The sequence below is a fragment of the Algoriphagus machipongonensis genome, assembly GCF_000166275.1.
Lineage (GTDB): Bacteria > Bacteroidota > Bacteroidia > Cytophagales > Cyclobacteriaceae > Algoriphagus > Algoriphagus machipongonensis.
The window spans coordinates 1672672-2134044 of record NZ_CM001023.1; the positions used below are offsets into that span (position 1 = coordinate 1672672).

Annotated in this window: 349 protein-coding genes, 2 tRNA genes and 1 pseudogene (2 of these 352 cut by a window edge); 215 read left to right on the forward strand and 137 right to left on the reverse strand. The window is 38.3% G+C overall.

Annotation, left to right across the window (positions count from 1 at the left end; translation table 11 throughout):
- The 6 genes from ALPR1_RS07235 to ALPR1_RS07260 form a co-directional block, all read left to right on the forward strand.
- A protein-coding gene (locus ALPR1_RS07235; protein WP_008199570.1) for an amidophosphoribosyltransferase crosses the window boundary here: on the forward strand, positions 1 to 838 show its final stretch. Its footprint begins 1046 nt before the window's first position; the window shows 838 of its 1884 coding nt (coding positions 1047-1884); its start codon lies beyond the left edge, outside the window; the stop codon is at positions 836 to 838.
- 119 nt (positions 839 to 957) lie between these two features.
- Positions 958 to 2010, forward strand: a complete 1053-nt coding sequence (locus ALPR1_RS07240) for a M42 family metallopeptidase (protein ID WP_008199572.1) — start codon at positions 958 to 960, stop codon at positions 2008 to 2010.
- 97 nt (positions 2011 to 2107) lie between these two features.
- Positions 2108 to 3103: an App1 family protein gene (locus ALPR1_RS07245; RefSeq protein WP_153231775.1), complete on the forward strand. Its 996-nt coding sequence runs from the start codon at positions 2108 to 2110 to the stop codon at positions 3101 to 3103.
- A gap of 4 nt (positions 3104 to 3107) precedes the next feature.
- Positions 3108 to 4001, forward strand: a complete 894-nt coding sequence (locus ALPR1_RS07250; protein WP_008199577.1) for a diacylglycerol/lipid kinase family protein — start codon at positions 3108 to 3110, stop codon at positions 3999 to 4001.
- A gap of 84 nt (positions 4002 to 4085) precedes the next feature.
- The gene (locus ALPR1_RS07255; protein WP_008199578.1) at positions 4086 to 4892 is read left to right on the forward strand and encodes a 3-keto-disaccharide hydrolase; all 807 of its coding nucleotides are present in this window, start codon (positions 4086 to 4088) and stop codon (positions 4890 to 4892) included.
- 80 nt (positions 4893 to 4972) lie between these two features.
- Positions 4973 to 5962: an N-acetylmuramoyl-L-alanine amidase gene (locus ALPR1_RS07260; protein ID WP_008199579.1), complete on the forward strand. Its 990-nt coding sequence runs from the start codon at positions 4973 to 4975 to the stop codon at positions 5960 to 5962.
- A gap of 70 nt (positions 5963 to 6032) precedes the next feature.
- Here ALPR1_RS07260 and ALPR1_RS07265 read toward each other — a convergent pair whose 3' ends face one another.
- The 3 genes from ALPR1_RS07265 to ALPR1_RS07275 all read right to left on the reverse strand — a co-directional run bounded on the left by ALPR1_RS07265 (position 6033) and on the right by ALPR1_RS07275 (position 10408).
- Complete coding sequence (locus ALPR1_RS07265) at positions 6033 to 8666, reverse strand: valine--tRNA ligase (RefSeq protein WP_008199581.1); 2634 nt, start codon at positions 8664 to 8666, stop codon at positions 6033 to 6035.
- 295 nt (positions 8667 to 8961) lie between these two features.
- Complete coding sequence (locus ALPR1_RS07270; protein WP_008199583.1) at positions 8962 to 9462, reverse strand: GreA/GreB family elongation factor; 501 nt, start codon at positions 9460 to 9462, stop codon at positions 8962 to 8964.
- A gap of 94 nt (positions 9463 to 9556) precedes the next feature.
- Positions 9557 to 10408, reverse strand: a complete 852-nt coding sequence (locus tag ALPR1_RS07275) for a retropepsin-like aspartic protease (protein WP_161599220.1) — start codon at positions 10406 to 10408, stop codon at positions 9557 to 9559.
- A gap of 366 nt (positions 10409 to 10774) precedes the next feature.
- Here ALPR1_RS07275 and fahA point away from each other — a divergent pair, with 366 nt between their 5' ends.
- From fahA to ALPR1_RS07290, 3 genes are all read left to right on the forward strand, one after another.
- Positions 10775 to 12043 (forward strand): fumarylacetoacetase, encoded by a 1269-nt coding sequence (gene fahA, locus ALPR1_RS07280; protein ID WP_008199587.1) that lies wholly within the window; start codon positions 10775 to 10777, stop codon positions 12041 to 12043.
- 241 nt (positions 12044 to 12284) lie between these two features.
- On the forward strand, positions 12285 to 13787 hold the full coding sequence (locus ALPR1_RS07285; RefSeq protein WP_008199588.1) for a hypothetical protein: 1503 nt from the start codon (positions 12285 to 12287) through the stop codon (positions 13785 to 13787).
- 184 nt (positions 13788 to 13971) lie between these two features.
- Positions 13972 to 14637, forward strand: coding sequence for an FAD-binding oxidoreductase (locus ALPR1_RS07290; protein WP_008199589.1), 666 nt, complete (start codon positions 13972 to 13974; stop codon positions 14635 to 14637).
- 71 nt (positions 14638 to 14708) lie between these two features.
- On the opposite strand, the gene ALPR1_RS07295 is transcribed toward ALPR1_RS07290, so the two are convergent.
- From ALPR1_RS07295 to ALPR1_RS07305, 3 genes are all read right to left on the reverse strand, one after another.
- Positions 14709 to 15620 (reverse strand): sugar phosphate isomerase/epimerase family protein, encoded by a 912-nt coding sequence (locus tag ALPR1_RS07295; protein WP_008199590.1) that lies wholly within the window; start codon positions 15618 to 15620, stop codon positions 14709 to 14711.
- 137 nt (positions 15621 to 15757) lie between these two features.
- Positions 15758 to 17341, reverse strand: coding sequence for a serine hydrolase domain-containing protein (locus ALPR1_RS07300; RefSeq protein ID WP_008199591.1), 1584 nt, complete (start codon positions 17339 to 17341; stop codon positions 15758 to 15760).
- A 64-nt stretch (positions 17342 to 17405) separates the two neighbouring features.
- Positions 17406 to 18656 carry a cation:proton antiporter gene (locus tag ALPR1_RS07305; RefSeq protein ID WP_008199592.1) on the reverse strand — a complete coding sequence of 417 codons (1251 nt, stop codon included), beginning with the start codon at positions 18654 to 18656 and terminating at the stop codon, positions 17406 to 17408.
- 128 nt (positions 18657 to 18784) lie between these two features.
- Between ALPR1_RS07305 and ALPR1_RS07310 the strand changes: the two genes are divergently transcribed.
- Positions 18785 to 19252: a nuclear transport factor 2 family protein gene (locus ALPR1_RS07310; RefSeq protein WP_008199594.1), complete on the forward strand. Its 468-nt coding sequence runs from the start codon at positions 18785 to 18787 to the stop codon at positions 19250 to 19252.
- Between the two features lie 4 nt (positions 19253 to 19256).
- Here ALPR1_RS07310 and ALPR1_RS07315 read toward each other — a convergent pair whose 3' ends face one another.
- From ALPR1_RS07315 to ALPR1_RS07345, 7 genes are all read right to left on the reverse strand, one after another.
- Positions 19257 to 20501 (reverse strand): DUF4153 domain-containing protein, encoded by a 1245-nt coding sequence (locus ALPR1_RS07315; RefSeq protein WP_008199597.1) that lies wholly within the window; start codon positions 20499 to 20501, stop codon positions 19257 to 19259.
- Between the two features lie 24 nt (positions 20502 to 20525).
- A complete protein-coding gene (locus tag ALPR1_RS07320; protein ID WP_008199598.1) occupies positions 20526 to 21254 on the reverse strand; it encodes a DoxX family protein in 729 nt (242 codons plus the stop codon).
- A 50-nt stretch (positions 21255 to 21304) separates the two neighbouring features.
- Positions 21305 to 21631 carry a hypothetical protein gene (locus tag ALPR1_RS07325; RefSeq protein ID WP_008199599.1) on the reverse strand — a complete coding sequence of 109 codons (327 nt, stop codon included), beginning with the start codon at positions 21629 to 21631 and terminating at the stop codon, positions 21305 to 21307.
- A 55-nt stretch (positions 21632 to 21686) separates the two neighbouring features.
- Positions 21687 to 21980 carry a winged helix-turn-helix domain-containing protein gene (locus tag ALPR1_RS07330; protein ID WP_008199600.1) on the reverse strand — a complete coding sequence of 98 codons (294 nt, stop codon included), beginning with the start codon at positions 21978 to 21980 and terminating at the stop codon, positions 21687 to 21689.
- 1 nt (position 21981) lies between these two features.
- Entirely contained in the window at positions 21982 to 22596 is a 615-nt protein-coding gene (locus ALPR1_RS07335) for a hypothetical protein (RefSeq protein WP_008199601.1), read from the reverse strand.
- A gap of 93 nt (positions 22597 to 22689) precedes the next feature.
- The gene (locus ALPR1_RS07340) at positions 22690 to 23385 is read right to left on the reverse strand and encodes a LytR/AlgR family response regulator transcription factor (protein ID WP_008199602.1); all 696 of its coding nucleotides are present in this window, start codon (positions 23383 to 23385) and stop codon (positions 22690 to 22692) included.
- Entirely contained in the window at positions 23382 to 24452 is a 1071-nt protein-coding gene (locus ALPR1_RS07345) for a sensor histidine kinase (RefSeq protein WP_040302627.1), read from the reverse strand. Before ALPR1_RS07345 ends, ALPR1_RS07340 begins: the two co-directional genes overlap by 4 nt.
- Positions 24453 to 24664: 212 nt before the next feature.
- Between ALPR1_RS07345 and ALPR1_RS07350 the strand changes: the two genes are divergently transcribed.
- The 4 genes from ALPR1_RS07350 (at position 24665) to tnpA (ending at position 29259) form a co-directional block, all read left to right on the forward strand.
- Positions 24665 to 25093, forward strand: a complete 429-nt coding sequence (locus ALPR1_RS07350; protein ID WP_008199604.1) for a hypothetical protein — start codon at positions 24665 to 24667, stop codon at positions 25091 to 25093.
- Between the two features lie 25 nt (positions 25094 to 25118).
- Entirely contained in the window at positions 25119 to 26351 is a 1233-nt protein-coding gene (locus ALPR1_RS07355) for an alpha/beta hydrolase-fold protein (protein ID WP_008199605.1), read from the forward strand.
- 191 nt (positions 26352 to 26542) lie between these two features.
- The gene (locus tag ALPR1_RS07360) at positions 26543 to 27898 is read left to right on the forward strand and encodes an amidohydrolase family protein (protein ID WP_008199607.1); all 1356 of its coding nucleotides are present in this window, start codon (positions 26543 to 26545) and stop codon (positions 27896 to 27898) included.
- Between the two features lie 899 nt (positions 27899 to 28797).
- On the forward strand, positions 28798 to 29259 hold the full coding sequence (gene tnpA, locus ALPR1_RS07365) for an IS200/IS605 family transposase (RefSeq protein WP_008199608.1): 462 nt from the start codon (positions 28798 to 28800) through the stop codon (positions 29257 to 29259).
- Between the two features lie 62 nt (positions 29260 to 29321).
- Here the strand turns inward: tnpA and ALPR1_RS07370 are convergent, their stop codons facing one another.
- The 11 genes from ALPR1_RS07370 to map all read right to left on the reverse strand — a co-directional run bounded on the left by ALPR1_RS07370 (position 29322) and on the right by map (position 42993).
- Positions 29322 to 30722: an alpha-L-fucosidase gene (locus ALPR1_RS07370; RefSeq protein ID WP_008199609.1), complete on the reverse strand. Its 1401-nt coding sequence runs from the start codon at positions 30720 to 30722 to the stop codon at positions 29322 to 29324.
- 12 nt (positions 30723 to 30734) lie between these two features.
- Positions 30735 to 31535, reverse strand: a complete 801-nt coding sequence (locus tag ALPR1_RS07375; protein WP_008199610.1) for an alpha/beta hydrolase family protein — start codon at positions 31533 to 31535, stop codon at positions 30735 to 30737.
- 22 nt (positions 31536 to 31557) lie between these two features.
- The gene (locus ALPR1_RS07380; protein ID WP_008199611.1) at positions 31558 to 32007 is read right to left on the reverse strand and encodes a nuclear transport factor 2 family protein; all 450 of its coding nucleotides are present in this window, start codon (positions 32005 to 32007) and stop codon (positions 31558 to 31560) included.
- A 153-nt stretch (positions 32008 to 32160) separates the two neighbouring features.
- Positions 32161 to 35241, reverse strand: coding sequence for a VPS10 domain-containing protein (locus tag ALPR1_RS07385; RefSeq protein WP_161599221.1), 3081 nt, complete (start codon positions 35239 to 35241; stop codon positions 32161 to 32163).
- Between the two features lie 152 nt (positions 35242 to 35393).
- Complete coding sequence (locus tag ALPR1_RS07390) at positions 35394 to 36509, reverse strand: PepSY-associated TM helix domain-containing protein (protein WP_008199615.1); 1116 nt, start codon at positions 36507 to 36509, stop codon at positions 35394 to 35396.
- A gap of 83 nt (positions 36510 to 36592) precedes the next feature.
- Entirely contained in the window at positions 36593 to 37438 is an 846-nt protein-coding gene (locus tag ALPR1_RS07395; RefSeq protein WP_008199616.1) for a hypothetical protein, read from the reverse strand.
- Between the two features lie 172 nt (positions 37439 to 37610).
- Complete coding sequence (locus ALPR1_RS07400) at positions 37611 to 39965, reverse strand: ABC transporter permease (protein ID WP_008199617.1); 2355 nt, start codon at positions 39963 to 39965, stop codon at positions 37611 to 37613.
- A 247-nt stretch (positions 39966 to 40212) separates the two neighbouring features.
- Complete coding sequence (locus ALPR1_RS07405; RefSeq protein WP_008199618.1) at positions 40213 to 40746, reverse strand: redoxin domain-containing protein; 534 nt, start codon at positions 40744 to 40746, stop codon at positions 40213 to 40215.
- Positions 40743 to 41114 carry a hypothetical protein gene (locus tag ALPR1_RS07410; RefSeq protein ID WP_237701633.1) on the reverse strand — a complete coding sequence of 124 codons (372 nt, stop codon included), beginning with the start codon at positions 41112 to 41114 and terminating at the stop codon, positions 40743 to 40745. Before ALPR1_RS07410 ends, ALPR1_RS07405 begins: the two co-directional genes overlap by 4 nt.
- Positions 41115 to 41324: 210 nt before the next feature.
- Positions 41325 to 42176 carry a helix-turn-helix domain-containing protein gene (locus tag ALPR1_RS07415; protein ID WP_008199620.1) on the reverse strand — a complete coding sequence of 284 codons (852 nt, stop codon included), beginning with the start codon at positions 42174 to 42176 and terminating at the stop codon, positions 41325 to 41327.
- A 52-nt stretch (positions 42177 to 42228) separates the two neighbouring features.
- Positions 42229 to 42993 carry a type I methionyl aminopeptidase gene (gene map, locus ALPR1_RS07420; RefSeq protein ID WP_008199622.1) on the reverse strand — a complete coding sequence of 255 codons (765 nt, stop codon included), beginning with the start codon at positions 42991 to 42993 and terminating at the stop codon, positions 42229 to 42231.
- 303 nt (positions 42994 to 43296) lie between these two features.
- Here map and ALPR1_RS07425 point away from each other — a divergent pair, with 303 nt between their 5' ends.
- Positions 43297 to 43749: a COG2426 family protein gene (locus ALPR1_RS07425; RefSeq protein ID WP_008199624.1), complete on the forward strand. Its 453-nt coding sequence runs from the start codon at positions 43297 to 43299 to the stop codon at positions 43747 to 43749.
- A 218-nt stretch (positions 43750 to 43967) separates the two neighbouring features.
- Here the strand turns inward: ALPR1_RS07425 and ALPR1_RS07430 are convergent, their stop codons facing one another.
- Together ALPR1_RS07430 and ALPR1_RS07435 are read right to left on the reverse strand one after the other, a co-directional pair.
- Positions 43968 to 44318, reverse strand: a complete 351-nt coding sequence (locus ALPR1_RS07430) for a hypothetical protein (RefSeq protein ID WP_008199625.1) — start codon at positions 44316 to 44318, stop codon at positions 43968 to 43970.
- 439 nt (positions 44319 to 44757) lie between these two features.
- Positions 44758 to 45030 carry a hypothetical protein gene (locus ALPR1_RS07435; RefSeq protein ID WP_008199627.1) on the reverse strand — a complete coding sequence of 91 codons (273 nt, stop codon included), beginning with the start codon at positions 45028 to 45030 and terminating at the stop codon, positions 44758 to 44760.
- 436 nt (positions 45031 to 45466) lie between these two features.
- Here ALPR1_RS07435 and ALPR1_RS07440 point away from each other — a divergent pair, with 436 nt between their 5' ends.
- The 4 genes from ALPR1_RS07440 to ALPR1_RS07455 all read left to right on the forward strand — a co-directional run bounded on the left by ALPR1_RS07440 (position 45467) and on the right by ALPR1_RS07455 (position 47571).
- On the forward strand, positions 45467 to 45703 hold the full coding sequence (locus tag ALPR1_RS07440; protein WP_008199630.1) for a hypothetical protein: 237 nt from the start codon (positions 45467 to 45469) through the stop codon (positions 45701 to 45703).
- Positions 45687 to 46028 carry a type II toxin-antitoxin system PemK/MazF family toxin gene (locus tag ALPR1_RS07445; RefSeq protein ID WP_008199632.1) on the forward strand — a complete coding sequence of 114 codons (342 nt, stop codon included), beginning with the start codon at positions 45687 to 45689 and terminating at the stop codon, positions 46026 to 46028. The genes ALPR1_RS07440 and ALPR1_RS07445 overlap by 17 nt, the downstream gene beginning before the upstream one ends.
- A gap of 153 nt (positions 46029 to 46181) precedes the next feature.
- A complete protein-coding gene (locus tag ALPR1_RS07450; protein ID WP_040302630.1) occupies positions 46182 to 46904 on the forward strand; it encodes a tetratricopeptide repeat protein in 723 nt (240 codons plus the stop codon).
- 127 nt (positions 46905 to 47031) lie between these two features.
- A complete protein-coding gene (locus ALPR1_RS07455; protein WP_153231776.1) occupies positions 47032 to 47571 on the forward strand; it encodes a hypothetical protein in 540 nt (179 codons plus the stop codon).
- Between the two features lie 262 nt (positions 47572 to 47833).
- Here the strand turns inward: ALPR1_RS07455 and ALPR1_RS07460 are convergent, their stop codons facing one another.
- Positions 47834 to 48580 carry a leucine-rich repeat domain-containing protein gene (locus ALPR1_RS07460; RefSeq protein ID WP_008199638.1) on the reverse strand — a complete coding sequence of 249 codons (747 nt, stop codon included), beginning with the start codon at positions 48578 to 48580 and terminating at the stop codon, positions 47834 to 47836.
- 317 nt (positions 48581 to 48897) lie between these two features.
- Between ALPR1_RS07460 and ALPR1_RS07465 the strand changes: the two genes are divergently transcribed.
- Positions 48898 to 49800, forward strand: coding sequence for a carbon-nitrogen hydrolase (locus ALPR1_RS07465; protein WP_008199640.1), 903 nt, complete (start codon positions 48898 to 48900; stop codon positions 49798 to 49800).
- 5 nt (positions 49801 to 49805) lie between these two features.
- A complete protein-coding gene (locus tag ALPR1_RS07470; protein ID WP_008199642.1) occupies positions 49806 to 50879 on the forward strand; it encodes an agmatine deiminase family protein in 1074 nt (357 codons plus the stop codon).
- Positions 50880 to 51226: 347 nt separating this feature from the next.
- Here ALPR1_RS07470 and ALPR1_RS07475 read toward each other — a convergent pair whose 3' ends face one another.
- The 4 genes from ALPR1_RS07475 to ALPR1_RS07490 all read right to left on the reverse strand — a co-directional run bounded on the left by ALPR1_RS07475 (position 51227) and on the right by ALPR1_RS07490 (position 55012).
- Positions 51227 to 51529 (reverse strand): GIY-YIG nuclease family protein, encoded by a 303-nt coding sequence (locus tag ALPR1_RS07475; RefSeq protein ID WP_008199643.1) that lies wholly within the window; start codon positions 51527 to 51529, stop codon positions 51227 to 51229.
- 428 nt (positions 51530 to 51957) lie between these two features.
- Complete coding sequence (locus ALPR1_RS07480; RefSeq protein ID WP_008199645.1) at positions 51958 to 52650, reverse strand: ABC transporter ATP-binding protein; 693 nt, start codon at positions 52648 to 52650, stop codon at positions 51958 to 51960.
- Entirely contained in the window at positions 52647 to 53903 is a 1257-nt protein-coding gene (locus ALPR1_RS07485) for an ABC transporter permease (protein ID WP_008199647.1), read from the reverse strand. Before ALPR1_RS07485 ends, ALPR1_RS07480 begins: the two co-directional genes overlap by 4 nt.
- Complete coding sequence (locus ALPR1_RS07490) at positions 53900 to 55012, reverse strand: efflux RND transporter periplasmic adaptor subunit (protein ID WP_008199649.1); 1113 nt, start codon at positions 55010 to 55012, stop codon at positions 53900 to 53902. Before ALPR1_RS07490 ends, ALPR1_RS07485 begins: the two co-directional genes overlap by 4 nt.
- 153 nt (positions 55013 to 55165) lie before the next feature.
- On the opposite strand from ALPR1_RS07490, the gene ALPR1_RS07495 reads away from it, so the two are divergent.
- Entirely contained in the window at positions 55166 to 56047 is an 882-nt protein-coding gene (locus ALPR1_RS07495) for an alpha/beta hydrolase (protein WP_008199650.1), read from the forward strand.
- A 2-nt stretch (positions 56048 to 56049) separates the two neighbouring features.
- On the opposite strand, the gene priA is transcribed toward ALPR1_RS07495, so the two are convergent.
- From priA to ALPR1_RS07510, 3 genes are read right to left on the reverse strand one after another with little or no spacing between them, the layout of a single operon-like run.
- Complete coding sequence (priA, locus tag ALPR1_RS07500; protein WP_040302633.1) at positions 56050 to 58569, reverse strand: replication restart helicase PriA; 2520 nt, start codon at positions 58567 to 58569, stop codon at positions 56050 to 56052.
- Between the two features lie 3 nt (positions 58570 to 58572).
- A complete protein-coding gene (locus tag ALPR1_RS07505; RefSeq protein ID WP_008199652.1) occupies positions 58573 to 60609 on the reverse strand; it encodes a thioredoxin domain-containing protein in 2037 nt (678 codons plus the stop codon).
- Positions 60606 to 61598, reverse strand: a complete 993-nt coding sequence (locus tag ALPR1_RS07510) for a GSCFA domain-containing protein (protein ID WP_008199653.1) — start codon at positions 61596 to 61598, stop codon at positions 60606 to 60608. Before ALPR1_RS07510 ends, ALPR1_RS07505 begins: the two co-directional genes overlap by 4 nt.
- A gap of 161 nt (positions 61599 to 61759) precedes the next feature.
- Between ALPR1_RS07510 and ALPR1_RS07515 the strand changes: the two genes are divergently transcribed.
- Both ALPR1_RS07515 and ALPR1_RS07520 read left to right on the forward strand, forming a co-directional pair.
- Entirely contained in the window at positions 61760 to 62266 is a 507-nt protein-coding gene (locus ALPR1_RS07515) for a sigma-70 family RNA polymerase sigma factor (protein WP_008199654.1), read from the forward strand.
- Complete coding sequence (locus ALPR1_RS07520; RefSeq protein ID WP_008199655.1) at positions 62257 to 62847, forward strand: hypothetical protein; 591 nt, start codon at positions 62257 to 62259, stop codon at positions 62845 to 62847. The genes ALPR1_RS07515 and ALPR1_RS07520 overlap by 10 nt, the downstream gene beginning before the upstream one ends.
- 15 nt (positions 62848 to 62862) lie before the next feature.
- Here the strand turns inward: ALPR1_RS07520 and ALPR1_RS07525 are convergent, their stop codons facing one another.
- The 7 genes from ALPR1_RS07525 to ALPR1_RS07555 form a co-directional block, all read right to left on the reverse strand.
- Positions 62863 to 63609: a hypothetical protein gene (locus ALPR1_RS07525; protein WP_008199656.1), complete on the reverse strand. Its 747-nt coding sequence runs from the start codon at positions 63607 to 63609 to the stop codon at positions 62863 to 62865.
- A 332-nt stretch (positions 63610 to 63941) separates the two neighbouring features.
- Positions 63942 to 64328: an SMU1112c/YaeR family gloxylase I-like metalloprotein gene (gene gloA2, locus ALPR1_RS07530; protein WP_008199658.1), complete on the reverse strand. Its 387-nt coding sequence runs from the start codon at positions 64326 to 64328 to the stop codon at positions 63942 to 63944.
- Positions 64329 to 66398: a S9 family peptidase gene (locus tag ALPR1_RS07535; protein ID WP_008199661.1), complete on the reverse strand. Its 2070-nt coding sequence runs from the start codon at positions 66396 to 66398 to the stop codon at positions 64329 to 64331.
- 47 nt (positions 66399 to 66445) lie between these two features.
- A complete protein-coding gene (locus tag ALPR1_RS07540) occupies positions 66446 to 67753 on the reverse strand; it encodes a D-alanyl-D-alanine carboxypeptidase/D-alanyl-D-alanine-endopeptidase (RefSeq protein ID WP_008199663.1) in 1308 nt (435 codons plus the stop codon).
- 80 nt (positions 67754 to 67833) lie between these two features.
- Positions 67834 to 69249: a SusD/RagB family nutrient-binding outer membrane lipoprotein gene (locus ALPR1_RS07545; protein ID WP_008199673.1), complete on the reverse strand. Its 1416-nt coding sequence runs from the start codon at positions 69247 to 69249 to the stop codon at positions 67834 to 67836.
- Positions 69250 to 69261: 12 nt separating this feature from the next.
- Positions 69262 to 72348, reverse strand: a complete 3087-nt coding sequence (locus ALPR1_RS07550) for a SusC/RagA family TonB-linked outer membrane protein (RefSeq protein ID WP_008199675.1) — start codon at positions 72346 to 72348, stop codon at positions 69262 to 69264.
- A 462-nt stretch (positions 72349 to 72810) separates the two neighbouring features.
- The gene (locus ALPR1_RS07555) at positions 72811 to 75018 is read right to left on the reverse strand and encodes a sodium-translocating pyrophosphatase (protein ID WP_008199676.1); all 2208 of its coding nucleotides are present in this window, start codon (positions 75016 to 75018) and stop codon (positions 72811 to 72813) included.
- A 618-nt stretch (positions 75019 to 75636) separates the two neighbouring features.
- On the opposite strand from ALPR1_RS07555, the gene ALPR1_RS07560 reads away from it, so the two are divergent.
- Both ALPR1_RS07560 and ALPR1_RS07565 read left to right on the forward strand, forming a co-directional pair.
- A complete protein-coding gene (locus ALPR1_RS07560) occupies positions 75637 to 76335 on the forward strand; it encodes a response regulator transcription factor (RefSeq protein WP_040302634.1) in 699 nt (232 codons plus the stop codon).
- 9 nt (positions 76336 to 76344) lie between these two features.
- Positions 76345 to 77799 (forward strand): sensor histidine kinase, encoded by a 1455-nt coding sequence (locus ALPR1_RS07565; protein WP_008199680.1) that lies wholly within the window; start codon positions 76345 to 76347, stop codon positions 77797 to 77799.
- 408 nt (positions 77800 to 78207) lie between these two features.
- On the opposite strand, the gene ALPR1_RS07570 is transcribed toward ALPR1_RS07565, so the two are convergent.
- From ALPR1_RS07570 to ALPR1_RS07585, 4 genes are read right to left on the reverse strand one after another with little or no spacing between them, the layout of a single operon-like run.
- The gene (locus ALPR1_RS07570) at positions 78208 to 78669 is read right to left on the reverse strand and encodes a hypothetical protein (RefSeq protein WP_008199682.1); all 462 of its coding nucleotides are present in this window, start codon (positions 78667 to 78669) and stop codon (positions 78208 to 78210) included.
- Positions 78666 to 79307 carry a Crp/Fnr family transcriptional regulator gene (locus ALPR1_RS07575; RefSeq protein ID WP_008199683.1) on the reverse strand — a complete coding sequence of 214 codons (642 nt, stop codon included), beginning with the start codon at positions 79305 to 79307 and terminating at the stop codon, positions 78666 to 78668. The genes ALPR1_RS07570 and ALPR1_RS07575 overlap by 4 nt, the downstream gene beginning before the upstream one ends.
- Positions 79304 to 80203, reverse strand: a complete 900-nt coding sequence (locus tag ALPR1_RS07580; protein WP_008199685.1) for a hypothetical protein — start codon at positions 80201 to 80203, stop codon at positions 79304 to 79306. The genes ALPR1_RS07575 and ALPR1_RS07580 overlap by 4 nt, the downstream gene beginning before the upstream one ends.
- A gap of 10 nt (positions 80204 to 80213) precedes the next feature.
- A complete protein-coding gene (locus ALPR1_RS07585) occupies positions 80214 to 80663 on the reverse strand; it encodes a DM13 domain-containing protein (protein ID WP_008199686.1) in 450 nt (149 codons plus the stop codon).
- Between the two features lie 120 nt (positions 80664 to 80783).
- Here ALPR1_RS07585 and ALPR1_RS07590 point away from each other — a divergent pair, with 120 nt between their 5' ends.
- The 6 genes from ALPR1_RS07590 to ALPR1_RS07615 all read left to right on the forward strand — a co-directional run bounded on the left by ALPR1_RS07590 (position 80784) and on the right by ALPR1_RS07615 (position 83516).
- Positions 80784 to 81077, forward strand: a complete 294-nt coding sequence (locus ALPR1_RS07590) for a hypothetical protein (RefSeq protein WP_008199688.1) — start codon at positions 80784 to 80786, stop codon at positions 81075 to 81077.
- 153 nt (positions 81078 to 81230) lie between these two features.
- Complete coding sequence (locus ALPR1_RS07595) at positions 81231 to 81458, forward strand: hypothetical protein (RefSeq protein WP_008199690.1); 228 nt, start codon at positions 81231 to 81233, stop codon at positions 81456 to 81458.
- Positions 81459 to 81532: 74 nt separating this feature from the next.
- Positions 81533 to 81607, forward strand: a tRNA-Pro gene (locus ALPR1_RS07600).
- Between the two features lie 260 nt (positions 81608 to 81867).
- On the forward strand, positions 81868 to 82107 hold the full coding sequence (locus ALPR1_RS07605) for a GIY-YIG nuclease family protein (RefSeq protein WP_008199692.1): 240 nt from the start codon (positions 81868 to 81870) through the stop codon (positions 82105 to 82107).
- A 321-nt stretch (positions 82108 to 82428) separates the two neighbouring features.
- On the forward strand, positions 82429 to 82668 hold the full coding sequence (locus tag ALPR1_RS07610; protein WP_008199692.1) for a GIY-YIG nuclease family protein: 240 nt from the start codon (positions 82429 to 82431) through the stop codon (positions 82666 to 82668).
- A gap of 608 nt (positions 82669 to 83276) precedes the next feature.
- Entirely contained in the window at positions 83277 to 83516 is a 240-nt protein-coding gene (locus tag ALPR1_RS07615) for a GIY-YIG nuclease family protein (RefSeq protein ID WP_008199694.1), read from the forward strand.
- 285 nt (positions 83517 to 83801) lie between these two features.
- On the opposite strand, the gene ALPR1_RS07620 is transcribed toward ALPR1_RS07615, so the two are convergent.
- Together ALPR1_RS07620 and ALPR1_RS07625 are read right to left on the reverse strand one after the other, a co-directional pair.
- Entirely contained in the window at positions 83802 to 84272 is a 471-nt protein-coding gene (locus ALPR1_RS07620; RefSeq protein ID WP_008199695.1) for a heme-binding domain-containing protein, read from the reverse strand.
- Positions 84273 to 84668 (reverse strand): heme-binding domain-containing protein, encoded by a 396-nt coding sequence (locus ALPR1_RS07625; RefSeq protein WP_008199696.1) that lies wholly within the window; start codon positions 84666 to 84668, stop codon positions 84273 to 84275.
- Between the two features lie 373 nt (positions 84669 to 85041).
- Between ALPR1_RS07625 and ALPR1_RS07630 the strand changes: the two genes are divergently transcribed.
- The 7 genes from ALPR1_RS07630 to ALPR1_RS07660 all read left to right on the forward strand — a co-directional run bounded on the left by ALPR1_RS07630 (position 85042) and on the right by ALPR1_RS07660 (position 97657).
- Positions 85042 to 85635, forward strand: a complete 594-nt coding sequence (locus ALPR1_RS07630) for an RNA polymerase sigma factor (RefSeq protein ID WP_008199697.1) — start codon at positions 85042 to 85044, stop codon at positions 85633 to 85635.
- 154 nt (positions 85636 to 85789) lie between these two features.
- Positions 85790 to 86872, forward strand: a complete 1083-nt coding sequence (locus tag ALPR1_RS07635) for a FecR family protein (RefSeq protein ID WP_008199698.1) — start codon at positions 85790 to 85792, stop codon at positions 86870 to 86872.
- A gap of 189 nt (positions 86873 to 87061) precedes the next feature.
- Entirely contained in the window at positions 87062 to 90313 is a 3252-nt protein-coding gene (locus ALPR1_RS07640; protein WP_008199699.1) for a SusC/RagA family TonB-linked outer membrane protein, read from the forward strand.
- A 13-nt stretch (positions 90314 to 90326) separates the two neighbouring features.
- Positions 90327 to 91949, forward strand: a complete 1623-nt coding sequence (locus tag ALPR1_RS07645) for a RagB/SusD family nutrient uptake outer membrane protein (RefSeq protein ID WP_008199700.1) — start codon at positions 90327 to 90329, stop codon at positions 91947 to 91949.
- A 122-nt stretch (positions 91950 to 92071) separates the two neighbouring features.
- Entirely contained in the window at positions 92072 to 93859 is a 1788-nt protein-coding gene (locus ALPR1_RS07650; protein WP_050776376.1) for a 3-keto-disaccharide hydrolase, read from the forward strand.
- Between the two features lie 18 nt (positions 93860 to 93877).
- Positions 93878 to 95818 (forward strand): c-type cytochrome, encoded by a 1941-nt coding sequence (locus ALPR1_RS07655; RefSeq protein WP_008199703.1) that lies wholly within the window; start codon positions 93878 to 93880, stop codon positions 95816 to 95818.
- Between the two features lie 177 nt (positions 95819 to 95995).
- Positions 95996 to 97657, forward strand: a complete 1662-nt coding sequence (locus ALPR1_RS07660) for an FAD-dependent oxidoreductase (protein WP_008199705.1) — start codon at positions 95996 to 95998, stop codon at positions 97655 to 97657.
- Positions 97658 to 97675: 18 nt separating this feature from the next.
- Here the strand turns inward: ALPR1_RS07660 and ALPR1_RS07665 are convergent, their stop codons facing one another.
- The 5 genes from ALPR1_RS07665 to ALPR1_RS07685 all read right to left on the reverse strand — a co-directional run bounded on the left by ALPR1_RS07665 (position 97676) and on the right by ALPR1_RS07685 (position 103667).
- Positions 97676 to 98263: a hypothetical protein gene (locus ALPR1_RS07665; RefSeq protein WP_008199707.1), complete on the reverse strand. Its 588-nt coding sequence runs from the start codon at positions 98261 to 98263 to the stop codon at positions 97676 to 97678.
- A 69-nt stretch (positions 98264 to 98332) separates the two neighbouring features.
- Complete coding sequence (locus ALPR1_RS07670; RefSeq protein WP_008199708.1) at positions 98333 to 99274, reverse strand: PliI family lysozyme inhibitor of I-type lysozyme; 942 nt, start codon at positions 99272 to 99274, stop codon at positions 98333 to 98335.
- Positions 99275 to 99443: 169 nt separating this feature from the next.
- Positions 99444 to 100577 (reverse strand): carbon-nitrogen hydrolase family protein, encoded by a 1134-nt coding sequence (locus tag ALPR1_RS07675; RefSeq protein ID WP_008199711.1) that lies wholly within the window; start codon positions 100575 to 100577, stop codon positions 99444 to 99446.
- 94 nt (positions 100578 to 100671) lie between these two features.
- Positions 100672 to 103008: a glycoside hydrolase family 95 protein gene (locus tag ALPR1_RS07680; RefSeq protein ID WP_008199713.1), complete on the reverse strand. Its 2337-nt coding sequence runs from the start codon at positions 103006 to 103008 to the stop codon at positions 100672 to 100674.
- Between the two features lie 86 nt (positions 103009 to 103094).
- Entirely contained in the window at positions 103095 to 103667 is a 573-nt protein-coding gene (locus ALPR1_RS07685) for a TlpA family protein disulfide reductase (RefSeq protein WP_008199714.1), read from the reverse strand.
- Between the two features lie 308 nt (positions 103668 to 103975).
- Between ALPR1_RS07685 and ALPR1_RS07695 the strand changes: the two genes are divergently transcribed.
- Entirely contained in the window at positions 103976 to 106222 is a 2247-nt protein-coding gene (locus ALPR1_RS07695) for a Tex family protein (protein WP_040303362.1), read from the forward strand.
- A gap of 336 nt (positions 106223 to 106558) precedes the next feature.
- Here ALPR1_RS07695 and ALPR1_RS07700 read toward each other — a convergent pair whose 3' ends face one another.
- Positions 106559 to 107551, reverse strand: a complete 993-nt coding sequence (locus tag ALPR1_RS07700) for an LLM class flavin-dependent oxidoreductase (protein ID WP_008199718.1) — start codon at positions 107549 to 107551, stop codon at positions 106559 to 106561.
- A gap of 385 nt (positions 107552 to 107936) precedes the next feature.
- On the opposite strand from ALPR1_RS07700, the gene ALPR1_RS20525 reads away from it, so the two are divergent.
- Positions 107937 to 108161: a four-helix bundle copper-binding protein gene (locus tag ALPR1_RS20525; RefSeq protein WP_237701652.1), complete on the forward strand. Its 225-nt coding sequence runs from the start codon at positions 107937 to 107939 to the stop codon at positions 108159 to 108161.
- A gap of 29 nt (positions 108162 to 108190) precedes the next feature.
- Here the strand turns inward: ALPR1_RS20525 and ALPR1_RS07705 are convergent, their stop codons facing one another.
- Positions 108191 to 110971, reverse strand: coding sequence for an outer membrane beta-barrel protein (locus tag ALPR1_RS07705; RefSeq protein WP_008199723.1), 2781 nt, complete (start codon positions 110969 to 110971; stop codon positions 108191 to 108193).
- A 344-nt stretch (positions 110972 to 111315) separates the two neighbouring features.
- On the opposite strand from ALPR1_RS07705, the gene ALPR1_RS07710 reads away from it, so the two are divergent.
- Both ALPR1_RS07710 and ALPR1_RS07715 read left to right on the forward strand, forming a co-directional pair.
- Entirely contained in the window at positions 111316 to 111573 is a 258-nt protein-coding gene (locus ALPR1_RS07710) for a hypothetical protein (RefSeq protein WP_040303364.1), read from the forward strand.
- The gene (locus tag ALPR1_RS07715) at positions 111570 to 112343 is read left to right on the forward strand and encodes an XRE family transcriptional regulator (RefSeq protein WP_040302639.1); all 774 of its coding nucleotides are present in this window, start codon (positions 111570 to 111572) and stop codon (positions 112341 to 112343) included. Before ALPR1_RS07710 ends, ALPR1_RS07715 begins: the two co-directional genes overlap by 4 nt.
- Here the strand turns inward: ALPR1_RS07715 and ALPR1_RS20245 are convergent.
- Positions 112333 to 113421 (reverse strand): toll/interleukin-1 receptor domain-containing protein, encoded by a 1089-nt coding sequence (locus tag ALPR1_RS20245; protein ID WP_008199725.1) that lies wholly within the window; start codon positions 113419 to 113421, stop codon positions 112333 to 112335. The two genes, ALPR1_RS07715 and ALPR1_RS20245, sit on opposite strands and share 11 nt — an antisense overlap.
- Before the next feature lie 74 nt (positions 113422 to 113495).
- The gene (locus ALPR1_RS07725) at positions 113496 to 114251 is read right to left on the reverse strand and encodes a hypothetical protein (RefSeq protein ID WP_008199726.1); all 756 of its coding nucleotides are present in this window, start codon (positions 114249 to 114251) and stop codon (positions 113496 to 113498) included.
- Positions 114252 to 114324: 73 nt separating this feature from the next.
- On the opposite strand from ALPR1_RS07725, the gene ALPR1_RS07730 reads away from it, so the two are divergent.
- Positions 114325 to 114936 carry a 2OG-Fe(II) oxygenase gene (locus ALPR1_RS07730; protein WP_008199728.1) on the forward strand — a complete coding sequence of 204 codons (612 nt, stop codon included), beginning with the start codon at positions 114325 to 114327 and terminating at the stop codon, positions 114934 to 114936.
- Here ALPR1_RS07730 and ALPR1_RS07735 read toward each other — a convergent pair.
- Both ALPR1_RS07735 and ALPR1_RS07740 read right to left on the reverse strand, forming a co-directional pair.
- Positions 114933 to 115358, reverse strand: a complete 426-nt coding sequence (locus ALPR1_RS07735) for a DUF2141 domain-containing protein (protein WP_008199729.1) — start codon at positions 115356 to 115358, stop codon at positions 114933 to 114935. The two genes, ALPR1_RS07730 and ALPR1_RS07735, sit on opposite strands and share 4 nt — an antisense overlap.
- Positions 115355 to 116236 carry an AMP-binding protein gene (locus tag ALPR1_RS07740; protein ID WP_237701653.1) on the reverse strand — a complete coding sequence of 294 codons (882 nt, stop codon included), beginning with the start codon at positions 116234 to 116236 and terminating at the stop codon, positions 115355 to 115357. The genes ALPR1_RS07735 and ALPR1_RS07740 overlap by 4 nt, the downstream gene beginning before the upstream one ends.
- Between ALPR1_RS07740 and ALPR1_RS20980 the strand changes: the two genes are divergently transcribed.
- Together ALPR1_RS20980 and ALPR1_RS07745 are read left to right on the forward strand one after the other, a co-directional pair.
- Positions 116148 to 116363, forward strand: coding sequence for a hypothetical protein (locus tag ALPR1_RS20980; RefSeq protein WP_237701664.1), 216 nt, complete (start codon positions 116148 to 116150; stop codon positions 116361 to 116363). The genes ALPR1_RS07740 and ALPR1_RS20980 overlap by 89 nt on opposite strands.
- Positions 116364 to 116518: 155 nt before the next feature.
- Complete coding sequence (locus tag ALPR1_RS07745) at positions 116519 to 117352, forward strand: 1,4-dihydroxy-2-naphthoyl-CoA synthase (RefSeq protein ID WP_008199734.1); 834 nt, start codon at positions 116519 to 116521, stop codon at positions 117350 to 117352.
- A 70-nt stretch (positions 117353 to 117422) separates the two neighbouring features.
- Here ALPR1_RS07745 and ALPR1_RS07750 read toward each other — a convergent pair whose 3' ends face one another.
- Positions 117423 to 118646, reverse strand: a complete 1224-nt coding sequence (locus tag ALPR1_RS07750; protein WP_008199736.1) for a serine hydrolase domain-containing protein — start codon at positions 118644 to 118646, stop codon at positions 117423 to 117425.
- 126 nt (positions 118647 to 118772) lie between these two features.
- On the reverse strand, positions 118773 to 119348 hold the full coding sequence (locus ALPR1_RS07755) for a DJ-1/PfpI family protein (protein WP_008199738.1): 576 nt from the start codon (positions 119346 to 119348) through the stop codon (positions 118773 to 118775).
- Between the two features lie 124 nt (positions 119349 to 119472).
- Here ALPR1_RS07755 and ALPR1_RS07760 point away from each other — a divergent pair, with 124 nt between their 5' ends.
- Positions 119473 to 120309 (forward strand): alpha/beta hydrolase, encoded by an 837-nt coding sequence (locus ALPR1_RS07760; protein ID WP_008199739.1) that lies wholly within the window; start codon positions 119473 to 119475, stop codon positions 120307 to 120309.
- Here the strand turns inward: ALPR1_RS07760 and ALPR1_RS07765 are convergent.
- From ALPR1_RS07765 to ALPR1_RS07775, 3 genes are all read right to left on the reverse strand, one after another.
- Entirely contained in the window at positions 120306 to 121079 is a 774-nt protein-coding gene (locus ALPR1_RS07765; RefSeq protein WP_008199740.1) for a hypothetical protein, read from the reverse strand. The genes ALPR1_RS07760 and ALPR1_RS07765 overlap by 4 nt on opposite strands.
- Before the next feature lie 43 nt (positions 121080 to 121122).
- Complete coding sequence (locus tag ALPR1_RS07770; RefSeq protein ID WP_008199741.1) at positions 121123 to 121608, reverse strand: VOC family protein; 486 nt, start codon at positions 121606 to 121608, stop codon at positions 121123 to 121125.
- 134 nt (positions 121609 to 121742) lie between these two features.
- Positions 121743 to 123896 carry an alpha-glucuronidase family glycosyl hydrolase gene (locus ALPR1_RS07775; protein ID WP_008199742.1) on the reverse strand — a complete coding sequence of 718 codons (2154 nt, stop codon included), beginning with the start codon at positions 123894 to 123896 and terminating at the stop codon, positions 121743 to 121745.
- A 339-nt stretch (positions 123897 to 124235) separates the two neighbouring features.
- Here ALPR1_RS07775 and ALPR1_RS07780 point away from each other — a divergent pair, with 339 nt between their 5' ends.
- Both ALPR1_RS07780 and ALPR1_RS07785 read left to right on the forward strand, forming a co-directional pair.
- Positions 124236 to 127445, forward strand: a complete 3210-nt coding sequence (locus tag ALPR1_RS07780) for a UvrD-helicase domain-containing protein (protein WP_008199743.1) — start codon at positions 124236 to 124238, stop codon at positions 127443 to 127445.
- The gene (locus tag ALPR1_RS07785; protein WP_008199745.1) at positions 127438 to 130302 is read left to right on the forward strand and encodes a PD-(D/E)XK nuclease family protein; all 2865 of its coding nucleotides are present in this window, start codon (positions 127438 to 127440) and stop codon (positions 130300 to 130302) included. The genes ALPR1_RS07780 and ALPR1_RS07785 overlap by 8 nt, the downstream gene beginning before the upstream one ends.
- Positions 130303 to 130347: 45 nt before the next feature.
- Here ALPR1_RS07785 and ALPR1_RS07790 read toward each other — a convergent pair whose 3' ends face one another.
- The 4 genes from ALPR1_RS07790 to ALPR1_RS07805 all read right to left on the reverse strand — a co-directional run bounded on the left by ALPR1_RS07790 (position 130348) and on the right by ALPR1_RS07805 (position 134283).
- Positions 130348 to 130971: a hypothetical protein gene (locus ALPR1_RS07790; protein ID WP_040302642.1), complete on the reverse strand. Its 624-nt coding sequence runs from the start codon at positions 130969 to 130971 to the stop codon at positions 130348 to 130350.
- 5 nt (positions 130972 to 130976) lie between these two features.
- Positions 130977 to 132227, reverse strand: a complete 1251-nt coding sequence (locus ALPR1_RS07795; protein ID WP_040302644.1) for an LVIVD repeat-containing protein — start codon at positions 132225 to 132227, stop codon at positions 130977 to 130979.
- Between the two features lie 212 nt (positions 132228 to 132439).
- On the reverse strand, positions 132440 to 132892 hold the full coding sequence (locus tag ALPR1_RS07800; protein WP_008199749.1) for a YciI family protein: 453 nt from the start codon (positions 132890 to 132892) through the stop codon (positions 132440 to 132442).
- A 14-nt stretch (positions 132893 to 132906) separates the two neighbouring features.
- The gene (locus ALPR1_RS07805) at positions 132907 to 134283 is read right to left on the reverse strand and encodes a TIGR00341 family protein (protein ID WP_008199751.1); all 1377 of its coding nucleotides are present in this window, start codon (positions 134281 to 134283) and stop codon (positions 132907 to 132909) included.
- A 420-nt stretch (positions 134284 to 134703) separates the two neighbouring features.
- Between ALPR1_RS07805 and ALPR1_RS07810 the strand changes: the two genes are divergently transcribed.
- From ALPR1_RS07810 to ALPR1_RS07825, 4 genes are all read left to right on the forward strand, one after another.
- Positions 134704 to 135081, forward strand: a complete 378-nt coding sequence (locus tag ALPR1_RS07810; protein ID WP_008199753.1) for a response regulator — start codon at positions 134704 to 134706, stop codon at positions 135079 to 135081.
- 317 nt (positions 135082 to 135398) lie between these two features.
- Positions 135399 to 136190, forward strand: coding sequence for an MlaE family ABC transporter permease (locus ALPR1_RS07815; RefSeq protein ID WP_008199754.1), 792 nt, complete (start codon positions 135399 to 135401; stop codon positions 136188 to 136190).
- Between the two features lie 3 nt (positions 136191 to 136193).
- Positions 136194 to 136946, forward strand: a complete 753-nt coding sequence (locus tag ALPR1_RS07820) for an ABC transporter ATP-binding protein (RefSeq protein WP_008199755.1) — start codon at positions 136194 to 136196, stop codon at positions 136944 to 136946.
- Positions 136943 to 137926 (forward strand): MlaD family protein, encoded by a 984-nt coding sequence (locus ALPR1_RS07825; protein WP_008199756.1) that lies wholly within the window; start codon positions 136943 to 136945, stop codon positions 137924 to 137926. The genes ALPR1_RS07820 and ALPR1_RS07825 overlap by 4 nt, the downstream gene beginning before the upstream one ends.
- 37 nt (positions 137927 to 137963) lie before the next feature.
- On the opposite strand, the gene ALPR1_RS07830 is transcribed toward ALPR1_RS07825, so the two are convergent.
- A complete protein-coding gene (locus ALPR1_RS07830) occupies positions 137964 to 139019 on the reverse strand; it encodes an endonuclease/exonuclease/phosphatase family protein (RefSeq protein WP_008199757.1) in 1056 nt (351 codons plus the stop codon).
- 151 nt (positions 139020 to 139170) lie between these two features.
- Between ALPR1_RS07830 and acnA the strand changes: the two genes are divergently transcribed.
- Complete coding sequence (gene acnA / locus ALPR1_RS07835) at positions 139171 to 141945, forward strand: aconitate hydratase AcnA (protein WP_008199758.1); 2775 nt, start codon at positions 139171 to 139173, stop codon at positions 141943 to 141945.
- Between the two features lie 58 nt (positions 141946 to 142003).
- On the opposite strand, the gene ALPR1_RS07840 is transcribed toward acnA, so the two are convergent.
- Both ALPR1_RS07840 and ALPR1_RS07845 read right to left on the reverse strand, forming a co-directional pair.
- The gene (locus tag ALPR1_RS07840) at positions 142004 to 142762 is read right to left on the reverse strand and encodes a TonB family protein (RefSeq protein WP_008199759.1); all 759 of its coding nucleotides are present in this window, start codon (positions 142760 to 142762) and stop codon (positions 142004 to 142006) included.
- A 62-nt stretch (positions 142763 to 142824) separates the two neighbouring features.
- Entirely contained in the window at positions 142825 to 143526 is a 702-nt protein-coding gene (locus ALPR1_RS07845) for an energy transducer TonB (RefSeq protein ID WP_008199760.1), read from the reverse strand.
- A 268-nt stretch (positions 143527 to 143794) separates the two neighbouring features.
- On the opposite strand from ALPR1_RS07845, the gene pgi reads away from it, so the two are divergent.
- Complete coding sequence (gene pgi / locus ALPR1_RS07850) at positions 143795 to 145438, forward strand: glucose-6-phosphate isomerase (RefSeq protein ID WP_008199761.1); 1644 nt, start codon at positions 143795 to 143797, stop codon at positions 145436 to 145438.
- A 109-nt stretch (positions 145439 to 145547) separates the two neighbouring features.
- Here pgi and ALPR1_RS07855 read toward each other — a convergent pair whose 3' ends face one another.
- From ALPR1_RS07855 to recQ, 4 genes are all read right to left on the reverse strand, one after another.
- Complete coding sequence (locus tag ALPR1_RS07855) at positions 145548 to 146003, reverse strand: gliding motility lipoprotein GldH (protein ID WP_008199762.1); 456 nt, start codon at positions 146001 to 146003, stop codon at positions 145548 to 145550.
- The gene (gene ricT / locus ALPR1_RS07860; protein ID WP_008199764.1) at positions 145996 to 147399 is read right to left on the reverse strand and encodes a regulatory iron-sulfur-containing complex subunit RicT; all 1404 of its coding nucleotides are present in this window, start codon (positions 147397 to 147399) and stop codon (positions 145996 to 145998) included. The genes ALPR1_RS07855 and ricT overlap by 8 nt, the downstream gene beginning before the upstream one ends.
- A 132-nt stretch (positions 147400 to 147531) precedes the next feature.
- Complete coding sequence (gene purD, locus ALPR1_RS07865) at positions 147532 to 148818, reverse strand: phosphoribosylamine--glycine ligase (protein WP_008199765.1); 1287 nt, start codon at positions 148816 to 148818, stop codon at positions 147532 to 147534.
- Positions 148819 to 148832: 14 nt separating this feature from the next.
- Complete coding sequence (gene recQ, locus ALPR1_RS07870; protein WP_008199766.1) at positions 148833 to 151010, reverse strand: DNA helicase RecQ; 2178 nt, start codon at positions 151008 to 151010, stop codon at positions 148833 to 148835.
- A 99-nt stretch (positions 151011 to 151109) separates the two neighbouring features.
- Here recQ and ALPR1_RS07875 point away from each other — a divergent pair, with 99 nt between their 5' ends.
- Complete coding sequence (locus ALPR1_RS07875) at positions 151110 to 152078, forward strand: KpsF/GutQ family sugar-phosphate isomerase (protein ID WP_008199767.1); 969 nt, start codon at positions 151110 to 151112, stop codon at positions 152076 to 152078.
- A gap of 8 nt (positions 152079 to 152086) precedes the next feature.
- Positions 152087 to 153160: a mannose-1-phosphate guanylyltransferase gene (locus tag ALPR1_RS07880; protein WP_008199768.1), complete on the forward strand. Its 1074-nt coding sequence runs from the start codon at positions 152087 to 152089 to the stop codon at positions 153158 to 153160.
- Positions 153161 to 153179: 19 nt separating this feature from the next.
- On the opposite strand, the gene rlmB is transcribed toward ALPR1_RS07880, so the two are convergent.
- Complete coding sequence (gene rlmB, locus ALPR1_RS07885) at positions 153180 to 153956, reverse strand: 23S rRNA (guanosine(2251)-2'-O)-methyltransferase RlmB (RefSeq protein WP_008199769.1); 777 nt, start codon at positions 153954 to 153956, stop codon at positions 153180 to 153182.
- Positions 153929 to 155164 carry a GWxTD domain-containing protein gene (locus tag ALPR1_RS07890; protein ID WP_008199770.1) on the reverse strand — a complete coding sequence of 412 codons (1236 nt, stop codon included), beginning with the start codon at positions 155162 to 155164 and terminating at the stop codon, positions 153929 to 153931. The genes rlmB and ALPR1_RS07890 overlap by 28 nt, the downstream gene beginning before the upstream one ends.
- Positions 155165 to 155225: 61 nt before the next feature.
- Here ALPR1_RS07890 and ALPR1_RS07895 point away from each other — a divergent pair, with 61 nt between their 5' ends.
- The gene (locus ALPR1_RS07895) at positions 155226 to 155999 is read left to right on the forward strand and encodes a class I SAM-dependent methyltransferase (protein ID WP_008199772.1); all 774 of its coding nucleotides are present in this window, start codon (positions 155226 to 155228) and stop codon (positions 155997 to 155999) included.
- A 66-nt stretch (positions 156000 to 156065) separates the two neighbouring features.
- Here the strand turns inward: ALPR1_RS07895 and ALPR1_RS07900 are convergent, their stop codons facing one another.
- Positions 156066 to 159050: a glycosyltransferase family 117 protein gene (locus ALPR1_RS07900; protein ID WP_008199775.1), complete on the reverse strand. Its 2985-nt coding sequence runs from the start codon at positions 159048 to 159050 to the stop codon at positions 156066 to 156068.
- Positions 159051 to 159221: 171 nt separating this feature from the next.
- Here ALPR1_RS07900 and trxA point away from each other — a divergent pair, with 171 nt between their 5' ends.
- The 12 genes from trxA to ALPR1_RS07960 all read left to right on the forward strand — a co-directional run bounded on the left by trxA (position 159222) and on the right by ALPR1_RS07960 (position 170046).
- Complete coding sequence (gene trxA / locus ALPR1_RS07905; RefSeq protein WP_008199777.1) at positions 159222 to 159542, forward strand: thioredoxin; 321 nt, start codon at positions 159222 to 159224, stop codon at positions 159540 to 159542.
- 85 nt (positions 159543 to 159627) lie between these two features.
- Entirely contained in the window at positions 159628 to 161049 is a 1422-nt protein-coding gene (locus tag ALPR1_RS07910; RefSeq protein WP_008199778.1) for an MBL fold metallo-hydrolase, read from the forward strand.
- Between the two features lie 192 nt (positions 161050 to 161241).
- Positions 161242 to 161823 (forward strand): YeeE/YedE family protein, encoded by a 582-nt coding sequence (locus ALPR1_RS07915; protein ID WP_008199780.1) that lies wholly within the window; start codon positions 161242 to 161244, stop codon positions 161821 to 161823.
- 12 nt (positions 161824 to 161835) lie between these two features.
- On the forward strand, positions 161836 to 162321 hold the full coding sequence (locus ALPR1_RS07920) for a DUF6691 family protein (protein WP_008199782.1): 486 nt from the start codon (positions 161836 to 161838) through the stop codon (positions 162319 to 162321).
- A gap of 250 nt (positions 162322 to 162571) precedes the next feature.
- The gene (locus ALPR1_RS07925) at positions 162572 to 163732 is read left to right on the forward strand and encodes an MFS transporter (protein ID WP_008199784.1); all 1161 of its coding nucleotides are present in this window, start codon (positions 162572 to 162574) and stop codon (positions 163730 to 163732) included.
- Between the two features lie 9 nt (positions 163733 to 163741).
- Entirely contained in the window at positions 163742 to 164458 is a 717-nt protein-coding gene (locus tag ALPR1_RS07930; RefSeq protein WP_008199785.1) for an acyl-[acyl-carrier-protein] thioesterase, read from the forward strand.
- Positions 164459 to 164540: 82 nt separating this feature from the next.
- Entirely contained in the window at positions 164541 to 165599 is a 1059-nt protein-coding gene (locus ALPR1_RS07935; RefSeq protein ID WP_008199786.1) for a c-type cytochrome, read from the forward strand.
- Positions 165596 to 166948: a hypothetical protein gene (locus ALPR1_RS07940; protein ID WP_008199787.1), complete on the forward strand. Its 1353-nt coding sequence runs from the start codon at positions 165596 to 165598 to the stop codon at positions 166946 to 166948. Before ALPR1_RS07935 ends, ALPR1_RS07940 begins: the two co-directional genes overlap by 4 nt.
- Before the next feature lie 446 nt (positions 166949 to 167394).
- Positions 167395 to 168390 (forward strand): fatty acid desaturase family protein, encoded by a 996-nt coding sequence (locus ALPR1_RS07945; protein WP_008199788.1) that lies wholly within the window; start codon positions 167395 to 167397, stop codon positions 168388 to 168390.
- Positions 168390 to 169589, forward strand: a complete 1200-nt coding sequence (locus tag ALPR1_RS07950; protein ID WP_008199789.1) for a DEAD/DEAH box helicase — start codon at positions 168390 to 168392, stop codon at positions 169587 to 169589. Before ALPR1_RS07945 ends, ALPR1_RS07950 begins: the two co-directional genes overlap by 1 nt.
- Before the next feature lie 9 nt (positions 169590 to 169598).
- Positions 169599 to 169859 carry a hypothetical protein gene (locus tag ALPR1_RS07955; RefSeq protein WP_008199791.1) on the forward strand — a complete coding sequence of 87 codons (261 nt, stop codon included), beginning with the start codon at positions 169599 to 169601 and terminating at the stop codon, positions 169857 to 169859.
- Positions 169852 to 170046, forward strand: a complete 195-nt coding sequence (locus tag ALPR1_RS07960; RefSeq protein WP_008199792.1) for a cold-shock protein — start codon at positions 169852 to 169854, stop codon at positions 170044 to 170046. Before ALPR1_RS07955 ends, ALPR1_RS07960 begins: the two co-directional genes overlap by 8 nt.
- A 107-nt stretch (positions 170047 to 170153) precedes the next feature.
- Here ALPR1_RS07960 and ALPR1_RS07965 read toward each other — a convergent pair whose 3' ends face one another.
- Positions 170154 to 171152 (reverse strand): 2-hydroxyacid dehydrogenase, encoded by a 999-nt coding sequence (locus tag ALPR1_RS07965; protein WP_008199793.1) that lies wholly within the window; start codon positions 171150 to 171152, stop codon positions 170154 to 170156.
- A 2-nt stretch (positions 171153 to 171154) separates the two neighbouring features.
- Positions 171155 to 172318, reverse strand: coding sequence for a hypothetical protein (locus ALPR1_RS07970; protein ID WP_040302653.1), 1164 nt, complete (start codon positions 172316 to 172318; stop codon positions 171155 to 171157).
- A gap of 162 nt (positions 172319 to 172480) precedes the next feature.
- On the opposite strand from ALPR1_RS07970, the gene ALPR1_RS07975 reads away from it, so the two are divergent.
- Positions 172481 to 172918 carry a Dabb family protein gene (locus tag ALPR1_RS07975; RefSeq protein ID WP_008199798.1) on the forward strand — a complete coding sequence of 146 codons (438 nt, stop codon included), beginning with the start codon at positions 172481 to 172483 and terminating at the stop codon, positions 172916 to 172918.
- A 17-nt stretch (positions 172919 to 172935) separates the two neighbouring features.
- Here the strand turns inward: ALPR1_RS07975 and ALPR1_RS07980 are convergent, their stop codons facing one another.
- The 5 genes from ALPR1_RS07980 to ALPR1_RS08000 all read right to left on the reverse strand — a co-directional run bounded on the left by ALPR1_RS07980 (position 172936) and on the right by ALPR1_RS08000 (position 178276).
- Positions 172936 to 173343 (reverse strand): hypothetical protein, encoded by a 408-nt coding sequence (locus ALPR1_RS07980; protein ID WP_008199799.1) that lies wholly within the window; start codon positions 173341 to 173343, stop codon positions 172936 to 172938.
- A gap of 256 nt (positions 173344 to 173599) precedes the next feature.
- The gene (gene msrA, locus ALPR1_RS07985; protein ID WP_040303375.1) at positions 173600 to 174706 is read right to left on the reverse strand and encodes a peptide-methionine (S)-S-oxide reductase MsrA; all 1107 of its coding nucleotides are present in this window, start codon (positions 174704 to 174706) and stop codon (positions 173600 to 173602) included.
- A gap of 186 nt (positions 174707 to 174892) precedes the next feature.
- Positions 174893 to 175414, reverse strand: coding sequence for a tellurite resistance TerB family protein (locus ALPR1_RS07990; protein ID WP_008199801.1), 522 nt, complete (start codon positions 175412 to 175414; stop codon positions 174893 to 174895).
- A gap of 131 nt (positions 175415 to 175545) precedes the next feature.
- A complete protein-coding gene (locus ALPR1_RS07995) occupies positions 175546 to 176853 on the reverse strand; it encodes a sensor histidine kinase (protein WP_237701634.1) in 1308 nt (435 codons plus the stop codon).
- Between the two features lie 34 nt (positions 176854 to 176887).
- Positions 176888 to 178276, reverse strand: coding sequence for a sigma-54-dependent transcriptional regulator (locus ALPR1_RS08000; RefSeq protein ID WP_008199803.1), 1389 nt, complete (start codon positions 178274 to 178276; stop codon positions 176888 to 176890).
- A 342-nt stretch (positions 178277 to 178618) separates the two neighbouring features.
- Here ALPR1_RS08000 and ALPR1_RS08005 point away from each other — a divergent pair, with 342 nt between their 5' ends.
- The 4 genes from ALPR1_RS08005 (at position 178619) to ALPR1_RS08020 (ending at position 186164) form a co-directional block, all read left to right on the forward strand.
- Positions 178619 to 179866: an efflux RND transporter periplasmic adaptor subunit gene (locus ALPR1_RS08005; protein WP_008199804.1), complete on the forward strand. Its 1248-nt coding sequence runs from the start codon at positions 178619 to 178621 to the stop codon at positions 179864 to 179866.
- Positions 179867 to 179971: 105 nt separating this feature from the next.
- Complete coding sequence (locus ALPR1_RS08010; RefSeq protein ID WP_008199805.1) at positions 179972 to 180670, forward strand: ABC transporter ATP-binding protein; 699 nt, start codon at positions 179972 to 179974, stop codon at positions 180668 to 180670.
- 218 nt (positions 180671 to 180888) lie between these two features.
- Positions 180889 to 183210 carry an ABC transporter permease gene (locus tag ALPR1_RS08015; RefSeq protein ID WP_237701635.1) on the forward strand — a complete coding sequence of 774 codons (2322 nt, stop codon included), beginning with the start codon at positions 180889 to 180891 and terminating at the stop codon, positions 183208 to 183210.
- Between the two features lie 500 nt (positions 183211 to 183710).
- Entirely contained in the window at positions 183711 to 186164 is a 2454-nt protein-coding gene (locus tag ALPR1_RS08020; RefSeq protein ID WP_008199807.1) for an ABC transporter permease, read from the forward strand.
- Between the two features lie 154 nt (positions 186165 to 186318).
- On the opposite strand, the gene ALPR1_RS08025 is transcribed toward ALPR1_RS08020, so the two are convergent.
- The 6 genes and pseudogenes from ALPR1_RS08025 to ALPR1_RS08050 form a co-directional block, all read right to left on the reverse strand.
- Entirely contained in the window at positions 186319 to 187788 is a 1470-nt protein-coding gene (locus ALPR1_RS08025; RefSeq protein ID WP_008199808.1) for a M43 family zinc metalloprotease, read from the reverse strand.
- A 415-nt stretch (positions 187789 to 188203) separates the two neighbouring features.
- Positions 188204 to 188803, reverse strand: a complete 600-nt coding sequence (locus tag ALPR1_RS08030; protein WP_008199809.1) for a hypothetical protein — start codon at positions 188801 to 188803, stop codon at positions 188204 to 188206.
- 454 nt (positions 188804 to 189257) lie between these two features.
- Positions 189258 to 190426, reverse strand: a pseudogene (locus ALPR1_RS21095) (DmpA family aminopeptidase).
- A 161-nt stretch (positions 190427 to 190587) separates the two neighbouring features.
- Positions 190588 to 191082 (reverse strand): hypothetical protein, encoded by a 495-nt coding sequence (locus ALPR1_RS08040; RefSeq protein ID WP_040302656.1) that lies wholly within the window; start codon positions 191080 to 191082, stop codon positions 190588 to 190590.
- Positions 191083 to 191395: 313 nt separating this feature from the next.
- The gene (locus ALPR1_RS08045) at positions 191396 to 192559 is read right to left on the reverse strand and encodes an FG-GAP and VCBS repeat-containing protein (protein ID WP_008199813.1); all 1164 of its coding nucleotides are present in this window, start codon (positions 192557 to 192559) and stop codon (positions 191396 to 191398) included.
- A gap of 125 nt (positions 192560 to 192684) precedes the next feature.
- Positions 192685 to 193122 carry a DUF1330 domain-containing protein gene (locus ALPR1_RS08050; protein WP_008199814.1) on the reverse strand — a complete coding sequence of 146 codons (438 nt, stop codon included), beginning with the start codon at positions 193120 to 193122 and terminating at the stop codon, positions 192685 to 192687.
- 397 nt (positions 193123 to 193519) lie between these two features.
- On the opposite strand from ALPR1_RS08050, the gene ALPR1_RS08055 reads away from it, so the two are divergent.
- The 10 genes from ALPR1_RS08055 (at position 193520) to ALPR1_RS08105 (ending at position 214968) form a co-directional block, all read left to right on the forward strand.
- Positions 193520 to 195883, forward strand: a complete 2364-nt coding sequence (locus ALPR1_RS08055; protein WP_008199816.1) for an ABC transporter permease — start codon at positions 193520 to 193522, stop codon at positions 195881 to 195883.
- Positions 195884 to 196572: 689 nt separating this feature from the next.
- Positions 196573 to 197787 (forward strand): exo-beta-N-acetylmuramidase NamZ family protein, encoded by a 1215-nt coding sequence (locus tag ALPR1_RS08060; protein WP_008199817.1) that lies wholly within the window; start codon positions 196573 to 196575, stop codon positions 197785 to 197787.
- 1400 nt (positions 197788 to 199187) lie between these two features.
- Entirely contained in the window at positions 199188 to 201593 is a 2406-nt protein-coding gene (locus tag ALPR1_RS08070; RefSeq protein WP_008199821.1) for an ABC transporter permease, read from the forward strand.
- A 94-nt stretch (positions 201594 to 201687) separates the two neighbouring features.
- Positions 201688 to 204108, forward strand: coding sequence for an ABC transporter permease (locus tag ALPR1_RS08075; RefSeq protein ID WP_008199822.1), 2421 nt, complete (start codon positions 201688 to 201690; stop codon positions 204106 to 204108).
- Between the two features lie 829 nt (positions 204109 to 204937).
- The gene (locus ALPR1_RS08080) at positions 204938 to 208042 is read left to right on the forward strand and encodes a SusC/RagA family TonB-linked outer membrane protein (RefSeq protein WP_237701638.1); all 3105 of its coding nucleotides are present in this window, start codon (positions 204938 to 204940) and stop codon (positions 208040 to 208042) included.
- Positions 208043 to 208053: 11 nt separating this feature from the next.
- Positions 208054 to 209901, forward strand: a complete 1848-nt coding sequence (locus tag ALPR1_RS08085; RefSeq protein ID WP_008199825.1) for a RagB/SusD family nutrient uptake outer membrane protein — start codon at positions 208054 to 208056, stop codon at positions 209899 to 209901.
- 12 nt (positions 209902 to 209913) lie between these two features.
- Positions 209914 to 210591: a DUF3823 domain-containing protein gene (locus ALPR1_RS08090; RefSeq protein WP_008199827.1), complete on the forward strand. Its 678-nt coding sequence runs from the start codon at positions 209914 to 209916 to the stop codon at positions 210589 to 210591.
- 237 nt (positions 210592 to 210828) lie between these two features.
- Positions 210829 to 211518 carry a head GIN domain-containing protein gene (locus tag ALPR1_RS20250; protein ID WP_008199829.1) on the forward strand — a complete coding sequence of 230 codons (690 nt, stop codon included), beginning with the start codon at positions 210829 to 210831 and terminating at the stop codon, positions 211516 to 211518.
- Between the two features lie 70 nt (positions 211519 to 211588).
- Positions 211589 to 214015 (forward strand): ABC transporter permease, encoded by a 2427-nt coding sequence (locus tag ALPR1_RS08100; RefSeq protein ID WP_008199831.1) that lies wholly within the window; start codon positions 211589 to 211591, stop codon positions 214013 to 214015.
- A gap of 257 nt (positions 214016 to 214272) precedes the next feature.
- Entirely contained in the window at positions 214273 to 214968 is a 696-nt protein-coding gene (locus ALPR1_RS08105) for a head GIN domain-containing protein (RefSeq protein ID WP_008199832.1), read from the forward strand.
- Between the two features lie 247 nt (positions 214969 to 215215).
- On the opposite strand, the gene ALPR1_RS08110 is transcribed toward ALPR1_RS08105, so the two are convergent.
- Entirely contained in the window at positions 215216 to 216202 is a 987-nt protein-coding gene (locus tag ALPR1_RS08110) for a bestrophin family protein (protein WP_008199833.1), read from the reverse strand.
- Positions 216203 to 216458: 256 nt separating this feature from the next.
- On the opposite strand from ALPR1_RS08110, the gene ALPR1_RS08115 reads away from it, so the two are divergent.
- The 8 genes from ALPR1_RS08115 (at position 216459) to ALPR1_RS08150 (ending at position 233257) form a co-directional block, all read left to right on the forward strand.
- On the forward strand, positions 216459 to 217802 hold the full coding sequence (locus tag ALPR1_RS08115; RefSeq protein ID WP_008199834.1) for a cytochrome ubiquinol oxidase subunit I: 1344 nt from the start codon (positions 216459 to 216461) through the stop codon (positions 217800 to 217802).
- Positions 217803 to 217812: 10 nt separating this feature from the next.
- The gene (locus ALPR1_RS08120) at positions 217813 to 218823 is read left to right on the forward strand and encodes a cytochrome d ubiquinol oxidase subunit II (protein WP_008199835.1); all 1011 of its coding nucleotides are present in this window, start codon (positions 217813 to 217815) and stop codon (positions 218821 to 218823) included.
- Between the two features lie 356 nt (positions 218824 to 219179).
- Positions 219180 to 221603, forward strand: coding sequence for an ABC transporter permease (locus ALPR1_RS08125; protein ID WP_008199836.1), 2424 nt, complete (start codon positions 219180 to 219182; stop codon positions 221601 to 221603).
- Positions 221604 to 221824: 221 nt separating this feature from the next.
- Positions 221825 to 224251, forward strand: coding sequence for an ABC transporter permease (locus ALPR1_RS08130; protein ID WP_008199837.1), 2427 nt, complete (start codon positions 221825 to 221827; stop codon positions 224249 to 224251).
- Between the two features lie 122 nt (positions 224252 to 224373).
- A complete protein-coding gene (locus ALPR1_RS08135) occupies positions 224374 to 226734 on the forward strand; it encodes an ABC transporter permease (RefSeq protein WP_008199838.1) in 2361 nt (786 codons plus the stop codon).
- Positions 226735 to 227047: 313 nt separating this feature from the next.
- Positions 227048 to 229474, forward strand: a complete 2427-nt coding sequence (locus ALPR1_RS08140) for an ABC transporter permease (protein WP_008199839.1) — start codon at positions 227048 to 227050, stop codon at positions 229472 to 229474.
- 200 nt (positions 229475 to 229674) lie between these two features.
- Positions 229675 to 232083, forward strand: coding sequence for an ABC transporter permease (locus tag ALPR1_RS08145; protein ID WP_008199840.1), 2409 nt, complete (start codon positions 229675 to 229677; stop codon positions 232081 to 232083).
- A gap of 223 nt (positions 232084 to 232306) precedes the next feature.
- Entirely contained in the window at positions 232307 to 233257 is a 951-nt protein-coding gene (locus ALPR1_RS08150) for a bestrophin family protein (RefSeq protein ID WP_008199842.1), read from the forward strand.
- Between the two features lie 35 nt (positions 233258 to 233292).
- On the opposite strand, the gene ALPR1_RS08155 is transcribed toward ALPR1_RS08150, so the two are convergent.
- Entirely contained in the window at positions 233293 to 234231 is a 939-nt protein-coding gene (locus tag ALPR1_RS08155; RefSeq protein WP_008199844.1) for a hypothetical protein, read from the reverse strand.
- A gap of 519 nt (positions 234232 to 234750) precedes the next feature.
- Between ALPR1_RS08155 and ALPR1_RS08160 the strand changes: the two genes are divergently transcribed.
- Both ALPR1_RS08160 and ALPR1_RS08165 read left to right on the forward strand, forming a co-directional pair.
- On the forward strand, positions 234751 to 235032 hold the full coding sequence (locus ALPR1_RS08160; RefSeq protein ID WP_008199846.1) for a hypothetical protein: 282 nt from the start codon (positions 234751 to 234753) through the stop codon (positions 235030 to 235032).
- 100 nt (positions 235033 to 235132) lie between these two features.
- Entirely contained in the window at positions 235133 to 235708 is a 576-nt protein-coding gene (locus tag ALPR1_RS08165) for a hypothetical protein (RefSeq protein WP_008199848.1), read from the forward strand.
- 8 nt (positions 235709 to 235716) lie between these two features.
- On the opposite strand, the gene ALPR1_RS20255 is transcribed toward ALPR1_RS08165, so the two are convergent.
- From ALPR1_RS20255 to ALPR1_RS08180, 3 genes are read right to left on the reverse strand one after another with little or no spacing between them, the layout of a single operon-like run.
- A complete protein-coding gene (locus tag ALPR1_RS20255) occupies positions 235717 to 236979 on the reverse strand; it encodes an adenylate/guanylate cyclase domain-containing protein (RefSeq protein ID WP_008199850.1) in 1263 nt (420 codons plus the stop codon).
- Complete coding sequence (locus ALPR1_RS08175; RefSeq protein WP_008199852.1) at positions 236976 to 237656, reverse strand: transmembrane-type terpene cyclase; 681 nt, start codon at positions 237654 to 237656, stop codon at positions 236976 to 236978. Before ALPR1_RS08175 ends, ALPR1_RS20255 begins: the two co-directional genes overlap by 4 nt.
- A gap of 21 nt (positions 237657 to 237677) precedes the next feature.
- Positions 237678 to 239543 carry a hydroxysqualene dehydroxylase gene (locus tag ALPR1_RS08180; protein ID WP_008199853.1) on the reverse strand — a complete coding sequence of 622 codons (1866 nt, stop codon included), beginning with the start codon at positions 239541 to 239543 and terminating at the stop codon, positions 237678 to 237680.
- Between the two features lie 398 nt (positions 239544 to 239941).
- Here ALPR1_RS08180 and ALPR1_RS08185 point away from each other — a divergent pair, with 398 nt between their 5' ends.
- From ALPR1_RS08185 to ALPR1_RS08195, 3 genes are all read left to right on the forward strand, one after another.
- A complete protein-coding gene (locus ALPR1_RS08185) occupies positions 239942 to 240886 on the forward strand; it encodes a DUF4097 family beta strand repeat-containing protein (protein WP_008199855.1) in 945 nt (314 codons plus the stop codon).
- Positions 240887 to 241001: 115 nt separating this feature from the next.
- A complete protein-coding gene (locus tag ALPR1_RS08190; protein ID WP_008199857.1) occupies positions 241002 to 243416 on the forward strand; it encodes an ABC transporter permease in 2415 nt (804 codons plus the stop codon).
- Positions 243417 to 243624: 208 nt separating this feature from the next.
- Positions 243625 to 245988, forward strand: a complete 2364-nt coding sequence (locus ALPR1_RS08195; RefSeq protein ID WP_008199859.1) for an ABC transporter permease — start codon at positions 243625 to 243627, stop codon at positions 245986 to 245988.
- 34 nt (positions 245989 to 246022) lie between these two features.
- Here ALPR1_RS08195 and ALPR1_RS08200 read toward each other — a convergent pair whose 3' ends face one another.
- Positions 246023 to 247807: an arylsulfatase gene (locus tag ALPR1_RS08200; protein WP_008199861.1), complete on the reverse strand. Its 1785-nt coding sequence runs from the start codon at positions 247805 to 247807 to the stop codon at positions 246023 to 246025.
- A 281-nt stretch (positions 247808 to 248088) separates the two neighbouring features.
- Between ALPR1_RS08200 and ALPR1_RS08210 the strand changes: the two genes are divergently transcribed.
- The 11 genes from ALPR1_RS08210 (at position 248089) to ALPR1_RS08260 (ending at position 270438) form a co-directional block, all read left to right on the forward strand.
- Positions 248089 to 250530, forward strand: a complete 2442-nt coding sequence (locus tag ALPR1_RS08210) for an ABC transporter permease (protein WP_153231778.1) — start codon at positions 248089 to 248091, stop codon at positions 250528 to 250530.
- Positions 250531 to 251000: 470 nt separating this feature from the next.
- Positions 251001 to 253472: an ABC transporter permease gene (locus ALPR1_RS08215; protein WP_008199864.1), complete on the forward strand. Its 2472-nt coding sequence runs from the start codon at positions 251001 to 251003 to the stop codon at positions 253470 to 253472.
- A gap of 58 nt (positions 253473 to 253530) precedes the next feature.
- Positions 253531 to 255975 carry an ABC transporter permease gene (locus ALPR1_RS08220; protein ID WP_008199865.1) on the forward strand — a complete coding sequence of 815 codons (2445 nt, stop codon included), beginning with the start codon at positions 253531 to 253533 and terminating at the stop codon, positions 255973 to 255975.
- A 110-nt stretch (positions 255976 to 256085) separates the two neighbouring features.
- Positions 256086 to 258497: an ABC transporter permease gene (locus tag ALPR1_RS08225; RefSeq protein ID WP_008199867.1), complete on the forward strand. Its 2412-nt coding sequence runs from the start codon at positions 256086 to 256088 to the stop codon at positions 258495 to 258497.
- A gap of 64 nt (positions 258498 to 258561) precedes the next feature.
- Positions 258562 to 260970, forward strand: coding sequence for an ABC transporter permease (locus tag ALPR1_RS08230; protein ID WP_008199868.1), 2409 nt, complete (start codon positions 258562 to 258564; stop codon positions 260968 to 260970).
- Between the two features lie 134 nt (positions 260971 to 261104).
- Positions 261105 to 263522 (forward strand): ABC transporter permease, encoded by a 2418-nt coding sequence (locus tag ALPR1_RS08235; RefSeq protein ID WP_008199870.1) that lies wholly within the window; start codon positions 261105 to 261107, stop codon positions 263520 to 263522.
- A 254-nt stretch (positions 263523 to 263776) separates the two neighbouring features.
- Entirely contained in the window at positions 263777 to 264445 is a 669-nt protein-coding gene (locus ALPR1_RS08240; protein WP_008199871.1) for a 3-keto-disaccharide hydrolase, read from the forward strand.
- Between the two features lie 95 nt (positions 264446 to 264540).
- The gene (locus ALPR1_RS08245) at positions 264541 to 265815 is read left to right on the forward strand and encodes a Gfo/Idh/MocA family protein (RefSeq protein WP_008199873.1); all 1275 of its coding nucleotides are present in this window, start codon (positions 264541 to 264543) and stop codon (positions 265813 to 265815) included.
- A 179-nt stretch (positions 265816 to 265994) separates the two neighbouring features.
- Positions 265995 to 268397 (forward strand): FtsX-like permease family protein, encoded by a 2403-nt coding sequence (locus tag ALPR1_RS08250; protein WP_008199875.1) that lies wholly within the window; start codon positions 265995 to 265997, stop codon positions 268395 to 268397.
- Positions 268398 to 268427: 30 nt separating this feature from the next.
- Entirely contained in the window at positions 268428 to 269111 is a 684-nt protein-coding gene (locus tag ALPR1_RS08255) for an ABC transporter ATP-binding protein (RefSeq protein ID WP_008199877.1), read from the forward strand.
- A complete protein-coding gene (locus tag ALPR1_RS08260) occupies positions 269089 to 270438 on the forward strand; it encodes a TolC family protein (RefSeq protein WP_153231779.1) in 1350 nt (449 codons plus the stop codon). The genes ALPR1_RS08255 and ALPR1_RS08260 overlap by 23 nt, the downstream gene beginning before the upstream one ends.
- 97 nt (positions 270439 to 270535) lie before the next feature.
- Here the strand turns inward: ALPR1_RS08260 and ALPR1_RS08265 are convergent, their stop codons facing one another.
- Positions 270536 to 271384 (reverse strand): OmpA/MotB family protein, encoded by an 849-nt coding sequence (locus ALPR1_RS08265; RefSeq protein WP_008199881.1) that lies wholly within the window; start codon positions 271382 to 271384, stop codon positions 270536 to 270538.
- A gap of 241 nt (positions 271385 to 271625) precedes the next feature.
- Positions 271626 to 272210, reverse strand: coding sequence for a DUF4136 domain-containing protein (locus ALPR1_RS08270; RefSeq protein WP_008199883.1), 585 nt, complete (start codon positions 272208 to 272210; stop codon positions 271626 to 271628).
- Between the two features lie 226 nt (positions 272211 to 272436).
- On the opposite strand from ALPR1_RS08270, the gene ALPR1_RS08275 reads away from it, so the two are divergent.
- Positions 272437 to 273021 (forward strand): uracil-DNA glycosylase family protein, encoded by a 585-nt coding sequence (locus ALPR1_RS08275; protein WP_008199885.1) that lies wholly within the window; start codon positions 272437 to 272439, stop codon positions 273019 to 273021.
- Here ALPR1_RS08275 and ALPR1_RS08280 read toward each other — a convergent pair.
- Complete coding sequence (locus ALPR1_RS08280) at positions 273018 to 273923, reverse strand: cation diffusion facilitator family transporter (protein WP_008199887.1); 906 nt, start codon at positions 273921 to 273923, stop codon at positions 273018 to 273020. The two genes, ALPR1_RS08275 and ALPR1_RS08280, sit on opposite strands and share 4 nt — an antisense overlap.
- Before the next feature lie 156 nt (positions 273924 to 274079).
- Between ALPR1_RS08280 and ALPR1_RS08285 the strand changes: the two genes are divergently transcribed.
- Both ALPR1_RS08285 and ALPR1_RS08290 read left to right on the forward strand, forming a co-directional pair.
- Complete coding sequence (locus ALPR1_RS08285) at positions 274080 to 275234, forward strand: hypothetical protein (RefSeq protein ID WP_008199888.1); 1155 nt, start codon at positions 274080 to 274082, stop codon at positions 275232 to 275234.
- Positions 275235 to 275299: 65 nt separating this feature from the next.
- The gene (locus ALPR1_RS08290) at positions 275300 to 276454 is read left to right on the forward strand and encodes a hypothetical protein (protein ID WP_153231780.1); all 1155 of its coding nucleotides are present in this window, start codon (positions 275300 to 275302) and stop codon (positions 276452 to 276454) included.
- Here the strand turns inward: ALPR1_RS08290 and ALPR1_RS08295 are convergent.
- On the reverse strand, positions 276451 to 277374 hold the full coding sequence (locus ALPR1_RS08295; protein WP_008199892.1) for an NAD-dependent epimerase/dehydratase family protein: 924 nt from the start codon (positions 277372 to 277374) through the stop codon (positions 276451 to 276453). The genes ALPR1_RS08290 and ALPR1_RS08295 overlap by 4 nt on opposite strands.
- A 368-nt stretch (positions 277375 to 277742) precedes the next feature.
- On the opposite strand from ALPR1_RS08295, the gene ALPR1_RS08300 reads away from it, so the two are divergent.
- The 11 genes from ALPR1_RS08300 (at position 277743) to ALPR1_RS08350 (ending at position 291076) form a co-directional block, all read left to right on the forward strand.
- Entirely contained in the window at positions 277743 to 279386 is a 1644-nt protein-coding gene (locus ALPR1_RS08300) for a TldD/PmbA family protein (protein WP_008199894.1), read from the forward strand.
- 17 nt (positions 279387 to 279403) lie between these two features.
- Positions 279404 to 280720 (forward strand): TldD/PmbA family protein, encoded by a 1317-nt coding sequence (locus ALPR1_RS08305; RefSeq protein WP_008199896.1) that lies wholly within the window; start codon positions 279404 to 279406, stop codon positions 280718 to 280720.
- Positions 280721 to 280810: 90 nt separating this feature from the next.
- The gene (locus tag ALPR1_RS08310; protein ID WP_008199897.1) at positions 280811 to 281425 is read left to right on the forward strand and encodes a DUF4159 domain-containing protein; all 615 of its coding nucleotides are present in this window, start codon (positions 280811 to 280813) and stop codon (positions 281423 to 281425) included.
- A 7-nt stretch (positions 281426 to 281432) separates the two neighbouring features.
- The gene (locus ALPR1_RS08315; protein ID WP_008199901.1) at positions 281433 to 282431 is read left to right on the forward strand and encodes an AAA family ATPase; all 999 of its coding nucleotides are present in this window, start codon (positions 281433 to 281435) and stop codon (positions 282429 to 282431) included.
- A complete protein-coding gene (locus ALPR1_RS08320; protein WP_008199903.1) occupies positions 282418 to 283287 on the forward strand; it encodes a DUF58 domain-containing protein in 870 nt (289 codons plus the stop codon). Before ALPR1_RS08315 ends, ALPR1_RS08320 begins: the two co-directional genes overlap by 14 nt.
- Positions 283287 to 284456 (forward strand): BatA domain-containing protein, encoded by a 1170-nt coding sequence (locus ALPR1_RS20260; RefSeq protein WP_008199905.1) that lies wholly within the window; start codon positions 283287 to 283289, stop codon positions 284454 to 284456. The genes ALPR1_RS08320 and ALPR1_RS20260 overlap by 1 nt, the downstream gene beginning before the upstream one ends.
- A complete protein-coding gene (locus ALPR1_RS08330) occupies positions 284453 to 286633 on the forward strand; it encodes a hypothetical protein (protein ID WP_008199908.1) in 2181 nt (726 codons plus the stop codon). Before ALPR1_RS20260 ends, ALPR1_RS08330 begins: the two co-directional genes overlap by 4 nt.
- A complete protein-coding gene (locus ALPR1_RS08335; protein ID WP_008199909.1) occupies positions 286630 to 288252 on the forward strand; it encodes a hypothetical protein in 1623 nt (540 codons plus the stop codon). Before ALPR1_RS08330 ends, ALPR1_RS08335 begins: the two co-directional genes overlap by 4 nt.
- Positions 288253 to 288565: 313 nt before the next feature.
- Positions 288566 to 289114, forward strand: a complete 549-nt coding sequence (locus ALPR1_RS08340) for an RNA polymerase sigma factor (RefSeq protein ID WP_008199911.1) — start codon at positions 288566 to 288568, stop codon at positions 289112 to 289114.
- The gene (locus tag ALPR1_RS08345; protein WP_040302663.1) at positions 289101 to 290558 is read left to right on the forward strand and encodes an outer membrane beta-barrel protein; all 1458 of its coding nucleotides are present in this window, start codon (positions 289101 to 289103) and stop codon (positions 290556 to 290558) included. The genes ALPR1_RS08340 and ALPR1_RS08345 overlap by 14 nt, the downstream gene beginning before the upstream one ends.
- Before the next feature lie 134 nt (positions 290559 to 290692).
- The gene (locus ALPR1_RS08350; protein WP_008199915.1) at positions 290693 to 291076 is read left to right on the forward strand and encodes a VOC family protein; all 384 of its coding nucleotides are present in this window, start codon (positions 290693 to 290695) and stop codon (positions 291074 to 291076) included.
- A gap of 163 nt (positions 291077 to 291239) precedes the next feature.
- On the opposite strand, the gene ALPR1_RS08355 is transcribed toward ALPR1_RS08350, so the two are convergent.
- A complete protein-coding gene (locus tag ALPR1_RS08355) occupies positions 291240 to 291968 on the reverse strand; it encodes a DUF4397 domain-containing protein (RefSeq protein WP_008199917.1) in 729 nt (242 codons plus the stop codon).
- Between the two features lie 371 nt (positions 291969 to 292339).
- Here ALPR1_RS08355 and ALPR1_RS08360 point away from each other — a divergent pair, with 371 nt between their 5' ends.
- Positions 292340 to 295510 carry a SusC/RagA family TonB-linked outer membrane protein gene (locus ALPR1_RS08360; protein ID WP_008199919.1) on the forward strand — a complete coding sequence of 1057 codons (3171 nt, stop codon included), beginning with the start codon at positions 292340 to 292342 and terminating at the stop codon, positions 295508 to 295510.
- Positions 295511 to 295561: 51 nt separating this feature from the next.
- Entirely contained in the window at positions 295562 to 297313 is a 1752-nt protein-coding gene (locus tag ALPR1_RS08365; protein WP_161599222.1) for a RagB/SusD family nutrient uptake outer membrane protein, read from the forward strand.
- Positions 297314 to 297380: 67 nt separating this feature from the next.
- Here the strand turns inward: ALPR1_RS08365 and ALPR1_RS08370 are convergent, their stop codons facing one another.
- Positions 297381 to 301490 (reverse strand): hybrid sensor histidine kinase/response regulator transcription factor, encoded by a 4110-nt coding sequence (locus ALPR1_RS08370; protein ID WP_153231781.1) that lies wholly within the window; start codon positions 301488 to 301490, stop codon positions 297381 to 297383.
- A 366-nt stretch (positions 301491 to 301856) separates the two neighbouring features.
- Here ALPR1_RS08370 and ALPR1_RS08375 point away from each other — a divergent pair, with 366 nt between their 5' ends.
- The 4 genes from ALPR1_RS08375 to ALPR1_RS08390 all read left to right on the forward strand — a co-directional run bounded on the left by ALPR1_RS08375 (position 301857) and on the right by ALPR1_RS08390 (position 308272).
- On the forward strand, positions 301857 to 303422 hold the full coding sequence (locus ALPR1_RS08375) for an arylsulfatase (RefSeq protein WP_008199925.1): 1566 nt from the start codon (positions 301857 to 301859) through the stop codon (positions 303420 to 303422).
- Positions 303423 to 303529: 107 nt separating this feature from the next.
- A complete protein-coding gene (locus ALPR1_RS08380; protein WP_050776380.1) occupies positions 303530 to 305179 on the forward strand; it encodes a sulfatase family protein in 1650 nt (549 codons plus the stop codon).
- A gap of 23 nt (positions 305180 to 305202) precedes the next feature.
- Positions 305203 to 306741 carry a sulfatase family protein gene (locus ALPR1_RS08385; protein ID WP_008199928.1) on the forward strand — a complete coding sequence of 513 codons (1539 nt, stop codon included), beginning with the start codon at positions 305203 to 305205 and terminating at the stop codon, positions 306739 to 306741.
- A 142-nt stretch (positions 306742 to 306883) separates the two neighbouring features.
- Positions 306884 to 308272 carry an MATE family efflux transporter gene (locus ALPR1_RS08390; RefSeq protein ID WP_008199929.1) on the forward strand — a complete coding sequence of 463 codons (1389 nt, stop codon included), beginning with the start codon at positions 306884 to 306886 and terminating at the stop codon, positions 308270 to 308272.
- A gap of 35 nt (positions 308273 to 308307) precedes the next feature.
- Here the strand turns inward: ALPR1_RS08390 and ALPR1_RS08395 are convergent, their stop codons facing one another.
- Entirely contained in the window at positions 308308 to 308793 is a 486-nt protein-coding gene (locus ALPR1_RS08395) for a DinB family protein (protein WP_008199930.1), read from the reverse strand.
- Between the two features lie 131 nt (positions 308794 to 308924).
- Between ALPR1_RS08395 and ALPR1_RS08400 the strand changes: the two genes are divergently transcribed.
- Together ALPR1_RS08400 and ALPR1_RS08405 are read left to right on the forward strand one after the other, a co-directional pair.
- Positions 308925 to 309884: a helix-turn-helix transcriptional regulator gene (locus tag ALPR1_RS08400; protein ID WP_008199931.1), complete on the forward strand. Its 960-nt coding sequence runs from the start codon at positions 308925 to 308927 to the stop codon at positions 309882 to 309884.
- Between the two features lie 238 nt (positions 309885 to 310122).
- Positions 310123 to 315432 (forward strand): CHAT domain-containing protein, encoded by a 5310-nt coding sequence (locus ALPR1_RS08405; RefSeq protein ID WP_008199932.1) that lies wholly within the window; start codon positions 310123 to 310125, stop codon positions 315430 to 315432.
- A gap of 91 nt (positions 315433 to 315523) precedes the next feature.
- Here the strand turns inward: ALPR1_RS08405 and ALPR1_RS08410 are convergent, their stop codons facing one another.
- Entirely contained in the window at positions 315524 to 316546 is a 1023-nt protein-coding gene (locus ALPR1_RS08410; protein WP_008199933.1) for a LacI family DNA-binding transcriptional regulator, read from the reverse strand.
- A gap of 197 nt (positions 316547 to 316743) precedes the next feature.
- Here ALPR1_RS08410 and ALPR1_RS08415 point away from each other — a divergent pair, with 197 nt between their 5' ends.
- The 10 genes from ALPR1_RS08415 (at position 316744) to ALPR1_RS08460 (ending at position 328943) form a co-directional block, all read left to right on the forward strand.
- Positions 316744 to 317790: an aldo/keto reductase gene (locus ALPR1_RS08415; RefSeq protein WP_008199934.1), complete on the forward strand. Its 1047-nt coding sequence runs from the start codon at positions 316744 to 316746 to the stop codon at positions 317788 to 317790.
- The gene (locus ALPR1_RS08420; RefSeq protein ID WP_008199935.1) at positions 317787 to 318797 is read left to right on the forward strand and encodes a zinc-binding alcohol dehydrogenase family protein; all 1011 of its coding nucleotides are present in this window, start codon (positions 317787 to 317789) and stop codon (positions 318795 to 318797) included. Before ALPR1_RS08415 ends, ALPR1_RS08420 begins: the two co-directional genes overlap by 4 nt.
- Before the next feature lie 12 nt (positions 318798 to 318809).
- Positions 318810 to 320483: a glycoside hydrolase family protein gene (locus ALPR1_RS08425; protein ID WP_008199936.1), complete on the forward strand. Its 1674-nt coding sequence runs from the start codon at positions 318810 to 318812 to the stop codon at positions 320481 to 320483.
- Between the two features lie 108 nt (positions 320484 to 320591).
- Complete coding sequence (locus ALPR1_RS08430) at positions 320592 to 323045, forward strand: glycoside hydrolase family 95 protein (protein ID WP_040303398.1); 2454 nt, start codon at positions 320592 to 320594, stop codon at positions 323043 to 323045.
- 42 nt (positions 323046 to 323087) lie between these two features.
- Positions 323088 to 323924: a sialate O-acetylesterase gene (locus tag ALPR1_RS08435; protein ID WP_008199938.1), complete on the forward strand. Its 837-nt coding sequence runs from the start codon at positions 323088 to 323090 to the stop codon at positions 323922 to 323924.
- A 59-nt stretch (positions 323925 to 323983) separates the two neighbouring features.
- Positions 323984 to 324865 (forward strand): alpha/beta hydrolase, encoded by an 882-nt coding sequence (locus ALPR1_RS08440; protein WP_008199939.1) that lies wholly within the window; start codon positions 323984 to 323986, stop codon positions 324863 to 324865.
- A 103-nt stretch (positions 324866 to 324968) separates the two neighbouring features.
- Complete coding sequence (locus ALPR1_RS08445; RefSeq protein ID WP_008199940.1) at positions 324969 to 325991, forward strand: alpha/beta hydrolase; 1023 nt, start codon at positions 324969 to 324971, stop codon at positions 325989 to 325991.
- A 28-nt stretch (positions 325992 to 326019) separates the two neighbouring features.
- A complete protein-coding gene (locus ALPR1_RS08450) occupies positions 326020 to 327297 on the forward strand; it encodes a CitMHS family transporter (RefSeq protein WP_008199941.1) in 1278 nt (425 codons plus the stop codon).
- 4 nt (positions 327298 to 327301) lie between these two features.
- Entirely contained in the window at positions 327302 to 328642 is a 1341-nt protein-coding gene (locus ALPR1_RS08455; protein ID WP_008199942.1) for an acyclic terpene utilization AtuA family protein, read from the forward strand.
- Between the two features lies 1 nt (position 328643).
- Positions 328644 to 328943 (forward strand): AtuA-related protein, encoded by a 300-nt coding sequence (locus ALPR1_RS08460; protein ID WP_008199943.1) that lies wholly within the window; start codon positions 328644 to 328646, stop codon positions 328941 to 328943.
- Positions 328944 to 329890: 947 nt separating this feature from the next.
- Here the strand turns inward: ALPR1_RS08460 and ALPR1_RS08470 are convergent.
- The 3 genes from ALPR1_RS08470 to ALPR1_RS08480 form a co-directional block, all read right to left on the reverse strand.
- Positions 329891 to 331282 (reverse strand): DUF1593 domain-containing protein, encoded by a 1392-nt coding sequence (locus ALPR1_RS08470; RefSeq protein ID WP_008199946.1) that lies wholly within the window; start codon positions 331280 to 331282, stop codon positions 329891 to 329893.
- Between the two features lie 93 nt (positions 331283 to 331375).
- Positions 331376 to 332764: a pectate lyase family protein gene (locus ALPR1_RS08475; protein WP_050776381.1), complete on the reverse strand. Its 1389-nt coding sequence runs from the start codon at positions 332762 to 332764 to the stop codon at positions 331376 to 331378.
- 148 nt (positions 332765 to 332912) lie between these two features.
- Positions 332913 to 334208, reverse strand: a complete 1296-nt coding sequence (locus tag ALPR1_RS08480) for a nucleoside hydrolase-like domain-containing protein (protein ID WP_008199949.1) — start codon at positions 334206 to 334208, stop codon at positions 332913 to 332915.
- Between the two features lie 123 nt (positions 334209 to 334331).
- Here ALPR1_RS08480 and ALPR1_RS08485 point away from each other — a divergent pair, with 123 nt between their 5' ends.
- Positions 334332 to 335174: a helix-turn-helix domain-containing protein gene (locus ALPR1_RS08485; RefSeq protein ID WP_008199950.1), complete on the forward strand. Its 843-nt coding sequence runs from the start codon at positions 334332 to 334334 to the stop codon at positions 335172 to 335174.
- Positions 335175 to 335341: 167 nt separating this feature from the next.
- Here ALPR1_RS08485 and ALPR1_RS08490 read toward each other — a convergent pair.
- Positions 335342 to 335433, reverse strand: a tRNA-Ser gene (locus ALPR1_RS08490).
- Positions 335434 to 335879: 446 nt separating this feature from the next.
- Here ALPR1_RS08490 and ALPR1_RS08495 point away from each other — a divergent pair.
- The gene (locus ALPR1_RS08495; RefSeq protein ID WP_040302671.1) at positions 335880 to 336134 is read left to right on the forward strand and encodes a hypothetical protein; all 255 of its coding nucleotides are present in this window, start codon (positions 335880 to 335882) and stop codon (positions 336132 to 336134) included.
- Between the two features lie 265 nt (positions 336135 to 336399).
- The gene (locus tag ALPR1_RS08500; protein WP_008199952.1) at positions 336400 to 337650 is read left to right on the forward strand and encodes a nitrogen regulation protein NR(II); all 1251 of its coding nucleotides are present in this window, start codon (positions 336400 to 336402) and stop codon (positions 337648 to 337650) included.
- Here ALPR1_RS08500 and ALPR1_RS20265 read toward each other — a convergent pair.
- Entirely contained in the window at positions 337647 to 339176 is a 1530-nt protein-coding gene (locus ALPR1_RS20265; protein ID WP_008199953.1) for a hypothetical protein, read from the reverse strand. The two genes, ALPR1_RS08500 and ALPR1_RS20265, sit on opposite strands and share 4 nt — an antisense overlap.
- A gap of 38 nt (positions 339177 to 339214) precedes the next feature.
- Entirely contained in the window at positions 339215 to 340432 is a 1218-nt protein-coding gene (locus tag ALPR1_RS08510; protein WP_008199955.1) for an S-adenosylmethionine:tRNA ribosyltransferase-isomerase, read from the reverse strand.
- A 74-nt stretch (positions 340433 to 340506) separates the two neighbouring features.
- Here ALPR1_RS08510 and ALPR1_RS08515 point away from each other — a divergent pair, with 74 nt between their 5' ends.
- On the forward strand, positions 340507 to 341577 hold the full coding sequence (locus ALPR1_RS08515) for an o-succinylbenzoate synthase (protein ID WP_008199956.1): 1071 nt from the start codon (positions 340507 to 340509) through the stop codon (positions 341575 to 341577).
- Here ALPR1_RS08515 and ALPR1_RS08520 read toward each other — a convergent pair.
- Complete coding sequence (locus ALPR1_RS08520; protein WP_008199958.1) at positions 341574 to 342713, reverse strand: lactonase family protein; 1140 nt, start codon at positions 342711 to 342713, stop codon at positions 341574 to 341576. The genes ALPR1_RS08515 and ALPR1_RS08520 overlap by 4 nt on opposite strands.
- Positions 342714 to 342886: 173 nt before the next feature.
- Between ALPR1_RS08520 and ALPR1_RS08525 the strand changes: the two genes are divergently transcribed.
- Complete coding sequence (locus tag ALPR1_RS08525; protein ID WP_008199959.1) at positions 342887 to 345421, forward strand: phosphoenolpyruvate carboxylase; 2535 nt, start codon at positions 342887 to 342889, stop codon at positions 345419 to 345421.
- Between the two features lie 76 nt (positions 345422 to 345497).
- Here ALPR1_RS08525 and ALPR1_RS08530 read toward each other — a convergent pair whose 3' ends face one another.
- The 13 genes from ALPR1_RS08530 to tamL form a co-directional block, all read right to left on the reverse strand.
- Positions 345498 to 346136, reverse strand: coding sequence for a hypothetical protein (locus tag ALPR1_RS08530; protein WP_008199961.1), 639 nt, complete (start codon positions 346134 to 346136; stop codon positions 345498 to 345500).
- Positions 346137 to 346157: 21 nt separating this feature from the next.
- On the reverse strand, positions 346158 to 346700 hold the full coding sequence (locus ALPR1_RS08535; protein ID WP_008199962.1) for a DUF4136 domain-containing protein: 543 nt from the start codon (positions 346698 to 346700) through the stop codon (positions 346158 to 346160).
- A gap of 124 nt (positions 346701 to 346824) precedes the next feature.
- Positions 346825 to 347415: an outer membrane beta-barrel protein gene (locus ALPR1_RS08540; protein WP_008199964.1), complete on the reverse strand. Its 591-nt coding sequence runs from the start codon at positions 347413 to 347415 to the stop codon at positions 346825 to 346827.
- Positions 347416 to 347418: 3 nt separating this feature from the next.
- Positions 347419 to 348066: a DUF4136 domain-containing protein gene (locus tag ALPR1_RS08545; protein WP_008199966.1), complete on the reverse strand. Its 648-nt coding sequence runs from the start codon at positions 348064 to 348066 to the stop codon at positions 347419 to 347421.
- A gap of 19 nt (positions 348067 to 348085) precedes the next feature.
- Complete coding sequence (locus ALPR1_RS08550; protein WP_008199967.1) at positions 348086 to 348562, reverse strand: hypothetical protein; 477 nt, start codon at positions 348560 to 348562, stop codon at positions 348086 to 348088.
- A 118-nt stretch (positions 348563 to 348680) separates the two neighbouring features.
- On the reverse strand, positions 348681 to 349883 hold the full coding sequence (locus ALPR1_RS08555) for a BamA/TamA family outer membrane protein (protein ID WP_008199969.1): 1203 nt from the start codon (positions 349881 to 349883) through the stop codon (positions 348681 to 348683).
- Positions 349883 to 351124 (reverse strand): porin, encoded by a 1242-nt coding sequence (locus tag ALPR1_RS08560; RefSeq protein ID WP_040303406.1) that lies wholly within the window; start codon positions 351122 to 351124, stop codon positions 349883 to 349885. The genes ALPR1_RS08555 and ALPR1_RS08560 overlap by 1 nt, the downstream gene beginning before the upstream one ends.
- A 97-nt stretch (positions 351125 to 351221) precedes the next feature.
- Positions 351222 to 351884, reverse strand: a complete 663-nt coding sequence (locus tag ALPR1_RS08565; RefSeq protein ID WP_008199973.1) for an outer membrane beta-barrel protein — start codon at positions 351882 to 351884, stop codon at positions 351222 to 351224.
- Positions 351885 to 352045: 161 nt separating this feature from the next.
- Positions 352046 to 354379 (reverse strand): OmpA family protein, encoded by a 2334-nt coding sequence (locus tag ALPR1_RS20270; RefSeq protein ID WP_008199974.1) that lies wholly within the window; start codon positions 354377 to 354379, stop codon positions 352046 to 352048.
- 4 nt (positions 354380 to 354383) lie between these two features.
- The gene (locus ALPR1_RS08575) at positions 354384 to 355547 is read right to left on the reverse strand and encodes a hypothetical protein (protein WP_040302676.1); all 1164 of its coding nucleotides are present in this window, start codon (positions 355545 to 355547) and stop codon (positions 354384 to 354386) included.
- Between the two features lie 136 nt (positions 355548 to 355683).
- A complete protein-coding gene (locus tag ALPR1_RS08580; RefSeq protein ID WP_008199976.1) occupies positions 355684 to 356259 on the reverse strand; it encodes a phosphatase PAP2 family protein in 576 nt (191 codons plus the stop codon).
- Positions 356256 to 357167, reverse strand: coding sequence for an oxygen-dependent coproporphyrinogen oxidase (gene hemF / locus ALPR1_RS08585; protein WP_008199977.1), 912 nt, complete (start codon positions 357165 to 357167; stop codon positions 356256 to 356258). Before hemF ends, ALPR1_RS08580 begins: the two co-directional genes overlap by 4 nt.
- 8 nt (positions 357168 to 357175) lie before the next feature.
- Positions 357176 to 359590, reverse strand: a complete 2415-nt coding sequence (gene tamL / locus ALPR1_RS08590; protein WP_008199978.1) for a translocation and assembly module lipoprotein TamL — start codon at positions 359588 to 359590, stop codon at positions 357176 to 357178.
- 19 nt (positions 359591 to 359609) lie between these two features.
- Here tamL and ALPR1_RS08595 point away from each other — a divergent pair, with 19 nt between their 5' ends.
- From ALPR1_RS08595 to ALPR1_RS08605, 3 genes are all read left to right on the forward strand, one after another.
- On the forward strand, positions 359610 to 360359 hold the full coding sequence (locus tag ALPR1_RS08595) for a TrmH family RNA methyltransferase (protein WP_008199979.1): 750 nt from the start codon (positions 359610 to 359612) through the stop codon (positions 360357 to 360359).
- Entirely contained in the window at positions 360356 to 361351 is a 996-nt protein-coding gene (locus ALPR1_RS08600) for a bile acid:sodium symporter family protein (protein ID WP_008199980.1), read from the forward strand. The genes ALPR1_RS08595 and ALPR1_RS08600 overlap by 4 nt, the downstream gene beginning before the upstream one ends.
- Before the next feature lie 81 nt (positions 361352 to 361432).
- Entirely contained in the window at positions 361433 to 362311 is an 879-nt protein-coding gene (locus ALPR1_RS08605; RefSeq protein ID WP_008199981.1) for a hypothetical protein, read from the forward strand.
- Positions 362312 to 362367: 56 nt separating this feature from the next.
- Here the strand turns inward: ALPR1_RS08605 and ALPR1_RS08610 are convergent, their stop codons facing one another.
- The 10 genes from ALPR1_RS08610 to ALPR1_RS08655 all read right to left on the reverse strand — a co-directional run bounded on the left by ALPR1_RS08610 (position 362368) and on the right by ALPR1_RS08655 (position 370982).
- Positions 362368 to 362628, reverse strand: a complete 261-nt coding sequence (locus ALPR1_RS08610) for an acyl-CoA-binding protein (protein WP_008199984.1) — start codon at positions 362626 to 362628, stop codon at positions 362368 to 362370.
- Positions 362629 to 362746: 118 nt separating this feature from the next.
- Positions 362747 to 364033, reverse strand: a complete 1287-nt coding sequence (locus ALPR1_RS08615; RefSeq protein WP_008199985.1) for a citrate synthase — start codon at positions 364031 to 364033, stop codon at positions 362747 to 362749.
- Between the two features lie 239 nt (positions 364034 to 364272).
- Positions 364273 to 364698 carry a BrxA/BrxB family bacilliredoxin gene (locus tag ALPR1_RS08620; RefSeq protein WP_008199986.1) on the reverse strand — a complete coding sequence of 142 codons (426 nt, stop codon included), beginning with the start codon at positions 364696 to 364698 and terminating at the stop codon, positions 364273 to 364275.
- A gap of 26 nt (positions 364699 to 364724) precedes the next feature.
- A complete protein-coding gene (locus ALPR1_RS08625) occupies positions 364725 to 365063 on the reverse strand; it encodes a DUF59 domain-containing protein (protein ID WP_008199988.1) in 339 nt (112 codons plus the stop codon).
- A 2-nt stretch (positions 365064 to 365065) separates the two neighbouring features.
- Positions 365066 to 365497 (reverse strand): SufE family protein, encoded by a 432-nt coding sequence (locus ALPR1_RS08630; RefSeq protein WP_008199990.1) that lies wholly within the window; start codon positions 365495 to 365497, stop codon positions 365066 to 365068.
- On the reverse strand, positions 365494 to 366717 hold the full coding sequence (locus ALPR1_RS08635; RefSeq protein ID WP_008199993.1) for a cysteine desulfurase: 1224 nt from the start codon (positions 366715 to 366717) through the stop codon (positions 365494 to 365496). The genes ALPR1_RS08630 and ALPR1_RS08635 overlap by 4 nt, the downstream gene beginning before the upstream one ends.
- A gap of 9 nt (positions 366718 to 366726) precedes the next feature.
- Positions 366727 to 367995 (reverse strand): Fe-S cluster assembly protein SufD, encoded by a 1269-nt coding sequence (gene sufD / locus ALPR1_RS08640; RefSeq protein WP_008199994.1) that lies wholly within the window; start codon positions 367993 to 367995, stop codon positions 366727 to 366729.
- 22 nt (positions 367996 to 368017) lie between these two features.
- Positions 368018 to 368782 carry a Fe-S cluster assembly ATPase SufC gene (gene sufC / locus ALPR1_RS08645; protein ID WP_008199996.1) on the reverse strand — a complete coding sequence of 255 codons (765 nt, stop codon included), beginning with the start codon at positions 368780 to 368782 and terminating at the stop codon, positions 368018 to 368020.
- 40 nt (positions 368783 to 368822) lie between these two features.
- Positions 368823 to 370268, reverse strand: coding sequence for a Fe-S cluster assembly protein SufB (gene sufB / locus ALPR1_RS08650; protein ID WP_008199998.1), 1446 nt, complete (start codon positions 370266 to 370268; stop codon positions 368823 to 368825).
- A 240-nt stretch (positions 370269 to 370508) separates the two neighbouring features.
- On the reverse strand, positions 370509 to 370982 hold the full coding sequence (locus ALPR1_RS08655; RefSeq protein WP_008200000.1) for an Lrp/AsnC ligand binding domain-containing protein: 474 nt from the start codon (positions 370980 to 370982) through the stop codon (positions 370509 to 370511).
- Positions 370983 to 371357: 375 nt separating this feature from the next.
- Here ALPR1_RS08655 and ALPR1_RS20275 point away from each other — a divergent pair, with 375 nt between their 5' ends.
- The 3 genes from ALPR1_RS20275 to ALPR1_RS08670 all read left to right on the forward strand — a co-directional run bounded on the left by ALPR1_RS20275 (position 371358) and on the right by ALPR1_RS08670 (position 376723).
- Positions 371358 to 371894, forward strand: coding sequence for a hypothetical protein (locus ALPR1_RS20275; protein WP_153231783.1), 537 nt, complete (start codon positions 371358 to 371360; stop codon positions 371892 to 371894).
- An 89-nt stretch (positions 371895 to 371983) separates the two neighbouring features.
- The gene (locus tag ALPR1_RS08665) at positions 371984 to 373897 is read left to right on the forward strand and encodes a M14 family metallopeptidase (protein ID WP_008200003.1); all 1914 of its coding nucleotides are present in this window, start codon (positions 371984 to 371986) and stop codon (positions 373895 to 373897) included.
- A gap of 12 nt (positions 373898 to 373909) precedes the next feature.
- Positions 373910 to 376723: an alpha/beta hydrolase family protein gene (locus tag ALPR1_RS08670; RefSeq protein ID WP_008200005.1), complete on the forward strand. Its 2814-nt coding sequence runs from the start codon at positions 373910 to 373912 to the stop codon at positions 376721 to 376723.
- 142 nt (positions 376724 to 376865) lie between these two features.
- On the opposite strand, the gene ALPR1_RS08675 is transcribed toward ALPR1_RS08670, so the two are convergent.
- Positions 376866 to 377660, reverse strand: coding sequence for a thymidylate synthase (locus ALPR1_RS08675; RefSeq protein WP_008200006.1), 795 nt, complete (start codon positions 377658 to 377660; stop codon positions 376866 to 376868).
- Positions 377661 to 377793: 133 nt separating this feature from the next.
- Positions 377794 to 378720 carry an endonuclease/exonuclease/phosphatase family protein gene (locus tag ALPR1_RS08680; protein WP_316929472.1) on the reverse strand — a complete coding sequence of 309 codons (927 nt, stop codon included), beginning with the start codon at positions 378718 to 378720 and terminating at the stop codon, positions 377794 to 377796.
- A gap of 352 nt (positions 378721 to 379072) precedes the next feature.
- Here ALPR1_RS08680 and ALPR1_RS08685 point away from each other — a divergent pair, with 352 nt between their 5' ends.
- The 55 genes from ALPR1_RS08685 to ALPR1_RS08955 all read left to right on the forward strand — a co-directional run bounded on the left by ALPR1_RS08685 (position 379073) and on the right by ALPR1_RS08955 (position 453015).
- Positions 379073 to 379645, forward strand: a complete 573-nt coding sequence (locus tag ALPR1_RS08685) for a DUF2911 domain-containing protein (protein WP_008200008.1) — start codon at positions 379073 to 379075, stop codon at positions 379643 to 379645.
- Positions 379646 to 379838: 193 nt separating this feature from the next.
- Complete coding sequence (locus ALPR1_RS08690) at positions 379839 to 382253, forward strand: penicillin acylase family protein (protein WP_008200009.1); 2415 nt, start codon at positions 379839 to 379841, stop codon at positions 382251 to 382253.
- 4 nt (positions 382254 to 382257) lie between these two features.
- Positions 382258 to 382629 carry a hypothetical protein gene (locus tag ALPR1_RS08695; RefSeq protein ID WP_008200010.1) on the forward strand — a complete coding sequence of 124 codons (372 nt, stop codon included), beginning with the start codon at positions 382258 to 382260 and terminating at the stop codon, positions 382627 to 382629.
- A gap of 113 nt (positions 382630 to 382742) precedes the next feature.
- Positions 382743 to 383261, forward strand: a complete 519-nt coding sequence (locus ALPR1_RS08700) for a helix-turn-helix domain-containing protein (RefSeq protein ID WP_008200012.1) — start codon at positions 382743 to 382745, stop codon at positions 383259 to 383261.
- A gap of 103 nt (positions 383262 to 383364) precedes the next feature.
- Positions 383365 to 386022 carry an SLBB domain-containing protein gene (locus ALPR1_RS08705; protein WP_008200014.1) on the forward strand — a complete coding sequence of 886 codons (2658 nt, stop codon included), beginning with the start codon at positions 383365 to 383367 and terminating at the stop codon, positions 386020 to 386022.
- A 19-nt stretch (positions 386023 to 386041) separates the two neighbouring features.
- On the forward strand, positions 386042 to 387361 hold the full coding sequence (locus tag ALPR1_RS08710) for a UDP-glucose dehydrogenase family protein (protein ID WP_008200016.1): 1320 nt from the start codon (positions 386042 to 386044) through the stop codon (positions 387359 to 387361).
- A gap of 62 nt (positions 387362 to 387423) precedes the next feature.
- A complete protein-coding gene (locus tag ALPR1_RS08715) occupies positions 387424 to 388068 on the forward strand; it encodes an acetyltransferase (protein ID WP_008200018.1) in 645 nt (214 codons plus the stop codon).
- Between the two features lies 1 nt (position 388069).
- Positions 388070 to 389524, forward strand: a complete 1455-nt coding sequence (locus ALPR1_RS08720) for a lipopolysaccharide biosynthesis protein (RefSeq protein WP_040302681.1) — start codon at positions 388070 to 388072, stop codon at positions 389522 to 389524.
- A complete protein-coding gene (locus ALPR1_RS08725; RefSeq protein ID WP_040302683.1) occupies positions 389521 to 390579 on the forward strand; it encodes a nitroreductase family protein in 1059 nt (352 codons plus the stop codon). Before ALPR1_RS08720 ends, ALPR1_RS08725 begins: the two co-directional genes overlap by 4 nt.
- A 1-nt stretch (position 390580) precedes the next feature.
- Positions 390581 to 391723 carry a polysaccharide pyruvyl transferase family protein gene (locus tag ALPR1_RS08730; protein ID WP_008200024.1) on the forward strand — a complete coding sequence of 381 codons (1143 nt, stop codon included), beginning with the start codon at positions 390581 to 390583 and terminating at the stop codon, positions 391721 to 391723.
- 3 nt (positions 391724 to 391726) lie between these two features.
- Positions 391727 to 392587: a glycosyltransferase gene (locus ALPR1_RS08735; protein ID WP_262480523.1), complete on the forward strand. Its 861-nt coding sequence runs from the start codon at positions 391727 to 391729 to the stop codon at positions 392585 to 392587.
- A 70-nt stretch (positions 392588 to 392657) separates the two neighbouring features.
- Entirely contained in the window at positions 392658 to 393752 is a 1095-nt protein-coding gene (locus ALPR1_RS08740; protein ID WP_008200027.1) for a Wzz/FepE/Etk N-terminal domain-containing protein, read from the forward strand.
- Complete coding sequence (locus tag ALPR1_RS20280; protein ID WP_050776382.1) at positions 393753 to 394730, forward strand: glycosyltransferase family 2 protein; 978 nt, start codon at positions 393753 to 393755, stop codon at positions 394728 to 394730.
- A 65-nt stretch (positions 394731 to 394795) separates the two neighbouring features.
- Positions 394796 to 395935 carry a hypothetical protein gene (locus tag ALPR1_RS08750; RefSeq protein WP_153231784.1) on the forward strand — a complete coding sequence of 380 codons (1140 nt, stop codon included), beginning with the start codon at positions 394796 to 394798 and terminating at the stop codon, positions 395933 to 395935.
- An 8-nt stretch (positions 395936 to 395943) separates the two neighbouring features.
- A complete protein-coding gene (locus tag ALPR1_RS08755) occupies positions 395944 to 396672 on the forward strand; it encodes a glycosyltransferase family A protein (protein WP_161599224.1) in 729 nt (242 codons plus the stop codon).
- Positions 396673 to 396676: 4 nt separating this feature from the next.
- Positions 396677 to 397444 carry a glycosyltransferase family 2 protein gene (locus tag ALPR1_RS08760; protein WP_008200032.1) on the forward strand — a complete coding sequence of 256 codons (768 nt, stop codon included), beginning with the start codon at positions 396677 to 396679 and terminating at the stop codon, positions 397442 to 397444.
- A gap of 3 nt (positions 397445 to 397447) precedes the next feature.
- Positions 397448 to 398308: a glycosyltransferase family 2 protein gene (locus ALPR1_RS08765; RefSeq protein ID WP_008200033.1), complete on the forward strand. Its 861-nt coding sequence runs from the start codon at positions 397448 to 397450 to the stop codon at positions 398306 to 398308.
- 43 nt (positions 398309 to 398351) lie between these two features.
- Positions 398352 to 400022 carry a capsule assembly Wzi family protein gene (locus ALPR1_RS08770; protein ID WP_153231785.1) on the forward strand — a complete coding sequence of 557 codons (1671 nt, stop codon included), beginning with the start codon at positions 398352 to 398354 and terminating at the stop codon, positions 400020 to 400022.
- 303 nt (positions 400023 to 400325) lie between these two features.
- Positions 400326 to 401624, forward strand: coding sequence for a nucleotide sugar dehydrogenase (locus tag ALPR1_RS08775; protein WP_008200035.1), 1299 nt, complete (start codon positions 400326 to 400328; stop codon positions 401622 to 401624).
- Between the two features lie 61 nt (positions 401625 to 401685).
- Entirely contained in the window at positions 401686 to 402501 is an 816-nt protein-coding gene (locus ALPR1_RS08780; protein ID WP_237701640.1) for a polysaccharide biosynthesis/export family protein, read from the forward strand.
- Positions 402502 to 402506: 5 nt separating this feature from the next.
- Positions 402507 to 404894 carry a GumC family protein gene (locus ALPR1_RS08785; protein WP_008200038.1) on the forward strand — a complete coding sequence of 796 codons (2388 nt, stop codon included), beginning with the start codon at positions 402507 to 402509 and terminating at the stop codon, positions 404892 to 404894.
- 24 nt (positions 404895 to 404918) lie between these two features.
- The gene (locus ALPR1_RS08790) at positions 404919 to 405683 is read left to right on the forward strand and encodes a class I SAM-dependent methyltransferase (RefSeq protein ID WP_008200039.1); all 765 of its coding nucleotides are present in this window, start codon (positions 404919 to 404921) and stop codon (positions 405681 to 405683) included.
- Positions 405683 to 406417 (forward strand): hypothetical protein, encoded by a 735-nt coding sequence (locus tag ALPR1_RS08795; protein WP_008200041.1) that lies wholly within the window; start codon positions 405683 to 405685, stop codon positions 406415 to 406417. The genes ALPR1_RS08790 and ALPR1_RS08795 overlap by 1 nt, the downstream gene beginning before the upstream one ends.
- 20 nt (positions 406418 to 406437) lie before the next feature.
- The gene (locus ALPR1_RS08800) at positions 406438 to 408237 is read left to right on the forward strand and encodes an ABC transporter ATP-binding protein (protein ID WP_008200044.1); all 1800 of its coding nucleotides are present in this window, start codon (positions 406438 to 406440) and stop codon (positions 408235 to 408237) included.
- An 85-nt stretch (positions 408238 to 408322) separates the two neighbouring features.
- Positions 408323 to 409324 (forward strand): glycosyltransferase family 4 protein, encoded by a 1002-nt coding sequence (locus ALPR1_RS08805; RefSeq protein WP_237701641.1) that lies wholly within the window; start codon positions 408323 to 408325, stop codon positions 409322 to 409324.
- 2 nt (positions 409325 to 409326) lie between these two features.
- Entirely contained in the window at positions 409327 to 411195 is a 1869-nt protein-coding gene (gene asnB, locus ALPR1_RS08810; protein WP_008200047.1) for an asparagine synthase (glutamine-hydrolyzing), read from the forward strand.
- A 12-nt stretch (positions 411196 to 411207) separates the two neighbouring features.
- Positions 411208 to 412599 (forward strand): hypothetical protein, encoded by a 1392-nt coding sequence (locus ALPR1_RS08815; RefSeq protein ID WP_008200049.1) that lies wholly within the window; start codon positions 411208 to 411210, stop codon positions 412597 to 412599.
- The gene (locus tag ALPR1_RS08820; protein WP_008200052.1) at positions 412600 to 413736 is read left to right on the forward strand and encodes a glycosyltransferase family 4 protein; all 1137 of its coding nucleotides are present in this window, start codon (positions 412600 to 412602) and stop codon (positions 413734 to 413736) included.
- Positions 413733 to 414854: a glycosyltransferase gene (locus ALPR1_RS08825; protein WP_008200053.1), complete on the forward strand. Its 1122-nt coding sequence runs from the start codon at positions 413733 to 413735 to the stop codon at positions 414852 to 414854. Before ALPR1_RS08820 ends, ALPR1_RS08825 begins: the two co-directional genes overlap by 4 nt.
- Positions 414851 to 415930 (forward strand): glycosyltransferase, encoded by a 1080-nt coding sequence (locus tag ALPR1_RS08830; RefSeq protein WP_008200054.1) that lies wholly within the window; start codon positions 414851 to 414853, stop codon positions 415928 to 415930. Before ALPR1_RS08825 ends, ALPR1_RS08830 begins: the two co-directional genes overlap by 4 nt.
- The gene (locus ALPR1_RS08835) at positions 415927 to 417096 is read left to right on the forward strand and encodes an acyltransferase family protein (protein WP_008200055.1); all 1170 of its coding nucleotides are present in this window, start codon (positions 415927 to 415929) and stop codon (positions 417094 to 417096) included. Before ALPR1_RS08830 ends, ALPR1_RS08835 begins: the two co-directional genes overlap by 4 nt.
- A 42-nt stretch (positions 417097 to 417138) precedes the next feature.
- Entirely contained in the window at positions 417139 to 418554 is a 1416-nt protein-coding gene (locus ALPR1_RS08840) for an O-antigen ligase family protein (RefSeq protein ID WP_008200057.1), read from the forward strand.
- An 18-nt stretch (positions 418555 to 418572) separates the two neighbouring features.
- Entirely contained in the window at positions 418573 to 419769 is a 1197-nt protein-coding gene (locus tag ALPR1_RS08845; RefSeq protein WP_008200059.1) for a glycosyltransferase family 4 protein, read from the forward strand.
- Positions 419766 to 420659 carry an NAD-dependent epimerase/dehydratase family protein gene (locus ALPR1_RS08850; protein ID WP_008200061.1) on the forward strand — a complete coding sequence of 298 codons (894 nt, stop codon included), beginning with the start codon at positions 419766 to 419768 and terminating at the stop codon, positions 420657 to 420659. Before ALPR1_RS08845 ends, ALPR1_RS08850 begins: the two co-directional genes overlap by 4 nt.
- Positions 420656 to 421732 carry a glycosyltransferase gene (locus ALPR1_RS08855; protein ID WP_008200063.1) on the forward strand — a complete coding sequence of 359 codons (1077 nt, stop codon included), beginning with the start codon at positions 420656 to 420658 and terminating at the stop codon, positions 421730 to 421732. Before ALPR1_RS08850 ends, ALPR1_RS08855 begins: the two co-directional genes overlap by 4 nt.
- A 1-nt stretch (position 421733) precedes the next feature.
- Entirely contained in the window at positions 421734 to 423029 is a 1296-nt protein-coding gene (locus tag ALPR1_RS08860) for a phenylacetate--CoA ligase family protein (protein ID WP_008200064.1), read from the forward strand.
- Between the two features lie 35 nt (positions 423030 to 423064).
- Positions 423065 to 424909, forward strand: a complete 1845-nt coding sequence (asnB, locus tag ALPR1_RS08865; RefSeq protein WP_008200067.1) for an asparagine synthase (glutamine-hydrolyzing) — start codon at positions 423065 to 423067, stop codon at positions 424907 to 424909.
- A gap of 15 nt (positions 424910 to 424924) precedes the next feature.
- Positions 424925 to 425965 (forward strand): exostosin domain-containing protein, encoded by a 1041-nt coding sequence (locus ALPR1_RS08870; RefSeq protein ID WP_008200070.1) that lies wholly within the window; start codon positions 424925 to 424927, stop codon positions 425963 to 425965.
- An 81-nt stretch (positions 425966 to 426046) separates the two neighbouring features.
- Positions 426047 to 426943, forward strand: coding sequence for a hypothetical protein (locus ALPR1_RS08875; RefSeq protein WP_040302690.1), 897 nt, complete (start codon positions 426047 to 426049; stop codon positions 426941 to 426943).
- A 6-nt stretch (positions 426944 to 426949) separates the two neighbouring features.
- The gene (locus ALPR1_RS08880; RefSeq protein WP_008200072.1) at positions 426950 to 427810 is read left to right on the forward strand and encodes a UbiA prenyltransferase family protein; all 861 of its coding nucleotides are present in this window, start codon (positions 426950 to 426952) and stop codon (positions 427808 to 427810) included.
- On the forward strand, positions 427803 to 429110 hold the full coding sequence (locus tag ALPR1_RS08885; protein ID WP_008200073.1) for an FAD-binding oxidoreductase: 1308 nt from the start codon (positions 427803 to 427805) through the stop codon (positions 429108 to 429110). The genes ALPR1_RS08880 and ALPR1_RS08885 overlap by 8 nt, the downstream gene beginning before the upstream one ends.
- Complete coding sequence (locus ALPR1_RS08890; protein ID WP_008200074.1) at positions 429107 to 430780, forward strand: hypothetical protein; 1674 nt, start codon at positions 429107 to 429109, stop codon at positions 430778 to 430780. Before ALPR1_RS08885 ends, ALPR1_RS08890 begins: the two co-directional genes overlap by 4 nt.
- Entirely contained in the window at positions 430773 to 431504 is a 732-nt protein-coding gene (locus ALPR1_RS08895) for an SDR family oxidoreductase (RefSeq protein WP_008200076.1), read from the forward strand. The genes ALPR1_RS08890 and ALPR1_RS08895 overlap by 8 nt, the downstream gene beginning before the upstream one ends.
- Complete coding sequence (locus ALPR1_RS08900) at positions 431501 to 432157, forward strand: HAD-IB family hydrolase (RefSeq protein ID WP_008200078.1); 657 nt, start codon at positions 431501 to 431503, stop codon at positions 432155 to 432157. Before ALPR1_RS08895 ends, ALPR1_RS08900 begins: the two co-directional genes overlap by 4 nt.
- A 13-nt stretch (positions 432158 to 432170) precedes the next feature.
- Positions 432171 to 433214 (forward strand): N-acetylneuraminate synthase family protein, encoded by a 1044-nt coding sequence (locus ALPR1_RS08905; RefSeq protein ID WP_008200080.1) that lies wholly within the window; start codon positions 432171 to 432173, stop codon positions 433212 to 433214.
- The gene (neuC, locus tag ALPR1_RS08910; RefSeq protein WP_008200081.1) at positions 433201 to 434337 is read left to right on the forward strand and encodes a UDP-N-acetylglucosamine 2-epimerase; all 1137 of its coding nucleotides are present in this window, start codon (positions 433201 to 433203) and stop codon (positions 434335 to 434337) included. The genes ALPR1_RS08905 and neuC overlap by 14 nt, the downstream gene beginning before the upstream one ends.
- Positions 434338 to 434673: 336 nt before the next feature.
- Positions 434674 to 442749, forward strand: coding sequence for a PKD domain-containing protein (locus ALPR1_RS08915; RefSeq protein ID WP_008200082.1), 8076 nt, complete (start codon positions 434674 to 434676; stop codon positions 442747 to 442749).
- 37 nt (positions 442750 to 442786) lie between these two features.
- Positions 442787 to 443488, forward strand: a complete 702-nt coding sequence (locus ALPR1_RS08920; protein WP_008200083.1) for an acylneuraminate cytidylyltransferase family protein — start codon at positions 442787 to 442789, stop codon at positions 443486 to 443488.
- Positions 443489 to 443668: 180 nt separating this feature from the next.
- Positions 443669 to 444631, forward strand: coding sequence for an MraY family glycosyltransferase (locus tag ALPR1_RS08925; protein WP_008200084.1), 963 nt, complete (start codon positions 443669 to 443671; stop codon positions 444629 to 444631).
- A 688-nt stretch (positions 444632 to 445319) separates the two neighbouring features.
- Entirely contained in the window at positions 445320 to 445787 is a 468-nt protein-coding gene (locus ALPR1_RS08930) for a hypothetical protein (protein WP_040303428.1), read from the forward strand.
- A gap of 26 nt (positions 445788 to 445813) precedes the next feature.
- The gene (locus ALPR1_RS08935; protein ID WP_008200086.1) at positions 445814 to 446392 is read left to right on the forward strand and encodes a hypothetical protein; all 579 of its coding nucleotides are present in this window, start codon (positions 445814 to 445816) and stop codon (positions 446390 to 446392) included.
- Positions 446389 to 447231, forward strand: coding sequence for a hypothetical protein (locus tag ALPR1_RS08940; protein ID WP_008200087.1), 843 nt, complete (start codon positions 446389 to 446391; stop codon positions 447229 to 447231). Before ALPR1_RS08935 ends, ALPR1_RS08940 begins: the two co-directional genes overlap by 4 nt.
- Positions 447218 to 449668, forward strand: coding sequence for a leucine-rich repeat domain-containing protein (locus ALPR1_RS08945; RefSeq protein WP_008200088.1), 2451 nt, complete (start codon positions 447218 to 447220; stop codon positions 449666 to 449668). Before ALPR1_RS08940 ends, ALPR1_RS08945 begins: the two co-directional genes overlap by 14 nt.
- A gap of 249 nt (positions 449669 to 449917) precedes the next feature.
- Positions 449918 to 451465 (forward strand): hypothetical protein, encoded by a 1548-nt coding sequence (locus ALPR1_RS08950; protein WP_153231786.1) that lies wholly within the window; start codon positions 449918 to 449920, stop codon positions 451463 to 451465.
- Positions 451462 to 453015, forward strand: coding sequence for a hypothetical protein (locus ALPR1_RS08955; protein WP_008200090.1), 1554 nt, complete (start codon positions 451462 to 451464; stop codon positions 453013 to 453015). Before ALPR1_RS08950 ends, ALPR1_RS08955 begins: the two co-directional genes overlap by 4 nt.
- A gap of 285 nt (positions 453016 to 453300) precedes the next feature.
- On the opposite strand, the gene ALPR1_RS08960 is transcribed toward ALPR1_RS08955, so the two are convergent.
- Positions 453301 to 453669 carry a four helix bundle protein gene (locus ALPR1_RS08960; RefSeq protein WP_008200091.1) on the reverse strand — a complete coding sequence of 123 codons (369 nt, stop codon included), beginning with the start codon at positions 453667 to 453669 and terminating at the stop codon, positions 453301 to 453303.
- Positions 453670 to 453781: 112 nt separating this feature from the next.
- Here ALPR1_RS08960 and ALPR1_RS08965 point away from each other — a divergent pair, with 112 nt between their 5' ends.
- The 8 genes from ALPR1_RS08965 to ALPR1_RS09000 all read left to right on the forward strand — a co-directional run.
- Entirely contained in the window at positions 453782 to 454288 is a 507-nt protein-coding gene (locus ALPR1_RS08965; protein WP_040302692.1) for a winged helix-turn-helix domain-containing protein, read from the forward strand.
- A gap of 213 nt (positions 454289 to 454501) precedes the next feature.
- Positions 454502 to 455329, forward strand: coding sequence for an ABC transporter permease (locus tag ALPR1_RS08970; protein WP_008200094.1), 828 nt, complete (start codon positions 454502 to 454504; stop codon positions 455327 to 455329).
- 352 nt (positions 455330 to 455681) lie between these two features.
- On the forward strand, positions 455682 to 456053 hold the full coding sequence (locus ALPR1_RS08975; protein WP_008200096.1) for an endonuclease domain-containing protein: 372 nt from the start codon (positions 455682 to 455684) through the stop codon (positions 456051 to 456053).
- Positions 456054 to 456728: 675 nt separating this feature from the next.
- Positions 456729 to 457454, forward strand: coding sequence for a class I SAM-dependent methyltransferase (locus ALPR1_RS08980; protein ID WP_008200097.1), 726 nt, complete (start codon positions 456729 to 456731; stop codon positions 457452 to 457454).
- Between the two features lie 61 nt (positions 457455 to 457515).
- The gene (locus ALPR1_RS08985) at positions 457516 to 458364 is read left to right on the forward strand and encodes a glycosyltransferase family 2 protein (protein ID WP_008200098.1); all 849 of its coding nucleotides are present in this window, start codon (positions 457516 to 457518) and stop codon (positions 458362 to 458364) included.
- 152 nt (positions 458365 to 458516) lie between these two features.
- Positions 458517 to 459425, forward strand: a complete 909-nt coding sequence (locus tag ALPR1_RS08990; protein ID WP_008200099.1) for a glycosyltransferase family 2 protein — start codon at positions 458517 to 458519, stop codon at positions 459423 to 459425.
- Between the two features lie 342 nt (positions 459426 to 459767).
- Entirely contained in the window at positions 459768 to 460592 is an 825-nt protein-coding gene (locus ALPR1_RS20285; RefSeq protein WP_008200100.1) for an FkbM family methyltransferase, read from the forward strand.
- A 489-nt stretch (positions 460593 to 461081) separates the two neighbouring features.
- Positions 461082 to 461373: the 5' portion of a GNAT family N-acetyltransferase gene (locus ALPR1_RS09000; protein ID WP_008200101.1), read on the forward strand. 287 nt of this gene lie beyond the right edge of the window; only the first 292 of its 579 coding nucleotides appear in the window; the start codon lies at positions 461082 to 461084; the stop codon falls past the right edge of the window.

Consider the following 461373-nt stretch of genomic DNA (forward strand, 5'->3'; position numbering starts at 1 on the left):
GATTCTTAAAGCGATTGATTTTGATTTGAAGAACACAGTTTTCTCTTACATTCCAAATACTGCTGAAACTGCATTCTTGGGAATGATTGAAGGATTGGAGGATTACTTGAGTGCCAAAAGAAGAGAGGTCTTCATGGATAACAAACCTCATATGGGTGAGCTTGAAGAACTTCTTAATTTCAGACCAAGGGTTGAGAAATTGGTCAGTAAGGATGTCAAATTGAGGACATTTATCACCAATGATGATGATCGAGACACCATGGTAGCCAATGTTTATGATACTACCTATGAAGTGGTAAAATCAGGAGTAGATTCTTTGGTGGTAATTGATGACAGTATTGTCAGAGGGACTACACTTGAAAAAAGTATTTTGACGACTTTAGACAAGTTAAATCCTAAGAGAATTATTATCGTTTCTTCAGCTCCTCAAATTAGATTCCCAGATTGCTACGGAATCGATATGTCGAGAATGAAGGAGTTTATTGCTTTCCGTGCAGCACTTGCTTTGATCAAGGAAAGGAACATGGATGATTTATTGGATACGGTTCACGAATCTTGCTTGAATCAGCCAAATGCCTATGAGAATTTTGTAAAGAGAATTTACGAACCATTTACTAATGATGAGATTTCTGAAAAAGTGTCTCAAATCGTTGTCTCTGGAGGTATCAAAGCTGAAGTGAAAGTGATATTCCAAACAGTGGAAAACCTTCATAAGTGTATCCCTAAGCATACGGGAGACTGGTATTTTACTGGTGATTATCCTACCACAGGGGGGACTAGAGTGGTGAACCGCTCTTTTGCCAACTTCATGGAAGGAAAAACTGTCAGAGCATACTAAACCAAACAGGTTTAAGTTTCAATATAAAGGGCACATGGAATTTTCTTTGTGCCCTTTTCTTTTTGCTTGAGCTGCATGATATATTAGTGTTTTAATAGAATTTAATAGCTTCAAATACGATGGAAATAAACGTACCATTACTTAAGGAAATTTGTGAAATAGCTGGAGCACCAGGCTTCGAAAAGCGTGTGAGAGATTTGGTCCTAGACCTTGTGACTCCACATGTGGATGAGGTGAAGGTTGATAATATCGGAAATGTAATTGCGATCAAAAAGGGGAAAAGAAACCCAGATGGCAAGCGCGTGATGGTGGCCGCTCACATGGATGAGATAGGTTTTATTGTTACCAATATTGATGATAATGGATTTCTTCGTTTCCACACCTTGGGAGGGTTTGATCCCAAAACTTTGACTGCCCAAAGAGTGATAGTTCATGGTAAAAAGGACATAGTAGGCGTGATGGGCAGTAAGCCAATTCATGTGATGTCACCTGAGGAGAGAACTAAGCTTCCGAAGACCACTGATTTTTTCATCGACTTGGGTATGCCCAAATCTGAAGTAGAAAAATTCATCACAGTTGGTGATCCTGTGACCAGAGATCGCGAATTGATAGAAATGGGAGATTGTGTCAACTGTAAGTCTATTGATAACAGGGTAGCAGTGTTTATTTTATTGGAGACCTTAAAGCAACTAGAAAATCCTGCCTATGATGTCTATGCAACTTTCACGGTTCAGGAAGAAGTGGGCATTAGAGGAGCCAATGTGGCGGCTCATGGGATAAACCCTGATTTTGGGATTGCTTTAGATACAACCATTGCTTTCGATGTACCAGGTGCACAGGCTCACGAAAAAGTAACCGAACTTGGAAAGGGTACGGCTATAAAAATCATGGATGCGTTGACTATATGTGATTATAGAATGGTGGAGTTTATGAAGCAAACTGCCCAGAAGGAAGAAATCAGTTGGCAGCCAGAGATTTTGACAGCTGGAGGTACCGATACTGCTGGAGTTCAAAGAATGGGGAAACAAGGAGCCATCGCTGGAGCAATCTCAATCCCTACAAGACATCTTCATCAGGTCATAGAAATGTCTCATAAGAAAGATATTTTTGATTCCATTTCACTTCTTAAAGCCTGCTTAGAGCAAGTAGATTCATACGATTGGAAACATTAACAGATTTTCCCTGAATTAATAAGCCCTGTAGACTTTACTACAGGGCTTTTTTTATGTCTTGATTTCCAGTGGTCTTTTTTTTGCATTTTTTGATGCTATGAGTCAACTATTAAAGCCTCAAAGCTTAAAGACAAAGCCAGAAAAGGTTCGGGTTGAGCCATTTTTGGCTTTTGGAAATAAGGAAACTGTTTTTGTAAAAGGACGAGTAATTAGCTCCTATAGGGAGCGGAGGCCTTCTTCAAGAAATTCTTGGATCAGAAATATTATTGCATCTATTCGGAGATACTCAGTATTTAGCGTGGCTAATGCAAAAGTTGAAATCATGCTTCATGAGAAAACTTTTGAAGTAGAAACCGATGAAGATGGGGTTTTTGAGAAACAAATTGAGGTGAGAAATCCCAATCCTGGAGTGGTGGAACAAGTCAACTTTAAGGTAAAAAGTCCTGCCACTAAAAATAAATCTGTTTGGGTTGCAAAAGGGGTCTCAAGGTTTAACCAAAAGACAGGAGTTATCTCGGATATTGATGATACCGTATTAATCTCACACTCTACAGAGTTGGGGAAGAAATTTTGGCTTTCTATATCTAAAAATGCTTATACCCGAAGGCCTCTTCCTGGGGTTTCCAAGTTTTACAGAGCATTGACTCATAATGGAGAGAATCCAATATTCTATGTTTCCAGCAGTGATTGGTCTTTGTACGATTTGATCCGTGATTTTATGAGGTTTAGAAACATTCCTCTTGGGCCCACATTGCTCAAGGATAAACACATCAATATTAAGAATATATGGAAGTCCGGTGGTGGAAGCCACCAACATAAACTGGAAAAGGTGCAAAGGATTTTTGACCTATACCCCAATATGAAATTTTTTCTAATTGGTGACAGTGGACAACATGACCCTGAATTATATGCGGAGATTATCAAAAGTAATCCCGATAGAATTCTTGCAGTTTTTATTCGCTTAGTCGGGTCCTTGGAGCCAGAAAGAAAGGCCAATCTAGAGAAAATTATAGGCCTTAATAATTTCTTCTTTATAGAATCATCAGATGAAGCCCTCGAGTTGGCTTCAAATCATAAATTCCTAGAACAATAAAATTATGTCTAAAGTATGTTTATTCATTTATAATCCGATCTCTGGAGAGAATTCCTTAGATGAGGAATCATTGATCGAAATGTTTCAGGTAAAACTTCCTTTATACCAGGTAGAAGTTTTTGTCACCACTGGTAAGGACGATGAGTCCAAGGTGAAAATTGAATTTGATAGAGTTAAGCCTGAAATGGTTTTAATTGGTGGCGGAGATGGTACAGTTAAAATGGTGGCAAAATCTCTTAGAGAGGAAAATGTGCCGCTTTGCATAGTTCCTTTAGGTTCTGCGAATGGTTTAGCAAAATGTATGGGGATTCACATGATTGAGGATGCTTGGGAGGCAATACGGGATCATAATATTTATGATGTGGATGCAATCAGAATCGGTGATGAACTATGTCTTCATTTATCAGACTTTGGGTTTAACGCCAATTTGGTGAGAAGATTTGAAGAGAAAGATGGGCGAGGGATGCTGGCTTATATACAAAGTTCAGTTTCGGAAATATTCAATATGGAGCCCCATAGGTATTTGTTGACAATCAACGGTGAAAGCCATAAAGTGTCTGCAAAAATGCTAGTGATTGCAAATGGTGATCAGTATGGGACTGGAGCATTGATCAATTGCAATGGAAAAATCAATGATGGTAAATTTGAGATAATTGCTTTAAACCCAGAATCGGCAAAAGATTATATCCGAATGACTTTGGCCATGTTTAGAGGAGATTTAGAGGAACAAAAAGATTCCAAGATCTGGAGATGTGAGAGATGTGAAATAGAAAATGTAGACGATATTGAATTTCAGATTGATGGAGAAGTAATGGGAACTCCAAAAAAGGTGATTGCTGAGATAGAAAAGCATGCTTTTAGGTTTGTTGGTTTGAAAACAAAGGCAGTTTGTCAATAGTAAATTCACTCAGCCATTTGTCATTCAAAGGGTTTTCTTTTCTATTTTATTCCATAACTTCCTGTTTCATTTTCAACTAATCAAATGAGCAAATACATACTTTTATTCGTAATGGGAGTTGTGTCTATTTCTTGTACTTCAGGAAATAGTACGAACAATGAAGTTAAACCAGAGAACCAGCAATCAGATTGGCAGGTAATGTTTAATGGTGAAAATTTAGATGGGTGGATACCTAAAATACAGCATCATGAAACTGGTGATAATTATGCAGAAACATTCCGGGTTAAAGACGGTATCATAGAAGTGAACTACGATGATTATAACGAGGGATTTGATGATCGTTATGGACACTTATTCTATGAAAAGCCATTTTCATCTTTTCATATGACCTGGGAATATCGATTTACGGATCAATGGCTAGAAGATGCGGCAAGTTATACCTATAGAAATAGCGGTGTCATGTTTCATTCCCAAGCTCCAAATTCAATTTTAAAGGAGCAGGATTGGCCGATTTCTGTAGAATGGCAGATGCTCGCTGAAGAGAAAGAAGGTGTGCCAAGACCTACGGGGAATATGTGTTCACCTGGAACAGATGTGTTTTTTGAAGGAGAAAAAGATCCAAGACATTGTATTAATTCAACCTCTCCAACTTTCCAATGGGATGAGTGGGTAAGAGCAGATTTAATAGTTTATGGAGACTCTTTAGTGATCCATATGGTAAATGGAGATACTGTTTTGAGATATACCAAACCGCAGATTGGAGGAGGTACAGCTACGCGTTTTGACCCAAATATTAAGGTGGATGGTACCCCATTAAAAAGTGGTTATATCGGACTTCAAAGTGAAGGTCAAGGTGTTTTATTTCGGGATTTGAGAATTAAAGAGCTTTAATTCCTTGCAGTTGAAGGGTTTGAGTATTTCTGACTATCTTAAAGTCAGTAAAATTTTTCAAATTAAATCCTTTCTCTTCTATGGAATCAAAATATGGTTTTTTAAAAATGACTATTGCTGAATTTGGTCCTTGGATCGAATCTCAACGAATTGCCCGTACAATACTGACAGTTCAACAGCACCATACTTGGAGCCCTAGCTATGTCCATTTTAATGGCTCAAACCATTTTGATCGACAAGCGAGTATGCGTAATCATCATGTCAGAAATAATGGCTGGAATGATATAGGTCAGCACTTTACAACATTTCCAGATGGAACGATTCTGACTGGCAGGTCACTAGAGGCTAGCCCAGCATGCATTTATGGAGCAAATAGAGATTCCATTTGCATCGAACATTTTGGGGATTTTGATGAGGGCAAAGATCAAATGACGAATGAGCAGAGAGATACTGCCGTAAAGTTAACAGCAGCTCTTTGTCTCAAATTTAGACTTCCGATCAATACATTCAGTATTATATATCATCATTGGTTTGACCTGAATACTGGGAAACGAAATAATGGTACAGGAGGAAATAAATCCTGTCCCGGTACCAATTTCTTTGGAGGTAACAAGGTGGATGATTGCCAGGTAAATTTTTTACCTCTAGTAGCAGCGCAAATTGGAGATAGGCCTACACCACGGCCACCACAGGCTATTCAAAAGTATGTTGCAGTTACGGCTTCTGCTTTAAATGTTAGAGTAGGACCAGCCGGCTCAGCTGCTCTCGCTTCAGATCGAAACGCCGTGCTTATGGGAGGAATTCTGAGGATTTATGATGAGGCAAATGGATGGTTAAAAATATCAAATAGCCAATCACACTGGGTTTATGGAAGGTATACTGTCGATGTAAAAAGAGCTACTGTCAATGCCAATGTACTTCGGGTGAGAAGTGGTCCGGGTACTCAATATTCCATCGTTGATAACCTGATGGAACAGGAAGAAGTCTTTATTTCAGAAGAGCACCAAGGCTGGTGTAAAATCAGTTTGGAACAAAAGTGGCTAAGTAAAGATTTCTTAGACTTTTCCTGAATAAAAATATAAATCAATAAAAAACCCGGAATTTACGATTCCGGGTTTTTCAATAATCTTATATTTTGAATTAGCCGAGTTTAGCTAAACTTTCTTCCAATGCTTTGATTTTCGCCTCAGCGTCTGCTTGCTTTTTACGCTCCATAGAAATCACTTTTTCAGGTGCTCCATTAACAAAACGCTCATTGCTTAATTTCTTCATCACTGAGTTAAGGAAGCCTTTGGTGTAATCCAATTCTTTCTGAATGTTCTCTTTCTCTTCTTCCACATTAATGGAATCTCCCATAGGGACAAAACATTCATCAGATTTCACAACGAAACTAATCGCATTTTCCACCTTATCGCCAAACTCCAAGCTAGAGAGATTAGCTAGCTTCTTTAGTACTGCCTCAAATCGCTTATAAAGCTCAGGGGTGGAAGTTTTGATGGTTAAATCCAAGGTTTCCTTTGGAGACATACCTTTAGAAGCTCTTAGATTTCTTACTTGAGAAACCACCTCAAAAACTTGATTTGCCTCCTCCGTAATAGTTGCGTCAAATGTTTTCTCCTCTGGCCATGAAGCTAAAATCAAGGATTCTTCTACCGATCTTTCATCAATTTGATGCCATAACTCCTCGGAAATAAAAGGCATAAATGGGTGTAAGATTTTCAGGATATCCTCAAAAATCTCAATGGTTTTATCATAGGTTTCTTGATCAATTGGATGCTGATATTCTGGTTTGATCATTTCTAGATACCAAGAGCAGAAGTCTCCCCAAACCAATTTGTATGTCGTCATTAAGGCATCCGAAATACGGAATTTTTCAAAATGAGCATTGATTTCGGCTAAGGCTTGATGGAATCTATTTTCAAACCATTCAATACTAGACTTATTTGCTGCACCATCTAAGCTTGGGTCAATTTCCCAACCTTTCACCAAACGGAATGCGTTCCAGATTTTGTTCGAGAAATTTCTTCCCTGCTCCACTAACTTATCATCATAAGGAAGGTCGTTTCCTGCAGGAGAAGAAAATAGCATTCCTGTTCTAACTCCATCCGCTCCATTCTGAGCTATAAGCTCCAATGGGTCAGGGGAGTTTCCGAGAGACTTGGACATTTTCCGGCCAAGTTTATCACGAACTATCCCTGTTAAGTACACATTGTTGAAGGGTTTTTCGCCCATGTATTCATAACCAGCAATGATCATTCTTGCCACCCAGAAGAATAAAATCTCTGGTGCGGTTACCAAGTCATTGGTTGGATAGTAATATTTCAATTCCTCGTTCGCTTTGCTGGTTGTAAATACTTCCGGATCGAAAACTGAAATCGGCCAAAGCCAAGAGCTGAACCATGTGTCCAAGACATCTTCGTCTTGCTGAAGGTCCTTAGCAGTAAATTGACCGCCAAATTGCTCATTGGCTATTTTTAGTGCTTCCTCTGCGGTTTTAGCAACTACAAATTCCCCATTTGGAAGATGGTAAGCAGGGATTCTGTGTCCCCACCATAGCTGACGAGAGATACACCAATCTCTTACGTTGTCCATCCAAGCACGATACATGTTCTTGAATTTTGGCGGATACAATTGAATGATGTCTTCCATGACTGCCTTTTGAGCAGGTTTGGTGATTTCATCCATTTTTAAGAACCACTGTAATGAAAGCTTTGGCTCAATTACAGCATCTGTTCTTTCGGAGTGACCGACATTGGATTTATAATCTTCAATTTTCTCCAACTGATCGATTGCCTTCAGTTTCTTGCCGATCATTTTTCTGGCGACAAATCGATCTTCTCCTACTAGAATCTGAGCTTTTTCATTGAGTGTACCGTCATCATTTAAGATGTCAATCACCTCTAATTTATGCTTCAGCCCAAGCTCGTAATCATTAATGTCATGTGCAGGAGTAACTTTAAGGCAACCTGTACCAAACTCCATATCCACATACTCATCCTCGATGATTGGAATCGCTTTATTAATCAAAGGAACAATAGCTTTCTTTCCTTTCAGATGAGTGAATCTTGGGTCATTGGGATTGACACAGATAGCCACATCAGCCATAATAGTTTCAGGACGTGTGGTAGCAATGGTCAAGAATTCATCTGCGGTACCTTCTATTTGATATTTGATATAATAAAGTTTGGAGTCAATCTCTTTGGTGATTACTTCATCATCAGAAAGAGCAGTTTTACCTTTCGGATCCCAGTTAACCATTCGGATGCCTCGGTAGATTTTTCCTTTTTTATGTAAATCCACAAAAACAGAAATAACCGCATCGCTCAAGCCTTCATCCATAGTGAAAGCTGTGCGATCCCAATCACAGGAAGCACCTAATTTCTTTAATTGATCTAGAATTATTCCCCCGTATTTTTCTTTCCATTCCCAGGCATGCTCAAGGAATTTCTCACGTGTAAGGGATTTTTTATCGATTCCCTGCTCCTTCAGTAGGTTGACCACTTTGGTCTCCGTAGCAATGGAAGCATGATCTGTTCCTGGAACCCAAAGCGCATTTTTGCCTTGCATTCTAGCACGACGTATCAATACATCCTGAATGGTATTGTTTAGCATATGTCCCATGTGCAAGACACCTGTGACGTTTGGTGGGGGCATAGTGATCACATAAGGTTCCTTATTAGGATCAACTTTTGATGAAAAAAGCTTGTGCTCCATCCAATAGGCATACCACTTGGCTTCGGTGGTAGCTGGATCATATTTGCTAGCAATAGACATAAAACGGATAATTAATTGAGGTGCAAAAATAGGGAAAAAGCCAATTTTGGAGGCATGATTGAGTGATCAATTATAGGAAGTGGGAAAAATAGGTAGATCAGAGCGATTGTCTGGACTCCCTAGCCCATGGCAAGTTGGCGTATGACATGACATATCTATGTCCTCCTGAATGGATTCGAAGGTTTTTAATCCCAAAGTGCAATACCATACTGTTGTATTGCTTCCCCAGTCGCTGGACGTGGCAATATGCCTAAATCAAGTAATTTGAAGCTCCAAAAGCCGGGAGTTCACATAATCAATATTTAATCTCCATTACCTCAAATACCCGATCTCCTTTAGTTAAACTTAAGGTGGCCTTTTCTCCCACTTTTTTGCCGATTAAAATCATGGCAATTGGTGAAATAAAGGAGATTTTGTTTTTGGAGATATCGGCTTCATCTACACCCACCAGCTGATAGGTCATGGCCTTAGGACTTTTTCCAATTTTGAGTGTGACTTTTGCGCCGAAACGGATTTCGTTTTTGGGTTGCTCGCTTAGATCCACAATTTTGGCAGTTGCAATTCGCTCATCCAGCAATTTAATTTTTGCACTGATAAAATTAGAAGCAATTCGCTTTTCTTGTTCCGTAGCTGCTGTGAGGTTACTTTTCTCTTCAATGAGAGCCTGTTTTTCAGCTTGCAATTCCTCCATTCCAGTTTCAGTGACATAGTTGGTGACTCCGCTGGGTAAATCAGCTCTGGGTGGAACTAACGGGGTTTCTTCCTGATCTTCTTCTTTTACAAATCCTCTGCTCATGGTTTGGGTATTATACTCTCAAAAGTAAATAAGGAGTTTAGGAAGGAATTAGTTTCATTGAAGGTGTCTGGACATGGGTTTCAAATGATTACCCTTATTTCCTTTTTTCGAAGTAAATGACTTCTTGATCTAAGTGGTAGGTCATATTGAAATCGAGCAATAAAGCTTGTCCTATAAGCCCATCTCCTTGTCTTTCTGAAATTTCATTTAAAGGATCAACTTCAAATACAACAGGAATATTTCTCCATTCTTTTGTCGCAAGTTCAGCAGAACGGATTTTGCCTCTTAGATTGTTCGTGATGGTTGAATCTATACTAAACCCTTTTCTGCTTTTGTATTTTTTTTGAGGGTCCAATAAGTCAAATTCAGTAATCGCACTGTTGTGAAGTGTAATGTGATTAGCAGCACCAGTGTCAATTTTTAAAATCATGGATAGACTTTCTTTTGATTTTTTAGGTGTTACACTTACTGGTAAACCAAAATGCCCCGATTCAAGACTAATTATTTGTAGAGGTATTGAGTTGCCAGAATACTCATAATTAGCAGGGGAGAAAAAACGCATTTCCATAGCATCAATGTTAGTTTCGACAACTAGTTGATTGAGCAAGTCCAATCCCAAAATACCATCAACATTTGTTTTAAGGTATGCACTTAAATGAGATAAATCCATCAAATAAAATGTGAGGTCTTTTAGTTCAGAATCTTCTCCAATTGATAATTGGTTGTTTATTGAAGTTTTCGAAACTAGTGACTTTCCTGCAGTTCCAATTTTTGTTTCCCCAGAATAAGTAAGGTCTAATTTATCTTCAAGACTCTGGTCAATTGCTGTGACTCCAGCTCCCGAATCAAACATGAAATTCCACGATTGTGAGTTGTCATTTATTTTAACCTCTATAAAAATTAAATTATCTATAATCTTTATTGGGGTCTTATCAATCAATTGCATCCCAAAAATCGGATGAATGCCTAAGAATAAAATCGAAATTATCAGGAGCTTCTTCATTTGGAATAGAGATTAAAGTAAAAGCTTACTTAATGTATCTCAATTTGAAGCATTAAAAAAGGGGAGTCTTTTAATTTTTATTTTAGAGTTCGTTACAAAAGATCATGAAATGAGGACATGATGAAATAAAAGGTATTGGTTTGTAATAAAATAAAATTTCACCTGAACTAATTTAAATCAATAAACACCTAAAGGAAAGGTATTCAGAGGTATACTGACTTTGGATTTTTTCAAAAAATGATTTCAGTAATTAATGGCTTTCCATTTCATCTTTAAACCCTAAATTTGCTTTCTGAAAGATTTTTGCAAATGAGCGATAGCACTACCAACACCTTGAGTACTTGGGTGGAAGTTCCAAAAAACTCCGATTTCACGATTTACAATCTACCTTTTGGGATATTTAAAAATAAAAGGTTGACGCCTAGAGTTGGAATAGCCATAGGAGTCAAAATTGTAGATTTGAGTGTTCTGGATCGTGAAGGTTTCTTTTCTGATTTCTTCCTTCCAGAGGGTATTTTTCATAGCGACGTACTAAATGATTTGATCTCATTAGGCAAAGTGCAGACTAAAAAAATTCGTGAGCGTGTGCAGGAGTTGCTTCTTGAAGATAATGAGAAACTCAGAGATCATTCAGCAAGAGGAAAAGTGATGGTCAACCGAAAGGAAGCAGAGATGTTACTTCCTGTCAAAATTGGAGATTATACTGATTTCTACAGTAGCTTGGAGCATGCCACCAACGTAGGTAAAATGTTCCGGGATCCTGAAAATGCATTGCTGCCAAATTGGAAACATCTTCCCGTAGCTTATCATGGGAGGGCTTCTAGTATTATCCCTTCTGGAGTTCCGGTTAATAGACCCAAAGGTCAGTTTAAGAATCCAGACATGGAAAAGCCAGGATTCGGACCTTCAAAAAAAATGGATTTTGAGCTAGAACTAGCTTTTATTACTGGGAAGTCTACCAAATTGGGTGATTCAGTTTCTACCGAAGATGCAGAAGATTATATTTTTGGTTTCACATTATTTAATGATTGGTCTGCCCGTGATATCCAAGCTTGGGAATATGTGCCTTTAGGTCCATTTTTAGGTAAAAGCTTTGCTTCGTCCATGTCTCCTTGGATCGTTACCTTGGAAGCATTAGAGCATTTTAGAGTGAACGGGCCAAGCCAAGAGCCTGAGGTGCTTCCTTACTTGAATTGTGAGACACCACATAGTTTTGATATTAATTTAGAAGTTCAAATTCAGCCTGAGGGGAAGAAGGCGACCAAGGTTTGTCAGTCGAACTTTAAGTATATGTATTGGAATGTTGCGCAACAATTAGCTCACCAAACCATCAATGGATGTAATATCAATGTGGGAGACTTAATGGCTTCAGGTACCATTTCTGGCGATGCAGAAGAGTCTTTTGGGTCGATGTTGGAGTTGTCTTGGAATGGCGAGAAAAGTTTGCAATTGGATGGTGGGGAAGAAAGGACTTTCTTGGAAGACGGTGATACTGTGATCATGAAGGGCTATGCTGAAAAAGACGGAATTAGAGTTGGTTTTGGAGAATTGAAATCCCAATTGATTCCAGCCAAATAAGAGTGAGGAACTCAATATAAAGGCTTTCGGATTGATTTTCGAAAGCCTTTTTTATTTTTTAATTATTTATTCTGATTGAAATTAGTTATTTTATAAGTAATTGATATTCATGTAGATACATGTAAATAGAACTTTCTGTATTTCTATTTCAAGGTTCCCTTTGGAAGGGATTGTAATTCTCAGGTCTCCACTTTTTTTAGGAGATAAAATCTAACTATTTCAATTTTTATATAGGCTCATCATGGCAAAACTTAAAAACTTCTCAATCACAACTCCTTTACTTTTCGCTTTTCCGTTGAAAAGTGAATGGGCAGTAAATCCAATTGACCCAGCAACCCCTATAAATTCGGGAGGCTGGGATGACGCCGGTACCCTCAAATTTTCAAGAGGGTTTATTCTAGCAAAAAATGATGCAAAGTTCTTGTACTTAGCAATCGATGTAGTTCAGGATACCGGAAATGATACCAGTACAAACGATTATTTTTGGTTAAGTTTTGACTATAATCGGGATCGGGCTATTACCAGTAATGTTGACCTAAACTATGGTAATTATCCTGGTCAACCCAATAAACTTGGGCTCCAAAAGTACCTGGGGCCTGCGAAATGGACAGGTTTAAGTGTTCCTCCGAAATCACAGGTTGTTCAGGAATTTGGTCCTAGTCCGAATTCCTCTGTGAGCCATAGGATCTGGAAGTTTAAAATAGAACTAAAGGAAATAAACGTTTCACTTTCTTGGCCTTTAAGTACTCCATACACTTATTTTGGACTTAGGGTTAGATCTAGCAACCCAAGCTTTTTAACAGATTTCCCTGGTGGCTTTTATAAGGATTTTAAAAAATTAAGACAGTTGATTCTTTGTAGGAAACCTACAGTACCAACGGCTGACCTAGGAGATATTGTGGGTAGTATTGGCCTGATACCTACAGGAAACAGTGTTCTTTCTCCGGTTACAGGTAGAGCCACAACAGACCCTAGTTATTACATTTCTGTTGAGAATGCTGCTTTTGGAGGGACACTCAATTTGATTGGAAATAGAACTAAGATTAAACAGCTTTGGGATACCAATAACAAAAAATACAAGGTTGAAATTGCTCCAAATGGTGGAGGTTATTCAAAGTTGATCAGTAACTGGTCAAATTACCGATGGACAGGAAGTACTTATGCGTTACAGTCATTTGCCCCTTCTGCTTATGGGTATTATCAGTTGGCAAGTCCCTATATAGATTATTCAATTGATGATTTATTAATTCAGTTTCCTACTACGGCGCTGTTGCCTGGGTTGTACCGAATCCGGGTAACCTTCTATCAGGGAACTAGCTATACAGTCCTTACAACCCATGAGTTTAAAGTGTATATTGATAATCATGTGCCAGCCACAAATATTGAGAGTATCAAACATGGTAGAAGTGAAGTTTCTGCCTGTGCCATTGAAAATATAGGTGCTGCTCCAGACGGGCTGAACTTTAGGATAACTGCAAATGATCCAGAAGGTAATCTTCGAGGGGTTAGTTTCTATGCTACGTATGGGGATGGATTGAGTACTTCCATTTATTCTGAAGGATATTCACCCTCAAAAGGGAACTGGACAGGATTTACCAATAAATTGATTCCAGTTTCAGGAAATTGGAGGCCTCCTCAATCCTGTGCATATAGCTTTGTTTTAGTCGCCACAGCAAGGACTACCAACGGATATAGTTGGGTAGGAAGAAACAGCATTCACAGAAATGTAACTTTGCTGTTATAATCTTAAAATTGGCTGAGGATCTATTCCTAAATAAGCCCTTTTGTAATGTTTGCAAAGGGGCTTTTTTGGGTCTTTATCGCAACGGTTTTGCATGAAAACCCTAATTCAATTAGGATTAATGCCCCGAAACTTAAACAAATAAGCTCCTATTCGTTTTTAATAGTAGAACCAACTTTAATTAACTATGAGTTATATCGTAAAAATCAATACTATTCAAAAACTTACACATGATGTAAAAAGGTATCAGGTGGATAAACCGAAAGATTATTCATTTGTGCCAGGTCAAGCGACAGAAGTCGCTATCAACCAAGAAAAATGGAAGGAGGAGAAAAGGCCTTTTACATTTACATCTCTTTCAGATGACGATTACTTGGAGTTTGTAATAAAATCCTATCGTGATCATGATGGGGTAACCAACAAATTAGACCAATTGAAAGAAGGGGACGAGTTGATCGTAGATGATTCCTGGGGAGCAATTCAATACCAAGGAAAAGGTGTTTTTATAGCCGGTGGGGCAGGAGTAACCCCTTTTATTGGAATTTTTAAGGAGCTTGAAAAAGATGGAAAGCTAAAAGGAAACCAGTTGTTTTTTGCCAATATGACCTCCAAGGATGTGATTATGGAAGATTATTTCCAAAAGAATCTAGGGAGTGACTTTATCTCAATTCTAGAGAAAGAAAATAAAGAGGGACACGCCCATGGGAGAATTGATAAATCCTTTTTAAAAGAGCATATCAATGATTTCTCGCAGGAGTTTTATGTCTGTGGTCCGGATGCTATGGTAAAAGCTATTAGCGAGAGTTTAGGAGAACTCGGAGCAAACCCGAATCAAATTACCTTTGAGAAATAGGAATAAAAAAATCGGAATAGATGAAAGGAAAATTCCTTCTCAATTCCGATTTCTGTTTTCTTTAGGTTAGTTTATTTAAAACCGATCTCTACTAATCCATCATGACTGATTTTGATCGCTTCTAAAGGATCCAATCCGAAAGTTTGGTCTTGCTCCACTAAGTAGAACTCCATTCCAGACTTGGATTTTTCAGCAAGAATTCTTTTAAAATCGATGTTTCCGGTTCCGACGGGAGCGAAGTTCCCTTCGTCATTCATGTCTTTTACATGCCAAGCAATGAATCTTCCTGGATATTTTTCAAAGTAAGTTAAAGGGTCAACACCTGCTTTAGTTACCCAGAATAAATCCATCTGGAAATTAACAAGTTCCGGATCACATTTCTCTAAAAGTAAATCTTCAATGATGGTTCCATCATCCATTGCTTTGAACTCAAAGTCATGGTTATGATAAAGAAGTTTGATTCCAGCAGCCTTACACTTTTCTCCTAGGGTATTCATGATTGTCACCAATTCATCAGGTGTGCCTTTCATGCCCATCCCGTCAGGTCCAAAGGTAAACATGCCCATAGGAGGAACAGGAATCACAAAATATTCAATGCCAGCTGCTTTTACGTCTGCGATCAATTGGTCAGCATTTTCCATGGTAACCATACCCATGTGAGCACTTTTCGCAGTCAAGCCTAGTGACTCAAGGTAAGATTTGAACTCAGAAGGAGTCATTCCATAAAATGTGCCTTCACTATAATTCGCTGCTTCTACATAAGCATAGCCAGCATCGGCAACCGCTTGAAGGGTTGCTTTTGGATTACTTGCCATGGAGTCACGAACAGTGTACAAAGCCAGCCCTCCAAAATTGGTAGGTTCACTGACTGCTACTTCAGGGGTTTCAGCGGTTTCTTCTGTGCCTGTTTTTGAGCTGCAAGCGGTAAAGGATACCACAGCCATCAAGAGGAGGCCAAAAGAGAGGTTAATGTGTTTTTTCATAATGGGTGTTATTTTCTCAAGCAAGTTAATTAAATCGGCATTAAATTAAATGATCTAAGGGCTTTGTTCTTTTTATTTAATGATGAAGGGTTAGTTATAAGAATCTTGAAAAAATCAGTTTGATTCACCATTCTGTTTTACTTATCTACTACCGCAAATAGTAATTGCTGAATTCTTGCGTCTATTTCTGGACTCAGTGTAAAATAAATGATAATATCTTTTTCCTCTCCATGTAGACGGAAAGTGCCTCTTAATTGGTTTTGAGGGCTTAAATCCGAAATAGACTTAATTTCACCAACAGCATCCAAAGCATCTTTTATTTCCTTCACACGATGTTCCCGGCTTTTATCAAGGAAAAAGTTTTCAGAAAAGATATCTTCTTTCAATCCATTTTCTCCTAGAAGAAAGGATTCTTGAACTTCCATTTTTCTAGCTTTTAAGATGGAAGAAACGGGTAATTCTCTCTTTTGAAGATCTAATTTTTCAAAAAGTAATTGCTGAATTTTTTGGAGAGGCCAAGGAGTGGTATAAGTCAAGTTGCAAAAAGCCATGATGCCAACGCCGTACTCTGGATAAAAGACATAATTACTACCAAAACCTGGAAGAGCTCCTCCATGTGAAATCCATTTCATGTCATCACCATTGGTATAAATGCCTAAGCCAAAACCATAACCTGAAACTACTGGACTAGGCTCATCTTTGTAGTTTCTTGCATTAGGATTGAGTCTTGGAAATTGTGGGGTTTGCATTTCTCTTAAAGAGCTTCTTTTAATAGGGCCTTTTTCATCCCCATTTCTTGGAGGCCAAGCTGATAAATGGAAACTAACATACTTGCTAAAGTCTTCAATGGTCGTAATCAATCCTCCCATGGAGCCAAATGAACCATCATGCAACATGGGTTCTAATTTCCATGTTTCATCCTCCCAACGGTAACCAATCGCCAATTGCCCAGAAGGTACATTGTCCACTTCCCAATAGGTGTTTTTCATGTTTAGAGGAAGGAGTATTTCTTCTTTAATGTATTCCTGATAAGGTTTTCCAGAAACTTGAGATACAATATAACCTAGCATAGCGTAGCCTGTATTACTATATTCAAATTCCATAGAAGGTGCATTGGAAAATAAAATTCCTTCTTTGATCATATCCAAAAGCATCTGATTGCTTTCCTCCAACTGCCTGTCTCCCCAAGGATTATCTTCTGGAAATCCAGCGGTCATTGTTAGTAAGTTTTCTATGTCTATGGTCGAAGCATCCTGAGTTAAATAAGTGACATTCGCCATATCAGGAATGTAATCTGCCACGGGATCATTTAAAGAAAGCTTTCCCTCATCTCTGAGCTTCATGATTGCCATTGCCGTAAAGCTCTTGGTCATGGATGCTATCCTGAAATCTGTACTTGTTTTAGCAGGAAGTTGGTTTTCTATATCCATTAAACCTACTGCATTGGATAAAATCAAATCCTCATCAACAACAATTCCGTAAGCGATGCCTGGAATATGATTTTCCTCCGCATACTCCTCCATCATCAACTTTAATTCATCCTTAATACTTTTGATTTTTTCTGCTCTTTGATCATCGGTAAAGGCCGGTGCTTTGTAATCCTCCGAAAAGCTATGCTGGACATTTTCACTCGACTGCTTTTCCTCTTGATTAGGAGCTCCGCAAGAAGCGAGAATCAGTAGGGTGCTAATGCCAAAATAAAGTGTTCTCTTATTTTTCATGTTGGTATGAGTTTGCTTGATTCTTTTGGTATTGCTTGATAAGTATGTTGAATAGCAGTAATTGTTAATTGAGGTTTTTATTTGAGAGTACCTTTTTCACCAATGGGCCTATAGTAAGGCCTTGGGCAATGATTGAAAAGATTACGACGACATAGGTAACGGTAAGAAATAGCTCGCGCTCCATTTGGGGTTCTAAGGATAAGGCCAAGGCAATAGAAATACCGCCTCGAATTCCACCCCAGGTCATGATGAGATTGGTTTTGGGGATAAAATCTAATCGTTTGTCGAAAATAGCAATCGGCCCGGAAAGTGCTATATATCGAGCAATCAAGGCTGCTGGAATTGCCAGTAAACCTAAGATCAGGTATTCCCAACTGATGGTGATGACAAAGATTTCCAAACCAATTAGGACGAATAGTACAGCATTAAGAAGGACATCTATTAACTCCCAAAATTTTTCCACATAATTATGAGTATTGTCTGACCAAGCTATTTTTGGAGACATATTTCCTATTAAAATTCCTGCAACAACCACTGCAAGAGGCCCTGAAACATGTAGAATATGTGCCAAGGAAGAAATACCCATAACCAAAGCCAAAGTGATGATAACCTCAGTTTCATAATGGTCAATCACTTTCATTACCCTAAAAGCCAACCAACCTGCAATCAAACCTAAAGCGATTCCCCCCACGACTTCTTCCAGGAATAAAATACCGACGTCCAAGGGTTCTATAGCTCCTATTCCCTGCTGGGCAATTTTAAAAATAACCAGAAAGACAACTACTCCCACGCCATCATTGAAGAGGGATTCTCCGACGATTTTTATTTCCAGTTTTTTGGGAGCATTGGCATCTTTCAGGATTCCTAATACTGCAATAGGATCAGTTGGTGAAATGAGTGCGCCAAATAATAGACAATAGATATAATTTATTTCATGATTGAATAGTATAAATACTCCATACATGATCGTGCCCACAAGAAAAGTAGAAATGACTACTCCCATGGTGGCAAAGGCAGCTATAGGTGCTTTTTGCCTTTTCAATGCATCCAGTTTGGTGTGTAAAGCTCCAGCAAAAAGCAAGAAACTTAGCATGACATCAAGCAGTGCTGTTTCAAAATCAATGGACTCAATTAATAACTTGGCTTCATCCAGTACATAGTGATTGAAGCTGCCGATAATAGTGATCCCCGCAGTAAAAGCAATTGCTATGATCATTAACCCTATCGTGAAGGGTAGTTTTAAGAATTTAGTATTGATAAATGCAAAGGCTGCAGAAAGGATAATTAATATCGTAATGATTGTAAAAATGCTCATTGGGGTATTTGAAATAAAATGCTTTTTAAAGTACAATCATTTCATCGCTTGACCAATTTTGGGTTTTGTTTTTAAAATCGGAATTAGATTTTATTTACTAATTTTAATTACCATCAACCCGCAGAATTATGAAAATCAATGTTTTAATCCTTGTAGTATTAGCTCTGGTAATTTCCTGTAATCCAAAAGTTGAGGAAACATCAGGAAATGCATCTCAAAGCGCACAAAGCCAAGAGTTGAATTATGATGAAGAAACTACCCAGCAGGTAGTCGACCATCACTTCAAGGCTTTCGTGGAGAATGACCTTGGGGAAGTGATGGCCGATTATACTGAAGAATCAATTCTGATTACACCTGATAGGACTTACCGAGGGCTAGCAGAAATCCGAGAAAATTTCGTAAATGCTTATGCCGCATTGCCTAAGGATTCTACGAATGTCACACTGATCAAAAACCTATCTGTAAAAGATGTGGGATACATCATTTGGGAAGCGGAAGCACCCAGCCTAAGTTTTAAAGATTGCTCGGATTCATTTATTGTTCATGATGGAAAGATAATTCGTCAGACCTTTATGGGGGTGATAACTCCTAAATGAGGGGTTATTTGAAGCCAAATGCTACTGGGAAAATGAACACAACAATCAAAATCCAAATAAAGTAAATAGGGATATAACTCACGATTGACTTCCCTACTTCACTAAGTTGCTTTCTTTTTGAAACACTGCTATACAATCGGTATGTCACCAAGAGCAAATGAATCAAAATGAGAATATTTGCTCCTAATACTGCCAATCTGTTTGGAGTAAGCCCCCATTCAGAAATTCTGAAAATGATAGCAGAAAGAGCCACCCCATTTACGATAATGGTGACGATGGACAATAAAAACAGAACCCATATGTCAAAGCTGATCTTTTTTGATCCCGTGTTTTCAGCTACGGAGAAAAAGATAATGGCCATCACACCGATCAACATGATATTAAAGGTTAATAAGAATTCCCTGTCATTGTAAGGGTCTTTGCCTGTGTAGAAAATTGCGATCAAATACACAGTCAACATGATCAAAACCACAGGACTGAAGAGTTTGGCTATGATAGGAGATACTTTGTTAACTAACTGAGGATTGGTCTGGGTTAAAAAAGTTGCAAGAATAGGGATTGCGGGAAGGCCAAATAAAAGGATATAGCTTTCGAAGAATGGTTCTAAATCTATGCCGATCAGGGAGAATAAACCAAAAGTAATTCCAGTTAACACTCCTCCCGCTAAAGCTAAAACAGCCATCATCACAGCCGCATCACCATTGAATCGTAGGTATTCCAAAGGTGCCGAAATTTTGAATTTCGATTGCTCTTGAAAAACGGATCCCAAAATCATCCAAAGAATCAATGGTAAATGGATGCATGCTAAAATTAAGGTGTCGCTTTCGGAAGTATCAGGTAGAGAATTGATGTAAACAAAAGAAAGTCCCAAAAGTCCAAAGAAAATACTGGTGACATTTCTTGGGGTTTTGTTTTTCCAGACAAAATATGCTGTCAAAATAGGGAAGACGATGAATCCAAAATTCCTGGAAAAGAAGTAGTCCGCTGAAATAGAAAATATATCAGGCGATTTGGCAATTAATCCTGCAATGAAACACCCGATGAATACATACAGAAGTTCATTTTTTGATCCCCAGGAAATGGAGCTTGATTCATAATTCAGTCTTTCTTGCCAAAATTCAGCTGCTTTGTTTCCTTGAATTTCTGGGTAGAGTTTGGAGAACGAATCTTTAAAATCTGTTTTGTTTTTGCGATATAGCTGTTCCAAAAATGCTGGATCATCTAAATGATTAAGAATGTCGTTTTTCATTTTATTTAAGTGTTAAAATTTAGATCATTGTTCGGTTAACTGTTCGTATCGTTCTAGGCACTGATCCAGAGGGTTGCCAATGGTGTGTACACATTCACAGAATTCAAATCCTTCTGCTTCATTCTCTGTACCAATAAACTGTTTTCTACAGGATTCTACCGAGTTCTGAGGCATCACATCAAGACCAAAACGGGAAAACCAGACGAAGAAAAACATGGTTGCAAAAACTCCCAAAGCAAAAAGATAGGGGAATTTTAAGCTGTATTTTTCGGGTTTTGCAAAGCTTACCTCCTTTGAATAACTATTGAATGGTAGGATATATTTCAGCTTGTCGTAATGCCAGGCAAGAATGTATAGGTTTGCCAAAACCATCAATGGGGATGTGATAAATGAGCCTACAAAGCGTACTGCAAAGGATAAAACCCAAATGTTTACAATGATGGGAAGGTAAAGTAAAGCGCCCGTTAGCACCGTGCGAGGTATAAGCAACAAGATCGCAGCGAGTACTTGAGCAACTCCAATAAAGGTATAATAGTAGCCGGTGTGGTGTAAAGCCTCTAGGTAGGAACCCATGGGGTGAATCACAGATAAACCACTGGCAAATCGTTCTCCAAGTATCTTTACCATGCCGGCCACGATGAATGCATAAGCAAGGAGGATTCTACAAACAAGCTGAAAGATCCAGTGCCATCTGTTTTGTTTGATGCTGAAGTAGTAGTCTTCTAATTTTTTGGAAAAGCTTGAAGCTGTCATTTTATATAAATGTTATTAAGGTCCATATAAATAAGAGTAAAGAATTGGATTTAATCCCAGTGACCTGTGAGGTTAAATGCGAAAACAGCACTTAGCCAAATAGCCACAAAATAGAATAGCGTACTGAATATGATAGCCGTTAGCTTAGGCTTTCCAGAAGGAAACCAGACAAACCCCATCAAGTAGAAAAACAACCCTCCGAACACGCCGCCTAATGGGATAAATATCACTGGAGTCCACATCCAGGATTCGAATATTTCGCTTTTGACAAGGATGAGAAACATTAACCAGGAGAATGGAATGCTTGCTCCGATGATTCCTGCAACCAATGCTGACTTAAGCTGAAAGCCTTTTAGAAATTCAATGTTGGTTTTCATAGGGGAGTGTTTTTTTGAAAGTACTTTGAGATTCAAAGTAGATGAATAAATTTTTTTAGTTTTTATTTTCTTTGATCAAATTTTCTAGGAATTCCAGGTGTTCTTGAAATGCCTTTTTGCCAATTTTTGTAGCCGTGTAATTTGTTAATGGTTTTCTACCCACGAAGCTTTTATTCACTGCTATGTACTCTTGTTTTTCAAGATTTTTTAAATGCGAAGCTAAGTTTCCGTCAGTCACTTCCAGGATATCTTTAAAGGAATTAAAATCATATTCCTCATTGACCATCAGGATGGACATGACCCGAAGTCGGACCACATTTTCAAATGCTTTATCGTAATTCCCCTTCACCTTATCGGTCGTATTTGTAATACATCATTGATCCATATATGACATGTGTAATGCCAAAGCCCCCTGCCCAAAATAATAGCCCAAATTGAGGGAAAAAGGCTGCCAAAATACCGAAAGCCAATTGAGTGAAGCCTAATTTCTTGATTTCTCCCAAAGTGAAATGTGAAGCACTGACTAAGCCCAATCCATAGAAACATAAAGTTGCGGCAGGGATGAGTTGAAAGGTATGCTCATGCACCAATGCAAATGAAAATAAGCCTCCAAGAAGTACCGGGATAAACAAGGCCTGCCAGAACCTCTTACTCGCAGAGGTCCAAAACTTTTGTGAAGCCTTTTCACTCTTCTTTTTACTCATCGTCCAGGCTGTAAGTAATGCAAGCGCCAGAATAACTACCGCCAGGCCCAAAATCCTCCAGATTAGATCAGAATCAGATAGCTCATTTGCCGGGTTACCCCATTTTGATAAAGGAAAGTAAATCCAATACCAAGCGATTCCGGCGGCGATGATGGCATAAATTCCAGCCAAAACCCCAGATAATCCACTCAATGAAAGAAAGCGTGTACTTCTTTCCATCATGGACTTGATTTCAGCTAACTCTTGTTCTGGTCTTTTCATATTAAAAGTACTTTGAGTTACAAAGTAAAATTAAAAAAATGATATTTGAATCATTATTGGAAGATATTTTTTTTAAAATCTTCTTGGTTGGCCTTATTCAAAGTGTTGAAGTCTTTTTAAGACCTCTTCTTTATAGGACCTGCTGATGGTAAGTGTCTTTTGGCCTATTTCCAGATATTCGTGAGTGTAGGAAGAAATAGCAGCTATGTTTCCAATATACGAGCGATGAAACCTAATGAAATTGGCCTGGGGAAGTTTGGACTCAAATTTTGAGATACTTTCTCTAACTATCAAAAAACGATCTTTTAAGTGGATTTTTAAGTAATCAGAATAACTCTCCACATACAAGATTTCATCAAAAGCGACTTTTTCCATTTTCCGATCTTGTCTTACAAAAAGAAAATCAGGCTTATCCTGAATGGAAGTGCCTTCGTTATTTTCTACGACCTTATGTACTCGGGACACAGCTTTTAAAAATCGATCAAATGGGATTGGTTTTAATAAATAATCAAAGGCTGCCAGATCAAAACCCTCAATGGCATATTCTCGGTAGGCTGTTGTAAATATTACTTTGACTTCTTTTGGGATGATTTTGGCAAACGCTATCCCGTCAATTCCCGGCATATTGATGTCTAAAAATACGAGTTCTATCTGCTCCTTTTGAATTAGGTTAAAGGCCTCGTTAGCATTTGAGCAACAGTCAATCAGATTTAAATAATCGATTTTGTCAATATATTCCTTGAGGATATCCTGGGCTATAGGTTCGTCGTCAACGATAAGGCAATTCATGCGGTTTTAGTTTGGATCTCAAGTTTCACTAAGAAAAACTCCTCTTCATCTTCAATCTGGAATGAATGAGTATTAGGGTAAAGGAGTATGAGTCTCTTTTTAATATTTTGTAAGCCAATTCCAGAAGATTGGATATTTGAATTAGCAGCTTTCTCAGCTTTTGAGTTTTTAAGAGAAAATGAAATTAGATCTCCCTTCACTTCTATTCGAAGATCTACAAAAGCGTTCCCAAGGTTTGTTTTTCCATGCTTAAAGCTATTTTCCAATAAGGGTAGAAAAAGCATGGGAGCAATTTTAATATCTTTTCGATTTTCCGGCAAGGAGGTATGAATTTTTAGACTGCTGCCATGACGGAGTTTTTCCAAAGCTAAATAATCTTGTAAATGCTCGATTTCATCTTGTAGTGGTACCAAAGATTTTTTGGTTTGATACAAGATGTAATCCAGTAAATTAGAAAGCTTTAATATCAGTTCGGGAGTTTCTTGTTTTTTGGCGATAGCCGAGCCATAAATGGTGTTGAGAGTATTGAAAAGAAAATGAGGATGAATTTGCATTTTGAGGTAAGAAAGTTCCTCTTGCTTGAGTTGTAATTCCCCATTTAGCAAAGCAAACTGAAGGTCTTGATTGCGCAGATGCATCTTGTAACTTTCTCGGTAAGCCGAGAAGAGGGAGGTTAATAAAACCAACATGTAAACTCCTATGATGATCAGATAGAGATTTTTGGTGAGCAAAAAGTCACTATTAAATGTCTCCAAAGAATTAATGAAAATGAAACCGTAAAAAGAAGATAAAGTAATCAAGAAAATGGATATGATGATGGTGTAAAGAGTGTAGATTCCAAACCATAAATATCGCTGTTTAAATAAGTACTCTGGGATCAAAAAAAAGCTAAAGACGTGTATCAAAGCAATTGTGATGGGCAGTAAAAACAAACCAAACGTCATAGAAGGACCTAGGTTTGAAATGGTGATTCCAAAGTAAAAAGTAAAGAAAAGGAGGGATCCCAAACAGAGCGCAAGCTCCTTTGCGAGTTTTTGGATAAGTGTATAGAAAAGCCCTTTTTTCATCTTTGAAAATGACAAGGTTATTCAAAAAAATGAAATTGCAAAGGTTTTGCGACAGATGACTAGTTTTGAAGGATGTTTGACCTTCAGGAATACTTAAATTCAAAAAGCCATGTAAACTTGTAGAATCTATTGCCTCAATAGTCAATGGGCGCATTAATTAAGAGGGTTGTATCCAAATTTCTACTATTGTTTCATTAACTAATCAAAATAAAATGAAAATAATAGCAACAGTATTAGGTATGAATCTTATGTTTTCAAATGTCATATTTCAACGCTTCGTTGAAGGAGGAATTGTAGGAACGACAATAATTTTAATCTGCTCTATATTGGCTGTGTTTTTCACTATTAAGGCATTCTTAAACCTAAAAAGTGATGAAGCTAAATTTTTAAAGTATAAAATGCTGATCAACCAAATAGTCCTGTTGGCACTGGTGATCTCTTTCCTTAACAGCCTGCTGGGATTAATTGGCGCCTTTGATGCCTTAGAAGCTTCTGGTGGAGTAGAACCAGAAATCGTTGCAGGTGGATTGAAAATCACCTTGCTATCACCCATTTTTGGGTTACTGGTATTTATCCTGGGTTATACAGCCACTTTTGTATTAGGCTGGATAAGGAAATCGGATGCTGAAGGAGTAAAATAATGTTTTCTCTTACTCGTATTCAGCTATGATATCTTATATACATCAAAAAACATTTCTTTGCCTTGCTATCCTCTTGAGCATTGTTGGCGAAGCTAAGGCACAATATTTATCCCAAATTGGCATAAAAGACTCCGTTTATTCTGAAATTTTGAATGAGACTAGAGAAATTTATGTACAGTTCCCCGAGGGTTTTGATCCTGCGAGCGACAAGAAATATCCCGTAATTTATATTTTAGACGGAGAGAATTTATTGCCTGCCCTGAGCATTACTCAGGGGTTTTATTCAGGAGGTTTTGTTCCTGATATGATTCTAATTGGGATTTCGAATCATCAGAACAGAACCAGAGATTTAACTCCATCTAAAGTAGAACCCAGTTGGGAACCCAATGGCGGAGCAGATACATTTTTGAAATTTATCGAAAATGAGCTGATTCCATATATTGAATCAAAGTACCCAGCATCCAATTTCAGGACGTTGATTGGGCATTCCTATGGAGGATTGTTTACTATAAATACACTACTACACAAGCCGGATATATTTGCGAATTACCTGGCTATTGATCCAAGTTTGGATTGGGATGATCAATTAATGTTGAGGGAGGCTAAAGAAATTGTGTCCAAAGAGAAATTTAAAGGCAAGTCACTTTTTATTTCTCTCAGTGGCCAACTACACATGCAAAATCCTGAAATGACTCTTGAGAATGTTGTTCAAGATGATTCCGAATTCACTCTTTTTGCTCGAAGTAATATCGCTTTTTCAGAATTCATCCGATCAAATGCAGGAATTGGGTTGGACTTTGATTGGGAATTCTATCCAAAGGATTTGCATGGGACTGTTCCTCTTCCTTCCCTTCGAGACGGCCTAATGTCATTATTCGAATGGTTTCAAATGGAAAAAGTCGAACTTTTCAATATCCCAGAAACCACTGCTGAAGAGCTGCTGGAATTAATGAATTATAGAGCCAAAAAGTTAGAAGATCATTTAGGGTATTCTGAACCGCCTCTTCCTGAGGATTTGATCAATATGTCAGGGTACATGAGTATGGATATGGGGCAAATGGAGAAAGCAAAAATGTTCTTTGAGCAAGGAATCCGCTATTTCCCAAAAAGTGCCAATATGTACGATTCCATGGCGGATTATTTTGAGTCAAACAATGAACTGGATGTAGCTTTGGGGTATGTTAAAAAAGCATATTCCATAAGTGGGAGTGATTATCATAAAAATAGAATGGAAGAGCTGATGCAAAAGCTTAATTAATACCAATTCTGTTTCAAGGTTGATCAATCAGCTTTGGTTTTTCCCAATCTATCAGGATTTACAAAGGGTGAATTCAATAGGTTGGGATTTGCTTTTCACATGTGAATTTTTTGAAGTTTGGGACTCAAACTTTTCCCAATTGAAATTCTGTATATTTAAAATTGATTTTTATACCGATTAGCTCGCATTACATGAAAAAGAATTGCGCTTTAGTGGCACTATTAGTAGTGCTTGGAAGTTTTCAGGCTTTCTCTCAAAACCAGATAATAACTGGGGGTTGGGTTTTTGACACTTCTTCTAAAAGCTTTAAAAAGAACCAAGGTATTTATTTGGTTAATGGTCATTTTGGAGATGGCAATGAGAAAGTGTTGAATTGGGAAGTAAAGAGTCTGACTGATGAAGATTATATACTCCCTGGATTGATTGATTTGCATGCTCATTACCGGGTGAGTTATGATGGTAAAGCCTACGATGATACGGTGGCTATGCCCAAAATATTTCTAGCAAATGGGATAACGAGCACTTTTCCTGCAGGAGAAATAGAGCCTGAAAAAATGTGGGATTTGCAAAAAGGCATAGATGCTGGAAGGAAGCCTGGGCCAAGGATTTTACATTCGGGACCTTATTTTGGAACAGCTGCTCCAGACTGGAATCCCAATTTTACTGAGCAGGATATTCGTAAAAGAGTAGATGTATGGGCGGCAAAAGGAGCCTATGGATTTAAGGCAAAGGGAATTTCATCAGATCATCTTCAAGCCTTGATTGACCAAGCTCACAAACATAATTTGACTGTGACAGGTCATTTGAATTCTGGATTTAGAAATTCTGTTAATCCCCAGGAAGCAATAGAAATGGGGATCGATCGGGTGGAGCATTTTCTCGGGGGAAGATTGATGCCAGATTCTATTGATGCTTATCAAAGTCTTAAGCAGATAGATCCAGAGGATCCACGATTATCGGAGATCATTGAACTGTATATTGAAAAAGGGGTTTATTTTGATGCGACCTTAGCAACTTATGGGGCAATTGGGATGGTCGACTCTCCTGTATTTTTCGATTTTGCTTATGAGGAGCTTTACTTCACAGACTTCACGGATAGTATTATCAAGCAAGCAGGCGAAAGCGCATTTAATGAACTTTGTGCGTTGATATACCCAGTGAAGCAAGGAGTTCTAAAAAGGTACTATGATGCGGGTGGATTGATTACCATAGGAACTGATCGGCCACTTTTGCTTGAAAATTATTTGGGAGGAGGAATAGGTGGCTTTTTTATACATCGCGAAATGGCTGCCATGGTAGAAATAGGGATTCCAGCAGCAGATGTTCTATACTTCGCTACCCAGCAAAATGCAGAGGCTTTGGGGATAGCAGATAAAACGGGGAGTATCAAAAAAGGAAATTGGGGAGACTTAATTATTATCAAAGGGAATCCATTGGAAGATATCACTAGAACCCGAACTGTCCATACGGTGGTAAAAGGAGGTAGAATCTATGACTCGAGAAGCTTGTTGGATGCAGCTAAAGGAAAACTGGGGCCGGAGAGGTGATCTTCTCTTTTCTATAGGGAAATATGTTTTCAAATCGGCCTTAAGACAAATCGCTTATCCCTACGGGATTTGATTTTTTAATTCAGCTATAAATCCAGACAATAAATTGTCTGGTTAAAACTTGCTCGTCCTTACAGGACTTTGTATGATACTCAGGCCAAATTGATGAAGAGATTGAACCTATTGACAAGGGGTTATTTATTATATATCGGCATCTAAATTTTTGTAAAACTTAAAGTCCAAAAACCACAAGGGTACAATAAATAGGCTTTCAAGCTGTCTTGGTCTGTTTTTCAGGTGAAAAGGTTTGATTTCAAAGCACAGATTCGGTACTAATATTGATTTTCTTTTTGAAATCATTTCAATGTTTTATGCAGGGTTCTGGTTGGTGTTTCAGAGTTTCTAACATGATATCGCTCATCCCTACGGGATTTGATTTTTTATTCAGCTATAAATCCAGAAAATAAATTGTCTGGTTAGAACCTGGCTCGTCCTTACAGGACTTTCTATGATACTCAGGCCAAATTGATGAAGAGATTGAACGTATTGATAAGGGGTTATTTATTATATATCGGCTTCTAAATTCTTGTAAAACTTAAAGTCCAAAAACCACAAGGGGACAATAAATAGGCTTTCAAGCTATCCTTGTCTGTTATTCAGGTGAAAAGGTTTGATTTTAGGTTACAGATTTTACCTGATAATAATTGTAGATATCTGTATCTATTTCTAAATCGCAATAGTCCCAAAGGGACGATAAAATTTCCTAGCAAGCTGCTTTAGCTGCTTGAATAAAAGGGTTATTGTTAAAGAAAAATCCCGTAGGGATGGCTCATATTTTGATGAAAAAAAAGATTAACTAATTTTTAAATTAAATCATTCGAATCCAATTTTTTTTAGCTATGCCAAATACCTATTCGCAAATGTATGCTCAATGTGTCTTCGCGGTAAAATATCGCAATTCACAAATCCATAAAAATTGGGAAAAGGACCTCTTTTCTGTTATAGGAAATTTAATCAAGGAAAATAACTGCGACCTTATGATTGTGAATGGAATGCCAGACCATGTACACACGCTATTTCGTTTTAAACCCTCGGTTTCAATTTCAAAAGTAATGCAAGGGGTAAAAGCCAAATCCTCAAAGTGGATTAATGAATCAGATTATTGTAATGAAAGGTTTGAATGGCAATCAGGGTTTGGCTGTTTCACCTATAGTCAAAAGGAAATTAACTCTGTTTTCAAATACATCGAATATCAAAAAATGCACCATGAGAAGTTTTCTTTTAAAAAGGAGTATTCCGAACTATTGAAAGCTCATCAAATACCTTTTGAGGAGCAATATGTATTTCATGATCTCCATTAAAAATGGGCTGATGCAAATCAAATTTAATGGGAATTAAAGGTCTAGGAATGTGACCTAATAGGTTATTTATCTTCAAACCAATATACACTGAAGTCTTTGATTTGGGGTTCCCCTTTTGATTCAAGAATTTTCAATCTTAACTCAGAAACTTCCATTTCATCAAGTTGATGGATGAATTTGTGACCAATCGCAGAACCCTCAAAAATGGATTTCCACCCTGATCTAGTTCTTCCTTCAATGGTGAATTTCCTGACCCTTTCCCCTTGCTTTATTTCTTCCATCAACACAAGCTGATTTACTTTTTCGAATCCATTCAACTTAAGTTGAAATTGTTTCCCTTCGCCTAAGGTAGAATTGATTTTATTTTCAAATCTCCTTTCAATTTCATCTCCAAGTTCTTTCAGTCTTTGAGCATCTGCTTCAGGAATCAATCCTTCCGCATTAGGTGTCAAGCCCAAAATCAAGGTTGAGTTATGCCCAACCGAATTGTAATACATATTGACCAAGCTCTCCAAGGGGTAAATTATATCATCTCTTCCGGGCTCCCAAAACCAATCATGTCCACCATGTCCACGCAATGGAGCGTCACTCATTGCCGGCATGTAATAATTTCCATTGGGATCACCGGTTTTCAAAAGAGCAAAATTATTTTTACTGATAGCCTCTCTAGCGCTTTCTCCAGATCCTGTTGCTTGGTAAGGGAATGTTCCCCAGCTAGGGTATGGGACTGTACCTGACTCACTGCCTCCCCAACGCATATCCGCACGCTGAAGATTATGATAAAAAAGACCATTGGGCTGATGTTTTTCAAAAATAGAGAGAACATCAGGCCCTCCTTGTTCGGGACCATGTGCTCCCCCGTCAAACCAAACCATTGCCCAGTCTCCATAATTGGTGAAAATTTCTTCTACCATTCCCTCCACCATGGAATTGTAATATTGTTGGCGGTTTTTGGCAAACTCACTTTCTCCTTCAACCATGAAATCATGAATCCCAAAGAAGGAATTCCAACGTATCCCAATATACACGCCTGGCAGAATTCCGTATTTTTCACAGGATGCCTTAAACTCCCTCAACAAATCTCCTTTTCCATCTTTCCATTTGAGTGCTTTCATGCTGTAGGGATTGGAGTCACTTTGGAATAAAGCAAAGCCGGTTTCATGGGTAGCAGTTAGAATCGCAATTTTCACTCCTGCATCTTTTGCTGCTTTCACCCATTGATCTGTATCCAATTTTTCTGGATTGAATATATTGTAGTCTGCAATCGGGGTGATTCTGTTGTATGCCTGATTGTAAACTTTACCATCAAAAACATGAAGGTCGTAATGAAAAACTGCCGCCATCTCAGCATTTTGCCAAGTTAACTGTGCAGGTGTTGGAGTGGGGATAGCGTTTTGAGCTAAAGAACTTCTATCAAAAAGAACAATGGCAGTAATTAAAAGTAAGATGCTTCTTAAAGGCATTATGGGGGTGGATTATTTGTTTTCTTGGATGCTTTGTAAAATGAATTCTACCAAAGGGCTTGGGTCTTCTAGACTATGGGGGTGATGACCAATACCAGGTTTTGGGATCAATTTAATTGTTCCCCCAGCTTTGGTAAACTCATCCGCTAGAAGAGAAATATTTTCTCGGAAAGGAACGACTTTATCAGATTCGCCATAGACGTTTATAATAGGAATTCCAGCTTTAGCGATCGCAATACTATTGTAGATGGGGATTCCTTTGAAATTCAGTACCGAGGCAGAGTCCAAACCATAGGCTTCAAGGCATTTTTCCCAATCATCTTGACTTCCTTGGCCAGCATATAATCCTCCAGGCCAACTCTTAATGTCACAAACTGGGGCATCTCCATAAATGCTAAAAACTTTATCGGTGTTTTGAGCTGCCCAATTGTAAATTATCAAACCACCTCGACTCATGCCTTCCAAAACAACTTTTTCATTTAGGCTGAATTCCTTCCTGCAATAAGCATAGAAATCATTCCAACGAGTTACGGCTTCTTGGTTTCCAAAAAGACCTGCTACGTCAACATACACCACATGAAAACCTTGTTCCAATAATGCCTTGTCCAATTGTGGTTCATGGCCCCAAAATCTAGCTCTCCAAACCCAGTTTCTTGCTTCATTCGCTTCTTTGGGGAAAACGATTTTTGCATCATGCCCTTGAAAGGTGAATTCTTTGACCTCATACTCTGGGAAAATAGAATTTTGGGCATTTGCCTCGAAGAAGAGAAATAGGCCTATGAATAGAATGAGAAGCTTTTTAGTTAGAGTCATGGATTTTTGATATCAATAAATATTATTCCTCATCTGGTATGGCCATCGTATGATTTCCTACCAGTACACATTTTCCATCTAGATTTACATATGTTCTCATAAAATGATAGGTGGTTGGGCTGGGGCCACGGTCAACTACCGTTATTCCTGTTACCACTGCCACATTGCCTGAAATGGCCACTTTTACATCACTTTGCTTCCTTGATCTGGTATTACTGTTTCCGTTTTCTTTTTGTGCCTTCGCACGTTTAACTACAGCGTCTTTTGTGTCTACCATGGATCCATGATTGTGAACCCAGACAAACTCACTTCCCAAAAGCTCATCCAGAAATTCAGGGTTAGGATGGAGGTTAGCTTCCTCCCATTTGGCATCTAAAGATTTGATGTTTTCCTCCGTCATGCAGGTGTTTTGAGCAAGGGTAAATGAACAAAAACCTAAACAGAGAACTAATAATAGAATAATGGACTTCATTTTAATTATTGGGTTTTGTTATTGAAAGATACTGATTTTCATTTTTTAACTAGTGACAAGGAAAAAGGAGTTCAAATAAAAAGAGCGTAGAATAACCTACGCTCTTATCTTCTAAACTTTCAAAAAGTATTCTAAATTTTTTTAGTGAGGTAATTACATTTCAATCGTCAAGCGGTTCTCTTTTTTAAGTCCTTTATTGACTTTCGGGACAGTGTTTTTTATCACTAGATCTCTTTCAGTTTTAAGCTTGTCAACCATGGATAAGTAATAGTCAAACTGAGCTTTTTGGTCTCCAGTCCAAGGACCTATGTAATTGCTGGTTTGATAATATAATGTCCTGATTCTACTGCTAAGTTCTCCGTATTTTCGGATGATTTCCTTTAGTGGTGCAGCATCATCTTGATCATACTCTATTTTCTCTTCCTCCAGTTTTTCTAATTGCTCTTCTAGCTTTTGGATTCCTTTTCCATCTTCTGTTACCTGAGTACTTAATTCCAAAACTTTCATTTGAGAATCAGTCCATTCCTTTCTTACATCCAGTGAAATATCCAAACGTGGGTCATCACTTACTCTGAATTGCTTCTCATAAGTTTGACCGTTTACTTCTAATTGAGCGGTATAAAGGCCTGGTAAAACAGAGGGGCCTCGCATTCTGGACCTGCCATTTCCTTCTTCTCCAGTTTTATATTGCAATTGCCACATCACTCTATGAAGCCCTGACTTATTTTTTGCTTCAACCTCATCTACCAAAGCTCCATTTGTATCCAAGATTTTGATGGAAATGGCATCGCTAGCGACAGAATCCTGTAGGTAGTAGTCTATAGCAGCTCCAAAATCAGGGTTTTCACCTCGGTAATACATATCACCTGTATGTGCGCCATCGTTGGTGTAATTGATGATTTCTGCATCAGCGATAGAGAATAGGGCAGCTGATTGTTGTAAGACTTCTGGAGTCATTTCCTGAAGAGCACTGATATGATCCAATATCCAAACTCCTCTTCCGTGTGTCGCAAGCACTAAGTCATTATCTCTAGGGTGAATCACCAAATCATTAAATGGTAGTGTTGGCATATTGCTTTTGAATTCAACCCAATGTTCACCCTGATCTATGGAGATAAAAAGTCCCAGCTCAGTGCCTAAGTATAATAAATTGGGGTTTTTTGGGTCTTCTCTTAGTGTTCGCGTAACTCGGTTGGCTGGTAAATTACCTTCTACCGATTTCCAGGTTTTACCATAATCTTCTGTTTTATAGATGTAATTATTGAAATCATCATTTCTATAATTATTGATGGTAACGTATGCTGTACCGGCAGCGTGACTGGATGGTTCAAAAGAATTGATCCAAGTTTCCTTAGGCAAACCTTCTAATTTGCTACTGACGTCATTCCAGGTTTTTCCACCATCCCAAGATACTTGAAGTAAGCCATCATCAGTTCCGGCATAAAGCATTCCCGGTGTAAATAAATCCTCAGCAATGGCTGTTAAGGTTGGATAGTAGGGGATGCCATCATCTAGAGAAGCTGTATTTTCATCAGGTCTTTGGCCCATAATCAGAAGTTCACGACGGTTTACCTTTGTGGTAAGGTCTCCCAAAGAGGTCCAAGTAACGCCATTATCGGTGCTTTTCCAGAGTACATTGGTTCCGGCATAAATAGTGTTTCCATCATGGTGCGATAAAAAGAAGGGACCATCCCAATTTCCAGGTGCCATAGCATTGCCTAATTCTGGCTCGGGAAGTCCAGGTCCCCAAGCGTCCCAGTTCCTTCTAGCACCGATTCTTCCTTTAGGATCTCCGGGCCGGATCTCTTGTTTTTGGCCGTTTTTCATATTGAGCCTGGAAAGCCCTAAATACTGGGATTCTGTGTAGACTACCTCTGGATCATTTCGGTCAACCAGATTCAAAAAGCCATCGCCACCTCCCAACCGTTTCCAGTCTTCATTTAGAATGCCCGAGGAACGATACGTTTCACTTGGGCCAACCCAACTACCATTGTCCTGCAGGCCACCATAAACATTGTATGGTTTAGCATTGTCTACAGAAACTCTGTAGTATTGGCTAACGGGAAGGTTGTTGATGAAAAGCCATTTTTTTCCTCTATCATAAGAGATACCAATACCTCCGTCATCCCCTTTGATTACATGGCGGGAATCTTCTGGATTAACCCAAAGAATCCTGTCATCTCCATGAAGAGATTGTCTCGGGGCTGTAAAGGTTCTTCCACTATCACTGGAATAACTATACTGATTCATCATGTAAATCCTTGACTCGTCACTGGGATCCACCAAGGGCTGAGAGGCATACATCGGTCTTGGATTCCAATCACTCATCAACTCCCAACTCTCACCTTTGTCCTGACTTCTATATAAACCAGCTCTTCTTTCATTGTAAGCAGTGGAGGCATTGTATTGAAATCCTTGTTCCAATGAAATAAATACCACTTCAGGGTTCTTTCGATAGATGGAAATACCAATACGTCCATAATCTCCATCTGGAAGTCCATTGGTTAGCTCTTTCCAGGTTTTTCCACCATCTGTAGATTTATGCAGACCACTTCCCGGCCCTCCTCCATGAAACCCATAGGGTTTTCTTCTTCGCTGATAAGTGGCAGCATACAGCGTATTAGGATCGGATGGATCCATGGCCACATCCACTACACCAGTGTCCTCATCCACATAGATCAGTCGATCCCAGGTTTTTCCACCATCTTCGGTTTTATACAGACCTCGCTCTTCATTAGGCCCCCATAAATGGCCCATTGCAGCAACATAAGCTACCGCGGTGTCAGTGGGATGAAGCACAATTCTTCCAATATGATGGGAATCTTTTAGTCCCAAGTGCTCCCAGGTTTTTCCTCCATCATGTGATTTGTAAACACCATCTCCCCAAGAATTACTTTGGCGGTTAGCTCTCTCTCCAGTACCCACCCAAAGGATATTAGGATGGTTTTGATGTAGAGCAATTGCACCTACAGAATGAGTGTTTTCATTTTCAAAAACAGGTTCAAAGGAGACGCCATTATTGCTAGTCTTCCAAACTCCTCCGGTTGCTGTTGCTGCATAAAAAGTGTAGGGGTCAGATTCATCTACCGCAAGGTCCACAATTCGCCCACTCATGGTGGCAGGTCCAATATTCCTAAGGGGTAGTCCGTTTAATAATTCGCTTTTCAATTCTTGGCTTTGGGCATAGAGCGATAAGCTCATGCAAAGCAAGAGAAGTAAGGATTTAACTTTCATAAGGTTGGTTTTCGGTATAAGGTTGAATTTAATCAGTTGAACCGATTCTTCCTTTCCTTTTTTGAGGAATGGCAAAGACATTTAAATTTTTGGAAGCTGTGTCAAGAGTTGATTGGCACAATGAAATTCATGCTAAATCACATGATATAACATCAGGCTTTTCCGAGCTTTTTTTTCTTGGTTTTTCTTTTGTTCCACCAGACCAAAAAGCCTGTTATAGGCAAGGACGCACCGATCAAGGACGCCAGACAGGCTAAAATTCTTCCTGGTAGTCCCCAGACGCTTCCGAAATGAATATCATAAACCAGCCCATTGATTTTGCTGAAACTACTACGATTTTCAGCAAGCCCATTTTGGAAGTTGCCCTGAAGGGGTTCTCCAGTGTATTGATCATGATAATAGAAGTCAACTGCATTGATCCCAGCCTTTGGTCGGATGACCGAAAGTTGAATCGCCTCATCCTCTTGATGAGGAATATTGATCCCCACCTCAGCACCAGTATAAGTGTTGTGATATTCTTTTATCAGTTTATTCAAGATCTCGTATTTGTTCCTGTTTGATTCATTTTCCAGAACTGTAGAAATTGGCTTATCCCAAGTGATTTTATTTTCTCCGCTGATTTCTTTCAGGCTTTCCCTTACCACTTCAAAACCCCAGAAAATACCAGTGCCAATGGTGAAAATAAGAATCCAGGTGGCATAGAATCCGAGGATATTGTGTAAATCATAATTCAGCTTTTTTGGGGAGGCTGTCCATTTGATGGAGAACTTCCCTTTGCTAGGCTTTCCTCTTGCAGGCCACCAAATCACTAAACCTGTGATCAACATAAACATGGCCATCAACGTCACCCAGTGAACAATTTCGCGACCTGGAGGGCCCAACAATAAGTTTCTATGTAGGTTTTTCAGTTTACTGATCCATCCCTTATTCATATCCTGTAAGTGGATCAGCTCTCCCGAATAGGGGTTTATATAGGCATGAAAATAGGTGCCAGGCACATAAATCAATACTTCTATGGCACTTTCCTTGTCCCTGTACAAAGCCGTCCGGAAATCTCCTTCCGGAAAGTCCTTCTCCAAAGTATTTTTGATGTCAGATATAGAGATAAAAGGTTGTTCTTCTGGTTTGATTTCCTGATGAAAAGCTATTCGACTAAACTCTGGTTGCCAAGTGTAAATGGCTCCTGAGAGTGCGATAATAAAAAATAATAAGCCTGTGATCAGTCCTAAATAAAGATGGATTTTAGCGATGAACTTTCGAAGGGTCATTTTTAAAGGGTTCAATTCTAAAAATTTAGAGAATTTTTGTGGAATGAAAGCCTTTTGGGAAAAAAAATGGAGCTTTGGGAAAACTATCTTTTAGGGATTTGATATCTAGTTTGTGTCATAGGAGCAGTTTCATCGCTAAGCAATTTAAATAAAATAGGGTCGCTTAGGATCTTAGAAAAAGTGCTTGTTTTGCCATCCAACATCACTTGTTCATTTACCAAACGGATGCTATGACTATAATCCACATACCAATCCACATGTCCGCTATAAACCGGCTGAATAGGATTGCCGTCTAATTTATGCCAACCGTAAATTACCACTCGATCGGTTCCTTCTACCAAACGATTGGAAAGAATTACATCCTTTTTAATTCCTGCAATCAATTGTCCATTTTGACCATTGGCTTCCTTCTTTTGCTTTTCTATCTGGCTATTGTGGAGGATAAACTTTTCCACACTTTCATTTTCCCGGCCAACTGGTTTGTAGAAAAATGGATCTAGCTTGACAGAAGCATTTTCATAAATGTGATCGGAGATTTTTGCTGTAATCAAAGAGCCACCAAATACATCTGCTAGTCTCTGAGCAGTATAAGGGTTCATTGGGATGCGACAGTAATCTTCATTGCTGCCAACAGCCAAATAATCCGGCATGACTTCGTAAATCAACTCATGTGATTGGCCAAGTGAATCCGTAAAATTGGCTTTCAGACGAATCGGGTTTCTTAGAAAATCAGGCATATTTCCAGAAGCCAAAGCTTTAAAAATCTCCTCTTCACGCTCTTCCAATTCCAAGGGAATTATACGTTTCATAAAAGCCGATCCAGTTTCTGCATCAGGATTTCTTTCAGGGATTTTCAAAGAAGGAATGCTGCTTTGGGCAAAGGTGATCAGGGGAAAAAGAAAGAAGAAGAGAAAAAGTCGGCTTCGCATTTATCTTAACAATGGGATTTATTCCTGCCCAATTTAGTAATGTCTTTCACTTCAATGTAAATAATCTCTTAAGAAAAAGAGGGATTTCACTTAAATCAGAAAGGAGATAAGGGAGAAGCTTCATATATGAAAACAACACTTTAAAAGTCTTATTTAAAGAGTTGAAGTTTTACTATTCTTCATTCTGTAAGGAATTGACAGGATTGTTCCAGGCAGTCTTGATCGCATGATAACCCACAGTGAGAAAGGTCAATCCCAACATCAGCAAGGCTGTGAGTAAGAAAAGCGTCCAGTTAATGTCTGTGTGGAAAGTGAATGAAGATAGAAATTGCTGGATGATATACCAGGCAACAGGAAATCCAATCACCAAACTTACTAATACCAATAGAGCGAAATCGCTACAAAGTAAAAGTGAAAGACTTCTTGAAGAGGCTCCAAGCACTTTTCTGATGCCGATTTCTTTGGTTCTTCTTGCTGCAGTGAAGGAAGCCAGACCAAATAGACCAAGACCGGAAATCAAAATAGCGATCATGGTAAAGGAAAGTGCCAGTTTCCCGATGACTTGCTCATTTTGGTATTCTTTTTCAAAAACCTCTTCCAAAAAGGAAAATTCAAAAGGATAGTCCGAATTGTATTTTTTAAAAACTGCCTTGACCTGATCGATCGAGGCAGTCATGGAGTTTTGATCGGATAGTTTGATGAAATAATGCGATCCCAGATTTTCTGAAAACATAAAGATCATCGGTTCAATATCAAATTTTAGGTTGTCATTGTGAAAGTCTTCAGTGATCCCAATAATATACCCCTTACCATTCCACATTTCCAACTCTGTTCCCACTGCCGTCTCAAGGTCTAAGCCCATTGCTTCAGCAGCTTTTTTGTTGATGATATAGTTTGAAGCATCTTGTGCTCCCAGAAAATTTCTTCCCTTGCTCACTGCAATATTCAGTGTAGGAATGAATGCTTCATCGCAACGGAAAATCTTAAAATTGATATTTGATCGCTCAGATTTCCCTGCCCAAATGGGGTCACTCGTTGTAATAGGAACAGAAAATATACTGTTGCCGCCAAAAGCAATATTCTCTACGCTCGATAGCTGCAACATTTCATTTTTTATTCCATCGTAGCTTTTGACAATCCCCTCATTTTGATCCACGACGATGATGTTCTCTTTGTTGAAACCAAGGTTTCTATCGCTGATATAGCTTATTTGCTTATAGATAGCAATGCTGCTGACAATTAAAATTGCGGAGGCAGTAAACTGAGTAATGACCAAAACTCTTCGCATACCCTGACCTTTGAGAACTGATCGACTGTCACCTTTCAGAACGGTGATTGGGTTGAATCTTGATAGAATAAATGCTGGATAAGCTCCTGAAAGTAATCCTGTCAGAATCGTGATGGAAAAAAGGCCCAGCAAGAAAACAGGATTTGTCAAGTCCAGTTCAAGTGTCTTTTCAGTCAACTGATTAAAAAAGGGTAGGAGCAGTTGCACCAGAATAATCGCAAATCCCAAGGCCATCCAAGAAAGAAGAACCGATTCAGTGATAAACTGAATGACCAGTTCGGACTTATTGGCACCAATAGATTTTCGAATCCCAACTTCTCTACCTCTTGATCCCGATCTCGCCGTGGCTAAATTGATAAAATTGATACAAGCCATGATCAGAATCAGAATCGCAATCGCCCCAAACAGGTAGATCTGCTGGATTCTTCCTCCTGCAGGAACTCCATTTTCAAACTCCCCTTGAAGTCTGAGTTGATCGTATGGATAAAGAAATGGTCGAGTCGTACATTCCGAACAGTTTTTCTGGATCAGGTCCCCAATTTTATTGGATGGGTTTTCTGCATTTTCATCCAGCAAAACTGTGGTTCTTGAAGCTCCACTAGCCCAGTTTTGCATCCAAGGATTTTGTTCAAGATATAGGGCAAAGGGAGCAACAAAATCGAATTGTAAAGTGGAGTTATCAGGAATGTTTTCAAAAACACCTGCGACAGTCAACTCCTGATCTTCGCCCAGCTGAATGGTCTTTTCTATTGGATCTTCTTCCTGAAAAAGCTTTTGCGCCAGATCTTCTGAAATAAAGAGGGTGTTTTTTCTACCCAGAAGTTGGTCGGTACTTCCCTTGATCAGAGGAAAACTGAATAGCTGAAAGAAGTTGGGGTCCGCATATATCCCCACCTCATTAAATCCTTCCTCCTTGTATTTTACCAAGTGGGCGGTTTCATAACTGTATTGAGTCGCCAACTTGATTTCGGGAATTTCATTGACTAGTGTCTCCTTTATTCTTGAAGGGTTTGCGGCATAGGTATCGATAATGCCATCAGGCCGCTGGTTATTGACCATGACACTGTATATCCTGTCTCCATTTGCATGGAATTTGTCAAAGGAAACTTCATCCAGAATCCATAAAAAAATAAAGATACTTGCTACTATCCCCGAAGTAAGCCCGAGGATATTGATCAGCGTATACCCAGAATGTCTTCTTAGGTTTCTAAATGAGGTTTTGATGTAATTCTTCCACATAACAAGTCAAAATTCGAAGAAAAAAAGTTCTTTCTTCTAATGATGCCAAATAAAATCCAAAATGCATGCCCCTCTGAAATCCACTTTGGATGCAATCAGGAAGGTTTTTCGAATTTGCACAAAAAATTCTTCGGACAGAATTGTTCGATATTGGGAAAAATCCAGGGCCTTCAAAGTTGATTTGACTCTAGATCTTTCTTTCAATAAGTATAGATTCTCCCCAGAGAAAAATTGAAGAAAAAAGACTCTAAGGAATCGAAAGAATGGATTCGACCGATGGATGATCCCCATAATGTTTTCCATAATAAGCCATCCGGATAATTCCATCCGGATCAATCAGAAAGCTTGCCGGCATCAAAGTAGGGTCTGAGTCAATGTCCATTTTTTTGTTGGATTGAATCAAGGCTTCCCAAATCAGTCTAGGTTGCTTTAGCAATCTAATCGCTCCCATCATGGAGGATTCTGTGACACCATAGGCCTGATACCATTGCTTTTTTGGGTCGGAAAGGATTGGGAAAACAGCAGAATCGGGATTGGAATGCTCCAAAAGTAATTCTTTTTTAGAAGGCCAGATCGTGATGATTTCTATCTGCTTTTCCTTGAATTTAGGATAGTTCCTGATCAATTCATTCGTTCTCAGATTGCAAAATGGACAGCTTGCAAATCGATGGAAGGAAAGGTAAACCCATTGTTTCTCATTTGGAACTTTTATGTCATTTTCCCATAAATCCTTTCCCTGAATAATCGGTGCAGTGGCACCTACTTTTAATAAATTTTTCATGCGTATGCTTTCGAAGTAAGGATTTTTAGAATTAATGTTTGAATGACAATCAACAAAGGGACGTAAATGGAAACTGTGAAATAATTGGCTCCCAAATCCAAGAGATAGACTTTTTCCTTCATGGCCAAAGTCAAAACAAGTATCATATCTGCGATGCTCACGATACTAAATGTCCAAATCATCGGATTGGCAACAGACTGTTTATACCGCAAGAAAAACAAAGCAATCAAAGCAAAGATGGAGGACAGAAAGTCTCCGTAAGCCACCGTTTCTTTGAGATATAATGGAAATTCTGATGAGACTTGGTCGGGCATAAATAAGGAAAGGGGCAGATACCGAAAGACATTGATCCAGAGGAAAATTGTCATGAAATCGAATTTGGTTTCACGACTGATTTTCGGGAGAACATGCCATTTGAGGATCAGCCAGAAGATAAGCAGACTGAAGCTGCACTGCAGGGCGAGAACTAAGAAGGGATTCATCATTTTGTTTTGGAATTGTACTTCACAAAACTATCTTACAGAATCTCCTTGCAACTTGGATGAAAAGTCCAGATTTCAGGACTTATGGTTCAAGGTTTAAATTTCCTTTTGCTGATGGGATTTCCGATAGTCGGAAGGCAAAACTTCGAACTTCTGTTGGAATGCCCGTGAAAAATAGGAGCTGTCTTCGTAGCCAATCTGGAAACTGATTTCATTGATAGAGTAGGAGGAGTACGCCAATAGATCCGCGGCCTTTGCCATGCGTTTATTTCGGATATAATTCGCAGGACTATCTCCAAAATGCTTCTTAAACTCTCTTTTAAAAGTAGAGAGGCTTTGTCCAGCGAGTGAAGCCAATTGCTCTAGTGTAAGATTAGAGAAAAGATGAGTTGCCATTACTTCAGAAATACTGGCTTTCTGGGGAGTGAATAAATGGCTATAAAGATCCATTATGCTGGCAGCAGCTTCCGTCTGTAATAACAAAAGAACCAGTTCCTTCACTTTCAGGTAAAGAATTTCCTGGCTGGCCATTTTGGGGTTTTCGAAATAGAAGTCCAGACTCTGAATAAAATGATCGATTACATTTTTCTGAGAAATCCGGTAGGTATATTGATTTGAAGTAGAATTCTTTTGGAATACTTCCACCTCCTCATGAAAAATCTGCTGGAGTATTTCCGGGAAAAAGTGCACCACAAAAACCTCGCAAATGCCTGTTTGGCTGTTTTCGATCAAGTCAGCAAAATAAGTTCCGCATTTCAAAAGCACACTTTCTCCCTCATTGATCTGTACTTGTTCTGTGGGTGCTGAGATCTGTGACCCGCCCTCACTGAAGTATAGAAAACAGGCTTCGTTCTGGAAAACTGGGCTTTGCCTCAAAGGAGGGAGAACCTGGAGCTTCTCGATAATCGTTTTCCCGTTCAGCTCAATATGTTGCCTGTTTTTGACCATTTTCTGGATTAAAGAAAGAAAAAAAATCGTATCAATCAGAAACCTGAAAATTTCAAGTCCAGATTCCGTTCATTTCTGTCAAAATCTCCGGTTCACTGTCGGTAATCAAAATGGTGTGCTCATGCTGTGCCATAAAACCGCCCTTATTTCCTACCATCGTCCAACCATCCGAAAGGGTGTCCGCAAAAGTGGAATCCGTGGCAATAAAAGTTTCGATTGCCACCACCGAATTCTTCTTAAAGCGGGTTCGGTTAAACTTATCTCTGTAATTGGCGATTTCGGAGGGCTCTTCATGTAGGCTTCTTCCCACGCCATGTCCAGTAAGATTTTTAATGACTTTGTAGCCACGTCGCTTGGCTTCTGTCTCCATCAAATGTCCTACATCCGAAATTCGAATTCCTCCTTTGATGGCCGAAATGGCTTTTTGAAGAATGTCTTTGGAAGCATCAACCAATTCCTGATGGCCATGAATGTCAGGTCCCAAAACAAAGGAATTCCCATTGTCAGACCAGAAACCATCCAACTCAGCGGAAACGTCAATATTCACTAAATCACCTTCCTGTAGGATTCTTTTTTGTGATGGGATGCCATGGCAAAATTCCTGATTCACGCTGATGCAAGTCCAACCTGGAAAACCATAAGTCAAATAGGGTGCTGATTTTGCCCCGAAATCTGCCAACACTTTCGCTCCAAACTCATCCAATTCTTTGGTGGAAATTCCGGGACGGGCAAAAGCGGTCATTTCTTTCAAGGTGCTGGCCACTGCTTCGCTGGCCTTTTTCATACCGTTTAGTTCTGACTCATTTCTGATGGACATAGTGGATCGGTTTTGATGGACTTTAGAATTTAAACAACCAATGTATGGGGTTTTAAGTTTGCTATGGTGGATTTTTCTTCCTTCTAATTGGATCATCCAAAAAACAAGGAAAAGGTTAGTAGAAGTATCTGCAGAAAGGGAAATAAAAAAACACCATAAAAGATGAGTGTATACGGAAAATTAGGAAACCCAAATGAAAGAGGATGCGTTGTAGCACAAATAAATTAGGAAATAATAAGTATTGAGATAAGCGTTATTTACGTTCCTAATGTGACTACTTTTGCCGCATACAATTCCTGCTTAATGATATTAGATTTACTTACTGCGATGCTTTGGAGCATGTCTCCTTTTGGTGAAGCCAAAGTTGGGATTCCTTACGCTTTGTTCAATGGGGTGAATATTTATTTGGCATTGATTTTTAGCTTTTTGGCCAATCTGTTGGTTTTCCCCTTTATGAATTTCTTTTTCGATAAGGCCAATCGTTACTTCCTAAAATGGTATTACTATAAGAAGGCGGCGCTATTTGTGGGTCGCCGGGCAAAGGCAGGAGCTGGAAAAAATGTCGAGAAATATGGTTTCTGGGGTCTTATATTTTTTGTGGCTTTGCCAGTACCGGGAACAGGCGTTTATGCTGGGTCTATTGCTGGATATCTTTTTGGGCTGGATCGTAAAAAAGCATTTTATGCCAATGCCATCGGAATTCTCATTTCTTGCCTGATCGTTTGGGCGGCTACGCTTACAGCAATGAAGATTTGATGAGGAATTGGAATTTAAATTCTTGAAATTAAAAAGGTGTTTCATGCTCTTCGAGATTTATAATCTCGAAGCTTTATCTGAAGATTTTCAATCTTCAAAATTTAAATGTTTCTCTTTTTACAAGGATTAAAAATCCAATGATATTGGTTCAGGATTTGTAATCCTGAACAGCGAACAAATTCTATTGTCCTAAATTAATTCATCCTATAATAAGTCTTTTAACCCTTTTTCCTCATAATAAAAACAAAGCCTGAAGTACCACCATTCCCATTATGTTGGTTAGTTGTCACCATCGTTTCTACAAGTACAAACCCTAGGCCTGACATATAATTTAAAACGGAGGCATAAGAAGTCTTTTCAGATAAAATTTCCGAAAGCTTTTCCCCTTCAATAATTTGTTCGGGATTGTCGCCAAAATCAACTTTAACATTCAGCTTGTCGGAAAATGGATCGCCGGTTATAGAAATAAAGGCATAGGGATAATTAAAGCCCTTTGCAGTCGAATGTTGGCTAATAAAAAAGAGTGCTACTAGGAGAACTATAGATGCCAAGTGATTTTGTTTTTCCATTTCAGATTAATGTTAAGTAGGCCTATCTATTAATTTATTAGGTTGGTAGGACTTTGTTTTTCAACGTGCCAATTCAAAAATAGGTTAGCCTAAATATCTCGTGTCGATTTGAAGTAGAAAAAACTGCTCTCAGACTTAAGTCTGACCGTCTAAGTAGCGACGCTGATAGCGATGAAGATTTTATTAGGAATTGAGTTTCAAATTCTAAAAAAGAAGAAAGTGTTTCAAGCTCTTCTAGATTTTTATTCTCGAAGCTTTATCTGAAGATTTATAATCTTCTAAATTTTAATTCTTCTCTGTTTTCCAGGATTGAATATCCATTGAAATTGGTTCAGGATTACAAATCCTGAACAGCGGAAATTTCAAATTCTTGAAAATAAAAAGGTGCAGTTAGTAACTACACCTTTTGGAGAGCTAAGCTCCTTTAATCCTAGAAAGCCTAAACCGCTACTGGCATAGAGACTACTACAGGCAAGATGACAGTATGCTTTTCGATTGCTACTTTTTGCATCACCTCGGGATCTCCCAAAACTTCTTGCATCTTAGCCATATCAGTCACTTCAGCTACTAAAACTATTGAATTGGGATCATCAGTGTCCTGAAACGTCTGGAAGCTGGTGCCGAATTGGGAGAAGATTTCTACTCGGTCTGAATGACCTGTCATCCAGGTATCAAAATCGCCTACTTTGTGGCGCATTACTACTGTGGGCATGGGTTATTGAATTAAAATGATTCCTACTCATTTGGCTTTTCGGATTTCGCCCCCTGAAAAATCAGACAGGGAAGATCTGGTGTAGAAAAAAAATCTCGCTCCAGTTTCCTGAAGTTACCAATTCTGTACGAAAAATTTCAAAATTAAATTATTGATAATCAATAATTTAAAAGAAATATATAGTCCATGTGAAATTCCGAACTCAGTGTATAGAAGTTCAGGGTTAGAGAGTAAACGTTGAATGTTCAGTTACAAAATTTTATACTCAGAGAGAGAAGTTTCAGGGTCAAAGAGTGAACATTCAGTATAAAAGAATGAATTCTTACTGTTTTAGTGTGATAGAATAATTACCTACTTGTCCTGAAGTCTTTTTTGGTTTCGTAACTTTTTATTTCTGTTTTAAGTATATACTTTTAGTAACACTTAAGACGAAACCATGAAAACTTTATCCCTAAAACTAGACGATGAAATCTTTGAAGAAACCGAGGAGGTTTTGAAAGAAAAAGGCATGGCGAGAAATAGGTACATCAATGAAGCAGTTGATTTTTACAATCGCTACTATCATAGAAAGAAATTGGCCAGAGCCTTTGAAAAAGCAAGTGGAATGGTGAGTGAATCTTCCATGGATATCAATGCTGAATTTGACCAACTGATGGATGAAGGAGCAGTTTGATATCTGGTTGGTGAATTTAAATCCAGCAAGAGGAACAGAGCCAGGCAAGATCCGTCCAAGTGTCATCATTCAAACAAATTTGCTTAATCAGGTGGGACATCCATCCACTCTTATTTGCCCGATTACTTCACAGATTTCTGAGGATGAAAATATTCTTAGAGTAAAAGTCGATCAAAAGGAAACGGGTTTGGATCAGGATTCCGAAATTTTAGTCGATCAAATCCGGGCTTTGGATAATCGTCGTTTTCTGGAAAAACTTGGAAAAATCAGTAAGGAAAAAGCCTTAGAACTTCAGGAGAAGTTAAAAGCTTTGATGGATTTTTAGTGGAGAAGTTTTAAAATCTTGAAAATAAAAAGGTGTAGTTTCAAACTACACCTAGTGGAGGTGCTTTCAAAAAAAAGTTGAATGCTGTATGAATTCAAAGTTTTAAAACGATTAATTTAATCTGTGTATTTTGTATGAATCAAAACACCTTACATGTCTCTAAATAAAATTCTGGTCATTATATTTTTTGTGATTCCGGGTTCATGCAAAGTAAAAAGGTCAGAGATGCAAGAAGTAAGATCTGATATAGAATATAAACTTGGCAATTTTGACTTGGTAATTGAACATCTTGATAAAGCAATTGAGCTTATGCCAACCAACAGCAGATTGTATTTTAAAAAAGCTAATTGTTTAATTTCTTTGAAAAAGTTTCAAAAAGCACTAAAGGTAATTAACCAATCCATTGAGCTTGGAGAACCAACAGATTTACATTATTTAAAAAAAGCTGAAATATTCCTCGAATTAGATCAGAAGGACTCTTCATTTTTTTATTATGATTTTTCAATCCGAATTTCAAAGAAGCCAGAAAGAGTCTATGAAAGTAGAGCTAAATCTAATTTTAAATTAGGGTTTATCGATTTTGCACTTTCTGATATAAACAAGGCTATTCAGATCAATCCTGGTTACATTGAAGGTTACAATACAAGAGGTGAAATTTATTATGATTCCTCGGAATACGAAAAAGCCATTCCAGATTTTTCTTATGTGATAGAAAATTCAATAGATGATAAGGTCTTAACTGGATCTGCTTTTGTTCACAGGGGAGGAAGTTATCTTAAAACTGGGAAATTGAAACTTGCCTGTGAAGATTGGAAAATGGCAGTTGAGTTAGGGATGAATCAGGCCACAGTCTTAATTGATGATTTTTGCAATTAAATAGAATGTTTGTTTTTATGAGTCTAGTAATTGCAAATTTTTGAAAATAAGAAGGTGTAGTTAGAAAATACATCAAGGGGACTGAGAAGAAAGTCTAAGAAATGGTGGTAAAAGTATAATGGTTATTATGGATAAAGGGAAAACATTAACTCAAAAAGATAATCTAGTTTTTCAATCTCATTGTATGGTTGCTTTTATTCAAGAATTGGCCAATGCCAATTTTTTAAAAAGTCCTAGCTACGAATGGGTGAAGTTCAATGATAAAGACCTCAAATTTTTTATTCGAGATCAAATAGGTATTCTTAACCAAGGGACAGTTTTATTATTTCTATACGCGATGTTAGTTGTTCCCAAAGAATTAATACATAGTGAATATCAAGTAGAATTTGGGGAACTAGAATCCTGGTTAAAAGAGAGGATTTCTGATTTTGAGTCAACTTATAAAAATAAACAGATTAAATTAAATGAAGTTAATCTTTTAGACAAGATTAGAAATTCAGTCTCCCACGCTACAGTTGTTTTTCATAAAAATCTTAAAATCGAATTTGTAGACAATTATGGTTCAAGTAATACCTCATTTAAACTATTAATGACTGACTTCCCTGAATTTCTTCAAAAACTACAAAATATTTTCAAAAGGTACTTTGAACAATTCAGATCGAAATAATTACAAGTCCACTTTTAATTAAAGTTTCCTGCTCTTCGAGATTTACAATATCGAAGCTTGGTCAAAAGATTTACAATCTTCTACCTTTATAAGTTTCTCTTTTTACCAGGATTATAAATCCTGAACAGCGGAATGCAGGCAAAGAAGTATTAGCACTGGATCTTTTCCCTACTGGTCAAAATGGCCTTATTTGATGGTATTACCAAGTCGTTTCTCCTTCGGCGAACGTGCGTAATAAGGGGATATATTTTAGGAATAGTCCCTATTCCTGAGAACAGTTCTGGTTTGCCATATCCTCAATGGTTGGGTTAAAGCTGTTGGACTTGGTTAAAAAAGCCACTGAGTTTTGGTGGGTTTTTACAAAATCCGCCAAGACACAAAAATTGACCAATGAATCGTTAGAGTAAATTCTAATATCCTCAGAAGAAGAAAGTGCACTTAAAGCATTGATATTGGTAAGCCGAATATTATTTAAAATAAGCAGTTGAGGTACTTTTTGTAGACTTTCTAAGCCTTCCAAATTGGTAAGTAATGAATTGTTGGAGATAAATAATTGAATTCCAACGCTGTTTAAGCTACCAAGATTTTTAAGTGAAGTAAGCTTACTATTGTTGGTGATTCGGATCGATTTGGAAACACTGTTCAAATTGTCTAGTCCTGCCAAAGAAGTTAGATTGAGGTTGTACTCAATTTCCAAAAACTCCAATTCTTGTAGGTTTTCCAAGCCTTGAAGGGAGCTTAGATTGTTATTGTTTTTAATGATGATCCCATTAACAGATTTTAGATTTCGTAAGCCATTAAGATTCTCTATATCATGGGCATAGTTGATGACTAAATTACCAGTGATGGTTTCATAATTTTGTACCACAGGATTTTCTAAATCCTCAGAAGATCGAATTTCCAGGTTTCCATCAAGTTTGGTTACCTGGTTTGTTGGATCATCCTCATTGGAACAGCTAAATAGGCTAAAGAGTAATACGAATGAAAATAGCTTTAGTAAAGTAGTCATTTTGAAGTATTTGGGTTTGATTCTGGTTTCATGAAACAGTGCTCGAAAACAGGCTGTTTTATGGATTCCAATTGTTTTTGGGTTTATTATTTCTTTTATTCTTTGAGAAGATAGACCAGTCCATTTCTATCAAATGGTTCTTTAGTTTTTCAAAAAGAAGCCCGAATCTCTTAAATCTATTTTAACTCACCAATAAAGTTGAGGGAATTTTCGGTTCAAAAATTGCCCTTTAATCCATCAAAAAAAGTGAGTTCTTGAAATATAATTTCTGAGTAAGAATTTAAGATTTTGGGATTGCTTACACTTAAAGTATCTTTATGGCCACAACATTTAAATCAATATCCGTGACAAGTAAAACCGTAAAAGTAGGTTTAGTCCAGCTAAGCTGTTCCTCTGATGTAGCTGAAAACATGACGAAAACCATTGCAGGTGTTCGTGAGGCAGCTGCAAAAGGAGCACAAGTAGTCGTATTACAAGAACTTTTTAGATCCTTGTATTTCTGCGATGTGGAGGATTATGAGAATTTCAAACTGGCAGAGGCTATCCCTGGCCCTTCAACTGAGAGCTTAGGTTCTTTGGCGAAAGAATTGGGAGTTGTGATTGTTGCTTCCCTTTTTGAGAAAAGAGCTGAAGGACTTTATCATAACACAACGGCAGTATTGGATGCTGACGGTGCTTATTTAGGAAAGTATAGAAAAATGCATATTCCGGATGATCCGGGCTATTTCGAAAAATTTTACTTTACTCCAGGTGATTTGGGCTACAAGGTTTTTCCTACCAAATTTGGAAATATCGGAGTCTTGATCTGCTGGGATCAGTGGTATCCGGAAGCAGCAAGAATCACAGCTTTGAAAGGAGCGGACTTCTTGGTTTACCCAACTGCAATCGGCTGGCACAAGGATCAGGATGGCCTGACCAATGACGAGCAATATGGCGCTTGGCAGACGATCCAGCGTTCGCATGCTGTTGCCAATGGCATCCCTGTCGTTTCCGTCAACCGATGTGGCATCGAAGGTGATATGAAATTCTGGGGAGGTTCTTTCGTAGCCAATCCTTTTGGAAGAGTGATTTTTAAGGCTTCTCATGAGGAAGAGCAAATTCACGTCGAAGAACTTGATTTCGCAAGTTCCGATCGATATAGAACGCACTGGCCATTCTTGAGAGATCGTAGAATTGATTCTTATCAACCCATTACCAAACGATTTTTGGACGAAGAATAGCATCCATGACAGATATTTTTGAATTAGCAAAATCCGGAGATGTAACTCCTTCTGAATTAGGTTATTATTTCCCGGCTGAATTTGCTCCTCATGCCAGCACTTGGCTGAGTTGGCCACATAAGGAAGATTCCTGGCCAGGAAAAATCCATACGATTTACCCTGCCTATTCGGAATTTATCAAGATCGTCGCCCAAGGTGAAAAGGTCAATATCAATGTGGCTGATGAAGCGATGAAAGCCTTTGCAACAAAGCAATTAGTCGATGCTGGTGTGAATTTAAGCCAAATAAATTTTCATCTATTCCCGACGAACGATGCTTGGTGCCGTGATCATGGCCCTGCATTCCTGATCAATCCAAATGCCGATGAGAAGAAGGCTTTGGTAAAGTGGAATTACAATGCCTGGGGAAATAAATATCCGCCACATGACCTGGACAATCAGATTCCTTATCGAATTGCTGAGCATTTGAATATCCCTTGTTTTAATGCTGGGATTGTTATGGAAGGTGGTTCTGTGGAATTTAATGGCAAGGGAACCCTTTTGACCTCCCGTGCTTGCCTGCTCAATGAAAATAGAAACCCACATTTGATTCAATCTCAGATTGAGAAATACCTATGTGACTTTTATGGAGTTCATAATATACTCTGGGTAGAAGATGGGATCGTTGGGGATGATACAGATGGTCATATCGATGATATAACCCGTTTCGTCAATGAGGACACAGTTGTGACTGTAGTAGAGGAGAACAAGCTTGATGAGAATCACTTCTTATTAGAAGAAAATCTTCAACTGCTTAAGCAGATGCGTTTGGAGGATGGGAAGCAATTGAATATTGTGGAGCTACCCATGCCAGAGGCAAAGTATTACGAAGATCAACGTTTGCCAGCCTCCTATGCGAATTTCTATATCGCCAATGAGGCGGTAGTAGTTCCTACCTTCCGAGATAAAAATGACCAAAAAGCATTGGATATTTTAAGTGATTGCTTCAAAGACCGTAAGGTCGTAGGAGTGGACTCGCTGGATATCATCTGGGGCTTAGGTAGTTTTCACTGCTTAAGTCAGCAGGAACCGGCGGTTTAATCATCTTTTTTGATAATTGTACCGTCACTGCGAGCGGAGCGTGGCAGTCCCGCTAAATAGTTCGAGATTGCCACGTCGTCGTTCCTCCTCCCTGTAATGACGTTTCAAAATATATCTTTTTGTATGAGAAGGATTTTATTATTACCGTCATTGCGAGCGCAGCTTGCGGAGCGTGGCAATCCAGTTGAATAAGACAGGATTGCTAGGGTCGTTCCTCCCTGGCAATGACGTTTCAGAATATGTCTTTTAGTAAGAGCAGGTTTCTGTTTTTGTCGTCACTGCAAGAGGCGCTTTCGGAAAGTGGCAGTCTAGAGGATTGAATCTGAGGTGTTTTTTGTCAATAACCTTTACCACTCTTTTATTTCATCCCACAAATCTTTCCATTTTGGATTAATGGAATTGATCAATTCCTCTTTCTTTTTTCGGCTTTTGCCTTTGATTTGTTTTTCTCGATTTATTGCCTCTTCAATGGAATGAAAACGTTCATAATACACTAGCCTATTCAAGTTGTATTTAGAAGTAAAAGCATGTGGGTTTAGACCATCTCTGTGTTCAGAAACTCTCCTGAAAAGATCATTGGTTACACCTGTATAAAGCACAGTATTTCGAGTATTTGTCAAAATATAAACTGCTCCTCCTTTTTGCATCATTTGAATTTAGAAAAATAAAATTTTTATAGAATTTCGGTAAAACTATGTGATGCTACAATAATTACGAGATTGCTTCAGTCGTTCCTCCCTCGCAATGACGTTTCCATATATATCTTTTTGTAAGAGTAGGATTCTGTTATTACCGTCATTGCGAGCGCAGCTTGCGGAGCGTGGCAATCCAGTTAAATTATACAAAATTACTTTTTACTACCTCCTCACAATGACGGTCTAATTCACGAGATTGCTTCGGTTGTTCCTCCCTTGCAAAGACGGTCTAATACACAAGATTGCCACGTCGTCGTTCCTCCTCCTCGCAATGACGGTAGAAATGCCAGGGCTGCCTACTGCCTACTGCTCACTACGACTGCCTACTGCCTACTGTTCACTGCCAATTGCGACCTACCTTCGGTAGGCAAGCTGCCGACCGCTCACTGCCCACTGATCACTCTTCCATCCTCCATTTCAATAATCCGGTCAGTGCCGTCAGCGAATTCAGGGTCGTGTGTCACGATCAGCATGGTCTGGTCAAATTCCTGAGCCAGCTCTTTGAACTTATTAAAAACGATATCTGAATTCTTTTTGTCCAGATTTCCTGTTGGTTCATCCCCCATGATCAATAAAGGATCATTGATCAATGCCCTGGCAATAGCTACTCTCTGCTTCTGCCCTCCAGAGAGTTGATATGCTTTTTTTAAGGCATGATCTCCCATTTCAAAAATTTTTAGCTTTTCCAGCGCCCGGTGTTCCAACTCCTCACGGGAATACTTCCCAAGTTTTAATCCCGGAATCATGATGTTTTCCAAAACGGAGAATTCATTCAACAGGTAATGGAATTGAAAAACAAAACCGATCTTTTCATTTCTGATTTTCGCAAGGTGGTTATGGGACTTACCGCTGATCATCTCCTGATCCAGCCTGAGTTCCCCAGAATAGTCTGTGTCCATCGTGGATAGGATATAAAGTAGGGTGGATTTACCGCAACCAGATTTTCCTACCACAGAAACAAACTCTCCCCGGTTGATCTGAAAAGTCACTTTTTTCAAAACCTGAGTCTTTACCGGATTGTAAAAAAACTTATCGATGTTTTGGGCTTCCAAAACAGATTTAACCTCCTGTTTCATTTCCCTCTAATTATATCAACTGGATCTACTGAACTGGCTTTTCTTGCAGGAAAATAGCCTGCAAAATAGGTCGTGACTACACTAAATATTCCACCTATTAAATAATATTTGGGGTTAAAATCTACCGGAAAGGTCTTTATAGTCGGTAATGCTTCTGTTTCAAAAGGGATTCTTTCTATCCCCAAACAGGCAAAATACCCCAAAATCAAACCTACACCTCCTCCGATAATTCCTATTGCCAAAGCGATCGTAATAAAAATTCTTTTTACGTCCGGAGCATTGAATCCTATGGCCTTTAAGATGGCAATGGTATCCAGTTTTTCATAAATCATCATGTTTAGGATATTATAAATCCCAAAGCCAGAAACCACAAGTAGTGTAATGCCTACCGCATAGCTAATCAATGTTCGGATATAAGTACCCGTTTCAAACTGTGCATTGACTGTTTGAATGTCATCAGCATCTATTTCGAAAATCTCGGCATATTCTTTAGCCATTTCTGGAGCTAGGTCTAAATCCGTTAGTTTAACCTGAATATCTGTGACGTAAGAGGCAGGCTCTCCAAGCATTTTTTGCACTGTTGAGATAGAGGCAAAGCTATTGGCATTGTCAAATTCGCCTAGTCCGGATTGATAATAGCCTACAACTTTCAATTGGATCTTGTTTCCTTGTGCTGATGTAGCCTGAATCACATCTCCAATATCCGCAAGCATTCTGTCTGCAGCACCTTTACCTAGAATAATACTGTTGGTTTGTTTTAAGTCTTCGTAATTGCCAGTGGTTACATAATCATTAAATGCAAATAGATCTGTTTCCTTGTCCACATCTATTCCATTGACAATGCCAGTGATATCTATCGTCCCAACATTAAAAAACACTTGCGAAGCAATTTTGGGACTTAATCCAATGACCCTTGGGTCAGCTTTCAGGGTTTGTATGATGGAAGCACTGTTGTGTATGGATAATCTGCTGGTACTCGGACGGATGGATCGAATGAAATTTAGTGAATTGGAAAATTCATCACTTAAATCTACCGGTTGCTCAGGATTTGGCTTTATCTCATTGTAGAATCTTATGTGGGGCGTTCGGTTCAGGACTAATCCATCGAGCATTTCATTTAGGCCATTCATGAATCCCAACAAGGTGACAAACATGGTAATGCTAAAAGTGACACCAATTGCAGCTACCAAAGTTTGCTTCAGGCGAGCAGTCATTAAAGCCTGCGAAATCTCTATGATCAAGCTCCACTTCATCTACTTGGCTTGATCAAAACCGTAGACTCGTCTATCCCTTCTAAAATTTGGGCGAATTGATAGTTTTTAATCCCAACTTTAACAGGGATCGTATCCTCATTTTCATTGATGACCAAAGAGTCGAAGAGTAGGTAGTTTCTTGGGATGACTTTCGCCTTAATCCTGACTTCTGTGATAATATTCGCCTCTAAACTTAGGTTGGGGTAAAGCTGCGGAGGAGCTTTGGTGAATTTTGCCTCTACCTTAAAACTTTTAGTTTGAGTATCCATGATCGGATAGATTTTTTGGACCACTGCTTCAAAAGTTTGTTCCTTGTAACTATCCATGGATACCATGACTACTTGCCCCAGTTTAATTTTTGAGATGTCATATTCGTCTACTTGAAGCTCCAATAAGTAATCATCTGCGCTTCCTAATACTGCCAAAGCCACTTGGGGAGTTACCATTTCACCTTTCTCCTTCAGAATTGCATAGACTTTTCCATTGATTTTGCTTTTTAGAACATAATCACTTTCCAATACCTTGCTAATAGCCAAGTTCTTTGATGCATTATTGGAATTAAATTCAATCTCTCTTTTGAGATCTTGATACCGAATCAAAGCTGATTCATAGGCTGTTTTTGAATTCTCCCAATTCAGCTTTTTTTGCTCAAATTCTACATCCGTCCCTATGTTTTGATCATGAAGTGCTTTTTGGCGAACAAAAAGCAATGAGTCGTTTTGCATTTTGCTTTTATTCATATCAATAGCGAGTTGTAGATCACGAAGCTTGGATTGGTTTGCCTGAAGATCTGCATAGGCTTTGTTGATTTCCGCACTTTCTCTACTAAGCTTTTCCCGTTCATTATAGACAGCCAAGAGCGGTGTGCCAATGCTGACAGAATCGCCCTCTTCTACAAAAATCTCCTGAATAGGTCCGCTGGCATTGGTGAAAGCGTCGTATTGATTCACTGCTTTGATATTACCTGAAGCATAAACGGATTCGGTAATTGATTTTATTTCCGGGCTTATTTTATCTGCATCCGAACCACTACATGCAAAGGCTCCTAAAATAGTCGAAGCAAATATTATTGTGTGGAAAAACTGGAACTCAAAGGGATTCTTTTTCATGGGTAATCTTTGAGTGAAAATGGATTTGATTCATTGAAAATAAGGACATTTATGGGATAAGTCCAGTTTTCTTGATCTGCATTAATTTTTTATTCGTAATTGAAGTGAATCAGTTATTTTAGTTTTAATTCAATTGTATCACCCATTCATCCTATGACCCAATTTTTTCCAAGGTTTCTAATTTTTCTTTTGGTGTTTGCGACCATAAATTCTTGTGCTTTCAAAGGAATTCACCGGGATAAGAATCTAATATTTACTCAGACAGATAATACCGATTCAATTCCTAGCAAAGAGTTGAACGTATTTTACCCAAAAAAATCAGAAAATCTACCCGTCATGATCTTCTTGTATGGAGGAAGTTGGAAGAGTGGGAAGAAAGAGATTTATAACTTTCTGGGAAGCCGGATGGCTAGAAGAGATGTGGTAACCGTCATTGCAGATTATCCACTTTCTCCTGATTATCAAGTGGATGATATGGTGAAAGTTGCTGCTCAGGCAGCTCTTTGGACAAAAAATAATATCAGTAAATACGGGGGAGATCCAGATGAGATTTTCATTTCAGGTCATTCTGCAGGTGCGCATCTGGCAGCTGTATTGGCCACAAATAATAAACATTTTGAAGCACTAGGAGAAGAAAACCCAATTAAAGGAGCGGTGTTGATTGACCCTGCAGGATTGGATATGCATTGGTACCTGAGTGATTTTCCTGAGGAAGGCAAAAAGTACATGAAAGCTTTTTCGGAAGATCCAGACTTTTGGGAAGCCTATTCTCCCATTAATTATTTAGAAAGGCAATCAATCCCTTTACTGATTTTGGAAGGGGAGAGGACTTACCCCAGTATCTCCACCAGTATAGATCGTTTTTTAGAGGAAGCCGAAGAGCAAGAGTTTGAAATTTCTTATGAATTCTATCCTCACAAAAAGCATATACCTATGATTACACAATTTCTCTATACAGGGAGCAAAGGGTATGATGATGTTTTGGGATTTATCAAAAAAGAGAGTGAGAAAGTACCTAATTCATCAGGCTTTTAAGCTTAGTTTGGGTCCACGTCAACTACAAAACGTACGGATCTAAACTCTGGCTTGCCATTGAGTTGGATAATGATTTCTCCTAGTTTTTGCTTGAATTCCGATTGGGAACTTCCCGAGCGATCCAATTTGATGATACTTTCAAATTGATATTGGTTTTTAATTCTCCCAATCATCGCTTTTTCAGGTCCCAAAACTATCTTTTTTACCGCTATGCCAGCCATGTATTGGTGCAAAGCCATGGCTGCTTTTTCAGCAGTTTTGTAATCGCTATTTCGAGTAGTGATTTTGATTAATTTGACGAAAGGAGGATAGTAGAATTTCTTGCGTTCATGGAGTTCTTGTCTGTAAAATTCAAAATAATCGCCTTTGATGACTTGCTGATAAATAGCTTCATCTGGCCTTCTCGTTTGTACAATAACATTCCCTTTTGTTTCTCTTCTTCCTGCTCGCCCAGCCACCTGGGTAATTTGTTGATAGGCTCTTTCTCCAGATCTAAAGTCCGGGAAATTTAAAATTCTGTCCCCATCCCAAATTCCTACGACGGTCACATTTCCAAAGTCTAATCCTTTGGTGATCATTTGCGTGCCTACTAAGATATCCAAGTGTCCCGCACCAAATTCATCAAGCAACTTTTGATAGCCATATTTATTCCTGGTGGTATCCAAATCCATTCTTCCAATTCTTGCCTCAGGGAAAAGTAAGCTTAAAGATTCTTCTATTCTTTCTGTGCCCATCCCCATTGTCGCTAACTGTGAGCTTCCGCAGGCAGGGCAGGCAGGAGGAACTTTCTCCTTATATCCACAGTAATGACAGCGAAGCTCTTCCGAAAACTGATGGTAAGTTAAGCTGACATCGCATTGAATGCATTGACCGGTCCAGCCACAATCCTCACATTGAATGTAGGGGGAGTAGCCTCTTCTATTTTGAAAAATCAAGACTTGTTCTTGGCGGTCTAAAGCCTCTTGGATTCGTTCCCTCATCAGTCGGGTTGTGTCCACTTTTAGGAGATTTTTACGCTTATCTCCGGCCAAGTCTGCAAGATGGAATTCTGGAAGGTTTGCCTTCCCATAGCGTTCTGGAAGTTCGACCAAACCATATTTTCCTCCCTCAGTGGCATTATGGTAAGATTCAAAAGAAGGAGTCGCTGAACCCAAAAGTGTTTTTGCCTGATGAAAATAGGAAAGCATCACCGCAGCATCCCGAGCATGAAATCTAGGTGCCGGATCAAATTGCTTGTAGCTGGACTCATGTTCCTCATCTACAATGATTAAACCAAGGCTATCAAAAGGAAGGAAAATGGAAGACCTCACCCCTACAACAAATGGGAATCTTCCGGATATCACTCCATTCCAAACTTCCACACGTTCATTGTCCGAATACTTGGAATGATACACTCCCATTTGCCCACCAAAAACTTGTTTCAGTCTTGATACAATTTGTGTGGTCAGCGCAATTTCAGGCAATAGCATCAATACTTGTGAGCCAGAATCCAATACTTCCTTGATCAGCTGAATATAAATCTCGGTCTTTCCACTGCCTGTAATCCCGTGCAGCAAAGTCGCTTGAAAGCTATTGAAGTGGTTTTTAATTTCAGAAAGTGCAATTCCTTGTTTTTCGGAAAGAACGATTTTACCAGCAGTAACTGCGGTTTCATCAATTCTATTGACGACTTGTTTGTAAGACTCAAAGACTCCGTTTTTGATTAAAGTTTTTAGCGAACTTTCTGAGTCTCCTTCCTCAAGCAGGGAGGCTTTGTCTAAACCTTTTTCATTTAACTGAGGATTATTGAAAACAGGAACATCTCGAAGGTATTTGAGTAAAATGGACTCCTGTTTGGCTTTTCCTGAAATATTTTCGAATACAGCTTCAAGCGCTTTCTTGTCTTTGGCGATATTAGGATGAATTCTGATTCGGGTCTCTACTTTGGGGCTGTATTTATCCTGAACCCTCTCAAAAATCAAAATGGCTTCTTTTGTTACTAAGCTTTTGAGGATGGGGTGAATGGTTTTAATGCCAAGAATCTTTTCACAATCCTCGTAGCTGAGTTCAGAGCTATTTTCAAAAGCATCTAAGATTTTTATTTCCCTTTCATCCAAAGGGTAGGGGCTTTCTTCAGGATTGAAATTTGGGTTGAGCTGAACTTTGCTTTCACTACTTAGGCGTAGTCCAGAAGGTAATGCAGCCAACATGACTTCCCCAATATGACAACAGTAGTATTCTGCCATCCACACCCAAAATCTAATTTGCAATGGGTTTACGCTGGGTGTATCGTCTAAAACATCTAATAGCGGCTTGGCATCATAGGCTTGAGGAGCTTTGCTATGAACTTTGCCAATGATCCCTGTGAGTACTTTCTTCTTACCAAATTGAACAATCACCCGAGAACCGATTTTTATTTGTTCCGAGAGGCTTGATGGAATTCGGTAAGTAAACATGCGAGGGATAGGCACTGGCAGAATAATGTCTGCAAATGCGTTTTCCTCCTCCGGAAATAACTCTTGATGTTCGAATAGACTTTCCAATTTTTAGGCTAAATAAGGAAGTTGAGAAATAGCTTCTTCAAATGTGTTTACCGGTCTCTGGCAGGTATGATCAAAACAAACATAAATTAAAGCATTTCCTTGTGGATCGGGTGTTTTTCCTGTGAGCAAAGGGACAGTATCTGTCATTTTTTCGGAGTGCGCTAAAATCAAATTTGGAAAATACTTTTGATGGAACTCGTTGGCCAGGTCTTTGGCTCCTTTTCCAACAATTGCAATCTCAGCTGTAGGAATTAAATTCTCTAAATATAAACTGGCCCAGTTGCAAAGAAACCCAGGGTCTTTCAGAATTAAGTTTTTCATACCTCCCAGCATTTTCCTTGAAATCTCTGCATATTCATCTTTGTAAGTGAGAATAGAAAGTTGGTGAAGATTTCTTGCCATCAGCGAGTTTGAGGAGGGAATGACGTTGTCAAAAAGCTCTTTTTTGTTTGCTATTAATTTTTCTGAACTTGGGTTGTTGAAAAAGAAAAAGCCATCATTCTCATCATAGAATTCATCTAGCACTATCTTGGTAAGTCTTTCTGCAGACTTAAGATGTGATGCTTCTGAGGTAGCTTCAAAAAGCATGATATCAGCTTTGATCAAAGCAGCATAATCCTCCAAGAAGGCTGGCGTATAGGCAACTCCATTTTTATAGGATCTATAAAGACGACGATCTACGGTTACTTTCTTGGAAATAAAATCACGATTGCTCAGAGCTAAATCTAAAAACTTCTGATCTGAGGTGGCAAAATAGGCCTGAACCAAACCTGAAATCATCAATGCATTCCAGCCACAAAGCACTTTGTCATCTTTGCCTGGATAGATGCGTTGATTCCTAATGGAAAGTAAAGTTGCTTTTACTTCCTTTAGTTTTTGATTCAATACCTCTTCACTAAGATTATGTGCTGCGGCAACTTCAGAATAGCTTTTTGTTTGAAAAAGGATGTTGATACCATCTTCCCAATTGCCTTGGGGTTTAAGGTTATAAAGCTCAGCAAACCATGGCATTTCTTCTGGAATAATAGAGGAAAGTTCTTCATAGGTCCAGGTATAGAATTTGCCTTCTACGCCTTCGCTATCTGCGTCTTGCGCAGCATGAAAGCCACCTTCTTCCTGAAGCATTTCGTCCAGGAGCCAAGTGTAGGTTTCTTGGATTTTCTCCAAGAAGAAATCATCATGGCTTGTTTGATAGGCTTTTGCATATAATTCTAAAAGCTGCCCATTATCATAGAGCATTTTTTCAAAATGGGGAGCAAACCATTCACCATCCACTGAATATCTGGCAAAGCCTCCTTTGAGCTGATCGTAAATTCCGCCCATGCCCATTTTCTTTAAGGTGAAAAGGACCTTGTCTTCTAGATTTTGACTTTTGCTTAACAGGGCGTAGTCTAAAATGAAGTTCCAGATAGCTGGCATAGGGAATTTGGGGATTCGGTTCATGCCGCCCCATTCGGAGTCAATTTGAGAACTCAGCTGAAGAACTGCTTCTGCAAGCTCATCAGGATCTAATTCGATTTTCCCTGATCGAATTCCATATTTTTCAGTCTCATTTCTGGCAATACTTCTCCCAAAACCTTCCGCACTTTCTGCGAGTTTGTCCTCATGATTAGCAAAAGCGTCAGCAATGTTTGCCAGTAAGTTTTTCCACTGTTGATTAGGGAAATAGGTTCCTCCATAAAAAGGTTTTTGGTTTGGCATCAGAAATACGTTGAGTGGCCATCCACCTTGAAGTCCCATGGCTTGAACTGCATCCATGTATATATTATCTATATCAGGTCTTTCCTCTCGGTCAATCTTGATGCATACAAAACTTTCATTCATCAAGTCGGCTGTGAGCTTGTCTTCAAAGCTTTCTCTTTCCATAACATGACACCAATGACAGGCAGAATAGCCAATGGAAACCAAAATGGGTTTGTTTTCTATTTTGGCTTTGTTCAAAGCCTCTTCTCCCCAGGGATACCAATCTACGGGGTTATGTGCATGTTGGAGTAGGTAGGGACTTTGGCTTTCTATTAATTTATTGGAAGCTTGGCTCATGATGGATTTTTAAATTCAGATAGTTGGGAGTTGACTTCTTCCAACTCTTTGGTGAAATCAATTCTGGGGCTCATTCGTTCCAGTTTTTGTTTTAAGCTATTCAAAAACTTCTGATGTGAATTGCTAGCTGGGCTTAGAGGCCGATGGGCAAGGTCCAATTTTAACTGCTTGATTTCATTTAGTAATTGGATCGTCTCTTGAGAAAAATGGGTCTGTATCCATTTTCCCCAAATGTATTCTTCCGCTTGTTGGGTAGGGTGGATCATGTCGGGCTTATAAAAACGATAATCGCGGAGTTCGTCGACCATAATCTCATAAGCTGGGAAATAGCCTACATTTTCAAATTCTCTGGAAAGTTCATCACAGAGAACACGAAGAAGGCTTTTGCTTAATTGATTTTCAGAAATTCCATCCTTGATATGTCTCACAGGGCTTACCGTCAAAACCACATGAATCTGTGGGTTCTCTTTTTTTAATAGCTGAAGCGTATTGACCAAAGATTTCTTCATTTCCTCAAGAGGAGTGAGGCGTTTTTGAAAAAGGTTTCCTTGTTTTTTATGGCAATTGGCCACCAAATCAGAAGTTGATTTTAATTCATAAACCCATGCAGTGCCTAGGGTAAGAATTAGCACATTACTTTTTATAAGATATTCTCTGCATAAAGCAAGTTCCCCAAGAAGCTTTCCTCTCACCTCTACTTTTGATTTCCCCATGATTTTGGAATGCGCCCAATAATGAAAGTGCATGTCATCCCGCTCCAAGTAAAGATCTTCGGGAACATTGGTTTTTTCCAGGCTGGCTTGAAGCAATTGGCTAATCGCCAAGGGGTGGAAGATAGTTCCGAAAGGATTTATGAGGATGTCAAATTTAGAATCCTTCATCCTCTGCCCCATGCTTTCGGCAAAACAGGAGCCAATGCTGAAAAATTTATCCTCGATCTTAAAAGGGCTTTCCTGTTTTGGGATGTCGAACTTTGTGAACCATTGCATTCCCGAAAATACACATTTGGTATCTTAGAAGAGAAAAATAAGGGAGAAGAAAGGTTCAATTCGAACTTATTAAAACCAGGTAAAATCGTGGAATTGAAAAAAAAATACCTGAACATGTGATTTTTTCTTTGATTTAGAGACTAATAGGTAAACTCAATAAAATGAACAAGGAGGAGGAATTTGTAAATCTTATCCAAGAAAATCAGGGGCTGATTTATAAAGTCACCATGGTTTATTCTAAAGATAAGGAGGAGCAAAATGATTTATACCAAGAAATAGTTTACCAAACCTGGAAATCCTTTGATGGATTTAAAAAAGCATCAAAACCCAGTACCTGGTTGTATAGACTTAGTATGAATACGGCTATCACTCATATCAATAAATCTAAACGAAAGCCGCTGATGGTCAGATTAGATCAAAGTCTAATCAATTATTCGGAACCAATTGATGCGGTGAAAGAGGAACAGATTCAATGGCTTTATTCTCAAATCAGAAAACTCAACTTGTTGGACCGAGGGATCATGTTTCTCTTTTTGGAGGATAAAAGTTATGAGGAGATCGCTCAGATTACAGGGATATCCACGAGTAATGTGGGTACCAGAATGTCCAGAATTAAACAAAAGTTAAAGGCAGCAGCAAGTCCAAAACCAATTACAACATGGAACTAGAAGAAATGAAATCACTATGGGGAGACTTAAGTGAAAAGGTAGAAAAGCAAGATAAAATCCAAAAGGAGTTACTTATGGAGATTACAGGGCAAAAATTTAGAAATAAGATGCAGGGGATTAGAATACCTGAGATAATAGGATCTGTGATTTGTTATGCCTATGCAGGGTATTTCATGATTAGTTTTTCAAAGTTTGAACTTTGGTATAACCAGGTTTTTGCAATAATATCCATCATAATCTTGATTTTACTACCTACAGCTAGCTTATGGACTATTAAGGGGATGAGAGCCATCGATATTGCTTCAGATGTCCCAGCAGAGTTGCTGGAAAAATTCAGAACCAATAAAAAAAGGTTCTGGATGGTTCAAAAGTTTGGGATGGTTTTGGGAGTGTTTTTGTTCATGATTATTCTTTCTCCTATTACAGAATTACAAGGAAGGGGAGAAATAATCAACAAGCCAATCTACTGGTTTATTTACGTTCCTGTAGGCTTGATTTTCATGTTCTTCTTTACACGGTTTGTTTATAAGAAGTACAGGGCTGTTATCAATAAGTCTGAGGCACTGTTGTCGGATTTGTAAATGAAAAAAGAGCTGTTAAACAGCTCTTTTTTTTATGTCATCCAGAAGATGTTTTACCTGCATGTCTCCGTAGCCGTATATAGGAACTCTATTTTTAAACTCTCGGAAAACTTTAAGAAAATCATCAGAACCTAATTCTTGAATGATTTGAAGCAGTGTAGCTTTCGGCTTACCTGGGTAATCTCCATGAGGAATGGAATCTTTCCAAGCCTGAACAGCGGCTGGTAAAAATGGAAGTTCATGAGATGCTTGATGTGCAAGTGTTAAGGCTTCATCAATGTGATTTTTCTGGAACATAGTCCAAAGGTTACTCAAGATTGCTCTTTCATTTTTAGTCAAAAGCTTTGCATTTCTGTAGTGCTCCTCAAGTTCCCGTTCATTAAGCTCTGCAAAACCTAATCTTAGGTCAGCTTTTTCCGGTAGTATCAAATAAATGTCACCCTGATGCTTTTCAATCAAGTGCATCACGAACCAAAGGTTTACCTGACAAAATAAATCCAATTCGAACCAACAATAGATTTTTGTGCCGGTAGCAGCAGTCATCATGCTTTCAAATTCAGGGACCGATTTTTCAAAGTAGGAACCTTTTGCTACTTCTGGATAGTGGGAAGAGAAAAATTGATCTCGGATTACCCATAATTCTTCAGTGGATTGGGCTGCTACGGGTCCTTCCACCAAAGCCTCTCTACAGATTGCCTTTTTTCCATGAATGTCGTTGGGGAATTTTTCGGCTAGAGAGTCACCATTTAAGATGTGTAACATGTTTGCTTGTTTTAAGGTATTAATTCATGCTCCGCAGAAAAGAGAATTGAATCCATTCCCGAAGCATGAAATCATTAAATGTTTATAGAGTAAAAACAGACTTTGCTGGGATTAGGTTTCCATCGAAATGTTAATAAACCTTCAAAATCAGAAAGCCCTTTATTAAGTTAAGAAAAAAGGGCAGTTTTTAAGAAAAAGTAAATCAACTCAAATCTATTTTATCTACAATTTTTCTTTTAAGTCTCTTAAAATTGGCTGTGAATTTCAAGTAATTCCTCATCTTTTATTATCGAATATTCATTAATTCGAGTACAATTTGCCCACATTTATCTTCACTCTTCATAAAACTCTATCGGTAAATCATCGGGATCAGCAATAAATGTGAACCTTTTGCCGGTTTCCTTATCCAGCCTAATAGGTTCGGATTCAATTTTTTTGCTGGCTAAATAGTCGATGCATTCCTCAAGATTTTCTACAGAAAAAGCCAAATGTCTTAAACCAACAGCTTCTGGTCTTGATGGTCTTTTAGGAGGGTTGGGAAAGGAGAATAATTCCAAAACATAGACTCCATTTAATGCCAAGTCCAACTTGTAGGATTTTCTTTCCTCTCTGTAAATTTCCTTGATAACTTCCAATCCAAGTTCCTCAGTATAGAACTGTTTGGACTTCTCATAATCCGAGCAAATAATGGCGATGTGGTGAATTCCTTTAAGCTGCATTTAATCCATTAAGTGTTTTTTGAGAAAATCAGCAGTGGCTTGATCTACTTTGACCATATTTGACCATTTCATCCAATGGTGCGTGTCTCCAGGGATAATTATAGATTTATAGGGTTTATCTAACTCTTCAAATCTTCTGATTAAGTCAACTGTTTGAGAAACATTTACATTTCTATCATCATCTGCATGAATGAAAAGTACGGGCGATGTCCAGGTGGAAAGGTCCGAAATAGGGGAGGATTCCCAAGCTACTTGACGAGCTTTATCAATGTCAGAAGGCTGTTCATAATTCGCAGAAAGGCTATATCGGCCATCTAGGTCATGAACACCATGAATGTCGACTCCTACTTTAAATAAATCGGAATCTCTTGCCAGTGCTAATGCGGTCAAATAACCTCCGTAAGATCCTCCATAAATGCCTATTTTGTTTCCATTAACCTGAGGTAGAGATGCTAAAAATTCTCCTCCAGCTTTGACGTCCTGATATTCCACGGCCCCTCTATAGTAAGCTCCTGAAGGCTTGTGGAATTCGTATCCATAGCCAATTCCTAAACGGTAGTTGACGGACAATACCACAAATCCAAGGTTAGCTAAATACTGGTTGATGGCATAGGTGTTTGAGTAATAATCCATGTAACTCCAGCCTAAGAGCATTTGACGCTGTGGTCCGCCATGAACAAATATTACTCCTGGTTTTTCAGAATTTCCTCCTTCTTTTTCAAAAAGTTGCCCATAAACAGTGGTCCCGTCCGGTGCTGTGAATTTAACTTGCTTTGGGGTTACCAGCTGGTCTTGCGGGAAGTCAGAAGGTATTATTGATTCACCCAATAGCTTTGTGTCATTTCCTGATTTGATAGCTACTAAATGAGATCGCTGTGCATCGGCGCTGAAGAAGGCCATTTTCCCTGAGTTTCCTACCCAAACTGGATAGGCTTCAATACCCTCTCCTGAAGTTTCCCAGGTCAGTTTACCGCTTAGAATATCCACGGTACCAATATGTCTTCTGTCCAAATCCTCTTGCTCCGAACCTGTATTGGCGGAGAATATTAATTTTTCTCCGTTTGGGCTTTGCTTAATTTGCTCCACCATATAATCCCCCGGAGTCAAAAGCTTAGTTTCTTTGGAATTTATATCGATAGCGTAGAGGTGTTGCCATCCATCTTCGTATGATAAATAAGCGATATGATCATTTCCTGAGAAAGCAAAGAAAGGGTAGATGTAAGAAGCAGCCAATGTTTCCGGAGCTTCCCATAACTTTTCACTGTCGCCTGTATTCATATCCGCCACCCAAATCTCCCAAGGACTATGTCTTGGTTCCAATTCTGGGAAGGCAGCTCCTCTACCTCCTGGTCTTCTGATATATGCGATCTTTTGGCCGTCTTCCGACCAAGCAATATTGGAGTCGCGATGAAAGGAAGGGTTAACCCATTGGATAGGAAGTCTTTTGTTTCTAAAAATTCCGATCATGGAATGTGTGCCCCGATTTACCACAAAAGCCAAGTCTCCACTAGGAGAATAGGATAGTTCATTGACATTCCCTTTGATTTCAAAAAGTTGAACAGGCTTCTCTGAGCTGGCTAAATCTACAGTCCAAACTTGACCTGCTTTAACATATAACAGTTGATGGTCTTTTCCGATGGAAGGATTATCAGCTTCCACAATCGTTTCAACTTTCCCGCTTTCTAAGTTGATTTTCCAAATCTCTACGTTGGGTAGGATAGGTAAATTTTGGGCATTGACGGTAGAAGAAGCATTGCCTCCTCCGTGATCTCCACCTCTTACAAATACCAGCCAGTTTCCATCCGGGGAAAATTGGAGACTGCTAATTTCTTGCCCATCATCCTCATTGAAATCAGTGAGCTTTTTAGCAGTGAAAGCAGGACCTTCTGCCATATAAACATTCCTTTTACCTTGCTCATTCATCGCCCAGGCTATCTTTTCCCCCGTTGCCGAGCTAGTTAATTCGGAGGGAAAGGAAAACTTCCCCACTTCTTCCATGGTGAAAGTTTGGGAAAAAGCCCATTGAGTTAGGAATATCAGAATGAAGCTGAAATAAAAGGATCGTTTCATGGTTGCTGCTTAAGTTGATTTATTCTTCGGGGTATTTCCTTCTGAAATTAATATTTGTCATGGATCAGGTAGAGGGTTTTTTCTAATTCTCTTTTCAGTTCCGATCCAGATAGAGCGTAGTTGTTTAGGATACATGAAAAGTGGAGGATTTTTCCACTCTTGGTAATCAAAAATCCACTGAGTGCATTACTCATACTTAGAGTTCCAGTCTTGGCATAAATGTATGCGGGCTGGCCTTCGTCAGCTTTATACCAATTCCGGATGGTGCCGGATTCTCCTCCTGCGGGGAAATAGGCTTTAATTTTTTCCAAAGGTACTTCAGCTCGTATCTTCCCAAGCAAGGCAATAATGGACCTTGGAGTGAACATGTTTTTAGCTGAAAGTCCTGAGCCATCTACCCAGATAGGTTCGTCCGGCAAGTCTTTCAACAAGTTTTCTTTCGAGTAAGCAATGGCATCTGAAGTGCTTAATTGATTGCTCAGCTGATCTGAAACCAAGAGCATTAATTGCTCCGCCAAAAAGTTGTCTGAAATCTTCATCATTTGGGCATAGATGCTATCAGCAGGAGTAGTTTGAAGTTTGATAGGATCTTCTTGAAAGTAAGCTTCATTTTGTATAACTCTCACTTTTTTTCCTGATGCCTCAGTCAATAGTTGAGCTGCAAATTCAGCTGAGGTTACAAAGGGGATGTCAGTCTCAAAAGGATCAGAAGGAACCACATCTGTAAATTGGTAACTGAAAAGATTTTTATACCGATCTCTTCTAAACCTGTAGCCATTCCAGCTATCTGTCTTTTTAGCTTCCAGAAAAGGCTTAAATCTTTCAGGGCTAATCGTGAAATTATTTTGGCCTTCTTCAAATTTAAAACGTACGATATTGCCATAGACAGGCAAGGCAGATCTTTCCGTAGCATAGTAATAATTGTACCAATCCCAAGACCATCCTGGTCCAAATGCATCGACTTGTCCAAAATTATCCAAGAGGTATAAATCCTTATCACTCGCTCTCAAGAAATTGATGGCTACTTCATTATCCAAATCAGGATGTAAAAGTCCAGGGTCCCCTGTTCCCCAGAATATCAAGGAATCTCCTTTTTCCAGATAGTTGAGCCCATTGACCAATTCATCTCCTAGAATGGAGTAGGAGGTATAAAAAGTAAATAATTTGGTATTGGATGCAGGAATAAAATATTTATCCGAATTAATGTCCACCAATACTTTGTCCGATTCTGGATCAAGTAGCATAAAGCCCATGTGACCTTGACTTAAAACATCTGAGTTTTTAAGTGATTTGTTGATTTTTTGGACTGTACAGGAGCTGACAAGAATCAGTAATCCAACTAGGAGTTTTTTCATAAAAGGAGTATTCTGTGTATTAAGTTAAATAAAAAAAGTCTCCTACTGGGTAGTAGGAGACTTTAGATATTGAAATCAGTTTATTGATCCCACCAGATTCTATCAGTTAAAGTGACAGATGGTACGTTGGCACCATTTCTACTCACCTCACTATCAGGATAAGCCAGTCTTCTGATATATTCTCCTCCTAAATTTGGATTCAAGTTATCAGGTAACGTCATGTCCTTGTATTGATAATCAAATCTTCTTGCATCATTCCAGGTTTCTGGATGTAAGAATAAAGCAACGTATTTCTCTTTGAAAATATCATTAAGAGTCAAAGCATCAGCTCCCATGCTTACGCTAGGGTCAGCCAAATAAGCAGCTTTTTCATCTTCATCTACACTTAACATATCCATGTGTGCATTGATACCTTCTAGATACGCTTCATAAGCTCTCGCTTTATCTGTGTCAAATGCAGCTTCTGCTTCAATAAACTTTAACTCAGCGTAAGTTGCAATAAGCAATGGAGATTGTTGTGAAGTGTAAAACTGTCCTTCAATCAAGGTAGATCTTGCACCTTGTTCTGGAGCATTTCCTCTACCTGCACCATTCACAGTGCCTACAAATTCACCTTCGTCAGTGGTGCCTACCATTAACTTCAATCTAGGATCTACTGTTGGGTAAGAGGTACCATCTAAAGCTTCAATAAATTGTTCAGAAATCCAGCCAGTCAAAAGCAAATTCGCATTGTTGATAGCGTCATTCGCCCATGGATTGAAACGTTGTTCGAAATATGTAACTGATGCATCATCGGCATTTGAATCAAATCCATTGGCCACGGCTGCAAGCACTTCAGAAGCATTATATCCTTCTTTTCCTTTCATGTGGATCATGTATCTAGCCTTCAGGGTGTAAGCAAATTTCACCCAGGTATCGATGTCTCCACCGTAAATGAAATCATCGGGGCCAATAGAAGCCGAAGTTTCGCTACTTTGAAGGTTTGAAATCCCTTGATCAAGTAAGGTTAAAATATTGTTATATAAAGCTTGATCATCATCATAAGCTGGAGTTACCGTGGTAAAGTTGAAGCTTTCAGAAAATGGAACATCTCCAAATAAGTCAACAGTCATTCCAAGATTAAGAGCCATCAATACCTGTCCAGCACCTAAATAGTGCGAGGCACCTGATTCCTCAGCCTTTTTAGTTAGCTCGTTTAGGTCTGTCATTACATTGTAAAGACTGAACCACATGCTGCTAAAGTTGAGCGGTTCCATCGTGTCCGAACCACTCGCTGGGTTTGGTGAGGCAAAATATTGAACATAGTTGCCTACTGCATTTCCCTCTCTGTAAACATTCAAGCTCGTTTCATAGGTGATGTTAGTCATCAAGCCTGTGATAGGAGCGTCCTGAGGGTTGTTTGGGTTTTCATTGACATCCAGGTAAGATTCACAAGCGGAAGCTGTAAGAATCAGGGATGCGCCCAAAATTGCTTTTATTTTATTTTTATAATTCATCTTTCTAGTCAATTAGAGTCCCAAATTCAAGTTAAAGAATACACTTTGAACACCAGGGAAGCCTAGCCCTGTGAAACCGATCGCGTTTCCACCAGCACCTGCTGAGAAAGACTCAGGATCAAATCCATCCCATGGAGTGGAAAGGATGATGTTGTTTGCAGCAACAGAAAGTCTTGCCGTTCTAAAAGGAGTTCTTTCCAATAAAGAAGGCTGGAAGTTATAAGCCAAAGTGATGTTTCTTAGCTTGATGAAACTTGCATCATTTACAAAATTCTCAGAAGCTCCTCTGTAATAGTTTCTCCAGTATCCTGCACCATAATCAACCCCATCAGGGCCGATTCCTTGACCTAACCAAACTTCCTTGGTATTGGTAGATCCATCTTCAAGTACTCCTGGGAATACCACGGTGTCGTTTCTTCTTTCAGAATCTTCTTGCTTACCAAATGCAGAAAGGAAGTTTCCAAACTGATCATATTGCTCAAGACCAGCTCTGAAATCAATCAAGAATGAAAGCTCAAGTCCCTTGTAAGTAAAATGGTTACGAAGACCTCCAAAGAATTTTGGTACGGCGTTTCCAAGAACCAATTGACTTCCTGTTCTTACAGGGAATCCATTCGAACCAATAAGTTGAGTTAATCCTCTGTCAAGCATAGTGGCATCTGGATTTGCATCTGGTCTTACATAAGAAGAACCATAAATATCACCGTAAGGCTCACCCTCTTTCAAGATCATAGTAACAGTGGCCCCTGCGTATCCAAATTGGCTACCAACCACAATTTGATCTATACCCTCTCGGATATTCTTCACTTCATTTTTGTTGGTAGTAAGGTTAGCGGTCACATCCCATTTGAAATAATCTGTCTGAATAGGAGTACCCCCTAATACAATTTCAAATCCTCTGTTTTCAATTTCACCAGCATTGGTGATATAAGATGAAAATCCTGTTGCATCAGAAATCGGCACTGGAATAATCTGATCCGAAGCATTAGACTTATAATAAGTGATGTCTAAATTCGCTCGGTTGTTAAAGAATGCCATTTGAGTACCAAACTCAATTGAGGTTGTTTTCTCTGGCTTTAATGCAGGATCACCAAATGTTGAGTTTTTAGAAAAACCTACTTGTCCGTTCAATGGGAATACGGAAGGAGAAACGAATGTTGCTCCTAAAATATGAGGATTCGTATCCTTACCTACCTGAGCATAAGAAGCTCTCAACTTACCAAATGTGATCCAGCTTGGCATGTCAAAGTTTTCACTAAATACATATCCCAAGTTGATGGAAGGGTAGAAGAAAGAGTTATTGTCTTTTGGTAGGGTAGAGGAGATGTCATTTCTTCCTGTCACATTTAAGAACAAGAAGTTTTTATAATCAACCATCAAGTCACCATAGAAACCTACTAGTCTTCTAATGCTTTTTCCTTGACTTGCAAAGATCTGACTCGTGTTACTTAAGTTGTAAAATCCAGGGATAACAAAATTGGAACCTGAAGCAGAAACTCGGTCATATTTTCTTTCAAAAATATCATTACCTACTCTTAGTTGTGTATTCCAGTCTTCTCCCCACTGTTTCTTAAGCGTAACATAGAAGTTTGAGTTTAAGTCACGACTAGTGATTCTTGTTTCCTCCATGAATCCAGTTGAACTCAAAGCTTGCTCTCCATCGATACCCATTGGGCCAGGAGTAATCTCTGTTCTGCTATCACTGTAGAAATCAGTACCTAGTCTGTAAGATAAGGTGATCCAATCTGCTGGAGAGTAATTCATGTTAATGTTACCAATTAAGCGGTTTACATTATCCTCATAGGTAGCAAATCTGGCATCATAAATTGGGTTCGTGTTGCCATACGTTTTCATGGTTCCATCTTCGTTGATGTAATCACGAACATCCGTTGTTTCAGACCAATACATCATTCTTTCAAGGAAACGATCATGCGGAACACGATTACCTCCAGAATTGGAGAAGTTCATAGATCCTGAGAAATTGAATTTCTCACTTGCTGTAACAGTACCTGATAGTTTTGCTGTAGTTCTGTCCCAAGTTGAGAATGGGATGATTCCTTCTTGATCTAATCTACCAAAGGAACCATAGAAGGTCGCTTTTTCACCACCACCTGAAACGCTTAAGTTATTCTCATAGCGAGTTCCAGTATTGAATGCTCTATCCCAGTTGTTTTGATAAACATAATTAGGGTCGTTTTCCTCGGCAATATTTGCTCCCCAAGACGGCCAGAAGCTAGAGTCATCACGCTCACCGCTAAATCCTTGACCATACTGATCCTGAAGCTTTGGTTTTTTCACAAGATTATCAAATCCAACAGAGCTATTAAAGTCTATTCTTATTTGTCCTGATTTTCCTTTTTTGGTAGTTACGATCACTGCACCATTGGCAGCTCTAACACCATAAAGAGCAGTTGCAGCAGCACCCTTTAGTACCGACATAGTCTCGATGTCATTTGGGTTGATATCTGCAATTCTGTTTGACATACCTCTTGGAGTTCCACCGGACTCAACAGTGGAGTTGTCTACAGGAACACCATCCACAACAAATAGTGGTTGGTTGTCTGCATTAGGATCCAAAGAGTTGATGCCTCGAATAATAATTCGTGCAGATTGACCTGGAGCACCTCCGGAATTGGTCACTTGAACACCCGCTACCTGTCCTTGCAAGGCATTGACAATGTTTGGCTGTTTTGCAGTAGTGATCTCTTCAGCATCTATACTTTGGGCAGAGTATCCCAAAGATTTTTTCTCTTGAGAAATACCAAAAGCTGTTACAATCACCTCATCCAATTCTGAAGAGGAATAGGCTAGCGTAACATTGATTTCAGAATTGTTTCCAACTCGTCTGGTTTGCGATTCGAAACCGATGAATGAGAATACTAATACGGATTCTGAATTAGGTACTGAGATTGAATAATTTCCGTCGATATCTGTGACGGCACCTGTGGTTGTTCCCTGAATCAAAATACTGACTCCGGGAAGCGGTTCCCCATCTTCCTGTGAGGTTACTTTTCCTTTGATTGATTGTTGGGCATACAATGGTACGCTCAGCATCAGTCCAAAAAGGAAAAGCATAGTTAACAAGTAACTTTTCTTCATGCGAGTTTTGGTTTAGAATTATAGTATAGGATTAGTTTCATCTGTTTTATTAAAAATTAATGCTGTTTTTTTCTGTTTTCGAACAGTTGTTTAGGTGGATTAATTAACGAATGGAAATGTTTTTTATTTAAACACCTGATAATCAAATAATATGGAAGAAGGGGCTTTCTGAGCTTATGACCCTTCTATTTTTTATTAATTGGACTTTATTATTCCATTTTGGATAAATTAAATAACCTTTATTCTATAAATTAAGAATATTTGATGTCATTTATCAAAAAAAAGCACTGAATTTTTATCAAAAAGTTAATTAATTCTTAATAATCGAATAATATTCGTTCCTGCCATATTTTGCAGTATTATATTTTGAATAGTTGCAGTAATATGCGAGGTCTTGAAAATCAAGGCAATAAAAAAGCCGCTTCCATCGAAGCGGCTTAAATCTATTTTTTGAGTTTTTGACTAATGAATCACTTTTTTGATTTCAGTTGTGATCTTCTTTCCATTTTCATATTTGATCTCTTTTTTGATCTCTACTTTCTCAGCCATAGCCTGACCATGAGTCCCCTCACTGATATGAGGAGCTATGACTAAAGCGACAATAGACATTAATTTGATCAATATATTCATGGAAGGTCCTGAAGTGTCTTTGAATGGGTCACCTACAGTATCACCAGTGACAGATGCCTTATGTGGCTCTGATTTCTTGTAATACATTTCCCCATCGATTTCTACACCTTTTTCAAAGGACTTTTTAGCATTATCCCAAGCACCTCCGGCATTGGATTGAAACATTCCCATTAATACTCCTGAAACGGTCACACCTGCAAGCAATCCACCTAGAACTTCAGGGCCAAAAGTAAAGCCAACAAGAATCGGCGTGATCAACGCGATAGCACCAGGTGCAATCATTTCCCGAATGGAAGCTTTGGTGGAAATCTCCACACATTTATCATATTCAGGCTTCGCTTTGTATTCCATGATACCAGGAATCTCTTTAAACTGTCTTCTGACTTCATTGACCATGTCCATGGCTGCTCTTCCTACGGCTGCTATGGCCAGGGAGGAGAATATAAAAGGGATCATACCACCAACAAACAACCCGGCTAATACATCGGCTTTATAAATGTCAATGGCATCAATTCCGGCAATCCCAACAAATGCAGCAAACAAGGCCAAGGATGTCAAAGCAGCTGATGCAATAGCAAAACCTTTTCCTGTAGCTGCTGTCGTGTTTCCAACAGCATCTAAAATATCTGTTCTTCCTCTTACTTCTTCTGGTAACTGGCTCATTTCAGCAATCCCCCCGGCATTATCTGCGATCGGTCCAAAAGCATCGATTGCCAATTGCATGGCCGTTGTAGCCATCATACCCGCAGCTGCAATTGCAACTCCATACAAGCCAGCAAATTCATAGGCTCCATAAATACCTCCTGCCAAAACTAGAATCGGTAAAACGGTAGACTCCATCCCAACAGATAGGCCTCCGATGATATTTGTTGCATGACCCGTAGCGGATTGCTTGATGATGGACATGACAGGTCTTTTGCCCATTGCTGTATAATATTCAGTAATGATACTCATTAAGGTACCTACCACTAGACCCAATGTGATTGCGTAAAACACATCCATGTTGGTAAATGAATACCCACGAATGGAAAGAGTTTCAGGAAGCATATATTGAACTATAAAGAAAGAGGCAACACCCGTAAAAATAATGGAGGACCAGTTTCCCATGTTTAGAGCTTTCTGTACATCTCCCTTTTCATCTTTTATTGTGACGAATGCCATTCCGATGATCGAAAAGACAATACCTAAACCTGCTAAAATCATGGGTAATAAAATAGGAGCAATACCTCCGAAAGCATCTTCGGATACGATCTCTCTACCCAATACCATGGTGGCTAGAATGGTTGCTACATAGGAACCGAAAAGATCGGCACCCATACCGGCAACATCACCCACGTTATCCCCTACATTATCAGCAATGGTGGCAGGGTTTCTCACATCATCTTCTGGAATTCCAGCTTCCACTTTACCTACTAAATCTGCACCAACATCAGCGGCTTTGGTGTAAATACCACCACCAACTCTCGCAAATAGCGCAATTGATTCTGCGCCTAAAGAAAATCCTGCAAGGACTTCCAAAGCTTTTTCCATCTCAACCCCGTTAACTCCAGCTCCAACGCTTTGAACATACAGGTGGTAGAAGAGAATAAATAAAGAGCCTAAACCTAATACAGCCAAACCTGCAACGCCCAAGCCCATCACAGAACCTCCTGTAAATGAGACTTTCAATGCTTGCTTCAAGCTTTTTCTAGCCGCTTGGGTAGTTCTCACATTTGCCTTTGTGGCAATTCGCATTCCGATATAGCCTGCAAATGCGGAGAAAAACGCACCAATAAGAAAAGATATGGCAATAACAGGACTTGAGGTTTCCACCATCATGCCTGACCAGCCAAGTAAAATCATGGCTATTATTGCAAAATAACTCAGGACTTTCCATTCAGCTCTTAAAAATGCCATGGCCCCATCAGCAATATAGCCGGCGAGTTCCATCATGGTTTCATCTCCTGTTTCTTGTTTCGTTACCCAGGCGGACTTGACGGCCATTACGATCAGACCTAAAATCCCAAGTGCCGGGACCAAATAAATAAGCACGTTTTCCATATATATTCTTAACTATTAGGTTGGATTTATTAATTATTAACTGAGCAAATATAGAATTTCTCTTGAACCCTCCAACTCAGTATAAATAGTGGTTTTGCTCGGGAATAAGCCAATTTTATTAAGGATATGATAATATATTCAGTTCTTAGCTTTGATTTGGGTAGGCATGCTTACTTTTTACTGAAAAATCAGAAATTCAGGCAGTTGAGGTGAATATTTTAATTCGGTAGTTTTTTAGAATACAAGGCACAAAATCACAGGTTATGAGCTTGAGAGGTGGTTTTTAATAATTATAACAAAGTGATTGTTCTAACTATCTAATATCCAATAGGTAAGCTTTGGTTTGGCTGTTTCTTGAGCTACCTGTATTCAATCTGCCTGTAGCTATAGTGAATTTGGATGGAAAAAGAGGGACGTAAACCGTATTTAAATTGTAAGTGAGTAAACCCTGGTTGACTTGAAGCTATTTAAAGGAATGTTCAATCAGTTGAAGCTGTGGAAATTTTGTAAATTATAAAGGGCTTTGTGCCCACAGCTTTAAGGCTTTAGGATTGATTTCCTTCCATTGTGATAGTTTCGTGATGATTAAAATCTAATTTCAAGCTCAATTTATTGAAAATGAAAAAAGTATTAGTAGTCGAAGATGATCCTAATATCAGTCACCTGATTCAAATTCATTTAAATGATTTAGGTTATCAGATTCAAGTCTGTAACCATGGCAGGGAAGGATTTGAAATCGCTAATTCCAATCCTTTTGACCTGATAATTTTAGATATCATGTTGCCAGAAATGGATGGCATAGCGATTTGCCAAAAGTTGAGAGCCTTGGATAATTTCACTCCTATATTAATGATCACTGCCAAGTCTGAAGAGATTGATAAGGTGATCGGACTGGAGTCTGGGGCTGATGATTACATTACCAAACCTTTCAAGATTAGAGAGTTTATCGCCCGGGTAAAAGCTATCATGAGAAGGCAGGATCAATTTAACATGGTAGCTTCCAAGGAAGCTGATCAGCTCCAATTTAATTCCCTAGAGATAGATGAAAAGAAGAGAAAGGTTCTTCTTGATGAAAAAAGGATGGATTTGACCCCAAAAGAATTTGACCTTCTGGTTTTGATGGCTAAAAACCCCGGAAGAAGTTACAGCAGGGGAGAATTGCTGGAATTGATTTGGGGCTATGACTTTTCGGGATATGAACATACGGTCAATGCACATATCAATAGATTACGAGCTAAGATTGAAAAAGACCCAAATAACCCCAATTTCATTTTGACTACCTGGGGAGTAGGATATCGTTTTAATGATGAATTATAAACAAGGACTATGAAAAGTTTATTCTGGAGGATATCTGTAAGTTTTGCCTTGGTGCTATTGATTGTGGGTTGCTCTTATGTGTTTATTACTGCCACTACTGCCCAAAGGTATTTTCAGGAAACTACACAAAGGCTTAATGCTACTGTGGCAGATTACCTGATCAAAGAAGTGAATCCTTTCTTAAATGGAAAGGTGAATGAAGAGGCACTTGGAACCATCATGCATTCCATGATGGCTGTCAACCCAGGGATAGAAGTTTATTTGCTGGATCCTGAGGGGGAAATCCTGTCTTTTGTCGTGTTGGATAAACTCGTCAAATTAAAAAGAGTTGATTTAGACCCTGTGGAGGATTTTTTATCAACCGGAGGTGAAGAATTTGTTTTGGGAGAAGATCCTAGGAACCCTGGTGAAAAGTCAGTTTTCTCCGCAACGGCAGTTTATGAAGAAGACCAGTTACTAGGCTATGTCTATATCATTTTGGCTAGTGAAAAATTTGAAACCATAGCCTCCGGGTTATTGGGGAGTTATTGGATGAAACTCACCTTTGAGTCCATATTGATTACCATGGTAGTCGCTTTGCTGATAGGATTGGTGCTTTTTGGTTTGCTGACTCGGCATTTGCGAAAGATTGTTCAAGCTGTGGAGCAGTTTAGGGATGGGGACCTCCATGCGAGAGTTCCTGAGGCAAAATCAGAATCTGAACTCGCCGTTTTAGGTAACACCTTTAACCATATGGCAGATACGATTCTGGGTAATATAGAAGAGTTGAAAAAAGTCGATAGTCTTAGAAGGGAATTGATAGCAAATGTTTCGCATGATCTTAGAAATCCCCTTGCCATTATTAACGGCTATGTAGAAACTCTTCAGATAAAAGGAGATTCCGTAAGCGAGGAAGATCGGGAGAAATACCTGAAGATTATTGGAGCTTCTACTGATAAGCTTTCTCAACTTGTTTCTGATCTATTTGATCTTTCAAAACTGGAGTCAGGACAGATGAGCTTAAAAATGGAGCGAATGAAAATTCAGGAGCTTTTATATGATTCTTCTTTAAAATATGAATTGTTGGCTCAGTCTAAGGATATTAAGATAACAACTCAAATCTGTCAAAACCTCCCTTTAGTGAAAGCCGATTTGTACTTAATGGATAGAGTCATACAAAATCTGTTGGACAATGCTGTGAAGTACACTCCCAAAAATGGAGAGATTTTAATTGACGCTTGTGAGTCTAATGGGGGAGTGAGTATCAAAATCAGAAATTCGGGTTCGGGAATTCCTCAGAAGGATTTGGAATCTATTTTCGATCGGTATTATATGATTGATAAGGAAAGAAAAGGAATAGAAGGTTCTGGGCTTGGTTTGGCCATTGTGAAAAGAATTTTGGAGGTCCATGGATCTCAGATTGAAATCGAATCGGATTCCGTATCCTATACTGAATTTGGATTTGACCTTCCTGCAGAAGTTTAAATAATGTGATTATCCGGAATCTTGCCAGTGCCCAAAATTTCTTTGCTCACCTTGCCAGAAGATAGAAGCAAGCAAAATTTTTATGATCTCTTTATCATATGATGCTTTTGAATACTTATTGGTAAAAAATGGTGATACATATAATTAATTAAGAAATTTCAGACCCCATTGGGGTCAAAGCTTTATTACCCAGGGTTTCAACCCTGGGTAATAATGGATTAGATTTCTCCAAGCGCTGGCCCGGGGTTTTATTACTGAGACAGATCGTTTTGCCAGCAAGATGGAACCAAATCTTATAATGCTTATGGATAATTACTGGAATAAAAGCGGATATACATTTTAAATAAAATTAGCAACCCAAGTTTATTCAAAAATAAAACTTGATGTTGCCAATTAAATTTGTTCGTTTCATTCGAAGGAACCGTATCCAAAAGGTATACCTGCTGCGCCACACCATATGATGCCATCGCTGAATTTTGATTCAGGTAATTTTGAAAGATTGAAAAAATGCTCTCCAGCATCGTTGACGACTCCGACCAATTGAAACGATTCTGAAGCGCTGAGATTCAATTGATTGGAAGTGGAAAGATAGACAGTGACCGTACCGGTGTGAAAATCAGATAAAAAATCATTTCCCAATCGAAGAAAGTAATTTTCTTCCTCGTCAGAAACAATTTCTATCATTCCTTTGGTATTGGTGCCGCTTTGAGGCATTAGCATCCCCTCTTTAATGACAGCAAGCGTGCCAACTGGATTTATTTCTGTTTCAGGGGCAGGAAGGGAAGGGTTCATGTCTGCTGTGGAAGAAGAACAGGAAAATAAAAACAGGATAAATGAGAGGGCAGTAGTTAGATGCATTAATTTTTTCATGATATCAGGGGTTTAAATTGAGCTATATTCCTAAAAAGGAACCTGTTTCTACTGTAGTTGATTAAGCCACTTTTCTTTAAAGAGGATAAGATTTTTGAGACCACAGGTCTACTGGTATCGGCTAAGAAGGCTATTTCTTCATGTGTTAAATTGATTTTGAGCAGGGTTTCGTCACCAAATTTCCTACCCTTTTTGATAGCGAGATCGTATAAAAGAGATGTAATTCTTTCTTCTGCTTCCAAGGCCAAAAAGCGATTATGCCGAACAGCCATTTGATTGTTCTGCTCTTGTAATTGTAAATGGAATTGATGCTTGATCTCTAGCGTGTTTATTTTAGGAGAATCAAGTTTTTGCACTAAAGTGTCTTCTTCTATGACCAGTGCAGAATTAAGGTTGCTTTGATTTTGATTGGAGAATCCATCTCCAAAAATTTCTCCTTCAAAGACAATTCTCATGATTGTTTGGGATCCTTTGGGAAGCTTTTTATGAAGCTTGACTGTTCCTTTTTTCAAAAGATAATATCCTTCCGATATTTCTCCTTGACTATAAATGCGGTCTCCTTTTCTGAAGATCTTAAAATCAGGAAAAGAGGAACTTCCCTGTAAATGGGGTAAGTCAGTTGTTTGGATTAAGTTCATTTTTTGTCTGGTATAAGTTGGTAATACACACCAAAGCCAATCACTCCTGAGGAGTAGATGTTTTTTCTTTCAAAAATCCAGTCTGTAAAATTCCTGTAGGATAGGCTTAAGTGAAATTCTTTGTAAATGGGGACGCTAGCTCCAAAGCTATAGCTGGTGAATTCTGTACCATCCCCTCTGACAAAATCAGTTACCGTAACCACTTCTTGCGTGGACTTTAATGCATTCAGTTTGGCGTTTACCCATACCTTTCCTGCGATTTGATAACCCAGCTCTGCTCCAAAGCCATATTGATCAGAAAACTGGATGTCATTGTATTGAGTTCTATAATTATAAGTGCCAAAGATGCTTCCATATAAAGGTGCGTTTGGGAGAGCGAATGAACTTGCCAAAGTGCCCCATACATTAAATTCACCATCTCCTGAAGGAAGGTTTATTTGTTCAAAATCGTTGACTTTACTTTGTGCAAAATGATTTGCCCTACCTATGGGGATTTCGGGGGTAATGGAAATGCTTAAGGGGAGATATTTCTTTAGAATGGCATGTTTGAGTTCTATTTTTAAATCCCCAAGTCCACTGACTGTTTCAGTGGTTTCAAATCCATTCCAGGTTTGTAATGGCCAGTTGGCAATAATGGTAAACTTGTCAGTGATTCCATACTCTGTATATAAGACCAGTGAATGTTGAGAGAATTTATTTGTTTCCAAAAGCTCTCCATCCAGAGTGAAATAATCCTCTGATACAAGGGATTGAAAGCTCATCTGGAAAAAACCTTCTCCTTTTGCTTTAGTCCATCCGCTTTGAGCCTGCGAAGGAAGGTTAGGCAATAGGAAAATCAACCCAAAGCAAAATGCTTTGAGCTGATTTACTCTACCTAACCAATAATTAGTCTTCATTTTTCAAGGATTAATTAAGCGGTGCATAGCCAAATGGAATTCCGACTGAACCGCACCATAGAATGACATGAGTGTATTTTTCAGACATAGAGCCAGAAGGAAGCATGAAATAATTGGTTCCAGAATCTCTTACTACTCCTAGGGCAAGTAGATCAGGGTTACCGTTTCCAGGATCTGCATTAAAAGTGTCGGAGGTAGAAAGGAATACGGTCACTGTGCCTGTTCCAAGAGCGGTGTTAAAACTATCTCCAAACTCTAAGAATTCAGTTCCTTCAGAGTCCACTCCTATGGAAGCTGTGCCAGTGGAACCAGCTCCATTTTGATCCATAAAGCTACCCATCCTAAGCACGGAAAAGTTGCCTTGAGGAAGAGTAGGGTCTATGGTTACTGGGTCTGGATCATCTGAGCAAGCAACGAGTCCTAAAAATGTGAGGTAAAATAAGAGAATGATCTTTTTCATGATTTTGTAGGTTTTGTGATATCCAAAATTGACTTTAGGGTATCACAAAAAAATCACGGAAGGATAAAGCTTTTGTCGCAAAAATGACTTTGCTTTAAGGTTTAGCATTAAAAAGATAGGATGGAAAAGAAAGAAATAGATAGGTTTTTGGCATTGAATGAACCCTTATCATCCTTCTCTCCAGAACTGAAAGCTCTGTATTTTGATGGGAAAGGAGATTGGGATACCTCTCATGATCAAGTAGATCAATTAGCTGGTGAAACAGCAGCTAGAGTTCATGCATATTTACATAGGAAAGAAGGAGATCAATGGAATGCGGATTATTGGTATAGGAGGGCAAGTGAAAAACGACCTAACCTCAGTTTAGATGAGGAGTGGGAAATGCTTTTAGAAAGATTTTGGGAGGATTTCTAAAGAGGGAATCAGCTTTAAATTGTTTGTCAAAGAATTATTAATGTGTATGAAAAATTCTATGTTTAGACATAATTAGCTCAAAAAATACCCAATATTGGGTATTTTTTGGCAGCTAAAGGTCTTGTAGATTTGGGGGATAGTAAATTTTTGAATATGAAATTCTTTTATATATCCTCCATTCCAAATGATAATGGGAAATTTGAAATTCACGAAAGAGAATGTGAGATGATCCCAGATCTTCATGACAGAGAGTATTTAGGACCTTATAATAATGGTAAGGAAGCGATGCGGAAAGCATTGGATTTGAACAGTAATGCCAGTTTATGTAGAAAATGTGGCTCCTCCAGTTTCCAGGCGATATTCTCCGGCTCAGAGGATTGATTTAAGCTTTGGTTTTTTTTATTTGCCCAAAATGCTTTGGAATAAAAGACAAAACATTAATTTCGTGCCTTATTCGGGGTGTGGCGCAGTCCGGTTAGCGTACACGTCTGGGGGGCGTGGGGTCGTGGGTTCAAATCCCGCCACCCCGACTAAACATATTAGCAGTTCTTCGGAACTGCTTTTTTTATAGAAATAGCAGAAGAATTGTGGACAGTTAACAAATCATAAGCTGTCCGGTTAGCATATCCTGACTGAGGTCAGGAGGGTCGTGGGTTCAAATCCCGCCACCCCGACTAAACATATTAGCAGTTCTTCGGAACTGCTTTTTTTTAGTTTTTTTAGAAGAAATCAGATAAGCTTTTAAATCGCAAGTGATCTGGTTCGCTTCAATTTAAAGCAATTATTTTTTATGGAGTTCACCGTGTACATTCTCTTTTCTGATAAACTAGGTAAGTATTATGTTGGGCAAACCAAAGACTTAAAAAGTCGGCTTTCAAGGCATAACCAAGGTCGAGAAAGGTTTACAAGAACTGGCTGCCCTTGGAAGCTTATTCATTCGATTTATTGTAGTAGCAGGAGTGAAGCGATGATTTTGGAAAAAAAGATCAAGAACCTCGGTGCAAAGAGATATTTGGCAAGTCTAGAGTAGTCCGGTTAGCGTATCCTGACTGAGGTCAGGAGGGTCGTGGGTTCAAATCCCGCCACCCCGACTAAACATATTAGCAGTTCTTCGGAACTGCTTTTTTTATAGAAATAGCAGAAGAATTGTGGACAGTTAACAAATCATAAGCTGTCCGGTTAGCATATCCTGACTGAGGTCAGGAGGGTCGTGGGTTCAAATCCCGCCACCCCGACTAAACATATTAGCAGTTCTTCGGAACTGCTTTTTTTTAGTTTTTTTAGAAGAAATCAGATAAGCTTTTAAATCGCAAGTGATCTGGTTCGCTTCAATTTAAAGCAATTATTTTTTATGGAGTTCACCGTGTACATTCTCTTTTCTGATAAACTAGGTAAGTATTATGTTGGGCAAACCAAAGACTTAAAAAGTCGGCTTTCAAGGCATAACCAAGGTCGAGAAAGGTTTACAAGAACTGGCTGCCCTTGGAAGCTTATTCATTCGATTTATTGTAGTAGCAGGAGTGAAGCGATGATTTTGGAAAAAAAGATCAAGAACCTCGGTGCAAAGAGATATTTGGCAAGTCTAGAGTAGTCCGGTTAGCGTATCCTGACTGAGGTCAGGAGGGTCGTGGGTTCAAATCCCGCCACCCCGACTAAACATATTAGCAGTTCTTCGGAACTGCTTTTTTTATAGAATTAGCAGAAGAATTGTGGACAGTTAACAAATCATAAGCTGTCCGGTTAGCGTATCCTGACTGAGGTCAGGAGGGTCGTGGGTTCAAATCCCGCCACCCCGACTAAACATATTAGCAGTTCTTCGGAACTGCTTTTTTTATAGAATTAGCAGAAGAATTGTGGACAGTTAACAAATCATAAGCTGTCCGGTTAGCGTATCCTGACTGAGGTCAGGAGGGTCGTGGGTTCAAATCCCGCCACCCCGACTAAACATATTAGCAGTTCTTCGGAACTGCTTTTTTTATAGAAATAGCAGAAGAATTGTGGACAGTTAACAAATCATAAGCTGTCCGGTTAGCATATCCTGACTGAGGTCAGGAGGGTCGTGGGTTCAAATCCCGCCACCCCGACTAAACATATTAGCAGTTCTTCGGAACTGCTTTTTTAGTATTTTTTAGAAGAAATCAGATAAGCTTTTAAATCGGTAGTGATCTGGTTCGCTTCAATTTAAAGCAATTATTTTTTATGGAGTTCACCGTGTACATTCTCTTTTCTGATAAACTAGGTAAGTATTATGTTGGGCAAACCAGAGACTTAAATAGTCGGCTTTCAAGGCATAACCAAGGTCGAGAAAGGTTTACAAGAACTGGTTGCCCTTGGAAGCTTATTCATTCGATTTATTGTAATAGCAGGAGTGAAGCGATGATTTTGGAAAAAAAGATCAAGAACCTCGGTGCAAAGAGATATTTGGTAAGTCTAGAGTAGTCCGGTTTGCGTATCCTGACTGAGGTCAGGAGGGTCGTGGGTTCAAATCCCGCCACCCCGACTAAACATATTAGCAGTTCTTCGGAACTGCTTTTTTTATAGAAATAGCAGAAGAATTGTGGACAGTAAACTAATTATAAGCTGTCCCAGCAATGCAGGATTTTCAAACCTGACCCTAGATCATGGGACTTCTTATCCGTATAACTTTAAGATTTTAATCCATATTAAAAAAAATGGATTCGCTTGAAATCAAACGAATCCATCAAGGTAAAGTAGTTTTAATTTTTATTCATCTTCTTCCTCTACTACGATATCCATTGCCGCCTCAGCCCACTCTATAATTAACTGCCTTTGACTATCGTCTAATTTGGCTTCTGAATGCATGGTCAAATAAATTGGTAAAGGCATATGTTCCTCCTTTACTTCTTCTATAATATCATCTAGTATCGCCAATTTATCCATCATATCTACCTCTGTCCATTGAGAAAAATTGACTTCTTCTCTACCTTCTCGGGTGTCTTTTGCTACTAGCCAGGAAGCAGGGGCAACATAAGAATACCAAGGGTATTTGGTGGTATTGCTATGACAATCATAACAAGCTGTTTTTAGTAGATTGGAAACCTCGCCATCTACTAGTCCCGATCCCATGAGATCTTGGGGATTTTCATTTGATACCTCAGGTAGTTGATTTGGAACAAATTGGATGGCAAGGAGTATGATTCCTAATCCCAAGATAAGGTATTGCCAAATCTTCATTTACTCTCCGTTTTTCTTCTTGCGAGTACTCCAATCCAATAGGATGGTCTTCTCCTCATCAGTCAAAGCCCCTTCTGGCTTAAATTCCAAAAACTTTTTAGGTGGCATTTCACCTTCCTCTAACACTTCACTGATTTTAGACATGGTAGCAAACTGCTTGGATTTTTTGGAGTCTTCAAATTTGTCCCAATCCAGTTTTTCTTTCCCTTTATCATTTTTTGCCTCCTCATTATGGCAACCATAGCATTTTTGCTCTACGACAGCCTTTACCTCAGTGGGTAATTTGGGGCCTAAACCTAGTAGTTCAGGGTGGCTTTCTGCTTCAGGCTTTTGAGTGGCCTGGAAAAATAGCAGCCCGGTTATAGCTGCTCCGAATAGTAAAGAAGTTTTTTTCATAGTTGTGGGTTGAAATGATTGTTTTGGAATTAATACGTTAAATAGATACAATAAGGTTTTATTGACAATAAATATGTATAAAAATTTGATAAATGGTTCAATAATAAAATTATATATGGTTTAAGCACGCTCTGTGTCGCGGTGAATTTTATAGTTTGAAATGACTTTTTGTTAGTATGAAAGTAAAAAAAAGATTTTTAAACTATGTATTAATACTCTTTTATTCAATGTTTTATCCGGGGAAAAATGGAAAATTGTAATTTTTTTTATTTGTTTGTTCACTTTAAAGTGAAAATGCTTTTCGGCTAAACCAACCAAAATGGTTTTAAAATTTCACTTAACTTGGCAGAAATTTCATTAACTCAAAATAGAATTGACCTTTTTAAACACTTCTCAATCGGTAGCGCTTGAAGCCCAAGATCATTGGGCAAATTTGCGACGCGGAGAGAAATCTTCGTTGGAGGCGATCTACAGAAGTCATGTACATGATTTGTTCAATTTTGGGATGAGGATTCACTCAGATGAAACACTCGTAAAAGATTCCATCCAAGATGTTTTTATTGATCTATGGAATTATCGCTCCAAGCTTTGTTCGGATGTAGTGGTTAAACAATACCTTTTCAAGGCCCTTTCTAATAGAATTCAAAAGGAGCTTGGGAAAAGTGCGAAACGATCTGCCATTCATTGGATGTCCGAGCAAGAGACCTTGATTAGCTCACCGGAACAGGATTTAATAAATGATCAACAAAGCTCAGAGCTAAGCTCCAAAATGAGAGAAGCCCTGGAAGATTTGCCTATAAGACAAAAAGAAGTGATTCAATACCTGTATTTTGAGAAATTGAGTTACGAGGATACCTCTCGTTTACTTGATATTACAATACGCTCTACTTACACACTTGCCTGGAAGGCTATCAATGCGCTGAAAAAATCAATTTTAGTATTTATTACCTATTGTTTCATTTTGTGATAATAAGTAAAATCCGAAAGTAATCAGTGTTTTTTTTAAAGATTTCACAATCGATTGCGAAAATTATTGATAGAAGTGGAAATGTTAAAAAATATAAATTTTTTAAAGGATAACTTTTAGATGATCTGTCCTTAATGTAGTGAATAGCCACATTATGGATAAATCAAATTTCACAGTAGAAGATTTTGTCTTGGACTCTGATTTTAGAGAATGGATCCTTTTTCCAAACAAAAGGAGAAATCTAAAATGGGAGGATTATATAAATAAAAACCCTCAGAGCTTAGAGAATATTCGTGTTGCTCGGCAGATTGTTTTAAATATGCCAGCTTCGAATTATAAGATGGATGAGCATCAGGTAGATGGGCTTTGGGATGCCATAGAAGGTAAGCTTGAAACTAATGAGAAGATTCCTGAAGAGTCAGAAAGTTTGCCTTTAAATTCTCAAGCTACAATTTCCCGATTCGAAAAGCAGCAATCAAATACTAGATCTAAATTCAACTTCTTAAAAGTTGCCGCGATTTTAGTGTTCGGTTTAATATTAGGCTTATTGTATTATTCTCAAGCACCAGAAGAGGAAACGCCAGAAGTACATTGGCTTACTTTTTCGACTAAGCCTGGAGTAAAGTCCTCTCTCAAATTGAGTGATGGTACAGTGGTAAAGCTTAATTCAGGGAGTACCATTAAATATGTAAAGGATTTTGTAGGAGATACCCGTGAGATATTTTTGGAAGGAGAGGCATTTTTTGAGGTTGCCCATGATACCTTAAAACCATTTATTGTTCATACCCAAGATATTTCTACCAAGGCTTTGGGGACTTCTTTTAATATCAAGGCAGGTCAGGGAGGAAAGATTGCGATCTCATTAATTACAGGAAAGGTAGAGGTGAAATCAGAAGATGTACCTGACTTTTTGGATTACCTGATTCCGGGTGAGCAGATACAGGCATTGGCTCATAGTAAGTCTTGGGAAAAAAGTGCTTTTGACTCTGAAAGAGTCATGGCTTGGCTAGACCAAACCATCATTTTTGATAAAACTCCATTGCCAGAAGCAGTTAAGATGCTGGAAAATTGGTTTGGGGTAGAAATCTCAATACTCAATTTCGAAGACGAAAACCTGACGATCTCAGGTAAATATAAAGGAGAGACTTTGAATAATATTCTTGATGGCTTGAGTTATACCGCAAGGTTTAACTATGAAATAAAAGGCAAAGAGATTCAAATTAATTTTCAACAATAACCCCCTATTTATTTTATGCAGAAAAACCAACTTAAAGTAAAAGCAAGAAGACTGAAGATGCGCGAACATCTCCAGTCTGAGGTTTCAGAATGTTTGTTAAAACACTCTGGATTTTAGAATAAACCACTCAAAATAGTTTAAACCAAAATTAAAGTTATGAAAAATGACATACGGTTACGCATTTTAACGATGTCTAAGAGATTTTTACTTTTAATCTTAGTGAAATGCCTTACTCTAGATGTTCTTTTGGCAAATCCAGCCAAGGTTCAGGACAAAAGAATGGATGAGGTGTACATGAGCATGCATTTTCAGAATGCAACTATTGAGGAAGCATTTAAGCAAATAGAAGCTGCTTCCGGATTTAACTTTGTTTATACCAATAAGGAAATCAAGGGAGTTCCTAAGGTAGCACTACAAGTGAATACCAATGTTTTTGATGCTTTGGTGACATTATCCCGTCAAACTAAGCTGGAATTTAGACAGATCAATGAGAATATTGTTGTTCGAAAGAAAGATGTCTATGTTCCTGAAACTGCGGTTGTGATTGAAGAAGCAGCTGCGATTTCTGTTTCTGGTGTAGTAGTAGATGAATCTAACATGCCACTTCCAGGGGTGACCATCATCGAAAAAGGCACAACCAACGGTACAGTAACTGATATCGATGGTAATTTTTCTTTGGAAGTAAATTCTAGCGAATCCATTTTGACCTTCTCATTTATTGGGATGGAGTCCATTGAAATGGCAGTAGGTGAAAGAAGAACTTTCAATATTACCATGCTTGATGATATTCAGTCGCTTAATGAAGTGGTTGTGATCGGATATGGTACCCAAACTAAAAAGGAGATTACTTCTGCTGTTGCAAACGTTTCAAGCGAGGATTTTGTGCAGACAGGTGTCCGCTCTCCAATGGAGTTGATTCAAGGTAAAGTAGCAGGTCTGAATATCATCAGAACTCAGGGTAGTAACCCAAATGCAGGTACAGATATTCAACTTAGAGGTCTTACTTCAGTGGAAGGAACTACTCAGCCATTGATCGTCATCGATGGTATTCCAGGTGGTAATCTTGACCTATTGCAGCAAGATGATATCGCTACGTTTGACGTATTGAAAGATGGATCTGCAGCAGCTATTTACGGTACTCGAGGTAATGCAGGTGTAATCTTGATTACAACTAAAAAAGGAAAATCAGGTCAAGCTAGATTTGATTACTCTACTTATTTCCAAAGAGAATTTGTGGATAGAAGACCTGATAACTTAACTGCTGACGAATACCGTGATCTAATTGATCAGGGGTTAGTGGATGAGCAGAATGATTTTGGAACATCTACTGATTTATATGACGAGCTAATAAACAAGGAGAACTTAAGTCAGTATCACAATTTTGCAGCTTCTGGTGGAAGTGAAAATAGTAACTACAGAGTTTCCTTCTTCTTCAACGATGCTGAAGGTATCGCTAAAGAAAATAGCAGAAAGCAGTATGGTGGTAGAATGAGCTTCAGCCAGACAGGTCTTCAGGATCGATTGACCTTGGCAACCAATATGGCTGTTAACCTTTTCGATGCAAATAGACTTGGTGGAGGAGGCGGTGACTTCGAGCAAGCCATCCAAAGAAACCCAACCGCTCCAATTTATAATGAGGACGGTTCTTTTGTAGAAACTGAGGCTTACAATAACTACAACCCACTTTCGAGGTTTGCCAATAGAATAAGTGAGCGTAAGCAATTGAACTTATCTGGTGATGTGAGATTGACACTTGAAATCATGGAAGGTTTGACAGCTTCTGTATTTGGAGCACATCAGAGACGTACTTACAATGATCGTTATTACCAGTCAATGAATGACTTTGCGAACAGACCTGCTTCCCAATATCAAGGAACCGGTTATGCTTCCAAATACAATTATATAAACTGGAATAATACCTTAGAGGCGACAGTAAACTATAAGAGAATTTTCAATTTGGATCACAGTTTAGATGTGATTGGTGGGTATAGCTACCAGTATTTTACTACTGAAACATTCAATGTAAACAACAGTGGTTTTACTACTGATGGATTCTTGGATTGGAACTTGTCTGCTGGTTCTGCTATCAACAATACGTTACTTCCAAGACCAGGGATGGATTCCTTTAAGGATGACAATACCTTGATCGCATTCTTTGGTAGAGCAAGCTATTCTTATAAGGATAAGTATTTTGCTCAGGCTACTTTGAGAAGAGAAGGTTCATCTAAATTCGGAGAAAACCACAAATGGGGTAATTTCCCTGCGGTATCTGTAGGTTGGGCTTTATCTGAAGAAAGCTTTTTGAGCAGTAGTTCTACTGTGAACAACTTGAAAATGAGATTAGGATATGGTGTTACTGGTAACCAGGGTATCGGAAACTATCTTTCTCTTGTGACTTTGGGTACTGGTGGAGTTTACCCACAAGAAGGTGTTTACTACCAAACTTATGGAGCAGCTAGAAATCCAAACCCTGACTTAAGATGGGAGAAAAAGAAAGAGTGGAACCTTGGTTTTGACTTCTTACTATTCAACAGAAAGCTGACGGGTTCATTGGACTTCTACACAAGAAATACGGAAGATCTTCTTTATAACTACACAGCGCAGCAACCTGCTTTTGTAAAAGGTTCATTGTTTACCAATGTGGGTACTATCAATAACAGAGGTATTGAGCTTTACTTAAGTTCTCAGATCATGGAGAGAGGGGATTTCACTTGGCAAATGGACTTGACTGCAAATACGCAGATCAATGAAATTACATCTCTTTCAAACGATGTGTTCACTGTTTCTTGGATTGAAACAGGAGGACTTCCTAGCCCAGGTAATTTGGGTAATGCTATCCGAGTAGAAGAAGGTGGAGCTGTAGGTAACTTCTATGGTAAAAAATTCGCAGGATTCAACGAAGATGGAAAATGGTTATTCTACAAAGCTGATGGATCTACTGGTACTGCTGGTGAGATGAGTCAGGAAGATTTGACTATCATCGGTAACGGTGTACCTAAGTATATGGCATCATTAAACAATGTCTTCAGATACAAAGGTTTTGATTTCACTGTATTCTTCAGAGGTAAATTTGACTTTGATATCTTGAATACCAAGGAGATGTACTTTGGAAATAAGAGATGGTTGCCAAATAACTTGCTTTCAAGTGCTGTTAACAAGCACGTGGAGTTAGATGATGACCCTCAATACTCTGATTACTATTTAGAGAATGGATCATTTGTGAAGCTTGACAATATTACATTGGGCTATACATTTAAAGTAGATGGTAAGTATGTGAAAAACCTTCGCGTATATGCTGCAGGGCGTAATATCGCCACCTTCACAGGATATTCAGGTCTTGATCCTGAACTTCAGGATGCTGGATTTACTACAGGTATAGATGGCAGAGGTTTCTACCCTCGTACTAAAAGTTTTACAGTAGGTCTAAATATTGGATTTTAATTAAGGAGAAATCATGAGAAAATATTTCAATAAACTATCCGCTGCTTTAACTCCAGTTGCCCTTTTGGCTACGGTATCTTGTACCGATTTGGATGAGACGATATACAGCGAATTATCAAAAAATAATTTCTACAACAGTAAAGTAGAAATTATGCAAGGTGTACTTAGACCATTTACCCATATGCAGGCTTGGCTTGCTCCTACGGGACAAAGTGGCTATTACTATCACACAGAATCTGCTGCAGATCAAATTGCTTGGCCTCAAAAAGGTCGTCATGGATATGATGGTGGTGATCACGTTCGTTTACACCGCCATGAGTGGACTCCACAGGAAAACCGATTGAGAGGTTCCTGGAGTCTAATGTGGGAGGGATTAGGCTATGTCAATGCCCTTTTAGCAGACTTCGAAGATGTGGATTATGCTGCAGCAGGTCTGACAGAAGCAGAGATGGAGTCAATTCTTGCTGAAGTAAGAGTAATGCGTGCATTCCATTACATGAAAATCATGGATATGTGGGGTAATGTGCCTATCGTGACCACGGTGGGTGAACCTCTTAACCCAGAGACAAGTTCAAGTGCAGAAGTATTCCAGTTTGTGGAGCAAGAGCTCTTGGACAATGTTGAAAAACTACAGCCACTTTCTCAGGCATTGGTAGGAAGAGTTTCTAAAGCCGCTGGTTATGCAATGCTTTCTGAACTTTATCTAAATGCTGAGGTTTGGGCTGGTACTCCGAGATATGATGATTGTATCAAATATTCTGATAAAGTAATCAATGGTGAAGGTGGAAGCTTGACTGGAAATATGAGTTTAGATCCGTCTATTCTAGGTCCTTTCAGCAATCAAAATCAATACTCACCAGAAAACATCTTCCAATTTGCTTTTAGCCGTGATGGTGGATTTACTTTCAACTGGGCTGGTTTCTTCTTTGGATATGGAAATATGTCACGTGCTTTGAATGTTACTTATAGTGGCTGGAATGCATTTGTGGTAACTCCAAATGCATTCGATGCATATGAAGAAAATGATATGAGAAAGCAGGAGTGGTTCCTATTTGGACCGCAATATGATTACGAAACTGGTGAGCCAATCCTAGGAACTGAGGAGTGGGCAGATCAGCCTTTGGTATACGTGAATAATATCCGTAGAAATTCTGAAGGAGCAACTGGTGAAGGATCTATGACAGAAGGTGAAGAAAACTCCGGTGCAAGATTTAATAAATATAGATCCGGAACTTCTGATGAAGAAGGTACTTACTGGGAGAATGATTATGTGATTTATCGTTTGACTGAAATTTACTTCAACAAAGCAGAAGCATTGATGAGAAAAAATGGTGGAGCAGCTACATCTGAGGCTGTTGCATTAATCAACGAATCAAGAAAAAGAGCTTTTGATGATGCTGATTGGTCAAGTGAAGCATATACAACTTCTACATTAACATTAGACGAACTGCTTGCAGAACGAGGTAGAGAGTTTATCTTTGAGGGCAAAAGAAGAGCTGATTTAATCAGATTCGGTGAATTTACTTCTGGAACTTGGTGGGATAAGGATGCTTCCGAACCAACGAGAGCATTGTTCCCAATTCCTCATATTCACCTTGCTTTGAATCCTAATCTAGTTCAAAACCCAGGTTATTAATCTAAAGTATAGATAGCCAGGGTTAAATAAGAAGTTTTGTGGGAAGGTTTTTGCTTTCCTACAAGACTTCTTCTTATATAAAGCCATAATAACCACTTGTTATTAATTAATTATCTAATCAAATGATTTTGAACAAACATGTTTGCTTGTTTACGGCTGCCCTGGCACTTCAGATCGGCGCCCTACAAGCACAGCAAAATCCTGTCAAACTTGACCTAAACTCCTTTGAAGGGAACAAAGGCAGTTGGTCAGAAGTAGGAAAAGTTTGGGCTGACCCAACTGTTCCTAATGAACTTCAAGCCGCAGATGGTTCTGGAGTTTTCGCAAATTTACCCACTAAAAAGAAGCCAGGAGCTGACCTGATCTCCATTGAGAAATTTGGTGATGTGGATCTATCTCTTGAGTTTATGGTAGCCCCTAATTCAAACTCGGGTGTTTACCTTCAAGGAAATTATGAAATTCAAATCCTGGATAGCTGGACATCTACAGCTTCTAAGCCAGGTGACAACGGAGGGATTTACCAACGTTGGGACGAAAGTAAACCAGATGGCCAAAAAGGTTATCAGGGATATGCTCCTCGACAGAATGCAAGTAAAGCACCTGGAGTTTGGCAAAAGCTGGACGTTTCCTTCCAAGCAGCCAAGTTCAATTCCAATGGTGAGAAAATCGAAAATGCTAGATTCCTTTATGTAGCATTAAATGGAGTAACTATCCATGAAAATTTAGAGGTTTTTGGACCTACTCGTGGATCTCTTACAGGAGAGGATGTAGCCGAGGGACCCCTTAGAATTCAAGGTGATCATGGAGCGGTCGCATTTAGAAATGTCGTAATCACACCCTACGATGCGGCAAGTCCAAAAATTTCAAACGTTTCATACGAGACTTTTCAAGGTTCTTTCAATAATCTGGAAGACTTAAGCGGTAAAACTGCAAAAGCAAAAGGAACTGTAGCTTCACTGAATGAAATTCCTGCATCTGTATCAGGTGTAAATTTGACAAAGATCGATGCGAACTTAAACGTTGCCGAAACTGGTGAATACTTTATCACTCTTCAAGTACCAGGAGGATTGTCAGGTCTTGCAGTTGGGAATGAAACAGTCTCAGACCTTAGCAATAGAGGTGTAAGAATTAAAAAGCAATTAAATGCTGGAGACAATCCAATTCATATTATTGCTTCAAAAAATAGAAACTGGTCTGTGGATGGGTTTAACTTATATATTTCTGGACCAGGCCTAAGAAATACCGAATTATTGGTGTCACAAGCTGGCGCAAATCAAGCAACTGACCCGATTTTAGTAGATGCTTCTGAAACTCCTGTTTTGAGAAGTTTCAGAGATTTTCCTGACTTTAAAAGATTGAGTCATGTCGTTTCTGTAGCCAGTGAAGAAAAGGTGAACTATGCCTATGACATGGAAACAGGAACCTTAATTCAAGTTTGGAGAGGAGAGTTTCTAGATGCGACACCTATGTGGAATAGCCGAGGAAACGGAGTATCAGTGCCACAAGGTGCTTTAATTAATTTGAGCACCCCAGCGATCAATGCCGTTAATGCCGATTACCAAACTTCAGAAGAATTCAGAACAAAAGGATATCAATTGAAAAATGGTTCTGAAGACATGGTGTTCAATTACCTGCTTTCTGGCAACGCCGTTACTGACGAGATCAAAGTTTTGGAGTCTGGTAAGGGAATTAGTAGAACTGTTTCAGGAATTGGAAATGGTTTCTACAAAGTAGCTGATGGAGTAGAAATTCAAAAAGTTGCTAAAGGATATTATTTATTACCTGAAACTGGAGTATATCTCCAATACGATGAAGGTACATATGGAGCTCCGGTGACAAACTCATCAAATGATGAATCTGGAATTTTCTTGCCTGCAAAGGGAAACATCGTTTATAATCTTCTCTTTTAATCCAAGGACAGCGCAAAGATGAAAACATTATTAAAAAATAAATTCACAAAAATTGCCTTTGGACTAGCTGCGATTATTCAGCTGATGCCAGGGCATGTTGAAGCACAGGAATCTCCTAAAGAGGAGGATTTCTTTAAAATCATGCGAGTGACGGCTCCAGAAGGAACACTTTTAGAAGTGGGAGGTCTGACGGTATTGCCAAATGGCGATCTGGGTGTTGCAACTCGAAGAGGTGACGTATTTATTGTAGAAAACCCAACCAGCCCAAGACCATTCTTCAGAAAGTTCGCTTCTGGACTTCATGAGATTTTGGGATTGGTATACGAAGATGGAGCATTTTACCTAGCACAAAGAGGTGAGTTGACCAAATTGGTAGATACTGACCAAGACGGTAAGGCTGATTTGTATGAGACGGTATATGCTTGGCCACTTTCTGCACACTACCATGAATACAGCTTTGGTCCTAAGGTGGGTCCTGATGGATCTTTCTATGTATCTGCGAATGTTGCCTTCGGTAATCAAGAATGGTGGAGAGGTGAAAGCCGTGTTCCAATGAGAGGATGGATCATGAAAATCAATCGTGATGGAAGCATGGAACCTTATGCTACAGGGATGAGATCTCCTGCAGGTTTGGGCATGCTTGGTGATCAATTGGTCTACACTGAAAATCAAGGTGATTATATGGGGTCTGGTGGACTTTGGTTCATCGACAAAGGTGATTTTACAGGACACCCAGCAGGACTTGCTTGGACAGGAAGAGAAGATTCTCCATTAAAGTTGACTGTTGAGGAATTTAATCAAGTGGTAGATCCACAAAAAGTACCGAACGGTAACGGAGGCTATTTAAAGCCAGAAAATGTGGTGGATGCTCCCTACATTACAAACGCTCAGGCGAAGGAAAAACTTCCTGACCTGAAGTTGCCGGCAATTTGGTTGCCACATGGAATTCAAGGTATTTCCAATTCTGAGCCAATCCTGATTCCTGAAGGAACCTTTGGACCTTTTGAAGGACAGGTTTTGATAGGCGATCAAGGGCAAAGTAAAATCATGCGAGTGATTCTTGAAGAAGTAAATGGCGTAATGCAAGGTGCTTCTATTGATTTTAGATCTGGTTTCCAGTCTGGAATTTTGAGAATGGCTTGGGCACCTGATAATTCATTGTTTATTGGAGAGACCAACCGTGGTTGGGGTTCTGCAGGTGAAGCAAATGAAGGCTTACAAAGATTAGTTTGGAATCATAATATTCCATTTGAGATGAGAACTGTAAAGGCTCAGCCTGATGGATTCTTAGTAGAGTTTACCAAGCCAGTTGACAAAGCTTCTGCAGAGGATCTAACATCATATGCTGTTGAAAGCTTTACCTATAAATATCATCCGGTATATGGTAGCCCACCAGTGGATATCAAAGAACTTGAGATTTTAGGAGTAGAAGTTGCAGAAGATGGAATGTCAGCAAGAATTGCTGTAGATGGATTGAGACCTTATTTTGTTCACAAAATTAGCCTAAATGGCGTGAGAGCTGTAGACGGTAGCTTCTCTTTGGTTCACCCAGATGCTTATTATACCTTGAATCAGATTCCAAGTGGAAGCAAAATGGTTATCAAGCCAAAGCCTGAGCCAGTAAAGGAATCTAAGCCTGCGCCTAAAGTAGTAGCAAAAGCGACTGAAAAGGTAGAAGTAGCAGCAAAAACTGCGATTCCTTCTGATGCAGAGATTAAAACTTTGCTTGCGAAGAATACCTGTACTGCTTGCCACACTACAGACAAAAAAGTAGTGGGACCTCCATTCAAGCAAATTGCAGAAAGAGGATATACTCCTGAGAAAATTGTAGAATTAATATATAACCCTCAACCTGAAAACTGGCCTGATTATGCCACTCCTATGGCACCAATGCCACAGGTTAAGAAGGAAGATGCACTTAAAATTGCAAGATGGATTAATTCTCTAAACGGGAATTAAGAATTCCTATTTGAAGGAAACCGCAGTCACGATTGGCTGCGGTTTTTTTGTTTTTAATTGGCTTGGGTAATAGGTGGCTAACTCATATTATATGAGAGATATTATCTTTTTCATAAATTGGAAGTAGACAAATGATCGATTAATAATTGACTATTCTTAGAACCCAACCAATAACCCATGCCTAAATATTTTTTCCTAGCCCTGATCCTGGTATTTTTTTCATGTTCTACAACAGAAGAGAAAGCTGGTGTAGAAGAATATCAAGCAGATGTCATTATCTACGGAGGTACATCAGCCGCAATTACATCAGCTGTTCAAATAAAGAAAATGGGGAAATCTGTGATTGTGGTTTCTCCGGATAAACATTTGGGAGGATTATCTTCAAGTGGCTTAGGTTTTACTGACACAGGTAATAAAGCTGTAATTGGTGGTTTAGCAAGAGAATTTTACAGCCGGATATATGACCATTACCAGCAAGATTCTTCTTGGAAGTGGCAAGCCAAAGAAGAATATGGGAATAAAGGACAAGGAACTCCTGCAATAGATGGAGATTCAAGAACCATGTGGATTTTTGAGCCCCATGCTGCAGAACAAGTTTTTGAGGATTTTGTAGTGGAAAATGAATTGGAGGTGTTGAGAGATGAATGGTTGGACCGTGCCAATGGAGTTAAAAAAGAAGGGGGAAGAATAACCTCTATTCAAACTTTGTCAGGAAAAGTCTTTCAAGGAAAAATTTTTATTGATGCGACTTATGAAGGTGATTTGATGGCAGCAGCTGGAGTAAGCTACCTTGTAGGCAGGGAGAGCAATGAACTATATGGCGAAACTTGGAATGGAGTACAAGTTGGAGTTTATCAACATAGACACTATTTCCAAGATTCGATCAGTGCTTATCAAACCCCGGGAGACCCTACCAGCGGCTTGGTGGCAGAGGTAGTTGCAATTCCTCCAGGAAAAAATGGAACGGCAGATAAACGATTGCAAGCCTATAATTATAGAATGTGTCTCAGTAGACACCCGGACAACCGAGTTCCCTTTGAAAAACCCGAAGGATATGATCCAGCCAGGTATGAATTACTGGCAAGAGTTTATGAAGCAGGTTGGGATGAAACTTTTGATAAGTTTGACCCCATCCCAAACCTTAAAACAGATACGAATAATCATGGCCCTTTTAGCACCGATTACATAGGGAAAAATTATGCCTATCCTGAGGCGAGCTATGAAGAGAGAGAAGAGATATTATTGGATCATATCAATTATCAAAAGGGTCTGATGTACTTTTTAGCGAATGACCCCAGTGTCCCTGAAAAAATTAGAGAGGAAATGGCTCAATGGGGGCTTGCCAAAGACGAATTTCAAGACAATGGTCATTGGCCCCACCAAATCTATGTGAGAGAGGCTAGGCGAATGGTTGGGGATTATGTGATGACGGAGCATGAAGTTCTCGGGAATCGAGCAGTACCTCAGCCCATAGGAATGGGTTCCTATTCATTGGACTCTCATAATGTTCAGCGTTTTGTAACAGCCGAGGGGCATGTGCAAAATGAAGGAGATATTGGTGTCCACCCAAAAATGCCATATAGCATTTCTTATGGTACTTTGTTGCCTAAGAAATCAGAGTGCAGTAATCTTTTAGTTCCTGTCTGTGTTTCCAGTTCACATACTGCCTTTGGTTCCATCCGGATGGAACCTGTATTTATGATCCTTGGTCAATCCGCAGCAGTAGCCGCCTCGCTTGCCATAGATAATCAACAAGCTGTCCAAGATGTTGACTTCCAGGAGTTAAAGAAAATGCTCCACCAGGAAAACCAAGTATTGGAATTGAATGATCAACTGTAGGATAATAAAATTCTCGATTTAATTTCTCGGAGGTGTAATCATGATATGTGCTCTGTGGGTTCCTGGATCCATAATCCAAGGCATTCCTGGAGCACTGGGTTTTAGCGGTAACCCTGTGGTTTCTGGAGTGGACCAAGGGATATAAACAACATAGCGCAAGTAGGTGTTAGAAACATCTCCGGTAGTAGCGTTGAAGTCCTCTTTTTCAGCGGTTAGAACATATAAAGTTGCTCCTTCTTCAGGCATTTTTAAAGTACCACTTTTGGCTTCCGCTTCTCGGGTATCAAATATTTCCTGAAATGATTTTCCCTCTTTTTTTAATTCTCTGCCACGTGCCATAAAGGCTTCAAGGTCTTTAGGATAGGCTGCAACACTAAACCCCTCTGTTTCTGGGTTATCAGCGATGCAAATCATTTCATTACTGCCATTTTTTAAAACAGTAAATTCTCCATTTGAATCGTATCCGTATACCATTGCACCCTCTCTTTTCTCCTCAGGAGCAGCCAGGATTGCAGTTTTGATCTGAACCTCCTTGGATGGGATTACCTGGGAATATCCAAATGGGCTGATGAAAAGTGTTAGGAAAAATGCGATTAGAGTTCTCATAGTAAAATGGTTTTGGGTTATTCAATTTACATTTTATTTCCGAAACTCTTTTCAATACTGAACTCTATCTCAATACTCGGAAATGTTGGTTTCGAAGAATTGTCGAGATGCTTCTCCATCCCTAAGTTTATATTGGACTTGTCTAGTTTTTCCCGTCTGAACCCAGTCTTCTCCTTTTTGTTCATAAATAGGAAATCTCTGAACCAATGAATTTTCTACAATTTCAAATTGATCCTGACCCCGAAAACCTTGGGAAGCCTCTTCACTAAGTTCAGGCATACTGATTTGGCTCATCGATTTTCCATTATTCACAGAAAATCCAACAACCATACCCTTCATTTCCATACCATAGGAATTAAAAAAGATTAATATTTCGGGCCAGCCGTCACTGTTGAGATCTTCTATCTCAGATTTTAGGTATCCGCCATCTACTTTCTGCACTACCGCTTCATTTGAAATTTCAAGACCCTCCGGCTGTACTAGGAGAGTAGTGTATGGGTTTTGCTCCGTGGCTTTAATATCGAATTTTATTTTTTGCAGACTCAATTCCTCTTCGAAAGTGTAATTCATATACTGGCTGGAATCCAAATCCTCCTCTAGCTTAGTATAAGTCCCTGCTAAACTTGCCCCACCATTACAAAAGAAATGAAGTGCATTTTCTCCTTCTTCGGTTTCTGTTTGAATCTCCAAGCTGTCTCCATTGATAAGAAAAAACACTTTTTGATTCATCAACATGGCCTCCAAATTGGAAGAGTCATTCAGTTGAAGTTCGAAGGCTGCCGAGCAACTCGGTCTTTTAAGGTCAGATCTTGAGCTTACTTCCCCAATAAGTTTATTCTGGTCTCCAGGGAGAATCCTCACTACAGTCCAATCATATCCATCTTCTCGCTGAAAGTAACCTGAGGTAACATAATCCCCAATGAAATTTTCAAGTGAAGTTTCCTCAGCTTCTTCAATTACAACCTCTTTTTCTGTTTCCTTATTTTCAGAGTCTGGTGAACATGAGATCATGCAAAAAAGTAATGGAATCAACCAAATTGAATGTAAAGGTTTCATAAGCTTAACATATAAATTGCACATGAATGGTGGTTTTGGCCATTCCAAAATAGTTCTAGCAATAGAATGCCTGAGGAATAGTAATTTAATTTAAGTTATTTTTTTAATTAAAGAGCATGATAGACTAGTAGTTTAATGACCAAATGCCGGCCTTCTCAGCTTTTCGGCTTTCCAATGTCATTCCATTAAATAAAAATGTGGGTTGTCCATCACTCCCAAATTCCCAAAAATCACCTTTAAAAAATACGTTGACACCAATTCTGGAATTAGTGCTTTTTATTTTTTCCTCAATAGAATATTTACTCCAGGCATCTCTCTCCGTGATTTTGTTTACATCGGATGTTAAAACGAAGCTGGGTAAGGAATTGAGGTTTTTTCCCTCCCAAGGAGAATCCATCCTATTGTTACCTATACAAAATGAAGGGACTAAGATTAAGTCTGGCTGATGTATTAAGATTTGCTGGTAGGACTCAGGAAACCAACTATCCTCGCTGATCAAAATAGAAGTTCTGGCAAATGGCAATTGGAAGTTTTGAACTGTCTGAATGGTAGGCTCGGAAAGAAAATTAGCCTCAGTAGAAGTCAAATGGGATTTAATAATGGGATCTCCGAGAATCTCTCCTTCAGGAGAAAAAACAAAAGACACATTGTAAAGGTCCTTGTTAGGTTCTATGAAAATCTCACCATTTTTCACATAAGGGCCAGGCAATACAATGGAACCTGCTATGATATAGCAATTCGTCTCTATTGCCAAGTCACTAAAACTATTTTGGTAGACAGATGCCATCACTTTGGCTTTCATTCTAAAAATAGCTGAAATTGGTCTGTCTTCTTTTTTTCCAGTCTTGATGTAGCCAAGAAAAAAATCAAATAAATTACTCCAGATAAAGGTTGATTTTACTTCTCTCCAACTCTCTTTTTCTGCGAGAGAATGTTTTTCTCCCAAAAGAACTAATGGACTTGCAAAGTGCTCAGGGAAAAGGATGGTCGTTTTGTTTCGAAGGAAGCCGCTTTGTTTTGCAGCCGAGGTATACTGCCTGATTTTCTCGTTGAATTTACTTTCATTAAAGTAATCTTCGGGCAACATAAAAGGTTGAATTGCCACGATGTTTCTATCGAGGCTATCACTTGGATTTATTTCCTCAATAACTGAGAGGTAGGGGTTTGGTGGGGAAACAGGTAAGTTTCTACCTGAATAGGACCAGATTAACCAAATAAAAATTACCAGAGTAAGAAAGCTAAGGCTTCTCTTTATCATGAGAAAATAAATCGCTGTTGAATTCTGAATTCAAACTTAACAGATTATCCTAAACTGAGGACCTATAAATCGAAATTAAACCTATTTCCAAAGATCAATCCATCTCAAAGCCAAATTTCTCCCCCTTCTTAAGCATTAGGTTCATCTCAGATCCATTGTAAAACAAGGTGATGTTTTGGTCTTCGCCCGGAACAAGTGAAAGCGCTGTGATTTCACCATCTTCCCACTTCATTTCCACGGTAATATCTCCTCTTGCTTTAATTCCTTTGACTTCCCCATCTTTCCAGGCCTTTGGCAAAGCTGGTAATAAGCGGACGATGTCTTTTTCATGAGATTGGATGAGCATTTCTGCAACACCTGCAGTATAACCAAAGTTACCATCAATCTGGAATGGAGGATGACCATCAAATAGGTTTGGGTACAATGATTTTTTTATCAGCTCGAGAATATTATCATGCGCCATTTCTCCATCTAACAATCTCGCAGAAAAATTAATAAGCCAAGCTCTAGACCAGCCTGTTCCTGCACCACCATGTTCGAGTCTATATTCCAAAGTTTTCCTAACTGCGGCAAAGGCTTCAGGTGTTTCACTTTCGGTGATGGCATCTCCAGGGTGAAATGCATATAGATGGGACATATGACGATGTCCTTTTTCAGTTTCTTCATAGGGTTGATCCCATTCTAGTATTCTTCCATCCTCTGCAATTTGGACTCCTGGTCTCAAACGAGCGAGTTGTTCTTTTACTCGATCTCTAAGTCGGGATTCCGAGTTCAATATTTCGGAGGCAGCTAAGAAGGAAGAAAAGACATCTGCGATGATTTGCTGATCCATGGCAGCCCCCATCGTAGTGGCAACTGGCCTACCAGCCTCGTTAAAAAATCGATTTTCCGGTGAAGTGGAAGGAGCGGAAACTAGTGTGTTTTCGCCTGGGTATTCTACCAACCAATCAGAATAAAACGCGGTAACTTGAGAAATGGCTGGAAAAGCTCTCTCTCTAAGAAAACGTTCATCTTTTGTAAATAGATAGTGATCCCAATAATGTCTAGCCATCCATCCTCCAGCGCCTACCCAGCCACCCCAATAGGCAGTAGCTGCACGCATAAATGGAACTTGCCATAAATCTGTAGCATGTGGAAGAAAAGTGCCCGCCATACCAAAATTGGTTTGGGCTACTTCCTGACCTCTGTGAATAACGCCATCTACAAAATCAAAAAGAGGTTGATTTAGTTTACTTAGATTGGTAACATCAGCCGGCCAGTAGTTCATCTGCAGGTTAATATTCAGATGATAATCAGCGTTCCATGGTGCATTGATATCCTTATTCCAGATTCCTTGAAGGTTTGCGGGATTATTGCCTGGTCTACTAGAGGAAATCAACAGGTACCTTCCATAGTCAAAAAGTAACTTTTCCAAGTGAAGATCAACTCCACCAGCCTGAACATTTTCTATTCTTACATCTGTTGGGACTTCGCTCATCGCTGCCTTCCCTAACTTCAATTCCATTCTCTCGAACCATTGAGAGTAATCCTGAATATGGGGCTCTAAGATCCCTTCCCAGTTTTTTGTCTTTACATTTTCTAGTTCTAATTCTGCTGCATGATCAAAATCTTGGTTGTAAAAGCTTGTTTCGGTTACCAGCTTAATTAGCACTTCCTTGCTGCCAGATAACTCCAAATAATCAACCCCATTATTTAGGTTGCCATCTTCTGTCTCTACATAAACCAAGGTTTTGAATTTGACTCCAGTTAATAAAGGATAAGGATTCGAATCAAGTTGCCCTTTTCTCTGGGTTATCATCCCAGCCATTGAGAGTGTGTTTTCGCTTAGACTTTTTGTCTCAGCAGTGGCAAAGCCTTCGTCCTCTGGGCGTGATAGTCTTATTTTTCCCACAAAACCATCTGGGTGGTTTGTTTTTAATCGAATGACAATCGCATCATCGGGGGCAGAGGATAAAACCTCCTGAGTTACAGTATAACCTTGACTTTTAAATGTACTGCTCGCGACCGCTGTGGTCAGGTCTAAACTTCTTTTGTAGTCGCTTATCTCTTGAAAATCAAAATCCAGCCATAGGTCACCCAAAGTTTGATGCGAACGTGTAATTGCTTTTCTAGAAAATGCAGCTACTAAAAGGGAATCAGATTTTTCATTTTCACCAGCTCTTAAGTAAGCTCTGATCTGGTCTAAATCGCTTCTTCTACCTTTTGCTATTCCCCAATCTCCCTGTTCTCCCGGCCATAATGAATCCTCATTCAATTGGATTCTTTCCATGCTTGGTTTACCAAAAACCATCGCGCCTAATCTTCCATTTCCAACAGGTAAGGCTTCTTCCCAAATTTCAGCAGGAGAAGTGTACCATAAAATAGATTTCTGTGAATAGACTTGGGTAATAATTGTAAAAAATAGGGCACTTAGGGCAAGCAGGTTTTTCATATATTTTGGGTTTGGGTTAAAGATTAGAAAAAACCCTTTCGGCAACAAATAAAACCCGTGAAAAAGCCATTTTTCGCAGGCAAACCCTATTGAGAGACTAAAAATTCCTCAAATTCTTTTGTGTTGAAGTTACTCATGCCTTGTTGGTAGAAAACAATCTTACCTTCTGGACTCACCACAAGAGTAGTGGGGATTGCCTCACTTTGTAAGCTTTGATTTAGGCCATAGCTGGCATGTGCTGTAGGAAAACCCCAGGGTTTTCCTTCTATAAAACCTCGACTTTTTTCAATGTCATTGTCGAGTCCAATCATTAGAAATTCAACATTTGGATCATTTTTAACTTTCTTATAAAGTTCAGAAATATGTGGCATTTCTGCCCTGCATGGTCCACACCAAGATGCCCATAAATTAATGAAAAGGGTTTTTCCTTTATAGTCCTCTAAATCGATCACGTTTCCTTCAAAATCCATGAATTGTCCTCGGTAATCAAAGGATTGGTCGACTAAGTTGGGGACTTCAATTTTAGGTTTAATTAAACCTGTAGAAAGTAAGACCGATTGCACTCCACCCATGATCACAGGCAACAAACCAGTAAAGTATAAAAATGCTACTATGCTGAGCATGATACCCCAGCTTTTAATTTCTTTTTTCCAATCCATAGTTAAGTACGAAGTACGAGTTTTGATTTTCGAAGTTCATGGAAATCAACATCGTCTATCAAATATTAATGTTTATGCTTGTCAGTTTGATCGGCGTAGAAGCCAAGTTCTCGACTCCGCTCGAACTGACAACGTCTGATTTTCTGATTAAAGAACCTGCCAGTTTTACCACCTTTCTACTTATAACATTATCCAAAATTACTTCCACATTCACAGGAGTTTAGTGACAAGACACACATTTCTTTCTTTTTGTCTCAAAAAGGAGGCTTAACTTGCGGGTCGAATTAAGAGTAGAATTTCAATTTCCTATGAATTACGAAGTACAGATAGCCAGTGAACTTAATGTCAAATCGAATCAGGTCAAAGCGACAATTGGATTATTGGATGAGGGAGGTACGGTTCCATTTATTTCCCGATATAGAAAAGAAGCAACAGGTTCCTTAGATGAGGTGGAGGTAGCCGCAATCAGGGATCGAGTGCTTCAGTTAAGAGACTTGGATAAAAGAAAAGAAGCTGTTCTTAAATCCATTGAGGAGCAAGGGAAGCTTAATCCTGACCTGAAAAAGAAGGTGGAAGAGGCGGAAACCATGGCTAAGCTTGAAGATATTTATTTGCCATATAAACCCAAAAGGAGAACAAAAGCTACGATTGCAAAAGAAAAAGGCTTGGAGCCACTTGCTGAGTTGATTTTTGAGCAAAAATCGCTGAATCTTGAAGAAGAAGCAGAAAAGTTTTTGGATGCTGAGAAAGAGGTGAATTCAGTAGAGGAGGCACTTCAGGGAGCACGGGATATCATGTCCGAATGGATTAATGAAAATGCCGATTTGAGGGAAAAGATGAGAAAACTATTCTTAAATGAAGGTGTGTTCTCATCAAAAGTTCTACCCGGAAAAGAGCAGGAAGCGATCAAATACAAAGACTATTTTGATTGGTCTGAACCTATCAAATCTGCACCCTCACATCGTGTACTTGCTATGCGTAGAGGGGAAAAGGAGCTTTTCTTAATGCTAGATTCCCTTCCTGAAGAAGCATCTGCAATCTTTCAAATGGAGAAAGTGATATTGTCGGATGCGGCAAACTCCTCGGTAGATCAAGTGAAATTGGCGATCAAAGATTGTTATAAACGATTGTTGAAGCCTAGTATGGAAACAGAGATTCGCTTGTTAACCAAGAAAAAAGCGGATGAGGAGGCGATCAAAGTTTTTACGGAAAACTTACGCCAACTATTATTGGGAGCTCCTTTGGGACAAAAGTCGGTGATGGCCATTGACCCAGGGTTCCGAACAGGCTGTAAGTTAGTTTGCTTGGGACCACAAGGACAGTTTTTACACTATGAAGCGATTTTCCCTCATGAGCCACAAAGAAGAGCTGCTGAAGCTGGAATGAATATTAAAGGGCTTGTAGAAAAGTATGAAGTGCAGGCAATAGCCATTGGCAATGGAACAGCAGGAAGAGAGACTGAAGCTTTTGTGAAAAGTCTAGGGCTTCCAAAATCTGTGGTCATAACTATGGTGAATGAATCAGGAGCATCTATTTACTCAGCTTCGGATGTTGCAAGAGAAGAATTTCCTGATCTGGACTTGACAGTAAGAGGAGCGGTTTCTATTGGTCGTCGATTGATGGATCCTTTGGCTGAGCTAGTTAAGATAGATCCTAAATCTATTGGTGTAGGGCAATACCAGCATGATGTGGATCAAAACGCATTGAAAAATGCCTTGGATGATACGGTGATGTCTGCAGTAAATGGTGTAGGAGTAGAGGTTAACACAGCTTCAAAACAGTTACTAACCTATGTTTCAGGATTAGGGCCCACGTTGGCACAGAATATTGTGGATTTCAGAAATGAAAATGGTCCTTTTAAAAGCCGTTCACAATTGAAAAAAGTACCAAGATTAGGAGATAAGGCTTTTGAGCAAGCGGCGGGATTCTTGAGAATAAGTCAAGCAAAACACCCGTTGGATTCCTCTGCGGTCCACCCAGAGCGATATGCTTTAGTGGAGCAAATGGCGAAAGATCTCTATTCAACCGTATCCGATTTGATGAGCTCTGATGATTTGAGGAAAAAGATATTGTTGAAGAATTATGTGTCTGAAACGGTGGGTATACCTACCCTTCAGGATATTTTAGAGGAACTGGCAAAGCCTGGCCGTGATCCGCGTGAGAGCTTTGAGGTTTTTGCATTTGAAGAATCAGTAAATAGTATTGGTGATCTAAAAACAGGGATGAAACTCCCAGGTGTCGTGACCAATATTACTGCCTTTGGAGCATTTGTGGATGTGGGAGTTCATCAAGATGGCTTAGTTCATTTGAGTCATTTGGCAGATCGTTTTGTGAAAGATCCAAATGAGATTGTGACTGTGAATCAAAAAGTTCAGGTTACCGTGATGGAGGTAGATATTCCTCGAAATAGAATTGGGCTAAGCATGAAGTCAGACCCATTTGCTGAGCGAGGAAAGAAGATGGAAAAGCGCGCCTCTTCTAAACCAAAGCGCCAAGAGTCTGAAGGTTCGATGGCCGAGAAATTAGCTGCGCTGAAAGGGAAGTTTGGAGGTTAAGGCTTTAAATACTTGCTTTCCTGAGTGTCTCCACTCAGGATTATTTCAATTATTGATTTTGTCCTGCTTCTCCAGAAGCAGGACATCTTTTTTTATTTATCAATGAGGGTAGGTGTGGATTAATTCATTTGGTGAGCGAAAAGGAGATGTGCTGGGTTTTAATTGTGAATAGAAACATACATGGAAGGAAAGTGATGGTTAATTTGCTGTACAGGATGGCCACATTCCCTTATTGGGAGAAGAAAAGAGAAGTTGGCTGCGTTGAAAAGGAAGTTTGGCAGTTAAGGCTTATAATACTTGCTTTCCTGAGTGTCTTCACTCAGGACTATTTCAATTTTAATTTCTCCCTAATACCTCTGCCGTAATCTCCAGCGATCTCAATCGCTTTTCTGGCTCATAAATATTCGTAGACACCATCAATTCATCGACTTCCACTTGCTGGAAGAAACTTTCAAATTGAGGTTTGAGAGATTCTTTGGTTCCGATAAAAGTGCATGCCATCATATTTTGAATAGCAGCCGCTTCTTGCTCCGTCCAAATTCCTTCCATACTTTTCACCGGTTTTTTCATTGGATAGGATTTACCTCGAATGATGCCTAAAGCTGTCTGGTAAAATGAAGTAGCCAAATAATGCGCTTCCTCATCGGTATCAGCTGCGATTACATTGACGCAAGAAATGAAATGGGGTGATTGTTGATTTTCGGAGGGCTGGAAGTTTTCTCTGTAGTATCTAGATGCCTGAATTAAATAGGCTGGAGCAAAATGGCTGGCGAAAGCATAGGGTAAACCCTTTTGCGAAGCTAAAACCGCACTGCTCATACTCGAACCCAATAAATATATTGGAATATTTAAGCCCTCTGCGGGAAATGCTCTGACTTTGCTATCCTGATTTTCTTCAGAAAAGTAAGCTTTCAGCTCATCCAAATCATTTGGGAATTCTTCAACAGATTCCATGCGACCCCTTCTCAGCGCTCTGGCTGTTGTCTGATCTGTTCCTGGAGCTCTTCCCAACCCTAAGTCAATTCTATTGGGGTACAGGGTTGCTAAGGTCCCAAACTGCTCAGCAATGATTAAAGGACTATGGTTAGGAAGCATAATCCCACCGGAACCCAGTCTAATTTTGGATGTGCCATTGGCAAGGTATCCAATTAGTATTTGGGGCGAGGAACTACCAACGTTGGCCATGTTATGATGCTCGGCAAGCCACATCCTGGTGTAACCAAGTTCTTCAGCATGCTTCGCAATTTGTAAACTTCTTTTATATGCGTCTTTGGCGTCAAAGTCCTCTCGAACAATCGCTAGATCGAGAAGAGAATAGGGGGTAGACATAATCTTAATTCTATAGTAAACTTTCTATTAAAGCTTATTGAAGAATAGAAAGTTTCATGAGACAAAGGTTTTTCTCATTTGAAGGTTATGTCAACAAAGTGAGTATTTGAAACCACATTATTTCTCTTTTGAATGGTTGATTTATCTTGTTTAAATAGCTGTAAATGAGATGTAAAGGGTTTTTGTTGAGTAATGTGAGTTGGAATTGTTTTTGAGAAAATTTACCCGTGGAAATGAATATTTAATTCATTGATTAAGAACCCAAAATCAAATTACCATGACTATGAATGAACTAACCCAGCTAAAAAGCAATATAATTGAAGCCTGCTTTCAGTGTATTCAAGACTGTGAAAAATGCGCGGATATGTGCCAGAAAATGTTAGGCATGGAAACCTGCGTCAGGCAATGTGGTCGATGTATAGATGCATGTACCGATTGTATTTCGGCCTTTGAAAGTAGTTCCGATAATAGAGGTGCTTTATTACAAGCTTGTATTGATGCTTGTAAAAAATGTGCAGATGAATGCGGCAAACATCAGCATGATCATTGTCAGAAATGTGCCGATTCCTGCAGAGCTTGTTTGGAAGAATGTGAATCTATGATGTTATAAAAAAAGCCCGATCAATCGGGCTTTAATTTTTAAATTGTTCCTGGTCTTCCTCGTCTATCACCTCCACCATCATTGACCATTTCGTTATAGTCTTGCATGTCCATTCCTTTACTGAATCGACGAATGTTGAATGTGAAGGTTAGCATGAAATATCGCTGAAGTACATTGTTTTGTACATCTTCAATGTAAACATCTGTCACATTTCTTCTCACGCTTGTATTCTGTCCTAGTAAATCATAGACATTAAGTGAAATTTCACCTCGTTGGTTAGCAAAGACTTTCTTACCAATACTCATATTCATGAGCAAGAAATTATTGTCAAATCCTTCAGAAAGACCTGAATTGATTTGATGGTTCAAGTCCATTCTATAAACGAAACCTTCCCAAATAATCCAGCTGAAATTCAATCGAGTTCTCTGGTTAAAATATTTATTATCTAAGCTCGGGTTTAAGGTGTTCTTTACATTATTGAAAGACGCTCGGGTAGATATATTAAAATCAACCTGATCACTGATGTTACTACTAATTGAAATACCTGTACTAATTCTACTGGAGTTATTAAAACTCAACTCATTATTCACTTGTCCAGGTCTTTTGCTGAAGCTTAACCCACCATTGATATTGAGGTTTGACTTCATAAAATCCAAAGGCATCCCATAACTCAGCCAAGACCTGAAATCTTGGTAACCATCTAAGTTTACAGGTCTGAAAAGTTGCGAACCTTTTTCCAATACGATTCCTCCTGGTAGAGTTGTAGTAGAGTCAGCAATAAAAGAACTATTGGCAATAGAATTCTCCACGATGCTGGCTTGTGCGAATACAAACCATGATTTATCTGTGTCAGGGTTTCTGCTTCTCAATCTCAATCTAATTCTGTTAGAGTAGGATTGATCAAGATCTGGATTACCTGTTCTTAATTGAAGCGGATTGGAGTTATCGATTACACCTTGTAGCTGTTGCACGGAAGGAGCATCTGTATCCGTGTCGTAGTCGATCTCCATATTGGTGTTGTCAGAAAACTTATAATCAAAACGCACCGTCGGCATGAAGCTTTCGAAGGTTCTTTGCAAGTCAAAAGGAGCAGGGAAGCCTTGGTCATTTTGCAGTTTTGCATGTTGATATTCACCTTCTACCTGAAACTGAACTTTGTCTTTTTTCCATTGGTATCCCAACTCAGTTTCCTGACGAATGTATTTGCTCTCGAAGGTATTACTCAAGGCTGTGTCAAGTTCCAAACCTAGATTAGGTAAATCCTCATCTAATATGTCAAAAGTCAGCTGATCGGAGTCGTCAGATCGATTTCCAATTTCATATTCCAATTCCATCTGACCGTATTTCCCTATTGGTTCGGTATAGGAAACTCCAGTATTCCAATTGGTTCCTGTTCTGTCTCTCTGGATTCGTTGTTGTATGATTTCAGTTTTTTCTGTTGGTTGGAAGAAACTGTTAGTAGCTTTTCTGAATGCCAAATCCTTATTCCAATGATAGCCATAGCTAGCTCTTACGGTCAAAGATCTACCGGCTTTATTGAATTTATGTCCATAGTACAGCCTATTGTCTATGTCAAAATCGTCATTGTCGGCTGTTCTGGTATTTTCGGTCTGGTTCAATAATCCCAAATCATTCATAGATTCTCCTAAAAATCCAGAATTCTCTTTGTCATTGGAAGCTGAGAACCTTGGTCTAAATACGATTCGGTTGTTATCATCAATGTTATACTCCAATCGCATGTCAAACCTGTGATCTCTATTAACTCGTGTGTTTCGGCTTTCTTCAGTATACGTTTGACCATCATTGGCATCCGTTACATATTCGCGGAATAAGGAAGAAATCCCATTGTTTTCACGCTTTCTGAAAAGATAGCTTCCACTGATTTTCAGTTTTTCACCAATCAGATCAGAGTAATTTAAGCCAAGAATGTTGGTCTTGATAATTCCGTTTTGTGGTCTGTCATTTCCTCTGGCGTTGGGATCCGCCGTATAGCTGTCCACATTAATATTGTTGCTAAGACCTGTAAAAGTTATTCTTTGGTCCTCATTAAAAGCATTGACACTGGCTCCTGCTAGATACCTGTCATCTGTTCCGTAACCTACGGATGCTTTTCCAAATTGTCCTTTTCTTCTGTTGGGTTTAGTGATGATGTTAATGGTTTTCATACGCTCACCATCATCAAATCCACTCAGTTGTGCCTTTTCACTTTTTTGATCAAAAATTTCAATCCCTTGAATAACTTCAGCAGGTAAGTTTTGAAGTGCAGTCTGCACATCCCCTCCAAAAAATGGTTTTCCATCCACCAAAATTTGAGCAATAGATTCTCCTTGTGCCTGCAATGATCCGTCCATAGAGGTGACCCCTGGAAGTTTCTCCACCAAAGTTTGAGCGGAAGCATCTTTCATTGTTTTGAATGCATCTGCATTATATAAAGTGGTGTCACTTTTTTGAGTTCCTGTGGACCGTCTGGCATTTACCGTCACCTCCCCAAGCTCTGTGGCTGTCTCTTTCAGATTTAAATTACCTAAATCAAGATCTTCTTTAACCTCAATGGTTTTAAACAAATTTTGGTAACCCAAATACTGGACCTTTAAAAGGTATTCACCCTCATCGACGTTTTGGATATCAAAATACCCATCAATGTCTGATATCATACCATCTACCTGGACAGAGTCAGAGTAGGTTAATAATAAGATGGTAGCATTGGGGATACTCTGGTCAGACCCAAATTCTAAAATTCTTCCCTTTATAAAATAGCTTTGGGCAGAGCCCAAATGGACTAGGCCGAAAAAAAATAAAAGTGGTAATAAATATTTCATAAGTTGGTTTTGATTACCATGAATTACTCCGTTGAGTAAATTCAAAAGTTGGTTTAATAGGTTTTACTTGTTATCTAGTTTATTAACAAAGGAAATTAAATAGATGTTTGTTTGATAGGGAATATTGTCTAAGCGGTCAAATGTTAAATTTAATTGGGGATCATCTTGTTCGTTGTGATGAGTGGTAAGATTTTCATGGTTTTATTAGTGCTTGATAATGAATAGATTAATTGTGTCTCATGGATTTTTGACACTTATTGACATACTTACATGTTAATTTTTTAATCATATGTATGTTTATAAAAACAACATTTGTAAATTAGCTGATGTTAAAAATGACAAAGATGGAAAATCAGGAAAAAATCAGCATTACGACAAAGACCTTGGCCTCAGGAAATTGCCAGGTGAAATTTTTTATTGAAGACGAAGCAAAACCACAGTATGGTTACCTTTTAGTGACCGAGCCGAAGCCTGTAGGTGAGATCATAGAGGAGATCAAACAAAGGATGGAGAAAAGGAGAGACAGGACTTTGAATCTCAATTCATTGATTCCTATGTCTAAGGCTTCTGAAGATCATAACTTTTACTTGTTTTCAGCATGAGTTTTTTATCCTCAAACCTACGTTTTCTGAGAAAGCAAAAAGGCATCACTCAAATGGAGATGGCCGATCAGCTTGCTGTGCAAAGGACCATGATTTCAGCATATGAAGATGGAAGATCTGAACCCAAATTATTGACTTTGAAAAAGCTGAGCGATATGTTGGAAGTAGGGGTGGAGGAATTATTGGAGCATGATATTGAAAAGCTTGGAAGAAGAGCTATTCAAAAGAGAAAGCTGAATATTTTAACTATTGCAACTGATGCCAATGATAATGAAAACATTACCATGGTTCCTCAGAAAGCTTCTGCAGGGTATTTAAACGGATTTGCAGACCCGGAGTACATTGAAGAGCTTCCCCAGTTTCACTTGCCTAATTTGCCTAAAAACGCCACCTATAGGGCATTTGAATTAGCAGGAGATAGTATGCTTCCACTGATTCCTGGTACAATAGTGATCGGAGAATATGTAGATCAGCTGACCAATATCAAAAGTGGTAAAACCTATGTGTTGGTCACACAGACAGAAGGGGTGGTTTACAAACGAGTTTTTAACTATTTATCCGAAAACGGGAAGTTATTTTTAGTCTCCGACAATGAACATTATAAGCCTTTTGAGGTGAAAGGGGAAGACGTTCTTGAAGTCTGGGAATCCAAAGCTTTTATCAGCACTGACTTTCCAAACCCTGGAGATAAAAAGAAATCCTTGACTTTAGAGGATTTAGGTGAAATGATAAAAGATATTCAAGCTGATTTACGAAGGATCAAGGGTTGATTCTTTGCAACATGATCTTGGTTTGAGTTCTGGGATTGTCAATGTCGATAGTTCCTGACCAGGTTCTCCCATAATTATTGGTGGATAAATTGAGTTTTCCTCCTATCTGAAAAAACGTATTGTAGTAGTCAGCAGTCAATTTATTATCAGTGATTGTTCCAGAGCCTTCTCCGATTTCTGCGTCAAGAAAATTATATTCAATAAATTCAAAATACCCATCTTCATACTGATTGAATACCAAAGTACTTGTATTCCCCTGCCCATCAGATTGAAGCCAAAAACCAGAAATTTCATCAATCTCCGGACTTGTAGGCTGTGAATTATTTTGACTTGGGGTATTCTGAATTTCCGGTTCCATTGTACTCTCCTCCTGAAGTTCCTGAAAATCCTCTGTACTAGCAGTACCGGGATCATTAGAAAAATCTTCTAATGCTACCTGAGTCTCTTCACTGTAGTCGTTTGGGTATTCATCTCCAGAATTCTCTAGCATTAAGGAAAAGATGATTAAACCCACAATAGCAGCCAAAAGCCAGATATAGTTTTTGGCAAACCAACTTTTCTCTTTTTTTTGAATTGGAGGGATTGGATTAAAAGGCTTGTTTTTTGGTAAAGGTTTGATGATTTTACTCAGAACCTCAATCAATTGATCGCAATCATATTTCCACCTCGAACTACTTAATTCATGGGCATGTCGCCTTGTTAAAGCTTGTAGTTCTTCGGGAAGCTCTTCTGATTTAGGCATGACAGCTCCATTGACTAAGACAGGGATGACTCGGATATCCCTTTTTAAAGCCGCAGAAATTTCAAGCCTTATAAAATCACCTTCATGAAACAAACGGGGATTACCTTCTGAGTCTTTAATGTTTAACCAGTGTGGACCAATTAAAGCAATAAGCACTTTGCAAGAATTTAGTGCTTTATCTATCGCCTGAACGAAGTCTAATCCTGCTTCTATTGTTTCTACATCCAAAAAAACAGTATCATCTCCAAAAACCTCCTGTAGGTGGTCTACTAATCGGCCAGCTTCACCAGATGCATCTTGTCGACGGTAGCTTACGAATATTTTATTGTCAGCCATAAAAAAAAGTCCCTGATATTCAGGGACTAAAATAAGGAAAAATGTCTTTTATGCACTAAAAACTCCCGATCTTATTACCCGAGGAGATCCCTAAATCTTTCTTTAATTTTACTGACTACGTCATTGGCCGGGTCGATATTTACCACCCCTTTTCCTAATTCGTGCCAGTAGCCATCACCACATTCTATATAAGATCCTCTCTTCTTACCGGGCTCTTCTTTGGCAAATTCGTAATTATAGTCAGGAGTGAAAATTAACTTCATCAACTGTACTGTGTATTCCCAATTAATAGATCGATTTTCATCTTCATGCTTGAAAATAACCGATCGATCCGAGAAGTGAACAGTGATTTCACAATCTTCAATTTTGTCTGTGCTGACTTCTCTATAGTGTACAGTTAAAGGAGCTTCTTTTTGAGAAGTTTCGTAAATAGCTTGGATTAAATCCTGTCCAAAAAGCTGCCAGCCCTCTTGATCAGCAGGTATCTTCACTTTTCCTTCCTGTCCATTTTCAGATAATTTGACAATGATCCCACCGTCATCCATAGACTTTCCAGACCATTTAACGCTTTCTGTTTTTTGTTGAACCGCTTTAATCCAGACTGGATTTAATTCCCCGTCAAAGGAATAATCATCAGATAAAGTAAAACCTTCTTCCAGAATCTCAGCTTCGCTCAATTCCTCTCGGTCTGTGTAGTGAAGATCCAATTTGGCGTGGAGATTACCTTTACTCCAATCGAGTGAGATTCTATAAACGTGGCTATAAGGAGGGGGGATTATTCCCGAATCAAATTCAAGTTCAATTCCTGTTAAGGAGTCTTTTTGAGGCATAGTAAAATTTGCTTTGCGCAAAAGTAATTTATTTCAAGGAATTAGCAGTTATTTGCAAGGTTAAACACGTTCTATGGAATCAGTATATGAAAGGATTGCCTCAGAGATTTATGATAAATCTTATGCAATCGTTGATGATTTTATTAGTGAGGATCTAAGGGCCTCGCTTCTTCAGGAACAAACCGAGCTTTTGGAAGCAGGAAAGTTCAGATTGGCAGCAGTTGGTAAGGGGGAGAAAAAACAAATAAGGACAGAAATCAGAAATGATCAAGTCCTTTGGCTTAACCCGGATGAGTTAAGTAGGTATGAAAGTATCTATTGGGGGGAAGTTGAAAAGGTTAGACTTGCCATCAACCAAAGATGTTATATGGGACTGAAATCCTTTGAAGGCCATTTTGCCAGATATCCAAAGGGATCATTTTATGTCAGGCATATGGATCAATTTCAGCAGGTAATTTATCGGCAAGTTACCGTGATTATTTACCTCAACGACTCCTGGTCAGAGGAAGATGCTGGTATGTTAAGGATGTATTTGCCACAAGCAAACGGTTCGGAAGAAATCTTGGATATTTCTCCAATAGGAGGGCGACTTGTAGTGTTTTTAAGTGGTGAAATTCCTCATGAAGTTCTTCCTACCAATAAGGAACGTATAAGCATTACTGGTTGGCTGAAAGATATAGATTAGCGAAGTTTTATTTTGACTTTAACTTCTTGATCTGTGACTTCAAATGAGGCTTTTGAGAAACTGGGTGCACCAAAAAGTAAGCTTGGGTTGTTAGAAAACCCAAATTTATCCAATGGATAACCGATGGCATTCGTCTTTATTTCTCCGTCCATGTCCTCATCATGAAACACCGATACAGCATAGCTGCCTGGTTCAACATCTGGAATAATGATTTCAGCCTTCTTGTTTTCCACAGGAAGGCTTAATCTTTTCCATGCCTTGTCTATTTCTGAAGGAAAGCCTTCTTCTTGATTAAAAATCAGTACTTGCACATGCCCATGATCCACTACCGTTTCCTGGATGATTAAATGGATTTTGCCCGCTGGAGCTGATGTCATCAACCCTAAGCAACTAAAGAAGAAAGCAAAAATCAGTTGAATCATATGTTATCAGCTGTAAGTTTTCTGTTTATTTTTCCAGTTTCTGTTCGGATAAATTTATCTACGAAATAAATTTCCTTGGGGATTTCATATTTATCGAGGACCTCGAGAAATTTATCTTTCAATTCCCGAGAGACTTTGTCAGCCACAGAAAGATCAGATTCTATGATTAAGACAAGTTTCTGGCCAAACTTTGAGTCAGGAATACCAAAAAGAAAATATGAATGATCTGGAATTAGATGTTCAAGCTTTTTTTCAATTCGTTCAGGATGGAGTTTATACCCACCTGAGTTAATGACAAAATCTGTTCTTCCCAACCACTTGAAATGATAGGGATCAATTAGCTCGACCATATCATTGGTCTGGATTTTTTGATGATTGCTCATAGGGCAGTTTACCCAAAGTGCTCCTCTATTATCTGTTCCCACTTCGACTGATGGTAATACTTGATAAACCATTTCTTCACTGGAATAAGAAGCAATGGCAATATGTGAAACAGTTTCTGTCATTCCATAGCTTTGAAAAGCGTTAAGCTTTAATTCCAATATGGCTTCCTGCAAGTTTTTAGAGGCCGGAGCACCACCAATCAGAAGATAGTTTATAGCTTTTAGCTTATTTAAAGAGCTTTTAATACTTTCTTCCACCTGTAAAGGAACCATGGCTACAAATTCTGGATCGAATGAATCTGGTAGATTTTTCAATGGCGTTGAACTTGGTTCAATGAGTAGAATGCTTCCTCCCCATACCATAGCTCTAACCAACATCATCTTCCCTGCAATAAATTGAGTATTCATGCAGCAAAGTAATTGGGGCTTAGCGGGAATTTCGAAAAACTGCTTCGTCGCCAATGCACTGGATTCCATTTGGGATCTTTGGATCAAGATTGGCTTTGGGGTTCCAGTAGATCCTGAGGTGTGTAGTAAAAAGGAGTTTTTGCCTTCTAGCCAATCCTTGCAAAAGGAAAAAGCGTCTTTAGCAAAGTGCGGGATTTCTACTGAAGGGCTTTGAAAGTCTTGAAGGGTACGAAATGAATGTGAACCTATTTGCAGCTGAAACATATAAAATCAAGCATATATCTTGGAAACTCCATGGGCAAACTAACAACAAATTTCCACGAAGCCTGTTATCTTGCACCAAAAATAGAGCAATAAAAAGGAAATATAATGGAGTGGATAACTGCAAAAGAATACGAAGATATCACCTATAAAAAATGCAATGGCGTAGCTAGGATTGCTTTTAATCGTCCAGAAGTAAGGAATGCTTTTCGGCCAAAAACCACTTCTGAATTGTACGATGCCTTTTATGATGCACAAGAGGATACTTCTATAGGAGTTGTTTTATTGAGTGGGGAAGGACCTTCTAAGAAAGATGGAGGTTGGGCTTTTTGTTCTGGTGGAGATCAAAAGGCAAGAGGCGATCAGGGATATGTAGGAGAAGATGGATACCATCGTTTAAACATCTTGGAAGTACAGCGTTTGATCCGATTCATGCCAAAAGTGGTGATTGCTGTGGTGCCAGGTTGGGCAGTAGGGGGAGGGCATAGCCTTCACGTGGTTTGTGATATGACACTAGCGAGTAAAGAGCATGCTATTTTTAAACAAACCGATGCTGACGTGACTAGCTTTGATGGAGGATATGGTTCTGCCTATTTGGCTAAAATGGTAGGCCAGAAAAAAGCCCGTGAAATTTTCTTCTTAGGTAGAAATTACTCCGCACAGGAAGCCTTTGAGATGGGAATGGTCAATGCCGTAATCCCTCATGATGAGTTGGAATCGACAGCTTATGAGTGGGCTCAAGAGATCTTAGCGAAATCGCCAACCTCAATCAAAATGTTGAAATTTGCCATGAACCTAACCGATGATGGTATGGTGGGTCAGCAAGTTTTTGCAGGAGAAGCTACTCGTTTAGCTTATGGAACTGAAGAAGCTAAAGAAGGTCGAAATGCCTTTTTAGAAAAGAGGAAACCTAATTTTGGAGACAATAAGTGGATCCCTTAAGATTCAGAAAGCTAAATCATGAAATCTAAAAAGGTTCGGGTTTTAATACTCGAACCTTTTTTTGTCAATTCTATTCAATTGCCTGATAGACAAATTGCCTCATTTTTTCTCCCCAGAAATTATTGTAGGGGGCCATTTGAGTCATAAAGATAGCAATCAGGTCTTCTTTAGGGTCCACAAAGAAAAAGGTACAATAAGCTCCACTCCAAAAGTATTGCCCTTCTGATCCCAAAGCTTTGGCATCTGCCAAGTCTTCTAACACAGCAAAACCGAATCCGAATCCATGGCCGGGGGATTGGTATAGTCCATTGGCCTGATCTATAGTCATTATTTCAATGGTTTTGGGGCTTAAAAACCGGGTTCCATTGCTTTCACCACCATTGAGCAACATCCGTGTGAATTTTAAGTAATCCTCAGCAGTAGAAAAAAGGCCATGGGTTCCTCCATATACTTTGTTTCCCTCAGTAGGGGTTTGATCTTCAAGTTTTATCAATTCTCCATTTCCATCGATGGCGTGGAGTTGAACCATCCTTGTTTTTTGTTCTTCGTTTAGGTTGTACCCAGTATCTTCCATTTCAAGCGGATCAAAAAGTTTGGTCTGAAGAAATTGAGCGGTACTCATTCCGGAAAACTTTTCAATCAATAAGGCTAAGACATCGGGCGATGCAGAGTAAAACCATTGATTGCCTGGTTCGCCGATCATGGGTTGATTAATCAAAGTTTTAACTCTGCTTTCTATGTTTTCCTGTGGAGACCCATACAATGCTGTCCTGATTTCCTCCTCTAGTTTTCCTTCAGCAATACCATGAGAAAAACCCGCTGTGTGGCTTAAGAGCTGAGCTATCGTGATTTTATTTTTTGCCGCAATAGTCCCTCCAGAAATTCCTTTACTTGGATCAATAGCGATCACATAATCTTTAAACCAAGGAAGGTACTTTTCTACCGGGTCGTTTAATTGAAAATGACCTTCTTCATATAGCATCATAAAGGCCGTAGTAACAATTGGTTTGGTCATGGATTGTATAAAAAAAATCTGATCCTTGACCATTTCCTTTTGGCTGACAATATCGCTGGAACCATAGGCTTCATGATGCATAACATCTCCATTTTTTGAAACCATCAATACAGCACCAGGTAGAGAGCCCTTACTGATTTCTTTCTCTATAAAATCATCATATCTGGTTAACCTTTCAACTGAAAGGGTACTAGCCTCATGAAGGGTAGTTTGTGATACCGCTTGATTGGAAATGAGCAATATCGTAACGAAAAGCTTAATATAGATTGACTTGTACATGGTGGTTTTGGGTGCCTATTGTTAAAAACTGTTTCTTTTGATCAATTTAAGGAATTCCATCATTTAAAATAAAAAAGCCTTTCCAGAGTAATCTGAAAAGGCTTATGCATTGAATTTGGATTGGTTTTAAATCTCTATTTTGACACCCAAGATTTTTAAGAATTCTCGAATCCATGCTGCGTGTCCAGGCCAAGCTGGAGAGGTGACTAGGTTACCATCCACATAGGCATCAGTAACTGGAATATCCTGGTAATCGCCTCCGGCAATAGTAACTTCAGGCCCTACTGCAGGGTAAGCGGTGAGTTTTCTTCCTTTCACAACTCCTGCTGCAGCTAAAATTTGAATTCCATGACAAACTGCTGCCACAGGTTTATTGGTCTCGAAAAAGTGTTGAACGATTTCTAAAACCTTTGAATTTAACCTGAGATATTCAGGTGCCCGACCTCCGGCTATGGCGATACCAGCATAGTCTTCAACATTCACATCGTCAAATGAGTAATTGATAGCAAAGTTATGTCCTGGTTTCTCCGTATAGGTTTGATCTCCGAGGAAATCATGAATGGCTGTTTTGATGGTGTCACCTTTTTTCTTGCCGGGACAAACCGCATGAACTTCAAAACCAACCATTTCAAGCATTTGGAAGGGTACCATGGTCTCATAATCTTCTGCAAAATCTCCAGTCAAAAACAATATCTTTTTCATTTGTCTATAGGTTTTATTTAAAAATTGATTTTCTGCAATTGTCTTTATAACGGGAAAGAAGTGAAAATCATTCTCGAATTCGTAGGAAACTTTGCATCTTAATGGAAAGTTAACACGATCCGAAATGAATCATTTAGAAACAAGCTATACCACCCATGACGGAATTAAGCTATACCTCCAAGCATGGATGCCTGATGAATCTAAAGCGGCAGTTTTGCTAGTTCATGGTCTTGGAGAGCATAGTTCCCGATATGTTCATTTGGCAGAGAGGCTGGTTAAAATTGGTATATCCGTTTTTACCTTTGATGGGAGAGGGCATGGCAAATCAGTGAAAGGAAAACCTAATGCTTATTTTAAATCCTATGAAGATTATTTGAGGGATATTGATTCCTTATTTAGGAAAGTAAAAAGTTATGTGCCTGAAGTACCAACTTTCTTTTATGGGCATAGTATGGGCGGAGGGTTGGTTGCGGCTTATGTTTTAAAATATCAACCTGAAACTGCAGGTGTGATTTTGAGTTCTCCAGCCATTAAAGAAGCGGAAGGAACATCTCAAATCCTGATTGCGCTTTCTGGCATTATCAGTAAGTATTTCCCAAAATTGAAGGCTCTTAAATTGGACGCCAGCAAAATCTCAAGAAATCCGAAAGAGGTAGAAAAATATCTGAATGACCCGCTAGTATATTCTGATGCAATTCCTGCACGGACAGGTCACCAATTATTACAGATGATGCGGTTCATCCAAAATTTGGGAAGTCATTTTGAATCTCCTTTGCTTTTGGTTCATGGATCAGCAGATGAGCTTACGAATCCTAGAGGATCTGAAATGTTATTCAAAATGGCAAAATCGTCCGATAAAACCCTTAAGATTTTTCCCGCAGGATTCCATGAGTTAATAAATGATTTAGACAAGGAAGAGGTTTTGGAACTAATAGAGAATTGGTTGAAAGAAAGGGTTTAATTTTTTGGGATTCCGAGAAGAAACAAAAGCGAGGCTGGACCTGACTTGACTTTTCCAACCTCCCAGTCAAACTCATCCTTATTTTTTACCTGGGTAACAAGCTGGTTCATTTCAGCAATGGAATAGGTTCTTAAGCAAGAGACCATTCCATCCCACCACACAAACAGCGAAACTATCGGAATTAAGTAAGTGAAAAGGATTCTTCTCCAACTAAATGGCCTGATAAATGGAGTTACAAATAAAACCGTGATCGGGGAGAAGAACATGGCTAAAAAACTGGGGATCGATCGTTCTTGCCCTTCTGCGATAAAAATGGGTTCCTTTGCTTCAACAGCATTCCCCAATATTTTGATGGCATCTTTGGGTTGAAAATGATGAAGGGATAAAAACTGAGTCCTTAAGCCCTCAAAGTATTTTGGGACATTTCGAGCATCAACAGATTCCTGTGCAAAGCTAATGTTGGAAGCTTGTGAGCTACAGTAATCAAAAGCACTGAGGTTGGGAAAATAGTCGGTTAATAAAATCTTAATGTTTGGGTTCTTCTCAAGGAGTTCTTGGTTCAAAGAAAGTATCCCACCTCCTCCTCCAGATGCTAAATCAATAATTGTTTGGGTCTTGGAAGCAGATAACCCTTTTTCAATCCAAGGAATCAGTGGAACGAACATTCTTGTCTTATTGGCAAGAAACTGAAGGAAATCAGTTCCATAATTTCTTAGAAAGGCTGGGAACCACTTTTGATCCTCAAATTCAAAAAGATGGATTCTACTCATTCTTTTCGGTGTTTATGTAGAATCAATTTATAGATTTTTTCTTTTAAATCTCAGCTAACAAGCCCTGGATATCGAGTTGGCGAGTGTACATCTGTAGACTTCCATCAGGATTTTTTGGCCATTCCTCACGTGGTCTGTCCCAGTAAAGCTCCACACCGTTTTCATCTGGGTCATCCAAATACAATGCTTCCGAAACACCATGATCTGCTGCGCCGGTTAGAGGGTAATTCGCATCAATTAGGCGTTGCAAAAGAATTGCTAAATCTCGTCTTGTTGGGAGTAATATCGCTGTATGAAACAAGCCTGCAGTGTCTTTAGGTGCAGGTTTCCCTCCTTTACTTTGCCAAGTATTCAAGCCGATGTGATGGTGATATCCGCCCGCCGAAATAAAAGCAGCATCTTGGCCATAGGTAGTGATCAATTCGAACCCTAATAAGCCCTGATAAAACTCTAATGACCTTTGCAGGTCAGAGACTTTTAAATGAATATGGCCAATTCTTGTTGCGGAAGGAATGGTGTAATTATTCATGATAATGGAGTATTTTGCTGTTTTGAATTTCGTTCAGTTTCCACTTTTCGACATTCAATTCTGATACTAAAGAATCCGAATATCGAATGATGAATAATGAAGGATTTTTACTTCTCAAAAGTTCACAATAACACCTAAATACCCGGTGCATTCGGAAACATAAGGCTTTTATAATACTCCAAGTTTCCTTCAGGCTGTTCTATATCCGAAGGAAATGGTCGATTGGAAAAAGTCTGAAAGTAAAGTAAACAGGCATTTCTCCACCATTCTGCCTCTTCCTCCTGTATAGCTAATAATTGTTTGACATGATCAAATTCTTCTGGATCAATTTGGGACTCCAATGAATCCCATGTTTTCTGCATTTGTCTTACCTCTTTCACCCCTTGATCATAATGGTAAGCAATTTCCTCCCAAAGCGTATTTCCATTGCTCAACTCAAAATCCCATGGTACATGGTGGAACCATAGCAGATATTTTTCTGGGATCTGATGTGGATCCTCCCAGTTTTTAACTACCTCGGGTGCGTACTGATTTAAGGCTCCACTACCATCAATCGTCCTGTCAAAGCCGATTCCAAGGCTATCTGCCTGATGATAATAAGGGGCCGTCCAGTCTGCTCTTCCTCCCACTACCCAAGGTCCAGGGCCATAATGATGGCTTCTTCCCATGATATGATGCAGGCCTAAGGGAGTCATATAATTTACAGCAGTCTCATAGGATACTAATAATATTTCTCCCACTTTAGAAACTACCTCTTGGTTTTGACTGAAGGTCAATTTAGTCCATTCTTCTGCGATCTCAGCAGAAGTAGCTTCTGGGTTCCAAGCTAGTTTACCGAATGCAAACCAGTTTGACTGCGCAAAGAGATGTCCTGTCCAGTTGCGATCGGTACCGATGTTAGATACTCCTGCAATTAAAGTTGTTTTTTGACCCGTTTCTTTTCCTTCCAAAACGCTTCCTACTGTAGATGCCGGGCTGGGCTTATAAGTTTTACTTTTGAGGACTTCCTCCCACATAGGAGCGAGGTAGACTAAATTTGTTGCCTGCCCCAGATACTCCTGAGTAATCTGAAATTCCATTCCCACATTCGTTTTATTAATTGACCCGAATAGTGGGTGAAATGGCTCCCTTGGCTGAAAGTCTATCGCACCGTTTTTGATTTGAATGATCACATTGTCCTTGAACTTTCCGTCGAGTGGTTCAAATTCATTATTGGCTTGCATATGCCGATCAACCTCGTCTTCATGGGAGTAAACAAAAGCCCTCCAAATAAGCAAGCCTCCATGGGGTGACAATGCATCCGCAAGCATGTTTGCTCCCTCCGCATGATTCCGTCCGTACTCATGTGGACCGGGCTGTCCCTCGGAATTTGCTTTCACTAGAAATCCTCCAAAATCAGGAATGAAAGAATAGATTTCATCCGTCTTCTTCTTCCAGAAATCTATCACTTCCGAGTTTAGCGGATCTGCTGTTTCCAGTCCTCCAATTTGCATAGGAGCAGAAAAGCGTGCTGTCAGAAAAACCTTGATTCCATAAGGTCTAAATACATCTGCCAAGGCCTTCGCTTTCTTCATGAAATCAGTGGTCAAAATTAAGGCATTCGCATTGACGTTTGTCAGGGAAACTGCATTGATTCCGATGGATGCATTTGCTCTGGCATAATCAATATACCTTGGATCTATATAGCCAGGAAGTCTGTGCCAGTCCCAAATTGAGAAACCGGCATAGCCTCTTTCAACAGTCCTATCGAGGTTATCCCAATGGTTTAACATTCTCAGTTTAATCTTCGGACTATCAGAAAATTCTGTGTCTTTACTGAAAGTATTGGTTTGGATGGTTTTTATCCATTTATAAGTGCCATAGAGTACGCCAACAGGTTTGTTGCCAATGATAGAAAAATAAGTTTTCCCTTCTATTTCAACTGGTCCCATCCAATATCCATCTTCTCCTAAAGCTTTTATTTCAGCTTGCTGGGTTAATGATAATACCTGCGAAAACTCTTCTCTCGTGCCTAGGTAAAACTTCGCCGAAGTTAACCTCTCCTGACTAAATTTAGGACTCCTTCCAATCCAGGAATCGGAAGCAAGTTTAAGCTCGTTTTTGATCGCTTCGTAAGTGGGATTCTTACCGAAAAAATATATGTTGGATAGTAAGTCCGAGACTTCAGTTTTAAGCTCCAAGTTTTCAATCTTTTGGTAATCCATCCACAGTTTATAGCCATCATTGGCGAAAGAACTTAGGGTAATAAAAAGAGAGAGTGCTAGTGACAGGAAATAGGCTTTGAACATAGGTTTAGGGTTTGAGTTAATTTGGAGTTTGTACTAGTAATTCTGCTGCGGTTCAATAGTACTGTAAAATCAGAGGCTTTAATCACTTTTTGTTCTCACCTAAGCGGGACTAAGACTTGATCTCCAGAGTGAAGATTTTCTTGTGGTTTGAAAGCTCGCCGCGAATCCTAATACATAATCCAACTCAAAAGATCGAAAAATCAAGGCTAATTACAAGGGATTTGTCAGGATTAGCAATTGCTTTCATCTTAGAATATCCTGACAATTTTTGTCAAAGCCAATAATTGATGAAGCTTTAACTAAAGGCCTTCCTTATCTTAGAATTCTTATTTTTCAACTATGGAACAAAAACCTTTCATCATTTACAAATCCTCCGCAGGTTCAGGGAAAACTTATACTCTGACTCTGGAATACCTCAAACTTGCCTTGCAAAGTCCCCATGCTTTTAAGCAGATTTTGGCAGTGACTTTCACCAATAAGGCTACTCAGGAAATGAAGGAAAGGATTGTGGAGGAGTTAAAAAGACTCAGGTTTAATGTCAAACCAGATGAGAAGATGGATAGGGAATTGATGAATTCCTTAGAAGTAGATGAGTCTGGGTTGAAGGTCTTAGCTCAGCAGACATTGACAGCGATTTTGCATGATTATGGTCGGTTTTCTGTAAGTACGATAGATAGCTTTTTTCAAAAGGTGGTTCGAGCTTTTGCCAGAGAAATTGATCTAAACGCCAAATTTGATGTGGAATTAGATCAGGATGCGGTTTTGGAGCGAGTGGTGGACCGGGTGGTAATGCTTGTGATGGAAGATGAGTTTCTCCATAAATGGTTGGTTGATTATGCTTATGAACAAATCCAGAATGGAAAATCCTGGGATATTCGGAGGAATATTCGCGGGTTAGGCAAGCAGATTTTTCAAGAGGATTTTAAGAAATACGCTCCTGAGGTCAAGGAATTTTTAAAGGATAAGGAAAACATTACTCTATTACAGTCTTTTGCCAAGGAGCGAAAGAATGAAATAATTGCCATTTCAAAAGAATTAGGCAAACAGGCCGAATTGATCAGAGTCTCAAATGGCTTGGAATGGAAGGATTTCTTCAGAGGCTTTGCAAAAGTGTTTGAGAAATTCGGGGATCGAAACCAGCCTTTGCCAGAACTAACAGCAGCAACTTTAGCTAAAATCGATAATCCTGAGGCTTGGTTTTCTAAATCTAGTAAGAAGAAAGATTCCATTCTAGCGGCCTATGAACAAGGTTTGAATCAGATGTTGCATCAAATTCAAGCTTTAACTTCCAAATGGAATACACTTCAGGCGATTGCTAAAAACACTTATGTGTACGGAGTTTTTAGAAATTTATTAGATGAGCTTTCGCTGATCAAGGATGAGGAAAACATCCTCTTGATTTCGGATTCTAATGAGTTTCTGAAAGAAATAACCAAAGGAAATGACACGCCATTCATTTATGAAAAGGTAGGAAATCAATACAAAAATTACCTGATAGATGAATTTCAGGATACCTCGGGTTTTCAGTGGGATAGTTTCAAGCCATTGTTAGAAAATGCCTTGGGGCAAAATCAGACCAACCTTCTTGTAGGTGACGTGAAGCAATCTATATACCGCTGGAGAGGAGGAGAAATGAAATTGTTGCTTTCTCAAGTGGAAGATGAAATAGGAAAAGAGAGGATAAAGCTTGAAAATTTAGATACAAATTTTCGAAGTCTCCCTACTATCATCCAATTCAATAATGCGATTTTTAAGGCATTACCAAGTGCCTTCGAAGAAGTATTAACTGAGAGCTACGGAGTCCAAAACTCTCAAATCCTTTCTGATGCTTATGCTGATTCTTTTCAAAAAGTTTCTCCTAAAAAAAGTAAATCTGAATTTCAAGGAAAAGTCAAATTAGAGTTCATTGACTCTAAGGAAGAGGAAGTTGAGGGTAATTTTGATGATATCGTTCTTTCTAAATTACCCGAATTAGTCATGGAGCTCCAAGACCATGGGTATGAATTGGAAGACATTGCTTTTTTGGTAAGAAGAAAATCTGAAGGGGAAGCAATAGCGGATACCTTGATGAATTATGGTGCTGCCAACCCTGATTCCGGCTATAGTTTTGATGTGCTTTCTGATGAATCTATGTATTTAAACAAATCAGCTTCTGTTAAAGCCTTGGTTTCAGGATTTAATTATTTGCATAACCCAAGTGACAAGGTACAGTACAAGACCATGTGGTACTATCTCGCTGTGTTGATGGAATTACCAGTAAATCATGAGCTTTTTGCCCTTGAAAAGATTCCAACCGAATTGCAAAGCAAACTAGAAGCATTCCAAGAAAAAGAAAATTTAATGCTTCAGCTTCCTTTAATGGAGGCATTAGAAGAGTTGATTAAGGTACTTGGATTGATGGAGATAGGTTTGGAGTTAGCTTATATTTCAGGATTCAAGGAGGCGGTTTATGATTTTACTGCAAACAACAGAGCGGATTTAAGTGGCTTTTTGGAGTGGTGGGAAACCAATCAGACGAAGCGCACAGTAAAAATTCCTGAGGGGCATAATGCCATGCGTATCCTGACTATACATAAATCAAAAGGCTTACAGTTTAAAGTGGTCCTAATGCCATTTTTGAAGTGGACTATTTTCGATACCGTCAAGGGAAATGTGGTTTGGTCTCCATTTGAAGATCGGGAAAAGGGCCTTTCTGCCATAATTCCATTGACATTAGAAGGTAGCTTGGCAGATTCTGATTTTAGTGATACCTACGCTGAAGAAGCAATCATGGCTTATCTAGATAGCTTGAACATGCTTTATGTGGCTCTCACCCGAGCGGAGGATGTCTTTTATGGTTACGTTCCTTTCAAGGAAAAAATAGGCTCTAAGAATTCTATAGAGATTCAGCTCCAACAATTGATGGACAGTCAGGTAAATATTGATGGAGAAATTAGCTTCTCTTCTCAATTTGACCAAGAGTCAAAAGTTTTTGAGTTTGGGGATTGGCCTGTTAATCAAGTAAAAAAGCTAAAACCAAAAAGACCTCCGGAACTTCGCTGGGCCTATAAGAATTGGTCTGAGGTGCTCACCTTGAAGAAATATGCAGTAGACTTTTCATTGGAAGGTATGGAGCAACGAAAGAAGCAGAAGTTTGGGTTGATCGTACATGAGATTCTGGAGTTATCCGCTAATAAGTCCTCTGCGCTGCAGAATTTGCAGACATTTTATTTTGATGGCAGACTCAATGATGAGGAAAAACAACTCGTCGAAAAGCAATTAGAAACCCTATTCAACAATTCCCTCTTTGCCTCCTGGTTTGATACTGGAGGGATCTTGTTAGCTGAGCAAGGTATTCTTCTTCCTGGAGGTAAGCAGAAAAGGCCAGATAGGATCATTATGAATGATACGGATGCAGTCATTGTGGATTTTAAGACAGGAGAGGCTCATAGTCGATACGCCAATCAAGTCAGAGAATATATGGAGTTGGTTAATAATCTATCTCAAAAGCCAGTAAAAGGCTATATATGCTATTTAGAAACCGGAATTATCGAAGAAATCCATGCATAGTTTTTTAAGAAATACAGCGAAAGAAATTCTTGATTCCGGAGTGGATTTGCAAAAACTTACCGTGGTTTTGCCCAACAGACGAGCAGGATTGTTTTTTACCCAACATCTCGGAAGTTTAATTACTGAGCCCACTTGGATGCCGGAGGTGAAGACCATTGAAGAAATTTTCTATGATTTGGCTGGAAATAGACCTGCTGATGATTTGACTCTGATTTTTGAATTGTTCCGAGTTTATCAAGAACTGAATCCTGATGCGGAAACCTTTGATCGTTTTTATTTCTGGGGTGAAATGATCTTGAAAGATTTTAATGATGTGGATCAGTTTATGGCTAATGCCAGCAAATTGTACCACCACTTGTCCGAAATCAAAGAATTAGAGTCTGATTTAAGCTTTTTGAATGATAGTCAAGTTGAGTTGATTAAGCAATTTTGGTCCTCATTTGAACGGCAGGATAGAGATCATCAGGAGAAGTTTTTAAAATTTTGGCAATTGCTTAATCCACTTTATACTAGCTTTCAGGCTTCGCTTGCCGTGTCTGGATTAGCCTATTCTGGAATGCTTTACAGAAAGGTCGTAGAATCTCTTGATACGATAACACGTCCAGAAAAGACTCATTATTTTATTGGATTTAATGCCTTCACAGGTACTGAAGAAGTCTTAATTAAGCATTACCTAACCGATTTTGATGCCAAGATATTTTGGGATATAGATACATATTATTTAGAAGATAGAGTTCAGGAAGCGGGTTTATTCTTTCGAGACTATCAAAAAGACAAGGTGTTTGGACCTACTTTTCCTAAGGAAACTCCAAGCCATATTGAGGATAGGAAAGCAAGTATTAAAACCTATGCTACTCCTTTGAAAACCAATCAAGCAAATTTGGTCGGTTCAATTTTAGATAAAATTCCTGCTGGAGAAAGGTGGGAAGAAACAGTTGTGATTTTGCCTGATGAGCAAATGCTTTTCCCAGTCTTGCACACCCTCCCAGAGCAAGTTGATAAGGTGAACGTGACCATGGGGTATCCAGTCAAGAATGCTCCTGTTTATTCCTTCTTGGAGGCAGTTTTAGAAATGCAGCGATTTATCAAAGAAGAGGATGGTAAGTTATTATTTTACCATACAGCAGTAAAAAATCTCTTGAGTTCGATTTATTTAAAAAACGAGCAACCGGGTTTTGCAGAGGAGTTGATGGATGAAATGCAGCTTTTAAACCAGATCCATGTTTCAGCAGATAAGCTGCATAAGGGAGGAAAGCTCTACCATATGATCTTTCAAAAATTAGATAACCAATCTTTATTTCCCTACTTGGCCGAATTAATGGAGGCTTTGGCCGAGAGATTGGAAGAGGAACCCCTGCAGCGATCCTATCTCTATCAGTGCTTTAAACAATTGACCAGATTGCGTGAGATATTTGCTGGACAGGATACGCTAAGTATCAATAGAGAGTTTTTTATTAGGCTATTTCGCCAGATTTTTAGAGAGGTGAAATTACCTTTTGAAGGAGAGCCTCTTCAAGGATTACAAATCATGGGGGTACTTGAATCACGTAATTTGGACTTCAAGCGAGTGATTATTTGTAACATGAATGAGGATAGTTTTCCTCCGGCCGCAGGTTTGAACTCCATGATTCCTTTCAATATCCGAAAGGCGTTTGGCTTGCCGGTGCAGGAGCAAAATGATTCAATCTATGCCTATACTTTTTATAGGCTTTTGCATAGTGCTGAGGAGGTACATATGATTTATACCACTGCATCCGATCAAGGAAAAGCGGGTGAAAAGAGCCGATACATTCAGCAAATGGGGGTAGAATTAGGAAGAGAAATAGCCGAAGAAGTGATCTATATTCCCATAGATCAGAAATCTCCAGAAGAGATTACTATCCAAAAGAATAATGAAGTTTTGGGTTTATTGGATAAGTATCTGATTGATGAGCATGGAAGGTCACAAACCTCATTTTCTCCTTCTGCCTTGAGCGTGTTTCTGGACTGTAGATTGAAGTTTTATCTTCAATATTTAGCCAATATTCAAGAGAAGCAGGAAGTGAATGAGGAGATCGACGCTGCTGTTTTTGGGAATCTGGCTCACCTGAGCATGGAAATCCTTTACCAGGACTTTGCCAAAAGAAAGGGTAGGACGCTTTTGGAAAAATCCGATTTTGATGATTTAAGCAAAACTTGGGTATTCCCTGCGATTGAAAAAGCGATTCGTCAATTCTATCATTTGGAGGATGAGACTGATACCAAGCTGAATGGACAAATGGCGATAGCCCGAGATGTTCTCCAGAAATACCTACATCAGATATTAAAAGTAGATAAAGATTCTGCCCCTTTCCGCTTGATTTCTTTGGAGAAAGAAAAGAAGTATACGGCAGGAATAGAGATTGAAACTTCAAAAGGGAAGCAGATAGTTTCCCTGAAGGGTATAATCGATCGCGTGGATGAACATCAGGGCTCTGTACGGCTGATAGACTATAAATCGGGTCAGGACAATAAAAACTTTCCTGATGTGCCCTCACTTTTTGATCGGGATCATAAATCAAGAAACAAAGCTGCGATGCAGACAATGTTTTATGGGCTTATCTACCAGGCTACAAACCCTAGCAATAAGCTTCCTCTCAAACCTGCGATTTTTAATCTAAGGGAGATGTTTAGTGATGATTTCAATCCTTATCTACAAGAGAAAATCCCGTATAAAACTGGAATTGAAGTAGATGATTATAGGAATTACGAGGAAGAATATAGTACTGGGTTGAAGACACTTTTAGGGGATATATATAATCCAGATATACCTTTTGATCAAACCGAAGATTTGAAAAAGTGTGCCTATTGCCCCTACAAGGAAATCTGTGGTAGGTAACTGCTTTGATTTAGCCTTGTAAAGTGATCGATCGGCCTGTTTAATTTAAAACATTAGGCCGGCACGAAACACAAAACTTCTAAATAGGAATTGGTCTTCTGTCAAGGAAGAGTATTCAGGGGGTAGCTGGTCATTTGGAATAGTTGTCGTTCCGAAGGTTGACAGTATTCCATGAAAGCGAGAAAATACCTGCCTTTTATATGCAATACTGAAGGAAAAGGCTGTTTTACCACCCTTGGTAGGTAGGCCTATTCCGAGTGAAGGACTGACCAAAAAACCTCCTTCATACCAAGTTTTGCTCCACTCATTCCTTTCATTTTTCTCCAACCAGGTTAAGCCAGATCCTATATCTAATCCTCCGGTATATTTTATTTTCCCTTCTTTACCTAAAATACTTCTCCATCCCAAAGCCAAGGGGATAATAGATATGTCATCATATTGGTCGAGCCCGGTAGTAAGACCAATCGAATGATTTTCGGTAAATTGAATCCCATTGAAAGTCATGAGGGTGAAATTTATTCGATTTTCATGATTTCCATCCCATAGCTCATCGCTTCGACCATACAAGAAACCTATTTCCGTTTGTCCGAAATATTTTAAGTTCTGAGCCAGGCTTTCCACGCAAAGCATCAAGAAACAGAAAGAAAGAAATTTAGCTTTTAAGGTCATTTGATTCAATACACACCTACAGGGTTGCTTACTTGAATGCAACTCAGTTTTTGCAATTTTGAAGGATTACTATAGTCGAATTGACATACTCCATCGGGTCCTATAACTATCAAAGAATTTGGCCCTGGAATTAAATCCACTGATTTTTCTTTGGTTAAAAACTCCAGTTGGTTGTCATCAATTTCCATTACGTTGCTGACATTAAAGCTTTTCAAGCCATGCGTTCCTTCAGCCACAAAAAGGTAATCACCCGCTAAACCCAATCCGTGTGGATTAAGCATGGTATAAGCTTTCTTAAGCTTAGGGTTATAAAGATCTTTAATATCGATTACCTGCAATTCATTTACACCATTACGGCAATTGTTTCCATTTCTTAGTGTAACAAAAGCAAACTCCTCATTGACTACTACAGGATCACAAGCCTGAACGTGCTCATAAACTGCCATACGAGTAGGGGAGTTTGGTGTGCTAGCATCATAAATATGCATTCCGTTATTTGATCCTATAAATAGCTTGTCTTCAAAAGGAAAAATGGTTTCGATTCCCCAACCTAAATCTATGGGTTTTACGAATTTGGGATCTGCAGCATTTTCCACATCAAACACATGCAAGGTGGATTCATCTACAGCGTATAAATGTTCGTTTGATAAGGTGAATCTAGCCATGGAGCCTCCCGTTCCATAACTCTGTGCAGCAGCTGAAAAATTTGCCGCAAAACTTACATTAATATCCATAAGCCATCCTCTCTCGACTTGCCAAGTAGGATTTTCAGTAGTGATAACCGTATCTTTAAAAGTAGTGATCTGCCCTGTTGCGTGGTTATACATATGCGAAAACACATCTTCCACCCTTTTAATCAATTGGATATTACCAATTTTGCTTATGTCAAAAGCCAATAAATCAACGTAATTATCTGCGTATAATATATCTCCATTAACTGCCATATCCACGTTTCCTTCGATAGGAATAAAACTTAAGTTGACAGGATTGGATGGATTGGAATTGTCTAGGATATGAATTCCTTCAGTAGGTTCATTGATAAATAGGTAATCTCCATAAATGTAGATTTTACCGGTATTATCCAATGGTCTAGCGGGTTCAGAAGTTATCACTCTTGCCCTCACATCACTCATTTCTAAATATACAGGTTGCAAAGTCCTGTAGGTGTAGGTAGATGTGTGTTCGTCATGACAAGATGAAAGGAACAAAACAGAAAGCATGAAAAGTAGGCTTTTCGCGGCGTGGAGAGGTTTCATGATGCGGTGCTTTGGTGAAATAATAAAATATAATCTGAAGACGAATCCCAATAATAATTCGCAACAGGTCTACTAAAAAGTATTTTATAAAGGTGGGAGAATTATCCGATTTCTTTATAATTCATTCAAATAATGCTATCTGGTATTGATTTCTATATTTTTTTCAATTAATAGAAATTCTTCCCTATCTGACTTTGAGACAATAAGGTTTTCTATATGATCTCCTTAGCAACTTTCATGTGAAGCTCGTTCATTTGCATGAGGGCGGCGGAACCATACCACTCTTTCAAATCCATTTTTAAAACTCCCGCTTGGATAGAAGGGTCAGTCTCTGTCAGGGATTTTGCTTCTTCGATCGATTGCACATCGAAGATATACAAGCCTCTTAAGTCCTCATTTCCAAAAAATGGTCCAGCCATGACCAACTTCCCATCTTCTGCCATCCTATTGATATTGGCCATATGGCCTTGCTGAAGTTTACTTCTCTCTTCATCTGAATAATCAGCTACTTTATCTCCCCGGTAAAGAAAGGCAATGACGTACTTCTTCATTCCGTATTGATCAGCTCCGAGTTCCTTAGCTAGTTTTTCATCGTATTCTGATTGAGCCATAGTAGCTACAGATAAGCCTGAGAGGAAGAATAGGGTTACAAGTAATCGTTTCATAACGGGAGGGGTTATCAGTTTAAGATTAAAGCAACAGTATCAGATTTGGTTCTAAGCTTGAGCCATTGAGTGAATTTTTCAGTTTCCTCTTTGCTTGGTTTTGTTGTAAACTCCGCGAATGCCACTAAAAGCGTATCTGTAGATTCACTTTCCAGATCTGTAATCAATGAATTATTTAAAGTGAATTTACGAAGTTTTGGGTGATTGACTTTTGCTTCTTGAGCAATATCATTCCCTAAATATCGAACTTCACCATAATTAGCTACTTCACTTTCCAGCAGGGCAATTCTCATGTCCTTGTCCTGTATGATCTGTTCGTTTCTTTCATAAAGATCTTTTAGAATATCCGATCGAAGTAAATTCATGTCGGTTATTCCAGCGTTATTTTGATTGATTTTGATTTCTGTATTATCCAGACCAAAACTCACTGCCTTTTCCCTGATAGTTGAAATGGTTTCCGGACCTACTTGATCACCTATCAAGTTTACTTGTATTATTTTTTCTTCAGTAGAGTAGGTATAGTTGGTGTTCAGAACCTGAGTTTTTGGGAAAATCATTTCCTGAGACACGAAGGTTTTTGCTTGCTCTTCCCAAATAGATCTTAGGACAATTCCATAGGCCAGGTAAACACTAGGTACTATGGTAATGATAGTAAAAATGGTGATATAGGTTTGAACACGTTTCTCTTTTTTCTGATCCAAAAATTCTCTTTTTGGGAATTTCATAAAGCGAACAATCAGATAAGTGGATAGACTGATGAATACTGAATTGATAAAAAATAAATAAAAAGCACCGATAAAATAGTAAAGATTTAAGGTGGCTAATCCATATCCGGCAGTGCATAGGGGAGGCATCAAAGCAGTTGCAATTGCCACCCCAGGTATGGCATTACTTTTCTCTTTTCGGGAACCTGCAATGATTCCTGCAAGCCCTCCAAATAAGGCAATCAGTACATCCCATATCGTAGGTTCTGTTCTGGCCAAAAGTTCGGATTGAGCATCGTCCAGAGGTGTGAAATTAAAGTAAATTGTTGAGGTTAAAATGGCGATAAAAACCGCCACTCCTAAGTTGCGAAGAGAGCGTTTCAAAAGCTCAAAATCATTGATGCCTGCGGCCATTCCAATCCCCATGATTGGACCCATCAAAGGGGAGATCAGCATGGCTCCAATTACTACTGCTGTGGAGTTAACATTGAGTCCGATGGAGGCCACAAAAATCGCGAAAATTAGAATCCAAAGATTGGCTCCTTTGAACTCCACGTTTTTCTTAATGTAATCGATAGTCGCAAGTTCGTCTTCCTTTCCTTCGTGTAAATCGAACCTATCTTTAAGGTAGAGTAGGCTACGGATAAACTGGTTTCGACTACTTCGTTTTGTTGTTTTTTCCTCCATTTTGGAATTGAATTTTGCACCGGCAAATTAGTGAATTTTATTATTGATAATTTCAATTTCAAAGGATTATGGATGGGATAGGCGTATTATTATATGTTGTTTTTTGGAACAGTATGTGTAGTACAATTCAACAAATCAGGGTAGAAATCATATTAATTCAATAAATTAATTAAAGTATTTCAAATAGCTGATTTATAATTGAATAAGAGTCATTTAGTCTTGTCGTAATTAGTTTAGCCTAATAAATTTAGGTGAATCTAAATAATGCGTATACCTTCCCAATGCCAATTTATTGCTCTCTGGGCGTTATTCGAATTTCAAATTCTTAGAATCAATACGTTAAAAAAAGAAAAGATGGATTTGGTTAAAGATTTGTAGATATTTGTCTTTCGAATTTTTAATAAAATTATATTTTTAATTATGGCAGTTGGCTCGAATTTGAAAGTTGTATCGATTGATGATGACAGGATTCAGCACATTCTTGTAAAGAAGAGAATGCAGATGGTGGATCCTACCATTGAAACCATTTCCTTCGACGAACCTCAAAATGCGCTGGAATGGCTTGCTGAAAATAAGGCTCATTTAATTTTAATGGATTTAAATTTTCCTGAATTATCGGGTTGGGAATTGCTCTTAGAAATTCAAAAAATTACCGAAACTCCTTTGGTGATTTTGACGGGAAATATCAGCCCATTTGAACTTCAAAAAAAAGAAGAATATCCACAGGTAATCCGACTTCTTGAGAAGCCTATTTCGGCTAGCCATATTGAAGAAATAATAAGTCAAATCGTAACCTGAAATACTCGTCAAAGAGAAGTGATTCCTTCTTCAATTAATTTGTTTTTTTGAGCTTGGATTCATCTTTGCTACTATCTTATTCTCGGCATCTCCTTGGAGTCAATTCATATTCGTATTTTACAATCGATATATTTAAAAAGGAACCTTTTTAAGAAAGTAAAGTTTTACTTAGGTTCAGTGGAAATTGATTGTCAATTTTGGGGATCATCTGAGGAAACAAAAGAAATTGCCATTTCAATACATTAATATTCCCTTTCCCAGAATATCTGGGAAGCCTTTGGAGATTTTTATTTAATTTCAAGCGATTAAATTGACTTATGGCTGGAGAAGACAGAAAGCCCTTTATTACTAAAAAAACAGATAAATTTTTTTCAGGACTAGCCAGTGCCTGGAATTTTGTGCGACGATTCTTTAAAGAAGTATTTATCCCCCCGTATGAATTAAAAGAAGTGTTTCACCAATGTTATCGCATCGGTGTAGAATCTCTTCCTTTAATTTCCCTTACTGGATTCATTGTTGGGATTGTATTTACGAATCAATCTCGCCCATCTTTATCTGAGTTTGGAGCTACCTCTTGGTTGCCTTCCTTGATTTCTATTGCCGTTGTTAGAGCAATGGGCCCATTGGTTACGGCATTGATAGCCGCTGGTAAGATGGGATCAAGCATTGGTGCAGAGATTGGTTCTATGAAAGTGACCGAGCAAATAGATGCCATGGAGGTTTCGGCAACCAATCCATTTAAGTTTTTGGTAGTAACCCGAGTATTAGCAACGACCTTTATGATACCCATATTGGTGATGTACACTGATTTTGTAGCCTTAATGGGCTCCTTCCTGAGTGTCAATGCCAATGAGATGGTGAGTATGACGACCTTTTTTGTTCAGGTTTTTGAATCAATTAGCTTCTTAGACATTACTTCCTCAGTTCTCAAATCCCTGTTATTCGGATTTACGATAGGGATTGTAGGTTGCTACAAGGGATATAATTCCTCCAAAGGAACAGAAGGTGTGGGTAGAGCTGCTAATTCAGCTGTAGTTATGGCCATGTTCCTGATATTTATTGAAGAGTTATTGGTGCTTCAAATTGTCAACGCAATAAGAATGATGTAAACCATGGAAGAAAAAGTTGTTGAAATACGCGGTTTAATGAAGTCTTTTGGGGATTTGGATGTACTTAAAGGAGTGGATCTTGATCTTTTTAAGGGAGAAAACCTGGTGGTTTTGGGAAAATCTGGCTCAGGAAAGTCTGTTTTAATCAAAATCATGGTTGGACTCCTGAAGCAAGATGAAGGGACTATGCGAGTTTTAGGAAAGGAAGTTTCTGAATTAAAAACCAAAGCATTAAACGATCTTCGTCTAAAAATTGGTTTTTCATTTCAAAACTCTGCGCTCTACGATAGTATGACTGTCAGAGAAAATATGGAGTTTCCATTGGTAAGGAATGTCAAAAACCTTACTCGTGGTGAAATCACGAAGAAAATAGAGGAGTTGCTTGACAGTGTGGGATTACCTCAGTCAATCAACCAGATGCCATCCGAACTTTCGGGTGGTCAGAAAAAAAGAATTGGAGTGGCGCGTACTTTGATCTTAAATCCAGAGATCATGCTATACGATGAACCTACTGCAGGTTTGGACCCAATCACTTGTATGGATATCAACAACCTGATCAATCAGGTACGAGAACAATATAACACCTCATCTATAGTCATTACCCATGACTTGACATGTGCCAAAGTAACCGGGGATCGGCAGGCAGTATTGCTTGACGGTCAATTTAAATCCGTCGGAAGTTTCGATGAGGTTTTTGCACATGCAGACGATAGAAGAGTTAAATCATTTTACGATTATAATTTCATTGATTCATGAAAGCTGAAAATAAACGCAATGTAATAGTTGGCATTTTTGTATTTGTAGGAATCGCCATCTTGGTAGCCGGAGTGTTGACTTTGGGAGGCCAGCAAAAGAAGTTTGTGAAGGCCATCCATTTAAAAGCTGTCTTTGATGACATTGGAGGATTGCAGGCCGGAAATAATGTATGGTTTTCAGGTGTGAAAATTGGTACAGTTAGAAAAATCAACTTTTATGGAGATTCTCAAGTAGAGATAGAAATGAATGTTGAGGAAGAGGTAGTGGAGTTTATCCGCAAGGATTCTAAAGCTACCATCAGTTCTGATGGTCTTATCGGTAATAAAATCATTGTGATTTATGGAGGTACCACCATGGCACCCCCTGTAGAAGATGGAGACAGATTAGAATCCGTGATGCCATTGGATACAGATCAAATGATGGAAACACTTCAAGTGAATAATGAGAATTTGGTGGAAATCACCAATGATCTAAAGGATTTGATTGGCAAGCTTGCAAATGGTGAAGGCATAGTAGGAGCAGTGCTAACAGATTCTACCTTGTCAGATAATTTCAAAATTATCGTGGCCAACTTGAAGCAGACTTCAGAAAATAGCAACAGAATGCTCGCTGAGATGAATACCTTCACTCAGAAGCTAAATAAAGAAGGCAATCTCTTCAACGATTTAGTGACAGATACTACCATGGCTGTAGAGATCAGAGATGCCATGGGAAGTTTGAAAGCTGCTGCTGAAAACTCAGAACAGATGACAGAAGAGCTTAAAGTTATTACTGATAAATTCAACTCTCAGGATAATTCTATTGGTGTTTTGCTCAATGATGAGGAGTTTGCGAATAACTTAAAGCAAACGATGATCAATACTGATTCTGCTACCTATAACTTAAATCGCGGATTGGAAGCTTTGGAATACACCTGGCCTTTCAAAAAAGGATTTAAGAGAAAAGCGAAAGCTGAGGAAGCAGCGAAAGAAAATAACTAAAATTAAAACCCATGAAAATGGGTTTTTTTTATGCCTTTTAAATTCCCAACAATCCGTTCTTGATTTTCTCGTTTGCTTCTTTCTTATCCTCTCCATCCACATCGAGGGATTCAGTTGTATTCTGAGAAGTGATAACCGCTTTCATACTGATAGGGAAGTGATCTGAATTGATGGAGGGCATTACTTTTAATTCGGTCAAACCAAATTGCTTGCTAAGGAATACATGATCCAAAGGCCATCTAAACAAAGGGATTTTAGCGTTATAAGTACTGAAAAGACCTCTACCTCTTCTTGGGTCAGACATTTCAGAGACTTTTAAAAACAATTCCGTCGTATAACTCCATGCCACATCATTGAGGTCTCCTATTACCAAAGAAGGGTTTTTATTTGCTTTTGCTTTCTTGCCTACAATCAAAATTTCGGCATCCCGTTCTGTACTTTTTGGGTTTTCATTTGGAACAGGTGGGGTTGGGTGAATGGCATAAACCGTGATGATTTTGCCACTTTTTAATTTGAGTTCTAATTCAATCGAAGGGATTTCATCGTCAATCAGGTATTCAATTTTTTGAGAAACAATTTCCAATCGAGTGTATAAAAGCATTCCATATGTATTATCAAGAGGGATGAGGATTTTGTTTTCATATTCTTCTTCAATTTTACTGATTCCATCTTTCCATTTTTGATCAGTTTCTACCAAAAAAACTAAGTCTGGACTCGTTTTAAGCACTAAATCCACCAGCTTGTCATAGCTTTTATTAAACTGATACACGTTACTGACCATCAGATGAATCCCATTTTCTTGATCAAATGGGACAGTTTCGATCATTTTCTTTCCGATAGGACTAAAAGTCTTTACTTGTTGAAAAAGGTGAACTGCTGCTAAAAGGAGTAGAAATAACCATGTCCATTTTTCAGAATTCTGGATTTCCAAAGGCAAGGCAAGCCATGCGGTGATACAAATAACTATAAGAACTAATTTCTGTAGTTGCGGGTAATCAAAAATTCTTATCCACCAATAATCCCATTTGATGAAAGGAATGAGTGTAGCGATGATTAGAAAGGCACTTGCGAACCTCAAAATTAAAACAGGCATGGGCTTTGGCTTTATTAGCTCAGTATAAAGAAGTAGGAAGTTAAGAAACCAAATTAAACAATGCGCAAATAGAAGCTATTTAAGGAATTCTATCTTTTGTATTTTGGTTATTACTTCGAAAGCTTCTCATTTTAACGAAATAACTTTTATCATGAACCAAGACCCATACCAAATCAAATCAAGTTTAAAAACCGAATCAGGTAATTATGATTTTTGGAGTCTAGAAAAGCTTCAAAATGCCGGACACGATATTAAAAAGTTGCCTTTTTCTATTCGGATTTTATTAGAAAACGCCCTCAGGAATTATGATAATTTTTCCATTACTGAGGAACACTTGAAGACTATTTTAAATTGGAAACCTGAGCCATCAGACGCAGATATTCCCTATAAACCTGCCAGGGTTTTGATGCAGGATTTTACAGGAGTCCCTGCGGTAGTGGACATTGCTTCTTTACGTTCGGAAGCTCAAAGAAAAGGAAAAAATCCAGAGCAAATCAATCCTTTGATTCCGGTGGATTTAGTGATTGACCACTCTGTTCAGGTGGATTATTTTGGTACCAATTACAGTTACCAAAGAAACGTGGAAGTGGAATATGAGCGGAATTCAGAACGATATCAATTTTTAAAATGGGCGCAAAAATCCTTTGATAATTTTTCTGTCGTTCCTCCGGGAATGGGGATTTGTCATCAGGTAAACCTCGAATACTTGGCGCAGGGCGTGATTTTACGAGACGGTAAGGTCTTTCCTGATACATTGGTAGGAACAGATTCTCACACCCCAATGGTCAATGGAATTGGCGTAGTGGGCTGGGGAGTAGGAGGGATCGAAGCAGAAGCAGCGCTTTTGGGACAGCCAATATTTTTCATAATGCCAGAAGTAGTAGGCCTTAAATTGACTGGAAAATTACCAGCTGGTACCACAGCAACGGATATGGTTTTAACTATTACTGAATTGCTGAGAAATCATGGGGTAGTAGGGAAGTTTGTAGAAGTTTTCGGTCCTGGACTGGATCATTTGACCGTGCCGGATCGAGCGACAATTTCTAATATGTCACCTGAGTTTGGTTGTACGGTTTCCTATTTCCCAATTGATGATCGCACCTTGGATTACATGGGTAAAACCAATCGAAGTAAGGAGCAAATTCAATTGGTAGAAGATTATTGTAAAGCCAATATGTTGTGGAGGCAAGAAGAGGAATTGATCCAATATTCCTCCTTGGTTGAGCTGGATCTAGGAACTGTTGAAGCCACTGTTTCTGGACCAAAAAGGCCACAAGACAAAATCTTGGTAAGGAACTTCAAACCAAAATTTGAAGAGTTGCTGAAGTCTGTACATGGTAGAGATTACATTCCAATGGACCGCCGTGAGGTAGGGAGAATGTTGGCAGAAGGTGGAGGACAATCCGCAAATGATGCAAAAGATTCCCCACAAGATGTGGCTTATAAAACTGAGGTGAAAAATGGTTTGAAATCTGTAACGGTTGATTTAAACTATGAAAAATTCAAGCTTCATGATGGTTCTATAGTCATAGCTGCAATTACCTCCTGTACTAATACCTCTAACCCAGCAGTGATGCTTGGAGCAGGTTTGGTTGCTAGAAAGGCGATTGAAAAGGGTTTGGATGTAAAACCTTGGGTAAAGACCTCTCTGGCTCCCGGATCCAAAGTAGTGACCGATTATCTGGAGAAAGCAGGTTTGTTGGATGAATTAGAAGCACTGAAGTTTCATACTGTTGGCTATGGCTGTACTTCCTGCATAGGTAACTCAGGGCCTCTTCCACCTCATATTGCCAAGGCAGTAGAGGAAAATGATTTGGTCGTTGCATCCGTGCTATCTGGAAATAGAAACTTCGAAGCGAGAGTTCACCCACAGGTGAAAATGAATTACTTAATGTCCCCCATGCTAGTGGTCGTCTATGCTTTGGCAGGAAGGGTTGACGTCGATTTATACAACGAACCCTTGGGTTATGATCCTAATCAGGAACCCGTTTACTTAAAAGATATCTGGCCAAGTACTGCGGAGATTGATGAGATCTCTAGACAGGTATTGACTCCGGATGATTATAAGAAAAATTACGGCGAAATCTTTGAAGGAAATGAAATCTGGCAGAATTTGGAATCAGGAAAAGGAGCTATTTACCCTTGGGATGATGCCAGTACCTATATTAAAGAAGCTCCGTTTTTTAAGGGGATTTCAATGGACATCGAAGAGCCAAAAGATATCAGGCAAGCTAGAGTTCTCTTGAAATTAGGTGATTCTATTACCACAGATCATATCTCACCAGCGGGCTCATTCAAAACCGACACACCTGCTGGAAAATATTTAGTAGGACGAGGTGTACAGCGTCCGGATTTCAATTCTTATGGCTCCAGAAGAGGAAATGATGAGGTGATGGTTCGAGGTACTTTTGCCAATGTCAGAATCAAAAATCAACTGGCAATTCAGGAAGGTGGTTTTACCAAATATATTCCTGAGGATGAGGAAATGTCTGTCTTCGAGGCTTCTGAGAAATATCAAGCGGCCAATACCCCATTGATAGTCTTGGCGGGTAAAGAATATGGTTCAGGTTCTTCCAGAGATTGGGCAGCCAAAGGAACTAATTTACTTGGAATAAAAGCTGTGATTGCTGAAAGTTATGAGCGAATCCACAGAAGTAATTTGGTGGGAATGGGAGTTTTACCATTGCAGTTTGTTGCCGGAGAAAGCGCAGATAGTTTAGGTTTGACTGGATTGGAAAGCTTTACGATTTTGGGAATTGAAAATGGGTTAAAGCCAGGTCAGCTATTCGATGCAAAAGCAGTGGATAAGGATGGAAAAGAGATTGATTTCAAGGTGAAGTCAAGATTGGACTCCGATGTAGAAATCGCCTATTACAAGCATGGAGGTATTTTGAACTATGTATTGAGGAATTTCTTAAAGGATTGATTTACCATTTACTCTTAAAAACCAATAAAACCCGTCAGAAATGGCGGGTTTTGTTGGTTTAGCTAAGTTTGAATCGAATTAGGACTCTTACCAAGGAAGTTGTTTTATTTCCATAGATGTCAATAGGCGCAATGAAACTTGGATTAAAAGCTTTCATAACTCTTATAGCTTCATTTATTAATGGTTTGTAAAGTTCGTCCTTATTAAGACAAGATATCTCTGAAACTTCCCCTTCTTCATTGATGTCTAGCTTAAGCAATACAGTGCCCATTTCTTTCCGATATCTTGCTTGCTGAGGATACCTTAAGTTTTGAGCTAGAAATGAATTATAGTCTCTCATTTCATAATTTGTTTGGAGTACCATCGGGTTTTTCTCACTTTGAAGTATAGGTGACTCTTCGTCACCCAAGTAAAAGGAATACGAACCTCCTGCCATATATTCCAAACGAGAAACAACAACTTCTCCTTCCAAAAAAAACCTTACAAAACTTCCATTATCCACATTTTTAATTTCACTTGAAATCAAGTTCTGCAGCGTGTCATACTTGGAAATGATCGCTTCATTATATCCCAACTCCTCGTTGTATTTCTCTTTGGTCTGGCTAAATAGACGGTTATTAAGATCGTAAATCTTAGAAATGGATGAGCTGTCTTTTCCGGTCGTTATTATCTGATTGTATTTGTGTGTACCAAAGCTCTCATTAAGAATTGGCTTCATTCCTCCGTCTAATTTGATGATTACCCTTTCTTGGGCATTAAGAGAAATACTATAAAGGCAAATAAAAAGTAAGGTGATAAATGAAATTCTTACGGGCATTTTCTTCTTTCAACTAAATTTATTTGAAATTAATAAATGCTCTAAAAAATAATAGTTGATTCTTAATAAAAATAGAATCCCACAGGTAAATAGAGCCAGGATTCGATGGTTTCACCATTGAAATTAATGGCTGGTGAATAGTTGCCCTTAAATAGATTGCCAATTCTGAGGGCTTCCTCTCTCAAAATATCGGGGGTTTGATAAGGGTTCGCCACTTCAACTTTAGTCCTCTGGCCATTTTCATCAATTAAAAACGCCAGGACCACTGTTCCTTCCAATCCTTTTTTTTGAGCTTCAGAAAGGAATTTTCTTTCACCCATTACAAATTTTTTCCATTCCCGATCATTGGGAAATAGGGCAGGTTTGAAGTCATTTCTCTTGGATTTATACTGATTGGAACTGGACTTTCTCCAAATCTCAAAATGATCATTTCCCTTATCGATCACATGCGCGACTTGGATGCCATTTTCATAATAATAGGTGAGCCTTTTGCCACTGCCTTCCATTTCCTCGCTTCTTCTGATAAGATTCCCTTTTTCATCAAAAACATCTATCACTTCCTCAAATCTACCGCTTTGCGGGTGGGTTATGGTCTGAATAGTTTTAATGACGTGATTTTTGGGGTCTGTGATCTGCGAAAATGTGCTACCATCCTCATTGATACTTTTGATTTCATTGTACTGGATGGATTGGGGAAATTTTGGGTCGGCTTCAAAAAAATGCTTGTTTAATGGAGTTGCCTCAAAGCCTTGGGCTTTTAACAAGATGTTGGGGATAACAAATAGAAAAAAGATTTTAATAAATCTCAGGAAATTCATTGATTACAGCTGCTGTATTTCATTAAAGTATTGAATTTTAGATACACTTTCAAAAGATAGTTTCCCAAAAAGAGTTTTTTGATGCCCAAAAACCTATAAAAAAGATGAGGTAATTATTGTCTCATCAAGGATGAAAACTTCCTTTGGACAAAATCTCTTTTATCCCTCAAGATAAGTCTTAATTTTGTTGCTCATACCTATATTTTAACCTAACATGAATTCGATAAATCCTACCACAACACCAGCATGGGGAAGACTTCAAGATCTTGCCAAAGAATATAAAAATCTTCAGATTTCATCCCTTTTTGAAGAAAGAGAACGATTTGAGAGGTATAGCATACAGCTGGATGACATTTTAGTGGATTACTCCAAAAATAGAGTAAACGATGCCATTTTAAAGGCTCTTTGTGATTTAGCTAGAGAGACTGAATTGCATATCGCCATTGAGGATATGTTTAAGGGCGAGGCAATTAACCAGACCGAAGGAAGAGCTGTTTTGCATACGGCTTTAAGAAATAAGTCCGATCACACAGTTACTGTGGATGGGAAAAATGTGATTGAGGATGTCAATAGGGTATTAGGTCAAATGAAGACTTTTGCCGATAAAATCCAAAATGGAGAATGGTTAGGTTTTACGGGTAAACCTATTAAATCATTGGTGAATATCGGGATTGGTGGTTCGGATCTCGGTCCAGTGATGGTCACTGAGGCTTTGAAACCCTACAAGCATCCTGAGATTGAATGTTATTTTGTCTCCAATGTGGATGGGACTCATATCGCAGAGACATTAAAGAAAGTAGATCCAGAAACTACGCTTTTCTTTATCGCTTCTAAGACCTTCACGACTCAGGAAACCATGACCAATGCACATACTGCTAGAGATTGGTTTTTAGAGCATGCCCATCAAGATACGGATGTTGCCAAGCATTTTGTGGCACTTTCTACCAATGCTAAGGCAGTAGGGGAGTTTGGGATTGATACGGCCAATATGTTTGAGTTCTGGGACTGGGTAGGAGGAAGATATTCTTTATGGTCCGCTATTGGTTTGCCTATAGCTTGTACCATAGGTTTCGATAATTTTGATCAGTTGTTGAAAGGTGCTCATGCCATGGATAATCACTTCCGCCATTCTCAATTTAATAGGAATATTCCAGTACTATTGGCATTGATCGGCTTATGGAATACCAACTTCCTTGGAGCAAGCTCGGAGGCAATACTTCCTTATGATCAGTATATGCATCGATTTGCTGCTTATTTCCAACAGGGGAATATGGAAAGTAATGGTAAGTACGTCAGTCGCTCTGGTGAAAAAGTAAATTACACCACAGGCCCAATTATTTGGGGAGAGCCAGGTACCAATGGGCAGCATGCTTTCTATCAGTTGATCCACCAAGGCACCCATTTGATTCCTTGTGATTTTATTGCTCCGGCTATCTCGCATAATCCGATTGGAGATCACCATACTAAATTGTTATCCAATTTCTTTGCTCAAACAGAAGCTTTGATGAAAGGAAAATCTTTGGATGAAGTGAAAACTGAGATGAAAGCTGCGGGGATGTCTGATGAACAAATTGAGAAGATTGCACCTCATAGAGTTTTTGAAGGAAATAGACCTACAAATTCCATCTTGGTAAAAGAGATTACACCCTACACCTTAGGTTCCTTGATTGCCATGTACGAGCATAAAATATTTGTTCAGGGTGTGATTTGGGATATATTCAGTTTTGACCAGTGGGGAGTGGAGCTTGGAAAAGTACTTGCCAAGGGAATCTTACCAGAGCTGCATGGCCCAGAAGAAATCACAAAACATGATGGATCTACCAATGGATTGATCAATGCTTATAAGAAAATGAGATAAGCTTATTTATCGCTTGAATTTCTATAAAAAATGAAAACCGTTGAAATTAAATTTCAACGGTTTTTTTATTTCCAACTTACGCAACATTCAAAGTTGAGTACAAATCTGCTTACTTAAGGATTTTCAAACCTACGGCCTCAATTCCTGTTAATTCATTTTCTCTCATGTACTGAAGTAACGTGACCTTTTTCGTTTTAGGATTTAACTGGAATGGGAGTGAGTCGTAATAGGTGTAGCTACTACCAAAACCATCGCCCATGGGTTCTCCTGTTTTGGAATCAAACAAAGGAACATTGACTAATTGATTGTCTAGAATTACACCCAATGAATCTCTACTAATTAACCGCACGTAGCAATTCGAATAGGCATATTCTTCATTAAATCTAAAAGCAATTAGGCTTTGATTGGTAAGCTCCTCTACCTCAGTCAAGTTGAAGTTTAAGCTGTCGGCTATTCCCCAACTCTTATTTGAAATAGGCTTAAATTCTTCAAATACCCGATCCTCAGTACAGGATGCAAAAACCATCATTGCTAAAAGGATCAACCAAGAAAAACGTTTAATCATTTTTTGGTGGATTTTGATTGGGGCCTTGATTCTTTCTTGGTGGGAATTTTCTCTTACCTCCCGGTTTTCCACCTTCCTTCGGTTTTGGATTTGATTTGCCCTCTACAGGTGGCTTACCTTGCTTACCCTCGTTTTTCTTTGGGTTGGGGTTTTGCCTTGGACCTCTTTGTTTTTTTGGAGGGTTAGTTCCTTGTGCCTGAGGCTGTTCTCCCTGTGGGTTTCTAGGCTTTTTCCTATTTCTATTTTTTCTTCTTTTCGGGTCTCCAGATGGGTTTTGCTCTCTTTGAGGGGAATTTGGTCCTTTTTGGTTGCTTGTTTTAGCTTGAGGATTGTCGGAATTATTCCCCTGAGGTTGATCTCCTTGTTTATTTCTTGGTTTCTTTCTGGACTTTCTTCTCTTCTTATTCGGTGTAGCAAATTTCTGATCCAAAAGTTCTAGTTCTCTGGTAGATTTTGCAGCTAAATCTTCAATATCTGAAGCCTCATTGACCTGAAGATTAAAGACTTTTTTACCCTTGTTGTTCCACTCCAATATCTCATTGACACGCTCACAAGTGATGTTATGCCAATCATTTTCGTTATTGTAGCTAAACCACATCATTTTTCTGAAGATGTCGGTTTTTTGAAGTTTTGCGGGGCCAGCTTCTGTCTGCAATGGACGGTCGATTTGAGGGATATCCTTGATGGCATCCATGTACGTGTCCAGTTCATAGTTTAGGCAGCACTTCAATCTCCCACATTGGCCAGAAAGTTTTCCTGGATTTAATGATAGATTTTGGTATCTGGCAGCAGAGGTGCTGACATTTTTAAAATCCACTAGCCAAGTAGAGCAACAAAGTTCTCGTCCACAGATTCCCAAACCACCGATTCTTCCTGCTTCCTGTCTTAGGCTTATCTGACGCATTTCAACGCGGATTCTGAACTCAGAAGCCAGAACTTTGATAAGTTCACGGAAATCTACACGTTCATCAGCAGAATAGTAAAAAGTTGCTTTGGAATTATCTGCCTGAAATTCTATGTCAGACATTTTCATTTTTAATCCCAGCTCCTCTACAATTTGCTTGCAGCGGTAAAGGCTGGGGATTTCGCGGTTTTTGGCGTCCGCCCATTTCTCAAGGTCTTTTTCGGTCGCAATTCTATAAATGCGGAGGATCTCATCGTCATCTTTGATTTTCCGCTTTTGCATTTGCAATCGAACGAGTTCTCCCTGAAGAGATACGTAGCCAATATGATGTCCATTAGGAACATCTACGACCACAGGATCACCTGTCGTCAATGGAAGATAGTCTACATTTCTGTAGTATTCTTTTCGACCTCCTTTAAACTTAATCTCTACTATATCAAAGGTATCTACCTCCGGAATTCCCATATGACTTAACCAGTCGAAGGAATTCATTTTATTGCAATCGCTCGTACCACAGCTGCCGTTATTTTGACATCCGCCACCACCAGAAGTAGTTGAGCAAGTCGTACATCCACTCATAAGTATATATTTACAGGGCTAAATGCCCTGGGAAGTTTGGGTTTACTAAATCAGTTTTAAGATATCCTGTCCGATATCTTTTCTGTAATATGCTTTATCCCAATGAATGTTTTCCACTGTATCAAAAGCATTTTTTAAGGCCTCCTCTAGACTTTCTCCCATGCCGGTAATTGCCAAAACACGTCCCCCTTGGTTGACTATTTCGCCTTTATCATTTCTTGCTGTTCCTGCATGAAAAACGACAGTTCCTTTGGTGCTTTCCGGAATAGAGATTGGGAAGCCTTTTTCATAAGATCCTGGATAGCCGCCGCTGACCATAACTACCGTAGTGGCATATTGTGATGAAATCTCAATTTCATAAGTATCCAAGGTGCCCGTTCCAATACCATTTAATAAGTCTACGAAATCACTGGTAATCCTCGGTAATACGGCTTCTGTTTCTGGGTCACCCATTCGTACATTGTACTCAATCACGTAAGGTTCACCATTGTTATTCATCAAGCCTATGAAAAGAAATCCTTTATAGGGAATGTTTTCTTTAGCGAGGCCATCGACTGTTGGTTTTACTACAAGATCCTCAACTTTTTTCATGAAAGCTTCATCTGCAAAAACCACCGGTGTTACCGCTCCCATGCCTCCTGTGTTTAATCCAGTATCACCTTCACCTATGCGTTTGTAATCCTTTGCCTCTGGAAGGATTTTATAACTTTTTCCATCGGTAGCAACAAAAACAGATAGCTCAATTCCATAAAGAAACTCTTCCACAACTACTTTGGAAGAAGCGTCTCCAAATTTTTGTTCCAAAAGCATTTCCTTAAAAGAGGCTTTTGCTTCTTCTAAAGTCTGGCAAATCAATACGCCTTTACCCGCTGCCAAACCATCTGCTTTAAGAACGATGGGAAGGTTTTGGGTCTCCAAATAGGCAAGACCTGCGTCAATTTGATCAGCTGTAAAAGTTTCATAGGCTGCAGTAGGGACGTTATTTCTCTGCATAAAGCGCTTCGAGAAATCCTTACTTCCTTCCAGAGTTGCTCCTAATTGCGAAGGACCGACTACAGGAATTTTGGCAGTCTCATTTTGTGCAGCCAGGTAATCTACTAATCCTTTGACCAAAGGCTCTTCTGGTCCTACGACCACAAGATCAACTGCATTTTCTAGAATGAATGATTTAATTCCATCAAAATCAGTGATGGAAAGAGAGATGTTTTTAGCTATTTCTGCTGTACCTGCATTTCCAGGCGCAACGAATAGTTGTGAGCATTTAGGACTTTGTACAATTTTCCAGGCAAAGGCATGCTCTCTGCCTCCACTGCCTAATAAGAGTATGTTCATTGATTCAAATCTTGTTAGTTGGCATGTTCGGAAATGAATTTAATCCGATAGACCCGCAATTCATCTTCTGCAAAATCCTCGTCTTCTAATTCCTCCAGTGCCTCTTTAATACGATCGGTTTCTGCACTCATGAAATAATCATGGAGCAGGTCTTCCCTGTCTTCATCCATGATATTTTCGATGTAGTAATCGATATTTAATTTAGTGCCGCTATAGATGATCTGCTCGATTTCCTGCAGTAATTCACCCATACTGACATTCAGGTTGTCGGCGATTTCATCCAGATCAATTTTTCTATCAATTTGTTGAATGATCGTGATTTTGAGCTTGGATCTTGATCCGGCAGTCTTTACCACCACATCTGATGCAGTCTCAATTTCATTTTCTTCTACATAGTTAGAAATGATCTTTAAGAACGACGATCCAAATTTAGCGACTTTTCCCATACCAACACCGTTGATTTGTGCCAGTTCTTCTCTAGAAGTAGGATAAACAGTTGCCATTTCCTCCAATGAGGGATCTTGAAAGATAACATAAGGGGGTAAACCTTTAGATCGAGCCACTTTTTTGCGTTCTGCTTTAAGCAGTTCAAAAAGGTTTTCATCGTAGGCTACACCCGTTCTTTCTACTACTTCCGGCCCGTCAGTGTCAGTTTCGTTTTCGTAGTCATGGTCTTTATATAAATTGATGGAGTGGGGCGCATCCATAAAGGCTTTACCTCTAGGTGTGATTTTTAAAACTCCATAATTTTCTATGTCTTTTTCCAGTAGGTCAGCAATCATAGCTTGTCTTATGATAGCTGTCCAATATTTTTCAGGAACATGGTTCCCTTTACCAAAAGCCTCAATTTTATCGTGCTTATAGCTGGAAACGTAGTCGTTGGTCTCTCCAATGATGACTTTGACTAAATGCTCAATCCCAAATCGTTCATTGGTCTGTTGAACTGCTTCCATTGCGGTGAGGACGTATTCCATCCCTTCAAAAATCTCTCGATCCTTTTTACAATTGTCGCAATAGCCACAGTCTTTTTCAAAAGTTTCTCCAAAGTAGTTGAGGATAAACTTCCTTCTACAAACGCCAGTTTCTGCATAAGCTGCCATTTCATGAAGCAATACTCTGGCATTTTCTCTTTCAGTGACGGGCTTGTCTTTATTGAATTTCTCCAGTTTGACTATGTCCTCATATCTATAGAACATCAGGCAGTGGCCTTCTAATCCATCTCTTCCAGCACGACCAGTTTCCTGATAATAGCCTTCCAAAGATTTAGGTACATCGTAGTGAATAACATACCGCACATCCGGCTTGTCGATTCCCATTCCAAAGGCAATGGTGGCCACAATGACATCCAGTTCCTCATTAAGAAAATCGTCTTGATTTTTGATACGTATGGCAGAATCTAATCCTGCATGATATGGAGCAGCATTAATTTGATTGACTTGGAGTAGTTGAGCGATTTCTTCCACTTTTTTTCTACTCAGGCAATAAATAATACCAGACTTCCCTTTATGGTTTTTTATAAACTTGATGAGCTGCTTTTTGGATTCATTTTTCATCTTAGGCCGAACCTCATAAAAGAGATTGGTTCGGTTAAATGATGATTTAAACAAATCAGCTTCCTCCATTTGAAGATTGCGTTGAATGTCTTGTTGCACTTTTGGAGTGGCAGTGGCAGTCAATGCGATGATAGGAAGGTTAGGAGCTATCTGAGCAACAATCGTTTTGATTTTTCGATATTCCGGCCGAAAATCATGTCCCCATTCGGAAATACAATGCGCCTCATCAATAGCTACAAAACTGAGTTCGGCTGATTTTAGGAAAGCAATGTTCTCCTCTTTCGTTAAAGATTCCGGTGCAACATATAAAAGCTTGGTCTTTTTGCTCAATACTTCATTCTTGACTTTCGTGGACTCCGATTTGTTAAGGGTCGAGTTCAAGAAATGGGCATTGATTCCAATTGCTTTTAATTGATCTACTTGGTTTTTCATCAACGCTATCAAAGGGGAGATAACGATGGCTGTGCCATTAGACACGACTGCGGGTAATTGATAGCAGAGCGACTTTCCCGCTCCTGTAGGCATAATCACAAAAGTGTTTCTATGCCCTAGCAAATTGTCCACGATCGGCTCTTGGTTCCCTCGGAACTGGCTGAATCCAAATATTTTTTTTAGGTCTTCTTTTACTTTTTCTTCCACTTGAACAGGTACTTTAAATGGGTGCTCGAAGCCTGTAAACAGGAATGATTAATTACTTTTATACCTTTGTAACAAAACTACTGATAAACATAGGTAAAATTGAATTTAGCTAAAAATATTAGAAATACAGCGACTCGCGTACTTCAAAATGAGGCAAATGCGATATTAAAATTGATCGACTATTTAGACGGTGATTTTGTGGCCTGTGTGGAGCATGTTTTAAATTCCAAGGGGAGAGTGGTCATCACTGGAGTAGGGAAAAGTGCCATAATAGCACAAAAAATTGTCGCTACTCTTAATTCTACTGGTACTCCAGCGATCTTTATGCATGCAGCAGATGCCATTCATGGAGACCTAGGGATGATCCAGGAAGACGATGTGGTTTTATGCATTTCAAAAAGTGGGAATACTCCAGAGATAAAAGTTTTAGTTCCTCTACTCAAAAATTCGGGCTCCTTGCTAGTTGCTTTGGTGAGTAATACCGACAGTTATCTGGCAGAACATGCCACTTATGTGCTAAATGCAACAATTTCAGAAGAAGCATGTCCACATAATTTGGCTCCGACGACCAGTACTACAGCGCATCTTGCAATAGGGGATGCTTTGGCGGTATGTCTTTTGGAGGCCCGTGGATTTACTTCAGATGATTTTGCTAAATATCACCCAGGTGGATCTTTAGGAAAACAACTATATTTGAAGGTGAGTGATTTATTAACCAAAGATCAGTTGCCAAAAGTCAATGAAGAATCAGGACTGGCTGAGGTGATTTTGGAAATTTCTGGGAAAAGACTCGGCGCAACTTCCGTAATCGATGGTTCAGGTGATTTGGTAGGCATTATCACAGATGGAGATTTGAGGAGAATGCTTCAAAAAAGTCTTGATATCCAAAAGCTAAAAGCCAAGGATATTATGACTGCAAAGCCTAAAACTATTTCGAAGGATGAGTTTGCTATTCGTGCTTTAAACCAAATGAAAAAGTATAATATCACACAATTGGTTGCCATGGATGGAAATAAAATCGCTGGATTTGTCCATATTCATGACCTGATGAAAGAAGGAATCGTATAAACCCAAAGATGCAGAAGAAACCCTATATAGTAATTATGGCAGGGGGGATTGGCTCCAGATTTTGGCCATATAGCCGAAATGCCTGCCCAAAACAATTTTTAGATATTTTAGGTACAGGCAGGACTTTACTGCAAATGACTTTTGATAGGTATCTGGACGTATCAACTATTGATAAGTTTTTTGTTGTCACCAACCAGAGCTATTTCGATCAAGTACGGGAGCAATTACCCGAACTGGATGAGAGTCAGATTCTCACCGAGCCTCAAAGAAGAAATACTGCTACTTGTATCGCTTATGCGACTTATAAGATTCAGGCTTTAGACCCTGAGGCAAGTATGATTGTGGCTCCAGCAGATCATTTAATAACCCAAGAAAAAAAGTTTCATTCAGCAATCTCGAAATCTTTATTAGCAGCAGAAGTAGAGGGAAGACTGATCACCATGGGGATTAAGCCGAATCGGCCGGAAACAGGCTATGGCTATATCCAATACTTGGAACATGGAGAAGAAGGGGTGCACAAAGTGAAAACTTTTACAGAAAAACCGAATGCAAAACTCGCCAAGACATTTGTTGAAAGCGGTGATTTTGTATGGAATTCGGGAATGTTTATTTGGAAAGCCAAAAGTCTGGTTGCTGCCTATGAAAAGTATATGCCGGATGTTGCGGAGGTTTTTTCTGAAGGGAGAAATCAATTGGGAACCGAAAGAGAACCAGAATTTATTCTCAAAGCTTATTCCTTGCTTAAAAATATCTCCATTGATAATGGGATAATGGAGCAATCAGAAGACGTCTATGTGATTCCTACAGAGTTTGGATGGTCAGATTTGGGTTCCTGGAATAGTCTCTATGAGCTAAAGGAGAAGGATAAGAACAAAAATGTGGTAGAGTCCAATGCGGTGCTCTATGACACGCATAACTCCTACATTAAAGTGGATGGTAATAAGCTTGTCGTAGTGCAGGGACTTGATAATTACTTGATCAATGAGACGGATAATGTCCTCTTGATTTGCAAGCTAGATGCTGAGAATAAGTTTCGGGAATTTGTGGCGAATGCCAAAAAGAAAGGGGAAGACTATGTTTGACTCCCCCTTTTGAATTTTATTATTTTCTGCGCTGCCTCATGGCTTCGTAAATTGCCACGCCTGCAGATACAGAAACATTTAAACTTTCGATTTTACCAAGCATAGGGATATTCACTTTTTCATCAGCAATTCCCATCAACTCATTAGAGATTCCATCTTCTTCAGAACCCATGATCATGGCTACTGGAGAAGCGAAATCTGCTTCATACATATCCTTATCAGACTTTTCAGTGATAGCCACCAAGGTTAAGCCCATCTTTTGTAAGTCTCTGCAGGTATAGAAAAGGTTTTTGACACGAACGACCGGAAGGAAGTTCAATGCTCCAGCAGAAGTTTTAACTGCATCAGAATTGATCTGTGCACTTCCTTTGGATGGAATGACGATCGCATCTATACCTGCGCATTCTGCAGATCGAGCGATGGCGCCAAAGTTTCTTACATCTGTGATTCTATCCAGAATCAACACCAAAGGAGATTTTCCAACCGAAAAGCAACTTTCGATCACATGATCTAAGGAAGCATATTCGATGGAGGAAATATAAGCTACGACCCCTTGGTGATTTTTCCGTGTTACTCGATTTAATTTTGCATCTGGTACACGTACCACAGGCACTGCATTCGCTTTACAAACCTGCAGCAATTCTTTTATTAAATCATTATTCAGCTCTTTTTGAACAAGAACCTTGTCCATTTCTTTTCCGGCATGAATAGCCTCCATGACTGCTCTTGTACCAAAAATAAAATCTTTTTCTGTAGCTCCTTTTTCTATTAGAAAGCCATCCTTCCGCTTCTCCATATGGAAATGTTTTTGAACCAAACAGGCTGATAAGCTCTGGAGCGGTTCAGCGAGTAATAGTGTGGGGTGAGAATATTCTTTACGCGTACAAAAGTAAAGCGAATTTTTGAACTCCCGCTAATTCCTCCGTAAGACCATACCTCTCTATCCAAATAAAAATTTACTTCTGAGGGTGGACCCATTACAATGTAAACCATGCCACGATCCGTTTTCCAACCTTCTTTAAATTCTGTGAAAAGGATATTAGCAAACTCCACCTGTCTGAAATACTCTTTAATCAGCTCCTTAGCAGTGTCTGGATTTCGTGTTAAATTATACCAATATTGATCTAGCGCTTTCTTTTTGTCTTCTGCACTAAGTAAAGTCTCATGTTCTTTTCTGGTGGAAATATAAGTCACCATTTGTACCATTTCATCCCAATCCCTCACTTTAGGAAAAGCCTCATGGGTCGTTTTGATCATAAACCCTGAAGCATCTGAAGTATCCTGCTGCACAAAATAATACCCTTGATTCTCTAAACTTTCCGGAACATTGGTTAAGAAGTCTCCCTGATCAACCACCTCAAGTTCCTTGGGAACAGGGGGAGACTTGGTTTCCATCGGTGGATAAGGGATTTCAAATGACACCGGATAAAAGAATTTATGCAGGCTTGGACCTTTTGGGGAGTTAAAGAGTAAGGATTGTCCTGAGTTAAGGAAGTTCTGGTCAAAAGGGACATCATTTGCGTAATAGGCTCCGAAAGTAGGCTGGTCGTATACAAAGGAACTTTTCAGATCTATATGGTAATAATATTCGTCTCCTTGACGGGTATCAAGAACTGTCAACAAGGCAATAGCAACCTCCTGGCCTTCTGGGATAGTAACGGTTTTTTCAAAATACCAATGCCTATCCGTATCGGCAGTTAAATCGTTCTCGGTTAATAAATTTACTTGATCATCTAATATCTCCTCTTCATAGCTATCCAAGACAGAATAGGAAAAGCTGAACGCGTTAAATGATGGGTTTTCTTCTATTTTTTCCACCACCATCTGCAATTTAAATTCGTTCGAACCTAGTTTAATGGGGATGATTTTAAGGCCTAATCTGGAGTACCTGGAATATCGTAGCGCCTGATTGAGGTTAGAAAGTTTCTTTTGTGGAAAAGCTGAAAAAACGGTCCCTATACTTAATATGGAAAAAAGCAGGAGGAATTTTAGTTTAAGCTTCATGGAATGATCTTATCGGGTTTTGAAAATTAAGCTTACTTTTGCCAAAATAGTAAAATTTTGTATGGCTACCTATACAACGGAAATCGCATCTGATAAGTTAATCAGTGACAATCCTATTCATCAACGATTACTCAAAGCGTACATTGCAGCTCAACCCTGGATTTCAGGTAAATTACTTGAAGTGGGATGTGGAGAAGGCAGGGGAGTAGAAATACTTTTGCCCCATGCTACCGGTTATTTGGGGATCGATAAAATTCAGGAAGTGATCGACATGCTTCATGAAAAACACCCGGGTGTTGATTTCAAACAAGCAGTTATCCCGCCGTTTAAAGGTATAGGAGATAATTTATTTGATACCGTGGTGAGTTTTCAGGTGATCGAGCACATTGAAAACGATCGATTATTTTTAGAGGAAATTTACCGAGTGTTAAAGCCAGGTGGAAAAGCTATCATTTCCACACCAAACATCAATCATACCTTATCTAGGAATCCCTGGCATGTAAGAGAATATACTCCTCAGCAACTCATTGATTTATCAGCAAGTATTTTTGATGAGGTGGAGGCAAAAGGTGTTGGAGGAAACGAAAAAGTTTGGGCTTATCATGAGGCCAATAGAAAGTCTGTTCAGAAAATTATGCGTTTTGATATATTTGACCTTCAACACAAGCTTCCTGCAGCGATTTTAAGAATGCCCTACGAGATCCTTAATCGAATGAATCGAAATAAACTTCATAAGCAGACGAGTAATGCAGTGGAGATTACTCATGATGATTATCCAATTGTAGAAGACCCAAAAAATGGTTTGGATCTATTTTACATTTTAAAGAAGAAATAAAAACCATTTCTAATAAAAAAAGGGGCTGGAATTAATTTCCAGCCCCTTTTTTTGATTTAGGTAACTTTATCTTCTGTCAATCTGCGTAGGAAGGGCTTCTTGACCTAGATATGCGGAAAGCCGGGCTTTCAATTCGTCTGCTTTTTCTTGATAGCCACGCTCCTCGAGAAGAGGGATGAAATATCGAATCATTTCAATAGATATCATCATTTCGCGATCATAGTCCCTATTTTCAAGGGTATAAAACTCGATCATATCCAATGATTTTTTGGAAACTTTATCGATGATGTCCAGGGCTTTATCTTCCTCTCCCACCTCAAAGAATAGAGGGACAGATTGCCCACTGGATAGGTCATATGGAATAGATTCGTTTGGCATCACTTCCAAGCCATAGTTAAGCAGCTCTGCGGCTTTGTCCATTTTGTTTTCATCAAGAAGTGCTATGGCAATGTTGTTCAAAGCACTTCTATGATTAGAAGCAAACCTTCTATATTCTTCATCCTTATATGCATCGGGATCATCCATGCCTCTGAATGCAAATTTCTCCATGTAATTTTTGAAGGCCAAATCTGCATTCACCAATTCTTCACGAATATATTCGGGTTTCTGAATAGGGAGTAGTCTGTAAGTCAATCCTTCTTGAACCACATGGCTTTCTAGGTTGATTCCAATCGTAGATAAGGAAGTGTTGTTGAAGTAGATGGGTCGATCCCAATTATTTGTAGTGATTAAATCAATTAACATCAAGGTGCCTTTGGTCATGTATTGACCATTGACTCTTAAATTGATTTGTGGAGTAAATAAGGACGAGAATTCCTCTGGAATAATATCCTTGTTAGCAACGGAAGCACTATCCACATCTAAAATCAAATTTCTAGACGGAACCATGTTGACAACACTTTTTCCGCCAGAGTTGACATTTAATCTTGGGTCTCCCTCATTTAATAAGGATAGATAAGCTTTCACTGAAATTGCAGAGTTTGGCTTCTCATCACCCGTAACATAAAGGACATCATTAGTGCCTTTTTGATATCGCTTAGGGTCTAGACTAAATGGTAATGCTTCAGATTCATTGACGTCTCGGGTCATCTGTTTTACATACCAGTCCGTATCAAAATAACTCAATACAATCACACGAACGTCTGTACGGAAACCTTCTACTTCCTGTACATACCAAAGCGGGAACGTATCATTATCTCCTCCGGTAAACAAAATGGCATTTGGCGCACAGGAGGCCAGGAAGTTTCTTGCAGAATCTACAGAGAAATATCTCCCTTGTCTATTGTGATCATCCCAGGTTTGACTTGCTACCAAGCCTACTACAGGGAGGGTTAGGAGTGTAGCAATCACACCAGCCGTAGCCAGGTTCTTGTTCATTTTCCCTATTCCATGGGCAATTCCCATAACTCCCATACCAATCCATATGGCAAAAGCATAAAAACTACCTACATAGATATAATCACGCTCCCTAGGTTCGATGGGAGGGGAATTCAGGTAGAGTACCAGAACTACACCCATCATTAGGAATAGCATTAAATTGACATAGAATGATTTCGGGTCATATTTTGCTTGGAAAAACATACCAACAACCCCCAATAATAAAGGGAGCATCAAGAAGTTGTTATGACCTTTATTTTCTTTGATATAGTCGGGGAATTTATCAGAGAAGGCATCGGTAATTCCAATCCAAGGAGCATCGGAGAAGTCACTTTCCCTTCCCGAGAAGTTCCACATAAAGTACCTCCAGTACATTTTGCCCAGCTGATGCTTGAACATAAAGTAAAGATTATCTCCAAAAGTGGGGTCTTGTCCTTCTCTAAGTCCTAAAACCTGTCGGTAGATTCTTTTGTGATTCTCTTGAGTGGAATAGACTCTAGGTAGGATCGTGGTTTTGTTTGGATCATAAATGTTTTTTAATCCATAATCCACAATCTCATATTTGTCTTCTCCTTTCATGTATACCGGGTCACCCTCTTCTTGATCTACAAGTTTGGCGGTGAAGTACTGACCATGCATTAAAGGTCTATAGCCATACTGCTCTCTTTTCAGGTAAGAAACATAGCTAATGATGTCTTTGGGAGCATTTTCGTTTATGACAGGATCTTGATTGGCTCTGATGACAATCAAGGCATAACTACTATAGCCAATAAGAATAAATACCAAGGAAAGTAAAGCAGTGTTTAATGTGGCGTTCTCCTTACTTCTGGAATATTTATAGGCGTAAAATAGAGCGCCAAAGAATAGGATTGCGAAAAAGACAATTCCAGAACCGAAGGGTAATCCCAAGGAGTTAACAAAGAAAATCTCCATGGAACCTGCCAGACTAGGAAGGCCAGGAATAATCAAGTTGTTGATAATTATCAGGGCAAATCCACCGATAAACATCGCAATCATGCCTCCTTTGAAGTTCGGCTTATCATACTTTTTAAAGTAGTAAATCAAAGCCAAAGCTGGTAGTGTCACCAAGTTGAGCAAGTGAACACCAATAGAAAGTCCCACTAAATAGGCAATGAAGATCATCCATTTATTCTCATCTCTAGGGTCTTTGATCACATCCCATTTCAAAAATGCCCAAATCACGATTGCAGTAAAGAAGGAGGACATTGCGTAAACTTCCGCTTCTACTGCAGAAAACCAGAAACTATCTGTGAATGTATAAAGCAAGGAGCCTACGATACCTGCTCCCATTAAAGAGATCACTTCTCCTTTACTTTCTTTGCCTTCTTCCATTTTATATAGTCTTCTACCAAAAAGGGTTATAGACCAAAACAGGAATAGGATGGTAAAGGCAGAAAAGAGTGCACTTCCGACGTTCATCCAATAGGCTACTTCCAGCACATCACCTAAAGCTAGAAAGCTGAACATCCTATAGACAAGCAGAAAGAAAGGTGCTCCAGGAGGGTGTGGTACCTGAAGTTTATAAGAAACCGCGATAAATTCTCCTGGATCCCAGAAGCTAGCGGTCTGTTCTGCTGTCAAAATATATACGATCGCGGCTACGGCAAAAACTAGCCAGCCGGTTAAATTATTGATTTGCTTATACTTGAGCATTAATTCTGGATATTAGACTGGCGAAAATAAAAAATTAATCGCCAACTAGGGATTTTTTAGCACTTTTTAAAACTTATAGGTCCAGAATGGAAAACGTCCTAATGTGATAAAAATTACTGTTTCGAACCGATTGAGGGTTTACCTTTGTTGTGTTAATTAAATAATAAGACCATGAGCGCAAAACCAAAAACATTCCAGGAGCTAATAGAAGGAGATAAGCCAGTATTGGTAGATTTTACTGCTACTTGGTGTGGACCTTGCAAAATGATGCATCCTATTTTGGAAGATACCGCTAAACAGCTGGGCGAAAAGGTGAAAATTCTAAAAGTAGATGTAGATAAAAACCCTCTAGCTGCAAGCAAATTTCAAGTTAGAGGAGTGCCAACATTAATATTATTCCAAAAAGGAAAAATTCTTTGGAGGGAATCTGGCGTTGTTCCTACGCATCAATTGGTCAAGACCATTGAAACCAATATCATGAGCAATGCTTAGGCTTCATGTGACAAAAGTCATTTAGTCTGGGGAAATCCCTTGATATATTTGTAATAGAAATTGAAAGAATAAAAAAATAAGTGATATGAAAATCGAGCAAATTTATACAGGTTGTCTAGCTCAAGGAGCATACTACATCGAGTCTGATGGTGAAGCAGCAGTGATCGATCCATTAAGAGAAGTGCAGCCTTACATTGAGAAGGCTGAAAGAAGAAATGCTAAAATCAAATATGTTTTTGAAACGCATTTTCATGCTGATTTTGTTTCTGGACATCAGGATTTGTCAGCTAAAACCGGAGCTCCGATTGTTTATGGTCCAACGACTATGAAAATGGGCTTTGACGCTACAGTGGCTGAAGATGGCCAGGAGTTTCAAATAGGTAAGGCGAAAATAAAAGTGATCCATACCCCAGGTCATACGATGGAAAGTACCTGCTACTTGCTTTATAATGAGGAAGGGAAAGAGGAAGCTATTTTCACTGGAGATACCTTATTCATAGGAGATGTGGGAAGACCTGATTTAGCACAAAAGGTGGTAGAAGACCTGACCCAAGAAAAATTGGCAGGACATCTATATGATTCCTTAAGAAATAAGATCATGCCTTTACCTGATGATTTGATCGTGTATCCGGCACATGGAGCAGGATCAGCTTGTGGTAAAAACATGAGTAAGGAGACTTCAGATACCTTAGGAAATCAAAAGAAGACCAACTATGCTCTTCAGGATATGACCAAGGAGCAGTTTATCAAAGAAGTGATCACTGGATTAACACCTCCACCTGCATATTTCCCACAGAATGTGATGATGAATATCGAAGGATATGATAGCATTGATGAAGTGTTGGAAAGAGGAGTAAAACCATTATCTCCTGCACAATTTGAGGCAGCAGCCAATGAAACTGGCGCATTGATCTTGGATACCAGATCTCCTCAGGTTTTTGCCAAAGGCTTTGTGCCTAATTCTGTGAATATTGGAATTGACGGAAGTTTTGCGGTTTGGGTAGGAGCGATGATTCCTGACTTGAAACAAGAAATTCTTGTAGTGGCAGAAGAAGGAAGAGAAGAGGAAGTGATTACCCGATTGGCTAGAGTAGGCTATGACTTTGCGCTTGGATATCTCGAAGGAGGAATCGATTCTTGGAAAAAGGCAGGGCAGGAGCTAGATCAAATCGAATCTATCGGAGTGGAAGAATTAGTGAAAAGAAAGAAAGAAAATCCTGATCTGAATATCTTAGATGTAAGGAAAAACAGCGAATTCCTTTCAGAACATGTAGTGGATGCAGAAAATGCACCATTGGATTACATCAATGAAAGCATGCTCAAAGTAGACAAGGATAAAACTTATTACGTACACTGTGCAGGAGGATATCGTTCTATGGTCTTTAACTCTATTTTGAGAGCTAGAGGTTATGATAATCTGATTGATGTGGATGGTGGATTTAAAGCCATTAAAGAGTCTGGTGAGTTTGAAGTGAGTGATTACGTTTGTCCTACCACATTGCTATAATGTGAGAAAAGTTGCGAACACCCATAAATGGCAGGTCGCAAGATCTGCCATTTTTAGTTTCAACCTAAATTCTGTGATAAAAGTCACGATAATCAAGAAAGCATATTCTGAACTTTGTAATTTAGTAACTATAGGGAATCGTCTTTTCCCAGACCTTAGAAAAATTGAATAAAATTCAAAAAAATATAAAAAATGGATCAATTGATAGACTGGATCACCCAGCCATGGCCTTGGTATGTGGCAGGACCCTTGATAGGGCTAACTGTCCCGATACTTTTGCTGATTGGAAATAAAACATTTGGTATTTCATCTTCCCTGCGTCATGTCTGCGCTATGTGCGTTCCTGCAGGTATTCCTTTCTTCACTTATAACTGGAAGAAAGAAATGTGGAATATTCTGTTTGTAATAGGCGTCTTAATTGGTGGCTTTATTGCAACAAATTTCTTGGCCAATCCAAACGATTTTGTTTTAGCAGATCAAACCCGAGCTGATTTAACGGCTCTTGGAATCACAGATTTCTCAGGCCTCATGCCATCAGATATTTTCCAATGGGATAATCTGTTTACGGCAAAAGGACTTCTTTTCTTCGTGTTTGGAGGATTCTTAGTGGGGTTTGGAACTCGATATGCCGGAGGATGTACATCAGGACATGCGATCATGGGAATTAGCTCTCTGCAGTGGCCATCGCTTTTAGCCACAACATTCTTTATGATCGGAGGCTTTGTGATGACTCATCTATTGATGGAGCCTTTAATGAAACTAGTTGGATATTAATCGAGGAAAGCAATGATAGTAGAAGAGAAGAAAAATAAAGTTGAAGTTTGTGATGCACCTAACTCTCAGCAAAATGTAGAAAAAGGCTTATCCCTAGTGAAGTATATGATAATTGGGATCCTCTTTGGGATTGTCTTTGTCAAAGCCGAAATCATATCCTGGTTTAGGATTCAAGAAATGTTTCGTCTCCAGTCATTCCATATGTATGGGGTCATTGGTTCTGCGATTATTACTGGAATTATTTCCATTCAGATTATCAAGAGATTTAACTTGAAGTCGATTGCTGGTGAAACCATCAACATACCTAAAAAGGAGTTCCGTAAAGGTCAGATTATTGGAGGGTTTATCTTTGGTTTGGGATGGGCAATAACCGGTGCCTGCCCAGGGCCTTTGTTTGCTCAAATAGGGTCGGGCTTTTTAGTAGTTTTTGTGACCTTGATTTCCGCTATTGCTGGAACATGGGTCTACGGAAAATTTTCTGACAAGCTTCCAAATTAAATTTAAAAGCTTGAATTGCTAAAGCCGCTTTCTGTGAAGGAAGTGGCTTTTTTATTGAAAGACCTTGCGGATAATAAATCGAATCAAAAAAATAATACAGATGATGATGCTTCCTACAATGACAAATTCCATGAGATATTTTTTTCTACTAACAGAAATATAGGGGAATAGTTTCTATTCCTTTTTTTGTTTTAGGGTTCGTTCGGGATAATCTTTCTAAATTTCGGAGCCTTAAGACCTATCCAATTGTATGAATTCCCTTTCCAAGCGCAGAGTGGCCCTGGGGGCCTTTTTCTTTTTTGTAGGGCTATGTTTTGCCTCCTGGGCTGCAAGAATCCCCGATATTCAAGCCAAATTTGATCTTTCAGAAGGGCAGTTAGGAACATTATTACTGTTTCTACCTTTGGGGTCTGTGATCGGACTCCCTATCGCCGGCTGGGCAGTACATCAATTTGGAAGTAGAATTGTCATTATGGTGGGTGCCATTGCCTATGCTTTGACATTGCCACTTATTGGCTTAGCACCTTCAACTTGGTTGCTGGTACCGGTATTGGTTTTTTATGGGATGCTCGGAAACACCATGAATATTTCCTTGAATACTCAGGCCTTAAATCTAGAAGATGAGATGGGAAAAAGTATATTGGCCTCTTTCCATGGACTCTGGAGCATGGCGGGATTTACAGGAGCTGGCATAGGGGCGCTAATGATCTATTTGGGTTTATCTCCAGCAATTCATTATACCGTGGTTGCAGGAATTTCATTTATTATTATTCTTTCAGCTCAAGGCTATATTATCAAGGAAAAAGCAGCAGCCTCTGAAGGAGGAATGGTCTTGAAAAAACCTGATGCATTATTGCTCCGAATTAGTCTGATTGCATTTTTAGGGATGATGTGTGAAGGATGTATGTTTGACTGGTCAGGAGTTTACTTCAAAAAAGTGGTGATGGCCGATCCTTCATTGATTGCATTAGGATATGTGGCTTTTATGGGGACAATGGCTGCTGGTAGGTTTATAACAGATAAAGTGGCTGCTAGATATACCAAAGTGGAAGTCATCCAAGTGAGTGGAGTTTTGATCTTTGTTGGATTGACTTTGGCAGTAGTTTTTCCCACCGTAGGCATAGCTACGTTTGGCTTTTTATTAGTAGGCTTAGGAGTAGCATCGATTATTCCTCTTTCTTATAGCATCGCGGGAAGATCCAAATTATATGCGCCAAGCGTCGCCTTGGCTTTGGTTTCTACGATTTCATTCTTCGGGTTTTTGTTAGGGCCTCCATTGATTGGCTTTATTGCAGATTTATTTAACTTAAAAACCTCCTTTGCGATGGTGGCTGTGAGTGCTTTGGGAATTACCTTGCTTTCTAGCTTCCGTAAAGCGGTATTCTTGATTCCCCAAAAAAGTAAAACCTAATCTGAATAGATGAGTCATCCTTCTACCTTTCAATATGAAAAGGACTTCGAAATTGGTTCTTTTCAAGTACATCCAGACGGTAAAACCAGATTAAGTTCTGTAGCGGATTTATTTCAGGAGATTTCCTGGCGCCATGCGGATTCTGCTGATTTTGGGAGGAATCTCTTTGAAGAAAATAAAATGTGGGTGCTTTCGAGAATGGATTTTCATTGCTTTGAATTTCCCTCTTGGGGTGATCGAGTTAAGGTTTACACAGCTGGCCGTGGAGTAGAAAAGCTTTTTGCTTTCAGGGAGTTTTTGATGACAGATTTAGAAGGAAAAGTATTAGTACAATGCATGACTTCTTACCTTTTGCTGAATATTGATTCCAAGCGACCAGTTCGCCCGGAGACTGCTTTACCAGGTCATCTTTTTGATCCTTTGGAAAAGCCAGAATGGCAATCTGAAAAAGTAGAAGTAGGTGGGGAATTACTATTCACTGAGTCCAGGAAAGTCCGTTATTCAGACCTGGATCTTTATGACCATGTAAATAATACAAGCTATATCCAATGGGTTGAGAATTTATTGAAAGAACAAAACCTTAGCTACTCCAATTTACTGATCAACTTTCAAGCAGAATGCAAACAGGGAGATTTGGTTACTCTTCAAGTTTTGGAAAAAGAGGATAGTTTCGTCTTTGAAGGAAAGGTAGAAGGCAAAATCGTGTTTTTGGCAGAGGCTTACTAAGCGAAAACTTTTTCGTGGGATGTGATCCTTGTCACTTTTTTTGACTAAGTAAAGAGACATTTTTGTAGCTTAAGAAAGCAAAATGAAAAAGACAGATAAATCTTTATTTCAAATCATAACTCTTGCACTGAGTCTGTTGGTACTTGCTAGTTTTCTGGTGGGAGTGATTGGCTTTACCCTTTATTTATCTAATAGCGGAGTTTCTTTCCCAGCTCTTTCAGAGCAAGCTGAAATAGTAAAACCATTACCTCCAACTCCAGTTTCCAAGACGTTGATGGATTCTGAGGGAATGTGGCAGGCGCCAGATTGGAAATTAGTAGCCGAGGAGCCAAATGCTTCCCAGATTGAATATGGACGAGAACTTATCGCAAATACATCGGAGTATTTAGGACCTAACGGAAAAGTAAAAAAGATATCGAATGGCCTGAATTGCCAAAACTGCCATTTGCAAGCCGGAACCGTTCCTTTGGGGAATAATTATTCCGCAGTGGCTGGGACCTATCCCAAGGTTCGAGGGAGATCAGGCACGGAAGAGGATGTGGTCGATAGAATCAATGGTTGTTTTCAGCGTAGTCTGAATGGCGAAACACTTCCTAGAGATAGCAAAGAGATGGAGGCAATGGTGGCTTACATGAATTGGCTGGGGCAAGGTGTTCCCAAAGGAGAACGACCCAAAGGAGTAGGAATTTATGAAGTTCCTTTGTTAGATAGAGCTGCAGATCCTGTAAAAGGGAAAACTATTTATGAAAATCAATGCGTTGTATGTCACATGCAAGATGGACAGGGGTTAATGAAGCCCGACAGCACTGGATATACTTACCCACCTCTATGGGGTGATCATAGTTATAATCAAAAAGCTGGCTTATTTAGAATGTCCAAATTTGCCGGATATGTGCGTGCCAATATGCCCTTTGGAGCGACTTATGAAAATCCCATTTTGACAGATGAAGAGGCCTGGGACCTGGCAGCCTATGTGAATAGTCTGGAAAGACCCACAAGGGCTTTTCCGAATGATTGGCCTGATATTTCAAAAAAGCCAATGGATCATCCTTTTGGGCCTTACGCTGATGATTTTTCAGAAGAACAGCATAAGTACGGTCCATTCAAACCAATCAAAGAAGCTATAGCAAAATTAAAATGAGAAAGATATTACTAGGGATTATCCTGGTGCTGTCTTTCCATGCAAAAGCTCAAGATACTGAGCGAAAGCTAGAAATAGTACCGGATATCCATTTTCGTATGTTTTGGATGAGTACCTCTTATCCGAGTGATTTTAAGGATGATTATGCCTTAGGAACCAGCTTACAACTTGGTGGAAAATTTACCTATGCGAAGCATTGGGATTTACAAGTAGGGTATCGTTTTTATGGAGATTTATGGAGTTCTGATATTTGGTCACCAGATCCAGTTTCAGGAAATTCCAATCGGTATGAAACAGGTTTATTTGATCTGCAAAATCCCGGAGATCGTTTTTTTGGAAGGCTGGAAAGCTTATCCATTAGCTACTCAACTAACCTTTGGGGAGTTCGCTTAGGCAGGATGGGAATCAATACAGATTGGATCAATGCCCAAGATGGAAGGCTTTCACCCACAGTTGTTGAAGGAGTTCATGGCTGGTATTCTCCAGCAGAAAAATGGAAGATTGGTGCCTGGGGGATTACGAGAATGGGGGTAAGAGGTACTTCTAAATGGCTGGGAATAGGAGAGTCTATAGGAGTTTATCCCTTAGGACGCGATGTTTTTGGGCAGCCATCTCAGTATAAAGGGAATACGCAAAGTGATTGGATTGGAGTTTTGGAAGTCTCTTATGATATGGAGAAGTTAGGGAAGCTTAACTTTTCTGAAACCTTGGTTCAGAATATCTCCAACACCATTTATGGAAGTTTAGAGAAAGAATGGGGTAAGGAGGCAAAATCAGAGAAATGGATATCTGCACTTCAACTTGGTTTTCAAAATGGAATTGGAGCAGGTGGAAATGAGGATGTAACCATGAGATATAAAGATCCAAATGATAAAAACTGGGTAATCTCAGGAAGAGTAGGCTATGAGAGAAACCAATGGAAAACGAACCTCAGCTACACGCATGTGGGAGGCAAAGGGAGATGGCTTAGCCCAAGAGAATGGGGGAAAGACGCTTGGTACACCTTTATTCCAAGGGAAAGAAACGAAGGCTATGAAACTGTCGACGCTTTGGTTTTCAATACCTCGTATCAATTTTCTTCTATAGGCCTGACCCCCTACCTTTTCTTTGGGCTTCACTGGTTGCCAGAGATTCAAGATGTAGCTGCAAATAAGTATGCCTTTCCTTCTTATCGTCAAATAAATTTTGGTCTCAGGTATCGTCCAAAAGGAATCAGAAATTTAGATGCGCATTTGATCCTTATGAACAAGGAAGCCTTAGGAAATTCCACGCTTTCTCCAGGACAGCGCTATAATAAAGTAGGGATGATCCATACCAATGTCATGATCAATTGGCGTCCATTTCAATAGCTAGGAGCCACATAACCGCTTTTAAGCCAAATAATTATTGATCTTTTTAAACAAATTAGGAATTACCAATTAATAGACAGACCTTTGTCCAAGTCAGATAGCCTATTAACGAATAGGGCCTGACACTTGAAGTAAAGTTAGTGTTGATTATCAACTCGCTTAAGTAGCAAATTCAAGAGTTTACCCTTACGATTACCTAGGTTTTAATTCTCTCCCTTTTCTACTTTTTTAATTCATTTATGGCTTACGGCTATTTTTCGAATTAAAACCTGCAGTCACAATCCTCCCAACAGTACCTGAATTACAAATTAAGTAAATCAAAATAATACTATATTAAAACTATAAGATTCTCAGAATCAAATCTCTCAGATTTTTCTGTCACCCTCAAATCACGGGTTTATGGACATTTTAAGTCCAACAACAAATCCAAATACGCAAATAAGGAAATGGTCTTAAAGACCGTCTTACTGATTTCGCTATTCTTCGTTCCACAGATTTTCGTAATTTCTGGTTTAGTCACCGAGACTTGGCAATTGTTTTCTTGCTATATCTTATCGGCTTTTGGAATGTCTGGTATCGGGATGGGTGTGATGCACGATGCCTGTCATGGCTCGTATTCAAAAAATCCACTGGTTAACAAATATGTGAGCTACACGCTTAACATGGTTGGTGCTAGTTCTGAGGTTTGGAGAATCCAGCACAATGTGCTGCACCATAGTTATACCAATATTCATGAGCATGATGACGATATCAATGCTCCATTCTTTTTAAGGTTTTCCCCAGAAGCAGAGCAGAATAAGCTCCATAAGTTTCAACATCTATATGCTTGGTTTTTCTACTCTTTATCAACGCTTTCTTGGGTTACGGCTAAGGATTTTATCCGCTTAAAAAGATACCATAAAAAGGGCTTGGTAAAAGGAAAGAACGGGTATCAAAAAACACTTTGGACCATCATTGGCTGGAAAGTTGCCTATTTCTTGGTAGTTCTTGGCTTGCCAATAATGTTTGCACCATTTTCCTTTTGGATGATTTTATTGGCTTACGTGGCCATGCATTTCGTGACGGGATTTATCATCACCATGGTGTTTCAAATTGCACATATTGTGGAGGATGTTAATTTTCCAGTGGCAGATGAAAATGGAAATGTAGAGGGAGAAAGAATGCTACACCAGTTGGCGACAACCTGTAACTTCTCTCCAAACTCAAAGATTATTACCTGGTTTGCAGGTGGCTTAAATTATCAAGTAGAACATCATTTGTTCCCGGATATTTGCCACGTACACTATAAAGATATTGCCCCTATCGTCAAAGCGACTGCGGCTGAATTTAATGTTCCGTATTATTCCAAACCTAAGTTTTTCAGCGCTGTTTTGGATCATTTTAAAATGCTCTATGTTCTCGGGAATACTCCGAAGCTAGAGACTCAAAAAGTCATGAAATAATGGAAAGGAATACGAATAGAAATAGAACCGCAAAACCTCAGGGTGCGCGAAGACCTCAAAGAGGTCCGAGACAAACCCAAAAGAAAAAGGAGTCAACTTTAGATCCAAATTTATTGGTGAAGAAGGCGAAGCCTAGCGGACAAGAAGGGTTTCAATCAAAAACTTCCTTTGCTAGCCTGAGTCTTGACTCAGTGATGATGCGTAATCTTTCGGAGAAGGGCTACGAGAATATGACGAATATTCAGGAGCAATCCATCGAAGCTTTACTGGAGGGAAGAGACCTTTTGGGAATTTCCAATACAGGCTCTGGAAAGACAGGTGCTTTTTTGATTCCGATCATTGAGCATGCCTTGAAAAATCCGGGTCAGTTTACTGCTTTGATAGTTACTCCTACAAGAGAACTTGCCTTGCAGATCGATCAGGAGTTTAAAAGTTTGAGTAAAGGAATGAGGTTACACTCCGCAACTTTCATCGGAGGTACCAATATCAATACTGATATGAAAGTTCTTTCAAGGAAGTTACACGTGATCGTGGGTACTCCAGGAAGACTTTTAGACTTAACGAATAGAAAGTTACTTAAGCTGAACCAAGTAAAAACCTTGGTATTGGATGAGTTTGACAGAATGCTGGATATGGGTTTTGTCAATGACGTTAAAAAATTAGTGGGAGGGATGACCCAAAGAGAGCAGACGATGTTGTTTTCTGCGACCTTAGAACCCAACCAAAAGAATTTGATTCAAAGTTTACTTAAGAATCCTGTAGAGGTGAAAATCAACACTGGAGTAAGTACCAATGAAAATATAGAACAAGGCATTATCCGAGTACCAGAAGGGAAGGATAAGTTTGGTATGCTGGCTGATTTATTTCAGAACAGAGCTATGGATAAGGTGATCGTTTTCACCGAAACCAAGAGACTGGCTGACCGACTAAGCAAGAAACTAAATCAAGCTGGTGTGAAATCTGGATTGATCCACGGCAATAAATCTCAAAATTTTAGAAATAAAACGATTGAGCAATTTAAGTCAGGAGAAACCAGGGTTCTGGTAGCGACTGATGTTGCTGCGAGAGGAATAGATGTGGCTGACGTTTCTCATGTGATCAACTATCAGTTGCCCATGACTATGGATAGCTATATACACAGAATCGGAAGGACAGGCAGAGCCGGTAAGACTGGCCATGCCATTACATTTGTCAACTAAAATAACTGTATGTCAAAAAATCAAAATAGCTTCATTAAGAAGCAAAAAGCAGAATTAAAGAAGAGAAAAAAGAAAGAAAAATTTGAAAAAAAGTTAGAAAGAAAAACACAGCCAAAAAGCGGTGACCTAGATGATATGATCGTTTATGTAGATCGCTTCGGTAATTTTACCGACACTCCTCCGGAGGAGGAGTCAGAAAAGAAAAAAACTCCAAATCAAAGTAATAAAAACACAAGAACAACAAATTTTAAATCAAAAAATCATGAATGAAGGAACAGTAAAATTCTTTAACACAACAAAAGGCTTCGGATTTATCACACCTGACGACTCTGACGAGGACGTGTTTGTACACCAGTCTGGTCTTGTACACGATATCCGTGAAAACGATAAAGTGTCTTACGAGCTTGTACAAGGTAAAAAAGGCGTTAATGCAGTTAACGTAAAAGTGATCAAATAAAGAAACAAGGGATGGGTTCGCCCGAACCTGTTTACTTTTTGATACAAAAACACCTGCTCTCTTCGAGGGCAGGTGTTTGCTTTATTAGGGTTAGGTATACTTAATCTTTAAGATTCAATTTTCACCTCATGGGTTAATTTTTTTCCTGCTTCCATTTCATCCAAGTTGAAAAGTGTGGTTGCTGCGATTTGGTTTAAAGCTTCTTTTGTTAAGAAAGCCTGGTGCCCTGTAATCAAGACATTTGGGAAGCTCATCAAGCGAGTGATTTGTTCATCCATCAGAATTTCTTCTGAAAGATCCCTGAAAAATAGATCTTCTTCCTGTTCGTAAACATCAATGCCCAGATATCCGATTTTCTTGGTTTTTAAAGCTCTAATAACCGACTTGGTTTCAATCAAAGCTCCTCGGCTGGTATTGATAATCATGACACCTTTAGGCATCAGCTCCAAAGTTTTTTTATTTATCAGATGCTTTGTTCCAGGTGTAAGAGGACAGTGTAAAGAAATAACCTGGCTTTGCATGAGCAAATCATCTAGCCCCAAATATTCGACTCCCATCGTTTTGAGCTCTTTGCTTTCGATTAAATCATAGGCTAATACCTTACAGCCAAACCCTAGAGCAATGCTACAAAAGGCTTTTCCAATGGCTCCTGTACCTATGACGCCTATGGTTTTTCCATGGAGATTAAAGCCCGCTAAACCCTCCAGAGAGAAATTATTATCTCTCACGCGGTTAAAGGCTTTATGGGTTTTGCGGCTTAGGCTTAAGATTAAAGCAAAGGCATGTTCGGCTACAGCTTCAGGGCTATAGGCCGGAACACGACAGATCTGTATTCCATATTCTGCCGCCTTTTCTAAGTCCACCTGATTGTACCCTGCACATCTCAAAACGATTTTCTTTACGTTCAGAGCGGCAAGTTTCTTTAACACAGGTGCATCTAAATGGTCATTGACAAAGGCACAGATCGCATCATAACCTTCAGCTAAAGAAACGGTATGCTTATCTAATTTTGGCTCTAGGTAAGTAAACTGATGCGCATGTTTTGGGATTAGTTGATCAAAGCTCTCTCGATCATATGACTTGGTACTAAAACATGCGACGTTCATAGCTAATTTGTTTGTAGTTGGTAAATGCTAAAGCGGGTGAACTCCTCTTCTGTTTCTGTGTTTTCGGGTTCTTGAACTAGTAGTTTTTTGTCAGGAAGGGTTGTAACCAATGCCCCAGAAATTCCAGGTAATTCCATGGGCAACTGCTTTCCATCTTTAAAAATAAGAATTCTTTTTTCAGATGCATCTTGAGTTCCAAAATATGGTGCATCTTCTGACGTTCGTGATTCATATTCTGCATCTGAAATCCCTGTAAAGTACTGTAAAAGATATAATCCATCACCAAAATTTAAAAGATTTTGATTTCTGGCTGACAATCTGCTGAGGTTTGTTACTTGAGGATTGTCAAATCCTGTACCTATTGGAACAGGGTTTTGAACTTTAAATTCAGAATACTCTACAGGAATACTTTCCTTAAAGTTTAAATCTGGAAGACTATAAATCAATATCTGAGGGTCTAAATCTTGGATTAAAGCAAGTTCATGTGACTTATGATCTATAAAGAAAGATTTTCCCATCAGCCCTGCGTACAAGTTATTTGATTGGGAATAGATCGAATTTTCATCATAAGGAATTACCATTTCCGCAGCTCCGGTTTGAAGGTGGAGTTTATAGAAGTTCTGAAGGGTATCTTTACCTTCTTGGTCTCGGATCAGGTGTGAGGCTGTAAGGTAATTACTCGGCCCCACTAAAAGGAACGTACTGTCCTCGGATTGATAATAAGGTGTCTTACCAAGTGGCAAGTTCGTACGAATTGGGAGTGGAGACATGATGTTTTGGCTATGAACAGGATTGAAGTCTGAGTCATAGGCTACCACCTGAAATGGCAGTTCCACAATTCTTTGACCATTTGGACCAAAGGCCAAAGCCATAGGATTCCAATTCCCATATTTCCCTGGTCCATCACCTTTTTTGTTGACTCTTTTGAGGATTTTTCCGGTAGCTGATATCTCTAAAATATCATCCTCAACGCTGGCATATCCTAGGTAGATGTTCTCTTCAGGGCTATAATCCCGAATGGCAATCCGGGTAAAATTATCAACTTGAAAGGAATCCACTTTGACAAGAGAATAATTTTCTTCTGTTTTTACGCTCTCTTTACTGGAGCAGCTTACTCCCAAAATGATGGAAAGTATAATTAGGCTGGGTAATAGTTTTTGGCTCATGTTCATATTTATTAAATATTCATAGGTCTACGAAAATCTCGTTAAATATAGAGTTTACCTTATCCAATCCCTATTTTATTTGATTAAATCCTGATACTATCTGCTCAGTAAGTGGAATAATTTAGTGATTCTGTCTAGATTGGGGCAAAAAACCATTAAACTATGAAAAGACTATATCAAAAGCTTTTTATCCTAGGTGCCGTCTTATGTATGAGTGCCTGTGAAGCAAAAAATGATGAAGAAAAAATTGTTGAAGAAATAAAAGAAATCGAAATGGAAGAAGTAGTACAGCCTGACTCCTTATTAAGGCATGTGGTGATGTTTAAATTTAAAGACAGCACATCCCCAGAAAAGATTCAGGAAGTGGTTGATGCATTTGCAGCATTGCCAAGTAAGATCGAACAGATTAAAGGTTTTGAATGGGGTACAAACAATAGCCCAGAAGGGTTGAATGACGGTTTGACGCATGTATTCACTTTAACATTCCACTCTGAAGAAGGTCGCGCTATTTATTTACCACATCCTGATCACAAAGCTTTTGGGGCTGTATTAGGTGACAGCATTGATAAAGTAGTCGTGGTAGACTACTGGACTCATTAATTTTTGATTCTAGAAAGTTACTGATCAAAGGGCAAAGCAGAACCATCTGTTTTGCCCGCTTCATTTACTGTCAAAACTTCAGTAACAACAAAATTACTAGTACCTCTCCAAGGAAGCATGCCATTGAATTCCTCGTATCGAAGTTCAACGAACTTCCCAGAGGCTCTTTCTAATTTTTTTGCAACTTCTTCATTCACTACACTGAATCTAAATTCATTACTTTGTAAGCCTCCAGCGGTAGGGCTTTGAAAACCTTCTTGTACCACGCGGCCTTCATAGGTTTTAAAGACTACCCCTTTCTTAACAAAATAATTGAGGCTACCTGCTTTGACCCCTTCACCAAATACGAAGTAAAACTTCCACCAAAAAAAGATCATAAAAAGTACTAAAAAGCTGATTCCGGCGATCCAAGCAAATTTCTTCATGGCTAAATAATTATTGATTTATAAATATAGAAAGTCAACAAAATATAATCGTTTTTTGAATAATTATTTTGAAATGGATCCTTTCAATTTTTGGAGATTGCTAAGGTTGTTTGGCTATTCAAACTCCTCTGTTGATTTTAATTTTATTGGGTTTAAGAAATCAGAAAAAGCTTAGGAGCTTGAGAAGTAAGGATAGTTGAAAATGGGCATAAAAAAAGCCCGAAATTTATTTCGGGCTTCATGAATTTTACTTCTTTTATTCTACTAACCAAATATATTCTCCATAGCCAGCAGCTTCCATCTCATCCTTTGGGATAAATTTCATCGCAGCTGAATTCATGCAATAACGAAGGTTCGTTGGATTGGGGCCGTCATAAAACACATGGCCTAAATGGCTGTCTCCCAACTTACTCCTTACTTCTACTCTAAGCATCCCTGCAGATTTGTCAACAGGCTTATCGATCAGTCTTGCGTCTATCGGCTTGGTGAAACTAGGCCATCCTGATCCGGATTCATATTTATCCTTGGAACTGAATAATGGGGCGCCAGTGACAATGTCTACATAAATTCCCGCTTCTTTGTTTCCATTATATTCGTTTTGGAAAGCCATCTCAGTGGCTTCTTCCATGGTTACTTGGTACTGAAGATCTGTTAATTGTTTCTTCAATTCAGCCTTGGAAGGGGCAGGGTATTTTTCTTCAGATAATTCTGGCCAATGTGCTTTAATAAAGGCATCTCTACCACTTCCATTTCTGTAAGCATAGTAATCCTTTGGGTTCTTTTTATAATAATCCTGGTGGTAATCTTCTGCAGGATAAAAGTTGGTATACTTGATAATTGGCGTCGCAACAGGCTTATCGAACTTACCTGATTTGTCAAGCGCTTTCTTGGATTCCTCGGCTACTCGTTTTTGTTCTGAATCATGGTAGAAGATGGCAGATTCATATTGACTTCCCCGGTCATAAAAAGACCCACCAACGTCTGTTGGGTCGAAAGTTTGCCAAAATATATATACAAGTTCAGAGTAACTGATTACCTCCGGATCAAAGGCAATTTGTACTGACTCTCTGTGGGAAGTTTTTCCGCTGCTTACTTCACCGTAAGTAGGGTTTTTCTCTTTTCCACCGGCATAACCTGAGGTTACTGCAATCACTCCATCGATTCCTTCAAATGGCGCTTCTACGCACCAAAAGCAACCGCCAGCAAATGTTGCCAATTCCGTTTTACCCTTGTATTCAGCTATTTTATCTTCATCAGAACTGTTGTTCTCCTTACTTTCAGCAGGAGTATTTCCGCAGGAAACCAGTACTAAAGAAAACAATGCGACAATCAGATAGGATGATAAATTACTAATAAGTTTCATTGAGTTTTTCATTTGTTCAATTGTGCTCCTTTTTGGTAATGATTAAACAAGGATTTCATCCTTACTGTTCAAACAACCTTAAATTTACACTTAATATCTTTGCATAACATACGTCATAGACAGCAGGTGGGATTTCCTGAAGGTTTGGTATTGTAATCCATATGACACTTTTTTTGCCAATAACCTTCAGTCGTATTTTAAAAACTTTTTCAAGAAGTTCATTAATTGCTTGTATTCTTCAGGACTGAATGTCTTTTTTTCTTTTGCTTTTCTGATGGTTTCAAAGAATTCATCAAATGGGGTTTTGGTTTTCAGATGGCTGTTTTCCAAAAGCCAATTGTGCAAAAGATTGAGTTCATACTTGTTTATATCTCCATCGACAATTATTCCATAAACCAAACCTTGCAAATAGTGAAGGTCCGATTTGACATGGTCTTTTTCCTCAAAATCATTTTTAAACTTTTGAATAGTTGATTTGAGTTCGAAAATTTCTTCTGAACCCAGAATACCTGATTTGATTATATCTCTGATTTCGGAATAAAAAGAATGAAATGGGTCTTCTTTGCAGATACTTTCATGGGTTTGGCACCAAGACTTCAAAGCATCAAATTCACTTTTGGATATATGGCCATCAATTGCGATTCCGTGAATCAAGCCATTCAGGTTATGGAAAGCTATTTGGGTTTGGGGGGCGATACTATCTTTCATATCCTATTTTTTTTATATAAGATACAAAGTATTGATCTACAAATAAATATCAGTAAATAGGTTTTTTTAAACAATGAATAACCCCGTTTCACAACTAAATCCAAAGCCTATAGCCCTAGGCTATAATCACTCTATCTGAAATTCAGTGTAAACACGGTTTTTTCTCCAGGTATAGAAGTTACCTGAAGGCTTCCTCTGTGTAGGTTCATGATTTGTCTGGAGATTGCCAACCCAATTCCCGAACCGGTTTTTTTGGTAGTATAGAACGGAACAAAAATCCTTTCCAGCGCCTCTGGAATTATGCCCGGTCCATGATCCTCTACCCTCAACATGGTTCCCAAATCTCCCTGAGAAATTGCCGAAAGCCAAATCGTCCGCTCTTTATGATTTTGGATAGATTCACTGGCATTTTTCATCAGGTTGATCAAGATCATTGTAATCTGATCATGGTCACATAATATTGATAAATCATCAGGCTGAATGTCTGTTTTAATTTTGATATCGGAGCCTTTTAGGTCTTCCTTCATCAATATCAGCACATTCTCGAAGAGCGATTTTACAGATACCAGTTCCTTTTTAGGCAATGGAATATTGGTGTAATCCCGATAAGCATTCACAAAATTCACCAAGCCCTTACTTCTGTTGGCAATCGTGTCCAAGCCTTCCTGAATATCTTGATACCCATCTTTCTTGATCAAAAAACCTTCTTTTTGCACATAACTGTCCTCTTCCAATATGGTACTTAAGGAGTCCACTAAACTGGAAATTGGGGTGATTGAGTTCATGATTTCATGTCTCAGAACCTTGGTGAGGTTTTGCCAGGCCTCCAATTCATTGGATTGAAGTTCTGCATTAATGTTTTGCAAAGAGAGCAAGGTCCAACTTAACCCACCCATTTTTAAGGAGGTGGACTGTATGATCAAATGAAGGTTGGGGTTCACTCGATAAGAAACACGCTGGCCGGGTTTCATCTCCATGACCTGTTCCAATAAACCTTTAGAAAGCTTCCCTAAATCAGAGATGTCCCGAAATTGGGGGATTTGTAACAGATGTTTCGCGGCATTATTAATTACCCCGATTTTCCCTTCTGCATTGAAAGAGATAATACCAGAGTTAATGTGCTGAATAATTACTTGAAGGAACAGCATTTGTTCCTCCTTTTCCGCTCTCGTTTGCTTGAACACATTCATGACTTCGTTGAAAGCCATGTTTACCTCCCGAAAAGACTGGCCCATTTGACTATCCGAGGTAAAAGAGCTGGAGAAATCTGTATATCGAATAGAGTCCAAGAAACGGGCAAGCTTATGGTTGACTGAATTTACATAGTAAATCAGTTCACCAATTTGAACCATGGCAATAAACCCTAAAATGGCGGGAGCAAGCCAGAGATCTTGACTGTAATAAAGCCAAAGCCCCAAGTAGAGGCAGAAGATGATCATCAGAATCCGTATCCCGACACCAACCGAAAACCTCTTATAAACCATATTTTTCTAATCTGCGGTAAAGGGATGAGCGAGTAAGACCTAATTCCTCTGCCGCTCGAGTAATATGGCCATTGTGTTTTTGAAGTGCTTTACGAATTAAGATTCGTTCCACATCTTCAATATTTAAATGATCCAGACTGACGGATTCTTCCTGCTTTTCAGGTTGTCCCATTTTTTGAAGGAATAAATCCTCTGGTTGCAGAACATTATGATTACTCATGATGACAGCACGCTCAATACTATGCTGTAGTTCACGGATGTTTCCAGGCCAGTGATACTTCATCATTCGTTTTAATAGAGGTTCTGATGCTTTCCGGATATCCTTATTGTATTTCTTGGAATAAAAGGTAATGAAGTGATTTGCCAGCAAGATGATATCATCGGCCCTTTCTCTTAATGGAGGGAGATTAATTTCAATGGTATTAATTCGATAGAGTAAATCTTGTCTAAAAGTATTGTCATATACCATATTATGTATAGGCATATTCGTCGCCGAAATTAAGCGAATATTTACTTCAACAGCTCTATTGGCACCCACTCGGGTAACTTGTCTGTTTTGTAATACAGCTAAGAGTTTGGCTTGAAGCGGTAAGGGAAGATTTCCAATTTCATCTAAAAACAAGGTGCCTTTATGCGCTTGTTCAAATCGGCCGGCACGATCATCTTTGGCATCTGTAAAAGATCCTTTTTTATGTCCAAAAAGCTCTGACTCAAATAGAGTCTGCGTGATAGATCCTAAGTCAACTCCCACAAAAGCTTCTTTGCTTCTTCTGGAATGACGGTGAATCGCTCTTGCTATCAACTCTTTTCCGGTACCATTTTCACCTAATATCAAAACATTGGCATCAGTGGCAGCCACTCTTTCGATAGTTTCATACACTTTTTGCATGGCAGGACTTTGACCGATAATCTCGGTGAATTTCCTGTCCATATCTTGTTCAAGCGTTTGCTTCTGGTCTTTTAGTAAGTCTACTTCGAGTTTCTTTTGCCTTAATTTCAAAGCTGAGTTTAATGTGGCAAGAAGCCTCTCATTTTCCCATGGCTTTAATACAAAATCGGTAGCTCCTTCTTTAATAGCGCGAACAGCCAAGTTAACATCGCCATAAGCTGTGATCAAAACAACTACTGCTGATGGATCTAATTCCAGGATACGATCTAGCCAGTAAAAACCCTCTTGTCCCGAACTCACATCTTTCGTAAAGTTCATGTCCAGCATAATGACATCATAATTTTCATTATGGGTTAAAATCGGAAGTAAATCAGGGTTTGTCTCGGTATCAACCTGTGCAAAATGCCTTTTGAGAAAAATTTTGGCTGCCTTTAATAGGTCTTCATTATCATCAATAATGAGAATTTTGCCGCTTTTATACTCGCTCATTTATACTGTATTTAATTTAAAGAGTTGGTTCAGGTATTTAAGGAACCTTATGAATAACAATCTTAAGTATTCCAAAAGCATACCGATTTACACTTTTAGACAAAATTCAAATTAAATCTTGTTCTATCTCAGAATAGAAGCCCTTTTAATGAATTTTATTTTTATTCACTTCTTTCTAAAAATACGAAAGATTGAGCGGGTTTTGTTCGCTCACGAACAAAAATGTTCGGGAGCTTCAGTAGTAAAATTCCTTAAACCTTTATAATAAGCCTGAAAACGCCCTTTTTTTGATGGCATACCATTTGGCATAAGGGTATCAGCCGAAAAAGGCAGATACACACAATGGATAGAAAAATAAAAAAGAAAACCTGGACTCCCAGGAAAATTGCTTGGATTGCTGGCGGTGTCATATTGGTCGCTGGAATTATTTATCAAATCGGATTTGCGGATCATCGATCTACAATGAATGTGGAACAGGATAGACTTAGTGTTGCCACTGTGAAGACAGGGGAATTTACTGACTACATTCTCGTTTCCGGCCAAATCGAACCTGCGCAGACATTTTACCTGGATGCGGTAGAAGGGGGGATGGTCGCTGAGATAGTTCGTGAGTCTGGAGCGCTAGTAGATGTCGGAGATACCATCTTGATGATGGCCAATTCTAATTTGCAGCTAGATGTAATGCAGAGGGAAACTATGCTTTACGAGCAAATTAATAACCTCCGTCAGACTAGACTTTTTCTGGATCAGAATGATTTGAGTCAGCAAGGGCAATTGGCAGAGATCGATTATCAGATTAGCTTACTTGAGCCTCAGTATAAAAGATTCAAAGAGCTACATGAGAAAAAGCTGGTTTCGGATCGAGAATTTGAAGAAGTAAAAGAGCAGTACGAATATAATCTGAAAAGAAAAGAATTGACTTATGCTTCTTACAGAAGTGACTCTATAGCAAGGTCTTATCAGCTTCAGCAGTTGAGACAATCTGAAAATAGAATGAACGCTTCCTTAGATGGTGTAGGTAATATTTTGAATAACCTGGTGATTAAAGCCCCGATTTCCGGTCAACTGGCAATGGAACAAATTGAGGTGGGTCAGGCGATTAATTCAGGCGAGCGATACGGTCAGATAGATGTGTTGGATGAATTTAAAGTTCGTGTGCCAATCGATGAATTATACCTTCCGAGAATTGGACAAGGTTTGAAAGGAAAGTTCACATTGAGTGGAGTAGACCATGAGCTTGAAATCATGAAAATCTATCCAACTATCACCAATGGTCGATTTGAAGTAGATATGAAGTTTACAGGGGAGAGTCCACAAGGAATTAGAAGAGGACAAAGTGTGAGAATTAGGTTGGAGCTTGGTGATTCTGAGCAGAGTTTATTATTGCCAACAGGTGGTTTCTTTAAGGATACTGGAGGAAACTGGGTATTTGTCTTGAATTCTTCTGGAAATGCAGAAAAGAGAAATATCCGACTGGGAAGGAAAAACCCAGAGTATTATGAAGTCTTAGAAGGATTAGTAGAAGGAGAAAAAGTAATTGTCTCTGGATATGAAAACTTTGGTGACAACGAGATTTTGAACTTGAATTAGTGAAAAAGAGGGGCATAGGATGTCTGATGTAGGATACATTCCCTCTCAATCTCTAAAGACCATAATTATTGAAACTCAAAAAATAAATTAAAACCTTAAATACACATGCAAAACGTAATCAAAACCGTCAATCTTAGAAAGATGTATGCGACTGAAGAGGTGGAAACCACTGCTTTGGATAGCATTCAGATCGAAATCAAGAAAGGTGAATTTGTCGCTATTATGGGGCCTTCTGGATGTGGTAAATCCACATTATTGAACATCCTTGGATTATTGGATAATCCAGATGATGGAGAATACCATTTTCTAGATCAGGAAGTAGCTAGATTTTCAGAAAGACAGAGATCTTCTCTAAGAAAAGGGAACATCGGATTTGTATTCCAGAGCTTTAACCTGATCGATGAATTGACAGTATTCGAAAATGTGGAGCTTCCACTATTATACTTGAAAATCCCTGCTGATGAGCGCAAGACAAGAGTTGAAGAGGTATTGACTCGTATGAATATCATGCATAGAAGAAATCACTTCCCTCAGCAGCTTTCAGGTGGTCAGCAGCAGCGTGTGGCGATTGCAAGAGCTATCGTGGCAAAGCCTTCTGTGATCCTTGCCGATGAGCCTACAGGTAACTTGGATTCTACCAATGGTGAAGAAGTAATGAGACTTCTGGAAGAATTAAATAATGAAGGAACTACCATCGTAATGGTTACTCACTCACCGCATGATGCTAATTATGCTCACAGAGTCATCAATCTATTTGATGGTAAAGTGGTGACTGAAAATATCCGCGAGCAGTTTCATGTTTAAAATATAAAAATTGGAAAATTCTAAAATTTGAAAATTGGTCTATTCAATTCATTGATTTTCAGTGAATAGTAGAGTTTTTATTGTGAAAACTTACCAATTTTCATTTTTTGGATTTAGAATAAATAAGGTTCTAAAATTTTTCAATTTTTCAATGTTCCAATTATACAATTAACACTCCCATGCTGCGCCATCAGATTCTATTAGCTTTCAGAAGTTTTATGAAGTCCAAACATATTTTTGCTATTAATCTTTTTGGATTAACAGTTGGACTGACCACAGTAATACTGATTTTATTGTGGGTAAAAGATGAAGTTAGTGTCAATAGATACCATTCAAAAATCGATCAGATTTATCAGGTGATGACGAATCATGACAATTCCACTGGAATAGTCACTATTCCTTACACGCCTGCTGAGATGGCGGAGGCAATGAGTTCCGAGCTTACCCAAGTGGAAGCAGCAACTGCCATTTCACCCTTTATCGAAGGTGTTTCCCTTGAACAAGGGGAGACCAAAATGAATGGGAATGGCTTTTTCGTGGACCAGGAATACTTTCAGATTTTTGACCGTGATTTCTTAGCAGGAAATCCGGAAAAAGCTTTGACTGATATCAATGCAATTACCATTTCTGAAACTTTGGCCAACAAATTATTCGGAAGCCCTCAACTGGCTTTGGGAAAATCTATAAAGTGGCAGGTTTTTGATTTTGAAAATGAAGTGGAGGTGACTGGTGTTTACAAAGACTTTGGCAAGCTTGACTTGATAAAACCTGACTTCCTACTTGCATTTCCCTATTTCAAAAATATGTTAGGAGATGGAGCGCATTGGGATAATTTCAATGCTTCTGCTGCAGTTTTACTAAAAGAAGGAACTGACGAATCAGGTTTTAATGAGCAGATTGCTGACTTCATCAAAGATAAGGAAGCGGATTCCAATGTTTCTGTTTTTGTGCAACCCTATGGGGATACGTATCTCTATGGTACTTATGAAGATGGAAAAATAGCGGGTGGAAGAATTAGCTATGTGAAAATTTTCTCCGCGATTGCGATCTTTATCCTAATCATTGCCTGCATCAATTTCATGAATTTGACCACTGCCAGGTCCATGAGCAGATTGAAAGAAATCGGTGTCAAAAAATCGATGGGTGCAAGTCGAGGAGGTCTATTTACACAATTTATCACCGAGTCATTGGTTTTGACCTTTTTTGCTTTGATTTTGGCAGTTTTAACCGCTTTTATTCTCCAGCCCTTATTTAATCAAATTACTTCCAAGACACTGACACTTTCTTTCCAGCCGGATATAGTATTAATTCTTCTTGCTGTTTGGTTGATAACAGGACTTTTGGCAGGCATTTATCCTGCGATTTATTTGTCCAAATTCAAACCGGTGGAGGTAATGAAATCCAATCTTAAGGGGAGTTTTGGAGAGCTACTTGCCAGAAAAGGACTAGTAGTATTCCAGTTTTCAATTTCTTTGTTGCTCATAATTGGCATCTCTGTTTTGAGTAAGCAAATGAACTACATCCAAAATCAAAATTTGGGCTACAACCAAGCCCATTTATTGGAGTTGAATGCTTCAGGAATCGCCCCCAATCAATTGAGTACCTACCTAGAAGAAACCAAGAAAGTCCCTGGAGTTAGCAATGCCTCCAGTTTGTCCCATCCATTGGTTGGTTTGGCAAGTTCCACAATCGGTCTGACCTGGGAAGGAAAAAATGAGGAGGAGCAGGTGAAGTTTGAAAATATCACAGTGAACATGGGTTTGATCGAAACCATGGGATTTGAAATGGCAGATGGAAGGGCTTTTTCACCCGATTTTGGTGAGGAAGAAAATAAAATTATTCTCAATGAAGCTGCAGTTAAAACCATCGGTTTTCAGGATCCGGTAGGTCAAATTGTAAACCTATGGGGAGATGATAAAGAGGTGATCGGGGTCGTTAAAGATTTTCATTTTGAGTCTTTGAAAGAAAAAGTAAAGCCCGCATTTCTTAAATATGACCCAGGATTTGCTCAGAAAGTTATGGTGAGAATTGAATCCGATGATCAGCAAGCAAGTATTGCAGGAGTTTCTGAAGTTTATGAAAAATTCACGGGTCAACCTTTGAGCTATTCTTTTATGGATGAGGACTATCAGTCACTTTATGCATCCGAACAAAGAGCTTCTGATTTGGCTAAATATTTTGGTACAACAGCCATTTTCCTTTCCTGTTTGGGACTATTTGGATTGGCGGCATTTACTGCAGAGAAGCGAAAGAAGGAAATCGGGGTAAGAAAGGTTATGGGAGCTTCTTTGGTTAGTATCCTGAGCTTAGTTTCCAAAGATTTTATCGCATTGATTTTAGTGGCAATTCTTATTGCAGTGCCCTTGGCCTGGTATTTTGCTAATAATTGGCTACAGACCTATGCTTTCCAAACTGATTTGAGTTGGTGGATATTTGCAGGATCCGGGATTTTATTGATTCTGATTTCCCTCTTAACTGTAGGGTATCAAGCTTTCAAAGCAGCTTCTGCAAATCCGGTTAATTCTCTTCGTTCAGAGTAGATTCGATTTCGGATTTCGTACTTATAACCCAGCCTCAGTCTGTGTCTCACAGACCGAAACGATTAGCTATAAGTGGTTTGAGGAGACCTGCCTACCGGCAAGGCAGGCACAAACCTCAGTAGCAGAGACGAGAGTGCCGAAGTCGAAGGGTCCTTGATAATGCCTCGAGATTAAATGTCACCCTGAGCGGAGTCGAAGGGTCCTCGACTCCGCTCGGACTGACACCAAGGCAAAAGAACTAGAAGTGAAATATCTTCGACCTCGCTTAGATTGACAATAATACCAGAATACTAAAACTGAACCTCCATGATGTCTTTAGCCAATACATAATTGATTCACAATGAAAGATTTCAATGGGCTATTACAAGATTTTATGGATTTTGAATATTACAGCTAACTACAAAAAAAATGCAACCTTTTAGCGATGAAATGCATCTAATTATTGTTAGAAGTCCTTTTGTCGACTGAGGTCCTTTACCCACTATTAAACCAGCCTTATTATGCTTAAGAATTATTTTAAAATCGCTCTTAGAAATTTAAAAAAGCATAAGTTTTATACTTTTATTAATGTTCTAGGCCTATCAGTAGGAGTGGCAGTTTGTATGATCATTTCGATTTTTGTGATCAACGAATTAAGCTATGACAAGCATTTCAAAGATGCAGATAGAATTTACAGAATTCACTCCGATATCATTTTTGGAGGGAACCATTGGAATATGGTTCAAGCACCCGCTCCAATGGTGGATGCTCTTCCTCAGGAATTCCCTGAAGTTGAGTATGCAGTGAATTTTAGACAGAGGGGTTCCTACCTAGTGAAAAAAACAGATGAGAATATTAAAGAAGATAATGTCATCTGGGCTAGCAAAGATTTTTTCAACGTATTTGGAACAAGGCTTTTAGAAGGAAGTCCAGATGGAGTTTTAGCGGAGCCAAATACCATGGCTATCAGTAAGAGTGCAGCTGAAAAATATTTCCCAGGAGAAAGTGCCTTGGGAAAATCCTTGATTTTGGATAATGACATGGATTTTAGGATCAGCGGAGTGTATGAGGATATCCCTCAAAACACGCATTTCCATTTTGACTTTTTGCTGTCAATGGAAGGTCTAGAAGAAGCTCAAACTACTTCATGGTTGAGCAATAACTTTGCGACCTATCTCAAAATCAGAGATGATGCAGATCCCGAAAACTTAAATCAAAAACTTAAATCTCTGGTCAAAAAGAATGTTGAGCCAGAGCTAAGTAAAGTTTTTGGAGAAGGAGCAACTTTGGATGAAATGCTTGCAGATGGTGGTAAAATGGAATATGATCTTCAGCCGCTATTGGATATCCACTTAAAAAGTGATTTGATGGGAGAGTTTGAACCCAATTTTAATATTACTTATATATACCTTTTTGTCGCGATCGCTTTGTTTATTCTAGTGATTGCTTGTATCAATTTCATGAACCTATCTACTGCAAGGTCTTCGAATCGTGCCAAGGAAGTAGGTATCAGAAAAGTGATGGGTTCCTTTAGATCCCATTTGATCAGACAGTTTTTGATGGAGTCCATTCTATTAAGCGTGATTTCATTTTTGATCGCGATCCCACTGGTAGCCATCTTACTTCCCATATTCAATGATTTGGCGGGCAGATCTCTTGTGTTACCATTTGCTCAACCCCTGTTTTATGGAGTCATAGTGCTTGGAGCTATAGGAACGGGTATTTTGGCAGGGATTTATCCTTCCTTCTTCCTTTCTGGTTTTAAGCCAATCAGCATCCTAAAAGGGCAAGTTTCTATGGGAATGAAAAGTGGAATGATCCGAAGTTCATTAGTGGTGTTTCAATTTTCAATTTCCATCATCTTAATCATAGCGACAGTCGCGGTGTTTAACCAGCTGAATTATATTCAGAACAAGAAAATAGGCTTTACAAAGGAGCAGGTTATTACGGTGGATGATGTTTATGCACTGGGAGATCAGGCAGAGTCTTTTAAGCGGGAAGTGCTTTCCAGCAGTATGATGGAATCAGGCACCATTACCGGATATTTACCTGTAGCAGGGACTTGGAGAAGTGATACTCCTTGGTGGGCAGAGGGGAAAGACCCTAAGCAAACAGAGAATTTGGTCAGTTTACAAAACTGGCAAGTGGATTATGATTACATCCATACCATGGGGATGGAAATCGCTGATGGAAGAGATTTCTCCTTGGATTTTCCATCTGATTCCAGTGCTGTTATTTTAAATGAGACAGCTGCATCACAGTTCAATTTTGAGGGTGATCCGATCGGTCAAAAAATCTATACCATGGCTGGAAATAACGAAACGATGAACTTGGACAATCTGCGAGAAAAGACAGTTGTAGGGATTGTGAAGAATTTCCATTTTGAATCGCTGAAGGAGAATATTGGTTCGGTAATGATTTTTCTAAGTGAACGTCCACGTGGTATTGCTTCCTTCCGATTTAACTCCTCCAATACCGATGAGGTGATAAATTTTATTGAGGCTAAATGGAATGAAATGGCCCCTGGTCAGCCTTTTACTTATTCCTTCTTGGATGATCGATTTGGTAAAATGTACGCATCAGAAAGCCGTTTGGGTAAAGTGTTCGGTATTTTCGCAGGCTTTGCGATTGTCATTGCTTGTTTAGGTTTGTTTGCTTTAACTGCCTTTACAGCAGAGCAGAGAACAAAAGAAATTGGAATCCGAAAAGTTTTAGGTTCCAGTATAGGAAGTATTATTGTGCTACTTTCCAAAGAATTTACAAAGCTCGTTGTAATCGCGTTTCTAATCGCTTCTCCAATTGCTTGGTGGGTGATGAATAAATGGTTGGAGGATTATGAGTTTAAGCAAGAACTCGGTTTATCAGTCTTCTTAGGTGCTGGCTTTTTTGCCATATTAATTGCTTTGATTACTACCAGCTATCAATCAATCAAAGCTGCCACTGCTAACCCGGTTAATTCACTGAAAAGCGAATAAAGATTGGTATAGGGTATCTGGAATGTGGTATTTAGTATCAAGTAGCTAGTATTAAGATTTTAGAACCAAGATTCAAGAGACAAGAATCTAGAGTTAAGTCTTGAAATTCAAATAAAGCCTTTTGTGTCCTTAATACGCCAAAGGCTTTATTCTTCTATTCAATTGCTTTGACAGTCAAATCTAAGGTTCCTTTTACAAACGGTCCAGGTTCTACTCTTCCTTTGGAATCGATGGCAGGTAAATAGATGTTCTTGGCAACTACCTCTCGCATTTTAAGGACTTGATCGAGCGTGAAACTATTTCTGACACCGACGTAATCCATTTGATTGGTAGAGAAAAAAGGAATGCCATTGCAAAAGATTGGGAGGTGGTAAGTAAATAGGTCTTTATTCCTCAAGTAGGACTCGGTATCAGGAAATCCATCTCCATCTTCACATGGATAGTTTTCATCAAGATTGAAAATATGACGGAGTCCTAAAAAATGACCGAGTTCATGGGTTAATGTGAGTGATTTGTTAGATGAAGTTGGATCTACAGCAGCCATATAATTGAAGTTCAGAGGAGGGACTTGATCGGCTGGATATTCTCTGGGATAATTGGCAAAACCTCCAGCTTTAGTCAGGTCCATGATGAAGACATTGACATATTTTTCTGGATCCCAAAGATGCTCAAAGACGAATTTATTGGTTAGATCTGAATTAAATGGGAATACAATTACATCAGTTTCTATCCTATGGATGCCAGGCTCTTCTAATAAATTGCCTAGTGTATCTGTGAGTGCCAAGGTAAATTGGATGCCAGATTCGACTGCATTATGACTTTTTCTAAAAGGCCTTTGTTCATTTCTGAAATGTGCATTTGTCTTTTCTAATATCCCTGGAATTTCTTCTGATTTAAACTGATAACTATTTGGTCTACCTACCAAATGAAAAATGACAGGCAGACTATAGACCCTTGACAAATCAGGCTTTTCTCTGGAAATAATATATTTCACCTCAGATTTATTTTCTCCTGAAATAGCGTAAAAAGGGATTGTCCCTGACCGTTCAATCGGGATGTCCCTTGGGTTTTGGTATTCCACTCCATCAAACCAAATAGAGAATTTCGGGTAATTCGTCGGGGTAAATTCCCTTCCTTGATAATCATAAATTCTGGCATTTAAATCTACTTTTGAAACGCCATTTATTGCATAGGGAGCAAAAGTAGAATCTCCCATATTTACTTCTATTCTAGAAATATACTTAGTGGGACTCACATCCATCACTTTGATTTTTAGGGTATTGCTTTTTAGGTTTCCAATTTTTAGATAAACTGCATATTCCGTCTCTTCACTCGAGTCGATGATAAAATCTCGACTGACCTCATCGTTGATATAAAGCAGCTGTTTAGGAGTTTCCTCTAAAAACACTTCCTGGCCAAAACCATTTAGAAATTCAGGGAAAATTTTTAAAGTTTGAGTTTTGGATATTGTTGAAAAAACCGTGTCGTATGCAGTGATCTTGATCTCTGCAACTTGATTTCTAAACTCAGTTAATTTTTCATCTTCTAAATTGCTACAAGCGAAGATAGCTAAGCATGAAAAAATAAATAAAAATACTGGAATGGTTCTTTTTTGGGTTTTCATGAGGGCTTATTAAAAAAGAAAAAATCTACTTCAATCAGTACGTAAAACCGTTCTTATTAGCAACAAATGAATAGCATAAGATATAAAAGCATTTGTTAAATGGGGAAATAACGATCAGCTTTTATGGAGATTGTTAATGAAAGGACATGGACTATACTATGAAGGGGAGATTTATCTGGAAGTGAGAGTTTCGTCTAATTTCCTGGACAGGAATAGCGAATAAAAAGGGAAGAAGTAAAACTATGGTTAGAATGGGAGGCTATGACAAGGCTAAGATGATATTAATATCGTCTTAGCCTTGTGCCGGCCTTTAGGGTAGGTAATCTCCCCCATATTATTTTGATTACACTTCGACTGCTCTTGAATAAAGTTGTGAATTAGGGTACTCACATCGGTAGTCAACTATGTAATAGGCTTAATTTGTGAAAAGATAAACCCTAAACTCCCCCGTGAGGTAAAACACTTCCTCAGAAGGATCTTGGAATTTATAAAACTGTCCTTTGACTGTTCCTTCCACAATATTTTTCACCTCATCATATTTTGTAATCACCACATCAGTCCTGAATTCGGCTGGTAGGTCATTTACTTTTGGTCCATTATATTTTTGTACAAATTGCTGTCCATTAACTGAAATTCCGAAAGTGAATAAAGATGGATAAGATCCTTCATTAATTGTATCAGGAACTTGAATCATAAAATCTAAACAATCTCTTCCGGGAGTTGTCCCACAGGTATTACTAAAATTCATCCAAATGGCACTTGAAAAGCGTGCGTACATCAGGAAATTCATGCCATTAGTACCCTCGACTATTTTCTCATTTCCCGATTGAGGAATAAGATCACTTTCTATAATCTCTGACTTATACTTATTCCCTCCAAGTGTAAACTCAAAATATAAAGAGTCTTTGATCTCTTTGGGGATTGGTTCCTCTTGATCGGAACAGCCAAATGTCAGCGCGGCAATCAAAGCGAAACCAAGGCACTGAAAACCCCATGAAGAGAAGTGTTTTTTCATATAGAAAGGAAAATTTAGTTGGACGAAAATTCACCAAATGTAATCGGAAAAAAATCATGTTGTGTATCCCTTTCAAAGTATTTTTTTAAATTTTTTTTATGGAAGAAAATAGGTGGTAAATCATTTTAAACCAATCTTTTCCCCTCCCTAAAAGTAGATTGTAATTAGTCTAAAAAATCTAATTTGAACGATTTATGGACTAGGTGTAGTTTGCGATAATTGTCATGACATACTACACCCAGTGCATTGACTTTCTGACTACATCTAGAGGGCCCCACGTTTCCTTCAAAAAGTCCTGACTCAATCCCCATAAGAACCTCACCGGTTCCCCCGATATGCTTCGCTATCGGGACAGGCAGTGCAACATCGTTCCGATAGCTATCGGAATCATCGTTCCCGCCACCGCGGACAAGCAGTGCTACGCACGCGACGGAAACCCAGTTGTTGTACCACGTTATTTTTTTATTCTACCATACTTTTTTAGTATTTCAATAACTTTTTTCTCTGGTAATTCATATACGGTCGTATTATTTTTACCAACCATCGTTTCAGCAGCTACTAGAGCATTTAAAATCGATTCTTCTGTTGCTTGTGCTGTTGCTTCAAAGAGTCTAGACATTTTGTCATTAGGTATCATTTCAACCATCTGTTTTTTTTCTCTATCGGCAGCTTCATTATTAGCCGTTGAAAACGCAATAAAAATATCCCCAGAACTATTTCCACCATATCCACCTAGTCGACTAATTCCTATAGGAACTCTGCGAGCAAGCCTTTTTAATTGGTGAGGAAGTAGTGGTGCATCTGTTGCAACAATCACTATAATTGAGCCTCTATCTTCTTCAGTCCTGATTGGGTCCCAAAGTGGCATATGGTTAGTTATTTCTTTTCCTACTGGAACACCTGCAATGGTTAATGATTCTCGACTACCATAATTAGCCTGAACAAGAACGCCTATTGTGTAAGTGGCAGAATCAATAATTACTTCTCGCGAAGATGTTCCAATTCCGCCTTTAAAAGATGACAAATCATTCCAGTGCCTCCACCAACGTTTCCTTCATCTACTGCGCCTGATTTAGCATTGTTAAGTGCTGAAAAAGCATGTTCTTTTTTTACATGAAAACCATTAATATCATTTAAGTCTCCATCATAGGTTTCTGCTACAACAGGCAATGCCCAAAAAATATCCGGTTCATTTGGAAGGGGGTCAAAATGTTTGTTTTTAAATTGCCATTCAACTACTGCATCCCTTACGACGCCTACACTATGGGTATTTGTTATCATTATTGGACCTTCAAGAAAGCCAGACTCCTCTACCCAAGTAGTGCCCGTCATTTCTCCATTTCCATTTAAACTATACCATCCAGCAAAAACAGGGTCGTACTCTTTACCTCGCGGTAATACTGCCGTCACTCCAGTTCTAATTGGACCACTTCCGACGGCTAACTTACCTTCACCAGATATTAATGTTGTATGACCGACTTCAATTCCCTTAATGTCTGTAATTGCATTGAGTTTTCCTGTTTTTCCGTCCAAAGGTATTCCCAAATCTCTAGCTCTTGGCTTTTGTCCGTAGGATTGTGAGCAAAGTAGGATTACTATAAAAATTGAAATTATTATTCTCATATTAGTTGGTTTTAATGTGGCGCAACGGTTCGCGGGTATGGCGTCGTGCCGCTCTGTCCGCAGGTCTGTTGTTTATAGTTCTGTCGTTCAAATTCTCACTTCCGCATCCAGCCGAGTCAGACCGCGGCATGCGCTATGACCCGCTGTTATGGGCCATTTGTTTATCTTTTTAATCGTTTTATTAAAAAATCAAAATATTTAAACTCCTCTATTCCGAGGTTTTTAAGCTGAGTTTTTAATTTGTTTTTTATTTCACCAAAATTCTTAGTGTAGTTAGAAGAGATGCCATGGATTGGTCTTCCGTTTTTGATTAAAATTATTTCATAAGTTGGGCCACCTTTAGCATATTGTAAGGACATTTTAAATCCATCAAGCTCCCTAGTTAAAAACTGTTTCTTTCGTCCCGTTAAAAGGCTTGTTAAAGTGATCTTTGTTTCATCAATTTCAACTCTCTTTAGTTTTGGTAATTCAATTTTTAAAATTAATGGGGTGATAAAAAATGAAATACCTGTTAAAACAACTTTTTGAATGAAACCTAAATCATCGCTATTATTTACCCATTCAAAAGCCATCCTGATTAGAAGTCCAATTGAAATTAAAGTTGTCAATAGGAGCAATGTTACTCCTATTAAATCAAATTTGGTTTTTGTTACCATATCTCGTTCTTTAATGCTGGCACCCCTAAATGGCCCATAACTTATTTATATACACACTTTTAGTGCTTCTATTCCCCCAAATAGGTCAAGTATATGCACCTTTTGACTTTTTATTTCTCAAAAAAATCGCTGATTCTCCCCTCAAATAAGCTCTTGAAAGTACTTCTATAATTTTAGGTTTGCAAAAGGAATAGGAGAGGAAGAAAAGTTTTAGAAGGATTTGGTCTCAATAGCTAAATCAGAAGGATAAATTCATTTTTCTCAAAAGATATTGTTTCTTCCGATTCTCGGGATTGTAGTGACCTCTACCACCTTACTCCCTTCTATTCCAATAAATCTTCAGGTTGTTGGTGGATCGGCCGGATGCGACCAAATCGAGTTTTCCATTCCCGTTGAGATCAGCAGCAGTTAGGCTCTCTGTTGCCATGCCGTTTTGATCGATCCAATGAGCTTTGAATTCGGTATAGTTCTCGTTTATAGGTTCGTAAAGTTTGATTCCTATATCTCCTGCTTCATTTGGCGTACGCCATCCCGCAACTACTTGAACACTACCATTCCCCAGAAAATCCCCTGTCACAATTCCATGTCCTTCCTTCAGACTTTTATCCAGGACGATTCGCTGTGGCTGGGTAGATTCTTGGATAGCGGTGTATGTTGTCACTTGATTGCCATGCATGGGTTCCACTCCAGCCAGCAGCATTCCTTCGCCTGGAATAACTGCAAGAGCCAATTCACCATAAGATTCATGTCCAGGAGATGACTCCTGTGTTGGTCCGGCAAACCACCCGTTATTCCCATAAGAAAAGCTTTTTACACCTTCTTTTCCTCCTATGAAAATCGTCTCACCTTCACCCACACCCAGGTCTTTGGAAATCATATTATGGGTCAGGTGCATGGATTCATCGATCAGGTTGGTTTTCCAGAGATCCTTTGGGTCAGCAGGTTTTTCATAGGCAATTACCTTCACCCCCGCACCTTCACCTGCTTTATTGCCTCGTCCGTGAAGAGGAAGCACGACTAGTTGATATGTGCCGCTTCCAGTTTTCACCCAGTACATGCGATGTACCGTTGGCTCGTGGGAAAGTTGCACTGCTGTCCAAAGCTGGGTAGGATCGGCTGGTCGAATCAGGTAATGAACAGATCCTGATTCATCTTCATTGCTAGTTTCTCCCGGGTTCCATTGCGCACCTACGGCTATCTCCACCTTGCCATCCCCATCGATATCCCGCGCTGCTATGCAGACATTATCCCGCTCGGTCAGGTTTTCTGCCAATACAAAGCGCTTCCAATCCCCGTTTCGATACCACACGAATTGTTTTTTGTCTGCCAAAATCAAATCCGGCTTTCCGTCTCCATCCACATCACCTATGACTATGCCATATCCTATGGAGACATTGTCGTCAATGACTTGGGGTTCAAAGTTTGGGCTGGCTTGGGAAAATAAAAATGCAAGCCATGGAAGAATAAAGAAGGTCATCGTTCAAAAATTTTGGTGTATTCTAATTTAGAAAAATTGATCGGAAGTTTTTTTTCCATCAACACGACTGTCGTAGCCATCTCCTTGACCTTGGTCTGTGGGACACAGACCGAAATAAAATAGACTTAAATTTGTACTTGAGACATAGACCATGGTGCGGAAGGTAACAACCTCGAATCCTCAAGTGCAGCAGTTCGATGTCCTGCATTTTTTTGATATTCATCACTTTGAGAAAATTCAATGAATTTAGAAGCAGATGCGTGTTCGACTAATAGTATTGCATCCCATTTTTCAGCTTCTGGACCAATTAAAAAGTCTTTGCATTTACCAAAATAAATAATTCTACTTCCAGCTTTTTCTAATTCTGGTAAGTTGCTTTCTAAATAAAATTGATAGGCTTCCTCTCCTGTCATTTCATTGTCAGGCTGGATTGATTTTAAGTGAGTATAATCCGCCATCTTTCTAAACTTCAATAAATTTAGCATCACTACTTTTCCTTTGTCGTGAAAATTTTGATAAAACCTCTTCCCAGCCCCAGGATTTGAATCAATGTATTTGCCCATTTTTTTTCTGGTTGACCTAATTTAAAGCTAATTTTTTTGATCCTAATTTCATAGGGTCAATACTACAGTTTATTCAAGATACTTTCCATTTCTTTTGTTCGTTTCCGACCAAAACCATTAAAAGTCGAACAAATCATTTTTTCATCAAATGGCTTTAGGAGTGTCTAAATGGCTTTTTTTATGAATTGGCACTGCCTGTGCAACTATTCGGGGTCAGTGTGCATCTTTTTAATTGAGCGAACTACTTACTACAAAGTACCATGTACCATGTACCAAGTACTAAGTATTTCTCAACATATAACACATACCATATACCACATACCACATACCATATACCACATACCCAATACTACCTACCACATACCACACACCAAATTCCACTTTCCAGCTACCTGCCATGATCAAAAATTATTTTAAAATCGCCTTAAGAGGTTTTGCCAAGCATAAACTCACCTTTTTTATCAACTTGTTCGGGCTTTCTTTGGGACTTTGGGCAGCCATTTTAATTGGCCTTTGGGTCAATTCAGAACTTTCTACCAACAAGGACATTCCGCAGGTGGAACGTATTTACCAAATGATAGAGCATCAAACCTATGGGAGCGATATTTTCACTTTCCCTTCCACTCCAGGGGTTTTGGCGGAAAGTATGAAAGAAACCTTGGCTGAGGTCGAACTTGCTGCTACTTATACTTGGATAGAAAAATTGCTTTTTGTGCAAAAGGACAAGCGCATCAAATTGGAAGGGATCTTTGCGATGCCGGATTTACTGAAAATCTATGACTATGGCGTCATTCAAGGGGATCTGAATCATATGTTGACGGAAAATAATCATGTGGTTTTGACCGAAAGCGGGGCGATTTCACTTTTTGGTAGAACAGACGTGGTGGGAGAGGATGTGGAAATCAAAGGTGGAACGGAAACAGAAAACTTTATTGTTCAGGGTGTGGTGAAGGATTTTCCTAGCAATTCCACGATGAAGTTTGATTTTGTCCTGCCCTATGCCTTGTATTTTGCTGAAAATGAATGGTTGGCTGAATGGGGGAATAATGGTCCGAGAACGGTCATCCGACTTCGGGAAGGAGTGGATGGAGCAGCTTTTTCAGCCGGCATGGAGAATTATATCAAAGAGCGGAATGAGGAATCCAACGTTCGGCTTTTTGCTTATCCTTTGGCGGATTTGTATCTACATGGGCAGTGGAAAGATGGTCAGCCTGTAGAGGGGAGAATCAAAAATGTGAAGCTTTTTGCGATGATCGGATTGTTCGTTTTGATTATTGCCTGCATCAATTTTATGAATCTCAGCACGGCTAAATCCCAAAAGAGAGCCAAAGAAGTGGGAGTAAGGAAAGTGGCTGGAGCAAACAAGCAGTCCTTAGTATATCAATTTCTGAGTGAATCCTTATTAATTACCTTTTTTGCAGCAGTCATAGCTATACTTTTGGTAGAAGCCACGTTACCTATTTTCAATGATTTAACGGGTAAAGAGATGAGTGTTTCCTATGGTTCTCTTCTGTTTTGGGGGCAACTCTTTGGGATCATTATTTTTACAGGGTTTATCGCAGGAAGTTACCCAGCTTTTTACCTTTCGGCCACCAAAGTGGTTTCTGTTTTCCGTTCGGTTACCAAAGCTGGAAAAGGAGTGGTAATGGCCAGAAAGGGTTTGGTGTTATTCCAGTTTATTCTCGCAACCATTTTGATCGTTTCCACTTTGGTAGTATATCAGCAGATCAGTTTTGCGATGAACCAGGATTTGGGCTATTCCAAAGATCAATTGATTCAGATTCCTTTGGAAGGGAAACTGATGGAAAGCTTTGATGTGTTCAAATCCGAATTGGAGAAAAACGAAAATATTGAGTCTGTGAGTAGATCTTCCTTTGGCTTTATGGGCAGAAGTTCCAATACAGGAGGGGTTTCCTGGGAAGGTAAAGACCCAGAGAATGCGGCACTTTTTGAGATCATCCGGGTGGATTATGATTTCTTGAAAACGGCAGGTTTGGAATTGGCACAGGGAAGGGAATTTGATCGGTTAAGTGGTTCGGACTCCACAGCTGGAGCAATTTTGAATCAGACTGCTTACGACTTGATGCAAAAAGATCATGAAGGTTTGGAATTTTTCAGGATATGGGATGGTGAGAGGGCGATTACAGGAGTAGTGAAGGATTTCCACTTCGAAAGCTTCCGTCAAAATGTAGCTCCTGCTATTATCATGCTTGATCCCGAAAATACTTGGCAGGGATATGTTAAAGTGAATACCGATAACATTCAGGAAACGATTGCCTATTTGGAAAAGACCGCAACGAATCTGAATCCGGAGTTTCCTTTTGAGTATAGCTTTATGGATGAAAACTATGCTCGCTTATATAGAGAAGATGTGAGGCTGCGGGACCTGGCGCAGTATTTCAGTATTCTTACCATTTTAATTTCTTGTCTTGGCTTATTGGGATTGTCTGCTCACATCGCTGAACAAAAGACCAAAGAAATAGGGATTCGAAAAGTATTGGGAGCTTCCACATTTTCTATTCTTCAGGTCATCAATAAGGAGTTTATCTTTATCGTTTCCATTTCCATTTTTATCGGTTCTGGAGTTGCTTTTTGGCTGATGCAAGATTGGCTGGATGGCTACCAGTACAAGATCAAATTTGAATGGTGGTTTATTCCTCTTGCGGCACTTACGATCATGGGCGTGGCGCTCATTACGGTAACTTTCCAGTCTTTGAAAGCTGCTCATTCTAATCCGGTGAAAGCGATTAAGAGCGAGTAGGGGATTTATGATTTAAGATATTAGATATATGATTTCGGGGTTAGAGTTAGTATTTGGGAGCCAAGAATCAAGAGTCAAGAATCAAGAGTCAAGAATCAAGATACAAAATCCAAAATTCTTAAACTGATCAATAGGAATGGCGCTTTAGCCCATTCCTTTAAGTAGCATAGATTTACCCCTCACCTCGGTCTGCTGCGTCTTGTTCTTTTCCATTGATGAAAAGAACCAAAAATCTAGGCCATGGAGAATTCTTCAAATTGAGCTGTTTTCGATTTATATAAATTTCCGTTTAGCTCAATTTGATTTTGTTCCCCTTGATTTTTCCTAAAAATGAGTGGATTTCGCTCGTAAACTTCACGAGCTAACTAATTTTCTTTACGCCAAATCAACTGTCCCAAAACCGAATGCTCCAAAGGCCATTTAAGGGTTTTTGAGTCAAAATTTCGTTACGTCGGACTGTGTCACTCAGACAGAAAACTTTTGCCAGCAAGATGGAATCGAATCTAAGATTGAAAAAGTTCTGTGGAACTCAGACTCAGACTCGCAACGATATCCCTATAATGTGTCTCACAGACCAGGGGCGGGGAGAAACAAACCAAGGCATATATTCGCTCTCCCATCAAATCCAAATTGCCTAGTTCCTTACAAAGACGTATTTTTCAAAATCGTAAAAATAACCCTAGCATTTCATGAAATCCATTTCACTTTTAGCTCTTTCTATCCTGCTTTGTTTTTGTAATACCAAACTTCCTGCAAACCAAGCCGAGGAAACTACAAATGAAATAAAAACGGGTGCGGAGCAAATGGATTTATACCTGCCTTTATTAAAAGGAAAACGAGTTGCTGTTTTAGCCAATCAAACCTCGATTATTGGTGAAACACATTTAGTGGATAGCCTACAAAATTTAGGAGTCAATATTGTAAAAGTCTTTGGCCCGGAACATGGCTTTCGCGGCAATGCCAGTGCTGGAGCGAAAGTGGCTGATGATGTAGATGAACAAACCGGGATTCCGATCATTTCGCTTTACGGCAGGAAGAATAAACCAAGCAAGGAGGATTTGGAAGATGTTGATATTTTGATCTATGATCTTCAGGATGTAGGAGTGAGATTTTATACCAATATCAATGCTTTGGCTCGTTTGATGGAAGCATGTGAGGAAAATGGAAAGACCTTAATCATTTTGGATAGGCCAAATCCTAATGGGTATTTGATTGATGGGCCTGTGTTGGACATGAAATATAAATCAGGTATCGGAATGTTTCCTCTCCCTATGGCGCATGGACTGACTGTGGGTGAGTTTGCCATGATGGCAAATGGAGAGGGTTGGTTGACCAATCAAGTAAAAGCTGATATCCAAGTCATTCCCGTGGCGAATTATGCACATGACATGCCTTATGTTTTACCGGTTGCGCCCTCGCCAAATCTAAATACTCCTCAGTCAGTCTTGCTCTATCCAAGTTTATGCATGTTCGAGGGTACATATATCAATTTGGGGCGAGGGACCTATTTTCCATTTACTGTGTTGGGTAGCCCTGCCTATAAGGGGATTTACGAATTCAGCTTTACCCCAACAGGCATCAAGGGAATGGCCGAAACGCCACTTTTTATGGATGAAATCTGTTATGGAATTGACTTACGAGAGTTTGATACCGACAAATTAAGAGAAAGCGGTCAAATCAATTTTGAGTGGATCCGTGAACTCTATAAAGCCAGTCCAGAAAAAGAGAAATTTTTTGACTCCAAGCTCAGCAATCAGATGAATAATATAGAAATACAGATTGGGCGAGGGGATTTTAGGCAGCAAATTATAGATGATGTGCCTATAGAAACCATCCGAGCGGGTTGGGAACCTGAGCTTTCAGCATATAAGGAAATGAGACTGAAGTATTTACTTTATCCTTAATTATTCTTTTTATTTCTCCTTGGTCTGTGTCTCACAGACCTAAACGATAACCTATAAATGGTTTGTGGAGACTTGGGAGCCAAGAATCAAGAGCCTAGCATCAAGAATCAAGAGACAAAATTCTTAAACTGATCAATAGGAATGGCGCTTTAGCCCATTCCTATAAGTAGCATAGATTCTCCTTCACCTCGGTCTGCGTCTTGTTCTTTTCCATTGATGAAAAGAACCAAAAATCTAGGCCATGGAGAATTCTTCAAATTGAGTTGTTTTCGGTTTACATAAATTTCCGTTTAGCTCAATTTGATTTTGTTCCCGTTGATTTTTGCTAAAAATGAGTGGATCTCACTCGTAAACTTCACGAGCTAACTCATTTTCTTCACGCCAAATCAACTGTCCCAAAACCGAATGCTCCAAAGGCCATTTAAGGGTTTTTGAGTTAAAATTTCGTCACCTCGGTCTGTGTCACTCAGACAGAAAACTTTTGCCAGCAAGATGGAACCTAATCTAAGATCGAAATCGAAAGGTCCTCAACTAAGTAATTCCAGACCCCAGTGGGGTCAAAGCTTTATAGCTCAGGGTTTCAACCCTGGGTAAAAATGGATTAGATTTCTCCAGCGCTGGCCCATGATTTTCTTTTAGAGACGGAATCGCTTAGCCAGCAAGATGGAACCTAATCTAAGATTGAAAAAGTTCTGTGGAACTCAGACTCAGACACGTAATGACATCCGTATGATGTGTCCCACAGACCTCGGTCGGGCAAGGCATACACAGGTATGGTTTCAAAAAGCTAATTGTTTCCTTGTTCTTTTCCATTGATGAAAAGAACCAAAAATCTAGGCCATGGAGAATTCTTCAAATTGAGCTGTTTTATATTTAAATAAATTTCCGTTTAGCTCAATTTGATTTTGTTCCCGTTGATTTTTGCTAAAAATGAGTGGATCTCGCTCGTAAACTTCACGAGCTAACTCATTTTCTTTACACCAAATCAACTGTCCCAAAACCGAATGCTCCAAAGGCCATTTAAGGGTTTTGAGTTAATGATTCTACAAACGGAATGTGTCTTACAGACCGAAGTTAATTAGTAAGGAAATGGTCTTTGGGGGAATTACCACGTCGGCCTTTGGCCTCCCTGCCTATCGGCAGACAGGCTTGCAATTACGCCCGAATTCTGCGATTCAATGAAAACCGAATAGGAATATAAACCAAGGTTAAAAAGTATTTACTTTATCCCTAAGAATGTCTTCGACCGATTGCGGACAATATTGTCCGTTTGTTTCAAGAGTTTTTTCAGAGAATTTGCTTAAGGTGCTGATTTTAGGGTTTTTGGATGGCATGAAAGTGGGTTTGAAGAGGTAAGTATTTTCGATTTTTTAAGCTTCATCCGGATAAACAAGTTTAACATGTGGAAAAACTACCTCAAAATTGCATTTCGAAGCCTTCGAAAAAGGAGACTCTTCAGTTTTGTCAATGTCATTGGATTGGTTTTAGGACTAGTCACTTTTCTGGCATTGTTTGCATTTGTTGCTACTGAATGGACTTTCAATGATTTTCATACAAACAAGGACCGACTCTATCGTGTAGTAGTGGTGGAAGGAAATGGCGAGGCGGAAATTTATTTGCCTCCTGGATACGCTACAATTCTTCAAGATCAATTTGCGGACTTGGAGTCAGTGGATCGGATAGCAGGATTTATTGGGGGAGGATTAGTTGCGATTCCGGGAACTGATTTAGCTTTCAAGGAAAATGAGGTGAACTATGTGGAGGGTCGCTTTTTTGAGGATTTTTCATTTCCTGTATTACGGGGAACGACAGATTTGAAGAACTCCCAAACGGCTGTCATCACAGAAGATATGGCCTCTAAGTTTTTTGGAGAGGAAGATGCATTGGGAAAATCATTTTCACTCAGCAATCAATTTGGTAAGCTAGATTATACCGTGACTGGAGTATTATCGGAAATCCCCAATAGATCTGACCTTGGTGCCAATATTTTCTTGTCTATTCATACATTAGAAAACCCTGAAAATCGACGGGGGAATGATTGGGTAGACCCTAATGGTCTTGAGTCCGGGTTTGTAAATCTTTTTGCTTTGACAAAAGAAGGAGTAGAAGCAGAGAACCTATCACAGCAGATCACCGATTTTATCCGAAAAAACCCTGGGTCAGAAGATTTGTCTATCATTCTTCAACCTTTGTCTGAAATTCATTTAGGTGCCAGTATTTCAGATCCCTTGCCTTCTTACGGAAGTCTTTCCACGATTTTGGTTTTTGCAGCCATGGCATTTCTGATTTTGGGAATCGCTTATGTGAATTACCTTAATCTATCTTCGGCGAGTATTTTGACTAGAATCAAAGAGATAAAAATGCGAAAAGTCCTTGGTGCCAAAAGCTGGCAACTGGCAGAGCAATTCATGGTAGAAACCATACTCTTGATGGGAGTTTCGACAGGATTAGGCCTTACCCTACTTTATCTCGGTCAAAATTTGGCTGGATCGATCATCGGGAAAGAACTGTGGCTGGGAGCTTTCCAAACTCCAGTTTTTTGGTTATTGATTTTTGGATTGATAGGGATTTGTGCTTTGGTTTCCGGTTTGTATGTGGTGGCTTTGTCGGGGAAGTTTGATCATAAGTCTCAATTGAAGTTTAAAGCTCCTGAAAGTGAGCTTCTTAAAAAGGGATTGGTGGTTTTTCAATTCGTGATTTCTATAGGAATTATAGTCTGTACTTTGGTCATACATGATCAGTTAAATTTTATGCAGAATCAGGATCTGGGGATGAATCTAGATCAAAAAATCATTGTAGAAGGTCCCAATGATGTAGGAGAAAACAAGATGAATAAAATGGCAAACTTTAAGCAGAGTTTGCTTTCGCAGTCCTTTGTAAAAGGCTTAGGTGCATCAAATGCCTTGCCTGGAGTGAGTTATAATTTCTCTGCCGGCGGCATAACACCGATGGTTCCAAGACCGGAAGACAAAGATAAAAGCTATGCGATGATGATTATGGATGATCAGTTTATTCCAACCTATGAAATTGAACTAGTAGCTGGAAGAAACTTTTCCAAAATTGATGCAGAGCAAGGCTGGGGAGCTTCCAAAAAGTTGATTCTCAATGAGAGCTCTGTGCGGGAACTTGGTTTCCAGAGTCCAGAGGATGCAATTGGAAAAAACATACTTTGGGGAGATCCATACGAAGTGATTGGGGTGGTGAAAGATTATCATCACTTGTCTTTGCGAGAGGAAATTTCTCCCATGATTTTCCTTCCTTCTCAGGCGGATGGTTATTTCTCTTTGGTGGTAGATCCAGACCAGATGGCGTCTCATCTTGCTTCCATCCAAGGTATTTATGAAGAGATATTTCCTGGAAATCCCTTCACATACTTTTTCATGGATGAGAAATTTGCCTCACAGTATCAGTCCGAAAAGCAATTGAGCAAAGCTTTTACCGTGGCTGGAGTCCTAGCGATTTTGATTTCATGCCTTGGGTTGTTTGGCTTGGCGGCTTATAGCGTTCAGCAGCGATCAAAAGAAATCGGTATTAGAAAAGTCCTTGGAGCAAGTAGCGCTAGTTTATTGAGTTTGGTCAGCAAGGATTTTATAATCATTGTAGGTATTGCCATGGTTTTCGCATTTCCGATTGCCTGGTATGTGATGCAAAGTTGGCAGGAAGAGTTTCCGTATCAGGCTGGATTGTCAATTCTCACTTTTTTGGCAGCAGGTGGATTGACTATGTTCATTGCAGTTTTGACAGTGGGTTCGCAAGCTCTTAAAGCTGCTTGGTCCAATCCGGTGGACTCAATCAAAGACGAATGATAATGGATATATGATTTATGATATTTTGAATTGAATATAATGAGATACTATCTTAAAAATTCCTGATAATAAAAGCCCTAAAAAAACCAGTCCCATGTTTAAAAACTACCTTAAAATAGCTTTAAGAAACCTTCAAAAGAATAAAGTTTATACCGCTATCAATGTGTTGGGCTTGACCTTGGGTTTTATGTGTTGTATGCTCATTATGATTCATGTGAAAGATGAACTATCCTATGATAAATTCATTCCGGAGCATGAAAACATTTACCGGGTTGCTTTGGAAAGGATTTACCCGGAACATGTTAATTTCTATTCCATCATCCCGCATAGCTTTGCAGAGGTAATGCAGGAGGAAATCAAAGGGGTGGAAGAAGCCACGAGAATTGTTTACTTCGGTACAGGGAATATCATCACCTTTGAGGATACACCTTATGAGGAGGATTATATTGCAGCGGTAGATTCCAATTTTTTCAACGTTTTTGACTTTGTACTACTTCAGGGAAATCAGGAAACTTCATTGGAAGAACCCAATACCGTAGTGATTTCAGCATCTGCAGCCCAGAAATTATTTAAAGGTGAAGCTGCCATGGGTAAAACCATTAAGCAGGGACAGCAGGAATATGAGATCACAGGAGTCATGGCAGATATGCCAGAAAACTCTCATATGAAGTTTGACTACTTGGTGTCCATTTCTTCCTTTCCTTTTATTGACACCGAAAACTATACCTCTTTTTCTGCCCATACTTATTTAAAAATTGATCCCAACGTTTCTCCTGATCAGGTGGAAAGTGAAATTCCTGCTTTGGTCATCAAATATGCTTCCGGTCAAATTGAAAGGAATCTTGGGATTAGTTATGCAGACTATACGGCAGCTGGAAATGGCTATCATTATTTTCTTCAACCATTGGCTGATATTCATTTGCATTCCAACCTGGAAGGGGAGCTGAAAGCGAATGGCAATTATTTATATGTCTATATTTTCATTTCCATTGCGGTATTCATCCTGGTGTTGGCCTGTATCAATTTCATTAATCTCGCAACAGCCAGATCTGCCGATAGAGCAAAAGAAGTGGGGGTAAGGAAAGCCATGGGATCAGGAAGAAGGCAGATTATCACACAATTCCTATTGGAGGCTGTTCTATTGACTTTTGTGAGTTTGATGCTTGGAATCATATTAGTAAGTCTTGCCGTTCCATTTTTTAATAATCTTGCTCAAAAATCCTTAGTATTTGATTTTGCAGCGATGTTGGCTTCAGTTCCTATGCTATTGCTATTTGGTGTCATCGTAGGTCTACTAGCAGGTTATTATCCTGCATTTCATATCTCCAAGTTTAATACGATTAGCATTTTAAAAGGGAAGCTTCAGACAAGCAAAGGAAACTGGCTTCGAAATGGATTGGTTGTTTTTCAGTTTGGAATCGCTATTGTTTTGATATCGGGGACTTTGATTATCAATGATCAAATTCAATACATTCAGTCTACTAGCTTAGGATTTGAAAAGGAAAATGTGTTGGTCTTAAGAAGATTTGGAAACCAGGAAAATCATGAGGCATTAAAGCAAGAAATTGAAAATATGCCAGGGGTTATTTCCGCAGGAAAAACTAGTACCATGCCTGGTCAGGGTACCTTTGGTGTTCAGTTTACCAAACCTGGTGGAGGAGATGTTTTGACTACCAAAGGTTTTGCAGCAGAGGCAGATTTATTTCAAACGATTGGCTTAGAACCAAAGCTGGGGAGGGTTTTTGATGAGAATTTTAATGATTCGCTTTCTCTAATATTAAATGAAGCTGCAGTTAAGGTATTTTTTGGAGAGGAAAATCCATTAGGGCAGCATTTGACCACTACCAATAATATAGGAGGTGAAAATGTGACTTCAGAGCTTACTGTAATAGGGGTAGTAGAGGATTTTAATTTTGAGTCTTTGCATACGCAGGTTACTCCTTTAGCGATTTTTGACACCAAGAACCCAACGGGCTTTACCAACTTCCTGGCCGTAAGATATGAGGCTAACCGACAAGGGGAAGTAGTAGATCTTATTGAAAACAAATGGGCGGAACAAGCGGATGGTGTTCCTTTATCCTATTATTTCCTTGATAATAGCTTAGCGGAGCTGTATAAGAACGAGCAGACTTCAAGTAAGATACTAGGTGTGTTTTCTATTTTGGCTATTCTGATTGCTTGTATAGGCTTATTTGGTCTAGCTGCCTATACCGCTTTTTTAAGAACCAAGGAGATTGGGGTTAGGAAGGTGTTAGGAGCTTCGGTAGGAAGTATTGTAGTATTGCTTTCGTTGAATTTTGCGAAGCTGGTAGGTTTAGCTTTTATAATAGCTGTTCCAATCGCCTGGTTTGCCATGGACGGATGGCTGGACTCATTTGCCTTCAAGATTGACCTGGGGATTGGTGTATTTTTTATTGCAGGATTACTCACGCTGTTTATCGCTTTGTTGACGGTAAGCTACCAAGCCATTAGTGCTGCAGTAGTAAACCCTGTAAAGAGTCTGAAAAGCGAATAAAAAAGCTTGAAAAAGCGCGCCGGATTTTGAATTGAAATCCCTCAATGTTGTTTTTAGAAAAACCACAAATTTTTCAGAGAGAGGCTTGTGCAAACTTGCACAAGCCTCTCTTATTATTGCACAATGAAGTGAACTTCTGAATTAGTTTGATTACCTGTTTTTACCTGTTTTTTGTCGAAAAAGCTTCTCATTTTCCATAAAACCTTCAAAATAGGGGTGTTTATGTCAAGAAACAGTATTTTTTCGATTTAATACAGTTTGTTTTAAGTATTAAAAACTATGAAATTATACCATTGTTAGTTAAAGAAATATTATTCCTAAATCTAATCATACAAAAATAACGGAATCGATTGCAAGAAGAGGAAGTTTGATGTTATGATTAGCTTTTAGGGATTTGATAAAAGAGTGTGATTAACAACCTTTTTTATTGTTTGATTAGCAATATGAATTATTTATAAAAAACCCAGTAATAACATGAATAAAAAAAGTCTCTTCTATTGCATTCCAGTCCCCGTATTTTCATAAAAAAATCGTTTTAAAGATTTAATCCGGGACAGTCTGTTTATTTAAATAATTGATAAACAGGTAAATGTGATCACTTCTAATTTATAGTTAGTGCTTGGATACAATTTGTTTAAAAAATTGTGTCAGTGGATAACTATTGCGTTTTGGTACTTACATATTTTATGTAGGGTGGAATACTATTGTGTAATAATTAAAACTATTTTCAATCAAACCCATAAATAATATGAAATGTAATTCTTTACAAAAGAATACCTTTTTCATCTGTATGGTGTTGTTCTTGAATACTTCTTATATATCAAATTCTATGGCTCTTAATATAAATAAGAGTATGATAGAATCAGATTATAAAGATGTTGAAGTGAGCGGTACCGTAGTTGATGCTCAAGGATTGCCATTGCCAGGGGTTTCCGTAATTGTTCAAGGAACAACTACTGGTGTGGCTACTGATTTAGACGGGAAATATTCTCTTACGGTCCCAGGACCAGAGAGTGTTCTTGTATTCTCATTTATCGGCTTCAATTCTCAAGAAGTTACGGTAGGGAATCAAACTTCAATTAACATTACTCTTACAGAAAACCTCGCCAATCTTGATGAAGTTTTGGTTGTAGGTTATGGTGTTCAAAAGAGGGGAACCATTACAGGTGCTATTGGTGAAGTAAAAGCTGATGATTTGATAAGAACGCCAGCAGTTACTACTTCGGGTGCATTAGTTGGTAAAATTCAAGGTGTAACAGCAAGACAAACAGATGCTCGTCCGGGAGCAAGTACTACCATTCAAATTAGAAACATGGGTACCCCATTGTTTGTAATTGATGGTATCCCATCTGACGCAGCACAGTTCAACAACCTAGGCCAATCTGATATCGAGAGTATCTCAATACTCAAAGATGCTTCTGCTGCTATTTATGGTATGAGAGCAGCAAACGGGGTGGTTTTGGTTACAACCAAAAAAGGTAGTCAAAATCAGAAAGCAGAGATCAGCCTTTCGGGATATTATGGTCTGCAAAATTTCACTAGGTATCCTCAACCTGCCAATGCATTTCAGCACGTGCGTGCCAATGCGGAATCAGAAGTGAATCTTGGTGGATCGCCTACGATTTCTCCTGAAGATTTGGCCAGATGGGAGCAAGGAACAGAAAAAGGTTTCCAAAGCTTCGATTACTATGATTTCATTATGAAGCCAAATGTGCCTCAATCTTCTATTAATGCAAGTGCTACAGGGGGATCTGAAAACACCAAGTATTTTTTCTCCCTTTCTCATTTAGATCAGGATGCAATGATCGATGATTATTTGTTCCAACGAACAAATTTTCAATCTAATATCGATATGACGCTAGCTGATGGATTTACTGTAGGTACTCAGTTGAGCGGAAGATTGGAAAACAGAGAACAAGTAGGTGTTCCTGGATTGGATGATTACTTCAATCCTTTCCTAAGTATCTTCACCATGTGGCCAACAGAAAGGCCTTATGCAAATGATAATCCTAATTATGTCAATGGGGATGTTCACAATATCAATGTGAACCCAGCCACCTATACCAAAGATATTACAGGGTATATTGATGAAGTTAATAGAGCTATCAAAGCCAACTTTTATGCTCAATATGAATTTGATTTTGGCTTATCCTTAAAAGGAACATACTCTTATAGTTTCAACAACTTTGATTTTGATGGATTTGAGTATACCTACGATGGATACATCTATAATGAAGATACTGATGTATATGAAACTCGTCCAGAGTGGGGAAACCAAAACCCTTGGAGAGAGAGAAGAAAAAGAAACACAATTGATCAAGTGGCTCAGTTCCAAATAAACTACGGTAAGAACTGGGGAGATCACTACGTTTCAGCTATTGCAGCTTATGAAAGATGGAGTAATAACTCGCACAATATGGTAGTTCATACTGTGCCACCAAATAATTATATTCCACTCATGTCTTTTGCTGATCAAGATCTTTTGATAGATCAAATTTATCAAGAGGCTAGAGAGGGTTATTTGGCGAAAATCAATTATAACTACAAAGAGAAGTACCTTTTAGAGCTTTTCGGACGTCTTGATGGATCTTTCCTTTTTGATGAAGAAAACAGGTATGGATTTTTCCCAGGCGTAACTGCAGGGTGGCAAATCTCTGATGAAGGATTTATGGACGGCGTCAAAGGAAACTTCCTAAGTGGATTAAAGCTTCGTGCTTCTTGGGGCCAGACAGGTAGTGATAGATTCATTGGAAGCAATAATTTCATTGTAGATCCATTCAGTTACTATTCAGGTTACAACTTCATTCCTACAGCAGGTGGAAGTGCCATTCTAAATGGGTCTTTCGTTCCAGGTGTAGATCCAAGAGGTATTCCAGTTACTAACCTTTCTTGGATTACTAATACCAATATCAACTTTGGTATTGACTCCTACTTTTTCAAAAATAAATTGTTTGTCCAAGCTGATATTTTTGAAAGAAGAAGAACAGGACTCCCTGCTGGTAGATACGATGTGTTATTACCTACAGAAGTAGGATATACACTGCCTTCTGAAAACTTAGAATCAGATGCTCACCGTGGTATTGAAGGTATTATTACTTATGCTGCTACGGTAGGTGATGTGAATTTCTCTTTAAGTGCCAATGGTACCATTTCCAGACTGAAGATTGTGGAAAGATATAAGCCACGTTTTGGAAACTCGTGGAACGAATATCGTACCGATCAAGAAGGAAGATGGGCAAACATCAACTGGGGTTATCAAGTAGAAGGCAGATTTGAAAGCCAGGAAGAAATTGATAATTATCCTGTAAACATTGACGGACAAGGAAACAGAAACCTTCTTCCAGGTGACTTTATTTATAAAGATGTGAATGGTGATGGAGTGATCAATGGCATGGATGAGAGACCTATTGGATATGCAACAGGAGCAAATCCATACATGAGTTTCGGTTTAAACGGTTCAGTAAATTATAAAGGATTTGATCTTTATTTCAGCTTTGCTGGAGCATCTATGCAAACATTTACTAGAAACTGGGAATTGAGATATCCATTCCAAAACAATGGTACCTCGCCAGATTATATGTTTGAGGACAGATGGCACAGAGAGGATCTGTTCAACACAGATAGCGATTGGGTTCCAGGTACTTATCCTGCCATCAGAAGGTTTGGTGCAAATCACCTATACAATAACAACACCTTCTGGTTGACTAATGTGAAATATATCAGATTGAGAAACCTTGAAGTTGGTTATAGATTACCAGCTCCAGTTTTGGATAAAATTGGTATAAGTACACTAAGAGTATATGCTTCAGGTACAAACTTATTCTCATTGGATAATGTGAAGGACTTTGGAATTGATCCTGAAATCGGTGCGGCTAACGGATTGGTTTATCCTCAGCAACGTTTATTCACATTTGGTTTCAATATCACCCTATAAACGATACTAATATGAAATTATTCAAAAGATATATGTTGGGGTTGGCACTATTGACTGTGATTTCAACCTCATGCGATACGGACTTCCTCGAATTGGAACCGCCTAATATTCTACTTGATGATCAAGTATGGAATGACCCAAAATTGGTAACGGGTGTTTTATCTAACTATTATGATAGACTTCCAACGCATACGACACTAACTGGTGGATGGGCTGATTTTGCTGCCTATGACGAAGCGATGTGGTCTGGATACTCTGGGAATGATGGACTAAATAACATTTTCTCATATAGCTTCAATAGATGGCAGCTTTGGGATTATGGTTTGATTCGAGATATCAATTTGGCAATCGATAAGCTAAATACGATTTCTGAACTTCCAGAAGCTCAAAAGGCCCAGTTTGAAAGTGAACTGCGATTCATTAGAGCGTATGTTTATTTTGAGCATGTGAAAAGAATGGGGGGCGTTCCATTAATTACAGAGGAATTGATCTATGATTTCAATGGTGACCCTACTTATTTACAGAATCCTAGAAATACGGAAGCTGAAGTTTATGATTTCGTGATCAGTGAAATGCAAGACATTTTACCGACAATTGGAAATACCGGAAGTAATACCAGAGCAAATAGATTTACTGCATTGGCTGTAATTAGTAGAGCTGCTTTGTATGCAGGATCTTTAGCTAAATACAATGGAGCTATGGGTTCTCCAATCACTCTTCCAAATAATGAGGTTGGAATTGATCCATCAAGAGCTGATTCCTATTACTCTACTTCTCTACAAGCTTCTCAAACCATCATCAATGAAGGTGGCTACAACTTGTATAATTCTAATCCAGATTTGGGTGAGAATTTCTATGAGGCAATTATCACTAAAAATGGTAATCCAGAAGTGATCTGGGCTCAAGACTATTTATTGTCTGCGGATAAAAGACATGGATTTACTTACGATAATGTAGCTAGATCTGCGCGTGAAGATAACTTAGGTTCTTCGGCCATCACTCCAGGTCTTAATCTTGTGGAGGATTTTCAGTACCTGGACGGAAGTTCAGGTGAGTTGAAAACTCATGAAGCAGATGGATCAGATTATATCTACTATGATGAGGTAAATGAAATCTTCGAAGGTAAAGATGCTCGTCTATATGGTACGGTAATTTACCCTGGTTCTACTTTCAGAGGTCAGGAGATCTTTATGCAGGCTGGAGTCATGGTTTGGAATGGCAGTAGCTATGATCGAATTGAGTCTGACGGTATTGCTACGGAATATGAAGATGGAGGAGTTTTGGTTGCGGCCGGTGGACCTCACCGTTCTATTCAGGAAGTTTCTAACACTGGATTTTATCTAAGAAAGTATGTAGATAATGCTGTAGGAGCTAGTACTCGTGGTATCCGAAGCGAAGTATGGTGGGTAAGATTTAGACTTGGTGAGATTTACCTTAATGCTGCTGAAGCTGCATACGAACTTGGCCAGCCTGAAGCTGTTGATTATATCAATGTGCTAAGAGAAAGAGCTGGTTTTGGAGCAAATAGTTTAAGCAGTTTGACAATGGAAGATATCATGCAAGAGCGTAGAGTAGAGCTTGCATTCGAAGATCATGTAGTATGGGATTATAAAAGATGGAGAGTGGCTCATGAAAAATGGTCAGGAAATCCAGACAACCCTGAAAGTATGATCTATAGTCTTTATCCATACAGGGTAGTAAGACCAGGCGATCCTCGCGATGGTAAATATATCTTCGTGAAATCTGTTGCACCAAGGTTTAGAGCACCAAGATTCTTCCAAATGGGTAACTATTACTCTCAGATTTCTCAGGGTGTAATTGATGCCAATCCGAAAATTGTAAGAAATCCATTCCACTAAAAAGTCGAAGCTATGAAATTGAAATATATAAAAGCGTACATGATCCTGCTGATAGGCCTAATGGCCGCAGGTTGTGAGTTCGATAACTTCGAGGAACCCAAGTCAACACTTTCAGGTAGAATAGTGTACAATGGGGAAGCTCTTGGTCTTCGAAGTAATGGGGTTGAACTCGAACTTTGGCAGCCAGGGTTTGATCTTTACCAAAAGATCCCTGTTTATGTAGCCCAAGACGGCACATTCTCAGCGGTAATTTTTGATGGAGATTATAAGATGAATCTAATCCGAGGTAATGGACCTTGGATGGATAGAACTGACTCTATTGATGTTCAGGTCAGAGGATCACAAATTATTGATGTAGAGGTTCAGCCTTACTATGTTGTGAACAATGCAAGTGTTAGTCCAAGCGGGAATAGCCTATCTGTCACCTTTACGGTTGATGGAGTGAATACCAATAGAGACTTAGAGTTTGCAGGTGTTTACATGGGTAGAACATCCATTACAGATATTGTAAGGAATGAGGGATCTTTTAATGTTCCCGCAGACCAAATTGAAATTGGTATACCCATAACAGTGGAGGTGCCCATACCAGGTGGACTCGCAGGAAGGGGTGATATTTTTGTCCGTGTAGGAGCAAAGACCTCCGGTGTCGCTGAATTGGTTTATACTCAAGTAGAAAATATACCATTGTAATTCTATTGGTTTGGGAGCAATGGTTGGCCAGCTACCTTTTTGGTAGCTGGTTTTTTTTATCCCTACCTGAATTTGGGACTGATTTATACTAGGAAATTATTTGTTCGATTTCGGGCAAAATCTAGGTTGATCGGACAAATAAGTATTCAATAACACCATTTATTTGCTTGAAAGCGCGATTTGGGGCTTGGCACAATCTCTGGAATAGATAGGGAAATCAGCAAAACTTAAGGTAAAATGAATATTTCAAAAATTTACAGTTTGGTTCTTCTTCTATTTTTAATGGGAACCACTGTGCAGGCGCAAACAGAAATCAGAACTCCAGGTGATTTTAATAAAGTAGGATCTTCCGGTTCCTGGGATGTGGTGGTTAGCCTTGGTGACAAAGATGAAGTCAAATTGGTTTCTCACGGTTTTGACCTTTCTAAAGTGATCACAGAAGTTGAGGACGGAAAGCTTGAGATCAAATTGGAAAAAGGAAAATATAGACAAGTGGATTTCACTGCTTATGTAACCGTGAGAGAATTGTCAGCCTTGGGATTAAGCGGTTCAGGAACCATGACAGTGGAATCAGATATTAATTCAGGTAACTTTGCCATAGGAACTTCAGGCTCCGGAGATATCATAATGAAAGAGCTAGACGCAAGAAAACTAAGTGTGGGGATGAGCGGGTCAGGTAAAGTGGTGATCGAAGGTGGATCCTGTGAATCTGCCAACATTGGACAGTCAGGCTCAGGGTCATTTGATGCGCTGGAGTTAATGGCAGGAGATGTGAAAATTGGAAAATCAGGGTCAGGAGCTACTTCAATCGGAGTAAACGGAGATCTGAAAGTTGGGGCCTCTGGATTGGGAAATGTCTATATCAAAGGAAACCCTACCAGCCAATCGATTGGTAGTTCTGGATCAGCCAGGATAATCAGAAAATAAAACCTTCCATAGTTTGACTTGATGATAGCCTCCTCAGGTCAAACTTTATTCACTTTACCCCCAACCAGCCATGTTCAAAAATTACTTCAAAATCGTATTCAGGAACGCCAAGAAGAACCCGCTATATGTTTTTATTAACATTTTGGGTTTATCAATCGGAATGGCTGTCAGTATTTTGATTTTTCTATTTGTACAGCATGAATTGAGCTATGATACTTACCATGAAAATTCGGATCGAATTTATAGAGTATCCAGAAACTGGTATAATCCAGATGGAGAAGTAAGCTTGCATTTGGGGCATGTGGCAGCACCTTTTGGCCCACTGATTAAATCAGATTTTGGGGATCAGGTAGAAGAGGTAGTACGCCTTACCAACAACGGCTTATTGCTAAGGTCAGGCGAGAATTCCTTTATGGAAGAAAATGTGTTTTTTGCTGATCCTGAAGTGTTCGATGTATTTTCTTGGAAGATGATCGAAGGAGACCCTAAAGCAGGATTAAGTGCAGGAGATGGTATTTTGATTTCTGAAGAAATGGCCATCAAATATTTTGGAGATGAATCCGCTATGGGTAAAGAGCTTATTGGTGAAATAATGGGGCTAACCCTTCCTTTTCAGGTACGCGGTGTTTTTGAAACAATCCCGGATAATACCCATATGCATCCCGATTTTTTAGCGACTATGAATCCTGTTATCGAGTTTTATGGTGGACTGGAAGAGTTTATGAAGAATTTCGGTGGAAATAATTTTTCAACCTATGTCTTATTAAAAGAGGGCTATGATTATAAAGCGCTAGAAGCCCAGTTGCCAGGATTGATCGACCGAAACATGAGTGAATCACAGTCTGGGATTCCAAGATCAAAAACTACTGCACTTCACCTTTGGCCAATAGAGGATATTCACTTGTATTCCAACTTGGATTCTGAGATAGAAGCCAATGGAAATATGGACTATGTGTATGTTTATTTTGCGGTTGCCTTGTTCATTTTGCTGATTGCCTGTATCAACTTCATGAACTTATCTACTGCGAGATCTTCCTTGAGATCTATGGAAGTAGGATTGAGGAAAGTAATGGGTGCTGACAGAAGCAGATTAGTTAATCAGTTTATGGGCGAATCATTTGTCATGACCTTCATTTCCTTGGTCTTTGCAGTGATATTGGCCTTCATATTTTTACCTGCATTTTCAGATTTCACTCAAAAAGAGCTTAGCCTAAACTTCTTCAGAAACCCAGAGTATTTACTTGGTCTTGTAGGATTGGCGATAGGAGTAGGTCTTTTAGCGGGAAGTTATCCAGCTTTATTCCTTTCCGGTTTTTCTCCTTCCAAAGTTTTAAAAGGAACCTTCAAAGCTGGTAAAGGACACGAGAATTTCAGATCAATTTTGGTCGTAGGCCAGTTTGCGATTTCCGTAATGCTCATAGTGGCAGTAATCGTGGTTGTTCGTCAATTAGACTTTATGCAATCAAAGGATTTGGGATTTGAAAAAGACGATATTGTAGTCCTACCTAGCAATCCTAAAATTGAAGAAAACTATCAGATCATAAAAGATAGGTTGATGTCTCAACCAGGCATATCTGCAGTCTCTATTTCCAGTCGTGTTCCCTCTGGAAGATTATTGGATTCACAAGGAGGAAGTGCGGAAATCAATGGAGAAATGTCTCAGTTGGAAATAAGGATCGCAGATATCCATGTAGGGCATGAGTTTATCAAAACTTACGGAATTCCGATTGTGGCAGGTAGAGATTTTGATTTTCAGATGGCAAGTGATTCCTCAGAGGCCTTTGTCTTAAATGAATCAGCAATCAGAGAGATTGGATGGTCATCACCGGAAGAAGCAATTGGGAAGAAGTTTAATTATGGAGGCAGAAATGGTTTCGTAACTGGCGTAATGAAAGATTTCCATTTTGAATCTTTACATCAGCCCATTGTTCCCATCGTTTTTATGATAACTCAAGACAGGTCTAACCAACTAAGTATAAAAGTTGATGCCTCCAAAAGGGAAGAGGTTTTAGCTTATTTGGAAAGTGAGTGGGCAGACCTAAATGCAGGGTTCCCATTTGAGCCTATTTTTGTAGATGAAGGGTTCAATCAGCAGTATGAAGCTGAAGATCGCGTAAAAACTATTTTCACTTTCTTCTCAGCTTTGGCAGTACTTATTTCGGTATTGGGATTATTGGGACTGACGACTTTTGCTACAGAGCAAAGAACAAGAGAAATCGGGATCAGGAAAGTGATGGGTGCCGAAACCAGCAATATTTTGATTTTACTAGGGAAGGACTTTATGAAACTAGTGCTTATTGGATTCTTGATTGCCATTCCGATTTCCTGGTTTGGTATGAGTCAATGGCTTCAGGATTTTGCCTATAAAATTGGAATCAGCTGGACCGTGTTTTTATGGGCTGGTCTAATAGCAGGAATTATAGCTGCAGGCACTGTAATGCTTCAGTCCATGAAGGCGGCTTATGCTAATCCTGTAAAAAGTATCAAGAACGAGTGAGTTTTGGAAAGAAGTACCAAGTACAAAGCTTGCCTGCCAAAGGCAGGATTCTAGAATCAAGGGCCAAGAACCTAGGTTAAAAAGAAGGGTGAAGAATTCAGAATCATCAAAATGGATGAAGAAATGGGGATTTTAAACTAGTTCCATGCAACCTTTTTTCACCAAATATCATCTTAAAGTTAAGAGCTTTACTTTCTAAGGTTTAGAGAGTATCAACAGTGAATTTTATAATTTTCCAACATTTCAACTATAATACAATGAAAATTTATTCAAAACTATTTGCAATAGCATTTGTGGCTATGACCATGGTATCATGTGCTATGGCACAGGAGACGGAAACAAGAAACCTCGGGCATTTTTCTGAAGTTCATTCTGGTGGAAGCTGGGAAGTAATCCTAGAGGAAGGAAATACTGAGGAAGTAAGAATTGAAGCTAGAGGTGTGGAATTAAGTAAAGTGAAGACTGAAATTGATGGTGGTACCCTGAAGCTGGGATTGGAAAGAGGGAATTATAGAAATGTCAACCTGAAGTTTTACGTTACATATAAAACCTTAGAAGGTCTGAAATGCTCCGGTTCGGGAGAAATAATTGTTAAATCTGATGTCATATCCGAGGAGTTTAACCTTGGGCTTTCAGGCTCAGGTGATATTATTATGAGAAACTTGAGAGCGGATGAATTAGATGCTTCGATCTCTGGCTCTGCAAAAATCAAAATTGATGGAGGAGCTATCGGAGAAGCAAGTATTTCTCAATCAGGTTCTGGCGATTTTGATGCTGAGGACTTATCTATTGAGGAACTGGATGTGAGAAAGTCAGGCTCCGGAGATACCTACGTAGGGGATTTAGGAGAGATTTCTGTAAGATCGTCTGGTTCTGGTGATATTGTTTACTCAGGTTCGCCTAGAATGGGGGATATCAAAGTTTCAGGATCAAGCAGTATCCGTAAGAGGTAAACCCCTCAATTTCTAGATTCCTGATTTTGGAATCGGGATGACGATAGTAAGGACAACGCAGGTGGGGACAACGCATGCGTTGTCCATACCTTATTTCCTTCCCCATTTAATATCAAAATCCCATAAATAGGATTGGGTATTACCACAAATTCACCCAATTAGATATTTTTTGCATGATTTTTCATTTCATACCAAACAACTGAGGCAATTGTGCTATTTAATTATTAGCCTATTGAAAATCAGTTGACTACATTAAAAATCCGTTTTCAACTTGATAAGATTCTGGGATTTTTTCTTCTCCTAGCATCTCTAATAGGTCAATTTCTATCGCTCTAGATATGGAGGAAATAGGTACGTCGTTGTAACCTCCTTCAAATGGATTCTCTGAATAATCCCCGATTCTATCCACCACAAAGAATGTCCAAATAATGATGGACGAAAAAGGAATGGTAAGCCAATAATGTAAAGCGCTAGATTGTTCAAAAATATCGAGTAGACCAAATGGTATTAATGCACAAAATATATAGGTGATCCAAAGACCTGTGGACGCATATTGTCTTGGAAAAGGGAAGTTTTTGATCCGCTCACTCATTCCTTGATTCGTGTATAATTTGCCAATCAGTTCGTGAATCCATACCTGTTTAATGTCACTGACAAACCCTTCCTGATTTAATTTACCAATTTCAAGACTTTGATTTTTTAGTAACTGCGAAGGAATATTCGAATGTTTTTTTAATTCTGCTAACTCTTCTTCACTGACATACTTTTCGATTTCCGCGAAAATTCCATCATAGTATTCTTTGATAAACCCTGGGATAAAATTCAATTTATTGACTGGAAGGTTATGTTCCCATGTTTTTTCATTCCTCATGACATGTTTCAAGGCTAGAAGCCAGGCAAGGTGCCGATAAATCAACTTCTTCTTACTTTCAAATGGCATCTCTTGATTAGGTAGACTTAAAATTCCTGTGGCAAAGGTTCGGCTTTCATTTACAATTGCTCCCCAGATTTTTCTTGCCTCCCAAGTACGGTCATAGGAACTGTTGTTCTTAAAGCCTAAAAAGAATGCTACCGCAATACCAATCACTGAAATTGGTTCCCAGGGAAGCGAAAATGGAATATTGGTTATTTCGTATAAAAAAATGATGACAAGAGAATAAAGAACACCGTAGATCAGTGAATACTTAGACCACCGAATAGTCATCCAAAAACTATAATACCGTTTGACGTACATATAAAGTATTTTTCTTTTAAACTACTGAAAAATGTTAAAAATCCATTAGCTAAACTGCTGGTATTGTGATAAAAATACTCTTTTTATCTATTTTTTCTTTACTTTTTTTGACAAGAATACTTGGATTTGAAAATTGTTTTGAAGTGCAAGAATTTATGTGAATTCGATGAACTAAAGTTTAGGAATTAGCGTCAATAAGGGAGAAACTTAATGTGTAAGTGGTCCTTTTTTAAACAACCCTATTACCCTCTTTGGAATGGATGACCTGTTGGCAGCAAGATCGCAAATGGCCCTCTCTCTTGGCTTTCATATTATTTTTGCCTGTATAGGAATGGTGATGCCATTTTTCATGGCTACTTCACATTACAAATATTTAAAAACCGGTGAAATTGTATATAAAGATCTGACAAAGGCTTGGAGTAGAGGAGTTGCGATTTTTTTTGTTACCGGAGCAGTTTCAGGAACTATGCTTTCTTTTGAATTGGGATTGCTTTGGCCCAAATTCATGTTACATGCAGGTCCGATTTTCGGTATGCCATTTTCCCTTGAGGGAACCGCCTTTTTTATTGAAGCCATTGCCTTAGGTTTTTACCTCTATGGCTGGGGCAAGTTTAAACCTTGGTTTCATTGGGCCACAGGGGTAGTGGTGGGAATCAGTGGTTTGGCCTCCGGAATCTTGGTTGTTGCAGCAAATGGCTGGATGAATAGCCCTACTGGTTTTGATTTTGTTAACGGTGAATACCTAAACATTGACCCGGTCAAAGCCTTATTTAATGAGGCTTGGTTTTCGCAGGCTTTACATATGACTTTGGCGGCATTTGCAGCTACCGGTTTTGCCGTGGCAGGAATTCATGCTTATCTATTATTGAAAGGGAAAAACGATGTTTTTCATAGAAAAGCTTTTTTGATTGCTATCTCTTTTGGAGCAGTAGCAGCTATTTTGCAGCCTCTATCTGGAGATATTTCAGCAAAGGATATAGCGGTGAGGCAGCCAGCAAAATTGGCTGCAATGGAAGCTCACTTCGAAACCAGTAAAGTAGCTCCTTTGATCATAGGAGGAATACCGGATGAAGAAAATGAAACGGTCAATTATGCAATCAAAATTCCCGGGGCTTTGAGTTTTTTTGCCCATGGAGATTTTGAGGCAGAAGTAATTGGATTGGATCAGTTCCCAAAGGAAAATCATCCTCCGGTCATGGTTACTCATTTTGCCTTTCAAATCATGGTTGGTTTAGGAATGATAATGATGGGGTTAAGTCTCTTGTTTTTCTTTTCGATTTGGAAAAGGAAATCTTGGCAAGGTTCGAGGTGGTTTCTCTGGCTTTTTGCTTTAGCGACTCCCTTGGGATTTATTGCTGTAGAAGCTGGATGGACAGTGACCGAAGTAGGGAGGCAGCCTTGGATAATCTATGAGATACTCAAAACCAAAGACGCTTTGAGTCCTATTCCGGGTATTGCTTATACCTTTTATCTGTTCACAGCGATCTACCTTTCTCTATCTTTGGTAGTGGGGTTTTTGTTAGTTAGACAGATTAGATCTGTGCCAAAGGCTTCCGAGAATATTTCAGGAATTTCAGAATCTCAATCCACAAACTCTTAATGTTTTGTCCATGATTTATGTGGTGATTATTTTTCTTGGTTTATCGATTTTACTCTATGTGTTGCTCGGAGGAGCAGACTTTGGTGCTGGTATTGTAGAGATTACAACCCAGTCAAAGATGAGAGATAGGATTCGGGCTACCACCTATAAAACCATAGGTCCCGTCTGGGAAGCGAATCACATGTGGTTAATCATTACGATTGTGATTCTTTTTGTAGGGTTTCCAAAGGTCTATACAATGTTATCAATCCATTTGCATATACCTCTGGTTTTAATGTTAATTGGGATTATTGGTAGAGGTACAGCATTTGTTTTTAGGCATTATGATGCCGTGAAAGATGATATGCAAAGGGTTTACAACCTGATATTCACCTATTCAAGTTTTGTGACTCCATTTTTCCTTGGTTTGATATTTGGTGCAGCAGTAAGTGGGAGAGTTAATCCAACTGCTGTTGATTACTATCAATCGTTTATTTACCCATGGTTCAACTTTTTTAGTGTCTCCGTTGGGATTTTTACCGTCATGATATGTGGTTTTTTGGCTGCAGTATATTTGGTAGGGGAAACTGAAGAAAATGAGGTGAAATCACTTTTCCTCAAGAAAGCAAGGTTGTTTTTGGTCTTGATGGTATTGGCTGGTGGATTAGTATTTTTGGCTGCAGAAGTTGATGAATTAGGGCTAGCTCATTTACTCTTACTCGAGCCAATTACGATGGGGATATTGTTTTTGGCCACAATTGCCTTAGTAGTACTTTGGTTACAACTGGGGAAAGGAAAAAGAAAAGTAAGCAGGTTCTTGAGCGGCTTTGTAGTTACCGCAATTTTATTGGCCTTCGGTTATCATTATTTCCCAAATATCATTTTAACCGAATCGGGTGAAAACCTTTCTGTATTCAATTCAGCGGCTTTAGGAAAACCCATAGATTCACTTGCCTGGGCTTTGCTTATCGGCAGTTTATTGATTCTACCATCACTATTCTATTTGCTGTTTAGCTTCCAAAGACCGAAAGTGGTGGACTAGGTGGGAGGAAGTTGGAAGTTTGAGATTGCCACGCTCCGCTCGCAATGGTACGCAAAGAGGAACTTTAATCGGAAAATAAAATTCCTTTTCACACCGTCATTGCGAGGAGGAGAAACGACGACGTGGCAATCCCGTTTTATTCAACTGGATTGCTACGCTGCGCTCGCAATGACGTCCAGGTTTTACTACTCTTCAAAGGACTTTGCCCACCAGCGAACAAAATTGTCCGTTCAATTTTATTAAATAGATGAGCAATCGTTGTTTTTAAGCTATTTAAGCGTGTTTTTCATGGCATAAAACTGGAGTAGAAAGGGATGAATTTCATCAATACTAAACTTCGAACCAACAACCAACTTATGTTTACTAACTATATTAAAGTTGCTTGGAGAAACTTGCTCCGAAGCAAATGGGCTGGAGCAATTAATATATTCGGTCTTGCCATAGGCATTACAGCAGCACTTTTACTTTTTGTTGTGATCCAGTTTGAATACAGCTATGACAAGTTCCAAAGTCATTACCATGAAGTCTATAGAATTGTAACTCAAGACGAATATCCGGATGGGTTTGATTACAACCCAGGTGTACCTAACCCTGTCCCCGATGCTATAGCAGCAGATAATTTACCTTTCGAAAAAATTGTCCCGGTAAAATCAGCTTACAATACACAAATCAATCTTTACCCAGAGGACAACAAGGCCGCTATTCCAGATAAATTTGAAATAGATCACGTTTTCTATACTACTCCGGATTATGTAGAGCTTTTTGATACAGATTTTGTTTCTGGAAATGCAGCAGATCTAGCTGAACCCAATAAGGTTTTTTTAACCAAAGAGACTGCTGAAAAACTTTTTGGAGATTGGAAAGGCGTAGAGAATAAGAATATTGAGTTTTCTTCCGGTTTGAAATTGACAGTAGCTGGGGTGTTGGAAGATATGCCAATGAACAGCAATATGCGATGCGAAATTTTGGTTTCGTATCAAACGGTACGATCTAACCCTGAAATCTTTGATTTTGATTTTGACTCCTGGGGAAGCCTAGGAAGCGATAACCAGTTATATGTCAAAATCGCAGAGAACACAAGGGAAGAGACAGCTCAAAATGCCTTGGATGCATTCACTGCCAAAAATTTTAAAAATAGAGGTACATCAGAAAAACAACTTTTACTTCAGGCTTTTAAAGATATTCATTTTGATTCCATCTATGGACCTTTGAGCGGGGGAATGATCCGGGTGTCAACCATCAATACTTTGATAGTTATCGGGCTTTTTATCCTGATTATGGCTTCCATCAATTTTGTCAATTTATCCACTTCCAAAGCCATTGGTAAAGGCAAAGAAATTGGCGTTAGAAAGGTGATGGGGAGCTCAAAAATGCAGATAATTTATCAATCTTTTGGGGAGACATTTCTTTCGGTTTTGATAGCAGCAACCGTGGGCGTGTTGGCAGCAACCATGTTGCTTCCATTTTTAAGTCTGATTGCCGATGTGCCAGAAAAAATGAATTTCTTCCAGCCGGTTATTCTTGGATTCTTGGGTTTGTTGATCTTAATACTTACACTTCTTTCTGGCTTTTATCCTGCTTTAGTCATTTCAAGGTTTAAACCAATTCATGCTTTAAAAAGTAGGTTTCAAAAAAATAGAATCGGTGGGGTATCAGTAAGGAAAGCATTGGTAGTGATCCAGTTTGCTATTGCTCAGATTTTGATGATCAGTACCGTGATTGCTATTCGCCAAATGAATATGGTGCAGGAAGCGGATCTGGGCTTTTCTCAGGAGTCAATTTACTTTGTAGAAGTACCTTTTGATAGCCCAACAGAACATAGAATTGATGCCTTTAAGCAAAAGTTACTAACCAATTCCAATGTGGTTTCCATTAGTTTGGGGTCTGATGTTCCTGCCTCAGATAACAATAGCCTATTCAACTTTTATTTCGACGGGGTTAACGAGGACGTTCCATTTCCGGCATTCGCAAAGTTTGGCGATGAAAATTACTTTGATACCTATGGTATAGAGTTTTTGGCGGGAGGGCCTTACCAGGCAAGTGACACGATAAAAGAGGTCGTTATTAACGAAACGATGGCAAAAAGGCTTTTGGTGGAAAACCCGGAAGATGCTATTGGAAAACAGTTTAGGCTGGGTATAATGGATGAATGGGCCACCGTAACAGGGGTAATCAAAGATTTTACAGTTAATTCACTTCGTGATGAAATCAGACAATTGGTAATCGCACCCAAAAAGGATTTTTACCATGTGGTGGGGATCAAACTAAATGAGGCAACTTCTTTAAAAACGATCGCCCAAATCGAGGAAGAGTATAATCAGATTTACCCGGAGCAGATTTACCATGGCAACTTTTTGGATGAGAGTATTCAACAGTTTTACGAGAGTGAGCAAAAGCTGGCCTTGGTATTCAAGATTTTTGCTTGTATTTCCATCTTGATTTCATGTATTGGACTTTATGGGTTGGTTTCATTTATGATAAGTCAAAAGGTGAAAGAAATTGGGATCAGAAAAGTTTTGGGAGCCTCTGTTGCTCAAATCACTATGATGCTTACAAAGGACTATTTCTTTATGGTCTTCTTATCTTTCTTCATAGCCGTTCCGATTGCTTATTTCATGATGGAAAAGTGGCTGGAATCCTTTGCTTTCAAAATACCGATTTCTGTCAGCCTATTCGTTTTGGTGATGATCTCCTCCTTAGTGATTACTGGAATGACTGTTGGATCGAAAGCCATACGTTCCGCTTTAGCTAATCCAGTGGATAGTTTGTCAGATGAGTAATTGTAGAAACCTTTTGACCACCAGCGGACAATAATGTTCGCTTGTTATTTACAAAACATACTTAAAAGCCTGAAACAGTAATGTTTTGGGCTTTTTTTGATGGCATAAAAGTGGAATAAGTAATACACTAAAGATTATAAAAAGAATCCGAACGAATGAATATCGAAAAATGATTGCTCTCCCAATATCAAAAACCTTTGAAAATTTAAACCTTAAACTTAATGCTTAAAAACTACTTTAAAATTGCTTGGAGAGTACTCAAGAAAAACAGACTATATACTGGGTTGAATATTATTGGTTTGACTTTAGGGATTAGTGGTTTTTTAATGATTTCTCTCTTCGTACAAGATGAATTAAGTTATGATCAACATTTCCCTGATTCAGAATCAATCTTTCGAATTAGTTCGCATTACGGAAACTTCAAAACGGGAGGATATGCGACTGCTCCACCAGCATTGGGACCCAGAATTCAGGAGGATGTTCCCGAAATTCAGGAAGTGACAAGAATTTTGAAATGGAATGATTTTACGATTCAGCCTGGATCAGGAGTAAACAAAGATCAAGTATTCAGAGAGGATCAAGTCTTCTACGCTGAACCCAATTTTTTTCAGGTTTTCGATTTAAACCTATTGGCTGGAAGTAAAGAGAAAGCCCTTTCTCAACCGAATTTTGTGGCTATCTCAGAAACGATGGGGAAGAAGTATTTTGGTGATATTTCTCCTCAAGAAATGGTTGGAAAGGCAGTATTAATAGGAAGTAATAACCCTACACCTAGAGAAATTGCTGCTGTAGTAGAAGATATACCTTCCCAAAGCCATTTTCATTTTGATATGCTGGTTTATGAACCAGGAATGTATCAAGAGATATTTTTAATGGATACCTGGTCTTGGTCCATATTAAATACTTATGTGAAGTTTCCTGCAAAGGACCGGGAGATTGTAGCTGGCAAACTAGATGATTTAGTGGCCAGGTATGCTATTCCATCCTTTAAAGACGAAGAGGGAGGTTCTGATTATAATTTGAGATTGATGCCAATTCAGGATATTCATTTGAACTCACATCTTTTGAGAGAGTTTGAGGCGAATAGCTATGAAAGCTACGTGTATATTTTTTCAATGGTTGCGATTATCGTATTGCTGCTCGCTTGTATCAATTTCATGAACTTGGCTACCGCCAAAGCTGGGCTAAGGTCGATGGAAGTAGGTGTCAGAAAAGTGCTGGGCTCCAACAAGTCCCAATTGGTTTACCAATTTCTGACTGAGGCATTTATCATTGTTTTGCTTTCTCTGCTGCTTTCCATAGTCTTTGTTCAATTATCAAATGGAGCATTCAATCAGATTTCTGGGAAGAATCTAGACTTTAATTTGATCAATAACCCTATGGTATTAATCGCAATACCACTGTTATTGATTACCCTTACCCTTTTATCAGGCTTTTATCCAGCATTTTACCTTAGCTCATTCAAGCCACTTCTTATTATTAAAAAGCAACTAGGTGGAGGGAAAAACTCCCATAGCTTTAGAAATGCACTGGTGGTTTTTCAATTCGCAACTTCTTTGACCTTAATCATTTGTACGCTTATGGTGCAGCGGCAAATGACATTTATTCAAAGCGCTAATCCGGGATTTGATAAAGACCAAATGGTAATCATCCATAATGATGGAGAAATCCAAAATCAGCAAAGGGAAGATTTCAAGGGTAGATTTGCTTCCAGTTCTCAAATTCAGGATTTGAGCTTTTCTACAGGTATTCCTATGGCTGGACAATTCCAGATGAGGTCTTTTAATCTACAGGAAGGTGGAGAGGAGCAAGGAATGAATTGGTATGAAGCGGATGCAGATTATTTAGATGTTTACAAGTTCAACTTGATTGAGGGTAGAAACTTCGCCCCTACCATGGGAGCAGATGCAGGTAAAGTGATTATCAATCAAGAAGCCGCGCGATTTTTTGGGATTCTTGACCAGCCGATTGGTCAGATGATCGTTAAAAACCAAGGAGCAGAGGATGAGGCTACATTAGAGGTGGTCGGAATGGTTGAGGATTTTAATTTCGAGTCATTTAGGAATGAAATTAAGCCTCTGGTAATCGAGTATATGCATGATTATTTCCTCCGTGATTACATCTCGGTTAGAATTCAGGGAAATGCCATGGAATCAGGGATAGAGTCTCTTTTAGATGCTTGGAAAGAGTATGAGCCTCGCGTCCCAATGAATTACTCCTTTTTAGATGAGGACTTTAATAGGGTTTATGAGTCTGAAATGAAAATGGCGGACCTTCTTGAAGTGTTGACATTTATTTCCATTCTAATTGCCTGCTTAGGCTTATTTGGATTGACTTCCTATACCACACATTTAAGGACCAAGGAAATTGGGATCAGGAAAGTTTTTGGTGCTTCGATGGCGGAAATATTTCTGATGCTTTCTGCTTCCTATATGAAATTAATTCTCATTTCAATCTTATTCGCAATACCCATAGGGATCTATTTTATGGACCAATGGTTAGAAGAATTTGCTTATAAAACTGGGATCAATGTATGGGTAATTATCATAGCCACAGTTTCTTGTTTAGGCTTGGCATTGATAACCATTTTCTTCCAAAGTTACAAGAGTATTCAGGCCAATCCTGTGAAGAGTCTGAAGGATGAATAAAGAAGTACGAAGCATTAAGTACCCAGTACAAAGTGTCAAGAATTAAAAACTGAGATTAATGAAGGATTAGAAGGACTTAATTTTTTAACCTTCCAATCTTTTAATTTTCCAATAGATAAACTATGCTAAAGAACTATTTTAAAATAGCTTGGAGAAATATTATTAGAAGTAAAGGATTTGCTTTTATAAATATCGGAGGCCTTGGAATCGGGATGGCTTCTGCAATTCTTATCTTACTCTGGGTGCAAAATGAAGTGAGTATGGACCGGGAGCATCCAAAGTCCGATCGTATTTACAAAACATTTAACCGGGATACATTTAGTGGGGAACTCTGGGTATGGGGTTCCTCTCCAAAAATTTTAGGGCCAACTCTTGAAAAGGATTATCCTGAAGTGGAACAGGCAGTTCGGCTTAATACCACAAGCTTCCTATTTACCGTAGGAGATAAAAAATCTAACGAGTCAGGTGCTTTCGTAGATCCTGAATTTTTGGAGGTATTTGACTTTCCAGCACTTCAGGGGAATACCACTACTGCTCTGGGTGACCCATATAACATGGTGGTCACTGAAGATTTTGCCAAGAAGCTTTTTGGAGAGGAAGATGCAATTGGTCAGTCAGTCAAAATCGATAGCACTGATATTTTTACTGTTACGGCTGTTTTAGAGAACATACCAAATAATACCCGATTTCAGTCTGACTATTTTCTGTCATGGGACTATATGAAGAAATTGGGATGGGATGATGAATGGTGGGGAAATAACTCTGTGGAGACTTTCGTATTGCTTAATGAAAATACCTCCCAGTTTTCATTTAATGACAAAATAGTCAATATCACCAAGGATCATACGAATGGGGAGTCTTCCACAGAAGTGTTCCTTTATCCGCTATCCCAAGTACATCTTTATGGGAAAAGTGAGAATGGTAAGCTTGTAGGAGGTAGAGTAGTTACCGTGCGGATGTTCGCGTTTATAGCCGTGTTTATTTTGGTTATTGCCTGTATCAATTTTATGAATCTGAGTACGGCACGAAGTGAAAAAAGAGCAAAAGAAGTAGGGCTGAGAAAAGTAGTGGGGGCTAGGAAGAACTCGCTTATATTACAGTTTATAGGTGAAAGCACCATGATTGCATTTATTGCTGGGATTTTAGCTATTCTGGTAGTAGAATTAGTATTGCCATCTTTCAATACTCTGGTAAATAAACAACTTTTCATCCAGTACAGTAGTTTAGTTTTCTGGTTACAACTGATTGGTTTTATCTTGCTTACAGGTCTTTTGGCAGGAAGTTATCCAGCATTTTTCCTTTCATCCTTTAGTCCGGTTAAAGTACTGAAGGGGACTTTTAAATCAGCCGCATCGGCAGTCAATCCACGTAAAGTTTTGGTAGTTCTGCAGTTCAGTTTTGCAATTGTGCTCATTGTTTCCACCATTATTATTCAGCGCCAAATCAGTCATGCGCAGAAGAGAGAACTAGGATATGATAAGGAAAACTTGATCTATGTGATGATGCAGGGAGATATTGAAAAGCAATATGATGCAATCAAGCAATCCTTACTGAACACGGGATCTGTGGAGGCGATGACCAAATCCATGAGCCCGATAACGCAGCGTTATAGTGATGGATGGGGCTATTCTTGGGAAGGCAGTACTCCTGAAGATGAGAAACTTGATTTCATCAGGTTCAGTTCAGATGCTGATTTTATGAAAGTGATGGGCACTGAATTGGTTGAAGGCAGGGATATCGATATTCACCAGTTCCCAAGCGATTCTACAGCTATTTTATTGAATGAAACTGCGGTGAGAAAAATGCGCCTAGAAAATCCCGTAGGGCAGATTGTCTCTGAAGAAGAAGAGAATTATACAGTTGTGGGGGTCATCAAAGATTTCATCTTTGAGTCACCTTATGACCCAGTGAATCCGTTGATGGTATTTGGACCTTCCTCTTGGTATAATGTCCTTCACATTCGTCTCAATGGAGATCAGCCAGTCGCAGATAATATTGCATCTATTCAGGAAGTATTTGAAGATTTCAATCCTAATTTCCCTTTCGAGTACCATTTCGTGGATGAGCAATACGCCAGAAAATTCAATGATACCAAGCGAACCGCAAGTCTCTCTGTTCTATTCACCATCCTGACAATAGTTATTTCCTGCTTAGGGCTGTTTGGACTTTCTACCTATATGGCAGCCAATAGAATCAAAGAAATTGGAGTGCGAAAAGTGATGGGAGCAAGTGTGGGGAGTATTTCGATGCTGCTATCTAAAGATTTTCTAAAGCTGGTAGGGATTGCATTTCTCTTATCAGTTCCCGTGGCTTGGTACGCCATGGATCAATGGCTTCAGAATTATGATTATAGTGTAGGAATAGAGTGGTGGGTGTTTGTCGCAACCGGTGCAGCCACCATGCTTATCGCAATACTTACCGTAGGTTTCCAATCGATCAAAGCGGCTTTGACTAATCCGGCTAGAACGTTGAAAAGTGAGTGATGTACAAAGCTTGCCTGCCGAAGGTAGGTGTCAAGTTTAAAGTACCAAGATAGAAGAGCCAAGAAACAAGAGCCAAGCCTGCATTCCGAAGGAAGGAATTAAGAGTCAAGCTTGCCTGCCGAAGGTAGGTATCAAGTACCAAGCTTGCTTGGAGAAGGTAGGTATATAGTATTTAGTATTTAGAACCAAGAGTCAAGAACCAAGAAAAAAGAAATTATAAATAAGAATCAAGAGTAATGATGGTTAGAATGAAGGATTTGGCGAACCTAATTTTTCAACCTTCCAATCTTTTAATTTTCCAATTGATAAAACCATGCTGAAAAACTATTTTAAAATCGCTTATAGAAATCTTCTGAAAAAGAAGGTTTATTCCTTTATCAATATTGTAGGGTTGGGAATTGGGATGGCCTGCTGTGTCTTGATTTTTATGTTTGTGCAGGACGAGCTTTCCTATGACCAATTCAATGAAAAAGGTGATCGGATATTCAGAGTAGTTCACGGATATTTTGGAGAGGATGAGCAGGTTGAAGTTAACTCCAGAGAAAATTATTGGGTTTGGGGCAATGCCCCCGTTGGACCTGCATTGGAATTGGATTTTCCTGAAGTGGAAAAAGTAGTCCGGTTTTCTGGAAGAGCTGATATCCTATTTACGATAGGTGACCAGACGCAACAGGAGGAAGGAATTGTTTTTATGGACTCCACCTTTTTTGATGTGTTTTCTTATGAGTTACTTGAAGGAGATCCTAAAAATGCTTTAGTAGCACCATTTAGCGTGGTTTTATCAGAAACCACAGCACGGAAATATTTTGGTGATCAGGAAGCATTAGGAAAAACCCTTAAAGGTAGTGATGTGGCTGGGAGAGCCGATGCCGGGGATTATACCGTGACGGGAGTAATGAAAGACTTACCTTCCAATTCCCATCTTCAATTCAATACCCTTCTCTCTTTAAGTACTTTTCATCAATCAAGACCAGGTGTTTTTGATGCCTGGGGTTATGTAGATACCTACACCTATTTCTTGGTAAATGAGCAATTTGACCAGCAGGCATTTGAAGCGAAAATTCCTGAATTTTTGGAAAGAAGAGCCAGCGAAGAAAATGGGCCAAATTATACGATTGGTATTGAGCCCTTGAAGGACGTTTACCTTAGATCGGAAGTGCAGCGTCAGCCAGGAGATACGTCTTCATTGTCCAATATTTATGTTTTTTCCGTGATTGGACTATTTATTTTGGGAATAGCTATTATCAATTTTATGAACCTTTCCACTGCAAGATCCATGGAAAGAGCTAAAGAAGTAGGGATTCGAAAGTCTATTGGAGCTGATAAAAACTCCTTGATTTTCCAATTTTTGGGCGAATCTCTGATCATAGTAATTCTTTCAGCACTAGTGGCAGTGGTTTTCGTTTCGGCTGCTCTACCCATGATGAATGACATTACCGGAAAAGAACTACTGGTAGGTAGTGTTCTCAATTGGCAAACAGTTCCGTTCTTTTTGGGGATTATCCTTATTGTGGGACTTTTAGCTGGTTCTTATCCCGCATTGGTATTATCCAGTTTTCGTCCAGTGATGATTTTAAAAGGGATAAACAAATCCGATGCTCGTGGAGTCAATCTCAGAAAAGGTCTCGTGGTTTTTCAGTTTAGTCTTTCAATTGCGCTGATCGCTGGGACATTGATTGTTTATTCTCAAATGAGTCATTTGTTGGATAAGGATATGGGTTTCGATAAAGAACAGATGGTTATTGTGGATTACAATTATGATGAACAGGTAAACAATGTTTCCTCAGCATTGGAAAGTGAACTGGAGAAGAACCCAAATATAGAATCTGTGGCATTTTCCAGATCTGTGCCGGGAAGTCACTTCCCAAATGCAGGTACTTTTATTGAAAACCCTGAGGGTGAAATGGTCATGATTGGTCAGGCTATTTTTCAGGTAGGATTGGATTTTATTGATCATTTTAATCTGGAATTAGTTGCTGGTAGATCTTACAGCAGAGATTATCCATCAGATTCCACTTCTGCTTTGGTGATCAATGAAGCAGCAGCCAGACAATATGGGTATGCTAATCCGGCCGATATAGTTGGTAAAAAATTCGATCAATGGGGAAGAGAAGGGGAGGTAATTGGAGTTGTAAAAGACTTTAATTATATCTCATTACATAATAAAGTAGAACCCTTGACTTTGCCTTTTGAGGCCTACGCAAGTCGCTTTATGAGCTTAAAAGTAAAGGGAGAAAATATACCTGCCACTCTTGCAGAAATAGATGCAGTATGGAGTGAGTTGGCACCGCACAGACCTTTTATTTATAGCTTTCTAGACGAGGACTTTAATACCCAATATGAATCAGATTTCAGGTTTAGACAGATCTTTACCACGTTCTCTGTTTTGGCAATTTTGATCGCTTGTTTGGGATTACTAGGCTTGGCTACTTACACAGCAGAGCAGCGAACTAAGGAAATCGGGATCCGGAAAGTGTTGGGTGCGAATATCGGCAGCATAGTAGGACTTCTTTCAAAGGACTTTATCCAGTTGGTTTTAATCGCGATTCTTGTCGCAACACCGGTGGCTTGGTATGCAATGAATCAATGGTTAGAAGGCTTTGCTTATCAGGTGCCAGTTCACTGGTGGGTATTCTTGGTCTCAGGGATGTTGGCAGTTGTAGTTGCCTTGGTGACAATTAGTTTCCAAGCAATCAAAGCTGCTATGTTGAATCCCGTGAAGAGTTTGAAAAGCGAATAAAGTAGCTAGTAACAAGACATAAGTATCAAGATTTTAGAGCCTAGAGTCAAGAATAAAGAATCTAGATTCAAGACTTCGATCCCGATAGCAAGGAACGCTCAAGGTGAAACCCTACAACTTTAAAACATTTCAACTTTACAACTTTACATCTTTACAACCTTTAAACCTTTCAATTTTGTAATCTTCCAATCTTAGAACAAATGCTGAAAAACTATCTAAAAATCGCCTTCAGAAATATCAGGAAGAACAAGCTTTTTTCTTTCTTGAATATTGCCGGATTGTCCATAGGAATGGCGGTATGTATTATGATTATGCTTTTTGTGAATTATGAGCAGGGTTTTGATAGCATTCACACCAAGAATATTTATCGTCTGGATGAAGTACAGAATTGGGAAGGGATGGTGGCGCCTCAGAAAGTTGCTTTGTCCATGTATCCCATGGGGCCGACTTTGCTTGAGGAGTTTCCTGAAATTTTGAATTTCACAAGGGTAAGGCCAGGTGGAGAATTGAGGTTTAAAGATCAAGAAAAAGAAGCCATGCTTACAGAAACCATGTGGGCAGATTCTTCCTTTTTCCAGATTTTTGATTTCAAACTTGTAGAAGGTAACCGAGCGACAGCTCTGACTGAACCTTACAGTATTGTTTTGACTGAGAAAAGTGCTGAGAAGATTTTTGGCGAAACATCTCCCTTGGGTAAATCCCTTACGCTTTCTGAGCAAGATACTATTTCATACACCATCACTGCTGTATTGGAAGATATCCCAGAAAATTCCCATTTGAGATTTGAGGCGCTAACATCTTTCAGCAGCTATGTAGGTCCTCAAGCCATGGACAACTGGGGCGGAAATTGGCTGACTACTTATCTAGAATTAGGAGATGAAGCGAATTTGGAGGCAATGGAATCAAAGTTTCCTGCCTTTCTAGTTTCCCATATGGGAGAGGAAGGAGCAGGAGGGTATGAGCTTTTCCTTCAGCCTTTAAGTGAAGTTCATGCAGGTTCTACGGACATCACCCATGATTACATCAATTATCAGAAATTTGACGGAGCATACACAAGAATATTCTTTTACATCGCATTGATTGTACTTTTTATCGCCGGGATCAATTTTGTGAATTTATCATCTGCCAAATCTATTAGCCGCGCCATGGAGATTGGCGTAAGAAAAGCTTCAGGTGCGTCCAAACCCCAATTGTATTTACAGTTTATCGGAGAATCTATTATGATAAGCCTGATGGCTATGGTGCTGGCAGCGGTTTTGGTATCTCTTGCATTGCCGTTTCTGAATGAGTTTAGCCAGCGTCAACTTGAGTTTCCATTATTCAGAAATCCTCTTTTCCTAGTTTCAATGCTTTTGGGAGCTGTTTTGGTCGGAACCCTTTCAGGTTTATACCCTGCGCTTTATCTATCCAATTTTAATCCGGTAAAGGTTTTGAAAGGCTCTCCAGTTACTGGAAAAAGGAAGGCTGATTTTAGAAATGTATTGGTGGTGGTGCAATTTAGCTGTGCTATTTTCCTGATTATTTCCACTTTGTTTGCTTCTCGGCAAGTAAGGTTTATGCAGGAAAAAGACTTGGGATTTAAACATGAACAAGTGATTACTATTCCATTTGGGCAGCGCTTAACAGATCGATACGAGACGCTAAAGCAGGCCTTACTTGCAAGTTCGCAGGTGGAAGAAGTGACAGCTTCCGGTCAGCGACTGGGCAATAACCTCCATCAAACAGGAATAACTTTTCATGGAGTTGGGCCAGCTGTAAATCTGGCGACCTCACAAGTAGTGGTGGATCCGGACTTTTTGGATGTGTACAAGATTGAATTGATTGCAGGCCGAAACTTTAATGATACCGAAGCGGATAACGGCAATACGTACCTGATCAATGAATCACTGGCCAAAGAGCTTATTCAAAAGGATGGAGAAAATAGGGATATAGAGTCATTGATAGGATCCCAATTCGGTTTCAGCGGGATGGATTCAGCGGGGAGACTTGTGGGCATTGTCAAGGATTTCAATTTCAATTCCTTACATCATAAAATTGAAACGCTGACCATATTCAATCAACGAAATTGGGGATTTGAAGAATTGTCCGTGAAAATAAGCGGTGAGAATGTACCTGAAGCACTTGCCCAAATTGAATCTATCTGGAATACGCAGATCCCGGAACGGGAATTTGAGTACCAGTTTTTAGATGATCACTTTAAAGAATTGTATAGAGCTGATCGAACGGTAAATGCCATCGTCGGCATGCTTACGGGACTTTCCATCTTGATTTCCTGTTTGGGGCTTTTTGGATTGGTTTCATTCACCTTGGAGCAGCGTGTAAAAGAAATAGGAATCAGAAAGGTTTTGGGAGCATCCGTGGCCACTGTGGTAGCCATACTTTCCAAGGATTTTATCAAACTGGTATTGGTTGCTATTGTTTTTGCAGTTCCGATTTCCTGGTATGTAGTGGATCAGTGGATTCAGGATTTTGCCTATAGAATCGATATAGAGTGGTGGGTTTTTGCAGTTTCTGGCTTGGTGGCAATCCTTATTGCATTGGCTACGGTGAGTTCGCAAGCATTCAAAGCGGCGTTGATGAATCCAGTCAAGAGTTTGAAAAGCGAGTAGAAAAATCGCAGTCTGATTTCGCAGTGATCAAAAGCAGTTCCCCGTCTTTAATGGAGGTTACAGCTAGAATTGAATCTAAAATCAAAAAGCAGAGGAATGACCGAACCTAAAAGGTAGATTTTTAAGAAAACTCTAACTAGGTGGTTTCAATTTAAATTGAATTTCTTTTCTTGTATTTTAGAAAGTTTTTGTTGGCCTAATTTTTATTTACCCAAAATAATTTATGATCGTTCATAATAAGTTTGACTGGCGACTTGTATTAAGATTCAGCCTGAAGAATATATTATTTAGTTTAAGTATTACTGCCATTGCTGTGATTTTGCATTTTGTTTTGGGATTTGGATCCTTGCAAATGCCCATTGCTATTATTGCCACATTGGGAACAGCCCTTGCCATTATGCTTGGTTTTAGAAATGGATCCGCATACGAACGTTGGTGGGAGGCTAGAAAGATCTGGGGAGGAATAGTCAATGACAGTCGCACCTTTACACGTCAAGTGCTGTCAATGGTAAATATTAATCAGGAAACTAGTTCTGATTCTACAAAATTAAAGACCGTACAAGAAGATCTTATTTTCACTCATATCAGCTTTGTATATGCTCTTAAATTTCAATTGAGAGAAAATACCAAGGAGGAAGACTGGGAAGACAAGGTGAACAAGGATTTAAACCCTGAGACTAGGGAACTCATTACTAGTAAGTCAAATAAAGCTACGCAATTGCTAATCCAGCAAGGGCTAAAACTAAAGAAATGTAGGGATGAAGGCTTTATCGATGAAATTCGTCAAATTAATATCGATAATACACTGACCAGACTTTCTGATTGTCAAGGTAAATCAGAAAGGATAAAGCACACTCCTTTTCCAAAGGCATATGAAATATTCAATAGAATATTGCTCAATTTATTTATTCTATTTCTTCCGTTTTCACTGTTGCCAATTTTTAGTGAAATCAAAGCTTGGTGGTTGGTTTTTCCTGTTTCTGTAATGGTTTCATGGGTATTTTACGGGATACATCAGATGGGTATTCTGATGGCAAAACCTTTTGAAAATTTTCGGTGGGATGTTCCATTAGATGCTATTTGCAATACAATTGAAATTGATTTACATCAGGCGATGGAGTCAAATAAAGCTCCAGAAAAACTTCAGCCAAATGAAGATGGAATATTGATGTAAAGTTTTTTGTTCCTTATTGCCATCCCTTACTCAATTCACTCGTACAAGATCTTCGCAGCGGCATCACCCATTAATTCTTGATCATGCCCCACATTTGGAACAGTTACTAACTTCCAATTAAACTCGTACCCCAGCTGCTCAGCCAACTTTTTAGATTTTTCATAGAAATACTGGCCTTTGGCCAGTCTTCCGTTTCCTTGCAGATCTGCTGTCGGTGATTTGAGCATGGTGCCTCCGGTTTCAGTTTCATTATCATTTTCTCCAAGTAAAAGAACCAAGTTTTGCTGGAAGGAGGCTTTTAAATCCTCCTTAGAAACTTCCAGACCTTTGATACCAAAAGGAAGGTTGAGCGTAGTGTCAGGCATGGTAAAAAAGCCTGAATTCCCTGCAATTATCTGATCTGCTTTGGAATAGGGTTTTAAAATGGTGTATCGATGCAAAATCTGGCCCCCAGCAGAATGTCCAAAAATGTCATAAGTACTTTGGGCTGATCCAGTTGCTTCCTTTGCCAATTCAAAGATTCTATCAAAGTCTTCAAATAACCATGTTTCCCTATCAGGATTTATGGTAAAATTGAATATTTCCTCATTCAACTTCACTTGGTTCGTATTGGGAACAGCTTCTGCAGCTTCTTCCAGATTTAAACCAGTCATTATGCCTCCTAAATGGTAATCCTCAAAAAGATATTCATCCTCTGCGTACATCGGGGAGAGAATAAGCACATTGAATTTTTCAGATTCTGGGATCCAGGCATCCCTGTAACTGTCCCCATTTCTTCCGGCACCGGGTATGACAAGTAGAATTTTGGAGTCCTCCGAAAAATTGATGGGTTTATGATAAAAAACCTTGATCGATTTACTTTCTTTCCCTTTTCCTCCTTCTATGAGAAAGGCACCAGAGCCTTCTTGAATATCGATTTGATTTACAACTAGGTTATTTAGCTTTTCAAGTTCACTAACTTTTACCAAGGGCATATTACAATGAGGGCAGGTCCCGGGTTCGTGGAAAGTTTCACTGTCACATGTAAGGTCGCATGGAGTGCAGACGTATTCACCTGGTTTGCTTTCGCAAGAAAAAATAAGAAAAGTTATAAATAAGAGGCTAGTTAGTTTATTGGTATTCATCAATCTACGTTATTAGGCTAGAAAAAAAGATAAGAAAAATTAAGGTAATCATTTCGTTTGAATATCACCTTCCTTCCTTTTTATGATGGCCAAAATCGTGTTCTCATCTGTCATCACTAAAGATATAAAATTACGATTTTGCCCATGTTCGGACGGAATTGTTCGGTGAAATACCCTCTTCATAGTGTTTAATACCCTCTATTTGTCTGTTTTGAGGCTTTCTGTATGGCATGAAAGTAGATGGGATATTGGTGTTAGCGAGCAATTATTTCATCTGGGAATAATTTCCTCAGGATATTATATCCAATGATTTTGGAATCCTAAAAACACTACATGCATCAATAATTTTACACAATAACCTTTCATGATATGAGCCATATTGCCATCCCTATTCCGACCTTTCCTGGTAAACAGGATATTGAAATTCAAGTGATCATTAACAATGAAGTGAAATCTCTTCATTATAAAGTAGAGTTGTTTTATTGGGATGAGTGTGAAAATCCTCAAGGGCATAGAGCTGATTGTATTTCAGATATGCTTTCTCATCATGATCCAAATTGGACAGTCTATTTTATTGGAGCTCCAACAGACAAATTTGTTCCTATTACTTTTGTAAGTAAGGAAAGCAAAAAGTGGATGCAGGTCCATTAAGTCAAGCTCAATATTTATCGATTTATGAGGTAAGTTTTATTCTGAACATGCACCTTTGTATTCCTTTTGCAAAAAGGTTTTTCAAACAAAGGATAGCAAAATGCATACGATAGAACCTTACTATGGATGGAGAAACTTATATGTTGCCTCAGAAGACTCGAGGTCGCCATTTTTTGGTTATCAAAATAGCGAAGTAAGTTTTACTGATCAGATTTATAATTTTGTAATTCATCCCCAATGGGATAACATCGGTAGCGAGTCCCTGTTTTTAAAAGTATTGTATGTGGATTACGCAAATGGTTTTGCCTTTTTGGAGCTTTTTGGGGAATGGAATGATTTGATCAATAATGATATACAAACTCTGAAGAGAGATGTGGTGGAAGTGATGGTGGGAGAAGGGGTCAATAAATTTATCCTGATAGGAGAAAATCTATTGAACTTCCATACGGGTCAAGATTATGAGGATTATTACGATGAGTGGCAAGAAGATCTTGAAGAGGGTTGGATTGCAGTATTGAATATGAGAGAACATATTCTGGATGAAATGAGCAGATATGGCGTAGATCATTATTTGGTAATGGGAGGGAAGTTAAATGATCTCTCCTGGAGGACTCGTCATCCAAAACAAGTCTTTAAACAGATTGATGAACTGGTGACTAAAAGACTGGATTGGTAAAGAAAGAATTATTTTTTATGACCCAAAACCCAGAACATCTCAATTTTACCTTTGTTTTTTGCTGAGATAAGGCCTCTCTCTTCCAACTCAAAATGTTCTTTTACTACCTGATGGGTAAATGCAGAAATATTTACTCGACCTGGCGCGCTGTTTTCTTCTATTCTGGCAGCAGTGTTTACAGCATCTCCCCAGATATCGTAAACATATTTTTTATCTCCTACGACACCAGCTACCACTGTACCTGTATTGATCCCAATCCTAAAATCGAAAAATGGCAGACCTTCTGTTTCCCTGAGAACCTTATAGGCATCATTGGTTTTTTGTATTTCCAAAGCGGCAGCCACAACATCCCGAGCAGTTGCTTTGTTGCCTTTTGGGACTCCAGCTGCTGCTAAATAAGCATCCCCTATAGTCTTAATTTTCTCTAAGCCATGCTTTTGTATAATGGCATCAATCCGCTGAAAATAAGTGTCTAGTAATGCTACCAACTGATCGGGAAGCAAGCCTTCGGAAACGATGGTGAAGTTCTTAACATCGGCAAAAAGTACCGTTACATTATCATGAAGTCGAGCTTGAGTCCTACCCGTACTTTTTAACTCCTCCGCTATGTCGGCAGGAAAGATATTCAGAAGTAGATTTTCAGAACGCTCCTGTTCAAATTCTAATTCCTTTTGCTTCGCTACCAAGCTTTCTAATGCCTGTTGTTTGAGCTTCTCAAAAGTATTGGCGATTAAAAAGAAAATAGCTACAAGTCCAGCCATCGCAAAGGCTAGGAAGGGGTAATGGTATTTTTCTCTGTCGTAAGTAAATGGGAATTCATAGCCACTTACTATTAAAACAAAATAGACTATCACATAGAGGATACATAGAGCTAAAACTGCATAAGCAGTCTTTCTATTGGTAAGGAGTAAAACTATAGGGGCAGTAAGGGTAATCCAGGGAGAAACCGGAGAAGTAAATAGTCCGCCTGAATAGTAAACCAAAATGGCATTGAGCCAAATTGTATACAAACTCATCACAAAACCCAGGGTGTTGATGTGGATAAAACGAAGGAGTAATATGTTGCCAATGAAAAAGAAGACGCTGAGAATCATGGTCCAGATTCCTGTTTCGAAGCTGATGAAATAACTCATCACCCCATAAGCGGTGCCGAAGATTAAATTAAAAAGGCATGTATTAATAAAAAGTTTGTGTTTGCGCAGCAAGTCCACATCACCAGTAGGTAGTGTTGGTATCGCCCAATTGTGAATATTGCCTAAAATTTTGCTCATGCAGTTTGCAACTGTTTTCGCTTTCGATACATCAAAATAATAAATGCTATATCAAATGCCGCTACCACAAAGTAGATAACCCAAAGAAAATGGTTTTCAGGGTATTTCATGCTAAACATGACACTTATAATACCTGTACCCAAAAACTTACTCCAAGCCAGTAAAGTACTGTGCTCAGGAAAGTTTGGAACATAAAGCAAACTTAAAAAGGCAACACTCATCACAATATTGACAATATAGGCATCTAAAACACCCATTGGTAAATCATATTGGATCATGAAAAGTGAACTTAAAGGAATGCTGCCTGCCAAACCTACCAAGACTAACCATTTTATGTTTTTCTTGAAAAAAGGTGTGGTAAACTGTTTGTAACCGTATTTCAGAAGTTTGTAAACAATAAACGTGTCTAAAAGAAACCATCCCCAATAGGCGATTACCAAAGCTTTTCCCATGTCAGGTACCCAGAAAAAAGCACCCCCTATTTCATTTCCATAATTGCATACAACAGCTACGGCCGGGATGATGACTGTTTTGCTTTTAATTGCCACACGGATGATAACAATATAGGCCACAATCCATAGTAATGCTCCAGTTGTGAAAAGTACAATTTGAAGCGGAGTATAATTGCTTGTATCAAACCAGGGGTGAGGTTCCTGTATGTATTCCCAGATGGTCATTCTTAATTGTTTTTGTTGAAATTATGTATTGGAGGGCTTCGCCTTTGGTTTTTTGACAAATAGCTTGGTGATTTTACCAATGAGATTGAACAACCAATGGACGAGTTTGATAAACCAAGGAAAGTTTTCGTTCCAAGGCATACCTTTCTTAAATCGTCTTTTATCATACCATCGCAGGGGAGCAAGAAGCCAAGGTTCGTGTAGATTCCAGATTTCACATTTAGAAGCAGAAGATCCACTTCTTTCCAAAATTACATTAACGGCCCGTCTTGCCGCTTCATTGGCTCCTTCCATTGTGGCCAAATCTGTATGTGTACGAACATAATCACTGGCAAAAAAGAGGTTGTCAATGTTGCAATAAGCATCAGGACGAAGATCCCATGTTCTGGTATTATTAACCAATAATGGTTCTTTATCGACTGTTTTGAATTGGTCTTTTGAATTGCCGGGAATCAAAGTTGCCATGTATTTCCCTTTCCAGTTTTTGATCACATCTAATGAGCAATCTTTCAACTGGCTGATATCCAGTTTCTCATCTTTTTCAGTGGCAGGACTGTAATTGATGTCTCTATCCAGGTTACAGAAAACAACCATATCCGAAGTTAAAAGCGCCTTCCCATTCTCGCGAAGTCCCAAGTTGAGCTGACACCAAACTTCCTGCATAATTTCCTGTTTAGTGCATTCCTTGGCAGCTTTTCCATTATATCCAATCTGGTTCCAATCACTGATGTCAACAGAAATAATTCCTTTTACATCGCCATTTCCATATTTTGATAAGTCGACGTTTTTCCAGAATTGAGGTTGGCTGATGGCAGTCACAGCCCAAGGAGAGTCTATTACCATCATATGACCACGAGTGATTTTGACATCTTCCTTCAAATAGAACTGCATTCCCGTCATCCATTGTACATCATTGGCAAGCTCTTGAATCCCTAGTAGTTGATTGTCAGCCTTTAAGATATTTTCATTCAACAGTGGGGCCATGGCCTCCACCGGAATCGCCATGATATAATAATCACCTTTGATACTTTTGACTTCTCCACTTTCATTTTGAACAGAAATTCCGGTTATCACCGATTCTTTATCTTCATTTCCCGGTTCACAATGCACCTCTTTCAAAACCTCCCCATGATGATAATGTACACCTTCTCCAATAAGGTAATCTCGCCATGGATTGAGCCAAGCCTCATTTGTGGGGGCATTAAGTACCCTGTCTGTATGGGTGAAAGGGTTTGCCATTTGAAAAATAAGCTGCAATAAAATGTCCCCGCCAGTTCTGGTGCTAACCAATCGAGGTTTTGCAGCGACTAAGGTCCTGGTAATTCCTCCGACGAAAAATTCACGGTAAGCTTCACTTTGATCATCGGCCCCGGTAAATTCCCACCAGGCCAGCCTCTCATATTCCTGTAATCGACGCTCATAGCAACTAGTCATCAGTTGCCATATTTTGTCCATAAACATGTAAATGTCTTTTTGGGAAAGCCCTGTGTCTCCTACATTCATCTCTTCGGCGATAAGCTTCAGATCATGAAGGCTTTTTGGGAAATTGACAAGTCCAATAATGCCATTTTTCCCTTCTCTTCCCATCATTACTCTATTGGTGGATATCAGATTGTCATAAACACCCTTTTTGTTTCCCTTAAAAGGGATCCGCTTCATAGTGTCTGTCACATGTTTATAAAAACCTGGAAAAAATCGAAATCCATGTTCGCCTGGCAAGCCCAAGCGATCACCTTTTGCGGTATGTGGAATATTTGTACTCCGGGCTTTGCCTCCTACATACTCAGGTTGTCTTTCGTAAACATGCACCTCAAAACCTCTTTCTATCAGTTCATGGGCTGCGCTCATTCCGGCAACACCACCACCAGCAATAATTATTTTTTTCATAAAATGGGCTTCTAAAAAAATCTGAATTTTAGATCTTCTGGATTAAAATTCGGGGGGATTCTTTTGCTATTTATCTCAAGATAAAAGATTTCCTGTAATTCTAAGCAAGAGAGCTCTAAGTATGAAAAACGTAGTTATAGTTTTGAAAATCAGATTGGTGCATTTGAAATAGAGATCGGTCGGGCTAATAATTAGACTTGAGATCCAATTCAAGTCATATTCCAGATCTTACCTAAAAGTAGTAGGCAATCGCCATTTGAGGTTTTGCCCGAATACGAACGAAATTGTCCGAGTAAATTATGGTTCATTTCATAAAAACCTCTCTTCAACGAAACTGAGGTGCGTTTTCTATGGCATAATTGTAGAAAAAGATGTTGTGTATTTTATCCAACCATCTCATGAAAGATTCAACAATTAATTTCATCGCTTTTTCCTTCCTCCTGTTTTTTGCGTCTGTGCAGCAGGTTTCTGCTAAGGTCTTTGCTGATCCATATTTAACCAAAGAATTCACGCTTAATGGAAAAGGAAACTTGGATGTAGAAACTTCAGGAGCTAGTATAGCTGTAACAGGAGTGAGTGGAAATCAAGTGCTAGTGGAAATGTATGTCAAAAGAAATGGTAAGACAATAGAATCTTCGGACCCAGAAGTAGAAGAATTTCTTGAAGCATACGATTTGGACATTTCTAAAAGTGGTAATACCATATCCGTGAAAGTAAAAAAGAAAAGTAGTAGTATTTGGAGAAGAGGGAATAACCTAAATCTTTCTTTTAAAGTGCAGGTTCCCACTGATATCTCCTCTGATTTCCAATCTAGCGGTGGCTCTATCTCCATGAGTGGGTTAGCAGGAGATCAAAGAATTGCTACCAGTGGAGGTAGTATTAGAATAGAGAATGCATCAGGAACAGTAGTGTCAAAAAGTTCTGGAGGCTCTTTTTCTCTGAATGATTTTGATGGAGAAGTGGATATTCAAACGAGTGGTGGTTCTGTGAAAATTGATGGATTGGAAGGGGAATTGAAAATTAATACCTCCGGAGGAAGCGTGACCTTAGAAGATATTTCTGGGAGCATCGATGCCAATACCAGTGGTGGTTCTATCAGAGCAAAACTTTTGGGAGTTGATGATGATCTTTCATTCAGAAGCTCTGGTGGAAGTATTTCTGCCATTGTTCCTTCAGGCCTTGGTTTGGATTTGGATTTAAGAGGTGGTCGGGTCAATTCAAAATTTGTGAATTTCGACGGAGAAGTGAAAAAAGATATGATTGTTGGAAAAATGAACGGTGGTGGCTATTTGCTATCTATGCAGAGTTCAGGAGGAAGCATCAATCTGGAATTTATGGATTGACAATATTCCAAATTAAACCTTCAATCAATATTGAATCTCGAAAAACCATGTCTGTGATGGGTGATTTGAGAATTACCAAATCCTGAATCTCCAATTTTAAAAGATTAACTCGTTCATGTGGCGTAACAACCTTAAAATATCATTTAGAAATCTGAAAAGGCATAAGTCACTTACTGTGATCAATGTTTTCGGAATGGCTGTTGGGCTTGCAGCGTGTTTGTTGATCGGATTGTTTGTGTTTGATGAGTTGGCCTACGATCAAGGGGTCAAGGATTCGGAGCGAATTTACAGAATTGCTTTAGAGACCAGTGAAAGTAAGTGGGCAGGAACTCCTGGACCACTCGCTGAAGCGATAAAAAATGATTTTGAGGAAGTAGAAAATTCCACTCGTATCATGAAGTTTCCCGAGCTGGACCAGATGCTATTGAAAAGTGAAAGAAATGGGGAAATAACTCAGTTTTACGAATCAAAGGGTTACTACGTGGACTCCACATTTTTTAATGTGGTTGATTATCCTTTGCTAAGCGGCAGCAAAGAAAATGCACTCAATTCACCAAATTCGATTGTGCTTTCGGCTACTTTGGCAAGTAAGATATTTGGAAGTTCCGACCCCATCAATCAACCTATTTCCGTTGGTTTGCCATTTGGGGATTTTGATTATACCGTGACGGGGGTTTTTGAAGATAATGGAAGAAGATCCCATATCGATCCGAATTTCTTCCTTTCGATGGAAAATAATGACATTGGAAATGCTGTAAAAAGAATGACAAGTTGGGCTGCCAATAACATTTTTTACACTTATGTAAAGTTACAACCTTCGGCAGATCCAGATTCTTTTGAAGCCAAACTTCCTGCTTTTTTTGATAAACATGGAGCAGCAGATCTGAAGGCGATGGGAGTGGAGAAAAGCTTGTTTTTGCAGCCTTTGGAAGATATTTACCTTCACTCAAGAATAGAATACGAATTGGGTACGACTGGCAATATCACGACCTTATATGTTTTTAGTTCGGTTGCTTTCTTTATTCTTCTGATCGCATGCATCAATTTTATGAATCTTGCTACTGCGAGATCAGAAAAGCGATCCAAAGAAGTAGGAATAAGGAAATTGCTGGGAGCACAAAAGGGTGCTTTGGTTCAGCAGTTTTTGGGTGAGTCCATCATGGTGTCCTTTCTGGGATTAATTATGGCTTTTCTGATTGCCTCACTTTGCATGCCTTTTTTCAATCAATTGACAGGAAAAGAATTAGACCTATTCCAACGCACATTTCCTTTGGTTTCTATTTTCGGTTTGGCATTAGTCGCCGGGTTATTAGCTGGAACCTATCCGGCATTTTTCCTATCTGGATTTACACCTAGTTCTGTATTGAAAGGAAAATTCAAAGGGAAAGTATCTGGGGTTTCGTTGCGGCAAATATTGGTTGTGTTTCAATTTGCAATTTCTTCCTGTCTGATTTTGATGGTATTGGTGATGAAAAACCAGATGGATTTTGTTCAAAATCAAGACTTGGGATTTTCTAAAGATCAGCAATTGATTTTACCTCTTCAAAGCGAAGAAGCTGCAGGGAAATATGAGGTTTTAAAAGCAAGCTTGCTTCAGGATTCCAAGGTAAAGTCTGTAACCATTGCCACTACTTATCCCGGGGTAGAAAGCATCGAGAGCATGATGTATTATGCAGAAGGACAACCAAAGGATAATTTGGTGAACATTACCAATGCCTTCGTAGGAGATGATTTTGTAGAGACTTTGGGATTTACCCTTTTGGAAGGTAGAAGCTTTACGGAGGAATATACAGCAGACTTAAGCCAGATCATTTTGAACGAATCAGCAGTGAAAGCATTAGGTTATGAAACCTCAAATGCGGTGGGTAAAAAAGTGTTTTTTGACTGGGGAGGGGAGCAGGTGAGTTATGAAATCGCTGGTGTGGTCAAAGATTTTCATTTTCAAAGTTTGCATAAGCAAATTCAGCCTTATGCCTTTATCAACCAAAATAACGGAGGCTATCTCATTGCAAATTTTGCAGGAAATAATACTGGTGAAGTTTTGTCAAACGCCGAGTCAATCTGGAAGAAATCAGGTATCAATGAGCCTTTTGTTTATTCATTTTTAGACCAGGATTTTCAACAGAATTATGAGAAAGAAGAGCGATTCGGAAAAATGATTATTGGATTTGCCTTATTGGCAATTTTCATAGCCTGTCTGGGATTATATGGTTTGACTGCTTTTATGACGGAGCAGCGCACCAAAGAAATAGGCATCAGAAAGACCATGGGCGCAACCGATTGGAGTATCATGTCATTGCTTTCAAAGGATTTTGCCAAGACAGTGGTTCTTGCCATTTTGATTTCTATCCCTTTAAGTGTCTATCTCGCAGATTCTTGGCTTGAGAATTTTGCATTTAAGATTGAATTGAAGTGGTGGTATTTTGGGTTGACGGGATTAGCAGCATTAATGATTGCAATGATCACGGTGAGTTTTCAGTCAGTTAAAACTGCGTTGATGAATCCGGTGGATAGTTTGAAAAGCGAATAAAAGTATCAAGTAAAAATCTTGCCTGCCGAAGGTAGGCATCTAGTATTAAGAAACAAGAGTCAAAAATCAAGATCCAAGAAACAAGATCCAAGAAACAAGAGTCAAGAATCAAGATCCAAGATACAAGAGTCAAGAAACAAGAGTCAAGAAACAAGAACCAAGAGTAAAGAGTCAAGAACCAAGAAAAGAACCTTACAACCTTAGAACTATGATAAAAAACTACCTAAAAATCGCTTGGAGAAATATCAGTAGAAGCAAAGGATATTCTTTCATCAATATTGGTGGATTGGGAATCGGAATGGCTGCATCCATCTTAATCCTGATTTGGGTACAGTTTGAAGTCTCAGTCGATCGGTTCCATGAAAATTCTGACCGGATCTTTGCAGTCTGGAGGACTACCACCATTGATGGTGAACCCATGAGTTGGGATTACACACCAGCTCCTTATGCTCCTACGCTGAAAGAAGAATTTCCGGAAGTAGAGGAAATCGCCAGAATCACAGAATGGGATCCCATGATTTTGTCTGTTGGGGATAATAAGTTTTCTGAACTACCCACATTTACAGATCCCGGATTTTTTAAAATTTTCAGTTTTGAGGTTTTAGAAGGAGATCCAGTGGAAGCCATGTCTGCTCCAGATAATATTGTGTTGACCGAATCTGTAGCCAAGAAGCTTTTCGGAGAAACCTCTGCTCTTGGGAAATCAGTTACAGTCGAAGATCAGTTGGATTTTGAAGTCAAAGCGGTGATCAAAGATTTGCCTGAAAACACTTCATTCTCATTTACGGCATTTATTCCTTTCAAAAAATTGGAAGCTATGGGTTGGGTAGATGATTTTTGGGGGAATAACTCCATGAGAACCTTTGCCATGCTTACCGAGGGTGCTGACCTAGAGCTGTTTAATGAAAAGTACAGCGACTTTTCCATGAAATATGGAGGCTTAGAAGATGAGATTTCTGACTTCCTTTTTCCTGTCAAAGACTTACACCTTTATTCCAAATTTGAAAATGGTCAATCGGTAGGAGGAAAGATAGAATTGATACGGATGTTCGGAATAGTGTCTGTTCTTGTCTTGCTGATTGCAGGGATCAATTTTGTGAACTTGAGCACCGCACAAAGTGAGAAACGCGCCAAAGAAGTTGGGATTCGTAAAATTTCCGGAGCCGGCAAGAACATGCTCATTGGACAGTTTTTGGCTGAGTCTATTCTCATTGCGCTTTGCGCTTATCTAGTTTCATTAGTCATTGTTTCCATATCATTTCCATGGTTTTCCGATTTGATTGGACAGCAATTAGCTAATCCTTTTTTCCAACCGTATTTTTGGATTTTATCTTTTGCATACATCCTTTTTGTCGGGGTTTTGGCTGGAAGTTACCCTGCATTCTTGATGAGTTCCTTTAACCCAACCGTTATTTTTAAGCCAAAGATGAGTGCTAGAAGAAGCTTTGGCATCAAACCTAGAGAGGTATTGGTGGTGTTTCAATTTGCTGTGGTAGTAGCATTGATTTCCAGTGTATGGATCATTCGTGATCAGGTGGAATATGTTCAAAATAGGGATATGGGAATGAATGAAGAGAATTTGATTTTTCATCAAGTGACTGAATCGATCCGAAAAAATAAAATTCCGATGAGGAATGAGTTGCTAGCTCTCCCCGAAGTGGAAAGTGTGACTTATACTTTCTCACCATTGACAATGATTTATAGCGATACCAATATGATGGATTGGCAAGGAAAAGATCCAGATTATCGACCTACGATGTATAGGATGGGAGAGGATGCCAACTTGGTCAAAACTGCAGGAATGGAATTGATAGCTGGTCGGGACATCGACATATTTACTTATGCCAGTGATAGTATGGCAGCCATTATCAACGAAAAAACTGCTGAGATCATGGGGTTTGAAGATCCAATCGGTCAAGTGATCAATGACGATGACTTGGAATTTACAGTAGTGGGAGTGGTAAAGGATTTTATTATGGAATCTCCATTTGAAGAAATAAGACCTATCGTGGTGATGGGGCCCAAAAGAAATCTGAATTTTATTCACATTCGCTTGAAGGAAACCCAAAATATGGCAAGTTCCCTAGCAAATGTGGAACAGGTATTTGCAAAGTTTAACCCAGATTCACCTTTTGAATACAAGTTTGTAGATCAGGAGAACGAGCAAAAGTTTCAATCTCAAAAAAGGACTGCTTCTCTAACATCTTTATTTTCAGGATTAGCAGTCGTGATCTCTTGTATGGGTTTGTTTGGATTGGCAACATTCATTGCTGAGAGTAGGAAAAAAGAGATTTCAGTCCGAAAGGTGTTGGGAGCTTCAGTTACCAATTTGGTGGGATTACTTTCCTCCGAATTCAGCAAACTGGTTTTGATTTCTGTACTTATCGGGATTCCGCTTTCATGGTACTTTATGAAAAACTGGTTGGATACATTTGAATACCGAACTACCATTGATTGGAAAATCTTTTTGTTGACTGGTATTGTTACTCTCTTGATTGCGCTACTTACTGTGAGTTCTCAAGCGATCAAAGCGGCTTTGGTCAATCCTGCGAATACTTTGAAAAGCGAGTGATTTGATGTAGGATATATGATATAAGATTTGTGATTTAGTCAAGGCGCTCTAAAACCAATAAGCGAATTTCGATAAATTCGGATCCTTTTATTTCTGGGGCTTTCATCACTAGTGGGTGACGGCCTTTTTCCAGATAGATCGTGCCTATTTCCATAGGTTTATAGTCTTTTTCATAAGATTCTGATCTTGGTGATCGGTCAAATTCAGCAGCCACGAAATCTGAATCATTTGCTTGGTCGACGGAGGTGCGAACTTCATTTTCTCCCTGTCTTAATAAAAGAGTGGAGCCAACAGAAGCTTCTTTGCCAGCATAGTAAACAGTGGCTTTATACTCTCCTGAAGTCAATATCTCAGTATCCCAAGTGACACTATCTTGTGTGGAAGTCCAATTGGAGAAAAAGGATGAATTGGGATGAATGCTGGAGCGCTTGATGCTGCCATGAGGAATTCCATCTCTAGCAGGCAAAAGCGTGTACTTACTATCTTTATATCCTACCGGAAAAATCTCCTCCCTGTTCCGATCCAGTTCAGACAAAACTGTTTGTGTCCAATTGGTTTTGAGTTGGATCATTTCATCAAGTAAAGAATCTTTGGAAGCGGTAATCGGATAGTTTTGTTCGGGATCTGATTCCAAATCATACAATTCATTGTTTTGGTCTAGCATGTATCGTTGGTTTCGCAAACTGACTTTTCCATTCCAATGACTGTAAACCACTCTATTTGTTTCAGGTATTTCTTCTCCAAAAAGCAAAGGCTTTAAGCTAATCCCATCCAGTGGTTTTTCAGTTTTATAATCGATTTTTGCTAAGTCCATCAAAGAAGGCAATATATCAATGGTACTTGCCAATTGATCCACCACCAAAGGTTTAAAATGATCTTTCCAAAAGAGAATCAGGGGAGAGCGCACCCCGCCTTCATCCGTACTGCCTTTAATTCCCTTCAAACCTTCATTCCATCTCCAACCATTTGGTCCATTGTCAGATAGGTAGATGATGATGGTGTTTTCCTGAAGTTGAAGACTGTCGAGTGTATTTAGAATTCTACCGACATTCCAATCAATATTTTCACACAAGGCATATGCCGCCCTGGTTTTATCAATAAGCTCTTTTTCATGGTATCTGTGTATGGTATCGATGGGTGCATTTTCGTACTTCTCCCACCAATTGTCTAGCACTTGCATTGGGCTATGAGGTGTGTTGTACGCTAGGTAAACAAAAAATGGATTTTCCTGATTTTCTGTGATAAAGTCCATCGCGTGATCGGTTAAATCGTCGATGATAAAACCATTCCCTTGGACCACTTCTCCATTATGCTCCAGCATAGGGCTGAAATAATTCCCCCAATGTCCTGAAGCAAAACCGTAATACTCCTCAAATCCTCGATTGTTTGGGTGGAAAGGAGGTTGAGATCCATTGTGCCATTTTCCAAAAGCTGAAGTTTTATAACCGTTGGATTGGAATATTTCTGCAAACGTTGTTTCATCCAAATCAAGCCTCTCTCCTCCTTCTGAAGTGGAATAAACTCCTCCGCGCGCGTGAAATCTACCCGTCAATAATTCGGCTCGGGTTGGTGAACAAACAGGGTTCACATAAAACCTGCTAAACTGAATTCCATTGGCGGCGAGTTGGTCTATGTTGGGTGTGTTTACATAAGGATTTCCATTCACTCCTAAATCTCCCCAGCCTTGATCATCCGATAGAATAAGGATAATATTTGGTGGGGTATCTTCCTTTTCCGCCTTTTGGCAAGATTGAAATGCATAAGCCAGAAAGCATAGGAAAAGTAATTTTCTAGAAAAAATAAGGGATGGATTCAGCATGGGTTTCAAAATCAGCAAAGTGAAAATTCGTGTTTTAAGGTAAAATAATTCCTTCGTACAAGAAATTGAAATTCAATAATCCTGCAAAAAGGTGAATGGAATTTGGAATGTTTATTATAAACTGGGTTTTAGAATATGTTGCCTGAGGTTCATTGAAAATAATTTTCCCAAAAGGGAACAATTTGATTCTCAGTATTTAAAGTCTAAATATAGAATTGAAGATACTTTATATTTATTCTGGTTTTTTGTAACCAATCCAATGGCATCTACATCTAATGTATATGCTGAAAAATTACATTAAAATCGCCTGGAGAAATCTGACTAGAAACAAGTCCTTTAGCTTGATCAATATTTTGGGCTTGGCGGTCAGTATGTCTGTTTGTTTATTGATTATTGTGATACTGATTGATCAATATAGTTATGATACGTATCATGAGAATAAGGACAGAATTTACCGGGTTCACACCACCCGATATCAGCAAAACAATGGCGAAACAGCAAGTTCTGCTTTGCCTTTGGCAGAGAAGTTAAGAAACGAATATCCTTTTGTGGAGGAGTCAGCGGCCCTTAACAGTGAGATAGGTGGAGATGTGATTTATGAGGATAAGTTCGCCACAGGAGGCGGCTATTTTGCTGATGGAAACCTATTTAAAATCCTTGATTTTTCATTTAAAGAAGGCGATCCTGCAACAGCATTAAACGAACCCTATTCCCTGGTCATTTCCTCCGATATGGCAGAAATATTATTTGGTGATGAATCGGCTCTAGGTAAAACAGTGGCTTTTCATGATAAAGACATCAAAGCCACAGACATAGAAGAAGGGAATTTTGAGACGGACTTTGGGTATTTTACCATTACGGGAGTTTTAAATCCAATTCCTTTACGTACTCACTTACCGCTAAAACTTCTGGCCTCGTTGAGTACAAAGAAAACGCTTCCTGAAGGCTCTGTTTTGTCCAATGAAGAAGATGATTGGGACAATGTTTGGACTAACTATACCTATGTCTTAATGCAGGATGGAAAGGGTAGAGATGATTTGCAATATGCTTTAGAAGAGGTTTCTGAAGAAATTTATGGGGCTAAATATGAAGGTAAACACTCTTTCAAAGCTGTTCCTTTAGATGATATCACTCCGATTGGCTTCATTGGAAATACTACCCATGTTTCTTTTCCAAAAGTCGTTTTATTAATCCTTTCGGTTCTTTGCATGATCGTGATGCTTTCGGCATGCCTGAATTATACCAATATGTCGGTGGCTAGGGCTTTGACCCGAGTAAAAGAAGTGGGGATAAGAAAAGTTTCAGGGGCAAACAAAAAGCAGATTTTCGCGCAGTTTATTACCGAAGCAGTGGTGATATCTCTTTGCTCCTTATTTTTTGCTTATCTGATTCTCCAGCTATTGGAGTGGGGAGTAAAGGGCTTGACATTCAGTCAATACCTTAAAATTTCCTTTGAAAATAGTCTCTTGGCTTTTGGGATATTTTTGGTTTTCAGTTTGGTTGTTGGCATCATCGCAGGCTTGCTTCCGGCGATGTATGTTGCTAGACTGAATCCGATCAATTTGTTCAGCAAGTTAAATAAGGTAAAGATTTTTAAGAAAATGGGTATTCGAAATGCGATGATGGTGGTTCAATTTTCGATTTCTTTAATATTCATTATTTCCGTGGTGCTAATGCAATCTCAAGCTAAGCATATTCTGAATTTCGATTACGGTTTTGATAAAGAAAATGTGGTGACTGTCAAGCTGTTTAATCCAGATAATTACGATCGGTTTGCACAAGCATTAGCATCCAATCCAGCAGTTTCTACGGTAGGGGGAACTTCCCTGATTCCCGGAGGAGGCTGGAATTTTGGAACTCAGGTAATTAATCCGGATCATCCTTTGGACAGTTTGCCAAGTAATTTTTTTGATATTAATTCTGGGACGATTGATGTGCTCGACCTAGAAATTGTTGCAGGAAAAAACTTACCCACTGAAGGAAGTGATCAATTGATTTTGATCAATGAAAAAGCTGTTTCTAACTTTAATTTTGGGTCTAATGATCAAGCCATAGGAAAGCTTTTGGTGGTTGAAAATGGGGAGGAATTTAAAAATGTAGAGGTTGCAGGAGTAGTAAAAGATTTTCAATTTTTATCTCCAGATAGGGAAATAGAAAGCTTGGTTTTAAGAAATCGAAGTTCTGCTTTGGGCTTTGCTTTGGTCAAAGTAGCTCCTGAAAATCAAGCCAAGACTTTGGCAGGTTTGGAATCTACGTGGAAGGAGGTAAACCCCAACTCTAAATTCTCTTATAAATACATGGATCAGGAACTGTTATTTATCCACCAGGTGTTGGGAGATGTTTTATCGGTGGTTGGCTTGATTTCATTTTTGGCAATCTTTGTTTCTTGTCTTGGACTTTTGGGTATGGCAACCTATACGGCTCAAACTCGAATTAAAGAAATTGGAATCCGTAAAACGTTGGGTTCTAGTGTTTCACAAATCATTGTTTTGCTTTCTCGAGGATTTATGATTTTACTAGGGGTGGCGATTATTTTAGCTGTACCAGCTGCTTACTTTATTAATAATCTTTGGTTGGAGTTTTTTGCTTCCCGAGTAAGTATCGGCCTGATTCCTATTGCCATCGGCGTGGGCTTCATTTTGGTGATCAGTTTGGGTATAGTGATTTCGCAGGCATATCGAGCTGCGATAGTGAATCCGATTGATAGTCTGAAAAGTGAGTGAGAAGTAGGAGGTTGGAAGTCGTGGAGTTGGAGGTAGGAGGAATTGGATTGCTTCGGTCATTCCTCACTCGCAATGACGTTTGAAAAATTCATCTTGATACTATACACTGCCTTTTGCGACCAAGCTTAAGGTAGGCCAACTGCGACCATGCTACGGCAGGCTAGCTGCTTACTGCCAACTGTATTTGCCTTCGATTTCGAGACTCTCGTCTATCAAGTGCTCAGGCATACAAAAGGCAAACTGCGTACTGCGACCATGCCTACGTCAGGCTAGTTGCTTATTTCCAACTGAGTATTGCCCACTAGCGAACAAAATTGTCCGTTGGTTTTATGGATTAACGCTTCCTAATGGTCAAATGGAGAGTTTTTAAGGTATTTATTCTGGCATAGAAGTGGAATATTGGATGGTGGAGAAAACTCATTTTCTAGGATCGATTGATTTGGAAATGGGATTTTAGACGCTAAAAATCCATGTGGAAAAACTACTTAAAAATAGCTTGGAGAAATCTGCTTAGGCAGAAATCCTTTTCATTAATCAATGTGCTTGGCTTATCGGTAGGTTTAGCTTGCTGCTTGATTCTCTTGGCTTTTGTGAAGCATGAAAAATCATACGATTCTTTTCATCAAGACTCGGATCAGATTTATAGAGTTGTACAGGAGGTCCAACAAAAAAATAAATGGGCTTGGGCAGGAGGAGCAGTAGCTCCCATGCTTAGAAAGGAGTTTGAAGGAGAATTGGATGAAGTGGTGAGTTTGACCCAGATCAGCACTTACCTTTATGCACCTGATGGACTTGCTCCAGATGAGCGTTTCAGGGAAGATCGATTTATTTTTTCAGATGAGGGGTTCGACCAATTATTTGGCTTTGAATTAAGTAAAGGGAGTTGGAAAGGTGTTTTAGAAAACCCTTATCAAGTGGTGATTACCGAAGAGATGGCCCAAAAGTATTTTGGAGAAGGTGATCCTATCGGGAAAGTACTTATTTCTACTGGAGATTTTTCATTTGAAGTTCGAGGAGTCTTAAAAGAGCTCCCCACTAATTCCCATATGAAATTCGATTTCATTTCAGGAATGAATACTTTCAAATCCTTTAATGATTTTCCAATCACGGCTGATTTTGGGAGTTTTTGGTGGCCACAGACCTACACTTATGTGAAGGTCAATAAACAACAAAATGCGATAGCTATCAGTGATAAAATTCCTGAGATAAACCCAAAATATAGAAATCCAGAAGAAGCAAAAGCCTACGTACATTTTCTACAGCCTATCACGGATGTTCATACGAATTCTACTTTCCAAGGGGAATGGACTCCACCTATGTCGGAGCAAACACTATGGATTTTTCTTTCTATAGCAGTTTTTGTTTTAGTGCTAGCCTGCATCAATTTTATCAATCTGGCAACTGCTCGAGCCATCAAAAGAATGAAGGAAATTGGTATTAGAAAAGTCAATGGAGCTCATAAAGGCCAATTGATATCCCAATTTTTAGCTGAGTCATTTTTGATCAATGCCATAGCCATGGTGCTGGGAATTCTTGTAGTTTACCTAGCAGTACCACTTGTTGAAAGTGCCATTGCTATTCGAGTTCCTATAGATTTAATGAGAGATACTCAGATGCAATTGTTGCTTTTAGGCATTTGGTTTACTTCCTCGATTTTAGCTGGAGTTTTTCCTGCTTTCTATTTATCTGGTTTAAAACCGGAAATGATTTTAAAGCAATCTCCTTTGAATAAGGGTAAATCCATATTGAGGAAATCCTTGGTAGTATTTCAGTTTGTGCTATCTACACTTTTGGTTTTTTGTGCATCTGTTGCCTTTTACCAACATCAGTTTATGACAAATTCTTCCATGGGTTTTGATTCTGATGGTTTGATATCAGTGAAAATGGGGAACCTGGCGAAAGAAAAAGGAGATGTACTCAAACAAGAATTGAGCAATCTCCCTGGGGTAAGTTCAGTGAAGTTTACTAGTGATCGTCCTGGAATAGACTCAGGTTGGAATCCAACAGCAGATTACCCAGGGATCAAAGAAGGCGAAACTAAAAACATTAATGTTCAATATATCGATGCAGGGTATTTTGAAAGCTTGGGGATTCCTATGGTTTCTGGTAGAGAATTCCTTGAAAATACTGCAGACGGTGGGATTTCTAAATTAATGCGTGACCGTTTTCCTGACCTGAATAATGTAGCGATGGTTGTAAATGAGGTAGCATTGGAGTGGATGAATGAAGATCAAAACTCAGTTCTAGGTGCTGATTTGAGGGTTTTTACGGAAGAAAATGGAGAGCTTTTCTCTAATTATAATGGCAATGTCGTCGGAGTGGTAAAGGATTACCATACACGTGATTTGAGATATGCTATTGCTCCAACCATCTATTTGCCGGTTAAAAATGCAGCCTTTGATGGTAGTAATTATGTTTTGATCAAAGCCAATGAGGGAATAAACGCAGGTGTCCTAGAACAATTAAAAGCCACATGGCAAGAGGTGAACTCGGGTTTGCCTTTCGATTTTAAGTTTTTAGATGAAGACATAGCGATGCAGTACGAGCAGCAAGCTAAGACCAGTTCGCTTTTAGGCTCTTTTGCTTTCTTGACATTGTTAATCTCCTGTTTGGGACTTCTCGGCTTATCGATTTTCACTGCTGAATCCAGAAGAAAGGAAATTGGCATTCGACGGGTACTTGGAGCCTCAGCTGCTACTATTGTCAATAAACTAACATCCGAATTCCTGATTTTGGTTGGCTTTTCTTTATTGATTGCCTTGCCATTAGGGTATTACTTGATGCAGGAATGGCTTGATCAATTTGCCTTTAAAGTCCCTGTCTCCATATGGTTTTTCATAGTCTCAGCTGCTATATCCATTCTTCTGGCATATTCTACAGTTTCCATACAGTCTTTAAAAACAGCTTTTGCCAACCCAGTGGATTCTATTAAAAATGAGTGAAATCATTCGCTAAAGTCAACGAATAACCAAGCCGAAATTTGAATTAACTATTCCTGATATGTTAAAAAATTATTTTAAAATCGCCCTACGAAATTTATCAAAAAACAAACTCCATACTGGGATCAATTTGATTGGTCTATCTCTAGGTTTGGGTGTCAGTATTTTGATTTTCTTTTTCGTCCAATTCGAATTGAACTTTGATAAATTCCATTCCAATTCAGAGAATACTTTTAGGATAAAAAGGTTTGAGGTGTTTGAAGGGGAGTTAAGGAGCTCATTTTCTACACCTATTGTTTCCGCTCCAGTTTTTAAGGAGGAGTTTCCTCAAATACAAAAAATAACGCGATTTATAGGAGGGGTGGCTCAAGCTTATCTGGATGAAGAAAACACTCAAAGCCAGGAGTTTTTGACGGTTAGTCCTGACTTTTTGGAAATCTTTGATTTCAAATTATTGCAGGGAGACAAATCAAGTGTTCTCAACGATAAATATGGGATAGTAATCACGGAGGAAACGTCAAAAAGGTACTTTGGAGATTCGAATCCCATTGGTAAAAGCATACGACTGCGTGTAGCTGAAACCTATGAAGAATATCAAGTTCAGGGAGTATTAGAAGATATCCCTACCAATTCCAGTATTCAGTTTGAAATGTTATTGAATGATGAAAACTTGGACTTTTTGGTTGAAGAAAGAAGTAGAAATTCCTGGTACAATGTGTTTGGAGAAACCTATGTAACCTTAGCTAATGCCAGCCAAGAGCAGGATGTGGAGTCAGGAATGGAGGCTTTGATGAAGAAGGTTTTAGGAGAGGATTATGAGGAAGGAGAATATTATTTCACATTGGAACCTATAGCAGGAATGCACCTTTCGGATGATCCTATCACAGGGATGGTAGAAACTACTCGTCCTAAATTACTTTGGATTTTATCTACAATAGCCATATTAATTCTGCTGATTGCCAGTATAAACTTTACTACGATGGCCATAGGTAGGGCTATGACTCGAGCAAAAGAAGTTGGGGTTAGAAAGACCATGGGAGCTGATTTTGGTCAGTTGGTTTTTCAATTTCTAACGGAAGCTTTTCTGACAACAATGGCCTCACTTGTGGTGGGCGTAATTTTGGCAGAAGTTTTATTACCTACATTCAATGAGCTTTTTGAGAAAAACCTGAATTTGGTTTATGGAATCAATCAGATTTTAATATTAATCGGATTAGTAATTTTTATTACACTTTTGGCGGGTGCTTACCCGGCATTTTTCCTTTCAGGTTTGAAACCTATCAAAGTATTGAAAGGAACCCTTTCAATTCATTTTGGTAAGCAAGGGCTTAGAAAAGGACTGGTAGCTTTTCAATTTTTCATTTCTTTCCTTTTGGTGGCCTCTACATTAATTATGGTTCATCAGATGAATACGATTCGAAATTATGATTTGGGCTTTGATCAAAATATGGTGGTCATAGTAGATGTACCGGAAATTCCTTCCACCAGTTTTGTAAAGACTATTAATGATAGTTTCAAACAAGCGGAGTTATATAGACAATCGTTGAGTGCTAGATCGGAAGTGCAATCTGCAGGGATCACCATTGCTACCTATGGCGATGATGCATTTTGGGATGCTGGTTTTCCATTAGAGGAAGGAAAGCAATTTCAATTCAAAGTGAATTTCGTAGGAGGAGATTACGTCAAAACCTTAGGCTTTGACTTGGTGGAAGGACGTGATTTTAACCCAGACCAAGGAGCTGACAGCAGTGCTTTTGTCATCAACGAAAAGTTTGCAGAAGCTATGGGCTGGGATGATCCTACCGCGGAAATGATGCCTAGTACTCGTTTCAATAGTCATGAAATTGTGGGGGTAGTAAAGGATTTTAATCACGCTTCCTTATACAGAGATATTGAACCGGTATTATTTGCCAAAAGTCCAGAGGCCGTATTCAGTGGGATTAATTCATTGAGTATAAATTCGGCAACAAATCCTAAGGTGGTTGTAAAAGGTTCCGGGATGGATTTTGACTCATTTAGAGCTTTGTTGGAAAGCGAGTGGGAAAAGGTATTCCCTTCAGAGGCTTTCAGCTTCAGTTTCTTGGATGAGACGGTTGAGGCTCAATATAGAGCGGATGAAAGACTAGGTAAAATGGTCTTTTTTGCTGCAGGGATCGCGATTCTAATTGCTGCAATGGGATTATTTGCTTTGGCGGCACTAAGTATTTCGGGTAGAACCAAAGAGATAGGAATACGAAAAGTCTTGGGGGCGTCTTCTTGGAGCATTTCCTGGATGTTTAATAAAGAATTCTTGGTAATCACAGTAATAGGAATTCTAATAGCATTGCCATTAAGCTTCTATGTCATGCAAAGTTGGATTGAGCAATTTGCTGTTAAAGAATGGCCTTCTTGGTTGAACTTCACTCTTTTGGCTATCTCAGGAATTGGTTTTACGCTGCTGATCGTCTCAGCTCAGTCCTATTATGCTTCCCAGATGAATCCTGTTAAAACGTTGAAAGATGAATAATTAAAAAAAACCTGTAGTAGGTTCATGTCAAGCTGGAATGCGGAGGTAATAGAAGGGGATAAGCACTAGAAAATCATGAGTAAATAATTTAATTTTTAAATCATAGAAAGATGCTAATAAACTATTTAAAGATTCTTTGGAGGCAGTTGTATGCTGATAAGACCAATTCTATTATCCACATAGGAGGATTGGCAATAGGAATTAGCACCGTGCTTGTGATTTTAATTTATGTTCGTTTTGAACAGAGTTTTGATGCTGATTTAAAAAACGCCGACCAATTATACCGAATCAACTTAACTTCTTATGCAGAAGATGAATTGGTGGAAAAGGGAGCTCGAACATCCCCGGCGATGGGAGAAACATTTGCTAAGGAGGTAGCTTCAGTAGAAGATTTTAGCAGGGTAGTTATTTTAGGTGAGGTGATTGCTGGGCACGAAGAGCAATTTGTCAGAGAAGAAAAAATCTTAATTACCGATCAGCAGTATTTTGATTTTTTCGATACAGAGATTTTGGAAGGCGATCTTAATAAGATGGGGGAACCTCTTAAAGTGATGTTATCCCAAACTATACATGATAAGATTTTTGGGGAACAAAATGGAATCGGAAAAACCCTGGAGATCAATAGTACCAATTTTGACGGTACCGTTGATTTTGAGGTGGTAGGGGTATTTGATTCCCCAGCTGCCAACCGGCATTTAAGACCAGAAATATTGATTTCTTATGCCACTTTGCATCATTTTATAGGAAAGGGAATAGATCAATCTTATGATTGGCTTAATCTCTATTCTTATTTGAAATTGGCGCCGGAGGCCTCTGTATCCGATACGGAAGATGCCATCAATGAAAGCTTTTTGAAACATTATGGAGAAAATCTAGAGTCCAGTAATTCAAAATGGGCTCTTGCACTTCAACCTATAAAAAGCATTCATACAACCCTAGATTATACAGGTGAATTTGAAAAGGGAGTTGATGGGAAAAACTTGAATTACTTTCTGTGGATAGGTGTGTTTGTTTTGTTGATGGTTTATCTGAATTCAATCAATATCTCAAATGCAAAAGCCATGAGCAGAGCAAGGGAAATCGGAGTCAGAAAAGTATCCGGAGGAAATAAGTTTCAGCTCTTTTCTCAGTTTATGTTTGAAAGCCTGATAGTCAATTTATTTGCAACCATAATTGCTTCGGCTTTGATTTTTTCAGGAGGAAAATTGCTAAACAATCTATTGGATTTGGGTTTGCCTGAAGATGTTTTTGAGGCTAACATGATTTTAAATTATTTGATAGGTTTTTGGCTTTTAGGCACCTTTATTTCTGGGGTTTATCCAGCATTGATTCTTACCAGTTTCTCTCCTTCTGGTGCATTGAAAGGTACTTTGAAATTTAAATTGAAGTCTGCACTCGCAAGACCCTTATTAGTGAGCCAATTAGTCTTTTGTTTGGTGATCATTGCAGGAGTTTTGACTGTATACAAGCAGTTGGATTTTATGCGCGAACAGAAATTGGGATTAAACCTCGAAGATAAACTAGTCTTTCGTTCACCCATGTTGTTTATCGATGGCAGCGGCAACTATCAAGAGCAAATTCAAAATTCGATCGGTAATTTAAATTCGGTTAATTCCATTGCGGCAACAAACGAAATTCCAGGTAACGAAGTGTATTGGAGGTCTGATGAGTTTCATGCAGAAGGAAAGGAGAAAAATGGAGCCATGTTTAATATGCTAAATGTTGGGGCTGGATATTTTGATGTTTTTGAAATTGAAATTCTAGCGGGAAAGAAATTTAATTTATCTCTCGAAACAGGTTCTGAAGCAATTATTAACAAAAAAGCTCTTTCAACTCTCGGCTTTTCAAGCCCCGAAGATGCGATAGGAAAAGCACTCGTAAATAGAAATTCTTCTGTTCCCATTACTGCCGTTGTCGATGATTATCGTCAGCAAGGTGTCAAAGTGGATGTGGAGCCTTTGGTCTTAAATTATTCATCAGGAGATTTAAAATACTATGTCGTGGATATCAACGGGTCAAATCCCACCCAGGCTCTAAGTGAAATTAAGAGTGTATTTAATGAGAACTATAAAAGTTCTCCATTTGAATATTATTTCTTGGATGAGCATTTCGATAAGCAGTATAAAAGCGAGCAGCAGTTTGTTCAATTATTCGGTATGGCCTCTTTGGTTGCAATTATCATTGCAGTGATGGGAATCCTTGGGGTGACAAATCAATTGGTTTTACAGAAAAACAAAGAGCTGAGTATTCGGAAGATATTAGGTGCCACACCAGCACAACTATTAAATCTTATTTCAGGAGAATATTTCATTTGGCTTGGAGTCTGTTTTGCGGCAGGAATACCTCTCTCATACTATATTTTATCAGGCTGGTTAGAAAACTTTCAGCTCCAGATCTCACTTGGCTTTTGGTTTTTTGTGCTACCGGCATTGACCATTTTCATGCTGTTTTTGATGACGACTTGTTATCAAACTCTGAAACTGGTTTTTGTAAATCCTTCTGAAATTCTAAAAGATGAATAAGTCGATGTTAGAAATTTGACTTGCTATGTAAACAATAAATAATCCTTCAAGCTCCAACCTGCCAATGCTTAAAAACTACTTTAAAATAGCCTTTAGAAACATCCTTCGGAATAAACTCCGTTCAGTGATTCATGTATTGGGTTTATCTATTGGAATCTCAATCTGCTTCTTGATATTCAATGTTGTTTGGTTTGCAAATAGCTTTGATAATTTTCATACAGATGGGGATAGGATTTTTAGGGTTACTACTACATCAATTTATAGAGGAAATGTTTATCCAAACCCCGGAGTGCCTTTTCCTTTAGGGGAGCAGATTGAGAATGAAGTGAATGGTATAGAAAACCGAACGCATATCTATACTCTAGGGGAAACATTGGTTGGAATTCCTTCAGCTAATAAAAACCTAGGTAGGCAAAGAGGTATTCTTTTGGCCTCTGAGGACTTTTTTAAACTGTTTCCGAGAGAATGGATTGCAGGCTCTGAAGATTTGGCTCTTTCTAAGCCTAATTCGGTGGTTCTTTCAGAAAAATCGGCAAACAGCTATTTCCCAGATCAAGCCCCAGATCAGATTTTAGGTCAGGAGGTTATTTATTTCAATCAAGATTCAATTCCAGCAGTGGTCACTGGAATTGTAAAAGCCTATGAAGAAAATTCAGATCTAGAATTTAGCAGCTTTGTTTCTTTGAGTTCTATTCAGACTATGAAGAACAAATCACGGTTCAATATAGATCGCTGGGATGCAATAACTTCAAGTTCTCAATTGTTTGTAAAGATTTCTGAAAATGTTGATCCTGAAGCCATTGAGAGTGAATTTCCAGAGATGATCGAGAAATACATTGAATTGGATAATGGAGATTTACGATCGCATGCTTTACAACCTTTATCTGAAGTTCATTTTACAAGTGCGCTTGCCAATGAGACCGCAGATAGATTATTGTTAAAAGGATTGATGATTTTAGGAGGTATAATTTTGATTTTGGCATGTCTGAATTTTGTCAATTTGGAAACAGCTCATGCGATTAATCGAGCAAAAGAAGTGGGGATCAGAAAGACTTTGGGAGGCAACCGGGCACAACTGACCAAGCAATTCTTATCAGAGACTTTCATCATAGTACTTATTGCCTGTATCATCGCATTTGCATTTGTTGAAATTCTGAAAACTTTAGCTTTAGGATATTTACCGGAAAATTTCTCAATTCAGTATTTTACTTGGGTAAACTTTGGCTTCTTATCTCTGTTTGCAATTCTTCTTACTTTTATTGCCGGCATTTATCCTGCCTTGGTTTTGGGTAAATATGACCCTCAAAGAGCATTGAAAGGTGAGCGAGTAAGAATGGGAAGTTTTTCTTTTGGGGTCTTTTTACGGAAAAATCTTACGGTAATCCAGTTTACTTTTTCTATTGCCTTTGTAATTATGGTGTTTGTGCTAAATAGCCAATTGCGCTACTTGAGCCAACAGGAAATGGGTTTTGATAAGGAGGCTGTTTTATACATTTCTACTCCCTTTCGAGATGAACTCAAGCGAACAGATATTTTCAAGGAGCAAATCAAACAACAATCCTTTGTAAGTAATATTTCCATTAGTGATGATTTGGTTTCATCTAATAGCTATTCTACTTCAGAAGTGAAGTTGTTTGTTGATTCCACAGAGATGAATATGGAAGTTCAAAATAAATTAATTGATTCCTCTTTTGTTGCAGTAAACGGGTTAGAAATTATCGCAGGAAAAAATATTTCCAACCGGATCAATGAGGTTTTGGTCAATGAAGCTTTTGTGAAAAAGTATGGTTTTTCAAATCCCGAAGAAGTGATTGGAATGAATTTCTATTATGGAGACACCAGTAGGGTTATTCAAGGTGTGACGAATGATTTTCATGCGGTGAATCTAAGATCTGAAATCAAGCCATTACTAATGGTTTATGATCCTGAGTATTCTTCGCTGGTTAATGTGAAACTTGAAAAAGGAGCAGATATCCGATTAGCAAAAGCAAAGATGGATCAAATTTTCAAAGAGTTATATCCATTAGAATCTTCAGAATTCCAGTTTTTGGATGAGGTAATTGCCCAATTTTATGAAGACGATCAAAAACTTAGAAATGTGATGGGGTTTGCCTCATTTTTGGCAATTCTAATTTCATGTTTAGGGCTTTTTGGTTTATCGTCATTTACGATAGCGCAGCGAACAAAAGAGATCGGTATTAGGAAAGTACTGGGAGCTACAGTTTCTCAGGTGTTACTTTTAATAAGTAAAGAGTATGTGATACTTATTGGTTTTTCGTTTGCCTTTGCTTCAGCCATTGCATGGTACTTTGCCAGCAAGTTTCTAAATGAATATGCTTTCAAAATAGAGATGCCATATGGACTTTTTGTCCTTTCAGGTATACTCATTCTTTCCATTTGTTTATTGATTGTGGGATTACATGCTCTCAATGCATCACAGACAAATCCAGCAAAAGTCCTAAAAGATGAATAGAATAAAGTATCAAGTAACATGCACAAGGTATCAAGTATCGGGTGTCGAATACCAGAATCACAGATTTCAGTAATTGAAATGATTTGAGTCAATTTTCAAATTTTTCAATTTTTCAATATTCAAATAAGAAAAACATGCTTAAAAATTATTTTAAAATCGCTTGGAGAAATCTTCTGAGAAACAAACTTAGGACAGGAATCCACATTCTAGGTTTGTCTATTGGAATAGCAATTTGCTTTTTGATTTTCAATGTGGTCACCCATTCTTATAGCTTTGATAAATTTCACCCTGATGGTGATAGGATTTACCGTGTCAATACGCTAACAGATTGGGGAGATGGAGATAGTTATCCTAACTCAGGGACTCCAGGTCCCTTAAATGAGGTGATAAAAGATGAAATCTCAGGGATTGAAGAAAAGGGTAAACTTTATACCTTATACAATACATTGGTAGCCTTTCCAAACACCGATAAAGTTTTTGGAAGGTCAGATGATGTGACATTTTCAGATCCTGGATTCTTTAAGATTTTCCCTCGAGAATGGCTTGCGGGGAACCCTGAAACAGCCTTGCTTCAACCTGAATCACTGGTGATTTCGGAGTCAAGCTTGCATAAATATTTCCCGGGTTCGGAAGCTTCTGACGTTTTGGGACAGGAAATAATGTTTGTGGACTCGGATTCTATCTATACAAAAATCACTGGGGTCGTAGCTGACTATGAGGAGAATACAGATTTTATCTTCAATAACTTTATTTCCTTAAGTACTATCAGAACAGAAGAGCAAATAAGTTGGTATGGTCTGCATGAATGGAGTTCAGTAAACTCCAGTAGCCAGCTTTTCATCAAACTTGATAAGGGGGTATCTCCAGAATCTGTGGATGAGGCATTTGAGCCATTGATTGCAAAAAATATGGAGGCTCAAGAAAATGGAGAATACAGTACCAGTTTTTTTACTGAGCCTCTATCAGCTATGCATTTTGGTCAAACCTATGGAAGCAATAGTGTTTCCAAAACTTTCTTAAAAGGATTGGTTTTTATTGGCTTGATAATCTTGGTGCTTGCTACTTTAAATTTTGTCAATCTTGAAACTGCCCAAGCGATAAGCCGATCTAAAGAAGTGGGTATTAGGAAGACAATTGGAGGAACTCGATTTCAATTGATATTTCAGTTTTTGGCAGAGACATTTTTAATAATCTTGGTGAGTTCATTACTAGCATTAGGCCTGGTGGAGGCATTGAAAATATTGTTTAAGACCTATTTGCCACAGAATTTCACAATCGATTATTTTTCGTCTTTAAATCTTCTTTTTTACCTGGCTTTTCCGGTCCTATTGACACTGATTACTGGGATTTATCCAGCGTTGATCCTATCGAATTATGATCCTCAGCGGGCTTTAAAAGGAGAAAAGGTAAGAAATGGGAAGTTTTCTTTAGGGGTGTTTCTGCGAAAGAACCTTACCGTAGTCCAATTATCATCTTCCATCGCCTTTATTATACTTGTTTTGGTATTAAACTACCAACTTAAATATGTGACCAGTCAGCCTTTGGGCTTTGAGAAAGAAGCAGTGATGTATGCAAGTTTGCCATTTATGTCTGATCCGGATAAGATGGTACAGCTTCAGGACCGGTTTAATCAAGAGGGAATGGTAAAAGGAGCAAGTTTGAGTGGAACTCTGGTTTCCTCCACAAGTCTATGGACCTCAATAGTACGGGTGCCAGTAGATACGACATTTGAGGAGCTTTCGATTCAAGTCATGAATGTGGATTCGGCATTTGTTGGAGTGAATGGTATTCCATTGTTAGCAGGAAATGCTAAAATTGACCAAAAAGATGAAATTCTGGTGAATGCCAAATTTGTAAAAGAGGCTGGCTTTTCAAGCCCAGAGGAGGCCTTGGGAGCTGAAATCGGATATAGTCAAGAGCAAGTGAAAATCATAGGCGTGGTCGCAGATTTTCATTCCAGAACACTACGTGAGGAAATTCGACCTTTGCTATTTACTTATAATCCAGAATATTTCCGCTCTGTAAATGTTAAGTTAAATTCGGATCAAAATTTGGCTGCTGCAAAGGAGCGCTTGGAAGAAATCTATCTCTCAATTTACCCTTACGAAACTGCGGAATTCAATTTTTTGGATTCACAAATTGATCGGTTTTATCAGGAAGATGTGAAAATTAAGAATGTATTGGGCTTTGCTTGTGCCTTGGCAATATTGATCTCTTGCTTGGGTTTATTTGGCCTTTCCAGTTTCACAATCGCCCAACGCACCAAAGAGATAAGTATCAGAAAAGTCTTAGGAGCAACCTTACAGCAGATTCTGTTTCTGATCTCCAAAGAATATATGATCTTAGTTGGGGTGTCATTTTTAATAGCTGTGTTCCCGGCATACTATTTCTTGAATGATTGGTTGAGTGGTTTCAATACAAGAGTAAGTATGCCTTATTTGATGTTTGTCTTAGCGGGATTGGGTGTGATGGCAATTTGTTTACTGATAGTAGGGATTCATTCTTATGTGGCTTCTCAGACAAATCCGGCGAAAGTCCTCAAGAATGAATAATGGATTGCTGTTAGATTTAAAATAAGCCAAATTGTATAAATATTTTCGATCCAAGGGAGCCTAAAATTATTTTGGCTCCCTTGGATCTTTTTAAGTCCTTAAGAAAGCCGTGGAATGATCTTAATCGAAAAATTCAATGAATCCATCGGGAGGTAAATAAAATTTTTAAATAAGTTTTACATGGATATTTATATTTGTTCCCTTAAATTGTCTTTTCAATAAAAACCGGAATAATATTAAACCTTAACTGCTATATGCAAAAGTCTACTTTTTTATCAGCATGGATTGTATCTGTTTTGTTCTTATCAATTAATTTTTCTCAGGCACAGTCTGTTTCTAAGGAAGATGGTTTTAAGCGACTATTCAATGGAGAGAATCTTGATGGATGGGTAGGAAATAAAGAGTCCTACCGAGCTGAAAATGGCATGATTGTTATCGATCCTCAAGGTGGTGGAGGTGGGAATTTATATACTGAAAAAGAATATGGGAATTTCATTCTCCATTTCGAATTTCAACTTACACCTGGCGCAAATAATGGGCTTGGGATTCATGCACCTCTTGAAGGTGATGCAGCATATGTTGGAAAAGAGCTGCAAATTTTGGATAATCGAGCGAAGAAATATGCTGAATTGGAGGTTTATCAATATCATGGTTCGGTTTATGGAGTAATACCCGCAAGAAGGGGATTCCTTAATCCAGTTGGAGAGTGGAACAAACAAACCGTTATTGTAAACCATCCTAAAATCCAAGTGATTTTAAATGGTGAAACTATTCTTCAGGGAGATTATCTGGAGGCAAGTAAGGAAGGTACGCTAGACCATAAAGAACATCCTGGATTAGAAAGAAGCTCTGGCCATATTGGCTTTTTAGGACATGGAGATGTGGTCCATTTTAGAAATATTAGAATCAAGGAATTAAAATAACATAGTATAATCTTATAAAGCATGAGTAAAAAATAAAAAGTTTAGACCGCAGGGATTTTGTCAAGAAGAGTGGTCTTGGGATTTTAGGTGCTGCTTTGGCTCCTTCTTTTCTAAATCATTTAAATGCGGAAGGTAGATTAAGAACTGCCCATATTGGACTTGGAGGAATGGGAATGGCTGATTTAGATGCTATTTCATCCCATGACTTGGTTGATGTGGTTGCACTTTGTGATGTGGATAGTGAAGCTGTAGCAAAAGCAAAAGCTTTGCATCCAAATGCCAAAGTCTATTCTGATTATAGAATTTTGTTAAAAGAGATGGAAGATGAAATCGATGCTGTTGTGGTTTCTACTCCGGATCATACCCATGCACCGGCTTCTTTGATGGCTATGGATATGGATAAGCCTGTATACTGTCAAAAGCCATTGACACACCATGTTTCAGAGGCTAGAGAAATGAAAAAAATAGCTGAAAAGAAGAACTTGGTTACCCAAATGGGAATCCAGGTCCACTCTTTTTATGACTATAAATTAGCGACTTTGTTAATTCAGTCTGGAATTATTGGTAAGGTTCATACGGTTCGTGCTTGGTCACCAAAAAACTGGGGCTTCGATGGTCCAGAACCCATGGGGTCTGACCCTGTTCCTTCTACTTTGGATTGGAACTTATGGCAAGGAACAGCCGAAGAGAGACCGTATAAAGAAGGCTATTATCACCCAGGCAACTGGAGAAAAATCGTTGATTATGGCTGTGGTACACTAGGGGATATGGGAGTCCATATTTTTGATACCCCTTACAATGCCTTGGAATTAGATGTTCCAGAAACGATCATCAATGAGTGTCGTCAACCTACTGGTTTTGGGTTTCCTGAGCACAATACAGTAACCTATGAATTCCCTGGTACAGCCCAAACTGCAGAAAAATTGAAATGGGTATGGTATGATGGAACTGGAGCTCCTGCAGACCATGAAGATTTAGTTTTACCAAATGGAGATGAACTTCCAGATCAAGGAGCCATGTTTATCGGGGAAAATGGAAGATTGTTGTTGCCACACTTCCAGCAGCTTCCTAGAAAAATTGTGGATGGGAAATATGTAGAAATGGACATTGAATCATTCAACTTAGGGAAACCTGTAAAAGATTATGATTCAGAGAGTAAGAAGCATTACCATCAGTTTGTTGATGCCTGTTTGGGTAAGGATGAATGTAGTGCTCCCTTCTCTTATGCAGCTAAATTAACTGAGACTATTTTGCTAGGTACCATTGCTGGTAGATTCCCAAATCAGACACTTCACTGGGATAGTAAAAAGGCGAGGTTTACTGAGAAAGAAGCCAACAAATATTTAAAAGGAAAATACAGAAAATTCTAAAATGACGTTAACCTTCTAGATTATCTTCCGAATGATTCGTCCGCAGGCGAACAAAAATGTTCGAGAAGATGATAGGGTTGAACGTGAAAAAATGCCTCTAGAGCTATTCTAGGGGCTTTTTTTTGTGGCACAAAACTGGAAAACAAAAGCCTGTTGGAAAGCCACCAAAAAGAACAATTATGTGGAAGAACTATTTGAAAGTATCCTTTAGGAATCTTCAGAAAAGGAAGCTGTATACTGGAATCAATTTATTAGGATTGACCATTGCTATATTTAGTTTTTTAGCAATCTGTCTATACATCAATCATGAGTGGAGTTATGATAAAATGTATACCGACTACAATCGGATTTATAGATTGAATCAGGAGTTTCGCTCTCAAGGTGATGGACAATTGGTATCTTCTACTCCCTCTAGTCTTGTTCCAACATTGATAGAGGAAGTACCTGAGGTGGAAAATGGTACTTTAGTATTTGATGTAGGTATTTTTTCGACTGTAATGATTGATGCGGGTGATGGAAATCAAGAAGAAAATTCTTTTGCTTATGCAGATGAAAATTTTTACAAAATCTTTGATTTTGAATTACTTTCCGGCGATGTGGATAGGGTTTTGGCTGAACCTAATCAAATTGTATTAACCAAAAGCACTGCTGAAAAATATTTTGGAACTGCCTCTGCAGCACAAGGGAGTCCTTTAAAAGTAAATAACACTGATTTTGTAGTTTCTGGGGTTATGGAAGATTTTCCTTCCAACAGCCATTTGGAATTTGATTTTATTGGCTCATTTAAAACTCATAGGCATGGGATCAATCCTGAGTGGTCTCCAAGTAATTATTATTCCTATATAAAACTTAAGCCTGAAACAGATACGCAGGTTTTTGAAGGGAAACTTTCTCAATTAGTTGATAAGTACCTAGGGGAAGAATTGGCTGAATATGGTTATGAAACAGCTTTTTTTGTTCAGCCTGTAAGTCAAATTCACTTGGGAGATCAAGCACTTGGTTCTATAAAACCTGGAACAGATATCCGATATCTGTACATTTTTGGGATAGTAGCTTTATTATTGATTGCTATTGGTGTGATCAATTACGTCAACCTCGCTACCGCTGAGGCAACAGAAAGAAATAAGGAAGTTGGCTTGAGGAAAGTCATGGGGGCAGGAAGAGCACAATTATTCGGTCAGTTTGTTTCAGAGTCTTTTATATTGACTTTAGGGGCGGCCGTTTTAAGTGTTTTAGCTCTTTATCTTTTTGCACCAAAATTCTCCTCTCTCAGTGGAGTCCCTTTGGATTTAAACTTAGTGATTTCTCCAGTAGGATTGCTTCTTTTGGCTGGCTTCGTAGCAGTCATTGGTGTCTTGGCAGGCTTGTATCCATCTATGATTCTTTCTGGGATGGAACCCATTAAAGCTTTGGCAAATAAGGCCAAAATTGGTGGAGGAGCCTGGGTTAGGAAATCACTGGTGGTTTTCCAATTTTTCGTTTCCATTGGTTTGCTGATTTCCACTTTTGTGGTCAAAAGTCAGTTGAATTACATGCAGGAAGTCAATCTTGGCTATGAAAAAGAACACTTGGTTTCTCTAAGCTATCACTATAATATGAGAGATGGTATAGAGACTATCAAAAATGAGATGCTTCGCTCAGGAGCAGCAGTTTCTATTTCCAGAGCTGCAGATATGCCAGTACATATCAAAGCAGGATATAAAGTCTTTCCTGGGGGAGATAACCCCAAAGAGTTTATGATCACAGGATATTCTGTAGACAGAGATATTATTAATACGATAGACTTGGAATTAATAGCAGGAGATAATTTTACTGAAAGTGATCCAAGTAGAAGTGATCTTGAGGAAGGAACAGAAAGGTTTCCTGTGATCCTTAACGAATCCGCTATCAAGGAAATGGGATGGACTCCAGAAGAAGCCATTGGTAAAACCATTAACTTTGGTTTTAATGGAAATTCCATCATTAAGGGAGTGGTAAGGGACTTCTATTTTAATTCATTGCATCATCAAGTAGGTCCTTTAGTGATTTTTAAAGATCCTGATCAATCCAATGTTCTTCTAGTGAAGTTAGCCTCTGGAAATCCATCAGCACATTTGGCAACGTTAGAAGGAGTTTGGAAGGATTTGGTAGCTGAAAGACCATTCAATCCTGTCTTTGTAGATCAAGCTTATGACCAAATGTATAGCTCTGAGCAGAAGGCAGGGATGATCTTTGGATTGTTTTCTGGGATTGCCATATTTATTGCTTGCATGGGCTTATTTGGCCTAGTGAGTTATGTGGCACTTCGAAGAACAAGAGAGATCAGTATCAGAAAAGTTTTGGGGGCAACCCAGCAAAATGTGGTTATAGTATTAGCATCAGATTTCCTTAAACTATTGGGGATTTCAGCCATTTTGGCGATTGGATTTGGGTTTTGGTTCTCGAAGCAATGGCTTCAGGATTTTGCCAATAAAACAGACCCTACATTCTGGCCTTATGTAATTGCAATTGGGATTGTCTTTACCTTAGCCATGCTGACAATAGCCTATAGAAGCTGGAAAGTTTATTCATTGAACCCAGCAAAAACATTAAAAAGCGAATAACAACACACAAATATTATTTAAAACAATCAAATGATTCAACTGAAGGAAATTGATAAATTTATTGAGTCACGGTTTCATCGTGTATTTATTTTAAAAGGAATAAATCTGACCATCAATGAAGGTGAGTTTGTCACTTTGATGGGCCCCAGTGGAGCCGGAAAATCGACCCTACTCAATATTTTAGGATTATTAGATGAGGATTACGAAGGCGAATATTGGTTTGGTGAGCGCAATGTCACTAAAATGAGAGATCGTGACCGATCCAATCTTCATAAGTCTGAGTTTGGGTATATTTTTCAGGCCTACCATCTGATCGATGAGTTGACTGTTTATGAAAACATCGAGACTCCCTTACTTTATAGAAAAGTGCCTTCAGGAGAGAGGAAAAGTATCATCGCTAATTTATTGGACCGCTTTAATATGGTGGCCAAAAAAGATTTGTTTCCTGCACAGCTATCAGGAGGACAGCAACAGCTTGTAGGGATTGCCAGAGCAATTGCAGGTCGCCCCAAGATCTTGTTGGCAGATGAGCCTACTGGGAACCTTCATTCTGCTCAGGCCCAAGAGATCATGGAAGTTTTTCAAGAACTTCATAAAGAAGGAACCACAATTATACAAGCAACCCATGCCCGAGAAAATGCCGATTTCGGTACCAGATTGATCCAAATGCTGGATGGAAAAATTGATCAAGATGAAGTTATTACCCATGTATAAATTAGTTCTATTAGCAGGGATTGTTCTTATTTCTGCAAGTCAGGTTGTCGCACAGGATACGCTGAAATTAACCTTTAGTGAGGCAGTGGATATTGCTTTGTCCAAAAATTTGGATTTTCAGACGCAGTCCAATCAGATGGAGGTCTTGAAAAGGCAAAAACAGGCGGCTTTTGCCTCCCACTTTCCAAGCGCCAATATAGGTACGACTTTCCAACAGCAAAGCGGTCAGCAGTATCAGCAAGTGGAAGGTGAAATCGTGGTAACCAACGTTACCAATGAGATAGTATCGGCAGGACTTAATATGAACTTGCCATTATTTAATTCGGGGAGACGAATATTGGATACTCAATCCGCGAGGCTTGCTTATATGGCAGGAGAAAAAGGCTTGGAAAGAGCCGCTCAGCAAGTGATTTTTGATGTTTCTCGAAGGTATTTGCAAGTATTATTGGATAGTGAGCTTTTGAGAATTTCACTTGAAAATCTTGAAAATCAAAAGAAACAGCTAGAGCAAATCACAGGTTTTGTTGATGCGGGTCTACGTACTGTTTCCGATCAATACAATCAGGAATCTGAAGTGGCAAGATTAGAGTCTGTAGCCATTACGGCTGAAGTTCAACTGGAAAATGACCTTTGGGACCTTTCTGAATATCTTCAGTTAGAACCTACCGTAATTCCTGAATTGGAAGCGGTGGACCCAACTGCCACGGTAGTGTCTTTCGAAGGGTTAAGTGTTCTTGAATTGTATGAATTGGCAAAAGAGAATAGGTCTGATTTGGAACAACAATCCATGTTGGTGGAATCGACCAAAAAGAGTGTCAAGGCGATGAAAGCCATGTACTATCCTAGATTGAATGCCTTTTATAACTATAATACTTTCTTCACCTCATTGGATGATAGGAACCTTAGAGAGCAATTGCTGAAAGTATATCCTCAAAACACTATTGGGATCAACCTTTCGATTCCTATTTTCAATAATTTCCAGACAAGACTGGATGTAGGTAGAAGGAATTTAGCCTACAAAAACCAAATAATACAAAAGCAATCTATTGATAGGAGAGTCTTTCAAGAGGTGAAGCTGGCTTACCAGAATTATAGAGCTGCTGTTTCAAAAGAAGAAAATACTCAAGTTCAGGTTCTGGCAGCTGAGGAAGCTTTAAATGCGGTAAGAGAACGTTTTAGATTGGGGCTATCTAATTTTGTGGACCTATCTACAGCGAACCAACAATTGGTAGCTGCACAAGCTGATCAGGCTCAAGCATTATTTACTCTTTATTTCCAGGAAGTTCAAATGAAACATGCATTAGGAACCCTAGATGTAGGGTTTTAAAAATTCTCTTTTTGGAAAAAGGTTTTATGAAATCAAAAAAAAGAAGGCTGATCCATATGGACCAGCCTTCTTTGGTTGGTAGTGGTTTTATTGTGTATTAAAGCATTGCAAAGAACATGTCTAGATCTGGGATCAATACGATTCTTGTTCTTCTATTGATAGCCATATTCTCTGGGGTATCATTTTCTACTAAAGGCATGTAGCTAGATCTACCTGCAGCGATCATTTTTTCTGGAGCTACAGAATAGTTTTCTTGAAGTTTTCTCACAATACTGGTAGCTCTTTTTACAGAAAGATCCCAGTTATCTTGAAGTACTCCAGTAGAAATAGATCTTGGATCTGTGTGTCCTTCAATCATTACTTGAAGAGAAGGCTCAGCATTGATAACCTCTGCTAGTTTTTGTAATAAAGGATCTGCCTTTTTATTGATTCTATAACTTCCGGTATTGAACAATAATTTATCAGAAACAGAAATCATCACTACGGTTTGATCGATGTCGATTTGAACGTCATCTTCTTCTCCATCAACAGTAGTTTCAGTGATGTTTTGTTTTAGATTGTATTCAACAGCCAAGTTGACTGAATCTTCCAGCGTTTGTGCCTCAGCTAATTTTGCTTGGTCTACTTTCGCCAAAGTTTCATTCATTTTTTCTTTGGAGTTCTTAGACATAATTGTTGAGCCCTGGATGTCATACAGACTAGCATTTTCTCCGCTTAGCTCATCATTTACTGCTCTCAAAGAATTAATTCTATTATTGTACTCTGCTACTCTGGCTTCAATGATTGCCATTTTTTCTTCTAATTCAGCTTTTTCCTGATTAGTGTTAGCTAGTTCCGTTTGGGTTTTAAAAAGATTGCTCTCAAGTTCAGTGTATTTCTTTTTAGAAACACAAGAGACCATCATAGACGCTCCCAAAATTCCAGTGATAATAAATGATTTTTTCATTGTTTAGTGTTCTTGGTTTTCTCTATTAATTCCAAACCAACTGCCACAACCTGAATCAAGAACTTTTAAAAAAGCATTTCACGGTAAAAACCTTTAAATAATGGGTGTTTGAGCACTTTTTGTACAAAAACTCCCTGCTTTTACACAAAAAAAATATCCTGCTAGATGACAGGATATTTGAATTATTTGTGGAGGGCCTCCACACTTTGGCTAAGAAAATTCCCTCTTAAAAGGGTAAGTATTATTGCATAAACCTATTGACGACCTTGAATTCATTCATCACTCGGTAGGCAGCTCTCGTTATATCAGAACGGAAATTGGGGGATTCTAAATCAAAGTTAGCCGCTGTATAGCCCTGCCATATTGTATTGCCTCTCTTACTATCAATCACATAAATAACGAGCATCCCCTGATTTTCTTGATATTTTACCTGATTGTAAGTTTCATCTTTTTCCTGCTCTTTTTCTTCCTCTCCTTCCTCATTTTTTGTCGTTACGCCTCTTCTATTTAACCAGTAATTAAACTCGGGTTGTACATATCCTCTGTAACGGATGGAATCAACGAAAATTTTATAACTCACCAACATGTCAGGTTTTGGTTCGTATTCTCTAAAGCCCTGAGATCCCAATCTTGCACCAATTGTTGCATTTAATATTGGTGATATAGTGGTGGAGTCAATCTCTTCAGGGACTACAAAAGCAAAAGTTTTATATTTCTTAAAAGAACCCTGATAATTATAATCGTATTCTGTGACGTAATCTTTTTGAGAAAAGCAGCTAACGCAGATAATTAATAGAAGGGTCAAGATGAGGTAGGAGTTTTTCATAAGGTCAAATTCTATATTGTATGTGATTTACTAGAATTACGAACAATTCTTATACTTTGGATTAACTTCTCTACAGTCAGTATTGTTTTCAAATACTTGTAAATGAGAAGACTACCTATTTAAGGTATTGAAAAAATATTAATAATGCATCCTGCATCCTGCTTATTTAGGAGAATGTTTGTTGGAAGACATATATAATTTGGTTTTTTTGATGAAAAAATAACAAATGGATAAACTTTATTTGCTTAGTTCACAAGCAAGGGCTTGTTTAATCTGTGCAGGTAAAATTCCTTTTGAACCAAAGCCAGTTTTTAGGATTCATCCCAAAAGCAAGATATTGGTTGTAGGGCAAGCTCCAGGAACAAAAGTTCAAAATACTGGAATTCCTTGGAATGATCCTTCAGGGGAGGAATTGAGAAGGTGGTTAGATGTAGGAAGAGAGGAGTTTTACAATGAAGAGATTTTCGGGATTTTACCCATGGGATTCTGCTACCCAGGCAAAGGTAATAGTGGCGATTTGCCCCCAAGACCTGAATGCGCACCTACTTGGCACCCGCAGTTTTTAAAAGAATTGCCTGATTTAAAATTAATACTACTAATAGGTCAATATGCTCAGCGTTATTATTTAAATGGGGAAAGGAAATCAAACCTCACTGAGACCGTGAAAGCATTTAAAGATTACTTGCCTCAATATTTCCCTTTGGTTCATCCATCCCCTAGAAACAGGCTATGGCAGAGAAAAAATCCCTGGTTTGAAAAGCAAGTCATCCCTGAATTGAGGCAACATGTTTTTGAAGTAATGAATGCTTAATGTTGATGAGGTTCTGTTAATTCACAAAGTTCTTCCTCGAGCTCGACTTCTACCGTGTAATGGCTAAAAGGATAAGCTTTTAAAACCTCTTTGATTGCAGTTTTTGCATCAAGAACCTCTTTTAAATTATCAACTTTTTTGATTCTGACATGGGTAGTAAAGACATGATGCGCACCCTCCAAAGACCATAAATGAGTGTGATGAACTGATTCGACCTGATCAATATCACAAATTTTCTTTTTTATCTCTTCTAGAGAAAGTTCTGCAGGAACTGCCTGTAAAAATATATAAAGCGTCTCCTTAAGATTTTTGAATACATTCCAAAGGATAAATATGGAAATAGCTAAGGATAGTCCTGGGTCTAGCCAAGGGATGTAAACGAAATATAGAATAGTACCTGCAATCAAAACGGCTACCCAACCCAAAACATCTTCTATCAAATGCCAGCTTACCACTTTCTCATTTTGAGTTGATCCATGGCTAACTTTCCAAGCGGCATATCCATTCACGGCTACCCCGATCAGTGCAAAAATGATCATTCCCTGAGCGTTTGAAACCTCTGGATTTAGAATTCTTGTTACAGCTTCGGTAATGACGAATATGGATCCTATGATCAAAATCAAGGCATTGATTAAAGCACCTAGTAAAGAAAAACGGGTATAGCCAAAGGAGAATTGATGGTTTGCAGATTTTTTGGACTTTTTATCCAAGTACCAAGCGAGTCCTAATGATACCGAATCACCTAAATCATGAACAGCATCGGAGATGATAGCCACAGAATTGATCCATATACCGCCAATAATCTCAAGAATCGTAAAGCTCAAATTCATGAAGAAAGCGAGCTTTAGATTTGAGTTAGGGGCATGATGGTGATGATGTCCTGGAGTATGATGATGCGCCATGTCAATGATTTAAAACTCTAAGTTAAGAAAAGGGCAGTGCAAGGGTATTGCAGAAAGGATTTCTATTAATTCACTTATTTTAATAGTTAATTTTTGTGGTTTTAACTATTCTTTTCTAAAATGATCTTTTCAATTAATTAAGCTAAAATCCATAAGATGAAATCAGGTTATCATTTTTGTCTTTTATCAGTTTTTGGAATGTTGATTTTTTCTTGTTCTCCGAATGACCAGGAAGAAGAAAAAGAAAAGACTTACTCACTAGAAATTATTGACTCGGTTCAAGTAGATTATTTAGGCGAGATGATGCTTTTGGATTACGATCAAAATTCCGAAAAGTATCTTTTGGCCACTAATTCATACTATGAATACCTAGAAGTCAATGATAATGGGGAAATCCTTTTACATAATAAATTCAGTGAAGAGGGGACTTCTCCGGTAAATCAAGCGCTTGGATTGGGTTATTTCAATGGAAACGTGACGGTATTTAATCCTCCCAAAGGATATTACTATTTCAAAGATTCTTCAAAAGTGGGTGAACTGAGTATTCCATATCCACATATGTCTTTAATGATGTACCCTAAGCTTGGGATGTTTGAATCAGGAAATAAAATCTACTATCCAAAGCCATGGCCAGAATCAATGAATGTCAATTTTGAAGAAGGTGAGTTTTATCAAGCTTTGCTCAAAATGCCGATTATTGAATCGCAGGATAAAACTACAGGGGATACCTTGGGCATTGTGAGACTTCCAGAGACCTCAGAATTATTGAGCGATGAGGTACATGGTTTTCCTATCCCGGTATATACCATGAATGGAGATAGACTTTTGTTGAGTATGTGGTTTGAACCGGAAATTTATATTTATAAAAAAGTGGGGGATGAATTTCAATATGAGAAAACTATAGAAGTTGATATTCCTGATTGGGTACCAACTACTTCAGTTCCATTAGATAATGCAGATCAGTTTTTCATAGAAAACCAGAAAAAAAGACCAGGGAATTTGACTAATATTCTGGTGGTAGGAGATTATTATTTGGCTATTTATAATAGAGGATTAACTGAAGACCAAATGAAAGGTCTTGATCCTCAGGTAGACGGTGGACTTTCGGTTCGAAGGAAGGACCCTAATTTTGCGGCGGTTTTCGATAAGGATTTTAATCAGGTAGCGACCAATGTGCCCTTTCCCATCGCTAGTAATTTCCCTATGGTGGTGAATAATAAAGGTGAAATTGTGGTGTCCAAAGTAGCCGGTTTATCCGAAACTGAAGATGATGGGATTGTCTTGTATAAATTGAAATTGATGAAGAATTAATCTGGAGTTTTATGCTCTATTATATGTTTTTAAGATTTGGACTTTTAATTAACCTTGATTTTTCTATGAAAAACTACTTTCAAAAACTTGTAATTTTTGCCCTCACACTAAGTGTTTATTCTTGTGGGGAAAAGACTCAGACAGATAATAAACCAAAGGTTTTTTCCATTGAATTAGCGGACTCTTTAGAGGTTGACTTTCTCAAAGAAATGAGGCTTTTGGATTATGATCCAAATTCTAAAAAGTTCTTGCTAGCTACTGAGGAGCCCAGAGAGTATTTAGAAGTGGATCAAAAAGGCGAAATTCTAACACATAATCAATTTAATAGAGATGGGATAGACGTGGTGGGGCATGCAGTCAGTCTTGGTTATTTCAACGGAGATGTAACAGTGTTCGACTTTCAAAATGGGTACATGATGTTTGATGATTCCACCAAAGTTGGAGAGATTACTTTGCCCTATTCTTATGATGTCTTTATTCCAAATCCAAAATTGGGGTTATTTGAGCATGAAAATAAGGTCTATTATCCCAAGCCTGCCCAGCATTCCTTAATGGCGAATCATGAAGATCAAAATATGTTTCAGGCAATGTATTCCCTGCCCATCATTGAATCACAGGATAAAGCCACAAAGGATATCTCCGATGCAATTGATTTGCCAGAGAGTTCACCAATTTTAAACGGTCAGGTACATGGGTTTACAGTCCCTATCTACACTTTTGATGAAGATCAGCTGGTTTTGAGTTTGGGGATTGAGCCCAGATTATATGTGTACCAAATGCAGGGAGGTCAGTTTATTTTTGAGAAAACAATTGATGTGAATATACCCGATTGGATAGGCTATAAGCCTGTTCCTATGGAAACGCCAGAAAAGTTTTTTGAGGAAATCAGAAAGATTAGGCCTGCCAACCTGAATAATATATTTGTCTTGGAAGACTATTACTTGGTGACATATCATAGGGGGATCTCGGAGGAAGGGATGCAGGAACTTGAATTTTCAGAGAGATATGGTTTGGGAGCTCTTCGCGAAGACCCATATTTTGTGGCAGTTTTTGATAAGGATTTCAATCAATTAGCGACCAATGTCCCTTTCCCAGTTCCAGTACATGCACCAATGGTGGTCAATGAAAATGGTGAAATAGTAGTTTCAAAGATAGCTGGGCTTTCCGAAACCGAAGACGATGGGATTGTTTTATACTTTCTTCAGCTAGCTGAGGATTAAGATTTGATACACTTTTTTAGTCCATTTCTAAATGGTGTAGGTTTCAATCCATAGTGTTTTTCAATTTTAGATGAATCGAAACAGTAATCTTGAGCATTTTGATATTTCAATTCATGAATTTCCTTCATGATGGACATGAATAAGCCTAGGAAATTCACTAACCAGGAGGGCATGATTTTTATTTTGAACTGAGTTCCTAGTTCTTGATTTGCCATGTCTACGATTTCCTGAATGCTGGGGTAGGAAGGGTCAGTAGGTAGGTGCCAAGATTGATTCCAGGAATCCTCCTGCAAAGCCAAAAATACGGTAGCTTTTCCAGCGTCAGGGATATAGGTAAAGGAATGCTTCTTTTCTTTGGAGTAAAGCCATTGAGGTGCTTTTCCAGATTTCATTCGCTTGATGATCATTTCATGCAAAACACTATTTGATGCCTCAGGTCCATAAAAATCCGCTGCTCTCGCTACCAAGGCGACCAGCTTTTTATCGTCTACAGCTTTCCATAAAATATCTAGTATTTCTTTTCTGACTTTTCCTTTCCGACTTTTTGGATGCATGCTACTTTCCTCAGTCAAATGACCTACCTCCTCTGGTGAATAAGAATACATGTTATCAAAGAAAACCAGTTTAGCCCCATGAGTAATGCATGCTTCCACGGTATTTCTCATGATGATAGGCCATTCTTCTTCCCAGATTTTACTGACGTATTTTATTCCTGCCAATAAGTATACTACCTCGGATCCTGATATGGCATTGGATACAGCTAAACTGTCCAATAGGTCGCCTGAAGCGAGATCATCTGTGTCATTTACTTTCCTCGGGTGTCTACTAAATTGCCTTACTTTGATGCCATTTTTGAAGAGTTCCTGTGAAACAATTTGAGCAATGTTTCCATTGGCTCCCAAGATGGTGTGAAGTCTCATGCGTCAGTTTTTAAAAGTTTTTCAAAAAGTAAGAATTCTTAACTTAAAAAGTTAGGATTGAGCCAATGAAATTTAAACACATCTTTTTTTGAATTGATTTGATAGTTGGGGTTTAAATGCGGAACTGAAAGCATGGAATTTTAAAATTCTCATTAATTCTCGTTTAAAAATCCTGCTTTTTGGGCTCATTTTTATTCAAATTCTTAAAAGTAGGGTGAATCATACCATTAAAATGGGGGGATAAACGGAGATTTTACCGCGGTTGTATAATTTAATTGGGTTACCATTCAGATAGTGTTATTTTTAGAAAGATTACCCTTATTAAACCAAACACTACACTAACACCTAACATTTAAACAAAAGGTACATTGAAAAGAAGAGATTTTATCCACCTTTCCGGAATGGGCTTGGGTGCCCTGATGACACCTGGAATGCTGGCGATGGGAAATCCTGTAACAGCAGATCGACTATTGGAACCTGGAATGGATCCAGCGGCAAAGAAAGTTTTGGCAGATATCGCGTTAAATGCAGCGAAAGCCAAAGGGGCCACCTATACGGATGTTCGAATTGGAAGATACCTAAACCAATTCGTGATCACCCGTGAAAAAAATGTTCAGAATATCACAAATGCCGAATCCTTTGGAGTAGGTATCCGCGTCATTGCTGAAGGAACATGGGGTTTTTCTGCTACATCGGATGTAACTCCTGATGGGATTAAAGCATGTGCTGAAACAGCCGTAGCAATAGCGAAAGCCAACTCAAAGCTTCAAAAGGAACCAGTCGAATTAGCCCCTGTTGTAGGAGCTGGCGAGGTAGTTTGGCAGACTCCTATAGAGAAAAATGCGTTTGAGGTTCCAGTAAAAGATAAAATAGACCTTTTGCTAAATGCTAATGATGCAGCTATTCAAAATGGAGCAGCATTTGTCAATTCAGCATTATTTATGGTGAACGAGCAAAAATATTTTGCCTCCACTGACGGTTCTTACATCGATCAGGACGTTCATAGAATTTGGCCAACATTTACCGTGACAGCGATCAACCAATCTGAGGGGAACTTTAGATCTCGCCAAGCTTTAAGTGCACCCATGGGAATGGGTTTTGAATACATGGATGGCCTTCAATCTGAAAAAATCGCCGGTCCAGCAGGATTAATAGGTTATAGAAATTCATATGATATCGTGGAAGATGCTACAGCTGCAGCTAAACAAGCCGTAGAAAAGCTTTCTGCAAAGTCAGTTGAGCCAGGTAAATATGATCTTGTACTTGATCCTGACCATTTAGGATTAACAATACATGAGTCTGTAGGTCACCCATTAGAACTTGATAGAGTTTTGGGATATGAAGCAAATTATGCAGGAACAAGCTTTGCAACATTAGACAAGTGGAAGTCTGGAGATTTTAAATATGGCTCTGATAAAGTGAATATTTTCGCTGATAAGATCCAGCCTCATTCTCTAGGGAATGTGGCCTATGATGATGAAGGAGTAAAAACCAAAGAATGGGACTTGATTAAAGATGGAGTGCTGGTAAACTATCAGGCGATTCGTGATCAAGCAGCCATCATCGGTGAAGAAGAGTCTCAAGGTTGCTGCTACGCAGACAGCTGGGAATCTGTTCAGTTTCAGAGAATGGCCAATATTTCATTGAGACCTGGAACTGAAAAGTTGAGTGCTATAGATATGATCAAGGATGTTGAAAAAGGAGTTTATATCGTAGGTAGAGGTTCCTATTCGATTGATCAGCAGAGATATAACTTCCAGTTTGGAGGTCAGCTGTTTTATGAGATTAAAAATGGAGAGATTGCCGGAATGCTTGAAGATGTGGCTTACCAGTCCAATACTCAGGAGTTCTGGAATTCTTGTTCACAAATTTGTGATAAAGACGATTATAAGCTTTTCGGGTCTTTCTTTGATGGAAAAGGTCAGCCTTCTCAGGTTTCGGCAGTTTCTCACGGAAGTTCAACCACCCGTTTTGACGGAGTCAATGTAATTAACACCGGAAGAAAGATTTAACTCTTAACATCAACGAAATGGCTATTTTAACTAAAGAAGAAGCAAAACAAATAATAGATAAAACCCTCTCCTTTGCAAAAGCAGATGAAACAGAGGTAAGTATTTCAGGTGGTAAAACTGGTAATATCAGATATGCTAGGAATACAGTCAATACCAGTGGGGAGACCAATAGCATTAGCTTAAACATCACTTCAGTGTTTGGGAAGCAATCAGGTTCCACAAGTATCAATGAGTTAGACGACGAGTCTCTAAAAAAGGCAGTTGCAAGGGCAGAGGAGATTGCCAAGTTGGCACCTGAAAACCCAGAATACATGCCTATGTTGGGACCTCAGGAATATAAAGAGACAAAAACATTCTTTGATTCTACGGATCAGATTGATCCTGACTATCGTGCCCAGTTGGCAATTGATAGTATCAAACCTTGTGTTGACAATAACCTGACAGCTGCTGGTTATTTAGAGGATTTCTCAGGCTTTACTGCGATGGGAAATAGCAAGGGAATGTTTGGGTACAATAAAGGAACATCTGTAGACTTCACGGTGACGGTGAGGACCAATGATGGAACAGGTTCAGGATATTCTGGTGCAGACTTTAATGATGTCAATCTGTTGAAGTCAGGTTCTGTAACCAATCTTGCTGTTCAGAAAGCGATGGCTTCACAAAATGCCCAAGCAATTGAGCCTGGTAAGTATACCGTGATTTTAGAGCCTAGAGCAGCTTCAGATTTATTGGGTAGACTCACTTTTGGATTAGATGCAAGGAGTGCGGATGAAGGAAGAAGCTTCATGAGTAAAAAAGGAGGGGGAACCAGAATTGGTGAAAAAATATTTGATGAAAGAGTAAATATTTATTCCGACCCGGCGAATACTGAGATTCCTGTAGCACCTTGGAGTGGTGATGGCTTGCCATTGGAAAAAACTCAGTGGGTAGAAAATGGAGTGGTGAAAAACCTGTTTTATTCTCGCTATTGGGCAGACAAACAAGGAGTGGAGCCAGTTCCTAGGCCTAGAGGAGTGATTTTCGAAGGGGGTGATGAAAGTCTTGCAGATATGGTGAGAAGTACTGAAAGAGGAGTCTTGGTGACAAGATTTTGGTATATCAGATCCGTAGATCCTCAAACCTTATTATTTACAGGTTTGACTAGGGATGGTACTTTTTACATTGAGGATGGACAGATCAAGTTCCCGGTAAAAAACTTCCGATTCAATGAAAGCCCAATTATCATGTTGAATAACATTGAATCGATGGGTAAACCACAACGAGTTGATGGAAGTCTGGTCCCTGCAATGAAAATCAGAGACTTTACCTTCTCGAGTTTATCTGACGCCGTATAAAAAGGATACAGAAAGCAGGCAGGGAAATTTTGTTCGATGAGAATGAATTTCACTGCCTGCATATTTCTGTCAATTTGAAATAAACCAACCATGCGCCCTTTCTTCTTCACCAGAATTAAGTACAATTCGGGAAACTGGGATACAGATCAAAGGATGCCTTCCAACTTGATTAATTCCCTGGTGGAATACACTACCATTCCGGTTGATGAAACCGAGAAAATTGTGGAGTTGAGCAGTCCGGAAATTTTCAAAAGTCCCTTTTGCTACATCAGTGGACATAAACTGGTGGATTTCTCTACTCAAGAGAGAAATAACTTTAAAACTTATGTTGAAAATGGAGGCTTTGTCTTTGCAGATGATTGCAACCATGATATTGATGGCTTATTTGCTAAGTCATTTGAAGCTGAAATGGCCGAGATATTCGGTTCGGATGCTTTACAGAAAATCCCAAATGACCACTACCTATACAATTGCTTCTTCAAGTTTGAAGATGGCCCACCGGCAACCTCTTTTGAGTTAAATGGTTGGGGAGATGATTTAGTCCATGATTACCTCAAGGCCATTATCATCAATGGAAGAATAGGAGTCTTGTATAGCAATAAAGATTATGGATGCGAATGGGACTATGACTTTAGAAATAAACGCTTTTTGAAAGTGGATAACACCAAATTTGGCGTCAACATAGTGGTCTACGCTTTAACCTAATATTCAATTGGAAAACAAAGAATTAGCAGAGTACAAGGAATTGGTAGCCAAAATTCCACTGCTGAAAAAAGAAATAGCAAAAATAATTGTCGGGCAGGAAGATGTGCTTGATGAAATCATTATTACCTTATTGGCAGGAGGACATTGTCTTTTGGAGGGAGTGCCCGGCTTGGCGAAAACATTGATGGTAAAGACGATTTCTGAGGTCATGGAGCTTCAGTTTAAAAGAATCCAATTTACTCCTGATTTAATGCCAGGTGATATTTTAGGAACCGAGATCTTGGAAGAAGATCATGAGACCGGAAAGAAGTTTTTTCAATTTAATAAAGGACCCATTTTTGCCAATATGGTTTTGGCTGATGAGATCAACAGAACTCCTCCCAAAACACAGGCAGCTCTTTTGGAAGCGATGCAAGAGAAAATGGTTACCTATGGAGGTCAAATTCACCCTTTGCCCAGTCCATTTCTAATCATTGCAACGCAAAACCCTATCGAGCAATCAGGAACTTATCCATTGCCCGAGGCTCAGTTAGATCGATTTTTATTGTACATCAAGCTCTCTTATCCTACTGAGCAAGAAGAATTAGAAGTACTGGAGAAAACGACCGGAGTTTATTCAGGGAAACCTGAAATGGTTTTATCAGGAGAAGAAGTTAAAAAGCTTCAAAATTTGACTAGACAGGTACATATTGATTCTAATTTATTACTTCATATCAATCGATTAATCAGAAGTACCAGACCGGCAGACTCTCAGGTGGAAGCAGTCCAACAGTTTGTTGAATGGGGTGCAGGAACCCGAGCTGGTCAAGCTTTGATTCTTTGTGCCAAAGCAAGAGCGTTGGTCAAGGGTCGATTTGCCGTAACTCCTGATGATATTCGAGTATTGGCATTTCCAGTATTGAGGCATCGCCTTTCGCTGCATTTTAGAGCTGAAGCCGAGAATGTAGAAGCAGATCATGTCATCACTCAGATTGTAGATTCACTTCCCGTCCATGCAAGCAAGTAATCTGGAAATTGTCAAACTCAATAATTTGAAGTTGTCCGCGAAAATTATCAGCGAGCAACTCAAGCAAGGAATTCATCTCGGTATGCGAGTGGGTGCTGGAAGTGAGTTTGAGCAATACCGGTATTATGAACCAGGAGATGATCCGAAGCGAATAGACTGGAAATATTTTTCCAGGTCGGGGAAATATATGATAAAGGAATCCCAAGCTGAAAGTCATTTACATATCACTCTGATGTTGGACTTAACGGGTTCAATGAATTATAAGGAGGGAGATATAAGCAGACTTGATTATGCAAAAAACTTATTGGCAACAATAGCCTATTTGGCGCATTTACAAGGAGATTCCCTTTCCTTTTTCACCTTTCAAAATGGAGAGTTGATAAAAAAAGTAGCTCCCTCTCCAAAAAGCTTTCAACGGATATTATATCATTTAGAGTCAGATAAAGCTTCGGGTACTTGGCCGGTTTCCAAGCAATTTTTTCCCTTATTGAAAAATAAGCAGCGAGAGTTGATTGTGTTGGTTTCCGACTTTTTACAAAAGGATAATGAGTGGGTTGAAATTGTGGAGGAAATGAAGCATCCCCAAAAGGAAATCGTCTTGTTTCAGCTCTTAGGGAAGCAAGAGGTGGAATTTGACCTGAAAGGAAGTTTTATTTTTAAGGATTTGGAAAGTGATCGAGAGATTACTCTAGATGGTGCAGCCGTCAAAAAAGGGTACAATGCTGCAATCGGTAATTATTTAAAAACCTTAAAAGAGGCACTTCATCAACCCAAAATACATCTGATTCAAGAAACGATCGATGAACCCATTGTCAGTGTAGTTTCAAAGTTTTTAGCAAATAGGTCCTTTATTTAATGGAATTTCTCCAACCGATATTGTTATGGGGTTTGTTGGGATTGTCCATCCCAGTAGCTATACACCTTTGGAATGGCAAGAAAGGGAGCCAGATTTCTTGGGCTGCAATGGCTTGGCTTGTAGAGAAGGAAAATCAATCCTCTAAATCCATTCGACTAGATCAGTTATTCTTGCTTTTTCTTCGTCTCCTGATGCTAGTTTTGCTTGTGTTGATGCTCGCAAAGTTAATTTGGAAGGACTGGCCTATGAAGCAGGATTATCAAACAATTCATTTGGTTGCCCCGGAAAAACAAATCTTTGAAGAATTTAGATTTGAACTGGAAGAAGCACAGAAATTTGGAGAAAACGTTTATTGGCTGCTTCCGGGAAAGCAAGAACTTACTGAGGATCCCATAGATTCAGATGTCTCCTTCCTTAATATTCAAAAAGCTCTGAATGAAATAGAAGGGCCAATTGAAGTACTTCATATTTATCTCCCCAATTCTCAGAATTATGTTTCCGATCAGAAGATTGTAAGTCCTGTTGAGCCTATCATTCATCTTGGTGCCTCTTCAAATAAGTCTTCAAAAGAATTTTTGGTAAGCTTGGATTCAGGCTATGTTTTAAAGAAAAGTGAGAATGGTAGACTCGCAGCATTTGCATCGGAAGAAATTAAAGATGAAAAAAGTATCAGTGCCAAATCAAGTCTTTTAACTCATTTTATTGACCTTAAAGAAAGTGATCAGCAGGCTATTAAAGCGGCATTGGCTTCTATCTCGGAAGTAATGAAAATTACTATAGTTGAGGTGGCAAATGCTGACTCTGCGAATTTGATTTTTTCCAATGCCTTGATTAAAGAAAATGATCCGGACAAGCTTGCTTTTGTTTTAAACCAACAAGAGTTTGAGCAGGTTAATCAAGTGAAAGTTATTCCTGAAAACTTGAATTTTGAAAATTCGGAACAAGTTAAAAAAGGGCAGTTGCCTGAATATTTTATGAGAGAAATCGCGATGTTTTTTGGTTTTGAACCGAATGATGCCAAAATTTCTCTTGCTCAATTGGAGCAGCATTTTATAGTGAACCCTAAAAAGGGTGATGGTGAAAAGTCCCAATTGGTAATATTATTAATGGGATTGTTTTTACTGACTTTCTCAGTTGAAAGGTATTGGTCTAATAAAAAAGGTCTATGAGCTTGTTAGAAAAATATATCGTTCAAACCCAGCAGCAAATTTGGATAAACATCTTTCTGAAATCCTTTTTGGTTGGAGCTGGAACAGGTTTGTTATTTTATACATTCCAATCTTCCTGGGTTCTTGGGTTATCTGTTTTTTTCATAGCCTTCTTGATTTCAGCATTCTTTCATGGTTTGTTTAAAAATCATAAAAAAGATGCCATCAAGATCTTACATCAGCAATTTCCAGGGCTTGAGTTTAGCTTAGAATTGATGGGTAAAAAAGAAAGAAACCTTGCAGAATCCCTTCAATGGGAGCGGGTTAATAGCCATATTCCTAATGAGAAACCACGGGTTTATCAAAGGGGGCTTAAGTTGTTTTTAATTTTTGGCTTGCTCTCAATCATTGCTTTTGGAATGAGCTTTATCCCCCTGGATTTTGGACAAGAGGAGCAAAAACTTTCTTCTGTTCCTGTAAATACAATTTCTCAAGAAGCAGAGATTCCTCCAGTAGAATTGGCTGGGCTTACTGTAAAAATAACTCCGCCTTCTTATACAGGTATGGCCAGTGAGGAGCAAAGTGATCTGGAAATTAAAACAATCAAAGGGGCGAGTATAACTTGGCAAATTGATTTTTCAGAAAAAGACCTGGATGTCAAAATGGTAAATTCTGAAAACCAGGAATTATCATTTGAAAACCAAGCTGGAAAACACCTATTTTCTGATTGGGCTGAAGGCTCTGGGATCTATGCGATTCGAGCCTATAGAGATGAGGAAAAGGTTTTTGAATCTGCCTATTTTCCTTTTGAAGTTTATGAAGATATTCCGCCGGTCATTGTTCCAGAGGAAAAAGAGGTCTACAAATTTCATTTTCAAAAAGATGCTCAAAAGGCGACTATAAAAGCTAAAATTTCGGATGATTTTAAAGTCAATGAAGTTTATCTCGTAGCCACTTTGGCTCGAGGTTCTGGAGAGAATGTCAAATTTAGAGAAAGCCGGATTGATATAATTAACAGGAGTTTTCAGTCTGAAAATGTAGCGACGGAACTAGATTTCGAAGCTTTGGCCTTTCAGCAGGGAGATGAATTGTATTACTATTGGGCAGCCATTGACAATAAATACCCTGAACCAAATTTTTCCAGGTCTGACACCTATTTCATCAAGTATGTGGACGCAAATGGATTAGGAGAAACGGAATTGGCGGGAATGGCAATTACTGTTTTGCCAGATTATTTTAGGAGCCAAAGGCAAATTATCATAGACACTGAAAAGCTGATTGCAGAGCGCAAGAGCATGCCCAAGCAAACTTTTAATGAGACGTCAAATACTATTGGTTACGATCAGAAATTACTTCGTCTGAGGTATGGCCAATATTTGGGTGAGGAATTTGAAAACTCTACAGGTGGAGGAGAAATTGCTGCCGAAGGTGGAGATATTTTGGCTTCCTATAGTCATGCCCATGATTCTGAAGGTGAGCATGAACCTGCAGATTTACCAGCAGTGGAATTGCCTGAAAGTTCGCATGAAAACCATAGCAATGAGGTGGAAGAAGATGAGTCTGGTTTAGGAGGATTGCTCAATGCTTTCATGCATTCACATGACTCTGCCGAAGAGAATACGTTTTTTGAAGAGTCGACTAAAGGAGCTTTAAAAATGGCTTTGGAGCAAATGTGGCAGTCTGAGCTTCATTTGAGATTATATGAGCCTGAGAAAGCACTGCCTTACGAAAAGAAAGCCTTAGAATATTTGAAATCTGTGCAGCAAAAATCAAGAGTATATGTAAAACGAACAGGCTTTGACCCACCTCCGATAAAAGAAGAAGAAAAGCGGCTTAGCGGAGATCTTGAAGATCTGGATAACCAGATATCAAAAGAACTTAAGAATATGAATGCTGGCTTAAAACCACTAGCAGCTCAAATTCTAGGGAAGTTGTCCAAAAATCAATTAACTGAGATGGATAAGGCAACGATTAATGAATTTGGAAGGATTTGGACGGCTAGAATGCAATATACTGGATTGGAAGATTGGTCGGTTTTATTGGAATTACAGCAGTTTTCTGCAGGAGATTTATCTTCTGAAAGCCGTGCCAATTTACAGAAGTTATTATATCCAATTGCAAGAACAGGACAGTCTCTAGAGGCTTCTTATTTACAAGAGGAAGAATTACAAAAAGCTTTTTGGAAAAACATTAAATGATAAAATTCGATCCCTCTTTTCCGATCCTTTGGCTAATAGTTTTTGTGATATTCCTCACTGCGATTTTGGGGGCTCAAATGGTTTTTACTTTTAAGTCAAAAATCACCAAACAGCAAAAAATAATACGTGGGGCTATTTATGGATTTATTTATTTATCGCTATTGGGTTTTATTTTTCAGCCCACATGGCAAACAGAACTGACTTCAGAACCTGTTTTAGTTTATTCCGACGATGTGACTTCAGAAGAACTTAAATACCTTAGGGATAGCTTAGACCTTAGGAAATCACTTTCAATCGAAAAGTATTCAGGGGAAGGGAATCCAGTGTACTTGGTAGGAAGTAGATTCTCAGACGTAGAGCTAAATCTACTTTCTGGAAAAGAGATTCAATTACTGTCAAATCGCTCTTCAGTTGGGTTAGAGTTCATTATTTGGAAAGGTTTTGTGAGGCAAGGTGAACTTCAGAAAATTATTGGGAAAACCGGTAGTGATAGCGCTGCAAGTGTAATATTAAAAGCAGGGGAGTTGATTATTGCAGAAGATTCTATTCATGCTGGGCAAAGAAATTTTGAACTTCAGTTTACATCGGAAATCATAGGTAGAAATGAATTTGAACTTGTATTAAATAATGAGAGCTTAGGGCAGGTTCGGTTTTTTTCATCTCCTTCCAGTCCAAAAAGTTATGACTTAAGGTTTTCCTATCCAGGACCAGAATCTCGTTTTTTAGGTCAGTTTTTAGCTGGAAAATCAGAATATGTGAAAGAGAATATTCAAATTTCCAGAAGTAGTGAAATCCGATCAGTTTCTAAAGACTTGGATTCCGTACGAATCATTATTGCTGACGTTGATCAACTTAAATCGAAGAAGACCTTAAACGATTTTGAAAATACTGCCATGGCGGCTTTTTTAATTGATTCTTATGAGCCCAAAAAGGAAGCAGCTGACTTAAATAAATTGTATCAGACTGATTTTGAAGTACAGAAAATTTCTGAAGAAGAATCCAGAGTTTTAGAGTCTGGCCTGGAAGCTTTACCATTTCAATTTGTTCCTAAAGCAGGACAGAAGTTATTAATGGAAAATGCTGTTGCAATTCAAAATGTCGGCGGCAAGAAGATAGGTATGAGCCTTATCAACCAATCTTTCCCCATGTACCTCAGTGGTGATACCTTAACTTATCAATTGATTTGGAGTGAAATTTTAGGGGAGCTCTATCCCGATGAAGATGAAAATTGGAAAATGGATGCCCCGGTTTTTGAAGGCCTATCAAGTATTTTGACTTTTAATTCCAGAAACAATACAGATGAATTTACTTTGATAGGAGGGGATACACTCTTTTTTCATCAAGATATAATCAACCCTTTTTCTCAATTCACACAAGTCACGCTATCAGATTCTGGTTGGATAAACCTCTCAGATACTTTAGAGATTCCAGTTTACGGTGAAAAAGAATTTGGAGATGTAAGTGCAAGAATGAGATTGGCCAATTTCTTAAAAAATCAATCCATGAAAGCTGAAACAGTGCTTCCAAATGCAGTTGAGGTTAGAGTTTCAGATTGGGTATGGTTAGTACTTTTCTTGATTGGCTTCGGGGTTTTATGGTTTGAGCCACGAATTCGATAGTGTTTTTTTAAATGTCTGTTGCATTTATTCATCCTATCCCGTTAGGGTATAAAAAACCAGCATGAAGACATTTCTCAGACTGACTTTACTATTGTTCTTTTTCGGCCTTACGCTGAATCAAGAATCTGTAGAAAGAAGGAAAGAAAAATGTCAGGTAATCGAAAATGGGTTGGCAATAAGTGAGAAATCTAAAATGTATCATTTATCAAAATTTCACTAGATAGATTAATCGGTTGTATAAAATAGCGGGCGAGGAATGAAAATTAATGAGAAATTGCGGCCAAATTAGTTGATTTAGAAATAGCGTATTGAATTGAACTATACGGATGAGGAACTGGTCTCCGGTTGCAAACGGGGATCCTCCAAACACGAGGAATTATTCTATAAAAAATATTATGGCTATGTCATGGGGATAAGTCTGTCCTATTCGAAGGACAGGGATTTGGCTCTGGAAATAGCGAATGATTCTTTTTTGAAATTTTTTAGCTCTATCAAAAAAGTAGAAAGTTTCCAGACGGTAAAAGCATTTCTCCGACGTATTACAGTCAATACCGCTATAGATTATTATAGAAAGAATAAAAAGTATCAAAGTCATTCAGACTTAGAAATAGAAATACCTAATCAAAACGAAGTGAATGCTTTGTCGAGTTTAGGGTTTGAAGATATTATCAAATTAATAAACCAATTGCAGGAGGATTTAAAACTCGTTTTTAACCTCTATGAAGTGGAAGGTTATAGCCATAAAGAAATAGCTGGAAGGTTGGGAATAACTGAAGGTTCATCTCGTGTTTATCTCACCCGAGCTAAAGCCAAACTTCGTCAACTGGTTCATTTACATTTACAAGAATATGAAGGAAGATAAGACCGATAAATGGATTGCTTCTTCATTGAAAAAACATCAAGAAGAAGGAAACTTGCCTTACGAGGCAGGGGCGTGGGAAAGCTTCCAGAAACATAGGAATGCAAAGAAAACACGAAAATTATACTATTGGAGTGGTGCAGTAGCGGCGACTTTATTGGCTGTGGTTGCGGTCTATCAGGTGCTAAATACAGAAGTGAGTCTTGATGATTCTACAAGCTCAGATACCAAAGAGATTCTAGCAGACCAATCAACCCAACAACAAAGCACAATTCCAGATATGCCTACAATGAGTGATTCGAATCAGTTCAATCAGGGAGGAGTAGAGCGAATTCAGGATAAATCAATTAATCCAGAAGAGAATCTGGGTTCTAAACCAACGCAAGTTCCAACTCTCAATATGGGTACTGAATTATTGGCAGAAGCCAAAACTACGGAAACATCTGATCCAGAGGTAGAGAACAATGCTGTAGAGAAGCCCAAGCAGGTAGAAAATAAGGTTTCATCTGAATCTAACAAAGTTGAAAACAAAGCTTTAGCTCAAACTAATAAAGAGGAAGAGTCTAATGAACTGAATTCAAAAGCAATGGAGAAAAAGCCATTGACTACTTCTAGTCAACTGGCAGAATTGACTCAAAGCAATGAGGAAGCAACTACTATTCTTAAGGAAGAAGTTGTTATTGCTCAAGGAAAGCAAAACAGGACAGAAGAAAAATCTCCAGAAAAGCTTGTTGCAGAATCTGCAGTTATCGACGAGAAAGATTTTCCTGAAATACCAAAGGAACAAACGAAAGTTCTATTGGCGATGGGTGTAACTCCTGGATTTGGCTCATCCCAACAAAATGACATGATGATGACGGCATCTAGCATTGGTTTGGGGATGCAAGTAGATATTGAGCTTCCAGGTAAGATGACTTTAGGCTCTGGAGTGGGAGTGAACTATCTCAACCAGAAAAATGAAACTCAGAGTGATTTGATCCTACAAGGATACAAAACTAGCCGGGTGGAAAAGCAAGATATTCAGCAGGTGCAGATAGAGATGCCCGTATATATCAAATACCCCATCACAAGGAATAATTCTGTCTCAGTACAGGCAGGTTTTTCTAACCTGTATGCGATTAATCAAAATGGTGAGCAACTAACGACAGTAAATGAGCAGTTTGCTGTGAATAATTCGGATAATATGCTGAGTTCTTCAAGTAGTGCCTTTGCTTTAGCCACTCGACCTGTTTCACAACAGCAGGATTTACCAAGTCCGGAAGGAAAGTTCTATCCTTTTGCGACGTTAAATTTAGGAGTGAACTTTAAGGTATTCGAATCAAAGAAAATAAACTACATGGTTATGCCATTTTATAACCATCAACTTAAATCTATTTCAGGTTTTGGATCAAACTACGGAATGTTTGGTGCAAGTTTAAAATTGAAGTTTGGTGGGGGAGAAAAGTAAAAAATGAAGAAAATTTAGGTTGATCTGGGAATTTTATCCCGTTTTTTTACAAATGAGTAATATTTTTTTTGCTATTTAGAAAGTTGTAATAAAACTGAATTGTTTTATCAATTAATCTATAAACCTATTTTACCATGTTTACTCATACCAAAGCCTTTGGCGGATTCTCCGTCGATGACCTTCAGGAAGCTCGAGAGTTTTATGATCAAGTCTTGGGGGTTGAAGTGAAAAAATTACCAATGGGATTACTTTCCCTTAAATTTCAAGAGGACAATCAAGTACTTGTTTATTCCAAAGGCAATCACGAACCTGCAAACTTTACCATACTTAATTTTTGCGTTGAAGATATTGAGGAGGCAGTCCAAAGTTTAAGTGAAAAAGGGGTTGTCTTTGAAGCTTATGATGGGAATATCCAGACTGACGCCAACGGGATTTGTAGGAAAGACGAGCATTTAATCGCATGGTTTAAAGACCCTGCGGGAAATATCCTTTCCTTAGTTCAGGAGGATAAATCCTAAGCCTTAAAGTTCAAACACTCGTCTTAATAGGCTCATTTTACTTTGAGAAAAATTCTCTTGTTAATTGATCTCTTTGTCAAGTGACAATACTACACCCTGTAAAAGCAAAAAAAAATCCCCGCGGATATTCTCCACGGGGATTTTTAAGTTTTTGACCTACCTATTAAAAGTTGGTGTAGTTTGTTACTAGTTGCAAATCTAGTTTTGTTTTTTCATCAGTTGCAGAAACCAAGCCTCTAAGAATTAGGGTGTAAATTCTATTTCCTCTCAACTCAATGTCTGTAGCAGAAACCAAAGTCTCACCGCTCGTAGTTGATTTTACGACGAAGTCATAAACTCCGCTTTCCATTTCCTGGAAATCACTAGATTCTAAAGAAGCTAGGTCTGTCACGATATCAGTGTTCTCCCCCGTGATTTCTAAAGAGACACTTCCTGCATCAGGAGAAATATTCACTAATCTAAATTGAGAAGTTTCATTCGTTGTTTCACCCCAATTGTCAGGAATCATGATTGCATCCACATTATCAAAATTGTTTACCAGAAATAAGGAGTAAACACTGTCTGCTTTGACCATGAAATCTTTCTGGAGGAAAGAGCTCAAAGAATTCACATTGGTAAATTTAAATGTACGCTCGCCAATATAAAATGGGCTATAACTTAACCCTTGCGTATAGCTGATTGGGAAATTATTGACTTTGTTTTGATCTGCATAAATGTCCGTATCTGGAGCATCTGGAGAACCATGATAAATCAATACATATCCTGCCGGAGGTAATGGGGTGTTGTTGTCATCATCAAGACAACTTGTTAAAGTAAAAGTAGCTCCAATTACTGCCAAGGAAAGTAGTACTTTAAAGCGATTTTTTGACCAGTTTTTTACTTTGTTAAACATATTAGATGGTTTAATTTTTTTACTCTACCGAGACGCAGGCAAAATTCAAAACGCTTCAAGAGATGAAGGTTTTTTTTAAAAAAAACACGGTTCCGGTTTTAATGAAAGTATAAACTGCTGGGACTCTATTTGATTTTGAAATTATCATAGGTGATTAAGCTTTTTCTTATGATAAAAGTTTTAAATCACCTCTAAAAACCAAATAAAGCCATTCAAAAACAAGAATACCTTCCTTTTTTGATCAATTGTTCACTGTTCCGGGCCTAATAAAACTCCAAAATTTACATTGAAATCGTTTTAGTCATCGCTATTAACTAGTGATTGGGTTTGATTTCAGTAGTTATTTTAACCAGTAAATCATAAAACAACGTATGAAAAATTTTACTAGAAAGTATTATTTGTTGTTGATCCTGTTCTTGTGTGTTGGACATGTATACGCACAGGATATTCAAGTTTCGGGAACGGTAATAGATGGTGCTTCAGGATTAAGTTTGCCTGGAGTAAACGTGATTGAAGCATCAAGTAAGGAAAGTGGTGCTATCAATGGAGTGGCAACCGACGCTAATGGGAAGTATAGTATTACAGTTCCCAGTGATGCGGTATTGGTGTTTAGTTTTTTGGGTTATGAATCCCAAGAAATCTCTGTAAATGGAAGGACTAGTATTGAGGTGACTTTGGGAGAGGATGAATCTCAACTTGACGAAGTCGTAGTAGTAGGGTACGGTACCCAAGAGAAATCTGAAGTTACCGGTGCAGTATCCGTTGTCAAGATGGACGAAAATGTACAGATTCCGGCAACTAATGTGAAGAACCTTTTGGCAGGGAATGCCTCTGGTTTATTAACCAATCAAAACCCAGGCTTGCCAGGTGCAGATAATTCAGATTTGAGTATCAGAGGATTTGGATCACCACTAGTAATAGTCGATGGTATAGAGTCTTATCTAGATCGATTGGATCCCAATGATATTGAGACAATCACAGTTTTAAAAGATGCATCTGCTGCTATTTATGGAGCCCGAGCTGGAAATGGGGTAATACTTGTGACTACTAAGCGAGGAAAAGCTGGGGTAACAGATGTGAATTACCATGGATATATTGGATTCCAACAGGCAACTGTATTTCCTGAGCAATCCAACGCTGCAGAATATTTGGAGATGTCCCGTGCAGGGGCTTTCAACAGGCAATATGATCCTACAGATCCCTCGAAAGAAATAAATTATGGAGAATTTACAGAGGAATTTCTTGAGGAATATAGAAACGGAACGCGCCAAAGTTATGATTGGGTGAAGGATCTGATCCGAACTGGTGGCTCTAAAATCGCCTCACATAATGTCAGTGCTAGAGGAGGATCTGAAAAAGTAAGATACTATGTATCTGCAGGGGTTTTAAATCAAGATGGGATTTTCAATGGTGATTACGATTACAAAAAATTTAATATCACCAATAACCTAGATGCAGATATTTCTAAAGACTTAGTCTTAAGTATTACTACTTCTTATATCAACGAAACCCGTGATTATGCTGCAGATGGAACAGGTGCCATCTGGACAGCGCTTAGAACTGCACAACCATTTTTTCAAACAGAATTACCAGACCCAGATAGAGTTCCTTACAGTGGATTTACAGAAAGATCTCCAAGAGCAGGAACCCAAAAGAAATTTTCAGGATATAACCTAACCAAATTAGAGACTATAGCAGCAGCTTTCGAATTGAAGTACAATGTCCCATTCGTACCTGGATTGACTTTGGGAGGTAAAGTTAATGCAAGATTTAGGAAGCTATACAACGAGCGATTGAATAAGCCTTACGATGTGTTTCAATATGTTCCTGAAACAGATGAATATATCTTCAGAGGAAATGTCAGTGACAATAATTTCAGAAAGGAATATTATGGAGATCCTCAAAGAAGGATTTTATCCAGAGTCTATTTAGATTACCAGAAAATTTTCAATGAAAAGCATAAAATAGGATTTTTAGCATTTGCCGAAAAAGAGCAAAATGAGGACAATACCCTTTTTGCACAACGTAGAAATTTACTTTCTCCAAATATTCCTCAAATCTCTGCAGGAGATGATGCATTGACTACTACTGGAGGAAATGGTGTCCCTGTAGAATATTCACGAATCAGTTTTGCTGGTAGGTTAAACTACGCTTTTGATGAGAAATATTTGCTTCAGGCTACTTTAAGAGCTGATGCTAGTTCCAAATTCTCTCCCGAAGTGAGATGGGGTTATTTCCCTTCTATTTCTGCAGGATGGAACATGCATCAGGAAAATTTCTTGATGAATAACAGTTTTATTGATCAGTTGAAATGGAGAGTGAGCTATTCTCAAACAGGGATTGATAGCAATGTCGGAAATACTGCATTTGAATATTTAAGTGGATTTTCGGAGTTGAATACCGTGTATTATTTCGCACAGGGAATTCCGACTACTCCTATTCAAACTGTTGGTCTACCTAATGAACTGATTACTTGGGAAGAAACAACATTATACAATACAGGCATTGATTTTGCCTTTTTGAGAGGACAGGTTTATGGTAGCTTCGAAGGGTTTTATAGAAAAAGAGAAGGATTGCTAAGGATTCCTTTGGAAGGTCTTCCTTCTACTTTTGGAGCCAATCTTCCTCAACAAAATCTTGATTCCAGATCAGATCGTGGATTTGAGTTCAATCTTGGATATAAAACTCAGGTTGGAAAGGTCAAATTTGATATTGCAGGTAATTTCACCTATGCCAGACAGAAGTATGAGAAGTACCAAGAGGATATCGATGTAACTGATCCCAATCAGGTAAGAATAGATCAGAATTCAGGCAATTTTGTCAATAGGACTTTTGGTTACGTTACTGACGGATTGATTAATTCCCAGCAGGAATTAGAAACTTATATTTCCTCCCATTCATTTGAAACACTCAATGGTAGCCCACAGGTAGGTGATATTCGTTATGTGGACGTCAGCGGACCAGATGGTAATCCTGATGGAGTTATCAACCGATTTGATATTCAGCAAATTGGATATGGGGCACTTCCGGAAATTAATTTCGGATTAAATCTTAGCGTTGCTTACGAAGGGTTTTCACTAAGGACCTTATGGCAAGGTGGTTCAAGATTCAACGTGAATGTTAATGGTTTCTATAGAAATCCATTCGATAACCAGGCGGTTTCATTAAAAATTCATAACCAATATAGCTGGGTTCAGGATCCATCCAACCCTGGGATAGGGTCAAACCCTAACGCTGAATTACCTGCGTTTAACGATAATGGTTCCAGACCTTGGAACAACTATCTATCGGATTTTTGGTATAAAGATGCTACCTATATCAGGTTGAAATCTGCTGTCTTGAACTACAGTTTCAACAAAGCGCTACTCAATAAAATCAAAGTTAAAAGCCTTGATTTATACGTGTCCGGAGATAACCTTTTGTCATTTAACAAATTGGGTATTTACAAGAAAATCATTGATCCTGAGCAATCTGATTCTTTGGGAAGTTTCACCTTGCCTGTATTACGAACATATACTTTCGGTGTACGGATAGGTATCTAACAGGAAGAAATGATTGGATTTGTTAAACAAATCACTCTAAAAGAAATGAAAATGAAAAAAATATCAATACTATCAGTTTTTGCAATTTTGACCTTCGCTACATCTTGCGTGGAAGAATTGACTAAACAGCCGGATTTTATTTCAGAAAATCAGGTCTTTGAAGATCCTAATCTGACTAATTCTTATGTGGCAAATTTATACCAGAGAATTGGGTTTCAGCGAGGGGTAAATGTATCAATGGCTACCAAAAATGCCGTAGGAGGGGAAAACATTGGTTTTGCACCTTGGCAGGAGCCAAATGGGACATCTACACGACAGTTTACAGAAGTGACAGGGCCGGGAGCCTTAGACGAATGGGACTATAACGTGGTCAGAGATATGAATTATCTCCTTGAAAATATCACCGAAAGCGAAACTTTGGACGAGCAATTTGTCGAAGAAAAAATCTCAGAAGTAAAGTTTTTAAGAGCATTTGAATACTTCGAAATGGTTAAAAGATTCGGGGGAGTTCCTTTAGTATTAGAGGTGCAGTCAGCCGATCAACCAGAAGAAGAACTGTATGTAAGCAGAAATTCAGAAGAGGAAGTTTATGATTTTATCTACTCTGAGACTCAGGAGATCTTAGCGAATTTTGACGATTCCAAAACTGGTGCAGGAGGAAAAGTGGATAAATATACGGTCTTGATGCTACAAAGCCGAGCGATGCTTTATGCTGCAAGTATTGCCAAGTATGGAGATGGAAGTTCAAATGGTGTTGTGGGGATTCCCTCTGGAAGAGCAGCAGAGTTTTTTCAAAAAAGCTACGATGCTTCCAAGCAAATTATCGACTCTGGAATGTTTAGATTGATCAATGACGGAGAGGATAAAGTAGCGAATTATGCTTCCATTTTCGTTAACGACGGGAATGATGAAACGATTTTTGCAGAGGTATTCGAGCCATTTTTGAAAGGTCATGATTGGGATCACTTGGCTATCCCAGCTGGATTTAATGCTACATGGAATTCCAATTTCCCTGTACTTTATGAAATGGTGGAGCTTTTTGACTTCACAGATGGAAGAAGTGGGATGATCGATAGAAGTTTATTTACTAATTCCACCGAATGGGATATAAATGACTTTTTTGGAAATCGAGACCCCAGATTCAGAGCGGCAGTATTTTATCAAGGAACTCCATTTCAAGGGAAAAAAGTGTATTTCCATTCGGCAACAATTTATGATGACAATGGAACCATGAAAGAGTCAACGTCTGAAGGCCAGACATTCACCACGATCGATGGGGAAAGTTTCCCTGGAGCCGCTCCCAGAAGAAATCGTGTTAACACAGGTTTATTGTTGAGAAAGAGAGTAGACGATAACGCATTGACTCCTCAGTACGGAAGTTCTGGGCAGGATTTTATTGTCTACCGATATGCGGAAACATTATTGAACTACGCTGAGGCCGCAATGGAATTGGCCAAAGCATCGGAGGCGATGGATGCGATCAATCAAATTAGAGACAGGGTTTCTATGCCATTATTCGAAAGTATCACTTTGGAGGATATTCGTCATGAACGCCAAGTGGAGTTATGTTTCGAAGAACATAGATATTTTGATTTGGTGAGATGGAGATTGGCAGAGGAGAAGTTAAGTCTCAGAACTCAAGGGATCATTTTGAAATACAATTTGGAGACAGATAAGTATGTGATCACTTTGAAAAATGCAGAAAATCAGATCCGTGTATTCGAACCTAATCGATACTATTTGCCCTTTGGGATCAACCGATTGGCAGATAATTCCAACCTGGTACAGAATCCTGGGTATTAAATAGAAAATTGTTTATAGGATAGATAATTTTGGGTTAAAATCCTGAGAGGCTCTCTCAGGATTTTTTTTATAACTTGGTGAGTTCCTCAAGGATTTTTTCAGGATCTCCCGATTTAGCTTCTCTTTTAAATTGTGCAGGGGTTTTGCCAAACTCTTCCTTAAAGCATTTTGAAAAATATTTAGAATCATTGTATCCCACCATATAGGCTGCTTCCGATATTCTATACCCATTTTTTATGATCAAGGAAGCCGCTCTTTTTAATTTGAGAATCCTATAAAACTCCAAAAGATTTTTACCTGTGATCTCCTGGCATTTTCTGAATATCACAGAATAACTCATGTGCATAGTTTGAGTTAAATCCTCTAATTTGAAATTTGTATTTTCAATCTGATCGTTGAGTTCCGACACCAACTTGTCAATAAAAATATCATTCTTTGATTTCATTTTATCCATTTCCGGTTCGGTTACTACGGAGGTTTTTACCCTAGCAAAAGTCTTCCTTTTATGCTCCAACAGATTGGCTACTCGAATTGATAATTCCAATGGGTTGAATGGTTTTTGGATATAATAAATCGCACCACTACTTAGTCCAAGCATTCTGGATTCAGTGTTGTTTTTGGCGGTCAAAAGTATGATGGGTATATGGGAGGTCAAATTGTTTTTGATCAATACTTTACTCATTTCAATCCCATTCATAATGGGCATCATTAAGTCACTAATAATTATTTCAGGCATAAAATCATTGACAATTTCTAAAGCAACTTTACCATTATCCGCCAAAGCAATCTGGTATTGGTCTTGAAAATACTCTTGTAAGAATATCTGCATTTCCACATTGTCTTCCACAATCAGGATTTTTGGTAGATCTTCTTTGGCTTTTTTAGTGTGTTTTTTTTCTGAAAACCCTGGGTCAGGTTCTTGTATTTCAAGATTGTCTGCAGGAACAATGTCTGCTTCAACCATCTTTTCGTCTTGAGAATAGGCGCTTTCATTTGTTGGGATTGTGACCACAAAAGTGGTCCCAACGTTTTCTTCAGACTCCAAAGAAATAGTACCATGATGCAATTCGACCAGTTCTTTGGTCAATGCCAAACCTATCCCCATTCCATTTTTACTTTTACCAGAGGCGGTTTGATAGTAGATTTCAAAAATCTGACTTTTATCATTTTCAGAAATGCCGACACCGGAATCGCTCACTGAGATTTTCAATAAATCTTCTTTGGGACTGAACTCAGCTAAAAATGAAATCTCCCCGCCTCTTTTTGTAAACTTAAAAGCATTGGATAAGAGATTGTAAAATATGTGCTCGATCTTCTTGTAATCGTACCAAACGATAACTTCCTGATCCGGAATCTCCAGATGAAATTGAATGTCCTTAAATTCTGCTTGATCAGTGAATGAGAAACCGATTTTTTTTAGCTCCTGAAAAATATCTTTCTTCTCTACCTGCAGTTTCAGTTTCTTCAATTCCTTATCCCGAACAGTCATCAAATCGTTGGAAATCCTCGAAAGCCTTTCCGCGTTATTTTGAATAATTTTTAAACGTTGTTCTAAAAGTTTATTTCCATTTTGGGTAGCTCTATTGACCATGTCCTTCAAAGGAGCCAGAATTAAAGTCAAAGGAGTTTGGATCTCATGTGACATTTTAGCAAAAAAGTTCATTTTGAGTGCATAGAGCTCTTTTTCCTGATTGTAAACTAATTCTTCACGGATAATTTTATTCTTGAAGTTTATCCAATAATAAAGTCCGATGATTGAAAGTATGAATAGCAAAAAGTAGAAAGCATAGGCCAGGTTTGATTTCCACCAGTACGGAGCAATTGACACTTCAACCTGTTTGACAGGGATATTCCAAACTCCAGCTTTGGAACCAGCCCTCACCTCAAAAGTGTAATTACCAGCTGGAATATTAGTGTAAATCGCTTGATGGGAACTTGTGGGAGTTATCCACTCATCGTTAAATCCAACTAATCTATATTCATATCTAAAGTCAGAATTCAATGTGTTTCCAATGGCACTGAATTCAAAACTAAAGGAGGACTGATTTGCTTTTAAATCCAGTTTATTAAAATTTTCCAATCCATCTTTCAGTTGCTCAGGAATGATAGACTGTGCTGGTTTATTCAGAACTTCAACTCGTTTGATAAATAGCTGTGCTTGATTTTCACTTTTTTGTAGCGAGCTAGGATAAAAAGCTGTAACACCTAAAGAACCCATGAAATAAAATTTACCCGATTCATCTACATAGATGCTTCTTCTAGGGTATCGCATTTGTCTAACCCCATCAGATTGGTCAAATGCAGTAAGATTTTCCTTGATAGGATCAAATGAATAAATCCCATCCAAGGTGCTCAGCCAAAGTAAGCCTGTTTCTTGATCTACTTTTACCTCAGAAATAATTAAGTTTTTTAGACTTTTGTGATTAGCATAAGATTGAAAAGTTAAATTCTTAGTGTCCAGTTTGATGATAAATCCGGATAGAGTTCGGATCCAGATGTTGTCACCCACTGTACTAAAGGAACTGATGGAATAATCGTAATTATCATCTTCCGTTTGGTCAAAATAAGGAATCAACTGGAAGGTTGACTGCGTTAAATCGTCTTTATTTTCATGGAATTTAAAAAGGCCACCATGGTAGGTTGCGACCCAAATTTCACCGTTTGGGGATTCAGCTATGTAATCTGAAATCGATCCAACTAATCCGGATGGGCCACTGAAAGCAAAAAATGCCATTTTTTCACCATTTGGGGAGAAGACATGGATGCCTAAATTGGAGGCAGCCCAAATCCTGTTTTGTTTGTCCCTGTACAGTTTTCGAACATCATAAGTGGCCAATCCTTGATTGTCAGATATTTCTTTTTTCGTGAATTGGTTGTTTTTAGGGTTATAGATAAACAAACCATTTTGATAGGTGCCAATCCAGATATTGGAATCCACATCTTCGATCATCGTTTGGGCATACCTTCCCTGAAAAAAGTAGGGTGGTTTTTTCTCGAAATCATATGAAATACTTTCTCCTTTTGGAGATACTTTGGTCATTCCATTTCCGTCATTTCCAAAATAGAGGGTTCCATCTTTGGCCTTGAGAACAGAAATGACTGCAGTAGGAGTTTCATCATCTGAACCGATATAATACTCTAGACTTTTTCTATAATTTGGGAGAATATCGATTAGGCCCCACTTCTGGACGGTCCAGATATTTCCATACATGTCTTCTTTAATCTCCAAAACGGTATTGGTGGCTAAAGAAAATTGATTATTGATCGAATGTGAGAAATTGGTAAATGTTTCATTTTCAGGGTTAAATAAATAAAGCCCATCTCCATCTGATCCTAACCAAATTTTCCCTGACATATCAGCATAAATAGACCTAAACATGGGGTACTGAAGCCCGTTGTTGACCTTATAGTCAAAATGCTTGAACTCTTGACTTGCTATATTGTACTTAAAAAAGCCTTGGTTTTCACTGGAAATCCACAAATTTCCTTTTTGATCATGGGTAAGTAACGGTAAATCCACCAAGGATTGATTTAGTGGAGTTTGTAATTCCAGAAGCTCATCGCTTGTAAAAGAGTAACCAAAGATTTTAGAACTTCTGGTACTTATCCAAAGTTGGTTTTCATCAGAAAAATCCAGTAAGTGAATTGATTTATAGGCCTCATTATATTGAGGTAGAACTGCTATTTGCTTTAGCTCATCAGTCTTATAATCATAGGCAAAAATATATCCCGAGTTAGTAGCGATCGCTACACGGTCACCTTTTGTGGCAATGGCAGTAATGTTGGGACTATTAAATGAAGTAAGGAAATCGGAAAATACTTTAACATCTCCTGAAGAAGAAACTTTTGCCAATTCACCTCCTAAAGTGCCAATCCAAAGAGAGCCTCTGGAATCGATGTTAAATTTGACTTTTGAGCGATTGATAAAGGATTCCCCAAAAAAATTGCTCAGCGGAATATTTTGAAAATCATAGCCGTCGTATTTGTTTAACCCATCGCTATCTGTGATCCAGATATAGCCATAGGGGTCCGTTTCTATAAGGGAATTTGAGCTGAATGATTTCTCTAAATGGATGAAGTTAGAAGCAGTTTGGCCGTACGAAAACTTCAAAGGAAGCAGCCAAAAGAGCGTCCCTATAAACAATGCAAAGGTGCAGCGAAGTCCTTTCTTTTCCACAAGTTGAAATTTAATGATGAAAATCGACAAATGCTTTGACGCTTGAAAGCGAAATCAAATTAGTAGGAGGAATAGGTGTAGATTAGCGAATGTCTTTTCCTCAAATTAAAGAAATATTAACCAAATGCGGATAAACTAATTTTTTTAAAAGGTAGAGAAATTGATCATTATTAGTAGAATGGCTTGTTTGATGCTTTTAAAAGGCATTTTTAATTCAGAATTTTAGCTAAATAAGCATTGGGATACCAATTGAGCATTTTGACATTTCACTCAAGTTTTTCTTGCAGTGAAAATTTAAAGGTGTTAGTTCATAGGGTATTTTATATTTTAAAAATTGATTGTATTCAAGGAATCTATTCATAAAGAATGAAAAAGCAACTACTTCAAACAGCCCTCTTAATTACAGTTTTTGCATGCAGCAAACCAGAGGTAGAGGAGCAGAAGTCGGCCCAGAGTAAACCCAATATTATTTACATTTTGGCAGACGATTTAGGATATGCTGATATTGGAGCTTATGGTTCGCAAAAAATAGAAACTCCTAATATTGATGCACTTGCCAAGGAAGGAATGATGTTTACACAACATTATACCGGTGCTCCTGTTTGTGCTCCTGCCAGGTATATGTTGATGACAGGAAGACATGCTGGTCACTCCTATATTCGTGGGAATGACCCTTGGAGGGAAAGAGGAGAAGGAGATGTTTGGGATTTTGAGCAAATGGAGAATGATTCCACTTTAGAAGGCCAAAGACCATTGCCAGAGGGAACAAAGTTGTTTCCATCACAATTACAGAAAGCAGGTTATAAAACGGGAATGATAGGCAAATGGGGGTTGGGTGCTCCCCAGACCAATTCTATCCCAACAAAAATGGGTTTTGACTTCTTTTATGGCTATAACTGTCAACGACAGGCCCATACCTATTACCCTGTTCACCTTTACCGAAATGAAAACCGGGAATATTTAGATAATGAGTTAGTTGTTCCTGGGACGAAAATTCCAAAAGGGGCGGATCCAAACGATCCGTCTAGCTATAAAGAATTCACTCAGCAAGATTATGCACCTGACTTGATGTATGAGGAAATGAGCAAATTCATTTCTGCGAATAAAGAAAATCCATTTTTCTTTTACTGGGCATCACCGATTCCGCATATGGCTCTCCAAGCACCTCAGAGGTGGGTGGATTATTATGTAGATAAGTTTGGAGAAGAAGAGCCCTATTTGGGTCAAGCTGGATATTTTCCACATAAGAATCCTAGAGCAGCATATGCTGCTATGGTATCCTATTTAGATGAAAACGTCGGAAAATTAGTCCAGCAACTGAAAGATGAGGGGATCTACGATAATACCTTGATCATTTTCACATCTGATAATGGTCCGACTTACAATGGAGGAACAGATACTAAATGGTTTGAAAGTGCAAATCCTTTTCCAAATGAAAGTGGAAGAATTAAGGGACATGTTTATGAAGGAGGAATTAGAATTCCCATGATAGCCAGTTGGCCTGGGAAAATAAAAGCTGGTTCTAAATCAGAATTGATTTCTTCCCATATTGATATGGCTCAGACCTTTGCTGATCTATTAGGGTATCAAGCAATAGAAAATGATGGGATCAGTATCTTGCCAACTTTATTGGGAGAGGGTGAGCAACAAGAACATGATTTCTTGTACTGGGAATTTCCGGAAAGCGGAGGTCAATTAGCAATAAGAATGGGAGATTGGAAAGTAGTTAGACAGCATTTGAAAGATAAGAAAGAACCGACATTGGAATTGTATAATCTAAAAAATGACATCAGAGAAGAAAACAATGTGGCGGAGTTAAATCCTGAAATAATAGCAAAAGCGGATTCCATTTTTAGAATAGCCCATCAAGAATCTGAACTTCCCATGTTTAGAATTCCTCTTTTAGAAAATGGATTTACAGCTGAAAAGTAATTAGGAAAATGGGCAAAGAATTACTCCTAAAAACTACTTATCAACCCCAAATCTATTTGGTCAATGTTGAGAGGTGTGGCGTGATTTTGAAAAGAAAGTAAAAGTTTATGAACCAGAAAAGAATAGCTTATTCGATTGTTGGATTCCTTTTGATATGCATGTTTGCATGCCAGAAGGAGGAAGTTGCTTATCCCCAAAAACCCAATATTTTATTCGCAATCATGGATGATGTGACCTATATGCATATGGGCGCCTATGGTTGCGAATGGGTTAACACTCCTAATTTTGATCGGATTGCCAAAGAAGGAATACTTTTTCAAAATGCTTATACACCTAATGCTAAGTGTGGGCCCTCGAGATCAAATATTCTAACAGGAAGGAACTCATGGCAACTGGAAGAAGGGGCGAATCATTGGTCTTATTTTCCCTCTAAATTTAAATCATTTGCAGAATCACTTTCTGAACATGGATATCATGTAGGGTATACTGGTAAAGGATGGGCTCCGGGCGTGGCTAAAAATGAAGACGGTAGCGCAAGAGATCTCCTAGTTAATAGGTACAGTGAAATTAAATTGACTGCACCCACTGCCAATATCAGTAATGTTGATTATGCAGCAAACTTTGATGTGTTCTTAAAGGATAGAAATGAAGACGAACCTTTTTTCTTTTGGTATGGTGGATTGGAGCCCCATCGTGGATATGAATATGGTTCTGGAATTGCCAAAGGAGGCAAAGAAGTCAGTCAGATTAAAGATGAGGACATTTATTCCTTTTGGCCAAAAGTAGATTCCGTTAGAACAGATTTATTGGACTATGCCTTTGAGATAGAGCATTTTGATAAGCAACTGGGGAAAATGCTCGATCAATTGGAAGCAGCAGGGGAGTTGGAAAACACACTTATCGTGGTGACCTCTGATAATGGAATGCCATTTCCGAGGGTTAAAGGACAGGAGTACGAATATTCAAACCATCTTCCATTGGCAGTGATGTGGCCAGCCGGAATTAAATCCATTGGAAGAACGGTGGAAGATTTTGTGAGTTTTATAGATTTTGCACCTACATTTTTGGAATTGGCAGGAGTTTCTGAGGAACAATCCGGAATGGAAATGATCACTGGCAAAAGCTTAACGGACTTATTTTTCGCAGAAAAGGGTGGTAAAATTACTGAGGATAGAAATCAGGTGTTTATTGGAAAGGAAAGACATGATGTAGGAAGGCCTGAAGATCAGGGGTATCCCATCAGAGGAATTGTAAAAGATGGAATGTTGTATTTAAAGAATTTCAAGCCTGATCGCTGGCCAGCAGGAAATCCTGAGACCGGGTATCTAAATACAGATGGGAGCCCTACCAAAACTGTTGTTTTAAACAGCATTTATCAACCCAATACATTTAAATTCTGGAAAGAGTCTTTTGGAAAAAGAGAAGAAGAAGAGTTTTATGATATTGCGAATGATCCGGAATGCTTGAATAATCTTGCTTCAGACGAAAAATACCAGGAAAAGCTAAAGGAAATGCGTCTGGAATTAATAGCTACTTTGACTGAGCAGGGAGATCCAAGAATGAAAGGAGATGGGAATTTGCTAGAATCTTATCTTTATTCGGATAAGAGTGGAGTTAATTTTTATGAGCGATATATGAGCGGTGAAAAAGTAAATTTTGGTTGGGTAAATGCCTCGGATTTTCAGGACCTATCCAAAATAGAAACCTATCAGCAAATGAAAGATGGAGGAAATGCCATCACAATAGAGAAAAAGTAATGAAACATTTAAGAATCAAGGAGATGATAAAAATCCAAAGCATAATTTTTATAGGGCTTATTTCAGTATTTTTTAGTTGCTCCTCCAAACAAGGAGAAGAAAAAATTGCGGAAAGCTCCAAGCCGAACATTGTGATCATTTACATGGATGATTTGGGTTATGGAGACATGGGAGCCTATGGAGCCACTGAGATAAAAACTCCAAACATGGACGCCTTGGCAACGGGAGGGATGAAGTTTACCAATGGCTATGCTTCTTCAGCTACATGTACACCTAGCAGATATGCGATTTTGACGGGGACCTATCCGTGGAGAAATAAAGATGCTAAGATCCTTCCAGGTACCGCTCCTTTGATAATTGATACGGCTCAAATGACTTTACCTAAATTACTGCAAGAGCAAGGGTACTATACAGGTATTGTTGGAAAGTGGCATTTAGGATTAGGAAGGGGAAATGTTGATTGGAACAAGCACATCTCTCCTGGTCCAAATGAGGTGGGATTTGACTACAGCTATATTTTAGCAGCCACACAAGACCGAGTACCCACAGTTTATATTCAGGATGGTAAGGTAGATGGTTTAGATCCGAACGACCCAATTTTGGTGGATTACTCAAAAAATTTTGAAGGAGAACCAACCGGCAAAGAAAACCCAGAATTATTGACAATGAAATGGCACCATGGCCATAATAATAGCATTGTAAATGGGATACCAAGAATTGGGTTTATGAAAGGTGGAGAGTCTGCAAAGTGGAGTGATGTAGATATGGCAGATCACTTTTTAGAGAAAGCTCAGGCCTATGTCAAAGAACATAAGGAAGACCCTTTCTTTTTATATTATGCCTTGCAGCAACCTCATGTGCCAAGAACTCCAAATCCAAGGTTTGTGGGTAGTTCTGGACTTGGCCCGAGAGGAGATGTGATAGTAGAGGCAGATTGGATGATAGGTGAGTTTATCAAAACTCTGGAAAATGAAGGCTTATTAGAGAATACATTGATTATTTTCTCTAGTGATAATGGTCCAGTTCTGAATGATGGTTATTATGATAATGCTGTTGAAATGAATGGGAATCATACACCTGCGGGCCCATTGAGAGGAGGGAAATACAGTCTTTTTGAAGCAGGCACAAGAGTTCCTTTTATTACTTATTGGAAGGGGAAAATTCAGCCAGGTGTTTCTGATGCCATGGTTTCTCAAATTGACCTGATGAATTCTATTGGTGCCATGTTAAATAGTGATCAAAAAGGAGAAGATAGTGAGAACCTATTGGAGACATTTTTGGGGAAATCAAATCAGGGCAGAGAAGAATTAGTTTTGGAAGCCACCGGAAGATTAGCCCTTCGTAAAGGAGATTATGTGATGATTCCTCCGCATAAGGGAGCGGCCAAAATAAGTACCGTAAACATCGAAATAGGTAATGATCCTGAAATTCAATTGTATGATTTAAAATCTGATATCGGGCAGCAAAACAATATTGCAAAGGATAATCCAGAAGTTCTTAATGAAATGATCCAAGACTATGAGAGGATAATAGGGACCCCAGTTTCCCTGACAGTCAAGTAAGTTGGTTAATTCACTCGAGTAGAAAGCATTTGATGAAGTGTAAATCACTTTGTTGAATGCTTTTTTAATTTACGAAGGGTAGGGAATTATTTTACTTTTAAATTGATTGTTGAAAGACTAATCAAAATGCAGTAGGTAGAATATGGAGAAAAGTAAAGGGTTGCTTGAGGGAAGTATACTGAGGTCGCTGACAACGCTTGCTTGGCCTATTATCATGGCTAATATTTTGCAAACTGCCTACCAGCTAATTGATACGTTTTGGCTTGGTAGGTTAGGTGCCAATGCTGTAGCAGCAGTAAGTATCAGCTTTCCTATTTTATTTTTAGTCTTATCCTTAGGGGCAGGATTGACCTTGGCCGGGACAGTAATCGTATCCCAATTCAAGGGTGCAGAAAATCAAAAGATGATTGATTTTACTGCCTCTCAGACTGTTATTCTGGTGCTCTTAGTCTCGATTTTATTGGCGATAACAGGCTATTTTTCTGCAAGGCCCTTAATGACATTAATTGGAGCTGGTCCTGAGATTATTGAGGATTCAGTTTCCTATTTCCAAGTTTCTTCTTGGGGTTTTGTTTTCCTCTTCATGTACTTTGTTTTTCAGTCATTAATGAGAGGTATAGGGAATGTTATGCTGCCCATGTACATTGTATTGGGTACGGTTTTTCTCAACTTAATTTTAGACCCACTATTTATTTTTGGCTTCGGTTCATTCCAAGGATATGGAGTAGCTGGTGCAGCTGTGGCAAGTGTCATCACACAAGGTCTTTCGGCATTTGTGGGATTAGGGATATTATTCAGAGGGAAGAGAGGTATCAGAATCAAGTTAAAAGAAATGTTACTTCAATGGGAATGGGTAAAGCGTCTTTTTTCACTGGGAATTCCTTCAAGCCTCGAACAATCATCCCGAGCTGCAGCCATGACCGTGATGGTTATGTTGGTCACAAGTTTTGGTAGTAGTGTGGTAGCTGCCTATGGGATAGGCGCAAGAATTTTAAGTCTGGTTATTGTTCCAGCCTTGGGTTTTGCTATTGCCACTACCACATTAGTGGGGCAAAATATTGGTGCTGCTAAAATCAAGAGAGCGGAGAAAATAGGAGATTTAAGTACTAAGATTGCTTTTTTTGGATTGACAGCGATCGGGATTTTGCTATTTATTTTTGCAGAACCTCTAACAAGGTTTTTTGTCCCAAATGATCCTCAGGTTATAAAGGATGGCTCCAAGTTTATCAAGATTATGGCTCCTAGCTTTGGACTTTTGGGAGTGCAACAGGTCTTAAACGGTGTGTTTAATGGAGCAAGATTTACTCAGGCTTCTATGTTGATTTCTGTTTTCAACATGTGGATCGTCAGATTTCCTTTAGGTTTCATTCTCTCTTATAAAACGACATTAGGCTTTGAGGGGATCTGGTGGGCTTTTCCAATTTCAAACCTGGTGGCAGCGATCATTGCATTTGTGTATTACAAAACCGGTCATTGGAAAAAAAGGACAATGAAAAACCGACATCTTTGGCTGCGGGAAGGTTTTGGGTAAAAAAGCCCTTGATATTTCACAAGGGCCTTTTAATCTTAATCTCTTTCCCAGAAAAAAGGTGGTTCAATACCTAAAGCTCGAAGATAGACATAGCCTTGCCCACGATGATGAACTTCATTTTCGATTGCGTAGGCCACTAGTTGATATCCAGAAGATTCATATTGACCAAAGGCTACCACCTGTTTTTGAAATACCTCTTCAGGGATATTAGCCCAGGATTTGTTGATTAATTCTGTAGCATCATCCCAGGCTTTAAGTAGTCCTTCTTTGGTCTTTAGCTCTTTTTTTTCTTCCTCCAAAGGTTCCCACTCTCCGGTTTCGAGACCTTTTGCTGAGGGTGCTGCGATGGCAAGCATCTCTTTTACCAGGTCCGCGTAGGTCCGCATTCCACCAATGTTAAATTCAAACAATTCTTTCTCAGGGAATTTTTCCAATGTCCTTCTAGACAAGGATCTATGACCTTGCCAATGACTTAAAAGTTGGTCTTTAGAAATGATGGGATTCATAATTTGAGTTTCCATAATGTAGTGTTTTTGTTGTTCGGGAGTAAAATTAATTGGCAGTAGTGTCAGCCTTATGTCAGTAGGATTTTCAAAAATTGATTTTTTTTTACCTCATTTGAAACATGAATTTTTGGAAAGACTAAAACAGGATGAACCGGATTGATAGATTGACCGCTATTTTGACTCATTTGCAGTCTAAAAGGACAATTAGAGCTATAGAATTAGCCAATAGATTTGGGGTAAGTCTAAGGACTATTTACCGGGATGTCCGAGCTTTGGAGGAGACGGGCGTGCCCATAATTGGTGAGGCTGGGCAAGGTTATTCTTTGGTGGAGGGGTATAGGTTACCTCCAGTAATGTTTACCAAACAAGAAGCTTTGGCCTTTATCGTTGCGGAAAAATTACTCGAGAAGTCCATGGATGAGGAGAGCAATAGGTTTTTTAAAGAGGCTTTATACAAAGTGAAAGCCATTTTGAAGTCTGAAGAGAAGGATTTGTTGGGCAGAGTGGATGATAAGATACAGGTATTCAAAAGAGAAAATCATCAGTCGCAGTTTAAACGAAGCAAGAATTTTCAATTGGTATTGGAGGCTATATCTGAAAGAAGAGTTTTGCAAGGTCACTATACCACCTTTGAACCTAAAAAGACAACAGAGAGGATTTTAGAACCAATCGGGATCTATTACTCTTATTCCAATTGGTACTTAATCGCCTATTGTCGGTTGAGAAAGGATTATAGAACTTTTCGGATTGATCGATTTGACAAAATCCATGTTTTAGATGGATCGTTTGTTTTGGGGAAACACCCTAAATTTCAAGAGTTTCTCGATAAAATTTCTTCCGAGCATCAACTACACCAAATTGTAATTCGAGTGGATAATTCTGGTTTGAAATACCTGCAAAATGCGAAATATGACTTGGGTTTTGTTTCTGAGCAAAAAGGTGAAGAAGCAACAGACATGACTTTTATGAACTCCTCTTTGGAGGGTTTTTTGAGAGGAATTTTATATATGACTGATATGGTGCAAATCGTCTCTCCAATAGAACTGAGAAAAAGATTAACTGTTCTTTTAGCAGATATTAAGGGAAAGCAATTGAGTGAAAAGTAAATTTTTATTTGGGATTAACCTTTACTAAAGTGAGAGCTACCTTTCAGATAATTTGGTGTTTATGGGTATTTCTGAGCAATAAATTTTAATTTGTATCGGGTTTTTGAATAGGTTTATCCTATTGGTCTTCTGAATCTTCAGTTTTTACAGACCCCGGTTTTTTTTCTGGCTTTTTGCCCGCTATTATTTCCCCCAATTCTTCGGGGCTTTTTACGAATAAATAACCTGATTTTTAATTATGGCAAATCTCAAAATTAAACTCAAAGGACAAGATCATTCTCAATTTCTAACTGGAGAGGATCAAGGTTTTGAATTATACAATTTAGATCAAGCTTTTTCTGTTTTGAACCCTACTCGAGGAGATGTTCCAGAGCACTCTATTGATATCGATGATGATAAGATCATTGAATTTGAGTTTGATGACGATACGGTTTGGATTGGGGATCAGGAGTCTCTGAGAGAAATTTTTCCTTCACAGTTTAAAAGATCTGGAGATGGTGAAGAGCTTTATTTGCCTGATGAAATAAGTTCCGATGAGTCTGACAGAGGCATAATCAAGAAAATAGGGATAAAGCTCTTGAAAGTTTTTGTAAAGAAGAAAGTCATCCGTCCAAAAATGCGGGATTTGGCCTTCAACTTGGAAAACAAGCAATTAGCTTTTTCCGGTCATGATTTTGAAAAGGTTAAATATGGGGTTCTTTGTCATTGTGATAAGGAATTTGAACTTACGGTAGCCAAGGGATTAGATCCAAAAAAGCGGCACTTACTTTTTTTACATGGAACGGGATCTTCTACCAAAAGCTCATTCGGAGATTTAAAAGACTCTGAAGGCTATAATAACTTGGTGACGGATTATGGGACCGAGCAAATTATAGCTTTTCAACACCGTACTTTGACTACAAGTCCTTTGGAAAATGTGCTGGAATTAGTAGGCCAACTTCCATCTGGAATAGAACTGGATTTATTAAGTCAGTCTCGAGGAGGTCTTGTAGCAGATGTTTTAGCCAGATTCTGTGCAGATGGAAATGGTTTTGGACCAGAAGAAAAAGGAGTTTTAATCGATAATGATCGAGAGCGCGATCTTGAAGTTATTGAGGAACTCAAGTCCTTAATGGCAAATAAAAATATTAAAATCAGAAAGATGGTTCGAGTTGCCAGTCCTGCAAACGGGACCACTCTTGCCTCTAAGAGATTGAATATCTTTTTAAATGTCACCTTTAACCTAGTTGGCTTGGCAACTGGACAGGCAGGCAATCCGGTTTTTATTGCTTTTAAAGAGATGATCCTTGAAGCCGTTTCCTGCAAAGATGATGTAGATGTATTGCCAGGATTGGAAGCGATGAACCCAAAATCACCATTTATCAAGGTGTTGAATTACCAAGGTTCAGAAATCGTTATTTCGGCACCATTGTTTGTGGTAGGAGGAAGTAGTGAGCTTAGCCTTCGATTTAAAAGTTTGGTAGTATTAGTAGGTAAGTTTTTCTTCCTGGACAAAAATGATTTGGTAGTGAATACCGAAAGCATGAAATGGGGTGCCATTAGGGAGCCGGGCAATGTTTCTATTTATATAGAGAAGAGTGGAGCCATAGACCATTTTAAATATTTCTGTACTGACAACACCCTTAAGGCAGTCATTGATGCATTGGATGTAGAGGTAGGGAAAGTGCCAGACCAATTCTTGATCCAAGAGAAATCAAGCAGTCTTGAGCGGGGAGCTCTTGGCCTGGAAGGGGGAGATTATAAGCGAGAAAAAATCACTGGAGATAAGCCAATTGTAATCATGCTACCAGGAATCATGGGGTCTAATCTTCGTGATGATAAAATGCTTTGGATAAATTATTTCAGATTTTTGAAAGGAGATCTTTCCAAACTACAATACCAAGGAGGAAAACCGGAGAAATTGAGTGCTGATTCTTTGATCTCAACATCCTATAAAGATTTAGGAGAAAATCTGGAGAAGACTTATGATGTATTGACTTTTCAATTTGATTGGAGATTGCCCCTTCAGCAAAGTGCCAGCATTCTAAATGAAAAGGTAAAGGACCTTCTCAAATTTGAACAGCCGATTAAGATTGTTGCTCATAGTATGGGGGGAGTTCTGGTTAGGGACTTTATTCTTTACTATCCAGAGACTTGGAAGGCATTAAATTCTTCTATTGGCTTTAAGGCAGTTTTTCTAGGATCCCCTCTTGGAGGTTCATACCGAATCCCGTACGTATTATTTGGCAAAGACAGCATCATTCGTCTTTTAGGCAAAATAGATATCAGGCATTCTACCAAAGATCTATTGAAAGTATTCTCAGATTTCCCTGGAATTTTGAATTTGTTGCCGATCGGTAAAAACAACAAGCATGATTTTTCAGACAGGAATTTCTGGGAGAAACTTCGGGCAGCATCTGGAGATGAGTCTTGGCCTATTCCTTCTAAAAAGGTATTAGATGAGTTTGCCAAACATCAAGAACTGGTGTTGAAAGAAGCTGAATCGATTGATTATAAAAATATATGCTACATCGCAGGACAAAGCAGTAAAAAGAATTTTACCGTTTGTGATTTGGATATTGTGGAGGGTGAGTTGACCTTTTATGCGACCAATGCAGGAGATGAAAGCGTGACCTGGGCTTCAGGAATTCCCGAAGGTATCAGAAAGTTGGGGCAGTACTATTATGCGAATGTCACCCATGGTGGGCTTTCCAAAGACAGTAAGCTGTTTGCAGCTATTGAGGATTTATTGATTTATGGTAGTACATCGAAAATTCAAAATAGCCTACCGAGCGTAAGGGGAGAAGAAAAGGATTTTGTGGCTGTAGAGACGGAACCATTCGACATCAGTGAAGAAAATGTGATCAATACCCTACTTGGAGTTGATTATGGAGAAGATAAATGGAAAGTAGAAACTCCGATTAGAGTAAGCGTCAGCCATGGTGATTTGAAATATGCTAAATACCCTGTGCTTGCCGGTCATTTTGAATACGATGCTATTCTTACCACAGAAAGATCCATCGACCGACAATTGAATGGCGAATTAAATAGATTGCTTCAAATGGGGCTTTACCCTGGGCCTATTGGAACCAATCAAATCGTACTTTCTGACCCTAATTCAAACTCAACTTTTAAAGGTGGAATCATTGTGGGATTGGGGGTGCCAGGAGAACTATCTGCTTATCAATTGATGACTTCTATTGAAAAAGGAGTCGCCAGGTATTTGACGATAAGGAATCAAAATAAGCACAAAAAAAATGTAGACCCTAATAAGGATACAGTTGGAATATCAGTGATTGCTATTGCCAATAGTTATGGTGGCTTATCTACAGATTCATCTATTCGAGCCGTCATTCAGGGAATTCAAAATGCCAATAGGAGTATTTTGAACTTCTACGAGGGGAAAATAAATGGTATAGAGGAAATTGAAATTATTGAGATTTTCAATGATAAGGCACTTTCTATATTGAAAACCGTGCAGCGTCTTCAGACCAGTGATGGCAGAGAGTTTAATATTGTGTTTCAAGGAAAAGGTCTCCAATCTAAAATCGGAAGAAGGTGGAGAATTCCTTATGATAATTCATCTGATTGGTGGACAAGAATTACCGTTTGTGAGGATGAAGATGACGGGGTAGAAAAATTTAAGATGTCTGTTGCTACGAGTGGGGCCAGTGAAAAAGTAGAGGAAGTCTATTCAAATAACAAGACCTTAAATATTCTGCTGAATGATATGACGATGAATAATCAATATTCTCCAGAGATCGCCAAAACGATGTTTGAGCTGTTGATTCCATTAAGTTTTAAAGAGGAGTTGAAGCGTCAGAATAATATTTCATGGGTTTTGGATGTAGCTTCTGCAGCTTACCCTTGGGAGATGATTCAAGAAAATGTAGACTCAGTTCCTATCTGTATTCATTCTGGGATGGTGAGACAATTGTCCACTGGGAATTTCAGAGAAAGAACTTCCAGAGTTAAAGAGAAGACTGCCTTGGTGGTGGGAGATCCTGTTTTGGATAAGTTTATGTCGCAGCTTCCAGGGGCAAAAAGAGAAGCGGAGTTAGTTTCTGGCTTATTAAAACAAGAAGGTTTTGTTACTCAAAGTTTGATTAACAGTTCTGCTTCGGCAATATTTTTAAAACTCTTCTCTAAAAATCATAAAGTAATCCATCTTGCTGGGCATGGTGTATTTGAATATGGACCTAAGAAATCCACAGGTATGGTAATTGGGAATGATTCATTTTTAACTCCAGGGCAAATTGCAGGGATGAGTGAAACAGCAGAAATGGTATTTGTTAACTGTTGCTATTTAGGCCAAATGGATCAGGAATCAGAGTTAAAAAGTCAACAGCGAAATAAATTTGCGGCGAACATAGGAACTCAATTGATCAATAACGGAGCTAGAGCGGTGATTGTAGCAGGTTGGGCTGTTGATGACACTGCAGCACTGGATTTTGCGAAGTTATTTTACCAAAATATGTTTGAAGGGATAGGTTTTGGGGAGTCTGTTAAAAGGGCAAGAAAGAAGATCTATGAAGATCATGGCAAACGAACAAACACTTGGGGAGCATTTCAATGTTATGGAGATCCTTTTTACAAATTAATCGATGGAAGAGGAGGTCAATCAGATGACTCGGGTATCGTTGTCTTAGAAGAGGTAGAAATAGAACTGAAAAACCTATTCCAACAAATGGAAGCCAATGATTACGATCATCAATATATTTTGAATAGAATGATCAAGTTGGAAGATTCAGTAGAAAAGATTGGGCTTAAAAGTGATAAAATTTTAGAATTAGGAGCAGGTATTTACAGTGGTCTAAATGAATATGAAAGAGCGGTCAACTGCTATCAAAAATTGCTTTCTTTCAATAATTCGAATTATACTGTTAAGTCTTTAGAGCAGTATGGGAATGTTAGGGCTAAGCTAGCAGTGAAAAATTTCTTTGAGGGTGAAGTAAAAGGTACTGAAACTATCAAGCTACTTGATGAAGTGGTTTCTGATTTGAACGTGTTAATACAAATTGGAGAATCTACAGAAAGGTTAAGTCTTTTGGGTAGTACTCTGAAAAGGAAGATGTTCGTGTTGAGTCAAATAGGTTCAAAAGATAGCCTTAAGACTTTAGAGGAATCCATGAAAGCCTATGAAAGGGCATCAGTTCTCAGTGGATTCAGAAACCCTTATCCACTAAATAATTGGCTTTCACTATTTAGGATTGCTTTGCTAAATGAGGGGCAAACGAGTATAAGCAAAATTCCTTTGAAGGCTAGAAAGGCATTGGATGAGATTTTGGCAAATTATTCAAAAGAGTCTAGGGATTTTTGGACCCTGAGCAATATTGCCACTATCAAACTGACACAATTGCTCATGGGAAGCCCAAAGGTAACCTTAGAGGAACTTCAAAAAGCTTATGAGGGAATTTGGTCTATGGCGGGAAATAAGGGGCAAAAGTCAGCTGAAATTGAGCACTTGTCTATTATCATTGCTTCTTTGGGATTACTTAAATCGGATAAAGTAGCGGGATTGAAGAAAGAAATTGAGGAGTTAAAAACTCAGTTAGAAAAAAAGTTATGAGGTGAATCATTAAAAACAAAAGCTGGCTCTTTTTGATCAAAGAAAAGCAAAACAAGAAATTTGGAATTAACCGGCTTCAAATCAGAATAGCCTATTGAATTTGGAGCTTCCTTTTCATGCAAGATTCCCTTATGACCAATTTTGCTTCCAGATTTTTAAATTCCAACTCAATTTCAGGGTTATTGATTTTGTTAAGTAAATACTGAGCACCAGTGACTCCCATTTCAAATGGTTGCTGATTGACAGTACTCAAAGTGGGACTTAGGTAAGTTGAAATAGGTTCATCAGCATATCCAATAACAGACAATTGATTTGGGATTGAAATATTTAAATCATTAGCCACTTTATAAATTTCAAAGGCTAAGTAGTCGCTATAAGTAAAAGCTCCGTCAATTTGGAAATCTTTTAGGCAGGATCTGATATTTTCTATCAGATTTGGGTCACTACTTTCTAAAATCAAATCTTCATTTAATTCGATTTTATGTTTTCGGAGTGCTTCCTTAAAGCCCATAAAACGATTGAAGGTGGTAGATAAGTTTTCTGGCCCCTTAATATGAAGGATATTCCTACATCCATTTTGGCACAAGAAATCCACCGCAGTAAAAGCCCCATTAAAGTCGTCAGAAATAACATAAGGCGTTTCAATTTCTTCTGAAAATCTATCTACTAAAACTAAGGGAGTTCCACTGTCCATTACTTCTTGAAGATGCTCAAATTTATCATTCATTTTAGAGATAGTGGCAATTATTCCATCTACCCTTGCATCCAAAAGTGCATGGGTGGATTTGATCTCCTGTTTTTGCTTTTCATTGGAGGTGCAAATCAGTAATTGGTAACCCGCTTTAGAAGTAACACTTTCTATTCCCGCAAGCATACGGCTATAGAAATGGTGAGTAAACTCGGGGATAATCAATCCAATAGTATGAGTTCTGTTTTCTAAAAGACTCTTTGCAATGGGATTGGGTCTATATCCCAAATTTTTAGCTAAAGCAAGAATCTCAAGGCGTTTTTTCTCACTGACTTTACCACCACCATTCAATGCTCTTGACACCGTGGACGGAGTAACATTAAGTGCATTGGCAATATCGGTGATGCTCGTTCTCTTCTTTTTCATTTTGGGATTTTTGTCAGGTCCAATTTATAAGAAAAGGATGAAAATGCGTGGTCTTTTGATGAAAGAAAGCAGGTCTGAGGTCAAACGTTTGACCATAAAATTATTGTTCAGTTTTATGATATTGGATAAATGTTTTGGAAATGCTAGCAAATCCAGAATGAAATGCTGTTTTAGAATATAATAGGAAAAGCACATCAATGGAGTTAGGTCAAACCGGATTAGAAATACCAACCATGGTCGTAGGAACCAGCTCTTTAGGTAATCTATATGAGGCAAAGTCATATCAAGAAAAGCTTGATTTGGTGAAGGCAGCATTAGGATGCTTTCAAAATCAAGTAATGTTTGATTCTGCTGGTAAATACGGAGCTGGTTTGGCATTGGAAACTTTGGGAGAAGCATTGAAAGAGTTGATGGTACCTCAGGAAAAAGTATTGATTAGCAATAAATTGGGATGGAAACGTACCCCTTTAATTGGAACGGAACCCTCCTTTGAAAAGGATGTTTGGAAGGATTTGGATCATGATGCTGTTCAGGATATTAGTTATCAGGGGATATTAAATTGCTTCGAGGAAGGAAATGACTTATTGAATGGGTTTGAAACACAGTTGGTTTCTATCCATGATCCGGATGAGTATTTGGATCAAGCTTCTTCACCAAAAGATTACGAAAAGCGCTTTCAGGATATTTTGGAAGGCTATGCAGCTCTGGATGAACTGAAGAAAACTGGAAAGGTGAAAGCCATAGGAGTAGGTTCTAAAAGTTGGGAAGTAATCCAGAAAATCCATTCTCATTTCAAGCTGGATTGGGTGATGATCGCCAATAGCATGACGATTTACGATCATCCTGCAGAGCTTTTTGAGTTTATGAATCAGTTAGAAAAGGAAGGAGTGGGGATTGTCAACTCCGCAGTGTTTCATTCTGGATTTTTGGTGGGAGGAGAGTATTTTGATTATCAAAAGATGAATAAAAATGAGGTTCGAGATCAGTTAAAATATCAATGGAGAATTGATTTCTTCTCACTTTGTGAAACGCATAAAATCGATCCAGCACATGCATGTATTCAATTTGCTCTCCAACTACCGGGTGTCAATTCTATAGCTCTAAACTCTTCCTCTTTACATAGGATTCAAGCAAATGCAGAATACTGCAATACTTTAATTTCCGATTCATTCTGGGATGCTTGTAAAGAGAAAGGTATAGTTGCTGACTATTTATCAGAATTTAATTTGAATAAAACTGCATGAAAGTATTATCCTGTAAATCACCGGGAGAATTTGAATATCTGGAAAGCAAAATGCCAAAGCTTTCTGAAGGAAGAGCCATTGTCAAAATCAAAAGAATAGGAATTTGTGGGACAGACCTCCATGCATTTGAAGGTACCCAACCCTTTTTCTCTTATCCTAGGACTCTTGGACATGAACTGTCAGGAGAAGTAATAGAGATTGGAGAAAGTGAAGAGATTTTTAAAGGTGATGATGTGACTGTAATCCCCTATTTCAATTGTGGTTCTTGCATTGCCTGTAAAAAAGGCAAGCCCAATTGTTGTCAGAATATCAGCGTATTTGGTGTTCATGAAGATGGAGGAATGCAGGAGTATGTTTCATTGCCCATACCTTCTTTGGTTAAAAAGGAAGGTTTAAGCCTTGAGCAGCTCGCCTTAGCGGAGCCATTTGCTATTGGAGCACATGGAGTTAGTAGGGCAGGAGTAAAGCCGGGGCATGTTGTTTTGGTGGTCGGCGCAGGTCCAATCGGACTGGGCGTATTGGAATTTGCGCGGATCGCCGGAGCAACAGTAATCGCGATGGATACCAATGAAAAAAGATTGGAGTTCTGTCAAAAGGAATGGAATGTTGAGCATGTGGTGAAAGCGGGAAATAATGCTTTTGAAGCCATTCGGGAAATTACAAAGGGGGATTTTTGTGATTCAGTAATTGATGCTACTGGTAGCTTGACGGCGATTAATCAAGGGTTTCAGTACATAGCTCATGGAGGTAACTATGTTTTGGTAGGCTTACAAAAAGGAGAAATTGCTTTTTCCCATCCTGAATTCCATAAACGTGAAGCAACATTGATGAGCAGTAGAAATGCAACTAGAGAAGATTTTGACCAGGTTTTAGACGCTATGGCTTCCGGGCAATTTTCAGTGGATAAGTACATCACTCATAGGGTTAGGTTTGATCAGGTGAAAAATGATTTCCAATCTTGGTTGAATCCTGAAACCGGTGTGATTAAGGCTTTGGTAGAATTATAACCAAAAATTAAAATGCATCAGGTTAATTTTACAAGGTTGTTTTTAGTATTCTTTGTGGGAGTATTTTTTTATTCACACTCGAAAAGCTGGGCTCAAATTGAAGAACGAGCCAGGCCTGCAGAGTGGAAAAACCTCGTTCCAGGAGGAAAGTTTATAGATTTATTTCAACCTATAGCACCAATTGGCCAGCTTACCTCAGAAACTTGGGGAACAGCCACAGTAAAGCCCAGGTATGTGGATAATGGCATAGAGGAACAGGAATGGTCTTATTGGGGAGGAAACATTTTGGAAGGAGAGGATGGACAATTTCACCTATTCGTTTGTCGATGGAGAGAAGATTCTCCAAAAGGGCATCATGAATGGCCGAATTCTATTGTGGTTCATGCTGTTTCGGATAATTCAATGGGACCTTTTAAAGTGTTGGATGAAGTAGGGAAAGGTCATAACCCGGAAGCATATAAGACTGCTGACGGTAAGTATGTAATCTATGTGATAGATGGATTTTATAAGTCAAATACGCTTAACGGCCCTTGGGAATATGGCAAATTTGAATTTGACCAGAGAGACAGGCCAATCATAGAAGGACTTTCAAATTTGACTTTTGCACGGAGAGAGGATGGTTCCTACTTAATGGTTTGTAGGGGAGGAGGCGTTTGGTTTAGCAAAGATGGTCTGGATACTTTTAACCAGGTTTCTAACGAAAGGGTATATCCACCCGTGGATGGCAGATTTGAAGATCCGGTGATATGGAAAGACAATGTGCAGTACCATTTGATTGTCAACGATTGGTTAGGAAGAATTGCATTTTATCAGAGATCCAAAGATGGGGTGCATTGGAAAACCGACCCAGGAGAAGCTTATATGCCGGGAATCACTGTTTATGAAGATGGAACCAAGGAAGATTGGTTTAAATATGAGCGAATTAAGATTTTGCAGGATGAGTTAGGAAGGGCGGTCCAAGCAAATTTTGCTGTAATAGATACGTTGAAAAATGAGGATAAACCTAATGATTCCCACAGCTCTAAAAATATTGGAATCCCATTAAAAGTCGGATTGCAACTGGATTTGCTAAATAAAAAGCAAATAACAGCGAGTACCAAGAAGGTCAAAGTAATGGTAAAGGCTGAGCCAGGTTTCGATCCTCAAAAGGACTTGGATCTTTCTACTTTACGATATGGAGCCCCAGAAGAAGTGAATTTTGGAAGAGGGTCAAAAGTGTTGAGTTCAAAAGCTAAAGGAGATGATTTGAAAATCACTTTTGAAGGTGACGGGAATGGTTTTAAGAAAGATAATTTTGCGGGAAAAATGCTTGGAAAAGACCGCAATGGAGGAATGATTTATGGTTATTCCAGACTTCCATGGGTGGATTATAATGAGGTGACTCTTTCTGCTAGAAAGCCAGAGATTTTAAAAGAGAAAGGTGTTGTCAGAGTCAACGTTGAGAACTTTGGTCAGGTAAATTCAAAAAAAGCAATAGTGTCGGTGGAGATTTTTGAAGATGGGGCCACTGCTTTTGTTTCCAATAAAAAAATTAAGGGAATCAAGCCTTTCGAAGGAGTGACAGTAGATTTTCCTTTTGACAAGTCTTTTCCAATAGGCACCAAACTTTCCTTCAAAGTTTCAATCCAATCTTCAAAGAATATATCTGAAATTTTTGATGGAAGTTTTTCAGAATCAAATCTTTAAATTAAAGTATTCAACTAATTTATTGTCAGTATTTTAACATTTAACAAACGTGTCTCTATTCGCCTTTACAGGAAAAGTGAGATGTTTACTGACCCAAAATATTATCCTATGAGAAATGTGATTTGTTATTTTTTAGTTCTTCTGTCTTTACAAAGTTATGCTCAAGAAAGGTCTCCTTTGACCCTTTGGTACGAGCAACCAGCTGGTGAAGTATGGACCAATGCACTACCTATCGGGAATGGAAAATTAGGAGCAATGGTCTATGGTAATGTGGAAAATGAGCTAATCCAGCTCAACGAGCATACCGTTTGGTCTGGAGGACCTAATAGAAATGATAATCCTGATGCCCTAGCTGCTTTGCCTGAAATCCGAAGATTAATTTTCGAAGGTAAGCAAAAGGAAGCTGAGGAATTGGCTTCTAAAACCATTCAAACCAAGAAGTCAAATGGTCAGAAATTCCAGCCTGTTGGGGATCTAAATATTGCATTTGAGGGGCATACTACATTTACAAACTATCGAAGAGAATTGGATATTGAGCGGGCGGTTTCAAAAGTTACCTATGAGGTTGATGGAGTAGTCTATACACGAGAAGCTATAGCCTCATTTGCAGAAAATGTAATCGCAGTTCACCTAACTGCCAGTAAGCCAGGCATGATTTCATTCATAGCATCCATGACTACGCCTCAGCCAAATGCTTCTATTGCTCTTAATTCTGATAATGAATTGGCAATTTCTGGGACCACAACAGATCATGAAGGAGTAAAAGGAAAAATTAAATTCAAAAGTCTTACTAAAATCAAAAATATAGGAGGGAAACTTACATCAACAGGTACCTCTATCGCGGTAAAAAATGCTGATGAAGCCACGATTTATATTGCCATAGCTACCAATTTCAATAATTATTTGGATTTGGAAGGGGATGAAAACTCAAGAGCAAAAGGTTTTCTAGTAAATGCTACTACCCAATCTTTTAATGATTTGCTAAAGACCAATTTGGTTGATTACCAAAACTATTTTAATCGTGTGAGTTTAAGTTTGGGAGAAACAGATGCTTCTAAACTTCCGACAGACGAGCGTTTACGAAACTTTAGGACAGGCAATGATCCTTCTTTAGTATCGCTTTATTATCAGTACGGAAGGTATCTGTTGATTTCCTCCTCTCAACCTGGTGGCCAGCCTGCAAATTTGCAGGGTATATGGAACAAAGAGATGTCACCCCCTTGGGACAGCAAATACACGATCAATATTAATGCGCAGATGAACTACTGGCCTGCAGAGAAAACCAATCTGGCTGAGCTTCATGAGCCTTTCCTGAAGATGGTTTCTGAGATGGCTGAAGCAGGAGAGGAAACAGCTAGGGTGATGTATGGAGCCAGAGGGTGGATGGCGCATCATAATACGGATATTTGGAGAATCACAGGTCCGGTAGATGCGATATTCTGGGGGATCTGGAGTGGAGGTGGAGCTTGGACCAGTCAGCATCTTTGGGATCATTTCCAGTATAGTGGTGATATGGAATACTTGAAGTCCATCTATCCAATCCTTAAAGGTGCGGCGATGTTTTATGTGGACTTTTTAGTAGAACATCCAGACAAGCCTTGGTTGGTAGTCAATCCAGGTACTTCTCCTGAAAATGCTCCAGCTGCTCATGATGGTTCTTCTTTGGATGCTGGAACCACGATGGATAATCAGTTGGTTTTTGATGCCTTTAGCACTGTGATCCAAGCTTCGGAATTACTTAAAATAGATCAAGCTTTTGCCGATACCCTTCAATTAATGAGAGACCAATTGCCTCCTATGCAGATAGGAAAACATGGGCAACTTCAGGAATGGTTAGATGATATTGACGACCCAAATGACCATCACCGTCATATATCTCATTTATATGGTTTATATCCTTCAAATCAAATTTCTCCACTGCGCACTCCAGAATTGTATTCAGCTTCCAAAAATACCTTGATCCAACGAGGAGATGTATCTACTGGTTGGAGCATGGGCTGGAAAGTCAATTGGTGGGCTAGAATGCTTGATGGAAATCATGCCTACAAACTAATACAAAATCAGCTTTCTCCTGTTGGTAGCAACCAAGGGGGTGGAGGTTCTTATAATAACCTTTTTGATGCGCATCCTCCTTTCCAGATAGATGGCAACTTCGGTTGTACTTCTGGAATTACTGAAATGTTGGTTCAAAGTGCCAATGGAGAAATTCATTTGCTTCCAGCATTGCCTGATGTTTGGCAAGATGGAAGTATTACAGGAATTAGAGCTAAAGGAGGTTTTGAAGTAGTGGAACTGGATTGGGAAGACGGGCAAATCGAAAAATTAGTAATAAAATCTAACATCGGAGGAAACTTAAGATTGAGAGTGCCAAATTCCTTGCTACTTGAAAATGGATTAAAAGAAGCCAGTGGTTCCAATCCTAACCCTTTCTATCAGGTGCCAGTTACAGCCGATCCAATAGTATCTCCACAAGCTAAAATTATTCCGCCCAATCTTGGTGAAACTTCTGTTTACGACCTAAATACAAATGCCGGAGAGATTTATGAGATTGTCTCCAAATAATCTGATTTTCTATGTAACTTTTAAATCCCCAAAAAACCTAATATGAAAAAGTGGTCTGCCTTTTTTATTATCCCATTGCTGCTATTTCTCACTGTATTTGAGAGTTTTGCTCAAGATCCTAATTTTTACGTTTTCCTTAGCTTCGGTCAGTCTAATATGGAAGGCCACTCAAAATATGAGCCTCAGGATACAGTGGCAAATGAGCGGTTTCAGGTACTTCAAGCAGTAGATTGTCCAGATTTAAACCGAGAGATGGGGAATTGGTATCCAGCTGTTCCCCCTCTAACTCGATGCAATACAGGTATTACTCCAGGTGATTATTTTGGGAAAACATTGGCCGCTAGCCTCCCTGACAGCATAAAAATTGGAATTATCAATGTGTCTGTAGGTGGCTGTAAAATCGAACTTTTCGAGAAAGATAATTACGAATCTTATGTTGAAACTGCTCCCGGATGGATGAAAGGCATGATCGCTCAATACGATGGGAATCCTTATGGCAGATTACTTGAATTGGCTAAAATTGCTCAAAAAGATGGGGTAATCAAGGGGATTTTACTTCATCAGGGAGAATCAAATACAGGGGATCAATCTTGGCCTAAGAAAGTGAAAGGTGTATATGATAATCTTTTATTTGACCTTGGCTTGGATCCGGATTCTGTACCGCTTTTGGCGGGCGAGCTGGTGAGTGCTGAACAAGGTGGCAAATGTGCCAGCATGAACCCAATCATCGCTACACTTCCTGAGGTGATTTCAAATTCCTACGTGATTTCATCAGCGGATTGCGAGGCGATAGCGGATGGATTACATTTTTCCGCTTCAGGTTATCGCTTATTAGGGTCACGCTACGGCGAACAAATGGCCCAGCTACTAATGAAATGACAAATTTATATCTTGTAGCCAATCACTATAATTAAACTCAATAAAAAACCTATAAACCTATGACTCGCTCATTTAACCTATTTCTATTTTTGTTCCTTTTTGTTGGATTGCTCCAAGCTCAGCAATTAGAAAAGGAGGCCCCAACTGGTTTTGATCAAGCTAGAGAGGGAATTTCTCATGGTAAAATTGAGACCATTACTTATAACTCTAAAACGGTGGGGAATGACAGAAAAGCCACAGTTTACACTCCTCCGGGCTTTTCTAAAAATGAAAAATACCCAGTGCTTTACCTGCTTCATGGCATAGGAGGAGATGAGAAAGAATGGCTGGAGGGAGGACATCCAGAGATCATTCTTGACAACCTTTATGCAGACGGAAAGCTGGAACCCATGATCGTGGTAATGCCGAATGGAAGAGCAATGAAAGATGATAGTAAAGGAGGAAATATTATGGCACCGGAGAAGGTTCAGGCCTTTGCGACATTTGAAAAGGATTTGCTAGATGACCTGATTCCTTATGTGGAAGAAAACTTCCCTGTGCTTACCGATCGAGAGAACCGTGCAATTGCCGGACTTTCCATGGGAGGAGGGCAGTCTCTTAATTTTGGCCTAGGCAATTTGGACAAGTTTGCTTGGGTAGGTGGATTTTCCTCTGCTCCCAATACCAAGGAACCACAAGTCTTGGTGCCAGATCCTGAGAAGGCGAAGGAAATGTTGAAAGTACTTTGGATCTCTTGTGGAGATGCCGATGGATTGCTCAGATTCTCTTCCCGTACCCATGAATATCTAGCAGAAAATAATGTGCCGCATATCTATTACCTAGAGACTGGTGGGCATGATTTCAAGGTTTGGAAAAATGGACTTTATATGTTTTCTCAGCTACTTTTCAAGCCAGTCGATGAATCTAAGTTTGATCAATATAGTCCGCTTGACATTTCTTAATCAATGTACTTGTAAGATTAATGAGGGATAAATTATTGCCCTTTTAATAAAAGATCATTTCCGGGTGAATTTTATTATACTTGATAATAAATCTCAAATTTCCATGAAAAAATTACTTCTGATTTTCATTTTCATCTGTGGGTTTTCGGCCCTTAGTTTTTCGCAAACAACAGGTGAAATCAAGGTAGATTCTGTTTATAGTTCCTATTTGGAAAACGATTTTGGTGAAGCTACCACTAGAAAAATCAGTGTTTATCTCCCTCCAGGTTACCATGAAAGTGACGCTAGGTATCCGGTGATTTATTTCTTGCATGGATTTACCGGTACGCACGAAATGCGTGGGATGAAGGAAATTTTGGATTATGCAATTGAAACGAAAAGAATTCGGCCATTTATTTTAGTTATTCCTAATCAGTTGACTTCTTATGGTGGAAGCTTTTACAGCAATTCGGAATATTTTGGAGGCTGGGAAGATTTTACTGCATTTGATCTAGTGTCCCATTTGGACAAAAATTATAAGACTATTGCTACCAAAGAAAGCAGGGGGATTACCGGGCACAGTATGGGAGGATACGGTGCTATAAAGTTGGCGATGCATCATCCGGATATATTTAATACAGTGTATGCAATTAGTCCAGGGGCATTGACAATTGTAAGAGAGTACGGTCCCAATAGCAATACATTCAAAGAGCTTTCTACCATCACTACGCTAGAGGAACTTGGTAAAACTTATTTTGGAAGTGTGATGATGGCGTTTGGGCGATCATGGTCTCCAAATCCTAATAACCCTCCATTTTATTGTGATTTCCCATTTGAATACCAAGGTGAAAAGCTGATCGTACATGAAGATGTTTTGCAAAAATGGTATGCAAATATGCCGGTACATATGATAGATGATAATTTAGAAAACCTTCAAAAACTAAAAGCGATCAAAATGGATTGGGGTAGAAATGCCGGAGACAGATTTACGATACAATGTAAAATGTTTAGTCAGCGGCTGGAGAATGTAGGAATCACCCATTTTGCCGAAGAATACATAGGCACGCATACTAGCGGGATTTACACTAAGGATGGACGCATACCTCAACAGGTATTGCCGTTCTTTGATGAATATTTAGAATTTTAATCCCTGAATTTTTCCAATTCCTCAGCCTATGTTGTCACTTTTAGGTTTCCTAACCATAGTCATTTTGCTTGTATTGGTGATGTCAAAAAAAGCATCTCCTGTAGTGGCTTTGATTATGGTGCCGATAGTGATGGGGTTGATCGGTGGTTTTGGTTTTGAATTGGTGGACTTCATGACTGATGGAATTAAAACCATTGCTCCAACTGGGGTTATGTTTATTTTCGCCATTTTGTTTTTTGGGGTTCTCACGGATGCAGGAACCTTCAAACCAATAATTGACAAGTTGTTGGGGTTTGCGGGGAACGATCCTGCAAGAATCTCAGTGGCAGCGGCTGTTTTGGCAATGGTTGTCCACTTGGACGGCTCAGGGGCGGTAACTTTTTTAGTGACTATTCCGGCTTTCCTTCCATTATATGATGCCCTGAATATGAAGCGGGCTAATCTCGCCTGTATTGTTGCTCTTTCAGCAGGAACCATGAATATTCTTCCTTGGGGAGGGCCAACCATTAGAGCCGCATCGGCTTTGGAAGTTGAGGTTACCGAATTATTTAATCCGTTGTTAATTCCTGTTTTAGTAGGTTTGATTGTGGTTCTTTTAATCGCTTTTTACTTGGGTAAAAGTGAAAGAAAAAGTGATATGGCTGAGGTTGAAATTGATAAAGAGAATACTTTCAGCGAACTGGAAAGACCTAAGCTTTTTTGGTTCAATATTATACTGATTTTACTGGCTGTTGGAGTTCTTGTCTCGGGGTTAGCTCCACCACACGTGATTTTTATGGTGGCTTTTTGCATTGCTATTTCAGTGAATTACCCGAAAGTGAAGGAGCAAAGCAAACGAATCGACGCACATGCCAAAGCAGCTATTTTGATGGCAAGTATTCTATTTGCCGCAGGGTGTTTTACTGGTATTTTGAAAGGTTCGGGAATGATATCCGCTATGGCAGATTCTGCCGTAGCCTATACGCCAAATTGGATAGGTAATCATTTGGCGGTGATCACTGGGGTATTAGCTATGCCTGCGAGTCTTCTTTTCGATCCTGATTCATTCTACTTTGGGATTTTACCCTTATTGTCCTCGACAGCCGTGGAGTTTGGAGGTTCTGGGATAGAAGTAGGAAGGGCGGCAATAATGGGACAGATGACTACTGGTTTTCCTGTAAGCCCATTAACTGGTGCAACTTTTTTGTTAATTGGATTGACAGGAGTTGACTTGGCAGATCATCAGCGTAAAACGATACCTTATGCTTTTCTGGTAAGTATGATAATATTGATTGTGGCTCTTTTAGTTGGAGCTATTTCCTTTTAAGAATATGAAGAAGATAAGAATTGGAAGCGGAGCAGGATACGGAGGGGATAGGTTGGAACCTGCCCTCGAATTGATGGAGAAAGGGAAACTGGATTACATTGGGTTTGAATGCTTGGCCGAACGAACAATTGCCATCGCACAAGAGCAAAAAAGAATAGACCCTGACAAAGGATACAATCATTTGCTTAACTATAGGATGGAAAAAGTCATTCCATTGGCCTATAAAAACAAGATCAAAGTCATCACCAATATGGGAGCAGCCAACCCCGAAAAAGCAGCGAAAATAATAGCTGAATTGGCTAAGCAAGCCGGTGCGAAAGGGATGAAAATTGCAGCAGTATTTGGGGATGATGTGTTGGAGCAAATAAAAGGTCAGGATGATTTATTAATTCTAGAAACTGGTCAACCTTTATCTTCAATTAAAGAAAATATTGTTTCTGCCAATGCATATTTGGGAGCATTGCCAATTGTAGAAGCTTTGCAAAACGGTGCAGATATTATAGTCACTGGACGAGTTGCTGACCCTTCCTTATTTTTGGCGCCATTGATTTACGAATTTGATTGGAGTTTGGAAGATTATGTCAAATTGGGAAAAGGGACATTGATAGGTCATTTATTGGAATGTGCAGCTCAGGTTTGTGGCGGATATTTCGCTGACCCTGGCGTAAAGGATGTTCCAGAGCTATGGAATGTTGGCTTTCCCTTCGTCGAGGTGAATGAATCTGGAGATGGTTTTGTGTCCAAAATACCAGGATCTGGAGGTGTGGTGAATACTGCTACATGTACAGAACAAATGCTTTATGAGATCCATGATCCAAAGAAATATTTTACCCCAGACTGTACCGCAGATTTTTCGAAAGTAGAATTTCAGGAGTTGGGAAAAGATAAAGTTGCTTTCATAGGAGGCACTGGAAATCAGGCCACAGAAACTTATAAAGTAAGTGTGGGTTACAGAAATGGTTTTTTGGGAGAAGGTGAAATTAGTTATGGAGGCGTAAACTGTTTGAAGCGTGCTGAGCTGGCAATCGAAATTCTTCAAAAGAGGTTGGTGAGTAAAGAACTTTCTGACTTAAGATTTGAAATGATTGGAGTTAATTCACTCAATACTATAACTCAATCTAGTGTAATAGCAGAGCCTTCTGAAATAAGGATACGTGTGGCAGGAAAGTCTATCAATGCTTCAGAAGCCAGAAAAATAGGATTAGAAGTGGAAGCGCTTTATACCAACGGACCTGCTGGCGGCGGTGGAGCAACTCAGAAATTGAGTGAGTTGATTTCTATTGCCTCCGTCCTTATGCCCAAAAAAGAAGTAAAAACCAAGATCATTTACCAAACCATTGATTGATATGAAACTTTGGGAAATAGCGCATTCCAGAACTGGAGATAAAGGAAACATCAGCAATATTTCATTGATTGTTTACGATAAATCCAATTTTGATTTGGTCCTCCAAAAGGTGACAGCAGATAAAGTAAAAGACTGGTTTGGTGAACGGGTAAAAGGGGATGTGATCCGATATGAATTACCTCAATTAGGCGCCTTGAACTTTGTTCTTTACGATGCTTTAGAAGGAGGCGTTACCAGTGCATCAACTTTGGATAAACATGGAAAATCTATGAGTTCTTATTTGCTGATGATGGAGCTATGATTTTTGAAGTAAGCTGAAAAAAAATATCATTTTGGGAAAATTATTAACGTTTTTAGAGAATAATATATTAAAGGGAAAAGGGATATGGATTAAAATAACAATTTTTCGACTTTATAATTAGATGCAATATTTTCACGATTCTTATAATATCGTTTTATTTTCCTCATGTTTAATTGGGGTTGGATATTGCTTTTATTTCATTCAAGGGAAATTTTCTGAACGTATAGGTAAACAGCCATATAACCAACTTAGAGATGCCAATTATTTTCTTAAACAATTTCTATTGACTTTAGGAATTGGATTGATAGGCTACTACATCGGGGCATTTTTTTTATTTATGCCTTTTAGTTTTCTAGTTGCCTTTTGGCTTTTGAACTATCTAACTGAACTGAGAACTGGAAAACCAATAATTTTTGGGACTAGATGGAATGCTCCTAAGAAAAAGAGGTGGATTTCAGGTCTGAATACATTTTTAGTTTTAATGTTGACTTTCACTTTGACCTTTGCACTGGCTTTACTATTTGGACAAGCTTAAATTTCAAATGGTTCCATACTAATGGAATAAAAGCTAGATAAAAGTAATTTGAAATGGTAGTGATTTTGGGGTTATTTTTATTCCACTTTCATAGTTATAAAGTTTATCCAAGATCTCTCGGATCAATCTCTCCTTGTCCAATTCCTTTTTTCTTTTTGACCGCAAACTCAGGATGTAAATGATCCATATACCCAGGCTACAGCAAAAAGAGGAAAGGGATTTTCCGCTCCCAAGGCTCCCATCAAAGCAATATAGCTGATGAATACAGTTCCAAAAAAATTTTATTACTGACTACATAATCGGAAGTGTTTTTGAATTACTAATACATCAGTTTACGGATAGGGTTCATATCCGTTGAGTTTAAAAGTGTAAATGAGTAAAGAAGGTTTTATATAAATAAATATTTAATGGTTTACTTACCTTCAATTATTATTCTGCGATAACTAGTGAGTCTTGGAGATCCTGAATCTGTTACCTCACAGATGATATGTAAAGTCTTTCCCGCAAAATCTTCTGGAACGGTTAAACTTGCTTTTCTGGAATCATTTCCTTCTATGATGACGTCTTCTTTGTAAGTTCCGGCTTCAGGAATTGTCCACCAACTGAATGTTAAAGCATCTCCTTCTGGGTCAGAGGACTTCGATGCATCCCAAGAAACTTTCTTTCCTGGTTTAACTTTTTGTATGATGATTTCAATTCCTTCATTTTTATTGATCACCACATTTGGATTCCGATTTCCAGTACCATCTTTTGCCCAATCCATTCGAGCAGCGAAATTATTGAAAGTGGCTGGATAGAAATGCTCCAAATACTTATTTGATATATCATATTCAGGTGCTTTGAAGTTTGTATATGCCATGGTTTCCCCATCTTCACTGAGCTGGAAAGTAGAATATCCACCCCAACTCACCTGACTAGGTTGCATAGGGTTGCTCAAACCATTTGGCAGCAAATACAAAAATGCTGGTGTGTCTCCTTCCACGCCATATTTGTATTTGGGATAAACGGCTCCCAAAGCTCCATGGCTCTGAATATGCTCAGCATAGGCTTCCCAATTTTTCCTGCCTTTTCCATTTTGAAATCTCCAGTCAGATTCATCCCATATAAATAAAAGCGCATCAGAAAATTCCTTTCTCATCCAGAAATGAGAACTAATATCATATGGCGTTTTTTGATCCCGATCCTGATCGGTAATCGCATAGGTTGGGGTTTTGTGAAGAAAGGCCTTCAGTTCAGCTTCAGAGCGAGTTTGTTTCACATCCCAAATTGCTTGGGCAAGTGTGTTTCCACCACCCCAAACCGTAATCCAAAGTGGTCTATCATCATTTTCGTCTGCCAGATGGATAATAAAATCGCTTCCTGCAGATTCATTGCCTTCTCCTATAAATTTTAATCCACGGTTTTCACTTCCAAACATGGTGACACTTCTCAAATAGTCTGGACTTGGCCAATAGCCTATTTTTTGATGAGATTCATCGGATAAAAAGCCTTGCTGATTGGAGCGCTTCATCAAATTTGGCAAGTCCTTCTCATAAGCATCGATGGCAACATGGATCAAGTCCATAAAATCAGCCCGTGTTTTATCTAAACTCCAACCAGTCGTGAAAATCAAGGCTTCAATTTCAAAGAGATCTGCATGTGCCATCAATCGAACGAGAGATTCACTATCGTCTGTTTCCCAAGTGGAAACATCTGTAAGCACTACAATTCTCGGCTTTGGAGGAGTGTTCTTTATGCCTTGCTGTGCAAAAAGATTATTAGAGAGGAGTAATATTAGAAATATGGAAAAATTTACTTTTTTCATGATTTGAAGAGCCTCAGGGGAGTTGAAGAGTCACAGGTTTAATTTAAATTTATTTTGGGTTTGATCAGGTGTTTTAGCTTTCCTGATCAGTTACTATTTGATTGAATTCAAATACTTTTCCAGCATAGTATATCCTTCTTGAAGCAGATTTCGGTCCTCCGGATCCTGGGGATTTAGATTATTTGCTTTTTCCCATGCATCGGGCATTCCATCGTGGTCGGAGTCTTTTGGTGCTGGCAAACTCATCAGTTCAGGCCAAGCGCCAACATCGTTTTGAGTATCTATAATTCCTGACTTTTTAGAAGGGTCGGCTAAATTTTGTTTTTGCCTATAGGTAGCACCTTCGTAAGTAGCAAATCCGCCTTTCGTCTCATTGACTATCCGAGTATCCACTTCATCTCTTTTAGGTAATATTGCACCAGCATTCTCAAGAACTAGGTTAAAGGCTACTTCTGCGGTTTGTTGATGAATAGGCATAGCATCCCATGATTTTTCAAGCTTGACGAATTTCAGGTTTTCTTCCCCTCCTTGAGGCTGAACTCCACCGTCCCAATTATTGGAAGTGACATTTGCATTTCCTTCCATCACATTATCAGCTATATACCATTTGCCAAAGTCACTTGTTGAATCGCGCATATTTGGGTTGGCTAATCTATATTGAAGTTCACCAGGTTCTGTTGCAGGTCCTGGTTTGTAGTAATTAGCAACCATGTTAATAGTTGAAAATGCAAATTCTGGATTATTAACTTGCTGGTTTTCTCCTCCGTATGTACTATTAAATCCCCAGTTGTAGACTACATTATTTCGAAAGTCTGTATAACCAGAACCTGAAGCCATTCTTGGATTTCGGCTACTATGATGTGCAATCAGGTTATGATGATAGCTACTATAATTTGACCCCCAAATTCCTCCGAAACCATGAGATCCTTTTATGTGATTGGAATTGTACATGCTTTCGGAAATAATACTCCACTGGACTGTAATACTGTCATTATGATAGATTGACATGGTTTCATCGACACTCCAACTGGCGGAAATATGGTCTAAAATTAGATGCTTGTTATATCTACTGGAGATTGCATCGGTATCATCACCGGATTCATTTCCAAGCCTTACTCTCAAATATCGGATGACTACATGATCAGTACCGATCAATATGGGGTTCTTTTTAATGCAAATCCCATCTCCAGGTGCCGTTTGGCCGGCTATGGTAATATAGGGGTTTTTGATACGTAGAGGGCTTTCCAGGTCTATCGTTCCGGAAACTCTAAAGACTACAGTTCGTGGTTCTTTAGCGTCGACCGCAGCTCTCAAACTCCCTTCTCCACTATCATTCAGATTGGTAACTTCATACACTGCTCCTCCGCGGCCACCTTTCGAATATTTTCCGTATCCTTCAGCAGTGGGAAAAGCAAGTTGCTGAGAAAATGCTGAAATGAAAGTAATCATGCTCAAAATGGATATTATAATGATTTTTTTCATGTGTTGGGTGTATTGTTAGTTCTCTGAATTTGAATAATTGAAACTTTGTAAATCCGCTTTTCGCCCAGTAATGAGATAAGGTCTAGTGGGATTTGGTTAACGCTAGCATTTTGACCGCATTGTGCTTCTGAACTTGTGAGCAAAGAATTTACTTTTCCAGCCATTTCCACCGTTTTGCCCAATCCATCAAGAACTCCTTTCTGTACTTTGAGATGGTTTTTGCCCCTTGCTGATCTTCAATATAAAGTGCTGGATTTTGCCTATCACTGTACCAGTTCGGTCCAAGTTGATAATCATCTGCCGTTGCTTTTCCCGGCCATGGAATTGTACTCATATACGCTCCTACCAACCCATCAATTTCGGGAATGGAACTGCTGGTTTTATAGGATCCATGTTCTGGTTTTTTAGAAGAATACTTCACTCCATAAGTCCCATTTCCTAGATAATATCCAGGCCAGGTCTGATTCTGGACCTCTATGTTGAAAACTACAGAGTCTTCGGGAACGCTGAGTTCTGGGCCTTCAAATCTCCACTCAATTGTGGAATATGCCGCCACTGTGTCTTGCACTGTACTTCCACCGATAAATACATTTCTGGAACTACGATCGATCTTTTCAAAACTTCCTCCCCAACTTTCTCCGGTAGGATCATTGGGGTCCCCATTCATTAGATAAACGAGTGAAGGCGTATCGCCCATTTTAATGTTCCCATCATAATACTTGATGAAATCCTTGCCCAACTCACCTCGATCCTGAATGTAATTTTCATAATAAGCATCTCCTTTCAGTTCATCCGGGGATTCATTATCCATAAACCAACCTCTATACGTTGCATTTGCCTCGATCATCCAGAGGTCAGGGTGATGCTCTGCGATATAAGAATATGCATTGATACTCCATTTCTTATTAGGACCTCCGATCCAATAAACCTTTATGTTTTCTTTGATCTCAGGAGCATCATGTAAGGCCTGAGCCAGATCCTCTATTCCTCCCCAAACCAACACCCAAAGTGGCTGTTCACTTTTCTTCTTTGCACAGGTAATAATCCATTCCGAACCTTCAGTAGGAGTTGTATAACCTTTGAACGGGGCCGCATCTTTTTGGCCTTGCTTGGTTATTGCCCTCAGAGAATTTGGAGTTGGGAGTTCCGGAGCATGGGAGAGGAGCTGATTATAATCTTTTTCATAGATATCAATCATATCTATAAAGTCCTCTTTTCTTCCATCACCAAAAGGCGATGAAACTAATCCTTCCAGCTCGATTCGGTCTGAATACATTAATAAATGTATCATCGATTGGAAATCATCAGGATCAGTTCCGCCTATGTCCGAACTTATTATTACTCTAGGTTTGGCGGATTCCACTGGTTGTTCGTTGCAGCCCGTAATAGCTGCAAAAATGAATATCCCCGCTAAACTTGATAGTATACTCTCATTGAATTTCATTTCACCTCAACTTCTTTATTAGATTTTATTAAAAACATTCAATCTATATTTACTGGGGTAAAATTATTCTCGCATTTAGTTAAAAACCACCTAAATTTATCTAATAATCTATCGAATTCCGAGATGATAAGACGTTTTGACGAGAAGAGAAGTGTTTTTAAACCTTATGGTTTTTCCTGTGAAATGTGGTTGCCTAATCTAATGCACAGACCTGATCGCCATAATGAAATAGAAATTAATTTTTTCCCTGAAGAAGGGATTACCTATCTATTTCAAGGAAAGAAAATTAAAATTCCAGCTAATAGATTCACTTTATTTTGGGCTCTGACACCTCATCAAATAGTAGCTTTCGAAGCCGGACTTCCATATTACGTTTGTACTGTCCCCTTTTCGGTTTTTTTGGAATGGAAATTACCGGCAAGCTTTGTTGAAAAAATTTTGAATGGAGAAATTATTTCTGAGGCCAATCCTATTTATTCTTCTGTAGATGAAACCAACTTTAAACGTTGGTTCGATGATTTTCAGGAAAAGAAAAATCCTAAAATTGCCTTGTTGGAAGTTCAAGGGCGTGTGAATAGAATGGCATATGAATATATTCCAAGCACTTCCAAAAGTATTTCTACTTCACATATCAAAGAAGCCAACCAAGTGGAAAAAATTGCTATGTTTATTGCTCAACATTATACAGAACCCATCAAAGTATCTGATATAGGAAAAGCCGTAGAACTGCATCCGGATCATGCCAATACTATCTTTAAAAAAACTTTTGGAACAACCTTAAGTGAGTACATTACCGAAGAGCGCATTTCACATGCACAGCGGTTATTACTTACTTCGGATCTTCCGATCACCCAGCTTGCTTTCAATTGTGGTTTTCAATCCATCAGTCGGTTTAACGCTGCTTTTTTAAAGATCACTGGTTACACTCCTCGGGATTTTAGGAAAAGCAATAGTTTTCTAAACTGAAGGTTGGTTCGTACCCCTCGTACTGTACGGATGGTACGAGACTTTGAAATATGAATGAATAGTTGTGGTTTATAAATGAACCTAATTTCTAAAAATTAGATGAATTCGCTTCTGATCTAAAAAATAAAACCCTAACTAGTTGATTTTAACTGAATTAGGGTTTTTAATGGCAGAGAGTGGGGGATTCGAACCCCCGGTACGGTTTGACCCGTACGACAGTTTAGCAAACTGCTGGTTTAAGCCACTCACCCAACTCTCTATTTTATGTTTAGCAAGTCGCTGTCCCGATAACTATCGTGGATAAGCCACTCACCCAACTCTCTATTTTATGTTTAGCAAGCCGCTGTCCCGATAACTATCGTGGATAAGCCACTCACCCAACTCTCTATTTTATGTTTAGCAAGCTGCTGTCCCGATAACTATCGTGGATTTGTGACTTGCTCAACTTACATTTAGATTTTGGTGGAGAAAATCGCAGAGACTTTCTTCCTATTCCCAAATGCGTTGCAAATATAAATCAATTGCTAAGATTATAACAAGTCTAAACGGCTTAGAAATTAAATTGTCGATACTTTTTTGTTAAAATACTGGTTATCAAAAGAAATAATTTTTAGCATTGCTATTGAATATTTAAAAAATACCCAGTACTGGGTATTTTTATTGCTGATTCGCTTCTCTACATTTGCTTATTCAACATATTTAAAGATGCTAATTCAAACGAAAAACTGTAATTTTTTAATCGAAGGTTCCGCGGAGCAAACGGGATGCGTGTTGATAAAAGCTAACTCTCAGGAGGAACTACAACGCTTTTTTGGGTCAAGCCTGATTAAATATACTGGTAATTCGGATTATCCTTTTGAGGTTTTTGCCTGCAAGCAGGAATTTGCCAATGCCCTGATTCTGATGGTGAAAGAGATTGAATATTCAGATTTTGACTTCGAAACGTTAGTTACAGCATAATATTTTAAAAAATATTTAAATTATTTTAAAATGCTTTTCAGGGATGAAAAGCATTTTTTATTGATGCACCGACTTTTTAATAGAGTAGAACGAATAATCGTCTGAAAATGAATGATTTTGAGTATTTAATTTCATAACTAGCCCCTTTTTTTAGTGGATAATTTTGTCAATATTTCGAGTCAAAATACTTGAAGTTGTCACCTACCATCTTCTAGAGCTTGTGATTTGTGTTGAGAATATAGAAAATCTTATTCCGGAGATTTTGATGGAATCAGAGCATTTTTATCTGGTTCATTTAGATGTTGAGGGAAATGTATTGAATTCAAATAAGCGCTTCATTGATACTGTTGAAGTGTCAAAGAAAAAATGCTTGTTGGAGGCTTTGAACAGGGAATCGCAAGCATCACTTGAAGTGGAGTTTGATAATATGCTTTCATCACCAAAGTCAAAGCACCAATTATTATTGAGTTTGGTAGGTAAAGAGAAGGTCTTGCCTGTTTGGTGGGAGTTTTCAGTCATAACAACCCCTGAGATGGATATTTTGGGAGTGTTTGGCTTAGGAGTAGATTTCAAGATGCTTCAATATGAAACACCTTGGCATAGCCTTAGTGATTTGTTGGATTTTGGAAGTGTAGTTTTAGACGAAAGGCTACAAACTTTGTCATTAGATGAAAAAGTTAGAGGATGGCTGGAAGTGGATGTAGATATGGTACAAAACTTAGCTTTTTTTAGTGAGGTTTTAGTGCCAGTAGATGTAGCTCAATTAGAAAAATTGAATCGGTACAAAAGAGATAAAACTCCTTGTGCCATACGCTTAAAAAATTGTCAAAACGGGGAAGTATTTTCCTCCTTATTAATTTATCAAAAATCAGGAAATCAGCTTTTTTTAATGCCGGAGATGAAAAAAACAGACAAAATTAAAATGGAGAAGCCTTTTAATGAAAGTCAATTAGCAGCTATTCCTGGCTCTGTTTGGTTAGTGAAAAAGGATTTGACGCTTGTTCAATTAAATGAAGAGGGTCAACTTCTAGGACAAGAATGGTTTGGTAAATCCTTGGAGGAAGGCGCAAAACTTTGTTTTGAAAATGAATCAATGGCTGTAGGTAAATTATTAGAAAAAGTTGCTGAAGTTTTTTGTGAGCAGCAACCTTCTGAGTTTGACCTAAGATTGAAAAATAATTCTAGCGATTTCGGCTTTTGGAAAGTAAATATTAGCCTTATACAATCAGAAATTGATGGAGATAGTTTTGCTATGATTCACTTATTGGATTTATCTGAGTGGGGCAAAAAGCTCATGTCATTACAAAAGGAAAATAATGCCCTTCGTGAGGTTGCAATGAAACCTTCTCATATCCTAAGGTCTCCACTTTCTTCTATGATGGGACTTTTAGATTTAATTGATCCTCAGCAACTAGACACAGAGAATCAGAAGTATTTCTCTTATTTGAAACCCCTTGCTAAGGAGCTGGATGAAGTGATAAGAAACAATGCAAAAAAAGTAGGGGCTTTTGATTAAAAAAGGCCTTCAACATTCATTTTTAGAAGTCTTGGCGGAATATACAAACCTCCAAAATTGATTTCTTCTCCAGAAATATAGATCTCCTCATTTGTAAAGAAAACAACTCCTTCAGTCTGGGAGAATTTAGCAGGACTACCTAAGAAGGTTCTTCTAATTTTACCTTGAAAGAACTTGGTGTCGGTAAATTCCGAAATCAACCAAATGAAAGATTTTGAATTGAGACCTTTATCCTCATATCCAAGAAGCACGATTTTAGTACCATCCTCACTTATGTCTGCGGAGGTAATCAGTCCTTGTACATCATAATTCTCTAGTAGGGTTGCTATTTGACTGCTTCCATTTAATGGGAGAGTATAATGCTTGGTTTTTCCATCTGCCGTATTTTTAGAGAAAAGGTGAAATTGGTTGTTGAAAATGAAAAATGATTCGCAATCAAAATTCCCATTAACATTAAAATCAGTTTGATCAGAGAAGTTGAAGTGAATCTTATCTGCTATTGTATTATCTGAAGCTAATAGATTTGAAATAGGTATTTTTAAAATGGTTAAATCCTGTCTCATCCCAAGATTATTTCCAAAGTCACCTATATACAGATGGTCTTGATATACTGTAAGTTCCTCCCAGTCAATATTGGAGGCATTTGTGACTTCAATTTCTCGGATTACCTCTCCATTTTCAGGATTTATTTCCTGAATTTTCGCTTCGTTTTCACTGTCATTAATCGAAAATAAACGCCCTTGAATCCATTCGATTCCTGAACTTTCTATTGCCTGGGAGCCTAATTCCCCGATAATGAGCGGACTTAAATTCAGCGGTTTGTTCTCATTGTCCAGGTTGATTCTTTCTTCCTCTTTTTCAAAGTCATCACTTAAATAATCTTCACTGGCTTCGCCATTTTTTAAAAGCTGTATTTGTTGGTGAGTGTAACTTTTAGAGGACTTTAAAACATGAAAAGAATGACTTGGGTTAGAAAGCGGGAGATTAATATCTAACGCTACTCCATTTTTAATGTAGATATAATAGTCTTCTGATCTATTGAAGAAATCACTGCTTGGGTGAGAGGAAATAGTAGGTTTTCCATCAAGGTTTTTATTGGAAATACTTATCAATCCATAATCAGAGCCAACAGGTAAGATCCAATCTTGTTGTTTATTTGCCAAGTCTAGTGTCGTCTCTGTTTTCAAGGGCAAAAGTTCTGATAATTCTGAACCACTTTGATCTGCTTTGACGATATAATTGCCTAAAGGAAGCTCTAGAGAATAGGTTTTTTCGAAGTTGTTTGGGTTGATAGAAAGTTGGAATGTTTCTCCATTTTGATGTTCAAAAGAAAGGTCAAATTTCTCTACATAGGAATGTTTCCAAATTTTATCAGCATTAATCCTTCCATTGTTTGCGCTTAAGTTTTTACTAAGCTCAACACCCAAAATAGTAAGTTTTCCAAAACCTTCACGAGGCTCCTCATTTTCATTGCAGGCAAAATTTATTGCCAAAATTAGAAGTAAATACTTGTGAAAAGGCTTCATGAAAAATCAAGAGATTTGGAAATAGCTTTCATCCTAAACTAATCAATCCAAAGTAAACTACTGTCCCCATAGCTCAAAAATCGATAGTTATTGTTTAGAGCTTCCTCATATACTTTCTTCCAATCATCTCCTAGGATAGTTGCGATCAGTAAAATTAAGGTTGAACCGGGCTGATGAAAATTAGTAATAAGTCCCTTGACTACTTTATATTGATAACCAGGAAAAATGAATATTTCCGTTGAACCTACCAAGGTGTCCAGATTGTGTTTTTCCATATGTTCTAGAATTGATTGAAATGCCTCAACAGAAGAGGGGAGGTTTTCAATGTTTTCATATGGATATAGCTTTGGGATAAAAAACTCTAGCGTTTCCTTTCTAATAAGCCTTACCCCAAACCAATACAAGCTTTCTAAAGTTCTGACAGATGTGGTACCAACGGCTATGATTTGCCCTGCATGTTTGATGAAGTTCTTTATCGCACCTATTGGAATATGAACTTGCTCGCTGTGCATAGGGTGCTCAGTGATTTTTTCTGCCTTAATAGGTTGAAAAGTTCCAGCGCTGACATGAAGTGTAACTTGTTCCGTTTGAACCCCTTTTTCTTTAAGTTTTGAAAGGATTTCATTTGTGAAATGCAATCCAGCTGTAGGAGCTGCTACCGCACCTTCTTTTTCTGAATAAACGGTTTGATACCTGTTTTTATCATCTTCTACAGGCTTTCTATTCAAATAAGGAGGGAGTGGTACTTCTCCACTTCCTTCAACTACATCCACAAAAGAAATTTCTGGATCGTCCCAGGAAAAGGTGACCCGTCTTTGATTCTTGTCTACCAGTTGGGCGGATAACTTGATGTTTTTATCACCTAGGGTTACCAAACCATGAAGCGTTTCTCCTTCTTTCCATTTTTTAGCATTCCCTATCATTGTTTCCCAAGTTACTGGGTGCTTGGCAAGCATGATTTCTGGAATAACCGTAGTTGGTGCTACTGGCTGAAGTAAAAAAATTTCTATTCGGGCACCGGTGACTCTTTGAAAGATTAATCTAGCAGGAATTACCTTGGTGTCATTGTACACCAAAAGGCTTTCTGAGGGGATTAATTCGGGGATATTGTAAAACTGTAAATGCTGGATTGATTTATTTTTGTAAAGCAAAAGCTTTGAAGAGTCTCGCTTTTCAAGCGGGAACTTGGCGATTCTATCTTCTGGTAATGTATATTCGTATGCTTTTAAATCAATTTCAGGGATTTTCATAGCCATTTTGCTGATTTGACTGCAAATATAGGTTTTGTCCAAGGATTTCCTGTTTTGTCATCCTGCTTCTATAATAATTCATGAAAATTCAATTTGACTATATCAAAAGAAATTTAATCTTCCGATTTGATGCTGGAACCTCTAGAGGAGTATTGAAATCAAAAGAGGTTTTCTGGATAAAAGCATTTCAAAAAGATAAGCCAGAATTTATTGGGTGGGGGGAAGCCGCTCCCTTGGTGAAACTGAGTCCTGACGATAGACCAGATTTTGAAGAAATTCTATGTGCCTATTTGGCTAAACTAAGCAAACTTGATTGGGGAAGAGATGAGTTGTCCATTTTAAAGGCTATTTCTGAAGAGGTTCCTTTTAACCTACCAAGTATCAGATTTGCTTTCGAAACAGCAGTTTTAGATTTATTAAACGGTGGGATTAAGCGAATATTGAAAAATGATTTTTTTGATCATTTAAAACCCTTGCCGATCAATGGACTTATCTGGATGGGGGATGAGGGATTTATGAAGGATCAAATAGATCAAAAGTTGGAGGAGGGTTTTGCTTGTATAAAAATGAAGATCGGAGCGATCGATTTTGGGCAAGAGCTGGAGCTTCTTCAATACATCAGATCTAATTATGGGCCGGAAGAGGTGACTTTGCGTGTGGACGCGAATGGAGCTTTTGCCCCAGATGAAGCTCTTGGGAAATTACAAAGACTCTCTTCATTATCACTTCATAGTATTGAGCAACCAATTGTAGCCGGACAAGTTGATGCTATGGCGGAATTATGCCTTCAGACTCCATTACCTATCGCATTAGACGAAGAGTTGATCGGCGTGAAAGAAAAGGGATTGCTTTTAGATCAGATAAAACCGCAATTCATCATTCTTAAGCCAAGCTTGCTAGGAGGCATTAAAGAGGCCCGGGAGTGGATTCAAGAGGCCGAGGAGAGAGAAATTGGCTGGTGGATGACTTCCGCTTTGGAAAGTAATGTAGGGCTGAATGCGATTACTCAATTGACTAGTCAATATAAGCCTGACTTGCCCCAGGGTCTTGGTACCGGAAAATTATTTGAAAATAATCTAGCATCTCCCCTTATGGTAAGCAGTGGGCAGATTAACTATAATCCGAAAATTTTCTGGGAGCAACCTTCTTAATCAGGTAATTGAAATAAGTATACTGGTTTATTGATTTCCACTTTCCAAGGGGTCTTTGAAAGCTTGCCATCCTCTGGATTTCTCTTGAATACGACCACATCATTGCTTGCTTGGTGTGCGGCTAATAGGTATTCACCATCTTTAGTGAAATTAAAATTTCTAGGCATAATTCCACCCGAGGGGATGTTTTGAATTCGCTCATATTCTCCACCGGCGTTCTTTAGAAAAACCGAAATGGTATTGGCGTCACCTCTATTGGAGGCATAAACATTTTGTCCGTCAGGAGTAACTCGCACTTCTGCCGCTCCTACATCTCCTGTAAATCCTTCATCCAATAAAGAAAGGCGTTGTTTTAAAGTGAATGTGTCTTCTTTAAAATCATAAATTTCTAGCATAGCTGTAAGCTCTTGTACAACAAAGACTGTGTTTCCATCATTGGAAAATGTCAAGTGTCTAGGGCCATCACCAGGGCTTTGATCATACTCAGCTACCAATGAAAGAAGTGTATCGCTTTCAGGGGAAACTTTATAATTATAGATTTTGTCTGTTCCCAAATCAGCTACCAATAGACGATCTCCTGAGGGGTTGAAAACTGTACTATGAACATGAGGAGAATTTTGTCTTGCCTCATTAATGCTACTTCCTTCATGTTGTATGGTTTGAAGTAACTTCAATGTTCCATCAGGTTCATTAGATAGAATGCTAAGGCTGCCTCCGGTGTAATTGGCTGCGGCTATAAACTTCTCATTTGGGGACATTCCGATATAGCATGGATGATCCCCTCCTGAAGAAGCTTTGGAAAGCATGTTCAGTTTCATCGTATTTTTATCAAAACTAAAGCTGACAATATCACCACCTCCTTCTCCAGCAGTTTCCTCTAGGGTAAAAACTCTATCTGCATCTCTAGTAGCAATGACAAAAGAGGGGTTTTGGATGTCTGGGCTTAAAACTTTAGCGGAAATAGAGTCTTCTTCTGGCGAAAATCTAAGTATATTAAGTCCTTGTTGAGGCCCATCAGTATAAGTTCCTACTAAAAATAAATAGTTCTTGGGGGCTTTGGTCATTTTGTTTTCAGAGGGTTTTGAACAAGCTGTAAAAAGCAATGTGATTGAAGCAAGAGCTATTAGTATTTTCATAATGGGAAGATAGGAAATTATCGGATGTTTAATTATTGCTTGATATTTTGAATTTTCTCAAATAAAATGGAAATAATTAAACGATTTGCCTTTTCTGTTATTGAATAGGCAAATAATTGGGTAAAACATAGAATTTTTTTTAATTTAGTATGCTTTAAAAAAAACAAACCCTAATGCATAAAACCTATGATACCGAAGTCGCTAAGCGATTTACAATTTACAACAGTCTATTTTTAGATCTTCCATTTGATGACATTTATAGGACAGGTACTTTGTTGCCAATCCTTGGCACAGCCTGTCAAAAAGGTTTTCAAAATGGTTTGACTCCAAAAGAAATCATTCATGGATTTTTTGAGGAGATGATGGCTGGAAACTCAAAAACCGAACAAAATAATCTTCTTTTTAAGATGATTCAATATGTCGAGCGACAAGTCGTTTTGTTTGACTCCATTGAAGACGCCGCTTATGAGAAGATAAACGATCTTTCAGGAAAAGGATCGATCAAGGCATTAATAGATCGTGCAGATAATGATCATAAAAGAGAAGCTTTGATTGAAAAATTGAAGTCGTTCTCTGTAAGATTAACTTTAACTGCTCACCCAACACAGTTTTATCCGGGTAGCGTTTTGGGGATTATTACAGATCTAGAAAATGCGATTAGATCAGATGATATCGGAAAAATAAACCTATTGTTAAAGCAGTTGGGTAAAACCGGATTTATCAATAGAGAGAAGCCGAGCCCTTATGAAGAGGCGGTCAGCTTGATCTGGTTTTTGGAAAATGTATTTTACCAAAGTATCTCGGACATCATGATCCGTTTACTCTCCAGTTTAGATATTCCGCTTCATACTTGGGACAACCCAGGATTATTGAAGATCGGATTTTGGCCAGGAGGAGATAGAGATGGAAATCCATTTGTGACTCATGAAACTACTGTTAAGGTAGCTGAAAGACTTCAGAAATGGATATTAAGGTGTTATTACAGAGATTTAAGGAAGATCAAAAGAAGATTGACTTTCAAACATGTGGAAGATAAAGTTCTGACAATAGAGCGCAATATCTATAATACTCTATTCGAAGATCAAGCTGTTTACACCTCAAAAGAGCAGTTATTGGATGACCTTATTGAAGTGAGGGATTCTTTAATTCAATACCATAATTCCATGTTTGTGGATGTTTTGGATCAGTTTATCCTAAAAGTGAAAATTTTCGGTTTACACTTTGCCTACATGGATGCTCGTCAGGACAGTAGAAAACATGATAGTCTTTGGGAGGAAATATTTTCTATTCAGGGGATCAATTGGAAAGAAACTGAGGACGATCAAATAGAGCAAATCATGGGGGTTGAAAGTCTCCCAGATTTAGAGAAGTTTCAAGATGATTTTCACATTGAAATGTTAAAGACATTTGGGGTGATCAGAACAGTGCAGAACTCGAATGGAGAAGATGCACTTCATCGATATATCATCTCAAACTGTCAGTCTAGAAAGCATTTATTAGAAGTTTATAAGCTGGCAAAGTTAACGGTCGGAAAAGAAGAGAAGCAGTTGCCATTGGATATTGTACCTCTTTTCGAAACAATTGATGATTTGGCTGAAGCGCCAGGAATTATGACTTCGCTGTATCAAATGCCAGAATATAGAGCCCACTTGGCTAGTAGGGGAAATAAGCAGACGATTATGCTTGGATTCTCTGATGGAACCAAGGATGGTGGATACCTTCAGGCTAACTGGTCAATTCTTAGAGCAAAAGAAGAGCTCACCAGAGTTTCAAGAGAGAATGACATAGAAGTGGTATTCTTCGATGGTAGAGGAGGACCTCCTGCAAGAGGTGGTGGAAACATGCATAATTTCTATGCTTCTCTAGGAGAAAAAGTTGAGAACTCCGAAATACAGGTGACTATCCAAGGTCAAACTATTTCTGCCAATTATGGTAAGCAGGCTTCATGTACTTATAATTTCGAACAACTGTTGAGTGCAGGTTTGGAAAACCACCTATACTCAGACAGTGAAAATAATTTGGATGAGAAGCAGAGAGCTTTAATAGAAGAACTCTCCTCTGTGGCCTATGAATCTTACAAGGACTTCAAAAGTCACCCAAAATTTGTCCCTTATTTAGAACATGTTACGCCCTTAAAATACTTCGGGATGACCAATATTGGCTCCAGACCATTGAAAAGAGGGAAAGGTGGAGGATTGAAGTTTGAGGACTTACGAGCTATCCCATTTGTAGGTAGCTGGGCTCAGATGAAGCAAAATATTCCTGGTTTCTATGGAGTAGGGACTGCTATCGATAAGTTGGAATCAGAAGGCCGCATCGATGAGGTAAGAAAGCTTTATAAAAATAGCCTTTTCTTTAGAGCGTTGCTGGGTAATTCCATGCAGTCATTGAATAAGTGTTTTTACCCTGCCACAGCTTACTTAAAGGATAATGAAGCTTATGGTCAATTCTGGGAAATTATGTACGCAGAATACCATAAATCGATTGATAAATTGAAGTTAGTGTCTGAGATGGACGAGTTGATGGGTGATAACCAAGTCAGCAAAAAGTCAATTGCTATCAGAGAAAAAATCGTATTACCTCTTATTACCATTCAGCAATATGCCATTCAAACCATGTTGGAAACTGGACAGAACTCCGAGCTCCTTCAGAAGTTGATTCTTCGTAGTATGTTTGGTATCATCAATGCAGCAAGGAATGCCGCATAATTGAGGAGAAAGTTTAAAAATAGAAAAGCCCTGATTCCATTTGGAATCAGGGCTTTTGTTTTTACTCTAAGAACTCTTATTGAGAAATCAAACCATCTTTGATCATCTGAGTAACTACCAATTCAGAAAATGATTTAGAGAATGTTTCTACAGAAGAGGGATTAGTAGATTCTGACTGAGCAGACCAAACCAATTTTTGTGTATCTACATCGTATAAGTTGATTTCCAAATAGTAATTTTTGTCAGTAGCATAATACCCTGGGTTATACATTACTGGGTTATAGTAAGAGTAATAACCATAAAAATTACCATAATAACCGCCAAATCCCATTGGGTAATAAGAAGTAGAGCCAGGAACATATCTGGTTTCACTTGTTTGATCCAACAAAGCAACGGTCATGATAGCATCGCTGCCACCATCTTTTATTGCCTTTACAGTTGCTGCTTTATTATCCTCTGTGGCTTTAAATCCTGGAGGAATTATATCAAAGCTACTTGATGCTGTTACTCCTCTTGCTTGCAACATGGCGTCTATGTCATTCTCAATAGTTTGTCTTGCCACTAAATTTTCAGTAATGGCAGTAACAAAGATGTTGTTATATGGCTCTGCAGGAGTATCTGGTCCAGTCCAGGAACCTAGGATTTTTGTAGATGGTGCACAGCCTGAAACCATGATCAAGACTAAAAGTGCGCCGAATAAACTGCTTTTTTTCATATTAATAGTTGTTAGTATTTTTTAATTATCAATCTCTTTGAATAATTCTGCCACAGCAAATTTGATCGCTTCAGCTTTCTTCTCATCTTTTTTTGGAACTACCCTTTCTATGGTACCCACCCAAACAGCTTGAGTTGATTTAGAATCCACTAAGTGCATGGTAAGACTTCCTTCTCTATAGGTTCCAACAGGTATTTCCTCTACGCTCCATGTATACCTTCTTTGTCCAGTATACATAAATGGATCTGTGGCTAGGTTGGTTTCTCGAGTTTGAACTTTGTCTTCTACCACTAAACCCAAATTGATTTTTAATTCAGGATTGGGTGATTCAGACAGTCCTCGACTTTCCATAGCCTGCGATATTTCTTGTTTCAATAACTCCACGGCTTTTGCGAAATTAGGGTTATCGGGCTCTGATTCACTCACCTCAAAAAAGCCGAAGCTTTCATAGGCCGATAAATCAAAATCCTTATAACTGTCATTCTCGATTGTCACTAAAGATGAAGTACAGCTTCCAAGTAAGAAAAGGATTGGAAATAAGAATTGTAAACGAAAAGCTTTCATAGTGAAACTGATTTAAAAGATAGAAAATGAAATTTCTTATCTAAAATAAATTATCATTTTAAATAATATTTCAAGTCCAATAGTTTAGCGTTTTTCTTTATTCAGAGTTGACCTGTTTTTTTGTTTAGTTTATAAAAACTATTCCAATATTGAAGTTTAAATTGGATTGACCAACTAAATCTGAGCTTTCAAATCCCATGAGATATTTTGCTCCAATTCGAAACGCCATGTTAGCATTAGGTTGTATTAAGGTCCCAACTTCAGGTTTAATAGCAAATTGCCAATGAGTTTGATCAGAGGAGAAAATCCCCATATCTACTTTTCTTTGGCTTGCCATAGTACCAATTCCTACTCCTGCATATGGTCTTAAAATACCTGTTCTCAAAGCATAATAATTTGCATTGATCAAGATTGGCCAGCTGTGCTGATAGCGGTATTGTGTTCCCGAAAGTGAGGCAGTACCTTCTGTATACACTTTATCTTCTTCTTTTTTGTATAGTGTCGTGTGGCCTGCTTCTATTCCTACAGTCCAGTGAGGATCAATAAATTTTTGGTATTCGAAAACAAAACCTCTTCCAGAGACATTATCGATGAATTCTGAAGTATTTCCCATTGGAACAGTCACTGCATAGTTGAATGAGAAGAGAGAATTTTGAGCTTGGGCAAAAGACGAGATTGCCAAAACTAATATGAATGTTGCTAATAAATTTTTCATGTCTTATTTGGCTAGGTAAGGTGATTGTTCAAATGCTTGATCGATACTTGCGTCAACCCGGTTTTTAATACTACCTGCACTTCCTTCTAGAAGTCCATTGACCAAACCAGTCCATATAACAGGAATCTTGTCAGCAACAATTTCCTGATTAGGGGCAGTCATTTGCATCATCAGTGTTCCAGTCCTTACTCGAGAAACTTGTGGAGGATAATAACCTGGATAATACCATCCCCATCCTGGTCCCCAACCCGGGTAGAACCAGTTCCAATACCACCAGTCATAGTAGAAGTATATTTGGTCTGTCTGTGCTACAGTGGGCAAAATAATTAGGTCTGGACTGTTTCCTGAAGGAATCTCTGTATATCCCTTTTCATTCATGTTAAGACGAATGGCACTTAAAATATAGCCTGCAGCCACAGGATCTAAGTAATCTGGTTCGTCACCTGGATTAAGGTCAATAAAATCATCTGTAATAAGCACAACTTTATTTGGTAAGGAATAGGTTGTTTGACTGTTGAAATCAAAAGAGGCATCGTAGTTCGTGTATACAATGTCTAGCTCGTCAACGTACTCTGCACCATCTGGCTTACAAGATAGTGATAGCGCACCTAGCAACAGGATCGCTGTTAATTGGTAAAGTTTTCGTTTCATTTGGTTTTAATTGGAATTTTTAATTTTCATCTATAAAAGGAAGCTCTTGCTGCATCGCATTCCTAATTGTATTGTGGATGTAACTGTCTATTTGAAGGAATTTTGCGGCATCGAAAGCGCTAGTAGCTTTTTTAAATTTCTTGTAAAAACTCGAATGTAATTTAGTGAGTTGTAAATCATTTTTTAAGGTCCTTTTTGCCAAATCATCGGCTTCTATTTCACCAATGGAATCATACTCTTCTAAATAATCATTAATGATTTTCATTCGCTCACGAGAAAGCATTTTTCTTTTAGCTTCATATTCTTGATAGATTGTCCAAAAAGAAGGAGCTACCGCATCAGGTAAATCCATATAAGCATCAACAAGCATCTTTTTGTCCTTACCAAAAGTTTCTTGAATTAAGGTAATTTCATCATCAGCCGTCATTTCCTGAGCGAAGCCACTCAACGAAAAAAGGCATAAGAGCAAAATGAATGGTGTTTTTTGTTTTAACATGATAAAAATGATTTAGTGAAAGAACTACTCAAAAATACTATATCTTAATTGGAAATATTAGCATAAAACTAAGAAATTGACCTGAATTCACTAGTTTATAGCCTAAAAACATAAATTTTTAGAAGGATTCGTTGATATTTAAATAAAAACCTGAATTTCCTTTTCTTCCAAAACCGTAGTCCGCAGAAATTGTTGTTCTGTTTTCTTTGTTGATCATTACTCTTAAGCCAATACCATAAGCAGCGTTGATTTTCTCCATTAATTTTTCCTGTGTCATTTTACTTCCAAAAGAAGAAGCGTTAAAGAATAAAGTGCCGCCAAAAGTATCTTTCTCCTTTTGAAGAGGAAAGCGGTATTCTACCTCAGAATAAATCATGGATTCTCCCCTAAATCTACCTTGGGCATATCCTCGTCCAGATCTGCCAAACATATCATATCCTATGGAAGGTAAACTCATGTAAGGTAGGTTGCCGGAAACTAGAAAATTTCCATAGCCCCAAAGCGCTAAAAGATGTCTCTTTCTTTGATTATTTAAATTAAAATAATGTCTGTAATCTAACAATAGGGTAGACGAGGATTGGTCTGAACCCAAAAATTCAGGGTTGATTTTGTAGGAGATTAAAGCAAAATTTTTCTCATATGGAGAAACAGCCACATCCCTGTTTTCCATCACCGCATTTAAAGTAATTCCAGATAGGGTGTATTTTTCCAAATCAAACCCTAATTGATCATTATAGAAATCATGTGAAAATGTGAAATCTGGATTGATCTCATCATTTAGGAAATTGGTGATCTTACTAAATTTATCGAGATGGTATCCAGCACCTATGTAAAATTTAGAATCACTTATTCTTTTGAGAACTGTTTCATAAAAGCGAAACCAAGTGTAATCCATTTGCTGTTCTCCCCAATAAACTCCCGATTGGTTAGGGTTCTCTTCGGGCACGTTTGGAGAAGAGGCTCCTAGACCGAAAGTAGGCTGGGAAGTGATAAAGTATCTCCAGTCTCCCACCAAAACCCATTTGTCTTCGGATAGGAAGACATTGGATCTTGAACTGAAAATCCATTGTTTTTTTGTCGTGTATAAAAAGTTTCCAACAAGATTCGAAAGGTGGGTTGTTTCTTTGGTACCCATTCTCCAAGTGGCGGAAGGAGCTAACCCGAATAGCCAGCCGTTGGCTGGGTTGGAACCAATGGCTGGAAGTGGAATTAATTTAAACTCTCGAATCTGATTGGGTTTATATGTAACACTGTCTTGGCTATAAGAATTACTCTCAAAAAGGAAGTAACAAAAGAAGAGTATTACAAATTGTTTTTTCATCAGAAGGAGACATCGTATTGAAGACGGAATCGTAATTCATCACTTTGTGGAAGGGAAGTGTCTTCAAAAGTGAATTTTGTGATTTCTGTTGTTAATTTATTTTTATGACCTACAAAGAACCAGTTAAAAGCCAAAGCAAGTTCTTTTTGTTTATTTAAAGATATAGAAAGGTCTGGTCTTATTTCAGCATATCTCATTGCAATTTCAAGCGGTCTCGGCCAGAAATCAAAAACTTGATAAGGGAAATATCCTGCAGTCAAGTAATAACCTCCTAAGGTCGTGCTGCCACTATCTTCAAAGTTATCGACGATATTTTTTCTATGAAATTCACTTGAGAAAGAAAACCCTTTATAAATAAATGCACTCTCTATGTTGTATTGCTTTACAGAATACTGCCCATCATTGGTGCCTTCATAGCCTTCTAAATTACCACCCCCTGAGCTAGAAAACCGTGTGTATGGACTCGTATTCATGATTCCTGCAATAGCAATGATAGCTGCAGGTTTCTCTGAGATTTCTATATCGCCACCAGAGAATGGAACTTCTCTCCCAAACATGTTCCATTGAAATCTTCCAAAACGCATCAACTTGGAATCATCATTGAATCGAGCTCCTCTTCCTGTTCCAGTAAATACACCAAGCCAATAATCAAAATTTGCGGAACCGCCTCCATCTAAGTTACCGTAAATTGAAACCCCTTGCTGTCGATCTACTGTGAAAAATCTATTCAAGAGAGATCGATCCACCAACTGTTGATTACCACTACTGATAAAACGTTCTCTAGTGTACTCTACTTTCCATTGACCCGCTTTGAATTTTAACCAAGGATATTTCTCAAGCATGATACGAAAGTCCAATAAAATACTTTGGCCCATTTCATATTCGAAATAATACTTCATCCATTTCTGGTAAGCATGACCACCAACTTTCAATCTAGCCCTGTTAATCTTAAATAATTTCACATCTTGGTTGTTGAAATCATTAAAGGTAATGGGGTCCTGATCATCTGGGACTGCAAATCTAAACTGAAGCCTACTAGCTAATTGGAGTTCAAACTTTTCGTCAGCAGTAGAAAATACAAAACCTTTGGAGGTATGATTAATAAATTTTCTATTATCCTTAGAAACTACAGTTGTCGTATCTTTTTCTTGAGAAAATGATGGATTTCCAACAAGTAGAACAAATAGAAATAAGAAGATTTGAAATAGAGGGTGAGGTGATAATGCCCGGAAGAAACTCATTTGCAAATGATTGTTTGAAACATTCAAGGGCAAATGTCGGAAAAGCATAGAGAATATATCGAATTTCTCTATGCTTTTTTCAAAAGTTTAAATTTTGTTACCTAGATGCTTGCGGTAATCTAAATACTAAACCACCTTCCAGTCCAAACTGGTAAAGTGTACTGTAGGAAGAAAGTCCACCTCCGACTCCTCCTGTTCCAAAGTACAAGCCTCCACCAATTGCCTGGGTTGCTGAAAACAAAGAAGCTTGAACTCTAAAAGCGATATTTTCAGCAAGCCAAAAATTGGATCCTCCTCTGACATTCCAAGAGAACTTAGTAGCTGAATTTTCATTACCGTTATCTGGATTGTAAACATTGAAAATTCCCATTCCTATACCAGCACCTGCAAAGGGTTCGACAATTTCATTGACTGGGAAATATCTTGTTCCATTCAACATGATCCAGTTTATAGCCACATCAAAGTTGGTGTTTTGAATTTGACCTCCTAAAAAACCTCCATCTTGGTAGATGGTAGGGGCATTGGTGTCTTGTCTCAAATACTGAATTTCAATAGCGCCTCTATTAGGGATATGGTATTCAATTCCTCCACCCCAACGAAGACCATCTTGAATTTGTCCTTCATAATAAGAAGAGCTGGAATAATAGGAGTCTACTTTATCTTTAAAGATATAACCAGCGTAGGTATTGAGACGTAATTCCTGAGCTGAAGCAAAAGCTGATATGGTCACGAACAATAAAAATAGGGTCAACTTTTTCATAAATAATAATTTAGGTGCTTTTCTGAAACGATGTGTTAATTTTAGTTTAAAATCTTGTAATTCTAAAATTTGTATTTGATTTTATTAATATTTTTTGATTTACTTGAGATATAACGATACCTAGATAAAATCTATATTAAAATTTCTTGGCGAAATTTTAGTTAGTTTAATATTCTAATTTCGACTTTCCGATCATTTTTAACAGAACCTTTGGTGCTTCCTCTAATGATGAGTCCTCCATTATTCTTTAATATCCTGTCTTCAGATATTTGAAATTTGGAGGTTAAAATTTCAGTAACAGATTCAACCCGTTTTTCTGTAATTTTTAAATTATAAGAGATTGAGCCTGTGTTATCAGCAAAACCAATCAGTTCTACTTTTACCTCAGGATTATTTGTTAAATATTCAATTACTGGATCCAGTTTTTGAATCTCTTCTTCACTCGGTTCTGTCATATTAATGTCAAAATAAAGTTCGACCTTACTAGAGCTGAGGAATTGAGGAGTTGGTTTTTCAATTTCTACCGTATCAATTACAGGCGGGATATTTCTAAGGCTGTCAATCAACATAGAATCCAACGCTATTTTAGCCAATAAAGCAGAGTCATAAGCCGCTTGAGCTGCTGCTTCTTTTTTGTCACCACTGTTATTGATGGCCGAAGTTGCAGCTGCTGTTCCCCCAATCAATAATGCATCTTTCAGAAGTTCGTTGTTTTTCTTCTCAAGCTTTTCCTGTTTCTTTCTATTCTTTTCAAGTTTCTTTGCCGTCTTATCATCTATCCCATCGGTATTTATTAATACCTCTTGAGGATCTTCTTCATTATCCCTGTTTCTAGCTCTAGAATTTTCCTCTTCTTCTGTCGGGATTTTGGAGGCAAATGCCATCAACATTGCTGAATCTCTTTTTGCTTGGGCTTGCAACATTTCTGACCTGAATTTTTCTAACTCTTCATCAAATTCCTCTTTGGTAAACGTTTCTTCAGAAGAATTTTGCTTTAAGGCTTGCTGATTTTGAGATGAATCCAACTGAAATACAGTTTCATTTCCTGCAGAATATAGAATTCTGCTTACTTGCCCTGGGTAAATAATTAACTCTCGCATCTGTGACGCAGAATCTAATGCCAATTGCTCGGGAGAGCTGGAATTTTGGAGATTCCTTAAAGAGTCAATTTTAAAGTCGTTTTCATTTAATTGACTGTTTAAAACTGACATTCTTTCCAGGGCAATAGATTTTTCACTTTCAAAATTTGAAATTCTTGCCTCTCTGATAGATTCATCTACTGAAGTGTCTCTCTCTGCAAGAGCTAATATCTCATCAAGACCATTTAAATCGTTTTGGGTCTCATTAATGGAAAGTTGAAGCGTATCACTAATGCCAAGCAAAGAATCTAATTCTGTTTGAATTTGAACCAACTGGGTTGAGTCTGCGACAAATCCCAAATTATTGCTTTTGGAATCCGATGGAAGTTGGATGACAGTAAAATAATTGTTGGTCACACCAGGTACCAGTGCCTCTCTTTCCATTTCTGCTTCTTTTTCAAATTTGTTTTGAGCCAGTTGGGTGGGAGTGTAAGTGTATCTCTGAGTAATAACAGGAGGGTTAAAAGCTTCTTTATTGGCACCAAAACTAAATTTTATCCCAACCCCATGATAAATATACCAATCACCTCGGCCATTAGGATCTCCTCTATAGGGATTTTCAACTGTAGGTACATTGGTTCCAGGGAGTGCGGCATATTCTTGAAAGCTGTTATCGTAGTTCGTTCGATAGACACCCGAAACATCATCCAAATAGTCTGTTGCTGCCCTCTTGAAATCTGATTGTGCAAAAAGTTCTAAAGACTTTGTAATTCTAAACCTAAATCCTAAACCCACATTTGCATACAAAGTTGCATTTCTATATCCATTCGGATTTTCGGTATATAAATCAGATAATTCAGTTTCAAAGGTTCCATCGGGTATGGTGTTGACATTTGAATAATCATATTGATTTCCATTTGCATCTAGCAAATCACCATAGACATTAAAAGTTTGAACACCCGCTCCAATAGTTAGGTAAGGAGCAAAGAATGACTTACCTGAAAGTAACCAATTGTTATCCGGTTTAATTACAAAGGAAAGTCCTGCATCAAAAAGATCGGTTTGGAAATTTAAAGCTCTGTCAAAATTGGGGCTTTCGGTAAAAAGTGTACCATCATTTTTGACGAATCTATCGCCCGAGCCAAACTGGTAACTTCCTACAGACATCATTAAACCCACGGATTTCCCAAGGGCGTACTCTAATGAGAATTGATAGGAAAATTGATCTGAGTACGTATTGTACTTCTTATAAAGCTTTGTAAAGTTTTGAAAGTTATTTACATCTAAAGGTTTGATGTCTCCCAAGTAGTTGGTTGATCCAAAGCTCATTCCAACCCTCCATTTGTTGCCATAAAGCTGTGCTTTAGCCGAAGAAGCAATGAAAAGCACAATTATTATTGTCAGTAACTTTTTCATTTGCTTACTTTTTATTTCTAAAACCTAACCACAATCTAAACTCGAGACTAGCACCAATAAAAGGTTGGAAGCTATTCACATTTGTACCACCAATTTTCTCAGTCGTAATAAATGTGCCTCCTGCATTGAGTCTGATAATTCTAAAAAAATTATACCCTAAACCAACATAAATGGGTCTTTCGATAATTGGCCCTGATATTTTCTCATTTAAGCTATTCTCCATTCTGCCGGAAACAAAAACACCGGTAGAAACAGATAGATTATTCATGAATTTGGCAAATGTCCTGTTTCCCAAAGGAAAGGAAACTCCCACATAGGGACTATGAACAAATTCTTGGTTTGGTAAACCTTTGCTGAGAGAAATACCTCCATATCCCAAATTGATTGGAATCGCATTATCTGTCTTTTCCGTAGGATAGTTTTCATAAGCTTCCTCATTTACCATGACAAGCATATTTGTACTTAGAAACTGACTTATCTCAGAGGAAATTATGTCGTTTAACTCTTGTAAGTATTGAGCTGCATACACTGCTCTAGCATTATCATTTTCTCCTACTCCTGTTGCATTGAATTTGGCCTTACCCATTTTCAATTTTCCTCTTTGTTCTAGCTTGCTCCTCGTGATATCACTAAAACCCTGAAATTGTTCTGCATTAGGTAATTCAAAGTAATAAGCACCCCGTTCTACAATCCTTTTCAAATTATTTAAAATCACGGGGTCAGATTCTGAAAAGTGAATTCCGCCTCTTTTAATACTAGTAATAGTACTTAAATAGGATTTTATATTCTGGCTGATTAGCCTTCTAACTTCTTCGATTTCCTCTTTACCAGCTACCTGATAAAAACTAACGTATAAATTATAGTTGGAATTTGATCTGAGTGGGTCGGCCAGCAATACTTCATAGGAACTTTCTTCAAAACCGAACGGAGCTGTCCAAAAGTAAGAAAAGGCTGATTTCTCAGATTTTTTGGTTTGGTAGATGGTGACTTTAACCATCTCTATTTTATCTGGAATCGCTCCTCTTATGTAGAATGGAACTTCTGAGGGTAAAGGATTACCTCCGTTGATTTTGTTATTGATCAAATCCAAATTGATCGTTTCAACCTGACCAAAAACCGAGGTTAACAAAAATAATCCTAGAGTAACTGAGAGTAAAAATCTTTTCATCGCAATCTAAGAGATTTAAATGTGCTAAAAGTATTACATCTAAAATTCAGAATCTTACAAAGGTGAGCTAAGTAAAAATTCTTTAAAGAATGTAAACATTTTTAGTGAAAAATAAACATTGAAATTCAACAAATGTTTATTTCAAAAGCGATTTTAGAATTTCTCTCTTGATAAATACGATTAAAAACCAGCTGATTAATCCGGCCAAAAAACCTATGACAGCACCAATAAAAATATCTGTAGGGTAGTGGACACCCAGATAGATTCTGGTATAGGAAATGATAGCAGCCCACAGGAAGAGCCATTTTAGGTGTTTAATTTTTTTCCCGATTTTTAGATTCAAAAAAGTGGCTATAGCAAAAGTATTAGCAGCATGGGAGGAAGCAAAGCCGTATAAACCACCACACCTTCCATAATTATGAATAATACCTTCCCAGCGTTCGTCATGACAAGGCCTCAATCTTTCGAAAAATGGCTTCATTAGTCCTGAGGTTGTTTGGTCAGCAATAAGGATTGCCAAGGCAACACCACCAAAAACCCACCAGCTGATTTTTGGATCTGAGCGATATATGAAAAATATCAAGAGACCATAAAATGGGATCCAGGTAATTGTTTCGGTAAGCTGAAACATAATGGGGTCAAGCCATTCCGCATGCAAGGAGTTTAGAAAAATAAACAGCTCCTCATCCCACTTTTTAAGGTTTTCTATCATGAGTTAAAAGTTAACCAATCAATTCCTTTACGGAGGTTATTTAAAGTGAAATTTTCTTGTGAACCAATCTCTGGTTGATGCATGTACTCCCACGAAGCATTAGGTGGCATACTCATCAATATACTTTCTGTTCTTCCATTGGTGTCTAATCCAAATTTTGTTCCTGCATCCCAAACTAAATTGAATTCTACATAGCGACCTCTTCTTAGGTTTTGCCAAGCTTTTTCCTGTAAACCATACGCTTTGTCTGCATTTTTACTCATGAAATGATTGTAAACTTTAGGAAAGAGTCGACCAATATTTAAACTAAAATCTAAAATTTTCTGGAATTCTGTATCTGAATTGGCTTTTAATTGATCGTAAAAAATCCCTCCAATACCTCGTGTTTCATTTCTATGCCTGATAAAGAAGTAATCATCCGCCCACTTTTTGTATTTATCATAGGCTTCAGAATAAAAGTTGTCGCAGACATTTTTGACCTCTTGATGAAAGAATTTTGCATCCTCAATGTCTATGTAATGTGGGGTTAGGTCTATTCCTCCACCAAACCAGTGAACTCCATTATCCATTTCAAAATAACGGATATTCATATGGATGATTGGGACCAAAGGACTTTTTGGATGTAGTACGATGGAAACTCCCGTTGCATAAAAGTTGGCTTTTTCCAATTTGAGTTTTGCCAATATTTTCTCTGGAGTGGGTCCATGAACGGCTGAAAATGCCACGCCTCCTTTTTCAATTATTTTTCCATTTTCAAAAATTCGGGTTCTACCTCCTCCACCTCCATCACGAGACCATTTATCTTCTTTAAACTTACCTTGTCCATCTCCAAGCTCCAATTGCTCACATATGTGATCTTGAATCCCTTGATAAATTTCAGCGATTTCTTCTTTACTTTTTCTAGGCATTTTCTTGATTAAAATGGATATCCAATCCCAAAGTTAAAAACTGTTTGACCTTTTTCACCTAAAGGTCTTTTAAAACTTATGTTGTCCAAAATCCAACGCTCCCCTTCGGGTCTTGCTGGATCGATGGCTTTGGTAGCCATATCCAATCGGATGATGAGAAAATCAAAGTCCATTCTCAGTCCAATACCGGTTCCCACGGCTATTTCTTTATAAAAACGATCATATCGGAAATCAGAGCCAGGTCTTGAAGGTTCCACTCCAATGTTCCAGGAGTTTCCAGCATCGATAAATAATGCCATATCAAAATAGCCTACGAGTTTTCTTCGATATTCAAGCATTGTTTCAAATAGCATTTCTGCAGGTTGCTCAAATCTATAATCGAAATAGCCGGATTCTGTCAGAGGTGGGGTGTAGCTACCTGGACCAAGTCGTCTTGCTTGCCATGCGCGAATACTGGTTCCACCCCCTGCAAAGAAATACTTCTCATAAGGTAGAATCCCATTACTTACTCCGTAGGGTTGGGCAATTCCGAAATTCAAACGGTAGGCGATCGTTTGCTTATTATCGATAGGAATATACTTTCGGAAATCAGCTTGGAATTTAAGCCACTGAAATCTTCCTAAATCAGTTTCATCATTATTGTCCTCAACATTCAGAAAATTGAGGGTAGTACCACCACTTTCTGCAAAGAGTTTTAATAAAGACGCACTGTTTGTTGCAAATTCTCCATACCTATTGAAGTTGATAATGGTCTGACCTGAAATACTACTGACAATGGATGGTAAAAATGACCAGATTAGGTTGTTTCCCTGTTCCACTAAATCGACAAGCACATCAAAGAATTCATCTGTAATCTTAGGCGTGCGGATATAATTAATATCTGCTAAATTTAAGGTAAACTGTTGTCGGTTACTTGTGGTCGCCCATGTATAGGAAATTAATCCGTTCAAACCAGAACGGGTGTATTCTGGCCTATTGGTGTAATTGTAACCTATTAGAGTCCGGGTGTTTGGGTTGTATTTACCGTATTTTTCTAAACTTTTAGGAAAGAAAGGAATAAGGAATCTTGGGAAAATGACAGAGGCCGAAGTTCCCAATTCTTTACTTTGATAAACCCCTTGGTCCGTAGCAGAGGCAACACCTTCTAAACCTGCTCGGAAGTTAAACTCCAGGATTTCTCCTGCTCTGAAGAAGTTTCTGTTTCTCAAAGATGCCGAGAAGAATGGCCCTGGTAATTGTTCCGTTATGCTAAGTCCCAGTTGGTTGGTTAATTGGTATTTCTGGTTGGGTTGTGTGATTATTTTGGCTGTCAATGAGGTGTTGAGTGTGTCAAAAGAAATGTTCACAAACCGAAATAGGTCCAGGTTGTTTAATTGCCTTTGGGACTGGAGGACTTTTGAGCGATTATATCTTTCTCCTTTGTTTAAAAATACCCGAGAGGAGAGGATTTTTTCAGAAAACCGATCTCGATAAAAGGAGAAATCAATGTCTCTATATTGCTTGGAGACCTTTTCATCCTCAAAAATGTTAGCACCGGGATTTACTCTGAAATAGATAGAATCAATGGTGTATACTTCATGAATATCTGTAAAAGTGGGTTTCCTGATTAATTCTTCTATGACCACGGTTTTCTTACTGGTGTCTTGGAAGACATTGTATTCAATAAAGGATTTTGAAAACATGAAAAACCCGTTGTTCTTCAAGAGATCTTCCAGGCGGTTTCTTTCGGCTACTATTTTATCTTGGTCGTAATTAGTGTTGACTTGGAGCTCACTATTTGAAGAATTAATCAATTTTAGAATTTCTTCATTTTCAGATCTAACATAAACTGAATCAATGGTGTAAGGCTGGTTCTCTATAACTTTATAGGTTACAAATGCTTTTTTCTTTTTTGTTCTTACCTCATATTCCACTTTTGCATCCATATATCCCTTATTGAAAAGGTAGTTGCTCATTTCAGTGGTAGATAAAACGGTTTTTGAACTATCTAAAATAGTGGCCGGGTTTCCGGTTCGCATTAAAAAGTTACCGAACTCTTGTTTTTTTTCCAGGTTTTCGACTTTAGTCTCCAGCTTTTCCTGTTTCTTAATCAATTTTCCATCATCAGGGTTCTCAGATCTTCTTTGGCTAATTAGCTGAAGTTCTTCTCTTTTTTCATCAAGTTTTGCATCTACTTTGGCGCTGTCATAAAAGGATTGGCCTAAGCGATAAATATTGACACCTAAAGAATAATCAAATACAGGGATAATGGTATTAGGTTCTTGAATGATCAAGGGGTTAAGGTCATCTTTATTAGTTTGTTCTACTCCCTCCAATTCATTTTCATAGAGTAGAAATTTTCCATCGGGTATTCGCTTGGTAACAGAACATGCTGCCAAGGCAATTAGGGCACAGATAAAAAGTATATATTTGGTGAATTTCAAATTAGGATATTAGATCGAAATGCTTAGCAAAAATACGGTTAAGTTTATAAAAACCTTACATCAAAAGAAATACCGAATTCAATCGCAAAAGTTCTTTGTCGAAGGTGAAAAATCTGTTTTAGAGGTTATTAATTCAGGATTTTTAATAGACATGATTTTAGTGACAGAACGGTTTTATGAGCGGCATGAGGGAAAGCTTAAGAACTTAAACGCAGAAATACTCCATGCGACCCAAAATCAGTTAGAAAATATTGGACAGTACCGTAGTAATGAGACGGCATTGGCAGTAGTAAATATGAAGCCAAACGATCGTTTTTCTTTCCCTGAAAATGAGTTGGTCATTGCATTAGACGATGTAAGAGATCCAGGTAACTTAGGAACAATAATCCGGATTGCAGATTGGTATGGCATAAAAAACTTACTTTTCTCATCTCAAACAGCTGATTTTTATAACCCAAAGGTAATTCAGTCTAGTATGGGCTCTTTTACCAGAGTTAACTTTTACTATGGTGATCTTAAAGAGGTTTTTGAAGAATGGGGAGTTCCTATATATGGAGCCTACCTTGGTGGATCGAATATTCATGAATTGAAGAGTCCTGCAGCAGGAGTTTTGCTGATGGGGAACGAGTCTAATGGTATTTCAAAGGAACTGGAGCCTTTTGTCTCAAAAAAGCTGACAATTCCTGGAAGTGGGGAAGCAGAATCCTTAAACGTTGCTATAGCCACTGCCATTCTTTGTGACAACTTTTGCAGATTAAATGGAATATGATTCAGAAACTTTTTAAAACACTCAACAAAGTTGGGATCAATGGCTTTTTACTAGGGATATTTTTAGCGATTTTTCTTGGTTATTTATTGCCAGAATTGGGTTCTAATGAATCCAGTATTCCTTGGAAACCCATCATTAATGTAGGGATAGGTTTGGTCTTTTTCTTTTATGGGGTAAAGTTGGATCCTGTAAAGCTTAAAGAAGGCTTGGTTAACTGGAAGCTTCACGTTTTAATTCAGAGCGCTACTTATATTATTTTTCCAGGATTAATTTTATTGCTTTTATCGGCACTCCCATTTATAAAGGAGGAGTTTAAGCTTGGGATTACTTACTTGTCTGTGCTTCCATCAACAGTAAGCGCTTCGGTGGTAATGGTTTCCATCGCAGGAGGAAATCTACCGGGTGCCATTTTCAATGCGAGCATTTCCAGTTTAATTGGAGTAGTCCTTACGCCTGCTTGGATGGGGCTACTAAATGATTCTGGAGAAATCTCTATGGAGTTCCTTCCCACGCTCGGTGAACTTTCGCTAAAGGTTCTCTTACCAGTATTCCTAGGTGTATTGGCACATCAATGGTTGTACCCCAAAATAGCCAGTCATATTGGGAAAATTAAATATCTAGATCAATCAGTAATCATGATTATTGTATTTACTTCCTTTGCTCAGTCTTTTTCGGAGGAGGTTTTTGCGCCATTTAAAATAGGCACTTTAGTGGAAATAGCTTTGATTATGCTAGGGGTGTTCTTTCTGATTTGGGGCATTATTTTTGTTCTTACTCGTTTATTAAAATTTTCAAGGGATGATCAAATAACTGCATTATTTTGCGGTTCAAAGAAGTCTCTTGTACAAGGTGTTGTGATCGGCAAAGTCATATTTCCTGATCCAGCAGTCCTTGCTTTAGCAATACTGCCGCTGATGTTATATCATATTCAGCAGTTAATCGCAGGTTCTATAATAGCTTCAAGCATGGGGAATAAATCCAAAAAAATATAAAATTGATTAAACTAATCCCCCTTGATAGTTTTGATGTAAAAGATGATAATTGTAATTTTATTGAGAATAAATATTTATGATATGAAAGAGTTAATGAAGATAATTCCTTTGTTATTGGCACTTGTTATTTCAGCTTCTATAAGCTTAGAGGCGGTAGCACAGGAAAAAGTAGATGTAGTCATTCTTAAAAATGGCGAGCAGAAAGAAGGTAAGGTTACGGGTATTACAGAAGATGTGATAAAATTCAGGTATACCGGTGAAGAATTTGATTATGAACTGCCAAAATCAGATGTATTGAAAGTACAATTTGCAAGTGGGAGAGAAGAGACCTTTGGAAATGCAGATACTGGTGCATTAGTCAGCACCACTCCGGCACCAACAGGGGCTGTGGATTTTCATAATAAAATAGCGGTTTTGCCATTTCAGTTTATTAGTAATGACCCAGGAATGGATAAACAGTCAATGAGTGGTTTGGCTCAAAATACGACGGCAAACTCAATAAGAGAGATGTACGGGAATTTGACATTACAAGATCCCATGACAACAAATGCTCTTTTGGCAAAACAAAACATAGATTATTCGAATATTGTCACCATGACACCTGCAGAAGTGGCTAACCTATTAGGAGTAGAGTATGTGGTATATGGCACAGTGAATCTAACCAACAAAGGGGCAATGACTATTGGTTCTTCCGGAACGAATTATAAAGAGAGAAACAAGACAGATTATCAACGTAGTAAGTCTGATCAAAGGACTAAAGGAAGCGAGTTCACTACTTCCTCTTCAACTACTCAAATAGAATATGATACTTCGGTAGATTTTAGACTGTTTAATAATAAGGGGACTAATTTATATTCTGACTCTCGACATGTTTTTGGAAGTAGCGTGGATTCTTATACCAGTGGTATAGATTATATGATTAAAAGAACGCCATTCGGATCTAAATACGGCAAAAAGTAAAAATATTAGAGATTAAAAAAACAGGCCTAAAGTGATAAACTTTAGGCCTGTTTTTTTTATAAATGTGATTTTGAAAGGAGCTCTACTAACTCGATGTATTCCTGCTTAGCTTCTTCTTTGGATTTGCCTTTAAAAGAAAGCCAACTGTTATATTTTGCCGCAGCTTTAAAGTCAAAACCTCCAGGCCTTTCTTCTTCATTATCTCCAATAGTAGCCTGCTTATAGAGGCCGTATAATTTTAATAAATTTTCATTAGAAGGCTTACTGGTGAATTTTTTAGTAAGAGCTATAGCTTGTTCAAGATTTTCAGTACTCATAAAATTTATAGTTGGGTGAATTTCATCCCAAAGATGACACCATTTTCTTTCTTTTTACAGTATAAAAACAAAAAAGCCAGTTAAAAACTGGCTTTTCATTTATCTCTTTAAGAAATGATTATCTCTTATTCATAGAAACATATTCACGCTCATTGGCTCCAACATACACTTGTCTTGGACGACCAATAGGTTCATTGTTTTCTCTCATTTCTTTCCACTGAGCAATCCATCCTGGAAGTCTTCCCAGCGCAAACATTACAGTAAACATGTCAGTTGGGATTCCCAATGCTCTGTAAATGATTCCTGAATAGAAATCTACGTTAGGATATAACTTTCTGTCAATGAAGTATTGATCATTAAGTGCCGCATGCTCCAGTTCTTTAGCAATATCCAATACTGGGTCATTTACACCTAATTTTTCTAACACATCATCAGCAGCTTTTTTGATAATCTTGGCTCTTGGATCAAAGTTTTTGTACACTCTATGACCAAATCCCATAAGGCGGAATGGATCATTTTTGTCCTTAGCTTTATCTAGGTATTTTTTAGCATCGCCACCATCTGCTTTGATCGCTTCAAGCATTTCAATAACTGATTGGTTAGCTCCACCATGAAGTGGGCCCCAAAGTGCATTGATGCCAGCAGAGATAGAAGCATAGACAGATGCATGAGAAGAACCTACAATTCTTACAGTAGATGTAGAACAGTTTTGCTCGTGGTCAGCATGTAAGATTAATAGTTTGTCCAATGCCGATGCTACCACAGGGTCAACATCATATTTCTCAGCTGGAAGTGCAAACATCATTTTAAGGAAGTTTGAACAATAGTCCAGTGAGTTGTCTGGATAATTAACCGGATGCCCAACCTCATTCTTATAAGCCCAAGCTGCAAATGTTGGCATCTTAGCTAATAATCTAATGATGCTCATATTTACTTCCTCATCGCTTCTGTTTTGCAACAAAGACTCAGGATAGAAAGCAGTTAGTGAACAAATAAGAGAGGATAGCACTCCCATTGGATGTGCATTTGAAGGGAAGCCTTCAAGAATTTTTTTAATATCCTCGTGAACTAAAGTATGATGTGTGATTTCCTTAGAAAAAGTTTCATACTCAGCCTGGGTGGGTAGCTCACCATAAATTAAAAGGTAAGCTACTTCAAGAAATGAAGACTTTTCTGCAAGATCTTCAATTCTATAGCCTCTATATCGAAGAATTCCTTCTTCACCATCTAAAAAGGTAATGGCGCTAGAGGTGGAACCAGTATTTTTAAATCCCGGGTCAAGGGTGATTAAACCGGAAGCTCCTCTGAGCTTTGCAATATCAATTGCGGATTCATTTTCTGTGCCGGTAATTACCGGAAATTCATACTCCTGTCCATTGAAGGACAACTTAGCGGATTCAGACATATAACAGGTTTGTTTGGATTGCTCTTAAGAAAAAACTTAGAAATCAGGCTCAAGTTAATAAAAGCACTGCGTTTTTTGGGTGATATTTGTATTAAGGGGGATATAATTCTTCGATTATTTAATAAACATACTTTAATGGAGAAATGTTGTAGTACATTTCCAATATTTTATATGTATTATCTAATCTCTTCGAATGATCCTAATGGTATTAAAATAAAAAAAGCCCCGTGGGGCTAATTTTATTTGGCACAAAAGTGCTCGAAAACTTCTACTAAATGATCGCCGATCATCTTGGCATTTCTACCTTCGATGTGATGACGCTCAATAAAATGTACCAACTCACCATCCTTGAATAAGGCCATCGCTGGAGAGGATGGAGGGTAGGGAAGTACAATTTCTCTAAACTTATCTACTGCATCTTTATCATTTCCTGCAAATACAGTTCCCAATACATCAGGCTTTACTTTTGCTTGCTCTAATGCATATTTTACTCCTGGTCTTGCAGCTCCAGCAGCACATCCACATACCGAATTTACAACCACAAAGGTGGTTCCTTTTTGATCTGGACCAAGCTTATCAGCTACAATATCTGCAGTTTTGAATTCTTCAAATCCTTCGTTAGAAAGCTCTGCTCTCATGGGAGCAATTAATTCTTCTGGATACATATGTTTACTATTTATTAATTACAATATTATAAAAACCCTAATTCTAATTGAGCCGCTTCCGACATCATATCTTGAGAATAAGGCGGGTCAAAGGTAAGTTCTACTTCAACATTATTGATTCCCTGAATTTGCTGGATTTTATCTTTCACTTCAGAAGGAATAAATTCAGCAGATGGACAATTGGGAGAAGTCAGCGTCATCAGTACATAGACGTTGTTTACAGGATAAACTGTAATTTCATAAATCAAGCCTAGTTCATAAACATCAACAGGGATTTCTGGATCATATACCTGCTTGATTGCAGTAACCACTTTCTCCTTCAAATCTGTTATTTGTGACACCTTGGTATTGTTTTCAGTTTCCATTTTCAAGCATTTTGTTTGGCTTGTACAGCAAGTGCATAAAGCTTCATTTGTTTGATCATAGCAGCAAGTCCATTGGATCTTTGACTACCTATGATACTACCCATTCCTATTTTAGGAATAAAATCTAATTCCGAATCGATGATCTCTTGAGGGCTTCTATCATTCAATACTCTGATAAGTAAAGAAATAAGTCCTTTCGTAATATCCGTATTGGAATCAGCCTGGTAATGAACTTTCCCCTCTTTTTCTTCTGCGATCAGCCAAACTTTTGATTGGCAACCTTTAATAATGTTTTCTTCAATTCGTTCATTTTCAGGAAATTCTTCCATGTTTCCACCCAACTCCATGATATAGAAAATAGTACTTTCTTTATCATCTCCTAGGATTTCGAATTCACTGATGATTTCCTCTTGAACGTCCTGAATGCTACTCATTTATTTTTTATTCTAGCCAGCTGACTGACTCCTTCGGCTAATTTTTCTATCTCTAATTTGGAATTGTAAACAGCAAAAGACGCTCTAACAGTTCCCTCTATTCCAAGTCTTTTCATTAAAGGCTGAGTACAATGATGACCTGTTCTGACAGCGATGCCTTTTGCATCTAGCATCACACCCACATCAAATGGGTGCATACCATTAATATTAAAAGATAAAACGCTGACTTTACTGGCGGCGGTTCCTACAGGAATGAATCCTTTAACGGGAAGTAATAATTCATTGGCATAGGCCAATAAATCATCCTCATGCGCTTTAATGGCTGTTTTCCCTAAACTATTTATGAATGCAATCGCTTGTTTAAACGCAATTACATCTCCAATGTTAGGTGTGCCCGCTTCAAATTTAAAAGGGATTTCGTTGAAAGTAGTTTTTTCAAAAGTTACTTCCTTGATCATTTCCCCTCCACCTTGAAATGGCGGCATTTCCTCTAAGATTTCTCTTTTTCCATATAGGACTCCTAATCCTGTTGGCCCGTATAATTTATGAGCTGATAAAGCGAAAAAATCGCAATCCAGATCTTGGACATCAATCTCCAAATGGCTGGAAGACTGAGCACCGTCCAAAAGAACTTTTGCTCCAACTTCATGGGAAGCCTGGATGATTTCCTTTACAGGATTGATGGTTCCAAGAGCATTTGAAGCATGGACTACACTTACTAGTTTCGTCTTAGGGCTTAGAAGCTTTTCAAATTCTTCAAAAAGAATTTCTCCTGCTTCATTGATTGGGATAATTTTTAATAAAGCTCCAGTCTCTTCGCAAAGCATTTGCCAAGGAACAATGTTGGAATGGTGCTCTAAGGTGGAAATGATAATCTCGTCTCCAGCCTGAATGAATTTTCTCCCAAAAGTGTAAGCTACAAGATTGATGCTTTCTGTAGTTCCTTTAGTGAAGATGATTTCTTCTGACTCTTTAGCATTAATGAAATGCTGAACAGCCTCTCTGGTTTCCTCAAAATACCGAGTGGCCCTGTCAGCTAAGGCATGAGCTCCTCGGTGAATATTTGAGTTGTCGTGAAGGTAGTAACCTTCGAGCGCATCAATAACAGAAGAAGGTTTCTGAGTGGTTGCTGCATTATCAAAATAGACCAAAGGTTTCCCATGAACTTCTTGATGAAGCACTGGGAATTGCTTTCTAATATCGTCTATTGAAAAGTTCATGGGTTGTATTTAGAATTTGCTACCCAATCTCTCCTGCACCAACTCAGTGACGTAAGTTTTAAAGCTATCATTTTGGATATGCTCCAATACTTCACCGGCAAATGCATATAACAACAATCCTTTTGCTTGAACTTTATCGATCCCTCTGGCTTGAAGGTAAAATAAAGCCTCCTCATCCAGTTGACCTGTAGTACAACCGTGAGAGCATTTCACATCATCCGCCCAAATTTCTAATTGAGGCTTGGTGTTGACAATAGCATCTTCAGAAAGTAGGATGTTATTGTTTTGCTGGAATGCATTGGTCTTTTGAGCATCCTGTCTAACGAAAATTTTCCCGTTGAAAACTCCTCTAGAATGATCTGCTAAAATCCCTTTATATAGTTCATTTGACTCGGCATGAGGAATTGTATGGTCCACATTGGTATGGTTATCAACGTGAGCTTTTCCATTCAATAGGTAAATACCATACATGTTGCCTTCAGAATTACTCCCTAGCAAGTTTAAATTCAGATTGTTTCTAACCATATCTCCCGACAAGGAAATAGTTACCGAACTGAATCTTGAATCTTGCAATAGGTTGGTTTCAGTGTTGCAAACTTCGATAGCATTACTGCCTTCATTTTGCAAACTGTAATATCGAATTTGAGAATTAAGGCCTCCTTTGATCTCAACTACTTTATTTACAAAATAGCTACTGTCACTTAAATTGACACTTTGAGAAATAAAGCTTACTTCAGCAAAGTCGCCTGCTTCTATCCAAACACGAGGTTGAATAACCTGACCTTCATTGGCTTTATAGAATGATAACAATAAAATTGCCTTCTCTACAATTTCTTTTTTGGGAATACTAATATGTATTCCTTGATCAAATGAAGCTTGATTAAGTGCCACAAAAGGGTCTTTCTCAACCTTAGCGATTGATCCAAGAGCAGTCTCGGATTTATCAGAAAGCTTAGAAAAATCTAAACCTTCCACATTAATGCACTGATCTTCTAATAAGTGCCCATTGGCAAATACTAGTACAGTTCCATCAAATCCTGAGGGGATTGCAGCTTTCACATCGTCTTCAGAAACTGCAAATGGTTTTGCTGCTTTTAATTCAGAAATTGATTGCTCCAATTTCTTGGTAATCGCAGTAAATTTATATTCTTCTGTTTTGAGGGTGGGGAGTCCTTGGCTTAGAAAGCTATTTTTGCCTTCCTCTCTAACTTGTGTAAAGTCGGCATAGGAATTCTCCAAAAATCCTTCAAATAGATTTTGCTTAGTGAGCGTACTCATGTTGTTGGGGTTGTTGAGAAATTCAGACTGTTGCTTCAGAATCAACGGCTTCTTTGATCCAATCGTAACCTTTTTCTTCCAGCTCAAGTGCTAGTTCTTTGGTGCCGGACTTTACAATTTTTCCTTTATAAAGTACGTGAACATAATCAGGAACGATATAATCTAATAGTCGCTGGTAGTGAGTCACAACAATGGTTGCATTGTCTTTTGACTTCAATTGATTGACACCATTGGAAACGATTCTCAAAGCGTCAATGTCCAAACCTGAATCAGTTTCATCAAGGATCGAAAGGGTAGGCTCTAACATGGCCATTTGGAAGATTTCATTTCTCTTCTTTTCTCCTCCTGAAAATCCTTCATTCAACGATCTGCTAAGAAGTTTTTGGTCGATTTCTACCAATTTGACCTTCTCTTTCATCATTGTCAAGAACTTGACAGCATCAAGTGGTGCCTGTCCTCTATATTCTCTTACTTGGTTTACAGCAGTTCTAAGGAAGTTGGTAGAACTTACCCCAGGTATTTCCACTGGATATTGAAAAGCAAGGAATACACCTTCTCTAGCACGATCTTCTGGAGCTAAATCCAACAAGTCTTTTCCCTTAAAAGTCACACTACCTTCTGTAACTTCATATTCTTCTCTTCCAGCCAATACTGAGGCCAATGTTGATTTACCTGAACCATTTGGTCCCATGATAGCATGGACCTCACCTGCTTTGATCTCCAAATTGATTCCTCTTAAAATCGGAGTTCCTTCAATAGATGCGTGTAGGTTTTTTATACTTAACATATCGTCTTAAACTTTCTATTTTTCTTTAATCATTTTTGGCTTAACCCACTGACCCTTCAAGTGTCAATGCCAATAGTTTTTGAGCTTCTACAGCAAATTCCATTGGTAATTGGTTCAGTACTTCTTTTGCATAACCATTAACGATTAATGCAACTGCGTCCTCAGTAGAAATCCCTCTCTGGTTACAGTAAAACAACTGATCTTCACCAATTTTGGATGTGGTCGCTTCATGCTCCACTTTCGCCGTGGAATTATGAATATCAATGTATGGGAAAGTATGTGCTCCGCATTGATCACCCATTAATAAGGAGTCACACTGTGAAAAGTTTCTGGAATTAGAAGCTCTTTTCATCACTTGGACTTGTCCTCTATATGAGTTTTGGGATTTTCCTGCTGATATTCCTTTAGATACGATTCTGGATTTGGTGTTTTTACCTATGTGAATCATTTTAGTACCTGTATCCGCTTGCTGGTAATTATTTGTTACCGCGACAGAATAAAATTCACCGATGGAGTTGTCACCTTTTAAGATACAAGAAGGATATTTCCATGTCACGGCTGATCCAGTTTCTACCTGAGTCCAAGAAATTTTTGAATTATCGCCAGCGCAAATACCTCTTTTTGTTACAAAGTTGTAGATACCGCCTTTGCCATCTTTATCACCTGGGAACCAATTTTGTACCGTAGAATACTTCACCTCTGCGTTCTTGGCAGCATAGATTTCTACTACAGCAGCGTGAAGTTGATTTTCATCTCTCTGTGGGGCAGTACAGCCTTCTAAGTAAGAAACGTAAGATTCATCTTCCGCAACGATCAAGGTTCTTTCAAACTGACCTGTATTGGCTGCATTGATACGGAAATAAGTGGAAAGCTCCATTGGGCATCTTACACCTTTTGGTATATAACAGAAAGACCCGTCGGAGAATACAGCAGAGTTTAATGCTGCGTAATAGTTATCTGTCATCGGAACGACAGAACCCAAATATTTTTTCACCAATTCAGGGTGTTCTTTTACTGCTTCACTGAAGGAGCAGAAAACGATCCCCAATTTTGAAAGTGTTTTCTTGAATGTGGTACCAACAGATACAGAGTCCAAAACTGCGTCTACAGCAATACCTTGGAGTTTTTTCTGCTCGTTTAGATTAATACCAAGTCTTTCGTATATCTGAAGTAATTCAGGGTCTACCTCATCAAGAGACTTTGGCTTTTTATCTTGTTTGGGAGCGGAGTAGTAGCGCAGGCTTTGTAAGTCAATTTTTGGATAAGTGACATTTGCCCAAGCTGGCTCCACCATGGATTCCCAGGTTTTGAAAGCTTTTAGTCTCCACTCGAGTAACCATTGTGGTTCTTCCTTTTTGGTAGATATCCATTTAATGATTTCCTCATTAAGCCCTACTGGCGCTTCATCTGCCTCATAATTAACAGACCAACCGTGTTCGTACTCCTTGGAGGTAAACTCTTCTAAAATCTGATTGTCTTTGCTCATATTAGCTAAGTTATTTAGACTAATTACATTTTAACTGCGAAGGTACAACATATAATGAAAAAAATATGTTCACAACCATTCGAAAAATCTATGATTGATACAAAATCTCAATTAAAACTGACTCAGAATTGCGATTATGAGCGTTTTAAACGAAAAAAAGTGCTGATTTCTCAGCACTTGAATTTTTCTCAAAAGATTAAAATCCTTTAAATTTTTTATTTAGATTTAATCCAAATAGAGTTATTTCTCTTTATCGAAGAACTGGATTGGTCTATTGATACTTTCTTCTAGGACGATTAGGGTTTCTGTTCTATCGATACCTTCTACTTTTTGAATATTATCTAATACTAACCTCAGATGATTAGTGTCCCGACAAATGATTTTTGCGAAAATCGAATAATTACCTGTGGTATAATAAGCGCTTACAACTTCAGAGATGGTTTTGAGTTTTTCTATGACATTATCATAAAGAGAACTCTTTTCCAGATAAATGCCCAAGAAGGCAGAGATATCATAACCAAGTTTTGAAAAGTCAATATTTAATGTGGCGCTTTTTACGATGCCCATATCCTCAAGTTTCTTCATTCTTACATGAACTGTACCTGAAGAAACAAAAACCTTTTTGGCTATCTCAGTGTAAGGTGTTTTTGCATCCTCATTTAGAAGAGAGATGATTTTTAGGTCTATGTTATCGATATCTAAATTTTTATCCATTTTGAGTTATTGGATTTAGCTGATTGTTAATGAACTTGCTTGTAAATTAGATATTCTTCAAAATATTGCAAAATTTTTTTTTCAATTTGTAATTAAATTCAAAATCTATTTACTTTGGAATCAAGATAGGTCACTAGTGAAAAATTTGGTGATTATCTCTATTCGCTCAAGATTAATGTGGTAATACTTAGTTTTACCAAATTTTGAGACGTTATTATTCGAAACTTTTAATCTCTAAAGTTATATTTGGGTTTATATTCTGAAAAGGGTCTTGCTATTGGCGAGACTTTTTTATTGCCTTTTTGAATATTTAAAATGCAAATTTTTGCATTTGAAAGTTTTATTAATGTATTTTTGTTGAATATTACGTCTGATATGAACACAAAAAATATTTTTAGAGCAATTACGTTTTTAGGAGTTTTTATAGCTGCTAGCATTCTGCCGATCAGTAAAACAACTGTCAATGCTCAAAATTATAGTGATGTAGCGGAGCTAGGGCCGAATACCATCAATTATAATAAAATGAGTTTAAGGAATCTGGAAGAGGTTTCAGAAGAAACCAATGGTTCCACTCCAAAAGAATTGAAAATTGAGCCATTGACAATAATTGAAGAAAATGTAGCTAGAAATTTAAACTCTCATTGGACTTGGCCAGAATACACTTTGGATATGATCGATAGTTATTCTCCGTTTTTATTTAGAACAAAAAAATCAGCTGAGGTCGATGAAGTAAAAGTACTGTTGGAAATCAATAAAAAAGGCAAACTGAGTGGGTTTGAAATCATTGGAGAAGTAGATAAAGGCTTAAAAGAAAGGCTAGATCATGTACTCCGAAAACTCCCAAAATGTAAACCTGTCCCTGGGTTTGAACAATACAACCCTGAAGTTTTTGAATTAACCATTAGAAAATAAATTTGAGCTGGCTGTTGCCGGCTTTTTTTTAAGCGGTTGGGAGGTATGGTCTCTGTCTGATTAATTTTAGAAAAAGAACCACACTCCTTATGAAAAAAACTTTAACTCTCATTTTAGCTGTATCTGCTAATCTGGCATTTGCACAGGAAAAAAGCTATGCACCAGAGAAAGTATTTCCAGAAGATAACCCCAAATCAAAATTCTACACCGTTTCAGGCGAGAGGCATGGACCTTCATTTTTTAAGAAATATAACTTCCCTGAAGTAGAATACTCAGCGGGGGATGTTTTGAATTTTGACCACTATCATACTGTGGAAGTAATGTACCACTGGTACCGTGTTTGGGCTGAAAAATATCCGGACATCGTTGATCTATATGAAGTAGGCAAATCCTTTGAAGGTAGACCTATTTTACAAATGACCATTACTAATAAGGAAACGGGAAAGGATACAAACAAACCTGCAGCTTATTTTGAAGGGGGAAGACATTCCGGGGAAATCACTTCCAGTGAATCGATTCTTTGGCTTACACAACATATTTTGGAGAATTATGGATCAGATCCAGAAATCACTGAATTGGTAGATACTAAAGCTATTTACCTAAGGCCACAAAATAATCCAGATGGGTCAAATTTATACCTGAGGACCGAACAAAGAAATCGAAGTACAGTGCGCCCACATGACAATGATCGGGATGGCTTGATCGATGAGGACCCAGAAGAGGATTTGGACGGGGATGGTATTATTTACCAGATGCGGAAGAAAGCTGTAACTCCTGAAGAAAAGGAAAAAGCGAATTATATCGTCGATCCAGATGACCCAAGTCAAAAACTGATGAAGCGAACTTTTCCTGGGAAAGGTGAATACCTGATCTACACCGAAGGATACGATAATGATGGAGACGGATCCTACAATGAAGATGGAATAGGTGGCTTGGATTTGCATAGAAATTACCCAGAAAACTGGAGGCCTGATACAGGTGAAGATTTAACTGGCAGAGGCTATACTCAAAATGGAGCAGGTGAATTTCCTATGAGTGAATTGGAATCTCGTGCTACGGTAATGTGGATGCTGACTCACCCGAATATTTCGGTAGTGAACTCAATGGATACTCGGGTTCCGATGCATTTAAGAGCTCCTTCTACATCCAAAGCAGAAGAAAGAATGTATCCAGAGGATTTGGCGATCTATAAAGAAATGGATCAACTTGGACTTTCTTATACTGCTTATCCTTGGGCAGGGGATGTTTATGAAACCTATGCAACTAGGTATAAAGTCAATCGAATGACGGGAGATCCTTTAAAGCCTTCACCATTATTTGGCCACGGTCCTGATTTCGGGTATTTCTATTATGGTAGTATTTGGTATGGTGACGAGCTTTGGAACAATGGGGCCATGAAAGACTACAATGAAGATGGGATATATGATGATTTCGACGCTTTAAGGTGGGATGAAGAAGCAAATGAGGGGAAAGGTTTCAAATCTTGGACAGCTTTCACGCATCCAGGTTTGGGAGAAGTGGAGATAGGCGGTTTTCACCCTAAATTTTTCGGACAAAACGGACCTACTTGGCAACTTGAAAACTGGGCAAAAAAACAAGCTCAGTTCAATTTGGCTATGGCAATGAAGCTACCCCAACTGACAATTTCTGATTTAAAAATAAACAAGCTTGGAAATGGTGAGTTTGAAGTTCAATTAGAATGGGAAAATACGGGTTCTCTTCCTGTGGCTTTAGAACAAGCCAAACTGGTGAAAATTGTTCGTGAAGACCGTGTTTCATTGAGCTTTGATAAAGAATTAACCGAAGGTTATGAGGAAGCAAAGGTGCAGATTTTGAGTCCAGAATTATATGATAAGACCATTTATGCTGGATACACGGGAGTAGGAGAGAAAAAAACTGCCACATTTAAGATAAAAGTAAATGTTGATGAAGAAGTCAGTGGTAAAATCAGACTTTCCTCCACAAGAGGTGGATATTTCGAAAAAGAGTTTACGTTAAAATAATTCATAGATAAAATGTTAAGAAAATTAGGACTGGCATATTTTGTCGCTTTCGCTTTGTTATTAACTCATGTCGAAGCTCAGCAAAAACGATCCTTAAATCATTCTGATTACGATGGATGGGAGAGTCTTCGATCTGAAAGAATAACCAAAAATGGTCAATGGGTACTTTATCAGATAGCACCTCAGGAAGGAGATGGAAGAGTTGAAATATTGCCTTATGATTCTCCCAATAATAAATTCATTGTCCCAAGAGCATCTAGCGTTCAATTTACACCAGATGATGCATTTGCAGTTGGGAAAATCCTGCCAGAGGAAGATACAGTACGTATGTTGAAATTGAAAAAGGCCAAAAAGGATGAAATGCCTTCAGATAGCCTTTTTATTTACGAGATGAGTAGTGGTGAACTTGAGAAGTTTCCAAAAGTAAAATCTTTTGACACCCCTTCTGAAAAAGGGAGCTGGATAGCCATCCATTTTGAAAAAGAAAAGCCAAAGAAGAAAGAAGAGGCAGATTCAACTGCTAAAGCAGAAAAGCCTAAGAAAACTGATGGAACCAAACTTTTGGTTCGTTCACTTGATGGTTCGAAATCGTATGAGTTTGAGAGAGTGAAATCCTTTGGTTTTGCTCCAAATGGCGACTTCTTGCAATTTGTTCTTGCGGAAGAAGATACTTTAGATAATGCTTCTATCCATATTTTGGATTTAGAAAGTGGCGAGGATAAGCTTATTCATGAAGGAATGACATCTTACAAGTCCAATCGATTTTCGCCACAGTCTAAATATTTGGCTTTTTTGACAAGTGATGATTCCGCAAAAGCAGAAAAACCATATTACCAATTACAATTGTATGATGTGCAGTCGGGAAGTCTCAAGCAACTGGCGGATGAAAGTACGGAAGGTATTTTGGCAGAAGGTCGAATCAGTGAAAATGGGAGTTTGAAATTTTCTGAAAATGAAAATCGTTTGTTTTTTGGAACTGCACCTGAGTATGTTGATTATCCTTATGAAAAGGATACCACAATACTTGATGATGAGAGACCAAGCTTAGATATTTGGGGTTGGCAAGATGATGATATTCAGCCCATGCAGCTAAAACAAAAGTCAAGGGAGGAAAGTAGATCTTACCTTGCTACAATTGATTTAGCCTCAGGTAAAGTTGCTCAATTAGAAACTCAGGATTTGGAGGATGTAAGGCTTGAAAACAAAGTCACCAAGGAATTTGGATTAGGGACAAGTAATGCTCCTTATAAAAGAAACTACAGCTGGGACATTCAAATAGGGAGAGATATTTACCTCGTCGATTTCAATGATGGGTCTAGGAAATTAATAGAGAAAGAAGCCTCTGGATACCCCAGTATTTCTCCTGCCGGAAAATACGTTTATTGGTATGCTAGCAGAGACAGTGCATGGGTTGCTTATGATATCAGTGCTGAGAAAAGAATTGAATTGACCAAGGACCTTGAAATAGATTTCTTTGATGAACTTCATGATTCTCCTTCACTTCCAGGTGGTTATGGAAATGGTGGTTGGTTAGATGAAGATGAAGCAATCTTGATTTACGATAGGTTTGACATTTGGAAAATTGATCCTAAAAATCCTTCGGGAGCAGTAAGCATAACAGGTGGAACAGGAAGATCTTCCAACACAGTCTTTAGAGTTGAGAATCTGGATAGAGATATTTTAAGTATTGATCCTGATTCCCCAGTTATCCTAAGTGCTTTTAATGAGATGAATAAAGAATCTGGTTTTTATTCCACCTTTGTTAAGTCTAGCTCTTCACCTGAGAAATTGATCATGACGCCAAACAGGTACTATAGCCTAAACAAAGCGAAAAATTCAGATCATGCGACGATAAGGAGAATGACTTATGTGGAAAACCCAGACCTATATTTGACAGGTTTAGAGTTTAAGAGTCTTGAAAAAGTATCAAATCTCAATCCACAGCAATCTTCTATCAATTGGGGTACAGCTGAATTGGTATCGTATAACACCACTGATGGAGATCCACTTCAAGGAATTCTTTTCAAACCGGAGAATTTTGATCCAAATAAGAAGTATCCGATGATGGTTTATTTCTATGAAAGAAGCAGTGATGGGCTTTATTCTTACAGAACGCCAGCTCCAAGTGCCTCAACCATCAATATTCCTTATTTTGTAAGTAATGAATACCTCGTTTTTGTTCCAGATATTAAATATGAATTAGGTCTTCCGGGGCCTAGTGCATTCAACTGCATTATTCCTGGAGTACAAGCGGTTGTATCAAAGGGCTTTGTTGATGAAGATAATATGGCGATTCAAGGCCAAAGTTGGGGTGGCTATCAAGTAGCTTATTTGATTACTCAAACGAATATGTTTAAAGCTGCGGGCGCAGGGGCTCCTGTTGTCAACATGACTTCTGCTTATGGTGGAATTCGCTGGGGAACGGGTATGAGCCGTATGTTTCAGTATGAACAAACTCAGTCAAGGATTGGCGGAACCTTATGGCAAAAGCCACTTTATTATATAGAAAACTCACCTTTGTTCTTCATGGATAGAGTGAATACTCCTGTGTTAATAATGCATAATGATGAAGATGGTGCTGTTCCTTGGTATCAGGGTATAGAAATGTTTATGGCATTGAAAAGGTTGGATAAACCAGCCTGGTTACTACAATACAATGGGGAAGACCATAATCTAAGACAAAGAAGAAACCGTAAAGATCTTTCTATGCGATTAAGTCAATTCTTTGATCATTATTTAAAAGGAGCACCTGCACCTTTGTGGATGACAGAAGGATTGCCAGCAGTTGAAAAGGGGAAGACTTTAAAATATGAATTGAGTAATTAACAAACACTATAAAAAAATTAAATCCGATTGCCTAAAGGAAGGTTATCGGATTTTTTTTGTCCTAATCTAATTTGCCTAATGCTTTATTGAAAATTAGGAATTGCAATAAAGAACTTGCTATGTTTTTTGAAGTGGAATCAAATTACACTGCTACCGCAGCCTTGATATGCGGGTGTGGATCATAATTGATCAATTCAAAATCCTCATATTTAAAATCAAAAATATCTTTGACTTCAGGATTGATTTTCATCGTTGGCAAATCTCTAATTTCTCTGCTTAGCTGTAGTTTAGCTTGTTCTAGGTGGTTGGAATACAAATGAGCATCTCCAAAAGTATGTACAAAATCACCTACTTCTAGATCACAAACCTGCGCGATCATCATGGTGAAAAGCGCATAAGAGGCTATATTAAAAGGTACTCCTAAGAATACATCTGCACTACGCTGGTATAACTGACAAGAAAGCTTGCCTTCCGCCACATAAAACTGGAAAATAGTATGACAAGGAGGTAATGCCATTTGGTCCACATCAGCAACATTCCATGCACTTACAATATGCCTTCTGCTATCCGGTTTGGTCTTAATTTGATGGATCAGGTTTTTGATTTGATCTATCTCACCGCCTTTTCCATCTGGCCAATGTCTCCATTGATATCCATAAACTGGACCTAAATCACCATTTTCATCAGCCCATTCATCCCAAATAGAGACTTTGTTTTCTTTCAGGTAGTTGATGTTTGAATCACCTTTTAAAAACCATAGTAATTCGATAATGATAGATCTTAAATGAAGTTTTTTGGTAGTTACTACAGGGAACCCTTTTGATAAATCAAATCGCATTTGGTGGCCAAAAATGCTTTTAGTACCTGTACCTGTTCTATCTCCTTTTGTAACCCCTTCATCTAGGATTTTTTGCATCAAATCGTGGTATTGCTTCATGGCTATTATGGTGTTCTACTTGGACGGCAAGTTACTCAGATAGTATAAGAAATGGAACCCCATATCTTACAAAATTATTCTCTTGGAAAATCAGAGATTTACGTTCGCAAATCTTAAAATAGTTCGAATTGTACTACTCAATGTTGAGCCCTTCCCAGGTAAAGGTTGCTGAAACTGGATAATGATCTGAGTAATCAACTTCCCTATGTGTTTTAAATTGGATAGGTTTAAGCTGAGGGCTAGCAAAAATATGGTCAATTCTTAAGAAAATTAATATTCGATTATAAGTAAACCCAAAACCTCTTCCCATGAGTTCAAAAGCATTTTCAAGGTTTTCGCTTAGCTTGAAATAAGTGTATGAGTAAGGGACTTCATTTAAATCTCCCATTAAAATGATGGGGTGGGGACTATTTTGAATGTGTTCTACTAGTAAACTTAATTGCTTACTTCTTTCTAAGCTTCCGCGATGTAGCTTCCCCAAAGTTTGGCGGTAATTCTCCTTTACTCCTTCAATATTCTCTAAACCTTCAGAATCAATCCGCATGGATTCCAAGTGAGCATTATATATTCTGATGGTATCTTGATTTACCAATATGTCAGCGAAAATGGCTCCATTTGTTCCGTTTTTGTCAAATACTTTTCCTTCTTGTATGATCGAGTATTTGCTAAAAATAGCTAGTCCTAAAGACCTCTTTTGAGGGTTTCCCTCAATCACTTGATAGGAACTTTCGAAGCCCATATCCTCGCCTAAAAGTTTGATAGAGTTTCTTGAAGTGGTAGTGAAATCTTGATAAAACTCCTGAAATACTTTAATGTCCGCTGGATGATCTTGAAGCCAGGTATACACATTGGGATCAAATTTTCCTTCATTGTTACTTTTATAAAAGAAATTATGTGCATTATAAGTGAGCACTTTTAACCCTTTCGCATTTTCATTTTTATCATGCCATTGGAAAGTGATTAATGCAAATTTATACCCAATGATCAATGCCAATAAAGGAAGGAATGCTATTCTTTTCCAAGAAAGCGTGAGTATGATTAATAGGAATAAATTGATCAACCATATAATAGGGATAAAGAACGGCAGTAACCCAACATATGGAAAGTATTCCGGGGAGACGAAAACACTAGAAAATAAAATGAGCGAGCAAAAAAATACTATTCCCGTGAGGTATTTCATTGGTAAGTCTTAATGGGCTTCAAAGTAAATGAGCACAAATTGTTTTACGAACTTTTTGGTGGATTTTTATTTAACCTTAACAAATTTCTAGCCTAATTCGTCTATACTATTAGGATTTAGGTATTGTATCAATTCCTGATATTTGTTAGTTGAAGGAATTCTTTATCAAAAGAAGGCCGGAATTTTGTTGTAAGGGAGTTAATTACTTATTTAAATGTGAAATTTCAATATCATGAAAACACAAAATATTGTTTGGTATTCGGTTTTTATCGCCACTTTCTTTTTTTCCTGTGACCCTAAGTCTTCAGAAAGCTTGGAATCATCATCTTCTGAAGAGCTAGCGATGGAAACTGGAGAAGTAGATAACAGGCCAAGTCCACTTGAAGTAAAAGATGGACAAATAGGCGGGAAATCTTTTAAGATACATTACAGCTCACCTGCGGTAAAGGATAGGGCAATATGGGGAGATTTAGTCCCTTATAATGTGGTTTGGAGAACTGGGGCTAATGAAGCAACTTATGTAGAGTTAGCAGAAGATTTTAGTGTAGAGGGAGAAATCCTCCCCGCAGGAAAATATTCACTATTCACAATTCCGAAAGAATCTACAGATTGGACCGTGATATTTAATTCAGAGTGGGATTTAGAACATGGACATTTTCAATACGATGAAGAAAATGATGTGTTGAGAGTCGATGTGAGTCCTGTTTGGGAAGAGAATTCTCAAGAAAGACTTGCTATTGATATTGAAAGCCCTGGGATTGTCATCCGTTGGGAGAAGTTAAAACTGCCCATATCGATAAATTGAGCTAATTAGTATAGCTGCCCTCAACCATTTGGATTGAGGGCTTTTTTTTGCCTTTTATCAAAACTTTATTCTGTGATAAAAATTTCTCTGATTAAACAATTAACTTCGCTTTATTGTCTAATTCGGCCATCATATTATTGGTTAGTAAGAAGTTCGAATCCCGCGGAATTCTATTGTAAAAGAACTGTCTCCTATGAAATATATTTCCTTTTTATTGGCTTTAGGAATCACGATTACACTCGCAATTTATGTTTCTAAGCCAATAGGTCCAGTACCTCCGATTGCCACATTAATTGACCCGAACCATGGTTTTTGGCAAAATATGATTAGTGAGGATGATCTGGCTGAAACAGAAGTTCTATTGGAAGGATTGAATTCTCCAGTGCAAATTGTTTACGATAAAAACCTCATACCTCATATTTTCGCACAAAATGAGGAAGACCTCTACAAAGCTCAAGGATATGTTACAGCTAAACATCGCCTTTGGCAAATGGAGTTTCAAACAAGAGCTGCAGCGGGAAGGTTGTCTGAAATTGTAGGGGATGTAGCTTTAGAGCTGGACCGTATGACTCGTCGAAAAGGGCTTGGATACGGAGCCGAGCTTGGAATGGATTTTTTAAAAGAAAGTGATCCTGAAACATTAAGGTATTTGGAAGCTTATGCTTCAGGTGTAAACCAATACATTAATTCTATTGGTCCAGGACAATTGCCAGTAGAGTATAAAATATTGAATTATAGACCTGAAGAATGGACTCCTTACAAGTCTCTACTTTTGCTGAAATACATGTCAGATATGTTAGTTGGAGATAGGGATTTGGAGTATTCAAATCTCCGTAAAATCCTTGGAGAACAAATGCTGAACAAACTTTACCCTGATTATCCTAAAGATGCTGATCCTGTAATTGAGTCTGATAAAGTTTGGGAGTTTGAACCTTTGGAAATCCAAAAGCCAGACAGTCTTGAGTACCCCGATGATCTATTATCCATGAAGCCCTTGGAGCAACCCTTGCCAGGCACTGGATCTAATAACTGGGCTGTAGCACCTTCCAAAACCAAAAATGGTCATCCCATTTTAGCAAATGACCCTCATTTAAGTCTGAATCTGCCATCTCTTTGGTATGCAATTCAATTAACAACTCCAGATTACTCTGTAAAAGGAGCCTCTCTTCCAGGGGCTTTAGGGGTGATATCTGGATTCAATGAAAATATTGCCTGGGGTGTTACCAATGCTACCAAAGATGCTAGAGATTGGTATAAAATCACTTTTCAAGATGAGCAAAGAAAAGCATACAAATATGGAGACCAGTGGAGGCCAACTAATTTCCGCATTGAAGAAATAAAGGTAAAGGACCAAGATGCATTTTTGGACACGGTCGTTTATACTCATTATGGTCCCGTTGTTTATGACAAAAGCTTTAGATCAGAGAGACAGGATGTGAATTTTGCGCTAAAATGGACGGTTCATATGGGGTCAAATGAACAAAAGACATTTTTGTTGCTGAATAAGGCCACAAATCATGAGGACTATAATGTTGCTCTTGACAATTTTACGGCTCCAGCTCAGAATTTTGTTTTTGCTTCAAAAAATGGGGATATAGCTATGAGGATTCAAGGAAAATTCGCCCTGAAATGGCCTGAACAAGGGAAATTTTTTATGGATGGTGCTGATCCAAGAATGGAGTGGCAAAAGTTTATTCCAAATGAGCAAAACCCAAGCACTTTAAATCCGAATAGAGGTTTTGTTGCCTCTGCTAATCAACACCCTGTTGCGTCCAGCTATCCTTATTACGTATTTGATAATAGCTATGAGCATTATAGAAATAGAAGGATTAACGGAAAACTGAGGGAGATGGAAGATATCACTGTGGAGGATATGAAAAAGCTTCAATTCGATGATTTTTATTTTCAAGCTTCCGAAGCCTTGCCAACCATGCTGAATTTGCTAGGGGGTGATTATTCTAAAGAAGGAAATACAGAAAAGTATATAAAGCAATTGAAAGAATGGGATTACTATGCCGACCCTAATCAAAAGGCACCTACGCTTTATTATGTTTGGTGGGGGAAACTCTATAATCAAATTTGGCAAGCATGGGATGATTTTGGCGTTTCGGTAGTAAAGCCAAATAGTTATCAAACCATCCAACTATTAAAAAATGAGCCAAATGACTCTATTTTCGATTTAGAAAAAACGCAAGAAATCGAAAATGCCAAATCGCATGTTCTTAAGTCCTTTGAAATGATGGTGAAAGAAATTAGCGACTGGGAACAAAATGAGGGAGATTACGCTTGGGCAAATTTCAAACAAACTTCCATCCAACATCTGGTTCCTCAGTTTAAGTCATTTTCTGAAACTAATGTATATACCGGGGGAGGAGCGGGCATTGTAAATGCCACAAGTGAGAGGCATGGTGCAAGTTGGCGAATGGTGGTAGAACTGGGAGATAAGCCAACTGCTTTTGGGATTTACCCTGGAGGTCAGTCAGGCAACCCGGGTAGTAAATATTACAAGAACTTTATTCCAGTTTGGGCTGAAGGAAACTATTTGGATTTCAACCTAAGATCTCAAAAGGATACAACGAATCTACTTTACCAAACTACTTTAAAATAAGCTTATGAAATTTATAGCATTGACTTTATTGAGCGTGTTGATAGTGGTTTTTCTAAATCCCATATTTCCCTACTGGATAGTCATGATCCTTATTGGGATAGGAGCATTTCTTATTTGGGGGAAGCCAATAGGTGCCTTCTTTGCTGGTGCTTTGGGAATGGGTTTGGCTTGGTTAGGTCAAACAGTTTTTCTAAGTATGACCACTAATAGCCCTTTACCGGATCAAATGGCTGAGATTATGGACTTAGGTTCAGGAGTTACACTTTCCGCAATCACCGGATTTATTGGGTTTTTATTAGGTGGATTTAGTGCGCTTTCTGGCTGTTTATTAAGGAATTTATTCAAAAGGAAACCAAATAATATTTACAAAGGTTAAATCACCCAAAAAGTTGGTTATAGAGCATAATTATTCACTCAAATTTCACAAATTGTTTTTTCAGTTAAGGCTAATGAGTACCTTTGTTACTCACTATTAAAAGTGGATTTTTTATGCTTGAATCCTTAATTACTTCAAAAACACGATTAAGACTTTTGGTTAAGTTTTTTGTCAACTCCAATACGCACAGTCATTTGAGAGGATTGGCAGATGAATTTGGTGAGTCAACCAATGCCATTCGAAAAGAATTAAATAACCTAACTCAAGCGGGAATACTGGAAAGGCATTCTGATAAGAATAAAATTGAATACCAAGCAAATATTAAGCACCCATTCTTTTCTAATATCCAAGAAATCATTCGTAAGTATTTGGGCTTGGACAAATTGCTGGAGCAGATATTGGATAGAATGGGAGAAGTGAATCAAGTGATCTTGGTAGGTGATATGGCAAAAGGTATTGACTCTGGGAAAATTGATGTGATCGTATCAGGTGATAGTTTGAATAGTGAATACATCAATCACCTGACGACAAGGGTAGAAGACTTGATTGAAAGAAAAGTGGTATTCACCTTGCTTGGAGAGAGAGTGACTTCTCCAGGTTTGGTGTTGTTTGATAAAGAAACGGGAATATAATTTCCTATAAATAATGTTCAATTCATAAGCGCAAAATTGTGACTGAAAGGGCGAAGCTGTGCACAGAGGTCTTGAATTAAAAAAAAATATTGCAAATTACTTTATGGTAAATACTGAAAACACGTATAATCCTGACTTGATTAAAGCAGTTTCTTATTGGGATGTTTTTCGAAAGACTGGGCTGGTTTTTTTGTTTTTTCTAATAAGCTTAATAGCGCAGGCTCAGAGTTTATCTGATATTCAAAATCTTAGAGTAGACGATTTATCAGATGCTCAGCTAGAGCAATTGCTAAAAAGAGCTGAAGCAAATGGTTTGACTGTTAATCAGTTAGAGGCATTGGCAAGAGAAAGGGGCATGCCGGCAGTCGAAGCTGCTAAGCTTAGGCAGCGAATCAATGAATTGCAAATGACTGTGACTCCACAAAATGGAGAAGTTCCAGTTGGGTCAGGAAGATCGGTAAATGGGCTGGATGGCAGAGACATGTTTGATTCTATTCGAAGATCAGATCCATACTATGATCTCACTCCTACTCAAAAGAAGATTTTCGGCTATAAATTATTTCATAATAGAGAATTGGATTTTAGTCCGAGTCTAAATTTACCTACTCCACAATCTTATGTAATCGGTGCAGACGACCAATTATTAATTGATGTTTACGGTGCTTCCCAGCAGTCATTTGATTTAAATGTGTCCCCTGAAGGTAGAGTGTTTTTGCCCAATATTGGGCCAATTCAGGTGGGAGGTTCAACAATTGAGGCAGCTACTGCAAGGATAAAAAGTTCTTTAGGAAGAATTTATTCGGGTTTAAATGGATCTAACCCAAACACATTTCTTCAAGTTCGTCTAGGAAATATCAGGTCAATTAAGGTGACGATGGTTGGAGAGTTAACAAAACCCGGAACCTATACGGTACCATCATTTGCGACAGTATTCAATGGCTTATATGCAGCTGGAGGTCCAAATGAAAATGGCGCATTCCGGAATATCCAAGTTTATAGAGATAATAGATTGGTAGCCACAGTAGATATTTATGAGTTCTTATCTAAAGGGGAGCAAGGATCAAATATCACATTGCAGGATAATGATGTAATCATCGTACCTCCTGTGCAAGCAAGAGTAGAAGTGATTGGTCCTGTAAGGAGAGAAGGCTTATTTGAAGTTAAGCCGGGTGAGCATTTAGATGATTTATATATCTATACTGGGGGGTTTGCCAGTCTTGCCTATACGGATCGTGTGACCATTAGAAGGATTGATGAAAATCAACGCAAAATACTTGATGTTTCTTCAGATCAGTTTGATAGCTTTTCCCTTGAAGATGGAGATGAAATATTAATTGGAGAAGCCTTAGATCGATTTAGCAACAGGGTTCAGATTACTGGTGCGGTAAATCGTCCTGGAGAGTATTCATTTGACGACGGTAAGCTCACGGTAAAAGGTCTATTGGAAAAAGCTCAAGGAGTCAAGCCTGAAGCTTTTACGAATAGAGCTACACTATATAGAACCAGTACAGATTTAACCTTGGGTGCAGAAACTTTAGATCTAAAAGGAATCTTAGAAGGTACAGCTGATGATATTGTTCTGAAAAATGAGGATTTATTATTCATTCCTAGCAGATATGATATTCAAGAAGAATACTATGTTAAAATCTCAGGTGAAATAAATTCTCCAGGATCTTACCCCTTTGCATCTCAAATGACTGTGGGAGATCTCATTTTGAGATCTGGAGGTTTGTTAGAATCTGCTACAAATTCTTCTATTGAAATAGCCAGAAGAGTTAGGAATGCAGCTCCAGGAAAAATGGCTGAAATCAAAACCATTTCCATTGACCCAAACCTTCAATTGACGGCAGAAGAGAAAAATTTACCTTTAGAACCTTTTGATCATGTTTTCATTAGAAGGAGCCCAGGATTTGAAAGAGAACAAATAGTATCCCTTCAGGGTGAAGTTGTTTATCCAGGTGAGTTTGCCATATCAACGGCAAATGAGAGAATTTCAGATGTGATAAAAAGAGCTGGGGGACTTACAAATTTTGCCTATCCTAAGGGAGCGACTTTGATCCGGAGAACAGTATATTTTAAGGGGCCTACAGAAAAGGAATTGAAAGAGGAAACTTTAAAAGAAGTTCAGGAAAATCTTAATCCTGAAAAAAATAGAAGCATCAATGAAGCAGAGGGTCTTTTATATGAAAGAGTTTCGACAAAGCTTTCAAAAGCGGAACAGGAAAGAATGTTAAAAGAACAGGAAAAAGAACGCAATTTACTTTTCGAATCTTCCAGTCCACGTGATACTTTATTTCAAGACTCGACTTTGAATGAAGTTAGGATTTCTGAACAGGATCTGGTGGGTATAGACTTAGAAAAAATAATGGCAAATCCTGGCTCTAAAGAAGATTTGTTTTTGATGGAAGGAGACATTATTCAGATTCCTAAAGAATTACAGACTGTAAGAATGGTTGGTGAGGTGCTTTTACCTACCACCAGTAGATACGATAAGAAAAACAGTCTAAAAAACTACATTTCAAAAGCGGGTGGCTTCTCTGAAGAGGCAAGAAAATCTAAAACCTATGTGGTTTATGCCAATGGTGATGCCAAGAGAACTCACAATTTCCTAGGTTTTCATTTCTATCCAGAGTTGGAGCCAGGAGCTGAAATTGTAGTACCCAAAAAACCCAGAAGAAATAGACTTAATGCAGCAGGCTGGATAGGGTTAGCCTCTAGTTTAGCCACACTTGGGATCCTTGTGGATCGATTATTACAATAATTACTAACAACAAAATTTTATGAAAATCGCAGTAGTAGGTACGGGTTATGTTGGCTTGGTATCTGGAGCATGTTTTGCTGATGTAGGGATCGAAGTGACATGTGTCGATATCGATCAGAAAAAAATCGAAAAGCTTAAAAATGGCATTATGCCGATATACGAACCAGGTTTGGAAGAAATTGTGGTTCGAAACTATAAGAGCGGAAGATTAAATTTTAGCACTGACTTAGGTGAGGCAATCCAAGGGGCCTCAGTAGCTTTTATTGCAGTAGGTACACCTCCTGGTGAAGACGGCTCTGCAGACCTTAAGTATGTACTGGCTGTAGCCGATGAAATTGGTCAAAAGATGACGGATTACATCGTAGTGGCGACAAAGAGTACTGTCCCGGTTACCACTGGTGAGAAAGTTAGAGGTGCAATTAAAAATGCCTTAGATAAAAGAGGTTCAGACCTTCCTTTTGCTGTAGCTTCTAATCCGGAATTCTTGAAAGAAGGAGCTGCGGTAGAGGATTTCTTAAAGCCTGATAGAATTGTAATCGGTGTTGATGATGAAAGAGCTGAAGAAATCATGAAGCGATTATATAAGCCATTTCAATTAAGTGGAGAGCGAATTATCTACATGGATATTCCTTCTGCTGAAATGACGAAATATGCCGCAAATTCTATGTTGGCAACTAAAATTTCTTTCATGAATGACATCGCAAACCTATGTGAAAAAGTAGGGGCAGACGCCAATATGGTTAGGAAGGGAATTGGATCAGATCCTAGAATTGGGAATAAGTTCATCTATCCTGGGGTAGGCTATGGAGGTTCTTGTTTTCCTAAAGATGTGAAAGCAATCATCAAAACTGCCAAGCAATATGGATATGACTTAAGAGTTCTTCAAGCTGTGGAAGATGTTAATGATGATCAAAAACATGTGTTGGCAAATAAGGTTAAAGCACATTTCGGTGAGGATTTATCGGGTATGACATTTGCAATGTGGGGACTTAGCTTCAAACCAAATACAGATGACATGAGAGAAGCACCTGCGGGTGTGATTATCGATGAATTAAGGGCTGCTGGTGCCACTGTAAAAGCTTATGATCCTGTAGCAATGGAAGAAGCAAAAGAGCATTATCTTTTTGATAAGGTAACGTATTGCAATGACGCATATGATGCTTTAGTTGATGCAGATGCCCTTCTTTTGGTGACAGAGTGGTCGGAGTTTAGGATTCCTAGCTGGGAAGTTGTCGGAAAGCTGTTGAAGAATAAATTAATCTTTGACGGAAGAAATATTTATGATAAAAAATATTTGAAAACCTTAGGTTTTGAGGTTTACAATATTGGAACTAAGTAATTTAATTATGCCCTTGAGTAATAGGCTCAAGGGCATAACTATGTTTTGACCAATTTTAAAAGATGGTTGTTTTAGGTGCTGGAGGACATGGGTTAGAGGTTAAGGCTTCTTTGATTCAGATGGGGATTCCCCAGTCTGAAATTTATTTTTTTGATGATAATTTAGAAAAAAAGAATAATCATCCTGATGGAGAGTCATTGATATTAGGTGAGAAAAAATTAAAAGAAGTTTTACAGAAAGACTCTCGATTTGTTTTAGGGGTAGGAAATCCATTGTTTCGGAAGGCGCTCTTTGAGAAATCCATTGCTTTAGGAGGTACTCATATTGGAGTAAAAGGTGAATTCATAATCAACCAGAGTTATTCCAAACATATTTTTGATCTTTTTCCTTATGTTTTTTTGGGCCCTGAAACAAGGGTAGGGAAAGGAGTTTTGATCAATACTAGGGCCCATGTACACCATGACTGTGAGGTTGGAGATTTTAGTGAAATAGGTCCCGGAGCAATGTTATTGGGAGGGTCTAAAATTGGGACACTCTGCAGAATTGGAGCAGGTGCAGTTATTCTTCCGGGTGTAACTATAGGTGATCGAGTAGTGGTTGGAGCAGGAGCCGTAGTTACTAAGGATCAAGGTGATGCTAGAACATTAGTTGGGATTCCTGCTAGAATAAAATCAATCGATAGTTTCAAGGACAAAAGCTCAACATAAGTTGAAAAGTCATAAGAAAAGTATTTTATCTGGTGTATTCTGGAATTCTGTTCAAGTTGTAGTGAACAAGTCTTTCAGTTTCATCATTAAGCTTGTTCTAGCGAGATTATTATTTCCAGATGAGTTTGGGTTGGTTGGAATGGCTTTGGTCTTTACTAGTTTCATTGAAGTATTCAATGATCTTGGCTTTGGTGCCGCACTAGTTCAAAAAAAGGATTCCAAACTTTCACCTGAGCATTTTGATACAGCTTTTTGGACAGGGGTTGGCTGGTCATTTATCATGTATTTATTTATGGTTTTTGTGGTAAGTCCTTTTGCTGCAGATTTTTATGAGGAACCTGTTCTAGAAAAAATTATACCTGTTCTCTCGCTTGGGATTTTATCAAGCCCAATTAACTTAGTTCATAAATCTATTTTATTAAAGTCTTTAAATTTTAAAAAAATAGCATTTATAGAAAATGCTTCATCTATCACCTCAGGTGTATTATCTCTGATATTGGCATTTAGCGGAGCTGGAGTTTGGTCTTTGGTTTTTAATTCACTAGCTACATTTATCATTGCAATCCCTCTATACTTCAAAGCAACGAATTGGTTTCCGAAAATCAGATGGTCTGAAAAAGCCTTTAAAGATATTTTCGGTTTCGGTATTTATACTACAGGTACAAACCTTTCAAATAACTTGATAAACAAAGCCGATTATTTATTGATTGGTAAGGTGCTTAGCGCAAGTTCTTTGGGAGCTTATACTTTAGCATTTGTATTGACAGATACTTTTAGGAGTCAGTTGATGTCAGTCATGAATAAAGTTATGTATCCGATCTATGGTAAGGCGCAAGATGATAAAGACTCAATAAAGCGATATTATTTAAATGTGGTGAAATATAATAGCTTGATAATAAACCCAATTATGGCTGTATTATTTGTCCTTGCTTCACCCATTATTATCAATTTATTTGGGGAAAAATGGATAGAAACTATAATCCCTTTAAAAATAATTTCCCTTTCCGTAATTTTTCACATGATGGTCAATAGCAATACTGTGCTAATCAGAGGAATGGGAAAAGTAAAGTTGGAATTTATGATTCAATTTTTAAAATCAGTTTTTATTTTTCTTCCAGCTATTGCTTTTGGTGTTTTCTATTATGGCTTGATTGGTGCTGCGTATGCAATTTTGTTCAACAAAATAATGAGCGTATTAATTGCCCAAATTTATCTCAAAAAATTAGTAGGGATTGATTACAAAGATTTGTTTGAATCGTTAAAAGTAACTTTGGCAGGTATCATTGTATCCATTGGCCTTGGGTTATTTTTATTCCAGGTATTGGGTCTAAGCTTTATTTTTTGTGGAATTTTTATGCTCGCCTCATATGCTGGAATAGTTTGGTTGTTCATTGGTAATGAACTTAAAAACCAATACAAAGAAATAAGATTAAGTAAATCAGTTTCGTATAAATGATAGGAAAAGTCATTAGGAGGATCAGGTCCGAAAAAGACAAATTGGTCAAGAAGAAAATGCCATTCTGGTTTTATAAATCCAGATTTTGGTCTGGGATTTATTATGCGATTTTCCACTCAGGATTCCAGAGAGAAGCAAAAGCAGTATTGGCAGGAAAGGTAAAACACTTGCGTGATTCCCAATATGATAAGGCAAACTATTTTATGCTTGTTCGAAATACTCATCGATTGGAAAAAGGACTTTTGATGAGGCCTAGAAGAGATGTTTTTGCTGTTGAATACCTTAGAGAAACTGTGGATTGCTATTTAGGTGTTATGGCTAAGTCAAAAGAAAAGAAACATGGAAATCAAGTTAAATGGTTTACAGATGTTATTTCCGAGTATTTTGAGGTAGTAAAATCTCATCCGATTGTGGATAAAGAGAAAGAGCGGTTTTTAACTTTTAGAAATACACTCAAAAAAAACGAGGTATGTGAAGAGGCTTCAATACCATATCATCGGGTTTTAGAGAATTATTCTACGATTTCTTACGATGAGTTCCATAAATTAAATAAACAAAGAAGATCAGTCCGTTGGTTTTTGGATAAGCCAGTTCCTAGGGAATTGATTGATAAAGCAATTTTATCTGCGATACAAGCACCAAGTGCCTGTAATAGGCAACCCTTTACCTTTAGGGTATTTGATCAAAAAGATTTGGTTGAGGAAGCAGTGAAGTTTCCAATGGGAACAAAAGGGTACGCACATTCTATTCAGACATTTATAGTGGTTGTAGGACATTTGGATGCATATTTTGATGAAAGAGATAGACATCTTATATACATCGACGCTTCTCTTGCTAATATGTCATTAATGTTGGCACTAGAGACTTTAGGTCTTTCTAGCTGTCCAATCAACTGGCCAGACATTGAAGAGAGAGAACAAAAGATTTCAAATTTTTTAAAGTTGAATGAATTTGATAGGCCAGTGATGTGTATTGGGGTTGGATATCCAGACCCTGATGGAAAAGTTGCTTTTTCAGAAAAAAGAGAATTGGATATGATAAGGAAATACAATTAAGATGTTTATTGAATTAAGAGGTGTTGAGTTCGTCAACAAAGGAGCTGAATTAATGCTTCATGCAATTATGCAGGAAGTAAAAAAAAGAATTCCAGAAGCACAATTTGTAATGGAAGCGGGTTCGCGTACTCCTAATGAAAAGTTAATCAGTCATGGGATTTTTAGAAAGGTTAAATTTTCAAAATTAGGATGGAATATTTCACCCTTGATTGACATCATGCCCAAATCTGCTAAAAGGTCAAAAAACCTTGTGTCAGAGAATGAAATTCATGCTGTCCTAGATGGTTCTGGGTTTGCTTTTGGAGACAAATGGGGAGCGAAGAAAGCTGGAGAAAGGTCTGCTGATCACATTCAAAAATGGAAAAAAGCAGGTAAAAAAGTAATTTTATTACCTCAGGCATTTGGTCCTTTTGAAAAATTGGATTTACAGTCCAAAATGAAAACAATTTTGGAAAATGCAGACCTTGTATTTGCCCGAGATGTGCAATCTTATCAATTTTTAAAAGAGATCGAAGATTTAGGAAATCTGAGGCAATCACCAGACTTTACTAATCTTGTTTTAGGCATTAAGCCTGATAACAAAGATGAGTTTGCGACCAAAATTGCAATAGTTCCTAATCAGAAAATGATGGAAACTCCGGATTCTGAGAAAAATGCGCAATACCCATCGTACCTTGCCGCTTTGATCCAAAAATTGCAAAATGCTGGAGAAAAACCATTCTTTTTGATCCATGAGAGCAGAAAAGACGGGGAGATAGCTCAAAAAGTAAATGATTTGCTTCAGGAAAAGCTAGAGGTAGTAAAAGAGGAAAATCCGCTGAAGGTGAAAGGAATAATAGGTTCATGTAAAGCTGTAGTTACATCTCGATTCCATGGTTTAGTAAGTGCCTTAGCCCAAGGAGTTCCGAGTCTATCAACTGGATGGAGTCATAAATATCAAGAACTGCTTAAGGATTATGATTATTTAGAAGGATTATGTGAGGTCTCGTTAGAGGAAGAGTTTTTGAAGTCTAAATCAGATCTAATTTTATTAGAAAGTAAAAGAGAGTCTACAAAGGAAAAATTAAGTTTAAATTCTTCAATCCAAAAGGCGAAATCGACTAAAATGTGGGATGAAGTCTGTGAAAAATTACAAGTTAGCTAAATGATGATTTCGGTAATCATACCGGTATACAAAAATTGGGATTTGTTAGCAATCTGTTTAAAGTCCTTAGCTGATCAGACTTTTCCTCAAAACCAGTTTGAAATTGTCCTTGTAAATAATGATCCGAAATCAGGAATTCCCGAAAATTTCAATTTACCTTCTAATACTAGAGTAATTAATCAAATGTTGCCAGGGTCTTATTCAGCCCGTAATAAGGGAATGATTGATGCAAAAGGTGAGGTATTTGTTTTTACAGATTCGGATTGCATCCCTGAATTAAATTGGCTTGAAAAAGGAATGGATTTGATTTCATCCGGATATGATTTGGTTGGAGGAGAAATGAATCTTTTTAAGCCAGAAGGAGGGGGGGATTTAGCATATATTTATGAATCTAGGTTTGGTTTTAATCAGAGGAGAAATGTGTTGGAAAAAGGCCAAAGTATAACAGCCAATTTGTTTTGCAAAAAAGAAGTAGTTAATACTGTTGGGCCTTTTCCCGAAGATTTAATGTCAGGAGGAGATTTTGTTTGGACTCAAAAAGCTACTTCCTCTGGATTTAGGATAGCTTTTGGGGAAGATGTCATAGTAAAACATCCTAGTAGAAAAAGTATAAGTGAGTTAGTAAAAAAGAAAAAGCGTACGATAGGAGGTATGTATACTAGGTTTTATAAATCCTACTCTCCTTTACAAAAGCTTCGTTTTTCAATATTTTTCATTCGACCTCACCTTTCAATATTTACTTATAAAGGGCTGAGTATCATGGAAAAAACAAAGCTTTTTTTTGCAACTTGGTATGTTGAATGTGTGGGGATGAAAGAAATGCTACTGTTAGACTTTAATAAAAAATCAGCAGAAAGATCTTAAATATTCATTTGTTTTGGACCTAAATTGAAACCATGGATAAGGTATTAGATAGAAAACTTGATTTAATTCAATGAAACAAAAAATTGAAAAAATATTACTTACCAATGACTTTACCTTAGTAAATCTGGTAAGGTTAGGTAAAGCCAAGATGAGGGTTCTGGTGGGGTCAGTAATACTATTTGTCCTGTTTGGATTTATTTATTATGCTACTACACCTGATTCCTATTCGACCCAAACAGTTTTATTGGTTGAATCTCAAAATGCTAATGCAGCTGGAGGTTTGGGGTCATTGGCTCAAGTGGCAGGCCTTTCTATGCAAGGTTCCCAAAGTGAGCTAGGAACCCTTGATCCGGCTCTTTACCCAATGATCATTCAGAGTAAACCATTCCTTCAGGATTTAATGAATTCAAAAGTTAAGTCTGACCTCTATCCAGATTCGGTTTCTTTGTATAAATATATTATTGAAAATAATCCTGATAACAAGATTTACAGAGCAGTAAAAAGGCCGTTTTCTATATTCAAAGACAATATAATTGTCGATGATAAGGAAAGAGAAGTAATGAATAATACATCTAGAACTCAATATGAGCCATTAGAATTGTATGCATTATATCAATTGGCAGACGGCATAATAGCAAGCTCTGAAGGCACTTTATTGTTAATTACGACAACCATGCCTGAAGCTAAGTTATCCTATCAGTTTTCAGTTCTTGTAAAAAAGTTATTAGTGGAATATGCCACCAGATACCTGCAAGAAAAACAAAAAAGTCATGTTGATTATTTGGAAGTCCAATATGAAAAAAGTGAAGAAGGGTTTAGAGAAGCACAGAATGCATTGACGTCTTTCAAAGAACGGAACCAAGGGTTGTATTTGGAAAGTTTGAAAGCGAGAGAGCAAAACTTAAATGCGGAATATAATTTGAAGTTTGAGCTATATAGAACTATTGCGAAAGAGCTTGAAAGTTCAAGGATTGAATTAAATAATCAAAAGCCAATATTTTCTGAGATAGAACCACCTTTCATTCCTAATAAACCTGTAGCTCCAAACTTGCTGATTATCATTTCATTTTGTATTGCATTGGGCTTTATTTTTGGGCTGGTATTCATTTTTATCTTGTATATAAGACAATACATGATACTTCATCAGAACCACGAGATTGATTAGATGATTTCTGTCATTGTCCCATTTTATAACAATGAAGATTTTTTGAAGGAAACACTAATCTCTGTTTCTCAGCAAACAATTGAAAATTGGGAGTGTGTTTTAGTGGACGATGGATCCACAGACAACTCTTTAAAGCTAGCCAAAGCTTTCGCCTCAGAGGATGCAAGGTTTAAATGCTTTACAAGACCTAGTGAGCTTCCAAAAGGGGCCAACTCTTGCAGAAATTTTGGTGTAGAAAAATGCAGAGGTAGCCATCTTCTTTTTTTGGATGCAGATGATTTGCTCTCTTCGAAATGTTTGGAATTACGTGAATGTAAAATAAGAAATGAGGATCTGGTGGTGTTTTCAACAGCTCATTTTACTGGAGACATTAAAGATGGTTTTCCTTTTTTTTCGAATCTAGATTTGGATTTAACGTCGATTGAATATCGAAATATGTTTTTGGATTATGTTATTCCATGGCATGGAAGCAGCGGTATATGGTCTAAAAGATTTTTTGTGGAAATCGGTGGATTTGATCCTGAGTTGTTGAGGTTTCAAGATGTTGACTTGCATGTGAGAGCTTTAAATGCAAAAGGGATTTCTCTTAAATTAGATTATTCGGATGGCTTCACTTCTTTTTATCGAAAATCACTTTATCATCAGAAAGTAACTTTGGAAAAGAGGAGGTTTATTTTGAACCAAGGAATGCTTTATGCTTCTAAAATGAAGAGAGAATTGGATTCCAAAGACTACAGATGGCTGGAAGGGCTATTTGTTTACTTACTATTTAGATTTGAGGAAGTATTTGATCAAAAAGATCTTCAAAAAATTCAGGAATGGTGTGATCTAACGGGAGGAGAAAAAGATGTGGCATTTTCCTCAGAATTCATTTTTATGATGAAAATGTATAAGAGTATTTTAACCAAACCGAATAGGTTAAGAAAATACGCTTCTTACTTTTTATATCGAAAATACGGTAAAAACAAGTACAACTAAATTTGAAAGCCTATTATCAAAATGTGGAGTTTTGGCATCTTTTGACGTTGCCTATCTATTTCATCATGGCCTATTTACTGGTGACTATGATAGCTAAGCGAATTTTACTGCCTGATTCCAAATATTTGAATGTTCATTTTTTAGCTGTTTTACTTTTCTATTTGGCTATTGGGTTGATAGATTTTAAGTTTAAGTTGATTCCATTTTTTCCTGATACAAATTTATTTACAAACATATTGGAGACAGGAATAACTCCAGATAACCAGTCGATTGGGGTGAAAATTGGGTATAAATTTTTGGCGATTCCTATCTATAATCTATCACTCAAATCCATTTTCAATTACTTCTTATTCAATGTCTTATTCTTCCAGTTGGGTTTGATTTTCCTTGCAGGAGCATTCAATAGGACTTATCATTTAACAGATGTTTGGGTTCAACGGATATTCCTGATTTTAGCCGTTTTCATACCTTCTGTAATCGTATATTCCTTTACTCCCCTAAGAGAAAGTTATTTCGTTTTAGCATTAGGACTATTCTTTTATGGAATGACCTCAAAAAACAAACTGAATATCTTTTTGATTTTGGGAGTTGTTTTAGCTGGGATTTTACGAATTCAATTACTACTCTATTTCTTTATCGTCATTGGGATACAAATGGTGGTAAATATGAAATTGAGTAAGAAGGCGATTTTAGGAATTGTCATTGTACTAATCCCATTCTTATTTATAGCACTTAATTACCTGGCAAAAAGTATTATAGGGATATCAATTTCCCCTGAAAGTCTGGCATTATTCAGAAATATTCAACGGATGAATTATTTCGAGTCTGGCGTTACCTATCCAGAAGTTGATTGGGCCAATTGGCTAGACTTATTTCTGGATTTTCCTGGTTTGTTTTTCCAGTTTTTATTGGCTCCATTTCCGGTAATTATTTTCATTCCATTCTGGACCAAGCTTGCCTATTTTGCGGATGGTTTGTATTTGCTATTGATCTTGAGTATTTCCTTATTTTATATCAAGCACTGGAATCAATTAGGACTATGGCTATTATATATTGGTCTGTATGTTGCTATGTCAGCCTTTTTTGAATTTCACCTTTTAGGAGCGGTTAGACATCGACTCCCGGCGACTTTATTGGTGACATTTCTTGCTGCTCAATGCCTTGCTTATTACCTCCCTAAGTTTCGATGGATATTCAAGTATTAATTTCGACTATGAATCCCAATCCGGATCCTTTCAAGGATTTAGGAATTCCAACATTAGTTATTTCCCAGAACTCTACCCAGACAGAAGTTCGTGAAGATAAATTCACTTTTTTATCATTTGACGAAAGAGGGCTTTCAAAAAGCAGAAATAAAGCAATAGAAAACTCAACTGCTGAAATTGGCCTGATAGCAGATGATGATATTGGGTATTGTGAAGGGTTTGAAGAAAAAATTTTAAATGCCTTTGATCAGTTCCCAGATGCTGATATTCTGACATTTAAGATTATTACTCCGGATGGGAGACCCTATAAAAATTACAATTCCGAAAATTTTAGGCATACTAGAAGTAGCATTTTTAGAGTTTCTTCCGTTGAAATAGTAATACGTTTGGATAGAGTTAAAGAAAAAGGGATTTCATTTGATGAAAATTTTGGACTTGGAGCTAATTTTAAAAGTGGAGAAGAGACTATTTTTTTAAATGACGCAATGAATGCTGGCTTAAAAATTTATTATGTTCCTGAATATCTGGTTATCCATCCTTTGGAAAGTTCCGGAAAGATTCTCGATTACCAATACTTTAGAAGTAAAGGTGCTTTGATTCATAGAATGTATAAAAATACTATTCATTTAGGCCTTGGAGTAGTTTTCTTATTAAAGCAGCTAGCCAAGCCTAATAAAACTATATCTTTGTCAGCCTGCTTGAAAGCGATTTTTCAAGGTTATTATTCTAGTAAATAAAATAATGCTTGTTTCGATTATTACCCCTGTGCATAACTCCATTGAACATGTCGAAGAGGCTATTCAATCGATATTAAAGCAGACTTATACAAACTGGGAACTTATCTTAATTGATGATAAATCTTCAGATAGTAGCCTTGAAGTACTTCATGCCTATGAGGAGAAAGACTCCAGAATTCATCTTCTTAAAAATGAAAAAAATAAAGGAGCTGCATTAACCAGAAACAGGGGGATTGAAGCTTCAAAAGGAAGGTTTATCGCTTTTTTAGATAGTGATGATTTATGGGAACCAACCAAGCTAGAAACTCAAATTGCTTTTATGCTTGAAAAAGGTCATGCTTTTACTTACACGAGTTATTTAACTTTTCGTAATGACAATGAGGAAGTTGGAGTTTTAGAAGTGCCGGAAAAAGTAAATCACAATGATTTATTAAAAACTTGCTCTATAGGTTGCCTTACTGCGATGTATGATACTGAAGTATTAGGGAAAGTTTATATGCCTATCATTTCAAAGAGACAGGATTATGCTCTTTGGTTGAAAATATTAAAGGAAATTCCATTTGCATACGGAATTAATACACCTCTTGCCAAATATAGGTTAAGGTCAGATTCCATTTCAGGAAACAAGCTCAAAGCAGCCGGATATCAATGGAAGGTTTACCGAGAGTTTGAAAATTTATCCATTTTTCAAGCAAGTTATTACTTTATACACTATTCAATTTTTGGGGTTATCAAGACCTATTTCAATAAAATGCAGAAGCAGAAAGATTAGTAAATGCTAATTTCTGTTATCATTCCCGTTTATAGAGATTTACCAAGGTTAAAGAATTGCCTTTATGCTTTGGCAAACCAAAAAGATTTCTCTTTTCAAGATGTAGAGGTGATCATAGTAAATAATGACGCTTCTGATTTATTCGAACTTGAAGATTCTTACCCCTTTTCCTTGAAGTTAATTGTTCAGGAAATTCCAGGGTCTTATGCAGCCCGAAATAAGGGGCTTGAGATAGCCTCGGGTGAATCATTCTTGTTTACTGATTCCGATTGCATCCCTTCTACAAACTGGCTTTCCACAGCGAAAAAATTGTTGGAAAATACGGAATCAGACCTGATTGCTGGATCAATTGATTTGTTTGCTAAGGAGGAAAATCGATACGTTCGATTTGACCAAACTTTTGCTTTTCCAAACGAATATTATGTGAAGGAAGAGAAATTTGGAGTGACAGCTAATTTGCTAGTAAGAAAGTCTGTGATTGAAGCGGTAGGGTCTTTTAATACTCAATTGCTTACAGGAGGTGATTCAGAATTTTGTAATCGTGCAATAAATGCGGGATTTAAAATTGCCTACCACAAAGAACTCAATATATCACATCCCGCACGAGCTTCTTGGGATGAATTGAAAGTAAAGGCTATTCGGTTTGGAGGTAGATTACCAAAAGGAAGCAATCAATTGATGGTGCTACTTAAACTTATTGGGAAGTTTAGAGTTAGGCTCAGTGATGTGAAATACATTTCAGGACTTCCGGAGGTGAATTTATCTCAGAAGTTTGATTTTTTTCAAATCAGACAAAAGCTGAGGTGGGTGGAAGCAGAAGAATCTTTAAGGGTTTTCTTCGGGAAGAAGCCTGGAAGAAAGTAAAAAAACAGATTTGTTAGCTAAGAATTTCGGAAGAAAATTAACCTTGACAGCGCTGCTGTTCCAGGTTTCCTTTGTTGTTTTTTCTCAAATTCTTAATTCAGACATTCCTGTATTAGAGCAATTTCTTCGTAGGGAACAATTGCTCGGATCATTTGATCCTAGCTATTCTTTTCAGTTAAGACCTTTCAGATTAGATGGTAGAGATTCTTCAATCACTTCACAAACGATATCTAATTACCTGATAGGTAAATCAATGCCTAAAAACCCTAAGGTAAGGTTTAACTTGTTGCCTATTATTTCCACCACTGAAATAAATACAAAAAGACCCTACGGTTGGGGAAATAAAGGACTTGTTCCAAATGTAGGGGTTCAAACCTATTTCAGCACAGGTTTCTATGCAAGGTTTCACTTTTTAGAAATTCAATTTCAACCTGAAATGACCTATTCCCAGAACAAAGCATTCGAGGGGTTTTCAAATGATTTTTCCGGAAAGGTTTTAAGTGCTCGTTTTTTTTATTGGAATAATGGTGATAATCCAGAACGTTTTGGGAAAGATCCAATTTCTCGTTTATGGTGGGGACAGTCAAGTATAAATATTTTGGCTGGACCTATTCAATTTGGTATTTCAACAGAAAACATTTGGTGGGGGCCAGGCCAGTTCAATTCACTCACTTTTAGTGATAATGCAGAAGGTTTTCCTCATTTATCCTTAAAATCCCGCAGACCACTTAAGACTTTTATGGGGAATTTTGAGTCAGAGGTGATTATAGGTAGGCTTGAGAATAGTGGCTTATTTCCTTCTCAAGATGCCTTCTTAAATCAGCGGTATTTCCGAAAATTTGATGGAGACTGGAGATACTTAAATGCTCTTCATATCACCTACAATCCTTCGTTTTTGCCTAATTTATTTTTAGGCTTTAATAGAACTTTCCAGCAGTACAATAAATATAGAGAGAAAACCTTCAATGATTATTTCCCGATTTTTGAAGTGTTTCAGAAAAAGACATTATTTGAAAATGGTAACTCTGTGGTCTATGATGGAAAAGGTCAAGATCAACAAGTCTCACTTTCTATTCGATATTTGGTTCCTAAAGCAAATGTTGAAGTTTATGCAGAATTGGGGAGAAGGGACCATGCTTATGACTGGCGAGACTTTATCTTAAACCCCGAGCATGCCAGAGCATATCTTTTTGGGTTACAGAAATTATTCCCACTTCCGGAGCAAGATACCTACATACAAGTGCGAGCGGAAATGACGCATCAGCAGGAGTCTATCAATAGATATAATAGATATCCAGGGTTGATAGGCAACCAAACCTGGCATACCCATGGGTTGGCAAGGGGCTTTGTAAATGAAGGAGAAGCTTTAGGCGTAGGAGTAGGGGTAGGATCCAATGTTCAAACTATCGAAATTTCCAAAGTTTCAAAAATGAATAAAAGGGGCATTCTTCTGGAAAGATTAGCCAATAATCAAGATTTTTTTTATCGGGCATTTGGTCAAAATCCTGAGAAAAAACCATGGGTGGATTTGAGCTTGGGGTTTTTGTGGGATGAGCAGTTTGGCAGGCTAATACTTAGTGGTAAAGCACAGTTTATCAAAGGTTTCAACTATCAATGGCAGTCTGATAATCTGAGTACTTCCGATTACCCAAATGGCAAAAATAATTTTTCCTTTTTTGGAAATTTTAGCCTGATCTATCAATTACAGAAATAGATAGTTTAGCGTACTATTTTTTCAGCAAAAGATTCTACTTTTGCAATCAAATTCAAATGAGTAACTTTGGTACTCATTTAGTATTAAGTGCCAACAAAATACTTTTTCAAGGCGGTATAAGCAGCTTTTTGAATCTGAAAAAAGACATCAAAATTGACTCCCTTTGAAAAAATACAGAGCTACTAGTTTTGTTTCGCTGGGTTTATGTGACCGAAAGGGCGAAGCTGTATTAACAAAAGGATTTGTTTTATAACTCTTAATAATATTATTGATTAAATCATCTTTCATTCTTTTACTTTTGAAATGTTAACTCCACTAAAAGATGTAAAAATTGCGGTCATTGGCCTAGGTTATGTAGGTCTACCACTAGCAGTAGAATTTGCCAAAAAATTTCCCACAGTTGGTTTTGATATAGACTCAAAAAGAGTTGGTGAACTGAAGGAAGGATTAGATCATACTTTAGAAGTTGAAAATGAGTTATTAAAATCTGTCTTAGGATTTAATCCATCAGAAGGAGTTGGATTGTTACCCACCTCGGATTCTTCAGATCTTTCGGACTGCCAAGTATATATTGTAACCGTTCCGACACCGACTGATAGGCATAATCGTCCTGTGCTGACTCCTATGCTAAAAGCCTCCGAAAATATTGCTCAATATCTAAAAAAAGGGGATGTTGTCATATACGAATCAACGGTTTACCCAGGAGTTACTGAGGATGAATGCGTACCGGTTTTAGAGCAGATTTCTGGATTGAAGTTTAATATAGATTTCTTTGCGGGTTATTCCCCTGAGCGAATAAACCCGGGTGACAAAGAACATACTGTAGCCAAGATTTTAAAAGTAACTTCTGGAAGTACTCCTGAGGTAGCGGAATATGTGGATCAACTCTATAAGCAAGTGATTACTGCTGGAACTCATAAAGCATCTTCAATAAAAGTTGCGGAGGCAGCGAAAGTGATAGAAAACTCTCAACGAGACATTAATATTGCCTTTGTCAATGAACTTTCTAAAATATTCAATCTATTGGGAATTGATACTCAGGAAGTATTAGAGGCAGCAGGCACCAAATGGAATTTTTTAAAATTCAAGCCGGGTTTGGTTGGAGGTCATTGCATTGGGGTAGATCCATTTTACCTAGCTCAAAAAGCTCAGGAGGTTGGTTATCACCCTGAAATCATTTTGGCTGGAAGGAGATTAAATGATTCTATGGGGAAGCATGTAGCGACCGAAGTGATCAAATTGATGATGAGAAAGGACTTGAAAGTGATTGATTCCAAAGTTCTTATTTTAGGCTTTACTTTTAAAGAGGATTGTCCAGACTTTAGGAATACCAGAGTGATTGATATTTATTCTGAATTAAAATCTTTCGATATGGAAGTGGATATTTACGATCCTTGGCCAAACTCGGAGGAAGTTAAAAAGGAATATGGTGTTGAAATCATTTCTGGAGGTCAAGCTCCTAATTTAAATGCTTATTCTGCCATTATCTTGGCAGTATCACACAAGGAGTTTTTAGGTCTATCAATTCAGAAATCAGAAAATCAAGTAGTCTATGACGTCAAAGGTTTTTTAGATAAATCACAAATAGACGCAAGGCTTTAAAAAATAATTTTACAAATTGAGTCCAAATTTGGACTTTAGCGCTTTAATGAAATATTTTAATATGAAAAACCAGTTTAGGCATCTGTTTCTTTTGTCGATGCTACTTTTGCTTTTTTCTTGTGTTTCAAACGAACGTATCGTTTACATGCAGGATTTAGGGGCTGATAGCAACCCCTTAATATCAACAGGGCAAACAATCCCTTATCAAGTAGATGAGTATTTACTGCAAGCATTTGATATTGTTGATATTAGTGTCAAAACAACTAATCCTGAGATTAATGAAATCTTTAATGTAATTACTGGAGACTCTAATGGCCAAAATATGAGTACTGGTCAAAATGGAGGAGATGTGTTTTTCATGAATGGATATACTCTCGATGAAAATGGAGTGATTGAAATGCCATTGATAGGTGAGTTAAATCTCCTTGGAATGGATACTAAAACTGCAAAAGCACTTATTGAACAGCAAGTCTCAAAATATGTCAATGAAGGAGAATATTTTGTGAGATTGAGACTGGGAGGTATTCGTTTCAGTGCCATTGGTGAATTTAACAACCCTGGAAAGCAAACAATATTGCAAAATAGAGCCAATATTTTTGAGGCTATTGCGACAGCAGGAGATATGACTATTTTAGCCAAGAGAAATGAAGTGACTTTGCTAAGGCAATACCCAGAAGGTTCAAAGCTCCATAAAATCAACCTAAATGATAAAAATCTATTAGGAACCGAATTCTTTTTTATAAGACCAAATGATGTGATTTACGCGGAACCTTTGAAAGTTAGAGAATTGGGTTCAGGTACAAACTTCATACAGTCTCTTGCTCTGGTAACTTCCATGGTTACTGCCATTGCCCTTATACTTTCTCTACGAAACTAGTAAAAATGAATTTTGATCAGGAAGAAATTGAATTCTTAAAAGAAGAGAGTTCGTTTGATATAAAATCGGTGATCCCTAAAATCCTTAGGATTTGGCCTATTATAGCTATATGTGCGGGGCTTTTTCTTGGGATAGGATATATCTACACCCGGATGTCTGTACCACTATTTAAGGTGTCTGGAATATTTTTTATCAAGGACACAGAAAATAAATTTGCACTTTTTGACGCTCCGAGTATTGAAGGTTCTCCCAACGTGGGGCTACTCAACCAAATTGTTATTTTGCAGTCCAAACCCATTGCTCAAGCTACACTTGAAGGCTTAGATTTCAATGTTGAGTATTATAAACAGGGGACATTTATTAATAATGAGCTGTATGGCAATACTCCAGTATTAGTTGAAGTGGACTGGAAATCTCCTCAGGTATTGTATGGATTGATCAGATTGACTTGGGAAGATGAAGAAAACTATACCTTGTCTTTTGATGCGGAAGCTTATACAAAGTATGTTCCGAATGGTTCAAATACCAATATGGAGCTCTTTCCTGAAACCAAAACTTATCCTTTTGGAGAGTGGGTAGAAAACAACAATTTTAAACTTAGGATTTCTAAAACAGGAGCTGATAAAAGCGGAGAACTCTTACTAAAAATTAGAGATGATAAATCCATCATAAATGAATATGCAAGTAAACTTGATGTAAGCTCGGTTCAAAAGGAAGGCTCTATTTTGGAATTGAGCATTTTGTCACCTCATGCCAAAAAAGGAGAAGTTTATATCAATAAATTGATGGAAACTTACATTGCCCTTGAATTGGCAGAGAAAAATGAAATTGCCAGTAATACTGTCAAGTTTATTGATAGCCAAGTTGCAGGTGTTGCGGATACCTTAAGGCTTTTTGAAGATGAGCTTCAGACTTTTAGAGCTGATAACAAGATTTATGATTTAGGTTCTGAGAGCGCTTCAGTATTTGACCAATTGACAGAATATGAAGCTCAATTGCGACAGGAACAATTCAAAAAGTCTTACTATAAAAACCTTAAGGAATATCTAGTAAGAGAAAATTACCAAGATGTGGTGGTTCCTTCTGGTATTGGTATCGAAGACCCAATCTTGAATAGTCTGATTACCAATTTACTAGAACTTCAAGTAGAACGCTCAAAGCAATTAGCTACCTTAACTGAAATCTCTCCTCAAGTTCAAGCCACTAACAATAAGATTTCAGACCTTAATAAGTCCATACAGGAGATTTTAAGAAACGTTGATCAAAACTCTGACTTAACCATCAATGATCTTAAAAGTAGGATCAATGAGTTGGAAGGTTCGTTTAGGACTTTACCTAAGACCCAGCAGAATATGATTAGAATTGAGAGACAACAAGCTCTTAATGAAAACATCTATACATATTTAATGCAAAAAAGGGCAGAAGCTGCTATTACCAAAGCTTCTAATACTGCCGAGAATAAAATCATTGAACCTGCTGAAGGTGGTGTGCTAGTAAGCCCAATACCAATGAGGAATTACTCCATCGGTGTTTTTGTAGGGTTATTGCTACCTATTTTATTTGTATTCGTCAGAGAGCTTATTCGTACAAGAATAGAAGATGTTAGCTATCTGGAAAGAAAACTCAAAATACCTTTGCTTTCGACTATTTTGTACAATAAGAGTAAGAACAATTTGGTTGTTTTTGAGCAAGGTAAATCAGGACTTGCTGAAGGTTTTAGGTCATTGAGAGCAAATATTAGATTTATTACTCCCAAAGAGGAGCAGCTAACATTGATGATCACTTCTACTATTTCTGGTGAGGGGAAGACATTCTGTGCTATGAACCTGGCTTCTGTTTATTCCTTAACAGGAAAGAAAACAATACTCGTGGGTTGTGACATGAGAAAGCCTAAAATTTTCCAGGATTTTGAAGTTGGAAATGATGTTGGGCTTTCCTCAATTTTGTCTGGTCAAATTAAAGATTGGAAACAAGGGGTGAAAAAGACAAAATTTGAAAACATGGATTTGCTAGTGTCAGGTCCAACTCCACCAAACCCTGCGGAACTTTTGTTTACCAAACGATTTGAGCAACTAATTGCTGAATTAAAGCAAGAATATGATGTTGTTATATTGGATACACCTCCAGTAGGACTTGTTAGTGAAACATTAGACTTACTGCCATATGTAGATATGACACTATTTGTTTTCAGACAGAATTATAGTCAAAGGAATTTCGTCAATGCCTTGAATGGATTAAAAGTTGGCAAAAATCTGAAAAACCTATATGCAGTGTTTAATGGTGTAGATGGTAGCAAAGTGACTTATGGCTATGGCTACACTTACGGATACGGCTATGGATATTACGAAGATGATCAAGTGAAGAAGGGATTTTTCTCCAAACTAAGAGGTTGATTTATTTGGCCCTAATTTCTAAATATGCTTGGTAAAATAAGAGCTTGGGTAGAAAGCCTACCCTTCGACAGACAAAGGCGAATTAAGAGAAGAGTAAACTATTTTCGCAGTATAGGAAAATCTTCGGACTTAGATTATCTCGCTCAGCTTTTTCAAACAGATAAATTTGGGAAGCACTTTTATACTCCTAATTATAAATTACACCTTCAACATTTAAGAGGTAAATCTTTCAACATGTTGGAAATTGGAGTAGGTGGCTATGATAATCCTCATCAAGGAGGTGGGTCGCTAAGAATGTGGAAAAGGTTTTTCTCAAAAGCCAAAATTCATGCAATTGACATTTTTGATAAGTCTGCCCTAAATGAATCAAGAATTAAAATATTCCAGGGAAGTCAAGTTGATCTTGAATTTTTAGATAAAGTATGCGATGAAATAGGGGAAATTGAAGTTATTGTTGATGATGGAAGCCATATCAATGAGCATGTAATTACCACATTCAAACACCTTTTTCCTAAGTTAAAATTAGGAGGTATTTATGTGGTGGAGGATACCCAAACCTCTTATTGGGAAGAATATGGAGGTAAAGTGACTGAGTTGAACGACCCGGAAACGATCAATGGTTTTTTCAAAAGGTTTGTTGACAACTTGAATTATAAAGAGTTTCCAATTGCTGATTACGAAGCAGATTACTACACCAAGCATATTGTTTCAATTCATTTTTACCACAACATGATTTTTATTTACAAAGGGTTGAATGATGAGCCATCAAATATCAGCTCTGTTTCTTAATGGGTGAAAGCAAAGCAAATAAAATTGTAATTCTTCTTTCAGCGACTATTAAGCCATTTATGGAGACTTTTATGGCTGCTAGATCCATTGAGGAGCGAGAAGAAGATTACTTCAAAGCTGCTGAATTCTATCTTGGAAAAGGTTTTCCCGTTGTTTTTGTTGAAAACAGCATGTATCATTCCGAAAGGATTTTTAATTTGAAAAACAGGTTTCCTGAATTTGAAATTCTTCAGTTTGAATCAACTTCGAGCCATTTAGGAAAAGGACATGGAGAAAAACAATTGATGGATTATGCACTAGCAAATTCTACATTATTGGCCCAGTCAGAATATTTATTGAAAATAACAGGTAGGTATATTGTTCAAAACATCCAAGAGTTTATTGGCGGGCTTGAAACTGATATGAAACCTGTTTATATCAATTTCCTAAGAGATCTTACTTGGGGAGATACCCGGATACTTCTTATGAGCAAAGCTTACTACAAAGAAATATTTGCCCCGTTTTGTGATCAATATTTAGATGAAAAGAACAATGTGATTCTAGAAAGGGTTTTTGCTAGGTCTGTACATCACCACATGTCAAAGGGCGGAACTTTTGGTTTTTGGCCAGTTTATCCTAGTTATCTTGGATTCGATGGTTCTTACGGGGATCCAATTAAATTTTCGTTCTTTAAAAAGATGAAATACCAGTATTATTTCAAACTAAAGCGATTCATTTTTAAGCACATAGCTTAACACATTTCCACAACAAGTTCATGTTCGAAAAAATATTTAACAAGTATTTCAGACACTTTGGGTTCTTCTATTCTTATATAGGTCCAAAGCTGATTCTATTAATACTGATGAGTTTATTTGTGGGCTTATTGGATGGATTTGGCTTAGCCTTATTTATGCCCATTTTCCAAATTGCGGCTGATGGCGATAGCTTGTCAACAGCAGATAATATGGGAGACTTAAAGTTCCTTCTTACTGGGATCGAATGGCTTGGATTTGACTTAACTTTAAACTCCGTTGTGGTTTTCATGGTCGTTCTATTTTTCTTAAAAGCGATCTTCAAATTTTTAGACGGCTACATTAAAATCAAACTTCAGAATCAGTTCGTAAAAAAGATCAGGTTTCAAATGGTTGATGGATTGAGTGATCTGGATTATAAACATTTCCTCAACCTGGACTCAGGAAAAGTTCAGAATACACTTTCCTCTGAGGCAGTCAAAATCACTTATGGTTTCCTCTCATATTTTAATAGTATTCAACATTTGGTGTTACTGCTTGTATACATTGGACTAGCATTTTTATCTAATTTCCAATTCGCAATCTTAGTTTCTATAGGTGGTTACTTGTCGAATTTTCTATTTAGATACTTTTTCTCACGTACTGAGAAAGAATCCATCAATTTATCTTCACTTGGCCATCAATTTCAGTCCTATTTGATTCAGGCTGTGCATAATTTCAAATATCTAAAAGCTACCGATTATTTCTCTAGCTACAATTTGAAATTGAAATCAGTTATTAATCAGATTGAACATGGGCAAAAAAAGATAGGAATCTATGGCTCTATTATGGCCAGCTTGAGAGAACCTATCATATTGGTCGTGGTCATGATCATTATTTTGATTCAGGTAAACTTTATGGAAGGAAGCCTCTCCACTATTATTTTGAGTTTGGTCTTTTTCTATCGTTCCCTTAATTATGTAGTCACCCTTCAAGGAAGTTGGCAGGGATTCATTTCCAATATTGGAGGAGTAATTTCATCTGTAAATCTTATAAATGATTTTAAAGATGGTAAAGAGACTTTCAATAAAACTGATGAGATAAAGAAAATTTCAGCTTTAGATATTCAATCAGCATCTTTTGTCTATCCCAACGGTTTCCAGGTCTTAAAGCAGGTTAATCTGGAGATTGAACCTCTAAAAACCTATGCTTTTGTAGGGGAGAGTGGAAGTGGGAAAACCACTTTGGTAAACATGCTCATAGGGCTTTTTCATCCGAGTGAAGGTAAAATTATCGTAAATAACCAGGATAGATCCGAGGTGGATTTGTCAAGCTATAGAAAGCGATTTGGATATATTACGCAAGAGCCGGTTATATTCAATGATAATATTTATAATAATGTGACCCTTTGGGCCGAAAAGTCAGAGGAGAATCTGAGTAAATTTCAAAAAGCGGTCTCCCTAGCCAATATTCATAACTTTATTGACTCTTTACCAGAGAAAGAATCTACTCGATTGGGAGATAATGGAGTCATGGTGAGTGGTGGACAAAAACAAAGAATCTCGATTGCTAGAGAACTCTATAAAGATGTGGATGTGCTTATTTTTGATGAAGCAACATCTGCTTTGGACTCAGAAACTGAGAAGCTTATTCAGGATAATATTGATATGCTGATGGGTAAATTTACGATGATCATTATTGCACATAGGTTGAGTACCATCAGAAAAGTAGATACGATTTCTTTAATGGATAAAGGACGGGTTATTGCCTCAGGGAAGTTTGAAGATTTAGTATCTGAAAATGGGCAGTTTAAGAGGATGGTAGAACTACAAGAATTTAATTGATTTAGTGAATACCCAGAGATTTCTTGTTTCCAATACAGCTCTTCCAGCTCAAAAAATTGGTAGCTGGACAAACAGGATAACTTTTTTGATTCAGCAAAACCCTGATTTCTTTGATTATATATTATCACCTACTGCTCAGGAAAATAACCAATTTAGATTTTGTCAGAAAAGATCCTTCCTGAAACTTCCCTCAAGATTAAAATCTTGGCAACTTAAAAACAGGATAGCCAAAGATTACATCAAGAACATAGAAGAACTAGCCAAACCGGATCACAAAATTCAAATACTTGTGATGGATGATACCTTGTTATTAGAGGCGATTTCGTCATTTAAAAAAGGCTCTCAATTATCAATTGAATTAGTTTTTTCATTTCATGGTCATGACCTTAGGTTGAATCCTGATCTAATCCAGAATACGGATAAGATTCTATTTTTAACCAACCTTGCCTATCAAAAAGCGCTGGAATTACATGAAATATTTACCCCCCAAGTATTTATTGTGGGGAACGGTGTCAGATCTGATGTCTTTTTCCCTCTGTCTCTAAAAGAGAAGAAAGAACAAAAAATAAAGTTGGGATATCAAGCAGATGATGAAATTCTGATTTTGATGTCTAATAATAGGCCTAAAAAGGGACTCCAACTATTTTTGAAAATCATACAAGAGATATTATCCCAGCATCCTCATTACAAAGTGATGGTGATTGGTGTAGAAAAAGAAGATTCTATTTCAGATCCTAATATTGAATTCTTAGGTAAAATTCCTAATAACGAATTGCCTCAATACCTTCAAATTGGTGATATATATTTCTTCACCTCATTATGGAAAGAAGGTTTTGGGTTATCTATGGTGGAAGCGGCAAAATCCGGAAACAAAGTTATCGCCTCAGAAAATGGAGGAATCCCTGAAGTTGTAGAGGATTTTGATCAGGCCTATCTGGTTAAAGACCCAAACAAAATTGAAAATTGGGTCAAAGCATTTCAATTTGCAACACAGAGTAAATCTTATATACCGGATCCAAAAAAGCTCAGTGATTTTCATGCACTTTCTGATTGGCTTACCAAGTACCAAAATGCCCTAATGTCCTAATTATGTGTGGAGTAGCAGGGATAATTAAATTAAAAGGTGAAATTCAGGATACTGAAATTAATCAACTAAGAGAAGGTTTAAAATTTCAGAAACACAGAGGTCCTGATGCCTTAGGGGTTTGGAGTGATCAAAAAGTTGCTTTAGGGCATAATAGACTATCTATTATTGATTTATCAACTCAGGCAAATCAGCCTTTTTCCAGAGAAGACCTTCAGTTGAAAATTATTTTTAATGGTGAAATATACAATTACAAAGAATTAAAAAAGACACTCCAAGAGAAGCAATATACTTTTCAAACTAGCTCAGATACAGAAGTCATTCTTGCGGCTTATAAAGAGTACGGAGAAAAGGTGTGTAATCACCTGGTAGGAATGTTTGTCTTTGTTATTTACGATCTCCAAAATCAAAGTATTTTCGTAGCTAGAGACAGATTTGGAGAAAAGCCATTCTTCTATTTAGAAAATTCGGGCACTATTTATTTTGCTTCAGAACTTAAAGCTTTACAAAAGACTTACAATCAAAAACTAACTATAAATCAGAATGCCGTTTTTGATCTTATGGAAAATATGTATATCAATGGATTACATACAATCTATGAGGAAGTGCATTTGTTACCTCCAGGGAATTTTTTGAAGATCAAAGATGGAGAAGTCACTATATCATCCTACTATTCATTTCCGACAAAAGTAAAAAGAAAGAATTCTTTTGAAGAATTGAAATCAGAGGTAAAAGGACTGCTTTACGATATTGTTGAACATGAATTGCATGCGGATGTTCCAGTAGCTACGTTTCTAAGTTCGGGTATTGACTCATCTTTGATTACAGCCATAGCAAAAGAACTCAAACCTGATATTCTTGCTGTGACAATGGCTACTGCTGAAAGTCATTCTGATGAATCACCAGCAGCTACAGAGTTTGCAAAAAAACTCGACATCAAACAGGAAATTATTCCAGTAGATCCAGGGTCACTTTCAGTTTTAGGGGATTTGTTAAGTCATGTTCAGCCTTTAGCAGACGCTTCATTAATTCCCTCTTATTTAGTAACCAAAGCTGTTTCAGGTCATACCAAAGTGATGTTGTCTGGAGATGGTGGGGATGAAGTATTTGGCTCCTATAACAAGCCCAATATATATAAAGAGTTTGGTGGAAGTGTAGGCTTTTGGGGGAAATTGGCTGTGAAAACAGCCTTGAATTCTGACTCAAATAATATAGACAAATACTTATCTGATAAAAACAGGATAAAATATGCTGGATGGGAAGGATTCTACCGAAAGCATAATTTATCCTATAAACTGGGAAGTCAAATATTCAATAGTTACAGGCCACAATTACAAGTTCTGAAAGAGTATAAAAAAATCCAGCGCTTATATGAATCCAACCCTGAAAAGTCATCTTTCGGGGTGGATATCAATACCAGGTTACCCTCGGATTTTTTGCACAAAGTCGATACAGCGGCAATGCTAAGCAGTGTGGAAGTAAGAGCTCCATTCTTGGATCACAGGCTTGTGGATCTAAGCTTGGAAACAGATATGTCCTCACTTTCACCAAACGGTATTGATAAGGAAGTAACAAAAAGCTTGTTGAAAGAATTTACAGGAGATCTTCCAAGTAAATCCAAAAAAGGCTTTTCTATTCCTTACCTGACTTTTTTGCAAGGCGCTTGGGGAGAAATATTGGAAGGTTATTTAAAAGATGGTAAGTCTATTGCCTATTTAGGGTTTAACCAAAAAGGAATTTTGGACCTTTTGAACGAGTTTAGAAACTCTCCTACGCAAAGAATAGCTAGGGTATTATTCAGTGTGCTAGTACTAGAAATATGGTTGAGGGTATTTCACCTTGAGCAAGAAGTAAATCTTGAACCTACCCATTAAAAAATTTAGTTTATGAGAATTTGTTTTTTAATACCCGATGGAGTTGGTATTAGGAACTACCTTTATTCTGATGTGATTTCCCATTTAAAAAGTGCAGGACATGAGGTTATTCTGTGGCATAGCCTGGACCCGGGGATGATTGAATTGACGGAAAAAAGATTTGGGGAAAAATTTGAGCAACACAGATTTGAGCATCAACCAGACAACACGCTAGTTCAGCTTTATAGGGAAAGTGCCAGGTTTGCAAGGTTAGTTTTAAATGCAAAGCAGAAGAACAATCCTACTATCATGACAAACTGGATAGGAGGTATAGGTTCTTTTAAGAATAAAGCCTTAATGAATATGGCTGAGCTGGTAGGGAAGCAGGCCAAAACTTATGAGGATACTGCAGCTCTCGAGAATAAGAAGTTTAAACTGATCCGAAAATCACGAAAGTTTAAAAATGCCATTCAAAAGATAAAAGAGCTTAATCCTGACCTCATTTTTTGTACTCACCAAAGAGTCTTTAGTGTTACCGCAACTATGGAAGCGGCCAGATATTTAAATATCCCCACTGCTACAGCAATATTTTCTTGGGATAACTTGCCGAAGGGGAGATTACCTTTTCGAGCAGATCGGTATTTTGTGTGGTCGGACTACATGAAAAATGAACTTTTAGAATACTATCCTGAAATCCCGAAACATCAAATCGATATCACTGGGACACCTCAATTTGATTTTTACAGCGACCAAAATCTGATTATGGACAAAGAAGTCTTTGCTAATAAATATGGCTTGGATGCTTCTAAAAATTGGGTTTGTTTTTCAGGCTGTGATAGTATTACCTCGCCTAATGACGCCCTTTATTTGAAGGATGTAGCCTCATCTTTGAATGAACAAGACGATATTCAGTTAATTTTCCGACCAGTACCCGTAGAGTCAGAAAAGCGTTTTCAAACAGTTCTGGAAAAGCACAAAGAGGTAGTTTTATTTAAACCTATCTGGGAAAAAGGAAAAGATTGGGCAAATTATTTTCCATTGTTTGAGGATATCCAAGTACTAGTAAATATAGCCTATCATTGCAAAGTGGTAGTAAATATTGGTTCTACCATGGCCTTGGATTTCACTTCTTTTGGAAACGTAGGACTGTACCTCAATTATGACCATGCTGAATCTAAAGCAAATTGGTCGGTAGATACAACCTATAAATTTGAGCATTTCAAATCAATGGATGGTCTAAAGGCAGTAGGTTGGATAAATAGCCCAGCAGAAATACTTCCCATGATCCAGAAGGCTTTGGAAAAGCCAGAAGAAATAAGCCCCGACAATAAAAAGTGGTTTGAAAGAATCGTTCAACCCAACTCAAAACTGGCGTCAGCTAGGGTGGCAGAAGCATTGGCACAAATGGTAAACAAGGACAAATAAATGCATATATGCTTTTTGTCTAATGAGTATCCCCAAGAAGGCCATCATCATGGGGGAATTGGAAGTTTCCTAAAAGTAATTTGTAGAGGGCTTGTAAACTCAGGGCATGAGGTGACAGTCATCAATGGTACTAATGCCAAAAGAAGAATATGTGATGATCAAGGGGTAAAAGTCATTTATACCCCTTTTCGTTATGTCTCAGGGATTTCTTGGTGGTTTAATTTTCAAGCTGTAAATAAAGAGCTTAAAAACCTTCATCGAATTCAACCAATCGATATTGTAGAAGGGTCTGAAATGTCTTTCTCTTTTTTGAAGAAAATCAAGGGAGTAAAGTATATCATAAGACTTCATGGAGGTCACCATTTTTTTGCAGAAGGAGAAAACAGGGGGATTCAGCCATGGAAAGGGTTCCAAGAAAAGAGATCATTTAAAAAAGCTGATGCATTTATCGGTGTATCAGAATATGTGGTTAGTCATACAGAAAAATATATTTCCTTTAGAAATAAGCCTAAGGAAGTGATTTTCAACCCCATCAATACCGCATTGTTTAAAGAAGCAGATCTAGATCTAATAAAACCATCACAATTGGTTTTTGTAGGAACTTTAATCGAGAAAAAGGGGATAAGACAACTTTGCGAAGCATTGCCCATAGTCGCAAAATTGTTTCCAAATATTCATTTACATGCATATGGAAGAGATTGGAAAGATAAGGAAGGCCATAGTTACTTGGAAAACCTTAAAAAGAATTTAGAAACAGAAACCTTAAGAAAAGTTACTTTTCATGGTCCTGTTTCTCACGAAGAATTGCCTGAGATTTATAAACAATGCAATATTTGTGTTTTCCCTTCTCACTCAGAAACACTAGGTTTGGTTGCCCCCGAGGCCATGGCAATGCAAAGGGCAGTAATATTTACCAAGTTAGGTCCTGGACCTGAAGTAATTCAGAATGGCGTGGATGGCTGGCTTGTTGACCCAAGATCTTCAAATGATATTGCTAAAACTATCATAGATATTTTGGCTCATCCAATAAAAATGGGAAATGTAGCCACGCAAGCTGCAGCAAGTGCCAAATTGAAATTTGCTCCAGAAAATATCATTGATAAGAACATCAACTTTTACCAGAAAATTCTAGCATGAGGTTTTTAATAATTACCCATGTAGTTCATAAAAAAGTTGGTGAAAAGTTCTTTGGGTATGGGCCATATGTAAAGGAAATGAACCTTTGGTTCAATCATGTTGATCAAGTAGCTGTTGTGGCTCCAATGACTACCGGACATGATCCAGACCCTATCGATTTGGCTTATCAACACGAAGATATACGATTTAATAAGGTTCCAGAGTTTAATACACTGACTAGAAAGGATCAGATAAAATCATTGTTTACTACCCCATTGATTTTTTTTAAAATCATGGTGGAAATGGCAAAAGCAGATCATATCCACTTAAGGTGCCCGGGTAATATGGGACTCTTAGGAGCGATTGCGCAGGTGTTTTTTCCTTGGAAAATGAAATCCGCCAAGTATGCTGGAAATTGGGACTGGAACAGCAGTCAACCTGCTACTTATCGTTTCCAGCAAAAGTTAATTACTAGCGAATTCTGGACTAAGAATATGCAGGTGCTTATTTACGGTACTTGGGAGCCCATGACCCGTAACTTGAAAAGCTTTTTTACTGCAACTTATTCAAAATCTGAAATTACTCCCTGTTCTCCAAGAGAACTTAATGGGCCTCTTAGGTTAGTTTTTATTGGAGGTTTATTGCCAGGCAAAAGACCATTGATTAGCTGTGAATCACTCAAGCTTTTGGTCGAAAATGGGATTGATGCAAGATTAGACTTGTATGGAGAGGGGCCGGAAAGAGAATCTTTAGAAAAATTTATTGCCAGCAATGGTTTAGAAAATCATATCATTTTAAAAGGGAATCAACCCAGTCACATCATAAAAGAGGCTTTTCAAAATTCACATTTTCTGATTTTCACTTCAGAATCTGAAGGATGGCCAAAAGTAGTGGCAGAATCCATGTTTTGGGGCTGTTTACCTATTACAACTGCTGTTTCTTGTGTGCCTGAAATGGTTGGACATGGAAGTAGAGGACTTCTGGTAAACCCAAACCCGATTGAGGTTTTTGAACAAATTAAAACTTTAATAGATGATCCTCAGAAATATCACCAATTGTCTCAAAATGCAATGAATTGGTCAAGAGTTTATACGCTTGAGAAATTTGATGAAGAGATAAAAAACGTTTTAGCAAGTTGAAGCAAAAAGTTATTGTCCAATTAGTGGATACCCTTGATTTGGGAGGGACTGAAAGGATGAGCGTTAATTTAGCAAATACGTTTCAAGAACAAGGTTGGGAAAGCCATCTGGTGGTTTCGCGCCAAAGTGGTGGACTTCAAAACTATCTTAATCCTGAGGTGCAAGTGCACTTTTTAGAAAAGAAGAGTTTTAAAGATCTTAAGGCTTTTTGGAGACTATCAAAATTGACCCGAAAAATTAAGCCTGATTATATTCATGCACATAGTACGTCTATTTATTGGGCAGTACTTTTAAAAATGCTCGTAGGTTCATTTAAACTGATTTGGCATGATCACTTTGGCCTCAGTGATCAACTTGAAGAGAACAAAAGAAGCGAAATGGTGATCCTGTCCAAATGGATTGATCGGTTCATAGTTGTTAATCACAAACTGCTTGATTATTGGCAAAAGCTCCTTCCATACAGAAAAAATAGTATTGTTTACCTTTCCAATTTTCCCTACCTGAAGTTGAATGAATCTATTCAGAAATTGCCTCAGTTTACATTTTTAAATCTAGCAAACTACCGGCCTCAGAAAGATCAATTAACTTTAATTGAATCGTGCAAAATACTTGATAATGAAGGGTTTGACTTTCGGGTGTTACTGGTTGGCCAGCAAGTGGATTCAAATTGGGAGACTCAAATAAAGCAGAAGATATCTGAATATTCACTTCAAGAAAAAGTAAGGGTAAACGGACCTTCTGAAGATGTGACAAGTCTTTTGGCCGAGGTTCATGTAGGAGTATTAAGTTCAGAGTCAGAGGGTTTACCTGTTTCGCTTTTGGAATATGGTCTGGCAAAATTGCCAGTGATTTGCACGGATGTAGGAAATTGTGCAGAGGTTTTAAAAAGTGGAGAATTGGGGCAACTTGTAAAAGTCAAGGATCCTAAATTGCTAGCAGAGGCGATGAAACATAGTATCAATAACTACGAAGAAGAGGTAGGAAAAGCTCAGCAACTAAATCAATATGTTTTGGAAGAGTATGGTGCTTTGAAGTTTTTCGAGTCGTATCAAAAATTAGTAGGGGCAGTTAAATGAATAAAAGGTTAATCCAGCTTTTTCAGCGAAACACCAGTAGCCCGAATTTTATACCTGAAATTGATGGCCTTCGTTTTTTCGCCATCATGACTGTGGTTGTTTTTCATTTCCATTTTCTATTTGCAAAAGAAATAGCTCCGTTGGTTCAAATTAATCTTCCGGAGGCCCATTTTTGGCAATTAGGATGGTGGTTTGTCAGGTTGGATTTAGGGGTAAAAGTGTTTTTTGGCATCAGTGGATTTATTCTCAGCATTCCATTTTTGAATCACTATTGGTTTGGAGGGAGAAAAATCCAACTAAAAAAATATTTTTGGAGAAGGCTTACCAGATTAGAACCACCTTTTATTATAGCTCTCACTGGGTTATTTATAGTGCATATTCTAGTTTTGAATGAATCTTTTGAAGAGCTTTTTCCCAATTTTGTGGCTAGTATCTTTTATGTGCACGAAATTATCTTCAATGAATACTCCTTGATAAATCCTGTCACCTGGAGTTTGGAAACAGAAGTTCAATTTTATATTCTGATTCCATTGATTGCATTGATCACTCTTGGGAATAAAAATAAAATTACAGGCATACTTACTCTTTTAGCATTGTTTGTAGCCTCCCTGTTCTTCAAAAATTTTGTATTGACTCATCATCCCTATGGTTTAGGAACCAATATTCTCGTATTTCTAAGTCATTTTCTCATCGGAACTTTCTTTGCTATCCTTTTCCTATCTAGAAAGGAATGGGTGATGAAAAAGTCAATGATTTTTGACCTAATTGGAATCATAAGTTTTTTTGGGCTTTTCCTGTATTACAAGCCCCAGGCTCAAATTCTTAATAATTTCATGTTTAATTTTTGCCTCTTTTGGGCTTTCGTCGGGGTTTTTAAAGGAATTTTCATCAATAAAATATTTAGGTTGCCAGTGATTTACCTTATTGGAGGAATGTGTTATACAATATATTTGCTCCACCTAGCCTATTTTTATTTATTTGTGAAGGTGGCTCATGCTCTAATAATCTCAGATAATTATTTGATTAATTTAGTATTTCAGTTCTCTTTGGCTTTCGTAAGTTTAATGGTGATTTGCGCCTTATTTTATTTAGCTATTGAGAAACCTTGCATGGATAAAGATTGGCCAAAAAAATTAGGTTTGAAATTGCGACTAATATCTAAATGAACTTGACCAAAAAGAATATCTTGCTCAAAAAACGCTTGTTGAATGATTAAGCAATTAATCACCTCTAGGTCACCTGTTTTCTGGATATTATTCCATCTGGTGTTGGGAATGCTTTGTGCATTTTCTCCTTACCCATTGATTGCATGGTTTTACCTAACACTGCTATCTTCTATTTATTTGGTATTACGGCCAAGTACTCCCATATCCATCTATTCCTCTGTCATTGTCTATTTGATATCGATGGAGATTCTCGCAAGGATGAGTGGGACATCACCATATATTCCCTACGAGATGGGCAAATATTTATTTTGCTTATTGTTAATTGTTGGGATTATAAAATACAAAATCACTTCATTACCAGCTGTTTGGATGTTGATTTTGATTGTTCCCGCCTTACTATTTGACGTGTCTTATTCTGTCACGTTTTTAGATGTAATGTTTAATTTTTTAGGAGCATTTAATGTAGCATTGGCAATTATCTTATTTAAGGATAAGAGGCTTTCATTTGGGATGCTTAAAACTAATTTAAAGTTGATCATCTTTCCCATGATCGCAGTTTTGGCACATGCTTTAATTAAGGCTCCAGAAATTAATGAAATCGAGTTTGGTCTTAGTGCCAATACCGATGCTGCTGGAGGATTTGGGTCAAACCAAGTTTCTACAGCTATGGGCCTTGGCGCATTTTTGTTATTTATCTTTTGGTTAAATAGATGGAAGTTTTCAGGCTATCGTTGGTTGGATTCCACTTTACTGGGATTGTTTCTTTTGCAAGGATTATTGACATTCTCAAGAGGAGGTATGATCAGTGGGTTCTTTGGCATCTTTATTATTTTGGTTTTCCTAAGGATGGCTAGTCCTAAACAGATCGTAAAGTTCAATCTTGTCAGAATTGGGAAGTATTTTATTCCCGCAATATTTTTACTTGCAGGTACATTTTTTATAGTTAATACTTTAACAGATGGAATGCTTTTATTAAGGTATCAAGGTGAGACTGCAGGAACGCTTGCTGGTTCCAAAAGCAAAACTTTAAATACTATTTCCTCTGGACGGTTGGATATATTTATGGGGGATCTTGAGTTATGGATGGATAACCCGATTTTTGGAGCTGGAGTGGGAGCTTCTCAATTTGCAAGAGAAAAAATGACCGGAATTGTAGCCCATGTGGAGTTCAGCAGACTGTTGGCAGAACACGGATTATTAGGTTTGATTTATTTTATCTTATTGGTGTATTACGGTAGCAGGTTACCTCGATCTCACCCCAATCCATTGGTTGCTGGGGTTTTGACAGCTCTCTTTTTAGTCGGATTATTAACTAGTTTTCATGCAGCAATGAGAACATTTGTTTCCCCATTGCTGATAGGGTTAAGTATGTTTAGGATTACTGGTGCATATGGGGTAAAAAAAGTAGTAAAGAAGCCAGAGCCAGTTCAGGGCAACCAAATGATAACGACCATTTAATGTCGTTTAATTGATTAAATGAGAATATTAGTTTTTTATCAATATTTCGGAACCCCTAATGGAGGCTGGAGCACTCGATATTATGAGTTTACCCGGAGGTGGGTCAAGAAAGGGCATCAGGTTACAGTAGTAACAGCCCCATACTACAAGTCTGATATCAAAGCTGATGGTCTTATATCTAGGCAATCGGTAGAAGGTGTAAATCTAATTGTGGTTAATGCACCTGATTCTAATAAGGATAGTTTTTTGAAGCGGGCATTCAATGCGCTAAAGTTTGCTTTTATATCAATTTACTTTGCCCTTAAAGAGCCACATGATCTGGTTTTGTCTAGTTCTGGACCAATAACCACAGCCATTCCTGGCTTGATTTCCAAAAAGTTCAGGTCGAAGAAATTTGTCTTTGAAGTACGGGATTTATGGCCGGCAGGGGGTATCCAATTGGGGAAAATCAATAATTTATTTGCCCAAAAAATAGCTCTAAGTTTTGAAAAGCTGATTTATAAGAATTCAGATTTAGTTGTAGCCTGTTCAGTGGGAATGGAGGATGGAGTTAAAAAGGTAAATCCAGATAAACCCACCCTAGTAATCCCTAACTCCTCTGACGTCGTTTTATTTTCATCTATAACTGATAGGCCCTCAGGGTTTAAATCTGAATGGGAGAATACCTGTAATTTCATATATGCCGGATCCTTAGGGTTAATGGATGAATGTGAACAAATCATCAAAGGTTTTATAGATTCCAGAATGGAGGGTATTCACATGTTCTTTTTGGGAGATGGGGCTGAAAGGAATCATTTAGAGACTCTGGCAAAACAAAATGGGCTTCAAGAGAACATACACTTTATGGGGCTTCTTCCTAAAAAAGAGCTGGTAAAGTGGTTTCAGGCTGCTCGTGCCAGCTTTGTGACTTTTAAAAATATTGAGGTCCTTCATACCAATTCACCAAATAAGCTTTTTGATTCTTTTGCTGCAGGAATTCCTGTTATTCAATCTACAAAAGGTTGGATAGCTACCTTGGTAAATGAATCCAATTGTGGAATAAACGTGGATCCTGAAGATCCCAAATCCATGGCAGAGGCAATCTTATATTTAAGAGATAATCCTACGATAGCTGAAGAAATGGGGGGAAATGCTAAAAAATTAGCCATAGAAAGATTTAACAGAGATCATTTGTCTGAGATATTTTTGAAAGGTCTAATAGATACTCTAGGATGAAGTATTTATTAACGGGTGCCTCTGGATTTTTAGGGAATTACATTTCTAAAAAACTTCCCGGAGAAGTCATCAGCTTAGGGAGATCTGGAAATAATGAACTCATTTGTGATTTAAGTAATAAAGTTCCCGATTTAGTTCCTGTGGAAATGGTAATCCATAGTGCAGGCCATGCTCATAGGATTCCAAAAAATGAAGAGGAAGAGCAGCAATTTTGGAAAGTCAATTTTGATGGGACAAAGAACTTAACCAAGGGTTTAGAAAAACTGGAAACACTGCCTGAGACTTTTGTTTTTATCAGTACAGTGGCTGTTTATGGTTTAGAACAGGGTGAGTTGATTAACGAATCAACTCAAGAGAATCCACAGAGTCCGTATGGAAAAAGTAAACTTGAAGCTGAATTGTTTTTAACCGACTGGGCAGAAAAAAATAAAGTAAACTTGGTGATTCTTCGACTACCGTTAATTGCTGGAGGAGAAAATACACCAGGGAATTTAGGAGCGATGATTAAAGCAATTAGGAAGAATTATTACTTCAGGGTAGGTGAGGGAAAAGCTCGAAAATCCATGGTGTTAGCAGAAGACATAGGGACATTAATTCCAAATCTTGTAGGTAAAAGTGGAGTTTTTAACCTGACCGACGGAAAGCATCCAAGTTTAGCAGAATTAGATACATATTTGTCTGGGATTTACAATAAAAGAGTGAAACAAATCAATTATAGTTTACTTCAATCCCTGGCGAAAATTGGAGATTTTTTACCTTTTTTTCCATTAAACTCTTACCGACTGGAGAAACTCAGCAATGCCTTAACTTTTGATGATAGTAAGGCAAAAACAATTTTGGGTTGGGATCCAAACCCTGTCATAGGTAATCTGGATTTAAAATCCATATGAGTCAACAATCAGGAAAATCATATCGAATCTTATTTCTAGGTGAAACTTATAGAGCAGATGCTCAAACCTGGATTAAGGGGATTGAAAAAGTCTCAGGTGTCAAGATTGAGACCATGGAAGTGGATTCTAAAGGAAGTAGAGCTCTGCGAATGCTAAAGTTCTTGAAGTTTTGGATTGAAATTCTTCAAATCAAGAAAAATGAGTTTGATATAGTATTGGCTGAGAGGGCAACGAGCTACGGATTCTTTTCACTTTTTGTGCCTGCAAAAGTACATGTTGTTGCTCAGCAAGGGATCACTGATGCTTATCCTGAAACTGGGTTTTCTGGAAAATATAAAAGATTCCTGCAAAAGAAAGTCTATAAAAAAGTGGATCTAATTCACGCTTGGGGTGAAGTGATGGTACCTGCAATGTTGCAGTCTAAAGCCGATCCCGCAAAAATCCTTGTTATGCCAAAAGGTATGGATTTAAATAAATATGATTTTGTAGATCCATTTAAAAGGGAAATCAATTATAAGGCTATCGTCACCAGATCTCTGACTCAGGTTTATCATCATGAAATGATTTTGGAATCTTTGGCAATTTTAAAGAAAAAAAAGTTGCCGATTTTTCTAACAATTGTAGGGGATGGCGTATTAATGGATGATTTAAAACGTAAATCAGAACAGCTAGGAATTCAAGGACTTGTAGACTTTAAAGGTAGAATTTCAAATGAATCATTGCCACCTCTTTTGCAAGATTCCTCTATTTATATTTCAGTTCCTGAGACAGAGGGTGTTTCTGCATCCTTATTTGAAGCGATGGCTTCAGGCTGCTTTCCTATCGTAACAGATTTACCTGGAACAAGAGCGTTTATTAGAGATGGTGAAAATGGAATGCTGGTTCCCGTAAATGATGCTAAGTCTTTGGCAAAAGCTATTGAAAGTTTCTTGAACAGCTCGGAGAAATACTTTCCATCTATCAATCAAAACAGAAGATACATTGAAACTAAGGCCAATTTGGATAAAAATATGGCTATAATTTTTGAGAGATATCTTTCAATATTGAACTCAAAATCAGACTCAGAAAACTAATATGAGTCAGTTCCATAAATACGTTTTTATAAGAGGAGCTAAAAAGAGGAATCCTTTAATTTTCAAGCATTTTAAAGATTTGAAAGAATCCGAAATTTGGAGCAAGGAAGAATTACTGAAGCTTAATGAACAAAGATTAAGGGATTTATGTGTTTTCTCTTTCAACAATAGTCCATTTTATAAGAAGAGGTTTTTGGAGGTAGGATTTGATCCAGAAAAAGATTGGTCTTTGGAAGGGTTTAAAAAAATCCCTTTTACAACCAAAGCAGATTTGATTTCAAGAAATGAAGAGATCCATACACCAAGCCATTTTTTTAGGAAAAGATTCTATGTGGAAACTTCTGGAACTTCTGGGCAAATATTAACCTTCCACAGGGATGAAAGTTGGGATTCATTTAACAGAGCTAGCATTTGGAGAGGATACTCTTGGTTTGGTGCCAATCCATGGGATAAGAAATTATATTTCTGGGGCTATAACACAGCCAAATTAAAAAGAGCCAAGTTAAGGCTGATGGATTTTTTGGTGAATAGGTTTCGTCTTTTTGATTTCGAACCTAAAAAACTTCAAAAGCTTATTCCCAAGCTATCCCAAGTGAAAATTATTGAGGGCTATAGTAGTATGATTTATGAGTTGGCCAATGTATTGGATGGGAAGGGAGTGAAATTCCCAAACCTATGCATGGTCAAAGGTACTTCGGAGAAAATTTTCCCTCACTATCAGGAGATAGCCCAAAAAATTTATGGAATGAGGATAGTAAGCGAATACGGTTCTACTGAGTCTGGAATCATTGCTTTTGAATGCCCTGACGGAAATATGCACATTAATTTGGAAGGAGTATTTGTTGAAAAAGATCCTGAGGATGGAGGAATCATAGTCACCAATTTACAGAGCTATTCTTTTCCTTCTATTCGATATAAACTTGGTGATCAAATTGAATTAGCAGATCCCGACTTTGAATGCTCCTGTGGTATGAAGCATCCGGTTTTGAAAGAAGTCACTGGAAGGATTGGGAAAAATATTCAAGGTTCCGACAGAAATTACCCTAGCCTGACTTTGTATTACATATTCAAGAATATTTACTTCAATCAAGATCGAAAAATCGATTTTCAAGCCCATCAATACGAAAAAGGGAAGCTCCAAATCTGGTTGAAAGAACCAGTGACTAAGGAGTTGAGAAATATGATTTTAAATGAATCGAATAACTATTTTTCAGATATTTCATTGGAATTACTGGAAAATCATGACTTCAGACAACAAGCGGGAAAGCTTCGGGATTTTGTTTCCCATATCGAATAAATCGCTCCAATAATCATTAATCTTATTAAATCTTTATGTGCGGAATCGCCGGATTAATTTATAAACAAGGTAAACAGGTGTCCCTTGAGACATTGGAAAGAATGGGAGATAGTATTGCTCACCGCGGACCAAATGCCTCAGGAACTTTTTTTGAAAATCATGTAGGCTTTGTTCACAGAAGGTTATCCATTTTGGATCTTTCTGAGGCAGGAAACCAACCTTATCAATCTGAATGTAAACGCTATGTACTGGTTTTCAATGGTGAGATTTTCAATTTCAAAGAGTTTTATCCTGAATTAAAAAACAAGGGATATGTTTTCCACTCCACTTCTGATACAGAGGTTCTACTGTATTTGTTAATGGAGTATGGGTTGCAAGTTTTAGAAAGACTCAATGGTTTTTTTGCATTCTCCTTTTGGGATAGAGAGAAGCAGGAATTGACTTTAGTACGGGATCGTTTTGGAGTAAAACCCTTATTCGTTTACAGTGATAGCGAGCTTTTTACTTTTGGGAGTGAACCCAAAGCCATATTTCAAGCTGGAGCAAAGAAAGAAATGAATGATCAGGCTCTACCTGAATTGTTTTATTACCGATATGTCTCTGGTGAAAGAACCATGTTTAAGGGAGTGAAAAGAATTCTGCCAGGGTACCAGATTAAAGTAAATGCTGAAGGAGAAGTTATAGAAGAAAAAAGATGGTTTTCTCTAAAAGACGAAGCTCAGAAGCATGCTGCTATTTCCAATCCATATGATTGGTATGAGGAGACTTTTGATAAATCCATTGCTTATAGAATGATTTCGGATGTTCCAGTCGGTACACTCCTAAGTGGAGGGCTTGATTCGAGTTCGGTATTGTATAGCCAGGTAAATCAAGGTTATAAAGGATTGAGCGCATGGAATATCTCTTTCCAAAACTATCAGCATGATGAATCTACAGTAGCATCTCAGTTTGCAAAGAGTCTGGATGTAGATTTTTATACCAAAGAGTTTAAGGGGGAAGAATTGATGGGGCTAGTTTTGGAGTCAATCAAAAATCATGATGAACCCCTAATGCATCTTCAAGATGGACATATCCTAGGTATTTCCAGATTTGCTAAGGAGAAAGTTTCTGTTTTACTAAGTGGGGAAGGAGCTGATGAAATTTTAGGTGGATATGTAAGGTACAAAGTGCATGACAAAGCTTGGAGATATCAACTGCTTCAGGCCTTGCAATATGTTCCAGATAGATTCTTAAACACAGATAGGCTCAAGAAAATGAAGCGATACTTGAAATCCGGTAACGAGGATTTCCAGATGATGAGTAATTCAAATGAGATATTCCTATCAGATTTTGATGGAATGGGAGTTCAGTTGGGGGATTTAAATGTAGAATTTCGCCAAAGAATTTTAGAGGAGGCTAAATCACTTTATCCTTCCAATAGATTTAGACAATTGCTATACTTGGAGCAACATACCCATTTATATACATTGAATGATAGAAATGACAGGACCACAATGGGGGCATCCATTGAATGTAGAGATCCGTTTTTAGATCCAAATCTAGTGATAGGTACAGCTAGCTTGGAGGATAAATATTTTGATTCGGAAGGAAAAGGGAAAAAATTGCTTTTTAACTCTATAGGAAAGCACTTACCCGATTACATTACTAAACATCCGAAAATAGGTCTTTCTGTGCCATGGAATGAGTACTTCCTCAAGCAAGAGGAGTTCAAGAGTCATTTCGACCAATTGGAGAAGAGCCCCATTTTTGAGGCGCCGATTTTTCAGAAAATGAACATTAAAAAAATAAAAGCTGATTTTGTCCAAGATAATACTCAAAACTATGGGCTAATCAGGCAGTTTTTCTTTCTCTCACTTTGGCATAAAGTTCATTTCGAATAAACCCTATCTCCTTACATGGTTAAACTATTTATTGGCGAAGGGGATTTTAAATCGAACCCTTTATTTGAGATTTTTCAATATGAGGAAAATGGAAGCATTGGGATTTCTCCTTTGGCAAAGCCATTTTTCCGAAAAGTAGAGGAGGCTCAAGATGCTGACTGGTTATTAATGCCGGTTTTTATTACCAGTCTAACCTCTCCAAAAGGGCAAGAGTTGATAAAGGAATTTGTTAACCTTGGGAAAAAGTGCCAAAAGCCGGTAGGAGTGTTTTCAAACTCAGATTACTTGACTGATCCTGGCTCCAAGGATGTCTGGATATTTTCGCCAGGTACTTACCGCTCAATCCAAAATCTCGTTGAGCTTCCTGCTGTCATCCCATTTGACCCGGTAGAGAAGTGGTTTAAAGGAGATTGGAGGCCACTTGATAAATCAAAAAGTAATTCCTTGGGTTTTTGTGGTCAGGCGACCTTACACCCATTAAAGGCTTTAAAGGACTATTTGAAACTGAGCCAAGTTAGGAAAGAGATAGATCGTGGAATTTCTCCATTTCTATATGTGCCATTCTTTTTACCGGTTTGGGAAAGAGGAAGGCTATTAAAAAACCTATCGAAGCATAAGTCTTTAAAAACAGATTTTGTGCTTAGGCAAAAATACCGAGGAGGTTATGGTTCGGAGGAGCATGCAATTAAAACAGAAAGAGAATTCTTTGAGAATATTGAAAAGAACCTTTTTACACTTTGCTTAAGAGGTTCGGGTAATTACTCTGTAAGATTTTATCAAACACTCGCAATGGGGAGAATTCCTGTATTGATAGATACAGATTCTAATTTGCCTTATGAAGATGTTATCCCATATCAGGATTTAATAGTGAAAGTCCCTTACTCTGAGAGGACTGAAGTGGGATCAGCCATTCAAAAGTTTTTGGAAGGAAAGTCAGATGAGGATCTGCAAAAAATTCAATCGAAATGTAGACAGGTATGGAAAGATGCTTTTCAACCGCCTGGTAGTTTAGAGTTTTTTGCAAAGAAATTAAATAGGATTGCCCTGAATAAATAATCAAGTTATTCTTAGCCAAAAATGTCCGTAATAACCGTTTTAAATATCCCAAATTATTATTGCTCATACTATTTAAAGGGAATGAGTGATAATTTTACACTGAAGTTTCATGCGGACCAAGGATTTGAAAAGTGGAATGGAAAACCCTTTTTGATTTTTGAGTTTCAAAATAAATTGGTTGCAATCGATAATGATGATCCCATTGGCGTTCATCAGGATTTATATGACCAAGTTGATTTTTATTTTGCAACAAACAAGTTGCTTGATAAAATAGACTACCAGCAAGAAAATGTATTGCCCCTGTTCCCACATTACCCAATTAATAATTGGACTGGCTATGCCAAATTATTTGGCTTTAATTGGTTTTCTCAGGTGGGAGGAAAAGCTTGTTTAAAAGATATTTATGCACAAAGAAGAAGGCCGGCATACCAAAATTATGAGCCTTCTTATGATTTTTCTCCTTATGTTTTTTTCGCAGGCTCTATCTGGAAAAAAGAACAATGGGCGAATGAGGTAAGAGCCTCATTTATTTCTGCTTGTATCAAGAATCCAAATCTCACTTTTGAAGGTGGATTATTGCCAAGAACAGATGGGGATAATTTGGGCTTTGACGAAGTGTTAAGTAAGAAAAGGTATTCTTCAGTTGAGTTTTCAAATAACTCAGCGAAATCACTTGTTGCTTTTAATAATCCAGCCGTTTTGGGTGCAATTAGTTGGAGGGTAGCCGAACTTTTCAATCGAGGCTCTTTTATTTTAAACTTACCTTGGATGATTGACTTACCGATTGCTCCCAAACATGGAGAAGAGATACATATCCTTCAAGATATCAATGAAGTTTCAGAGTTTTTAGATTTTATTCTTTCCAATCCGGAGTACCATAAAAAAGTTTGTTTGGGTGGTAAATCCTATTTTGAAAAACATTGTACCCCTCAATCACAAGTTCATTTTATTTTAGAAAAGGTGACTTCTCAACCTTAAAACCCTATGTTTAGATCTATCATTAAATTGATAAGAGTCAAGCACTGGATGAAAAACATGTTTGTTTTTCTTCCAATGTTTTTTGCTGGTGCCTTTTCTTTGATTTTTCAAAGTGAGGTAATTTTACTTTTTGTTTCTTTTTGTTTAGCTGCATCATCCATTTATATTTTAAATGACATTGTAGATGTAGAAAATGATCGGCTACATCCTAAAAAAAAGAAAAGACCGATTGCTAGCGGTGAAATTCCAATAAAAACGGCTTACGTCATTTTAGGGGTGTTTTTTCTTGGCTTTGTAAGCACATTATTATTTCTAGGGAGTTCGGCTTGGTTTGTTCTGGGGTATTTTGTCATGAATATTCTATACTCTTTTTACCTAAAGAATATCTCATTGGTGGATGTTTCCTGTATAAGTCTAGGTTTTGTTTTGAGGGTTATGGCAGGAGGTAGCGAAGCTGGAATATATGTTTCGCACTGGATGATTATTTTGATCTTCTTATTAACCATTGCCTTAGCCTTTGCTAAAAGAAGGGATGATCTGGTAATAGATGATAATAGAACTGTTTTTCGAAAGTCAAGCAAAGGATATTCTTTAGCTTTTCTAGATATTGCTAAGGCCATATCTTTTTCTATTACGCTTATTTCCTATATTCTATATTCCATTTCTCCAGAAACTGTAGCGAGTTTAGGCACAGATAAAATGTACATTACATCTCTTTTCGTATTTCTGGGAATCATGAGGTATTTGCAGATAACCATCATAGATAGAAATTCTGGCTCGCCTGTAGAGGTACTTTTAAATGATAGATTCCTTCAAATTAATATCTTGATTTGGTTCGGGATTATGGCATATTTCATCTATGGTTAAGATTTCTAATTGGGGATTATATCCTAAAATTGATGCCCAAGAAACTAGTCCGGCAAGTGTTTCTGAAATTCAAAAATACCTGAACGAACATCAAGATTTCATCCCAAGAGGAAATGGAAGATGTTATGGAGATAGTTCTTTAGCAAAAGAAATTTGTTCCACCCTAAAGTTGAATAAGTTCATCTCATTTGATAAAAAAGAGGGGATTATTCAATGCGAATCAGGAGTGATGCTCAGTGATATTCTAAAAGTAGCGGTACAAAAAAAATTCTTTTTACCAGTTACCCCAGGAACTAAATTTATCACTATTGGAGGCGCCATTGCATCCAATGTCCATGGTAAGAATCATCATAAAGAAGGAGCTTTTTCCCAGTTTGTACTGGCTTTTGAACTCCTTAAAGAAGATGGAGAAATCCTGCATTGCTCGAGAGAAGATAATCCTGACTTATTTAGAAAAACCATTGGCGGAATGGGCTTAACAGGAGTGATCTTAACTGCTACCATCCAATTAAAGCCAATTGAGACATCTTATATTCGTCAAAAAGCCATTAAGGCTTCTTCAATTGATGAATTGATGGATTTGTTTGATCAATACCAAGATTATACTTATTCAGTGGCATGGATAGACTGCCTAAAATCTGGTAAGAATATGGGGAGAGCTATCCTGATGCTCGGGGAACATGCATCTAAGGAAGAAATCAAAGGTCTAAACATCAAAGATCCATTGTCTCTTCACTCAGAGAAACAATTTAAAATACCTTTCTCATTTCCTTCTTTTACCCTGAATAGTTTAACAATATCAATTTTTAATTTTTTATACTATTCAAAGCAGCAGAAGAAGGAAGTTAATAATATCATCCATTACAACCCCTATTTTTATCCTTTGGATATCCTTTCCAACTGGAATCTCATTTACGGTAAAAAGGGGTTTGTACAATATCAGTTTGCGATTCCTTTTGAAAATGGACGAGAAGGGATGAAGAAAATTCTTAATAAAATTTCAGAATCAAGGACTGGTTCTTTTCTAGCGGTTTTAAAAACTTTTGGAGAAGCAGATGAAGTTTCTTCTTCTCTTTCATTTCCCATGAAAGGCTACACTCTTGCCTTGGATTTTAAAGTAAATGCAAAAGTTTTGAATTTACTGGAAGAGTTGGATCAAATCGTCTTGCAATATGGAGGGAAACTCTATTTGGCGAAAGACTCCAGGATGAGTAAAGAACTATTTAAAAAAACATACAGCCTAAATTTTTCACACCCAGTAAATTTTAACTCTTTACAATCTCGACGATTAGGAATATGAGTCTACAAAATTCTTTAAAGCCATATCTACTTTCTATGGTTTTAATTATCCTGGCTTCCATTATGGTCTATTTTACCAATGGGAGGTCATTATTGGGTATAGATGATGCCAACATATACATGGTTTATATGAGAAATTTCTCGGATGGCTATGGCTTTGTTTACAATATAGGAGGGGATAAAGTCCAAGGGTTCACCTCTTTACTTTGGACATTAATAGGTTCTTTAATGTTTACTATCTCTTCTCAGCCGGAGATTTTACTCCTGATATTGAACACCTTGATTGTGACATTTGCACTAGGTCAAATAATAATTTACATCCAGAAAAATCTAACCCGTATTCCAGAAAATAAATGGATCTATATCCTCTTGTTTTTTGGATTTCTATTAGTCATCCCTGGCTATTTTGAGTGGACTATTTTTTCACTTTTAGAAACCGGTTTATGGAGTGCCTTATTGACAGGATTTACCTTAAACATACTGAATGACTCTAAAAGAAAAGACCTGAAAGCTGTGGATCCTCTTTTTGCTGTGATGCTAGTAATTTCTTTAATAACCAGACCGGAGTCTATGCTTTGGGGTTTATTCTTTTTGACTGCCAAAGCCTTTCTATACATTAAATCAAAAAGCTTTACTCCTAAATCCTTTATAGCATTTGGAACCTATTTATTGATTTTTAGTATTGGACTGGCAATAGTGCTGACTTGGAGAACTATTTATTTTGGCTACCCTCTTCCCAATACTTTCTACGCTAAAGTTTCTGAGGATATTTTCAGTAATTTATTCTACGGTATTTTCTATTTGTATAGAATATTTTTGGATAATCCACTGATGATTTTGATTATCTTCATCTCCATCTATTTTTCTTACAAATCAATTATTAAAAATAAGATTAAGTTTGATTTTGATCTTATTTTTCTCACGCTGATTTTAGGTGTCACTCTATTTATTCCGATTTATACGGGTGGGGATCATTTCACCTATTCTAGATTTTTGCAGCCCACTTTGCCTTTGATCTATCTTTTGTTGATGTATTGTCTGGATACTTATGGCGAAAAGGTTTCCTTCAAAGCCGCAGGGACGGCAATAGCGTTTGTTAGCTTTATCCCTAATGCCAACTTATATGAGAATATATTGTATCAAACATCGCCTCTGGCTCATGAATGGGGTTTGGCAAAAGGTGGAAGATTAGAAGGAGAAAGATTAAATGAGTTTTTCAATGAGCTTGACACCTTGCCTTCACAAGGAGTACTGACAGCAGGGGGAGTGGCTTATTCTTATCGGGGTGAAACAAATGATTTGCTGGGATTGAATAATGAAGAGATGGCACATGCAGATGAAGATAGAGATCTAGAGGGACCTAAAAACCATAGTGGTTTTGATAAAGAAGTTTTTTATAATCAAGAACCTGATTTATTCTTCTTGTCTGGTGGTTTCTATGATGAGTCAGAAGCTGAGTACCTTACATCCCTTGAGGTGGGAGATTTCTCTGCAGAAGTTTTTAAAAATATTTATGAAGATGAGAAGTTCAAAGAAATGTATTCAGCGGTTTTGATAGACAATCCTAATTTGAATTATTCATTAGCTGTATTTGCATCACGAGATTTTCTGGACGAACTCAAAGAAACCGATTTTATTATCAAAGAGCTAAGCGTAACTGTAGATGAGTAATGTATTGATTTTAGGGGCTGGATCTGATGTTGGAAAAGCCTGTGCGTACCTTTTTGCCGAAAAGGGATATTCTGTTACACTTGCATCTAGAAAAGTGGAGGAGCAGCAGAGAATCTCTACTGATATTCAAATTAGGCATGAAGTAGATTGCGAAAGCATTTATTTTGATGCGCTTGATTATTCGAGTCATGCTGCTTTTTATAAAGGGCTAGCTACTCAACCTGATACCGTGATTTCAGTTTTCGGATTATTGGGTGACCAAGGAGTTGCCGAAAAAGATTTTGACCATGCTGATCAAATAATCCAGTCAAATTTCACCGGTAACGTCTCTATTTTAGGAGTAGTTGCCAATGAAATGAAAAAACGAAAAAGTGGGACCATCATTTGTGTTTCGTCTGTTGCAGGGGAAAGAGGGAGGAAGAGCAATTACTTCTACGGAGCCTCAAAGGCAGCATTGACGGCTTTTTTATCAGGCTTAAGAGCACGCATGTTAAGTAGTGGTGTCCATGTGGTGACGGTTATTCCGGGATTCATTAAAACTAAGATGATTGATGGCCTTGAAACCCCAGCTCCTCTCACAGCTCAACCTGAGGATGTGGCCAAAGCTATATTTAAAGGACAGGAAAAAAAGAAGAATGTGGTTTACGTCTTGTATTCATGGAGATGGATCATGATGATCATAAGAAATATCCCAGAATTTATTTTTAAGAAACTTAATTTGTGAGCAAGAAGGCTGTTGCATTTTTTGACTTTGATGGGACAATTTCCCACAAAGATTCCTTTCTCGAGTTTTTAATTTATGCAGGAGGATATTTTAAGTTTCTAACTTGCCTGTGCTACAATTCTATTTATATACTTCTTAAACTTGCAGGAGCGTATCCAAATGATCTACTCAAAGAACGATTCTTTTCATTTTTCTTTAAGGGGAAAGAGGAAAGTGAAATAAAGGGGCTGGGTAAGAAGTTTGCAAGCAAAGAACTTCCAAATCAAATTTACGATGCCGCTAAATTCTTATTGGACTGGCATTTAAAGGAAGATCATGAAGTCGTTATTTTAACGGCCTCTTCATCCATTTGGCTAGGGCCTTGGGCAAAAGCAAATGGTTTTAATTTTATAGGAACTACTTTTGAATCCATAAATGGGAAGTTGACTGGGAAAATAAAAGGGAAGAATTGCTACGGAGCTGAAAAACTAAATAGAATTAAGCATTTGCTTGAAGAGTACCCTTTTAACTTGAGGTATGCTTATGGAGATAGCAAGTCAGATCAATACTACTTGGACATTGCTAAGCATAGCTTTCTGTTTCCATTAACAGAGAAAAATGTTAGAAAAAAAATACCCTACTTTCCGAAAAAAATAACAATAACTAAAACATAGAAAATAGTTACGAATGAATCCATCTTTTAAAATTCAAGGCAGAAGCATTGGTTATGATTTTCCTCCACTGGTAATAGCCGAAATTGGGATTAATCATGAAGGTTCGCTGCAAGTAGCCAAGGAAATGGTTGATGCAGCACAAAGGGCTGGAGCCGAAATGGTAAAGCATCAAACGCATATTGTGGAGGATGAAATGTCAAGTTCAGCTAAAAAGACGATTCCCGGCAATGCGAAAGAAAGTATCTATGAGATCATGGAGCGTTGTGCCTTAAATGAAGAAGATGAGTTGGCTTTAAAAGAATATGTAGAGTCAAAAGGAATGATTTTTATTAGTACCCCATTCAGTAGGGCTGCTGCAGATCGATTGATCAAGTGGGGTGTTCCTGCTTTCAAAATCGGTTCCGGAGAATGTAATAATTACCCCTTATTGGAACATATTGCTTCTTTTGGAAAACCCATCATTATGAGCACAGGGATGAATACCATTGAGAGTATTCAAAAAGCGGTTGCGATTTTAGAAAAACATAAGGTTCCTTATGCTTTACTTCATACCACTAATTTATATCCCACTCCCAACCACTTGGTAAGACTAGGTGCTATGGTGGAGGTACAGAATGCTTTTCCAAATGCCGTAGTCGGGCTTAGTGATCATACCCTATCCAACCATGCATGTTTTGGAGCAGTAGCTCTAGGAGCCTCTATTTTGGAGCGGCATTTCACTGACCACATGGAAAGAAAAGGACCTGATATTGTGTGCTCAATGGATGAAAAAGCTTGCGAGGAACTGATCGAAGGCTCTAAAATCATTCAATTACAAAGAGGAGGGAAAAAAGGACCTGCCGATGAGGAAAAAGTGACTATTGATTTTGCTTTTGCCACCATTTGCACCATCAAGCCAGTTCAAAAAGGAGAAAAATTTACCAAAGACAATATTTGGGTAAAAAGACCTGGTAAAGGAGGGATTTTAGCGGAGTTTTATGATGAAGTTCTTGGGAAAACAGCTACAGAGGATATTGCAGTGGATACTCAAGTAGGTTGGGAAAATGTCGGAAAATAAAAAAATAGTCTTCCTTACCGGGACAAGAGCAGATTTTGGGAAACTAAAATCTCTGATTGAAATCACTAGGAATGAACCAGGCTTTGAGGTTCATATTTTCGTGACAGGGATGCATATGCTTCCCGAATACGGGTATACTTTGAAAGAAGTGGAGAAATGTGGTTACGCTAATATTTACCCTTTTGTGAATCATACCCATGAGCAAACCATGGATTTGAGTTTGGCAAGAACAGTGGAAGGATTTAGTAATTATGTCCGCAGTTTAAGCCCAGACTTGATTGTGATCCATGGAGATAGAATTGAAGCTATGGCAGGAGCCATTGTAGGGGCACTAAATAATATTTTGGTAGCTCACATAGAAGGGGGAGAGGTTTCAGGAACCATAGATGAGTTAATCAGGCACTCGGTCTCCAAGATGAGCCATATTCACTTTGTGTCAAATGAAAAAGCAAAGGATCGTTTGGTTCAGATGGGAGAACAAGAAACTTCCGTTATGGTCATAGGTTCTCCGGATGTAGATTTGATGCTGTCTGAAAATCTCCCAAGTATTGAAAAGGTAAAAGAATATTACAAGATCCCCTTTGATTCTTTTGGACTGGCGATGTTTCATCCTGTGACAACGGAGGTGACTACAATGGCTCAATATGCAAAGGACTTTGTGGATGCAATAATAGATTCTGGGGAGAACATGGTTGTGGTGTTTCCCAACAATGATTTGGGGTCCTCTTTTATCCTAAAGGAATATAAGCGATTGGAAGCCCATGATCGCTTTAGGGTTTTTCCATCCATCCGCTTTGAGTATTTCTTGACTTTGTTGAAAAATGCTCAATTCATGGTTGGAAATTCCAGCGCAGGAATACGAGAGGCACCTTACTATGGAATCCCTGTTGTAAATATTGGAACAAGACAACAAAATAGAGCCTTGCACCAGGATATTATTAATTGTGGCTATGCGAAAAAAGAGATATTGTCTGCCCTAGAGGCCACAAAGGATTGTGACTTCGAAAAAGAGGACCTATTTGGCGATGGGAGAAGTGATCAAATGTTTTTGGAATCACTGAAAAAACCAGCTTTTTGGACCTTATCAAAGCAAAAACGGTTCATCGATTGGATAGGGAAATAGTAATGCTTCCTTGATTTAGAAATTGAAGGCCCTTTTCGGGCCTTTTTTTGTGTCTACTTGGCTTATTAATTGACTAAATAAAAAGCTTTAATTAATTCGATTTTCTACAATTAGAAAAAGAAGTTTAGAATACTTAAAAAAGGGGACAAAATTCCCTTACTTTGGATGGTAAAAGATTAATTTTATACATCAAAGGCGTAAAACAGCTGATGAATGTGTGAAATAAGAGGAACGAAAGCCTTGGGTGGAATGATTGTTGCTTTTTGGCTGCATTAGACCAAAGTTCTTCAAATTATAGAGCAGATTTACGAATTGATTCATACTCGATCATATAAGATGTTTTTCCAAGAGGAAAACAAAGCGATGTTACTTTGTATCAAAGTATTCCTGCTTTGTGTATTCTTATTTTTATCTGTCAAACCATCTTTTTCCCAAACTATCCCAAGAGCAGGCTTTCCGTATTGTGAAGGGTTTTTGAATCCACAATCTGACGATCCAAATAATATTCGCTTTACTGTTGCAAAAGGAGATAAAGTGAATTATGGTGCAAATTCTACTGTGACATTTAATCCAAGAGATATAAAATTTACAGGGAATGGAATTCGACTAGTTGAATCAGAAGATAACCTAAGAGGATATCTTTTTGTTGATTTGCCCTTTTCTCCTACATATGGAATTAAAACTTCTTTTGAATATTTTATTCATACTCCTTCTGCTTATGGTTTAGGAGATGGGTTTAGCTTCTTTTTATTTGATGGAGATATTGATGCAAGTACTTTTGAAATTGGTGGTGTAGGAGGAAGTTTGAGTTATGCGCCTCACGGAGGAAATAATAGTGGTAACCCGTTTTCAGGAACTTATAATTATACATCGGGTGGATTAAAGGGAGGCTACTTAGGAATTGGTTTTGATGTTCTCGGTAATTTCGGGAATTTCCAGGAAAAGAAATTTGGGGGTTTTCATAACCCAGATCAATTCAATTTTAGTACTCCAAATGATGAAATTCGATTTTACCCAAATGCAATTACAATTAGGGGACCTGTTGATCCTGCAGATTTAACTCGTCAAAATGGCAACCCACCTCCAATCATAGATACTACCAATCCAACTTATGATAGCTATCAATTTGTGGATGGAGGAATAGTAAATTATGACCCTTCATATACTTACCCGATTCCATATATTGATGATAGGGCAAAGAATGGTTCAGGTGATTTGTACAATAACCCAACAACCAAATCAGAATATTTTTTGCCAGACAGTGAGATGTTTAATCTTGGGTCAAATTTAGTGCCTTCAAATTTTAATTGTACTACTCGACCGATTGGTTATAGAAAGGTTTTTATTGATTTGGAGCCAACAAATAACCCCGCTGTACCTTATAGGATTTCGGTTTATATTTTAAAAGATAACGATCCAGCTCCAATAAAAATTCTTGATTCTGTAAACTACCCTTATCCAATTGCGGCAGATGCTACTTTGAAATTGGGTTTTGCTGCATCAACGGGCGGTAGTTTTTATAGTGCGATTGATATTAGAAATGTGGCTGCTTTGGTTTCAAGTGTTGGCGATGATAAGAAACCCACGCCACCAGAGTTATTTAAAGAAATATGTGTTGAGGATCAAGATCAAGTTGAATTTCCTTTTTGCGTGACTCTAGCAGATCAAAATACCTTTATCCAGTGTATTCAATTAATGGATGATTTTGAAGCTGCAGATAATGACTTCTCTGATGACTTTTTTAATTGTGAGCAACCAGGTTTCTGTAACCAAAGATGTCTGGATGGCTTGAAATTATTAGAAGTATTCGATGAAAATAATGACTTGATAGGTACCTTTAAAGCTGATTTAAGTGATAATGTTAATGTAGGAGAGTTTAATGAGGCTAATATTATTTTTGAAAGAAATCCAGCATCAACTTTTTATGGAACTATCACTAAATACTATAAAGTGGTTGATAACTTCGGTCTGGAATCAGATGCGATTCCAATCACAATAACCATTAACCCAAAACCAAGAATTGTTTTTGAGGGAACACCAACAGATCCTACTTGCGGAGGACAACTTGACGGATCATTGATTGGGGTAGAAATTGATAGATTATCTGACGATTTTATTATTGAATTTTATGATGGTTCTGGTAACCCAGTCAATTTTACCCAAACTAATTTGGTTGAAGGTGCAGATAAGTATTTCACTGCTACTTATGATTTAACAGGATTAGATTTAGGTCAGATTTTCGTAAGAGCTACAAACCCAAGTTCAGCAACATTAGGGCCCGTTTGTGATGTGAATAATGTGCCAGATCCCAATCCCTGCTTGTTGGAAGATGAATTGGTTTATGAATTTACCCAAGTTAGAGGTACTCCCGTAGAGCTCAATCCTTACGATGATATTATTTGTGAAGGAAATGATGCTACGGTTAGTCCTTCTGTAGACCCTGTTTTTAATCCGAATGGTTTAGATGTGCCATTTAGGTGGTATACTGATGAAAATGGAAGTAATGAAATATTATCTGGGAATGCCACCATCGACGGAACACCTGTAACTGTTGATATTGCAAATGATGGTACACTCACTGTCACAGGACTAACAGCCGATGGACTGAATCCCAAAACTTATTCCTTCTATGTTGAAACTGATTTTCAGGATAATGGAGCAGGTATAGGGAATTTTTGTCCTTATGTGGGTACAGTAACATCTATAGCAACATTTACTGTTTACCCTGCCATAGACATTCAGATCGTGGAAACCCCAGATTGGTGTAGGGAAGGCGCTGGATCTATTCAAGTTACTGCACAAGGTGGGACAGGAAATAAGGAGTTTTTCCTTTATGAAACAGGAAATGCAAGCCCAATACAACAAAGTGGTAGTATTCCAGCAGATAACTATACTTTCTCAGGCTTATTGCCTGGAGATTATGAAGTGGAAGTTCTTACACAAAATCCAAATTGTACAAACCTTGTCTCACCAATAACTATTGAGGGGCCAGCAGAAAGTTTAAGTTTAACTCCTGGAAGTATTACAGAAGAATTTTGTGACTTACAAAATGGAGCATTGGAATTTACTCTTACGGGAGGAAATATGCCTTATAATTCGATAAGTGTAGGAGGAGTAGATATAAATACCTTAGATTTTACTCAATCTGGAGACACTTATTCAGTCACAGGCCTTACAGGACAGACTTATTCTATTGAGGTAGTCGATGCTCAAGGTTGCCCAGTTAGCATATCAATGGATGTTCCAAAAGAGGATCCGTCTGAATTTGGTACCATACCTGATGAGATATGTGAGGGCCAAACTGCCACCGTACAAGCAGATATTATTAACCAATCTAGTTCTACGCCTACCTTTAATTGGTTTGCTTCCGATGGGGCAGGAGGGTATCAGCAAATTACTACGGGTTCTAATTTTGATGGTGGATCATTTACATTTGACGCCGCGACAAACTCCATGTCAGTAGCTGGTTTGGCTGCTTCTAATACCCCGTACACTTATTATCTTCAAGTAACGGGACCAAAAGTTTGTGATCAAAGTTACCTGCCAGTAGAAATATTAGTGAATTTCGGTCCAGAAATGGATGACCCTTCCTTGACCATGGTGACCTGCTTTGGAGGAAGTGATGGAACAATCCAAGCCTCAATACCTTCAGGAATCATTGCTGATTTTGAGTTTAGTCTTCTGGGAGATAATGGTGTAGATAGACCCTTTGCAGCTAATAATGGCCTTTTTGAAGATCTTTTACCCGGCAACTACACATTGACTATACGAAATGCTGAAGGTTGTTTTTCCACCAAGGATAATTTAGTGATTTCTGAGCCTACCGAAATTCAAATTCAAACGGTAAATACCATCGATCCAACTTGTGGAGAGAATAATGGAGTTTGGAATTTTACGATTGCAGATGGTACCCCTGACGCTAATGGAGAATATGTAATCAGTATTGATGGAACTCCGCTCGCTTCTTTAAGTGCTGATTTGACGGTAAATGCTACCAATGATTTTACAATTTCAAATCTTTCTCCCGGTATACATACAGTAAGTGTAACTGATGATAATGGTTGTCCAATGGAGGCCACTGTAGATTTGGTTGCCCAACCTATACCTGTATTTGAAACAAATGATGTGACGATTTGTGAGAATGATTCATTCGCTACTCTTTCTCCTATTATCGTTGATCCAGCAGGCTCAAGTCCTGTGTTTACATGGGCTTACGAGGATACTGCAAACCCTGGGACTTACATTGATATCAATAATAATGATGTAATCAATGGAGCTACCCATACTTTAGTAGGGGATGATCTTCAAATTGAAGGTTTATCAAATGCTGATTCTCCTTATCAATATTTTCTAAAAGTTTCTGGGAATCTGGTTTGCCCTGAAGCTCCAATTCCTGCTCAGGTTTCAGTGTTAAAATTGCCTGAAGTAGTTTTTGAATCTGAACCTACTTCTTGCTTTGAAGGAAATGATGGTAAGATCAGTCTTATTTCCAGTGACCCTGATGTCAATATGACTTATACTTTGGTGGAAACTGGGGAGAGTAATCCTACTGGGAATTTTGTTGGACTTTCTGCTGGTACTTACACAGTTGTTGCCCAAGAAAATGGAGCCCCATGTGATAATCAATTTACTGTTGAGGTTACTCAGCCAGAGGAACTGCAGTTATTAAATGAATCTAAAATTGACCCAACTTGTGATGCAGATAATGGCTCCATTTCTTTTGATATTATTGGAGGTACTCCAGAATATGAGGTAGAAATCAATGGTAGTTCAATTGATACCTTTGATCATAGTGTCACTGGAGATACTTATGAAATTAAAAAACTAGCCCCTGGAACATACTCCATTTCTATTCTTGATGCCAATGGTTGTCCATTAGATAGACCGGATTTATTTACACTAGTAAATGATGCTGGAATTGATGTCACTATAGATCCTATTGCCGAAGAAATTTGTGAAGGCCAAGAAGTTACTTTAACGCCTGTTTTCCAAGCCACGCCACCAGTAACACCAACTTTGAATTGGTATAAAGATCAAGCTTTATCAGAATCAATTACATCCAATGCTACTGCTGATGCAGATGGTTTAATTTATCAAATATCAAATGGAGCACTGACTGTCTCAAACCTTCCAGCTGGAGATTACACGTATTATCTTGAAATTTCAGGTCCTGGAATTTGTACTTCCGTCGAAGAAGTATTAGTGACAGTATATCCAGAATTAAGGGCTGATATAGTGGTGACAAATGAAACATGTTTCCAAGCGTCAGATGGAACCATCACTGCAAACCCATTAGGTGGAAATGGGAATTATGAATTCAGTTTTAATGGCTCAACATTCTCAAATGTGAACTCATGGACTGATTTAGCCCCTGGTACTTACACAATATCCATAAGAAATGATATCGGTTGTACTTATACTGAGGATGTGGAAATAGTAGGTCCTTCGGCTCCAATACAAGTCAATACTCCTTCTTTTATCAGAAGTTCATGTAATTTGGACAATGGAAGTATTGAAGACTTGGTGATAACTGGAGGCACTCCTGATTATGCAATCGAATGGAGAAAAGGAAGTGCTACGGGCACTGTAGTGCCAGGTGACGAAACAGGAGCAAGCAATTTGGCTCCCGACACTTATTTCTTAATCGTATCAGATCTTGCGGGCTGTTCAGAGACTTTCACTTTTGAAGTAGAGGCTTCCTCTGACCCTGTCTATGATATTGTTCCACCGATTAACGAATGTTCAGGAAGCCCAGTGCTTATTCAGCCTGTTCATTTAGCTCCTGATCCTAGTTTGCCACCAGCAGCTGCTACAGAAGTCAAATGGTACAAATCTGCCGGCCAAGTGGATGAGATCAGTGATGGTGCAGATGCTGTAAATCCTGATGTTGTTTATACCATTGATGATTCTGATTGGATAAACCCAGAGTTGACCATCGAAGGATTACCCGCAGGCCAATACACCTATTACTTCTTTGTGGTTTGTACTGGTCAGGAAATACCTGTGGAAATTGAGGTGTTTGATACTCCTGAAGTGGTGTTTGAAACTAGCCCAGAAACGTGTTTTGGAGATAATAATGGTAAAATAAATTTAGTATCCGGTGATAACCCTGCCTATACCTATCAATTGGATTCTGATTCGCCAGGATCTTTGGCTGAGTTAGAGGCTAGAGATTTTGCCCCTGGCACCTATAGCATAACAATAGCCACACCTGCAGGCTGTGCTCAAGTATTAACGGTGGAGGTAGAAGGTCCTACTGCCGCTTTGGAGGTAGAAGATCTTGAATCCATAAATCCTGGCTGTGGTGCTGCAAATGGTAAAATTGAATCTGTAATTTCTGGCGGTTGGGCTCCTTATGAAGTAGAGTTATTTAAAGATGGGGCTTCCTTCTCTACTCAGTCAGTGGATGGCCCAGATATCAAAATAGATGGATTGACTATTGGGGAATATTACTTAACTGTAACAGATGCCCAAGGTTGTCTAGTTACTTCCACAGAGGTGACTTTGATTGACGGCCCAACCCAAGTACTGATTGATGATGTGGATATTTGCGTAGGAGAGACAGCTACCTTATTTCCAAGTATAGATCCTGATGCATCACCTGTTACTTACGAATGGTTCTATGACAAAGCTGCACTAAACCCTATCCAAGTAGACGGAACTCCAGATTCCAATGGATTTTCTTTTAATCAAACCAATTCTGGAGCATTGGAGATTTCTGGAATGGGATCGAGTTCAAGCCCTTTCACATTCTATGCAACTGTGGATGGAACGAGTATTTGTCCAGGATTTGTAGGTGAAGCAACTGTGACGGTTTATGAAGTTCCTACCGCCAGTGCATCCGTAGTAGAGGAGGCTTGTTTTGGAGAAAATGGGCAGATAACAATTTCGGCATCCGGAAACTCCGAAAATTATACGTATAGCTTAAATGGTGCTGATCCTGTTAGTGATCCTGTTTTCAGTGTTCCCCCGGGGATTTATGAAGTAGAGGTAATTACTCCAGCGTCCTGCAATGTTTTAGTAGAAAATATAGAAGTAAAAGGTCCAGCTGCTCCTATTGAAGCACTTAATGTTCAAGTGGAGAGCCCTACCTGTGATCTAGATATTGGCCTAATCAGTTTTGATGTTTCAGGTGGATATGAATCCTATACCGTTGAAACATTTAAAAATGGAAATTCAATTGATGTTCAGACACTTGCAGCCCCCGGTGTATTCTCAATTTCTAATTTGGGTATAGGAACATATAGTTTTGAAATATCAGATATTGGTGGTTGTGTGGTGACGGTGGACACTCCAATTGAATTGGAGGAAATGCCAACCATAATTACTGCAAATGATGAGAATATCTGTGAAGGCGAAACAGCAACATTGACGCCTTCTGTGCCATCCAATATTAGCAACCCTCAATTTACATGGTATTTTGATGAGAATGCCACTCAGGAAATTTCCTCTGGAACGCAAGCTGGCATTGATTATCAGATTGATTCTAATGGCGAGCTTTCGGTGACTGGATTGTTGACATCCAATAGCCCGACAACCTATTATGTGCTTGCTGAAGGAGTAGGAATCTGCGGGGTGTCACCAAAAGCTGTCAATGTTACTATCAGCACGATTCCTAACTTAAAAGTGTCTAACCCATCTATTGTTTGTGATCCGAGTGGGACAGTTGATCTGACAGACTTTATTGAAGGGTTTAACCCAAATGCTTATGATTACGATGTGACCTCTCCATCAGGAGTAGCGCTTAGACTTGATGAACTTGAAGAAGTGAGCCAATCAGGAGATTACCGTGTAAGCAGCAGCTTAAAAGGTACTTCTTGCTGGAATGCACCACAAAGGATTAAGGTGGTCATCGCGGATTCACTATTGGAGGCTGATTTCCAATATGAAGTTGATTTGGGAGGAGGTACCGTCTTGACAAATGGTGAAATTCAGATTCAGGAGCCCGTCCAATTTGAGGATTTAACTGTTGGGAATGCTGTTATATGGAATTGGGATTTCGGTGATGGAGGATCAAGTTCTGAGCAGAACCCATTACATAGCTACGAATCCAAAGGAACCTATACCGTGACTCTTACTACGATTGATTCCATTGGTTGTCAATCTGAGTTCCAAATGGTGGTGAATGTGTTTGATGATTATAACGTGATGATTCCGAATGCATTTACCCCAGACGGTCAAAAGAATCAATATTTCAAACCTTATTACCGAGGTATTGCCTCCATGGATTTCTATATTTTCAATACTTGGGGTGAATTGATTTATCACGCCACTTCTTTGGAAGATTTAGGCTGGGATGGCACCTTAAATGGATCTGCGGTTCCGAATGGAAACTATGTTTACAGAGGTACTTTTGTCACCAGGTCCGGAGAAAAACTAGATAGATCAGGTGTTTTTGTCTTGATTAGATAATGCCGATTAGTCACAAATTCAAAATAATTCTTTTCAAATGAAGATCGTTGCGGTAATTCCTGCCAGGGGAGGCTCTAAGGGTGTTCCTGGGAAAAATATTAAGTTACTGGGAGGTAAGCCATTATTAAATTATACTGCAGAGCTGGCTTTGAGCTCGAAGCTTATAGACCAGGTCATCTTAAGTACAGATTCCGAAGAAATAGCAAGCGTTGGTAGAAGTGCTGGAATTGAAGTTCCTTTTATTAGACCATCTCATTTAGCAGAAGATGCCACTCCAACTTTACCTGTTATTCAGCATGCTTTGGATTTCTTATTAAAAAGAGGGGGTCAGGTGGATGCGGTTTGCTTATTGGAAGTAACATCTCCATTTAGAACTATTGAATTTCTGGAGGCGGCTATTCAGAAATTTATTAATTCGGGTGCTGATTCATTGGTGTCTGTTCTACCGGTTCCTGCCACCTATAATCCCCATTGGGTATTTGAACCCAATGAAAATGACTATTTAAAAATAGCAACAGGGGAGGAAGAGATAATTCCACAAAGACAAGCCTTGCCAAAAGCCTATCATCGTGATGGAAGTATTTACTTGACCAAAGCAGCAATAGTCGCAGGAGGATCCTTGTATGGCAAATCTATGACCTATTTAGAGAATGATCCAAGGGCTACTGTAAACATAGATACTATGGAAGATTGGGAAGAAGCAGAAAACCTGCTATCCCAAAATGATGCTACAAGTTAAAATCTCTCCATAACCATAGCAGTCATTCATTATCAGAAAAGGTATTTCCGACGAATTATTTGCTTAATAATCGGATCAGGATCCATTTATATTTGATGAGAAGATTAGGTTCTAGTACTCAAAACTTGAATATATTAGTATTTAATACCTAATTTCGAGTTTGGATAATTTCAAGTTTTAATGATTCTCTCGCACCTCATAGTTTTTTTAATCTTATTATTATTAGCTCTGGTTTACCAGAGGTTAGCTATCAGGTTCAAAATCATAGACATACCTAACAACAGAAGTTCGCATACCATCCCCACGGTTAGGGGAGGAGGGATTCTTTTTCCAACTGCCGTCATCCTTTGGTGGATGGCTTTTGATTTCCAAAACACCTGGATGATTATTGGAATTCTCTGGGTAGCGGCGATTAGTTTATTGGACGATTTATATTCTTTGTCAAGAAGTATCAGGTTTGGAGTGCAGTTCCTAGCTGTTAGTTTGGCCTTTTATGATTTGGATTTATTTAATCAGGTATCCTGGATGGCACTGCCTATTTTTTATTTTCTGGCTTTGGGTACCATTAATGCCGTAAACTTCATGGATGGAATCAATGGCCTCACAGGCTTGTATTCCTTAGTGTTTATGGGGAGTATGCTTGCTGTGAATGTATACACTCCCATTTTTGATCGTGAGCTTATTCAATATGAAATTTTGGCAATCAGTGTTTTTCTGATTTTCAATTTTAGGAAAAAAGCAATGATGTTTGCCGGAGATATTGGAAGTATCACGATTGCTTACCTAATGATTTATTTCCTTACTAAATGGTATTTGGAAGTTCAATCATGGACAGTTCTATTGTTCTTGCTGGTATATGGGGCAGATTCCATGTTGACCATCATACAGAGATTGTTGAAGAAGGAAAATGTTTTAAAGCCCCATAGATTACATCTTTATCAGATTTTGGCAAATGAAGGGAAAAATGATCATGTTCTCATTGCAATATTTTACGCAGTGCTGCAGATCATGGTGAACTTTTTACTGTTTTTGCGCTACAAGACCCTACCACCGGATGATTTGTCGGTAACTGTGATTGTGGTTTTCGGTCTATTATACCTTTCTTTTAAGACCTACCTACGAAAAAAATACAAACTTCTCTAGGGAAGGAATTGCAAAAGCTGGATAGAAAAATAAAAAAACCGCAGGAAACCCACGGTTTTTTAATAAAGGCCTAGGCCTTTTAAAACTTAACGCTCTACAAAGTAAATGACTTAAATCCATTAAAAAAATACCCAAAATTGGGTATTTTTTGGCCTTTTTGGGTCAAAACCAGACAGCTTTCACACCTTTTTTTGCTTCTATTTAGGTTTTAGGATGGTTTGAATTCATTTTATCAATTCAATATTGCAGAGTTTTTAAAAAGTAGATTTTACAGGGATGGTTATTCAGATGGAATTCAAAATTCATTCAATGAATAAGTATTAAAAACTAAAATACCTGTTTAATGATTAGGTATTTATAAAAGCCGAACTAGGGATTAAAGATTGAAAAATTGAAGAGATTGGGCTTTTAGGGAAGTTTAATTTTGGCCTTATTATTTTACCCTTTTGCATTTTATCAAGGTGTTTTATCAATTCTGACTCATTTAATGCAAAATCTTTGTTGCCGTTCTCCAATAGATGTCACCGCCAACAGGCTGTTTCTAATTATTAACAAAAAGGATCAGGGAATTGGTATGAGTTTTGCCCTTTAATCATCTGTTTTTATTTACTTTGTAGCAAATTTGCCAGAAGGTAAAATCCCTGAAGCAAATCCTAAAAACACCTTAAAATTTAATCAAACCCCCAAAATGAAAGAAAAGTTATTCTCTTTTACCATCAACCGCTCTCTGGTTATTGCCTTGGTAGGTCTGTTGGCTCTGGGTGCATGTAAGAGTAAGAAAAAAGCCGCTGCGCCGGCTCCTGCTCCTGCACCAGTTGAAACTGTAGAGCAAGCTCCGCCACCGCCGCCGGTAGCTTCTGCTGAAGAAGTCGCCGCAGAAAAGCTGGAGAATTACTTCAACAGTGTAGCTGCTTCTGGCAATGCTTCCATGGCAAATCAATCCATTCAGGAAACTTTGTCTATGTTCTCCAATCAAGAAACTCCGGTTTTGATTGTGATCCATGAAGAAAATGGAATCAAGGATTATGATGAGCCTACGACCATCAAAAGATACCTTGAGTATTTAAAGGATACCAAGAAAAACCTGAATTACATCTCTGACATTCGTCTGGATGCTAATGGAAAAGTTTCTGAACTGGAACTTAGAAGAAAATAATCTCCCATTTGAAAATTTGATTTGACATGAAAAATAAAATGATTCTTATGCTGGGCCTGTTTTTAGCCACGGCAGTAAGTGTATTTGCTCAGGCAGATGATATTAGCCCTTCTAGGAAGCAGGCAATTGACTCCCTGGCATTAGAGAAAGTAAAAGATCTTAGTAAATATATCAGCATCATCGGAAGTAAAGAGACTCAGTTTTCTGAAGCTAACCGTGTGATGGACAGAGCGGAAGAACTTTTCGCACCAGGAGCTGAAATGGGAGTTTCCAGCATCAACTCAAACGAAATCGCTTACTACAAAGTGAGACGATATTTCGAAAGATTGATGGCTTTAAATTATGACAGAGTAAATATCACTTGGTATGATATCCAATATATTTCTGACCTAGAAAGGCAGCCTGATGGAAGATATGTAGGTGTGATCACCGTTTTTCAAAGATTTGAAGGTACTTCTATTGAGACAGGTATGAATTATAAGGATACCACCAAAAAGGATATTACTATTTACGTTGAGAAAAAACAGACTCAGATTGCTGGCCGTACCATCGAATTTTGGGATGTGATGCTTGGCGATGTAAGAGTTACTGAAACCTCCGCATGAGATTAATTCCCCTGATCTTTGCGTTGTTTATCGCAAACATTCTTATTGTCTCGGGGCAAGGTATTGGAAGCCCCGGGACAATCAAGGATGATGGTAAATTCGCAGCATCGACCAAACAACTCAATCAATTTTTTAGAAGATTCAACGGTGAAGAATCTCCCACTGACGGAAATGTCAGATATTATCCGGGTGATTCCCTTTATCGAAATACAAAACTTAGAGAAGGTTTTATCAAAGTCCTATTTGATAATCAAACTTCCTCAATCTCTACAGATTTAAAAGAGGAGTTTATTAAAAATGTCCTTTCGGATGTTTACCCTCAATACATAAATTTTCATAGGGAAGGCTGGATAGCTGAAGTCCAGGCAGATTTCCTTTTTAAAGGAAAAAGAGAAACGGCAACCATCATTTTAAAACTTCAACCGGAAGGTTTGGGGTATGAATGGGTATTTGATCGGGTAAGTTTTCCCCCTTTTAAGAACTTGTTCAATAAACCTGTGGGAGATTCAAAAGATTTTCTCCACCCTTTAAGCCATGAATTAGGCTTCATGAACCTCCGGAGAGCCTTTCAGGACTCCAAAGTTCCAGAGGCATTTACAAAATCAAGCTTCAAACCAGATTATTTGACACTATTTTTGTATGAGATGAAACAAAATAACATCCGTTTCCAAACTGTCACAGATGTCAAGTTTCATTTCTTCCAGATAGAAGGCTGGTATTTTGAAGTAAATCAATTTAATAGACCCGGTTTTAATACGGGCTGGTTGATCTCAAACCTGTTGAAATTAAGTCCAGGTGACAAGGAAACTATCCTGAAATACATTTATGATCAAGAATAAAGTATCCATATTCATTTTTCTTCTTCTTGGGCTGAATTTCAGTTCTTTTGGTCAAAACATCAAAGGATATACCCCAGAGGAAATAAAAGACTTTGAAGGGAAAGTTGAAGATCAGGTTCGTTTTTTAGAATACCTGCTCAATACTGTTGGTAATCAAGAAACCCCGGCAAGAGATAAAGATGTCGTCATCAGAGAAAGCTATCTAAAGATTTTCCGTGACGCTCAAGTCCAAGTGGAAGATGACCTTTTGATGGATAGGCAAGTGGTCACCAATAAAGATGTTACCGCCTACCTGAAGGATATTGAGTTCTTTTTTAATAATGTAAACTTTAAATTTAAAATCAGAGAGGTAAAACCTGCCCAAAAAGATAATGGGGATGTTTACTTTTTAGTTTCTCTGGATAGAACGATTACTGCCGCTGGCAAGACGGGAGAAGAAATCACCAATACCAAACCAAGGTTTGTAGAGGTGAACTTGGAAGATAAATCCCAAGAATTAAAGATTGCCAGCATTTACACCACCAAATTGAGTAGAGATGAAGAACTCATGGAATGGTGGGAGATTCTTGATACCAACTGGAAAGCATTTTTCAGAGATAAATTCCAATTGACAGAATATGATTCAATTGATGTGGATCAGTTGTACCGATTTGTAGGAATGGATTCCTTGGATATTTCGGGAACAGACTCCCTTTTAAGCCTCAAGCCATTGGAGGCTATGAGAGAATTGAAATATGTCAACTTAAGCAATACTCAGATTACCGAGTTGGGCCCTATTTCCAACGTAACTTTCCTTCAATACCTGGATGTATCTAATACCCCTACTTCAGATATTCAGTTTATTAAGTATTCGGATCGATTGAAACATTTGGATATCTCCAATACCAATATTCAGAACATTGATGAATTAGCCAATTTAAAGTCTTTAACTAGCCTTAGAGCTAATTATACACCCATCATGAGCTTTGCGGTTCTAAATGAATTTGATAGCCTCAAATCGCTTAGTATGGTGGAAAGCGGCTTTAATAACGCGGAGAATATCAAGGAACTGAATCATTTAACAGATTTGAATCTCAGTAGAAATTATTTGATCAATTTCACCGCCCTGGGAGATTTGAGTGCTTTGGAAGTGCTGAATTTATCTGAAACCAATATTCAGGATTTGAGCCCATTGGATAGTCTTGAAAATCTGGAAGTGGTAGACCTTACCTCAACTCAAGTGGCAGATATTTCTGTGTTGGACGACAAGCCTAATTTGGTGAAGGTATTGGTAGATCAGACAAAGCTTTCGGTCTTTGCAGCGGATAATTATATTAGAAAGAACCCAAAAGTACTTCTTATCCACCATATCAAGGATCTTGAGAGCTGGTGGTCTGGATTATCAGATGCCTGGAAAGAAACTCTAAAAGAGGCTAATCCTCAAATACGATCAAACAACCCTAATGTGGAAATTCTTACCCAGACCATTGGTTTGGAAGAATTGAATATGGCTGGAAAGGGAATTACAACTTTGAATCCGATTACGCGATTTGTCAAATTAAGAAAAGTGGATTTCTCTGATAATGAGGTGGCAGATTTGATTCCTTTATCCGAGGTAAAGACTTTGGTTGAGATTCTAGGTAAGAATACGCAGGTTTCTGATATTTCTCCTATCAAGAATAATGAACTCTTGGAAAGTATCAATCTGGAAGGCTCACCTGTAACAAGTATCATGGATGTTCTTGCCCTGCCTGAATTGACTTATCTAAATGTGAATGGTTCTCAGATTATGGAGGAAGAGGTTCCTGAAATATTAATTCAAAAACCTACTTTAAATATTGTTTATAGAACGGATGAGCTCTTTGCATGGTGGGAAGGACTGGATAATACCTGGAAGGTATTGTTACGTAGACAAAACTCTACACCAGAGAATCCAGATGCAGACCAGCTTCATGCCATGACAGGTAAGTCCTCCTTGGATTTTGAGAGAGTATCAGTCGGGAATATTGAGGCTTTAACAGTGTTTAGCAACCTTAGATCTTTGACAATTTTTGATGCTCCATTTATGAATGTAGAACCACTTTCTGAAATGAAACTCTTGAAGAGTCTGAGTATTTCTCAAGTGCCTGTTCAGGATTTTAGCCCAATCAGTAATTTGGTGTCATTGGAATCTCTAGATATTTCAAATACCGGTATTGAGGATTTAGATCCCCTGGAAAACCTGATTAATTTGAAAAAACTCAATATTTCAGGAACAAACTTGAGAACCTTGAAAGGATTGGAAGGACTGATATCTTTGGAAGAGTTGGATGTGGCTAGTACAAACCTACGTTCCTTGAGACCTATTCAAGGTCTTACTAACCTGAAAAAGCTTTCTTGCTTCAATACAAGAGTAAATAGCAGAGCCGTAGATAGTTTTAAAGAATCAGTTCCTGATTGCGAAGTCCGGTATTATTAAGAAGGGTGAAAATAAAAGGGATAAAAAAATGTTAGAAAAAATCCCTTAATGTTGGTTCCATAAAAAATTATGAGAAAAGTTGCTTAATCACCCTGACATAAAGGTATATAGTAGCAATGAAAAAAAAATACCCAGTACTGGGTATTTTTTTGTTTTAAGTAAGGGTATTTATCCACAAAATAATACTTTGGCGTTAAATCATTGTATTTTGTAGTGTTGGTGTTTTTAGCTGATAGTCAATTTTCAGAAGTGAAAAAAAACAAAAATCAAGGTGTTCGAGTGGTTTTGCTAGTATCAACTCTGCTTTGTCTATGCTTGATTTTAGTTGGAATCAATAGAGGATTTGATGTTACTGATGAAGGATTGTACCTGCTTTTGATAAACCCAGTTCAAGAGAATGAAGGTGCCTTTTTTAATTATGACCTTTTTTTTAAACTCATTTATCAGATAAGTTCAATTGATTTTGGAATAATAGGTTCTAGATTAATTCGTCTGATATCTTACTCATTAGGAGCATTTTTTTGTGCCTTGTTTTGGAAAAACATTCATGAACAGGAAGATTTCAACTGGGATGTCTTCATGGTGAGCCTTCTGGCCATCTTTGGAGGTTACTCTTTTTTACCTCCCAGTCTTTCCTATAACTCACTTTCTGTAGTGCTTGCCTGTATCTGGTTGTATTGCACTTCAATCAAGGGTGAAAAACTTCAGAAATACATATGTTTAGGAATAGTCCTAGCATTGATGGCATACGTCAAAATCACAGCATGTATTTCCTTAAGCTTTCTTACGATTTTAATTTTGCTTTGGAGGAAAGAGTTAAAACTGAAGGGGATTCTCTTTTTGGTTTTGCCAGTACCAATTTTAGAATTGGTCTTTTATTTTTTTCTGGGTGAATCCCTGCTTACTCGAATTAATACATCTTTGTCGATAATTCAAGGAAGGCCTGATTATGATTGGTATCTTCTTTTAAAGCATAATTTGGTAGGAATCTTTTGGTTTTCCATGGTCTTCCTACCCGGTTTTATCCTGTCAAAATGGATCAAAATTAACTTTAAGGCAAAGTTTTTTTTATTGGCTGTAATCGTCATTATCGTATTTTATTTCACTAAAATCACTGCAGAATGGACGCATTTAGTAATGCTAATTTCAGCAGCATTTCTTTCTTATGTGCTTGGTCAAATACAATGGACTAAGATTTCTAGCCTACATAAGCAATTGATATTGGTTTTGATTTGTATCCCATTTGCCTTACACCTAGGGTCTAATGTGTATTGGATGCGTTTGGCAATCCATTATTGGTTGTTTTGGGTATTAGCAATTCTGCTAGTATGGCCCCATTTTAAAGAAGTTACTTTAGGTTTTTCAAGCACATTAGCTACTGTAGCCTTTATACTTGTATTCGCAGGGAGATGGTTTCAACCTTTTGAAGGAATTCCTCTTTGGGAAAGCAATACTAAATGGGAGTATAGACAGGGTAAGAACATCTATTTATCAAAAGAAATGGTTGATGTGTTGAGGGATTTAAAAGAAAAAACAAACGTGATTCCTGAAGGTGAGTTGATTGCCGTTTACAGAAATGCGGGTTGGTTGGTTCTACTTAATAGAACTTCTCCCTTTAACCCGGGGATTTGGGATAAGGAACAATTGATTTTTCACTTTTCTAAATTTCCGAAAGGAGTGGAGGGAATTATTTACTTTCCATATCAGGAGCTTCCTAAGCTTAACTTAGCAGATTATTTAGTAAATAGGTATCAGCTAAAGCAAGGTGAAATGAATTTATTAGTTAAAAAACAGTGAAAGATTTTATTAAAAAGAATTTATTCATTTTTTGGGTTACGCTTTTCTCGATCTTCACCTTGATTATTTGGTTTCTTCCTTGGCGATTTCAGGTTAACGATGACCAAGTGATGATGTGGTTGGTGTCGGGAGCTTATACAGGAACTCCTGAGTCCTATGCTGTCTATATTCACCCCTTTCTAAGTTGGACATTTTCAAAACTTTATATTCTGTCTCCAACAACCCCTTGGTATCCATTGACCTGGTTTTTGGTGGTTTATTTTTCTTTTTTGAGTCTAATAAAAGTCCTTTCAATCAAGATTATCCCATTCTTTCAACAACAGTTTATGGCAATTTTGATTTGCCTGATATGTATTCACTTTCTTTTCTTTTTGCAATTTACCCAGGTAGCAGGAATAGCGTTTCTGGCGGGTTTAATTCTGTGTATTAACTCGGGTGCTAAGTCATTAAATTATTTATTGTCAATAACCCTAATGTCCCTAGCCTTTTTGATTCGGTATGAGGCAGTCTTGTTGGTGACAATTGGGGCAAGTTTTTATTTTTTAATTGTTTATAGGTATGCCGAACTCAAGAAATTAGCATTTATGTTTTTACCAATAGTTGGGATCGCTTTACTTCTTTTTTTCTCGAAGTTTTATTGGGAGAAAAATTCAGAATACTCAAAATTTCTTCAATTTAATAAAGCTCGATCGGGTGTTTTGGATCATCCCGCATTTCATAGAATATTAATTGAAAACGAGATTTCGGAGGACTCTAAATGGTTTTTCTTTTCTAGATGGTTTTTTGAGGAAGGAGAGCTAGCTACACAGGACTTAATTGAATATAAATCAGAGCTTGATCAAATGTTATTTTCCTTGGATCAGGTTGCTGAAACCTTTAGGCGAACAGCCAAGATTCAAATGGCTGAGGCTTTTAAAAGTTTTATTTCCTTATTGATTTTAGGTTTATTATTCTTTTATGGAAAGAAAAAAGTGGTCACTTTCACTATTGTTTGGCTACTTGTACTTCTTGTTTTGAGCCATTTTTTTATTTTTTATGGAAGAGTGACAATATTATTTTTTCTTGTTTTGCTTATTCCTTTGATTCTGGACTCTTCATTTTTCGGGAAAGAAAACTATTGGAAATGGGGTATTAGTCTTTTGGTTTTTGCATTAATTTTCCATTCAATTAATTTTTTGAAAGAAGGATATGGAAGGAAGATTATGAGAAGTGAAATAACAGAATTAACAATGAATACTTCAGCATCTGAACCAATATTCATAGAAGGGTATCAAGTACATATGTTTGGATTAAACTATAATCAATTTAATCCTTCTCCATTTATTATTCAAGGGTGGATTTCAAGGTCTCCGTTCCAAGAAAAAGCACTTAAAAGGTTTAATGTTTCTAAAATTAGTAAGCTTGGTACTTTTTCCCTTCTTGCTATCCAAATGGATGAACCACTTGTATTTCCGGATTATATGAAAAGTTTGAATCCCAACATTCATAGAGTTTCTTTTACAACTAGCCCGAACTTTCAATTCCTTCAGTTCAAATCAGATCCTTATTGAAATTATTAAATCAGATTGAAGATAATTTGGTATTACAATTCTACCGAGTAAATTTATTACTCAGTCAAAAGTAGTTTTTAATTTCCTTTGAATATTACTAGTTCAATACTTTAAGTCAATGTCCTAGTAGTAGATCTCCCCTCCGCGATAGCTATCGGGAAAGGGGGCTTGGGGATTGGGAGTGAAAGGGCGAAGCTGAAATAGTTGGGGATTATTAAGGGGTTAATTGTTGTTGGTTGTAAAGTTCAAATGTTGATAAACGTATGCTTATTGGGATTTACTTATTTAACATCTCCATTTTGATCTAACATACTCTTTAAAAGAATGAATTTTACCCCCTAACAAATTGTAATTATTAAGAAGATCTTCAGACTCCTGAGATAGGTAAGGGTAAAGTACTTTAATTTTCTCCAAATGGCTGATCGTTTCTAAGCAGCTTGCCTCAGAATAAACTAGAAATTTGATAAAATCATTTTTGTAGGACCTTCTGCCATATCCCTCTACAATATTGGTATTTACTGAATCTGAAGATCGCCTGAGTTGATTCCCTAATTCATAAAGTTCGTGCTTTGGAAGCTTTAAGGTAAATGGATGAGTTTTTAAAAATAGACTTAGGCTAATCTGATAGATATCAAGATCTTTATAGCTACTCATAAAGACAACTTTCAATTCAATTAAAAAATAAAAACTAAACACAAAGTAATTAAATTAATTAGTATTCACAACCCCCCAACTTACAACCAACAACCAACATCTAACAACTTTTTTGCTCGAATCCCTCGTCACATCTAAAACCCGCATAAAACTTCTTCTCAAGTTCTTTGCTCATGCTAATTCAGGATACCTGCGTTCTTTGGCCAAAGAATTTGATGAGTCTACTAATTCTGTTCGCGTCGAACTCAATCGCTTGACAGAAGCAGGTTTATTGGTTTCTGAGGAAGAGGGGAAAACCAAGCTTTACAAAGCCAATAAAAACCATCCCTTTTTCAATGAAATTACCAATATGGTCTCCAAATTCCTCGGACTGGATGATTTGATGGAGAGAATCGTCAAAAGAATGGGAGAGGTGGAGAAGGCTTATATTGTCGGAGACTATGCATTAGGGATAGACTCCGGAACAGTCAATATGATCTTAATAGGTAAAAACCTGGATAAGGAATACCTGGAATTCATCAAAGAAAAAACCTTTGAAAAGGTCAATAGAAAAGTGGACGTAAAAATTCTGGAGAATGACCCGGGAGACATTCAAGGAATCTTGGTTTTTGGGAAATGATAGGCTTCCTACCTACGGTAGGCAGGCTTTAAATTTTTCACTTCTAATAACTATTTCGCTCCCGCAGGGAGCCTATTTCTATAGTATTTCAACAGTATTTCCCAACTACCTCCGGCTGACAGGCTTTAAACTTTAAATCCTCCACTTTATACTTGGTGCTTGGTACTTCGTACCCCAAATACCATATACCAAATACCATTTACTCAACTCAACTTGGAACAAAAACAACATTATAAAGTAATTCAACCTACTTCAGGTTGGCAATTAATTGATTTTAAGGAGCTTTGGAGGTATAAGGACTTACTTTATTTCCTAACTCTTAGAGGTATAAAAGCTCGCTATGCCCAGTCAGTTTTAGGTGTGGCCTGGGCGATAATTCAACCATTATTTACAACGCTAGTCTTCACAGTTGTTTTTGGAAATCTGGCGAAAGTTGACTCAGATGGAATTCCATATACCCTGTTTTCCTACCTGGCACTTTGGCCCTGGAATTACTTTTCTGGAACACTTACCGAATCAGCAAATTCACTGATTCAAAATGCCAATATGATTACAAAGGTTTACTTTCCAAGAATGGTTTTGCCTTTGTCATCAATACTATCCAAACTACTTGATTTCTTGATTGCCTTTGTTGTGGTTATTGGGATGATGATTTATTATCAGGTGACGCCGGGATGGGGTTTATTGTTTTTACCATTGCTGATTGTTCAACTTTTGATGTGTAGCCTGGGAGTGGGAATGACTCTATCAGCGATGGCTGTAAAATACCGAGACGTGAAGCATGCTTTGACCTTTGTCGTCCAACTTTTACTTTATGCTGCTCCTGTGGTTTATAGTACAACCGCAGTTCCTGCAGAATATCAAAAATTCTATATTCTAAACCCCATGGTAGGTGTCATAGAAGGGTTCAGAGCTGCATTTCTTGGCCGCCCAATGCCATGGGAATGGATCTGGCCAGGCAGTATCGTAGCCATTATTCTCTTTGTTTTCGGCATGATGTACTTTCGCCGAATGGAACGAATTTTTGCTGACGTAGCATAATTACAATCCATGAGGCGATCCCGATCAAACTTTATTGTATTAATTAATCGGGATGGAGAATGGAACGAATTTTTGCTGACGTGGCATAATTACAATACATGAGGCGATCCCGATCAGATACAATTTGACAAGAAATCGGGACGCCGAATGGAACGCATATTCGCTGATGTTGCTTAACTACCCCCCAACCCCCTGAAGGGGGAGCAAGTCACGAAAAAGCTATTAGGTATTTGAAGTATAACTTATTCGCAATAAAAATTTCTCCGCCATTATAGCAATCAAATAAAGATAAGGCCAATTCACCCCTTTAGGGGTCAGGGGTAGAAAAAGGCTAACGAATTTCTAAAAAAGAATGCATCACAGAGCTTCTCCAGAAATATTTAGACGAGCTAAAGAACTCCGGATGAAATTAACTCCTTCTGAAAATATATTGTGGGAGAGAATAAGAGCAAATAGGCTTAATGACCTACACTTCAGAAGGCAACATCCTGTTTCTAAGTATATCCTAGATTTCTATTGTCATCAATATCGCTTAGGAATAGAACTAGATGGGGAAATCCATAATAAAATAGACCAAAAAGCAAGAGATGTAGCAAGGGAGGAAGACTTAAAAGCTTTGGGGATCCACATCCTTAGATTCAAAAATTCTTTTGTAATTCAAGAAACAGACGAAGTTCTCAAACTGATTTTAGTGGAAATTGAAAATCTTAACAAGTCACTTTAAAATTAAAAGAAAAAGTGATGAGAAATAGGGCCCTGTTACTCATTATTAGCTCTTCAGTAACTTAGAATTTTACCTATCTCCAATTTCTCCCCTTTAGGGGTAGGGGGTTGAACGCATATTCGCAGAGGTAGCATAAAAAGTAATCAGTTGGCAGTTGGCAGTCTCAGTTAACAGTGAGCACTGATAAGTAATTTCTTCATGACTCATACATTCCCTCTAAATGCCACATTCGAAATACTTTGTACAACTAACAACCAACAACAAATATGACCTTAGTTCCAGTCATTTCGAACGAGCGAATACTATTGAAAAAGGAAGAATAGCTAATACCGCGAGGAGAAATCTAAAAAGATTAAAATCAAACCACTTAATATTGCTTGGACTTTGGCAGAGAAATACAGAATCTTCGATTCTGAAATAGGTTTTTAAAAATAAATTTGTTCTCAATATTTCGCTCCCTCAGGGAGCCTATTTCTATAGTATTTCAAAACTATTTCCAACTTTAAACTCTAAACTCTCCACTATAAACTTTAAACTTTATAAATCTTTATAGCTCCAGGAGGGACCTTATTTCAACTAACACCTGTCCGCCGTGGCGGAACCAACAAACTATTATTCTATCAACTTTTTCTTCTCAAGAAGACTTGAATTCATCCACTAAAATCTTACCCATTAATGTACTCAGACAAGGATTATATTAAACCTACCTATAAAATAGTAGGGAGGTTTTTGAGTGAAACTTTAAAATACATACAACAAGGAAAACCTATATCTGAAGCGATAAAAGGATTTCCTGCATACTTTCATTATTGTAGGAAATATAAATATCCCTACGAAGCTGAAATGCCCTGGATCAACCATTTTGCATTTAAAAAGTTGGAATCTTTGATAAAACCTGAAATGAATGTCTTGGAATTTGGCTCAGGAGGTAGCACCATGTTTTTGAGGAATCAAGTGAATAGCATTTATTCTATTGAACATGATGCAGTTTGGTTTCAGGAAGTCGTGAAAAATTGTGGTAACCATCCAAACGTAAAACTCAATTTGCATATCCCTGAAAAGGAAAATAATGAAAACCTCCCAGATGAATATAAAAGTGTAAACGGGATGTATTGTGAAGGTTTAACATTCAAGGATTATGCACATGCTGCGGATCATTTGCCTGATGAATCTATAGATTTATTGATTATTGATGGCAGGGTAAGACCGGCCTGCCTTGTTCAAACGCTATCCAAATTAAAACCAGGAGGAATTTTATTATTTGATAATACAGAGCGTGAATCTTATCAGGCCACCATTAATAAGTATTTAAATGGTTGGAAAAGAGAAAAATATCAGGGAGTGACCGTCTGTTATGCTTTTTTTACCGAGACCAGTATTTTTTGGAAGCCTAATCAATAAACACTGAAAAATGAATTTGAAATTGTATTTTTAACCATTCATCACTCGCACAAAATTTTAAATGGTATCAGCTGTAGTTCCTGTTTTTAATGCGGAAAAGACATTAAAAAAATCTGTTGAATCTCTTTTGATTCAGCCAGAAATTAACGAGATATTTTTAGTTGATGATGGCTCAAAAGACAAATCTTATTCTATCTGCTTGGAATTAGCAGATAAATATGATCTCATTACTGTGTTACATCATCCAGGAAAAAGCAATAAAGGTGCTCCAGCTACAAGAAATCTAGGGCTTGCACATTGTAAGAATAAATGGATACAATTTCAGGATGCCGATGATGAACTCCTTCCTGGGAAAATTAAAAAGCAATTAGAATACCTTGATGAAGAAAGTTCTTTTTTAGTGGGCACTTTTTTATTTCAAAAAGATGGAAAAAGAGAGTTCCAAAACTACCTTACTGATCCATGGTCAGGTTTGTTGGGAATCAAATTTGGGATAACAATATCAAATCTGTGGAACGGTGATCTGATCAAGCAAATTGGGGGATGGAGAGAAAACCTACCAAACATGCAGGAATACTACCTGATGTTTGACCTACTAAGAATAAATTCTAAAGTTTCTTATTGCCCTGAAGCGCTTGCAGTAATGAAATTCAGAAATAATTCCATTACCAACGCCAAAAATAATAAAAAGGCTAAACAGGATAATTATTTTAAATACAGAAAGAAAGTAAGAGAATACCTGGAAAGTTGTAATGAGTTTTCATTGGTAAGAAGACACTATTATCATATCAGCACCGGAAATAATTTATCCTATCACAAACCTCCATTTGAGGTGAAAATCAACCGACTGTATTATAACCTCTACAAGAAGATGAAAGAGTTTAAATCAGTGATCACTTACCCATCCTGATTTTGGACCTGTGTTTTTGTATTTATTACATCGTACTCCCAAATACTACATACTACATCCCACATACCAAATACCCCCATACTTAGTACTTGGTACATTGTACTTAATACTTATAACATCTAAAATCAGAAATCATACATCCTAAACCCCCATTGCTCCTCTCCATTATCTCTCCAGTTTACCGTGCAGAAAATACACTTGAAGATTTGATTTCAAGAATCAAGCAAGTTTTGCCTGAGCATAAAATGGAAATAATTTTGGTAGACGACTTTAGCCCGGATAATTCCTGGCATAAAATCGAGCAACTCGCAGAAATTCATCCAGAAATAAGAGGCGTTAAATTATCCCGGAATTTTGGACAGCATTATGCGATTACTGCTGGATTGGATGCTTCAAAAGGTGATTGGGTGGTAGTAATGGATTGTGATCTGCAAGATAGACCGGAAGAAATCCCAAACTTATTAGCAAAAGCGCAGGAAGGTTTTGATGTGGTATTGGCGAGAAGAAAGAACAGGCAAGACAGCTTTTTTAAAAGGATATCTTCTAAGATTTTCTATAGAACACTCGCATGGCTAACGGGTTCGGATCAGGATGAAACCATCGCTAATTTCGGAATCTATCATCGCAAAGTCATCAATGAGGTGGTAGGAATGCGAGAAAGCATCAGATACTTTCCTACCATGGTCAAGTGGGTTGGCTTTAGGCAAAGCAGTATCGACGTAATCCATGCAGGTAGGGAGGAAGGAAACAGTAATTATGGTTATAAAAAGCTGTTCAATTTAGCTTTAGATATCATGTTAGCCTATTCGGATAAACCAATTAGGCTGACGGTAAAGTTGGGGTTGCTTGTAGCTCTAACTGGCTTTTTATTTGCCTTATATACGCTCCTAAAATACTTTCAAGGCGATATTATCGTGGCAGGCTATGCAAGTCTCATAATTTCGATATGGGTTCTCACAGGATTTCTATTAGTGACACTGGGAATGGTTGGCTTGTACATTGGAAAAACCTTTGAAGGAGTAAAAAAACGACCTATTTATATTATTGAAAAGGAGATTTAATTCCTACCTGCAGAGCATAGTTTGTTGTAGCACAGTGAGTCAGTTTTCCAATCAAAAACCCATCACTTACTTCATGAGGGTGATTTTAAACTGAACTTAGGATTATTACCTATACCGTCTTTCCTGAAAATTTCTCTTTGTCAAAACCATTGCAAAACAAAATTTCACAATTTTAAGAAGTTTATTCTCAGTGTTTTTTAATAATCTTCATAATGAAAAAGTATTCTTTGCGATCTTAATCAGTTCAGTTATTTTGAATTCTTCAAGAAATGAATTTTGCCATGATAAAGAGTGAATATTTTAAATCACCTTTGTCAAAGGTTTCCACTTTAAAGATTGAGAATGAATTTTATCGCAGTCAATGTTCGAAATATTTTTTATAAAATCACAAAACCCATTGCACATTTTTTTCATTTATCGATCACATATAGACTGCCAGAAAAAACAATTCAAGGATTAATAGACAAACTCCACCCGAGGAAATCAGGACATAAATTACGGAGGATTGGACCTAATGCAGATGGTGGTTACCTAGTTCCAGATGTATTAGAAGGAATTAAGTATTGCTTTTCCCCTGGGGTTGATATTGAATCTAGGTTTGAATTAGAACTTGCCGAAATAGGTATGCAGGTTTTTATGGCTGATTACTCCATCGAAAAGCCGAAAATTGATCATTCTAATTTTCACTTTTTGAAAAAATTTCTTGGATCCTGGGACCATGGGGAATTTATAAGTTTAGATACCTGGGTCAAAGAAAGCCTGCCAGAGGGAGATAATTCCGACTTAATATTGCAAATGGATATTGAAGGTTTTGAGTATGAATGTCTTTTTTCTATTTCCTCCCAACTACTAAAACGCTTTCGAATCATCATCATAGAGTTTCATGGTCTCGACCGATTATTTGATGGGGCTTTTTACAATCAAGCATTAAGAGCTTTTGATAAGTTGCTGGTAAATCATACAGTTGTTCATAATCACCCAAATAATATTTTCAAGCCACATAAGGTTAAAGGTATAGATTTACCGGTCTATTCGGAATTTACTTTTTTGAGGAATGATTATGTGAAAGACGAAGGGTTTGTGTCTACTTTCCCTCATCCACTGGATCGGGATTGCACGGATAAAGAGAGTTATATACTTCCTGAGATGTGGTATAGAAAGAGTTAAAACTGGAGTATTTTACTTTTCCTTTAAAATTTCTAATACCCTAGAATTGACCAGGCTAATTTATAAAAACGAAATTAAGCTTTGCAGAAATGCAGAACCCTCGATTCTGAGATATGATTGTAGTCCACAAACGCTTCTAATATCTCGCTCCCGCAGGGAGCCTATTTCAATAGTATTTCAACTGTATTTTTCCTTCAGAACTTTAAACTTGTAAAGGGAGTATATTTCTATTGTATTTCCATAGTATTTCGCCCGAAGGGCTTATTTCCACTTTCCAACTTCCCACCTACTACATACCACCTACCACATACTAAATACTACATACCACCTACTTTGTACAACCAACTTTAAACTTTCAACTTCCCACTTATAACTTCCCACTTTAAACTTATCAACTTTAACATTCAACCCCTTCCTTTCGATTCCTCCCTTTTCAACTACCCCGTAGGCAAAACGAAGGTAGATCAGGATTGGAATGAAAACTCCTTTTTGGATGCTGCATCAGAATTCCAACTCGTCTATATTTTTTCTGATTCTCCTCAGGAGTTTCAGAGTTCGGAGATTCAATTTATGGGAGAGAAGGTCACTTTTAAGAAGTTATTGAGTCAACCAAATCAGGTAGATGATATTCAGGTTTTCAACTCTACATTAAACCAACAAATTGCATCTTTGGCATTGGAGAGCGGTAAATATTCCCGGTTTAAAAAGGATGCCCGCTTAAACCTAAAGGAGTTTGAAAACTTATACCAGCACTGGATAGAAAAAGCCATTGACGAGGATA

What these genes read in the sequence shown, in the direction of transcription:
- ALPR1_RS07240 (WP_008199572.1), top strand. Translation starts at nt 958, where the DNA reads ATGGAAATAAACGTACCATTACTTAAGGAAATTTGTGAAATAGCTGGA.
- ALPR1_RS07245 (WP_153231775.1), top strand. Translation starts at nt 2,108, where the DNA reads ATGAGTCAACTATTAAAGCCTCAAAGCTTAAAGACAAAGCCAGAAAAG.
- ALPR1_RS07250 (WP_008199577.1), top strand. Translation starts at nt 3,108, where the DNA reads ATGTCTAAAGTATGTTTATTCATTTATAATCCGATCTCTGGAGAGAAT.
- ALPR1_RS07255 (WP_008199578.1), top strand. Translation starts at nt 4,086, where the DNA reads ATGAGCAAATACATACTTTTATTCGTAATGGGAGTTGTGTCTATTTCT.
- ALPR1_RS07260 (WP_008199579.1), top strand. Translation starts at nt 4,973, where the DNA reads ATGGAATCAAAATATGGTTTTTTAAAAATGACTATTGCTGAATTTGGT.
- ALPR1_RS07265 (WP_008199581.1), bottom strand. Translation starts at nt 8,666, where the DNA reads ATGTCTATTGCTAGCAAATATGATCCAGCTACCACCGAAGCCAAGTGG.
- ALPR1_RS07270 (WP_008199583.1), bottom strand. Translation starts at nt 9,462, where the DNA reads ATGAGCAGAGGATTTGTAAAAGAAGAAGATCAGGAAGAAACCCCGTTA.
- ALPR1_RS07275 (WP_161599220.1), bottom strand. Translation starts at nt 10,408, where the DNA reads ATGCAATTGATTGATAAGACCCCAATAAAGATTATAGATAATTTAATT.
- fahA (WP_008199587.1), top strand. Translation starts at nt 10,775, where the DNA reads ATGAGCGATAGCACTACCAACACCTTGAGTACTTGGGTGGAAGTTCCA.
- ALPR1_RS07285 (WP_008199588.1), top strand. Translation starts at nt 12,285, where the DNA reads ATGGCAAAACTTAAAAACTTCTCAATCACAACTCCTTTACTTTTCGCT.
- ALPR1_RS07290 (WP_008199589.1), top strand. Translation starts at nt 13,972, where the DNA reads ATGAGTTATATCGTAAAAATCAATACTATTCAAAAACTTACACATGAT.
- ALPR1_RS07295 (WP_008199590.1), bottom strand. Translation starts at nt 15,620, where the DNA reads ATGAAAAAACACATTAACCTCTCTTTTGGCCTCCTCTTGATGGCTGTG.
- ALPR1_RS07300 (WP_008199591.1), bottom strand. Translation starts at nt 17,341, where the DNA reads ATGAAAAATAAGAGAACACTTTATTTTGGCATTAGCACCCTACTGATT.
- ALPR1_RS07305 (WP_008199592.1), bottom strand. Translation starts at nt 18,656, where the DNA reads ATGAGCATTTTTACAATCATTACGATATTAATTATCCTTTCTGCAGCC.
- ALPR1_RS07310 (WP_008199594.1), top strand. Translation starts at nt 18,785, where the DNA reads ATGAAAATCAATGTTTTAATCCTTGTAGTATTAGCTCTGGTAATTTCC.
- ALPR1_RS07315 (WP_008199597.1), bottom strand. Translation starts at nt 20,501, where the DNA reads ATGAAAAACGACATTCTTAATCATTTAGATGATCCAGCATTTTTGGAA.
- ALPR1_RS07320 (WP_008199598.1), bottom strand. Translation starts at nt 21,254, where the DNA reads ATGACAGCTTCAAGCTTTTCCAAAAAATTAGAAGACTACTACTTCAGC.
- ALPR1_RS07325 (WP_008199599.1), bottom strand. Translation starts at nt 21,631, where the DNA reads ATGAAAACCAACATTGAATTTCTAAAAGGCTTTCAGCTTAAGTCAGCA.
- ALPR1_RS07335 (WP_008199601.1), bottom strand. Translation starts at nt 22,596, where the DNA reads ATGAAAAGACCAGAACAAGAGTTAGCTGAAATCAAGTCCATGATGGAA.
- ALPR1_RS07340 (WP_008199602.1), bottom strand. Translation starts at nt 23,385, where the DNA reads ATGAATTGCCTTATCGTTGACGACGAACCTATAGCCCAGGATATCCTC.
- ALPR1_RS07345 (WP_040302627.1), bottom strand. Translation starts at nt 24,452, where the DNA reads ATGAAAAAAGGGCTTTTCTATACACTTATCCAAAAACTCGCAAAGGAG.
- ALPR1_RS07350 (WP_008199604.1), top strand. Translation starts at nt 24,665, where the DNA reads ATGAAAATAATAGCAACAGTATTAGGTATGAATCTTATGTTTTCAAAT.
- ALPR1_RS07355 (WP_008199605.1), top strand. Translation starts at nt 25,119, where the DNA reads ATGATATCTTATATACATCAAAAAACATTTCTTTGCCTTGCTATCCTC.
- ALPR1_RS07360 (WP_008199607.1), top strand. Translation starts at nt 26,543, where the DNA reads ATGAAAAAGAATTGCGCTTTAGTGGCACTATTAGTAGTGCTTGGAAGT.
- tnpA (WP_008199608.1), top strand. Translation starts at nt 28,798, where the DNA reads ATGCCAAATACCTATTCGCAAATGTATGCTCAATGTGTCTTCGCGGTA.
- ALPR1_RS07370 (WP_008199609.1), bottom strand. Translation starts at nt 30,722, where the DNA reads ATGCCTTTAAGAAGCATCTTACTTTTAATTACTGCCATTGTTCTTTTT.
- ALPR1_RS07375 (WP_008199610.1), bottom strand. Translation starts at nt 31,535, where the DNA reads ATGACTCTAACTAAAAAGCTTCTCATTCTATTCATAGGCCTATTTCTC.
- ALPR1_RS07380 (WP_008199611.1), bottom strand. Translation starts at nt 32,007, where the DNA reads ATGAAGTCCATTATTCTATTATTAGTTCTCTGTTTAGGTTTTTGTTCA.
- ALPR1_RS07385 (WP_161599221.1), bottom strand. Translation starts at nt 35,241, where the DNA reads ATGAAAGTTAAATCCTTACTTCTCTTGCTTTGCATGAGCTTATCGCTC.
- ALPR1_RS07390 (WP_008199615.1), bottom strand. Translation starts at nt 36,509, where the DNA reads ATGACCCTTCGAAAGTTCATCGCTAAAATCCATCTTTATTTAGGACTG.
- ALPR1_RS07395 (WP_008199616.1), bottom strand. Translation starts at nt 37,438, where the DNA reads ATGCGAAGCCGACTTTTTCTCTTCTTCTTTCTTTTTCCCCTGATCACC.
- ALPR1_RS07400 (WP_008199617.1), bottom strand. Translation starts at nt 39,965, where the DNA reads ATGTGGAAGAATTACATCAAAACCTCATTTAGAAACCTAAGAAGACAT.
- ALPR1_RS07405 (WP_008199618.1), bottom strand. Translation starts at nt 40,746, where the DNA reads ATGAAAAATTTATTAAAAGTAGGTGCCACTGCACCGATTATTCAGGGA.
- ALPR1_RS07410 (WP_237701633.1), bottom strand. Translation starts at nt 41,114, where the DNA reads ATGACAATTTTCCTCTGGATCAATGTCTTTCGGTATCTGCCCCTTTCC.
- ALPR1_RS07415 (WP_008199620.1), bottom strand. Translation starts at nt 42,176, where the DNA reads ATGGTCAAAAACAGGCAACATATTGAGCTGAACGGGAAAACGATTATC.
- map (WP_008199622.1), bottom strand. Translation starts at nt 42,993, where the DNA reads ATGTCCATCAGAAATGAGTCAGAACTAAACGGTATGAAAAAGGCCAGC.
- ALPR1_RS07425 (WP_008199624.1), top strand. Translation starts at nt 43,297, where the DNA reads ATGATATTAGATTTACTTACTGCGATGCTTTGGAGCATGTCTCCTTTT.
- ALPR1_RS07430 (WP_008199625.1), bottom strand. Translation starts at nt 44,318, where the DNA reads ATGGAAAAACAAAATCACTTGGCATCTATAGTTCTCCTAGTAGCACTC.
- ALPR1_RS07435 (WP_008199627.1), bottom strand. Translation starts at nt 45,030, where the DNA reads ATGCCCACAGTAGTAATGCGCCACAAAGTAGGCGATTTTGATACCTGG.
- ALPR1_RS07440 (WP_008199630.1), top strand. Translation starts at nt 45,467, where the DNA reads ATGAAAACTTTATCCCTAAAACTAGACGATGAAATCTTTGAAGAAACC.
- ALPR1_RS07445 (WP_008199632.1), top strand. Translation starts at nt 45,687, where the DNA reads ATGAAGGAGCAGTTTGATATCTGGTTGGTGAATTTAAATCCAGCAAGA.
- ALPR1_RS07450 (WP_040302630.1), top strand. Translation starts at nt 46,182, where the DNA reads ATGTCTCTAAATAAAATTCTGGTCATTATATTTTTTGTGATTCCGGGT.
- ALPR1_RS07455 (WP_153231776.1), top strand. Translation starts at nt 47,032, where the DNA reads ATGGATAAAGGGAAAACATTAACTCAAAAAGATAATCTAGTTTTTCAA.
- ALPR1_RS07460 (WP_008199638.1), bottom strand. Translation starts at nt 48,580, where the DNA reads ATGACTACTTTACTAAAGCTATTTTCATTCGTATTACTCTTTAGCCTA.
- ALPR1_RS07465 (WP_008199640.1), top strand. Translation starts at nt 48,898, where the DNA reads ATGGCCACAACATTTAAATCAATATCCGTGACAAGTAAAACCGTAAAA.
- ALPR1_RS07470 (WP_008199642.1), top strand. Translation starts at nt 49,806, where the DNA reads ATGACAGATATTTTTGAATTAGCAAAATCCGGAGATGTAACTCCTTCT.
- ALPR1_RS07475 (WP_008199643.1), bottom strand. Translation starts at nt 51,529, where the DNA reads ATGATGCAAAAAGGAGGAGCAGTTTATATTTTGACAAATACTCGAAAT.
- ALPR1_RS07480 (WP_008199645.1), bottom strand. Translation starts at nt 52,650, where the DNA reads ATGAAACAGGAGGTTAAATCTGTTTTGGAAGCCCAAAACATCGATAAG.
- ALPR1_RS07485 (WP_008199647.1), bottom strand. Translation starts at nt 53,903, where the DNA reads ATGAAGTGGAGCTTGATCATAGAGATTTCGCAGGCTTTAATGACTGCT.
- ALPR1_RS07490 (WP_008199649.1), bottom strand. Translation starts at nt 55,012, where the DNA reads ATGAAAAAGAATCCCTTTGAGTTCCAGTTTTTCCACACAATAATATTT.
- ALPR1_RS07495 (WP_008199650.1), top strand. Translation starts at nt 55,166, where the DNA reads ATGACCCAATTTTTTCCAAGGTTTCTAATTTTTCTTTTGGTGTTTGCG.
- ALPR1_RS07505 (WP_008199652.1), bottom strand. Translation starts at nt 60,609, where the DNA reads ATGAGCCAAGCTTCCAATAAATTAATAGAAAGCCAAAGTCCCTACCTA.
- ALPR1_RS07510 (WP_008199653.1), bottom strand. Translation starts at nt 61,598, where the DNA reads ATGCAATGGTTCACAAAGTTCGACATCCCAAAACAGGAAAGCCCTTTT.
- ALPR1_RS07515 (WP_008199654.1), top strand. Translation starts at nt 61,760, where the DNA reads ATGAACAAGGAGGAGGAATTTGTAAATCTTATCCAAGAAAATCAGGGG.
- ALPR1_RS07520 (WP_008199655.1), top strand. Translation starts at nt 62,257, where the DNA reads ATGGAACTAGAAGAAATGAAATCACTATGGGGAGACTTAAGTGAAAAG.
- ALPR1_RS07525 (WP_008199656.1), bottom strand. Translation starts at nt 63,609, where the DNA reads ATGTTACACATCTTAAATGGTGACTCTCTAGCCGAAAAATTCCCCAAC.
- gloA2 (WP_008199658.1), bottom strand. Translation starts at nt 64,328, where the DNA reads ATGCAGCTTAAAGGAATTCACCACATCGCCATTATTTGCTCGGATTAT.
- ALPR1_RS07535 (WP_008199661.1), bottom strand. Translation starts at nt 66,398, where the DNA reads ATGAAACGATCCTTTTATTTCAGCTTCATTCTGATATTCCTAACTCAA.
- ALPR1_RS07540 (WP_008199663.1), bottom strand. Translation starts at nt 67,753, where the DNA reads ATGAAAAAACTCCTAGTTGGATTACTGATTCTTGTCAGCTCCTGTACA.
- ALPR1_RS07545 (WP_008199673.1), bottom strand. Translation starts at nt 69,249, where the DNA reads ATGAATTATAAAAATAAAATAAAAGCAATTTTGGGCGCATCCCTGATT.
- ALPR1_RS07550 (WP_008199675.1), bottom strand. Translation starts at nt 72,348, where the DNA reads ATGAAGAAAAGTTACTTGTTAACTATGCTTTTCCTTTTTGGACTGATG.
- ALPR1_RS07555 (WP_008199676.1), bottom strand. Translation starts at nt 75,018, where the DNA reads ATGGAAAACGTGCTTATTTATTTGGTCCCGGCACTTGGGATTTTAGGT.
- ALPR1_RS07560 (WP_040302634.1), top strand. Translation starts at nt 75,637, where the DNA reads ATGAAAAAAGTATTAGTAGTCGAAGATGATCCTAATATCAGTCACCTG.
- ALPR1_RS07565 (WP_008199680.1), top strand. Translation starts at nt 76,345, where the DNA reads ATGAAAAGTTTATTCTGGAGGATATCTGTAAGTTTTGCCTTGGTGCTA.
- ALPR1_RS07570 (WP_008199682.1), bottom strand. Translation starts at nt 78,669, where the DNA reads ATGAAAAAATTAATGCATCTAACTACTGCCCTCTCATTTATCCTGTTT.
- ALPR1_RS07575 (WP_008199683.1), bottom strand. Translation starts at nt 79,307, where the DNA reads ATGAACTTAATCCAAACAACTGACTTACCCCATTTACAGGGAAGTTCC.
- ALPR1_RS07580 (WP_008199685.1), bottom strand. Translation starts at nt 80,203, where the DNA reads ATGAAGACTAATTATTGGTTAGGTAGAGTAAATCAGCTCAAAGCATTT.
- ALPR1_RS07585 (WP_008199686.1), bottom strand. Translation starts at nt 80,663, where the DNA reads ATGAAAAAGATCATTCTCTTATTTTACCTCACATTTTTAGGACTCGTT.
- ALPR1_RS07590 (WP_008199688.1), top strand. Translation starts at nt 80,784, where the DNA reads ATGGAAAAGAAAGAAATAGATAGGTTTTTGGCATTGAATGAACCCTTA.
- ALPR1_RS07595 (WP_008199690.1), top strand. Translation starts at nt 81,231, where the DNA reads ATGAAATTCTTTTATATATCCTCCATTCCAAATGATAATGGGAAATTT.
- ALPR1_RS07605 (WP_008199692.1), top strand. Translation starts at nt 81,868, where the DNA reads ATGGAGTTCACCGTGTACATTCTCTTTTCTGATAAACTAGGTAAGTAT.
- ALPR1_RS07610 (WP_008199692.1), top strand. Translation starts at nt 82,429, where the DNA reads ATGGAGTTCACCGTGTACATTCTCTTTTCTGATAAACTAGGTAAGTAT.
- ALPR1_RS07615 (WP_008199694.1), top strand. Translation starts at nt 83,277, where the DNA reads ATGGAGTTCACCGTGTACATTCTCTTTTCTGATAAACTAGGTAAGTAT.
- ALPR1_RS07620 (WP_008199695.1), bottom strand. Translation starts at nt 84,272, where the DNA reads ATGAAGATTTGGCAATACCTTATCTTGGGATTAGGAATCATACTCCTT.
- ALPR1_RS07625 (WP_008199696.1), bottom strand. Translation starts at nt 84,668, where the DNA reads ATGAAAAAAACTTCTTTACTATTCGGAGCAGCTATAACCGGGCTGCTA.
- ALPR1_RS07635 (WP_008199698.1), top strand. Translation starts at nt 85,790, where the DNA reads ATGGATAAATCAAATTTCACAGTAGAAGATTTTGTCTTGGACTCTGAT.
- ALPR1_RS07640 (WP_008199699.1), top strand. Translation starts at nt 87,062, where the DNA reads ATGTCTAAGAGATTTTTACTTTTAATCTTAGTGAAATGCCTTACTCTA.
- ALPR1_RS07645 (WP_008199700.1), top strand. Translation starts at nt 90,327, where the DNA reads ATGAGAAAATATTTCAATAAACTATCCGCTGCTTTAACTCCAGTTGCC.
- ALPR1_RS07650 (WP_050776376.1), top strand. Translation starts at nt 92,072, where the DNA reads ATGATTTTGAACAAACATGTTTGCTTGTTTACGGCTGCCCTGGCACTT.
- ALPR1_RS07655 (WP_008199703.1), top strand. Translation starts at nt 93,878, where the DNA reads ATGAAAACATTATTAAAAAATAAATTCACAAAAATTGCCTTTGGACTA.
- ALPR1_RS07660 (WP_008199705.1), top strand. Translation starts at nt 95,996, where the DNA reads ATGCCTAAATATTTTTTCCTAGCCCTGATCCTGGTATTTTTTTCATGT.
- ALPR1_RS07665 (WP_008199707.1), bottom strand. Translation starts at nt 98,263, where the DNA reads ATGAGAACTCTAATCGCATTTTTCCTAACACTTTTCATCAGCCCATTT.
- ALPR1_RS07670 (WP_008199708.1), bottom strand. Translation starts at nt 99,274, where the DNA reads ATGATCTCATGTTCACCAGACTCTGAAAATAAGGAAACAGAAAAAGAG.
- ALPR1_RS07675 (WP_008199711.1), bottom strand. Translation starts at nt 100,577, where the DNA reads ATGATAAAGAGAAGCCTTAGCTTTCTTACTCTGGTAATTTTTATTTGG.
- ALPR1_RS07680 (WP_008199713.1), bottom strand. Translation starts at nt 103,008, where the DNA reads ATGAAAAACCTGCTTGCCCTAAGTGCCCTATTTTTTACAATTATTACC.
- ALPR1_RS07685 (WP_008199714.1), bottom strand. Translation starts at nt 103,667, where the DNA reads ATGGATTGGAAAAAAGAAATTAAAAGCTGGGGTATCATGCTCAGCATA.
- ALPR1_RS07695 (WP_040303362.1), top strand. Translation starts at nt 103,976, where the DNA reads ATGAATTACGAAGTACAGATAGCCAGTGAACTTAATGTCAAATCGAAT.
- ALPR1_RS07700 (WP_008199718.1), bottom strand. Translation starts at nt 107,551, where the DNA reads ATGTCTACCCCCTATTCTCTTCTCGATCTAGCGATTGTTCGAGAGGAC.
- ALPR1_RS20525 (WP_237701652.1), top strand. Translation starts at nt 107,937, where the DNA reads ATGGAAACCTGCGTCAGGCAATGTGGTCGATGTATAGATGCATGTACC.
- ALPR1_RS07705 (WP_008199723.1), bottom strand. Translation starts at nt 110,971, where the DNA reads ATGAAATATTTATTACCACTTTTATTTTTTTTCGGCCTAGTCCATTTG.
- ALPR1_RS07710 (WP_040303364.1), top strand. Translation starts at nt 111,316, where the DNA reads ATGGAAAATCAGGAAAAAATCAGCATTACGACAAAGACCTTGGCCTCA.
- ALPR1_RS07715 (WP_040302639.1), top strand. Translation starts at nt 111,570, where the DNA reads ATGAGTTTTTTATCCTCAAACCTACGTTTTCTGAGAAAGCAAAAAGGC.
- ALPR1_RS20245 (WP_008199725.1), bottom strand. Translation starts at nt 113,421, where the DNA reads ATGGCTGACAATAAAATATTCGTAAGCTACCGTCGACAAGATGCATCT.
- ALPR1_RS07725 (WP_008199726.1), bottom strand. Translation starts at nt 114,251, where the DNA reads ATGCCTCAAAAAGACTCCTTAACAGGAATTGAACTTGAATTTGATTCG.
- ALPR1_RS07730 (WP_008199728.1), top strand. Translation starts at nt 114,325, where the DNA reads ATGGAATCAGTATATGAAAGGATTGCCTCAGAGATTTATGATAAATCT.
- ALPR1_RS07735 (WP_008199729.1), bottom strand. Translation starts at nt 115,358, where the DNA reads ATGATTCAACTGATTTTTGCTTTCTTCTTTAGTTGCTTAGGGTTGATG.
- ALPR1_RS20980 (WP_237701664.1), top strand. Translation starts at nt 116,148, where the DNA reads ATGCAGCAAAGTAATTGGGGCTTAGCGGGAATTTCGAAAAACTGCTTC.
- ALPR1_RS07745 (WP_008199734.1), top strand. Translation starts at nt 116,519, where the DNA reads ATGGAGTGGATAACTGCAAAAGAATACGAAGATATCACCTATAAAAAA.
- ALPR1_RS07750 (WP_008199736.1), bottom strand. Translation starts at nt 118,646, where the DNA reads ATGTACAAGTCAATCTATATTAAGCTTTTCGTTACGATATTGCTCATT.
- ALPR1_RS07755 (WP_008199738.1), bottom strand. Translation starts at nt 119,348, where the DNA reads ATGAAAAAGATATTGTTTTTGACTGGAGATTTTGCAGAAGATTATGAG.
- ALPR1_RS07760 (WP_008199739.1), top strand. Translation starts at nt 119,473, where the DNA reads ATGAATCATTTAGAAACAAGCTATACCACCCATGACGGAATTAAGCTA.
- ALPR1_RS07765 (WP_008199740.1), bottom strand. Translation starts at nt 121,079, where the DNA reads ATGAGTAGAATCCATCTTTTTGAATTTGAGGATCAAAAGTGGTTCCCA.
- ALPR1_RS07770 (WP_008199741.1), bottom strand. Translation starts at nt 121,608, where the DNA reads ATGAATAATTACACCATTCCTTCCGCAACAAGAATTGGCCATATTCAT.
- ALPR1_RS07775 (WP_008199742.1), bottom strand. Translation starts at nt 123,896, where the DNA reads ATGTTCAAAGCCTATTTCCTGTCACTAGCACTCTCTCTTTTTATTACC.
- ALPR1_RS07780 (WP_008199743.1), top strand. Translation starts at nt 124,236, where the DNA reads ATGGAACAAAAACCTTTCATCATTTACAAATCCTCCGCAGGTTCAGGG.
- ALPR1_RS07785 (WP_008199745.1), top strand. Translation starts at nt 127,438, where the DNA reads ATGCATAGTTTTTTAAGAAATACAGCGAAAGAAATTCTTGATTCCGGA.
- ALPR1_RS07790 (WP_040302642.1), bottom strand. Translation starts at nt 130,971, where the DNA reads ATGACCTTAAAAGCTAAATTTCTTTCTTTCTGTTTCTTGATGCTTTGC.
- ALPR1_RS07795 (WP_040302644.1), bottom strand. Translation starts at nt 132,227, where the DNA reads ATGAAACCTCTCCACGCCGCGAAAAGCCTACTTTTCATGCTTTCTGTT.
- ALPR1_RS07800 (WP_008199749.1), bottom strand. Translation starts at nt 132,892, where the DNA reads ATGAAACGATTACTTGTAACCCTATTCTTCCTCTCAGGCTTATCTGTA.
- ALPR1_RS07805 (WP_008199751.1), bottom strand. Translation starts at nt 134,283, where the DNA reads ATGGAGGAAAAAACAACAAAACGAAGTAGTCGAAACCAGTTTATCCGT.
- ALPR1_RS07810 (WP_008199753.1), top strand. Translation starts at nt 134,704, where the DNA reads ATGGCAGTTGGCTCGAATTTGAAAGTTGTATCGATTGATGATGACAGG.
- ALPR1_RS07815 (WP_008199754.1), top strand. Translation starts at nt 135,399, where the DNA reads ATGGCTGGAGAAGACAGAAAGCCCTTTATTACTAAAAAAACAGATAAA.
- ALPR1_RS07820 (WP_008199755.1), top strand. Translation starts at nt 136,194, where the DNA reads ATGGAAGAAAAAGTTGTTGAAATACGCGGTTTAATGAAGTCTTTTGGG.
- ALPR1_RS07825 (WP_008199756.1), top strand. Translation starts at nt 136,943, where the DNA reads ATGAAAGCTGAAAATAAACGCAATGTAATAGTTGGCATTTTTGTATTT.
- ALPR1_RS07830 (WP_008199757.1), bottom strand. Translation starts at nt 139,019, where the DNA reads ATGCCTGTTTTAATTTTGAGGTTCGCAAGTGCCTTTCTAATCATCGCT.
- acnA (WP_008199758.1), top strand. Translation starts at nt 139,171, where the DNA reads ATGAACCAAGACCCATACCAAATCAAATCAAGTTTAAAAACCGAATCA.
- ALPR1_RS07840 (WP_008199759.1), bottom strand. Translation starts at nt 142,762, where the DNA reads ATGCCCGTAAGAATTTCATTTATCACCTTACTTTTTATTTGCCTTTAT.
- pgi (WP_008199761.1), top strand. Translation starts at nt 143,795, where the DNA reads ATGAATTCGATAAATCCTACCACAACACCAGCATGGGGAAGACTTCAA.
- ALPR1_RS07855 (WP_008199762.1), bottom strand. Translation starts at nt 146,003, where the DNA reads ATGATTAAACGTTTTTCTTGGTTGATCCTTTTAGCAATGATGGTTTTT.
- ricT (WP_008199764.1), bottom strand. Translation starts at nt 147,399, where the DNA reads ATGAATTCCTTCGACTGGTTAAGTCATATGGGAATTCCGGAGGTAGAT.
- purD (WP_008199765.1), bottom strand. Translation starts at nt 148,818, where the DNA reads ATGAACATACTCTTATTAGGCAGTGGAGGCAGAGAGCATGCCTTTGCC.
- ALPR1_RS07880 (WP_008199768.1), top strand. Translation starts at nt 152,087, where the DNA reads ATGCAGAAGAAACCCTATATAGTAATTATGGCAGGGGGGATTGGCTCC.
- rlmB (WP_008199769.1), bottom strand. Translation starts at nt 153,956, where the DNA reads ATGGAGAAGCGGAAGGATGGCTTTCTAATAGAAAAAGGAGCTACAGAA.
- ALPR1_RS07890 (WP_008199770.1), bottom strand. Translation starts at nt 155,164, where the DNA reads ATGAAGCTTAAACTAAAATTCCTCCTGCTTTTTTCCATATTAAGTATA.
- ALPR1_RS07895 (WP_008199772.1), top strand. Translation starts at nt 155,226, where the DNA reads ATGGCTACCTATACAACGGAAATCGCATCTGATAAGTTAATCAGTGAC.
- ALPR1_RS07900 (WP_008199775.1), bottom strand. Translation starts at nt 159,050, where the DNA reads ATGCTCAAGTATAAGCAAATCAATAATTTAACCGGCTGGCTAGTTTTT.
- trxA (WP_008199777.1), top strand. Translation starts at nt 159,222, where the DNA reads ATGAGCGCAAAACCAAAAACATTCCAGGAGCTAATAGAAGGAGATAAG.
- ALPR1_RS07910 (WP_008199778.1), top strand. Translation starts at nt 159,628, where the DNA reads ATGAAAATCGAGCAAATTTATACAGGTTGTCTAGCTCAAGGAGCATAC.
- ALPR1_RS07915 (WP_008199780.1), top strand. Translation starts at nt 161,242, where the DNA reads ATGGATCAATTGATAGACTGGATCACCCAGCCATGGCCTTGGTATGTG.
- ALPR1_RS07920 (WP_008199782.1), top strand. Translation starts at nt 161,836, where the DNA reads ATGATAGTAGAAGAGAAGAAAAATAAAGTTGAAGTTTGTGATGCACCT.
- ALPR1_RS07925 (WP_008199784.1), top strand. Translation starts at nt 162,572, where the DNA reads ATGAATTCCCTTTCCAAGCGCAGAGTGGCCCTGGGGGCCTTTTTCTTT.
- ALPR1_RS07930 (WP_008199785.1), top strand. Translation starts at nt 163,742, where the DNA reads ATGAGTCATCCTTCTACCTTTCAATATGAAAAGGACTTCGAAATTGGT.
- ALPR1_RS07935 (WP_008199786.1), top strand. Translation starts at nt 164,541, where the DNA reads ATGAAAAAGACAGATAAATCTTTATTTCAAATCATAACTCTTGCACTG.
- ALPR1_RS07940 (WP_008199787.1), top strand. Translation starts at nt 165,596, where the DNA reads ATGAGAAAGATATTACTAGGGATTATCCTGGTGCTGTCTTTCCATGCA.
- ALPR1_RS07945 (WP_008199788.1), top strand. Translation starts at nt 167,395, where the DNA reads ATGGTCTTAAAGACCGTCTTACTGATTTCGCTATTCTTCGTTCCACAG.
- ALPR1_RS07950 (WP_008199789.1), top strand. Translation starts at nt 168,390, where the DNA reads ATGGAAAGGAATACGAATAGAAATAGAACCGCAAAACCTCAGGGTGCG.
- ALPR1_RS07955 (WP_008199791.1), top strand. Translation starts at nt 169,599, where the DNA reads ATGTCAAAAAATCAAAATAGCTTCATTAAGAAGCAAAAAGCAGAATTA.
- ALPR1_RS07960 (WP_008199792.1), top strand. Translation starts at nt 169,852, where the DNA reads ATGAATGAAGGAACAGTAAAATTCTTTAACACAACAAAAGGCTTCGGA.
- ALPR1_RS07965 (WP_008199793.1), bottom strand. Translation starts at nt 171,152, where the DNA reads ATGAACGTCGCATGTTTTAGTACCAAGTCATATGATCGAGAGAGCTTT.
- ALPR1_RS07970 (WP_040302653.1), bottom strand. Translation starts at nt 172,318, where the DNA reads ATGAGCCAAAAACTATTACCCAGCCTAATTATACTTTCCATCATTTTG.
- ALPR1_RS07975 (WP_008199798.1), top strand. Translation starts at nt 172,481, where the DNA reads ATGAAAAGACTATATCAAAAGCTTTTTATCCTAGGTGCCGTCTTATGT.
- ALPR1_RS07980 (WP_008199799.1), bottom strand. Translation starts at nt 173,343, where the DNA reads ATGAAGAAATTTGCTTGGATCGCCGGAATCAGCTTTTTAGTACTTTTT.
- msrA (WP_040303375.1), bottom strand. Translation starts at nt 174,706, where the DNA reads ATGAAACTTATTAGTAATTTATCATCCTATCTGATTGTCGCATTGTTT.
- ALPR1_RS07990 (WP_008199801.1), bottom strand. Translation starts at nt 175,414, where the DNA reads ATGAAAGATAGTATCGCCCCCCAAACCCAAATAGCTTTCCATAACCTG.
- ALPR1_RS07995 (WP_237701634.1), bottom strand. Translation starts at nt 176,853, where the DNA reads ATGATCATCTTCTGCCTCTACTTGGGGCTTTGGCTTTATTACAGTCAA.
- ALPR1_RS08000 (WP_008199803.1), bottom strand. Translation starts at nt 178,276, where the DNA reads ATGAGCGAGTATAAAAGCGGCAAAATTCTCATTATTGATGATAATGAA.
- ALPR1_RS08005 (WP_008199804.1), top strand. Translation starts at nt 178,619, where the DNA reads ATGGATAGAAAAATAAAAAAGAAAACCTGGACTCCCAGGAAAATTGCT.
- ALPR1_RS08010 (WP_008199805.1), top strand. Translation starts at nt 179,972, where the DNA reads ATGCAAAACGTAATCAAAACCGTCAATCTTAGAAAGATGTATGCGACT.
- ALPR1_RS08015 (WP_237701635.1), top strand. Translation starts at nt 180,889, where the DNA reads ATGAAGTCCAAACATATTTTTGCTATTAATCTTTTTGGATTAACAGTT.
- ALPR1_RS08020 (WP_008199807.1), top strand. Translation starts at nt 183,711, where the DNA reads ATGCTTAAGAATTATTTTAAAATCGCTCTTAGAAATTTAAAAAAGCAT.
- ALPR1_RS08025 (WP_008199808.1), bottom strand. Translation starts at nt 187,788, where the DNA reads ATGAAAACCCAAAAAAGAACCATTCCAGTATTTTTATTTATTTTTTCA.
- ALPR1_RS08030 (WP_008199809.1), bottom strand. Translation starts at nt 188,803, where the DNA reads ATGAAAAAACACTTCTCTTCATGGGGTTTTCAGTGCCTTGGTTTCGCT.
- ALPR1_RS08040 (WP_040302656.1), bottom strand. Translation starts at nt 191,082, where the DNA reads ATGGTAACAAAAACCAAATTTGATTTAATAGGAGTAACATTGCTCCTA.
- ALPR1_RS08045 (WP_008199813.1), bottom strand. Translation starts at nt 192,559, where the DNA reads ATGACCTTCTTTATTCTTCCATGGCTTGCATTTTTATTTTCCCAAGCC.
- ALPR1_RS08050 (WP_008199814.1), bottom strand. Translation starts at nt 193,122, where the DNA reads ATGGGCAAATACATTGATTCAAATCCTGGGGCTGGGAAGAGGTTTTAT.
- ALPR1_RS08055 (WP_008199816.1), top strand. Translation starts at nt 193,520, where the DNA reads ATGATCAAAAATTATTTTAAAATCGCCTTAAGAGGTTTTGCCAAGCAT.
- ALPR1_RS08060 (WP_008199817.1), top strand. Translation starts at nt 196,573, where the DNA reads ATGAAATCCATTTCACTTTTAGCTCTTTCTATCCTGCTTTGTTTTTGT.
- ALPR1_RS08070 (WP_008199821.1), top strand. Translation starts at nt 199,188, where the DNA reads ATGTGGAAAAACTACCTCAAAATTGCATTTCGAAGCCTTCGAAAAAGG.
- ALPR1_RS08075 (WP_008199822.1), top strand. Translation starts at nt 201,688, where the DNA reads ATGTTTAAAAACTACCTTAAAATAGCTTTAAGAAACCTTCAAAAGAAT.
- ALPR1_RS08080 (WP_237701638.1), top strand. Translation starts at nt 204,938, where the DNA reads ATGGCTCTTAATATAAATAAGAGTATGATAGAATCAGATTATAAAGAT.
- ALPR1_RS08085 (WP_008199825.1), top strand. Translation starts at nt 208,054, where the DNA reads ATGAAATTATTCAAAAGATATATGTTGGGGTTGGCACTATTGACTGTG.
- ALPR1_RS08090 (WP_008199827.1), top strand. Translation starts at nt 209,914, where the DNA reads ATGAAATTGAAATATATAAAAGCGTACATGATCCTGCTGATAGGCCTA.
- ALPR1_RS20250 (WP_008199829.1), top strand. Translation starts at nt 210,829, where the DNA reads ATGAATATTTCAAAAATTTACAGTTTGGTTCTTCTTCTATTTTTAATG.
- ALPR1_RS08100 (WP_008199831.1), top strand. Translation starts at nt 211,589, where the DNA reads ATGTTCAAAAATTACTTCAAAATCGTATTCAGGAACGCCAAGAAGAAC.
- ALPR1_RS08105 (WP_008199832.1), top strand. Translation starts at nt 214,273, where the DNA reads ATGAAAATTTATTCAAAACTATTTGCAATAGCATTTGTGGCTATGACC.
- ALPR1_RS08110 (WP_008199833.1), bottom strand. Translation starts at nt 216,202, where the DNA reads ATGTACGTCAAACGGTATTATAGTTTTTGGATGACTATTCGGTGGTCT.
- ALPR1_RS08115 (WP_008199834.1), top strand. Translation starts at nt 216,459, where the DNA reads ATGGATGACCTGTTGGCAGCAAGATCGCAAATGGCCCTCTCTCTTGGC.
- ALPR1_RS08120 (WP_008199835.1), top strand. Translation starts at nt 217,813, where the DNA reads ATGATTTATGTGGTGATTATTTTTCTTGGTTTATCGATTTTACTCTAT.
- ALPR1_RS08125 (WP_008199836.1), top strand. Translation starts at nt 219,180, where the DNA reads ATGTTTACTAACTATATTAAAGTTGCTTGGAGAAACTTGCTCCGAAGC.
- ALPR1_RS08130 (WP_008199837.1), top strand. Translation starts at nt 221,825, where the DNA reads ATGCTTAAAAACTACTTTAAAATTGCTTGGAGAGTACTCAAGAAAAAC.
- ALPR1_RS08135 (WP_008199838.1), top strand. Translation starts at nt 224,374, where the DNA reads ATGCTAAAGAACTATTTTAAAATAGCTTGGAGAAATATTATTAGAAGT.
- ALPR1_RS08140 (WP_008199839.1), top strand. Translation starts at nt 227,048, where the DNA reads ATGCTGAAAAACTATTTTAAAATCGCTTATAGAAATCTTCTGAAAAAG.
- ALPR1_RS08145 (WP_008199840.1), top strand. Translation starts at nt 229,675, where the DNA reads ATGCTGAAAAACTATCTAAAAATCGCCTTCAGAAATATCAGGAAGAAC.
- ALPR1_RS08150 (WP_008199842.1), top strand. Translation starts at nt 232,307, where the DNA reads ATGATCGTTCATAATAAGTTTGACTGGCGACTTGTATTAAGATTCAGC.
- ALPR1_RS08155 (WP_008199844.1), bottom strand. Translation starts at nt 234,231, where the DNA reads ATGCCCTTGGTAAAAGTTAGTGAACTTGAAAAGCTAAATAACCTAGTT.
- ALPR1_RS08160 (WP_008199846.1), top strand. Translation starts at nt 234,751, where the DNA reads ATGAGCCATATTGCCATCCCTATTCCGACCTTTCCTGGTAAACAGGAT.
- ALPR1_RS08165 (WP_008199848.1), top strand. Translation starts at nt 235,133, where the DNA reads ATGCATACGATAGAACCTTACTATGGATGGAGAAACTTATATGTTGCC.
- ALPR1_RS20255 (WP_008199850.1), bottom strand. Translation starts at nt 236,979, where the DNA reads ATGAGCAAAATTTTAGGCAATATTCACAATTGGGCGATACCAACACTA.
- ALPR1_RS08175 (WP_008199852.1), bottom strand. Translation starts at nt 237,656, where the DNA reads ATGACCATCTGGGAATACATACAGGAACCTCACCCCTGGTTTGATACA.
- ALPR1_RS08180 (WP_008199853.1), bottom strand. Translation starts at nt 239,543, where the DNA reads ATGAAAAAAATAATTATTGCTGGTGGTGGTGTTGCCGGAATGAGCGCA.
- ALPR1_RS08185 (WP_008199855.1), top strand. Translation starts at nt 239,942, where the DNA reads ATGAAAGATTCAACAATTAATTTCATCGCTTTTTCCTTCCTCCTGTTT.
- ALPR1_RS08190 (WP_008199857.1), top strand. Translation starts at nt 241,002, where the DNA reads ATGTGGCGTAACAACCTTAAAATATCATTTAGAAATCTGAAAAGGCAT.
- ALPR1_RS08195 (WP_008199859.1), top strand. Translation starts at nt 243,625, where the DNA reads ATGATAAAAAACTACCTAAAAATCGCTTGGAGAAATATCAGTAGAAGC.
- ALPR1_RS08200 (WP_008199861.1), bottom strand. Translation starts at nt 247,807, where the DNA reads ATGCTGAATCCATCCCTTATTTTTTCTAGAAAATTACTTTTCCTATGC.
- ALPR1_RS08210 (WP_153231778.1), top strand. Translation starts at nt 248,089, where the DNA reads ATGCTGAAAAATTACATTAAAATCGCCTGGAGAAATCTGACTAGAAAC.
- ALPR1_RS08215 (WP_008199864.1), top strand. Translation starts at nt 251,001, where the DNA reads ATGTGGAAAAACTACTTAAAAATAGCTTGGAGAAATCTGCTTAGGCAG.
- ALPR1_RS08220 (WP_008199865.1), top strand. Translation starts at nt 253,531, where the DNA reads ATGTTAAAAAATTATTTTAAAATCGCCCTACGAAATTTATCAAAAAAC.
- ALPR1_RS08225 (WP_008199867.1), top strand. Translation starts at nt 256,086, where the DNA reads ATGCTAATAAACTATTTAAAGATTCTTTGGAGGCAGTTGTATGCTGAT.
- ALPR1_RS08230 (WP_008199868.1), top strand. Translation starts at nt 258,562, where the DNA reads ATGCTTAAAAACTACTTTAAAATAGCCTTTAGAAACATCCTTCGGAAT.
- ALPR1_RS08235 (WP_008199870.1), top strand. Translation starts at nt 261,105, where the DNA reads ATGCTTAAAAATTATTTTAAAATCGCTTGGAGAAATCTTCTGAGAAAC.
- ALPR1_RS08240 (WP_008199871.1), top strand. Translation starts at nt 263,777, where the DNA reads ATGCAAAAGTCTACTTTTTTATCAGCATGGATTGTATCTGTTTTGTTC.
- ALPR1_RS08250 (WP_008199875.1), top strand. Translation starts at nt 265,995, where the DNA reads ATGTGGAAGAACTATTTGAAAGTATCCTTTAGGAATCTTCAGAAAAGG.
- ALPR1_RS08255 (WP_008199877.1), top strand. Translation starts at nt 268,428, where the DNA reads ATGATTCAACTGAAGGAAATTGATAAATTTATTGAGTCACGGTTTCAT.
- ALPR1_RS08260 (WP_153231779.1), top strand. Translation starts at nt 269,089, where the DNA reads ATGAAGTTATTACCCATGTATAAATTAGTTCTATTAGCAGGGATTGTT.
- ALPR1_RS08265 (WP_008199881.1), bottom strand. Translation starts at nt 271,384, where the DNA reads ATGAAAAAATCATTTATTATCACTGGAATTTTGGGAGCGTCTATGATG.
- ALPR1_RS08270 (WP_008199883.1), bottom strand. Translation starts at nt 272,210, where the DNA reads ATGAAAAACTCCTACCTCATCTTGACCCTTCTATTAATTATCTGCGTT.
- ALPR1_RS08275 (WP_008199885.1), top strand. Translation starts at nt 272,437, where the DNA reads ATGGATAAACTTTATTTGCTTAGTTCACAAGCAAGGGCTTGTTTAATC.
- ALPR1_RS08280 (WP_008199887.1), bottom strand. Translation starts at nt 273,923, where the DNA reads ATGGCGCATCATCATACTCCAGGACATCATCACCATCATGCCCCTAAC.
- ALPR1_RS08285 (WP_008199888.1), top strand. Translation starts at nt 274,080, where the DNA reads ATGAAATCAGGTTATCATTTTTGTCTTTTATCAGTTTTTGGAATGTTG.
- ALPR1_RS08290 (WP_153231780.1), top strand. Translation starts at nt 275,300, where the DNA reads ATGAAAAACTACTTTCAAAAACTTGTAATTTTTGCCCTCACACTAAGT.
- ALPR1_RS08295 (WP_008199892.1), bottom strand. Translation starts at nt 277,374, where the DNA reads ATGAGACTTCACACCATCTTGGGAGCCAATGGAAACATTGCTCAAATT.
- ALPR1_RS08305 (WP_008199896.1), top strand. Translation starts at nt 279,404, where the DNA reads ATGGCTATTTTAACTAAAGAAGAAGCAAAACAAATAATAGATAAAACC.
- ALPR1_RS08310 (WP_008199897.1), top strand. Translation starts at nt 280,811, where the DNA reads ATGCGCCCTTTCTTCTTCACCAGAATTAAGTACAATTCGGGAAACTGG.
- ALPR1_RS08320 (WP_008199903.1), top strand. Translation starts at nt 282,418, where the DNA reads ATGCAAGCAAGTAATCTGGAAATTGTCAAACTCAATAATTTGAAGTTG.
- ALPR1_RS20260 (WP_008199905.1), top strand. Translation starts at nt 283,287, where the DNA reads ATGGAATTTCTCCAACCGATATTGTTATGGGGTTTGTTGGGATTGTCC.
- ALPR1_RS08330 (WP_008199908.1), top strand. Translation starts at nt 284,453, where the DNA reads ATGAGCTTGTTAGAAAAATATATCGTTCAAACCCAGCAGCAAATTTGG.
- ALPR1_RS08335 (WP_008199909.1), top strand. Translation starts at nt 286,630, where the DNA reads ATGATAAAATTCGATCCCTCTTTTCCGATCCTTTGGCTAATAGTTTTT.
- ALPR1_RS08345 (WP_040302663.1), top strand. Translation starts at nt 289,101, where the DNA reads ATGAAGGAAGATAAGACCGATAAATGGATTGCTTCTTCATTGAAAAAA.
- ALPR1_RS08350 (WP_008199915.1), top strand. Translation starts at nt 290,693, where the DNA reads ATGTTTACTCATACCAAAGCCTTTGGCGGATTCTCCGTCGATGACCTT.
- ALPR1_RS08355 (WP_008199917.1), bottom strand. Translation starts at nt 291,968, where the DNA reads ATGTTTAACAAAGTAAAAAACTGGTCAAAAAATCGCTTTAAAGTACTA.
- ALPR1_RS08360 (WP_008199919.1), top strand. Translation starts at nt 292,340, where the DNA reads ATGAAAAATTTTACTAGAAAGTATTATTTGTTGTTGATCCTGTTCTTG.
- ALPR1_RS08365 (WP_161599222.1), top strand. Translation starts at nt 295,562, where the DNA reads ATGAAAAAAATATCAATACTATCAGTTTTTGCAATTTTGACCTTCGCT.
- ALPR1_RS08375 (WP_008199925.1), top strand. Translation starts at nt 301,857, where the DNA reads ATGAAAAAGCAACTACTTCAAACAGCCCTCTTAATTACAGTTTTTGCA.
- ALPR1_RS08380 (WP_050776380.1), top strand. Translation starts at nt 303,530, where the DNA reads ATGAACCAGAAAAGAATAGCTTATTCGATTGTTGGATTCCTTTTGATA.
- ALPR1_RS08385 (WP_008199928.1), top strand. Translation starts at nt 305,203, where the DNA reads ATGATAAAAATCCAAAGCATAATTTTTATAGGGCTTATTTCAGTATTT.
- ALPR1_RS08390 (WP_008199929.1), top strand. Translation starts at nt 306,884, where the DNA reads ATGGAGAAAAGTAAAGGGTTGCTTGAGGGAAGTATACTGAGGTCGCTG.
- ALPR1_RS08395 (WP_008199930.1), bottom strand. Translation starts at nt 308,793, where the DNA reads ATGGAAACTCAAATTATGAATCCCATCATTTCTAAAGACCAACTTTTA.
- ALPR1_RS08400 (WP_008199931.1), top strand. Translation starts at nt 308,925, where the DNA reads ATGAACCGGATTGATAGATTGACCGCTATTTTGACTCATTTGCAGTCT.
- ALPR1_RS08405 (WP_008199932.1), top strand. Translation starts at nt 310,123, where the DNA reads ATGGCAAATCTCAAAATTAAACTCAAAGGACAAGATCATTCTCAATTT.
- ALPR1_RS08410 (WP_008199933.1), bottom strand. Translation starts at nt 316,546, where the DNA reads ATGAAAAAGAAGAGAACGAGCATCACCGATATTGCCAATGCACTTAAT.
- ALPR1_RS08415 (WP_008199934.1), top strand. Translation starts at nt 316,744, where the DNA reads ATGGAGTTAGGTCAAACCGGATTAGAAATACCAACCATGGTCGTAGGA.
- ALPR1_RS08420 (WP_008199935.1), top strand. Translation starts at nt 317,787, where the DNA reads ATGAAAGTATTATCCTGTAAATCACCGGGAGAATTTGAATATCTGGAA.
- ALPR1_RS08425 (WP_008199936.1), top strand. Translation starts at nt 318,810, where the DNA reads ATGCATCAGGTTAATTTTACAAGGTTGTTTTTAGTATTCTTTGTGGGA.
- ALPR1_RS08430 (WP_040303398.1), top strand. Translation starts at nt 320,592, where the DNA reads ATGAGAAATGTGATTTGTTATTTTTTAGTTCTTCTGTCTTTACAAAGT.
- ALPR1_RS08435 (WP_008199938.1), top strand. Translation starts at nt 323,088, where the DNA reads ATGAAAAAGTGGTCTGCCTTTTTTATTATCCCATTGCTGCTATTTCTC.
- ALPR1_RS08440 (WP_008199939.1), top strand. Translation starts at nt 323,984, where the DNA reads ATGACTCGCTCATTTAACCTATTTCTATTTTTGTTCCTTTTTGTTGGA.
- ALPR1_RS08445 (WP_008199940.1), top strand. Translation starts at nt 324,969, where the DNA reads ATGAAAAAATTACTTCTGATTTTCATTTTCATCTGTGGGTTTTCGGCC.
- ALPR1_RS08450 (WP_008199941.1), top strand. Translation starts at nt 326,020, where the DNA reads ATGTTGTCACTTTTAGGTTTCCTAACCATAGTCATTTTGCTTGTATTG.
- ALPR1_RS08455 (WP_008199942.1), top strand. Translation starts at nt 327,302, where the DNA reads ATGAAGAAGATAAGAATTGGAAGCGGAGCAGGATACGGAGGGGATAGG.
- ALPR1_RS08460 (WP_008199943.1), top strand. Translation starts at nt 328,644, where the DNA reads ATGAAACTTTGGGAAATAGCGCATTCCAGAACTGGAGATAAAGGAAAC.
- ALPR1_RS08470 (WP_008199946.1), bottom strand. Translation starts at nt 331,282, where the DNA reads ATGAAAAAAGTAAATTTTTCCATATTTCTAATATTACTCCTCTCTAAT.
- ALPR1_RS08475 (WP_050776381.1), bottom strand. Translation starts at nt 332,764, where the DNA reads ATGAAAAAAATCATTATAATATCCATTTTGAGCATGATTACTTTCATT.
- ALPR1_RS08480 (WP_008199949.1), bottom strand. Translation starts at nt 334,208, where the DNA reads ATGAAATTCAATGAGAGTATACTATCAAGTTTAGCGGGGATATTCATT.
- ALPR1_RS08485 (WP_008199950.1), top strand. Translation starts at nt 334,332, where the DNA reads ATGATAAGACGTTTTGACGAGAAGAGAAGTGTTTTTAAACCTTATGGT.
- ALPR1_RS08495 (WP_040302671.1), top strand. Translation starts at nt 335,880, where the DNA reads ATGCTAATTCAAACGAAAAACTGTAATTTTTTAATCGAAGGTTCCGCG.
- ALPR1_RS08500 (WP_008199952.1), top strand. Translation starts at nt 336,400, where the DNA reads ATGGAATCAGAGCATTTTTATCTGGTTCATTTAGATGTTGAGGGAAAT.
- ALPR1_RS20265 (WP_008199953.1), bottom strand. Translation starts at nt 339,176, where the DNA reads ATGAAGCCTTTTCACAAGTATTTACTTCTAATTTTGGCAATAAATTTT.
- ALPR1_RS08510 (WP_008199955.1), bottom strand. Translation starts at nt 340,432, where the DNA reads ATGGCTATGAAAATCCCTGAAATTGATTTAAAAGCATACGAATATACA.
- ALPR1_RS08515 (WP_008199956.1), top strand. Translation starts at nt 340,507, where the DNA reads ATGAAAATTCAATTTGACTATATCAAAAGAAATTTAATCTTCCGATTT.
- ALPR1_RS08520 (WP_008199958.1), bottom strand. Translation starts at nt 342,713, where the DNA reads ATGAAAATACTAATAGCTCTTGCTTCAATCACATTGCTTTTTACAGCT.
- ALPR1_RS08525 (WP_008199959.1), top strand. Translation starts at nt 342,887, where the DNA reads ATGCATAAAACCTATGATACCGAAGTCGCTAAGCGATTTACAATTTAC.
- ALPR1_RS08530 (WP_008199961.1), bottom strand. Translation starts at nt 346,136, where the DNA reads ATGAAAAAAAGCAGTTTATTCGGCGCACTTTTAGTCTTGATCATGGTT.
- ALPR1_RS08535 (WP_008199962.1), bottom strand. Translation starts at nt 346,700, where the DNA reads ATGAAAGCTTTTCGTTTACAATTCTTATTTCCAATCCTTTTCTTACTT.
- ALPR1_RS08540 (WP_008199964.1), bottom strand. Translation starts at nt 347,415, where the DNA reads ATGAAAAATTTATTAGCAACATTCATATTAGTTTTGGCAATCTCGTCT.
- ALPR1_RS08545 (WP_008199966.1), bottom strand. Translation starts at nt 348,066, where the DNA reads ATGAAACGAAAACTTTACCAATTAACAGCGATCCTGTTGCTAGGTGCG.
- ALPR1_RS08550 (WP_008199967.1), bottom strand. Translation starts at nt 348,562, where the DNA reads ATGTTAAAACAAAAAACACCATTCATTTTGCTCTTATGCCTTTTTTCG.
- ALPR1_RS08555 (WP_008199969.1), bottom strand. Translation starts at nt 349,883, where the DNA reads ATGAAAAAACAATTTGTAATACTCTTCTTTTGTTACTTCCTTTTTGAG.
- ALPR1_RS08560 (WP_040303406.1), bottom strand. Translation starts at nt 351,124, where the DNA reads ATGAGTTTCTTCCGGGCATTATCACCTCACCCTCTATTTCAAATCTTC.
- ALPR1_RS08565 (WP_008199973.1), bottom strand. Translation starts at nt 351,884, where the DNA reads ATGAAAAAGTTGACCCTATTTTTATTGTTCGTGACCATATCAGCTTTT.
- ALPR1_RS20270 (WP_008199974.1), bottom strand. Translation starts at nt 354,379, where the DNA reads ATGAAAAAGTTACTGACAATAATAATTGTGCTTTTCATTGCTTCTTCG.
- ALPR1_RS08575 (WP_040302676.1), bottom strand. Translation starts at nt 355,547, where the DNA reads ATGAAAAGATTTTTACTCTCAGTTACTCTAGGATTATTTTTGTTAACC.
- ALPR1_RS08580 (WP_008199976.1), bottom strand. Translation starts at nt 356,259, where the DNA reads ATGATAGAAAACCTTAAAAAGTGGGATGAGGAGCTGTTTATTTTTCTA.
- hemF (WP_008199977.1), bottom strand. Translation starts at nt 357,167, where the DNA reads ATGCCTAGAAAAAGTAAAGAAGAAATCGCTGAAATTTATCAAGGGATT.
- ALPR1_RS08595 (WP_008199979.1), top strand. Translation starts at nt 359,610, where the DNA reads ATGCTTAGCAAAAATACGGTTAAGTTTATAAAAACCTTACATCAAAAG.
- ALPR1_RS08600 (WP_008199980.1), top strand. Translation starts at nt 360,356, where the DNA reads ATGATTCAGAAACTTTTTAAAACACTCAACAAAGTTGGGATCAATGGC.
- ALPR1_RS08605 (WP_008199981.1), top strand. Translation starts at nt 361,433, where the DNA reads ATGAAAGAGTTAATGAAGATAATTCCTTTGTTATTGGCACTTGTTATT.
- ALPR1_RS08610 (WP_008199984.1), bottom strand. Translation starts at nt 362,628, where the DNA reads ATGAGTACTGAAAATCTTGAACAAGCTATAGCTCTTACTAAAAAATTC.
- ALPR1_RS08615 (WP_008199985.1), bottom strand. Translation starts at nt 364,033, where the DNA reads ATGTCTGAATCCGCTAAGTTGTCCTTCAATGGACAGGAGTATGAATTT.
- ALPR1_RS08620 (WP_008199986.1), bottom strand. Translation starts at nt 364,698, where the DNA reads ATGTATCCAGAAGAATTAATTGCTCCCATGAGAGCAGAGCTTTCTAAC.
- ALPR1_RS08625 (WP_008199988.1), bottom strand. Translation starts at nt 365,063, where the DNA reads ATGGAAACTGAAAACAATACCAAGGTGTCACAAATAACAGATTTGAAG.
- ALPR1_RS08630 (WP_008199990.1), bottom strand. Translation starts at nt 365,497, where the DNA reads ATGAGTAGCATTCAGGACGTTCAAGAGGAAATCATCAGTGAATTCGAA.
- ALPR1_RS08635 (WP_008199993.1), bottom strand. Translation starts at nt 366,717, where the DNA reads ATGAACTTTTCAATAGACGATATTAGAAAGCAATTCCCAGTGCTTCAT.
- sufD (WP_008199994.1), bottom strand. Translation starts at nt 367,995, where the DNA reads ATGAGTACGCTCACTAAGCAAAATCTATTTGAAGGATTTTTGGAGAAT.
- sufC (WP_008199996.1), bottom strand. Translation starts at nt 368,782, where the DNA reads ATGTTAAGTATAAAAAACCTACACGCATCTATTGAAGGAACTCCGATT.
- sufB (WP_008199998.1), bottom strand. Translation starts at nt 370,268, where the DNA reads ATGAGCAAAGACAATCAGATTTTAGAAGAGTTTACCTCCAAGGAGTAC.
- ALPR1_RS08655 (WP_008200000.1), bottom strand. Translation starts at nt 370,982, where the DNA reads ATGGATAAAAATTTAGATATCGATAACATAGACCTAAAAATCATCTCT.
- ALPR1_RS20275 (WP_153231783.1), top strand. Translation starts at nt 371,358, where the DNA reads ATGAACACAAAAAATATTTTTAGAGCAATTACGTTTTTAGGAGTTTTT.
- ALPR1_RS08665 (WP_008200003.1), top strand. Translation starts at nt 371,984, where the DNA reads ATGAAAAAAACTTTAACTCTCATTTTAGCTGTATCTGCTAATCTGGCA.
- ALPR1_RS08670 (WP_008200005.1), top strand. Translation starts at nt 373,910, where the DNA reads ATGTTAAGAAAATTAGGACTGGCATATTTTGTCGCTTTCGCTTTGTTA.
- ALPR1_RS08675 (WP_008200006.1), bottom strand. Translation starts at nt 377,660, where the DNA reads ATGAAGCAATACCACGATTTGATGCAAAAAATCCTAGATGAAGGGGTT.
- ALPR1_RS08685 (WP_008200008.1), top strand. Translation starts at nt 379,073, where the DNA reads ATGAAAACACAAAATATTGTTTGGTATTCGGTTTTTATCGCCACTTTC.
- ALPR1_RS08690 (WP_008200009.1), top strand. Translation starts at nt 379,839, where the DNA reads ATGAAATATATTTCCTTTTTATTGGCTTTAGGAATCACGATTACACTC.
- ALPR1_RS08695 (WP_008200010.1), top strand. Translation starts at nt 382,258, where the DNA reads ATGAAATTTATAGCATTGACTTTATTGAGCGTGTTGATAGTGGTTTTT.
- ALPR1_RS08700 (WP_008200012.1), top strand. Translation starts at nt 382,743, where the DNA reads ATGCTTGAATCCTTAATTACTTCAAAAACACGATTAAGACTTTTGGTT.
- ALPR1_RS08705 (WP_008200014.1), top strand. Translation starts at nt 383,365, where the DNA reads ATGGTAAATACTGAAAACACGTATAATCCTGACTTGATTAAAGCAGTT.
- ALPR1_RS08710 (WP_008200016.1), top strand. Translation starts at nt 386,042, where the DNA reads ATGAAAATCGCAGTAGTAGGTACGGGTTATGTTGGCTTGGTATCTGGA.
- ALPR1_RS08715 (WP_008200018.1), top strand. Translation starts at nt 387,424, where the DNA reads ATGGTTGTTTTAGGTGCTGGAGGACATGGGTTAGAGGTTAAGGCTTCT.
- ALPR1_RS08725 (WP_040302683.1), top strand. Translation starts at nt 389,521, where the DNA reads ATGATAGGAAAAGTCATTAGGAGGATCAGGTCCGAAAAAGACAAATTG.
- ALPR1_RS08730 (WP_008200024.1), top strand. Translation starts at nt 390,581, where the DNA reads ATGTTTATTGAATTAAGAGGTGTTGAGTTCGTCAACAAAGGAGCTGAA.
- ALPR1_RS08735 (WP_262480523.1), top strand. Translation starts at nt 391,727, where the DNA reads ATGATTTCGGTAATCATACCGGTATACAAAAATTGGGATTTGTTAGCA.
- ALPR1_RS08740 (WP_008200027.1), top strand. Translation starts at nt 392,658, where the DNA reads ATGAAACAAAAAATTGAAAAAATATTACTTACCAATGACTTTACCTTA.
- ALPR1_RS20280 (WP_050776382.1), top strand. Translation starts at nt 393,753, where the DNA reads ATGATTTCTGTCATTGTCCCATTTTATAACAATGAAGATTTTTTGAAG.
- ALPR1_RS08750 (WP_153231784.1), top strand. Translation starts at nt 394,796, where the DNA reads ATGGCCTATTTACTGGTGACTATGATAGCTAAGCGAATTTTACTGCCT.
- ALPR1_RS08755 (WP_161599224.1), top strand. Translation starts at nt 395,944, where the DNA reads ATGAATCCCAATCCGGATCCTTTCAAGGATTTAGGAATTCCAACATTA.
- ALPR1_RS08760 (WP_008200032.1), top strand. Translation starts at nt 396,677, where the DNA reads ATGCTTGTTTCGATTATTACCCCTGTGCATAACTCCATTGAACATGTC.
- ALPR1_RS08765 (WP_008200033.1), top strand. Translation starts at nt 397,448, where the DNA reads ATGCTAATTTCTGTTATCATTCCCGTTTATAGAGATTTACCAAGGTTA.
- ALPR1_RS08775 (WP_008200035.1), top strand. Translation starts at nt 400,326, where the DNA reads ATGTTAACTCCACTAAAAGATGTAAAAATTGCGGTCATTGGCCTAGGT.
- ALPR1_RS08780 (WP_237701640.1), top strand. Translation starts at nt 401,686, where the DNA reads ATGAAAAACCAGTTTAGGCATCTGTTTCTTTTGTCGATGCTACTTTTG.
- ALPR1_RS08785 (WP_008200038.1), top strand. Translation starts at nt 402,507, where the DNA reads ATGAATTTTGATCAGGAAGAAATTGAATTCTTAAAAGAAGAGAGTTCG.
- ALPR1_RS08790 (WP_008200039.1), top strand. Translation starts at nt 404,919, where the DNA reads ATGCTTGGTAAAATAAGAGCTTGGGTAGAAAGCCTACCCTTCGACAGA.
- ALPR1_RS08795 (WP_008200041.1), top strand. Translation starts at nt 405,683, where the DNA reads ATGGGTGAAAGCAAAGCAAATAAAATTGTAATTCTTCTTTCAGCGACT.
- ALPR1_RS08800 (WP_008200044.1), top strand. Translation starts at nt 406,438, where the DNA reads ATGTTCGAAAAAATATTTAACAAGTATTTCAGACACTTTGGGTTCTTC.
- asnB (WP_008200047.1), top strand. Translation starts at nt 409,327, where the DNA reads ATGTGTGGAGTAGCAGGGATAATTAAATTAAAAGGTGAAATTCAGGAT.
- ALPR1_RS08815 (WP_008200049.1), top strand. Translation starts at nt 411,208, where the DNA reads ATGAGAATTTGTTTTTTAATACCCGATGGAGTTGGTATTAGGAACTAC.
- ALPR1_RS08820 (WP_008200052.1), top strand. Translation starts at nt 412,600, where the DNA reads ATGCATATATGCTTTTTGTCTAATGAGTATCCCCAAGAAGGCCATCAT.
- ALPR1_RS08825 (WP_008200053.1), top strand. Translation starts at nt 413,733, where the DNA reads ATGAGGTTTTTAATAATTACCCATGTAGTTCATAAAAAAGTTGGTGAA.
- ALPR1_RS08835 (WP_008200055.1), top strand. Translation starts at nt 415,927, where the DNA reads ATGAATAAAAGGTTAATCCAGCTTTTTCAGCGAAACACCAGTAGCCCG.
- ALPR1_RS08840 (WP_008200057.1), top strand. Translation starts at nt 417,139, where the DNA reads ATGATTAAGCAATTAATCACCTCTAGGTCACCTGTTTTCTGGATATTA.
- ALPR1_RS08845 (WP_008200059.1), top strand. Translation starts at nt 418,573, where the DNA reads ATGAGAATATTAGTTTTTTATCAATATTTCGGAACCCCTAATGGAGGC.
- ALPR1_RS08850 (WP_008200061.1), top strand. Translation starts at nt 419,766, where the DNA reads ATGAAGTATTTATTAACGGGTGCCTCTGGATTTTTAGGGAATTACATT.
- ALPR1_RS08855 (WP_008200063.1), top strand. Translation starts at nt 420,656, where the DNA reads ATGAGTCAACAATCAGGAAAATCATATCGAATCTTATTTCTAGGTGAA.
- ALPR1_RS08860 (WP_008200064.1), top strand. Translation starts at nt 421,734, where the DNA reads ATGAGTCAGTTCCATAAATACGTTTTTATAAGAGGAGCTAAAAAGAGG.
- asnB (WP_008200067.1), top strand. Translation starts at nt 423,065, where the DNA reads ATGTGCGGAATCGCCGGATTAATTTATAAACAAGGTAAACAGGTGTCC.
- ALPR1_RS08870 (WP_008200070.1), top strand. Translation starts at nt 424,925, where the DNA reads ATGGTTAAACTATTTATTGGCGAAGGGGATTTTAAATCGAACCCTTTA.
- ALPR1_RS08875 (WP_040302690.1), top strand. Translation starts at nt 426,047, where the DNA reads ATGAGTGATAATTTTACACTGAAGTTTCATGCGGACCAAGGATTTGAA.
- ALPR1_RS08880 (WP_008200072.1), top strand. Translation starts at nt 426,950, where the DNA reads ATGTTTAGATCTATCATTAAATTGATAAGAGTCAAGCACTGGATGAAA.
- ALPR1_RS08885 (WP_008200073.1), top strand. Translation starts at nt 427,803, where the DNA reads ATGGTTAAGATTTCTAATTGGGGATTATATCCTAAAATTGATGCCCAA.
- ALPR1_RS08890 (WP_008200074.1), top strand. Translation starts at nt 429,107, where the DNA reads ATGAGTCTACAAAATTCTTTAAAGCCATATCTACTTTCTATGGTTTTA.
- ALPR1_RS08895 (WP_008200076.1), top strand. Translation starts at nt 430,773, where the DNA reads ATGAGTAATGTATTGATTTTAGGGGCTGGATCTGATGTTGGAAAAGCC.
- ALPR1_RS08905 (WP_008200080.1), top strand. Translation starts at nt 432,171, where the DNA reads ATGAATCCATCTTTTAAAATTCAAGGCAGAAGCATTGGTTATGATTTT.
- neuC (WP_008200081.1), top strand. Translation starts at nt 433,201, where the DNA reads ATGTCGGAAAATAAAAAAATAGTCTTCCTTACCGGGACAAGAGCAGAT.
- ALPR1_RS08915 (WP_008200082.1), top strand. Translation starts at nt 434,674, where the DNA reads ATGTTTTTCCAAGAGGAAAACAAAGCGATGTTACTTTGTATCAAAGTA.
- ALPR1_RS08920 (WP_008200083.1), top strand. Translation starts at nt 442,787, where the DNA reads ATGAAGATCGTTGCGGTAATTCCTGCCAGGGGAGGCTCTAAGGGTGTT.
- ALPR1_RS08925 (WP_008200084.1), top strand. Translation starts at nt 443,669, where the DNA reads ATGATTCTCTCGCACCTCATAGTTTTTTTAATCTTATTATTATTAGCT.
- ALPR1_RS08930 (WP_040303428.1), top strand. Translation starts at nt 445,320, where the DNA reads ATGAAAGAAAAGTTATTCTCTTTTACCATCAACCGCTCTCTGGTTATT.
- ALPR1_RS08935 (WP_008200086.1), top strand. Translation starts at nt 445,814, where the DNA reads ATGAAAAATAAAATGATTCTTATGCTGGGCCTGTTTTTAGCCACGGCA.
- ALPR1_RS08940 (WP_008200087.1), top strand. Translation starts at nt 446,389, where the DNA reads ATGAGATTAATTCCCCTGATCTTTGCGTTGTTTATCGCAAACATTCTT.
- ALPR1_RS08945 (WP_008200088.1), top strand. Translation starts at nt 447,218, where the DNA reads ATGATCAAGAATAAAGTATCCATATTCATTTTTCTTCTTCTTGGGCTG.
- ALPR1_RS08960 (WP_008200091.1), bottom strand. Translation starts at nt 453,669, where the DNA reads ATGAGTAGCTATAAAGATCTTGATATCTATCAGATTAGCCTAAGTCTA.
- ALPR1_RS08975 (WP_008200096.1), top strand. Translation starts at nt 455,682, where the DNA reads ATGCATCACAGAGCTTCTCCAGAAATATTTAGACGAGCTAAAGAACTC.
- ALPR1_RS08980 (WP_008200097.1), top strand. Translation starts at nt 456,729, where the DNA reads ATGTACTCAGACAAGGATTATATTAAACCTACCTATAAAATAGTAGGG.
- ALPR1_RS08985 (WP_008200098.1), top strand. Translation starts at nt 457,516, where the DNA reads ATGGTATCAGCTGTAGTTCCTGTTTTTAATGCGGAAAAGACATTAAAA.
- ALPR1_RS20285 (WP_008200100.1), top strand. Translation starts at nt 459,768, where the DNA reads ATGAATTTTATCGCAGTCAATGTTCGAAATATTTTTTATAAAATCACA.